Origin of the sequence: Actinomadura sp. WMMA1423 (genome assembly GCF_006547145.1) — a bacterium.
GTDB lineage: Bacteria > Actinomycetota > Actinomycetes > Streptosporangiales > Streptosporangiaceae > Spirillospora.
This window is the reverse complement of sequence record NZ_CP041244.1, coordinates 3,654,951-4,109,386: the sequence shown is the minus strand read 5'-3', so window position 1 is coordinate 4,109,386 and position 454,436 is coordinate 3,654,951. Positions and strand designations below refer to the sequence as shown.

The 454,436-nt window shown below is 72.1% G+C and carries 412 protein-coding genes, 2 tRNA genes, 3 rRNA genes, 2 pseudogenes and 1 riboswitch (2 of these 420 cut by a window edge); of the genes and pseudogenes, 220 read left to right on the top strand and 199 right to left on the bottom strand.

The annotated features are described in order from the left end of the window. The 17 genes from FKD65_RS18985 to FKD65_RS18905 form a co-directional block, all read right to left on the bottom strand. On the bottom strand, positions 1-59 hold the start of the coding sequence (locus FKD65_RS18985) for a pilus assembly protein TadG-related protein (RefSeq protein WP_168221097.1). The gene continues 337 nt to the left of window position 1, outside the view; only the first 59 of its 396 coding nucleotides appear in the window; it begins with the start codon at positions 57-59; its stop codon lies off the left edge, out of view. 61 nt (positions 60-120) lie between these two features. After that, the gene (locus FKD65_RS18980) at positions 121-567 is read right to left on the bottom strand and encodes a TadE/TadG family type IV pilus assembly protein (RefSeq protein WP_141578769.1); all 447 of its coding nucleotides are present in this window, start codon (positions 565-567) and stop codon (positions 121-123) included. A 382-nt stretch (positions 568-949) separates the two neighbouring features. Then, positions 950-1,162 (bottom strand): hypothetical protein, encoded by a 213-nt coding sequence (locus FKD65_RS18975; protein WP_141578768.1) that lies wholly within the window; start codon positions 1,160-1,162, stop codon positions 950-952. 31 nt (positions 1,163-1,193) lie between these two features. After that, complete coding sequence (locus FKD65_RS18970) at positions 1,194-2,090, bottom strand: type II secretion system F family protein (RefSeq protein ID WP_141578767.1); 897 nt, start codon at positions 2,088-2,090, stop codon at positions 1,194-1,196. Further along, entirely contained in the window at positions 2,087-2,974 is an 888-nt protein-coding gene (locus FKD65_RS18965) for a type II secretion system F family protein (protein WP_141578766.1), read from the bottom strand. The genes FKD65_RS18970 and FKD65_RS18965 overlap by 4 nt, the downstream gene beginning before the upstream one ends. After that, positions 2,971-4,224, bottom strand: a complete 1,254-nt coding sequence (locus FKD65_RS18960; RefSeq protein ID WP_141578765.1) for a CpaF family protein — start codon at positions 4,222-4,224, stop codon at positions 2,971-2,973. Before FKD65_RS18960 ends, FKD65_RS18965 begins: the two co-directional genes overlap by 4 nt. A 101-nt stretch (positions 4,225-4,325) precedes the next feature. After that, positions 4,326-4,985: a hypothetical protein gene (locus FKD65_RS18955; protein WP_141578764.1), complete on the bottom strand. Its 660-nt coding sequence runs from the start codon at positions 4,983-4,985 to the stop codon at positions 4,326-4,328. 142 nt (positions 4,986-5,127) lie between these two features. Continuing rightward, positions 5,128-5,826: an SAF domain-containing protein gene (locus tag FKD65_RS18950; RefSeq protein ID WP_168221096.1), complete on the bottom strand. Its 699-nt coding sequence runs from the start codon at positions 5,824-5,826 to the stop codon at positions 5,128-5,130. A 780-nt stretch (positions 5,827-6,606) separates the two neighbouring features. Further along, entirely contained in the window at positions 6,607-7,152 is a 546-nt protein-coding gene (locus tag FKD65_RS18945; protein ID WP_141578762.1) for a hypothetical protein, read from the bottom strand. Between the two features lie 247 nt (positions 7,153-7,399). Continuing rightward, positions 7,400-7,810, bottom strand: a complete 411-nt coding sequence (locus FKD65_RS18940; protein ID WP_141578761.1) for a hypothetical protein — start codon at positions 7,808-7,810, stop codon at positions 7,400-7,402. Between the two features lie 77 nt (positions 7,811-7,887). After that, entirely contained in the window at positions 7,888-8,928 is a 1,041-nt protein-coding gene (locus FKD65_RS18935) for an IS3 family transposase (RefSeq protein ID WP_141578760.1), read from the bottom strand. Further along, positions 8,925-9,344 (bottom strand): transposase, encoded by a 420-nt coding sequence (locus FKD65_RS44960; protein WP_205718326.1) that lies wholly within the window; start codon positions 9,342-9,344, stop codon positions 8,925-8,927. The genes FKD65_RS18935 and FKD65_RS44960 overlap by 4 nt, the downstream gene beginning before the upstream one ends. A 52-nt stretch (positions 9,345-9,396) precedes the next feature. Continuing rightward, positions 9,397-9,840: a hypothetical protein gene (locus tag FKD65_RS18925; protein ID WP_141578759.1), complete on the bottom strand. Its 444-nt coding sequence runs from the start codon at positions 9,838-9,840 to the stop codon at positions 9,397-9,399. A gap of 817 nt (positions 9,841-10,657) precedes the next feature. Beyond that, positions 10,658-13,744 carry an FxSxx-COOH system tetratricopeptide repeat protein gene (fxsT, locus tag FKD65_RS18920; protein WP_141578758.1) on the bottom strand — a complete coding sequence of 1,029 codons (3,087 nt, stop codon included), beginning with the start codon at positions 13,742-13,744 and terminating at the stop codon, positions 10,658-10,660. Positions 13,745-13,758: 14 nt separating this feature from the next. After that, on the bottom strand, positions 13,759-14,088 hold the full coding sequence (locus FKD65_RS18915; RefSeq protein ID WP_141578757.1) for a CU044_2847 family protein: 330 nt from the start codon (positions 14,086-14,088) through the stop codon (positions 13,759-13,761). A 192-nt stretch (positions 14,089-14,280) separates the two neighbouring features. Beyond that, a complete protein-coding gene (locus FKD65_RS18910) occupies positions 14,281-15,198 on the bottom strand; it encodes an aminoglycoside phosphotransferase family protein (protein WP_141578756.1) in 918 nt (305 codons plus the stop codon). Beyond that, positions 15,191-16,633 (bottom strand): helix-turn-helix transcriptional regulator, encoded by a 1,443-nt coding sequence (locus FKD65_RS18905; protein WP_141578755.1) that lies wholly within the window; start codon positions 16,631-16,633, stop codon positions 15,191-15,193. The genes FKD65_RS18910 and FKD65_RS18905 overlap by 8 nt, the downstream gene beginning before the upstream one ends. Positions 16,634-16,986: 353 nt before the next feature. On the opposite strand from FKD65_RS18905, the gene FKD65_RS44315 reads away from it, so the two are divergent. From FKD65_RS44315 to FKD65_RS18875, 6 genes are all read left to right on the top strand, one after another. Continuing rightward, a complete protein-coding gene (locus FKD65_RS44315) occupies positions 16,987-17,520 on the top strand; it encodes an ATP-binding protein (RefSeq protein ID WP_168221095.1) in 534 nt (177 codons plus the stop codon). Positions 17,521-18,183: 663 nt separating this feature from the next. Continuing rightward, on the top strand, positions 18,184-18,615 hold the full coding sequence (locus FKD65_RS18895; RefSeq protein WP_368367261.1) for an ATP-binding protein: 432 nt from the start codon (positions 18,184-18,186) through the stop codon (positions 18,613-18,615). A gap of 898 nt (positions 18,616-19,513) precedes the next feature. Continuing rightward, a complete protein-coding gene (locus FKD65_RS18890; protein ID WP_168221094.1) occupies positions 19,514-20,491 on the top strand; it encodes a helix-turn-helix domain-containing protein in 978 nt (325 codons plus the stop codon). 323 nt (positions 20,492-20,814) lie between these two features. After that, positions 20,815-21,831, top strand: coding sequence for an AAA family ATPase (locus tag FKD65_RS18885; RefSeq protein WP_205718706.1), 1,017 nt, complete (start codon positions 20,815-20,817; stop codon positions 21,829-21,831). 58 nt (positions 21,832-21,889) lie between these two features. After that, positions 21,890-23,755, top strand: a complete 1,866-nt coding sequence (locus FKD65_RS18880; protein ID WP_141578750.1) for a hypothetical protein — start codon at positions 21,890-21,892, stop codon at positions 23,753-23,755. Positions 23,756-24,295: 540 nt separating this feature from the next. Next, a complete protein-coding gene (locus FKD65_RS18875) occupies positions 24,296-24,682 on the top strand; it encodes a hypothetical protein (protein WP_141578749.1) in 387 nt (128 codons plus the stop codon). A gap of 230 nt (positions 24,683-24,912) precedes the next feature. On the opposite strand, the gene FKD65_RS18870 is transcribed toward FKD65_RS18875, so the two are convergent. The 9 genes from FKD65_RS18870 to FKD65_RS18830 form a co-directional block, all read right to left on the bottom strand. After that, the gene (locus FKD65_RS18870) at positions 24,913-26,343 is read right to left on the bottom strand and encodes a hypothetical protein (protein ID WP_141578748.1); all 1,431 of its coding nucleotides are present in this window, start codon (positions 26,341-26,343) and stop codon (positions 24,913-24,915) included. Positions 26,344-26,503: 160 nt separating this feature from the next. Next, positions 26,504-26,686: a hypothetical protein gene (locus FKD65_RS18865; RefSeq protein ID WP_141578747.1), complete on the bottom strand. Its 183-nt coding sequence runs from the start codon at positions 26,684-26,686 to the stop codon at positions 26,504-26,506. Continuing rightward, positions 26,683-27,684: a bifunctional lytic transglycosylase/C40 family peptidase gene (locus tag FKD65_RS18860; protein ID WP_141578746.1), complete on the bottom strand. Its 1,002-nt coding sequence runs from the start codon at positions 27,682-27,684 to the stop codon at positions 26,683-26,685. The genes FKD65_RS18865 and FKD65_RS18860 overlap by 4 nt, the downstream gene beginning before the upstream one ends. Next, the gene (locus FKD65_RS18855; RefSeq protein ID WP_141578745.1) at positions 27,675-28,592 is read right to left on the bottom strand and encodes a replication-relaxation family protein; all 918 of its coding nucleotides are present in this window, start codon (positions 28,590-28,592) and stop codon (positions 27,675-27,677) included. The genes FKD65_RS18860 and FKD65_RS18855 overlap by 10 nt, the downstream gene beginning before the upstream one ends. Beyond that, on the bottom strand, positions 28,589-31,111 hold the full coding sequence (locus FKD65_RS18850) for a DUF87 domain-containing protein (RefSeq protein WP_141578744.1): 2,523 nt from the start codon (positions 31,109-31,111) through the stop codon (positions 28,589-28,591). The genes FKD65_RS18855 and FKD65_RS18850 overlap by 4 nt, the downstream gene beginning before the upstream one ends. Next, complete coding sequence (locus tag FKD65_RS18845; RefSeq protein ID WP_141578743.1) at positions 31,108-32,982, bottom strand: VirB4 family type IV secretion system protein; 1,875 nt, start codon at positions 32,980-32,982, stop codon at positions 31,108-31,110. The genes FKD65_RS18850 and FKD65_RS18845 overlap by 4 nt, the downstream gene beginning before the upstream one ends. Next, complete coding sequence (locus tag FKD65_RS18840) at positions 32,982-33,980, bottom strand: PrgI family protein (protein WP_141578742.1); 999 nt, start codon at positions 33,978-33,980, stop codon at positions 32,982-32,984. Before FKD65_RS18840 ends, FKD65_RS18845 begins: the two co-directional genes overlap by 1 nt. Further along, positions 33,977-35,434: a hypothetical protein gene (locus FKD65_RS18835; protein WP_141578741.1), complete on the bottom strand. Its 1,458-nt coding sequence runs from the start codon at positions 35,432-35,434 to the stop codon at positions 33,977-33,979. The genes FKD65_RS18840 and FKD65_RS18835 overlap by 4 nt, the downstream gene beginning before the upstream one ends. A gap of 305 nt (positions 35,435-35,739) precedes the next feature. After that, positions 35,740-36,030, bottom strand: a complete 291-nt coding sequence (locus tag FKD65_RS18830; RefSeq protein WP_240810236.1) for a pilin — start codon at positions 36,028-36,030, stop codon at positions 35,740-35,742. A gap of 830 nt (positions 36,031-36,860) precedes the next feature. On the opposite strand from FKD65_RS18830, the gene FKD65_RS46625 reads away from it, so the two are divergent. The 8 genes from FKD65_RS46625 to FKD65_RS18795 all read left to right on the top strand — a co-directional run bounded on the left by FKD65_RS46625 (position 36,861) and on the right by FKD65_RS18795 (position 49,311). Next, positions 36,861-37,649: a hypothetical protein gene (locus FKD65_RS46625; protein WP_368367260.1), complete on the top strand. Its 789-nt coding sequence runs from the start codon at positions 36,861-36,863 to the stop codon at positions 37,647-37,649. Next, on the top strand, positions 37,646-38,530 hold the full coding sequence (locus FKD65_RS18825) for a TRM11 family methyltransferase (RefSeq protein ID WP_368367259.1): 885 nt from the start codon (positions 37,646-37,648) through the stop codon (positions 38,528-38,530). Before FKD65_RS46625 ends, FKD65_RS18825 begins: the two co-directional genes overlap by 4 nt. 469 nt (positions 38,531-38,999) lie before the next feature. Beyond that, positions 39,000-39,275, top strand: coding sequence for a helix-turn-helix domain-containing protein (locus FKD65_RS18820; RefSeq protein WP_141578739.1), 276 nt, complete (start codon positions 39,000-39,002; stop codon positions 39,273-39,275). Continuing rightward, complete coding sequence (locus FKD65_RS18815) at positions 39,276-40,976, top strand: tyrosine-type recombinase/integrase (RefSeq protein ID WP_141578738.1); 1,701 nt, start codon at positions 39,276-39,278, stop codon at positions 40,974-40,976. Between the two features lie 839 nt (positions 40,977-41,815). After that, positions 41,816-43,561: a class I SAM-dependent DNA methyltransferase gene (locus FKD65_RS18810; RefSeq protein ID WP_141578737.1), complete on the top strand. Its 1,746-nt coding sequence runs from the start codon at positions 41,816-41,818 to the stop codon at positions 43,559-43,561. Continuing rightward, positions 43,558-44,772 (top strand): restriction endonuclease subunit S, encoded by a 1,215-nt coding sequence (locus tag FKD65_RS18805; RefSeq protein ID WP_141578736.1) that lies wholly within the window; start codon positions 43,558-43,560, stop codon positions 44,770-44,772. The genes FKD65_RS18810 and FKD65_RS18805 overlap by 4 nt, the downstream gene beginning before the upstream one ends. Then, the gene (locus FKD65_RS18800) at positions 44,772-47,909 is read left to right on the top strand and encodes a type I restriction endonuclease subunit R (protein WP_141578735.1); all 3,138 of its coding nucleotides are present in this window, start codon (positions 44,772-44,774) and stop codon (positions 47,907-47,909) included. Before FKD65_RS18805 ends, FKD65_RS18800 begins: the two co-directional genes overlap by 1 nt. 40 nt (positions 47,910-47,949) lie before the next feature. Further along, complete coding sequence (locus FKD65_RS18795; protein ID WP_141578734.1) at positions 47,950-49,311, top strand: hypothetical protein; 1,362 nt, start codon at positions 47,950-47,952, stop codon at positions 49,309-49,311. Positions 49,312-49,985: 674 nt separating this feature from the next. Here the strand turns inward: FKD65_RS18795 and FKD65_RS18790 are convergent. The 4 genes from FKD65_RS18790 to FKD65_RS18775 all read right to left on the bottom strand — a co-directional run bounded on the left by FKD65_RS18790 (position 49,986) and on the right by FKD65_RS18775 (position 53,833). Further along, positions 49,986-51,278 (bottom strand): nucleotidyltransferase, encoded by a 1,293-nt coding sequence (locus tag FKD65_RS18790; protein ID WP_141578733.1) that lies wholly within the window; start codon positions 51,276-51,278, stop codon positions 49,986-49,988. A gap of 2 nt (positions 51,279-51,280) precedes the next feature. Further along, positions 51,281-51,880: an SLATT domain-containing protein gene (locus tag FKD65_RS18785; RefSeq protein ID WP_240810235.1), complete on the bottom strand. Its 600-nt coding sequence runs from the start codon at positions 51,878-51,880 to the stop codon at positions 51,281-51,283. Between the two features lie 546 nt (positions 51,881-52,426). After that, positions 52,427-52,502: transfer RNA gene (locus FKD65_RS18780), tRNA-Lys, on the bottom strand. Positions 52,503-52,546: 44 nt separating this feature from the next. Further along, positions 52,547-53,833 (bottom strand): cytochrome P450, encoded by a 1,287-nt coding sequence (locus FKD65_RS18775; RefSeq protein ID WP_141578731.1) that lies wholly within the window; start codon positions 53,831-53,833, stop codon positions 52,547-52,549. Positions 53,834-53,857: 24 nt separating this feature from the next. On the opposite strand from FKD65_RS18775, the gene FKD65_RS18770 reads away from it, so the two are divergent. Then, a complete protein-coding gene (locus FKD65_RS18770) occupies positions 53,858-54,256 on the top strand; it encodes a PaaI family thioesterase (protein ID WP_141578730.1) in 399 nt (132 codons plus the stop codon). A gap of 1 nt (position 54,257) precedes the next feature. Next, positions 54,258-54,947: a dienelactone hydrolase family protein gene (locus tag FKD65_RS18765; RefSeq protein WP_141578729.1), complete on the top strand. Its 690-nt coding sequence runs from the start codon at positions 54,258-54,260 to the stop codon at positions 54,945-54,947. A gap of 21 nt (positions 54,948-54,968) precedes the next feature. Here the strand turns inward: FKD65_RS18765 and FKD65_RS18760 are convergent, their stop codons facing one another. Next, positions 54,969-57,692 (bottom strand): LuxR family transcriptional regulator, encoded by a 2,724-nt coding sequence (locus FKD65_RS18760; RefSeq protein WP_141578728.1) that lies wholly within the window; start codon positions 57,690-57,692, stop codon positions 54,969-54,971. Positions 57,693-57,806: 114 nt separating this feature from the next. On the opposite strand from FKD65_RS18760, the gene FKD65_RS18755 reads away from it, so the two are divergent. Continuing rightward, on the top strand, positions 57,807-58,877 hold the full coding sequence (locus tag FKD65_RS18755; RefSeq protein ID WP_141578727.1) for an alkene reductase: 1,071 nt from the start codon (positions 57,807-57,809) through the stop codon (positions 58,875-58,877). Between the two features lie 175 nt (positions 58,878-59,052). Here FKD65_RS18755 and FKD65_RS18750 read toward each other — a convergent pair whose 3' ends face one another. Next, positions 59,053-59,646, bottom strand: a complete 594-nt coding sequence (locus tag FKD65_RS18750) for a C40 family peptidase (RefSeq protein WP_240810234.1) — start codon at positions 59,644-59,646, stop codon at positions 59,053-59,055. A gap of 654 nt (positions 59,647-60,300) precedes the next feature. Between FKD65_RS18750 and FKD65_RS18745 the strand changes: the two genes are divergently transcribed. The 4 genes from FKD65_RS18745 to FKD65_RS18735 all read left to right on the top strand — a co-directional run bounded on the left by FKD65_RS18745 (position 60,301) and on the right by FKD65_RS18735 (position 63,413). Further along, positions 60,301-61,674 carry a family 1 glycosylhydrolase gene (locus tag FKD65_RS18745; protein WP_141578726.1) on the top strand — a complete coding sequence of 458 codons (1,374 nt, stop codon included), beginning with the start codon at positions 60,301-60,303 and terminating at the stop codon, positions 61,672-61,674. Between the two features lie 78 nt (positions 61,675-61,752). Next, positions 61,753-62,367 (top strand): nucleotidyltransferase family protein, encoded by a 615-nt coding sequence (locus FKD65_RS18740; protein WP_240810233.1) that lies wholly within the window; start codon positions 61,753-61,755, stop codon positions 62,365-62,367. A 30-nt stretch (positions 62,368-62,397) separates the two neighbouring features. After that, positions 62,398-62,655, top strand: coding sequence for a BON domain-containing protein (locus tag FKD65_RS44950; protein WP_240810232.1), 258 nt, complete (start codon positions 62,398-62,400; stop codon positions 62,653-62,655). Beyond that, positions 62,652-63,413 (top strand): metallophosphoesterase, encoded by a 762-nt coding sequence (locus tag FKD65_RS18735; protein ID WP_141578725.1) that lies wholly within the window; start codon positions 62,652-62,654, stop codon positions 63,411-63,413. Before FKD65_RS44950 ends, FKD65_RS18735 begins: the two co-directional genes overlap by 4 nt. Positions 63,414-63,430: 17 nt before the next feature. On the opposite strand, the gene FKD65_RS18730 is transcribed toward FKD65_RS18735, so the two are convergent. Continuing rightward, positions 63,431-64,462 carry a DNA topoisomerase IB gene (locus tag FKD65_RS18730; protein WP_141578724.1) on the bottom strand — a complete coding sequence of 344 codons (1,032 nt, stop codon included), beginning with the start codon at positions 64,460-64,462 and terminating at the stop codon, positions 63,431-63,433. An 88-nt stretch (positions 64,463-64,550) separates the two neighbouring features. Continuing rightward, positions 64,551-65,399: an SDR family oxidoreductase gene (locus FKD65_RS18725; protein WP_141578723.1), complete on the bottom strand. Its 849-nt coding sequence runs from the start codon at positions 65,397-65,399 to the stop codon at positions 64,551-64,553. A gap of 161 nt (positions 65,400-65,560) precedes the next feature. On the opposite strand from FKD65_RS18725, the gene FKD65_RS18720 reads away from it, so the two are divergent. The 6 genes from FKD65_RS18720 (at position 65,561) to FKD65_RS18695 (ending at position 70,639) form a co-directional block, all read left to right on the top strand. Then, positions 65,561-66,334, top strand: a complete 774-nt coding sequence (locus FKD65_RS18720; RefSeq protein WP_141578722.1) for an SDR family NAD(P)-dependent oxidoreductase — start codon at positions 65,561-65,563, stop codon at positions 66,332-66,334. An 8-nt stretch (positions 66,335-66,342) separates the two neighbouring features. Beyond that, the gene (locus FKD65_RS18715) at positions 66,343-67,107 is read left to right on the top strand and encodes a crotonase/enoyl-CoA hydratase family protein (protein ID WP_141578721.1); all 765 of its coding nucleotides are present in this window, start codon (positions 66,343-66,345) and stop codon (positions 67,105-67,107) included. A 196-nt stretch (positions 67,108-67,303) separates the two neighbouring features. Then, the gene (locus FKD65_RS18710; protein ID WP_141578720.1) at positions 67,304-68,380 is read left to right on the top strand and encodes a hypothetical protein; all 1,077 of its coding nucleotides are present in this window, start codon (positions 67,304-67,306) and stop codon (positions 68,378-68,380) included. A 223-nt stretch (positions 68,381-68,603) separates the two neighbouring features. After that, the gene (locus tag FKD65_RS18705; RefSeq protein WP_141578719.1) at positions 68,604-69,050 is read left to right on the top strand and encodes a DUF6069 family protein; all 447 of its coding nucleotides are present in this window, start codon (positions 68,604-68,606) and stop codon (positions 69,048-69,050) included. Positions 69,051-69,068: 18 nt separating this feature from the next. Beyond that, entirely contained in the window at positions 69,069-69,425 is a 357-nt protein-coding gene (locus tag FKD65_RS18700) for a YciI family protein (protein ID WP_141578718.1), read from the top strand. Further along, entirely contained in the window at positions 69,422-70,639 is a 1,218-nt protein-coding gene (locus FKD65_RS18695; RefSeq protein ID WP_141578717.1) for an RNA polymerase sigma factor, read from the top strand. The genes FKD65_RS18700 and FKD65_RS18695 overlap by 4 nt, the downstream gene beginning before the upstream one ends. Before the next feature lie 85 nt (positions 70,640-70,724). Here FKD65_RS18695 and FKD65_RS18690 read toward each other — a convergent pair whose 3' ends face one another. From FKD65_RS18690 to FKD65_RS18670, 5 genes are all read right to left on the bottom strand, one after another. Continuing rightward, positions 70,725-71,186: a hypothetical protein gene (locus FKD65_RS18690; RefSeq protein ID WP_141578716.1), complete on the bottom strand. Its 462-nt coding sequence runs from the start codon at positions 71,184-71,186 to the stop codon at positions 70,725-70,727. 168 nt (positions 71,187-71,354) lie between these two features. Continuing rightward, entirely contained in the window at positions 71,355-71,819 is a 465-nt protein-coding gene (locus FKD65_RS18685) for a hypothetical protein (protein WP_141578715.1), read from the bottom strand. After that, positions 71,816-72,277, bottom strand: coding sequence for a hypothetical protein (locus tag FKD65_RS18680; protein ID WP_141578714.1), 462 nt, complete (start codon positions 72,275-72,277; stop codon positions 71,816-71,818). The genes FKD65_RS18685 and FKD65_RS18680 overlap by 4 nt, the downstream gene beginning before the upstream one ends. 57 nt (positions 72,278-72,334) lie before the next feature. After that, entirely contained in the window at positions 72,335-73,579 is a 1,245-nt protein-coding gene (locus FKD65_RS18675; RefSeq protein ID WP_141578713.1) for a helix-turn-helix domain-containing protein, read from the bottom strand. Between the two features lie 88 nt (positions 73,580-73,667). After that, the gene (locus FKD65_RS18670) at positions 73,668-74,375 is read right to left on the bottom strand and encodes a hypothetical protein (protein ID WP_141578712.1); all 708 of its coding nucleotides are present in this window, start codon (positions 74,373-74,375) and stop codon (positions 73,668-73,670) included. A gap of 189 nt (positions 74,376-74,564) precedes the next feature. Between FKD65_RS18670 and FKD65_RS18665 the strand changes: the two genes are divergently transcribed. Continuing rightward, complete coding sequence (locus FKD65_RS18665; RefSeq protein ID WP_141578711.1) at positions 74,565-75,758, top strand: helix-turn-helix transcriptional regulator; 1,194 nt, start codon at positions 74,565-74,567, stop codon at positions 75,756-75,758. 175 nt (positions 75,759-75,933) lie between these two features. Here the strand turns inward: FKD65_RS18665 and FKD65_RS18660 are convergent, their stop codons facing one another. Then, positions 75,934-76,545 carry a dihydrofolate reductase family protein gene (locus tag FKD65_RS18660; protein WP_168221093.1) on the bottom strand — a complete coding sequence of 204 codons (612 nt, stop codon included), beginning with the start codon at positions 76,543-76,545 and terminating at the stop codon, positions 75,934-75,936. Positions 76,546-76,661: 116 nt separating this feature from the next. Between FKD65_RS18660 and FKD65_RS18655 the strand changes: the two genes are divergently transcribed. Then, entirely contained in the window at positions 76,662-77,276 is a 615-nt protein-coding gene (locus FKD65_RS18655) for a TetR/AcrR family transcriptional regulator (RefSeq protein ID WP_141578709.1), read from the top strand. 156 nt (positions 77,277-77,432) lie between these two features. Here the strand turns inward: FKD65_RS18655 and FKD65_RS18650 are convergent, their stop codons facing one another. Further along, positions 77,433-78,821 carry an NAD(P)/FAD-dependent oxidoreductase gene (locus FKD65_RS18650; RefSeq protein ID WP_141578708.1) on the bottom strand — a complete coding sequence of 463 codons (1,389 nt, stop codon included), beginning with the start codon at positions 78,819-78,821 and terminating at the stop codon, positions 77,433-77,435. A gap of 338 nt (positions 78,822-79,159) precedes the next feature. Here FKD65_RS18650 and FKD65_RS18645 point away from each other — a divergent pair, with 338 nt between their 5' ends. Together FKD65_RS18645 and FKD65_RS18640 are read left to right on the top strand one after the other, a co-directional pair. Next, positions 79,160-79,906: a L,D-transpeptidase family protein gene (locus FKD65_RS18645; RefSeq protein WP_141578707.1), complete on the top strand. Its 747-nt coding sequence runs from the start codon at positions 79,160-79,162 to the stop codon at positions 79,904-79,906. A gap of 676 nt (positions 79,907-80,582) precedes the next feature. Continuing rightward, positions 80,583-81,218, top strand: a complete 636-nt coding sequence (locus FKD65_RS18640) for an IPT/TIG domain-containing protein (protein ID WP_168221092.1) — start codon at positions 80,583-80,585, stop codon at positions 81,216-81,218. An 81-nt stretch (positions 81,219-81,299) separates the two neighbouring features. On the opposite strand, the gene arfB is transcribed toward FKD65_RS18640, so the two are convergent. Beyond that, positions 81,300-81,725, bottom strand: coding sequence for an alternative ribosome rescue aminoacyl-tRNA hydrolase ArfB (gene arfB, locus FKD65_RS18635; protein ID WP_141578705.1), 426 nt, complete (start codon positions 81,723-81,725; stop codon positions 81,300-81,302). Between the two features lie 156 nt (positions 81,726-81,881). Here arfB and FKD65_RS18630 point away from each other — a divergent pair, with 156 nt between their 5' ends. Both FKD65_RS18630 and FKD65_RS18625 read left to right on the top strand, forming a co-directional pair. Next, positions 81,882-82,721 (top strand): IPT/TIG domain-containing protein, encoded by an 840-nt coding sequence (locus FKD65_RS18630; protein WP_168221091.1) that lies wholly within the window; start codon positions 81,882-81,884, stop codon positions 82,719-82,721. Positions 82,722-82,783: 62 nt separating this feature from the next. Then, positions 82,784-83,650, top strand: coding sequence for an oxygenase MpaB family protein (locus FKD65_RS18625; RefSeq protein WP_141578703.1), 867 nt, complete (start codon positions 82,784-82,786; stop codon positions 83,648-83,650). Positions 83,651-83,818: 168 nt separating this feature from the next. Here the strand turns inward: FKD65_RS18625 and FKD65_RS18620 are convergent, their stop codons facing one another. The 5 genes from FKD65_RS18620 to FKD65_RS18600 form a co-directional block, all read right to left on the bottom strand. Continuing rightward, a complete protein-coding gene (locus tag FKD65_RS18620; protein ID WP_240810231.1) occupies positions 83,819-84,931 on the bottom strand; it encodes a S1C family serine protease in 1,113 nt (370 codons plus the stop codon). A gap of 306 nt (positions 84,932-85,237) precedes the next feature. Further along, positions 85,238-86,764 (bottom strand): cell wall metabolism sensor histidine kinase WalK, encoded by a 1,527-nt coding sequence (locus FKD65_RS18615; protein ID WP_240810230.1) that lies wholly within the window; start codon positions 86,762-86,764, stop codon positions 85,238-85,240. 146 nt (positions 86,765-86,910) lie between these two features. Next, on the bottom strand, positions 86,911-87,639 hold the full coding sequence (locus FKD65_RS18610) for a response regulator transcription factor (protein ID WP_240810229.1): 729 nt from the start codon (positions 87,637-87,639) through the stop codon (positions 86,911-86,913). A 162-nt stretch (positions 87,640-87,801) separates the two neighbouring features. After that, a complete protein-coding gene (gene def, locus FKD65_RS18605; protein WP_240810228.1) occupies positions 87,802-88,329 on the bottom strand; it encodes a peptide deformylase in 528 nt (175 codons plus the stop codon). A gap of 219 nt (positions 88,330-88,548) precedes the next feature. Next, the gene (locus FKD65_RS18600; RefSeq protein WP_141578700.1) at positions 88,549-89,676 is read right to left on the bottom strand and encodes a DivIVA domain-containing protein; all 1,128 of its coding nucleotides are present in this window, start codon (positions 89,674-89,676) and stop codon (positions 88,549-88,551) included. 270 nt (positions 89,677-89,946) lie between these two features. Between FKD65_RS18600 and FKD65_RS18595 the strand changes: the two genes are divergently transcribed. From FKD65_RS18595 to FKD65_RS18575, 5 genes are all read left to right on the top strand, one after another. Beyond that, entirely contained in the window at positions 89,947-90,468 is a 522-nt protein-coding gene (locus FKD65_RS18595) for a gamma carbonic anhydrase family protein (protein WP_141578699.1), read from the top strand. A gap of 86 nt (positions 90,469-90,554) precedes the next feature. Then, positions 90,555-94,694, top strand: coding sequence for an AAA family ATPase (locus FKD65_RS18590; protein WP_141578698.1), 4,140 nt, complete (start codon positions 90,555-90,557; stop codon positions 94,692-94,694). A 270-nt stretch (positions 94,695-94,964) separates the two neighbouring features. After that, positions 94,965-95,156: a hypothetical protein gene (locus FKD65_RS18585; protein ID WP_240810227.1), complete on the top strand. Its 192-nt coding sequence runs from the start codon at positions 94,965-94,967 to the stop codon at positions 95,154-95,156. A gap of 321 nt (positions 95,157-95,477) precedes the next feature. After that, entirely contained in the window at positions 95,478-96,095 is a 618-nt protein-coding gene (locus FKD65_RS18580; protein ID WP_141578697.1) for a DUF47 domain-containing protein, read from the top strand. After that, on the top strand, positions 96,092-97,249 hold the full coding sequence (locus tag FKD65_RS18575; RefSeq protein WP_302931609.1) for an inorganic phosphate transporter: 1,158 nt from the start codon (positions 96,092-96,094) through the stop codon (positions 97,247-97,249). The genes FKD65_RS18580 and FKD65_RS18575 overlap by 4 nt, the downstream gene beginning before the upstream one ends. A gap of 221 nt (positions 97,250-97,470) precedes the next feature. On the opposite strand, the gene FKD65_RS18570 is transcribed toward FKD65_RS18575, so the two are convergent. Then, positions 97,471-99,150, bottom strand: coding sequence for a bifunctional UDP-sugar hydrolase/5'-nucleotidase (locus tag FKD65_RS18570; RefSeq protein WP_141578696.1), 1,680 nt, complete (start codon positions 99,148-99,150; stop codon positions 97,471-97,473). A gap of 288 nt (positions 99,151-99,438) precedes the next feature. Here FKD65_RS18570 and mshD point away from each other — a divergent pair, with 288 nt between their 5' ends. The 6 genes from mshD to FKD65_RS18540 all read left to right on the top strand — a co-directional run bounded on the left by mshD (position 99,439) and on the right by FKD65_RS18540 (position 106,796). Then, complete coding sequence (mshD, locus tag FKD65_RS18565; RefSeq protein WP_240810226.1) at positions 99,439-100,446, top strand: mycothiol synthase; 1,008 nt, start codon at positions 99,439-99,441, stop codon at positions 100,444-100,446. A gap of 343 nt (positions 100,447-100,789) precedes the next feature. Then, a complete protein-coding gene (gene pstS, locus FKD65_RS18560) occupies positions 100,790-101,893 on the top strand; it encodes a phosphate ABC transporter substrate-binding protein PstS (protein WP_141578694.1) in 1,104 nt (367 codons plus the stop codon). A 149-nt stretch (positions 101,894-102,042) separates the two neighbouring features. Then, positions 102,043-102,966 carry a phosphate ABC transporter permease subunit PstC gene (gene pstC, locus FKD65_RS18555; protein ID WP_205718864.1) on the top strand — a complete coding sequence of 308 codons (924 nt, stop codon included), beginning with the start codon at positions 102,043-102,045 and terminating at the stop codon, positions 102,964-102,966. Further along, the gene (gene pstA / locus FKD65_RS18550; RefSeq protein WP_141578692.1) at positions 102,963-103,868 is read left to right on the top strand and encodes a phosphate ABC transporter permease PstA; all 906 of its coding nucleotides are present in this window, start codon (positions 102,963-102,965) and stop codon (positions 103,866-103,868) included. The genes pstC and pstA overlap by 4 nt, the downstream gene beginning before the upstream one ends. 114 nt (positions 103,869-103,982) lie before the next feature. Then, positions 103,983-104,759, top strand: a complete 777-nt coding sequence (pstB, locus tag FKD65_RS18545) for a phosphate ABC transporter ATP-binding protein PstB (protein ID WP_141578691.1) — start codon at positions 103,983-103,985, stop codon at positions 104,757-104,759. 780 nt (positions 104,760-105,539) lie between these two features. Beyond that, positions 105,540-106,796: an HNH endonuclease signature motif containing protein gene (locus tag FKD65_RS18540; RefSeq protein ID WP_141578690.1), complete on the top strand. Its 1,257-nt coding sequence runs from the start codon at positions 105,540-105,542 to the stop codon at positions 106,794-106,796. A gap of 2,339 nt (positions 106,797-109,135) precedes the next feature. On the opposite strand, the gene FKD65_RS18525 is transcribed toward FKD65_RS18540, so the two are convergent. Continuing rightward, positions 109,136-110,191: a LacI family DNA-binding transcriptional regulator gene (locus FKD65_RS18525; RefSeq protein ID WP_141578687.1), complete on the bottom strand. Its 1,056-nt coding sequence runs from the start codon at positions 110,189-110,191 to the stop codon at positions 109,136-109,138. 116 nt (positions 110,192-110,307) lie between these two features. Between FKD65_RS18525 and FKD65_RS18520 the strand changes: the two genes are divergently transcribed. Then, the gene (locus FKD65_RS18520; RefSeq protein WP_240810225.1) at positions 110,308-111,993 is read left to right on the top strand and encodes an MFS transporter; all 1,686 of its coding nucleotides are present in this window, start codon (positions 110,308-110,310) and stop codon (positions 111,991-111,993) included. Here FKD65_RS18520 and FKD65_RS18515 read toward each other — a convergent pair. Beyond that, entirely contained in the window at positions 111,930-112,646 is a 717-nt protein-coding gene (locus tag FKD65_RS18515; RefSeq protein ID WP_141578686.1) for a response regulator transcription factor, read from the bottom strand. The two genes, FKD65_RS18520 and FKD65_RS18515, sit on opposite strands and share 64 nt — an antisense overlap. Before the next feature lie 223 nt (positions 112,647-112,869). Between FKD65_RS18515 and FKD65_RS18510 the strand changes: the two genes are divergently transcribed. From FKD65_RS18510 to FKD65_RS18485, 7 genes are all read left to right on the top strand, one after another. After that, a complete protein-coding gene (locus tag FKD65_RS18510) occupies positions 112,870-113,124 on the top strand; it encodes a MoaD/ThiS family protein (protein ID WP_141578685.1) in 255 nt (84 codons plus the stop codon). A gap of 598 nt (positions 113,125-113,722) precedes the next feature. Continuing rightward, positions 113,723-114,442, top strand: a complete 720-nt coding sequence (locus FKD65_RS18505) for a DUF2993 domain-containing protein (protein WP_141578684.1) — start codon at positions 113,723-113,725, stop codon at positions 114,440-114,442. Positions 114,443-114,673: 231 nt separating this feature from the next. Further along, positions 114,674-115,018, top strand: coding sequence for a TlpA family protein disulfide reductase (locus tag FKD65_RS18500; RefSeq protein ID WP_368367273.1), 345 nt, complete (start codon positions 114,674-114,676; stop codon positions 115,016-115,018). 129 nt (positions 115,019-115,147) lie between these two features. Then, positions 115,148-115,213, top strand: coding sequence for a putative leader peptide (locus FKD65_RS46620; RefSeq protein ID WP_353819285.1), 66 nt, complete (start codon positions 115,148-115,150; stop codon positions 115,211-115,213). Between the two features lie 80 nt (positions 115,214-115,293). After that, positions 115,294-115,731 (top strand): DUF4395 domain-containing protein, encoded by a 438-nt coding sequence (locus FKD65_RS18495; RefSeq protein ID WP_141578682.1) that lies wholly within the window; start codon positions 115,294-115,296, stop codon positions 115,729-115,731. After that, complete coding sequence (locus FKD65_RS18490; protein ID WP_141578681.1) at positions 115,728-116,567, top strand: sulfurtransferase; 840 nt, start codon at positions 115,728-115,730, stop codon at positions 116,565-116,567. Before FKD65_RS18495 ends, FKD65_RS18490 begins: the two co-directional genes overlap by 4 nt. 28 nt (positions 116,568-116,595) lie before the next feature. Further along, complete coding sequence (locus FKD65_RS18485) at positions 116,596-116,904, top strand: DUF1416 domain-containing protein (RefSeq protein WP_141578680.1); 309 nt, start codon at positions 116,596-116,598, stop codon at positions 116,902-116,904. 214 nt (positions 116,905-117,118) lie between these two features. On the opposite strand, the gene FKD65_RS18480 is transcribed toward FKD65_RS18485, so the two are convergent. From FKD65_RS18480 to FKD65_RS18465, 4 genes are all read right to left on the bottom strand, one after another. After that, positions 117,119-117,874, bottom strand: a complete 756-nt coding sequence (locus FKD65_RS18480; RefSeq protein ID WP_240810224.1) for a methyltransferase domain-containing protein — start codon at positions 117,872-117,874, stop codon at positions 117,119-117,121. Between the two features lie 56 nt (positions 117,875-117,930). Further along, on the bottom strand, positions 117,931-118,332 hold the full coding sequence (locus tag FKD65_RS18475) for a YbaB/EbfC family nucleoid-associated protein (protein ID WP_168221090.1): 402 nt from the start codon (positions 118,330-118,332) through the stop codon (positions 117,931-117,933). A gap of 223 nt (positions 118,333-118,555) precedes the next feature. Continuing rightward, positions 118,556-119,377: a hypothetical protein gene (locus tag FKD65_RS18470; RefSeq protein ID WP_141578678.1), complete on the bottom strand. Its 822-nt coding sequence runs from the start codon at positions 119,375-119,377 to the stop codon at positions 118,556-118,558. A gap of 194 nt (positions 119,378-119,571) precedes the next feature. Then, positions 119,572-120,999: a DUF1266 domain-containing protein gene (locus FKD65_RS18465; protein WP_141578677.1), complete on the bottom strand. Its 1,428-nt coding sequence runs from the start codon at positions 120,997-120,999 to the stop codon at positions 119,572-119,574. Positions 121,000-121,147: 148 nt separating this feature from the next. Here FKD65_RS18465 and FKD65_RS18460 point away from each other — a divergent pair, with 148 nt between their 5' ends. Together FKD65_RS18460 and FKD65_RS18455 are read left to right on the top strand one after the other, a co-directional pair. Further along, entirely contained in the window at positions 121,148-122,578 is a 1,431-nt protein-coding gene (locus FKD65_RS18460; RefSeq protein WP_141578676.1) for an LCP family protein, read from the top strand. Between the two features lie 158 nt (positions 122,579-122,736). After that, entirely contained in the window at positions 122,737-123,711 is a 975-nt protein-coding gene (locus FKD65_RS18455) for a glycosyltransferase (RefSeq protein ID WP_141578675.1), read from the top strand. A gap of 46 nt (positions 123,712-123,757) precedes the next feature. Here the strand turns inward: FKD65_RS18455 and FKD65_RS18450 are convergent, their stop codons facing one another. Together FKD65_RS18450 and FKD65_RS18445 are read right to left on the bottom strand one after the other, a co-directional pair. Beyond that, on the bottom strand, positions 123,758-127,075 hold the full coding sequence (locus FKD65_RS18450) for a hypothetical protein (RefSeq protein WP_141578674.1): 3,318 nt from the start codon (positions 127,073-127,075) through the stop codon (positions 123,758-123,760). A 105-nt stretch (positions 127,076-127,180) separates the two neighbouring features. Beyond that, positions 127,181-128,674, bottom strand: a complete 1,494-nt coding sequence (locus FKD65_RS18445; protein WP_168221089.1) for a sulfatase — start codon at positions 128,672-128,674, stop codon at positions 127,181-127,183. A 151-nt stretch (positions 128,675-128,825) separates the two neighbouring features. Between FKD65_RS18445 and FKD65_RS18440 the strand changes: the two genes are divergently transcribed. Continuing rightward, positions 128,826-130,310 carry a family 43 glycosylhydrolase gene (locus FKD65_RS18440; RefSeq protein ID WP_141578672.1) on the top strand — a complete coding sequence of 495 codons (1,485 nt, stop codon included), beginning with the start codon at positions 128,826-128,828 and terminating at the stop codon, positions 130,308-130,310. Here FKD65_RS18440 and FKD65_RS45575 read toward each other — a convergent pair. The 3 genes from FKD65_RS45575 to FKD65_RS18425 are packed head-to-tail and all read right to left on the bottom strand — an operon-like array spanning position 130,292 to position 133,841. After that, complete coding sequence (locus FKD65_RS45575; RefSeq protein WP_141578671.1) at positions 130,292-131,326, bottom strand: glycosyltransferase; 1,035 nt, start codon at positions 131,324-131,326, stop codon at positions 130,292-130,294. The two genes, FKD65_RS18440 and FKD65_RS45575, sit on opposite strands and share 19 nt — an antisense overlap. Then, on the bottom strand, positions 131,323-132,507 hold the full coding sequence (locus FKD65_RS45570) for a hypothetical protein (RefSeq protein WP_141578670.1): 1,185 nt from the start codon (positions 132,505-132,507) through the stop codon (positions 131,323-131,325). The genes FKD65_RS45575 and FKD65_RS45570 overlap by 4 nt, the downstream gene beginning before the upstream one ends. A gap of 8 nt (positions 132,508-132,515) precedes the next feature. Beyond that, positions 132,516-133,841 carry a hypothetical protein gene (locus FKD65_RS18425; RefSeq protein WP_141578669.1) on the bottom strand — a complete coding sequence of 442 codons (1,326 nt, stop codon included), beginning with the start codon at positions 133,839-133,841 and terminating at the stop codon, positions 132,516-132,518. Positions 133,842-133,991: 150 nt separating this feature from the next. Between FKD65_RS18425 and glf the strand changes: the two genes are divergently transcribed. The 10 genes from glf to FKD65_RS46275 all read left to right on the top strand — a co-directional run bounded on the left by glf (position 133,992) and on the right by FKD65_RS46275 (position 146,982). Next, positions 133,992-135,161, top strand: coding sequence for a UDP-galactopyranose mutase (gene glf / locus FKD65_RS18420; RefSeq protein ID WP_240810223.1), 1,170 nt, complete (start codon positions 133,992-133,994; stop codon positions 135,159-135,161). Then, positions 135,158-137,287, top strand: a complete 2,130-nt coding sequence (locus FKD65_RS18415) for a glycosyltransferase (protein ID WP_240810222.1) — start codon at positions 135,158-135,160, stop codon at positions 137,285-137,287. Before glf ends, FKD65_RS18415 begins: the two co-directional genes overlap by 4 nt. Beyond that, complete coding sequence (locus tag FKD65_RS18410; RefSeq protein ID WP_141578667.1) at positions 137,284-138,153, top strand: ABC transporter permease; 870 nt, start codon at positions 137,284-137,286, stop codon at positions 138,151-138,153. The genes FKD65_RS18415 and FKD65_RS18410 overlap by 4 nt, the downstream gene beginning before the upstream one ends. 3 nt (positions 138,154-138,156) lie before the next feature. Then, a complete protein-coding gene (locus FKD65_RS18405; protein WP_240810221.1) occupies positions 138,157-138,969 on the top strand; it encodes an ABC transporter ATP-binding protein in 813 nt (270 codons plus the stop codon). A gap of 81 nt (positions 138,970-139,050) precedes the next feature. Continuing rightward, positions 139,051-141,726 (top strand): HAD family hydrolase, encoded by a 2,676-nt coding sequence (locus FKD65_RS18400; protein WP_141578666.1) that lies wholly within the window; start codon positions 139,051-139,053, stop codon positions 141,724-141,726. Continuing rightward, positions 141,716-142,813, top strand: a complete 1,098-nt coding sequence (locus tag FKD65_RS18395) for a class I SAM-dependent methyltransferase (protein ID WP_205718702.1) — start codon at positions 141,716-141,718, stop codon at positions 142,811-142,813. The genes FKD65_RS18400 and FKD65_RS18395 overlap by 11 nt, the downstream gene beginning before the upstream one ends. Before the next feature lie 131 nt (positions 142,814-142,944). Next, a complete protein-coding gene (locus FKD65_RS18390; RefSeq protein WP_205718701.1) occupies positions 142,945-143,835 on the top strand; it encodes a class I SAM-dependent methyltransferase in 891 nt (296 codons plus the stop codon). 245 nt (positions 143,836-144,080) lie between these two features. After that, positions 144,081-146,108 (top strand): hypothetical protein, encoded by a 2,028-nt coding sequence (locus FKD65_RS18385; protein ID WP_141578665.1) that lies wholly within the window; start codon positions 144,081-144,083, stop codon positions 146,106-146,108. Positions 146,109-146,199: 91 nt separating this feature from the next. Next, the gene (locus tag FKD65_RS18380; RefSeq protein ID WP_141578664.1) at positions 146,200-146,808 is read left to right on the top strand and encodes a hypothetical protein; all 609 of its coding nucleotides are present in this window, start codon (positions 146,200-146,202) and stop codon (positions 146,806-146,808) included. Positions 146,809-146,856: 48 nt separating this feature from the next. Then, a complete protein-coding gene (locus FKD65_RS46275; RefSeq protein WP_302931608.1) occupies positions 146,857-146,982 on the top strand; it encodes a hypothetical protein in 126 nt (41 codons plus the stop codon). Positions 146,983-146,998: 16 nt separating this feature from the next. On the opposite strand, the gene FKD65_RS18375 is transcribed toward FKD65_RS46275, so the two are convergent. The 4 genes from FKD65_RS18375 to FKD65_RS18360 form a co-directional block, all read right to left on the bottom strand. After that, positions 146,999-147,187, bottom strand: coding sequence for a DUF397 domain-containing protein (locus FKD65_RS18375; protein WP_141578663.1), 189 nt, complete (start codon positions 147,185-147,187; stop codon positions 146,999-147,001). A gap of 67 nt (positions 147,188-147,254) precedes the next feature. Next, positions 147,255-147,443 (bottom strand): DUF397 domain-containing protein, encoded by a 189-nt coding sequence (locus FKD65_RS18370; RefSeq protein WP_141578662.1) that lies wholly within the window; start codon positions 147,441-147,443, stop codon positions 147,255-147,257. A gap of 67 nt (positions 147,444-147,510) precedes the next feature. After that, a complete protein-coding gene (locus FKD65_RS18365) occupies positions 147,511-147,699 on the bottom strand; it encodes a DUF397 domain-containing protein (RefSeq protein WP_141578661.1) in 189 nt (62 codons plus the stop codon). After that, entirely contained in the window at positions 147,690-148,523 is an 834-nt protein-coding gene (locus FKD65_RS18360; RefSeq protein ID WP_141578660.1) for a helix-turn-helix transcriptional regulator, read from the bottom strand. The genes FKD65_RS18365 and FKD65_RS18360 overlap by 10 nt, the downstream gene beginning before the upstream one ends. A gap of 114 nt (positions 148,524-148,637) precedes the next feature. Between FKD65_RS18360 and FKD65_RS18355 the strand changes: the two genes are divergently transcribed. Next, positions 148,638-149,036: an ATP-binding protein gene (locus FKD65_RS18355; RefSeq protein WP_141578659.1), complete on the top strand. Its 399-nt coding sequence runs from the start codon at positions 148,638-148,640 to the stop codon at positions 149,034-149,036. A gap of 70 nt (positions 149,037-149,106) precedes the next feature. On the opposite strand, the gene FKD65_RS18350 is transcribed toward FKD65_RS18355, so the two are convergent. Next, positions 149,107-149,313, bottom strand: a complete 207-nt coding sequence (locus tag FKD65_RS18350; protein WP_205718700.1) for a helix-turn-helix domain-containing protein — start codon at positions 149,311-149,313, stop codon at positions 149,107-149,109. Positions 149,314-149,479: 166 nt separating this feature from the next. Between FKD65_RS18350 and FKD65_RS18345 the strand changes: the two genes are divergently transcribed. After that, positions 149,480-149,881, top strand: coding sequence for a hypothetical protein (locus tag FKD65_RS18345; RefSeq protein WP_141578658.1), 402 nt, complete (start codon positions 149,480-149,482; stop codon positions 149,879-149,881). Between the two features lie 313 nt (positions 149,882-150,194). Continuing rightward, the gene (locus FKD65_RS18340) at positions 150,195-153,107 is read left to right on the top strand and encodes an ATP-binding protein (protein WP_240810220.1); all 2,913 of its coding nucleotides are present in this window, start codon (positions 150,195-150,197) and stop codon (positions 153,105-153,107) included. Positions 153,108-153,129: 22 nt separating this feature from the next. Here the strand turns inward: FKD65_RS18340 and FKD65_RS18335 are convergent, their stop codons facing one another. Further along, positions 153,130-154,230: a hypothetical protein gene (locus FKD65_RS18335; RefSeq protein ID WP_141578656.1), complete on the bottom strand. Its 1,101-nt coding sequence runs from the start codon at positions 154,228-154,230 to the stop codon at positions 153,130-153,132. 71 nt (positions 154,231-154,301) lie between these two features. Next, complete coding sequence (locus FKD65_RS18330) at positions 154,302-155,993, bottom strand: hypothetical protein (protein WP_141578655.1); 1,692 nt, start codon at positions 155,991-155,993, stop codon at positions 154,302-154,304. A 356-nt stretch (positions 155,994-156,349) separates the two neighbouring features. Between FKD65_RS18330 and FKD65_RS18325 the strand changes: the two genes are divergently transcribed. The 3 genes from FKD65_RS18325 to FKD65_RS18315 all read left to right on the top strand — a co-directional run bounded on the left by FKD65_RS18325 (position 156,350) and on the right by FKD65_RS18315 (position 159,858). Next, positions 156,350-157,600, top strand: a complete 1,251-nt coding sequence (locus FKD65_RS18325) for a Mur ligase family protein (RefSeq protein ID WP_141578654.1) — start codon at positions 156,350-156,352, stop codon at positions 157,598-157,600. Then, positions 157,590-158,306, top strand: coding sequence for a type 1 glutamine amidotransferase (locus FKD65_RS18320; RefSeq protein WP_141578653.1), 717 nt, complete (start codon positions 157,590-157,592; stop codon positions 158,304-158,306). The genes FKD65_RS18325 and FKD65_RS18320 overlap by 11 nt, the downstream gene beginning before the upstream one ends. Positions 158,307-158,424: 118 nt before the next feature. Beyond that, complete coding sequence (locus FKD65_RS18315; RefSeq protein WP_141578652.1) at positions 158,425-159,858, top strand: metallophosphoesterase family protein; 1,434 nt, start codon at positions 158,425-158,427, stop codon at positions 159,856-159,858. 3 nt (positions 159,859-159,861) lie between these two features. Here FKD65_RS18315 and FKD65_RS18310 read toward each other — a convergent pair whose 3' ends face one another. Further along, positions 159,862-162,963, bottom strand: coding sequence for a BTAD domain-containing putative transcriptional regulator (locus FKD65_RS18310; RefSeq protein WP_205718699.1), 3,102 nt, complete (start codon positions 162,961-162,963; stop codon positions 159,862-159,864). 82 nt (positions 162,964-163,045) lie between these two features. On the opposite strand from FKD65_RS18310, the gene FKD65_RS18305 reads away from it, so the two are divergent. The 3 genes from FKD65_RS18305 to FKD65_RS18295 are packed head-to-tail and all read left to right on the top strand — an operon-like array spanning position 163,046 to position 165,910. Beyond that, entirely contained in the window at positions 163,046-164,242 is a 1,197-nt protein-coding gene (locus FKD65_RS18305) for an MFS transporter (RefSeq protein WP_141578651.1), read from the top strand. Positions 164,243-164,275: 33 nt separating this feature from the next. After that, complete coding sequence (locus tag FKD65_RS18300; protein ID WP_141578650.1) at positions 164,276-165,364, top strand: alkene reductase; 1,089 nt, start codon at positions 164,276-164,278, stop codon at positions 165,362-165,364. A 51-nt stretch (positions 165,365-165,415) separates the two neighbouring features. Next, positions 165,416-165,910 (top strand): pyridoxamine 5'-phosphate oxidase, encoded by a 495-nt coding sequence (locus FKD65_RS18295; protein WP_240810219.1) that lies wholly within the window; start codon positions 165,416-165,418, stop codon positions 165,908-165,910. A 49-nt stretch (positions 165,911-165,959) separates the two neighbouring features. Here FKD65_RS18295 and FKD65_RS18290 read toward each other — a convergent pair whose 3' ends face one another. Next, positions 165,960-166,559 (bottom strand): TetR/AcrR family transcriptional regulator, encoded by a 600-nt coding sequence (locus tag FKD65_RS18290; RefSeq protein WP_240810218.1) that lies wholly within the window; start codon positions 166,557-166,559, stop codon positions 165,960-165,962. A gap of 58 nt (positions 166,560-166,617) precedes the next feature. On the opposite strand from FKD65_RS18290, the gene FKD65_RS18285 reads away from it, so the two are divergent. From FKD65_RS18285 to FKD65_RS18275, 3 genes are all read left to right on the top strand, one after another. After that, positions 166,618-167,550: an NAD(P)-dependent oxidoreductase gene (locus FKD65_RS18285; protein WP_240810217.1), complete on the top strand. Its 933-nt coding sequence runs from the start codon at positions 166,618-166,620 to the stop codon at positions 167,548-167,550. A 53-nt stretch (positions 167,551-167,603) separates the two neighbouring features. Further along, the gene (locus tag FKD65_RS18280) at positions 167,604-168,257 is read left to right on the top strand and encodes a maleylpyruvate isomerase N-terminal domain-containing protein (RefSeq protein ID WP_141578648.1); all 654 of its coding nucleotides are present in this window, start codon (positions 167,604-167,606) and stop codon (positions 168,255-168,257) included. Positions 168,258-168,371: 114 nt separating this feature from the next. After that, on the top strand, positions 168,372-168,902 hold the full coding sequence (locus FKD65_RS18275; RefSeq protein ID WP_141578647.1) for a DinB family protein: 531 nt from the start codon (positions 168,372-168,374) through the stop codon (positions 168,900-168,902). Positions 168,903-168,909: 7 nt separating this feature from the next. On the opposite strand, the gene FKD65_RS18270 is transcribed toward FKD65_RS18275, so the two are convergent. The 3 genes from FKD65_RS18270 to FKD65_RS18260 all read right to left on the bottom strand — a co-directional run bounded on the left by FKD65_RS18270 (position 168,910) and on the right by FKD65_RS18260 (position 171,952). Then, on the bottom strand, positions 168,910-169,929 hold the full coding sequence (locus FKD65_RS18270) for a TerC family protein (RefSeq protein ID WP_141578646.1): 1,020 nt from the start codon (positions 169,927-169,929) through the stop codon (positions 168,910-168,912). 846 nt (positions 169,930-170,775) lie between these two features. Beyond that, the gene (locus FKD65_RS18265; RefSeq protein WP_141578645.1) at positions 170,776-171,138 is read right to left on the bottom strand and encodes a DsrE family protein; all 363 of its coding nucleotides are present in this window, start codon (positions 171,136-171,138) and stop codon (positions 170,776-170,778) included. A gap of 151 nt (positions 171,139-171,289) precedes the next feature. After that, entirely contained in the window at positions 171,290-171,952 is a 663-nt protein-coding gene (locus tag FKD65_RS18260) for a GIDE domain-containing protein (protein WP_141578644.1), read from the bottom strand. A 113-nt stretch (positions 171,953-172,065) separates the two neighbouring features. On the opposite strand from FKD65_RS18260, the gene FKD65_RS18255 reads away from it, so the two are divergent. The 4 genes from FKD65_RS18255 to FKD65_RS18240 all read left to right on the top strand — a co-directional run bounded on the left by FKD65_RS18255 (position 172,066) and on the right by FKD65_RS18240 (position 174,900). Then, positions 172,066-172,551, top strand: a complete 486-nt coding sequence (locus tag FKD65_RS18255) for an FABP family protein (protein ID WP_141578643.1) — start codon at positions 172,066-172,068, stop codon at positions 172,549-172,551. A gap of 330 nt (positions 172,552-172,881) precedes the next feature. After that, positions 172,882-173,298, top strand: coding sequence for a Fur family transcriptional regulator (locus FKD65_RS18250; RefSeq protein ID WP_141578642.1), 417 nt, complete (start codon positions 172,882-172,884; stop codon positions 173,296-173,298). Between the two features lie 41 nt (positions 173,299-173,339). Further along, positions 173,340-174,326, top strand: coding sequence for a folate-binding protein YgfZ (locus tag FKD65_RS18245; protein WP_141578641.1), 987 nt, complete (start codon positions 173,340-173,342; stop codon positions 174,324-174,326). 79 nt (positions 174,327-174,405) lie between these two features. Beyond that, a complete protein-coding gene (locus FKD65_RS18240; protein ID WP_141578640.1) occupies positions 174,406-174,900 on the top strand; it encodes a hypothetical protein in 495 nt (164 codons plus the stop codon). 22 nt (positions 174,901-174,922) lie between these two features. On the opposite strand, the gene dtd is transcribed toward FKD65_RS18240, so the two are convergent. Beyond that, a complete protein-coding gene (gene dtd / locus FKD65_RS18235) occupies positions 174,923-175,348 on the bottom strand; it encodes a D-aminoacyl-tRNA deacylase (RefSeq protein WP_141578639.1) in 426 nt (141 codons plus the stop codon). A gap of 19 nt (positions 175,349-175,367) precedes the next feature. Here dtd and FKD65_RS18230 point away from each other — a divergent pair, with 19 nt between their 5' ends. Both FKD65_RS18230 and FKD65_RS18225 read left to right on the top strand, forming a co-directional pair. Beyond that, complete coding sequence (locus FKD65_RS18230; protein WP_141578638.1) at positions 175,368-176,195, top strand: 3-keto-5-aminohexanoate cleavage protein; 828 nt, start codon at positions 175,368-175,370, stop codon at positions 176,193-176,195. A 222-nt stretch (positions 176,196-176,417) separates the two neighbouring features. Beyond that, a complete protein-coding gene (locus FKD65_RS18225; RefSeq protein ID WP_141578637.1) occupies positions 176,418-177,395 on the top strand; it encodes an asparaginase in 978 nt (325 codons plus the stop codon). On the opposite strand, the gene FKD65_RS18220 is transcribed toward FKD65_RS18225, so the two are convergent. Next, a complete protein-coding gene (locus FKD65_RS18220) occupies positions 177,392-177,970 on the bottom strand; it encodes a TetR/AcrR family transcriptional regulator (protein WP_141578636.1) in 579 nt (192 codons plus the stop codon). The two genes, FKD65_RS18225 and FKD65_RS18220, sit on opposite strands and share 4 nt — an antisense overlap. Positions 177,971-178,068: 98 nt before the next feature. On the opposite strand from FKD65_RS18220, the gene FKD65_RS18215 reads away from it, so the two are divergent. Next, entirely contained in the window at positions 178,069-178,662 is a 594-nt protein-coding gene (locus tag FKD65_RS18215; protein WP_141578635.1) for a dihydrofolate reductase family protein, read from the top strand. Between the two features lie 125 nt (positions 178,663-178,787). Here the strand turns inward: FKD65_RS18215 and FKD65_RS18210 are convergent, their stop codons facing one another. The 6 genes from FKD65_RS18210 to FKD65_RS18185 form a co-directional block, all read right to left on the bottom strand. Continuing rightward, positions 178,788-179,219, bottom strand: a complete 432-nt coding sequence (locus FKD65_RS18210; RefSeq protein WP_141578634.1) for a hypothetical protein — start codon at positions 179,217-179,219, stop codon at positions 178,788-178,790. Positions 179,220-179,641: 422 nt separating this feature from the next. Next, the gene (locus FKD65_RS18205) at positions 179,642-180,043 is read right to left on the bottom strand and encodes a hypothetical protein (protein WP_141578633.1); all 402 of its coding nucleotides are present in this window, start codon (positions 180,041-180,043) and stop codon (positions 179,642-179,644) included. A gap of 42 nt (positions 180,044-180,085) precedes the next feature. Continuing rightward, entirely contained in the window at positions 180,086-181,333 is a 1,248-nt protein-coding gene (locus FKD65_RS18200; RefSeq protein WP_141578632.1) for an MFS transporter, read from the bottom strand. Further along, on the bottom strand, positions 181,330-182,034 hold the full coding sequence (locus FKD65_RS18195) for a FadR/GntR family transcriptional regulator (RefSeq protein ID WP_302931607.1): 705 nt from the start codon (positions 182,032-182,034) through the stop codon (positions 181,330-181,332). The genes FKD65_RS18200 and FKD65_RS18195 overlap by 4 nt, the downstream gene beginning before the upstream one ends. Positions 182,035-182,214: 180 nt before the next feature. Next, entirely contained in the window at positions 182,215-182,703 is a 489-nt protein-coding gene (locus FKD65_RS18190; protein ID WP_141578631.1) for a hypothetical protein, read from the bottom strand. Positions 182,704-182,764: 61 nt separating this feature from the next. Then, a complete protein-coding gene (locus tag FKD65_RS18185) occupies positions 182,765-184,552 on the bottom strand; it encodes a DUF2207 domain-containing protein (RefSeq protein ID WP_240810216.1) in 1,788 nt (595 codons plus the stop codon). A gap of 42 nt (positions 184,553-184,594) precedes the next feature. Here FKD65_RS18185 and FKD65_RS18180 point away from each other — a divergent pair, with 42 nt between their 5' ends. The 6 genes from FKD65_RS18180 to FKD65_RS18155 all read left to right on the top strand — a co-directional run bounded on the left by FKD65_RS18180 (position 184,595) and on the right by FKD65_RS18155 (position 188,396). Continuing rightward, complete coding sequence (locus tag FKD65_RS18180; RefSeq protein ID WP_141578630.1) at positions 184,595-185,638, top strand: neutral zinc metallopeptidase; 1,044 nt, start codon at positions 184,595-184,597, stop codon at positions 185,636-185,638. Positions 185,639-185,722: 84 nt separating this feature from the next. Beyond that, complete coding sequence (locus FKD65_RS18175; RefSeq protein WP_141578629.1) at positions 185,723-186,019, top strand: YiaA/YiaB family inner membrane protein; 297 nt, start codon at positions 185,723-185,725, stop codon at positions 186,017-186,019. A 173-nt stretch (positions 186,020-186,192) separates the two neighbouring features. Next, the gene (locus FKD65_RS18170; protein WP_240810215.1) at positions 186,193-186,633 is read left to right on the top strand and encodes a helix-turn-helix domain-containing protein; all 441 of its coding nucleotides are present in this window, start codon (positions 186,193-186,195) and stop codon (positions 186,631-186,633) included. Beyond that, on the top strand, positions 186,630-187,085 hold the full coding sequence (locus FKD65_RS18165) for a hypothetical protein (protein ID WP_141578628.1): 456 nt from the start codon (positions 186,630-186,632) through the stop codon (positions 187,083-187,085). Before FKD65_RS18170 ends, FKD65_RS18165 begins: the two co-directional genes overlap by 4 nt. 170 nt (positions 187,086-187,255) lie before the next feature. Next, positions 187,256-187,621: a DUF2516 family protein gene (locus FKD65_RS18160; protein ID WP_240810214.1), complete on the top strand. Its 366-nt coding sequence runs from the start codon at positions 187,256-187,258 to the stop codon at positions 187,619-187,621. Between the two features lie 40 nt (positions 187,622-187,661). After that, complete coding sequence (locus tag FKD65_RS18155) at positions 187,662-188,396, top strand: alanyl-tRNA editing protein (protein WP_141578627.1); 735 nt, start codon at positions 187,662-187,664, stop codon at positions 188,394-188,396. Between the two features lie 79 nt (positions 188,397-188,475). On the opposite strand, the gene FKD65_RS18150 is transcribed toward FKD65_RS18155, so the two are convergent. Further along, the gene (locus tag FKD65_RS18150) at positions 188,476-189,105 is read right to left on the bottom strand and encodes a TetR family transcriptional regulator (protein WP_141578626.1); all 630 of its coding nucleotides are present in this window, start codon (positions 189,103-189,105) and stop codon (positions 188,476-188,478) included. Positions 189,106-189,176: 71 nt separating this feature from the next. Here FKD65_RS18150 and FKD65_RS18145 point away from each other — a divergent pair, with 71 nt between their 5' ends. Then, positions 189,177-191,483 (top strand): MMPL family transporter, encoded by a 2,307-nt coding sequence (locus FKD65_RS18145; protein ID WP_168221087.1) that lies wholly within the window; start codon positions 189,177-189,179, stop codon positions 191,481-191,483. Between the two features lie 14 nt (positions 191,484-191,497). Here the strand turns inward: FKD65_RS18145 and FKD65_RS18140 are convergent, their stop codons facing one another. Both FKD65_RS18140 and FKD65_RS18135 read right to left on the bottom strand, forming a co-directional pair. After that, positions 191,498-191,887, bottom strand: coding sequence for a hypothetical protein (locus FKD65_RS18140; protein WP_141578624.1), 390 nt, complete (start codon positions 191,885-191,887; stop codon positions 191,498-191,500). Continuing rightward, the gene (locus FKD65_RS18135) at positions 191,884-192,123 is read right to left on the bottom strand and encodes a hypothetical protein (RefSeq protein ID WP_141578623.1); all 240 of its coding nucleotides are present in this window, start codon (positions 192,121-192,123) and stop codon (positions 191,884-191,886) included. Before FKD65_RS18135 ends, FKD65_RS18140 begins: the two co-directional genes overlap by 4 nt. Positions 192,124-192,264: 141 nt before the next feature. Between FKD65_RS18135 and FKD65_RS18130 the strand changes: the two genes are divergently transcribed. Further along, complete coding sequence (locus tag FKD65_RS18130; RefSeq protein WP_141578622.1) at positions 192,265-193,107, top strand: SMP-30/gluconolactonase/LRE family protein; 843 nt, start codon at positions 192,265-192,267, stop codon at positions 193,105-193,107. A 49-nt stretch (positions 193,108-193,156) separates the two neighbouring features. Here the strand turns inward: FKD65_RS18130 and FKD65_RS18125 are convergent, their stop codons facing one another. The 4 genes from FKD65_RS18125 to FKD65_RS44310 form a co-directional block, all read right to left on the bottom strand. Then, a complete protein-coding gene (locus FKD65_RS18125; RefSeq protein ID WP_141578621.1) occupies positions 193,157-193,840 on the bottom strand; it encodes a winged helix-turn-helix transcriptional regulator in 684 nt (227 codons plus the stop codon). Between the two features lie 20 nt (positions 193,841-193,860). After that, positions 193,861-194,523: an alpha/beta fold hydrolase gene (locus FKD65_RS18120; RefSeq protein WP_141578620.1), complete on the bottom strand. Its 663-nt coding sequence runs from the start codon at positions 194,521-194,523 to the stop codon at positions 193,861-193,863. Continuing rightward, on the bottom strand, positions 194,520-195,464 hold the full coding sequence (locus FKD65_RS18115) for an LLM class flavin-dependent oxidoreductase (RefSeq protein WP_141578619.1): 945 nt from the start codon (positions 195,462-195,464) through the stop codon (positions 194,520-194,522). Before FKD65_RS18115 ends, FKD65_RS18120 begins: the two co-directional genes overlap by 4 nt. A gap of 233 nt (positions 195,465-195,697) precedes the next feature. Next, a complete protein-coding gene (locus FKD65_RS44310; protein ID WP_168221086.1) occupies positions 195,698-195,850 on the bottom strand; it encodes a hypothetical protein in 153 nt (50 codons plus the stop codon). A 155-nt stretch (positions 195,851-196,005) separates the two neighbouring features. On the opposite strand from FKD65_RS44310, the gene bluB reads away from it, so the two are divergent. Further along, complete coding sequence (bluB, locus tag FKD65_RS18110; RefSeq protein WP_141578618.1) at positions 196,006-196,635, top strand: 5,6-dimethylbenzimidazole synthase; 630 nt, start codon at positions 196,006-196,008, stop codon at positions 196,633-196,635. On the opposite strand, the gene FKD65_RS18105 is transcribed toward bluB, so the two are convergent. Continuing rightward, positions 196,529-197,716 (bottom strand): glycosyltransferase 87 family protein, encoded by a 1,188-nt coding sequence (locus FKD65_RS18105; protein WP_168221085.1) that lies wholly within the window; start codon positions 197,714-197,716, stop codon positions 196,529-196,531. The two genes, bluB and FKD65_RS18105, sit on opposite strands and share 107 nt — an antisense overlap. Positions 197,717-197,850: 134 nt before the next feature. Between FKD65_RS18105 and FKD65_RS18100 the strand changes: the two genes are divergently transcribed. From FKD65_RS18100 to FKD65_RS18085, 4 genes are read left to right on the top strand one after another with little or no spacing between them, the layout of a single operon-like run. After that, positions 197,851-198,981, top strand: a complete 1,131-nt coding sequence (locus tag FKD65_RS18100; protein ID WP_141578616.1) for a sensor histidine kinase — start codon at positions 197,851-197,853, stop codon at positions 198,979-198,981. After that, complete coding sequence (locus tag FKD65_RS18095; RefSeq protein ID WP_141578615.1) at positions 198,978-199,655, top strand: response regulator transcription factor; 678 nt, start codon at positions 198,978-198,980, stop codon at positions 199,653-199,655. Before FKD65_RS18100 ends, FKD65_RS18095 begins: the two co-directional genes overlap by 4 nt. Before the next feature lie 38 nt (positions 199,656-199,693). After that, a complete protein-coding gene (locus FKD65_RS18090) occupies positions 199,694-200,077 on the top strand; it encodes a BlaI/MecI/CopY family transcriptional regulator (protein ID WP_141578614.1) in 384 nt (127 codons plus the stop codon). Continuing rightward, positions 200,074-200,982, top strand: a complete 909-nt coding sequence (locus FKD65_RS18085) for a M56 family metallopeptidase (RefSeq protein WP_141578613.1) — start codon at positions 200,074-200,076, stop codon at positions 200,980-200,982. The genes FKD65_RS18090 and FKD65_RS18085 overlap by 4 nt, the downstream gene beginning before the upstream one ends. 6 nt (positions 200,983-200,988) lie before the next feature. On the opposite strand, the gene FKD65_RS18080 is transcribed toward FKD65_RS18085, so the two are convergent. The 3 genes from FKD65_RS18080 to FKD65_RS18070 all read right to left on the bottom strand — a co-directional run bounded on the left by FKD65_RS18080 (position 200,989) and on the right by FKD65_RS18070 (position 203,516). Then, the gene (locus FKD65_RS18080; RefSeq protein ID WP_141578612.1) at positions 200,989-201,456 is read right to left on the bottom strand and encodes a TIGR03618 family F420-dependent PPOX class oxidoreductase; all 468 of its coding nucleotides are present in this window, start codon (positions 201,454-201,456) and stop codon (positions 200,989-200,991) included. An 11-nt stretch (positions 201,457-201,467) separates the two neighbouring features. After that, positions 201,468-202,955 carry an MFS transporter gene (locus tag FKD65_RS18075; RefSeq protein WP_141578611.1) on the bottom strand — a complete coding sequence of 496 codons (1,488 nt, stop codon included), beginning with the start codon at positions 202,953-202,955 and terminating at the stop codon, positions 201,468-201,470. A gap of 72 nt (positions 202,956-203,027) precedes the next feature. Then, positions 203,028-203,516, bottom strand: coding sequence for a MarR family winged helix-turn-helix transcriptional regulator (locus FKD65_RS18070; RefSeq protein ID WP_141578610.1), 489 nt, complete (start codon positions 203,514-203,516; stop codon positions 203,028-203,030). Between the two features lie 224 nt (positions 203,517-203,740). On the opposite strand from FKD65_RS18070, the gene trpS reads away from it, so the two are divergent. Then, a complete protein-coding gene (gene trpS / locus FKD65_RS18065) occupies positions 203,741-204,772 on the top strand; it encodes a tryptophan--tRNA ligase (RefSeq protein ID WP_141578609.1) in 1,032 nt (343 codons plus the stop codon). Positions 204,773-204,786: 14 nt separating this feature from the next. Here the strand turns inward: trpS and FKD65_RS18060 are convergent, their stop codons facing one another. Genes FKD65_RS18060 through FKD65_RS18050 form a run of 3 tightly spaced genes read right to left on the bottom strand, consistent with a single transcriptional unit; the run spans position 204,787 to position 207,159 of the window. Further along, complete coding sequence (locus FKD65_RS18060; RefSeq protein WP_141578608.1) at positions 204,787-205,407, bottom strand: TetR/AcrR family transcriptional regulator; 621 nt, start codon at positions 205,405-205,407, stop codon at positions 204,787-204,789. Further along, positions 205,407-206,321 carry a saccharopine dehydrogenase NADP-binding domain-containing protein gene (locus tag FKD65_RS18055; RefSeq protein WP_141578607.1) on the bottom strand — a complete coding sequence of 305 codons (915 nt, stop codon included), beginning with the start codon at positions 206,319-206,321 and terminating at the stop codon, positions 205,407-205,409. The genes FKD65_RS18060 and FKD65_RS18055 overlap by 1 nt, the downstream gene beginning before the upstream one ends. 16 nt (positions 206,322-206,337) lie before the next feature. Beyond that, positions 206,338-207,159, bottom strand: a complete 822-nt coding sequence (locus FKD65_RS18050; RefSeq protein WP_141578606.1) for a class I SAM-dependent methyltransferase — start codon at positions 207,157-207,159, stop codon at positions 206,338-206,340. A 137-nt stretch (positions 207,160-207,296) separates the two neighbouring features. Here FKD65_RS18050 and FKD65_RS18045 point away from each other — a divergent pair, with 137 nt between their 5' ends. Beyond that, positions 207,297-207,932 (top strand): TetR/AcrR family transcriptional regulator, encoded by a 636-nt coding sequence (locus FKD65_RS18045; protein WP_240810213.1) that lies wholly within the window; start codon positions 207,297-207,299, stop codon positions 207,930-207,932. Then, a complete protein-coding gene (locus tag FKD65_RS18040; protein ID WP_141578605.1) occupies positions 207,922-209,010 on the top strand; it encodes a winged helix DNA-binding domain-containing protein in 1,089 nt (362 codons plus the stop codon). The genes FKD65_RS18045 and FKD65_RS18040 overlap by 11 nt, the downstream gene beginning before the upstream one ends. A gap of 39 nt (positions 209,011-209,049) precedes the next feature. Here FKD65_RS18040 and FKD65_RS18035 read toward each other — a convergent pair whose 3' ends face one another. After that, positions 209,050-209,544 carry a MarR family winged helix-turn-helix transcriptional regulator gene (locus tag FKD65_RS18035; RefSeq protein WP_141578604.1) on the bottom strand — a complete coding sequence of 165 codons (495 nt, stop codon included), beginning with the start codon at positions 209,542-209,544 and terminating at the stop codon, positions 209,050-209,052. Between the two features lie 92 nt (positions 209,545-209,636). Here FKD65_RS18035 and FKD65_RS18030 point away from each other — a divergent pair, with 92 nt between their 5' ends. Beyond that, complete coding sequence (locus FKD65_RS18030; RefSeq protein WP_141578603.1) at positions 209,637-210,398, top strand: class III extradiol ring-cleavage dioxygenase; 762 nt, start codon at positions 209,637-209,639, stop codon at positions 210,396-210,398. 38 nt (positions 210,399-210,436) lie between these two features. Here the strand turns inward: FKD65_RS18030 and FKD65_RS18025 are convergent, their stop codons facing one another. Beyond that, complete coding sequence (locus tag FKD65_RS18025; RefSeq protein ID WP_141578602.1) at positions 210,437-211,291, bottom strand: NAD(P)-dependent oxidoreductase; 855 nt, start codon at positions 211,289-211,291, stop codon at positions 210,437-210,439. 270 nt (positions 211,292-211,561) lie between these two features. On the opposite strand from FKD65_RS18025, the gene FKD65_RS18020 reads away from it, so the two are divergent. Continuing rightward, a complete protein-coding gene (locus FKD65_RS18020; RefSeq protein ID WP_141578601.1) occupies positions 211,562-212,074 on the top strand; it encodes an O-acetyl-ADP-ribose deacetylase in 513 nt (170 codons plus the stop codon). Positions 212,075-212,247: 173 nt separating this feature from the next. On the opposite strand, the gene FKD65_RS18015 is transcribed toward FKD65_RS18020, so the two are convergent. The 3 genes from FKD65_RS18015 to FKD65_RS18005 form a co-directional block, all read right to left on the bottom strand. Beyond that, a complete protein-coding gene (locus tag FKD65_RS18015; protein ID WP_141578600.1) occupies positions 212,248-212,724 on the bottom strand; it encodes a universal stress protein in 477 nt (158 codons plus the stop codon). A gap of 62 nt (positions 212,725-212,786) precedes the next feature. Beyond that, on the bottom strand, positions 212,787-213,575 hold the full coding sequence (locus tag FKD65_RS18010; RefSeq protein WP_141578599.1) for a TIGR03084 family metal-binding protein: 789 nt from the start codon (positions 213,573-213,575) through the stop codon (positions 212,787-212,789). Positions 213,576-213,662: 87 nt separating this feature from the next. Next, positions 213,663-215,276, bottom strand: a complete 1,614-nt coding sequence (locus tag FKD65_RS18005; protein WP_141578598.1) for an AMP-binding protein — start codon at positions 215,274-215,276, stop codon at positions 213,663-213,665. A gap of 132 nt (positions 215,277-215,408) precedes the next feature. Here FKD65_RS18005 and FKD65_RS18000 point away from each other — a divergent pair, with 132 nt between their 5' ends. Continuing rightward, the gene (locus FKD65_RS18000) at positions 215,409-216,230 is read left to right on the top strand and encodes a class I SAM-dependent methyltransferase (protein WP_240810212.1); all 822 of its coding nucleotides are present in this window, start codon (positions 215,409-215,411) and stop codon (positions 216,228-216,230) included. A gap of 12 nt (positions 216,231-216,242) precedes the next feature. Here the strand turns inward: FKD65_RS18000 and FKD65_RS17995 are convergent, their stop codons facing one another. After that, positions 216,243-217,001, bottom strand: a complete 759-nt coding sequence (locus FKD65_RS17995) for an SDR family NAD(P)-dependent oxidoreductase (RefSeq protein ID WP_141578597.1) — start codon at positions 216,999-217,001, stop codon at positions 216,243-216,245. Positions 217,002-217,217: 216 nt separating this feature from the next. Here FKD65_RS17995 and mshA point away from each other — a divergent pair, with 216 nt between their 5' ends. From mshA to FKD65_RS17980, 3 genes are all read left to right on the top strand, one after another. Next, positions 217,218-218,528 carry a D-inositol-3-phosphate glycosyltransferase gene (gene mshA / locus FKD65_RS17990; RefSeq protein ID WP_141578596.1) on the top strand — a complete coding sequence of 437 codons (1,311 nt, stop codon included), beginning with the start codon at positions 217,218-217,220 and terminating at the stop codon, positions 218,526-218,528. 71 nt (positions 218,529-218,599) lie between these two features. Continuing rightward, the gene (locus tag FKD65_RS17985) at positions 218,600-219,091 is read left to right on the top strand and encodes a YbjN domain-containing protein (protein ID WP_141578595.1); all 492 of its coding nucleotides are present in this window, start codon (positions 218,600-218,602) and stop codon (positions 219,089-219,091) included. Positions 219,092-219,120: 29 nt separating this feature from the next. Beyond that, positions 219,121-219,954: a phosphoglyceromutase gene (locus FKD65_RS17980; protein WP_240810211.1), complete on the top strand. Its 834-nt coding sequence runs from the start codon at positions 219,121-219,123 to the stop codon at positions 219,952-219,954. Between the two features lie 55 nt (positions 219,955-220,009). Here the strand turns inward: FKD65_RS17980 and FKD65_RS17975 are convergent, their stop codons facing one another. After that, the gene (locus FKD65_RS17975) at positions 220,010-221,179 is read right to left on the bottom strand and encodes an MFS transporter (protein ID WP_205718698.1); all 1,170 of its coding nucleotides are present in this window, start codon (positions 221,177-221,179) and stop codon (positions 220,010-220,012) included. An 83-nt stretch (positions 221,180-221,262) separates the two neighbouring features. Between FKD65_RS17975 and FKD65_RS17970 the strand changes: the two genes are divergently transcribed. Beyond that, a complete protein-coding gene (locus FKD65_RS17970; protein ID WP_141578592.1) occupies positions 221,263-221,676 on the top strand; it encodes a MarR family winged helix-turn-helix transcriptional regulator in 414 nt (137 codons plus the stop codon). A 97-nt stretch (positions 221,677-221,773) separates the two neighbouring features. On the opposite strand, the gene FKD65_RS17965 is transcribed toward FKD65_RS17970, so the two are convergent. Next, positions 221,774-222,880: an oxidoreductase gene (locus FKD65_RS17965; protein WP_240810210.1), complete on the bottom strand. Its 1,107-nt coding sequence runs from the start codon at positions 222,878-222,880 to the stop codon at positions 221,774-221,776. A gap of 72 nt (positions 222,881-222,952) precedes the next feature. Beyond that, positions 222,953-223,615, bottom strand: a complete 663-nt coding sequence (gene phoU / locus FKD65_RS17960) for a phosphate signaling complex protein PhoU (RefSeq protein ID WP_141578590.1) — start codon at positions 223,613-223,615, stop codon at positions 222,953-222,955. A gap of 171 nt (positions 223,616-223,786) precedes the next feature. On the opposite strand from phoU, the gene FKD65_RS17955 reads away from it, so the two are divergent. Together FKD65_RS17955 and FKD65_RS17950 are read left to right on the top strand one after the other, a co-directional pair. Beyond that, positions 223,787-224,989 (top strand): cell wall metabolism sensor histidine kinase WalK, encoded by a 1,203-nt coding sequence (locus FKD65_RS17955; RefSeq protein ID WP_141578588.1) that lies wholly within the window; start codon positions 223,787-223,789, stop codon positions 224,987-224,989. After that, positions 224,986-225,666 (top strand): response regulator transcription factor, encoded by a 681-nt coding sequence (locus FKD65_RS17950; protein WP_141578586.1) that lies wholly within the window; start codon positions 224,986-224,988, stop codon positions 225,664-225,666. The genes FKD65_RS17955 and FKD65_RS17950 overlap by 4 nt, the downstream gene beginning before the upstream one ends. A gap of 180 nt (positions 225,667-225,846) precedes the next feature. On the opposite strand, the gene FKD65_RS17945 is transcribed toward FKD65_RS17950, so the two are convergent. The 3 genes from FKD65_RS17945 to FKD65_RS17935 all read right to left on the bottom strand — a co-directional run bounded on the left by FKD65_RS17945 (position 225,847) and on the right by FKD65_RS17935 (position 229,252). Continuing rightward, on the bottom strand, positions 225,847-227,049 hold the full coding sequence (locus FKD65_RS17945) for a hypothetical protein (protein WP_141578584.1): 1,203 nt from the start codon (positions 227,047-227,049) through the stop codon (positions 225,847-225,849). A 316-nt stretch (positions 227,050-227,365) separates the two neighbouring features. Next, the gene (locus FKD65_RS17940) at positions 227,366-228,295 is read right to left on the bottom strand and encodes a hypothetical protein (protein ID WP_141578582.1); all 930 of its coding nucleotides are present in this window, start codon (positions 228,293-228,295) and stop codon (positions 227,366-227,368) included. Between the two features lie 183 nt (positions 228,296-228,478). Beyond that, entirely contained in the window at positions 228,479-229,252 is a 774-nt protein-coding gene (locus tag FKD65_RS17935; RefSeq protein ID WP_141578580.1) for a hypothetical protein, read from the bottom strand. Between the two features lie 362 nt (positions 229,253-229,614). On the opposite strand from FKD65_RS17935, the gene FKD65_RS17930 reads away from it, so the two are divergent. Both FKD65_RS17930 and ispF read left to right on the top strand, forming a co-directional pair. Continuing rightward, positions 229,615-230,097, top strand: coding sequence for a CarD family transcriptional regulator (locus FKD65_RS17930; protein ID WP_021599843.1), 483 nt, complete (start codon positions 229,615-229,617; stop codon positions 230,095-230,097). Between the two features lie 34 nt (positions 230,098-230,131). After that, complete coding sequence (ispF, locus tag FKD65_RS17925; RefSeq protein WP_205718697.1) at positions 230,132-230,602, top strand: 2-C-methyl-D-erythritol 2,4-cyclodiphosphate synthase; 471 nt, start codon at positions 230,132-230,134, stop codon at positions 230,600-230,602. A gap of 26 nt (positions 230,603-230,628) precedes the next feature. On the opposite strand, the gene fahA is transcribed toward ispF, so the two are convergent. Both fahA and FKD65_RS17915 read right to left on the bottom strand, forming a co-directional pair. Continuing rightward, on the bottom strand, positions 230,629-231,846 hold the full coding sequence (gene fahA, locus FKD65_RS17920) for a fumarylacetoacetase (protein WP_141578576.1): 1,218 nt from the start codon (positions 231,844-231,846) through the stop codon (positions 230,629-230,631). 120 nt (positions 231,847-231,966) lie between these two features. Further along, positions 231,967-233,076, bottom strand: a complete 1,110-nt coding sequence (locus FKD65_RS17915; RefSeq protein WP_141578575.1) for a DUF2637 domain-containing protein — start codon at positions 233,074-233,076, stop codon at positions 231,967-231,969. Between the two features lie 209 nt (positions 233,077-233,285). Here FKD65_RS17915 and FKD65_RS17910 point away from each other — a divergent pair, with 209 nt between their 5' ends. The 7 genes from FKD65_RS17910 (at position 233,286) to FKD65_RS17880 (ending at position 240,068) form a co-directional block, all read left to right on the top strand. After that, entirely contained in the window at positions 233,286-234,026 is a 741-nt protein-coding gene (locus tag FKD65_RS17910; protein ID WP_141578574.1) for a DUF6585 family protein, read from the top strand. A gap of 133 nt (positions 234,027-234,159) precedes the next feature. After that, on the top strand, positions 234,160-234,516 hold the full coding sequence (locus FKD65_RS17905; protein WP_205718861.1) for a YciI family protein: 357 nt from the start codon (positions 234,160-234,162) through the stop codon (positions 234,514-234,516). Next, the gene (locus FKD65_RS17900; RefSeq protein ID WP_141578571.1) at positions 234,513-235,766 is read left to right on the top strand and encodes an RNA polymerase sigma factor; all 1,254 of its coding nucleotides are present in this window, start codon (positions 234,513-234,515) and stop codon (positions 235,764-235,766) included. Before FKD65_RS17905 ends, FKD65_RS17900 begins: the two co-directional genes overlap by 4 nt. Beyond that, positions 235,753-236,601, top strand: coding sequence for an alpha/beta fold hydrolase (locus FKD65_RS17895; protein WP_141578570.1), 849 nt, complete (start codon positions 235,753-235,755; stop codon positions 236,599-236,601). The genes FKD65_RS17900 and FKD65_RS17895 overlap by 14 nt, the downstream gene beginning before the upstream one ends. A gap of 84 nt (positions 236,602-236,685) precedes the next feature. Then, the gene (gene cysS, locus FKD65_RS17890) at positions 236,686-238,080 is read left to right on the top strand and encodes a cysteine--tRNA ligase (RefSeq protein ID WP_141578568.1); all 1,395 of its coding nucleotides are present in this window, start codon (positions 236,686-236,688) and stop codon (positions 238,078-238,080) included. A gap of 127 nt (positions 238,081-238,207) precedes the next feature. Continuing rightward, the gene (gene rlmB / locus FKD65_RS17885) at positions 238,208-239,122 is read left to right on the top strand and encodes a 23S rRNA (guanosine(2251)-2'-O)-methyltransferase RlmB (protein ID WP_141578566.1); all 915 of its coding nucleotides are present in this window, start codon (positions 238,208-238,210) and stop codon (positions 239,120-239,122) included. A 40-nt stretch (positions 239,123-239,162) separates the two neighbouring features. Further along, a complete protein-coding gene (locus FKD65_RS17880; protein ID WP_240810209.1) occupies positions 239,163-240,068 on the top strand; it encodes an EamA family transporter in 906 nt (301 codons plus the stop codon). Here the strand turns inward: FKD65_RS17880 and FKD65_RS17875 are convergent. Together FKD65_RS17875 and FKD65_RS17870 are read right to left on the bottom strand one after the other, a co-directional pair. Then, a complete protein-coding gene (locus FKD65_RS17875) occupies positions 240,037-241,206 on the bottom strand; it encodes an RNA polymerase sigma factor (RefSeq protein WP_141578565.1) in 1,170 nt (389 codons plus the stop codon). The genes FKD65_RS17880 and FKD65_RS17875 overlap by 32 nt on opposite strands. Further along, a complete protein-coding gene (locus FKD65_RS17870; RefSeq protein WP_141578564.1) occupies positions 241,203-241,550 on the bottom strand; it encodes a YciI family protein in 348 nt (115 codons plus the stop codon). The genes FKD65_RS17875 and FKD65_RS17870 overlap by 4 nt, the downstream gene beginning before the upstream one ends. A gap of 167 nt (positions 241,551-241,717) precedes the next feature. Between FKD65_RS17870 and FKD65_RS17865 the strand changes: the two genes are divergently transcribed. Then, positions 241,718-241,790: transfer RNA gene (locus tag FKD65_RS17865), tRNA-Thr, on the top strand. 67 nt (positions 241,791-241,857) lie between these two features. Here FKD65_RS17865 and FKD65_RS17860 read toward each other — a convergent pair. The 4 genes from FKD65_RS17860 to FKD65_RS17845 all read right to left on the bottom strand — a co-directional run bounded on the left by FKD65_RS17860 (position 241,858) and on the right by FKD65_RS17845 (position 245,049). Then, positions 241,858-242,079, bottom strand: coding sequence for a hypothetical protein (locus tag FKD65_RS17860; protein WP_141578563.1), 222 nt, complete (start codon positions 242,077-242,079; stop codon positions 241,858-241,860). 205 nt (positions 242,080-242,284) lie between these two features. Beyond that, entirely contained in the window at positions 242,285-243,637 is a 1,353-nt protein-coding gene (locus FKD65_RS17855; protein ID WP_141578562.1) for a Dyp-type peroxidase, read from the bottom strand. A gap of 110 nt (positions 243,638-243,747) precedes the next feature. After that, positions 243,748-244,194: a MarR family winged helix-turn-helix transcriptional regulator gene (locus FKD65_RS17850; protein ID WP_141578560.1), complete on the bottom strand. Its 447-nt coding sequence runs from the start codon at positions 244,192-244,194 to the stop codon at positions 243,748-243,750. A gap of 345 nt (positions 244,195-244,539) precedes the next feature. Next, the gene (locus FKD65_RS17845) at positions 244,540-245,049 is read right to left on the bottom strand and encodes a DUF3592 domain-containing protein (RefSeq protein ID WP_141578559.1); all 510 of its coding nucleotides are present in this window, start codon (positions 245,047-245,049) and stop codon (positions 244,540-244,542) included. A gap of 353 nt (positions 245,050-245,402) precedes the next feature. Here FKD65_RS17845 and FKD65_RS45565 point away from each other — a divergent pair, with 353 nt between their 5' ends. After that, positions 245,403-246,068, top strand: a complete 666-nt coding sequence (locus tag FKD65_RS45565; RefSeq protein ID WP_141578556.1) for a metallophosphatase domain-containing protein — start codon at positions 245,403-245,405, stop codon at positions 246,066-246,068. 317 nt (positions 246,069-246,385) lie between these two features. Here FKD65_RS45565 and FKD65_RS17835 read toward each other — a convergent pair. Next, positions 246,386-247,249, bottom strand: a pseudogene (locus FKD65_RS17835) (zinc-binding dehydrogenase); the annotation flags it as partial. A gap of 129 nt (positions 247,250-247,378) precedes the next feature. Here FKD65_RS17835 and FKD65_RS17830 point away from each other — a divergent pair. Continuing rightward, positions 247,379-248,005 carry a TetR/AcrR family transcriptional regulator gene (locus FKD65_RS17830; protein WP_141578555.1) on the top strand — a complete coding sequence of 209 codons (627 nt, stop codon included), beginning with the start codon at positions 247,379-247,381 and terminating at the stop codon, positions 248,003-248,005. 118 nt (positions 248,006-248,123) lie between these two features. Here the strand turns inward: FKD65_RS17830 and FKD65_RS17825 are convergent, their stop codons facing one another. Genes FKD65_RS17825 through FKD65_RS17815 form a run of 3 tightly spaced genes read right to left on the bottom strand, consistent with a single transcriptional unit; the run spans position 248,124 to position 249,931 of the window. Continuing rightward, complete coding sequence (locus FKD65_RS17825) at positions 248,124-248,582, bottom strand: NUDIX domain-containing protein (protein ID WP_141578554.1); 459 nt, start codon at positions 248,580-248,582, stop codon at positions 248,124-248,126. A 34-nt stretch (positions 248,583-248,616) separates the two neighbouring features. Beyond that, complete coding sequence (locus tag FKD65_RS17820; protein ID WP_141578553.1) at positions 248,617-249,525, bottom strand: pentapeptide repeat-containing protein; 909 nt, start codon at positions 249,523-249,525, stop codon at positions 248,617-248,619. Then, positions 249,515-249,931 (bottom strand): hypothetical protein, encoded by a 417-nt coding sequence (locus tag FKD65_RS17815; protein ID WP_141578552.1) that lies wholly within the window; start codon positions 249,929-249,931, stop codon positions 249,515-249,517. The genes FKD65_RS17820 and FKD65_RS17815 overlap by 11 nt, the downstream gene beginning before the upstream one ends. 451 nt (positions 249,932-250,382) lie before the next feature. Between FKD65_RS17815 and FKD65_RS17810 the strand changes: the two genes are divergently transcribed. Continuing rightward, positions 250,383-250,982 (top strand): RNA polymerase sigma factor, encoded by a 600-nt coding sequence (locus tag FKD65_RS17810; RefSeq protein WP_141578551.1) that lies wholly within the window; start codon positions 250,383-250,385, stop codon positions 250,980-250,982. Positions 250,983-250,985: 3 nt separating this feature from the next. After that, entirely contained in the window at positions 250,986-252,095 is a 1,110-nt protein-coding gene (locus tag FKD65_RS44305; RefSeq protein ID WP_168221084.1) for a CU044_5270 family protein, read from the top strand. A 184-nt stretch (positions 252,096-252,279) separates the two neighbouring features. On the opposite strand, the gene FKD65_RS17800 is transcribed toward FKD65_RS44305, so the two are convergent. Beyond that, on the bottom strand, positions 252,280-252,717 hold the full coding sequence (locus FKD65_RS17800; RefSeq protein WP_141578550.1) for a peptidase inhibitor family I36 protein: 438 nt from the start codon (positions 252,715-252,717) through the stop codon (positions 252,280-252,282). Positions 252,718-252,955: 238 nt separating this feature from the next. After that, positions 252,956-254,080 (bottom strand): serine hydrolase, encoded by a 1,125-nt coding sequence (locus tag FKD65_RS17795; RefSeq protein WP_141578549.1) that lies wholly within the window; start codon positions 254,078-254,080, stop codon positions 252,956-252,958. 125 nt (positions 254,081-254,205) lie between these two features. Between FKD65_RS17795 and FKD65_RS17790 the strand changes: the two genes are divergently transcribed. Further along, positions 254,206-255,504 (top strand): cytochrome P450, encoded by a 1,299-nt coding sequence (locus FKD65_RS17790; protein ID WP_168221083.1) that lies wholly within the window; start codon positions 254,206-254,208, stop codon positions 255,502-255,504. Between the two features lie 8 nt (positions 255,505-255,512). Here the strand turns inward: FKD65_RS17790 and FKD65_RS17785 are convergent, their stop codons facing one another. Next, complete coding sequence (locus FKD65_RS17785) at positions 255,513-256,715, bottom strand: FAD-binding oxidoreductase (protein ID WP_141578547.1); 1,203 nt, start codon at positions 256,713-256,715, stop codon at positions 255,513-255,515. 183 nt (positions 256,716-256,898) lie between these two features. Between FKD65_RS17785 and FKD65_RS17780 the strand changes: the two genes are divergently transcribed. The 6 genes from FKD65_RS17780 to FKD65_RS17755 all read left to right on the top strand — a co-directional run bounded on the left by FKD65_RS17780 (position 256,899) and on the right by FKD65_RS17755 (position 262,838). Further along, positions 256,899-257,564 (top strand): TetR/AcrR family transcriptional regulator, encoded by a 666-nt coding sequence (locus FKD65_RS17780; protein WP_141578546.1) that lies wholly within the window; start codon positions 256,899-256,901, stop codon positions 257,562-257,564. A 39-nt stretch (positions 257,565-257,603) separates the two neighbouring features. Further along, positions 257,604-257,888 carry a GlsB/YeaQ/YmgE family stress response membrane protein gene (locus tag FKD65_RS17775; RefSeq protein WP_141578545.1) on the top strand — a complete coding sequence of 95 codons (285 nt, stop codon included), beginning with the start codon at positions 257,604-257,606 and terminating at the stop codon, positions 257,886-257,888. 183 nt (positions 257,889-258,071) lie between these two features. Continuing rightward, entirely contained in the window at positions 258,072-258,359 is a 288-nt protein-coding gene (locus FKD65_RS17770) for a DUF485 domain-containing protein (RefSeq protein WP_141578544.1), read from the top strand. Then, positions 258,356-260,020, top strand: a complete 1,665-nt coding sequence (locus FKD65_RS17765; protein ID WP_141578543.1) for a cation acetate symporter — start codon at positions 258,356-258,358, stop codon at positions 260,018-260,020. Before FKD65_RS17770 ends, FKD65_RS17765 begins: the two co-directional genes overlap by 4 nt. Positions 260,021-260,210: 190 nt before the next feature. Next, positions 260,211-262,421 (top strand): S8 family serine peptidase, encoded by a 2,211-nt coding sequence (locus FKD65_RS17760; protein ID WP_141578542.1) that lies wholly within the window; start codon positions 260,211-260,213, stop codon positions 262,419-262,421. 120 nt (positions 262,422-262,541) lie between these two features. Then, complete coding sequence (locus tag FKD65_RS17755; RefSeq protein ID WP_205718695.1) at positions 262,542-262,838, top strand: SHOCT domain-containing protein; 297 nt, start codon at positions 262,542-262,544, stop codon at positions 262,836-262,838. Between the two features lie 101 nt (positions 262,839-262,939). Here FKD65_RS17755 and FKD65_RS17750 read toward each other — a convergent pair whose 3' ends face one another. Next, positions 262,940-263,554: a MarR family winged helix-turn-helix transcriptional regulator gene (locus FKD65_RS17750; RefSeq protein WP_141578541.1), complete on the bottom strand. Its 615-nt coding sequence runs from the start codon at positions 263,552-263,554 to the stop codon at positions 262,940-262,942. Positions 263,555-263,889: 335 nt separating this feature from the next. Here FKD65_RS17750 and FKD65_RS17745 point away from each other — a divergent pair, with 335 nt between their 5' ends. From FKD65_RS17745 to FKD65_RS17735, 3 genes are all read left to right on the top strand, one after another. After that, positions 263,890-264,228, top strand: coding sequence for a DUF3263 domain-containing protein (locus FKD65_RS17745; protein ID WP_141578540.1), 339 nt, complete (start codon positions 263,890-263,892; stop codon positions 264,226-264,228). A 19-nt stretch (positions 264,229-264,247) separates the two neighbouring features. Continuing rightward, complete coding sequence (otsB, locus tag FKD65_RS17740; protein WP_168221082.1) at positions 264,248-265,069, top strand: trehalose-phosphatase; 822 nt, start codon at positions 264,248-264,250, stop codon at positions 265,067-265,069. Positions 265,070-265,924: 855 nt separating this feature from the next. Then, the gene (locus FKD65_RS17735) at positions 265,925-266,788 is read left to right on the top strand and encodes a hypothetical protein (RefSeq protein WP_141578539.1); all 864 of its coding nucleotides are present in this window, start codon (positions 265,925-265,927) and stop codon (positions 266,786-266,788) included. A gap of 51 nt (positions 266,789-266,839) precedes the next feature. On the opposite strand, the gene FKD65_RS17730 is transcribed toward FKD65_RS17735, so the two are convergent. Then, entirely contained in the window at positions 266,840-267,427 is a 588-nt protein-coding gene (locus tag FKD65_RS17730; protein ID WP_141578538.1) for a PadR family transcriptional regulator, read from the bottom strand. Positions 267,428-267,606: 179 nt separating this feature from the next. Continuing rightward, entirely contained in the window at positions 267,607-269,631 is a 2,025-nt protein-coding gene (locus FKD65_RS17725) for a serine/threonine-protein kinase (protein WP_240810208.1), read from the bottom strand. Positions 269,632-269,683: 52 nt separating this feature from the next. Here FKD65_RS17725 and FKD65_RS17720 point away from each other — a divergent pair, with 52 nt between their 5' ends. Together FKD65_RS17720 and FKD65_RS17715 are read left to right on the top strand one after the other, a co-directional pair. After that, positions 269,684-270,235, top strand: coding sequence for an RNA polymerase sigma factor (locus FKD65_RS17720; protein ID WP_141578537.1), 552 nt, complete (start codon positions 269,684-269,686; stop codon positions 270,233-270,235). Positions 270,236-270,321: 86 nt separating this feature from the next. Beyond that, on the top strand, positions 270,322-271,347 hold the full coding sequence (locus tag FKD65_RS17715) for a sulfotransferase (RefSeq protein ID WP_141578536.1): 1,026 nt from the start codon (positions 270,322-270,324) through the stop codon (positions 271,345-271,347). A gap of 32 nt (positions 271,348-271,379) precedes the next feature. Here the strand turns inward: FKD65_RS17715 and FKD65_RS17710 are convergent, their stop codons facing one another. Next, positions 271,380-272,873 (bottom strand): trehalose-6-phosphate synthase, encoded by a 1,494-nt coding sequence (locus tag FKD65_RS17710; RefSeq protein WP_141578535.1) that lies wholly within the window; start codon positions 272,871-272,873, stop codon positions 271,380-271,382. A gap of 119 nt (positions 272,874-272,992) precedes the next feature. Between FKD65_RS17710 and FKD65_RS17705 the strand changes: the two genes are divergently transcribed. From FKD65_RS17705 to rrf, 11 genes are all read left to right on the top strand, one after another. Then, complete coding sequence (locus FKD65_RS17705) at positions 272,993-273,928, top strand: cation diffusion facilitator family transporter (RefSeq protein ID WP_141578534.1); 936 nt, start codon at positions 272,993-272,995, stop codon at positions 273,926-273,928. Between the two features lie 327 nt (positions 273,929-274,255). After that, a riboswitch (SAM riboswitch) is annotated at positions 274,256-274,396 on the top strand. Between the two features lie 16 nt (positions 274,397-274,412). Beyond that, a complete protein-coding gene (thrC, locus tag FKD65_RS17700) occupies positions 274,413-275,657 on the top strand; it encodes a threonine synthase (RefSeq protein ID WP_141578533.1) in 1,245 nt (414 codons plus the stop codon). 15 nt (positions 275,658-275,672) lie between these two features. Further along, complete coding sequence (locus FKD65_RS17695) at positions 275,673-275,951, top strand: MoaD/ThiS family protein (protein WP_141578532.1); 279 nt, start codon at positions 275,673-275,675, stop codon at positions 275,949-275,951. Positions 275,952-276,248: 297 nt separating this feature from the next. Next, complete coding sequence (locus tag FKD65_RS17690; RefSeq protein ID WP_141578531.1) at positions 276,249-277,397, top strand: hypothetical protein; 1,149 nt, start codon at positions 276,249-276,251, stop codon at positions 277,395-277,397. Positions 277,398-277,926: 529 nt separating this feature from the next. Beyond that, on the top strand, positions 277,927-278,376 hold the full coding sequence (locus tag FKD65_RS17685; RefSeq protein ID WP_141578530.1) for a hypothetical protein: 450 nt from the start codon (positions 277,927-277,929) through the stop codon (positions 278,374-278,376). Positions 278,377-278,652: 276 nt separating this feature from the next. Next, complete coding sequence (groL, locus tag FKD65_RS17680) at positions 278,653-280,281, top strand: chaperonin GroEL (protein WP_141578529.1); 1,629 nt, start codon at positions 278,653-278,655, stop codon at positions 280,279-280,281. Between the two features lie 392 nt (positions 280,282-280,673). Beyond that, a complete protein-coding gene (locus FKD65_RS17675) occupies positions 280,674-281,264 on the top strand; it encodes a phospholipid scramblase-related protein (protein ID WP_141578528.1) in 591 nt (196 codons plus the stop codon). 60 nt (positions 281,265-281,324) lie between these two features. Beyond that, the gene (locus FKD65_RS17670; protein WP_141578527.1) at positions 281,325-281,681 is read left to right on the top strand and encodes a hypothetical protein; all 357 of its coding nucleotides are present in this window, start codon (positions 281,325-281,327) and stop codon (positions 281,679-281,681) included. A gap of 702 nt (positions 281,682-282,383) precedes the next feature. After that, positions 282,384-283,904, top strand: a 16S ribosomal RNA gene (locus tag FKD65_RS17665). Positions 283,905-284,345: 441 nt separating this feature from the next. Then, positions 284,346-287,458 (top strand): 23S ribosomal RNA (locus FKD65_RS17660). A gap of 158 nt (positions 287,459-287,616) precedes the next feature. Then, positions 287,617-287,733 (top strand): 5S ribosomal RNA (gene rrf / locus FKD65_RS17655). The 16S, 23S and 5S rRNA genes sit together here, the layout of an rRNA operon. Before the next feature lie 101 nt (positions 287,734-287,834). Here rrf and FKD65_RS17650 read toward each other — a convergent pair. The 4 genes from FKD65_RS17650 to FKD65_RS17635 form a co-directional block, all read right to left on the bottom strand. Next, entirely contained in the window at positions 287,835-289,487 is a 1,653-nt protein-coding gene (locus FKD65_RS17650; protein ID WP_141578526.1) for a DNA repair helicase XPB, read from the bottom strand. 596 nt (positions 289,488-290,083) lie between these two features. Further along, on the bottom strand, positions 290,084-290,536 hold the full coding sequence (locus tag FKD65_RS17645) for a hypothetical protein (RefSeq protein WP_141578525.1): 453 nt from the start codon (positions 290,534-290,536) through the stop codon (positions 290,084-290,086). Between the two features lie 192 nt (positions 290,537-290,728). Next, complete coding sequence (locus tag FKD65_RS17640; RefSeq protein WP_141578524.1) at positions 290,729-293,089, bottom strand: helicase-associated domain-containing protein; 2,361 nt, start codon at positions 293,087-293,089, stop codon at positions 290,729-290,731. A gap of 93 nt (positions 293,090-293,182) precedes the next feature. Continuing rightward, the gene (locus tag FKD65_RS17635; RefSeq protein ID WP_168221081.1) at positions 293,183-293,800 is read right to left on the bottom strand and encodes a TetR/AcrR family transcriptional regulator; all 618 of its coding nucleotides are present in this window, start codon (positions 293,798-293,800) and stop codon (positions 293,183-293,185) included. A gap of 169 nt (positions 293,801-293,969) precedes the next feature. Between FKD65_RS17635 and FKD65_RS17630 the strand changes: the two genes are divergently transcribed. Next, on the top strand, positions 293,970-294,482 hold the full coding sequence (locus FKD65_RS17630) for a GNAT family N-acetyltransferase (protein WP_240810207.1): 513 nt from the start codon (positions 293,970-293,972) through the stop codon (positions 294,480-294,482). Between the two features lie 34 nt (positions 294,483-294,516). Here FKD65_RS17630 and FKD65_RS17625 read toward each other — a convergent pair whose 3' ends face one another. Beyond that, on the bottom strand, positions 294,517-294,879 hold the full coding sequence (locus tag FKD65_RS17625; RefSeq protein ID WP_141578523.1) for a hypothetical protein: 363 nt from the start codon (positions 294,877-294,879) through the stop codon (positions 294,517-294,519). A 216-nt stretch (positions 294,880-295,095) separates the two neighbouring features. Between FKD65_RS17625 and FKD65_RS17620 the strand changes: the two genes are divergently transcribed. Together FKD65_RS17620 and FKD65_RS46270 are read left to right on the top strand one after the other, a co-directional pair. Continuing rightward, positions 295,096-295,737 (top strand): HAD family hydrolase, encoded by a 642-nt coding sequence (locus FKD65_RS17620; RefSeq protein WP_240810206.1) that lies wholly within the window; start codon positions 295,096-295,098, stop codon positions 295,735-295,737. 157 nt (positions 295,738-295,894) lie between these two features. Next, the gene (locus FKD65_RS46270; RefSeq protein ID WP_141578521.1) at positions 295,895-296,290 is read left to right on the top strand and encodes a cold-shock protein; all 396 of its coding nucleotides are present in this window, start codon (positions 295,895-295,897) and stop codon (positions 296,288-296,290) included. Between the two features lie 26 nt (positions 296,291-296,316). Here the strand turns inward: FKD65_RS46270 and FKD65_RS17610 are convergent, their stop codons facing one another. After that, the gene (locus FKD65_RS17610; protein ID WP_141578520.1) at positions 296,317-297,708 is read right to left on the bottom strand and encodes an MFS transporter; all 1,392 of its coding nucleotides are present in this window, start codon (positions 297,706-297,708) and stop codon (positions 296,317-296,319) included. Between the two features lie 161 nt (positions 297,709-297,869). Here FKD65_RS17610 and FKD65_RS17605 point away from each other — a divergent pair, with 161 nt between their 5' ends. Continuing rightward, positions 297,870-298,748, top strand: coding sequence for a DUF3027 domain-containing protein (locus FKD65_RS17605; protein ID WP_141578519.1), 879 nt, complete (start codon positions 297,870-297,872; stop codon positions 298,746-298,748). Positions 298,749-298,752: 4 nt separating this feature from the next. Further along, positions 298,753-301,746: a sacsin N-terminal ATP-binding-like domain-containing protein gene (locus FKD65_RS17600; RefSeq protein ID WP_141578518.1), complete on the top strand. Its 2,994-nt coding sequence runs from the start codon at positions 298,753-298,755 to the stop codon at positions 301,744-301,746. Between the two features lie 15 nt (positions 301,747-301,761). On the opposite strand, the gene FKD65_RS17595 is transcribed toward FKD65_RS17600, so the two are convergent. After that, positions 301,762-302,022: a DUF2530 domain-containing protein gene (locus FKD65_RS17595; protein ID WP_141578517.1), complete on the bottom strand. Its 261-nt coding sequence runs from the start codon at positions 302,020-302,022 to the stop codon at positions 301,762-301,764. 4 nt (positions 302,023-302,026) lie between these two features. Then, entirely contained in the window at positions 302,027-302,599 is a 573-nt protein-coding gene (locus FKD65_RS17590; RefSeq protein WP_141578516.1) for a TetR-like C-terminal domain-containing protein, read from the bottom strand. Between the two features lie 99 nt (positions 302,600-302,698). On the opposite strand from FKD65_RS17590, the gene FKD65_RS17585 reads away from it, so the two are divergent. From FKD65_RS17585 to thpR, 3 genes are all read left to right on the top strand, one after another. After that, a complete protein-coding gene (locus FKD65_RS17585; protein WP_141578515.1) occupies positions 302,699-303,169 on the top strand; it encodes a MarR family winged helix-turn-helix transcriptional regulator in 471 nt (156 codons plus the stop codon). Between the two features lie 600 nt (positions 303,170-303,769). After that, positions 303,770-305,056 carry an MFS transporter gene (locus FKD65_RS17580; protein WP_141586905.1) on the top strand — a complete coding sequence of 429 codons (1,287 nt, stop codon included), beginning with the start codon at positions 303,770-303,772 and terminating at the stop codon, positions 305,054-305,056. 117 nt (positions 305,057-305,173) lie between these two features. Continuing rightward, positions 305,174-305,797, top strand: a complete 624-nt coding sequence (thpR, locus tag FKD65_RS17575) for an RNA 2',3'-cyclic phosphodiesterase (protein WP_141578514.1) — start codon at positions 305,174-305,176, stop codon at positions 305,795-305,797. Here the strand turns inward: thpR and FKD65_RS17570 are convergent. The 3 genes from FKD65_RS17570 to FKD65_RS44300 form a co-directional block, all read right to left on the bottom strand. Continuing rightward, complete coding sequence (locus FKD65_RS17570; protein ID WP_240810205.1) at positions 305,734-307,854, bottom strand: hypothetical protein; 2,121 nt, start codon at positions 307,852-307,854, stop codon at positions 305,734-305,736. The two genes, thpR and FKD65_RS17570, sit on opposite strands and share 64 nt — an antisense overlap. 136 nt (positions 307,855-307,990) lie before the next feature. Next, positions 307,991-309,028, bottom strand: coding sequence for a hypothetical protein (locus FKD65_RS17565; protein WP_141578512.1), 1,038 nt, complete (start codon positions 309,026-309,028; stop codon positions 307,991-307,993). A 50-nt stretch (positions 309,029-309,078) separates the two neighbouring features. Next, complete coding sequence (locus tag FKD65_RS44300) at positions 309,079-309,231, bottom strand: hypothetical protein (protein WP_168221080.1); 153 nt, start codon at positions 309,229-309,231, stop codon at positions 309,079-309,081. A 19-nt stretch (positions 309,232-309,250) separates the two neighbouring features. Between FKD65_RS44300 and FKD65_RS17560 the strand changes: the two genes are divergently transcribed. Then, positions 309,251-310,003, top strand: a complete 753-nt coding sequence (locus tag FKD65_RS17560; RefSeq protein ID WP_141578511.1) for a hypothetical protein — start codon at positions 309,251-309,253, stop codon at positions 310,001-310,003. A gap of 62 nt (positions 310,004-310,065) precedes the next feature. On the opposite strand, the gene serC is transcribed toward FKD65_RS17560, so the two are convergent. Both serC and FKD65_RS17550 read right to left on the bottom strand, forming a co-directional pair. Beyond that, positions 310,066-311,202, bottom strand: a complete 1,137-nt coding sequence (gene serC, locus FKD65_RS17555; protein ID WP_141578510.1) for a phosphoserine transaminase — start codon at positions 311,200-311,202, stop codon at positions 310,066-310,068. Between the two features lie 44 nt (positions 311,203-311,246). Beyond that, positions 311,247-311,627 (bottom strand): hypothetical protein, encoded by a 381-nt coding sequence (locus tag FKD65_RS17550; protein WP_141578509.1) that lies wholly within the window; start codon positions 311,625-311,627, stop codon positions 311,247-311,249. 180 nt (positions 311,628-311,807) lie between these two features. Here FKD65_RS17550 and FKD65_RS17545 point away from each other — a divergent pair, with 180 nt between their 5' ends. Further along, positions 311,808-314,693: an ABC transporter substrate-binding protein gene (locus FKD65_RS17545; protein ID WP_141578508.1), complete on the top strand. Its 2,886-nt coding sequence runs from the start codon at positions 311,808-311,810 to the stop codon at positions 314,691-314,693. Positions 314,694-314,802: 109 nt separating this feature from the next. Here the strand turns inward: FKD65_RS17545 and FKD65_RS17540 are convergent, their stop codons facing one another. Further along, the gene (locus FKD65_RS17540; protein ID WP_141578507.1) at positions 314,803-315,915 is read right to left on the bottom strand and encodes a citrate synthase 2; all 1,113 of its coding nucleotides are present in this window, start codon (positions 315,913-315,915) and stop codon (positions 314,803-314,805) included. 183 nt (positions 315,916-316,098) lie between these two features. Between FKD65_RS17540 and pdxH the strand changes: the two genes are divergently transcribed. Next, the gene (gene pdxH / locus FKD65_RS17535) at positions 316,099-316,740 is read left to right on the top strand and encodes a pyridoxamine 5'-phosphate oxidase (protein ID WP_240810204.1); all 642 of its coding nucleotides are present in this window, start codon (positions 316,099-316,101) and stop codon (positions 316,738-316,740) included. Further along, positions 316,737-318,134 carry an MFS transporter gene (locus FKD65_RS17530; protein ID WP_240810203.1) on the top strand — a complete coding sequence of 466 codons (1,398 nt, stop codon included), beginning with the start codon at positions 316,737-316,739 and terminating at the stop codon, positions 318,132-318,134. Before pdxH ends, FKD65_RS17530 begins: the two co-directional genes overlap by 4 nt. Positions 318,135-318,156: 22 nt before the next feature. On the opposite strand, the gene FKD65_RS17525 is transcribed toward FKD65_RS17530, so the two are convergent. Continuing rightward, a complete protein-coding gene (locus FKD65_RS17525) occupies positions 318,157-318,864 on the bottom strand; it encodes a UdgX family uracil-DNA binding protein (RefSeq protein WP_141578504.1) in 708 nt (235 codons plus the stop codon). A gap of 99 nt (positions 318,865-318,963) precedes the next feature. Between FKD65_RS17525 and FKD65_RS17520 the strand changes: the two genes are divergently transcribed. The 4 genes from FKD65_RS17520 to FKD65_RS17505 all read left to right on the top strand — a co-directional run bounded on the left by FKD65_RS17520 (position 318,964) and on the right by FKD65_RS17505 (position 324,206). Beyond that, positions 318,964-319,665 (top strand): metal-dependent transcriptional regulator, encoded by a 702-nt coding sequence (locus FKD65_RS17520; protein ID WP_141578503.1) that lies wholly within the window; start codon positions 318,964-318,966, stop codon positions 319,663-319,665. A gap of 186 nt (positions 319,666-319,851) precedes the next feature. Further along, a complete protein-coding gene (locus FKD65_RS17515) occupies positions 319,852-322,179 on the top strand; it encodes a SpoIIE family protein phosphatase (RefSeq protein ID WP_141578502.1) in 2,328 nt (775 codons plus the stop codon). Positions 322,180-322,183: 4 nt separating this feature from the next. Continuing rightward, positions 322,184-323,179 (top strand): zinc-dependent alcohol dehydrogenase family protein, encoded by a 996-nt coding sequence (locus tag FKD65_RS17510; RefSeq protein ID WP_141578501.1) that lies wholly within the window; start codon positions 322,184-322,186, stop codon positions 323,177-323,179. A gap of 223 nt (positions 323,180-323,402) precedes the next feature. Continuing rightward, positions 323,403-324,206, top strand: a complete 804-nt coding sequence (locus FKD65_RS17505; protein WP_141578500.1) for a hypothetical protein — start codon at positions 323,403-323,405, stop codon at positions 324,204-324,206. A 97-nt stretch (positions 324,207-324,303) separates the two neighbouring features. Here the strand turns inward: FKD65_RS17505 and FKD65_RS17500 are convergent, their stop codons facing one another. After that, entirely contained in the window at positions 324,304-325,179 is an 876-nt protein-coding gene (locus FKD65_RS17500) for a class I SAM-dependent methyltransferase (protein ID WP_240810202.1), read from the bottom strand. A gap of 220 nt (positions 325,180-325,399) precedes the next feature. Then, positions 325,400-325,564 (bottom strand): hypothetical protein, encoded by a 165-nt coding sequence (locus tag FKD65_RS44295; RefSeq protein ID WP_168221079.1) that lies wholly within the window; start codon positions 325,562-325,564, stop codon positions 325,400-325,402. A 106-nt stretch (positions 325,565-325,670) separates the two neighbouring features. On the opposite strand from FKD65_RS44295, the gene FKD65_RS17495 reads away from it, so the two are divergent. The 5 genes from FKD65_RS17495 (at position 325,671) to FKD65_RS17475 (ending at position 331,485) form a co-directional block, all read left to right on the top strand. Beyond that, positions 325,671-326,072, top strand: a complete 402-nt coding sequence (locus FKD65_RS17495) for a hypothetical protein (RefSeq protein ID WP_141578499.1) — start codon at positions 325,671-325,673, stop codon at positions 326,070-326,072. Between the two features lie 104 nt (positions 326,073-326,176). Beyond that, positions 326,177-328,213: an MFS transporter gene (locus FKD65_RS17490; RefSeq protein WP_141578498.1), complete on the top strand. Its 2,037-nt coding sequence runs from the start codon at positions 326,177-326,179 to the stop codon at positions 328,211-328,213. A 111-nt stretch (positions 328,214-328,324) separates the two neighbouring features. Further along, positions 328,325-329,470: an acetyl-CoA C-acetyltransferase gene (locus FKD65_RS17485; RefSeq protein ID WP_141578497.1), complete on the top strand. Its 1,146-nt coding sequence runs from the start codon at positions 328,325-328,327 to the stop codon at positions 329,468-329,470. A gap of 52 nt (positions 329,471-329,522) precedes the next feature. After that, positions 329,523-330,329, top strand: coding sequence for an enoyl-CoA hydratase/isomerase family protein (locus tag FKD65_RS17480; protein WP_205718694.1), 807 nt, complete (start codon positions 329,523-329,525; stop codon positions 330,327-330,329). Between the two features lie 37 nt (positions 330,330-330,366). Beyond that, a complete protein-coding gene (locus FKD65_RS17475; RefSeq protein ID WP_141578496.1) occupies positions 330,367-331,485 on the top strand; it encodes a DUF6183 family protein in 1,119 nt (372 codons plus the stop codon). Here the strand turns inward: FKD65_RS17475 and FKD65_RS17470 are convergent. Continuing rightward, the gene (locus FKD65_RS17470) at positions 331,469-331,948 is read right to left on the bottom strand and encodes a YcxB family protein (RefSeq protein ID WP_141578495.1); all 480 of its coding nucleotides are present in this window, start codon (positions 331,946-331,948) and stop codon (positions 331,469-331,471) included. The genes FKD65_RS17475 and FKD65_RS17470 overlap by 17 nt on opposite strands. 220 nt (positions 331,949-332,168) lie before the next feature. Here FKD65_RS17470 and FKD65_RS17465 point away from each other — a divergent pair, with 220 nt between their 5' ends. From FKD65_RS17465 to FKD65_RS46265, 7 genes are all read left to right on the top strand, one after another. Further along, a complete protein-coding gene (locus FKD65_RS17465) occupies positions 332,169-332,606 on the top strand; it encodes an SRPBCC domain-containing protein (protein WP_141578494.1) in 438 nt (145 codons plus the stop codon). Beyond that, a complete protein-coding gene (locus tag FKD65_RS17460) occupies positions 332,603-332,956 on the top strand; it encodes a helix-turn-helix transcriptional regulator (protein ID WP_141578493.1) in 354 nt (117 codons plus the stop codon). Before FKD65_RS17465 ends, FKD65_RS17460 begins: the two co-directional genes overlap by 4 nt. Positions 332,957-333,073: 117 nt before the next feature. Then, positions 333,074-334,720 carry an MFS transporter gene (locus FKD65_RS17455; protein WP_205718693.1) on the top strand — a complete coding sequence of 549 codons (1,647 nt, stop codon included), beginning with the start codon at positions 333,074-333,076 and terminating at the stop codon, positions 334,718-334,720. A gap of 937 nt (positions 334,721-335,657) precedes the next feature. Then, positions 335,658-336,398 (top strand): hypothetical protein, encoded by a 741-nt coding sequence (locus tag FKD65_RS17450; RefSeq protein ID WP_141578491.1) that lies wholly within the window; start codon positions 335,658-335,660, stop codon positions 336,396-336,398. Positions 336,399-336,494: 96 nt separating this feature from the next. After that, positions 336,495-337,301, top strand: a complete 807-nt coding sequence (locus FKD65_RS17445) for a DALR anticodon-binding domain-containing protein (RefSeq protein WP_141578490.1) — start codon at positions 336,495-336,497, stop codon at positions 337,299-337,301. Positions 337,302-337,656: 355 nt separating this feature from the next. Continuing rightward, positions 337,657-339,453, top strand: a complete 1,797-nt coding sequence (gene argS / locus FKD65_RS17440; protein ID WP_141578489.1) for an arginine--tRNA ligase — start codon at positions 337,657-337,659, stop codon at positions 339,451-339,453. A 372-nt stretch (positions 339,454-339,825) separates the two neighbouring features. Then, complete coding sequence (locus FKD65_RS46265; RefSeq protein ID WP_302931606.1) at positions 339,826-342,714, top strand: helix-turn-helix transcriptional regulator; 2,889 nt, start codon at positions 339,826-339,828, stop codon at positions 342,712-342,714. Between the two features lie 315 nt (positions 342,715-343,029). Here FKD65_RS46265 and FKD65_RS17430 read toward each other — a convergent pair whose 3' ends face one another. Further along, a complete protein-coding gene (locus FKD65_RS17430; protein WP_141578488.1) occupies positions 343,030-343,851 on the bottom strand; it encodes a bifunctional 2-polyprenyl-6-hydroxyphenol methylase/3-demethylubiquinol 3-O-methyltransferase UbiG in 822 nt (273 codons plus the stop codon). Between the two features lie 160 nt (positions 343,852-344,011). Then, positions 344,012-345,973 (bottom strand): acyl-CoA dehydrogenase family protein, encoded by a 1,962-nt coding sequence (locus FKD65_RS17425; RefSeq protein ID WP_141578487.1) that lies wholly within the window; start codon positions 345,971-345,973, stop codon positions 344,012-344,014. A 118-nt stretch (positions 345,974-346,091) separates the two neighbouring features. On the opposite strand from FKD65_RS17425, the gene FKD65_RS17420 reads away from it, so the two are divergent. The 5 genes from FKD65_RS17420 to FKD65_RS17400 are packed head-to-tail and all read left to right on the top strand — an operon-like array spanning position 346,092 to position 350,937. Further along, complete coding sequence (locus FKD65_RS17420; RefSeq protein ID WP_240810201.1) at positions 346,092-346,628, top strand: SigE family RNA polymerase sigma factor; 537 nt, start codon at positions 346,092-346,094, stop codon at positions 346,626-346,628. Further along, on the top strand, positions 346,625-347,683 hold the full coding sequence (locus tag FKD65_RS17415; protein ID WP_141578485.1) for a hypothetical protein: 1,059 nt from the start codon (positions 346,625-346,627) through the stop codon (positions 347,681-347,683). Before FKD65_RS17420 ends, FKD65_RS17415 begins: the two co-directional genes overlap by 4 nt. A gap of 44 nt (positions 347,684-347,727) precedes the next feature. After that, positions 347,728-348,657 carry a deoxyribose-phosphate aldolase gene (gene deoC / locus FKD65_RS17410; RefSeq protein ID WP_141578484.1) on the top strand — a complete coding sequence of 310 codons (930 nt, stop codon included), beginning with the start codon at positions 347,728-347,730 and terminating at the stop codon, positions 348,655-348,657. A gap of 2 nt (positions 348,658-348,659) precedes the next feature. Further along, the gene (locus FKD65_RS17405; protein WP_141578483.1) at positions 348,660-350,090 is read left to right on the top strand and encodes an aldehyde dehydrogenase family protein; all 1,431 of its coding nucleotides are present in this window, start codon (positions 348,660-348,662) and stop codon (positions 350,088-350,090) included. Next, the gene (locus tag FKD65_RS17400) at positions 350,083-350,937 is read left to right on the top strand and encodes an aldehyde dehydrogenase (protein ID WP_141578482.1); all 855 of its coding nucleotides are present in this window, start codon (positions 350,083-350,085) and stop codon (positions 350,935-350,937) included. Before FKD65_RS17405 ends, FKD65_RS17400 begins: the two co-directional genes overlap by 8 nt. Positions 350,938-351,000: 63 nt before the next feature. Here the strand turns inward: FKD65_RS17400 and FKD65_RS17395 are convergent, their stop codons facing one another. Further along, positions 351,001-352,056 carry a hypothetical protein gene (locus tag FKD65_RS17395; RefSeq protein ID WP_141578481.1) on the bottom strand — a complete coding sequence of 352 codons (1,056 nt, stop codon included), beginning with the start codon at positions 352,054-352,056 and terminating at the stop codon, positions 351,001-351,003. Positions 352,057-352,087: 31 nt separating this feature from the next. Here FKD65_RS17395 and FKD65_RS17390 point away from each other — a divergent pair, with 31 nt between their 5' ends. Further along, positions 352,088-352,333: a DUF2630 family protein gene (locus FKD65_RS17390; protein ID WP_141578480.1), complete on the top strand. Its 246-nt coding sequence runs from the start codon at positions 352,088-352,090 to the stop codon at positions 352,331-352,333. Continuing rightward, positions 352,330-353,292, top strand: a complete 963-nt coding sequence (locus FKD65_RS17385) for an LLM class flavin-dependent oxidoreductase (protein WP_141578479.1) — start codon at positions 352,330-352,332, stop codon at positions 353,290-353,292. Before FKD65_RS17390 ends, FKD65_RS17385 begins: the two co-directional genes overlap by 4 nt. A gap of 47 nt (positions 353,293-353,339) precedes the next feature. On the opposite strand, the gene argS (FKD65_RS17380) is transcribed toward FKD65_RS17385, so the two are convergent. The 6 genes from argS (FKD65_RS17380) to FKD65_RS17355 form a co-directional block, all read right to left on the bottom strand. Then, the gene (argS, locus tag FKD65_RS17380) at positions 353,340-355,085 is read right to left on the bottom strand and encodes an arginine--tRNA ligase (RefSeq protein WP_141578478.1); all 1,746 of its coding nucleotides are present in this window, start codon (positions 355,083-355,085) and stop codon (positions 353,340-353,342) included. A 41-nt stretch (positions 355,086-355,126) separates the two neighbouring features. Beyond that, entirely contained in the window at positions 355,127-356,509 is a 1,383-nt protein-coding gene (plsX, locus tag FKD65_RS17375) for a phosphate acyltransferase PlsX (protein WP_302931605.1), read from the bottom strand. 125 nt (positions 356,510-356,634) lie between these two features. After that, positions 356,635-357,048, bottom strand: coding sequence for a hypothetical protein (locus tag FKD65_RS17370; RefSeq protein ID WP_141586900.1), 414 nt, complete (start codon positions 357,046-357,048; stop codon positions 356,635-356,637). Between the two features lie 102 nt (positions 357,049-357,150). After that, entirely contained in the window at positions 357,151-357,522 is a 372-nt protein-coding gene (locus FKD65_RS17365) for a hypothetical protein (RefSeq protein WP_141578477.1), read from the bottom strand. Beyond that, positions 357,519-358,412, bottom strand: a complete 894-nt coding sequence (locus tag FKD65_RS17360; RefSeq protein ID WP_240810200.1) for an alpha/beta fold hydrolase — start codon at positions 358,410-358,412, stop codon at positions 357,519-357,521. The genes FKD65_RS17365 and FKD65_RS17360 overlap by 4 nt, the downstream gene beginning before the upstream one ends. Further along, a complete protein-coding gene (locus FKD65_RS17355; protein ID WP_240810199.1) occupies positions 358,409-359,134 on the bottom strand; it encodes a DUF998 domain-containing protein in 726 nt (241 codons plus the stop codon). Before FKD65_RS17355 ends, FKD65_RS17360 begins: the two co-directional genes overlap by 4 nt. Positions 359,135-359,506: 372 nt before the next feature. On the opposite strand from FKD65_RS17355, the gene FKD65_RS17350 reads away from it, so the two are divergent. Then, the gene (locus FKD65_RS17350; protein WP_141578476.1) at positions 359,507-360,823 is read left to right on the top strand and encodes a KamA family radical SAM protein; all 1,317 of its coding nucleotides are present in this window, start codon (positions 359,507-359,509) and stop codon (positions 360,821-360,823) included. Between the two features lie 61 nt (positions 360,824-360,884). Here the strand turns inward: FKD65_RS17350 and FKD65_RS17345 are convergent, their stop codons facing one another. Then, the gene (locus FKD65_RS17345) at positions 360,885-362,108 is read right to left on the bottom strand and encodes an MFS transporter (RefSeq protein WP_141578475.1); all 1,224 of its coding nucleotides are present in this window, start codon (positions 362,106-362,108) and stop codon (positions 360,885-360,887) included. Between the two features lie 59 nt (positions 362,109-362,167). On the opposite strand from FKD65_RS17345, the gene FKD65_RS17340 reads away from it, so the two are divergent. Then, positions 362,168-363,142, top strand: coding sequence for an ArsR family transcriptional regulator (locus FKD65_RS17340; RefSeq protein WP_141578474.1), 975 nt, complete (start codon positions 362,168-362,170; stop codon positions 363,140-363,142). Positions 363,143-363,225: 83 nt separating this feature from the next. On the opposite strand, the gene FKD65_RS17335 is transcribed toward FKD65_RS17340, so the two are convergent. The 3 genes from FKD65_RS17335 to FKD65_RS17325 form a co-directional block, all read right to left on the bottom strand. Next, the gene (locus tag FKD65_RS17335) at positions 363,226-363,747 is read right to left on the bottom strand and encodes a YbhB/YbcL family Raf kinase inhibitor-like protein (protein WP_141586897.1); all 522 of its coding nucleotides are present in this window, start codon (positions 363,745-363,747) and stop codon (positions 363,226-363,228) included. A gap of 128 nt (positions 363,748-363,875) precedes the next feature. Continuing rightward, positions 363,876-364,667, bottom strand: a complete 792-nt coding sequence (locus tag FKD65_RS17330; RefSeq protein WP_240810198.1) for an ABC transporter ATP-binding protein — start codon at positions 364,665-364,667, stop codon at positions 363,876-363,878. Then, positions 364,660-365,562 carry an ABC transporter permease gene (locus FKD65_RS17325; protein WP_240810197.1) on the bottom strand — a complete coding sequence of 301 codons (903 nt, stop codon included), beginning with the start codon at positions 365,560-365,562 and terminating at the stop codon, positions 364,660-364,662. The genes FKD65_RS17330 and FKD65_RS17325 overlap by 8 nt, the downstream gene beginning before the upstream one ends. A 209-nt stretch (positions 365,563-365,771) precedes the next feature. Between FKD65_RS17325 and FKD65_RS17320 the strand changes: the two genes are divergently transcribed. From FKD65_RS17320 to FKD65_RS17305, 4 genes are all read left to right on the top strand, one after another. After that, positions 365,772-367,370: a bifunctional phosphatase PAP2/diacylglycerol kinase family protein gene (locus tag FKD65_RS17320; RefSeq protein ID WP_240810196.1), complete on the top strand. Its 1,599-nt coding sequence runs from the start codon at positions 365,772-365,774 to the stop codon at positions 367,368-367,370. A 34-nt stretch (positions 367,371-367,404) separates the two neighbouring features. Next, positions 367,405-367,635, top strand: coding sequence for a DUF6158 family protein (locus tag FKD65_RS17315; RefSeq protein WP_141578472.1), 231 nt, complete (start codon positions 367,405-367,407; stop codon positions 367,633-367,635). A 92-nt stretch (positions 367,636-367,727) separates the two neighbouring features. Continuing rightward, positions 367,728-368,249, top strand: a complete 522-nt coding sequence (locus FKD65_RS17310; protein ID WP_141578471.1) for a YceI family protein — start codon at positions 367,728-367,730, stop codon at positions 368,247-368,249. 111 nt (positions 368,250-368,360) lie between these two features. Continuing rightward, entirely contained in the window at positions 368,361-369,632 is a 1,272-nt protein-coding gene (locus tag FKD65_RS17305) for a serine hydrolase (protein WP_141578470.1), read from the top strand. 9 nt (positions 369,633-369,641) lie between these two features. Here the strand turns inward: FKD65_RS17305 and FKD65_RS17300 are convergent, their stop codons facing one another. The 6 genes from FKD65_RS17300 to FKD65_RS17275 are packed head-to-tail and all read right to left on the bottom strand — an operon-like array spanning position 369,642 to position 374,777. Continuing rightward, a complete protein-coding gene (locus FKD65_RS17300; protein WP_141578469.1) occupies positions 369,642-370,409 on the bottom strand; it encodes a hypothetical protein in 768 nt (255 codons plus the stop codon). Then, the gene (locus FKD65_RS17295; protein ID WP_141578468.1) at positions 370,406-371,521 is read right to left on the bottom strand and encodes a glycosyltransferase family 4 protein; all 1,116 of its coding nucleotides are present in this window, start codon (positions 371,519-371,521) and stop codon (positions 370,406-370,408) included. The genes FKD65_RS17300 and FKD65_RS17295 overlap by 4 nt, the downstream gene beginning before the upstream one ends. Continuing rightward, positions 371,521-371,874 (bottom strand): hypothetical protein, encoded by a 354-nt coding sequence (locus FKD65_RS17290; protein ID WP_141578467.1) that lies wholly within the window; start codon positions 371,872-371,874, stop codon positions 371,521-371,523. The genes FKD65_RS17295 and FKD65_RS17290 overlap by 1 nt, the downstream gene beginning before the upstream one ends. Continuing rightward, entirely contained in the window at positions 371,871-372,596 is a 726-nt protein-coding gene (locus FKD65_RS17285; RefSeq protein ID WP_141578466.1) for a hypothetical protein, read from the bottom strand. Before FKD65_RS17285 ends, FKD65_RS17290 begins: the two co-directional genes overlap by 4 nt. Before the next feature lie 10 nt (positions 372,597-372,606). Then, on the bottom strand, positions 372,607-373,809 hold the full coding sequence (locus FKD65_RS17280; protein WP_141578465.1) for a glycosyltransferase family 4 protein: 1,203 nt from the start codon (positions 373,807-373,809) through the stop codon (positions 372,607-372,609). Continuing rightward, complete coding sequence (locus FKD65_RS17275) at positions 373,806-374,777, bottom strand: NAD(P)-dependent oxidoreductase (RefSeq protein WP_240810195.1); 972 nt, start codon at positions 374,775-374,777, stop codon at positions 373,806-373,808. The genes FKD65_RS17280 and FKD65_RS17275 overlap by 4 nt, the downstream gene beginning before the upstream one ends. 217 nt (positions 374,778-374,994) lie before the next feature. Between FKD65_RS17275 and FKD65_RS17270 the strand changes: the two genes are divergently transcribed. The 3 genes from FKD65_RS17270 to FKD65_RS17260 all read left to right on the top strand — a co-directional run bounded on the left by FKD65_RS17270 (position 374,995) and on the right by FKD65_RS17260 (position 376,626). Next, on the top strand, positions 374,995-375,378 hold the full coding sequence (locus tag FKD65_RS17270; RefSeq protein ID WP_141578463.1) for a hypothetical protein: 384 nt from the start codon (positions 374,995-374,997) through the stop codon (positions 375,376-375,378). Positions 375,379-375,553: 175 nt separating this feature from the next. Continuing rightward, the gene (locus FKD65_RS17265) at positions 375,554-375,931 is read left to right on the top strand and encodes an antibiotic biosynthesis monooxygenase (protein ID WP_141578462.1); all 378 of its coding nucleotides are present in this window, start codon (positions 375,554-375,556) and stop codon (positions 375,929-375,931) included. Beyond that, positions 375,931-376,626, top strand: a complete 696-nt coding sequence (locus FKD65_RS17260) for a DsbA family oxidoreductase (protein ID WP_240810194.1) — start codon at positions 375,931-375,933, stop codon at positions 376,624-376,626. Before FKD65_RS17265 ends, FKD65_RS17260 begins: the two co-directional genes overlap by 1 nt. On the opposite strand, the gene FKD65_RS17255 is transcribed toward FKD65_RS17260, so the two are convergent. From FKD65_RS17255 to FKD65_RS17245, 3 genes are all read right to left on the bottom strand, one after another. Further along, positions 376,572-378,215, bottom strand: a complete 1,644-nt coding sequence (locus FKD65_RS17255; protein ID WP_141578460.1) for an ABC-F family ATP-binding cassette domain-containing protein — start codon at positions 378,213-378,215, stop codon at positions 376,572-376,574. The genes FKD65_RS17260 and FKD65_RS17255 overlap by 55 nt on opposite strands. 94 nt (positions 378,216-378,309) lie before the next feature. After that, positions 378,310-379,299 (bottom strand): hydroxymethylbilane synthase, encoded by a 990-nt coding sequence (gene hemC / locus FKD65_RS17250; RefSeq protein ID WP_205718692.1) that lies wholly within the window; start codon positions 379,297-379,299, stop codon positions 378,310-378,312. A gap of 37 nt (positions 379,300-379,336) precedes the next feature. After that, the gene (locus FKD65_RS17245) at positions 379,337-379,780 is read right to left on the bottom strand and encodes a hypothetical protein (protein WP_141578459.1); all 444 of its coding nucleotides are present in this window, start codon (positions 379,778-379,780) and stop codon (positions 379,337-379,339) included. A gap of 168 nt (positions 379,781-379,948) precedes the next feature. On the opposite strand from FKD65_RS17245, the gene FKD65_RS17240 reads away from it, so the two are divergent. Further along, a complete protein-coding gene (locus tag FKD65_RS17240) occupies positions 379,949-380,593 on the top strand; it encodes a DUF5753 domain-containing protein (RefSeq protein WP_141578458.1) in 645 nt (214 codons plus the stop codon). Positions 380,594-380,611: 18 nt separating this feature from the next. Continuing rightward, complete coding sequence (locus FKD65_RS46615) at positions 380,612-381,001, top strand: DUF397 domain-containing protein (protein WP_141578457.1); 390 nt, start codon at positions 380,612-380,614, stop codon at positions 380,999-381,001. A gap of 115 nt (positions 381,002-381,116) precedes the next feature. Here FKD65_RS46615 and sepF read toward each other — a convergent pair whose 3' ends face one another. The 3 genes from sepF to FKD65_RS17220 all read right to left on the bottom strand — a co-directional run bounded on the left by sepF (position 381,117) and on the right by FKD65_RS17220 (position 383,790). Next, entirely contained in the window at positions 381,117-381,380 is a 264-nt protein-coding gene (gene sepF / locus FKD65_RS17230) for a cell division protein SepF (protein WP_141578456.1), read from the bottom strand. A gap of 73 nt (positions 381,381-381,453) precedes the next feature. Continuing rightward, positions 381,454-383,148, bottom strand: a complete 1,695-nt coding sequence (locus FKD65_RS17225) for a proline--tRNA ligase (protein ID WP_141578455.1) — start codon at positions 383,146-383,148, stop codon at positions 381,454-381,456. Between the two features lie 108 nt (positions 383,149-383,256). Further along, positions 383,257-383,790, bottom strand: a complete 534-nt coding sequence (locus FKD65_RS17220; protein ID WP_141578454.1) for a hypothetical protein — start codon at positions 383,788-383,790, stop codon at positions 383,257-383,259. A gap of 403 nt (positions 383,791-384,193) precedes the next feature. Here FKD65_RS17220 and proS point away from each other — a divergent pair, with 403 nt between their 5' ends. Then, complete coding sequence (gene proS / locus FKD65_RS17215; protein ID WP_240810193.1) at positions 384,194-385,642, top strand: proline--tRNA ligase; 1,449 nt, start codon at positions 384,194-384,196, stop codon at positions 385,640-385,642. Between the two features lie 98 nt (positions 385,643-385,740). Here the strand turns inward: proS and FKD65_RS17210 are convergent, their stop codons facing one another. The 7 genes from FKD65_RS17210 to FKD65_RS44940 all read right to left on the bottom strand — a co-directional run bounded on the left by FKD65_RS17210 (position 385,741) and on the right by FKD65_RS44940 (position 392,144). Continuing rightward, the gene (locus tag FKD65_RS17210; RefSeq protein WP_141578453.1) at positions 385,741-386,247 is read right to left on the bottom strand and encodes a DUF6328 family protein; all 507 of its coding nucleotides are present in this window, start codon (positions 386,245-386,247) and stop codon (positions 385,741-385,743) included. Positions 386,248-386,299: 52 nt separating this feature from the next. Continuing rightward, positions 386,300-388,291: a SpoIIE family protein phosphatase gene (locus FKD65_RS17205; RefSeq protein WP_141578452.1), complete on the bottom strand. Its 1,992-nt coding sequence runs from the start codon at positions 388,289-388,291 to the stop codon at positions 386,300-386,302. A gap of 113 nt (positions 388,292-388,404) precedes the next feature. After that, positions 388,405-389,226: an ANTAR domain-containing response regulator gene (locus FKD65_RS17200; protein WP_240810192.1), complete on the bottom strand. Its 822-nt coding sequence runs from the start codon at positions 389,224-389,226 to the stop codon at positions 388,405-388,407. Between the two features lie 80 nt (positions 389,227-389,306). Next, positions 389,307-389,729: a CBS domain-containing protein gene (locus FKD65_RS17195; RefSeq protein ID WP_141578451.1), complete on the bottom strand. Its 423-nt coding sequence runs from the start codon at positions 389,727-389,729 to the stop codon at positions 389,307-389,309. Between the two features lie 115 nt (positions 389,730-389,844). Beyond that, positions 389,845-390,243: an SSI family serine proteinase inhibitor gene (locus FKD65_RS17190; RefSeq protein WP_141578450.1), complete on the bottom strand. Its 399-nt coding sequence runs from the start codon at positions 390,241-390,243 to the stop codon at positions 389,845-389,847. 114 nt (positions 390,244-390,357) lie between these two features. Then, positions 390,358-390,957: a sigma-70 family RNA polymerase sigma factor gene (locus FKD65_RS17185; protein ID WP_141578449.1), complete on the bottom strand. Its 600-nt coding sequence runs from the start codon at positions 390,955-390,957 to the stop codon at positions 390,358-390,360. Between the two features lie 467 nt (positions 390,958-391,424). Beyond that, complete coding sequence (locus FKD65_RS44940; protein ID WP_141578448.1) at positions 391,425-392,144, bottom strand: TetR/AcrR family transcriptional regulator; 720 nt, start codon at positions 392,142-392,144, stop codon at positions 391,425-391,427. Between the two features lie 200 nt (positions 392,145-392,344). Between FKD65_RS44940 and FKD65_RS17175 the strand changes: the two genes are divergently transcribed. The 3 genes from FKD65_RS17175 to FKD65_RS17165 all read left to right on the top strand — a co-directional run bounded on the left by FKD65_RS17175 (position 392,345) and on the right by FKD65_RS17165 (position 397,062). Further along, positions 392,345-394,750, top strand: coding sequence for a SpoIIE family protein phosphatase (locus tag FKD65_RS17175; RefSeq protein ID WP_141578447.1), 2,406 nt, complete (start codon positions 392,345-392,347; stop codon positions 394,748-394,750). A gap of 137 nt (positions 394,751-394,887) precedes the next feature. After that, the gene (locus FKD65_RS17170) at positions 394,888-395,760 is read left to right on the top strand and encodes a hypothetical protein (RefSeq protein ID WP_240810191.1); all 873 of its coding nucleotides are present in this window, start codon (positions 394,888-394,890) and stop codon (positions 395,758-395,760) included. A 39-nt stretch (positions 395,761-395,799) separates the two neighbouring features. Further along, a complete protein-coding gene (locus FKD65_RS17165; protein ID WP_141578446.1) occupies positions 395,800-397,062 on the top strand; it encodes a hypothetical protein in 1,263 nt (420 codons plus the stop codon). On the opposite strand, the gene FKD65_RS17160 is transcribed toward FKD65_RS17165, so the two are convergent. From FKD65_RS17160 to FKD65_RS17130, 7 genes are all read right to left on the bottom strand, one after another. After that, entirely contained in the window at positions 397,063-397,944 is an 882-nt protein-coding gene (locus FKD65_RS17160) for a hypothetical protein (protein ID WP_141578445.1), read from the bottom strand. A 408-nt stretch (positions 397,945-398,352) separates the two neighbouring features. Beyond that, the gene (locus FKD65_RS17155; protein WP_205718858.1) at positions 398,353-398,778 is read right to left on the bottom strand and encodes a VOC family protein; all 426 of its coding nucleotides are present in this window, start codon (positions 398,776-398,778) and stop codon (positions 398,353-398,355) included. 477 nt (positions 398,779-399,255) lie between these two features. Continuing rightward, complete coding sequence (locus FKD65_RS46260; protein ID WP_141578443.1) at positions 399,256-400,953, bottom strand: sporulation protein; 1,698 nt, start codon at positions 400,951-400,953, stop codon at positions 399,256-399,258. A gap of 242 nt (positions 400,954-401,195) precedes the next feature. Beyond that, positions 401,196-402,560: a pitrilysin family protein gene (locus FKD65_RS17145; protein WP_141578442.1), complete on the bottom strand. Its 1,365-nt coding sequence runs from the start codon at positions 402,558-402,560 to the stop codon at positions 401,196-401,198. After that, on the bottom strand, positions 402,557-403,813 hold the full coding sequence (locus FKD65_RS17140; RefSeq protein WP_141578441.1) for a pitrilysin family protein: 1,257 nt from the start codon (positions 403,811-403,813) through the stop codon (positions 402,557-402,559). Before FKD65_RS17140 ends, FKD65_RS17145 begins: the two co-directional genes overlap by 4 nt. 175 nt (positions 403,814-403,988) lie before the next feature. Further along, entirely contained in the window at positions 403,989-404,345 is a 357-nt protein-coding gene (locus FKD65_RS17135; RefSeq protein WP_141578440.1) for an STAS domain-containing protein, read from the bottom strand. Positions 404,346-404,464: 119 nt separating this feature from the next. Continuing rightward, on the bottom strand, positions 404,465-405,082 hold the full coding sequence (locus FKD65_RS17130) for an ATP-binding protein (protein ID WP_240810190.1): 618 nt from the start codon (positions 405,080-405,082) through the stop codon (positions 404,465-404,467). A 226-nt stretch (positions 405,083-405,308) separates the two neighbouring features. Here FKD65_RS17130 and FKD65_RS17125 point away from each other — a divergent pair, with 226 nt between their 5' ends. After that, positions 405,309-406,175 (top strand): helix-turn-helix transcriptional regulator, encoded by an 867-nt coding sequence (locus FKD65_RS17125; RefSeq protein WP_179844140.1) that lies wholly within the window; start codon positions 405,309-405,311, stop codon positions 406,173-406,175. Next, a complete protein-coding gene (locus FKD65_RS17120) occupies positions 406,175-406,426 on the top strand; it encodes a DUF397 domain-containing protein (protein ID WP_141586888.1) in 252 nt (83 codons plus the stop codon). Before FKD65_RS17125 ends, FKD65_RS17120 begins: the two co-directional genes overlap by 1 nt. 148 nt (positions 406,427-406,574) lie before the next feature. Here FKD65_RS17120 and FKD65_RS17115 read toward each other — a convergent pair whose 3' ends face one another. Further along, complete coding sequence (locus FKD65_RS17115) at positions 406,575-408,365, bottom strand: serine/threonine-protein kinase (protein ID WP_141578439.1); 1,791 nt, start codon at positions 408,363-408,365, stop codon at positions 406,575-406,577. Between the two features lie 154 nt (positions 408,366-408,519). Between FKD65_RS17115 and FKD65_RS17110 the strand changes: the two genes are divergently transcribed. Next, on the top strand, positions 408,520-409,155 hold the full coding sequence (locus FKD65_RS17110; RefSeq protein ID WP_205718691.1) for a TetR/AcrR family transcriptional regulator: 636 nt from the start codon (positions 408,520-408,522) through the stop codon (positions 409,153-409,155). Positions 409,156-409,235: 80 nt separating this feature from the next. Here the strand turns inward: FKD65_RS17110 and FKD65_RS46255 are convergent, their stop codons facing one another. Further along, entirely contained in the window at positions 409,236-409,370 is a 135-nt protein-coding gene (locus FKD65_RS46255; protein ID WP_302931604.1) for a hypothetical protein, read from the bottom strand. 462 nt (positions 409,371-409,832) lie between these two features. Between FKD65_RS46255 and FKD65_RS17105 the strand changes: the two genes are divergently transcribed. Then, positions 409,833-413,213: a pyruvate carboxylase gene (locus tag FKD65_RS17105; RefSeq protein WP_141578438.1), complete on the top strand. Its 3,381-nt coding sequence runs from the start codon at positions 409,833-409,835 to the stop codon at positions 413,211-413,213. Positions 413,214-413,273: 60 nt separating this feature from the next. Here the strand turns inward: FKD65_RS17105 and FKD65_RS17100 are convergent, their stop codons facing one another. Both FKD65_RS17100 and FKD65_RS17095 read right to left on the bottom strand, forming a co-directional pair. Then, positions 413,274-414,854, bottom strand: coding sequence for an IS1182 family transposase (locus FKD65_RS17100; protein ID WP_141576383.1), 1,581 nt, complete (start codon positions 414,852-414,854; stop codon positions 413,274-413,276). Between the two features lie 249 nt (positions 414,855-415,103). Continuing rightward, positions 415,104-415,742: a TetR/AcrR family transcriptional regulator gene (locus FKD65_RS17095; RefSeq protein ID WP_141578437.1), complete on the bottom strand. Its 639-nt coding sequence runs from the start codon at positions 415,740-415,742 to the stop codon at positions 415,104-415,106. Between the two features lie 196 nt (positions 415,743-415,938). Here FKD65_RS17095 and FKD65_RS17090 point away from each other — a divergent pair. Continuing rightward, positions 415,939-416,841, top strand: a pseudogene (locus FKD65_RS17090) (RNA polymerase sigma factor); the annotation flags it as partial. An 85-nt stretch (positions 416,842-416,926) separates the two neighbouring features. On the opposite strand, the gene FKD65_RS17085 reads toward FKD65_RS17090, so the two are convergent. Continuing rightward, positions 416,927-417,241 carry a MerR family transcriptional regulator gene (locus FKD65_RS17085; RefSeq protein WP_141578436.1) on the bottom strand — a complete coding sequence of 105 codons (315 nt, stop codon included), beginning with the start codon at positions 417,239-417,241 and terminating at the stop codon, positions 416,927-416,929. Positions 417,242-417,356: 115 nt separating this feature from the next. After that, the gene (locus tag FKD65_RS17080; RefSeq protein ID WP_141578435.1) at positions 417,357-417,794 is read right to left on the bottom strand and encodes an Hsp20/alpha crystallin family protein; all 438 of its coding nucleotides are present in this window, start codon (positions 417,792-417,794) and stop codon (positions 417,357-417,359) included. 290 nt (positions 417,795-418,084) lie between these two features. On the opposite strand from FKD65_RS17080, the gene FKD65_RS17075 reads away from it, so the two are divergent. Continuing rightward, positions 418,085-419,413: a serine hydrolase gene (locus FKD65_RS17075; protein ID WP_141578434.1), complete on the top strand. Its 1,329-nt coding sequence runs from the start codon at positions 418,085-418,087 to the stop codon at positions 419,411-419,413. Positions 419,414-419,437: 24 nt separating this feature from the next. Here FKD65_RS17075 and FKD65_RS17070 read toward each other — a convergent pair whose 3' ends face one another. Beyond that, on the bottom strand, positions 419,438-420,379 hold the full coding sequence (locus tag FKD65_RS17070; RefSeq protein WP_141578433.1) for a threonine/serine dehydratase: 942 nt from the start codon (positions 420,377-420,379) through the stop codon (positions 419,438-419,440). Between the two features lie 206 nt (positions 420,380-420,585). Here FKD65_RS17070 and FKD65_RS17065 point away from each other — a divergent pair, with 206 nt between their 5' ends. Continuing rightward, complete coding sequence (locus FKD65_RS17065; protein ID WP_141578432.1) at positions 420,586-421,749, top strand: FAD-dependent monooxygenase; 1,164 nt, start codon at positions 420,586-420,588, stop codon at positions 421,747-421,749. On the opposite strand, the gene FKD65_RS17060 is transcribed toward FKD65_RS17065, so the two are convergent. Both FKD65_RS17060 and FKD65_RS17055 read right to left on the bottom strand, forming a co-directional pair. Next, positions 421,730-422,980 (bottom strand): RNA polymerase sigma factor, encoded by a 1,251-nt coding sequence (locus FKD65_RS17060; protein WP_368367272.1) that lies wholly within the window; start codon positions 422,978-422,980, stop codon positions 421,730-421,732. The two genes, FKD65_RS17065 and FKD65_RS17060, sit on opposite strands and share 20 nt — an antisense overlap. A gap of 122 nt (positions 422,981-423,102) precedes the next feature. Further along, positions 423,103-423,456 (bottom strand): YciI family protein, encoded by a 354-nt coding sequence (locus FKD65_RS17055; RefSeq protein ID WP_141578431.1) that lies wholly within the window; start codon positions 423,454-423,456, stop codon positions 423,103-423,105. A gap of 268 nt (positions 423,457-423,724) precedes the next feature. Here FKD65_RS17055 and FKD65_RS17050 point away from each other — a divergent pair, with 268 nt between their 5' ends. Next, a complete protein-coding gene (locus FKD65_RS17050) occupies positions 423,725-424,600 on the top strand; it encodes a helix-turn-helix transcriptional regulator (RefSeq protein ID WP_141578430.1) in 876 nt (291 codons plus the stop codon). Between the two features lie 37 nt (positions 424,601-424,637). Here the strand turns inward: FKD65_RS17050 and FKD65_RS17045 are convergent, their stop codons facing one another. Continuing rightward, a complete protein-coding gene (locus tag FKD65_RS17045) occupies positions 424,638-425,198 on the bottom strand; it encodes a dihydrofolate reductase family protein (RefSeq protein WP_141578429.1) in 561 nt (186 codons plus the stop codon). A gap of 169 nt (positions 425,199-425,367) precedes the next feature. Here FKD65_RS17045 and FKD65_RS17040 point away from each other — a divergent pair, with 169 nt between their 5' ends. The 8 genes from FKD65_RS17040 to FKD65_RS17000 all read left to right on the top strand — a co-directional run bounded on the left by FKD65_RS17040 (position 425,368) and on the right by FKD65_RS17000 (position 438,820). Further along, positions 425,368-428,580: a BTAD domain-containing putative transcriptional regulator gene (locus tag FKD65_RS17040; protein WP_141578428.1), complete on the top strand. Its 3,213-nt coding sequence runs from the start codon at positions 425,368-425,370 to the stop codon at positions 428,578-428,580. Positions 428,581-428,758: 178 nt separating this feature from the next. Further along, positions 428,759-432,082: an ABC transporter permease gene (locus tag FKD65_RS17035; RefSeq protein ID WP_141578427.1), complete on the top strand. Its 3,324-nt coding sequence runs from the start codon at positions 428,759-428,761 to the stop codon at positions 432,080-432,082. After that, entirely contained in the window at positions 432,079-434,658 is a 2,580-nt protein-coding gene (locus FKD65_RS44285; protein ID WP_168221078.1) for an FtsX-like permease family protein, read from the top strand. The genes FKD65_RS17035 and FKD65_RS44285 overlap by 4 nt, the downstream gene beginning before the upstream one ends. Further along, the gene (locus tag FKD65_RS17020) at positions 434,658-435,587 is read left to right on the top strand and encodes an ABC transporter ATP-binding protein (protein ID WP_141578426.1); all 930 of its coding nucleotides are present in this window, start codon (positions 434,658-434,660) and stop codon (positions 435,585-435,587) included. Before FKD65_RS44285 ends, FKD65_RS17020 begins: the two co-directional genes overlap by 1 nt. Beyond that, the gene (locus tag FKD65_RS17015; protein ID WP_141578425.1) at positions 435,584-436,276 is read left to right on the top strand and encodes an ABC transporter ATP-binding protein; all 693 of its coding nucleotides are present in this window, start codon (positions 435,584-435,586) and stop codon (positions 436,274-436,276) included. The genes FKD65_RS17020 and FKD65_RS17015 overlap by 4 nt, the downstream gene beginning before the upstream one ends. Positions 436,277-436,395: 119 nt before the next feature. Then, complete coding sequence (locus FKD65_RS17010; protein WP_141578424.1) at positions 436,396-437,595, top strand: Tm-1-like ATP-binding domain-containing protein; 1,200 nt, start codon at positions 436,396-436,398, stop codon at positions 437,593-437,595. Next, positions 437,592-438,413: a phosphoenolpyruvate hydrolase family protein gene (locus FKD65_RS17005; protein ID WP_141578423.1), complete on the top strand. Its 822-nt coding sequence runs from the start codon at positions 437,592-437,594 to the stop codon at positions 438,411-438,413. Before FKD65_RS17010 ends, FKD65_RS17005 begins: the two co-directional genes overlap by 4 nt. Further along, positions 438,413-438,820: a cupin domain-containing protein gene (locus FKD65_RS17000; RefSeq protein ID WP_141578422.1), complete on the top strand. Its 408-nt coding sequence runs from the start codon at positions 438,413-438,415 to the stop codon at positions 438,818-438,820. The genes FKD65_RS17005 and FKD65_RS17000 overlap by 1 nt, the downstream gene beginning before the upstream one ends. Here FKD65_RS17000 and FKD65_RS16995 read toward each other — a convergent pair. Further along, complete coding sequence (locus FKD65_RS16995; RefSeq protein WP_205718689.1) at positions 438,817-439,983, bottom strand: ROK family transcriptional regulator; 1,167 nt, start codon at positions 439,981-439,983, stop codon at positions 438,817-438,819. The two genes, FKD65_RS17000 and FKD65_RS16995, sit on opposite strands and share 4 nt — an antisense overlap. Positions 439,984-440,042: 59 nt before the next feature. Between FKD65_RS16995 and FKD65_RS16990 the strand changes: the two genes are divergently transcribed. Further along, positions 440,043-441,452, top strand: coding sequence for a sugar MFS transporter (locus FKD65_RS16990; protein WP_141578421.1), 1,410 nt, complete (start codon positions 440,043-440,045; stop codon positions 441,450-441,452). 320 nt (positions 441,453-441,772) lie between these two features. Here FKD65_RS16990 and FKD65_RS16985 read toward each other — a convergent pair whose 3' ends face one another. Both FKD65_RS16985 and FKD65_RS44935 read right to left on the bottom strand, forming a co-directional pair. Beyond that, complete coding sequence (locus FKD65_RS16985; protein ID WP_141578420.1) at positions 441,773-442,405, bottom strand: hypothetical protein; 633 nt, start codon at positions 442,403-442,405, stop codon at positions 441,773-441,775. A gap of 132 nt (positions 442,406-442,537) precedes the next feature. Next, complete coding sequence (locus FKD65_RS44935; protein ID WP_240810189.1) at positions 442,538-442,861, bottom strand: YchJ family protein; 324 nt, start codon at positions 442,859-442,861, stop codon at positions 442,538-442,540. 107 nt (positions 442,862-442,968) lie between these two features. Here FKD65_RS44935 and FKD65_RS16975 point away from each other — a divergent pair, with 107 nt between their 5' ends. The 3 genes from FKD65_RS16975 to FKD65_RS16965 all read left to right on the top strand — a co-directional run bounded on the left by FKD65_RS16975 (position 442,969) and on the right by FKD65_RS16965 (position 445,452). Next, positions 442,969-443,769, top strand: a complete 801-nt coding sequence (locus tag FKD65_RS16975) for an SAM-dependent methyltransferase (protein WP_240810188.1) — start codon at positions 442,969-442,971, stop codon at positions 443,767-443,769. 134 nt (positions 443,770-443,903) lie between these two features. Beyond that, positions 443,904-444,242 (top strand): YciI family protein, encoded by a 339-nt coding sequence (locus FKD65_RS16970; RefSeq protein ID WP_141578417.1) that lies wholly within the window; start codon positions 443,904-443,906, stop codon positions 444,240-444,242. A gap of 13 nt (positions 444,243-444,255) precedes the next feature. Further along, positions 444,256-445,452 carry an RNA polymerase sigma factor gene (locus FKD65_RS16965; protein WP_141578416.1) on the top strand — a complete coding sequence of 399 codons (1,197 nt, stop codon included), beginning with the start codon at positions 444,256-444,258 and terminating at the stop codon, positions 445,450-445,452. Positions 445,453-445,542: 90 nt separating this feature from the next. Here FKD65_RS16965 and FKD65_RS44280 read toward each other — a convergent pair whose 3' ends face one another. Next, entirely contained in the window at positions 445,543-446,061 is a 519-nt protein-coding gene (locus tag FKD65_RS44280; protein ID WP_168221076.1) for a GNAT family N-acetyltransferase, read from the bottom strand. Positions 446,062-446,256: 195 nt separating this feature from the next. Here FKD65_RS44280 and FKD65_RS16955 point away from each other — a divergent pair, with 195 nt between their 5' ends. Then, positions 446,257-446,733 carry an Rrf2 family transcriptional regulator gene (locus FKD65_RS16955; RefSeq protein ID WP_141578415.1) on the top strand — a complete coding sequence of 159 codons (477 nt, stop codon included), beginning with the start codon at positions 446,257-446,259 and terminating at the stop codon, positions 446,731-446,733. An 85-nt stretch (positions 446,734-446,818) separates the two neighbouring features. Next, positions 446,819-448,006: an MFS transporter gene (locus FKD65_RS16950; RefSeq protein WP_205718688.1), complete on the top strand. Its 1,188-nt coding sequence runs from the start codon at positions 446,819-446,821 to the stop codon at positions 448,004-448,006. Between the two features lie 163 nt (positions 448,007-448,169). Here FKD65_RS16950 and FKD65_RS16945 read toward each other — a convergent pair whose 3' ends face one another. Next, positions 448,170-449,411, bottom strand: coding sequence for an oxygenase MpaB family protein (locus FKD65_RS16945; RefSeq protein ID WP_141578413.1), 1,242 nt, complete (start codon positions 449,409-449,411; stop codon positions 448,170-448,172). 167 nt (positions 449,412-449,578) lie between these two features. On the opposite strand from FKD65_RS16945, the gene FKD65_RS16940 reads away from it, so the two are divergent. Continuing rightward, positions 449,579-450,256 (top strand): TetR/AcrR family transcriptional regulator, encoded by a 678-nt coding sequence (locus tag FKD65_RS16940; RefSeq protein WP_240810187.1) that lies wholly within the window; start codon positions 449,579-449,581, stop codon positions 450,254-450,256. Positions 450,257-450,278: 22 nt separating this feature from the next. Here FKD65_RS16940 and FKD65_RS16935 read toward each other — a convergent pair whose 3' ends face one another. Together FKD65_RS16935 and FKD65_RS16930 are read right to left on the bottom strand one after the other, a co-directional pair. Beyond that, a complete protein-coding gene (locus FKD65_RS16935) occupies positions 450,279-450,809 on the bottom strand; it encodes a DUF2087 domain-containing protein (RefSeq protein WP_141578412.1) in 531 nt (176 codons plus the stop codon). 109 nt (positions 450,810-450,918) lie between these two features. Continuing rightward, complete coding sequence (locus FKD65_RS16930) at positions 450,919-452,364, bottom strand: amidase (RefSeq protein WP_141578411.1); 1,446 nt, start codon at positions 452,362-452,364, stop codon at positions 450,919-450,921. A 119-nt stretch (positions 452,365-452,483) separates the two neighbouring features. Here FKD65_RS16930 and FKD65_RS16925 point away from each other — a divergent pair, with 119 nt between their 5' ends. Then, positions 452,484-453,113, top strand: coding sequence for a TetR/AcrR family transcriptional regulator (locus FKD65_RS16925; protein WP_141578410.1), 630 nt, complete (start codon positions 452,484-452,486; stop codon positions 453,111-453,113). 72 nt (positions 453,114-453,185) lie between these two features. Here FKD65_RS16925 and FKD65_RS16920 read toward each other — a convergent pair whose 3' ends face one another. Further along, a protein-coding gene (locus tag FKD65_RS16920) for a protein kinase (RefSeq protein ID WP_168221075.1) crosses the window boundary here: on the bottom strand, positions 453,186-454,436 show its final stretch. The gene runs 1,731 nt beyond the window's last position; the window shows 1,251 of its 2,982 coding nt (coding positions 1,732-2,982); the start codon falls outside the window, past its right edge; it ends in the stop codon at positions 453,186-453,188.

The following is a 454,436-nucleotide window of genomic DNA, read 5'->3' as shown; positions in this document are numbered from 1 at the left end:
ACGACAGCGCCGAAGAACACCACCACGACCAGGGTGAGGATGACGGCGAAGATGCTCACGCTCCCCTCGTCGTCAAGGCGTCGAGGTGGCGGGCAGGTGGTCCGCGTGGTCATGAGTGGGTCACCGTCCTCGGTACGGGTCGATAGGGGACCGGCGAGTGTGGGTGACGGTGCGCGATCCGGGCATGCCCGGTAGCGCGATATCGCCGAGCCGAATTACGCAGGTCACCCTCGCGGACACCGTTCCGGTCGAGCCGACCGGCCGACGAAAGCCGGACAGGTCGAGCCGGACCCGTGGGCGGCAATGAAGCCCTCGATCGCTCAGCGTGGTCATCGCGCTGGAGTTGGCGTCCGTGCGAGCTTGGGCGGCGGTGCGGGCGATCGAGGCGTGCCGGGCCGCGTCGGCGGCGGCCTGGGCGACAACAGCGCTGCCGTGCTGGACGCGCATCGCCACCAGCAGGCCGGCCAGGAAAGCGATGAACAACGGCGCGAGGATTGCTACCTCAACGGCCGCGTTTCCAGCGTCCCCCACGCGCAGCAGCGTGCTGTTCTGTCGGTAGCTGCTCATGGCCGCTCGGGGACGGTGAAGCGTTCCCGGGCGCCCCGAGCTGAGCGGCTGATCTTGATGTCGACACCGGGCAGGATGGACGGGGCGGTTCCGGTTACGTGGACGGTGAGAGTCGTGGCCCCTGACACGGTCACGCTTGGTGAGCGCAAGACGGGTTCGGCGCCAGCGAAGGACGCGGCGGCGGAGCGGCCTGCGGCCGCGGTTCCGTGGCGGGCACGCGCGACACGCAGCCCTTCCTCAGCCGCCGACAGCGCGACGTCCCGGGCGACCGAGACCATGACCGCCTGCACCAACCCCAGGAACAGCACTCCAACGGCGGGGAAGACGATCGCGGCCGTGACGGTCGCCGAACCCGCATCCCACCGCGCGACGGTAGGAGAGTTCACCGGCCGGAGGAGCCCGGGATCTTGCTGATCCAGCCGTTCACCTTGCCGGCGACGGCGAGGTAGACGGTGAAGGCCAAGCCGGCGAACCCGGCCACGATGATGATCGTCTCCACCACACCGGATCCTCGGTCACGACGGGTGTTCAGATCGGCGAAGCGGTTGAGTACGACGACGGCCATACGAGCCGCGGCGGTGGTGAGCGTGTTCATGATCCCCCGAGTCGATGATGCGGCGCCGGCGTTAGCCGGATGCCAGGAGCTTGGAGAAGAACGGGAAGCCGATCAGGATGACGAAGCCGAGCATCAGCAGGGATGTGGGCACCCACATCGCGGTGGTGCGGGCGTTGGCCTCGGAGCGGGCGGCGGCGGACGCCTCATGCCGCATCGAGCCGATCTTGGCGATCAGCACATCGTGCATCTTCGCGCCCTCGCTCCCGGCGATCTCGGCGGTGTGGGCAAGGTCGGTCAAGTCCCGGACGTCGATTTCGGCGCCGAGGTCTGCCAAGGCGCGCCAGGGCTGCTGCTGCCCGTGCCGAGCCCGGGACAGGGCCTGGTGGATGCGCTGGAACGGCCACCCGTCGGTGATCTTCGCTGGGTTCTCCAGCGCGGCATTGAGCGCGGCGCCGGCTTGGCGTTCCAGGACGACCAGTTGCAGGTAGGAGGTGAAGGCGTAGCGGAAGTCGCGGCGGCGCTGCCGGGCCTGGGAGCGAACGCTCCAGTCCGGCACCATCGACAGCACCGCCGCCAGCACCAGTCCGACCAGCACTGGAAAGGTCCATGGCAGCGAGCCGCCGACAACGGTGACCAGGCCGGTCAGCAAGGACGGTGCGGCGAGGCCGGTGACGAACAGGGCCAGCTTGTCCAGCATGAACCGCTCCACCGGGCGGCCCAGCACCGCCAGATCAGTGCGGGGAACAGCCAGCAGCCCTGCCGGACGCGCGACTCGTTCAGCCAGCCACCGTCCGACCTGCTCTTGGAGTGCCGCGCTGTCGTCATGGCCCGCCGCGGCCGGGAACGGTACGGCCTGAACGCGGGCCAGGGCGGCGTCCAGCCGCGGTGGCGCGGGCCGCAACTCGCGCACAAGCAGGATGAGACCGGCGGCGGCCAGGCAGCCGGCGAGGGCAGCGATCACGGTCATCGGCCGGTCCCTTGCTCGACGGCGGCCACCGGGTGGGCGGCGTGAAGGAAACGCGCACCGGTCGACAGGACAGCAAGGCGACGCATCCACCACAGCCCAGTCGCGTAGATGGCGGCGACGACGGCGAGCACCGTCTGCCCGAGCGGCGTGTCGTAAGGACCGGCGAGGGTCTGCGATGACGCGAACAGCACGCTCAAGATCCCAACCGAGGAGACGATCACGATCAGGGTGGTGCGCAGCCCGGCCCGTTCGGCCTCGACGTCGCGGCGGACGATCACCTCGTGCTCGACCGCATCGGCCAGCAAGCTCAACGCCTCACGCGCACCCGGACCGCGGCGGCGGGCCGCCAGCAGCAGTGCGCAGGCGATGAGGTCGGCGATCGGGTCGTCCAGTTCGTCGGCGAACGCCCGTAGCGCGTGGTCGGTGTTGGCGTGGTTGTTCAGCCGTCCTGCCAGCTTCCTGACCGGCTCACTGATCGTGGCGGGGGCGATGCGGGCGCTGTCGGCCAGAGCCTGTTCCAGGCCGCGGCTGGCACCGATCATCTCCGCCAGCCGCCGGGACCACTGCGCCAAGGCTTCCAGTCGCGCGATCCGGCGCTGCGGCGCACGCCCGGACAGCATCGGCGGTAGCGCGTACGCGCCGACAGTGGCCGCCAGCGCGGCCACGGGCCATCCCGACACCAGCAAGACCACCAACCCGGATCCGACCCCGGCAAGCGCCCGGTTGCGGCGACCCGGCCAGGCTGGCGAACACAGCATGGCCTGGATGCGGGACGGGGGGCGCGCGTCCGGCGCACCGGGCCCGACGCCCCGGAACCCGGTGATGATGACGAGCACGGCACAGGCAGCGCACAGGCCGGCGAGCGCGGCGAGCCACCCCGTCACCTCCAACCTCCGTTCACTCGCTCCGGTTCCAGAAGCGCGGGGTCGAAGCCGTGCGCCAGGAGTTCGTCCAGCAGGGCCGGACTGATGTGCCCGCCAGCCGGAGTAGCGCGTCCGTCCGGTCCGGGCGTGAAGACGAAGTTGCGGGTCGGTTCAGCCGAGTCCGCCGGCGGGCCGATCTCCATCACCTGGGACACGTACCGGTCGTTGGTGGCCTGGTCGCGCCGCAGGTAGACGATGAGTGGTTCAGCCAGGCCGAACATCAGGTGCACGTCGTCGGCGCCCAAGCCGAGGTCGGCGCGGCGGCCGAGCTGCACCACACGGCTGAAGACGTGTTCGGGGCGGTGGACATGCAAGGTGCACATCGAGCCGCGCGCGCCGGAGTACATGACTTCAAGCATTGGAGCCAGCTCGCCGTGCCGGGCCTCACCGACGATGACGCGGTCGGGGTTCAGCCGCAGACATGCCGGCACCAGGTCTTGGAGCCGCACCTCACCGGCGCCTTCAGCGTTGGCCTGCCGTGCTTCGAGCGCGACCACATCCGGGTGGCGATGCGCCAGGCGCGGGTCGTCCAGAAACAGTTCGAAGTCGCTTTCCAGGGTGATGATCCGCTGGTCTGGAGGGATCTCCCCGGCCAGGGCCCGCACGAGAGTGGTCTTGCCGGTGTTCACCTCGCCGCACACGATGATGTTGCGGCGTGCGGCGATCGCCGCACGCAGGAAGGCCGCCAGCGGCGCGGTCAGTGTGCCGAGTTCGGTGAGCTGCCGAAGGCTGATGTCGACCAGCCGATGGACTCGGATCGCCAGGTGCGGATGCCGCGACACCCACCCGACCACGGCCAGCCGCACCCCGTCGGCCAGCGCGACGTCCAGCAGCGGGGAGGCGTGGGAGAACTCCCGCCCCGTGTTGCCGCGCCTGGCCAGCAACTGCACCCACTCGATCAGGTCCTCATCGGTTTCGGCGACCGGCGGCCCGGGCTTCTTGGATCCGTCGGTGTAACTGACCCAGGTCTGGCGGCAGCCGTTGACCACGATGTTCTCCACATCGGAACGCTCCAGGAACGGCTGCAGCGCCCCCAGACCGAACCGCCGGTCGTACACCATCTGCGCCACGCGCTGCTGCTCGGGCACGGAGGTGACGCGCCCAGCGGCCATCTGCTCGTGTGCCCACACCTGGACTTGCGCGTCGATGAGCTGCCGCGCCCTCACACGGTCGACTCCGTCGCCCAGGACGTCAACGAGCTGCGCCGACACCTCGCGGACCGCCGCCCACGCATTCGACTCACCACTCTGCTGGACAGGGACCGCGAACGGTGCCGAGGCCCTGTTACCAGTGGGAGTCCAGCCTGGCGCGGTCACTCGTGGGCTCCCACTGCCGTCAGACGCGCCGACCGCCCAGTGACGTCCTTCGCCCCCAAGTCGGCGACGGTCGAATGGAGCCGCTGACCCAGATCCTTCATCGACCGCATCAAGACCGAAGTCCTGAACGCCAGCCGAGGGCGTGCACCGTCAGACAGCACTCGGGCATCTCCAGGGGACGAGGGAAGCTCAGCCAGCACCGCGACCTCCAGCGCGCGTCCGACCTCGGATGCGCTGTAGGGGCCGTCGGTGACCACGCAGAGCCCGAGGGTTGCGCCTTCCCGCACAAGGCCCTTGAGCGCGTCCAGCCGCGGTTTAGCGGCGTCGACCTGCGTCACCGTGGGCTTGAGGACCATGACCACCGCGTCTGCTGCCTTCAGCAGTTCCACGGGAGTGTCCGTGCCGCCGACCTGCCCCAGGTCGGCGATCACGTCGCCTTCCCAGGCCGCCAGCGCCCTGGCCAACCGCTGCCAGAGCGGCCCCAAGCGTGTCCCATACCGAGGATCGCGAACGCCGTGCAGCAGCTCCACACGGCCGTCGTCGGCGATCGGCACCACGTACTCCTTCAGCGGGACCGGCGCGTCCTCGTCGGCCTCGGATGCCATCGCCAGGCCCAGCAGCCCCGGGCCGGCCGAATCGCGCATCCGGTCGGCCATGAAGCCGGGAAGTACACGGCGTCCCATCGGGTCGCACTCAGCCAGGAGGACTCGCCCTGGCCATAGCAACGACAATCCGAGAGCAGTGGTGGACACTCCCGGTGCTCCCCCGGGAGAGACCAGGCAGCAGATCCCCATCGCCTCAACCTCGCCTTTCAGTCACCACGAGAACGACCAGGTCGGCCGCCGCCTGCCGTGCCACCGTGCTGCTGTCGGACTCGGCCACGAGCAGCGACACTGTTGTCGCTCCCTCGGCGTCTGGGCCTTCTACCTGGTCGACCATCCCTTTGACGTCCCGTAGCGGATTGGTTTCAACGCCTCCCGACACTGAGTTGCCGCCAGAGCTCTGCTCACCAGGGGTGAAGACGACGCGGACGCGCCATCCAGGCGCCAAGCCCGGCGGAACGGCACTGGCCTTCAAAGGCACCGTCACCAGCGCCTGACCGGGCTGCGGACTCTGTTGTGCCGTCAGCTGCGAGGCGGCGAGCAGCGTCCCCTTCCGCAACCCGACCGCGGCCCGCTGCCCGATCACGTCCCGGAGCTGTCGCTGCGGAATCACCGCCACCGCCGAGTCCGCTGCCACCCGGACCACGTCCAGATCGGCCTGGACGAGCTTGTGTCCGACCGGAACATCGCGCGCCAGTCGCACCACCGACCTCCGCTCTCCAGCCGAACGGAAGAGGTACACATTCGCCAGCACGGCGAACGCCAGCAGCATCACGCCGGCTGCGATCCAGCTTGGACGTCGTTGCCGAGCCAGCCGTCCCGACGCCGGGGGCACCGCCCCGCTGGCCGTCTTCGGAACCGTTGGCTTTGGCAGGGTGCCGCCGCTGGACTTCATCGCACTCCTCATCCGTACAGACCCTGTGCCTCGGCCACCCGCAGGCGGAAACTGGTCGTGCGGTTCAAGGGCGGTAGCGCCCCTCCGGTCCCGTCGGACCCTCGCCACGTACCGCCCCAAGTCACAGTCACCCGCGCCCGGTACGCGCTTCCCGGCTCATGTGCTGAAGACCGCTGGTACGTGTACGAGCAGTCGGTCTGCTGCGCCGATGCCGGACGCGATCTGTCATAGGCGGTCCCCACTCCCGCACACCGGACGATGCGATTCCCATAGCCGGGATGAATCGTGAGGTTCTGCGGCCTCGCCGTCACCTCAATCCAGACAGAACGCGCGGTCGCCCGGCCGCTGATCGGATGCGAGTTCGTCACCCAGAACCACTCCGGCAGGCCCACCAGTCCAGTGGATCGGCGAGGCGGCGCCGTCCTCACTACTGGCGTGGGGATCGGCATCCGCGTCCATGTGGTCAACGCCAGTTCAGCCGGCGAGACTTTCACCGCCTTGCCGTCTCCGTCGACCGGCTTACAGACCTGGACGTTGTCGCTTGAGGTCTGACAGTCGTGTGGCCCAATGGCATTTGACTCTTCGGCGGGACCACTGGCCCCGCCTGGATGCGCGCTGGGTGGGTTTCCGGTGCTTCCAGGGCGGCCATCGTCCTGTGCGCCGAAGCCGTACCCATTCAAGTTGGCGTCAGGAGGAATCGGATCCTGAGGTGGCGGTGCGGACATCGGTTGAAGCAGCAGCGTTCCTCCAATGAGAACGGTGGAAGCGGTGGGCGCCATATCAGCAGCCTTCGCCGAGTACGACATACTTGCTGATGCGCCACTTCTCGTCTGCACCCTTAATCAAGTACGCCTTGGTCCTTCCCTTTTCGACGCCCCGCTTGATCTTCTTGCGTGTAGTGCGGTTCATAATTCCGGCTCTGCTGGAGTCTTGGCAGTCATGCAGAGTCGCATCGTTTCCTGCAACATCCACGCTTGTGATGTGAACGATCACTTTCCCGTAAGAGGTGAGGTTCTTACTTCTCAGTTCCTCGACCCGCTGGAGTACGCGCGAAAGCTGAGGGTCGACCATCAGCGCGGACAGTTGTTGTCTGCGAGACTCATCCGGGAGTGAATCTGCGCGGTCGAGCGTGCTGATAAAAGAGGTGTAGGTCTCCTTTACGGCTTCCTCGTCCGACGAGGGGGAAGGTAGAGAAGGGGTGGTGTGGCTCGACGACGGCAGGGCAACAGCATCGTTGTCGTTGCTGCAGCCAGTCAGAGCCAATGCGACGCCTGCAACTCCGAGCCAGGCGATCCGACTGGCCGCCAGGCGACCGATTACGGTCAAGTCCGCACCTCCATGAACTTGATCCCACGCAGTGCTGTCGCGATCATCTTCGCGACAGCACTGCCAGGCAACGACGAGCGATCGTAGGGCCAAGCAAACCGCTCCGCGCCCATGTCACGCCGTGGTGAAGGTAAAACCCGTACAAGGAAGGCCAAGTCGCATTGACACGGGAGTCGGTTCTGCCCCTTTTGGCGGAACTGTGAGCTGTGTCCAGTCGGCTCGACACCTCATGACGCCGCGTGAAACCTCACACCGCCGAGGGCGGTGCGATTGACATCGCCGATATTCGGCCGTCCCGAAATGCGGCCGCGAGGCGGACCTCAGCGACCTGTCGTTGTTTGTACAACCGGCTCGCCGGCACGCCCTGGTCGTTGGCCACGCACTGGACGGTCAGACCGTTCAGCCGCGTGGCGGTGATCAGTTCAGCGGCATCCGGGGTGATGATCTGCTGCCGTGCGGCTTCCAACAGGAGCACGATCGGGTCGACTTCGTAGGCGGCGTGGCGCTCGGGCAGTTCACTCGGGTCACGCGGGATGTGCCGGGCATCTCGTCCGCGAGCGCGTAGTGCGCCCTTACGCGCCCACAGCATGAGCCGGGCGGCGATGTGAGGACGCTCGACGTCGATCCGCGCCAGCTGCGCGACGAACTCCGTCACCATCTCGGACACGATGTCGTCGATGAGCCGGCTCGGACTACGGTAGGTGTCAAGTCAAACGAGACAGGGGCCAGTGATCGTTAGGCGGCCTGTTTCTCCTGGTCAGAGCTGCTCGGATCGGTGGGGTCTTCGTCGGGTCGGTTGATCTGCGCGACTGTGGGGATCTTGGGCAGCGTGGGCGGCTGGGTGAACCGTCGCGGGTTGGCCGCGCGGAACGCTGCGATCGTGGCGGCTCGGTTGTGCTGGATCGCCTGTGCGGTGCCGATATGCATGGTGAACGGCGTGTGGAGCCCGATCCCGGCGTGGTAATGCCGGTAATTGTAGTAGTCGAAGAAATGGTGGCAGAACGTCTCGGCCTCGTCGAGCGAGGCGAACCTGACAGGGAACACCGGGCAGTACTTCAAGGTTTTGAACTGCGCCTCGCTGTAGGGGTTGTCGTTGCTCACCTTCGGGCGGGAGTGGGACTTGATGATGTCCAGGTCTGCCAGCAGTGCCGTCACCGGCTTGGAGGTCATCGAGGTCCCGTTGTCGGAATGGATGGTGCCGGGCACGATCCCGCCGTTGGCGGCGAACGAGTTCCGCATGAACTGCTCGGCCAGCTCACCTGACTCGCGCAGGTGGATCTCCCAGTGCACGACGAAGCGGGAGAAGATGTCGAGCATCACATACAGGTCATAGAACTGGCGTGGCCCCGGACCCGGCAGTTTCGTGATATCCCAACTCCATATCTGGTTGGGGGCGTACGCGGCCAGATACGGTTTGGTGCGCGCCTGGTGCCGGGCCTGGGCGCGCCGCTCCCGGACCTGGTCACGCCTGCGTAGTTCCCGGTACATCGTCGACACCGACGCCAGGTACACCCCCTCGTCCAGCAGCGCAGCCCACACCTGCCGGGGTGCCTTGTCGGCGAACCGGTCGCTGTTGAGCATCTCGACCAGTTCGGCCCGTTCGCTCTCGCTCAGCGCGTTCGGCGGCGCCGGCCGCTCCGCTGGCTCACTGTTTCCCGGCGCAGGGTTCCGCCGTCGGTAGAAACTGCTGCGCGGCACACCCGACAATGCGCACGAGAAGCGAATCGGCAGATGCTCGACCAGCAGGGAAAGGGTTTCGTGGCGGCAGCGGGTCACGAATTCTCGGTGTCCGCGCTCTCGGACATCGTTTCCAAGAGCGCGATACCTTTTCCCATGATGTCCAGGGCGGCCTCGGTCTGCTTGAGTTTCCTGGCCATGGCGGCGTTCTGCCGCTCCAGCCGCGCCTTCTCCTTGCGCAACTGCTCCAACTCGGCCTGCTCCGGCGTCTTCTCCTTCTTGGCGGCCGGGGGCCTCGTCCCCGCAGCGGTCAGTTCACCGGCGTCGCGCTGCCGGCGCCACAGTTGAACGCTGGACTCATAAAGTCCCTCACGGCGCAGCAGCGCGCCCTTGTCGCCATGCTCGGCCGCGTCGTACTCCTCGACCATCCGCAACTTGTAGGCGGCACTGAAGGTCCGCCGCTTGGGCCGGCCGGTCCGCGGCCCGTCACCGGAAGGAAGATCGTGGCTGGTCATCGTCACTCTGCTCAGTACCCGTTCTCGCCCTGTCCACATCAGTTAGGGAACTTCATCCCTCTTGTCCCACCTGAGCCTGACACAGAGGGCTAGACCGAATCACGCGGGCCGCGGTGCTCTTCAGCCCTGGCATCGCCATACCGACGCAGCCCACCACCCAGGCGGGATCACCGCTCCGTGCCCGATGGACGAGCTCCCGCCAGGCGGCGTCCTTGAGATCGTCGGAAGCGGATTTCTCCAGCAGGAGCGAGCGGAGTTCTCTCAGATCGACGGTTCGAGCAGGCAGGCCGTGCCCGATCGCGCTGCCGTTGACCGCCAGCGGGCCCGGGCCAGTGGTGAGCATTTGGAAGGAACGCTCAGCGACGGTCAGCGCGTTGCCCGGGCGTTCGCCGGCGGTCTGGCTCGGACGCTGGTCGTCGATCTGGTGGTTGCACATGACGCCTCCGGAAGGTCGTGACGGATCGATGGCGTCAGGTATCCGCCACACCATGTGCATTTCGTGAACAGTCCGCAGGCGAAAGGCTGTCTACGGAGTGCTCACGGACTGCTCACTGTCGCCCTGACCTGCGGTGACTTTGGTCCGTCTGCGGGATGCCGACATAGAGGTAAAGGCGATGTCCGCGCTCAAAAGCGACCTGAGCAGGCAACTCCTTCACCGATGGCCTCCTATTAAGGGCTTGGCAAAGATGCTCTCGCCGACCGGCGAGCCCGCGGAGAGAGAGAAAGCCCTCTTCAACTACCGATGAGGTGTGATAGCGCCCGTTGTATTGGACGACGTCAGCCTCCTGGTGTCTGTCGGCCCACGTGCCATGCGTCAGCGCCTGCCAGTCCGGCGAACGCGGCCTGGTGCGCGGTCGACAGCAAGCCACAGGACACCGCAGAGACGGTCAGCGCCGGATCTCGACTGGCAGGTAGTGCGGCGACCGCAAACAGCAGAGCGGCCGCGGCGAACGCCGACTCCGCCATAGGTGAGGATGTCGGGCCCGGACGGTGAGGAAGCTTGCGACGATTGCCAGCCGCCGAGGTAGCCGAACGCTCGAAGTATCAGCGAAGCACAGCCGTCCGGTGCGCGTGAACCCAGTCTTCCCGCTCCGCCGCTTCGATTCGCTAAACCGACCTGTGCACCCCTGCGGCAGCCCAGGGGCCGGGGCCGGTTGCGGAGCGTCGGATCGGGCTTCGGGTTGGACACGGGACTTCGCTGCCCTACCTCACGGGCGGCCGATCAGACGCATCCGCGGGCAAAGGTCATCGCCGGACACGTGATGGTGCCGCCTCCCAGCGCGGACTCCGTCCGCGATGCGTGCTCACGGCATTCACGACGCCGGCGGAAGGGAACGATTGAGGTCGTCCAGCATCCGGGAGAGGACTTGCCGGCGCGCGCTTGAGACTTCCACTGTCTCAAGGGTGGACATGGCCTCGTACAGTCTGGCGCGGGCGGCGTCATACCGGCCCGCAGCGGTCTCCGCACACGCCAGTTTCTGTAGGACGTAGGGACGGTCGGTCTGATGCCTGTCCTGTGCGGCCAGTGCCAAGTCAATGTAGTGATCGAGTCCACGGAAATCCCGCTCCTGGCCCGCCGCGATAGCGCGGTTGGCCAGATAGATCGGTGTTAGCGTGTCGTCATCCGTGGCTAGGTCCAGTGCCAGCGTGAGCGCGTGTTTGGCCTCTCTTACACGGTGCAGGGCTAGCAGGGCTGATCCGATGTTGTTCTCATGCACGGCAAGTGCGGGCGACTCGGACTCCGTGAACTCCTCGACCGCCCCTGCGGCTTCTTCGAAGCAATGGAGGGCGTCTTCGGCCCGATCAAAATGAAGGTAGATGATGCCGATCTTGGCCAACGCGTCTGGGGGTGAGAAGGCCGCGGTCGTTTCAAAGGCCGGCTGTGCTGAGCGGGGCGGCCCGGAAAGGTCGAGGTTCGCGCGCATCCAGTCAGCGAGTTCTACAGCCCGGTCGTCCGCCTCGTTGTTGGTGAGCGCGTCGAGGTACTTTACGTGAGTTTCGATGGTCTGAGTAGCCGCGGGCCCGAAGCGGTCGAGCATCGTCCTGGCGGCCTGACGGAGGAGGTCGACCGCCTTTTCGATGTCACCCTGGTCGGCGGCGATCCGACCGAGTTCGGATAGGGCGGCGGCGTAGTACGGGTGCATGCGGCCGAACCGGGCGCGCGTGGCCTCTTCCACTGTGCGCGCGAGGTTCTCAGCCCGGTCGAAGTCCCGCTGGGAGCGACGTTCGCTTGCGAGGTTGAGCAGCATCACGCCGAAAAAAGGGTCCGACGGACTGGCATCCCGAACGGCCCGTTCCATCAGGGCCACGCCGCGCGGGCGATCGCCAGCGAAGTAGGTGGCGACCCCGTAGTTCATGAGATGCTCTACAGGAATGGCTTCGCGATGGCGTCTGGCTCGAAACTCGTCGATGGCTAAGACGCGCTCGAACAACTCGATCGCTTCGTCCAGCCGGTCAGCGGAGAACAAGGCCGAGCCGAGGTTGTTCAACCTTGTGGCCAGCGCGGAACTGTGCTCTGCGAGGGTGCTCTCAGCCATCTGCACCGCTTTTTGGAACAAGGGTACGGCGGTCCGGGCCCCCACTCGTCCTTCGATGTAGGTCGCCACGCGGTCGAGTAGATCGGAGGCTTCGTCTCGTCCGCTCCCCAGCGCCTCGGCGTGTCCGGCCACGGCGATTCCGTGCGTGGTCAGGCGTGCGCAGGTCGCCCACTGGTCGACGTCCTCGGAACGCTGCGGATACTCCGCGCGTAGAACTCGCGTCACGCGATCGCAGTAGTCGGCGCGCTGGGCGGCGTTCAGTGACACCTCGCGTACGACGGTCTGGACGAGCGTGTGCACGTTGATGGCGTCTGTGCCCAATTCCGCCAGGGAATAGCGCGTAAGGTGCCGGACGGTACGTGCGAGGTCCAGTGGCTCCCGAAGGTGTCTGCGAAACCGGCGGGGCATCTCGCCGACGGCCGCGTGAAACACGCTCAGGGGGATATCGTCCGTCGCCATAAAAGACGCGAACCTCAACATTTCCATGGCTGCAGGGCACTCAGTGCGGAGCCGGTCGAAGGACAGCGCCCAGGTAGCGGTGATCGCCATCGGGTAGTCCGGAGCCTCGGTTGCCTCAAGGAGTTCGGCGGTGTGCTCGCGCAGGAGTGCGAGATAGTTCGGTACCGTCTGGCCGGTTGCCAGCACGAATGACGCGGCCTGCTCCAGGGCCAGAGGAAGATCTCCGACTTCATTGGCGAGGGCGGCCAATTCCTCCTGAGCGGCCGTGAGCCCGCGCCTGGACAAGAACCGGACGGACTCGGCCCGCTCCAGGCGTCCGATGTGGACGGGCGTGGCGATGTTGCCCCACTCGGTGTTTCGGCTCGTGATAAGGACATGGCCGCGGCCGGTCGGGTAACGGTCCGCGTCTTGGTGTGGATCGTCCACGCCATCGATGATGATCAGCCAACGAGAGTGTGATGCGAGCCAACCGTGGAGGATCGATACGACATCCCCGTCAGGGGGTGTGGGGAGCGCCAGTGCGGTGGCTAGTTCGCGCATGTCGGCATCGAGGAACCCCGCCCGGACCAGCCAGACCACGTCGTACTCGGGCGCACGCCGTGACGCGTACTCCAGGGCCAGCCGCGTCTTTCCGCAGCCCCCGATGCCGGTGATGGCCATGGTGCCGCCTTCGCCGGGAACGAGGTGCCGGTTCAACCTCGCCAAGGCGGTATCACGGCCGGCGAAGACGGCGGCAGGCCGAAGCCCTCGCGTCTGCCAGATAGCGGACACGGCTGCGTCGCGACCGGACCGCCGACGGCGCAGGGGCACGACGGTCAGAAGTTCTGGTGCGAGCGCCGCGACATGCTCCGCGGGAACTATCCATGCGGTGTCGCGCAGCCATGTCTGCTCGGAGGGCGGATTGTAGCGTTCGGTAAGGACCCCAATGACTCCCTCGTCCGAACCGAGCACGATACCCGCACCGCTCATTCCCCGGAGCACCTGCCTACTTTCGACCTGCAGGTAAATGACGCCGTCGCGTTGCATGGGGCCGACGATATGACCGGTCGCAGCCAGGAAACGGTAGTCGTGAAAGGAATCTTCTATCTCACCGAAGCCCTGGGCCGCGAAAGAATCCCCAGGATGCGCGGAGTCACTACCGATCAAGCGTGCTGCGGGAAGCGGCGGCAGTCGGACATGCGGGGCCGGCCGCAGAAGAACGAGATCGTGCTGCAGATCGGGCTGGCAGGCCAGTTGGACGGGAAAGGCGTGTTCCTCATCCAGCAGTGCGAACGAGACGTCATTACGTCCCTCCACCACGTGCCAGCACGTGGCGATCAGGCCAGAGGGATGCACTACGAAGCCCGACGTGATGGGGCGCCCAGCGTGGAGCACCAGTCCGGCAAACGGCCACACCAGAGCCATGGACGACTCCGTGCCTACCGCGGCGCCGGATCCGGGAATCGATACGTCAAGGTGATCTTAAGAGTGGCCTGGGCGCCTGCCTTGGCGATCGCGGCGTTGCCTTCGGCTGTGAAGTTGATGCCGAACTCCATGGTGACATCCTGCGGGCGATCGGCTTCCGGCATCGCTTGTACCGTATTTGTAAGTTCGCTCGCGAGGCGGGTCACGGTTCTGTTCGCATGCCTTATCGCCTGATCGGCGCGTTCGCGGACTCGTCCGTCGACGGAGGTGCGCTCGGAGCCGAACGCGGGCGAAACCTCTACCAGGACCGCGCCGTCTCCAGCCACCGCCTCGATCATTGTCATGTCAAGAATCGTACGCAGGACTTGAACGCCCAGCCCGTGTGGGAACAAGAAAGGCCGAACACGGACACTTGGGCGGTTCGCTCTGCGCCTGAGATCTGTGGAGTTGACCTCCTCAGCCAGTCCGAGGGCAGCGGCAACCGCACTGTGTCCCAATCTGCTTCAAAGTGAGCTCCCTCCTGCGGAGGGGAGACGCTACTCGGCTCTCATGTGCCAGCGTGTGTGGGTGCTGCCGGTTCGGAGGGACGCCAAGCGGTGGGTGAGCTCGCGGCGGGAGAAGGGGTCGCCGGGGGCATTGCGGATGTGGATGCCGATGGCGTAGATGTCGCGGATCTGCATGAGGGTCTCGTAGCCGTCCCATCTGCGCAGGTCGTAGCCGTAGGCAGCGGCGAAGTCGTTGACGTCTGTGGGGGAGAGACCGAAGCGACGCTCGCCGTGGTAGCTGTGAATGAGGTCCCACTCGCGGTGACCGACGGCGACGCTGTCCCAGTCGCCCAGTACTACGTGTCCGTTCTGGTGGCGGAACAGGTTGTCTATCCAGGCGTCGCCGTGCAGGAGGGTTGGTGGGTCCTCGAACGGCAACGCGCGCCAGGCCGCGGTGAGGTTGCTGATGCGGTCAATGAGCCAGGCCAGGTCGTCGGGGGTGAGAATGCCGGGGTGGTGCTGGACGGTTGCGCGGATGCTCGCCAGCGGATCCGCCAGAGTCCGAAGAGGGAATGGCGGCGTTGGCCCGGTATGTAGGTCGCGAAGTAGTCGGCCGAGGTCGGCCGTGGTGGCGGGGGCTGCTGCTGTGGGGATGTAGCGCCAGAAGGTGACCGTGGCGCCTGCAACGCTTATGGGCTGGGCAGTGATTTCGTCGGCCGGCCGGACGGTGGGGAACCCTCGATCGGCGAGCCAGCGGGTGACCGCTAGAACAGCGGGGAGCCGCTCTGCGGCCGTAGGGGCGGTAGCGATCCTCGCGATGATCGGCGCGCACAGTTTGAACACAGCGTTGCTGCGTAGCCGAAGCAGTTCGGCGCCTGTCGGATCGAGGCCGGCCTGGGCGCACGCGGCGTGAAGGACTTCGTGGGCACGCTGATGAAGGTCGGCCGCGCCTGTCAACTGGTTAGGCATCTCTACGGCCGGAGACGGTGGCGGTGTCCAAGGCAAGGACCTCTTCGAAGGTGTTCAGCGCCCTGTCCCGCCAGCGCTGGGTGGGGAGAGCGGAGCGGACGTCGCGGGCACGGACGAACACGATGGTCGTTCGCTGTTCAGGCGGCAGCTCTAGGAGAGTCTGAGTGGCTAGTTCGCAAGCCTCCGCCTCCCGCGCGCCACGGGCAAACGTCGCCGCCCGATCCAGCTTGACCAGCGCTGGATCGATGTTCGGACTGGTTGGGCGGCACAGCGCCGAAGCGGTGTCATGTACCGCTTCGGCGCGTTGAAGATCCGGTAGGTACGCGTGGGTTCCGCTCATGTACAGGTAGAGCCGCTGCTCCGTGAAGTCGAAAGCCAGCGCCCCGTTGTTGCGCTCCTTGATCTGCGAGAAGAGCCGTTGGGCTCGGGCGAGCGAGGCGATGGCGCCTTGGTGGTCACCGATGCGTGCAAGAGCGCGTGCCTCGGCGGCCGCGGCGAGTGCCGTGGGAGACGAGGGCTTGGCACGACCAAGGGCCTGAGCCTCTCGAGCGAGGCTCACCGTTTCGGCTGGATCGCCGTAGTAGTACGGCAACATCGCCTGGTGCGCTCGGACGAGCGCTCGCAGTTGGGGATCGCCGGTGTCGTCGGCGGCCGTCTTGGCGGTGCCATACCAGGCAGCCGCTTGACGAACGTCGCCAAGCTTCATCAAGGCGTCCGCGCTGAGGACCGCCAGGACGGCGGCGATCTTGGAGAGCCGGCATTGGATCGAGCCTGATTGCCGCTGGGATGCGAGGTTCTGCACGTCGCTGAACTCGAGCATGAGTCGGCACAGCATCGGCAGCGGCGGAGTGACCAGGTAGTCGCGGCGGCATTGCAGGACCATTTCCTCGAGACGGTCCATCTGGTCGTCAGTGACCGTTCCGGAGGCCAGGGTGCGGTCCATCTGCTGTCTCAGGGTCTCCACTTCCGCTAACAGGCGGCCATGCGAAGCCCGGGTGCATCCTGTGAGGACGTCGTTGAAAAAGGTCCGGCGGTTGGTCTCGTCTCTCAACGGGCCTGACGGCCCAGGGGTGTGGAGGGCGCTCGGGGTGAGGACCGGCGCCTGGGAGGAGGCAGGCAAGAGCGGTGGGATGTGTGGGGCGGGAATGACCGCAACCTCGTCGACGTCTGTGTCATCCGAATAGTCGGCGGCCAGGCCGAGCTTGATCGGGTTGGCCCGGTACAGCCGGGAGAGAAGATCAATGGTGTCCGGGCGTGGACGGCCTCGGCCGTTCTCCCAGACGTTCAGCAGATCGATGTTGGCGTGCGGCACTCCGAGGCGCTCTCGCTCGCATAGCTCGGCCAAGTGATCGATGGCGGCTTGAGCCGTCCAGCCCTGGGCAAGCCGGTGCGCCTTCAGCAGGCTCACCCCGCAGCAGCGGTGGATGGCCTGCACCAGCTTCCACGTCCGCCAGTTCTCGGCTTGGGCTCGCTGCCGCCATTGACGTGCGCAGGATGGGGCGTGCTCTCCTCGGGCCATTGGTGCTCCCATGGCGTTCTGTCGCGGCTGGTGCCAGTGGCCTTCAGCGTAGAACGGCGCTGGTCAACTCGACCCTCTTTCTGACGTGCGTGGACTGCTTCCCGTGGATCGGCAACGGGTTGGAGGCCGGCTTCCGTGTCTCTTCCACGGTTTCTGCGGATTCGCGGATTCTCGACGGTTGGCACGTTGCTGACTCTGCGTCACTGTTCTGGCACCCAGACGAGGTCAGAAGGCTGCCTGGCAGCCAGAACCCTTCAGGAGGTGCGGTTGTGGCGGAGCCCCCCGAGAACGAGCAGGAGGTGTCGTCCGGACAAGCCGAACAAGCTGCGATCGAGCAGACGGAGTTCGCCGGCTTCCAGCTGGAGATCCGTGATCTTCCAGAAGAACGGACCGCGCGTCACGCCAGGGCGTTGCTGCGGGAGGTGCTACGAAACGCCGGCGTTGACGAGAACGATGTTGACGAGGCCGAGCTGGTGGTTGGCGAGCTTGCTGCCAACGCCGTCTCCTACGCCGGCGGGCCCTACGAGATCCGTTTCGTGCTCGTCGGCGGGCGTCCGGCCTGGTGCGAGGTCGTTGATGGCGGCACCGACCTGGCTGGTATCCCCGAGATCTTCGAAAAGCTGAAGGGCGCTGAGGCGGCGGAGTTTGCGCCGGCTGAAGTGCCCCGGGAGCACGGTCATGGTCTGGCCATCGTCCATCGGCTCTCAGGAGGTCTGTGCAAGGCCTATCCGACGGTCGTCTCCTCGGCGCGACGGCCCGGCAAGGCCGTGGCGTTCGCACTGCCGAGTAACGGTCTGCTGTGATCAGGGGCCACAGCAGCAGGGCCGGCGGCATGGAGGTCGAGCAGCAATATCAGCTCGTTGCGCCTGATCGATTCGATCTGGCGCGGGACCTCGTCGACCTTCTCAGTGACGTGGGCCTATGCGCCGCCAGCGCGTGGGAATCTGCGCCGCCCACGGTCTCTGTGTCGGCTCGTCTGATCGGCGCTGAGCCGCGGTGCAGTAGGACAGTCTGGTGCTTGCCTGGTCCTGGTGGCCGCGCCCTGTACTGGCAGTGGCTGCGAACGGTGTACCGCGGCGGAGTCATTGTCGCGAGAAGCTGCGTGCCGGTTTGCCCGATCACTGACACTGCGAAGGCGGCCGCTAATCTCATCGCCGCCGTCCATCTCGTCCCAGATTCCGATTGGTCGAACTTAAAACAGGGCGAGGCTCCTCCCGGTGTACCCGAAGTCCGTTCAGGCAGCCAACCCTAATGGAGCGCCATCGCCTCTCATCGACTTCGAATTCGATCGTGTCGGTAGCCGATGCTTGACCGTACGTAAGAGGTGCTCCTTGATTGTCTTGTCCATCACGTCGTTCGAATCGCTTCACGGCGAGTCGGGACGACCGGAGGGAGGAACGGGGAAAGTGAAAGAAGGAGCTTGGGGCTTGTGCACCCCTCGCGAATGGCTATGGGGCTCAGAGCCGATGCGGTGGCGTCGGATCTATCCAGGCCGTGTCGACCAGATACGTGCAGCGCGGGTATTCGCGGCGACCCTCTTCGAGGGGACCGGCCGTGAGGAGGACGTGGCAGTGGTGGTGGCCGAACTGGCCACCAACGCGGTGCGTCACTCGCGGTCGGGAGGTGAGCGGGGTTGGTTCGGTCTGGAGGTGACGATGGCCGAGATCGCCTACGTCGCGGTGACCGATCTGGGCGGAGGGTGCGTGCCCACGATCCGGTCGGAGATGCCAGGGTGCGAGCCGCGGGAGGGAGGGTATGGCCTGCTGACGGTGTCGAAGCTGGCCCTGACCATGGGCCTCCACGGCAGTTCCGAGGACGGCTTCACCGTGTGGGCTGACATGGACCTGCGCCGCCCCCGCCAGAGCGACGCTGTCCAGCAAGCAACCTTGGTGTCCTAGGGAGGGCCCAGCCTGTCGGTAGCAGGCTGGCCCCTCGGGGACAGCGTAGAAGAGGTGCCTGTTGCGGTGAGACCCCGGCCGTAGGTTCGCATAGGAGGACCTGCGGCCGGGGCCGTCCACGTGTGCGCGTTTGTGCGCATACGTCCGCGCTGGGTTGGGGACGCCCCCGGCGCCAGCTTTCTGGCAGGCTGCAGACGAAGCCTGCCCATTTCGTGTTGACTTCTGTATTTCTGTGCAGGGTGCGGTGTGCGCGGATGGCCGTCTGTTCTCGGGGTTCTGTTCAGCCTTCTTTTCGGTCTCCTTCTCGAGCTTCTGTCTATGACCAGAAGCCCCTGGTGCATCTATCGACGCAGGTAGATGCGCTTCCGCATCTTCTGTTCGTGAGCCCGACTCGTCACCAGGACGACCCCTGGTAATAGTCCGTCCGCCTGCGTGATCGATGGCTGATGTGGCCGACGGCCCCTCCTGCGGTGCTGTATCACCACAACCTCGGCCCCAAGTACTGCATTCTGGCCGGCACCGCCGCTCGCCAGCTGCCCCTCGTCCTGCGGGCAGAGGCTCGCGTGCCTGAGGTCGAGTCGCCGTGGATGCTTGATTCGTGCGTGAGAAGGCGTCGTGGACAGAGTCGTCAAGTCAGCTCGCCGTTTCGGCGTCTTTCGGAGGTGATTGGCGCCGAAAGGCGGTGCTGTTGTCATGCGGGTGCCGGAAAACACATTTGCGGTTGCTTGGGTTTAGGGGCGCGCGGGGTTGAATGGTGACATCGTTCAGCCCTGAAGGTGATTAAAAATGTGGCCGAAGGTGCTTGCCTGGTATGGCGGCATCGAGAAATGGTCGAGCTCCCGATGAACGGGAACGGCACCGGAAATCCGGTCGCTGGTCACATCGAATGGGAGATGAAATGACCGCGAAGAATATCACCGCGAATGGCGCCGCCGGAAATGGCGCCACGGGCAACGAGAACGCCGGGGACGGCGCCGCCGTCACTGGGGGCGGGGCGCGCCCGTCCGGCGCGGCTGGGGACGTGTGGGACGCGCTGACCGGCAACCCTGGTGCGACCGTGACCGCGCTGGCGGAGGCGTCGGGTGTCAGCCGTGCCACCGTCGCGCGGACGCTGACCACCCTGGAGCGTGACGGGTACGCCGTCCGGACGCGCGGCGGGCGGGACGGCGGGAAGCGGCAGCCCGACACCTGGCACCCGGTCACGGCCACCACCGGCGATACCCCGGACGCTTCCGCATCGGACACGCTGAGCGGGGATGCGGACGCCACCGCCGACACCGAGGCCACCACCGAAGCGCCGACCACCGACGACACCGCCACCGGCACGGACGCGGCACCCGAAGCGCCCGCCGCCGACGAGGACGCCCCGACCAGCACGGACACCGCCACCACCGGGGACGCGGACGCCAACGAAACCACGGACGCCGGGGACGCCGGGGCGGGGATGGACGCTGCGGCGGTGGCCGAGGCGCGGGACGCGCTGACCGGGCTGCAGGACGCCATCGCGGCGGCGCTGACCGCGCTGGACGGCGGGGACGGCGCAGGGGCGCTGGCGGCGGTTGAGGGCGTCTACGGCGGGTCGGGCAAGGCGCGGCGGCTGGTGCGCGCCGCCGCCAACGGGCGCCCGCGTACCGCGTCGGGGGCGCCGCGTTCGGCGCCGGGTGAGATGCGCGCGAAGGTCGCCGGGCACCTGACCGGCCACCCTGGCGCGGCGTTCACCCCGCACGAGATCGCGAAGGTGATCGGGCACTCGGCGGGGGCGGTGTCCAACGCCCTGGACCGCCTCACCGAGGCCGGTGAGGCCGAGTTGGTGTGCGACCGGCCCCGCCGGTTCACCGCCATCACCGCCCGCCCCGCCAAGCGCGCCGCGCGCTGACCGCACGCACCGACCGCCACTTGGGGGCGGGCCGCCGCGCCACGCGCACCCGCCCCCGGCGTCCCGACCACCAGCACTCGACAAGGAGCCGTCACATGACCACCGTGCCCACCACCCCAACCGCCGCCACTACCCCGACCACTGCGCCGACCGCCGGACCCGGCTCGGTACCCGCGCCTGGTGGCACCGGTCGCCTCGGACAAGGGGAGCTGCGCCGAAGGGTTGCCGCCATCCTTGCCGACCGCCCTGGTGAGGTGTTCACCCCAGGTGAGATCGCCCGGAGTCTGGACCGGTCGGCCGGTGCTGTCGGTAACGCGCTGACCGTGCTGGCCGACCGTGGGCAGGCCGAGTTGGTGGCGACCGGGCCGCGCCGCTACCGGGCCACCGCCACTACCGCCGAGGCCCTCAAAGGCGGCGGCGCGTCCGCCGCCCGGCACGCGCGCCCCGCCACCGCCGCCGCCCCGAAGGCGGCACCCGCGCCGACGTCCGGCACGTCGGGCACTGCCGCAGCCTCGGGGACGTCGGCGAAGGGCGGGAAGGCGGTGGTCGGGCCGGTGGTGCGGCCGAACGGTCAGACCTACCATCCGCGCCGGTTGGCGGACCTGCCGGACGTGGCGGCGCTGCGGCGGTTGCGGGAGGCATCCATCCCCGCCCTGCTGTACGGGCCGCCCGGTACGGGGAAGACGTCCCTGGTCGAGGCGGCGTTCCCGGACCTGATCACGGTTGCCGGGGACGGGGACACCGCCGTCGCCGATTTCGTCGGCGAGTACACCCAGGCGCCCGGCGGTGGTTACGAGTTCGTCTACGGGCCGCTGATCACGGCGATGACCGAGGGCCGCGCGCTGCTGATCGATGACGCCACCCTCATCTCGCCGAAGGTGCTGGCGGTGGTGTACCCGGCGATGGACGGGCGGCGGCAGATCACCGTCAAGGCGCACAAGGGGGAGACGATCACCGCCGCCGAGGGGTTCTACGTGGTCGCCGGTCACAACCCCGGCGTTCACGGCGCCGTGCTCACCGAGGCCCTGGCCTCCCGGTTCGCCGCGCAAATCCGAGTGTCGACCGACTACGACCTAGCCCGCACGCTGGACATCGAACCGCGCGCCGTCCGCGTCGCGCGCAACCTCGCCCGACGTCAGGACTCCGGCGAGATCGGCTGGGCGCCGCAACTTCGCGAGCTGATCGCCTTCCAGAAGATGTCCGGGGTCCTCGGCCCCGAGGCGGCGGTGGCCAACCTTCTCGGCATCGCCCCCGAAGAAGACCGCGACGTGGTCGCCGAGGTCATCAGTTCCGTCTACGGACGCGCCGTCACCCCGCTCGCCCTCGGCCAGCAGATCTAACCCGCACCCGCCCGCACATCCCCCCACCCGCGCCCGCACGCACCCGCACGGAGGAACCATGGCAACGCACGTCATCCCCGCACCCACCGCCCCGCCCGCCGCCGCGCTGTCCGGCACCGGGGCGGGCGCTACCGCCCCCGCCGCCACGGTTGCGGCGCCCGCGCCGGTGACCGGCCTGGGCGGGGCGTGGCTGCGGCTGTCGGCAGCGTTCACCGACGCCGTCACCGACCTCACCGACCGCGAAGACCTCACCGTTCAGTGCGCGCCCGGTCTCGGGCGAGGCGCGCCCGGTTGCTTCGTCCCGTCGCTGGCCGCCATCGAACTCGACGGCACGCACCTGCGGCAGGACCCGGCCACATGCGCCCCGTCCTGGCCCGCCGACCGCGACCGATACCCCGCCCTATGGGGCGTCCTGACGCACGAGGCCGCGCACGCCACCCACACCAGGTGGGAAATCCCGGGCAACGCATCCGCCGCCGTGGCGGACGCTGCCCTCGCCTTGGAGGAATCGCGGATAGAGGCGGTTCAGATCCGGCGCCGTCCCGCTGACCGCCGCTGGCTGCGCGCATCCGCAACCAGCCTCATCCTGGCCGACTTCACCACCGGCCCCACCGCGCCCGCCACCGCCCCAGGTGGCGCGCCCGCGCCGTCGGGCGGCGCCTCGACCGCCCCGCCGGTCACGACACCGCACACCGCCATGACGCCGTGGAACGCCGGACGCGCCGCCGCGCTGCTGCTGGCTCGCACCGACGCCGGAATCCTCGAACCAGCAGAAACCAAGACTCTGGCCGAGGTCGTTCTCGACGTACTCGGACCGACCCGGTTGAGCGCGCTGGCCGCCCTATGGCACCTCGCGCACGCCACCGGCGACGACGACACCGCCACCATGATGGACCTGGGGCGGCGGTGGTGCCGCATCCTGGACGTCAACCCCGAACGCCCCGCCCCGCCCCCGCCGCCCGGAACACCGGGCGCCTCGGGCGACCCCTCCCCACTGGCCGAAGCCCTGGGCGCCACCATGGCCGCCGTTCATGCGGCCGCCGCCGAACCCGCCACCGGACCGCCCAACCCCGACCCGGCACAGAAGAGGCAACAAGAGAAGGACGCCCGCAAGGCCGCTGACCGTGCCGCCCGCCGCGTGTTCGCCGCCAGCACCGCCCCGACCGCTGCGCGCGGACGGACAGCGATCACCGGCACCCGCCCGCCCAACCCCGACGAGCAGGCCGCCGCCCGCCGCCTGGCCCGCCGGTTCCGCGCCGCCGCACACCGCGACCGTGTCACCACCACCCACACCTCGCCCACCCCGCCCGGACGCCTGTCCATGCGGGGCGCGCTGGCCGCCGACGCCCAGCGCGCCGCCGGTGTCACCCCGACCGCCGAACCGTTCAGCCGGACGGTTCGGCGTCACGTGCCCGCGCCGCCGCTGCGCGTCGGCATCGCCTGCGACGTGTCCGGATCAATGAACGCCCTGGCCGCGCCGGTGGCATCGGCCGCGTGGATCATGGCCCGCGCCGCCGGGCACCTCCCCGACGCCCTAGCAGCCACCGTCATCTTCGGCGCCCGCGTCCGACCAATCGTCCACCCTGGGCACACCCCGGCCGCCGTGACCGAGTTCGCCGCCCGCGACCCCAGAGAAGACTTCGTCCAGGCCGTCGACGCCCTCGACTCCGCCGTGGAGTTGACCCGGACCGGCGCCGCCCGGCTACTGGTGATCGTGTCCGACGGCATCTTCAAGGACGACCAGCGCGAAGAAGGCCAAAAGCGCATCGACCGCCTCACCGCCGCCGGGTGCGGTGTGCTGTGGCTGTCGATGTCCGGCCGCACCAAACCCATGAGGGGCGCGCACCTGGTCACCCTGACCGACCCCGCCGCAGCCGCCGACGCCATCGGCGCCGCCGCCGCACGCGCCCTCCGCACCGCCTGACCCGGCCGCCCGGTGCGCCCCCGGGCAGGGGCGCACCGGCCCGACCAGGCTCACCACGGTGGCATCCGCCCCCTGCAACCAGCTAGGACCGCCCGGAACGGCTAGGCATCGCTGGGCGCCGCCAATCCAAAGAAAGCCCCAACCTGACGAAGAGAGGCACACCGTGAACCGCATGGAGTCCTACATTCGTGACCGCCATGCGCTGCCCACCAGGGGCGTGCGAGGTAGCGGAGAACCTGTTCATAGGTCCAGACGGAGGAAAGGACATCGCTGCCGCGCTCGCCTTCGTTGCTGAGGCCCGCGCACCGCGAGCTGGTGGGGCGTGCCGGTCACGGCATCGACCACGAGGGTCTGGGCTCGGTCGAAGGCCCCTGATGCCCTGCGACACTGACCGCCGCGCCTGATCGACCGCACCATCCCGCGCCACGCGGACCCGTTCGTCCAATACTCCGCGCTGGCCTCCATCGAGACCGGCCAGACCTTCTACCGCGACACCGCCCACCCGGACGTCCTCACCACCCGCACCGAAAGGCCCAGCTCGTGAACCACCTTCGGCCAGCCCCAACCGAGCCCGAGTCGACCGGCACCTCCCTGATCCTCGAGCTGTGCGACCTCATCGGCGCCACCGCCAGACTCGATGAGAAGCCCCGCGACCGACACCAGGCCATGCAAGAGGTGGTCGCGGTCGCCTACCGTGTCGCCGCCGCAGCCGGTCCCGTCCTGGACGGCGAGGCTGCGCTGATTACTGCCCTGCGTGCTGCGGCTGCCGCCTGCCCGCCGATCCCCGAGTCGTGCCCCGGCTGCCAGAAGATGAGCGGCGCCCGGTGCGGGCACCACGTCGGGAGCACCGACGTCGCCGAGACCTACCACGAACTCGGCCGCGCTTTCAGCGGCCCTAGCTACGCCAACCCCCGGCAACTGCCCTGACGAGCAGACATCGGCAGCTGCCGACCGCCGGTGAACTGGCCCGGTGAAAGAAGTGCCACTCAGCACGTCATCGCGGCCAGCGGGACCTAGAGCCGCTACCCGGCCGCCCGGGAGGGGCATCATGACCTGCCCTCTGCCGCCTCGATGCGACGTAGCCGCCGTCCTTGGAGTCGTTCCCCGATCCGACACCGGCAGTCTTGGAGGGGCGTGGCGGCAGACGTTCATGCCTGCTACCAGGCTTCACCCCATCCGCCGAGGACCCTTATGCGATCCTCCAGATGGGCCTCACGGGACGTGCCGGTGAGCGACGCGGAAATAGCCCGGCGGGACCGGAGCGCCTCGACTGCGAGAACAAGGTCTTCAGAGTCGCTCGCCTTCTCGCCGGCCTCCGGATGACGCCACTCATCAAGTGTGAACAACGGCCTGGCGTCGGCGGGCAGGCGGAGTGTCTCTTTGAGCTGCTCAGCGGATAGGAATGTACGGTTGCTCAGTTCGCGTGCGTCGGTGAGCCGCAGCATCAGGGTCTCGAGCGGGCCGAGATGGTCACCGAAGTCGGGGTCCCGGACAAGGTCAACCCGCGCCTGCCCGTTCGGCAACTGCACGGTGCCGACGCTTCTGGTCCGCTGGATCTCCTCGGTCTCGTCCTCATTGAGGAGCTCGGGCCCGGCGTTCCAGATTGTCCCTGGAGTCATCCCGAAGCCGTACCTGTGCAGCTCCAGCCGTACGTTCTCCTCTCCCAGTCCGGTCACCAGCGACTGGAAGACCAGGCCATCGGTGCCGCCCGGGGTGATGAACCCGATCAGCCGCATCGCGGCACAGAAGTAGTTGGCGTTGTCCCACATCGGAAAGTCGAAGTCCGCGGAATGTTCGTCAAGCTCAGCGATCATTATTGGATCGCTCGGCGGTGCGTCGACCCACGGCGCGGCATCGAGTGCGGTTTGCATCCCCCTCGGAAGGGGCGGCGTCACCAGACCGAGCCGGTCGAGTAGGGCCTGGGTCGTGACCTCACCAACCGCAACCTTGAGCCGGTGCGTCGTCCCTCTGGGGTCGGTGTGGTGGAGCGTGCGGACCGTCTCCTTGGCGACCTCGTCCTCCGCGACCGCGTGCTTGGCGAGCAGCCGATGGCCTCGCTGCGGATGGCGGACGATCCACTGGCACAGGACCTCGACGTCACGACGATCCGGCCGAAACGAACCGCCATCGATCGACTCTGTCACGCCTCGGACCCTGGCGGCGATCTCAAATGCCTCCTCCGCGTCCGACGCCAGAAGACACGGCAGCACACACCAGGGGACGTTGTGCAGCACCCCGTTACGGTCCACCCGATCCGCGATCCACGGCAGGATGCCATCGCCGTAGCGCTCGACGAGAGCCAGGTTGTCCCGGCCGCGAACGTGAAATTCCCATTGCAGCCGCCGCGCGTGGCCGACGAACTCCTCTGCGTCTTCGAGACTGACCAGTGCCGCCCAGGCTAGGTCGGACTCCAGTACGAATCTGCCGCCGACGAGTGTCCCTTCCCCCTTGCGGTAGACCGACAGGCCGGAGAGTTGCGTGCGCGCCTCGTCCAGCGGCATCAGGCCGCGGTGGTCGCGTACGGGGAGCATGGCATCGTTGATGGCGGCGCGCAGGTTTTGATCAAGCGAGCCTTCTTCCTGATCCACCGTGGCCAATATACGGACCCACGGCCGCACCGGCGTTCAGGCTTATCTGCGCCGATGAGGCCATGTGCGGCGCCGCGCGCCACGTTGCGCCGATGGTGGCGCTTGCCTGGCTTCATTGGCCAGGGCATGAAGGGGCCGTGGCGATGGCTGGCTTCGAGGATCACTGTGGACGCTGCCCAGATAAGCCCCGTCCACGGTGAAGGGGACCGGCCGCGAAATCGCACCGGGCCCGCCGTGGGGAGCGGGCCAGGCCGAGTATGTGTTGGTAGGAGACGAGCGCGGCGACGACGGCGACCGCCACCACCGCCAGCGCCGTGGTCGCCTTGATCAGTCGATCGGTCACCGGTCGGCTCCTTTCCCCGGTGCCTTTGCTCGCCGGTGCGCGGTCGGTCGGGTGAAACCGAGCAAGGTGGAGCGGCGGTAGGACTGGACCTGCACCACGGTGCCGGTGTGCGGCGCGGCGATCATCTTTCCGCCGCCGATGACCAGGCCGACGTGCCCGGGATTATTGGTCGAGGTGCCGGGACCGGAGTTGAAGAAGACCAGATCCCCTGGCTGCTCGCGTCCGATCGGGATGCGAGGGCCGTACCGCCATTGCGCGCCGGACACGCGCGGGATGCTGATCCCGGCGGCACGGTAGGCGGCGTAGGTCAGGCCGGAGCAGTCGAAGGCGCGCGGTCCGGTAGCGCCCCACACATACGGCTTGCCGAGTTGCGCGCGGGCGAACGCAATCGCTCTGGCGGCGGCTTGACTGGAGGGCACCGCCGAGAAGGCATTGCCGCACCCTGCCCCCATCGCTGCCTCGGGCTGGCCAGTCCCGCCTCGGGCATAGGCACGAGCTTGTTTGAGGACTTGTTCCACGTAGGCGCGCGAGTGGTTGTACTGAAACAGCGCGGCCCGGACGCGTTCCGGTGCGCCGCCGTGTTTGAGGTAGCGGGCGGCGGCGGGGATCGCGTCGGCCGGATCGTAGACGTTCCTGCGGCCATCGCGATTGCCGTCGACACCGAACGCGGCCCACGTGCCGGGCATGAACTGCATGGGCCCGGCGGCTCCGGCATGGTTGCGGCCCGAGGCGATGCCGGGGCCGGCGCCGCGCCCGTGATCGGACTCGACCTTCCCGACGGCCGCCAGGATGTGCCACCCGATCCCGTACTCTCTGCCGGCCTTGAGGTAGAGGCTCAGATAGGCGGGCGGGATGTCGCTGACGGACCCGCCGGGAGCGGGCTGGCATGCACCAGCCCCAGTCCCGGTACCGAGGCCGGGGAGGACGGCGCCGAGCACGGCGACGAGCACGGCGGCCAGGCCGAGCAGCGCGGTCGCTGCCCCGATCACTAGCGGCATCGGTCGTTATCGGACTCGCGCCGCGGCGCGGTGCCCCAGAAGGTGGCCAGGTCGACGAGGCGATGCCTGCAGCCGGTGGCCCCGGCGAGCTGCCACACCCGGCCTGCTGGGCCGTCGGGTGAGGTGGCGGGCGTGTGGACGGCGGTGGCGACCGGGATCTCGGGGGTGCCGAGGAGACGGCGGAGGTTGGCCTCACGTTTGGGTGAGGGGAGCCAGAACAGGACGGGTGTGGTGGTGCCGGTGGCTTCGGCAAGGTCGGCGTAGCCGCCGAGTTTGGCGGTGACCCGCGCGAGGGCTTCGGTGCCGGTGTCGTGTTCGAGGAAGAAGTCCAGGGTGGCCGCAGTGCCGTCGGCGCAGGTCTCGGTCCAGCGGCCGAAGGCGTCCGGTCTGGCCAGGTCACCCCACAGGGCCGCGCAGCGGTGTTCCGACCACCACTGCTCCACGGCGCCGCCTTGACGCCGGGCGTGGGCGTGCAGCGAGACGAAGAACTCGTTCACGCCGATCTGGTGCGTGAGTCGGGGTGAGACGGCGATGGCGGTGGCGGCGTCCTGCCGGTAGCCAAATTCGGCGACGTTCTGGCCGTGCTCGACGGCCAGGACATGCGCGCCGGCCGGACCGAGGACCCAGTGCCAAGGTTTGGAGCCGACAGGTGCCCAGGGGCGGAACCGGAGGAGTGCGTGGTGGTGGTGCAGGTGGTTGAGGCGCTGCCGGGCCCTTTCCGGGGTGGGGAAGAACAGGCGGGTGAGTTGCCCGGTGGTCAGGACGCGGTGCTCCCAGACCAGGGCCAGCAGGTTCCGGTCGCGGGTGGTCAACCGATAGGCCAGTTCCGCGACCGCCTCGGCGGAGACACGCGGGCCGCGAATCTGGGTTCCGCGTAGCCGGGTACGGGTCGTGCGGGGTCGGGTCATCGCTGCTCTTCCTCTGCGGGCGGTGCGGCATCGGCGGTCGCTGCGGTCGGTCCATCGGGGCTGTGGGCTGGTGCGGATGGTGTGAGCGGTGAGGCGTCCAGGTCCCGCAGGCCGACTTCGGGGATGGAGCGTGCGGTGCGCTGGGGTGCGAAGCGTTCACGTGATGCGCTGCGGACTGCGCTTGCCCGTCCGGGGATCGCTTCGGGGAGTGGGCGGGTGCGGAAGGTGAAGGGCGGTGTGGGGGTGTTGCCGTCCATGAGCCGGGCGGCGGCTTGGTAGGCGCCGAGGTGGGAGAGGTCGTGCGGGGCCAGCAGTGGTGCGGTGTGGCGGGCAAGGTCGGCGGCGTCTTCGGGTGAGGCGGCGAAGTAGATCTTGTTGCGGGCATCGGCGGAGACGGCTTCGCGGAGGTCTTTGGGGAGCTGGGACAGGTGCTGGTGGGCGATGGTCAGGCTGAAGCGGTAGGCGCGGGCCTCGGCGAGGATGTCGCTGATCGAGCCCGGCAGGTTCAGGAAGTTGTGCGCCTCGTCGATGTAGGCGGCCGCGTCCGACCGCTCGTGCTCGGACTGCGTGGCGCGCGGGGTGATGGCCTGCCAGGTGTGCGCCAGCAGCAGGGACCCGAACAAACGGACCGCGTCCTCGCCGAGGACGCCTTTGGGGAGGCGGGCGAGGACGAGGCCACCGGAGGCGAGGGTGCCGGCGAGGTCGACGGTGGACGCGCCGCCGGACAGGGTGTCGCGGACGAATGGACGCAGCAGGACGGCGCGGAGCTTGTTCATGACGGGGCTTATCACCGAGGCGCGGGCGGCCGGGGTGAGTTCGTCGTAGGAGTCCCAGAACCCGCGCAGGAGTTCGTCGGTGAGTCGTGCGGTGACGCGGGCGCGGTAGGCGGTGTCGATGAGGAGTCTGGGAATGTCGCCGAGGGTGGCGCGGGTGCCGTTGACCCGGGTCAGGGTGAGGCAGGCGGAGCGGAGCAGGTCGTCCAGACGGGGACCCCAGGCCGAGGTGAAGCAGCGGCGGAAGGTGGTGACGATCGACTCGGCCGCGAACGCCGCGTCATGCCCGGCGAGCACGTTCAGGCACGGTGGCCGGCCCGGCGCGGCGGGGTCGAACACGACGGTCTGGCCGATGGCGCGTTCGGGGAGGCGGTGCAGGACGTCGGCGACCAGGTCGCCTTTGGGGTCGATGACCAGTGCGCCGCGTCCGGCGGTGGCGTCGGAGAGGATGAGGTTGGCCAGGAAGGTGGATTTGCCGACGCCGGTCTGACCGAGGACGTGCAGGTGCTGGCGGGCGCCCGCCACGGTGAGCCCGACCGGACGTGGCGCGCCGGCGTCGGAGTCGCCGAGGACGCGGATGCCGGGACCGGAGACGGGGATCGCTGGTGAGGGCGCGACAGGGCGGGCGCCTGCGCGGGTGACGCCGGGCGCGGCCAGGTCGTAGGGCAGGTGCGCGATCGCGGCGAGTTCGGCGACCGACAACAGGTAGCCGCGGTGCAGTCGCCGCTCGGCCAGCCGGGTAGCTGGCGAGCGGAGTCGGCGGCGGCATAGGTACTGGTGGCCGGAGGTGAACAGCGCGAACGTTGAGGCGGTCTCGTGGGCGTGTGCGCGCAGCCAGCCGCTGGCGATCTGATCGGGGTGGCGGCTGGCGGCGCCGTAGCGGATCTGGACCTCAAAGCGCGGCTGGGCGGCTTTGCCGAGGACCGCGCGGACCTGTTCGGCGCGCTCGGGGTGCTGGCGGGTGAGTTCGCCGGGGTTGCGGTGCCCCGACATCCCGGGGGTTACCAGGTCGAACAGATGGCCTTGGGGAGCATTGGAACGGGCACCGCGCAGTGCGGACGCGGCGCGATGGGCCTTACCGAGGCGGCGGCCGGTGGCGGGACGGGCCAGGATCTGAACAGCAAGGTGTTCGCCTTGGGCGAGCCCGGACGCGGTTCCTAGCAGTCCCCGTAGTGGGTCGGCGTCGTGGTCGCTGGTGAGCGGGAAGTGTTCGGGCCTGGCTGGTACCAGCCGCCCGCCGGCCGTCTTGTACTTCTGGTCGAGCGGGAGTGGTGGGGTGGCGGGGCGGGTGGTGAGGGTGGCGCCGGGCCAGGACGCCCGGACGGTCTTCTCGACTATTCCAGGCGGGATGGTGCCGGGGACCCAGATGTGGAAGCGGACACCGTTGTGGTCGGCGCGGTACTCGAAGGCCAGGTGCGGCTGCCCGAAGATGAGGCGCTTCCAGCCGGGGTGGGTGAGGCCGACGAGGCGGGCCCACCAGGCGGCGGCGCTCGCCGGCTCCACCTTCGGCGGCACCGCCACCTCGATCAACCGTGCGCCTGGGATGAGTCTGCTGTTGCGCCAGTCCCACACCACCCAGCGGACGCTCGTCCAAGCGGCAGCGGCGCCCATGATGCCCAGTGCGGCGACGGGGCCGTATCCGGTTGCCGCGTCGATGAGCCGGTGCGGAGCGTGTTCGAGGCTCGACAGCAGCCCGCACACGCCCGCGCCGCTGGTGGCGTCCTGGAGAAAGGTCGTGTGGGTCATCGTTTACCGGTCTCCGTGTCCGTGAGTGCTGTGGCGTCGCGGAGTTCGGTGCGGGTGGCGAGTTCGGCGGGGTCGGTGGTGACGAGTTGGTGTTCGTGCGGGCTGGCGATCGCGCTGAACGCGGCCCGGTCCGAACCGGCGCCGGTTCCGCACAGCAGGCCTTGGCCGCGGTCGGCGGCAAGGAGAAACGTCTTCTCGCCCTCGGTGAGGTCGAAGGCGTCGGCGATCTGGTCGATGGCCTGGGGTGCTTGGCGGAGCAGGATCTGGGTGGCGGAGTTGGCGACCACGGCCCGCCCCAGATCAGTGGAGAGAAGGTCTCCGGCGTCCTGGGTGACGACGGCGAGGCCGGCCCAGTGCTTGCGGGCGGACTTGGCCAGCCGGTACAGGAACCGGGCGCCCTCGTCCTCGCGCATAAGCGTCCAGGCTTCGTCGACCACGACCAGGCGGCGGCGCCGGTCGGTCGGGTCGGCGACGGTGCGCCAGATCGCGTCCAGGGCCAAGAGCATCCCGACGGTGCGAATTTCGTCGGGCAGGTCCCGCAGCGAGAACACCACCAGATGCCCGGCCGGGCGAGTCGTGGTCGGCCCGGCGAATAGGCCGCGGTAGGAGCCGGAGGTGTAGGGGGCGAGGCGTGCCGACAGGTCAGCCGCCGTGGCTGCTTCCGGAGCATCCGATTGTGCGACCTCGTCGAGCTGGGTGGTGAGGTCGGCCAGAACGGGGACGGGACGCGCCCAGGTGCGGGGGCCGGAGCCGATTCCGCGCGCACGGTAGGCGGCCAGCACCGCGCGGTCCAGAACCGCCCGCGCCGCTGGAGCCAGCGGCTCGCCGAGCATCGCAGCGATCAGGGTCTGGAGGAACAGTGCACGGCGGATGAGAGTGTCCTCGCCCTGGCCTTGTGGGAGGTCGAAGGGGTTGAAGCAGACACTGGGCGAGCCGAGCGGGATGCGGGTGCCGGCGACGTGGTCGCACAGGCGCTGGTACTCGTCTTCGGGGTCGATGACGGCGACGTGGACGTCTTGGTACAGCAGGCGGAGGGCTTCGAGTTTGGTGAAGTAGGACTTGCCGGCGCCGGAGCGGGCGAGGGTGACGGAGTTGTAGTTGTCCTGGGCGAAGCGGTCCCACACCACCACCCCGGAGGAGTAGGCGTTCAGCCCGTAAAGCACCGGCGTCTCGCCCAGGACCGGTTGCAGGTCGGGTGAGGTGAAGGGGAAGGCGGCGGCGAGCGCGGCGGTGTCGAATACCCGCCGGGCACTGATCGAGTCGCAGGCCAGGGGCAGGGTTGAGGTCCAGCCTTGCAGGGCGCGGAATGTGGTGGGCTGGGCGTCCAGCAGCAGCGAGGCGGCCAGCGCCCGCACTCGCTGCACCTCGTCCTCCAGTACACCCGCGTCTGGGGCGTGCACGGTCAGGTACAGCCCGACGCGGAAGAGGCGGCCGTGGCCGCGGGCGAGGGAGGCGGCGAGTTCGGCGGCGTCGTCGGCTGCGGCTTCGGCGGCGAAGTCGGCCAACCTGCCTTGCTGGGCGTTGGCGCGTGACGCCGACTCCAGGCGGGCGAGTTGGCGGCGGAGCCGTTGCGCGGCGATCAGCGGCGGGATCGGGTCGATGTGCAGGGAGACGTCGAGGCGTCCGGGGTAGGTGAGCAGCGGCTCCAGCCAGCCCGCGCCGACCTCCCTCGGGTACCCGGTCACGGCGAACGACGCGCACACCCCGCCGGGAAGTTCCAGCGATCGGGCATTGACGCGCAGCGCTAAGGGACCCAGGCCCAAGTCGTCTAGGCCGCCTCCACGGCCGTTTTCGGCGAGAGGATCGTCCGGCGTCTCGGGCTGGGTGGTGTGGGTGAGGGCGCGTGAGAGCGCACCGAATGAAGGTCGCATCAGCTCTCCTGTTGGTGAGTGATCACGTCGCCTGGGGCCGTGTTGTCCACAAGCTGTGGTTCGCCTGGGGATAGAGAGTCGGTCAAGACGGCAGTGGCACTTCCGGCGTCCAGAACTTCGGCCGGAACGGCAAGCGCGGCCAGGGCGTGCACGGCCTCGGCGGCGCGCCGCAGCGCGACCGCGGCTGCTGCCTCGCGTCCCATTCGGCGGTGTTTGTTCTGCCGCCATGGGAGGACGGACGCCGGGGTTGAGGATGCGATGTGGCCGGTGATGACGATGAGGACCTGCCGGATGAGCAGGTCGTGTGCGGCGCCCAGGTCGGTGAGGAACGCGGCGTGCGCGCAGGCGGCCTGCTCCAGTGCCGGGTCGGGCAGTGCGGGCGCGTGCTGGGTGATGTGGTCGGCCAAGCCGGTCAGGTCGACCGGACGGGCTTGGACGAGGATCTGGACGGGTGCGTCCAGGGAGTTGAGCCAGCGGCTGAACACCGCCACCAGCCCGGCCTGCTCGCCCGGGGTTCGCAACCCGAAGGTGAGGGTGCCGGCGCGGACGATGACGGCAACACCGCCACCGGCCAGCTCCAGCGCCCCGTCTTCCCGGACCGCGCGGACGGGCAACCTCAAGGGTTCGGGGAGACGTCCGCGCATCCGGCACCAGGCCGGTGGCGGCTGCACCGGCCCTGCGGAGGTGACGCGTTCCTTCGCCGCACGCGTGTGGCGGAGGGCAGCGAGGGTGTAGCGGTCGAGACTCATGCCGTCGTGGCGGGCGACCGCCAGTACGAACCCGGCCGCGACGACCGGCACCAGCACCGCGACCAGGACCGGAAGCGGCACCAGCGGACCGAAGGTGAGGAAGACCCACAGGCACGCGGCGGCGGTGCCGGCGAGGATGCCCAGTTGCCGGGCGGTGAGGCCGTAGAGGATCTTGTCGGGCTGGTCGACGTCGGCGGGGATCTTCACGCTCATCGGCGGCTGGTCGTGCTGCTGGTGGCGTGTGCTCATCGACGCCTCCTGGACTTCGGCGGGTCGGTCCACAAGGTCAGCTGCCGGCGTGGGACGGGCCGCTTCGGCATGCCAGGCAGCATCAGCTGCCCCGACCGCACCCGCGGCCGCCCACCCGGCACCGCAGCTCGGCTCGGTGAGGGCGTCCGTGGCAGTCGGGTGACCGGGATGGGCAACGCCAGTTGCGTCGGCCGACGCGCCGCGTTCGTGCCAGCGGGGCCGGATGCGGCCGGGATCGGCAGTGCGAGTTGCATCGGTTGGCGGCCTCCTTGCCTGTCGCGGTCGGGTTCGGGTGGCTGGCCTGGCGGCATCGGGATCGCTCCAGGCGGCATCGGGGTCGCTCCGGCGGGCAGCGCCGGTGGTGGATCGTTCGGACGGGGCAACTCCGGCGGCGGCGCGTGCTGCGCGTCAGTCGGTGCCAGGGCCAGGCGGGACTGACGCAGCAATGCCGACGGCTGTCGAACCGGCGTCGGGGGCGGCGACGGAGCGGGGGAGGGAGGCGGTGGAGGCGGAGGTGGGGACGATGGGGTCCAGAATTTGGGAGTGGGAACGCGGCGGCGCATCAGGGCGCCCAGACCGCGGTAGAGGATGAGGCTTTTGACCATCCCGGTCAGAGCGCTGGGCTGGGCGGCGCGCCAGATGGTCCGGGCGACCCAGGAGGGGACGCGGGCCATGATCCATAGCAGGCACAGCGCCAGCAGTAGATCGACCCCGGTCCCCGAGACGATCCCGGGGAAGTGACCGCCCGAGTCGTTGTCGGGCTGCTTGACGTCGGAGAACAGCAGCCGAAACGCCGTCGCCAGGACCAGGGACTGGCAGACCCCGATCGCCAGAACACCGGTGATGCTGCGCCACCACAACCGGGCCAGCCCGTCTGTGATCGGCAAGGCGTGGAACATCAACGCCACGGGCGCGGCGGCGATCAGCACCATGGTGAGCGCGATCCGGACGATGTAGATGAACGCCACGCACACCGCCAGCACCACCACGCCCAGCCCGATGAAGATCGTGAACGGCTGATTGGGGACCAGGCTCGCGACGAGATAGGCGGAGATCGCCTTGGCGACCCGGCCCGGGGCGACCGCCTCGCCTCCGGCGCGCAGGAACGCGGCGGACAGGCCGTTGGCGAAGGTGATCATGTACCCGATCAAGATGAGGCTGAGGTTGGAGGCCAGAAACGCACCCACCAGCCGCGCCACCAACTGCCCGGGCGTCAGTTCACTGCCGGGAAGTGAATGCCCGGCGATCAGCAGCACCCCGCCCGCGGTAATGATCAGCACGTAACAGGTGTTGGCGATGGTCTGCGACACACTCCACAGGTCCTTGGCGCGCGCCATGTCGGGCGAGTCCAGCGGCGGGGTGCCCAGCACGGTCTGCGCCAGCAGGTCGCAGATCGGCTTGGCCGCGCTGGTCACCAAGTCGGCGAACCAACCGTTCACCGCCTGCTTGGCCATGCAGCCCACGTCCATGAGCCCGCACCCCGCCCCCTCCCCACCGCGAGGGTTCTGCTCGCCCGGAGTCGCCGGGGCCGGCGAAGGAGTCGCTCCCGCAGGATGAGACGGGAGCCGAGACTCAGACGGTACGGCTGGTTGAGGCGAAGACGAGGGCGGTGTAGGAGTTGGCGCGGGATCGACCGCACCCCAGACCGGCCCGGCCGCCACACACAGCACCACACCCGCCGCCAGCGCCCCCAGCAGCGCTACCGCGATAGCGGACGCCACGGCCCTACACGGCCAAGCGGACGGGCTCCTCTTGCTGGTCACGGCGCGCCGACGATGCCCTGGAGGATCTTGACCAGCAGCGGCGCCAAGACCGCGACCGAGTACCCGACCGCGGCATACCGCAAGGTCTTCTTGGCCGCCTCAACCTCGCCAGGGTCGCCGCCGGCCAGCATGTACCGGACCCCGCCGATGGTGGCGAACAAGGTCGCCAACCCCACCAGCAACCCCACGATCACATTCCGCAGGTTGGTGATCACCTCATCCAGCGAGGCCGCCGCGGCGAGGTTGGTGCTGGCGTCGGCGACACCGGGCACCAGCAGCGCGGTCATCACGCATCCGGCCGTCCACACCAGGGACGCGGACACTAGCCGCCGCCGCGATGGCCGTGGCCGGAGCGGTACTCGGCTGCCTGCGGAAGGCTCGGACGCGGTGGCATCAGGCCGCTCAACGGTGTGGCTGTCCACGTCTCGGTTTCGGGTGGGCCACTCCGGGACGAGTCGTTGGAGGGTTCGGTGTGAGTACTTGCGGGTGCGCATGGCAGCGTCTCCAAAACCTCGATCGATGGAATCGGCTGCCAGCCGGGCGATCAACCGGGGAACGACGCGGCCTCGGGCTGCGGGCGTCCTCCTTGACGGGACTGTGGGACGGATGATTGCGGCGGGGACCGGGTATCTGGCCGTCCGCCCGAGGGCCGCACCGTTCACCGGTGATCTCGACTGGCACCCATGAAGCACCGCCGAACAGACCGAAATTCACAGCCCACCCGGAATCCTTGATCCAGGCTTGGGTTGCCCAGAGGACGGTGCGCCCCACCCGAGAGCCTCAGCGAGCCCCCAAGCCGCCTGGCTTTTCGGGCCTCAGAGCCAGCAGGGATATGAGCGCCCGGCCATGAGCCGGTCGGCCGCTCTTGACCGGATCTTTAACCGGCCGATCATGAAAACCAGGCCCCTAGACGGTGCTTTATCGGTGCACGGGGATCGGGTGGCCGTCTCGGGTCACCCAGCGCATGAACCACACACCGTCCAACCCGAACCACCCGCCCACCAGCAACAACCGGCCCGCCAGCGAGCGGCGCATGGTCCCGCTGACCGTCTGGCTGTGCTCGGACCCTCCCAGTGAGGAGCCGTCGCATCGACCAAGTGCCCGCTCAAACCGAGAGATGTCCGATACCGCAATCTGCGTCCAGCACCGCCGGACCATCGGGCGAGAACTGGCCCAGCACCTGATCAGTACCTGCACCCACGAAGGGGCAATGGTCGTCGAAGGCTTCACTACCAGCGAAGCCACCCTGATCACAGCCTCCGAACTCGACCGCCGCGCCCTCGCACTGGTCCCGCACTTTCCACTCGCCCAGTACATCGGCAACCGACTCCGCGTCACCCTCGATCAGCGACAACTGACGCGAGTGCAGATGCGCCCCGTCCGGCCCGACCAGATGGCCAAGGGCCTGGCGGACCACCTCGGCCAGGTGTCCCTGGTCATCGGTGCCCCGCCGCCCTACGAGACCGGTGGCCACCGTCCCCGCCGAGTCGGTGAGCCGCGCTGCCCGGCGTGCCGCGCGGACTTGTGGATGCTCTCCAGCGAGCAACTCGGGCTGTTCATGGCAGCGGCGTGGAGGGTGCTGGCTCCCGACGGTGTCCTGGCAATGATCACGACGACCCGCCACCAGGCCGGACGCCTCATCGACCCGGCGCCGCGCATCATCCGCCACGCCCAGAGCCTGGGATTCCGCTACGCCCAGCACGTCATCGCGCTGCGCGTCCCGATCGAAGGCGACGCACTGGTCGTCCAGGCGGGTCCCACCGACCTCGCGCAACTCCGCGACACCAGTTCCAGCGCCCTCCCGCCTACGGTCGGCGTCCACGCCGCGGTGTCCCTCTTCGGCAAACCTCAACAGCCCGCGAGTCCACCTGGTCCCGACGGCCCGTACAGCGGGAGGACCCGATGAACCACGAAGACCTCTCCCGCGCCCAGGCGTTGCCGTCGGTGCTGGCAACCGGTCAGCGCCCGTCCCGGCTGCAGCGCCACGGCCGCTACACGCCCGAGTCGATGCGCCACCCCGGCAAGATGCTGCCCGCCATCGCCTCCACCGTCATCAAAGCGTTCACCCATCCCGGTGATCTGGTCATCGACCCGATGTGCGGAATAGGCACCACCCTGGTCGAGGCCATCCACCTCGGCCGCAACGCCGCCGGCGTGGAGTACGAACCCGACTTCGTTCACCTCACGCTGGACAACCTGCGCCACGCTCACACCCAAGGCGCCACCGGCACACCCCAACTGGCGTGCGGAGACGCCCGCAACATCGCCACCATCTACCGCGCCCTGCACGGCAAGGCGGCGCTGGTGCTCACCTCACCGCCCTACGGCTCCCACACCCACGGGCACATCCGCTCCGGGCGCGACAACGGCGGCGGAAAGATCGACAAACGCCACCACCGCTACTCCACCGACCGCGGCAACCTCGCCCATCAGCCCCTACCCGGCCTTCTGGACGCCTTCGGCCGCATCCTCGCCGGCAGCGCCACACTCCTGCACCCCGTCGGCGTGATCGCCGTGACCACCCGCCCAATCCGGGTCAAAGGCGAGCTGATCGACCTGCCCGGCCAGGTCATCGACACCGCCCAACACCACGGTCTCGCCTTGATCGGACGGTACGTCGCCTTGCTCGCGGGTCTACGCGACGGCGGTCTGGTCAACCGGGCCTCCTTCTTCCAGATGCTGGAAACCCGCCGCGCCCGCGACCGCGGCATTCCCGCCTGTGCCACCGCCCACGAGGACCTTCTCCTCTTCCGACGCACCACCGACCTGCGGGAGGCGACCCGATGACCAACAACCGGTACGGCGGAACTGCAGGGCGAGGCCGGGTCGTGGAACTGCTGGCCAGTCTTCAGCTCTGCCTGTGCGGGCGGTGCGGACGTGCCCGCTACGCCAGCCGCCGCACCGCCCGGCACGCCGCCCGCATCGCTGCGCCCGGCATCAGGTTGCGCGCCTATCGATGCGGCGACGCCTGGCACCTGACCGTCCCGGCAGGCCGTCCGCAGCTCATCGCCCCACCGGTAACGATCCTTCAGGTGACGGACCATCGCGGTGGTGGCCTTGACCAATGGGGGCGAGGCGAGCGTCGATACGGGCGCTCCGCACTGGCCGGACACGCCCGCCCGCGTGGCAGGGGACTCTCGCCCGGCTGCTGGAGCGGCTATGACCCGCTGGAGGACGCCCGTGACACCCGCACTGCCGACGCCCGCCCCTGGGGGCCTCCCGGCCCGCGTGGGGCGGCGCCGGCTGCCGGAGGTGCATGGTGAAGCCCGGACTGACTCCAGCGGAACTCCGTTCGCTGCCCGTCACCATCGACCTGGTCACCGCCGGACGCGCGTTCGGCATCGGACGCACCAAGGCCTACCAACTCGCCCGCACCGGGGACTTCCCCTGCCGGGTGCTACAGGTCGGCCAGAGCTACAGGGTGTCCACCGCCGACCTGCAGGCCACGTTGGGCTTCAGCCCACAACCGCCCGCCAGTGGCGACCAGTGCACCAACGCCGGGCAGCCTCCCAACAGCGAGGCAGAGGGCTGAATGACCGCCAAAGGAAGCACGTTCAAGACCTGCGGATGCCGCGACGAACACGGCAAACGACTGGGGGTGAAGTGTCCGAAACTGCGGCGCGGTAACGGCCGGTGGAGCAGCACCCACGGCTCCTGGGCCTTCCAGTTGGAACTGCCACCCACCGCAGCGGGCACACGACGCAGCCCACTACGCCGTGCTGGATTCGTCACCCAGGACGCCGCGGAGGCGGGCCTCAACCAGGCCAAGGAACTACTGGCCATCGCCGCCGATGACCCGACCGCCCAAGTACAGATCGCGGACCTGATCACCACGACGGTCCGAGCCACCAAGGCACTGCCGGAGCCGGAGACGGTGCGTCGCAAATTCCGCGTCGGGCAGGACCTGTCCCGGTCGGTCACGGTGGGGGAGTACTTGGAGACATGGCTGGCCGGACGCCGCAACCTACGCGAGGGAACCCGCCGCAGCTATGCCCAGCACATCAGCCTCTACCTCAAACCCCACCTCGGGCACATCCAGCTCGAGCGGTTGCGTGTCCGCGACGTCGACCGCATCTTCGACGCCATCGATGAGCTCAACCAGCAGATCATCCGCGCCCGCGAGACCTGCGACCCCAGACTGCGCGCCAAGGTCAAAGGGCGGCGCGTGGTCAGCGCGGCCAGCAAGCAGCGGATCCGTGCAACGCTGCGCGCGGCGCTGAACAAGGCGATCCGGGAAAGACTCATCGAGATCAACGTCGCCTCCCTGGCAGAGCTCCCGTCTGGGAAAGCGCCCAAGGCCCTGGTGTGGACCGACGAACGCATCGCCCAGTGGGAACAAGACTTCGCCGCGCACGTCCAGACGATGAACGCGCGCCGCAGGCGCATGTCCAAGCTCGAACCGCACAAGCGGATCGGGGACCGGATCAATCGGCTGGACGCCTACATCGGCGCTCCCCGCCCGTCCCCGGTGATGGTGTGGACCCCGGCCCTGACCAATAAGTTCCTCCAGCGGGCCCGCCGCCACCGCCTATATGCCCAGTTCCATCTGATCGCCTTCCGTGGCCTGCGGCGCGGCGAATCCTGTGGCCTGCGCTGGTCCGACCTCGACCTGAACGCCGGTACTGCCGCGATCCGCTGGCAGATCACCCAGATCGGCCCCGACACCTTCGAAGGCAAACCCAAATCCGAAGCCGGAGAAGCCACCATCAGCCTGGACTCGACCACAGTCAAAGAACTACGCGCCCACAAAGCCCGGCAGAACACCGAACGCCTCGCCGCAGGCGAAACCTGGACCGAGACCGGCTTCGTCTTCACCACACCCACCGGTCAGCCGGTCAACCCCAACGACGTCACCGAACAGTTCGAACAACTGTCCATGGAGGCCGGGCTACCACCGATCCGGTTGCACGACCTCCGCCATGGCGCAGCCACCTTCCTGCTGGCCGCCGGATACGACATGAAGGTCGTGCAGGAGACACTACGGCTCTCCTCCATCTCCATCGCCTCCGACATCTACACCAGCGTCCTGCCGCAGTTGGCGAGCCAGTCCGCCGAAGACGCCGCCGCCATCGTCCTCAACGCCGACCACTCACTTAAGCGAAACGGGATGTCCGCCTTGCAAGACCGCGCACAGCCCAGACCCGATGACGCGGGTGGCCACAAAACCGATGCCGGGCCGCCAGTCAGCCGTGGTGACGGGGCCGACCCCAGCACCATCGTCGAAGCGTCCTGACAGGCGGACCAGCGCTGGATCGTCCCCCGCTCACCGGCCGAAGTAGCCACGCAGAGCGGCGACACACGCCGACTGGTGGGTGGCGTCGCCCGAGGTGCACGGCGAGGGTGGGGCACGCCTGGCAGGTGCATGCTGCCTGGCTAGGGGCTCACACCCGGCGCTTGCCGGGGTGTGAGCCCCGTCTGCGTCGGGCCGCTGCCTTCCCCGGAACCGTGACGGCGACGATGCCGCATCTCGCAATGGGGAACGGAGCTGATTGAGATGTCTGGTCTGTCTGTGCGTCCACTGCCTGGGCAGGTCGCAGCGCCGGCGCCGGCGCGCCTGCCCCGCCACCGACATCAACGACGGCGAGGGGGTGAACACGGCCACCGCGGCACTGACCACAGGGGACACCATCAGCGTCTACGGTCGCGACGGCGATGCCGACTTCGAGGGCGCATACGCCACGGCTCGTCCTGCTCAGGCGGTGTGCGCGCGTGCAGACCTGACGAAAGACCGTTGACCGTCTCCTTGACTACCAAGCCTCAGACGACACTGGTACCTGCCCGCACCGGATCTGGGCATCGTCCGCGATGGTCCAAAGTGGCCCGATAGCGTGCAGCCTGTCCGAGGCGGAGTTCTGCCTGATCTCTCGTTGCCCGCGTATTGTGTCGGCCCCCTCCGCTACGGTACGGGCGGGCCTAACATTCCGCTTGACTCACCAACCCATGCGAGACCGGGGCGCGTAAGGATGGCTTCATGACGCCCCGTCAGCGGACGTATGTTGCCTTTGGGGAGGGTGACTTCCCCAGCGGGGCTGGCACAGCCATGCACGTTGAGTGATCCTCGTGAGGAGCCTTGTGAGCACGCTCGGTAGTTTCATCTGGTCGATCGCTGACCAGCTTCGGGGGCCCTACCGCCCCAACCAGTACGGGAACGTGATCCTCCCGTTCACGATCCTCCGACGCCTCGACTGCATCCTGGAGCCGGACCGCGAGACTGTCCGGGAACTGGCTGCGGCATACGAGAACCCGAACCGGCTCCGGATCGAGGTCAAGAAGGCCACTGGCCGTCCGTTCTACAACACCTCGAAGTACAGCTTCGCCAACCTGCTGCAGGACGCGGACGGGCTCGAGGACAACCTCGTCGACTATGTCGACCGGTTCTCCGCCGATGTCGATGTGTTCGAGTACTTCGACTTCAAGAAGGAGATCATCGCCCTGGAGAAGGCCGGTCTCCTGCGAGAAATCGTGAAGTCCTTCGGCGCCGTCGACCTGCACCCCGATGTCGTGTCCAACGCCGACATGGGTGACGCGTTCGAGTACATCATCCGCAAGTTCAACGAGGCCGCGAACGAGACCTCTGGTGACCACTACACGCCGCGCGATGCGATCCGGCTGCTGGTCGACCTGCTGTTCGCCGAGAAGGACGCCGACCTGACCGAGGCAGGAATCGTCCGCACGCTCTACGACCCCACCGCCGGCACCGGCGGCATGCTCGCCCTGGCCGAGGAGCACCTGCTCGCGCAGAACCCGGACGCCCGGCTGAGGCTGTTCGGCCAGGAGTACAACCCCCAGTCGTACGCGATCTGCAAGTCCGACCTGCTCGCCAAGGGCCACGACGCGTCCAACATCGCCTTCGGCAACACGCTCACTGACGACGCCTTCAAGGGCCGCCAGTTCGACTTCTGCATGTCCAACCCGCCGTACGGCGTCGACTGGAAGCAGTACGCCAAGGCCGTCACCAAGGAACGCGACGCCGCCGGCCCGTACGGCCGATTCGCGCCGGGCCTGCCCTCCACCTCAGACGGGCAGATGCTGTTCCTGCTGCACCTGGCGCACAAGATGCGCGCCCCCGAGGACGGCGGCGGCCGGGTCGGGATCGTTATGAACGGTTCGCCGCTCTTCAACGGCGCCGCAGAGTCCGGCCCGTCGAATATCCGCAGGTGGCTTCTGGAGAACGACTTGGTCGAGGCGATCGTGGCTCTGCCGACTAACATGTTCTTCAACACCGGCATCGCTACCTACATTTGGATCCTCGACAACACTAAGCACCCCGACCGCAGGGGCTTGGTCCAGCTCATTGACGGCAGTTCGTTCTGGACGAAGATGCGCAAGAATCTCGGCAGCAAGAACCGCGAACTCAGCGACACTGATCGCGCAAAAGTGCTCCGTCTGTACGCCGACTTCACCGACGCCGATCCGAACTTCTCGAAGGTGCTGCGTAATGACGAGTTCGGTTACTGGGCCATTACCGTTGAGCGTCCATTGCTGGGTGAGGACGGCAAGCCGGTTGTGGATCGCAAGGGCAAGCCGAAGCCCGACTCCAAGAAACGCGACACCGAGAACGTGCCCTTTACCTATGGCGGCTCGACCGCCGGACCTGCGGGAAAGGTCGAGGTCATCCAGCTGTACTTCGACACTGAAGTAAAGCCTCACGTATCTGACGCCTGGATCGACTGGGGCAAGGTCAAGACGGGTTACGAGATCCCTTTCACCCGCCACTTCTACAAGTACGTGCCGCCCCGACCCCTCGCCGAAATCGACGCTGACTTGGAGAAGCAGGTAGCCAAGATCATAGACCTGCTGAAGGATGTGGAAGGATGACACCTGCACGGGAGATGGGGTCCACAAGGATCGGCTGGTTGCAAGGGCTCGCCCTTCCGCTTGACTGGTCCGAGTCGAAACTGAAGTACATCGTGCCAGGAATGCAGGCAGGGGAGGCAATAACCGCCGATTCGATTGAGTCAACGGGGACCTATCCAGTCTATGGCGGCAACGGTCTCCGCGGCTACACCGAGGCGAAGACCCACCAAGGAACATGCATCCTGATCGGGCGGCAGGGTGCGTTGTGCGGCAACGTGCATCTTGTGTCGGGTGACTTCTGGGCATCGGAGCATGCGATCGTTGCGCGCCCTACGGCCACGGTCGAAGCTCGCTGGCTTGCTTATCTCCTACAGGTGATGAATCTCGGGCAGTACTCCCAAACAGCTGCACAACCTGGCATCGGAACAGCGCAGCTCAACACCCTGGCTGTCCCTGTTCCGCCCTTCCAAGAGCAGCGCGCCATCGCCGACTACCTCGACCGCGAGACCGCCCGCATCGACACGCTAATCGACGAGGAACAACACCTCATCAAGCTTCTTCGTGAGCGACGAACTGCCGTTATCGCGCACGCAACCTCGAACGGCGCGCAAGTAGAGTTGCGGAGGGTCATTGAGACGATTCGTCAGGGCTGGAGTCCCACTTGCGAGAGTTGGCCAGCGGATGGCCTCTCGGAGTGGGGTGTCCTGAAAGTCGGATGTGCCAATACCGGACGCTTCGATCCTGCGGAGAACAAGAGGCTCCCTGACGACGAGGCTCCGCGGCCAGAGTTTGCGGTTCGGCGGGGTGAACTCGTTATGTCTCGTTCAAACACTAAGGACCTGGTAGGAGCCGCTGCCGTAGTCGATGGCGACTACCCACGGTTGCTTCTTTCGGACCTCACCTACGCCATCTCCCTGACAGTTGACGCGGATCCGTCGTTCGTCGCCTATGCACTTGCCTCGCCAAGCATGCGAGTACAAATCAGTGCGGCATCGAAAGGCATGAGCCACTCGATGCAGAAGATCTCCCAGCGGGACATTCGCGAACTGGTTGTGAAGCTTCCGGCCGTCGATGAACAGCGCCGTCTCGCAGACCACTTGGATGAGCAGACTGCAAAGATCTCTCAACTCATCGAAGAGACAGAGCGGTTCATCGAACTCGCTCGTGAGCGCCGAGTGGCCCTGATTGCGGCCGCCGTCACGGGCCAGATCGACGTACGCGAGGTGGCCTGATGGCTGACCACAAGGAGGCTGTCTTTGAAACCGAGATTTGCGAGTACCTCACGGCTAACGGCTGGCTGTACTCGACCAACGACAACGGTTATGACCGGGAGCGGGCGCTGTTCCCCGAGGACCTGTTCGCGTGGTTAGAGGCGACCCAGAAGCTGAGGTACGAGAAGGCGTTGAAGGCAGCCGGATCTCGGTCTAAATTCCTCGACGTGCTGAGCACGGCCCTCGATAAGCCGCTGGAGCACGGTGGCGGGATGCTGAGTATCCTGCGAACCGGGGTGCAGTACATCGGCGGTGGCCGGTTGAAGATGGCGCAGTTCCGGCCGGAGACGAACCTGAACGCGACAACGAACGCAGACTATGCGGCGATGCGGGTCCGGGTGATGCGTCAGGTGCATTTCTCGACGGCCGATCAGCGCAGCATCGACCTGGTGTTCTTCGTCAACGGGCTCCCGGTCGCGACGGTGGAGCTGAAGACCGACTTCACCCAGTCGCTGAACGAGGCGATCCAGCAGTACCGCAAGGAGCGCAACCCGCTGACCAACGGTCGGCGGGAGCCGCTGCTGTCGTTCGGGCACCGGGCGCTGGTCCACTTCGCGGTCTCCAACGACCTTGCCGCGATGACCACCCGGCTGGAGGGTGAGAAGACGCAGTTCCTGCCGTTCAACACCGGCTTCGATGAAGGCGCCGGGAACCCGCCCGGTGCGGACGGGAGGTCGGCGACGGCGTACCTGTGGGAGCGGGTCTGGGAGAAGCACGCCTGGCTCAACATCATTGGCCGGTTGATGATCGTGGAGACCAAGGAGGAGTGGGACGTCTCCACCGGCACATCGGTGCGTCGTACGAGCATGCTGTTCCCCCGGTTCCATCAGTGGGAAGCGGTCACGAACATCGTGGCCGCCGTGGCTGAGGAGGGGGTCGGCCAGCGCTACCTGATCGAGCACTCCGCGGGGTCGGGGAAGACGAACACGATCGCCTGGACGGCGCACCGTCTCGCCCGGCTGCACGTCGACGACGAGAAGGTTTTCGACTCGGTCATCGTGGTCGTGGACCGCACGGTGCTCGACGGGCAGCTCCAGGATGCGATCCGGCAGATCGACGGCAGCAGGAAGATCGTCGCGACGATCAGCCCCGAGGACGTACGTAAGGCCGGTGCGAAGTCCAAGTCCGGCCTGCTGGCCCAGGCGCTAAAGAACGGCGAGTTGATCATCGCGGTGACGGTGCAGACCTTCCCGTACGCACTCGACGAGATCCGGGCCAACGCCGGCCTGAAGGGCAAGCGATTCGCCGTCATCGCTGATGAGGCGCACTCCTCACAGTCGGGGCAGATCTCCTCGAAGCTGAAGCAGGTCCTGACCGCCGAGGAGATCAAGGAGATCGAGGACGGCGGCCCGGTCGACGTCGAGGCGGTCTTGGCCGCGGAGATGGCCGAGCGGGCCGATTCGGAGAACATCTCCTACTTCGCCTTCACCGCGACGCCGAAGAACAAGACCCTGGAGCTGTTCGGCCGCAAGGGGCCGGACGGCAAGCCGGTCGAGTTCCACCTGTACTCGATGAAGCAGGCGGTCCAGGAGGGTTACATCCTCGACGTGCTCAAGGGTTACCAGTCCTACGAGACCGCGTTGAAGATCGCCGGCAAGGCCGAGAGCGGCGACGGTGGCCAGGTCGAGGAGTCGGCCGCGCGCAAGGGGCTGATGCGGTGGGTACAGCTGCACCCGACCAACATCAGCCAGAAGGTGCAGATCATCGTCGAGCACTTCCACACCAACGTCGGCCACCTGCTGGAGGGCAAGGCGAAGGCGATGGTCGTCACCGACTCGCGCAAGGCCGCGGTGAAGTACAAGAAGGCGATCGACGCCTACATCGCCAAGCGGGCCGCCAAGGACGCGTCGTACAACTACCAGACCCTGGTCGCTTTCTCCGGATCGGTGCCAATGGCCGAGAACGAGGAGTGGAGCAAGGACTGGGGGCCGACGCCGTCCAAGGATGACGAGTTCACCGAGGCCACCATGAACCCCGGAGCGGGCACCGACCTGGCCGCGGCGTTCAAGGGCGAGACGTACAAGATCATGCTGGTTGCCAACAAGTTCCAGACCGGCTTCGACCAGCCGCTGCTCTCGGCGATGTACGTCGACAAGAAGCTCTCCGGGGTGACCGCCGTGCAGACGCTCTCCCGGCTCAACCGCACCCACCGCACCGCCGGCGGAGAGCAGAAGACCAAGACTTTCGTCATCGACTTCGCCAACAAGCCCGACGACATCAGGGCCGCCTTCGAGCCGTACTTCACCAACGCCACCCTGGAGACCGAGACCGACCCGTACATCGTCGTCCACCTCGCGAACAAGCTCGCCCAGGCGGGGATCTACACCGAGGAGCAGGTCCGCCACGTCGCTGAGCTGTGGGTCACCCGCAAGGGCAACAATGCGCTCTCGGCGGCGATCAGCCCCGCCCAGCACGACTTCCGGCGCCGCTACGCGGCAGCGATCGAGGCCGAGGACAAGGTCACGCTCAACACCCTCGACCTCTTCCGCAAGGACGTCTCCACCTATGTCCGGCTGTATGACTTCATGAGCCAGATCGTCGACTACGGCGACCCGTTCATGGAGATGCTCTCGATCTTCCTCCGGCTCCTGGAGAAGGTCATCGCCGAGTCCTCCTGGAGCGCCGACGTCGACCTCTCCGACGTGGTCCTGGTCGGGGTGAAGCACACCAAGAAGATCGCCGTCAACATCTCGCTGACCGGAGACGGCGAGTTGAAGGCGATCAGCTCAGCAGGTACCGGCGTCAAGAAGGAGCCGAAGTACGTCGCGCTCCAGGTCGTCATCGACAAGATGAACGACCTCTTCGGCGCCGACTCGTTCGCCGAGTCCCAGATTCGGGAGTTTGTGCAGGGCCTCGTACAGCGCCTGCTCGCCGACCCGGACCTGGTCCAGCAGACCCGGGTGAACTCGAAGAAGCAGTTCATGGAGTCGCAGGACTTCCAGTCCGCCGTCACACAGGCCATCACCGACAACCAAGAGGCGCACAACACCATGGCCGACTACTTCTTCACCGACGGCCCTGCGATCCCCAGCGTCATCGTGGCGCTAGCCGACGCATTCTATGAGGCCGCTATCGACGAGGCAGCAGGTCGGCTTTGAGTTGACCACAGCGAGCGGCGGTGAATGGGAGAATTCCCCCATGCCTGATGAACATGTGAGCTCCGACGACTCGGGCTCCGGCCGCTCCGCACTGGACACCGGCATGGTCCCTCTCGGGGAGCGTGCCCTCCGAAGCATCCTGGGCCACGTGATTGCCGTCGGCGACGAGGCCGAGACTACCTACCTGGAGGTCAAAAGCAGCCTCGACGTCAAGAGCAAGGTCGGCACCGCGAAGGTCGCCAAGTTCCTGCTCGGCGCTGCCAACCGTCGTCCGCAGGAGGCCGCTCGGCACTTCCACGGCTACGCAGTGCTTGTCATCGGGGCAGAGAAGGGCAAAGCGCCCGGGGTGGACCGAGGCGTCGAGGCCCATGAGCTCGAGGATCGACTCCGCCCCTACCTCGGGCCGCAGTTCCCGGCGTTCGAGTTCGGGAGGGTCGGCGTGGGCGCCGACAAAGAGGTGCTGTTCGTTATAGCCCAGCCACCGCAGGAAGGGCAGACGATCTTCCCATGCCACAAGAATTTCCAGGGGGAAGACCGCCGCGACAACCTTGAGGACGGCGCGATCTACGTGCGGGGCACCAGCAACACGCGGCCTGCCCGCTCTGGAGAAGTTCTGGCCCTTGTCGAACGCGCCCGTGGCAGTGGGAAGCCGCCGATCGATCTCGAGGTGGAGGTGCTCGGCTCGATCTGCAGGGTCGATCGTGTGGAAGAGGTCTTGGAGAGCCTGCGCGACTACCAAGAGGAGCAGTTCAGCAGGCAGCCGGAGTTCGCGGAGGACACCTCCGCCTTGGCAACGATCCGGCTGGCCTCGAGCGTCTTCGGCAGTCCAAGAGCGCTGTCGGCTGCGGAGCGGGAGGCAGCCCTGGCCGTGTGGCGGAATGGGAAGACCGAGCACATTGCGAAAGGTCGCGAGCACTTTTTGGGTGTCGGGTTGTCGGGTGTTGGTGTCCGCGTGGTCAGCCGCGACAGGTTTGTCGCCAAGCCGCACCTGATTGTGACTTTCCATGGCTGTGAACTGTTCGATCACCTCGATCCGGGAGACGCCGACTTCGAGAAGGCAGTCGAACCCGTACTACGATCGCATGATCCTTTCCAGCCCGCGGTGGACTACTCTAGCCTTCGACTACTCCCACGCGACTATCCCGTAGCTTGGGGCAATCGCGGCGAGGACGCCGAAGTCGTGCTAACTCCGGAGTCGTTCCGTCCAAACATGCCGTGGACGAGCGACCAGGACGACTACGTGATCGTCACGAGGGATCCCCAGGTCAGCTCAGTGGAAGTCACCTGGGTCCTCACCGAGGACGGCAACGATGCCGTGACCAGCGGCGAGTTCCGGGTGCCGACCGGGGAACGCATCGACGCGGCCGACCTATTCAAAGCGGTGTTCCCCAGCGGAGACTGACGCTACGGACCTGACCGTCCATTCAGCCTGAACGGGAGAATGGGCGGTTAATGCCCCGACGAGATCCGCTTCCTCCGAGAGGGACGGCGACTGCGCGGCGGCGACCTCCAGGCGGAACGCTCGCGCGCGGCAGAGCCGCTACGGACCTCGAGGTCGGCGACGACGCGCCGCCGGGGGTTCTTCTGGCCAGCCCCGGCCACTGTCGATCACGGCGGCCACACGGAGTCGACCGACGAGGCCACACGGAAGCGACCGCGGATGCACGGCCACCACCAGACGCCTGGACGCGGCCGACCCGGATCGCTCGTTACGGGGGCGTCATGGACGGTCGAGTGCGGAGAGGCGAGCCCCCGTCAGCCTGACCCGCAGCGGAGCACGCGGACGACGAGTCGCTGCAAGCCGACCTCGAGCGCGTCGAATTCCAGCCGAGGACGTCGAGGAAACGCACAGGATTCGTGCGGCGAGGATCTTCGAGTTTGTTGCGGTGATGGCGCACGACCAGAACTACGCGTTCCCGAGGGAGTCCTACGGGTGCCGATTGGGGCCGAGGAGTCGGCCAGGCGGCTCCACCGCGCAGCATCTGCTCGTCGACGCCGAGGTGTGGGCGTCGGCCGTGCGTGCCGCGCGGGCCGGAGGCAGGCTGGGGCATCGACGCCCCGAAACGGGGGATGAGGCTAGGTCCCCCTCGTGTTGCTGATTGGTACGTCCATGCGGTCGCGAGCGACGACGACGCCGTCCTTGATGACGAAGCACTCCACGACGTGGTCGCCTCTGAAGTCGGAGTGCTCCACCCGGGTGTTCGGACCGCTTGCGTCGACGATCTGGCCCCGGACCATGTTCCGGCGCTCGGCCTCCGGGCCGCGGTTGAGCACCTTCCACTTCAGCGTGTACGGAGGCTCGACGCTGCAACTGGTAACGATGAACTTCAGGCTCCTGTCCGCCATGAGCGGCGCCTTGGTGCGCAGCATCTCCCGCAGCCTGGTCGGCCTCCAGCCGTTCTGGGTGACCTCGCAGTCGATGTCGACCGACTCAGTGATGTCGACCGGGTAGAGGTCCTCGATGAACTGCTCGGTGTCCCTGGATGCCAGGGACGCCTCGCTGACGGCCAGCGGCACGGACGTCCCGAAGACCTCGCGCCACTTCTTGTTGGCAGCGGCCTTGCCCTTGTCCGCGATGCCCTCGAGGACGTTGTTGTACGCCTTCTTGGCCTTCGGCTGGAACCGAGCCTTGGCCTTCACGTGCTGGTTGCTGCCCAGCGCGAGGTAGTAATTCTTGTCGGGCTCGTCCTTGAGGAACTCGAAGAAGTCGCGGGCCATGAGGTCGAACGAGCCCGTACCTGCCGAGTCGTAGTCGTCGGTCTGTGAGAAGAAGTTGTGTACCAGGGTGTCGATGAGCAGGCCGCCCATATTCACTCCGTTGGCGTTCTTCCACGCTCGGGTCATCCTCGCCAGGTGGCGCATGTTCGTCGAGGTGCGGTCGTTGCACTCCTTGGTCGCGCTGATCTCAGCGCGCGGCTTGGTGACCTTCCAGTCCTCGGCGACCGTGTCTGGGTAGTCGAAGCTGCCGTCGTCGTTCTGGAAGGCCGGCTGGACCTCGAACTTGAAGGCGTTGCTGGTGAACCGCGCCCGCACGACGCACTGGTCGACGCGGATGTCAGTCTTGGGGTAGCGCGCCTTCAGGGCGTCCCTGACTCTGTTGAGGATCCTCCGCGGGCCCGTGTCGCTGGCGTAGGCGGAGCGGAGCCCGGGCGGGAGGATGAAGATCATGTCCAGGTCGGACACGCCCTTGATGGCGGTGTGCCGACCGTATGAGCCCACCATGAGTCTGTAGTCGGTGCATCCGTCCTTGGCCCTGAAGTCCTTGTTCAGCGCTTTTGTGATCTCGTCCCTGCGGGAGGCGACCGCGGCGGCGGCATCGCCGACCTTGAGGTTTTCGAGCACTGTGTCGAAGATCTCCGAGGTCTTCATGATCAGCCCTCGCCTTCGTCGAGCCGGAGCGCCTCGGGGAGGAAGAGGTCGATCTCGCGGGAGGTGAACGTCATCTCCTCGTTGCGCTGCAGTCCCTCGCTGGCCCGCTGGAAGGCCTTCGGGCTCGTCCTGGGCGCGTCGGTGTACGCGTCGCGCGTGGCCCGCTGGAGTTCGTCGCGGCGCTCCCTGGCCTCCGCGTCGGAGGCGGTGCCGGACATCAGGTCGGCGATGAGCGAGATGTAGGACTCCCGGACGTCCCACAGCTGAGAGGCGATCCTGCGATGGGCGTCGGACTCCTCTTCGAACTTGAAGGTCTTCGCGCCGAGGCTCATGGCAGCGACTAGGAGCGCGATGAACGAGGTTGCGAGGCTGGTTAGCGCCGGGTTCCCCAGCGCGCCGACCACCGCGGCCAGGAAGGTGCCGGAGCCGATCGCCGTGAGGACGGTCAGCGCTGCATGCTGCAGCCTGTGGCGGCGGAAACAGATGTCTGCCTGCTTCTCGTGCGTCTTGTGGCTGTACACCACTCGCCCGAATGCTTCGCGCACCTGCGCGAACAGGTACGGATCGCAGGCCAGCGCCGCTTCCGGCTCCTCGTTCAACACGCTCCGATCGCTCGGCCAACATCGGGAAGTGCACCAGTCAGCAGTCGATCGGCCTCCCGACTCCGCAGTGCACAGGGCTCTGAGTATGGCGGTGACCTCCGACATTCGGAGCGGCGCGAATGCGGCTCACCGAGGTCCGGGCTCACGCCAGATCCCGCGCTCTCTGGGATTTTGGGAGCGGGAGGCGGGCAATCTGGCCATGGGCCGAAGGCGTGCCATCGCCAGTGTCATGTTCTTGACCGCGGTCACTCATCAGGACCGCCTTGGTGTGGAGGGCTCGATGGTGCCGCCCGCGCCGGGGTGCGAGCCTGCGGACTCACGCCCGCGGAGGTGCGTTACTGACTGCTCTGGCAGCCCTGGCCGCCGGTCCTGTGGGCGACATTACCGGCTTGGGCGGGCGGAGAGTTTCCGGTTCGAGGCGCTACCAAGGGTGACGCAGGGCCCGGGCCGAGCCGCCGAGCTGCCACCGAGCAGCCACGGGGACGAACCGGGGCATGTCCGGCAGGGGACGAACCGGGCATCTTCTGTGTTTTCCCCGGTCAGGGGTGGTGGGTCGCGTGGGACTCGAACCCACAACCTACGGATTAAAAGTCCGGAGCTCTGCCAATTGAGCTAGCGACCCGTCTCGGCAAGGGTACCGAGATCGGCGGGGGGTTCGCGACGGGGTTAGGGGGCGGGGGCCAGGTGGACGGGGAGGTGCTTCAGGCCGTTCTGGAAGTTGGAGGCCAGGCGGACGGGGGTGCCGGTGAGGGTGACGTGGTGGGGGAGGAGTTCGCGGAAGACGGCGCGCATCTGGGTGCGGGCGAGGTGGGCGCCCAGGCAGAAGTGGGGGCCGAAGCCGAAGCTGACGTGGTCGTTGGGGGTGCGGGCGACGTCGAAGCGGTCGGGGGAGGGGAAGACGGTCTCGTCGCGGTTGGCGGAGGCGTGGTAGACGACGACCTTGTCGCCGGGCTCGATCTTCCGGCCGCCGAGTTCGACGGGCGCCGTGGCGGTGCGGCGGAAGTCCATGACCGGCGGCCAGTAGCGCAGCATCTCCTCGACCGCGGACGGCAGGAGGGACGGGTCGGCGCGCAGGCGGTCGAGTTCGGCGGGGTGGTCGAGGAGGGTGAGGAGGCCGCCCGGGATGCCGTTGCGGAGGGTTTCGTTCCCGGCGACGGCGAAGAGGAAGAACATGTTCTCGAACTCGTGGGCGGTGAGGCCGCCTTCGAGCATGCGGGACATGATGTCGCCGGACGGGTGGGAGCGCTTCTCGGCGGCCAAGGCGTGGGCGTAGGCGAACATGTCGGCCAGGGCCGTGTAGGAGCGCGGGTTGATGGGACGGCCGTCCGGGCGCACGGTCGCGGTCGTCCGGTACTTCATCGCCTCGCGGGCCATGGGGGTCATCGAGGCGGCGTCGGCGGTGGAGAGGCCGGCATAGTCGGGGTCCTGGTAGCCGATGACGCGGGACGCCCAGTCGTAGAGGAGGCGGCGGTCGGCGTCGGGGACGCCCATGATGTGGGCCAGCGTCCAGACGGGGAGGTCGGCGGCGAGCTCGACGAAGTCGGTGTCCTCGCCGAGGGCGGAGGCCACGAGGGTCCGGGCCCGCTCGTTGATCGTGTCCTCCAGGGCGCGGACCGCCCGGGGGGTGAACGCGGCGGCCACGATGCGGCGGAGGCGGGAGTGGTCCGGCGGGTCCTGGTTCAGCATCATCGCGCGGACGAAGGCGAGGTCCTCGGGGGTGTCCGGGTCGCGGATCTGGGTGGCGCCGAGGTTGGAGGAGAACAGCTCCGGGGAGCGCAGGACGTGCTTGACGTCGGCGTGCCGGAAGACCGCCCAGTAGCCGGGGCCGGCGGGCCAGGGGCCGACGGCCGGTTCGCCGACCCGGGCGACCGGTGCGGACGCGCGGAGCTCGGCGAAGGTCCCGTAGGGGACCCCGGCCGCGTAGGTGCCGGGCAGGAAGATCTCCTCGTGCATGCCCTCAGCGTGCATCATGACGGGGTGACGTTGAAGCCTGAAGAGATCCTCCGTGACAACTTCGCGCCCTGGGTGCTCGATCTGGGCCTCGTCCCCGAGGAGGTGGGGGAGGGGACGGCGGTGCTGCGGCTGCCCTGGTCCGACCGGCTCGCCAGGGAGGGCGGCGCGCTGTCGGGGCAGGCGCTGATGGCGGCCGCCGACACGGCGGTGGTGCTGGCGGTGTCGGGGGCCAAGGGCGGCTTCGTGCCGATGACGACGGTGCAGCTGAGCACGACGTTCCAGCGGCCGGTGACCGGACGGGACGTGCTCGTCCACGCCGAGCTGTCGAAGCTGGGCCGGACGATGGCGTTCGCGGAGATCGACATGACGGCCGACGGCCGGACCGTCGCGCATGCCAGCGCGGTTTACGCCATCATCGGCTGACATGACGCATATCGAGAAGGTCGTCGTTCCGGACGGTGAGTTCGACCTGCGGGTCTGGGGGACGCGCGGGCCCGGTGTCCTGCTCCTCCAGGAGATCTTCGGTGTGGGCGAATACATGGAGGCGGTCGCCGAGGACCTGGTCGCGCTGGGTTACGTCGTGGCGGCTCCCGACATGTTCTGGCGGATCGAGCCGAACTGGACGACCGCGCACAACGAAGAGGCCCTGCCCAAGGGGATGTCGATGGTCTCCCAGTTCGACTGGGGGAAGGGCGTGCCGGACGCGGTGGCGGCTCTGGGGGTCCTCAAGGGGCTGCCAGAGGTGGGCAAGGTGGGGGTCCTGGGGTTCTGCTTCGGCGGGACGCTCGCATACCTGGTGGCGGCCAACGCCGAGGCCGATTCCGTTGTCTCGTTCTACGGGTCGGGTGTGCCGGGCATGCTGGATCAGCTGGACGCCATCCAGGCCCCAACGCAGTTCCACTTCGGCGGTGACGACGCCTACATCTCCCGTGAGGACGTCGCCAAGGTGGAGCAGGCCGTAGGGCAGAAGGACCACATGGAGATCCACGTCCAGGAGGACGGGGGCCATGCGTTCCACAACCGCAAGGCGCCGATGTTCTACCAGCCGGAGCCTGCCGCGCGCGCTTGGCGGCTCACCGAGGAGTTCCTCGCGAGGACCCTTCCCGTCACGTAACGGGCAGGCAGTGGGCGGCGTCTAGGGCGGCGTCCACTGCGGGGCCCCCGAGGTGGCGGGCTCCGGGATGAGGCGGGACAGCTCCTTGCGCGAGGAGATCCCCAGCTTGGGATACGCCTTGTAGAGGTGGTACTCGACCGTGCGGGGGCTGAGGAACAGCTGGGCCGCGATGTCGCGGCTGCTCGTCCCCTCCGCCGCGAGCCGGACGACCTGGAGTTCCTGCGAGGTGAGGCGGTCCAACAGGTCGGGGGCCGCCGGTGCCGACGCCGTGCCGGCCTCGCCGGTGGCCCGTAGTTCGGCGAGCGCGCGGTCGAGCCAGGGGGCGGCACGGAGCCGCTCGAAGATCTCGGCGGCGGAGCGGAGCGGGGCCCGGGCGTCCGACCGTCGCCGGGTGCGGCGCAGCCATTCGCCGTAGAGGAGTTCCGTGCGCGCCCGCTCGAACGGGCGCGTCGACCGGTCGTGGAGCCGCACGGCCTGGACGAACGGCTCCTCGGCGTCGTCGAGGAGCGCCTCGCACCGGAGCGCGACGGCCAGGGCCCACGGCTGCTTGCTCGTCTCGGCCCAGGCGGACAGCTCCTCGTACGCGGCGCGGGCCCGTTCCGGACGTCCCGCGCGGACGGCCGCCTCGACCAGGTCGGCCGCGGAGAGCATGTCGTCCGCGCCGGACCTGCGGGGTCGGCGGTCGGTGTCCAGGCCGCGCAGCGCGTCGTCGTGGCGGCCGAGGCCGAGGTGGAGCAGGCCGCGCGCGGCGGCGAGCGGCCGCGCGTCCGGAACGGGGGCCATGATGGCCAGCTCGCGCAGCCGGACCTCGTCGCCCTCGATCGCCGCGGCCCGGGCCAGGACGGCGCCGAACCGTCCCTCCGCGTCCGGCAGGCCGGTGTCGCGGGCGAGCGCCACGGCCTCGGACGCGGTGGACTCGGCGTCGGTGTGCAGTCCCGCCGCGAGCTGGGCCTGCGCCAGCGTCCGCAGGGCGGCCGGGAGCGCACCGATGAGGCCCTGCCCCCGGAGGCGGGCGACCTCGATGGCGGCCAGGTCGAGGGCGGCCTCGTCGTCGCCCAGGATCAGGGCGAGACGGGCCGCTTCGACGCCGTCTCCGTCGTCGGCCTGACCGAGGCCGCCCGCGCTCCCGGCCGCGCCGAGCGCGCCGGCGCGGGCCTCGGCGACCACCCCGGCGAGCAGCGGCAGGCCCTGGGCGTGGTCGCCGTCCGCCAGCAGGGCGAGGCCGCGCAGCGCCTCCTCGCCGGGAAGCAGCGCGGCCGCGCGGTGCAGGGCGGGCGCCTCCCCGGCCGTCCAGGCGTAGCCGGCGGCGGCGCGGAGCATCGCGGGACGGTCGGCGGCCGCCGCGCGGGACGCGTGCTCGACCAGCATGCGGGCGGCGAGGCGGGGGTCACCGCGCTCGTACTCGACGGCGGCGAGGACGCGTCCGAGCCGCGCGTGCCCGGCCGGGTCGGCGGTGAGCTTCGCGGCCCGCGCGGCGAGGTCGCCGGCCTGGTCGGGCCGCCCGGCCCGCAGGCTCGCGGCGGCCGCGGCGCCGAACCGGGAGGCGCGCGCGGCGGGATCCGGCGACAGCTCCGCGGCCTGCCGGTACAGGGCGGCGGCGGACCCGTACGCGGCACGGTCGCGGGCGCGTCCGGCGGCGGCGGCGACGTCGGCCGCGACGTCCTCGTCCGGGGCGAGCGCGGCGGCGGCCCGGTGCCGGGCGCGGCAGCCGGGGTCGTCGGCCGCGTCGGCGAGCGCCCGGTGGACGGTGAGGCGCCGCGCGGCGGGCGCGCCCTGGTAGGCGGCGGCCCGGATGAGCGGGTGGCGGAAGGCGACCGTCCGCCCGGTCACCTCGACCAGCCTGGCGCGCTCGGCCTCCGCGAGGTCGTCGAGCCCGACGCCGAGCGCGCCGGCGGCGGCGAGCATGCTCGGCATGTGCCCGCGGCCCTCGGCCGCGGCCACCAGCAGCATCAGCCGCGCGCTGTCGGTGAGCCCGCCGATCCGGGACTGGAAGGACGCGATGACACGGTCGGTGACCGGGAGCGGGTGCGGGCCGTCCGGCGCCTCGTCCCCGGTCGCGGCGAACTCCAGCAGCGCGAGGGGGTTCCCGGCCGATTCAAGCAGGACGCGCTCGCGGGCGGAAGGCGACAGGCGGCGGTCGGCGAGGACCCGCTCGGCGTCGTCGCGCTCCAGCCTGCCCACGACCAGTTCCGGCAGCCCCGTGCCGGTGAACGCCTCGTCCCTGGTGGCGAACAGCATCACCACCCCTTCGGCGCCGAGCCGTCTGGCCGCGAACAGGAGCGTCTCCTGCGTCGCGGTGTCGAGCCAGTGGGCGTCGTCGACCAGGCACAGCACCGGACCGTCCTGATCGGCGATGTCGGCGAGGAGCGTGAGCACGGCCAGGCCGATGGTGAAGCGGTCCTGGACGGGGTCGGTGCCGCCCGAAGCGGGGCTCTCACGTCCCAACGCGATGCAGAGCGGGGACGCCTGCGGGGCGGGCAGCGCGTCGACCCGGTCGCGGACGGGCCAGAGCAGCTGGTTGAGGCCGGCGAAGGCGATGCCCGTCTCCGCCTCGATCCCGACGACCCGGAGCACGCGCGCGCCGGTCCCGTCCTGGGGAAGGAGCGCCGCGGCACCGTCGAGCAGCGCGGACTTGCCGATGCCCGCCTCGCCGCGCAGCACGAGGGCGCCGCTGCGCCGCCGGTCGCGCGCGGCGGCGACGAGCGCGGCGATCCGCTCCTGTTCGGTTCTCCGCCCGTAGAGCACGTCTCCAAACTACGGGGCCCACTACCGAAACTGTACGGATTCGCCCCGCACCTCCGGGCTCCTAGCGTCATGACCAGTGCGAACAATGCCGCCGCTGATCGCTAGGAGGACGTGATGGACGAACTGTTCGAGCCGCTGCGGGTCGGGAAGCTGGATCTGCCCAACCGGCTGGTGATGGCGCCGATGACCCGCAGCCGGGCCGCGGCGGGCGGCCTGGCGACCCCGCTGACCGCCGAGTACTACGCGCAGCGGGCCGCCGCCGGGTTGATCGTCACCGAGGGGACGCAGCCGAGCGTTCGGGGGCAGGGGTACGTCGACACCCCCGGGCTGCACTCGGAGGAGCAGGTGGCGGCGTGGCGGGCGGTGACGGACGCCGTGCACGCCGAGGGGGGCCGCATCTTCGCCCAGCTCATGCATGCCGGCAGGGTCGGGCACCCCGTCCTGTACCCGGACGGCGGGCTGCCGCTGGGGCCCTCGCCGATCGCGACCGGGGAGCGGCTGTTCACCCCGGACGGGATGCTCGACCACCCCGTGCCTCGCGAGATGACCCGGGAGGACATCGCGCAGGCCCTCGAGGAGTTCGCGGACGCGGCCCGCAACGCCGCCGAGGCCGGATTCGACGGGGTGGAGCTGCACGGCGCCAACGGGTACCTGATCAACCAGTTCCTCGCGGACGGCAGCAACCGGCGGACGGACGAGTACGGCGGGACGGCCGAGAACCGCGCCAGGTTCGGGATCGAGGTCGCGCGGGCGGTCGCCGGGGCGATCGGCCCGGAGCGGGTCGGCTTCCGCGTCTCGCCCGGCACGACCGCGGGCGGCGTGAGCGAGAGCGACACGCCGGAGCTGTACTCGGCGCTGGTCGCGGGCCTGGCGCCGCTGGGGCTCGCATACCTGCACGTCATGGAGCACGACCGGGAGCAGACCCGGCGGATCCGCGGCGAGTGGCCGGGGACGCTGATCCTCAACCCGCACCCGCTGCCCGGGCCGGCTTCGGGGACGCCGGAGGCCGGCGTCGACGCGCTGCGGGAGGGCCTCGCGGACGCGGTGGCGTTCGGGCGGCTCTGGCTGTCGAACCCGGACCTGCCCGCCCGCATCAGGGTCGGCGGCCCGTACAACGAGGCCGACCCTGCGACCTTCTACGGCGGCGACCGGCACGGCTACACCGACTACCCCGTCCTCGCCTGACCCCCAGAGCCCGAACCCGCGAGGGCCGAACGCGCGAGGGCCGAACGCGCGAGGACCCCGGCACCGGGGGGTGCCGGGGTCCTTTACGCGTCCGCCGCCGCGGCGGGAAGGCGGGGGTTCACACCGCGGCGGCGCACCGGTCCCCGAGACGGGGCCGGGGCGGCGGACCGGCCGATCAGCCGGGCCGGACCGCGCCGTGGAAGTTGCGCTTGTAGTAGCCGTTCAGCTTGATCTTCTTGACGCGCTTGCCGGAGCTCGGCGCGTGGATCATGTAGCCGTGGCCGACGTAGATCCCCATGTGGGTCCTGCCGCCGTAGAAGAACAGCAGGTCACCCTTGACGGCGCCCTTCCAGGACACCTTCTTGTGGACGGCCTTGTAGATCTGCTGGGTGGTCCGGGGGAGCTTCACCCCGGCCTTGCGCCAGGATCCTCCGGCGAGCCCCGAGCAGTCCCACGAGCCGGGGCCGGTGCCGCCGTAGCGGTAGGGGTCGCCGATCTGCTTCGCCGCGTACTTCACGGCGTAGTTCGCGCGCTTCCTCTGCTTGGCGATCCGGGCCTGCTTGGCGCTGACCTTGCTGGTCACCGCAGTGCTGGTCAGCGTGGTGCTGGTCAGCGTGGTGCTGGTCAGCGTGGTGCCGGTCAGCGTGGTGGTCGCCGGCGCGGCCGGTGCCGCCGCGCGCGTCGCCCGCTGGGTAGTGGCCGACGCGGGGCCGGCCACCAGGACGGACGCGCCGAGCGCGGAGGTCGTGGTCAGCACGAGCCCGCCCACGGTCAGTCCGGCCTTCAGGGGGTTTCGAGGGGTATGCAGAATGTCTCCAGACTTCGCGGTCGATGCCTACCGGGCAGCCGTCACCCCACCGGATTTATCGGTGGGTTCGGGATACCGCGACCGATTTCGCAGCGTCATTGGCGGAGAACGCTGGGAATGGTGGCCGCTTCCGGTTCCGTGCCTCTCGACTGCACGGATTCGGCGTCCGACGACGGCTTCCGGGCGAGGTCCCTGGGAGGGACGACCTGGGGGTCCGCGCCGGCCTCCCCACAGGTGGCCGGGCGCGCCGCCGCCGCGCGTCGGGGTGCGTGTTCTGTTATTCCTCGCGGCCAGATTGCCGCATGAACCGAGCAGGAAGCTAGCCAGTGCCCGGCAGGTCCGGCAAACCGCGCCGCCACCATCCCGTGGTGGCGGCGGTCCGTTTGAGACTGCGGTCCAGCGCCCTGCCAGCGACGGTAAATGATGCCTTTCATGAATTGTGAGGTGAGTCACAGGCCGCCAAGTAATTGGCGATTCCTTAATTGATCTGTGATTCGCGGCACTGCCGGGAGTGCCGCGGGGTTGCCGGATCTGGCCGTGTCCGGCCATTGACGGGGGCCCGTGCGGCACCTGTGATGCGAAGGAGATTCATGTCCCGCCCCCGGAGGGAGCCCCGTGTCCGGCAGGTCCCGCAGAGCACGCCCCGCCCATCTCCTCTCGGCCCTCACCCTGTCGGTCGCCCTCGCGCTGACCGCCGCGTCCCCCGCCACCGCGTCCCCCGCCGCACCCCCCACCGCCCCCGCCACCGCCAAGTTCCCGCCCGGCTTCATGTGGGGCGTCGCCACGTCCGGCTTCCAGAGCGAAGGCTCGTTCCCCGACAGCAACTGGACGAGGTACGCCGACCGCAAGGCCTCCGGCGTCACCGACCCGTACGGGAACTCCGTCGACTTCCGGAACCGCTACCCCGGCGACCTGAAGCTCGCCCAGGGCCTCGGCGCCAACGTCTTCCGGACGTCCATCGAGTGGGCCCGCGTAGAGCCGCGCCGCGGTCAGCGCGATCCCGAGGCGCTCGCCTACTACGACGACCTCGTCCGCCGGATCAAGGCGGACGGGATGCGCCCGATGCTGACGCTCGACCACTGGGTCTACCCGGGCTGGGTGGCCGACCAGGGCGCCTGGGACAACCCCCGGACGCAGGAGGACTGGCTCCGCAACGCCCGCTTCATCGTGGACAGGTACAAGGGCCAGGGCGTCGTCTGGATCACGTTCAACGAGGCGAGTTCCTACATCTACAAGGAACTGGCTGCCCGTCCGATGGACCTCGGGCAGATGCTGAAGATGCGCGACGCCCTCATCAGGACGCACCGCGCCGCCTACGACATGATCCACGCGGTCGACCCGGGCGCCCCGGTGTCGAGCAACGTCGCCTACGGGTCCCCCGTCAACGGCATCTTCGACGCGGCCCTGTTCAACGACGCGACCGACAAGCTCGACTTCATCGGCATCGACTACTACTACGGCGCCAACCTGCAGAACGGGACCGCGGCCTATGCGCTGATGGGCGAGTTCTGGAAGATCGACCCCGAGCCGGAGGGCCTGTACTACGTCCTCAAGAACTACCAGCGGCGGCTGCCGAAGCTGCCCATCTACATCGTCGAGAACGGCATGTCGACCGACAACGGCAAGCCGCGCCAGGACGGCTACACGCGCTCCGACCACCTGCGCGACCACATCTACTGGATCCAGCGCGCGATGGCCGACGGCGTGAAGATGATGGGCTACAACTACTGGAGCCTCACCGACAACTACGAGTGGGGCAGCTACCGGCCGCGGTTCGGCCTCTACACGGTGGACGCGCTGACCGACCCGTCCCTCGCGCGCCGTCCGACCGACGGCGTCCCGACCTACCGGTCGATCATCGCGAACCGGGGCGTCCCCGCCGGATACGTGCCGGTGCGCAAGCCCGGCTGGTGCTCGGTCGAGGACCCCGTGGCCACCTGCTTCGGCACGACGCCCACACCCCCCGCCGCCTACCGCCTCGCGGAATGAGGGCGCGGGCATGACACGCCCGTCCACGGGTACCGCCACGGCGACCCCTAGTGAGCGGGAGTGCATGTGGTGGAGGACGTGCGGACACAGCCGCAAGCCGCGCCGCGCGGCTCGGTGAGGCCGGAGCCGGGCTCCGGCGAGGCGGCGGACGGCCTGCCGGCGACGCTGAAACGCGCCGCGGCGGCCCTCCGCGAGGCGGATGTCGGATACGCGCTGGCGGGCGGGTTCGCCGCGTACGCGCAGGGCGCGGCGGTGTCGACGCACGACGTCGACTTCGTCGTCCGGGAAGGGGACGTGGGGGCGGCCGTGGACGCGCTCACGGCCGCCGGAATGACCCACGTGGAGTGCCCGGAGAACTGGCTGGAGAAGGTCTACGACGGCGAGCACCTCATCGACCTCATCCACACCCCGTCCGGCCGCCCGGTGGACGACGCGCTGCTCGGCCGGGCCGAGGAGATGTCGGTCGAGGCGGTGTTCATGCCGGTGCTGCCCGCCACCGACCTGGTGGTCATGCGGCTGCTGGCGTTCACCGAGACGGCCTGCGAGTTCAGCGGCTTCCTGCACGTGAGCCGCGCGCTGCGCGAGCAGGTGGACTGGCGGCGGGTCGCCGCGCGGACCGCCGACTCTCCGTACGCCTACGCCTTCCTGACGCTGCTGGTCCGGCTCGGAGTCATCGAGGAGGACGTGCTGTGAGGAAGAACGTGTTGTGAGGAAGGACGTGCTGTGACGGAGAACGTGCCGGCGACGAGCGGATACCTGGCCGCGCACATCCAGGAGAGGCTGGCGACGGAGGCCCACGAGCTCGGCATCCGCGTGGACGTGCGCGGCGGCGTGGTGCACCTGCTCGGCGAGGTGGTGAGCGAGGAGCGGCGCCGGGAGGTCGAGCGGGCGGCGCGCGCGGCGGCGCAGGGGCACCGGATCTGCAACGAGGTGCACGTCGTCGCGGTGCCCGAGCCGGACGGGGAGGAGCGGATCTCATGATCAGAGTGGCGGCCGCAGGGGATCTGCACGTCGGACCGGAGGTGGCCGGGACGTACCGGGAGCGGCTGTCCGCGCTCGCCGAGCAGGCGGACGTGTTCCTGGTGGCGGGCGACCTGACCAGGCACGGGACGGTCGAGGAGGGCCGGGTCGCGGCGGGCGAGCTGCGCGACCTCGGGGTGCCGGTGGTCGCCGTCCTCGGCAACCACGACTACCACTCGGGCGCCGAGGAGGAGATCGCCGAGGTGCTGCGGGACGCCGGCGTGACCGTCCTCGAAGGCGACGGGACGGTCCTGGACTGCGGCGGCGCGCGGCTCGGCGTCGCGGGCGGCAAGGGGTTCGGCGGCGGCTTCGAGGGCCACAGCGCGAGCGACTTCGGAGAGCCGGAGATGAAGGCGTTCGTCCGGCACACCAAGGACTTCTCCGGCCGCCTCGCCGCCGCGCTCCAGGCTCTGGACGCCGACATCCGGATCAGCCTGACGCACTACTCGCCCGCGGAGGACACCCTGGCGGGCGAGCCCCCGGAGATCCACGCCTTCCTGGGCAGCTACCTGCTGGGGGAGGCGGTGGACGCGTCGGACGTCGCGCTGGCGATCCACGGCCACGCCCACAAGGGCACCGAGAAGGGCCTCACGTCCGGCGGGGTGCGGGTGCGGAACGTGGCGCTGCCGGTGATCCAGCACGCCTACGCCATGTACTGCCTGGACGTCCCGGACGGCACCGAGCCGGAGTTCGCCGCGGAGCGCGTCTCCGCCTGGTGAGGGGCGCCTGACGAGCCTCAGGACGCCGCGCGGAGCAGGCCGAGGACGGCCTGCTCCGCCGGCCCCTGCGTCGCCAGCTCGCCCTCGGCGACGTCCACGCCGAGCCGTCCGAGGGCGCGCGCGATCGTCGTGCCCTCCTCGTACAGCTCGATGATGCGCGGGTCGATGTAGGACGCCCGCGCCACGGCCGGTGTGTTGCCGAGGTAGGAGGCGACCTCCTTCACGACGCGGACGACGGCGCGGTTGCGTGCGGTCTCGCTCTCCCCGGCGCGCACCGACACCGCGAGCCCCACGGCCGCGAGGACGGTGGCGTGCCACGTGCGGAAGTCCTTAGCGGTGAAGTCGCCTTTGGTGACCTCGCGGATGAACTCGTTGATGTCGGACGCGGTGACGTCGTGCCAGCCGGCAGGCGTCCGGTAGGCGAGCAGCTCGGGGGAGTCGTCACCGCGCCGCTTGAGCCCGGTCACCACCTTGCGGACGTTCTCCTCCGCGACCGCCTGGTAGCGCTCCTTCGACCCCTTGGCGGGGTAGTCGAAAGCGACCCGGCCGCGCCCGCAGCTCACATGCTCGCGCAGGACGGTCGCGAGCCCGAAGGTGCCGTTCTCGGCCGCGTACGCCTCCCCGCCGATCCGGAAGAACCCGAGGTCGATGAGGCGGACGGCCGCCGCGAGCACCCGCTCGCGGGTGAAGCCCCGTCCGGCCAGGTGCTCGGTCAGCCGGCGGCGGACCTCGGGCAGCCGCTCGGCCAGCTCCAGGACGTGCTCGTGCTTCTCCCGGTCGCGCTGCTCCCGCCAGGCGTCGTGGTAGAGGTACTGGCGGCGCCCCGCCGCGTCCGTCCCGACGGCCTGGATGTGGCCGTTCGGGTCGGGACAGATCCAGACGTCCTTCCACGCGGGAGGGATGACGAGCGCCTTGATCCGTGTCTTCTCCGCGGGGTCGGGGAGGGGGCGGCCGTCCAGGCCGAGGTACACGAACCCCTTGCCGCACTTCCGCCGCCCGTAGCCGGGCTCGCTCAGGTCGCTGCGTAGCAGTTCCACGTGCCGTTCCATCAGCGCAGTTCCATCGATGCAGTTGTCTGGGAGGGATGTTCGGGAGCCGTCGTCGCGGGGCGGGGCGGGGCGGGGCGGGGCCGAGCCGTCAGCCGGGGTGGATCTCCCCGCCGGCGGGCACCAGCGTCTGGCCGGTGTAGTAGGACGACTGCCGGTTGGAGGCGAAGAACACGTAGGACGGGGCGATCTCGTCGGGGTCGGCGGCGCGTCCCATCGGGGCCTGCTTCCCGAAGTCCTCGACCTTCTCCTCGTCGAACGTGGCGGGGATGAGCGGCGTCCACACCGGTCCGGGGGCGACGCAGTTGACCCGGATCTCGCGGTCCATGAGGTTCTGCGCGAGGCACGTGGTCAGCGCCATCGCGGCCGCCTTGCTGGCGGAGTAGTCGATGAGCGTCTTGTTGCCGCGCAACCCGTTGATGGACCCGGTGATGATGATGTTCGACCCGGGGCCCATGTGGTCGAGGGCCTCCTGGACGGTCCAGAACAGCGAGAACACGTTCACTTCGAACGTCCGCCGCAGCTGCGCGTCGTCGATCTCGCGGACGTCCTTCACGGGCGTCTGGGTGCCGTGGTGCAGGACGAGGACGTCCAGCCCGCCGAGGTCGCGGACGGTGTGCGTCACGATCTCGCGCGCGTGGCGCTCCTCGGCCAGGTCGCCGCCGAACGTGAAGCAGCGCCGCCCGGCGGCCTCGACGAGGCCCGCGGTGTGCCGGGCGTCGTCGTCCTCCTCCAGGTAGGTGATCGCGACGTCCGCGCCCTCCTTGGCGAACGCGACGGCGGTCGCGCGGCCGATGCCGGAGTCGCCGCCGGTGATCAGCGCGCGGCGCCCCTCCAGCAGGCCGCCGCCGGTGTAGTCGCGCATCTCGTCGCGCGGTTCGGGGGTCATGTCCCCGGTGCGTCCGGGGTAGGACTGGCTCTGTGCAGGGCGTTCACTCATGGCTGCCGCGTGCCCCTGTGCCGCGAGGGCAAACGTTCTCTATTGTGACTCCCAAGTAACATCGCCGCTCCGCAATCCGCAGGGGTGTGAGCAGAGCGCGCGAAGCCGTCTGGATAGCATCACCCCGAACCACATTCGGTCCCTCACGTAAGGTGTCGCTTATGGACCTGAACGGAGTTTCCGCCGTCGTATCCGGTGGCGCGAGCGGCCTCGGTGAGGCCACCGTCCGCGCGCTGGCCGCCGAAGGCACCAAGGTGGTCATCGCCGACCTGAACGAGGACAAGGGCAAGGCGCTCGCCGACGAGGTCGGCGGCGTCTTCGTCAAGACGGACGTCTCCAGCGAGGAGCAGGCGCAGGCGGCGGTGCAGGCCGCCGTCGACACCGGCGCCCCGCTGCGCGTCATCGTCAACAGCGCGGGCATCGGCTGGGCCTCGCGGACGGTGAACCGCGACGGCAGCCCGCACGACCTGGCGTCCTACGAGACCGTCATCCGGGTCAACCTGATCGGCACCTTCAACCTCATGCGCCTCGGCGCCGCGGCCATCTCCAAGACCGAGCCCGCCGACGCCGACGGCCTGCGCGGCGTGGTGATCAACACCGCGTCCATCGCCGGCATCGAGGGCCAGACCGGGCAGATCGCCTACTCGGCGTCCAAGGGCGGCATCATCGGCATGACGCTGCCCGCCGCGCGCGACCTCGCCGCGATCGGCGTCCGGGTCAACACCATCTGCCCCGGCATCATCGACACCCCCATCTACGGCGAGGGCGAGGCCGCGGACGCGTTCAAGGCCAAGCTCGCCGCCCCCGTCCCGTTCCCGAAGCGGATGGGCAAGGCGTCGGAGTTCGCCCACCTCGTCAAGTCCCTGATCGAGAACGACTACATGAACGGCGAGACGATCCGTTTCGACGGCGGCATCCGCTTCCAGCCGAAGTGAGGCACTGAATGACCGACGCTGTCCTGACTGAAGAAGACGGAGCGGTCCTCGTCATCACCATCAACCGCCCGGAGGCCCGCAACGCGGTCAACGGCGAGGTGGCGAAGGGGATCGCGGCGGCCGTCGACGAGCTCGACTCCCGCAAGGACCTGTCCATCGGCATCCTCACCGGCGCGGGCGGGACGTTCTGCGCGGGCATGGACCTCAAGGGCTTCCTGACGGGCGACAACCCGACCGTCGAGGGCCGCGGGTTCGCCGGCATCACCCAGCGTCCGGCGGCCAAGCCGCTGATCGCCGCCGTCGAGGGCTACGCCCTGGCGGGCGGCTGCGAGGTGGCGCTGTCCTGCGACATGATCGTCGCGGCCCGGGACGCCCAGTTCGGGCTGCCCGAGCCGAAGCGCGGGCTGGTCGCCGCGGGCGGCGGGCTGCTGCGCCTGCCGCAGCGCATCCCGTTCCACATCGCCATGGAGATCGCCCTCACCGGCGACAAGTACCCGGCGGAGCGGATGGCCGAGCTCGGGTTCGTCAACCGGCTGGCCGAGCCGGGCGGCGCGCTCGCCGCGGCCAAGGAGCTGGCCCTGAAGGTCGCCGAGAACGCCCCGCTGGCGCTCGCGGCGACCAAGAAGGTCATCGTCGAGTCCGCGGACTGGACGTCCGAGGAGGCGTGGAAGAAGCAGCAGGACATCACGCTGCCGGTCTTCATGTCCAAGGACGCGCAGGAGGGCCCGGCGGCCTTCGCCGAGAAGCGCAAGCCGAACTGGAAGGGCGAATAGCCCTCCGGATCTGAGTAGCGCTCCGGCATCGCGTCGGCACGCAGAGCGCCCGGAACTGCCCAGTTCCGGGCGTTTTGTGGTTTCTGTAGCGTCCTGATCCGGTCGCCCGAGAGGTTCCACTTACCCAGGAGTAAGTAATGCCGTACTCTGCTGTGCACGCTTGCTGTGATCTTGGGAGCTGTGGACCTTGCGACAGATGAGACGGAACGCGGTGGCGGCGACGATCGCCGCCCTCGCCTGCGCCGCCGGGACGGTCGCGGTGGCCGGCCCCGCCCAGGCCGCCGGCTGGAAGAACATCGGCAGTACGGCGCTCGCCTACAACGGCAGCCTCGACAAGGTCGACTTCGGCGCGAAGAACGCCGGATGGGCCGTCGGCGCCGCCGGTTCCTTCTTCGGCCCCGAGGCCAGGCTCGTCAAGTGGAACGGCTCGGCCTGGGTCGCCGACAAGAGCCCGGTCGGCTTCACCCCGACCGACGTCGCCGTCTCCAGCGCCAGCAAGGCATGGGTCATCGGCTACAACCTGAGCGGCACGCTCGGCCTCTACTGGAACGGCACCAAGTGGAGCCAGGTCGCCTACCCGATGGTGGGCTTCCCGACCGCCGTCTCCGCCGCCGCTGACGGCACCGCCTACTCCGTCGCGGGCGTCGACGCCGCGGCAGGCGGCCCGAGCGCCATCCTGCGCTGGACGGGCACCGCGTGGGTCGACCCCAAGGTGCCGCTTCCCGCCTCCTCGTCCATCACCGCCGTGGACGTCCGGGCCAAGAACGACGTGTGGCTCGCGGGCACGACCTCCGCCACCGGGACCTCCGTCACCGGCCTGGTGATGCACTTCGACGGCACGTCCTGGAAGAAGATCGACGTTCCCGGCTCCCTGGGCGTCCCCGGCTACCAGGGCACCCTGCACCGCATCGTCGCCAACTCGGCGACGAACGTGTACGTCCTGCGCGTCCGGCAGAACGCCCAGATCACCAACGCGATCCAGCGCTACAACGGCACGACGTGGACGACGGTCAACACGCCGCTGAACGCCGCGGGCATCGGCCTTTCGTCCGACGGCGCGTCCGGAGTCGTCATGCTCCCGATCACCACCGGGACCAAGACCCAGTACATGCACTACAACGGCACGGCGTGGACGACGCTCAACGGCCCCTCCCGGACCGGCACCGTCCAGGCGTCCGACGTGGACGCCCGCCCCGGCACCACGGGCATCATCAGCACCGGCACGGCCTCCACGCCGGACAAGAAGACCCCCTTCATCGAGTACTTCTCGTAGCCCGTCCGGCGCGGGCGGCCCGCAGCCTCGGCCGCCCGCTCCGGACGCGTTCCGACCGTGAGTTCCCGAGGACGCCCAGTTCAGGGCCCTGTCGCCACGCGGCGCGGTGGCCTGGAGCGGGTCTTCGGATTTTCTCCGCGGTGGTGTCGAATGGTGTCGAGCCCGTTCGTAGCCAAGGTGAGAGGCCGGCAACGGGCCGGCCGTCGCTCACCGGAGGGCCACGATGTCCGTCACCACCGCCAGCGCCACTACCACGAGCGCCACTACCACGAGCGCCACCACCACGAGTGACGCGTCCGCCAAGTCGCTGATCGTCGGGGGCCTGACCGCCGCGGCCGTCGCCGCCGCCGCGACCTCGGGTGTCGCCGTGGCGGGCGAGGCCGCCGGAGTCGGTCTCGACATCGCCGGCGAGCCGATCCCGGTGGCCGGGTTCGCCCTGCTGACCGCCGTCTTCTCCTGCGTGGGCCTGGTGCTCGCCCTGGTGCTCCGGCGCTGGGCCCGCCGCCCGCGCACGGCGTTCGTCCGCACCACCATCGTGCTCACGGTGATGTCGCTGGTGCCGGACGTGCTGGTGGACGCCCCCGTGTCCACCAAGTTGCTGCTGATGCTGACGCACCTGGTCGCGGCCGCGATCGTGATCCCGGCGGTCGCCCGCCGCCTGCCCGCCTGACCCGCAGAGGAGCACGCCGTGAAGAAGTACCTGCTCGCCGTCCAGTTCGACGAGAGCACGCCGTGGCCGTCCGAGGAGGACCTGGCGGAGCAGCACGCCCGGACGGCCAAGGTCACCGAGGAGATGAAGTCGGCCGGGGCCTGGGTGTTCACCGGCGGCCTGCTGCCCTCGCACGCCACCACGGTCGTCCGCCCGGGGGACGGCACGGCCACGATGACCGACGGCCCGTTCGCCGAGACCAAGGAGCAGCTCGGCGGCTTCTGGGTGGTCGAGTGCGAGGACCTCGACCAGGCGCTGGCCTGGGGCGAGAAGTGCGCGCTGGCCTGCGGGTCGCCGATCGAGGTGCGCCCGTTCGAAGACGCGCAGTGGAGATGAGCGCGGACGGTACCGGACGGCGCCCGGATCTGGAGGGCGTCTACCAGGCGGAGTACGGCCGGTGCGTGGCCACGCTGACGCGCCTCCTCGGCGACATCGGGCTCGCCGAGGAGGCCGTGCAGGACGCCTTCGCGGTGGCCGTCCAGAAATGGGACGAGATGCCGCCCAATCCCGGGGCGTGGATCGTGACCACCGCCCGCAACCGGGCGATCGACCGCCTGCGCCGGGAGTCCACCCGCGAGGCCCGCCACGCGCAGGCGCTGCTGCTGCACCAACCCGGCGAACCGCAGGAGGTGGGACCGGTGCGCGACGACCAGCTCCGCATGATCTTCACCTGCTGCCATCCCGCGCTGTCGCCGCCCGCGCGGGCCGCGCTCACCCTGCGGCTGCTCGGCGGGCTGGAGGTGGCGGAGATCGCGCGGGCCTACCTGGTGCCGGAGGCGACGCTCGCCCAGCGGATCGTCCGCGCGAAGAAGAAGATCCGCGACGCGGGAATCCCCTACCGGGTGCCTCGCGCCGCCGAGCTCCCCGACCGGCTGGCCTCGGTCCTCACCGTGCTCTACCTGATCTTCAACGAGGGGTACGCCTCGACGTCGGGGGAGCTGGTGCGGACGGACCTGTGCCTGGAGGCCGTCCGGCTGGCCCGGGCGCTGGCCGGGCTGATGCCCGACGAGCCGGAGGTGCTCGGGCTCCTGGCGCTGCTCCTGCTCACCGAGGCCCGGCGGCCGGCGCGGGTGGGGCCGTCGGGCGAGCTGGTCGTGCTCGCCGAGCAGGACCGGTCGCTGTGGAACCGGGAACTGATCGCGGAGGGGCACGATCTGGTGCGGCGCTGCCTGCGCCGCGGGCAGCCCGGGCCCTACCAGTTGCAGGCCGCGATCAACGCCGTCCACACCGACGGGCCGGAGACCGACTGGACGCAGGTCCTGGCGCTCTACGACCAGCTGCTGGCGCACTCCCCGACCCCGATCGTGGCGCTCAACCGCGCGGTCGCCGTCGCCGAGGTGCACGGACCGGCGGCGGCGCTCGCCATCGTCGAGGAGCTGGACCTGCCGGGCTACCACCTGCTGCCCGCCACCCGCGCGGAGCTGCTCGCCCGCCTCGGCCGAACCGCCGAGGCCGTCACCGCCTACGACGAGGCGATCACTCTGGCCGCCAACGACACCGAACACGCCTTCCTGCGGACGAGACGGGCACGCCTGACCCCGGACGCCTGACCCCGGGCCCCAGGAGGCCTGAACGGCCGCCCCACCGGACAAGAAGACCGGGTTCGTCGCCCCTCTGCTCCGGCGCCCGGGCGGGCTATTCGCCGATCTTCTTCGAGTACAGGGTGACCGTCGACTCTGGGCTCGCTTTCGTCCCGGCTCTCGGGCTCTGCCGGACGACGACCCAGTTGCGATCCCACAGCAGCATCCGGCCCTGCCCCGTCGCGTCCTCTTCCGCCAGCATGAAGAACCCGGCGGCCTGCATCTCGTTCTGCGCGGTCTGGTGGTTGTGCCCGACTACGTTCGGGACGCGGACCTTCGCCGGAGACTTCGACGGAGACGCGGCGCTGGGAACGCCCGGGGGAGCGTGGCTCGCCTTCGGAGTGCTGGGGGCCGCCGCACGCGTCGTAGGCGTTTCCGCCGCCGCGGGTGTCGTGCTCTCCTGCCTGGCCGCGGCGGGTTCGCCGGAGCCGCTGATCCCGATCCCCGCTGCGCAGCCGCCCAACATGCCGACCCCGAGGCACGACACGGCGATGACCGCGACGATCGGTCCTGGCACGCCCGTGCGGTGAGGCGGTGGCGGAGGCGAAGGATGCATACGGATTCCCGTCCTTGGTGACTGTGCCACTGATGAGGCGTCTGTGAGACGGCCGCACCACCGACTCCGTGCACATGCAGTTAGTTCTTTGTCACTTTCCGGTGAGAGGAGAGGCGACGCGCCCTGTCATCACGGGATGGCCAGCAGCTTGGCGGTGATGAGGAGAGCCGCATCGGTGAGGTGGTCGGCCTCGGCTATGGGGGTGCCTTCACTCGTCCAGAACCACAGCCGCCCGGCGTCGGACGGGCGCGTCCGACACACGATGTCCTCGGTGAGGTCTGAGCCGGGCGCTGTGACGCGCAGGCCCGCGATCGTCAGTTCGGTCTCGAGCTTGCGGGCCTTGAGGCACTCTTGCAGGACGCCGAGCCGGGCGTGCGCGGTCTCCGACTCTCTGGCGGTGGCCAGCAGCCCGCGAAGCCGGTCGACCTCGGCGGCTCTCAGCCACGCGTATCCGCCGGACGGTGGGAACCGGTACGGGTTGCGCTGGGCTTCCCACGGAAGGTCTGTGCTGGGGAGGTGCTGGAACGCCCAGTCGGGGAAGTCGGCGCGCAACGCGGCGAGCTCCTCGCCGCAGTCGGCCTCGCTGCCGCTCATCGCCCGGCCCCCAGCCCGAGCACCGGCATCATCCGGTCGGCGGCGCCGGTTATGTCGCCGATGGGGCCGAGTTCCGTGCCGGACGCCCAGGAGAAGACGCCGCGCCTGGCGTGGACGGTGCGCAGGATTCCGGCGCGCGTCTTGGCGGCCAAGGTCAGGCCCTGAGCCTTGGCGGTCACCCCACGGACGTGGAGCGCGTCCCGCAGGGCGAGGACCGCCCGCCCGCAATCGACCGCGTCCACCTCGTCCAGCAGCATCCGTAACCCGCCGCAGGACCCCGCCCCGAGCACCATCGACCCAAGCGCCCCCTCCCGCACCGCCCGAAAGGACGCGAACGGCATATCGCCGCCCTCAATCACCCATCCCGGGAACTCGGCCCGCAGATCCGCCAGCCGCTCACCGATGTATTCGAGCGGCGCCGCAGCAGATGGCTCGCTCTGTCCTTGTGTCTGTGTCATGCGCCGCAGCATCGACCGAACGGCGGCCCCGCGCGGACAGGATTCCTGTCCCCTGTGTCAGACGAGCACGCCGATCCGGTCGGCCAGGTCTCGGGCATCCTGGCGAAGCTCCGCCGGGCCCTCCTTGGCCAGCTCCACTGTCATGCGCCGGGCGTATCCGTTGTAACGGATCGTCTCGGGCGCCGCCATGTACGCCATGTCCAGGGTGCCGAGCACGGTGGCCGGGTCGTCGGCGAGCCGCCATGCGCGCGCCACTTCGATCAGGTGGCGGCCCCGGCGAGGCTGTGACGGGATGGCCGCGCCCTCAGCCCGCCGCGCCTGCCTGCGGGCTTCGCCGCCCTGCCGGAGCTCGACCGCGATCGTGACGGCGTGGGCGCCCATGATGACCCGCGAGAACGACGTCATCGGGTCGTAGTGCCCGGCGGGCAGGGATCGGGCGATGCGGTCGGCGCGGTCCCACCACCGCCACGCCGTCCCGGACTGGCCGGCACGTGCCGCCGTGTAGGCGACCTCATGATGCAGCGCACCCCAGATGGCGCGCAGGTCGTCGTCCGCGTCGCCCGCGCCGTCCACCCGCGGGCGGATCAGGTCCAGGCCCTCACGGTTGACGGCCTCGGCGGCGTCGAAGTCACCCGCGTCTCGGTGGGCCTGCGCGGCGAGCCAGACCGCGCAGCCGAACGTGTGCGGGTCCTCCGACTCCTCGGCCGCCATGACGGACCGCTCGACGATCCGCCAGAGGAGGTCGGCGCCCGGCTGGTAGGCGACGAAGAACTGGGCGAGGTTGTAGACGCCGGCGAGGAGGGCCAGCGCCCGGCGCCGCTCACCACCCTCGTAGGCGCGGGCGGCGTGCTTGGCGTCGCGGATCAGGTCCGGTAGCAGCGCGCCGAGCACGGTCCGGTGGTCGGGGGCGGCGTGCCGGGCCCGCCATGCGGCGTCGAGCCGGGCCTGTAGGTGCGCCAGCGGAGGAGGCGGCCCGGTCATCGACACGGCCACGGCGTTGACGGCGTCCCGCACGGCCGCTAGCGCGGGGTGGCCGGGGCCGCGGAACATGCTCATGGGGACAGGCTCGCCACCGGTGAGCGTCGCGATGTCGCGGAGCTTCAGGGCTTCGGCGATGCTCAGTAGCGTGGGCAACTTCGGCTGGCCGATCTCACCGCGCTCGACGGCCTTCACCCAGCGGGCGTTCCGGCCGATCAGCCCGCCCAGGACCTCCCGCGACATGCCCCGGCGCCGCCGATGGAACTGGATGCGCTGCCCAACGGACAGGTCAGGGTCGAAGGGATCGATGCCACGGTCGCTCATGAGCCTGCACCTTCCTGAGTCTCGACAACTCCAGGCTAGGCGTGGCCCTATACCTTTCACAGGGAAGCGGCGGTGAACGACGTCCCGGTCATGGCGTGGCCCTCAGCTTGGCGGTGATGTGCAGGGCGGTGTCGGTGAGGTGGTCGGCCTCGGCTATGGGGGTGCCTTCGCTCGTCCAGAACCACAGTCGCCCGGCGTCGGACGGGCGCGTCCGACACACGATGTCTTCGGTGAGGCCCGAGTCGGGCGCGGTGACGTGCAGGCTTGCCACCGTCAGTTCGGTTTCGAGTTTGCGGGCCTTGAGGCACTCTTGCAGGACGCCGAGCCGGGCGTGTGCGGTCTCCGACTCTCTGGCGGTGGCCCCCAGCCCGAGGACCGGCATCATCCGGTCGGCGGCGCCGGTTATGTCGCCGATGGGGCCGAGTTCCGTGCCGGACGCCCAGGAGAAGACGCCGCGCCTGGCGTGGACGGTGCGCAGGATTCCGGCGCGCGTCTTGGCGGCCAAGGTCAGGCCCTGAGCCTTGGCGGTCACCCCACGGACGTGGAGCGCGTCCCGCAGGGCGAGGACCGCCCGCCCGCAATCGACCGCGTCCACCTCGTCCAGCAGCATCCGTAACCCGCCGCAGGATCCCGCCCCGAGCACCATCGACCCAAGCGCCCCCTCCCGCACCGCCCGAAAGGGCGCGAACGGCATGTCCCCGCCCTCGATAGTCCACCCCGGAAACTCATCCCGCAGCGCAGCCAACCGCTTGTCGATGCCGTCCTCGGCGAGCGGGGAGCTGGGGACTGTGCTCATAGCCGGACCTTCCTCCGGTGAGGTCCCGAAAACACCGGCGTTCGCTCGCCGGCCGGGACCGCTCGCGTGTCCTTTGACACCTTCCGCCCTCCACCCGACCGCATCCGGCGTTACCTTGGAAGACGTTGCGTGGTTGCCAGTGTGCTGCGCGCAACGTCGGCGGCGGTCCCCGGACGAAACGGGTGGGCGATGACCTTCGGTGCGGAGTTGCTCAAACTGATGGCCGAGCGCGGGCTTTCGCTGCGCAAACTTGCTCCGGCCGTCCCCTGCGACGTAGGGCACCTGTCGAAGGTCTCCCGTGGCCTGCGGTCACCCTCGGAGGCGCTCGCCGAACGCCTGGACGAGATGCTGGGTGCCGATGGGGCTCTCGCGGCACTCAGGCAACCGGTGAAGTCGCGGCGGACGTCCGGCGACGCGACGGTGCCCGCCGAGCCTGATGCCCAACTGTTCGAGTTGGCGGCGCGGGCCGGTGCCTCCGACCTCCCGCACGGCACCCTCGACCTGCTGGACAGTGTGATCGACCGCCTGTGCCGCGACTATCCCACCGTCGCTCCCGAGTTGCTGAGCGTGCGCGGTCAGGCCTATCTCGCGCACGTGCTACGCCTTCTCGACCGCCGAGTCTCCCTGACCGAACACCGCGAGTTGCTGGTGCGGGCGGGCTGGCTGTCGGTCCTGCTGGCCTGCACGCTGTTCGACGGCGCCGACAAGCTCGGCGCCGAACTCGCCCGCCGCACCGCCCGACGCCTCGGCGAGCAGGCCGGGCACGGCGAGGTGATCGCATGGTCATGGGAGGTGGCCGCCTGGTTCGCACTCGTCGAACGCAACTTCGATGAGGTGGTCGCCTACAGCGAGGCGGGGCTACGGCACGCGGGCACGACGAACGCGGCCGTCCAGCTCACCTTGCAGGCCGGGCGCGGCTATGCGCGCATGGGTGACCAACGCGCCGTGGACGCATTGCGGCACGGCCGGGCGATCTTGGATCGGCTGCCGCGTCCTGACAATCCTGAGCATCACTTCGTGTTCGATCACGACAAGTACGAGTTCTACTGCTCAACGATCTACACGATGCTCGGCCGGGACGACGCCGCCGAGGAACATGCCACCGAGGTCGTCGCGCAGTGCGTCCGGCGGGGCGACTCAGTGCGCTGGCCGATGCGGTACGCCATGGCCAACCTCGACCTCGGACTCGTCGCCGGGCGGCGCCGTGACCTGGAGGGCGCCGTCCGTCATGGACAGGCCGCGCTGGAGCCGGCGCGCCGGTCAGGTGACCTGCTGCCGCGGGCGACCGAACTCTGCGGGCGGCTGAAGGAGGACTTCCCCCGTGAGCGCCGGGTCGCCGAGTTCGCCGAGCAACTCCACGCACAACGCGGCGCGCCGTCCTGAGGCGACCGCGAACCACCCAGCCCGCCATCATCGCCGAACTCGGCCTTTGCGCCTCCTCCTGTCCGCGGCTGCCTGGGCGGGTCCATCAAGGTTCACCCGTTGCGTCGGCTTGCGACAGGTGGCCCCATCGGCGAGCGCAGGAAGGGCAACGCGCCACAAGCCAACGGAGGGGACTTCACCGTCGACGCGGTCGAGGTTCTTGGACACCGTGCTGGGGGGTTGGGGTCGAGGGGGGTGTGTGCAGGTCGTAGGTGTTGAGCAGGGCGCCGGAGGTGAACCGCCGACTTTGGGTCAGCCGTAGGTCTTGCACCGGGTGACCCCCGTTGAACAGCGGTGTTCCGCCGCCCAGGAGGACGGGGTTGACGACGAGTCGCAACTCGTCCAGGACGCCGAGGCGGATGGCGGCGGTGGCGGCCCGGCCGCCGGCGAAGAGGGCGAGGTCGCGGCCGTCCTGCCGCTTGAGGTCGGCGAGGGCGGTCGCCGGGTCGTCGCCGAGCAGGTGGGAGTTGTTCCAGCGGGTGCTCCGGAGCGTGCGCGACATGACGTACTTCGGCAGATCGTGCATCCGGCGCCGCTGCGTGGGCGAGACCTCATCGCCGGCCGTCGGCCAGTAGCTCGCGAGCTGCTCGTAGGCCGTCCGGCCGAAGACCATCCCGCCGATCGACTCCAGCATGTCGTCCAGGTGGGACTGGAACTCCTCGTCGGCGAACCGCCAGTCGATGTCGCCCGCCGGGTCGGCTATGTACCCGTCGATCGACACGTTGATGTGCAGGAACAGACGTCTCACGGGGTCTCCTCGGGTCGCGTTCGGAGGTCGACTTTTTGGAAGGTCGACCAAGAAGTCGTACCCGGCACGCTACTACACTTTTTGAACGTGATGTCAAGAAGTCGTACGCTGGGGCAATGCCACGAACCGGACGGCCGCGCACCTTCGATGACGACCAGATCGTCGGCAGTGCCCTTGAGCTCTTCTGGCGCCGCGGATACGCGGCCACCTCGTTCCGGGATCTCAAGGAGGACCTCGGCGTGCTGCCGGGCAGCCTCTACGGGGCCTACGGCAGCAAGCACGCACTCTTTCTCCGTGCGCTAGGGCGTTACGTGGACGCCACTCGGGAGCAGGCCGACGCCATGGCCGCCGAAGGGCCCGTCCTGCCTCGCATCCGGGCACTTCTCCTCGACGTCCTCCAGGCCGCGCGGTCGGCACCGGGACGCGGCTGCATGCTCGGCAACTCCGCGGCCGAACTCCTTCCCGAGGACGAGGCCGTCGGTCGGCTGGTGCACGGGGGCTTCAGCGCGTTGGAGGACGGATTGACGCAGGCCCTGCGCGCCGCGCAGCGATCCGGCGAGGTCCGTCCCGGGATCGACTGCGGGGCGCAGGCGCGACTCCTGCTCGCGCTCATGCAGGGGCTCCACGTCCTCGCCCGCGCCGAACCCGACCCCCTCCGCCTGGCCGACGCGGTCGATGCCGCCCTCGCCGCGTTGACCGACCACTCCGTGCCAGGCCAAGCGTCCGAATAGTGGCCGTCACCAGTTCGAGGACAGCCGGTTCTCGCGGGGCGGGTTTCGGCTCGGACGCGGGGAGCAGGTGCTCGGTCGAGTTGGTGGTGACCAAGTCCGAGCGGGACCGGACCGCCGTTCTCAGACGTGTTGGTCCTGCCGCTCGGGTGAGCCGGTTCAGCCGCTGATCTCCTTGGCCGCGCGGATGCCCGACAGGTAGGCGCCGTGGACGGTGGCGAAGTTCCTGCGGCTGGTCGCCTCGCCGGCGAAGTGCACCCGGTCGCCCACGCGGGCCGCGAGTTGGTCGCGCGTGGCGGGCGTCGAACCGACCTTGTAGAAGGAGTACGAGCCCCGAGCGTACGGGTCGGACGCCCAGCGGGTGATCTGGTGGCCCGTCGGGGTGGGGATGCTCGCGCCGAAGATGGTCCTCAGGGTGTGCATGGCGCTGTCGACGATCTGGGCGTCGCTCCAGCCTTCGATCGTGCGGCCGAAGGTCGCGGCGTTGAAGCCGAGCAGCACGGGCCGGCCGGTGGGGCGCGCGATGTTGATCCACTGCTCCCACTGGCCGTACCTGTCCAGGTCCGGGACGTAGGTCAGCCAGTCGGTGTCGGGCCAGAACACCTTGGGAAAGCGCAGGTAGCACTTGTCGAGGACGCCCATTCCGAGCTTGCCGATGGCGGTGAGCTTGGCAGCGGGCAGTCCGGGGACGAACTTGACCGCGCCGCTCTGCAGAACGCCCAGTGGCAGCGTGACCACCACGTATTCGGCCTGGTAGGTGGCCTTGCCGGTAGTGACCGTCACGCCGGAGGAGTTCCAGGCGACCTGCTTGACGACCTGCCCGGTGTGCACGGACAGCCCCTTGGCGAGGTAGTCGGGGACGGCTCCGTAACCGCCGGGGAACAGCACGTCCTTGCCGTTGGCCTTGGCCTCGTCGTTGAAGTACAGGGCCGACATCTGGTCGACGCTGCCCGAGTACTCGTGTTCGTAGTCGTTCAGCGCGTATGAGACAAAGGTCTTGGCGCTGGCGGAGAGGCCGGACCAGCCGAGCGCGCGCTGGACGACCTTGCGGACAGGGGCGTCCCGCGTTGCCTCGTCCTGGTAGGTGGACAGCGCGTCGGCGGTGTCCGTCATCCGGCGCTGGAGTGCCTCTGCCTGGGCGCCCTCGGCCTTCCGTCCGTCGGCGAGGTAGTCGGTGGAGCTGCCGGGGTCGGTCACCACCGTCCGCGCGCCGGCCATCTCGGCCAGGTCGGTGATCGGGTTGCCGTCGACGCCGTGGATCCAGGACGCGCCCATATCGAGCGGCATGCCGGGCCACTGCCTGCTGGTCCAGACGCGTCCGCCGATCCGGTCCCGCGCTTCGAGCACCGTCACCCGGCGGCCGCGGTCCGCCAGGTGACGGGCCGCGGAAAGGCCGCTGACACCGGCGCCGACGACGACCACCTCCGTCCGCCGGGGCTGGTGCACGGCCTTTCCGCTGCTCTGCTCGTCGCAAGAGGAGGAGAGGACGGCGAGACCGGGCAGGCCCAGGCCCGCGCTCCGCAGGAAGCGTCGGCGCTGCATCGTCATGGTCGTGACCCGATCTGTGCTCTGACATGGGAATGCGGCGAACGCTCCGCCGCGCTCGTCCGGCCGCTCGTGGACGTGAAAGCCGCGCGGGCCCCACCGACGCCCGACCGGCCGGGACCGCCTCATGCGCGGCGGCCACCCCCTCTACCGGTTCTCTTCCCCACCTGCGGCACCTGGCGCGGGCGATGGCCAAGAAGATCCTGTTCCACGGCGCGTCCGCCTGACCGCCCCGTGGCCCGAGTGAGATGACCTTGGTCGGGGTAGAGGTGTGGCGGGCCGGGCATGGTCGGTCCGGTGCGGGAAGGCTGGTCCGGCGCGGGAAGGCTAGGGAGCCGCTCATGCGTTCTGGTGCTGCGCGGGTCACGGTCGCGTCCGCCGCTTCGCTCCTCTCTGCCGCCTCGCTCCTGGTCGTCACGGGCGTCCTCGCTTCGCCCGCGTCCGCCCAGGAAACCCCGGCGCAGGATCCTTGCCGAGCGCTCGGCCAGGGGAAGACGCGCTATGCGGCGGGTGCGGCCCGGCATGTGGTGTTCGCCGTGGCGGCCGACTACGGGACGACCGAGGTGACCGTCACCGAATGCGCCAGGACCGGGCGCTCGTGGAAAGCGCTCCTGACCGCCCCGGGACATGTCGGGCGCAACGGCTACGCCGAACCGGGCGCCAAGCGTGAGGGGGACGGCAAGTCGCCGACCGGCTCCTACAGCCTCACCGAGGCGTTCGGGGAAAGTGACCCCGGCACACGCCTTCCCTACCGCAGGCTGCGGGAGAGCGGCGACTGCTGGGGCTCGACGATCGGCGACCGGCGGTACAACCGCTACTACCGGGGCGCGTGCCTGCCCGCCGACGAGGACCTCTCGAAGATCATGAAGAGCGGCCCCTACCGGCAGGCCGTGGTGATCAACTACAACCGCCCCCCGGACTCGCGGGTCGTGCACGGCAGCGGCTCCGCGATCTTCATGCACGTCGGCACCGGCCAGACCGCTGGCTGCGTCTCGATGGAACAGCCCGTCCTGGAGTCCGTCATGCGCACGCTCCGCCCGGGAGACCGGATCATGATGGGTACGGCCCAGGCCCTCTTCCGCCGCTGAAAGCCCGGCGGCCTAGCGCAATGCCCCGCCCCGGCGGAGTGGTGAACTTCGGCCGGTGACGCTGGACGTTCCGCCCGCGGCACACCCGCCCCGCACCCGTTCCACGATCAACGCGATGATCGATGGCCGAGGAGTGAGCCCTTTTTGCAGCCATTGTGCGATTGAATTTAGAGATCTATGCTGGGCTCTCTGATTTCGGTTTGATGACCCTTAGAAGGGGGAATTTTTTGGGGGCGGGGGCGAGAAGTATAAGGCGATCACAGTGTGGCATGTGAATGCTCCCCCCACGGCGTCCGCGAGCACGCCCCTGATGCCCAGGTGCTCCGTGGGACGGCCCCAACGATCCCCTGGCCTCCATGTGCGAAGTGCTCCATATTTCCGTGCGTAAGGGCGCGCGGGATCATTCTGGAGCGGAGAAGCGGACGTGAGCGTCCCCGTAAATGGTCTCCATCGGTGTCGATCTCTTGGGCGGGTTCCGGTGTGGGTGGAGTCCGTGAAGATCGGCGGAACCGAAAGGAAGAATCATGGCGCTAGTGGTACTCACTGGCCTTGCCTGTGGTCCGCAGGGGACCAATCAGGGCAACACCGGACAGACTCTACGTGTCCAGGCTTCCGGAGGCGGCCTGTCGGGCACCACCTCGGTCAGGATCGGTACCAGGTCGGTCCCCCAACCTCGGTGACCGACACCGAGGTCCAGTGCATCGTCCCGGGGGGCTGCGGGGTGGCGCCGGTCACGGCCGTCCTCGACACCGTCGTCACGAGCACTCCCCGCAACTTCTACTACATCGCCAGCCCGGTCCTGTTCGACATCGAGCCGGCTGAAGGAGAAGCGCTGGCTCCGAGTCCGATCAGCTTCAACGGGAACTTCCTGTTGACCACCAACCAGGTGTTGTTCAACGGGATCCCGAGTACGGCCCCTCCGGTCGTCGTCAATGACAACCAGGTACTGGCCACCCCCGTCTCCATCGACCCCGTAGGCGGCAGCCCCTGGAGCCAGCCGGTGGTCGTCGGCGTGCGCACCGCCGGCGGGAGCACCTCGCTGTTCAACGGCTTCTACCTTGCCTACGACCGGCCCGCGGTGTCGGCGATCTCACCCACCTCCGGTCCCGCCGGCGTCGAGGTGATCGTGACCGGTACGGCCTTCGTCAGCAACTCCATCAACGTCACCTTCGACAGCCACGTCGCCGAGTTCAGCCCCGTCTCCGACACCCAGCTCGTCGCGCTCTCCCCGACCGGCGTCACCGGAACAGTCGATCTCGTTGTCCACACACCCGGCGGAGCCAGCGAACCGGTCCCCTTCACCTTCACCTAGACACCTTGCACTGGACACCTTGCGAACACTGCCGAACACGACGCCCATCCTGGCCGGTCCGTACGGCCAGGGCACCGGGATTCAGTCCCAGCGGGCGGTGCGCTGGCGCTTCACGGCGCTGCGGCGCTTCTTGTTCTCCAGCCGCCGCTCGTTGATGCCGCGCGGGACCTTCTTCGGGACGCGCTTCTTCGGCGGAGGGGCCGTCGCCTCGGCCAGGATCGTCGCCAGGCGGGTGCGGGCCGCGTCCCGGTTGCGCTGCTGGGAGCGGTACTCCTCGGCACGGATCGTGAGGACGCCGCGGACCAGGCGCCCGGCGAGGCGCTCAAGCGCGCGGGCGCGCAGCGGCTCCGGCAGGGACGGGGAGTTCGCGACGTCGAAGGAGAGTTCGGCGGCGGTGGCGCTGGTGTTGACGTGCTGCCCGCCCGGCCCCGAGGAGCGGGAGAAACGCCAGGCGAGCTCGGACTCCGGGATGGAGACCGAGCCGCGGACGTGGATCTGGGCGGACATACACCCATTGTCGCAGGGAAGGAGCCGTCCCGTCGCTCCAATAACCGCCGGACCAGAAGCCGTCCCGGCGAGGCTCTTTCCACCGAATCCCTCTGTCCAGACCTCTACAGATCGTCCCCCGGCGTTCGGTTGGACGCCTTGTCGAAGGAGCACGCGGTGCCACAACCTGTCATCACCTCACTGGAAGCAGGAGAGAACGGCAATAACCAGGGGCATTTCGGGCAGACGCTCGTCATCCGCGGCACCGATCTCGCCGGGGCCACCCAGGTCCACATCGGCGGGAGGACGGTGGTCGGCACCGTCGACCCCTCGGGGACCTTCATCACCTGCCTCGTGCCGGTTGGCGCCGGAATAGTGAACGTCTCCGTCACCGGGCCGGACGGCACCAGCGCCCCGCCGCTGCCGTTCTACTACATCGCCGCGCCGGTGGTGCTGAGCGTGGCGCCCGTGGGGGGATCCGCCACGGCCCCGCCCGTGATCACGCTGCTCGGCCAGAACCTGCTGACGGTCCGTCACGTGCGCATCGGCCCCACGGAAGAAGACGCCACGGAGGCCCGGTTCACCTCTGTGTCCAACACCGAGGTCACCGCCATCCCACCGGCCGTCCCCCTGATGGGCGGACCCCCCTGGACGCAGCTCGAGAACGTTTACACCACCACCGCGGGCGGCGAGGTCGTCTTTCCGGCGACCCCCACGCTTCCGGCGGGCTTCACCTACTACGACGCGCCCGTCATCACCTCCCTCGTCCCCAGCAGCGGCATCCCCGGCAGTCAGATCCTGGTCAACGGCACCGCTTTCGTGAGCCCGCTGATCGTCGCCCACTTCTCCGAGGACTCGACGACGCCGATCCCGGGGACCGTGGTGGTCAACTCCAGCGCGCAACTGCTCGTCACCGTCCCTCCGGGACTCAGTACGGACTCCACCTTCGTGCGCATCATCACCCTCGCCGGGCAGAGCAACGCGATGCGCTTCACCTACATCCCGCCGCCGACCTGATCGCGGACGGACCGGCCGCCCCGGCTGGCGAGAGGTGAAAGTAATTACTTACACTGGGCGCCATGACCGCGCCTGCCACCCCTGCCACGCCCGGCACGCCCGCCAGGAACGAGGGCCTGTTCCGGGACGACGACCTCATCCGCGTGATCACGCGGGAGGGCGTGCTGATCGCCGCGGGCGGGGCCGCGTCGCTGCTCCAGACGGCCCACCCCAAGGTCGCTCAGGGCGTCTACGACCACAGCTACACGGCGGACGACCCGCTGCGCAGGCTGCGGAACACGATGGGCTGGCTCTACGCCGTGCAGTTCGGGACGCGGGAGGAGGCCGAGACCTTCAGCGCCCTGGTCACCAAGGGCCACTCGGCGGTGACGGGCCCCGACTACGAGGCGAACGACCCGGAGTTGCAGGTGTGGGTCGCGGCCACGCTGTTCGCGGTGGCGGCGCAGTTCTACCAGCTCGTCTTCCGGCGGACGTTCACCGACGCCGAGCTGGAGGAGTTCTACGGCCAGACCAAGGTCTACGCGACGATCCTCGGCTGCCCGGAGGAGCGGATGCCGGAGACCTACCGGCAGTTCCGCGAGTACTACGCGGACATGGTGCAGAGCCTTGAGATCACCGACGCGTCGCGGGCCATCGCGGCGCAGGTGCTCGCTCCGAAGCTGCCCGGCGGGCCGCTGCACGCGCCCGGCCTGGCAGCGATCCGGCTGCTCACCGCGGGGCTGATGCCCGCGCCGATCCGCGAGCAGTACGGGTGGAGGTGGGACGCGGGACGCGAGCGCCGGTTCCGGCTCCTGGTCGGGACGATCGCGCTCGTCTACCCGCGCCTCCCGCTGCGGGTCCGGACGCTGCCGCGCGAGTACTACCTGCTCACGACGCGGCGGATGCTGGCCAGGATGAAGCGGCGTCCCACCGTCCGAGTGCGGAGCTGAGCTCGGGGACGGCGCAGAGCGGCCGCGTGACGCACAGGCAGGTCACGCGGCCGCTCTTCCCTTGCTCGGTCCTCCCGCCCGGCCCGGCCGGGAGGACCTCCTGACCCGGGACGCCGCCCGCCGCCCGCTCCCCCCAGAGCCTTGGCCAGACGGCGTCCCGGGACAGACCTAGGTGCCGGCGATGATCGCGTCGGCGGCCTTCCTGGCGGAGTCGATCGAGATGGCGAAGCCGACCCCGATGTTCCCGCTGCTGCTCCCGGACGTGGCGATGGCGGTGTTGACGCCGATCACCTGGCCCGCGGCGTTGACCAGCGCGCCACCGGAGTTCCCGGGGTTGATGGCGGCGTCCGTCTGGATCGCGTTCTTGATCACGGTTCGCTGCTGCTTCGACAGCTGCCCCTGGAGCCCCGGCGGGAGCTGCTGCTGCTGGTCGCCGCCCTCCTGGATCTCGCGGCCGAGCGCGCTGACGATGCCGGACGTCACCGAACCGTCCAGCCCGAGCGGGCTGCCCACCGCCAGCACCTGGTCGCCGACCGCGACGCTGCGGCTGGAGCCGAGCGTGGCGGGCCGCAGACCCGAGACCCCCTGCGCCTTGATCACGGCGACGTCCTCCGCCGAGTTGGCGCCGAGGACCTGAGCGGACGCCGTCTTGCCGTCGCTGAACTTCACCGCGACCTGCTGGGCCCCCGACACCACGTGCGCGTTGGTGAGGATCACGCCGTCCGAGCGCAGGATCACGCCCGAACCGCCCTCGACGCCGGACGCCGTCTGCGCCTGGATCGACACCACGCTCGGCTGGACGGCGGCGGCCACCTGCGCGGTCGTGCTCTTGGACGTGACCCCGGAGACCGCCGTCGGGCTCGAGTAGACGGTGCTCTCGTGCGTCAGGGCCAGCACGACCCCCGCGCCGGCGCCGCCCGCCCCCAGGGCCAGCGCCATCGCCGCGCCGACCGCGGCGAGCTTGTGCCGCGCCGTGCCGAACATCCCCGCCCCCGACCCGCCCGCGCCCGACCCGCCCGCGCCGGACCCGCCCATGGCCGACCCGCCCGCGCCGAACCCACCGGCGCCGAGCCCGCCCGCGCTCGGCCCACCCGCGCCCGGTCCGCTCGCGCCCGGTCCACCCGTGCCCAGCATGCTCGGGCGGGACGCAGCGTCCGCCGGCTGCTGGGGCGGCGGCGGGACGTTGCCCGTCCACTGCGGGTACGGGTCGAACTCGGGTCCGCTGGGCTCTCCGGCTCCGCCGGGCTCCAAGGGCTGCTGCTGCGGCCTGTCGGCGTTCATCTGGACCCCCTGTCGCTCTCTCACCATGAAGAGTGCGCCCCGGATCTGCAGGCCGCCTGGAGTCAACCTGAAAGTGTGCTGAACACCAGCACGACATGAAAACGCGGCCGGGGGTCGTCCCCCGGCCGCGGTGACCGGCCCTCAGCCGGCCGGTCACGCCGACTCTTCGTCGAAGCTGGCCAGGGCGCGGCCTCCCGCTCCCCGTCGAGACCGGGGCGCGCCCTGTGCGTCCATTGGAACCCACGATCCTGAACGTTCCCTGAATGCCGCCTCATTCTTGGAGCACCGCGCCCCGTGAGACCGCCCCTAGTCCTCCGCCAGGGGCAGGACGACCGTGAACGTCGCGCCCTCGCCGGGCGTGGAGTCGGCCCGGACCTCGCCGTCGTGGGCGGCGACGAGCGCGGCGACGATGGCGAGGCCGAGACCGGCTCCGCCGTGGTCGCGCGAGCGGCCCTCGTCGGAGCGGTAGAAGCGCTCGAAGACCCGCTCCACCTGCCCGGGAGCGAGGCCGGGCCCCCGGTCGGCGACCGCGACGACCGCTGCCGGCTCGCCGCGCAGCGTCCCCGGCGACAGCCGCACCTCGACGGGCGTGCCCTCCGGCGTGTGCGCGACGGCGTTGCTGAGGAGGTTGCCGAGGACCTGTCGCAGCCGCGGCTCGTCCCCCCGCACCTGGTAGGCGAGGCCTCCCTCGACGGTGAGATCGATCGTGCGGTCGGGTGCCAGGATTCTCGCCTCCTGGACAGAATCGGCGGCGACGGCGAGGAGGTCCACCGGGCGCCGCTCGATCGGGCGCTGCCGGTCCAGGCGGGCGAGCAGGAGGAGGTCCTCCACGAGCAGGCCCATCCGGGACGCGGTGTCCTCGATCCGGCCGATCAGCCGGTCCGCCTCCTCGGGGGAGCGCGCCGCGCCCTGCCGGTAGAACTCGGCGAACCCGCGGATCGCGGTCAGCGGGGTCCGCAGCTCGTGGCTGGCGTCCGCGACGAACCGCCGCATCCGCTCCTCCGAGCGCAGGGCCGTCTCCTCCGAGCGCCGCGCCGTCTCCTCCGAGCGGAGGGCCGTCTCCTCCGAGCGCCGGGCCGCCGCCTCCGACTCCGCACGCGCCCGGAACGCCGCCTCGATCTGCCCGAGCATCGTGTTCAGCGACCGCCCGAGCCGGCCCATCTCCGTCCCCGGGTCGGCCTCCGGGACGCGCCGGGACAGGTCGCCCGCCGCGATCGCGCCCGCCGTCTCCTCCACCGTCCAGAGGGGTCGCAGGCTGGCCCGGACGACGGCGACGCCCACGACCACCAGGACGGCCAGCACCAGCAGCCCGACGATCGCGTCGATCACCACGAGCCGCTGAACCGTCTGGTCGATCTCCTCCATGCTGAACGCGAGCACGAGGATCGCGCCGCCGGGGATCGGTTCGGCCAGGATCCGCCAGGTCGACCCGCCCGTCCCGGTGACGGTGAACGGCCGGTCGATGTGCTTGTCCAGGTTCGCCGGGAGCCGCGGATGGCCGGACTCGCTCCACGCCGGATTCTGCCCGAGCGAGCGGCCGTCAGGCGTGCGGACCTGCCCGTACATCTCGCTCGGGATCCGCACCGTGATCTGCGCCTGCCCGGCCTGCAACTGCGGGACGGCCTGGTCGACGGCCCGGCCCACCGACCCGCGCAGCTGGTCGTCGGTCCGTCCGACGAGGTACTGCCGCAGCACCGACGCGCCCGCCGCGCTCATCACCGTCATGCCGAGGGTGACCAGGATGAGCATCCCGGCGATCAGCTTGACGCGCAGCGACGTGCGCGACCACAGCCGCGCGAGCCCTCCGGTGGGCGCCGCGCGCCCGGCGCCCACCACCGGGCTCGCTCCGCCCGGCGCCGGGCCCCCGCCACTCGGCGCCGCGTTCCCGGCGCCTCGCGTCGCGCCCCCCGCGCCTCGGGCCGCGCTACCGGAGCCGCGCGGCTCGGGAGGGCCGCCGGACGCCGGGGCACGCGTGGCCATCAGCCCGTTCTCGACGGCTCGCGCAGCACGTAGCCGACACCGCGCAGGGTGTGGATGAGCCGCGGCTCGGTGTTGTCGACCTTGCGGCGCAGCGCCGACACGTACGACTCGACGATGCCCGCGTCGCCGCGGAAGTCGTAGTTCCACACGTGGTCGAGGATCTGCGCCTTGGACACGACCCGGCCCGCGTTGGCCATGAAGTAGCGCAGGAGCTTGAACTCGGTCGGCGACAGCTGGACGGCCCTGCCACCGCGCCACACCTCGTGGCTGTCCTCGTCCAGCTCGATGTCGGCGAACACCATGCGCGGCGGCGGCTCGGACACGCCGCCGCGGAACCGCCGCAGCACCGCCCGGATGCGGGCGATGACCTCCTCCAGGCTGAACGGCTTGGTGACGTAGTCGTCGCCGCCGATCGTCAGCCCCTTGATCCGGTCCTGGACGGCGTCGCGCGCGGTCAGGAACAGCACGGGGGTGTGGTCGCCGCCGGACCGCAACCGCCGCGCGACGTCGAACCCGTCGATGTCGGGCAGCATCACGTCCAGCACGATGAGGTCGGGGCGGTGCCGGCGCGCCGACTGCACCGCGTCCGCCCCGTTGGTGGCGGTGATGACGTCGAAGCCGGTGAAGCGCAGGCTGCCCGCGAGAAGCTCCAGGATGTTGGGCTCGTCCTCGACGACGAGGAGCGTCGCCTCCGCCGTCCTGCCGCCGTTCGCCGCACGTTCAACCACTTGCACAGTCCCCCTCCACATCATCGCAGAGGGTGCCATCCCAACCTGAACGTCCCCTGAACGCGGGCAGGGGAGAGGCCGAGTGCCGGTGCCGAGCGGATGGCCCGCAGGGGCCGGCGGGGGGCTGTGCCTACTGAGTGCTGTGCCTACTGGTTGCTGTGCCTACTGGCGGATCGCGCGGATCGCCCGCATGGCCTCGCGGCGCGCGTCACCGGACAGGACGTCGATGTAGACCTTGCCCGCCAGGTGTCCGCACTCGTGCTGGAGGCAGCGGGCGAAGTAGCCGGTGCCCTCGACGCGGACGGGCCGGCCCTTGACGTCCACGCCCTCGACGACGGCGTGCTGGTAGCGGGGCGTGTCGAAGCGCAGCCCGGGGATGGACAGGCAGCCCTCCGACTCGACCACCTGCTCGCCGTCGGCGGCCACCAGCTCCGGGTTGACGACGTGGCCGATGTGGCGGCGGCCCTTGTCGTCCTCGACGTCGTAGACGAACAGCCGCAGGCCGACGCCGATCTGGTTCCCGGCGAGGCCGGCGCCGTCCTCCTCGTACATGGTGACGAACATGTCGTCGACGAGGCGCTCCAGGGAGGCGTCGAACGTCCGGACCGGGTCGCACTCGGTGCGCAGGACCGGGTCCCCGAGAAGCCTGACCGGGCGGGCGGTCCCGCGCGGATGGGTCCGTTTGCTCACGATCAAGATCCTATATAACGCGAGACCACCCGAAACGGCGTCTCCGCGAGGCCGTGCCCCTGGAACGCGCCCCCGGAACGCGCCCCTGGAACGCGCCCCTGGAACGCGCCCCCGGAACGCGCCCCCGGAAACGCCGCGGGCGGTGCGGCGGGCCTGCTCAGGACCCTCCGCACCGCCCGCCGTGCTCGCGGCGCTCGCTCTCCAGCAAGGCGCTCCGCGCTACAGCTCCATGGGGCCGCGGGGCTGCTGCGGCGGGATGGGGGCGGTCGCCGGGCCGCCGGTGTCGTCGTCCGGACGCGCGGGCTTGGCCTGCGGCGGGACGGACGGCGCGGGCGCGTCGGCGGCCGGGGACGGCTCGGGCTTGACCGGGGGAGCGGTCTGCGGCGGCGTCGCCTGACCGGGCTGACCCGCCTGACCCGGGGCTCCCTGGCCCGGAGCTCCCTGCGCCGGGCTCGCCTGCCCTGGGTTCGCCTGCGCTGGGCTCGCCTGCGCCGGAGCGGGGGCGTGGGCGGGCTTGGCCGGGGCGGGCTTCGCGGGGGCCGGCGCCGGCTTGGCGCCCGCCGGCTTGGCCGCCGCCGGAGACGCGTGCTGCTGGGGAGCGGGCTGCGCCTGCGGAGCGGGCTTGCCCTGGGGGCGGGGCCCCGGGCTCTGCCGGACCGCGTCCTCGACCATCTTCTCCAGCGGGCCCGCCTCGTTCTCGGCGGTCAGCAGCCGGTGCAGCGTCTCGCTGATCTCGGTGAGGCGCTGGAGGGCCTGCGTGTGGTTCTTGGTGAGCGCGGTGAGCCGCTGGGTCGCGCCCTCGTTGATCACGCTGGCACGCCGCTCGGACGCGGTGAGGGTGCGCTCGGCCTCCAGCCGGGCGCCGGTCACCGTCTGCTCGGCCTCCTGCTTGGCGGACGACAGGACGCTCTCGGACTCCTTCTTGGCGGAGGCGAGGACGTGCTCGGCCTTCTCCTGCGCCTGGGCGAGGTTCCGGTCGGCGTGCGAGCGGGCCTCGTCGATGATCCGCTTGGACTCCTGCTCGGCGTCCTTGCGGATCTCGGTGCCCCTGGCCTCGGCCTCGGCGAGCTTGTCCTGGGCCTCGTCCTCGGCGAGGTTGATGATCTGCCGGAGCCGGTCGCTCAGGTCGTCGCCGGTCGGCTTGCGGGCCTCCCGGACCTCGGCCATCTCGCGGCGGATCCGCTCGACCTCGTCCTGCGCGCGGGCGAGCCGCGCCTCGAGTTCACGGTGCTTCTGCTGGGCGCGGGCGATGTAGTCGTCGACCTGGCGGCGGTTGTAGCCGCGCATGACGATCTCGAAGGACTCTTCTTGGAGGAGGTTCGGCAGGATTTCGGCTTCGTTGCTCATGATGCCTTGGGGGTCGTTGGCGGGGGTCGGCGCCCCGTCAGTGTCGGTCGAGAGTCGGTTGAGTCGCGATCCTCACCCGCCGGTGAGCGGCCCACGGTGGGAAACGTCAGGACGACTCTTGTCCGGTCCACCCCATTCGCGCAACCGGAACCGCACTTCTCGCTGCCGTTTTCCTCGCATGGGCGCGCACGTCAGTCGTATGGGCGTGCGCGACAAACTATCCAATCTTGGGAGAAATCGCTCGGCCGGGGGGCGGCTACCATCGGCGCCATGAGCTACCTGGGAGCGCTGGGCGAGGACCGGCCGAGGATCGACCCCGCGGCGTGGGTCGCGCCCGGCGCCGTCGTGGTCGGACGGGTCACGCTGGGCCGCGCGTCCAGCGTCTGGTACGGCTCGGTGCTGCGCGGGGACGACGAGGAGATCATCGTCGGCGAGGAGTGCAACATCCAGGACCTCGGCTGCATGCACTCCGACCCGGGCATGCCCGCGGTCCTGGAGGACCGGGTCAGCCTCGGCCACAAGGCGATGGTGCACGGCGCGCACGTCGAGACGGGCTCGCTCATCGGCATCGGCGCCATCGTGCTGAACGGCGCCCGGATCGGCTCCGGGACGCTCATCGCGGCCGGCGCGCTCGTCCCGCCCGGCAAGAAGATCCCCTCCGGGGTGCTCGTCGCGGGCACGCCCGGCAAGATCGTCCGGGAGCTGACCGACGACGACCGGGCGGTGCTGCGGTACACGCCCGAGGTGTACGTGCAGAAGGCCGAGCGGCACCGCACCGCGGAGTGGGAGTGAGTTCCCGCCTCTGATAATTCCCTGACCTGCGGGGACGCGGTGAATGGGCCGGTGGGGGGAGTCCCGGCGCGATTCTGCTGACTACCATGACCATCGTGGTGTGGGGACCGGGCTATGGCAGTGCTCCGCCGCCCAGCCCCCAGGCTGGGCATGATCCGTTCACGGAGGCAGAGCGCGACACGAGGGCGATGGTGGCCGCCGCGTGGTGGCCGTCGGCGCCCCCGCAGCAGCGCCATCACGCCATCGCCGGGCGCATGCTCGTCCTCCCCGACGGGACGTGGTGGCTGTTCGGCGCGTGGGCCCGCTGGTACCGGCTCCACCCGTCCGACGGGCAGTGGTACCTGTGCCCGCCGCCGCGCATCCCCGCCGTCCGGATGGCCGCGAGGCCCGCCCAGCAGCGGGCGGGCCAGGTGCCGGCGCTCCCGCCGCACGTCATCCCGGCCGGGCCCGACTTCTCCTACGACCCGCCGTCCGGGCTGCCCTTCGTCGCGCACGGGTTCGCGACCGAGTTGACCTCGCGGGTCCGCTCGACCGTCGAGTCCGCCGCCACCCTGGCCGCGCCGGACTACCCCCACTGGTGGCGGGAGTTCACGAGCGAGACACCGTCCACCGTCGCCGTCGCCTGGGGCGTGATGCTGTGGTGCTCCGCCGCGCCCGCGTTCGACTCGCGGCTGGACGCCCAGATGCTCGACCTGTGGAAGCCCTACCGCGCGAGGTCCTTGCCCGACGTCGACGGCCCGCGCTGGCTCACCCCGCCCGCCCTGGAGACGCTGGTCGCGCTCTACTCCGAGCGGCTGCGCGCCAGCCGGGTGGACGCGGCGGTCGTCGTCCTGCGGACGATGTGGGCCGTCGCCAGCGCGCTGCGCGACGACGTCCGGTTCCAGGTGAGGGCCGACGCGCTGCTCGCCATCCTGGGCAACACCCTGTCCAACCCCACCGTCGACTACGGGGCGCTGCCCTACGGAGACCAGGCGATCGTCCAGCAGTGGCTGACGCGGTGCCCGCCCCACCTGGTCCCCGCGCTGAGGAACGAGAGCTCGCCGGGCGACAACTTCCGGCACGCCTTCTACACGCTCAGCGAGCTGATAGCCGACCTGTCAGGCGACCCCGCCGAACCGGCGTACATCGAGCCCCGGCTCGTGGCCGCCGCCCTGCTGGCCGCCGATCTGGACGTCGTCCGCAAGGACATGGTGGGCACCATCGTCCCCTGGCTCGACCCTGAGATCCGCTACACCGTCCAGGCGGTGTCGGAGCAGAGGGGGCATCCGCTGCGCCGGCTGTGGCCGCAGGACATGCGGCTTCCGGAGCCGCTGCGGTCGGCCGCCGGATCGGGGCCGGGCGCCGAGTCGCTGCTGGCGGCCATGTACGAGGTCGACCTCGCGTGGTGCCGGCTCGGCGGCATGCCCGCCAGGCCGCGCGGCTTCCCCGTCCCGACCGCGGTCGTCGCCGGGATCATCGGACGCAACCGGGCCCGCGCCACGGCCGCCGCGCCGACGTCCACGCCCCCGGCCAACCCGGCGCCGTCGCAGCCGTCCCCGTTCAACATGCCGAGCCAGCCCGGCATCGCTCCCGGCGCGTCGCCGCAGGAGGCCTCCGGGGCGAACTTCGCGCCGTCCGAGCCCGACCGCCCGTTCGTCCAGCCGCCGGCGCAGCCCGGCTGGGAGAACGCGCCCGGGCCCGCCGCCGGGCACGCCCAGACCCCGGCGCCCGGCCAGGGCCAGCAGGCGGCGTTCAACTCCCCGGGCTTCGCCTCCCCGGATCCGGTCATGGGCGGCCATTCCCCCGCCGAGGAGGACAAGGACGAGGGCAGCGCCGCGCCGCCGTACACCGAACTCGGCTTCCAGCGTCCCGGCGCGGCCCCGCCGGCCCCCGCGCAGAGCCCTTCTCCCGTGCAGAGCCCAGCGCCCATCCAGAACCCCGCGCCCATGCAGAGCCCGGCACCGCCCGCGCCCATGCAGAGCCCGCCGCTCTCCCCGTCCCAGCCCGCATCCCCGTCCCAGCCCGCCGCGCCGGAGCCGGTCCAGGCGGGCCACACGCCCGCGCCACCGCAGGAGCTCGGCGGCTTCTCCCCGCCAGAGGAGGAGAAGCAGGACGACAACTTCCTGCCGCCGTACACCCAGCTGGGCTACCAACCCGCGGGCTCCGCTCCGCCGCCCCAGCCGAACGTCCAGCCGGGCCCGGCGAACCCCGCGCAGCCCCCGCCCGAGCCGCAGCCCCAGGCGTTCGACCCGTACTCGACGCGCGTGGAGGACGCGGGCAGCCCACAACAGCAGGGCCCGCCACAGCAGAGCCCACCGCAGCAGGGCCCGCCGCCCGCGCAGGGGCAGCCGCCGGGGACGCGCGTCCTCGGCCCCGACGACCTCGAAGAGGGCCCGGCGAATCCGGCGCCGCCCGTCCCGGGAGGCGGCCCGGGGACGAAGTTCATGTCCCAGACGATGGTCGGCGACTTCGACTTCCTGGACGACACGCCCTCGCCGGACCAGCCCGTCAGCGAGATCCCGCCGCCGAGCGACCGCAGCACCCGCCGCGTACTGGAGCGGTTCGGGCTCGGCTTCGTGTACGGCGAGCACGACGCCGCCGTGCTGCTCGGCGACCTGAAGGCGCAGGCCGAGGAGTGGAACGCACCCGCGGGCGAGGACATCGAGCGCACCCGCGTGGACGGCGCGCCCAGCTCGATCGGTGCGGGCGTGCCCGGCGTGCTGCTGGTCGGCAACCCGCACTCGGGGCAGCGCCGGCTCTCCCGGATGATCGCGCTGACGCTCGCCAACGCGGGCCTCGGCGACGGGTCGATCCGCGCGCACGACGCCGAGGACGTCCGGAACGCGCCGCCCGAGCGGATCGCGCAGCTGCTCGGGCAGCCCGGCCCGGTGATCCTCTTCGAGCGGCTGGACGTGGCCGTGGGCAGCGCGGCCGACCCGGGAGCGGTCGCGGGGGCGGTGCGCCGCGCCCGCCGCGACCCGGTGAACACCACCCCGGTGATCGCGACCTGCGAGCCGCGCGCCTACAAGCGGCTGATCCAGGACCACCCGAAGCTCGTCCAGGCGTTCCGCGTCCACCGGCTGCCCGATTTCGGCGACCTCGACAACCGGATGACGCTGCTGCACCTGCTGGCGGAGGAGCGGCGGGTCACGATCGGCGCGGCGGCCATGGACGCCGCCCGCGCCGACCTGGAGCGGCTCCGCGGGCCCGGAGACCTGGTCAACGCGCGGCTCGTCGAGGCGTACCTGGACCAGGCCGCCCAGCGCAACATGGAGCGCGCCGGGGCGTCCCACGACCGGCTCGTGCTGACCCCGGACGACCTCGCGGGCGTCGCCGAGGGGATCGAGCCGGCGCTGCGCCCGGCCGGCGACATCGACGGCTACCTGCACCGGCTCGACCAGCTCACCGGGCTGGAGGACGTCAAGGCGGCCGTGCTGGAGCTGGCCGAGGAGGCGGGTCTCGCGGCCGACCGGGCCCGGTACGGGGTCTCCGGCGACGACCCGCGGCACCTGGTCTTCACGGGGCCGCCCGGCACCGGCAAGACGACGGTCGCCGGCCTCGTCGGCGGCATCTACGCGGCGCTGGGGCTGCTCAGCTCCGGGCACGTGGTCGCCTGCCGTCCCGTCCACCTGGCGGGACGGGACCGGGCCGACACCGAGAACCGGGTCGCGAGCATGGTCGACCAGGCGCTCGGCGGCGTGCTGCTCATCCAGGAGGCGCACCTGCTCGACCGCTCTCCCGCCGTCGTGGAGGAGCTGCTGCGCCGCATGAAGCGGGGCGCGGAGGGCAGGGCCAGGTTCATCGTGGCCTGCTCCAGCCCGGCGGCGGAGATGGAGGGCTTCCTCGCGGGCAGCCCCGCGTTCCGCGCCCAGTTCGGGCGGATCCTGGAGTTCACCGGGATGGGCGACCGCGACATGGTCCGGCTGTTCCAGAGCTACGCCGAGCGCGACCTCTACATGCTGGACGAGGAGCTGCGCGTCGAGCTGCTCAACCGGTTCTCACGGATGCGGGAGGACCCGCAGTTCGCCTACGCGCGGACGGTCCGCGCGCTGTTCGAGCAGACCGTCGCGCGGCAGGCCGCCCGGCTCGCGGGCGCCGACGTCAACGCCGCGACCGTGGCGCGGCTGACCGTCCGCGACCTGCCGGAATCGTCGCTGGAGCAGATGCTCGGAGCCCTTCACCAGGGGACAGGCCACCAGGGGACAGGCCACCAGGGGACAGGGCAGGGCTTCCAGCCGGGACGGTGACCGGTCTGCCCGAAGAGGCGGTGACTGGCCCGTTCGTGCCATGGGTGATGGGCCGCGCGCGTGGCTCCGCGCATCAGACGGGCACCACCCGGGAAGACCAGGGGGCACGGGTTCCGCTCCCGAGAGCGGCGGGATGCCGCCGCCCGGCGGCGCGTGGCGGCCTCCCCCGGACGGACAGGGGCGAGGTGGCCCTCGAATGGCCCTCTTGGGTCATGTGCCCGCCTGGGCGAGACGCGTAGCCTCGACGACGGGTGTGGGGAACGAACGGAGGTGGACGCGGTGCGCCAGAACCTCGATCTGCGCGTCCACGACCGCGTTGCGCTGGACGAGATCGAACTCTATGCCGAGATGCTGAGCGCGGTGGCCGCGGCGGAGCGTCCGCTGACCGTCGCGGAGATCGACATAGTGCTCGGAGTAGGGTCCGGCGACGCCGGTCGTCGTGAGCTGACGCCACGGGATTGAACCACCGCTGCCGGGGACGCCGTTTCGGCGTCCCCGGTTCGTCTTTTTAGCCGCGCCGTAGTCCGGAGCCCAGGTCGCGGCACTGTAACGAATCTCACTCATGATCATCGCTGTCGCCCTGCGTGTCCGCCCCGCAGGGCCCGAACCGGCGGGCGTTCCGCCAGATAGGGGGCTTCCGGCGGGGTAGGTACCTCCTGATCTAGGGCAATCTTGTAGGTGAGAGGATGGCGGACAGCAGTCGAAGCTAGGGCAAAGGTTCTTTTTACGGCTGGTTGCGCCTACGATCCTCTGCGGACTGTTCCGGCCCTTCAGGAGAACGACGTGCGCTTGCGTCTCACGCCGCGTGAGGACAGCTTCTACGACATGTTCGCCGACTCGGCGAACAACCTGGTCACCGGCGCCAGGTTGCTCGTGGAACTCATCAGCGACGGCGCCGACCGCGCGGCGATCGCGGAGAAGATGCGCGCCTGCGAGCATGCGGGCGACGAGAACACCCACGCGATCATGCGGCGGTTGAACGAAACGTTCATCACGCCCTTCGACCGCGAGGACATCTACCGGCTGGCGTCCACGATCGACGACGTCATGGACGAGATGGAGGAGGCCGCGGACCTCGTTGTGCTGTACAAGATCAACGAGTTCCCGAAGGGCATCGTCCACATGGTCGAGGTCCTGGAGCGTGCCGCCGAGCTGACCGCCGAGGCGATGCCGAAGCTGCGGTCGATGAAGGAGCTCAACGAGTACTGGATCGAGATCAACCGGCTCGAGAACCAGGGCGACCAGGTCTACCGCAAGCTGCTGGCGCAGCTGTTCAGCGGCGAGTACGACACCCTGACCGTGCTGAAGCTGAAGCAGATCATCGACCGGCTGGAGGACGCCGCCGACGCCTTCGAGCACGTGGCGAACACGGTCGAGACCATCGCGGTCAAGGAATCATGAGCGCTGCCGAGGACGCCGGCTCAACCCTCACCCGCGAGTCCCCGGCCGCCGAGACGCTGGGCGAGCAGGCGACGCGCCGGGTCTCCGGCCGCGCCTGGCTGCTCCTGCTGGCGGGCGTGCTGGTCGTCATGATCGCGGGCGCGCTCGGGCTCCGCTCGGGCGCGCAGACGGGGGTGCTGATCCTCGTCGTCGTGGTCGCCCTGGTGTTCGACTACACCAACGGGTTCCACGACGCGGCCAACGCGATCGCCACGGCGGTCTCGACCCGGGCGCTCACCCCGCGGGTGGCGCTCGGCATGGCCGCCGCGATGAACATGATCGGGGCCCTGCTGGGCGTCGGCGTCGCCAAGACGATCAGCGAGGTCATCACGCCGCCGACCGGGCTGCACGGCCTCACCGTCGTCGCGGCCGGTGTGCTGGGCGCGATCACCTGGAACCTGATCACCTGGTACTTCGGGCTGCCGTCCTCGTCCTCGCACGCGCTGATCGGCGGGGTCGTCGGCGCCGGGCTGGCCTCGCTGTCGGAGGTCAACTGGTCCAGCGTCGTCGACAAGGTCGCGGTGCCGATGGTGCTGTCGCCGGTGGTCGGGTTCTGCCTCGCCTACCTGGCCATGGTCGCGATCCTGTGGATCTTCCGGCGGTCCAACCCGAGCCGGGTCGGCCGCCGCTTCCGCATCGCGCAGACCATGTCCGCCGCGTCCCTCGCGCTCGGCCACGGGCTGCAGGACGCCCAGAAGACGATGGGGATCATCGTCCTCGCGCTGGTCACGACCGGGCACTCGGACGGCAAGACCGTCCCCTGGTGGGTCATCATCGCCTGCGCGGGCGCGCTGTCGGCCGGGACCTACGCGGGCGGGTGGCGCATCATGCGCACGCTGGGCCGCAAGGTGATCGAGGTCGATCCGCCGAAGGGCTTCGCCGCGGAAGCGACCGCCTCCCTCGTGCTGTACGCGACCGCGTTCATCTGGCACGCTCCAATCTCCACCACCCACACGATCACCTCGGCGATCATGGGGTCGGGCGCGACCAAGCGGCTCTCCGCGGTGCGCTGGGGCGTCGCGGGCAACATCCTCGTCGCCTGGGTGCTGACGATGCCGGCCGCGGCGGCGGTCGCGGCGGCCGTCTACTACGTGGTCCACTTCTTCGGCGCGTGATCCGCGAGGCCGCTCCGGCGCCCCCGATCCGGCCTTGATCCGGCCCGCTCCGGCCCCGATCAGGCCTTGATCCGCCCCCGCGCGAAGCGTCGAGCGGACATGCGTGCGGCCCGCGCCCCGAGCGCCGTGAGGCGCCCGGGACACGGGCCGCGGTTCTGATCGTCCGCCCGGAGCGTGATCACCCGCCGGAGCGTGTGGTCACCCGCCCGGGACGCGTGTGATCACTTGCCGGAGATGCGGTCCAGCGCGGGCGGGGAGATCGTGCCCTGCGCATTGAAGTAGGCGACGAACGCGTCCAGGTCGATGGCGCCCAGGACCTGGTCCTTGCCCTCGGTGAAGACGGTGAAGCCGTCACCGCCGCCGAGGAGGAAGTTGTTCGCCGCGACCTTGTAGGTGGCGGCCGGGTCGACCGGGGCCCCGTCGATGGTGATCGCCGAGACGCGGTCGCCGACCGGCTTGGCGCGGTCGATGGTGAAGTGCAGGTTGGCCGACGGCTGGAGGATCTTCTCGCCGGCGGACGTCCACTGCTGCTCCAGGAGGCCGTCGATCTGCGCGCCGGTCAGCGACGTCACGCCCATCACGTTGCTGAACGGCTGCACGGCGAACGCCTCGCCGTAGGTGACGACGCCGTCGCCTTCGGAGCCGCTCGCCTTGTAGACGAGGTCGGTGCGGACACCGCCCGGGTTCATCAGCGCGACCTGGGCGCCGAGGTCCTTGGTGCCGGCGAGCTGGCCGTCGGCGATGACGTCGCCGAGCGCGGTCTCGCCCGCGGCGGACGGGGCCCGGGTCACATCGGCGGTGATCTTGCCGATGGGCTTGTCGGCGATCACGGAGACCCGGTCCTTCCAGGTCTGCACGAACCGCTCCGTCGCCGGGTCCGGCGGGACGTCCCGTGTCACGACGTGGTTGTCGCCGGTGACCGAGGACCGGACGATGTCGCCGGTCCGCCGGTCCACCTTGAGGTTGACCTCGGTGATGACGCGGCCGAAGGAGGAGCCGGAGGAGAACAGCCGGGGCCTGCCCGCGGGGTCCTTCACCGAGCAGACGTACTGCTGGTGCGTGTGCCCGGTCAGCACCATGTCGATCTCGGGGTCGGCCTGCTGGGCGATGCGCGTCCCGGCGCCCGGCACGACGCCGCACTCGTCCGGCCGCGAACCGGACTTGACCTGGTCGCCCTCGTGCACGAGCAGGACCATCGCGCGGACGTGGCGGCGCTTCAGCTCGCGCGCGGCGCGGTTCGCCGCCTCGACCTCGTCCTGGAACTTCAGGTCCTTGATGCCCTCGGCCGTGACGATGCTCGGGGTGGTCTTGGTGACGACGCCGATGATGCCGATCCGGACGCCGTTGATCTTGCGGATCGTCCACGGCCTGATCGCGGGCCTGTCGTTCTTCTTCAGCAGGACGTTCGCACCGAGGTAGTCGAACTTCGCGCCGCGCCACCTGCCCGCGGGCGAGCAGCCGTCGACGGGGTGGCAGCCGCCGTTCTGGATGCGCCGCAGCTCCTGGTAGCCCTCGTCGAATTCGTGGTTGCCCACCGCCGACGCCGTGACGCCGGCGTCGCCGAGGAACTGCACGGACGGCTCGTCGTGGTAGGCGGCCGAGATCAGCGGCGAGGCGCCGATCAGGTCGCCCTGCGCGACGGTGAGGGTGTCGCGGTTGCGCAGCTGCTTGAGGTGGGCCGCGATGTAGGCGGCGCCGCCCGCGGGAACGGCGTTGCCGTTCTCGTCGATGGCCGTCCCGGAGCTCCCGGACGGGGGTTCGAGGTTGCCGTGGAAGTCGTTCAGTGCGAGGAGCCGCACGGACGCGGTCGGCGCGGGGCGCGCGGCGGCGGGTTGCGCGGCCACGCCCACGACCGTCAGCCCCGCCGCGGCGCAGGCCAGGAAGGTGCGTCGTCGAATCATTCTGAGGACGTTAGATTCGATCGGCATACGGGACTCGGCGGCCTGATGACGTTTCTATGACGAATTGACCAGGGAACATGCGGTCTGGGGGTTTCGCTTGGTGTGGGTCCGCCGGTGCGGCGACCAGCGGGGCTCACCGGGCGCGTCGGCTCGCGGCCATGATGCCCCCTCTGCGGCGGCCGGCGAGGGCGACATGCCGCAACGTGACGAACCGGCGGCCGGCGTTGGGGAACAGCCCGCCAGGACGGGTTCGCGGGGGCCTGGTGGCGTCGGCATAGGCTGTGGGGCGTGAGTGAGCTGCGGGCGCGCGGGACGCTGGGGGACGGAGAGGTCGCCGAGGTGCTGGCGCTGGCGCTGGCGGCGACGGAGACCGACGGTGTGGGGCCGTTGTCGGAACACGCCCTGCTGGCCCTGCGGGGCGGCCGCTCGGGGCTTGCAGTGTCCGATAGAGGCGCCGTCGTCGCCTATGCCCACTTCGACCCGGCCTCGGCTCCCGATGCGGCTTCTCCTGCCGATGCGGCCTCGGCTCCCGATCCGGCCTCTGCTCGCGATCAGGCTTCTACTCCCGATGCGGCTTCAGTTGGGGAGCCCGCGGCGGGGGAGCTGGTCGTCCACCCGGAGCACCGGCGCCGGGGGCACGGGCGGGCGCTGCTGCGCGCCCTGCGGGACGAGGCCGGCGGCCCGCTGCGGGTGTGGGCACACGGTGATCTTCCGGCCGCCGCCGCGCTGGCGTCCGCCGAGGGGATGCAGCGGGCCCGCGCGCTGTTCCAGATGAGGCGCCCGGCGGCCGACCCGCTGCCGGAGGCGAGCGCCGCCGAGGGCGTCTCGATCCGGGCCTTCGAGCCGGGCCGGGACGAGGGCGCCTGGCTGGAGGTGAACGCCCGCGCGTTCGCCGACCACCCGGAGCAGGGCGCCTGGACGATGGAGGACGTCCGCGAGCGCGAGACCGAGGACTGGTTCGACCCGGCCGGTTTCTTCCTCGCCGAGCGGGACGGGCGGCTCGTCGGCTTCCACTGGACGAAGGTGCACCCGGGCGGCATCGGCGAGGTCTACGTCGTGGGCGTCGACCCGTCCGCGCAGGGCCTCGGGCTCGGCCGCACGCTCACCCTGCGGGGCCTGCACCACCTGCGCGACATCGGCATGGACCAGATCATGCTGTACGTGGACGAATCGAACGTCGCGGCCGTCCGCCTCTACGAGTCCCTGGGCTTCACCCAGCACGCCGTGGACGTCATGTACGCCAACCGCATAGCCCCTACACGGCCGCCGCATAGCCCCTGCACGGCCACCGCATAGAGCCCCTGCATAAGTTCCGCATAGCCTCCGCGCAGCCTCGCCGCACAGCCCCTCCCACCTGGGAGAACCCGTGGTTACCCGGATCCCGGCGGGCCAACCCTCCTTGAGGTTGCCTCGACCGGGATTTTGGGCTTCTGAGCTGCGCTGTTAACCCTGTGTCCACGACATATCGGGATATTCTTCGCAACTCTGCGCGTCTGCGTTCATTCGCCGTTCACCTGGATCGGGGCGGCTGGTCACCTCGCCTGCCTAGCGTCGCTTTCGACGGCGAACCCGTCGTCCGGCCGACATGGGCCGGGGCGGCTCGGGGGACCCGCCCGACGATACTCAAGGAGACCCTCCGGTGAAGAACGGTTCCCGACTCGCTGCCCTGGGCGGTGTGGTCGTCGCGGGGGCGCTGGCCCTCTCCGCCTGCGGGAGCGACAACAACACGACGGCGAGTTCGAGCGCTGCGCCGTCCGGCGACATCGACTGCGCCAAGGCCAGCGTCAACGCGGCCGGCTCCAGCGCGCAGAAGAACGCGATGGAGGAGTGGACGAAGCTCTACTCGTCCAAGTGCGCGGGCGCCAACCTGAACTACAACCCGAGCGGCTCGGGCGCCGGGATCCAGGCGTTCACGAGCGGTCAGGTGTCGTTCGCCGGCTCGGACTCGGCCCTCAAGCCCGAAGAGGCCACCGCCGCGCAGAAGCGCTGCCAGGGGAGCAACGCGCTGAACCTGCCGATGGTCGTCGGCCCGATCGCGGTCGTGTACAACGTGAAGGGCGCGGACGGGCTGAAGGTCTCGCCGGAGACGCTCGCGAGCATCTTCTCCGGCAAGATCAAGACCTGGAACGACCCGGCGATCGCCAAGGAGAACGACGGCGCCAAGCTGCCGTCGGAGCCGATCAAGCCGGTGTACCGCTCGGACGAGTCCGGCACCACCGAGAACTTCACGAACTTCCTGCACACCACCGCGCCGAAGGTCTGGACGTGGGAGAAGGCCAAGAAGTGGCCGAACTCCACCGGCCAGGGCGCGCCCAAGTCCGACGGCGTCAGCAGCCAGGTGAAGAGCACCGAGGGCGCGATCTCCTACGTGGAGCTGTCGTACGCGAAGAACAACCAGCTCCAGACCGCGCAGGTCAAGAACGGCGCGGGCGAGTACGCCGAGCTGTCCCCCGACAGCGCTTCCAAGGCCGTCGCCGGGGCGCAGGTCGTCGGCACCGGCAACGACGTCGCGCTGAAGATCGACTACTCGACCAAGGAGCCGGGCGCCTACCCGATCGTCCTGGTCACCTACGAGATCGCGTGCGAGAAGGGGCTGCCCGCCGAGCAGGGCAAGTTCGTCAAGTCCTTCCTCACCTACACCTCCAGCGCGGACGGCCAGAAGATCCTGGTCGACAAGGGCTACGCGCCCCTCCCGCAGAGCGTGCTGACCAAGGTCCAGGCGTCCGTCAAGGCCCTGTCCTGACAGCAGAAAACGGAAACCGCAGCCCCGCCGCCGATGATTTCGGCGGCGGGGCCGCCGCGGGTTCCGCCGACATGATCGAAGGAGGACCTCCCGTGACGAGCGAGACCGGGGTCCGGGCGGCCACCGGCGTCGATCGCCGTGCCGCCGGGATGCGGATGGGCACCGGGCGGGCCGGAGACAAGATCTTCGTCTCGGCGGCCCGCGGTTCCGGCATCATCGTGTTGCTGATCATGGCCGCGATCGCGGTCTTCCTGGTGTGGAAGGCGATCCCGGCCCTCCAGGACAACAAGGCGAACTTCCTCACCGCCGAGGAGTGGAACCCGAACGCGGCGCCGCCGAGGTTCGGCATCGCGCAGCTGGCGTTCGGGACGGTCGCCTCCTCGCTGCTGGCGATGCTCATCGCGACCCCGGTCGCGGTCGGCATCGCGCTGTTCATCTCCTTCTACTCGCCGAGGCGGCTCGCCTCCGGGCTCGGGTACGTCGTGGACCTGCTCGCGGCGGTGCCGAGCATCGTCTACGGGCTCTGGGGCCTGGCCTTCCTGTCCCGGCACATGGAGGGGATCAGCAAGTTCCTGAACGGGGCGCTCGGGTGGATCCCGCTGTTCGGCGGCGACTCCCCGGGCAAGAACTCGATCTTCACCGCCTCCGTGGTGCTGGCGATCATGATCCTGCCGATCATCTCGTCGATCTCGCGCGAGGTGTTCCTGCAGGTGCCGCGGGCCAACGTCGAGGCCGCGCAGGCGCTCGGCGCCACCCGCTGGGAGACGATCCGGATGGCGGTGCTGCCCTACGGCCGCTCCGGCATGATCGGCGGCGCCATGCTCGGCCTCGGCCGCGCCATGGGCGAGACGATCGCGGTTGCGATGGTGCTGACCTTCGTCCCCGGGATCAACTGGCACATCCTGGAGAACGGCGGCGCCACGTTCGCCTCCAACATCGCCAACAGCTTCGCCGAGGCGTCCGTCACCGGGCGCGGCGCGCTCATCGCCTCCGGCCTGGTCCTGTTCGTGATCACCCTGCTCGTGAACATGGCCGCCCGCGCGGTCGTCGCGCGCCGGAAGGAGTTCGTGTGACCGCCGTCTCCACCAGCAAGCCCGGGCCCGGCGCCCGGCTCGCCCCGGTCTCCACCGGACGCAAGATCAAGGACCGGGCCGTCCAGGGCCTGGTCTACCTCGCGTTCGCGCTGGCGCTCATCCCGCTGGTCTCGGTGCTGTGGACCGTGGCCGTGAACGGGTTCAAGCGCCTCGACCTGACGTTCTTCCAGTTCTCGATGAACGCCGTCAGCGGCAGCGACGCCGGCGGCGGCGCCTACCACGCGATCATCGGCACGCTGGAGCAGGTGCTGATCACCAGCCTGATCGCCGTTCCGATCGCCGTGCTGACCGCGATCTACCTGGTGGAGTACGCCGGGAACGGGCGGCTCGGCAAGGTGATCAGCTTCACCGTGGACGTGATGACCGGCATCCCGTCGATCGTCGCGGGCCTGTTCGTCCTGGCCCTGTGGCTGCTGACGTTCGGCTTCGACTTCTCCGGACTCGCCGGGTCGCTCGCCCTGACGATCCTGATGATCCCGACCGTCGTGCGGGCGACCGAGGAGATGCTCAAGCTCGTCCCGAACGACCTGCGCGAGGCGTCCTACGCGCTCGGCGTGCCGCGCTGGCGGACGGTCTGCTTCGTCATCCTGCCGACCGCGATGACCGGAATCGTCACCGGCGTGATGCTCGCGGTCGCCCGCGTGATGGGCGAGACCGCGCCGCTGCTGCTCACGATCTTCTTCACCAAGGCGATCAACAACGACCCGTTCAACGGCGCGCAGGCCTCGCTGCCGACCTTCATCTGGGAGCAGGCGGCCGACCCCAGCCAGAACTCGATCGACCGCGCCTGGACGGGCGCGCTCGTGCTGATCGGGATCATCATGCTGCTCAACCTGGTCGCCCGGTTCGTCGCGCGGCGCAAGGCCCCCACGGGGCGCTGATCATCTTGTCCCCGCAGCCGCGTGTGATCCAGCCGTGTGCGATCCAGCCGTGTGCGATCCGGCAGCCGCGCCGTTCGCGGAGCCCGCTGACCCAGAGAAAGGAACCCTGACCCCATGGCCAAGCGGATCGAGGTATCCGGGCTGCACGCCTACTACGGCGGCGTCCACGCCATCGAGGACATCTCGATGACGGTCGAGCCGCGCTCGGTGACGGCGTTCATCGGGCCGTCGGGCTGCGGCAAGTCCACGTTCCTTCGCACCCTGAACCGGATGCACGAGGTCATCCCGGGCGCCCGGGTCGAGGGCAAGGTCATGCTGGACGACCAGGACCTCTACGACTCGTCCGTCGACCCGGTCGCGGTGCGGCGCATCGTCGGCATGGTGTTCCAGCGGCCCAACCCGTTCCCCACCATGTCGATCTACGACAACGTGGCGGCCGGGCTGAAGCTGAACGGCGTCCGCCGCAAGAGCCAGCTCGACGAGGTCGTCGAGGAGTCGCTGCGCGGCGCCAACCTGTGGAACGAGGTGAAGGACCGGCTCGGCAAGCCCGGCGCCGGCCTGTCGGGCGGGCAGCAGCAGCGCCTCTGCATCGCGCGGGCGATCGCCGTCCAGCCGCAGGTGCTGCTGATGGACGAGCCATGCTCGGCGCTCGACCCGATCTCCACGCTCGCGATCGAGGACCTGATCGAGAAGCTGAAGACGCAGTACACGATCGTCATCGTCACGCACAACATGCAGCAGGCCGCGCGCGTCAGCGACCGCACCGCGTTCTTCAACATCGCGGGAACCGGCAAGCCCGGCAAGCTCATCGAGATAGACGACACCAGCAAGATCTTCGCGAACCCGGAGCAGAAGGCCACCGAGGACTACATCACCGGCCGCTTCGGCTGACCACTGCTCTTTCGGGGCCGCGGGCGGGCTTGGTCCGCGGGCGGCTCGGGTTCGCGGATGGGTTGGTTTGCGGACGGCCTGGTTCGCGGGTGGGTTGGTTCGCGGCTGGGTTGGGCGTGGGCTGGGTTGCTTCGTGGACTTGGGTTGCTTCGTGGGCTTGGTGGTTCGCGGGCCTGCTTGGGCGTTTGGGCTGGTTCGCGGGCGAGCTTTGGGCAGCGGCGGAGTTGGGCCGTGTGCAGGGGTGAATTGCGGCCAAGGTAATTTGCGGGGGAGTTTGATCGGAAGAGAATGCGGGATGGGTGCCGCGTTCTCGGATGCCTGGATAGTGGAGTCTTCACTGGAGTTCCCGGCGGCATCGTAAATTGCCCGTTTGTTCGTTCCTCGATCGTTTGTTGTTCGGCCGTGGTGGGGGGCGGCGCTGCGTACGGGGCCGCCCCTCCAAAGTCAAGGGCGCCTTCGGCGTCGCTTCGCGATGGGACTTCGTCCCACCCTTGACTTTGGAGCCTCTGCGGCCCCTGGTGCAGCTTTCGTCGGGCAGGCTCCGCCTGCCCCCGCCCGACGCGCCGCCCCCACCCCAGCCAAGAGCGTTTCAAGGGACAGGGTGGGCGTCGGGCCTGCGACGCAAGGATTCTCAGCGGGCGCGTTTCGTTGCCGGACGTGATCCTTTTGTCTAAATTGCAGAGTCTTGTCCCTCTCTGGATTTGCCATGATCGATAATTCGTTCGATGAATTTTCGGGAATTGGGGGTGTGGGTGAAGATCAAGCGGCTATCATTTATGCATGAGGTCGATCGCAATTGATCTGGACGGGGCGTCCACCATGGAATTGGTGAACGCCGCGTCGGCGATCGCGGCCGAACTCGCTCGCCGCACTCCACCGGAGTCGGCGGCGGCCTGCATGGAGTTGACCGAGACTCTCGCCTCGGCCGGAGATATGAACGAGGCGGCGCTCGCCGGGTTCGTCGGCGTTGTCGACACCAGCCGGGAAGTGCAGCGGTGGGGCTTCCCCTCAACTCAATCCTGGCTGCGCAACCGGCTGGGCCTGCGCGACGCCCGCGCCAAAGAGCGACTCAACCTGGCCCGCCAGCGGCACCGCCTCACCGAGCTCACCTCCCGCTGGGAGCGCGGGACGGTCTCGTTCGGCTACGCCGCCACCATCGCCGGTGCGGTCGCCCGCCTCGACGACCACGACTGCCGTGCCGCCGAACAGATCCTGCTCGGTATGGTCGACCAGTCCTGCTCGGCCGGAAAGGTGGCCGCGTTCGGCAAGCGGATCCGTGAGGTCATCGCCGAACGCGACGGGCGTGAGGAAGCGCCCGAGGACGTGCAGCGCGGCTACGAGCGGTCCTGGATCGACTCCACCCGCTCGCTGGACGGCGGCCGCTACATCAAGGGCTGGCTCAACGCCGAGGACGCCGCCGTCTGGGAGGGCACCCTGGCGCCGCTGGCCAAGCCCGCCGGGCCCGAGGACCACCGCGACCTGTCCGAGCGCACCGCCGCCGCGCTGACCAGCGTCCTGTCCGGCGGGCACAAGGCCACCAAGGTCACCGTCATCTGCGACCTGGACACCCTCACCGGCAGCCCCACCCCCGCCCGCCTGACCGACGGCACCCCCATCCCCGCCGCACAGGCCCGCCGCATCGCCCTGACGGCCGGAGTCTCACCCCTCCTGCTGGCAGGCGGCCACACACCCCTCTACCTGGGACACAAGGTCCGCTTCGCCACCGCCGCCCAACGCCAAGTCCTGGAAACCCTCTACCCCACCTGCGCCGTCCAAGGCTGCCAAGTCCCCGCAACCCTGTGCGAAGTCGACCACGTCAACGGATGGGCCCTGGGCGACAGCCCCACCGACATCGACAAACTCGCCCTGTGCTGCGGATGGCACAACCGCTACAAACACACCAACCCCCAACACATCCACACCACCCACGACCCCACCACCGGCCGATACCTCTACCGCCTTCACCCACCCGGCACACTCAAGGTCCTCCCGATCAGCGCCCCCAGCCGCCCCCCACCCTGGGCCGAAGCCGCCTGACCCGCCGGGCCGCCCGGCCATTGCCCCACGGCAATGGCCGGTAGCCCCATGCCTGCAACCCACCCGAATTCCTTCGGCAGAGTGGGCTTGAGGGTCGTTGCCGAGATGGAGGCCTGGCGCGCCCCGGCCGCTGGACGCGGGGTATCCGGTGTTGCTGATCGACGCGCCGTGTATGAAGCTTCGCGAAGACCGGTGTCCAACCGCCCGATCTACGTAGCGCTGGACATCAGCAGCCCCGCCGAGAGCGCAACGTGCTGGGACTGCGGGGTGGGCGCCGAATGGGCGTGCGCACCGGACCGCGCAACCGAGGCGTGCGGGGTAGTTCCATCCCCCCGCGACGGCCTCAAGGAACTACCGGAGGCGAGCGAGGAGATCAGGCCGTAGGCCCCATACAGCCGTACGTGGTGCAGTTGGCCCGCTCGTCTCTGCGCCATACCTCCAGAGCACCCTGGAGCCAGTGCATCCGCGACCTGCGGCAGACCAGACAGTCCCGACCGAGGCCGCCGCCCAGCAGCGGTTCACCGAGTTCGAGGCTGAGTGGGGCGACCGCTACCCGGCGGTGATCCGGCTATGGCGGGACGCCCGGCCGACGTTCACCCCGTTCCTGCGTTCCCGGTCGAGATCCACAAGATCGTCTACACCGCCAACGCGGTCAGGAACCTGAACGCCCGGCTCCGCCAGACCACCCGCCGACGCGGTCGCCTCGCCACCGAGCACGCAGCACTCGAGCTGCTCTACCCGGTCATCCGCCAGCCGCTGAAGAACCGGCCCCCCGTGACCACAAGGCACCCGGCTGAAAGGTCGCGCGCGCCGACCGCCCGGGCACCGCACTACGGTGACCGCATCACCCTGACCGGCAAGCTGATCACCACCTCACCCGCAGCCTCTCCGACAGGCCCCCGCGTGCGCGGTCGACGGTCCGAGTGGTGGGTGTCTCAGGTTCGGTTCTGGCGCTGTTCGGCGACGCCCTCTCCTGTTCTGTGGCGTGTACATGGTTGAGGCGCCGGAGTAGGTGTCTCAGGCCCGTCCCGGTGCTGCACTGCGGCACCCGCTCACTGTGCATACGGGTGGGCGGTCGACGGGTTAGGCATAGATGTACAGGTCTCCCCTCGTCCTGCCGGGATCGGTAGCGCGAGGTGTCGGGCTCTGAAGTCGGGGCGCGAAGGTTCGAACCCCGTCGGAAAGGCGCCCAGCCGTGCCCACTGCGGGCTGCGGTGGGTGGGGTGCGGCCGGTTGCCGGAGCGGCTCAGTGGCTTGTCGACTTGGCGGAAGGCAAGCAACCCGCGCTGGCGGTCAATCGATCAGCGCACCCGGCGGCGCCCGCACCGCCTCCGCAAAGCGGTTCACGCCCCCGACGACACGAGCCGCTGCACCAAATCTTTGGGCCGGGAGCACCCCATGACACATCCCCTGGTGAACGCGCACTGAATCATGCCCTCTTGGCTGGGGTGGGGGCGGCGCGTCGGGCGGGGGCAGGCGGAGCCTGCCCGACGAAAGCTGCACCAGGGGCCGCAGAGGCTCCAAAGTCAAGGGTGGGACGAAGTCCCATCGCGAAGCGACGCCGAAGGCGCCCTTGACTTTGGAGGGGCGGCCCCGTACGCAGCGCCGCCCCCACCACGGCCAAACGACCAACGATTAACGAGCACACGTCCGACGGACAGCGAACCTCGCGGGGAACCACTCAGGACCTTCCGGCTGGATCCTCGGGCCTCCAGGTTCTCGTGCCCCTTCAGGACTCGTTCCCTCCAGGTTCTCCTGCCCTCGGTTCGTTCGCCCTCGGTCGTCACGCCTCGGGTTCGTTCGCCCCCAGCCCCGCGCCCTTAATCCCACTCGCCATCAGTCCCGCGCTCCTGGTTGGTTCGCGCCCCAGTTCTGCGCTCCTGGCTCCACTCGCCGCCAGTCCCGCACTTCTGGTTGGTTCGCGCCCCGGCCTTGCGCTCCTGGTCCCACTCGCCGCCAGTCCCGCGCTCTTGGTTGGTTCGCCGCCCGGCCCGCCGCAACGCCCCGTCCCCGCGCCGCCCGGCCCGCCGCAACGCCCCGTCCCCGCGCCGCCCGGCCCGCCGCAACGCCCCGTCCCCGCGACGCTCGGCCTCCGCGACGCTCGGCCTCCGCGACGCTCGGCCTCCGCGACGCTCGGCCTCCGCGACGCTCGGCCTCCGCAACGCCCGGCCTCCGCAACGCCCCGTCCCCCGCGACACCCGTCCCCGCGACGCCCGGCCTCCGCGACGCCCGGCCTCCGTGATTTCTGCTTCTCGCGACTTCCGGTTCTTGCGGGTTCCGGTCGTTCATATCTTGGCTCGGTTGCCGGGTCTCGCATCCCGGGTCATGCGTCCCCGGTTCTAGGTGGTGTGGCGGGTGCTGGTTCTGCGGATCAAGGACCATGGAGCCGACTGGGAGACCGGGTGTTGGCCCAGGACCGCCTCGGCGCAGGCCGCGCCCTGGGTGCGCAGGGACTGGGCGACCGTGGTCAGGCCCAGCTGCGCGGCCACCGCGGCGTCGTCCCAGCCGGTCACCGCCACGTCGTCCGGGACGGCGCGGCCGGCGGCGCGCGCCGCCTGGACGACCCCGGACGCCTGCTGGTCGCTCATCGCGGCGATCGCGTCGGGCGGTTCCGCAGAGGTCAGGAGGGCCGTCGCGACGCGTTCGGCCTCGGCGGCGTCGTTTCGCGCGCATACGGCGACGGTCACGTCCTGCCAGGCGGTCCCGGCGGCTTCGGCCGCCTCGCGGTAACCCTCCAAGCGCTCGCGCGTCACCGGGAAGAGGACATCGGGGAGATCCTCGCCGGTGGTGATCATGGTTGTCCGGTCCCGAGCGAGCGGGAAGCTGAGTACAGCCGGGCGCGCGGCGCCCGAGAACGCTGCGGCGCCCACCGCGCGGGCGGCCGCGCGGTTGTCGATGCTCACCAGGCCCATCCCGTCCACCGCGGGCCCGCCGTGGACCATCGCGGGCCGCTTCGTCGCCCGGACGGCCGCGAGGACGGGGTCGTCGTCGGACGTCGTCCACACGATGAACCCGTCGACGGCGGCGTCGGTGATCCGGGAGACGTCGTCGGCGGCACCGGTGGTCGGCACGATGGTCATGCCGTAGCCGTGCTCGGTGCAGATCCCGGCGATGCCCGCGAGGAAGGACACCGCCTCCGGGTCGTCGAACGCGTAGCCGAGGTGCTCGCCCATCACCACGCCGAGCGTGCGGGTGCTGCCCCTGCGCAGAGATCGGGCACTCGGGTCGGGACCCGGATAACCCAGGCGGGTCGCGGCGGTCAGCACCTTCGCCCGCGTCCGGTCCGACACGCGGTTCGGCCGGTTGTAGGTGTAGGAGGCGGTCATCACCGACACGCCCGCAGCCTCCGCCACCTGGGCCAGGGTCACCCGCTTCGAGCCTCGGGAGGGTTCCATGGTGCCCATGCTAGATGTGTATCGTTACACAAATGGATGTCGGGAAACAGATGGCATGGCGGGCCTTCGTGGGGTTCGCCGCGTTCGGGGCGTTCTGGGGGACGTGGGGCGCCTCGGTGCCGCGGGTCCAGGAACAGGCCGGAGTCGGGGACGGCGGGCTCGGCTTCGCGCTGCTGTTCGTGGGCGCGGGGGCCCTCCCGGCGATGCTGCTGGCGGGAAGGGCGCTGGACCGGTGGGGACCCGGCGTCGCCGGCGCGGCCATCGCCGCTCTCGGAGGCGCTGGAGCCGTCGTCGCGTTCACCGCTGTGAACCTGGCGAGCCTGTGTGGCGGGCTTGCCGTGGTGGGCGCCGCCAGCGGGGCGGCCGATGTGGCCATCAACGCGGTCGCCGGACGCGCCGAGAAGGTCGCCGAGCGGCCTGTCATCACCCGCGCCCACGGCGTCTTCTCCGGCCTGGTGGTGCTGGCGAGCTTGGCGAGCGGGCTGGTGTCGTCCCTACCGCTCGCGGTGCCCTTCGTCGCCGTGGCCGTCGCCTGTGTGGGGACGGGCGCGGCTCTGAAGGCGGGCGCCGACCTGAAGCCTGGCGCCGGGCTCCAGACGCGCGCCGACCTGAAGGCGGGTGCCGGTCTAAACGCGGGCGATGGCCCGAGCGTGGGTGCCGGGTTGGAAGCGGATGGCGGCTTGGAGGCGGATAGCAGGTTGGGGGCGGATGGCGGTCTGAACGCGGATGGCGGTCTGAACGCGGGTGAGGGACTTAAAGCGGGCGGCGGGGTGAAAGCGGGTGTCGAGTTGGAGGCGGGCGCCGGGCCGAACGCGGGCGCCGGGCTGAGGGCGGGTGTCGGGCCGAACGCGGGTGCCGGGTTGAACGCGGGTGATGGGTTGAACGCGGGTGCCGGGTTGGAGGCGGTTGCCGGGTTGAACGCGGGTGATGGGCCGAACGCGGTTGCCGGGTTGAACGCGGGTGATGGGTTGAACGCGGGTGTCGGGTTGGAAGCGGATGGTGGGTTGGAGACGGATGGTGGGTTGAGGGCGCGTGGTGGGCTGGACGCCGGTGGCGGGCTGGACGTGGGTGAGGGGCTTAAGGCGGGGGGTGGGTTGGGGGAGCGGTTCCGGTTGGGGTGGGGGCGTCTTGAGGGCCGTGGCGGTCGGCGGGGGGTGGGGGTGCCGCATGGGGGGCGCCGGGTCGTTCCGTTGCTGCTTCTCGGGGTGCTGGGGGCGTTCGCGTTCGCCAGCGAGAACGCCCATCAGAGCTGGAGCGCGGTCTTCGTCCATGAGGAGCTCGACGCGGGCGGGCTGAGCGCAGTCGCGCCCGCCGTCTTCGCGGGGACGGTCGCGGTCACGCGGTTCTCCGCCGGGCGGCTGACCGCCGTCCGCGGCGCTCTCCTCACGGGAGCAGCGGGGGCCGCGGCCGGGGCCGCCGTCATCGCCGTCGCGCCCACGCCCGCCGTCGCCGGGGCGGGGCTTGCTCTGGCCGCCGCCGGGACGGCCGTGCTGTTCCCGACGCTGCTGCGGCTGGTCGCGCGGAATGTCGAGGAGGACCACCGGGGGCGCGCGACGTCGATCGTCACGACCGTGTCCTACCTCGGCTTCCTCGCCGGGCCGGTCTACGTCGGGCTGTGGGCGGACGCCGTGGGGCTGCGCGGGGCCATGGTCGCGGTCGCGGCGCTCGCGGTGGTCATGTTCCTGCTGACCCCGCCGCTGCTCCGCCTCAGCGGCTTCGGCGGCGAGGGACGGGACGGTCAGGCGCGGGCGGGGGTCTTCTCCTCCGCGTCGCCCGGCCGGTGGTCGGGGACGAAGCGGTAGCCGACGTTGCGGACGGTGCCGATCAGGGACTCGTACTCGGCGCCGAGCTTGGCGCGCAGGCGGCGGACGTGGACGTCGACGGTGCGGGTGCCGCCGAAGTAGTCGTAGCCCCAGACCTCCTGGAGGAGTTGGGCGCGGGTGAAGACGCGGCCCGGGTGCTGCGCCAGGTACTTCAGCAGCTCGAACTCCTTGAACGTCAGGTCGAGGACGCGGCCGCGCAGCCTGGCGGTGTAGGTCGCCTCGTCGATCGTGAGGTCGCCGCTGCGGATCTCGCCGGGGACGTCGTCGGCCTCGGCTCCGGCCTCGGCGCGCCCGACGGCAAGGCGAAGGCGGGCCTCGACCTCGGCGGGGCCGGCGGTCTGGAGCAGCACGTCGTCCAGGCCCCATTCGGGGCTCAGCGCTGCCAGGCCGCCCTCGGTGACGATCGCGAGCAGCGGGCAGTCGAGCCCGGTGGTGCGCAGCAGGCGGCACAGGCTCTTGGCCTGCACGAGCTCGCGGCGGGCGTCCACCAGGACGACGTCGGCCGGTGGCGCGTCGATGAGCGCGGACGCCTCGGCGGGCGCGACGCGCACGGAGTGCAGCAGAAGTCCGAGCGCCGGGAGCACCTCGTCCGAGGGCTCCAGCGCGTTGGTCAGCAAGAGCAAGCTGCTCAAATGCCGCCTCCCGTCTCTAAAAGACGTAGGACCCAGGCGGCTCATCCTCGAGCCCCGGCACACGGCCGGCGGCTCGAAGACGAGGCGACCATGAAGGGTCTTTCGGATGAACTCCATGGCCTCGTCGCCCGGATCCCTCACCCCTGAGCATAACCGAGGTGCCTCCGGCGTCCATGGCGCGACCTGGCCGGACCGTGTCAGCGGGAGATGAGAGCCTGTACCCATGGCCAAGGGAACGATCCGGTACTGGGCGGCCGCCAAGGCCGCGGCGGGGACCCATGAGGAGCCGTACGACGCGGCGACGCTGGCGGACGCGCTGGCCGCGGCCGGTGGCGGACGCGGCGACGAGTTCGCCCGGGTCGTGGGGCGCAGCTCGTTCCTGATCGACGGGAACCCGGTCGGGACCCGCCCCCACGCGTCCGTGCCCCTGCCGGAGAACGGCGTCGTGGAGGTACTGCCCCCCTTCGCCGGCGGTTGAGATCGTCCCAGCGGACGAGGTGACAGCGGGATGAATCCCAGCCGGGCCGTCGAAATCACGCGCGGCGTCGAGATCACGCGGCATCAAGATCACGCCGGGGTTGAGGTCACGCGCGGGGGGCGACGGCACGCGGGGCGAGGTCACGCGGCGCCAAGATCACGCGGGGTCGAGGGGACGCGGGGCGAGGGCACGTGCGGGGCGAGGGCACGTGCGGGGCGAGGGCACGTGCGGGGCGAGGGCACGTGCGGGGCGAGGGCACGTGCGGGGCGAGGGCACGTGCGGGGCGAGGGCACGTGCGGGGCGAGGGCACGTGCGGGGCGAGGGCACGTGCGGGGCGAGGGCACGTGCGGGGCGAGGGCACGTGTGGAATCGAGTGATGGTCGAGGTCTGAGGGTTCTGAGGGTGCCCTAGGTCACATGTGGCGGTTCGGGGGACGGAGAGTGTTCGATGTCACAGTGGGTGGCGGAGGGCCATAAGCGCGGTTGGTCTCGCAACAGAGTGATTTTTCCGGCTCAGCGGTCATTCTCCGGAGCGACCCTTTGCGGGCGGTTCGTTCACTAAGGTGTGGCGGGCGCGTGCCGCAGGCCGAAGGAGAGACATGCGGAAAGTACTGCTGGTCCTGCTGATCCTGGTCGCCGCGGCGCTGGTCGCCGCGGACCGCATCGGGGTCCGGGTCGCGGAGGACAAGATCGGCGAGCAGGTCGCCGCGCAGTACAACCTGCAGGAGCGGCCGGATGTCACCATCCACGGCATCCCGTTCCTGACGCAGGCGGTCGGCGGCGAGTACAAGCACATCGAGGTCGGCATCGGCGACTGGACGCAGCAGGGCGTGACCGTCACCGGCGTCAAGGTCGACATGCGGGGCGTGGACGCGCCGCTGTCGGAGGTCACCAAGGGCAGCGCCGCCGACGTCACCGCGCGCACCGCGACCGCCTCGGCGATCGTCCCCTACGACGTGATCCAGAAGCAGGCGCCCAAGGAGGTCAAGCGGATCGGACCGAAGGGCGACGACCTGTCGGTCGACCTGACCGGCACCGTCCTCGGCTTCCAGCTGACCGGCACCGCGGTCGTGGAGGTCAAGCCGACCGCGCGGGGCATCTCGATCACTCCCGTGTCGGTGGGGTCGAACGGCGCGGTGCAGATCCCGCTGGCGGCGGTGAGGCAGCAGCTCACCTGGACCGTCCCCGTCTCCGACCTGCCCGTCGGTTCGCGGATCAGCAAGATCCAGCCCACCCCGGACGGGCTGCGCGTGGCGGCGACCGCCGAGAACGTCCGGCTGAACGATCTGCAGGCGCAGGCGCCCCCCGCCAAGCAGTAATCCCGGGACGAGGGTTCATCCCGCGCCGTGCTCTGGCCTGGGCCGCTTTGTGATCCCGGGAGGGGTAAAAGCCTCGGACCGCGCGGGACATGCCGTGATCCGTTCCCTTCGTGGGGAAGAACTCGCGGGGCGGCGGGGTTGTCACCGGGGATGATCGGAGCATTGGTCGCCGCGGGCGTCCTCCTCGCGGCCACGGTTTTCGGCCTGGTGAGGCGGCGCCGTGACGGCGTGCTGCGCGCCCGGCGGGAGAAGGGCGGCGAGGTGGGCGAGACCGTCGGCCCGGACGAGCTCGGCGCCGAGCTCGGCGAGAAGGCCACGCTGCTGCAGTTCTCCAGCGCGTTCTGCGCGCCGTGCCGGGCCACCCGCCGCGTCCTCGGCGAGGTGAGCGGCATGGTCGAGGGCGTCGCCCATGTCGAGCTCGACGCCGAGGCGCATCTCGATCTCGTCCGGCGGCTGAACGTCGTCCGGACGCCGACCGTCCTCGTCCTGGACGCCGCCGGACGCGTCGTCCGGCGCGCGGCCGGAACGCCCCGCAAACCCGATGTCATCGCGGCCATCGGGGAGGCCATCACATGATCCACCACGTGAGCGGCGCCCGGATGACCTGCGTCAAGACGAATGTCACTGTCTCGCAAGGCGAGACGGATGTGACAGCCCGTGGATTGTCGGCTTAACATCGTGTCCGTGCGTTACTGGACAGAGCAGATGCTCACGAAGCGCCGCGCGGTCGACTTCTGCCGCGTGGCCGCCTCGCTCTGTCGCATGGCCTGAGGCATCGAGCCCTTCCGCCCCCGAGCAAATCTTCGTCTTCTAGCTCGTACGCACGCTTCCACTCCGCCAGGAGCACCCCGATGCAGGTTGATCCGCGTGGGCAGCGCTTCGGCGCGTCCGTCACAACGGCCGTCCTGATCGTCGTCCTGGTGACCGGAAGCTGGGCACTGCTCGCCGCTCAGGCCGTCGTGTTCGCCATCGCGACCTTCCTCGGCCTCCGGTACGCCCCGTACGGACTGGTGTTCAAAGTGCTCATCCGTCCCCGGCTCGCTCCCCCCAGAGAACTGGAGGACGAGGCCGCGCCCCGCTTCGCGCAGGGTGTCGGGCTCGCCTTCTCCCTCGTGGGCACGGCCGGGTACGCGGCGGGGACCTCCTGGCTCGGCATCGGTGCCACCGCCCTCGCGCTGGCGGCGGCGTTCCTGAACGCGGCGTTCGGGTTCTGCCTCGGCTGCGAGATGTATCTGCTCATCCGCCGCATCACCGAGAAAGTCCGCTCCGAAGGGAAGGTTCCCGCATGAGCCGCTCAGACGTCCTGGTCGACACCGACTGGGTCGAGGCCCACCTCGACGACCCCGGGCTCGTGCTCGTCGAGGTCGACGAGGACGTGTCCGCCTACGACAAGGGCCACATCCGTGGCGCCGTGAAGATCGACTGGAAGACCGAGCTGCAGGACCCGGTCCGCCGCGACTTCGTGGACAAGACCGGCTTCGAGCAGCTGCTGTCGGGCAAGGGCATCGCGAACGACGACCTCGTGATCCTGTACGGCGGGAACAACAACTGGTTCGCCGCGTACGCGTACTGGTACTTCAAGCTGTACGGCCACGACAAGGTGAAGCTGCTCGACGGCGGCCGCAAGAAGTGGGAGCTGGACTCCCGCGAGCTGGTCACCGACGTCCCGACCCGTCCCGCGACCGAGTACAAGGCCAAGGACCAGGACCTCGCCATCCGCGCCTTCCGCGACGAGGTCGTGGACGCGATCGGCAAGCAGAACCTCATCGACGTCCGCTCGCCGGACGAGTTCAGCGGCAAGCTGCTCGCCCCGGCGCACCTGCCGCAGGAGCAGTCGCAGCGCGCCGGCCACGTGCCGACCGCGGCCAACATCCCGTGGTCGAAGGCGGCCAACGACGACGGCACCTTCAAGTCCGACGAGGAGCTCCGCGCCCTCTACACCGAGGCCGGCGTCGACCTCGGCAAGGACACCATCGCCTACTGCCGCATCGGTGAGCGCTCCTCGCACACGTGGTTCGCGCTGCGCGAGCTGCTGGGCCTGGAGAACGTGAAGAACTACGACGGCTCGTGGACCGAGTACGGCTCGCTCGTCGGCGTGCCGATCGAGCTCGGCGCAGGCAAGTAAGTCCCGCGGCACCACACTTGGAGGAACCATGACCCAGGGCTGCGCAGCGCCCGAGCAGACGGCGCACCTTCCGGCGACCGTCGACCTGACCAACGAGGCCGTCATCCAGGGGACCGTCACCCGTGACGGCGCCCCGGTGTCGAGCGCCTACGCCCGCCTGCTCGACTCGTCCGGCGAGTTCACCGCCGAGGTGGTGACGGGCGAGGAGGGCGTGTTCCGGTTCTTCGCCGCCGACGGCGACTGGACGGTCCGCGTCCTGGCGGCCGGCGGCGTGAGCGTCGACACCTCCGTCACCGCGAAGACCGGCGAGGTCGCCGGCCTCGAGGTGACGATCTGACCGTGGTGATCTGACCGTGGTGATCTGATCGTGGTGATCTGAGGTCACCATCTGACCGGCGCCCGCGATCCGCGCCCGGGTCCGCGAACCCCGCCGTCCCCCCATCGGGACGGCGGGGTTCGTCGCGATCGGGCGCGAAGTCCGGTCCGTCCGCGCGTTCGCCGCTGCTCGCGGTTGGCGCACATCAGGAAAGACGGGGCCCGGTGGCGGTCGGCTAAGGGGAAGGCGGTCTCGTCGCGGACGCGATGAAGATCGGGAAGGCCAGGAACGCCCGGTCGTCCGCTGCGCGCTCCCGCTGGTCGGCCAGCCACGCGCCGGCCTCCGCGTCGGTGACGTCGCCGCCCGCACGGCACGCCTCGACGAGTTTGGCCAGCACGGGCAGCGCGTCCGCGCCGGTGAGCACGGTGGTGTGCACCTCGACGGCGGCGTCGCGGAAACCGGCGCCCAGCAGCAGGTTGCGGTACCGGCGGGCGGCCCGCGGGGTCGCCACCCGGTCGGCGCGGGCGTGCACGATGGCCCGGGTGAGTTCAGGGTGGGCCGAATCCACGACGAACGTGTCCCAGTCCTGGCCGCACAGCACGGCGCGCCCGCCAGGGGCCAGGACGCGCCACGCCTCGGCGACGGCCCGCTCGGGTTCGGGCAGGGCGTGAAGGACCTTGTCGGCCCGGTAACCGCGCAGTTCGCCGTCCCGGAACGGCAGCGCCGCGGCGTCGCCCAACCGGAAGTCGCCTTCTGCGAAGCGGTCGTGGGCCGTCGCGAGCATTCTCTCGTTCAGGTCGACGCCGATGGCGTGCGCACCGAGCGCGGCCATCTCGGCTACCGCGCGCCCGGTGCCGCAGCCGACGTCCGCCATCACCGCGTCCGGAGTGATGGCGAGCAGCTCGTAGGTGCGGGCGCGCAGCCGGGTGGCATCCGGCTTCACGTCGTGGGCGTCGAGGAGGGCGACGAGTTCGTCGATCGGCGTGGGCATGGCGCCCATGCTGCGACTTCAAGCCGACTTGAAGTCAACCCGTGGCCACTCGTGGCTCATCGCGGCGGGATTCCGAGGTGCTCGCGGATCGCGTCGAAGTCGTCCGGCCGCTCCAGCAGCAGCTTGCCGAAGTCGACGCCGCCCTCGGCCGCGCCTTCGGGCGCGAGCCCCCGCATCGCCGCGCGCATCTGATCGGCGACCTGCGCCTGCGCGTCCCGGGACGCGTTCATGATCGCTTCGGCGAGCTCGGCGGAGCCCAGTTCGCTCCGCACGCGCGGGTCGAGTTCGAGGGAGGTCAGCCGGCCCTGCCGGTCGACCCTCACCTTCACCATGCCGTCGGCGGCCTCCGCCTCGGCCTCGATCGCCTCCAGCCTGGACTGCATGCCCTGGATCTGCCGGCGCTTCTCCTGGTACGTCTGCAGGAGTTCGTCGATATGCGCCTGCCATTCAGCGCGCACAGGCATCCCTCTGTTCGTCGGGAGCTTGCGGGAGCCCGCGACCGCGCACGATCACAGGGATTGATCGTTCATCGGGATTTCAGCGCTTTCACAACCTGCTCCGGACTGTCCGTGATCGCGGTGCACCGCCCGGACGCCGCCGGGTGTCACCGGAGACCGTCCGCCGTCCGGGCCCCGGGTCAAGCCGTTTCGAGGGCCGGGCGGCGAGCCGCCCGGCCCGGGCTCAGTTGCTCCAGAGCAGCGTGTTGGTGACCTCGACGCCGAGCTCCCCGGCGGTCGCGAAGACGCTGCCCGTGCGGCCGCCGGTCGCGCCGCCGCTGGACCAGTACGACTGGGCGTAGATGACCGTGGACCCCTGCGCCCAGGTCCGCGTCCAGTACGCGGGGTCGGCCTTCGGCTGCGGCAGCCCGCTGGCGTCCGAGGGGGTCAGCAGCTTCGGCCAGCCCTCCTGGTTCGTGTAGCCCTTGACCAGGGTCGCGTCCGAGGAGGTGGCGAACTTCAGGATCGAGACCGCCGTGATGATCTTTTTGGACGGGTCGGCGTAGACCGCCGAGTACATGCTCCCGACGCACGGGTGCCGGCGCAGCGCCGGCAGCAGCACGGAGTTCGCGCGGGTGGTGCACGACTCGGTGCGGGTCCCCGCCTGCGTGAACACGTTGCCCTTCGCCGTCGTGATCGTCCGCTTCAGGACGCCGGACGGGTCGACCGCCCCGCCGGTGGACAGGGTGGGGGAGGGCTCGGTCGTCGGCTCCGTCGTGGACTCGAGCGTGGGGAGGTGCGTCGTGGTCGGCATCGAGATCGTCCGGGCCGGGTCGTCGTCATCGCCGCCGAAGGCGAGGACGGCGACCGTGCCGACGATGGCCACGACCAGCACGGCGCCGACGAGGAGCAGCCACACGAGCGTGCTGGCGCCACCGCGCCGCGGGGGCGGGTAAGGGGGCGGGAAGCCGGGGCCGCCGGGCATCGGCGGGGGGCCGGCGGGTGCGGCAGGCGGCGGGAATCCCGGCCGACCGGGCTGCTGGCCGGGCCAAGGTGGGGGGTTCATGGTCGCTCCGGGCGGTTCACGTGCGGGGTGCCGACTGAGGTCGGGTCAGACTACGGGAGGTGAATCGTGATTTGATGGCAGATTTCCCATATACAGATGACCGGACCGATCTATCCGTTCCGCGGCAGGGGCTCCGAGAGGATGAGAGATAGATCACACGGCCGCGGCCGTTGCGCCCGGCGGCGCGTCCCGGACTACGGCCAGTCGCGGGTGAGGTCCAGGTCCCAGGGGACGAGGTTCCACGGGCTGCGCGGATCGGCGGCGAGCTCCTCGATGAGCTGCTCGTACTCGGCCTGCGCCTTGCCGCCGCCGCCCGACCACAGGAGCCGTCCCTGCAGGTAGCAGGTCGCCATGTCGCGCCAGGACGTGTACCGCCGCTGGATGTCGAGCGCCAGCGGGAGCATCCGGTCCCAGCAGTACTCCTCGGTCAGCCACCCCACGATGTGGCCCCACCGGTAGAGCATCAGGGCGCGCCCGTAGTCCCAGATCAGGAACCGCCCCACGTTGGCGCGCAGCGCCGGGTCGGCGAGGACCTTCAGCCGGTGCAGCTCCTCCGCCGCGTGGTTGCGGTCGTTGAAGAGCTGGTGGAGGAACAGGGAGAGCTCGGCGCCCTCCTCGCTCGCGTCCGCGCCGGGCTCGTCGCGCAGGAGCGGCGGGACGAGCCGCGCGTACGAACCGCCCTCGTCCCCGTACCGGACGCGGACGAGCTCGATCAGCCGCTCCACGAACGGGGGCTCCAGCCGGTCCCCGGCGATGAGGCCGTCGACCTCCCGCAGCAGCGCCTCGTACTCCCGCTGCGCGTCGGGGGGCCGGGCGGCGAGGCGCGCGTCCTGGGTGAAGTCGGCGCGGTGCCCGTCCTGGACGAGCCAGTTGACCGCGCCGAGAAGCTGCTCCAGGTCGTAGGCGCCCCAGGGGTCCTGGAGCAGTTCCTGAGCTGCGCGGCGGTCGGCTTCCGCGGCGGGCGCGCCGGGCGCGGCGCCGAGCCGGTCCACCCGGAACCCGTTGACGGCGCCGTAGGGGGCGCCGGCCGCGATGATCCAGCGCTGCACGGGCGTGAGGTCGCTGCCGTGGGTGAGGACGCCGTTCAGGTCGGGCGTGGAGATCAGCTCCCAGAGCCGCCGCTGGAACTCCTCGGCCTGCCGCTCCTCGCTGTCGAAGAACCCGGCGAGCTGCTTGCGCAGCTCCGGGTGCCGGACGTAGAGGCGCCGGAAGAACCGCCCGTTCTTCCACACCAGGTGCTCGGGGCGCAGCTCGCCGAACGGGATGCTCGTCCGCCGGTGCACCATCGCCTGCTCGGCGAACCGCAGCTCCAGGTCCGACCAGAGCCGGGCCAGCGGGGTGAAGCGCAGGAGCAGGACGAACGCGCCGACCAGGGCCAGCAGCGCGGCGCCGGGGGCGAGCGCCCACCGCGCCTGGTCCGGCAGGCCGGTCAGGGACAGGACGGCGCCGGTGAGCAGCAGCGAGACGCCGCCCGCGCCGAGGCCGAGGAACCAGCCGGTCGTGAGGACGAGCGACCCCTCGATGCGGAGTACCGCCTCGTCGCCGTCGAACTCGAACGACCCCTCGGCGAGTGTCCCCTCGACGGCCCGCTCAAGCGCGTCGAGCTGACCGGCCTCTCCCATGGGCAGGACCGTACATCATCCGTTACGGGTAGATCATCTACTCGGTGCCCCGTATGTGGTGGCCTGTCACCACCTGGGATGGGTCGGACACCTGGGTCTTTCCCGTGACGCCCGTGGCGCGTGTCCAATCTGTGTTGAAATGTTCCGGATGCAGCGAGCCGTCGCGCCTCCTCCCGTGTACTACGCGGACAGCGCCCCGCCGCCACCGGAGCCGCCGGTGCGGGGGCGCCTGTGGCGCGTGCTCGGCTGGGTGTCGATCGGGCTGTCGGCCGTGCTCGTGGCGGGCAGCCTCACCACCTACGGGTTCTGGCGGCGGCTGGACGGCCAGATCGACCGCGAGGACGTCGGCGGCAAGCTCGGCGACCACCGCCCGCCCAAGCTGAACAACTCGCTGAACATCCTGCTGATGGGCTCCGACAGCCGCGCCGGCGAGAACGCCCGCTACGGCACCGAGGCGGGCCAGCGCTCGGACACCACGATCCTTCTGCACATCTCGCCCGGCGGGGAGAGCGCCATCGGGGTCAGCTTCCCGCGCGACTCGATGGTGCGGATGCCGCCGTGCAAGCGCCGCAACGGAACGACCGTCCCGGCCCAGTTCGGGATGATCAATGCGGCCTTCTCCAACGGGGGCCCGGCCTGCACCTGGAAGACGATCGAGTCCCTCACCAAGATCCACATCGACCACTACGTCGAGGTGGACTTCGCCGGGTTCAAGCGGGTCGTGGACGCGCTCGGCGGCGTGGAGATCTGCGTCCCCAGGCGGATCGACGACCCCAAGGCCGAGCTGCACCTCAGGGCGGGACGCCAGGTCGTCCGCGGCGACCAGGCGCTCGGCTACGTCCGCACCCGCTACGTCCTCGGCGACGGCTCCGACCTCGACCGGATCAAGCGGCAGCAGGCGTTCATGGCCTCCGTCGTGAAGAAGGCCACGGGCAAGGGGATGCTCACCGACCCCGGCCGCACCTACGACTTCCTCTCCGCCTCCACCAGGTCCATCAAGGCCGACAAGGGGCTGTCGCTGTCGGTCATGCAGAAGCTCGCCGGGTCCCTGCGCGGGATGAGCGCCGGGAAGGTTCGGTTCGTCACCGTCCCCGTGGAGGCGTACCCGCAGGACCGGAACCGCGTCCAGTTCGCCCAGGCCGCCGCCGAGCCGCTGTTCCGGTCCATCCGGGAGGACAACAAGGTCCCGGAGCCGGCGCCCGCGCCCGCGCAGAACCAGGTGCCGCCCGTCCCGCCCGCGCAGGTCAGGCTCGGCGTCTTCAACGCGTCCGGCACCGGCGGCCTCGCCCAGCGGACCGCCGACCAGCTCGCCGAGCGCGGCTTCCAGATCGTGAAGGTCGGCACCGCGAAGAAGCGCTTCGCCCGCACCCAGATCCTCTACGGCGCGGGCGCCGAAGGGCAGGCCGCCCGCACCGCGATCGCGGTGCCCGGCCCCCGGCCGCGCCCGTGGGCCTCCGCCAGGCCCGGCTACGTCTACCTGGTCGTCGGCAGGGAGGGGGCCCGGCTGCGGGTGATCAACCCGGTTCCGAAGATGGCCGGGGAGATCCGCGCGGACCGCGATATCTGCGCGCAGACCTGATGCCGCGGTCGCCCACCGGTATCTTGGCCCCGCGCAAACCATAGACCCCCATGAGACGTCCCACCTAGGACGGCGCACCCCCTACCCCCCGACCAGGCCCGCCGCCCCGGCACCCGCACGGTGCCCCACGGCCGCCACGCTCCCCCCGGAACGGACGCATGCAGCCTGAAGCCTTCACCCTGCTGATGACCGTCTACGGCGGTGATCGTGAAAAGCATGTGCGGGACGCCTTCCGCAGCGCCGTCCAGCTCCAGACGCTCCGCCCCGACCAGGTCGTCCTCGTCCAGGACGGCCCCGTCCCGCCCGCCCTCGCCGCCGTCCTCCACGAGCTCGTCACGACCAGCCCGGTCGAGGTCACCTTCGTGCGCCTGGAGCGCAACCGCGGCCTCGGCCTCGCCCTCGACGCCGGCCTGCACGCCGCCCGCCACGACATCGTCGCCCGCATGGACGCCGACGACTACTCGATGCCCCACCGCTTCCAGACCCAGGTCCCCCTGGTCCGCGCGGGCGCCGACCTCGTGGGCGCCGGCCTGCTGGAGTTCGGCACCGACATCACCGACATCGTCGGGCGCCGCACCCCGCCGAGCGACCCCGCCGACATCGCCCGCTACTCCCGCCTGCACGACCCGTTCAACCACCCGACGGTCGTCTACCGGCGCAGCGCCGTGGTCGCCGCCGGCGGCTACGGAGACCTCCCCCTGATGGAGGACTACTGGCTGTTCGTCCGCATGATCGCCGGCGGCGCGCGGATGGTGAACGTGGCCGAGCCGCTCGTCTACTACCGCGTCGGGGACGGCGCCTACGAGCGCCGCGGCGGCCGCGACCTCCTGCGCTCGGAACTGCGGCTCCAGCGCGAGATGCTCCGCGAGGGCTTCATCTCCCAGCCCCAGTACTGGCGCAACGTCATGGTCCGCGGCGGCTACCGCCTCGTCCCCACGCTCATCCGCAAGCCCTTCTACCGCGCCGTCGTCGCCCCCTACGGCGCCCGCCGCAACCGCCTCCGCGACCGCGGCAAGGCCCGCGTCACCGCCCCTCCCGCCCTCCGCTACGTCCCCCGCCACGCGCGTCCGGCGGCGGGCGGGCACGAGCGGGTCCCCGGCCTGGACGCCGCCCCGCCGCAACCGGAGAAGTAGCCGCGGGGCGGCGCGGGTTCACCGCACGCGCCGGGTCAGGGCGCGGTCACGGCACCGGGCGGCTCCACAGGACGGGCTGGCCGCCGTTCGAGTCGGCGCTGCGGCCCACCCCGAGCAGCGTGTCCCCGAGCGCGGCGAGGCCGGTGATCTCCTGGTCGCCGACGCCGCCGAGGCCGGTGCCGCCGGGTGTGGAGGCCTGCCAGGACGAGCCGTCCGCGGACGTCCACGACAGCACGTCGGTCGCACCCGCGCGCCCGGTGGTGCCGGTCGCGGCGAAGCCCTTCGGAGTGGCGGTCAGCGCGGTGACGGTGACGGTCGTGTCTCCGCTCGGCGACGCCAGAGGACGCCACGTCCTGCCGGCGTCGGTGGACACGTAGCCGAGCCAGTCGAGCCCCTTCGGGGTGGCCGCGACTCCGGTCGCCACGAGCGTGGTGCCCTTGGCGGCGACGTGGGTGAGGTGGCCTTCGATCACCCCGGAACCGGGGAGCGGGAGCTCCTGGAGCGTCCACCGCCTGCCGTCCGTCGACAGCCACACCGATGGGTGGTTGCCCTTGCCGTCCCTGCTGCCGCCTACGGCGGCGTACCCGGACGGCCCGGACGCGACGTCCAGCATCCAGCGGCTCGCGGTCTTGGTCCCCGCCATCATGGCCGGGTCCGCGCCGGCGCCCCGCGCCCAGTTCTTGAGGTCGGACGAATACCAGGTCACCACCGAGTAGCCCTGCGTGCCGACGACGACGTAACCGGAGGAGCCGGCAGCCGCGGCGTAGGTGACGGGCGGGCCCTGCCTGTTCGCCGCGAACGCGGGTGCGGTGTCGGCGGCCTGCCAGGTCGCACCGTCCTTCGAGGTGACGACGAGGGGGTGGCGCGGCGCCGACTGGTCGTAGCCGACCGCCAGCCACCCGGCACCGCCGGCGGCGACGTCCTCCAGCCGCTGCGGCCCGGGCCGGGTGAACGCGGCGCCGAGGCCCTGCGCGGCCTTCCAGGACGCGCCGTCCTGCGACGTCCAGACCGCGGCGTCGCCGCTCGCGCTGCCCGCCGCGACCGCCAGGCCGTTCGCGGCGGCCACGGAGCGCACGGCGTGGTCGGGGCGGACGGCGCCGGGGATCTTCGCGAGGTCGACGGGGACCGCGGCGCCGCTCGCGTCCCACACGCCGAGCATCGGGTCCAGGTCGCCGCCGCCGGGCTCGCGGCCGACGAGCACCGCCTGGCCGCCGGCCGCCGCGGCGCCCAGCACCTCCCGGCCCGGCTTCGACTCGGCCGAGCCCGCCGCCCTCCACGCGGCGCCGTCCGCGCTGCGCGCGAGCAGCACGTCGCTTCCCCGGACGACGACGGCGGTGAAGCCCTGACCACCGGAGACGATCCCGCTCGTCTGCTGGTAGCCGGACGATTCCAGCTTCCCGGTCCTGGTCCACGACCTCCCGTCCCCGGACCTGAAGGCCTGGCCGAACACCTTTCCGGACACCGACATCTCGCGGATCGCGAGGAAGCCCGACCCGCCTCCACCACCGATCATCAACCCGCGGCTGCCCTTCGGCGCCGGCACTTCGGACGTCGACCACGTCCGGCCGGCGTCGTCGGAACGCCAGACCTTCCGGTAGGGGCCCGGCTTCCCCGAGTCCGGCGTGATGAGTCCCTCCAGCAGGATCACCTCGCCGCTCGCCGCGGCCTCGACCAGGGAGAATCCGCCGTTGCGGACCTGAAGGCCGATCTGGTCGCCGACCCGCGCCTCCCACCGGCGCCCGTCGCTCGACAGCCACACCGCCGGACGCGCGTCGCTGAAGTCGCCCTTCGGGGAGTTCTCGCCGACGGCGAGGAACCCGCCGCCCGTGCCGACGATCCGGGTCACCCGGTCGTGCGGGCCGAAGACGTCGCCGACGGCGTCGGGCTGGCGGCGCCACTCCCTGCCGTCCTTGCTGGTCCACACGGCGCCGCCGCCGTCGGCGCGGCTGCCGACGGCGACCCAGCCGCGGCGCGACGCGCCGACCGCCTCGGGGATCCCGCCGGGGGGCGCGATGCCGCCGTCGGTGTCCTGCTGGTCGACCGACCGGAAGGTGCGCCCGCCGTCGCCGGAGACCAGGAACAGGCCGCGGGAGTCCTGCGGGTCCGTCTCCGCGCCGACCGCGACCACCGTCGAGCCGCGCGCCGCGACGCCTGTGATCTGCTGGTCGCGGCCGTCGGTGCGGGCCGCGGCGTCCACCGGGAACAGCGCGCCGGCGAGCTTGGCGCCCGCGGCGCCGCCGTCATCGTCGCCGTCGATCAGGCCGGGCACCACGAGCACACCCGCGGCGACCAGCGCCGCGGCGGCGAGCACGCCCGCGCCGATGAGCAGCGGCTTCTTGAGGCTCCTTCGGCGCCCCTTCGGGCCGTGCGGCCCTCCGGTCCGCCACGGCTCCTCGATCGCCGGCGGGGGCGCCGCCGGATGGACGGCCTGCGGGCCGGGGGGCGGCGTTCCCGGGATCTGCTGCGCCCACGGGAACGGCTCCGCGCCCGCAGGGGGCTGCGGGGCCGGGGGAGCCTGCGTTCCCGGGATCTCCTGCGCGTAGGGGAACGGCTCGGGGGCCGGGTGCGCGGGGCTGCCGGGGATCTGCTGCGCCCACGGGAACGGCTCGTGGGCCGGGGGGCTCTGCGAGGGCGCGGGCGGCTGCGGGGGTGCGGGCTGAGGGTGCGCGGCCTGAGGGTGCGCGGGCTGAGGATGCGCGGCCTGCGGGGGGACGGGCGGCAGCTTCTCGATCCGGGTGACGTCCGCCATGTCGTCCTCCCCGTAGGAGGGAGGCGGCTGGGTGGGGAACTCGATCCTCGTGACGTCCCCCGCGTCCTGCCCGTAGGAGGGAGGCGGCTGGGTGGGGAACTCCGTTCTCGTCACCTCCGCCTCGTCCTCCTTGGACGAGGAGGGCGGGAGCTGGATCTCCGTTCTCGTGACCTCCGCCATGTCCTGCCCGTACGGGGAGGAGGCCGGCGCGGGCGCGTCGCTGGACGTGGCCGGGGGGTACGCGACGGGAGCGGGGTGGACGGGCGGGGACGCCTCCTCGCCGCCGCGCTCTCCGGCGGTCTCCGCGGGCTGGTCCGCCGCGGACTTCTGCCGCCTCGGCAGGATCAACGTCTGGTTGAAGTGGGGGTCCATGACGGTGCGGTCCGCCATGTCCGTCTCCGGGTCGTCCTGCGGGAAGTCCGAGGGCCCATCGTCCTCGGGATCGTCCTCGGGGTCGTCCTCGGGATCGTCTTCCAGATCGTCCGCGGGGAGCAGCAGGCCGGACGAGGAGTCCTGGTCGTCCAGCCAGAACGGCGGGGGAGGTGTCCGCGTCGGCTCCCCGGATTCGGGACGCTCACCCTCGTGGTCGTCCTCCGGCTTTCCGGTAGGGGTCACACCGTCTCCCAGCTTCCGGTCACTCTGCACGTCTCACCCTGCACATCGCCCTGGCACGGCCGCAGTCGTCAGCGATGATAGCGGCGCATAAAGGGCGGAACTTCGTCACCGGCTCCGGCCTGCGGGGGCGCAGCCGGAGCCCGTGCAGTGGGTCAGCGCGTACAGGAGGTCGGACAGGTGGCGGCGCCGCTGGTCCGGCAGCCCGGCGGCGATGTTGTTCAGCTCGTGGGGATCGCGGACCCGGTCGTAGTACTCGGACTCCCCGCCGGAGTACTCCACGTAGAGCATGTCGTCGGTGCGGATCGCGTTGTAGGTGTCGGGTGCGCCGCGGCCGGAGTCCTGCCGATCGGGGTCCTGCGGGGACGGCGGCGGCTTGACGTGCTCGACCAGCGCGGACTCGCGCCAGCCCGCGGGAGCGGCGCCGCGCAGGAAGGGGGCGAGCGACCGGCCGTCGGTCGTGGGGGGAGGGCGCACGCCGGCCAGTTCCTGGAACGTCGGGGCCAGGTCCGTGTTCTGCGTGATCTCGCGGACGCGGCGCCCGGCGGGGACCGCGGGCCCGACGACCACGTACGGCACCCGGATGTCGGTGTCGAAGGCGGTCATCTTCCCGCCCGCCAGCCGGTGCTCGCCCATGTGGAAGCCGTTGTCGGAGCCGAACACCAGGTAGGTGTCGCGGTCGAGGCCGCGCTCCCTCAGCACCGTCCGGAGGCGGCCGATCATCTCGTCGACCGACTGCACCATCCGGACCCGGGCGCGGAAGCCCTCGTCGATGCGGCGGATCGCGGGCGGCCGCAGTCCGGGGTGGGACCGCAGCCAGGAGGGCTTGTCGCGGATGTCGGCCTCGTTGAACGACGGCGGCCGGGGCGCGGTCAAGCCGCCGAACAGCGTGGCGTGGCGCGGCGCGGGGACGAACGGGCCGTGCGGCGCGAACGTCGCGATCTCCATGAAGAACGGCTGCCCGGAGGCCCCGGACCGCTTGACGAACTCGACGCCCTTGTTCGCCAGCACGTCCGTCAGGTAGTCCTCCGGCCGGGTGCCGTAGTGGACGAGGCGCCCGTTCTCGTTCAGGTTGTAGGCGTACTCGGGATAGCCGTTGCCGTTGACGTGCCACTCGCTCCACCCCGGCGGCACGTACGGTTTCGTGTCGCCCTGGGTGTCGTTGGGCTGGTAGCCGTTCAGGTACTTGCCGAGCAGCGCCGTCCGATATCCGGCCTTCTGCAGGGACGGGGCGAACGACGCCTGCTCGCCGCCCTTGTCCTTGAAGACGTCGTAGCCGCCGTCGGGCGGGAAGTTCGTGCGGACGCCGGTGTTGTGCGGGTACCGGCCGGTGAAGATCGTGGCGCGGGAGGTGCAGCAGAGCGAGTCCGCCACGATGAAGTTCTCGAACGTGAGCCCCTCCCGCTGCATCCGCTGCACCTGAGGCATGTGCGCGACGAGGTTCCACGACAGGTCGTCGGTGAGCACGAAGACGATGTTCGGCCGCTTCGGGACCTTCGCCTGCTTCGGCGCGGAACGCTCGACCGGCCGGGAGAGGCACCCGCTCAGCCCGAGGGCGGCGATCAGGCACGTCACGGCCGCGAGCCGCCGATGCCGGAACAACGTCCGTGCCTCCTTCGCGCCGAGTGTCCCAGCGCGGCGGGGAGCCCCCTCCGCGACGGGTGGCCGGGCAAGCGTAACGATCCGGACGCCGTTCGCGCATTCGAGGACCGTTGGCCGTCCGGCCGCGGTTGTTGGCATGATGCGGGGTGCCATGAGGTGGACGAACCGTGACCCGCGGGCGCTCGCACCGCTGCTGCCGCTGGTCGCGGGGGCCGCGATCAGCGCCCTGGTCGCGCTGGTCGTCTGGCTGGCCGTGTCCCTGTCCCCCGCGGCCGGCGGCCCCGGCGTTCGCCCCTCCGGCGGCCCGGCCGGGTCGGGCGCGTCCGCGTCCGCGGGTGCTCCGCCGCCGAGTCCCGCGGGCTCCCCGGCGGCGATCGACCCGCCCGGCTACGCGCCCGCCGAACCGGTGATCGACGGTTCGTTCGCCGACCCGACCGTGATCAAGGTGGCGGGGACGTACTTCGCGTACGGCACCAACAACGCGGACGCGACGATGCCCGTCGCGACGGCCCCCTCGCCGACCGGGCCCTGGCGGCAGGTGCCCGGCGACGGCCTGGCCCGGCTCCCGGCGTGGGCCACCGGAGGCTGGACCTGGGCGCCCGAGGTCGTCCCGCCGCGCGAGGGGTCGCGTTCCTACGTCCTGTACTTCTCCGCGCGCCGCAAGGACGGCGACGAGCAGTGCATCGGGGTCGCGACCGCGTCCGGGCCCGCGGGCCCGTTCGTCCCGCAGGAGGGCGGACCGCTGGTCTGCCCGCTGGAACTCGGCGGCGCGATCGACCCGGCGTCCTACATCGAGCATGACGGCACCCGCTACCTGCTCTACAAGAGCGACGACCGTGAGACGGCGGCGATCCACCTGGTCAGACTGAGCCCGGACGGGCTGCGCCTGGCCGGCGCGCCGAAGCAGATCATGGGGCGCGCGGCGGACGAGCCCGTCCTGGTGGAGGCCCCCGACCTGGTCCGGCGGGGCGGGAAGTACGTGCTGCTGTACTCGGCGGGCTGGTACTTCAAGTCCGACTACCAGACGCGCTACGCCGTGGCCTCCTCGATCGAGGGGCCGTACACCAAGAGCGGGCCCGTCCAGTCCACCGCGCTGTACGGAGGGAAGGTCGAGGGGCCGGGCAGCGCGGACGTGTTCGGCGACGAGACCGGCGACTACCTCGTCTTCCACGGCATCCTCGATTACCGGGGCGGCTCCAAGGTCACCCGGGGCATGTACGTCGCCCGGCTCGGCTGGGACGGGGCACGCCCGGCCGTCCGGGGCGTCCCCGTCCGTTACGAGGCGGAGCGGGGGCGGCTGAACGGCTGCGTCTCGGTGCTGGCGCGGCCCAACGCGTCCGGCGGATCGGCGGTCGGCCCCTTCGCCCGCGAGGGATGCCGCGCCGAGGTGCCCGTGTTCGCGCCCGCCGCGGGCCGGTACGCGGTGCTCGTCCGGTATGCCAACCGCTCGGGCCGCGACTCCGACCTGGAGCTGGCGGTGAACGGCTACGCCGCGACGTCCGTGCGCCTGCGCGCCACGAAGGGCGCCGACTGGGCCTCCGTCACCGCCTCGGTGGAGCTGGCCGCGGGCTGGAACACGATCGGGCTGCGCCGCCTGGACGGTCAGGGGCAGGTCGACTACCTGGAGCTGCGGTAGGGGCCTCGCGACCATGGGCTCGGCCGTCGGGAGGCGGCTCGGCCCCGCTCCCGGCGGGGCCCCCCGGGTCCCTGCGGGATTCCGACCTCCCGCAGGATCTCGGCGGTCGGCCTTGGACGGGTGAGCAGGCCGTCTCTGGTGCCGCGGACCAGGGCGCGGCGCAGCACGGTGCGGTCGGAGGATCCGGCGAACGTGCGGGCCCAGCGCCGCGCCGTCGACCCCGCGTACAGGACGCGTTCCAGCGGGGCGAGCCCCCGGCTCCCGGTGAACAGCCAGATCTTGTTGCGCACCTCGTAGAAGAAGCGGTCGCCCGGGTCGGTCTCCGTTCCGCCGAACTCCCGCGTCTTGTGCACCACCACGCTCGCCGGACAGAGCAGCCCGTGCCGCCCGCGCAGCAGCCGCGTCGTGAACTCGAAGTCGTCGTTCCAGAGGAAGTAGTCGGCGACCGGCAACCCGCGCTCGCGCACCGCGGCGGCGTCGACCAGTACGGACACGAACGAGGCGGACCGGACCGGAACGCAGCCCGCCGCGCGCGCGAGCCGCGTCTCCGCGGCCGTCGCCCGCGGCTTGGGGCGGGGGGTGTTCATCGGATGGTCCCGGCCGTCGGTCCAGACGACCTTGCTCGCCACGAGGGCGGGCGGGCCGTCCTGCGGGTCCGAGGCCCTCTCCCGCGCCTCCAGCAGGGCTTCGAGGGCCTCCTGCTCGGGGACGGTGTCGTCGTCCAGCAGCCAGAGCAGGTCGGCGCCGCCGTCCAGCGCCCGGGCCATGCCCGCGCTGAACCCGCCGGCGCCGCCGATGTTGCGGGACAGGGCGAGCAGGTCCACGCCGGGGAACCGTTCGGCGACCATCGCGGCCGTGCCGTCGGCGGACGCGTTGTCGACCACGGTGATCCGGTCGGGGGGGCGCGTCTGCGCTCCGAGCGCGGTCAGGGCCTCGTCGAGGAGGTCGCGCCGATCGTAGGTGACGATGACCGCGGTGACGGACGGTCCGCGGCGACACCCCGGGGCGCGGTTCACGGGTTGCGCCTGCCCGCGGCCCGCCGCGCGGCGCGCTGCAGCGCGGGCGGAGGCGAGGCGGCGGTCTCCATGAGCCGCTCCAGGTTCTCGCGGACGCCCGCCATCTCGCTGTGCAGGTGGGCGAGCCCGACGCGCTCGCGCGCCAGCGACAACTCGCCCAGGAGGCGCGCCACCACGTCGACGGACGCGGTCGCGATCAGCTCCTCCGGGACCTCGCCGGGCAGCATCGCGGCCTCCGGCGCGCGGGAGGTCGTCAGCTCGTCGAGGTCGCCGGCCACGTCGTAGCCGGCGGCGCGCAGCGACCGGGCCAGCTCGCGGGTCCGCTGAGCCGCCCACTCGGCGTGCCGCGCGGGCAGCCCCATCCGGGCGCCGCCGCCGGCTCCGCCGGACCTGCCGTGCCCGACGAGGTACTCCTGCACCATGCGCTCGTAGTCGCCGCCGAGCGCCGGGCCGAGCCTGCCGTTCAGCCGGCGGAGCAGCTCCGCCTCGACCGCCGGCATCGGCTCGTCGCCGTGGATCCCGCCGAGGTCGCACACCTCGTCCCCGACACCGACCAGAGCCCGGAACCTGTCCCACATCACGGCGGCGCGGCCGCCGGGCGGCGGGACCGTGAGGACGTGGACGCGGTCCGCCGGCACCGCCGACTCCCAGGTCCGCAGCACCCGCACCGGGTCGTGCAGGCCCCAGAACATCTCCCCGTACGGCTCCGGAGCCTCGGCACCGAGTTCGACGAGGTCGTCGACGAAGCGCTCGAACGTGACGGTGTGCGCGTGCCGGATCTGCTCCTGCCAGTCGAGGATCAGCTGCCATCCCAGGTCGCGGGTGGCGAGGACCACGTGCACCTGGGCCGGCTTCAGCGCCTCCACCGCCCGCTCGACCTGCTGCTCGGTCGCTCCGCCGAGCAGGGCCTGGGAGAAGACGACCGTGGGGCCGTCCCAGTCGTGGGCGCGCCGCACGACGCGTTCCCACGCGCCGTCCCAGTCCGGGTCGCGGTGGCCGCCCCAGCTCGTCTCGCGCAGGTCCATCACGGCCGCGAAGTGCTCCTGCGGCCCGGCGACCGGGTAGCAGACACCGGCGTCACCCAGTCGCCGCCGGTTGCTCCACAGCACCCGGTGCAGGAAGTCCGCTTCGGCAGTCGGCGCCCCGACGTGCAGGTAGACGGACTTGCCAGGATCCCCCATGAGCGCGCTCACCTCGTTCCCGTCTCGGCGCCGGGCCGTTCCGTCCCGCCCTGGATCCTGCGGTAGGCGCCGCGCAGGCGGACGGCCGCCGGGTAGCGCTCCCGCGCCGTCCGTTTGGCCCGCTCCACGAGCGGGGCGGCGTCGTGGACGAGCAGCCCCGTCGTCTCCAGCAGACCGGCCGACTCCGCGCGCAGCATGTCGATCTGGTCGCGGACGGCGATTCCGGCGCCGGGCACGGCGGCGGCCCGGTCACCGCTCTCGCGGACCCGGCGCAGCAGCGCCGCGACGGCGTCGACGCCCACGTCCGCCACCTCCGCCCAGCGCACCTCGTCGGGGGGCGGCGCGGGCGCGGTTCCGAGCGCGGGGCCGGCCGCGGCCGACGGCATCAGCTCGTACAGGTCGCCCACCACGTCGTAGCCTGCCGCGCGCAGCGCCTCGACGGTCTCGACGGCCCGTTCGGTGGCCCATGGGACGTGCTCGGGAGGCAGTTCGATCCTGACGGGCCGCGGCCGCCCGGCCAGCACCTGCTGCGCGAGGAAGAGCTTGACGTCCTCGTTGTAGACGTGCCAGCCGACGCGGTCGCCGAGCGTTTCGTTGAGGCGCAGCAGGAACTGCGTCTCGCTCAGCCCGAGCGACGGGTTGGCGAACGTCCCGGACAGGTCGTGGTCGTCCGCGGCGATGCCGGTGGCCGCGCAGAAGCGCCGCCAGAGCAGGTCGCGGGGCGCGCCAGGGCGGGGAAGGGTGACGACGTGGACCCGCTCGGGCGGCAGGCCCTCGCCCCAGCGTCCGAGCACGGCGACCGGATCCTGCAGTCCCCAGAACAGCCTGGCGCTCTCGTAGGCCGGCCAGTCCCGCCGGCGCAGCGACGCCACGAACTCCGCGAACGGGGTCGTGAAGCGGTTCTTGACGTCTTCCTGCCAGTGGGCAGGGATCTGCCGGCCGAGGTCGCGCACGGTGAAGACCACGTGGACGTCGGCGAAGTCGAGGTCGGCCATGGCCTGGCGGATCCAGCGCGGCCGGGCGGGGGCGAGCAGCTCCTGCGAGATGACGACGGTGCCGGGCCACGCGCGGGCCTCGGCGACCAGTTCGTGCCACGCCCCGCGCGTCGCGGGGTCGGACGCCTCGCGGAAGAACGTCCGCCGCAGGTCGAACGCCGCGCGGACGTGCGCGGCCTGGTCCCGGCCCGGGTAGAGGACGCCGTGCTCGCGCAGACGGTCGCGGTTGTGCCACAGCACCTGCTGCAGGAACGTCGTGCCGCTCTTGGCCGCCCCGACGTGCAGGTATACGGCGGGGCGCGCATTGTGCGCCGCACTACCGGGAGTGGGTGGGGGCACGCGATCCTCGGCTTCCTGCGCCGGTACCGATCGAACCCCGGGTATCTTAGCCGCATTCGGTACACAGGGATCCGGCCGCCGCCCCCGCGCCGCCCGGCCCCTTCGCTCCCCCGCACGAGTCGGATGGACACCTCGGATGGACCCCGTCCAGTGAACGTTGACCTCGTGGTGGCCGGATCCGGATTCTTCGGTCTCACGGTCGCCGAACGATGCGCCGCCGCGCTCGGCCTGCGCGTCCTCGTGCTCGACCGCCGCGACCACATAGGCGGCAACGCCTACAGCGAGCCGGAGCCGGAGACGGGCATCGAGGTGCACCGCTACGGCGCGCACCTGTTCCACACCTCCAACGAGCGCGTGTGGGAGTACGCCAACCGGTTCACCTCCTTCACCGGCTACCGGCACCGCGTGTACTCCACCTACAAGGGCCGGGCCTACTCGATGCCGATCAACCTCGGCACGATCTGCGAGTACTTCGGCCGGGTCTTCACCCCGGACGAGGCCCGCGCGCTCATCGCCGAGCAGGCCGCCGAGGTGCGCCGCCCGGCGAACCTGGAGGAGCAGGCGATCTCGCTGATCGGGCGCCCGCTGTACGAGGCGTTCATCCGCGGCTACACCGCCAAGCAGTGGCGGACCGACCCGCGCGACCTGCCGGCGGAGGTCATCACCCGGCTGCCGGTGCGCTACACCTTCGACAACCGGTACTTCGACGACACGCACGAGGGGCTCCCGGTCGACGGCTACACCGCCTGGCTGGAGCGGATGGCCGACCACCCGCGCATCGAGGTCCGGCTGAACACCGACTTCTTCGACCTGCGGAACGACGTCGTCGGCAACGTGCCCGTCGTCTACACCGGCCCGCTGGACCGCTACTTCGACCACGCCGAGGGCGAGCTCGGCTGGCGGACGCTGGACTTCGAGACGGAGGTCGTGCCGACCGGCGACTTCCAGGGCACGCCCGTCATGAACTACGCCGACGAGGACATCCCCTACACCCGGATCCACGAGTTCCGGCACTTCCACCCCGAGCGCGCGCACTACCCGTCCGACCGGACGGTGATCATGCGGGAGTACTCGCGGGCCGCCGAGCGCGGCGACGAGCCGTACTATCCGGTCAACGCCGCCGCCGACCGGGCCCGGCTGCTCGCCTACCGCGAGCTCGCGAAGCGCGAGGACGGCGTCCTGTTCGGCGGTCGTCTCGGCACCTACAGGTACCTCGACATGCACATGGCCATCGCCAGCGCGCTCAGCATGGTCGACAACAGACTGCGTCCCCATTTCGGCGGCGCCTCGCGTCCTACTATCGGAGGTGCGGACGAGTGACCGAACACGCGGAGACGCCCGACGGGGGCGGCGCCCCGGGCCTGCGGGTCCTGCAGCGCGTCGTGATGCCGGTCGACCGCGACCTGGACGTCCTCAAGCTCTACGTCGAGGGCGAGATCGCCCGCGGTGCCGAGGCCGCCGCGGCGGAGAGGGCCGCCGAGACCACCGCCGTGACGGGGACCGCGGACGGGGCCGGGGGCGTCGGCCGGCGCAGCGTGGTCGTGCCGGTCGGGCGGCGGGTCTCGTTCGCGACGTACTTCAACGCCTTCCCGGCCAGCTACTGGCGGCGCTGGACGTCGGTGGAGGAGGTGCTCCTGCGGGTGCGGGTGCGCGGTCAGGCCACCGTGATCGTCTACCGGTCCAGCGCGAAGGGCCATGTCCAGCGCGTCGAGTCGGTCCGATTCGACTCGGCCACCGCCCGGGAGGAGACGTTCCGGCTGACGCTGCGCCCGTTCATCGACGGCGGCTGGTACTGGATGGACGTGCTCGCCGGGGAGAGCAACGCCGTACTGGAGCGGGCCGACTGGTGCGCCGACACGAGCGCCGCCGGCCCGGTCCGGCAGGGCCGGGTCAGCCTCGGCATCACCACGTTCAACCGCCCGGGCTTCTGCGTCGACCAACTCGTCGCGCTCGGCGGCGCACCTGAGGCGCTGGAGGTGGTGGACGCCGTCTACGTCGTCGACCAGGGCACCGAGCGCGTCCGCGACGACGAGGCCTTCGAGAGCGCCGCGGCCGTTCTCGGACCGAAGCTGCACGTCATCGAGCAGGGCAACCTCGGCGGCTCCGGCGGCTTCTCCCGCGCGATGGACGAGACCGTCAAAGCCGGGACCAGCGACTACGTCCTCCTGCTCGACGACGATGTGGTCACCGAGACCGAGGGCGTCCTGCGCGCCGTCGCGTTCGCCGACTTCGCCCGCACGCCGACGATCGTCGGCGGCCACATGTTCAACCTGTTCGTCCGCTCGCAGTTGCACGCCTACGGCGAGACCATCGGACGGTACCGCTGGTGGTGGGAGGAGGCCCCGCACACCAAGCGCGAGCACGACTTCGCCAAGCCGCCCAACCCGAGCCCCCGCGCGAAGGCGAGCTCGGGGAGCCTGCTCAGGACGAAGTGGCTGCACCGGCGCGTCGACGTCGACTACAACGGCTGGTGGATGTGCCTCATCCCCACCGACGTCGTCCGGAAGATCGGGCTGTCGATGCCGATGTTCATCAAGTGGGACGACGCCGAGTACTGCGTCCGCGCCGGCGAGGCGGGCTTCCCGACCGTGACGCTGCCGGGCATGGCCGCGTGGCACGTCCCCTGGCAGGACAAGGACGACGGCATCGACTGGCAGGCGTACTTCCACGAGCGCAACCGCCTGGTCACCGCCCTCATGCACTCGCCGTACGAGCACGGCGGCAACCTGCTCAAGGAGAGCTTCATCATCTCGGTGAAGCACGCGCTCGCCATGCAGTACTCCACCGCCGAGCTGATGCTGTCGGCGATCGAGGACGTGCTGCGGGGGCCCGAGCACATGCACGCGGGCATCGCCTCGAAACTGCCCGAGATCCTGGCGTTCCGTGCCGCCTTCCCCGACGCGCAGAACCGCACCAGCCACGAGGAGTTCCCGCAGGTGCGGCGTGCCAAGCCGCCGAAGCGCGGGCGCGGGTTCAAGCCGCCGCGCGGCACGGTGAACGTCCTCGCGAGCGCGATGCTCGGCACCGTCAGGCAGCTCCGCCCGGTCGACCCCGGCTCGCACGGCAACCCGCAGGTCGTCGTCCCCCACATCGACCGGCACTGGAGCCTGCTCTCGCAGGTCGACAGCGCCCTGGTCTCCTCGGCCGACGGCACCAGGGTGGCCTGGTACCAGCGCGACCCGGAGCGCTTCCGGACGCTGCTGCGGCGCACGTCGCTCCTGCACGCCCGGCTCGGCCGCGAGTGGCCGGAGCTGAGCCGCCGCTACCGGGCCGCCATGGCCGAGATCGCGTCCGCCGACGCCTGGCGGGCGACCTTCGAGGCGGCGGGCGGCGCCGGCGGGAGCGGCACGGACGGGAGTGAAGCGGACGGGAGTGGCTCGGACGGGAGTGGCTCGGACGGGAGTGGCTCGGACGGGAGTGGCTCGGACGGGGGCGGGCCCGGATGACCGCCGCGCCGGTCCGCGCCGACGACGGGCTGCGGGCGCCCGGTGGCGACGGCGGTCTGCGCCGGACGTTCCGGGAGAAGTACCTGCTGCGACTGCTGGTGCGCCGGGAGCTCAGGGCCCGCTACAAGGGCTCGCTGCTCGGCCTCGGCTGGTCCTACGTGCGGCCGGCCGTGCACTTCGCCGTCTACTTCTATGTCATCGGGGTCTTCCTCGGGATGGACGACCGGGTCGAGGACTTCCCGGTCTACCTGTTCGCGGGCATGGTCCTGGTCAACCTGTTCACCGAGACGCTGCACTCGACGACCCGCTCGGTGACGGGCAACGCCGCGCTCGTCCGGAAGGTGTTCCTGCCGCGCGAGCTGTTCCCGGCGGCGTCGGTGCTGGTCTCGCTCGTGCACTTCCTGCCGGGGATGATGATCCTGCTGGGCGGATCGGTCGCCGCCGGATGGCGGCCCTCCCCGGTGGAGCTCGGCGCGGCCGTCTACGGGTTCGCGATCATCGTCGTGCTCGGCTTCGGTGTCGGCCTGCTCTGCGCCGCCGTGAACGTGTTCTTCCGCGACCTGGAGCAGGTCGTGGACATCTCGGTGATCGTCATCACCTGGTCGGTGCCGATGATCTACCCGTGGACGCACGTCCAGACCCACGCGCCCGGCTGGGTGCTGGACCTCTACCTCGCCAACCCGCTCGTCAGCGCGGTCTCCCTGTTCCAGCGGGCCTTCTGGCTCCCCGGCACCCGCGGCGACTTCGTGTTCCCGCCCCACCTTTACGCCCACGCCGGCGTCTCGCTCGCGGTCAGCGTGCTGGTGTTCGTCGCCGGGCACGCGGTGTTCTCCCGCGCGCAGGCGCGCTTCGCGCAGGAGCTGTAGCCCTTGACCTCCCCGAACCCGAACCCGGCCCCGTCGATCCTCATCGACCGCGTCACGAAGAACTTCACGCTGCGGCACGCTCACTCGATCAAGGAGATGAGCGTCCGCGCGCTCCGCGGGCAGCGCCTGTCGGACCGTTTCAGGGCGCTGGACGAGGTGAGCCTCACCATCGGCCAGGGCGAGACCGTGGCGCTCATGGGGCTGAACGGATCCGGCAAGAGCACCCTGCTCAAGCTGATCTCCGGGGTCATGCGCCCGGACAGCGGGTCGGTCCTCGTCCGCGGCCGCGTCGCCGGGCTGATCGACGTGGGCGCCGGCCTGCACCCCGAGCTGACGGGGCGTGAGAACGTCTTCCTCAACGGCGCGATCCTCGGCATGACCCGCGCCGAGATCACCCGGAAGTTCGACGCCATCGTCGAGTTCTCCGGCGTCGAGCGCTTCCTCGACGACCAGGTGAAGTTCTACTCCTCCGGCATGTTCATGCGGCTCGCGTTCTCGATCGCGGCGCACACCGAGCCGGACGTGTTCCTCATCGACGAGGTGCTCGCCGTCGGCGACCCGCCATTCCGGGAGAAGTGCCTGGCCCGCATCCGCGAGCTGCGCGGCGAGGGCCGCACCATGGTCGTCGTCGCGCACGACATCAGGATGCTCGTGGGGCTCTGCGACCGCGGCGTCACCATGCGGCAGGGCCGGGTGATCTTCGACGGGCCGACGGCGGAGGCCGGCCGGCTGGTGCGCGAGGACCGTGCCGCGCGCCGCGGGGCCGCGGCGGCGGGGGCGGGGGCGGCCAGCGCACCGGGAGAAACCGGTCGATGAGCAGATCTTGGTGGATAGGGTGACCCGAGCCGCGGCCGGGGGCCGCGTGCGCCGGTGCAGGACCAGGGGAGAGGTGCGGCGTTGACCACACAGGAGAACGGCAGCCCGTTGCTCGACAACGTCCGCCGCATCGTCGCCGACCGGGCGTGCACCGTCTTGTCCCTGGACGTCTTCGACACCCTGCTGTGGCGCAGGGTGCCCCGCCCCACCGACGTGTTCGCCCTGCTCGGTTCGCGGTTGCGGGAGGCCGGGCTGTGCGCGGACTGGGTGAGCGACGCGACGTTCCGCCGCATGCGGATCGCCGCCGAGGACGAAGCCCGCCGCGGCCGCGACGCCCTCGGGACCGAGGTCTCGCTCTTCGGCATCTGGCGCGCGATGCCGGACGGGGTCTTCGGCGCCGCGCCTCTGGAGCGGCTCGTCGAGGCCGAGGTCGAGCTGGAGCGCGAGCTGACCGTCGTGGACCTGGACGTCGCCGAGATCGTCAGCGCGGCGCGCGAGCAGGGCGTCCAGATCGTCCTCGTCTCCGACACCTACTTCACCGAGGACCAGCTCTCCCGGCTGCTCGACCGGCCGGAACTCGGCCCGATGGACGGTGTGCGCGTCTTCCGGTCGAACCAGCACGGCACCGACAAGGCGTCGGGCCTCTGGAAGATCGTGCTGCGCGACCTCGGCTGCGGCCCCGAGCAGATCGTGCACGTCGGCGACCACCAGATCGCCGACCACAGGGTCCCCGGCGAGCTCGGCATCCGCACCGTGCACTACCGGAGGCTCGACGACGCCTACCTCGACGTGCTGGGCCGCGAGAAGGAGCCCGTCCTCCCGTTCGGCGACGACGCTCCCGACCTGGACGACCGGCACGGCGACTTCGGCCTCACCAGCCTGCGCGCCAAGGCCGTGCACTCCGGCGTACCGTTCAGCACCTCCGGCCTGGACGTCGCGTGGCGGTACGGCGCGGTCGTCCTCGGTCCGGTGCTGACCGGCTTCGCGGAATGGGCGGCGTGGCGGGCGCACGAGACCGGGACCCGGCGGCTGTGGTGCTCGATGCGTGAGGGCGAGCTGCTGTCCCGGCTGATCAACGAGGCCGCCGAGGCGCGCGGCTGGGACGTGCGCGCCGCCCCGGTCTGGCTGTCGCGGTTCGTGACCTCGCTCGCCGGGCTCGACCCCCACGACACCGCCGCCGTGCACGCCTTCGTCCGGACCGGGTACCGGCTGACCGTCCGGCAGGCCCTGTCGGTCCTGGAACTCCAGCCCGGTGAGGTGCCCGGCCTCGCGACCGAGCTGGACACCGTCATCGACAACGGCGACATCGCCGAGCGCGTCGCCCGCGCGCTGACCGAGACGCCGCACCTGTGCAACCGGCTCGCGGTGACCGTCACCGCCGCCCGCGAACGCATGATCAAGTCGCTGCGGAGCGCGGGCGCGCTCGACGACGAGGCGCTCGCGGCGGGGGAGCTGACGCTCGTCGACCTCGGCTGGGGCGGCACGATCCAGTACCAGCTCGCCCGCGCCCTGGAGATCGCCCGCATCGACGTCAGGCCCGCCGGGCTGTACCTCGCCACCGACACCCGCGCCGGGCGGGTCTACATGGCCGGGCTGCGCGCCGAGGGCTACCTGGCGCAGGCCGGGCACCCGGCGCACGTCGCGGCGACCGTCACCCGCAGCCCCGAGATCGTGGAGCAGTGCGTCAACGCGCTCTGCGGCTCCCTCGTCGGCTTCACCGAGGACGGCGCGCCGGTCCTCGGCCGGGCCGCCGACTCGCCGTCGCAGAACGCCGAGCGCCGCACCGTCCAGGACGGCGTCCTGGCGTTCCAGCACATGTGGAACCGGTACGTCGCCGCCTCCGGCGGCGCATGGCCCGACCTGGCCCGCCCGCAGGCGGCCCGGAACCGCCTGGCCCGGATCCTGGTGGCCGCGCTGGAGTCGCCCACCCCCGAGGAGGCGGCCGTCTTCGGGAACTGGACCCACGAGGACAACTTCGGCTCGTCCCTGGTCACCACCCTGCTGCCCGCCGACCTCAAGGCCGCCGTCCCGTACCTGTCGCCGGGCGACCTCGGCGACCTGCACATGCGCGACTCGTTCTGGCCCGCGCTGATCGCCGCGTCCGACACCGGGCTCGGCGCCATGGCGAGGGCCGTCGCGGACGGGGCCGTCGACGCGGAGGCGTTCGAGCCGTCCGGCGAGAAGCACGAGACGCGGCTGCGGTTCCGGACGGCGGACGACCGGTGGCACGAGCCCATTCGCCGCCGCGTCCGGATCAACCACAACGGGCTGTCGTTCTCCCGGCTGTCGTTCGAGCACCACGACACGGTCGACATCTCGCTCGCCATCCCCGGCCGCCCCGCGATCGTGCGGGTCGACTGGATCGAGGCCAGGGTCATCGCCGGCGGCCGGCGGCGCGAGCAGGTGCTGCGCTGGGACAAGCCGGAGGACTTCGTCGGCCTGCACTACGCCGACTGCCGCTACCTCGGCGGCAACCTGATGGAGTTCGACACCTCCTACGCGGCGGTGTGGCTCCCGCTCGCGCGCCGGGCCGGAGTGCCGGCGGTGTCGTCCGGGCAGATCACCATCGCGTTCGCGATGCTGCCGCAGTCGACGACCGGCATGGCGCCGCGGATGCCGGTGGACCGCAGGGCCGAGCGCGCCGCGCGCGCCGCGCGGCTCACCGAGCGCGTACGCGCGGAGTACCGGACCGCCGGGGTGAAGGGCATCGCCGCCGGAGCCGGACGAGTGGCCAGGAGGAAGCTCGGTGACGCGTGACTTCGGGGTCGCCGCGACCGGGTCCGCGGGCGACCCGCACGCGCAGGCCCGCGCCGCCCGCGAGCAGCCCCTGCTGCTGCACTCGATGGCGATGTTCCTCGAGCTGTTCGAGACCCTCTTCGCCTGCCGTGACATCTCCACGGTCGTCGAGGTGGGCGTCGAGTCGGGACAGGTCAGCTCGCTGTACGCCGACCTCGGCGCCGCCGTGTACTGCGTCGAGCCCGCGCCCGGCGACGAGCTGCGCGCCGTCCTGGACGGCGACCCCCGGTTGAACCTCGTCGAGGGCCTGTCCCCCGCCGTGCTGCCCGACCTCCCGGTGGCGGACCTCTACATCCTGGACGGCGACCACAACTACGCGGTCATCCGGGACGAGCTCGCCTGGATCATGGCGAACGCGCCGGACGCCGTGGTCGTCCTGCACGACGTGCTGTGGCCGTGCGGGCGCCGCGACTTCTACTACCAGCCGTCCCCGGTCGCCCCGGAGGACACGCACCCGGCCACGACGGACGGTCCGACGGTCTGGCACGACGAGCTCACCCCGGCCGGCTTCGTCGGTGACGGCGCCTACACCGTGGCCGAGCGGGCGGGCGGACCGCGCAACGGCGTCCTCACGGCCGTCGAGGACGCGCTGGACGGGAACGGGGACTGGCGGTTCCGGATCGTCCCGGCCGTGTTCGGGTTCGGGGTGCTCGCGAGGGCGGGCGCGCCCGGCACGGACGCCGTCTTCGAGGCGCTGCGGCCCTACACCTCCTCCCGGTTGCTCGCCGCGATGGAGAACAACCGCATCGCGCTCTACACCCACGTCCTGCAACTCCAGTACGAGGCCGCGGCCCGCACTGACGACGCCACCCGCCTGACCGAGACCGTCAACGCCCAGCAGCAGGAGATCGCCCGCCTCAGGTCCGAACTCGAGCGCGCCCAGACGGAGTTGACGGCGCGGCGCCGGGAAGCGCATGCGCGCCGCGAAGTCCCGGAAGCGCCCGCGCCCGGCACGGCGCCGATCCCCGAACTGGGCGAGGCGATGTCGCATCTCGGGCAGGCGCTCTCCGCCCGTCTGCGCAGGACGCCCCCGGGGCGGCCGCGATGACCCGGGCGGCCGCGATGACCCGGGCACTGCCGAGCCGGCGGGGGCCGCGGTCCTGGCCCTGACGGCTGCCCTCCCCGTACCGGAAGAGGACGTCCCTGGACGCGTGACGAACTCAGGAGAAGGAGTCGACGATGACCGACTACGTCACGAGCGTGGCGATGCACGAGGAGACATGGGGGACGTTCCTCGAACCTGACCCGGCCCTGGAGAGCGCCGAGAACCCGCACGAGGTGCTCGGCATCCCCATCCTGAGCGGACACCACGCCGACCTCTCCGCGTTCCAGGGACGGAACGCGGTCTTCGACCGCATCGCGGCTCGGGCCAAGGACGTGAGCCTCGCCTACGAGGACCAGTGCAGCGCCCAGCACTACTACGACGTCTTCAGCTGCGTCGAACGCGAGCACGGCACGCTCACGCGTCTCGTGGACGTCGGCGTCTTCATGGGCGGCTCCGCGTCCGTGCTCGCCGGCTGTATCGAGCCGATGGGCCTGGAACTCGACCTCGTCGACGCCAACTCGGTCTTCCTCCGGTTCGCCTGGGAGCGGGTGCGCCGCATCTTCCCCCGCGCCGCGAAGCGCGTCCGTATGTTCCACGGAGACCTGCCGACCTATGTCGCGACCGTGCTGCAAGGGGAGGAGGGCACATGCGCGCTGGTGCACCACGACGGGGCGCACGACTTCAACCAGGTCGTCAAGGACCTGAGCTCCCTGTACTTCGCCCGCGACCGGATCCACGGTGTCGCCCTCCAGGACACGCACCTCCGCGGCGAGATCGGCCACTTCAACTTCGTGGACGCGGCTGTGTACGCCATCTTCGGCGTCGACGTGAAATACGAGGCGCTGGGCGCCCGCTACCCCCAGGGCTCCCCAGTGACCAGCCCCAACCAGTGGGACGGGAACTACTTCCTGGCCGGCACGCCGGAGGGGATGTACGTCCCGTTCGACGGTGTGGAGTGGAAGTACCCGCATCCCACGATGGAGTTGGAGGCGTTCCTGCCGGTGAAGGCGCCCCCCGCAGGCTGACCATGGCCGGATCCGGCCACCGGTGGGCGGCGATGTGTCCGATCTTTCCCGGGGGCTGACCTGGTGACCGGTTTGACCGAAGAGGTCGGCCATCGCCGAGGCTGTTCCGTTGAACGAGGCGCGGGAACGCGGGAACCTCTTTACCCTGTGTTGTGTAAGAAACCGACCGTAAGCAACCCAACCCGGCCACCCCCAGGCGTTCCCCACCTTCCCGCGACTCCCAGGGGTCTCTCGACGTGACGGACATGGCGAGCGGGTCCGCGATGGCGCGGCTCACACAGGCCGACCGCGTCTACGTGGGCTGGCGCTACGCGCAGGTGCACCCCGACCCGGGGCCGCCCCCGGACCGGCCGGACGAGCCGGCCAGGACGCCGCTGCCGCCGCCCGCGTGGCGGCCCGGCGAGCACATCGCGGGGCGGCCGCTGCGCACCGCGTTCGCGGGCACCCTCGTGTTCGTCGTGCTGTTCCTGGTGTGCGGCGTCGCCGGGGTGATCCCGTGGGCGTTCGCGGCGGTCGCACTGCTGGCCTGCGGCGTCGTCCTCGCCATCACCGGCGGCGGGCTGTGGCGCGACGAGCGGGGCGTCCGCGAGCGGCTCGCCAAGGAGCGCGACGCCGAGGCGCGCGAGCGGGCGGCGCGCGAGCGGGCCCGCAGGAAGGCCGACGAGGCCTACGCCAAGGAGCGGGCCGAGTGGGAGCGCCGCCACTCGGCCTACGAGAGCCAGCGCGAGTGGTACCCGGTGGCCGTCCCGCCCGGGGTCGACCGCGTGGACATCGTGGGCGGGACCCTCGCCGGCTGGTCCGCGGCCGTCACGACGATGGGCGCGGCCAGGCTGGCGGTCGGAGCGCGGCTGACCGTCATCGACCTGTCCGAGGGCGCCGTCGCGCACGACCTGCTCCGGCTCGCGGCCGACCGCGGCGACGACCCGCTCGTGTGGGTCCTGCCCGCCGACCTGCCGCGCCTGGACGCCACCCGCGGCCTGAACCCCGAGGCGCTCGCCGACGTGCTGTCGCTGGTCGTCAGCGCGGGCGAGGAGGAGGGCGGCACCCGCGACCTGTCGTTCGACAACTCGATCCTGGAACGGCTCATCGACGTTCTCGGCCCCGACACCACCATCCCCAAGATCACCGCCGCCCTGCGCGTCCTCGCCCAGGTCGGCGACCCCCGCGACGACCTGCGCAAGGGCCTGCTCACCGACGAGCAGCACGAGCGCATCGCGACCCTCTTCGGGCGCGACGCCACCGACCGCATCGTCGTCCGCCGCGCGTGGGCCCTGGAGGCGCAGCTCCGCAAGCTGGAGAAGCTCGCGACCGAGCCCGTCCGGCTGCCGCCCTCCCGGCTCCACGTCGTCTCGATGGACCGGCGCGCCGGCGTCCTCACCAACCGCATCCTCGGCACCTACGTGACGACCGCCCTGACGCACCGGATCCGGGAGGCCCCGCCCGGCGGGCGCTGGGACCACACGCTCTTCCTGTGCGGGGCGGAGAAGCTGCGCGGGGACGTCCTGGACCGGCTCATCGACGCCTGCGAGGCCACCGGGACCGGGCTCGTCCTGATGTACCGGTCGATCCCCGGCCACGTCCGCGAGCGCCTCGGCCGCCGCGGCCACGCCGCCGTGGGGTTCATGCGCCTGGGCAACCCCGAGGACGCGCGGGTCGCCGCCGAGCACATCGGGGCGGGGCAGCCGCTGCTCGTCGCCGAGATCACCGACTCGGCGGCCGAGACCCTCTTCGACGTCGCGGGGGAGACCTACGCCAGCACGGTCGCCTACGCCCGCCCGCGGGGCGACGGCCTCACCGACCCGGTCTGGTCGCCGCTGCCCGCCCCCGCCGCCGACGACTCCGTCCTGGTGGAGGGCATCAGCTCCGCGACCGCCTGGGGCCGCACGGTCGTCCGCCGCCCCGACAAGCAGCGCTTCCGCGAACTGCTCGTCGAGCCCCCGCAGCTCCAGGAGCTCCCGCCGACCGCGATGGTCTTCACCCACTCGGGCGCCACGGGCCGCCGCACCCTCCTGGTGGACGCCAACCCCGGCATCATCACCCTGCCGACCGCCCACTCGATGGAGTTCGAGGAGTACCTCCGCGAGCAGGCGGAGACCCCGGAGCAGCCCGAAGCCGACCCGCCCGACCCCCCGAAACCGCCGGAGGCCACCGCCGCACGCCTCCCCAAGGCCCGCCACGCCCTCCCCAGAGGCGCCGGCTCCCGCCCGGCCCGCATAGTCCCACCCCTGAAGCCCAACGGCCGCCACAAGGCCGACCCCCCGTCCTCCTCCTGACAGGGGACCCGATCGGTCGGTGGCTCCGGCAGCGCACAGGCTGAGAGGATTCCGCCGTACGAGGTATTCGGCGACGGCAAAGGTTGTTTCGATGGACGGGGAGCTCGGCAGGAGGCTGGCCGGCATCAAGACGAAGCTGGATCTTCTCAAGAGCGTGGAGGCCGAGCACGGCTACGGCGCCATCATCGAGGAGTCGGACGAGTTGGAACCCATCCCCGAACTCCCGGTGGGGGTGACGGAGACGTTCGGTCTGTTCCGGCGCTTGGGGGGAGACTACTTCCGCTTCCACCAGCCTCCGGCGATCGTCGACCGGAAAGCCTGGGGCGAACGCCACATAGATCCGTACTGCCCGCTGGGCAATCCTCTTTCGATCGGCTGTGAACGCTACGGCGCTCCTGCTGATATCGAGTGCGGCAGCGGCATCTACCTTGACCTGAAGGAAGGGGACGTCTACTTCTGCGATGGGGACGACTACGTCTTCGCCTACAAACACGTTGACGTCGAGACTGTCGAGACCACGGAACTGTCGCCAGACATCGTCACGTTCTTCGACTTCCATGTCCTGGGCGAAGGCTATCCCCAGCTCATCACGGCGGTCCTCGGCCCGCGTGCCGTGGACCGCCGTGATCGGAAGGGCCGCCACCGGGACCGCTGGATGAGACTTCTGGAGAAAAGCGGACTGGCCACGGCGGAAGTCTAGGGAAACGCAACGACCGCCACAAAGCCAACCTTCCGTTATCCTGCGCGAATGGCAGAGTGGATCAGTGTCCACTGCCGCCGGCAGATCGTCCTCGATGTCGAGGTGATGCGTCGTGCGTTGGACGCCGCCGACCTGTGGACCCTGGCAGAGGTGCTTGATTTGCCCGAGATGTGAGGGTGGTCGAGAGCGGTCAGTGGGTCCTGGGGGTTGAGTTCACGGCGGTGCGCAGGGCGGCGCGGTTGAGCAGGAGGACGGGCCCGTCCGGGTCCTTGCTGTCCCGTACGGCCACCGCCCCGGCCGCGTCCGCCAGCTCGACGCAGTCACCGCCGTTGGAGCCGCTGTAGCTGCTCTTTCGCCACGTGGCGTTCGTCAGGTGCATCTCTCTTGAATGACCTTTCTGATCAGGCCACGTCAAGGCCTTCTGTGACGGACCGGGCGTGGGCGGGTCAGCGAGTCGTGAGGGCGGAGTTCACGGCGGTGCGCAGGGCGGCGCGGTTGAGCAGGAGGACGGGCCCGTCCGGGTCCTTGCTGTCCCGTACGGCCACCGCCCCGGCCGCGTCCGCCAGCTCGACGCAGTTGCCGCCGTTGGAGCCGGTGTAGCTGCTCTTTCGCCATGTGGCGTTCGTCAGGTCCATCTCTCTTGAATGACCTTTCTGATCAGGTCACGTCAAGGCTTTCCGTGACGGTCCGGGCGCGGGCGGGTTAGCGAGTCGTGAGGGCGGAGTTCATGGCGGTGCGCAGGGCGGCGCGGTTGAGCAGGAGGACGGGTCCGTGCGGGTCCTTGCTGTCCCGTACGGCCACCGCCCCGGCGGCGTCCGCCAGCTCGACGCAGTTGCCGCCGTTGGACGTGCTGTAGCTGCTCTTACGCCACTTGGCGTTCGTCAGGTCCATTTCTCCTGGACCACCTTTCTGATCAGTTCGCAGGACATCTCACGGGTAAGGGTTCGGGCGCGGAGGTCGACCAGAGTCCGCGCCAGTTCGGAGAGGTCTTCCGGATTGTCCGTGGTGATCGGGCGTATCGCTGTCTCGACATAGGCGACCTCGCTGCGGTCAGCCATCGTGGCAAGCACGAAAGAACCCGAGTTTCCGTTGTGCTCACCACTTGTCAACACTACTTGAACCGTGACGTTCGGCAACAAACTAAGCGCTATCAGGTGTTCCAGTTGCTCCTTCATCGTCTCAGCGGTGCCGACCGGCCGGTAGAGCGCCTGTTCGTCCACCATGATCACAAGGGTGGGCGGAACCGTCTTGTCGTCGCCGGTGATGATCGTCTGGCGGCTGATCCGCGCCTCCACGGCTTCCTGGTTGCCATGGAGGATCGCCGAGGCATAAGCCGGCGTCTGTGCGAGACCGGGCATGACCGACTGCTCGTAGCAGACGAGCATCGCCGCATCAGCTTCGATCACCGGCCAGTCGAACCAAATGGGCACGGGATGCCCGTCCTTGTTGAGGTCCTCCCAGAGGTTGACGAGCGCGTCTCCAGCCCCCAGGTAGTCGTCCACGGCTACCGCGAAGGCTCGAGTGGCGCGCCGCTTTCCAGCTTCGATCTTGCTGACCTGTGGCGCGCTTACCTTGGTCAGGTGAGCAAGGGTCTCCTGTTTGACATTTTTGGCCTCTCGTAATAGCCGCATCTGGCGGCCGAAAGCGACGAGGGCGGGAGACTCGCGTGGACGTTGCCGACGAGGGGACATCGGGGCCTGCCTCTCCAGGAACATGCCAATTTCGATTCAGCCATGCCAGCACCTGCCAACCCTGTTTTGGCATGCGAATCCTAGCCCGGATAGTGGCTCACTGTGTGATGTTCGCTACACAAAGTGAGGAGAAGGATCATGGGTGAGGCGGCGCGGTACGAGAGCGAGTTGGTGGTGAAGAACGATCTTGCGGTCGTTGCCGAGGTGCGGCGGTTCGTGCGTCTGGTCACCGGTCAGTGGGGCCTGGACGACTTCGTCCCGTGCCTGGTGGCCAGCGAGCTGGTCACCAACGCTCTCCGCTATGCGGCCGCGTCCGATGACGACGTGACGTTCCGGATCGGACGCACCGACGACGGCGCGCTGTGGCTGGAGGTCCAGGACGCGACCTGCGACCTGCCCCGCATCCAGCGCGCGGACGCCGTCAGCGAGGCGGGCCGTGGCCTGTTCATCGTCGACCAGTTGGCCCGCTGTTGGGGCGTCCGCCCCCTGTCCGGCAACGCCGGCAAGGTAGTCTTCGCCGTCCTGGACCCCTCATGAAGACCAGCGGCGGGGACGGCCTGTAGTGCACGACCCCGGACCGCCTGATCGCACGTTGAAGCCGACTCACTCAGATCTGGGAGTCGCGGCTCTTGGTCACGCCCATCTTGTCGGCGACGTCGGTCTGGGACAGGCCCACGGCCTTGCGGCGTTCGGCGAGCCGGTGACCGTCGATGTAGGCCTGATTGCGTCTGCGGGCCTCGGTGACGGCGCCCTCGCCGCCCGCTGCTGCGACGACGTCGGCGCGGACCTCGCTCCACTCGGGAAACTTCGTCATCGCTGCTCCTCTTCGACTGCGTTCCTTCAAGTACTTCTCCCACAGGCGGGAGTCTTCGGAAACACTCGTGAATATGATCGGGGCGGTCGGCCGTTCTACCGCGCCGGAGGTTGTTGTGTCGCCCGAGTTCGCTAACAGTACGCGGCGGCCGCGGGAGGTGACCGCGGTGCTGGTCTGGGTCGGCCTCTACTGGGCGGTGGTGACGGTCTTCAGCCTGGTCGGCGCAGGAACGGTCACCGGTGAGGCCGCCGGATACGCCGCGTTCTGGACGGCCGTCGTCGCGCTGTGGATGTGGCGGGTCTGGTGTGGAGGCCGCATGGCCGTCCATTATCTGCGGCAGGTGCTGCTCGCCTTCGGGGTCCTCGTGCCGGGCGGTGTGCTGCTCGCGGTCCTGGTCGTGGCCACGGGGTTCGAACTGGGCGGGGACTGGCCCACGCTGCGGTTGGTCCTGCTCACCCTTCCGATGATCGCGTTCGGAGCGGTGTCGTTCGTCCTGTCCAGGCTGCTGCGCCGACCCGCCGTGATCGAGTGGACCCGGGCAATGGGAGCGCGGCAGCGGTCGGCCTGAGTGCTCGGATCCACGCCGACCACGACGCCGCCTTCGGGTCGATGGCGTCGGTTGTGGGGACCTCGCACTTGTTCGATCTGGGGGAAGTGAGGGCCGCGCCGGCGCGACGCCCGAGTTGCCCGCCTGGCGCGGTGGGTGCGGCGGGAGTGGGCCGGTTCTTCCTGTGCGGGCATTGGCTTGGGGGGTGGGGGCGGGGAAGGATGCTGGGGTGACTATGCCCCCTGGTTCTTCTGGTGCTGGCAGGCCGCCGCTCGGGTGGGGCGGTGGGGTGCCTCAGAGTGGGCCGCCGGCCGCCATGCAGGGGAGGCCCTTCGTGCTGCCCGGGCCCTGGTACCGGATCCAGGCGATTCCGGCGCCGCAGCGGGAGGCGTCCGCGGAGTGGGATTTTGTGAGCGTCCTGCCTGCGGCGTTGTCGGCGGCGCGGTTGGGGCGGCCGTTCGTCGTCGGGTGGCTGTCGGCGGGGGGCGGGGCGCCGCTGGAGCTGATCACCAATGCGGGGCCGATCGGGGCGCCGGAGGCCGGGGCCGAGACGCACGGGCTGCTGTTCCCCAGCGGCGCGCGGGGTGTGCCGATCGGGGACGGGTGGCTGCGGCAGGCCGAGCGGATGGCGTGGACGCGGTGCCCCGGGCGGCTCGCCCCGCAGGGGTCCGGCGCGGGGGGCGGGCCCGGGCTGTTCGAGTCGACGCTGGTCACGCTGATGGAGCGGCCGTTCGGGTGGTTCGTGGTCGCCGATCCGTGCGACGAGCGGCTGATCGACTCCGAGATGCGCGAGCTGCACCACGAGCTGCGGATGCTGCGGCGGGGCGAGGACGAGCACGCGCGGCTCGCGGTCGCGCGGGCCGACCGGCGGCTCGCCGAACTGGACGCGTTCCGCGAGGCCGGGCTCTGGCAGGTCAGGGTGGTCGCGGGCGCGGCGTCGCAGGCGGAGCTGGGGCAGATCGCGCCCGTGCTGGTCGGGTCGATGGAGCTCGGGCACCATCCGTACCGGCTGCGGTCGGGGCAGGGGAGCGGGTCGTTCGCGGAGATGCTGGCGCCGGGCGCGGCGCCCGCTCCGGCGCGGGCGGCGGCCGAGCCGGAGCAGCGGTTCCCGTTCGTCGCGACGGCGGGGGCGCTGGCGGCGCTCGCCGGCCTGCCGCGGCGGGAGGTGCCCGGGCTGCGGGTGCTGGACGCCGGGTACTTCGACGTGACGTCGGAGACCGTGCCGGTGAGCGGCGAGGCGCAGATCGAGCTCGGCGCCATCCTGGACGGCCAGGACCGCGAGGTCGGCCGGTTCACCGTGCCCCGCTCGACCATCAACCGGCACGTGTTCGTGACGGGCGCGACCGGCGCGGGCAAGTCGCAGACCGTCCGGCACCTGCTGGAGCAGCTCACCAGGGCCGGGGTGCCGTGGCTCGCGATCGAGCCCGCGAAGTCGGAGTACGCGGCGATGGCGGGCCGCATCCAGGACCTCGGCGGGCCCGTCACGGTCGTCAACCCCTCGGATCCGGGCTCGGTGCCGCTGTCGGTGAACCCGCTCGCGCCGGAGCCGGACTACCCCGTCCAGGCACATATCGACATGGTCCGGGCGCTGTTCCAGGCCGCGTTCGACGCCGAGGAGCCGTTCCCGCAGATCATGGCGCAGGCCCTCCAGCGCGTCTACGAGGACAACGGGTGGGACGTGGTGACGGGCGGGGGCGTGCCCGGGTCGCTCATCGGCCCGACGGTGCCGACCCTGGAGCAGTTGCAGAACGCGGCGCTCCAGGTCATCCAGGACGTGGGCTACGGGCGCGAGCTGATGGCCGACGTGCAGGGGTTCGTGGACGTGCGCCTGCGCTCGCTGCGCATCGGCTCGGCCGGGCGGTTCTTCGAGGGCGGGCATCCGGCCGACATCGGCGGGATGCTGCGCGACAACATCGTGCTCGCCATCGAGGACGTCGCGAACGACGAGGACAAGGCGTTCCTCATGGGGACGCTCATCATCCGCATCGTCGAGCACCTGCGGATGCGCGAGCGCAAGCGCGACCGCGCGACGGGGCCGGCGCTGCGGCACGTCATCGTGATCGAGGAGGCGCACCGGTTGCTGCGCAACCGCGGGCCGGAGCGCGGCAGCTCGCACGCCGTCGAGCTGTTCGCCGGGATGCTCGCCGAGATCCGCGCGTACGGCGAGGGCATCATCGTCGCCGAGCAGATCCCGACCAAGCTCGTCCCGGACGTCATCAAGAACACCGCGCTGAAGGTCGTGCACCGGCTGCCCGCGTTCGACGACCGGCACCAGGTCGGCGCCGCGATGAACCTGGACGAGGACCAGTCCCGCGAGGTCGTGTCGCTGCGCCCCGGCGTCGCCGCCGTGTTCGCCGACGGCATGGACCGCCCCCTGCGCGTGCGGGTGCCGCTCGGCGAGGGCCGCGAGGCGGAGCTGCCCGGCCCGCCCCCGCCCGTGGACGGGAGGCGCTCGGCCGCCTGCGGGTGCGAGTGCCGCTCGGGGCGCGCCTGCACCCTGTACGAGCTGCGCGAGGCGGACCTGATCGCGGGCAAGGCCGACTGGGCGTGGCTGCGGCTGTGGGCCGACACGCTCGTCCTGGCGCATGTCGCGAACCGTCCGATCCCGTCCGTCCCGCCGGAGCTCGGGCGTTCCTGGTCGCGGCTCGCGCCCCGGCTCCGCGAGTGCGCGCTGGCGACCGTCCTCGAACGGGCGGTCAGCCGGCGGTCGCGGGGGCTGCGGATCGCCTACCCGCCGTCCGACCTCACCGCCGCGGCCGCCGAGGCCGCGCAGCGCCTGCTCGGCGGCGGCGCGCCGGGGACGGCCCCCGGGCCGCACTGGGTGATCCCGCAGGTCCGGTGGCTGCACGAGCTCGACAGGCTGTTCCCCTACGGCGGCGACGCGCCCGACAAGCACGCCCCCGCGCCGCCGCTGGACTACCAGCTGCCCGGCCTCAAGCAGCAGCCGGACGCCAAGCTCGGCCACCGGCTCCGCGCCCTGCGCCGCCATCCCCTGTCCATGGAGCTGGAACGCAACCGCCCCATCGCCGCGACCGCCCTCTACGGCGACGACGACCGGTCGGGCTTCTTCCGGGACCTGCCCGTCGTCGCGATCGGCGTCGACGAGGACGACCAGATCGAGCACGTCGCCGGGACGATGCGCGTCACCGGATGGCTGGAGCCGGTCCTGAGCTGGTACGACCGCTTCATCACGCCGTTCGAGGACCCGTCGGAGGGCCTGCCCTTCCTCACCCAGAAGGCCGAGTGACCGAGCCGGCGGGCCGAGCGGCTCAGATGTCGCTCTCGCCGCGGGTGGGCAGGCCCGCCTTCTCCGCGACCGGGTTCCAGTAGCCGATGAACTCGCTCTTGGCGGAGCTGGCGCGCTGGTTGACGTCGGCGACCTCGCCCTCGGACGGGCAGCCGGGGGCGCCGTCCAGGTAGCGCTGGTTCGACTCCGTCGAGGCCTCCAGGGCGCGGACGAGCGCGTCCTTCATCTCCTCGCCGTTGAGGAGCGCGCCCACCTCCAGGCCCCGCGCCTTCTCCAGCTGGGCGCGGCGCGCGTCGAGGACGCGCCGCACGCCGCTGACGGGGCAGTCCTGGGCGACGACGGCGCCGAGGTCGGAGCGGGTGCCGCCCATCTCCTCCAGCAGGCCGTTCACGGCGGCCGCCTGCGCGTCGAGGTCGCCTTCGGTCGTGGGGGTGTCGGACGCGGACGCGACGTCCTGGCTCTGCCCCGCGGACGGCCCGGACGCCGCGGTCGGCGGAGCGTCCGACCCGCTGGGCCAGAACACGATGCCCACCGCCAGCCCGATCAGGAGGACGACGCCCGCCGCGCCCAGGAAGTAGGGCACCATGCTGCGCTTGGGCGGCGCCGGGGGCTGCCAGATCGCGGGCTCGGCGGCCCAGGGCTCGGGGGACAGCTGTGTGGTGCGCTCCTCGCCGGGCGGCATGCTGAGCGTGTGGTCGGGCGGCGCCTCCCACTGGACGGGGTTCTGGTCGGCCCACGGCGGCGGTATCGGATCGCGCGGGACGGGCACGCCCCCCACCGCCCCCGGAGACCCTCCGCCCGGCGGGTAGCCGCCCGCCGGATCACCGCCGTACGGGGGGCCGCCGTAGGGGGCGTGCCGGGTGGTCGCGTCCTCGGCGCCCGGCGTGCTCTGGCCTGGCGGGGCGGCGCCGAACGGGTCGCGGGACGTGTGCTCCGAGCCGGTGGGGTCCAGGCTGGTGTCGTCCAGGCCGGCCTGCTCCTGGGCGGCCGTGCCACCGGCCCGTGCCGTGTGGTCCTGGGCGGTCGCGTCGTCGGCGCCCGGCGGGGCGTCGAGGGGCGTGCCGCAGTGCGCGCACCTGGACGACGACGAAGCGGAGTCGGTTCCGCAGTTCGGACACCGCATGACGGCCCCCTGCCCCGTGAGTTCGAACGGTCAGAGAATACTGCGTGACCGACCGTTACACCCGTTTCCCGCTATACCCGTTTCCAGCTGCGCTGCGGCTGGTCGGTCTTCTTCGCGACCGGGTTCCACAGGATGACGAACTGCTTCTTCGCCGCCGTCGCCCGCCGCTCGGCGGCCGCCCGCCCGGGGACCTGCGCGGCGCTCGGACGCGGCTTGCCCTTGCACTTGCGCTGGTTCGCCTGAGCCCACTGCAGCAGGACCTGGTCGACCTGGAGGGACGCCCCCAGCGCCTGGTTCAGCGAGCCGCGGAGCCGCTCCCCGTTCGCCAGCTTGTCGACCTTGAGGCCCTGCGTGCGGCGCATCTGGTTCGTGCGGCGCTGCGCGACCGTCTGGAACCCCTGGATCGCCTGCGGCAGCGTCTTGCACTTGCCCGCCCGGCCGATCGCCCCCGCGAGGATGCGGCGGGTGTCGACGCTGTCGTTCAGGATCGCGTTGAGGGCCGCGGCCTGCTGCTTCGTCGCGGGCGGGATCGCGTTCTTCTGCGCGACCTGCTTCTGGGACGCCGCCGGGGACGGGCCGGTGCCCGAGGGGGAGTCGTCGCCGGACGGCCACACGACGAACGCGACGGTGCCGACGGCGACGGTGACCAGCGCGGCGACGGCGGCGATCAGCGGCTTGCTCGTCCCGCTCTTGCCCTGGGGCGGCGGGAACTGGCCCGGCGGGTACCCGCCGTACGCGGGGTCGCCCGGCCCCATCGCACCCATGGGCTGCATCCCGGGGCCCATCGGCCCCTGCTGCATGGGGCCCGGCTGCATCGGGCCCGGCTGCATGGGCCCCTGTTGCATCGGCCCCTGGCCCATGACGCCCATGGACCCCATCGGGGGAGGGCCGCCCATGGGGTGGCCGGAGTCCATCCGCGTCCGGTCGAAGTCTTCGAACCGCGTCTGGTCGAAGTCGTCGAACCCCTGGGCGCCCGGCATGGCGAGGGCCCCGCCCGGGCCGGGGGCGATCTGCGTCGCCTCGGGGCCCGGAAGGGCCGGGGGCAGCGCGGCGCCGGGCGGCTGCTGGCCCCACACCTGCGTGGCGTCGGCCTCCGCCTCCGGCTTGCGCGGCTGCGCGAACCACGAGTCCGGGACGATCGACTCGGTGCGGGGGGCCTGATCCTGGAGCCCGAACGGGTTCGACCCGCCGGCGCCCGGCGGCATCGGGCCCGCGGCCGGAGGAGCGGGGTCGCCCGCGGGCGGCGACTGCTGACCGCCTCCCCACGCGGGCGGCGGGGACGCGGTGCTGAAGCCGCCGGACGGGTCGTCGTCCGCGTCGGGGTCGAACGTCCAGGCGGCGGTGTCGTCGGGGTCGCGCGGCGGCAGCGGGGACGCGACGGCGGGCGTCGGCGCCGACGCGGACGCGGGCGGCTCGGCGTACAGCCGCAGCACGGGCTGCGCCGGAGCCTCGGACGAGCCCTGCGGGCCGGACTGCGGGCCGGACTGCGGCATGCCCTGCGGGCCGGGGTGGTGCTTCCCCAGGTCGGGGGCCGCGGGCGGCTGCGGGCTCGGGGCCCAGGACGAGGCGGGCGGCGGCACCATCATCGTCCGCTCGCCGAGCGGGTCGGCGCCGCCGGCGAGACCCCCCGCCGCGGGGGCGTCCGCGACCGGAGCCCCCAGCGGGACGGCGGGTCCGACCGAGTACACGTCGATCGGCGCCTCGCAGTGCGAACACTTGCCGAGCGTCCCAGGCGTGTCATTACCGCACGTCGGACACTGCATCGCTCAGACCTCGCCTTATAGCCGCTTGCCCACGCTTGCGATCCAGGCCCGCCGCCCGGGGCGGGCACGCTCCCCGCGGTCACCAGCGGGGCTCCCGACAAAAGTAGTGGGTGACGCCGTTCTTGGACGCGTGGTTGGGAATCCGGCGCACCGCAGTCGGAGGTCGCACGCAATCACGACATGTCGGTACTGGTCAAGATTGCTGTCGCTGGTTTACCGAGATCACTGTGATGCTGCTCACATTGTGCACCCGTGGTGCGGAGCACGCCCCCCGAACCGCCCGGCGCGCCGCGAAAGCCCCACTCAGCGGCTAGGCTCGGAGCGGTTTCCCGGCGCATCCAGAGAAGACGGAGTCCATGAGCGATCTTCCGCTGCGTTCGCAGCTGGCCGTCGCGCTCGGTCGTACGGCCGCCAAGATGTCCCGAATGGCAGGCCGCGGGGACGGCTCGGTGATCGGCGGCCGGGTCGGCCTCCGGCTCGACCCCGAGCTGCTGACCAGGCTCGCCAAGGACCGCAAGCTCGTCCTCGTCAGCGCCACCAACGGCAAGACGACGACGACCCGGCTGATCACCTCGGCGATGACACCGCTCGGCGAGGTCGCCACCAACGCGTTCGGCGCGAACATGCCGACCGGGCACGTGTCGGCGCTGGCGTCCGCCCCGTCCGCCCGCTACGGCGTGCTGGAGTGCGACGAGAAGTACGTCCCGATGGTCCTGAGGGAGACCGGCGCGAACGTCGTCGCGCTGATGAACCTCAGCCGCGACCAGATGGACCGCGCCGCCGAGATCTGGCTGCTGGCCGGCAAGTGGCGGCGCGCGCTGGAGGCGTCCCCGACCAGCCACGTCATCGCCAACTGCGACGACCCACTGGTCACCTGGGGCGCGTCCACCGCCAAGAGCGTCACGTGGGTCGCCGCGGGCCAGCACTGGCGCGAGGACTCCTGGTGCTGCCCCGAGTGCGGCGGCCCCCTCGACCGGCAGGACACCGACGAGGACAGCGACTGGCGCTGCCGGCAGTGCCACTTCTCCCGCCCCCGCCCCGACTGGGCGCTCAAGGGCGACACGATCACCGCCCCGGACGGCCGCGCGTACTCGCTCGCGGGGCTGTCCCTGCCCGGCCGCGCGAACCGCTCGAACGCGCTCATCGCCCTCGCGGTGGTGGCGCAGTTCGGCGTCCCGCCCGAGCAGGCCCTGCCACTGCTGTCGCAGGTCACCTCCGTCGCCGGCCGCTACACGACGGTCGAGCACCAGGGGCGCTCGATCCGGCTGCTGCTGTCGAAGAACCCCGCCGGGTGGCTGGAGGCGTTCGACGTGCTGCAGCCCGCGCCGGGCCCGGTCGCGCTGTCGATCAACGCGCAGGGGCCCGACGGCCGCGACACGTCCTGGCTGTGGGACGTCGACTACCGCATCCTGCGGGGCCGCCCCGTGTGGGTCACCGGCGAGCGCCGCATCGACCTCGCCGCCCGGCTGGAGGCCGCCGAGGTGCCCTTCACGGTGGTGGACGACATCGACCAGGCGGTCATGGCCGTCCCGCCCGGGCACCTGGACGTGATCGCCAACTACACCGCCTTCCAGACCATCCGAACGAGGTACGGCCGTGTCGTCTGACCGCATCAAAATCGTCTGGATCTACCCGGACCTGCTCAGCACCTACGGCGACCAGGGCAACACGATCGTCCTGGAGCGGCGCGCGGCGCTGCGCGGCATCCCCACCGAGACCGTCAGCCTCCGGTCGGACGAGCACGTCCCCGCCGACGGCGACATCTACCTGCTCGGCGGCGGCGAGGACCGGCCGCAGATCCTCGCGGCGCAGCGGCTGCGGGGCGACGGCGGGCTCGCGCGGGCCGTCCAGTCCGGCGCGGTCGTGTTCGCGGTGTGCGCCGGCTACCAGCTGCTCGGCCACGAGTTCGGCGGCGAGGAGGGCCAGCCCGTCCCGGGCCTCGGCCTGCTCGACATCCGCTCCGGCCGCGGCGAGCAGCGCGCCGTGGGCGAGATCGTCGGCGACGTCGCGGCGGAGCTGAACGTCCCGCGCATCACCGGTTTCGAGAACCACCAGGGCGTCACGCAGATCGGGCCGAACGCGCGCCCGTTCGCGAAGGTGGTGCACGGCATCGGCAACGGCGACGGCAACGGCTTCGAGGGCGCCTACAGCGGCCGGGTCCTGGGCACCTACATGCACGGGCCGGCGCTCGTCCGCAACCCCGGCCTCGCCGACCTGCTGCTCGGCTGGGCCGTTGGCCGGCAGCTGCCGCCGCTGGACGACTCGTGGGCCGGGCGCCTGCGCGAGGAGCGCCTCCAGGCCGTCATGAGCTGATCGGTCCGCCATAACCGATCTGGCCGTTTCGGGGTGGTTCGCCCCCGGCGGACGGGTTCATCGGACGTTGCCCGATTGGGTCTGGTGCGGGGGGCCGGTCGCTGCCACCGTAGCGATCATGATCTGCTGCCGGCCCTCCCGCCGGGCGCTCCTGCGCTGGAGCGCCGTCGTCGCGGGCGCCTCGCTCCTCCCCGCCGTCGAGTCGGCGTCCGCGCGCGCTTCGGACGACGCCCAGCCGGTGAACCTCGAACTGGTCACCGTCACTGAGACCATGGCCGTCCTCACCTGGTACACCGGCGTCCCCGGAACGGACGACGGCCTCGGACGCATGCAGCCCGCGCCGTCCGACGCCGAGGTCCTCTACGGGACGCACCCCTCGCGCCTCGACCGCGTCGCCCACGGCCCGTCCGGCACCCCGTACCACTACGTCGAACTGACCGACCTGGAGCCGGGCCGCACGTACTACTACAGGGCCCGCTCCAGAGGACGGGACGCCGCGCCCACCTGGCTGGCCGCAGGCCAAGCGGCAGGCACGCCCTACGGAGACGTCTTCGCGTTCACGACCCCGCAACCACCCCCCGGCAGCCACCTCTTCTCGGTGGCCCTCTGCAACGACCTCCACCTGGGCGAGACCGTCGCCGGGCTGGTGGGGCAGCTTCCCTGGATCAAGGGCATCGAGCAGGTGCCCGGCCACCCGCCCTACCCGGAGGTGATGGCGAAGGCCCTGATCGCGGACGCGCGGGCCAGGGGAGCCGGATACCTTCTCGCGGCAGGGGACATCTCGAGCGAGGCGGCGCCCGCCGACCTCGCGAGCGCCAAGGGCATCCTCGACACCTTCGGGACCCTGGGCGACGACTACCTGATCGCCCGCGGCAACCACGACCGCGCCCATTCCGGGGCGCGGTACGGCGAGTGCAGTCCCGGCGAGCACCAGGGGAACGACTGCTTCAGGGACGCCTTCTCCCCGTCCGGGCGGACCTACTTCTCCCGCGACCTGCGGGGCCTGCGCGTCATCGGCCTCGACACCTACGACAAGCCGGGCGACGGCGGCGACTCCGGCGGCCTCTCCGCGGAGCAGCACGCCTGGTTCGAGGCGGAGCTGAGGAAGGAGCCGGAGCGGCCCACCCTCGTCTTCGGCCACCATCCGCTCTTCACCGAGAACGACCCGCTCTCCATCACCGGAGCCCACTCCCTCGACGCGGGCCAGTCGCTGCGGATCCTTTCTGCCTACAACCGGGCACCCGGGGTGTTCCTCCACCACGCGGGGCACACCCACCGCAACCAGCGGTCGGTGTTCCCGCTCGCGCCCCGGGTCGTCCAGCAGGAGGTCGGGGCGGTGAAGGAGTACCCGGGCGGTTTCACGCTCCTGCGCGTCCACACCGGCGGGTACGCCCTGAACTTCTACAAGACCCGCGCCGACGAGGCCCGCGCCTGGAGCGAGCGCAGCCGCCAGGAGCTGTCGGGGCAGTGGCCCCAGCTGTCCTTGGGGAACCGCTCGACCGACCGCAACACGGTCGTCGCCCGAGACCTCTCCGGCCTTTCCGGGGCGTGAGAGTCAGGTCTCGCCCCGCGTTCGGGTGCCTCGGGCGAAGGCCTCGGTGAAGGCGCGCTCGCCCAAGGCGGCGGTGGCGGCGGCGGTGACGCGGTCGACGTCGCCTCGCTCGGCGGGCGGGAGCGGGGCGTCCACGCTCCGGCGGGACGCGTCCGCCGCGCCGAGCAGTTCGGCGGCGCGCCCGGCGTCGCCGGCCAGGGCCGCCGCGCCCGCCAGCCCCTCCAGGGACAGGGCCAGCGCGCGGGGTTCGCCGATCGACCGGGCGATCCCCAGGCCGCGGGTGTGGTGCGCGAGCGCCCGCGCGGCGTCCCCTTCCAGCTCGGCGACGAAGCCGAGCTCGGCGGCCAGGAGGTGCTCCCCGATCTCGGACGAGTCGTACCCGTCCCGGATGCGGTGCAGGATCGCCCGCGCGCCGGCGAGGTCGCCCGAGCGGCGCGCCCCGAGGGCCAGGCCCATCAGCGCGTGCATCTCGCCGAACCGGTAGCCCTGCTCGACGGCCATCGCCCGCGCCCGCTCGTGCAGGTCGCGCGCCCGGTCCCAGTCCCGGCCGAGCAGCGCCAGCCGACCGAGGCCCGACAGGCGCGCGGAGACCTCCGCGCGCAGGTCCAGCTCCTCGGCGATCCGCAGCCCCTCGCGCTGGAGCCGCTCCGCCGCCGCGTAGTCGCCGCCGACCTCGGCGAGCATGGCGAGCGGCGAGACGGTCTGGAGCCGCCCCCATCCGTCCCCGAGCTCGGCGAACAGGGCGGCGGCGCGACCGCCCGCGTCCGCGATCGCGGCGAGGCGGCCCCGGACCTGTGCGAGCGTCGCGCGCAGGCCGAGCGCGGCGGCGGTGCCCCAGCGGTCGCCCGCCTCGCCGAACAGGCGCAGCGCGCGCTCGTTGGCGCGCGCGCTGCCGTCCGGGTCCCCGGCGTGGTAGAGCCCGTGCGCGTAGAGCCACAGGGCTCGGCCCCGCCGGACGGGGTCCGCGATGTCGTCCTCGCCCTGCGCGCCCCGAGCCGAGCGGTCGCCGGTCAGCAGCGCGAACGCCGCGGCCGGCAGGCGGAGCCCGGCCGCCTCCGGCGCCGCGTCCAGCACCGCCGACAGCGTGCGGCGCGCCTCGTGCAGGCGGCCTCGCAGCAGCCACCACCAGCACAGCGCCGTGCCGAGGCGCACCGCCTCCGCCGCGCCGGGGCGCCGCAGCGCCTCCTCCAGCGCGGCGCGCAGGTTCGCCGCGTCGGCGTCGAGGCGGTCGAGCCAGGCCCGCTGCTCCGGCCCGCGCAGGTGCGGCTCGGCCCGCTCGGCGAGGTCGAGGTAGTGGCGCAGGTGCCGGTCGCGGGCGCCGTCCAGGTCGTCCGCCTCGCGCAGGCGTTCCGCCGCGTACGCGGCCACGGACTCCAGAAGGCGGTAGCGGGGACCGGACGGCCCGTCCACCATCACGACCAGCGACCGGTCGACCAGCCGGGTGAGCAGGTCGAGGACGTCCTCCTCGCGCACGTCGCCGCCCGCGCAGACGGCCTCCGCCGCGTCCAGGCCGCAGCCGTCCACGTGCACGGCGAGCCTGCGCAGCACGGCGCGCTCGGCCGGGCCGAGCGGCTCCCAGCTCCAGTCGATCACCGCCCGCAGCGTCCGCTGCCGGGCCGGCGCCCCGCGCGGTCCCGTGGTGAGGACGCCGAAGCGGTCGGTGAGGCGCCGCGCCAGCTCCCGCACGCCGAGGGCACGGACGCGGGTCGCCGCCAGCTCCAGCGCGAGCGGGATGCCGTCGAGGCGCCGGCAGATCTCCGCGACCGCCGCGCGGTCGGCGTCCAGGGCGAAGCCGGGCGCCGACGCGGCGGCGCGGTCGGCGAACAGCCGTACGGCGTCGTCCTTCCGCAGCGGCTCGACCAGGTACACCGTCTCGCCCGTCAGCCCGAGCGGCTCGCGGCCGGTGGCGAGGATCCGCAGGCCGGCCGCGCCGCGCAGCAGCAGCTCCGCCAGCTCGGCGGCCCGGTCGACCACGTGCTCGCAGTTGTCGAGGACGAGCAGCATCCGCCTGCCGCGCAGCGCCGCCGACAGCCGCCGCACACCGTCGCCCTCCGGTGCTCCGGCCGCGGGGGCGCCGGGCATGTCGTCGCGGAGCCCGAGCACGGCCGAGACCTCCTGCGCCAGCTCGGCGGTGCCGCCGCGCCGGGCCGCCAGCTCGACGAGCCACACCCCGTCCGGGAAACCGTCCCCGGTGAGCCGCGCGGCCGCTTCGAGCGCGAGCCGCGTCTTGCCGACCCCTCCCGGGCCGGTCAGCGTCACCAGGCGCGCCGTCCCGAGGAGGCGCTCGACGTCGTCCAGGCAGCGGTCCCGGCCGATCAGCCCGGTGAGCGGGACGGGCAGGTTCGAACGCCGCTCCGGTTCCGGCGGGGCGAGCGCCGCGTCCTGCCGCAGGATCGCCTCGTGCAGCGCGGCCAGCTCGGGACTCGGGTCGAGGCCGAGCTCGTCCGCCAGCACCTCGCGCAACTCGGCGTAGGCGGCGAGCGCCTCGCCCTGCCGTCCCGACCGGTACAGCGCCCGCATCTGGACGGCCCGCAGCCGCTCCCGCAGCGGGTGCCGGGCCACCAGGCCGGCGAGCTCCCCGGCGAGCAGCAGGTGCTCGCCCGCGCCGAGCCGGGCCTCGGCGCGCTCCTCCAGCACCGCGAGGCGCTCGTCGGCCAGCCGGTCCGCCGCCGCCCGCGCGAACTCCTCGTCGGCGAAGTCGGCGAACGCCGCGCCGCGCCACAGGCCCAGCGCCTCGGTGAGCAGTTCGGCGCGCTCCTTCGGCTCGGTCAGCGCCCGCGCCCGCGCCGCCAGCGAGCGGAAGCGGTCGGCGTCGACCTCGTCGCCGGGGCCGTCGAGGCGGAGCCGGTACCCGTTCGCCTCGCGGACCACGCGGTCACGCCCGAGGGCGCGCCGCAGCTGGGAGACCTTGGCCTGGAGCGCGTTCGCGGGGTTGCCGGGCAGGTCGTCGCCCCACAGGTCGTGGACGAGGCGGTCGGCGGGAACGGCCCGCCCCTCGTGCACCAGCAGATCGGCGAGCAGCGCCCGGACCTTCGCCTCCGGGATCCGGACCGGCGCCCCCTCTTCGTCCCGCACCGTGAGCGGGCCGAGCACGCCAAACCGCATGCCAGCACGGTACCCGCCGAGCGCCCGCGGGCCGTCAGCGGACCGTCAGCGCCTCCGAAGCGCCGTCCGGCACGGTCGCACCATGCGAACAGCGGAGAGAACGACCGCCCCGGCCGGACGGTCCGGCCGGGGGCTTCCCCTGCCGGCGCTGCTGGCGCTGGCGACGGCGGTCTTCATCACGAGCCTGACCGAGACGCTTCCCGCCGGGCTGCTGCCCGCGATGAGCGCGAGCCTGCACGTCGGCGAGTCAGCGACCGGTCAGACCGTGACGATCTACGCGATCGGCACGGCGCTGACCGCCGTCCCGCTGACCGCCGCGACCGCCGGCTGGCGGCGCCGCCGCCTCCTGCTGACGACCGTCGCGGGGTTCGCCGTCGCCAACACCGTCACGGCGCTGTCGACCCACTACGTGCTGACCATGGCGGCCCGGTTCGCCGCCGGGGTCGCGGCAGGCCTCGCCTGGGCGCTGCTCGCCGGGTACGCCCGCCGCCTCGTGCCCGCGCACCTGGAAGGACGCGCGATCGCCGTCGCCATGGCGGGCATCCCGGTCGCGCTGTCCCTCGGCGTCCCGGCCGGGACGTTCCTCGGCTCGGCCCTCGGCTGGCAGGCCGCGTTCCTGACCATGACCGGGCTGACCGTCGTCCTGCTCGGCTGGATCGCCGCGTCCGTCCCGGACTTCCCCGGGCGCCGCGCGGGGGAGCGGACGGGCGGCGGAAACGTCCTGCGCGTCCCCGGGGTCGCGGCCGTGCTGTTCGTGACGCTCGTGTTCGTCCTCGCCCACACGATCCTCTACACCTACATCGCCGCGATCCTCGACGGGCTCGGGATGGGCGCGTCCACCGACCGCGTGCTGCTGGCCTTCGGGGCGGCGTCCCTGGCCGGCATCTGGGTGGTCGGCGCGCACATCCACCGCCGCCTGCGCGCGCTCATGGTCGCCGGGACGCTGCTGGTCGCCGCTGCCGCCGCCGTCCTCGCGCTGTGGGCGGACGTCCCCGTCCTCGTCTACGCCGCCGTGGTGCTGTGGGGCCTCGGCTGGGGCGGCGCGCCCACCCTGCTCCAGACCGCCGCCGGGGACGCGGGCGGCGACGCGGCCGACGCGGCGCAGGCCATGCTCGTCACCCTCTGGAACGTCGCCATGGCCGGCGGCGGAATCGCCGGAGGCGTCCTGCTGCACGTTTCCGGCTCCACATCGCTCGCCTGGAGCACCCTCGCGCTCCTCGCGCCGGTCCTCGCGACCGTCCTCGCCGCCCGGACCCACGGCTTCCCCGCCCACCGCTGACTTCCCCGCACACCACCTGAAAGGGACAGGACAATGGAGACCGCACTCACCGAACCGGCCCGCCTCGGCGGACTCGTCCTGCCGAACCGCCTGGTGATGGCCCCGATGACCCGCAACCGCGCGGACGCGGCCGGCGTCCCGACCGACCTCATGGCGACCTACTACGCGCAGCGCGCCACCGCCGGACTGATCATCGCCGAGGCCGCCACCCCGAACGCGGTCGGCCTGACGTACCCGAACATCCCGGCGATCCACGCCCCCGCCCACGTGGCCGGATGGCGGCGCGTCACCGGCACCGTCCACGACGCGGGCGGCCGGATGTTCCTCCAGATCCAGCACGGCGGGCGGATCGGGCATCCCGGCAACAGCGGCCTGCACCCGGTGGCGCCCTCGCCCGTCCCGCTGCCGGACACGATCCACACGCCGTCCGGGCCGCGGCCCTCCGTCGTGCCCCGGGAGATGACCGCCGACGACATCCGCTCCACCGTCGCCGACTTCGCGGCCGCGGCCCGCAACGCCGTCGCCGCGGGCTTCGCCGGGGTGGAGGTGCACTCCGCGAACGGCTACCTGCTGCACCAGTTCCTGTCCCGCGCCACCAACCACCGCACCGACGCCTACGGCGGCCCGGCCGAGGCGCGGATCAGGTTCACGGTCGAGGTGACCCGCGCCGTCGCCGACGCCATCGGCCCGGACCGCGTCGGCGTGCGGATCTCGCCCGGGGTCACCGCCAACGCCATGCACGAGGACGACCTGGACGACGTCTACCCCGCCCTCGTCCGCGCCCTGGCTGAGATCTCCCCGACCTACCTGCACGTCGTCTACGCCGACCCTGGCAACCCCCTCTTCCACACCATCCGCCGCGCGTGGCCCGGGCCCCTGATCGCCAACCCGGTGCTGCCGGACGTCACCACCGACCACGTCGTCCGCGAGTCGTCCCGCGTCCTCGCCGCCGGAGCCGACCTCGTCGCCCTGGGCCGCCCCTTCCTGGCGAACCCCGACCTCGTCGAACGCCTCCGCCTCGGCGCGCCGCTGAACCCCGTCCAGGACCGGCACCTCATGTACACGGGCTCCGCCGCCGGCTACACCGACTACCCGACCCTGGCCCTCGTCCCGCAGCGATGACTTTCCGGGTCGTCCGTGGTCATCTCCCTGACCGCTACTAAGGAGATGACCATGGACCTCCCCCAGGGCGACGTGCGCCTGCTCGAAACCGACGTCGCCCAGCGCCTGCTCCAGTCGACGATCCCGGCCCGCCTTGCCTACGTCGCCCCCGACGGGACGCCCCGCGTCATGTCGACCTGGTTCACCTGGACGGGCGACGAACTGGTGATGGCGACCTACCTGCGCTGCCCGCCGATGGGCATCCTGCGCCCCGCCGCCCGCGTCCGCGCGCTCCGCGAACGCCCCGACGCCGCCGTCACCATCGACACCGACTCCCAGCCCCCGGAGGTCCTCCTGCTGCGCGGCCGCGTCTCGATCACCGAGGTGGACGGCATGGTCCCCGAGCAGGCGCGGTCGGCCCGCCGCTACCTGGGCGAGGAAGGCGGCGCGGGCTACGTGGCCGGCGCCGAGCACCCGGAGACCCGCATGGCCCGCATCGCCCTGCGCCCCACCTGGGTGGGCGTCATCGACTTCCGGACCCGCCGGCCCACCCTCATGACCCCCTGACAGGCCGTCCGCCCGCGAGGACTCCCCCTGACCGGGCCGGCCGCCCCGGTCAGGGGGAGCCCTCGGTGGCGCAGGAGTCGAGGTAGGGGGCCAGTTCCCGGGCGACGGTGCGCAGGGGACGGGTGCTCCGCTCGGCCCTGGCCAGGAGGATGGCGCCTTCCAGGGAGCTGACCATCAGGGTCGCGAGGGCGGTCGCCCTGCGGGGCGGGACGCCCATCGCGGCCAGCTCGCGGGCGACCGGCCGCCGCCAGGCGGCGAAGGCGGCGGCCGCGGCGGCGCGGGTGGACTCCACCGAGTCCGCGCAGTCGACCGTGGCGGCGGCCACGGGGCAGCCGCGGTCGAACCCGGTCGCCTCGAACTCGTCGGTCCACTGGCGGACCATCGACGCGAAGAGCCTGCCCGGCGTGGGGCGCGACATGGCGGCCATGAAACGGGCGACGCGGTCGCTCGCGTAGCGTCCGGCCCATTCCACGGCCTCGTTGACCAGCTGCTCCTTGCCGCCGGGGAAGTAGTGCTGCAACGAGCCCCGCGGCGCCCCGGCGTGCTCGGCGACCTCGCGCAGGCCGGTCGAGGTGACGCCGTCGCGGCGGATGAGCTGGGCCGCGCTGAAGACCATCCGCTGCCGCGGGTCCCGCCCACCGGTCGCCAAGATCGCTCCTCCGAATTAACTTTCGCGGGCTATTGCCGTATCTACCTGGATCATTATCATGACCATTGTCATAACTCGCAAGGGCGCGAAGGTGATGGTGGACATGGACGCGGGTTTCATCGGCCTCGGTGTCATGGGGCGGCCCATGGCGCTCAACCTCGTCCGGGCGGGGACCCGCCTCGTCGTCTGGAACCGCACCGCCGCGAAGTGCGAGCCGCTGCGCGCCGCGGGGGCGGCTGTCGCGGCCGACCCCGCCGACGTCTTCCGCCGCACGCGCGTGGTGTTCCTCATGCTGGCCGACGGGCCCGCCATCGACTCCGCGCTCGGACGCGGCACGCCGGACTTCGCGGCGAACGTCCGGGACCGGGTCGTCGTCCACATGGGGACGACCTCGCCGGGCTACTCGCGGGGCCTCGAAGCGGACGTCCGCGGCGCGGGTGGACGGTACGTCGAGGCGCCCGTGTCCGGTTCGCGCGGACCCGCGGAGTCCGGGGAACTCGTCGCGATGCTGGCCGGGGAGCCCTCGGACGTCGACGCCGTCCGGCCCCTGATGGGCCCCATGTGCGGCGACGTGTTCGCCTGCGGGCCGGTTCCGCAGGCGCTCCAGACGAAGCTCGCCGTCAACCTGTACCTGATCACCATGGTCACCGGGCTGGCCGAGGCGTTCCACTTCGCCGAGCGGCACGGGCTGGACCGGGAGCGGCTGCTGGAGGTGCTCGACGCCGGGCCGATGGCCAGCACCGTGTCGCGCGCCAAGGGCCGCAAGCTGCTCGACCGCGACTTCGCCGTCCAGGCGTCCATCGTCAACGTCCTGGACAACAACCGCCTCATCGCGGAGGCCGCCCGCGCCGCGCGGCTCGCCTCGCCGCTGCTGGACGCGTGCCACGCCCTCTACGGCGAGACCGTCGCACTGGGCCACGGCGACGCCGACATGGCCGCCGTCGTCCAGGCCCTGGAGGCCCGTACAGCCGCCCCAGTGACCGTCGTCTAGGACGTCCCGAATCCGCTTGTCCGCCTTTGCGGCGTGGCGTTAGCGTGCCGAAAGTGGATCACTTCTCACGCTCGTGGACGGCGCTGCTCGCGGCGGTCGAGGGCCTTCCGGACAAGGACTTCGGGCGGCCGTCCGGGTGCGCCGGCTGGCTCGTGCGGGACCTGGTGTGCCACCTGGTCATCGACGCCCAGGACGTCCTGATCACCCTGGTCACGCCCGAGGACGCCGAACCGACCGTGGACGCGGCCACCTATTGGAAGCTCGTCGAGCCGCCGACCGGCGACGACCCCCTCGACGCGCTGATCCCGCGGCTGGCCGCCGCCTACGAGGAGCCGCGGCTGCTCAGGTTCCACCTCGACGACGTGGGGCGGGCGGCGGGCCGCGCGGCGCGGCTCGCCGACCCCGCCGCCCGCGTCGGCACCCAGGACGAGGTGCTGACGGCCGGCGACTACCTGTCCGCCTACGTGATCGAGTGGACGCTGCACCACCTCGACCTCGTCGCGCACCTCCCGGAGGGGCCCGAACCGCCCGCCGAGACCCTCGCGGCGGCGCGCGGGCTGCTGGAGAGGATCGCCGGAACCGCGTTCCCCGCCTCGCTCTCCGACCGGGACGCGCTGCTGGTCGGCACCGGCCGCCGCGCCCCGACCGCCGCTGAGCGGGCCGAACTGGGCGATCTGGCCGGAAGGGTTCCCTTCATCCTCGGCTGAGGGCTGGATCGGCTCGACTTCATACCCGCGGACGGTGCGAAGGAGGCCAGGTTCTGACCGCTTTGGTTCCTAGCGTGGACGTGTACGGAGACGACACGACCGAAGGCGGAGACCATGGACGTCATAGACGGGACGAACGTGACGGGTGAGCGGGCCGACCTGCTGGCGGAACTGGCCAAGGCGCGCCACTTCCTGCGGTTCACCACCAGGGACCTCACCGACGAGCAGGCCGGGCAGCGGACCACGGCCAGCGAACTGTGCCTCGGCGGCCTCATCAAGCACGTCACGTCCTGCGAGCGGAGCTGGGTGGACTTCATCCTGGAAGGCCCCTCCGCGATGGGCGACTTCACCAAGATGACCGAGGAGGACTGGAAGCGGCGCGCCGACGAGTTCACGATGCTGCCCGGCGAGACGCTGGCCGGTGTGCTGGACGCCTACACCGAGGTGGCGCGCCGCACCGACGAGCTGATCCCCACCCTCCCCGACCTGGGGGCCGTGCGGGAGCTGCCCAAGGCGCCGTGGAACACCGAGACGCACTGGACGATCCGCAGGGTGCTCCTGCACGTCATCGAGGAGACGGCCCACCACGCGGGCCACGCCGACATCATCCGGGAGTCGATGGACGGCGCCAAGAGCATGGGCTGACCCCGGGTCAGCGGGCGGCCGGTTCCTCCTCGCGGGGCTTCCTCTCGCGGCGCTTGCGCAGGGAACCGGCCTTGGCCTTCTCCTCCGGGTGGTGGTGGACGCGGACCAGGCTCGCCCCCGTGGTGAAGAGCAGGATCACCAGGATCACCCCCAGGGACAGCGTCGTCGGGATCTCGGGGACGGACTTGGAGACGTCCTGATGCAGGAACTCCAGGATCAGCTTGCAGCCGATGAACGCGAGGATCACCGACAGGCCGATCGACAGGTAGACCAGGCGTTCGAGCAGGCCCTCGATGAGGAAGTAGAGGGCGCGCAGCCCCAGCAGCGCGAACGCGTTGGCGGTGAAGACGATGAACGGGTCGTCGGTGACGCCGAACACGGCCGGGATGGAGTCCAGCGCGAACAGCACGTCCGTGCTCCCGATGGCGACGAAGACCAGCAGCAGCGGCGTCATCACGCGCTGGCCGTCCTCGTGCGCGAGCATCCGCCCGCCGTGGAAGTCCTGGCTGACCGGCAGGATCTTGCGGGCGCGGCGGACGAGGAAGGTGTCCTCGACGTCGGGCTCCTCGTTCCGGTGCCGGATGAGCTGCACCGCCGTCCAGATCAGGATCAGCCCGAAGATCAGGAACGTGAAGGAGAACAGGTTGATCGCTGCGGCGCCGACCGCGATCAGGACGACCCGCAGGAGCAGCGCCGCGGCGATGCCGAACAGCAGCGTCTTCTGCTGGTACTCGGCGGGCACCGAGAACTTGGCCATGATGATCACGAAGACGAACAGGTTGTCGACCGACAGGCTCTTCTCCACGATCCAGCCGGAGAAGTACTCGGTGCCCGCGGTCGACCCGGCGAGCATCCACACCGCGCCGCCGAACAGGACCGCGACGGCGATGTAGAACACCGACCAGAACGTCGCCTCCCGGATGTGCACGGCGTGCGGCCGCCGGACGGCGACCAGCAGGTCGAACACGAAGAGCGCGATGATCAGTGCGATCGTCGCGCCCCAGGCCCATGCGGGTATGTCGGCCATCCGGCGGCTCCAGTCTCGGGGGTGCGTCGGCACTCCTATTTCCGTTCTCCGGCCGTTCTACCGCCACGGCCCCCTGCCCCCGGCGCGAGAATCGGCTGCTGGAACCGGGTACGGGCACTCAGACGGCTCTGAGTACCCGCGCCGATGCCGCCGGGGGAGGCCGGCGGCCATGCTCTCGGCATGGACACCTCCCGCTGGCGCCCGCCGGCCCTCGCCGCCAAGGCGGCCCTCCTCGCGCTGCTGGCCCTCGCCGTCGCCTTCCCCGAGTGGGACCGGTTCGCCGACAAGGCGATGGGCGTGCGGGTGGCCGCCTACCCCGCCGCCGTCATGCTCGTCACGCTCGTCTGGGCGCTGCGCGGCCGGGGCCGGCCCTTCCCGTGGGACGTCGACCTCCTCGTCACCGCGCCCTTCGTCGTGGACGTCGCCGGGAACGCCGCCGACCTCTACGACACGGTCGGCTGGTTCGACGACGCCTGCCACTTCGGCAACTGGGCCCTCCTGAGCGCCGCCGCGGGCGTCGCCCTGCGCCGCTGGGCGGGCCTCAGGACCTGGACGCTGGGCCTGATGTGCACCGGCCTGGGCGCCGTCACGGCCATCCTGTGGGAGTTCTTCGAGTACGGCGTCTTCATCCTCGACACCCCCGAGACCGTCACGATCTACCGCGACACCATCGGCGACCTCATGCTCGGCCTCGCCGGGTCGGCCGCCGCGGGGCTCGCGCTGGGCCTGCGGAGCGCGCGGCCGTCCCGTGCCCGGGCGGGCGGCCCGGGGATGGACGTGCGCCCCGTGCCGCCGGACGTCCGCCTCGTGTCAGTGGACGAGCTCGTGTCAGTGGACGAGCTCGTGTCAGTAGACGAGGGCCTGGACGTCCGGAAGGGTGATCTCTTCGACGAAGGTCGGGGCGCCTGCGATGCGGATGCCGGGCAGCACGTCGTCCGGGCCGATGTCGCGGCGTGCGGCGCACTGGGTGCACAGCGTGACGCGGCCCGCGGACAGCACGACCCCGAGAAGGTCGTCCAGGGGAGTGGCGTGCGGCAGTGAGAACCCGGCGGCCCGCCCCGGCAGCGCGAACCATGCCGCCTCCCCGGTCAGCCACAGGGAGATCGGGACCCCGCTCGCCGCGGCGGCCGCCGCCACCGTGAACGCCTGGTTGCAGCGCTCGGGTGCGTCCGCGCCGGCCGTCACCTTGATGACCAGTGGTCTTGCCATGCAGGGCACTCTAGTCCGGTGTTCCGCGTAGCATCCTGCGATGTGGTCGGGTTGGTGAACGCGGGGATCCTCGTCGTCGTGCTGGGTCTGGTGGCGGTCGCGGCCGTCCTTCTGGTGATCAAGTTGGGCCGGCTCAGGTAGGCCGGGCGCGTCAGTCGAAGTAGAGGTGCTCGACGGCGACGACCGCGGCGCAGGCGAGGAAGATCGCCGCGCCGCCGCCGTACCCGACGGCCATGAACATCACGGCGCGGCGCCGGTACTCGCGGCGCGTCCGCGTGCTGATGGCGTACTGGCCGGTCTCCCTGTCCTTGCCGACGGAGCCGCCGGCCGCGGTGCCGAGGACGAAGAGCGGCTGGTCGGCCGGCAGGATCCACTCCTCGTACCGGTACTCCGCGACCTCCCCGTCCACGCCGGGCAGTTCCCCGTTCGCGGGGCGGCGCTCGTCCATCGTCCGGACGGCGCCGTCCACGGCCGCGGCGGACGGGTCGATGAGGACGTGCCCCGTCCCGTCCCGCAGGTGAAAGGGCGTCTTCGACTTCTCGTCGATGAAGACGCGCTTGCCCGACTTGGTGCGGGCCGTCGCCTTCGTCTTGTACCAGGCGCAGGGCCGGCCGGAGAACGGGGCGGGCTGGACGGCGAGGGCCGTCCCGCTGACCTGGCACGGGACGCCGTCGTGGAGCCCGGCGAGGCCGGCGCAGTCCGTCTGGACGGCGCGGTGCAGGTTGCGGAACCGGATCCGCCAGACCCAGCCCGCGGCCAGCAGGCCGGCCGCGATGATCAGTGGGACCACCATGCTCACGGTGAGGGTCGACACGCTCACATGATCGGGCCGCCGTCCCGGTCCGGACAGGGACGCCGGTCCCGGACCGGAGGGGACGGCCCGCACGGGGACGCGGGTGGTTTCGCGCGCCGCTACGCTCGGTGCCCATGGACGTTGAGCTGCACCCGGACCTTGAGCCGCTGAAGTTCCTCCTCGGCACCTGGGAGGGCGCCGGTGTGGGCGGCTATCCGACGATCGAGTCGTTCAACTTCGGCCAGGAGATCTCGTTCACGCACGTCGGGAAGCCCTTCCTGGTGTACGCGAGCCGGACCTGGAAGATCGAGGAGGACGGCACGCTCGGACGTCCGCTGGGCATGGAGACGGGCTACTGGCGTCCCCGGCCCGACCACCAGGTCGAGGTGACGCTGGCCCACCCCACCGGCATCGTCGAGATCTACGTGGGGAACGTGGCGTTCAACCGGGTGGAGCTGCACACCGACGTCGTCGCCCGGACGGAGTCGGCCAAGGAGGTCACCGGCGGCCACCGCCTCTACGGCCTGATCGGCGAGGACCTCGGCTGGGCGTACGACATGGCCGCGATGGGGCAGGAGCTCCAGTCCCACCTGTCGGCGCAGCTGAAGAAGGTCTCCTAGACCCCCGGACATGAACGATCCCCGGACCTTCCCGCCGGGTGGCGGGGCGACGGACAGGACGGGTCCGTCGGTCCGGGGACCGGGTAACTGCCTGGTATTCGCCGGTCACCGTCGCGACCGGCTACCCCCGCCGGAGGCGGGGGATCCGAGGCGGAACGGCGACTAGCGGACAGTCACCTCGCGAGTCCTACAAGCAACCATTGTTTAGGACCACCTCCTTTCGCGCGTATCCCGAACGTATGCGACGCCCGCGCGACGAGGCAAGAGGGTTTTCCCACGGCAGAACCGGACGCCGCAACCGGAACCGCCGCCCGGGATTAGACTCTGGGCATGGTCGAGTCGTGGCAGGAGGAGCTGCGGGCGAAGGGGTACCGGGTTACGCCGCAGCGCCAGCTGGTCCTCGAGGCCGTCACCAACCTGGAGCACGCGACCCCCGAGGAGATCTGCACCGAGGTGCAGCGCACCGCCCGCGGCGTGAACATCTCCACCGTGTACCGGACGCTCGAACTCCTCGAGGAGCTGGGGCTCGTCAAGCACGCCCACCTCGGGCACGGCCCGCCGAACTACCACCTCGCCGCCGAGGCCGAGCACATCCACCTCGTCTGCCGGGGCTGCCACACCGTCGAGGACGTCGACCCGCGCGCGGCCGCCGGGCTGGCCGACGTCCTCGCGCGCGACTTCGGCTTCGAGACCGACGTCCACCACCTCACCGTGTACGGGCGCTGCAAGGACTGCCGCGAGGCATAGCCGCGGCACGGTCCGGGCGCCCGCGACATAGTCTGGACGGCATGGAGAGCCCTCTGCTGCAGTCGCCCGGAGCCGTCGCCGCCGACGCGCCCGACCAGGAGGTCGCCGCGCACTACGGGGACCCGGCGCGGGAGCAACGCGCCCTGGAGGACGGGACGGCGTTCGTCGACCGGAGCAACCGGGGCGTCGTCCGCGTCTCGGGGCCGGACCGGCTGAGCTGGCTGCACAGCCTGCTGAGCCAGCACCTGGACGGGCTGAGGCCGTCCGAGCCGACCGAGGCGCTGCTGCTCAGCCCGAACGGGCACATCGAGCACCACCTCTTCCTCGTCGACGACGGCGAGGCGGTCTGGGCGCACGTCGAGCCGGGGACGGCCCCCGCGCTGGCGGAGTTCCTCGACCGGATGCGGTTCATGCTGCGCGTCGAGGTCGCCGACGTGTCGGACGAGTACATGGTGGTCACCGGGCCGAGCGGGCTCGCCGACGGTGGGCCGTCCTGGCCGGACGTGGCGGGCACGACGACGCGGATCGTCCCGCGCGGGCAGTTCCCGTCCGACCTCAGGCCGGCGGGGATGTGGGCCTACGAGGCGTTGCGCATCGCCGAGCACCGCCCCCGCTTCGGGCTCGACACCGACCACCGGACGATCCCGCACGAGGCCGGGTACGTGGAGACGGCCGTCCACCTGAACAAGGGCTGCTACCGGGGGCAGGAGACCGTCGCGCGCGTCCACAACCTCGGGCGCCCCCCGCGTCGCCTGGTGTTCCTGCACCTGGACGGCAGCGTCGACCGGCTGCCCGCGCACGGCGACCCGGTGGAGATCCCGGGGGGCCGGACGATCGGGTTCGTCGGGTCGGCCGCCCGGCACCACGAGCTGGGGCCGATCGCCCTCGCGCTGGTCAAGCGGAACGTCCCGGTGGACGCCGAGCTGCTCGCGGGCGGCGTCGCGGCGGCCCAGGAGGTCGTCGTGTCGCCGGAGACGGGCGCGAACGCGCAGATCGCCCTGCGCCGACGCCCCGCGAAACACGGGTAGCAGCCCGCCTCGGGTGCGAATATCGTCTGATAAGACGATTTCTGACTGAGCGCCGCCCGGGGAAGGTGGATTCCTACCGATGGTCCCGAACCTGGGGAAAGGGGAGACGCCCGCGATCCGGAGGGGAGGATCCCGGCGCCGCCCGCGCCGGGAGTCCGCGCTGGCGTGGTGGGCCCTGTTCGCGGTGATCGCCGGGCTCGCGTGGTGGCAGCACTCGTGGCGCGTCGCGCTGCTCGGCCTGGTGGGGTGGTGCCTGTACCAGTTCGCGCTCGTCCCGACCCTGTGCCGGGTGCTGACGCCGAAGGGCGCCGCCTGCACCGAGCGCACCCGGGGCCGGCTCTTCGCCTGCGGCCCGGCCCACCAGCGGCTCCGCAACGACGCGCTGTGGCGGCTCGCCGGGATCCGCAACCCGTTCCAGCAGGGCCCCGTCCCGGACGAGGGCGACACCGGGACCGTGGTGGTGGTGTCCTCGGACGTGCGCGGCCGCCTCGTCCCGCAGGATCGCGCCCTCATCCTCCTCGCCACCGCCGGGACCCTCGCCGCGCTCGTCGGGATGGTCTACGGGTTCCGCTGACCCGCGCTCACCGCCGGCGCGGTCAGACCTCCAGGAGCAGCGTGATCGGCCCGTCGTTGACGAGCGCGACCTTCATGTCCGCGCCGAACTCCCCGGTCTCGACCTTCGCGCCCAGCGCGCGCAGTTCGCTGACCACCGCGTCCACCAGCGGCTCGGCGACGGCCCCGGGCGCGGCGGCCGTCCAGGACGGGCGGCGGCCCTTCCGCGCGTCCCCGTAGAGAGTGAATTGGCTCACGACGAGCAGGGGCGCGTTCTCGTCGGAGCACGACCTCTCGCCTTCCAGGATCCGCAGGCCCCACAGCTTGGAGGCCAGTCTGCGGGCCTGTTCCGGGCCGTCGTCGTGCGTCACGCCGACGAGGACCAGCAGCCCCGGCCCGTCGATCGCGCCGACGACGCGGCCCTCCACCGAGACGCTCGCCTGGCTCACCCTCTGGACTACAGCACGCATGACCATGCATTCTGCCGCCATGGGAGCAATGACGCTCATCACGGTGGCGCCCACGGGTGCGGAGTCCGCCAAGGCGGACGTTCCGGCCCTGCCCGTCACCCTGGATGAACTGGTCCAGACGGCCAAGGAGTGCGAGGCGGCCGGCGCGGCCGTGATCCACGTGCACATCCGCGACGACGACGCGCGGCCGACGCTCGACCCGTCCCGCCTGCGGGACACGGTGACGGCGATCCGGGAGAGCACGGGGCTGATCGTCCAGCTGTCCACGGGCGGCGCGGTCACCGACCCGTACGAGGACCGCCTCCGCGTCCTGGACGCCGAGCCCGACATGTGCTCGCTCACCTGCGGGACGGTCAACTTCGGCGACGACGTGTTCATGAACCCGTGGCCGTTCATGGTGGAGCTGTACAAGCGAACCCAGGAACTGGAGGTCGTTCCCGAGTTCGAGCTGTTCGACCTCGGCCACATCGCGTCGCTGCACCGCCTCCTGGACAAGCACGGGCTCCCTTATGGCGGGCACGTCCACTGCGACCTGGTGATGGGCGTTCCGGGCGGGATGCCGGGCGACGCTCGAAGCCTGGTGGCCGCCGTGGACGCCCTCCCCGAGGGCGCCACGTGGTCGGCCACCGGCGTGGGCCGCACGTCCCTGCCCGTGCTGTTCGCGGCACTGTCGGCGGGGGGCCACCTGCGGGTCGGCATGGAGGACACGGTCACCTTCGCCAAGGGCCGCCCGGTCACGGCGAACGCGGAGCTCGTGGAACGCGCGGCCCAGGCGGCCCGTCTGGCCCAGCGCCCGCCGATGTCCCCGGCCGAAGCCCGCGCTCTCCTGTCCACCAGACCCCGCTGACGGCGCAGGGCCCGTCCGGGTGGGTCAAGCCGGGATGGTCCAACCTGACCGTTTTCGTTGAGCGTGGTTCCGCTTTCATGGGATCCGCCGGGTAGTTGACCAAGGAAGCGAGCGGGTCCGCCCCCGGGTGAGGCCCGTTCCGGTGGCGGGCCGCTTCGGCCTGCCGCCCGGGGCGGGAGCCGCCGGGCCGGACGCCGGGCGTCGTGTCGATGGAGGAGTGCGGTGGACGTCAATCCTGTGCTGGTCGAGGTGGAGCGCTCCGGGTTCGTGGAGTCCCGGCACCGGGGGGCGGCGGTCGGGCTTGCCGCCGACGGGACGGTGGCCGTCCGGGTGGGGGACGCCGAGGTTCCGATCTTCCCCCGGTCGGCGAACAAGCCGATGCAGGCGGTCGCGATGCTGCGCGGCGGCCTGGAGATCGGCGGCGAGCTGCTCGCGCTCGCGGCCGGCAGCCACTCCGGCGAGGACTTCCACGTCGAGGGGGTGGAGAAGATCCTCGCGGGCGCCGGGCTGGTGGCCGACGACCTGCGCTGCCCCGAGAGCTGGCCGATCGACCCCGCGACCCAGCAGGCGGTCGCCCGGTCGGGCGGCGGCCTGTCCCGGCTGCGCATGAACTGCTCCGGCAAGCACGCCGCGATGCTCGCCACGTGCGTCACGGCGGGCTGGCCCACCGACTCCTACCTCGACGCCGACCACCCGTTGCAGCGCATCGTCCGGGAGGTCGTCGAAGAGCTCTCCGGGGAGAGCGCGGCGGCGGTCGGCGTCGACGGGTGCGGGGCGCCGCTGTTCGCCGTGTCCGTCGCGGGCGTCGCGCGGGCGTTCCGGGCGCTCGTCCTCTCCGAGCCGGGCACCCATGAGCGGCGCGTCGCCGACGCCATGCGGACGCACCCGCAGTGGACGTCCGGCACCCGCCGCGAGGAGCGTCAGCTGATGGACGCCGTCCCCGGCCTGCTCGTCAAGTGCGGCGCCGAGGGCGTGGACGCCTTCGCGTTCGCCGACGGGCGCGCCGGGGCCGTCAAGATCGACGACGGTGCGATGCGGGCCCGGACGCCCGTGACCGTCGCGCTGCTGCGCGCCCTCGGCGTCCGCGACGGCTCCGACCGGATCGTCCTGGACGAGCTGGCGACCGTCGAGGTGCGCGGCGGGAACGGCGTCGTCGGGGCCGTACGCCCCGCGCCGGGCGTCTTCGAGCAGGCGGTCTAACCCCCTTCCGGCAGCAGCCGGGCCACCAGCTTCTCGATCAGCTCGTCGGTCGCGTAGGGCTCGGTGATGGCGGGGACGGTGAGGTCGTCCAGAAGCAGGCCGATCATGGCGAAGTACAGCAGGGCGACGTCCGTGGCGTCACCGGGCAGGCCGACGTCGAGGTGGTAGCGGATGTTCTCCGCGAGCTCGGCGGTGAGGAAGCCGCTGAGCGCGGTGTGCAGTTCCGGGCGCCGCGTCGCCTCCAGCCGCAGCTCCAGCATGGCGAGGTAGCCGGTCCGGTCCGCGCGCATGCGCGCGAGTAGCTGGCGCATCAGCTCGGTGGCCAGCGCGTGCGTGGGCGGCTGCCGCAGCGTCTCGGCCAGCGCGACGGGGTCGGGGGTGAGGCGCTCGCGGGTGCGGTGCATGACCTGGGTGAGCAGGTCGGCCCGGTCGGCGAAGTAGTTGGTGGCGGTCCCGGTGGGGACGCCCGCCTCGGCGTCGATCGCGCGCAGCGTCAGGCCGCGCGACCCCTCGCGGGCCAGGACCTCGATGGCGGCGTCCAGCAGGGCGGCCCGGCGGGCGGGGTTGCGTCGCATGATGCTCCATCACGTCCACTTGCAATCACTGCAACCACAGTACTAAGTTCAAACCACTCCATGTGGAGTACTTCGATTCAGGTGATGGGGGCAATCGCATGCGCAGGCTGGTCTACTACGTCGCCGCCACCCTCGACGGCTACATCGCCGGGCCGGACGGGCAGTACGACTTCCTCCCCTTCGAGGGGGAGCCGGCGAAGATGATCGTGGACGAGTACCCCGAGACCCTGCCCGCCCATGTCCGCGGCCCGCTCGGCATCGCGGCCGCCCCGAACCGGCACTTCGACGCGGTCGTCATGGGGCGCGGCACCTACGAGCCCGCCCTGACCGCGGGGATCACCAGCCCGTATCCGCATCTGGAGCAGTACGTCGTCTCGACGACGCTCGGCATCGACGATCCCGCGGTCACGGTCGTCGCGGAGGATCCGGCCGGCCTCGTCCGGGAGTTGAAGCGGCGGGACGGGCTCGACATCTGGCTCGCGGGCGGCGGCAGGCTCGCCGGGGCTCTCGTGGACGAGATCGACGCGCTGGTCGTCAAGCGCCATCCGATGGTGATCGGCTCCGGGATCCCGCTGTTCGACGGCCCCTTCGCCGTCGCGGCGTTCACCCCCGGTGCCACGCGCGCCTTCGACTCCGGGCTCGTCGTCACCACCTACACCCGCGCGGCGGACTCCGGCGTCCCGGCCTCCTAGCGGACCGGATGTCCGCCGGCGGCCAGGCGCTCTGGCGGCCTCAGGGGGCGCGGTCACGCGGGAGCGGTCCCCGGGCGACGCCCGGGGACCGCTGGGGTGGGGTGGTGAACGGAGCGGGCTTCCGGTCAGCCGCTGCCGTAGACGCCGAAGCCGGTCAGGGAACCGGCTCCCAGGCAGTTGCCGCCGAACTTCCAGTAGCCGGGGCCTTGCAGCGGGCCGTAGCGCGTGCTGCCGTCGCTGCACCTGGTGTAGGCGCCGTAGCGGCCCGAGTAGATGCGCACGTTGGCGGTCCAGTAGACGGTGTTGTGCCAGACGTGGTCGGCGGACCAGCCGTCAAGGGCGATGCGCGTGGCGGTCCGCTTCATCAGGGACGTGTGGGGCAGGGACTTGGCGGCCTTGGTGGTCACGGCCGCGCCCTTGGTGGGGACGGGTGCGGGCGGCGCGACGGCCCTGGCGGTCGCCGATGGATGGGCGCCGACCGTGGCTCCCGCGGCCAGCAGGCCGGCGGTGACGGCTGCGGCCAGCGCACTGCCGGCCACCTTCGCGGTGCTGTGCATGATCTTCTCCATCCGTTTCGCCGCGTCGAGCGGCGGTTGCGTGACTCGATGACCCCGGTGGGGCGCTTCTCCGCGGAGCCCTCGCCCGGCCCGTACTCCTCCTTCGCGATCATCGGGCCGGCGGCGTGCGCCTTCGCTGACGTCTGCGGCGGTCACGTGGCCGCACCGGCCCGATGGCGGGCCGGGAGCGTCGCGGGGAGCCAAGGCGGCGAGAGGGCGCGTGGTCACTTCTCGCGATCAAGTGACTACTGAAAGTTACCAACGGAGGCCGCGGGTGCGCTGTCCCGTCGGGGTGAGGTCCGTGTTCCGCCTGGTTAACAGGGTCGAACTCCGCCGGAGACAGCAAGAAGCGGCGTCACGCCCGGTAGTCGCACCGGGTGTGACGCCGCGTGGACGATCACTTGTCCGGGGGCCGAGACGTCCTAGTGGGCCTCGGGTCCCTGGGACGCCCTGAGCGTCTCGAACTCTTCCTTGTAGATCGTCTGCTCGTAGCAGACGCCCTCGGGCCAGGGCTTCTTCGGCTCCCGGCCCGGCTGGGGGTTGTCCTTGCGGAACTCCTCCGGCTGGCCCTCCTTGGTGGGCGGGTAGCTGTGCGAGAACATCCCCGGCCGGTAGGTGTAGTAGCCGCCCTGCTCCATGCCGCGCCAGTTGGTCTGGTCGTTCCTGCGCTGCGGATGCACCTTCCGGGACGAGGCGGCGCGCGTGGCGTACACCCAGGCGATCAGGGCCGCGACGATCAGGAACGGGATGATCCAGGCGAAGTAGCGGGCACCCGTGGGGGCCGTGTCCGCCAGCACAGGGTCGGCGACGATCGTGGTGAGCAAGGCGGACCACCTCCCGATGGCGTGAATCGGCCCCCCGCAGGGTCATTTAGGGATGTGTCCGCTGATGTGCGTATTAACCACCTCGGGATCCGGGGCAGCGGGCGCGCCCACCGTGCGGAGCCGTCCGGCCGGCAGGCCCGGGATCGCCAGGGCGAGGGAGACGGCAAGCACGCCCAGCATCGGAACGGTCCATCCACCGGTGGCGTCGTGCAGCGCGCCGAGGGCGAGCGGCCCGAGCGCCGCGATGACGTAGCCGACGCCCTGCGCCATCCCCGACAGCTGGACGGCGACGTGGGCGTCATGGGCGCGGAGCCCGATGAACGACAGCGCGGTCGCGAAGCCGAGGCCCTGGCCGAGTCCGAGGACCACCGTCCAGATCCACACCGTCGCGATCGGCGCCCAGGTCACGCCGACGAAGCCCAGCGCGGTCAGCGACACCGTGGCGATCACCAGGGGGCGCTGGTCGCGGGTCCGGCGGGCCAGCACCGGGACGGCCAGCGACCCGACCGCCTGGATCGCCGCCACCAGCGCCAGCACGTAGCCGGCGGTCGCCTCGTCCATCCCGCGGTCCTGGCAGATCGTCGGCAGCCAGCCGAGGACCACGTAGGCCAGCAGCGACTGCAGGCCCATGAAGACCGTGACGTTCCAGGCGAGCCCGGACCGCCAGACGAGCGCCGCGACACCGGTCGGCGCGGCAGCGGGCGGGGCCGACCGGGCCGCGCGCGCCGCCCGCCGCGCCCTCGGCAGCCACAGCGCACCCGCGAGCACCGCCGGGATCGCGAGCAGGCCGAGCGGCAACCGCCACGTGGCGTCGAACAGGTTCTCCACCGGCACGGCGAATCCGGACGACAGGCTCGCGCCGCTCGAGATCGCGACCGTGTAGACCGCCGTCACCGTCGTGATGTGGGCCGGGTGGTCCCGCTTGATGATCGCCGGCATCGCGATGTTGCCGATGCTGATCGCGATCCCCGCCACCAGGGAGCCGGCGAACAGCGGGAACGCGCCGCCCGGCAGCCGCAGCAGCAGCCCGGCGACCAGCAGCGCCATCGCGCACACCACCAGCGTCTCGGGACGCGGCGGGCGCCGCAGGAAGGCGGCGACGAGCCCGTAGGAGCCGAAGAAGGCGAGCGGCAGCGTGGTGAGCGCGCCCGCCGCCGTGCCCGACAGATGGAAGTCGTCGCTGATCTCGGTCAGCAGCGGTCCGACCGCCGCGACCGCGGGCCGCAGGTTGACGGCCAGCATGACGATCATCAGCAGGGCGCCGGCGAGCCCGGCGCGCCTCGCGGTCACGCCTCCTCCCCGGCGGTGCCCACACCGCCGAGCAGGGATTCCAGGACGGCGAGGGTCGGCTCCACCACGGCGGCGGCGGCCGACGCGGCGGCCTCCGGGTCGCCCGCCGCGATCGCGTCCAGCACGGCGCGGTGCCGGGCCGGGCCCGCCTCGGGGACCTCGTGGTCCAGCCTGATCGCGCGCATCGACTCGTGCAGCCGGTCGATGAAGAACCGCATCGCCTCGATCAGCACCGGGTTCCGCGACGCCTCCGCGACGCCGAGGTGGAACCGGGCGTCCGCGGCGCCGAACGCGTCCGGCTCGGTGGCCTCGTCGCGGGCGCGCAGCAGTTCCTCCAGCCGCGCGAGGTCCTCGCCGGTGCGGCGGCGCGCCGCCAGCCGGGCCGCCTGGACGTCGTACGCGAGCTGCACCTCGAAGACGTCCCGCGCGGAGGCGCGGGACACCCGGCGCAGCAGCGGGCGCGGGTCGCAGCCGCTGCGCACATACGTCCCGTCTCCGCGCCGGACCTCCAGCACCCCGACGTGCGACAGCGCCCGGATCGCCTCCCGGACGGCCGGACGGCTCACGCCGAGCCGCGCGGCCAGCTCCAGTTCGGCCGGGATCCGCCGGCCGACCGGCCACGCGCCCCCGCTGATCTGCGCCTGGAGCTGGTCGAGCACGGCGTCCACCGTCGACCCGCTCGGTACGGGATTCAACCCCACGAAAGGCCTCCAAAGTAAGATGTCAGACATCTTACGAAGAGGCCGATTCCTTGGTGGACCCGTGGTGACCGCTGGGAGGGGTCTCAGCGGTCACCACGGGCTTCCGGCGGCGCCCGCCGGACGGACACGGGTGCGGGGAGCCGGGTCCGGCGGGCGCCGGGTCCTCTGCGCGGCGCCCGCTCAGCGCAGTCTGGGGAGGCCGAGCCTGCGGCGCCGGCCGGTGTGCCGCCCCGCGCCGCCGCGCACCGCCTCGGCCGCCGCGCGGGCGGCCTCCTCCTCCGCTCGCGCCTGCTCGATGTGTGCCATGACCTCCCGGTGCGTCACCGACGGGGCCGGGTCGCGGCGCGTCCGCTGGGACGGGCTGCCGAGGATCACCCCGCCCATGACGGGACCGCGGTGCGGGAGGCCGTCGGGAGTGTGCGGGTAGCGGTGGCGCTTGCGCGAGGTCATGAGGACGACCGTCACCCAGGCGATGAGCGCCACGAAGATGACGGCCGGGCCGATTGCCAGGAAGTAGGCGTCCCCGAGGCGGTCGGACTGGCTGCCCTCGGGGCCGGTGAACGCGATGCCGAGGAGGGCCGAGCCGCCGCGCAGGGAGCCGCTCGGCCCGGGGGCGGCGAGCCCGGGGGCGGCGAGCCCGGGGGCGGCGAGCACCGCGCTGGCGACCATGAGGCGACACCTCCTCGCCCCACGCTTTACCCCGCGTCAGGCGGTTAACCGCCCGGCGCCGTCACAGCCCGCGCGACTGGGAGATCGAACCCGACGTGGCCAGCGTGAACGTGCGCATCGACTCGGCGAACTTCGACAGGTCCCACTCGGCCGGGCCCTCGTACCAGTAGAGGTTGTCGGCGCCCTCCGCGCGCTCGCCCGCGTCCTTCACCGTCTCCGCCCACTTCGCCACGAGGTCGAAGACCACCGCGTACGGCAGGAAACGCGAGAACAGCGCGATCCGCTGGCGCGCCGCCATGGACCCGTCGTCCGGGATGGCGCCGCGCTCCAGGAACGCGCGGAAACCGATCGTGTGCGCGAGGACCGTGGCGCCCCGCGACGTCTTCGCCGGCATGTACTGCCCGCCGTACGCCAGCGCCGCGCCCGCGATGATCAGCGCGAGCCCGGCCAGCGCCCACTCGGTGGTGAGCGCCAGCGCGACCGTCCCGCCGATGCCGAGCACCGTCACGAGGATGCCCGCGAGCGTCCACCGGGACCGGACGGTGTCCGGCCGCCGCGCGAACCAGCCCTGCTTCACCACGTCGTCGTACATCGCTGACCTGACCTGCGCCAGCTTCGTCGCGAACGTCCCGCCGAGGGCCGACAGCGCGACGGCGTCGAGCGCGGTCCCGTCCGGCGCGGTCAGCAGGGAGTCCAGCAGGATCCGCTCGTAGGGGAGCAGGTCGGTCTGCGGGCGGTCGAGGCGGCGCAGCGTCCAGTCGAGGCGGCCGGTGACGGCCCGGTCCTCCTCCTCGATCAGCAGGTAGCCGCGCACCGCGAGGTCGACGATCGTCGCGGTCACGTCGATCACGTCGGCCTGCTCGTCGATCAGCGTGCCGATCTGGCCGGGGCGCACCCCGTTCGGCGGCTCGAACTCCGACCCCGCCACCGGCACCTGGTCGCCCTCGGCGGCCCGCTTGCCGACGGTCCGCGCGTCCCGCCCGCGCAGCAGGTAGAGGGCGGCGACGCCGCCCACGAGCAGCACCAGCAGGCCGGCCAGCGCCGATCCGGTCACGGCGTTAACGGAGAACGCGGTCGCGACCGTGTGCCGGCGCTCGTAGATGGCGTGCCCGCCCGTCGTCCCGGCGGGCAGGCCGGCGACGACGGTCAGGTACTCGCCGGGCAGCATCCCCTGCTGCGCGAACACGCCCTGGGTGTGCGTGTGGTTCGTGTAGTACTGCGTGCAGCCGATCGTGCTGCCGATCGGGCCGGTGAAGCAGTTGACGTTGCGGATCATCGCGCCGCCGTCGACGACCGCCTTCGCCTCGTCCAGCGGGACCTTCCAGCCGCCGACCACCGGCCAGCGCAGCTCCTCCGCCGCGCCCATCCGGGTGATCGCGCCGCGCACCTGGTACTCCAGGACGACCGTGTGGTCGCCCGTCAGCTTCCGGTCGCCCGCGACCTTGACGATGGTGTTCAGGCCCTTGGGAGAGGACGTGGCCTTGGACGGGCCGCCGTCCGGGCTGGCCGCCCGCAGGTTCTCGATCCTGTAGACGCGGTCCTCGGTGACGCTCTCGTGCACCCGCGTCGGGTACGTCCGCTGGAAGCCGTCGTGCCCGGCGAACCGGTAGACGATCGTCTCCTTCACCCTGACCGTGCCGCCGCCGCCCGCGGTGAGGACGACGTCGTCCTTCAGCACCCGCTCCGCCGCCAGGGCGGACGTCGCCGCCCTGGGCGCACCGGCCCCGGACGCCGTGCCGCCGGCCTGGGACGCGGCCGCGGACGTGCTGGTCAGCAGGGGCACGGCCACCGCCGCCGAGAGCACCAGGGCCGCCGGACGTGACCGGAACATCGCCGCAAGAGCAGACATGGCCGCAAATGGTATCGGGAATGCGTGCGATGATTCTGCGCTATGGCAGGTCATTACCCCCCGCCGCCCCCTCCGCCGCGGCCCCCGGCGCCGCCCTACGGCCGGCCGCCCTACGGTGGGCCGCCGCAGGGGAGACCGCCGTACGGCGCTCCGGGGTACGGGCCTCCTGCCTACGGGCCGCCTCCGCAGTACCGGTACGTCCCGCTGCGCCCGCCGCCCCGCCGCAGCGCGGGCGGGACGATCGCGGGCATCTTCGGCGGCCTCACCTCCCTTGTCGTCCTGGTGATCCTCGCGCTCTCGTTCGTCAGCGGGAGCCGGGACGCGGTCGGCGGCACCGGGACCTCCACCACGTCCGGCGGCCCCTCGACGCCGCGCGAGAAGGCGACCAACAGCAAGATCTACCGGACGGGCGCGCTGACGTCGGTGAGCTGCCGCCTGCCGCGGATCCAGCCGTCCGCCGAGTCGATGCGCGGGTTCATGGACACCCTGAGCGACTGCCTGGACGCGGCGTGGGCCAAGCAGTTCACCAAGGCGGGCATCCCGTTCGACAGGCCCGACCGGGTGTTCTGGGTCGAACCGGGCCGCAGCCCGTGCGGCTCCTACCCGGCGCCCGGCGCGTCCGCGTTCTACTGCCCCGCCAACAACACGATGTACGTGGGGCTCCGGCACGTCGTGGAGACCTCGGGCGGCGAGCCGCTGTCCCACTACGCCGTCTACGCCCGGGTGATCGCGCACGAGTACGGGCACCACGTCCAGGACCGGGCCGGGATCCTGCTCTACGGCGACCGCCAGATGGAGACCGGCGACACCGCCACCCGCACCGAGGCGAGCCGCCGCATCGAACTCCAGGCCCAGTGCTTCGCGGGCGCGTTCCTCGGCAGCGAGCGCAGCACCCTGCCGATGACCCGCGAGCAGTACGATGCGATGGTCAGGGACGTGCTGGGCAGGGGCGACGACCGCCGTCCCCCGGAGAAGCGCGACCACGGTTCGGGCCGCCACTACGCGGGCTGGGTGGTCACCGGCTTCAACGGACGCGAGCTGAGGGTCTGCAACACCTGGGTCGCTCCCTCCTCCAAGGTGAGCTGACCGCCGGACGTTGAGTTCCTCGCACACGGGCGCCTGAGTACCGGTACTCAGGCCCTGGAGGAGGCCGGGACGCAGGCTCGTCCCATGACGACCTCCAAGCCGCCCCCTCAGGCCGGGTCCGCCGCGTTCTTCGTCCAGGCGGCGATCTCGTTCGCCGTCTCCAGCATCGCCGTCGGCGTCGGCGTGGCCTACCTGCCCGTCAGCGCGTGGGTCCGCGCCTTCCTGGCGATCGGCCTGCTGTACGTGATCACGTCCACGTTCACGCTGGCCAAGTGCGTCCGCGACCGGCAGGAGACCCAGGCCATCAGCACCCGGGTCGACCAGGCCCGGCTCGACAAGCTCCTCGCCGAGCACGACCCGTTCGCCACCCCGTCCGCGTGACCCCGTCCCCGTCCCGCACCCGGCGCCGCCGTTCCTGAGGGACGGCGGCGCGCGACCGTCGGACCAGGGGCGATGGAGCGATCTAGCTGGCATTTCCGGCATGTGAGGCGTTTCACCACGAAGTGCTAGCTATGGTGCTTGCAATAGCAAGCACCATGACGGAGAGTGGAGACATGGCGAGTTCGAAGGTCGGCTCCATCGGGGAGTACATCCGGGAGCAGCGCACGCGGGCGAAGATCTCGCTTCGCCAGCTCGCGGACGTGTCCGGGATCTCCAACCCGTACCTGAGCCAGATCGAACGCGGCCTGCGCAAGCCGAGCGCCGAGATCCTGCAGCAGATCGCCAAGGGGCTGCGGATCTCCGCCGAGGCGCTGTACGTGCAGGCCGGCATCCTCGAGGAGCGCGAGGCCGACACCGACGTGCAGGCCGCCGTCCGGGCCGACCTCGTCCTGACGGAGCGGCAGAAGCAGGTCCTGCTCGACATCTACGCGTCGTTCCTCAAGGAGAACGAGGCCGGCGGCGTCGTCGCCGGGCCCGCCGAGCCCGCCGTGCCCGAACAGACCGGCCCGCAGCAGGCCGGACCAGAACGCAATGGAAGGGATGAGGTCGGATGACGCTGGCCAGCAACCTCCGCGAGAACAAGGCCGTCTACGCCGTGGCCGGCGCCGGCGACTTCGCGGTGGAGAAGATCCGTGAGGTCCCCGAGCAGGTGACCAGGTACCAGGGCGAGGTCCGCGAGACCGTCGACCGCTACCGCGGGCAGGTCCGCGAGACCGTCGACCGCTACCGCGGCGAGGTCTCCCGGTACCAGCAGCGGGTGGACGCCAAGGACCTGCCGGGCGCCGCCGTCGCGTACGCCACGCACTTCGGCACCCGCGCCTTCGAGTTCATCGACGAGCTCGCCGAGCGCGGCAAGAAGGTCGTGCACCGCGAGGCCGTCGAGGTCGCCGAGATCTCGGCGGCCGACCGGGGCGCGCAGAAGCAGGCCCCGAAGACCCGCACCGCGCAGCGCAGGACGGCGCAGAGCAGGGCCACCGGGCAGTCCCGCTCCACCACGAAGAAGTAACGGCGCCACACGACGGAGCCCGGCCGGGAACACCCGGCCGGGCTCCGTCGTCTCTGCAAGTGCCTGGTCCATCGGGCCGCGCCGGTGGACGGTGCACGTAGGGTTGGGGCAGGCTGACCCGCGTGCGACCAGGAGTCGCCTTCCGAGACGAGCAGGAGCGCTGATCGCCGATGTCGGGCTTCAACGTGCTGGACTACTTCTTCTGGCTGCTGCTGATCATCGCGTTCGCGATGGAGGCGTGGGCCCTCATCGACTCGCTCACCGTGCCCGTCGACGCCTACGCGGCGGCGAGCAAGCAGAGCAAGAAGCTGTGGATGATCATTCTGATCGTCGCGACGGTGGTCGGCGCCGCGTACGCGGTCGCGCCGGTGGCGCTCGGCGCCAGCCCCATCGCGCTGCTGCTCGGCATCCTCCCGGTCGCCGCGTTCATCGCCGCCGCCGTCTACCTCGCCGACGTCCGTCCGGCCGTCGGCCCCTACAAGCGCAACAACGGCGGCCGCGGCGGCTCCCGCCAGGGCCCCTACGGCCCCTGGTGATCACCTGCGCTCCCCCCGATGACGGCCCTAGGGTGACGGCATGAGCACGGAGACCCTGGGCCGCACGACGCGGTTGGAACTGGACGACCAGGCCCTGCGGGAGTGGGAGGCGGTCGTCCTCGAAGCGGGCCCGGACGGCATCGTCCTCGACCGGTCGGCCTTCTACCCGGGCGGCGGCGGCCAGCCCCCGGACCACGGGGTGCTCCTCTGGCAGGGCGTCCAGACCCGGATCGCGGGCGTCCGCAAGGGCGACGACCTCGTGCTCATCCCCGAGGAGGGCGATCCGCTTCCGCCCGTCGGCACCGTCGTGCGGGGCGCGGTCGAGAACGAGCGGCGCACCGCGCTGATGCGCACCCATTCCGGCCTGCACCTGCTCTGCGGTGTCGTGTTCCGCGACTACGGCTGCCTCGTCACCGGCGGGAACATGGAGCCGCTGTCCGCGCGCATGGACTTCGACCTGCGCGAGGTCCCGCCCGGGTTCAAGCAGGCCGTCGAGGACGCGTGCAACGCCGAGGTCGAGGCCGACCGGCGCATCGACGTCAGGACGCTGCCCCGCGCCGAGGCGTTCGAGATCCCCGACATCATCCGGACGGCCACGAACCTGGTGCCGCCGGAGGTCCAGGACGTGCGGATCGTCGACATCGTCGGGCTCGACACCCAGGCGGACGGCGGCACCCACGTCGGCTCCACCAAGCAGATCGGCCGCCTCACGGTCGCCAAGGTCGAGAACAAGGGCCGCGGCTTCCGCCGCCTCCGCATCAAGATCACCGACTAGCGCGGCAGTCGCCGGCCGAGCTTCAACGGGTGAGCCGGGCACCGGGGGCGGGCGCCTCCGCCGGCCGGTGCCCGGCGGCTCAGGGGGAGGGACGCGACAGGGCGTCCACCGAGACCAGGCCGTGTTCGACCAGGTCGACGGCGCGGTCGAGCGCGGTTCGCATCGAGACGGGGTCGTAGCCCTCGCGGCGGCAGTGCGCGATGACGGCCTGCATGCCGCCGACCGCGATGCCGGCCGCGGCCACCGCGTCGATCTCGGAGATGCCGGGGCACAGTTCGCGCAGCAGCGCCTCGATCGCCTCCTGGGTGTCGTTCATGCGCTGGAGCGCCCGGGCGCGCAGGCCGGGGCGCTCCAGCATGAGGCGGATCTGGACGGGGCCGTAGTCGCGGTGCTCGGACACCACGGCCTCCAGGACGTCCACGATGCTGCGCCGGAGCGTCGCCACGGGCGTCTCGCCGGGGGTGGGCCGCAGTCGCTCGGCGACCTCGGCGAGGCGGTCGTCGATCTCGGCGAAGATCACGTCTTCCTTGGAGGGGAAGTAGCTGAAGAACGTGCGGGGTGAGACGTCGGCGGCGGCGGCGATGTCGGCGATCGTCGTCTCCTCGTAGCCGCGCTCGGCGAACAGGCGCAGCGCGGCCGTCGCGATGGCCTGCCGGGTGCGCATCTTCTTGCGCTCCCGCAGGCCCGGGCGGTCGCCGTCCTCCTCCATGTGACGGACGTTACCACGACTGCAAACTTGCATCTATTGCAAAAATGCACGGATGGGTGTTCTCTGCCGTCATGGCGCGATTCCTGGGGGTGCTCGGACGGCTCTGCGTGCGGAGGCGCCGCGCGGTGTTCGAGCTCTGGGTCGCCCTCATGCTCGGCGCGGGCGTCCTCGGCGTCATGCACGGGGGCATGTTCGTCCAGCAGAGCACGCTGCCCGGCACCGAGACCCAGCGCGCCCTCGACACGCTCCGGCAGGACTTCCCCGCGATGACCGGGCCGACCGCGACCGTCGTGTTCCACGAGACCCGCGAGGCGAGCCCCGCCGACTGGCGGGTGGCGCTCACCGTCGGCCAGTCGATCGACAACATCTCCAGGCTGAAGAGGGTCGCCTACGTCGAGAACCCGTACGTGCAGGGGCTGGGCGGGTTGAAGGACGACAACGCCGTCGTGGTCCGGCTCAACTTCACCGGCACGATGAGCGACGTCGACCACGCCGACCTCGACGCGCTGAACCGGGCGGTCGAGCCCGCGCGGATGGCGGGGCTGGAGGTCAGGTTCGGCGGGATCACCGCGATGATCCTCAACCAGCCCAAGGGCGGGCCGCAGGAGGGCGTCGGGATCCTGCTGGCGATGGTCGTGCTGCTGCTGGCGTTCGGCTCGTTCCTCGCGGCGGGCATCCCGATCGTGGTGTCGCTGTGCGGGATGGTGGTGGCGTACTCGCTGATCCACTTCCTGGCGTCGATGTTCCAGATCGCGCCGACCGCGCCGATGGTCGCCGCGATGCTAGGCATCGGCGCCGGGATCGACTACGCCCTGTTCATCGTGACGCGCTACCGGCAGCAGCTCGCCGAGGGAGACGACGTCGAGACCGCGGTCGGGCGCGCCATGGCGCACTCGGGCCACGCGGTCGTGTTCGCCGGCGGCACCGTCGTGTTCGCGATCTGCGGGCTGTTCCTGTCCGGCATCGCGTTCATCGGCCGCATCGGGATCGCCGCCGCGCTGACCGTGGCCATCATGGTCGCCGCCGCGCTGACCCTGCTCCCGGCCGTCCTCGGGGCCCTGGGCCCGCGCATCGACCGGTACCGGCTGCCCCGGACGCGCCCCGACCGCAGCTCCCGCCGCTGGGCGGCCTGGGGACGCCACGTCGACCGCCACGCCTGGCCCTACGCCGTCGTCGCGAGCCTGGTCCTGCTGACCCTGGCCATCCCGACGCTCAGCCTGCGGTTCGGCGTGATGGCCGACAGCATGTCGTCGCCGAAGATGGAGGCGCGGCAGGCCTACGACATCGTCGCCCGGGAGTTCGGCGCGGGACACTACAGCCCGTTCGTCGTGGTCGCGAAGGTGCCGGGCGCGGAGAAGACCGTCGAGCCGAAGCGCGTGGTGCCGACGGTCAGGGCCGGCGAGGGACTGTCCGGCCTGACGGGTCCGGCGGCGCCCGAGCCGAGCCCGTCCCCGAAGCCGTCGCTTCCCAAGGGCGCGCCGGACCCGGACAAGAAGCCCGACAAGCGCGCGGTCCTCGTCGGCCAGGAGCTGCGGCAGAAGCTCTCCGAGGCGCCGGGCGTGGTGTTCGTCGGGGAGCCCGCCGTGACCGGCACCACGGCGATCGTCCAGGTCATCCCAAGGGACGCCCCGCACGCCCAGTCGACGACCGATCTCGTCCACCGCCTGCGGAAGACGGAGATCCGCGACGTGCGGGAGGCCCATCCGGGCACCCGGATCTACCTCGGCGGCGAGAACCCCGCGATCATCGACATCGCCACCACGGTCGGCGAGCGCATGCCGGTCGTCGTGGTCGCGGTGGTGGGGGTCGCCCTGCTGCTGCTGGTCGTCGCGTTCCGGTCGGTCATCGTCCCGGTGAAGGCCGCCCTGATGAACCTGCTGTCGATCGGGGCCTCGTTCGGGGTGGTCACGGCGGTCTTCCAGTGGGGCTGGGGAGTCGAGCTGTTCGGCGTCGACCAGGCCATCCCCATCATGTCGTTCATCCCGCTGTTCATGTTCGCCCTGATCTTCGGGCTGTCCATGGACTACGAGGTCTTCCTGCTGTCGCGGATCAAGGAGGAGTACGACCGGACGGGCGATCCGCACGAGTCCGTCGTGACCGGCATCGGGGTCACCGCCCGCCTCATCACCTCGGCCGCGCTCATCATGATCTTCGTGTTCGCCAGCTTCGTCCCGCAGCCGGACCCGATGGTGAAGATGATGGCCCTGGGGCTGGCCGTCGCCGTCGCCATGGACGCCACGATCGTGCGCCTCATGCTCGTCCCCGCGCTGATGAGCCTGCTCGGCCACGCCAACTGGTGGTGGCCCGGCCGCTCCCGCCCGACGCCGCCGCCTCCGGAGCCCGTCAACGAGCAGCTCGAACTGGAGCTCATCACCTAGACCGGCGGCCGGTGCTAGGGGATCTGCTCCACGCGGACGCCGGGCACGGCCTCGTAGAGGCCGGGGTCGGCGGTGACCAGCGGCCAGCGGCGCCACCGGGCCGACCAGGCCGCCTGGGCGGCGTCCATGCCGAGGTTCGGGATCGTCGTGACCAGCAGCCCGGTCTGCTGGGCGATCACGTCGTCGAGGTCGTCGACGTGCACGACCTGCATGCCGGGCAGGCGCTCCAGCACGGCGCGGCCGTGGTCGGGGACGAGCTGCCAGGCGCGGGCGAGCGCCGTCGCCGGGATGACGATCGTGGCGTGCTGGGCGATGGACGCGCGGAGCCGGGCGCGGACGTAGACGGTCTTGCCGGTGGCGAGGTCCAGGAGTGCGGTCGCGTCGAAGACGTGACCGGTGATCACGCGACGTCCCGGCGGGCCGAGGGGCCGCCCTCGACCAGCCGGTCGACCATCGCCTGCTCGTCCGGGCTCGGCGGGCCGAACAGGTCGTCGATGGTGGACGCGTCCCGCAGGTAGGCCAGTTTCAGCCGCGCGCCGTCCGCGAGGAACCCCGACACCGAGGCGATCTTCTTGTCCTCGGCGAGCCCCTGGAGCGTGGCGGCAAGCTCGTCGGGCAGCGTGATGTTGAGTCTCGCCATGGAGCACACGATACACACTCAAGGGCCCTTCAGTGTGTACTCGGGTCCTCTGGATGACATCTGGCGGTGCGGTGTCGATCCGGCGGGAGGCCGTTCGTGTAGGGGGTGGAACATCGGTGCCCGAGGAGGATGGTGAGGAAGATGGACGAGATGCGGACGCTGCTGGACGGCCGCGGACTGGTCGAGTCGCCGCGCTGGCATGACGGCAGGCTGTACTTCTCCGACTGGTCGGCCGGCGAGGTCGTCTCGGTGGGCCTGGACGGCGCCGCCGATGTGGTGGCGCGGGTGAAGTCGCTCCCGCTGTGCACCGCCTGGCTCCCCGACGGCCGGCTGCTGATCGTCTCGTCGGAGGACGGGCGGCTGCTGCGCCGCGAACCGGACGGCTCCCTCGTCACGCACGCCGACCTTGGCCGGCCGGGGTGGAACGACATCGTCGTCGACGGCCGCGGGGGCGTCTATGTCAACCGCGTCGGCTTCGACCCGATGGCCGGGGAGGTCACCTCGCCCGGGACGGTCGTCTTCGTGGACGCGGACGGTTCGGTGCGCGAGGTGGCCGACGACATCGCGTTCCCCAACGGCATGACCGTGACGGCCGACGACTCCACGCTGATCGTCGCCGACTCCTACGCGAGCCGTCTCGTGGCCTTCGACATCGGCGCGGACGGGAGCCTGTCCGGGCGCCGGGTCTGGGCGGACCTCGGCGACGGCGCCCCGGACGGCATCTGCGCGGACGCGGAGAACGCCGTCTGGTACGCCGACGTACCCAACCGGCGGTGCGTGCGCGTCGCCGAGGGCGGGGAGGTGCTGCGCACGGTCGAACTCGACCGCGGAGGCTTCGCCTGCGTCCTGGGCGGGCCGGAGGGGACCACGCTGTTCGTCACCGCCGCCGAATGGCGCGGCATGACCGAGGCCGAGATGGTGGTGCCGGGCAGCGGCCGGGTGCTCACGGTCGAGGTCGACGTCCCGGGCGCCGGACGCCCCTGACCGACCGCTGGGGTCCGGTCCGCGCCTCGGCCCCGCCGCCGAGCCCCGGTCAGCCTGCCTGGTCGTCCGCTCGGCGGGGCCGCGGCGCGGGCAGCGGGAACAGGTCCTTCAGCCTGCGCAGGACCTCCTCGTCGCCGGACACCGAGGCGGAGCCGTCCTCGATCGCCTGGCCGAGGGCGCGGCCGCCGACCAGGCCGAGGAACGCCTCCTCGCTCATGGTGACGGTCGCGTCCGGGCGCTGGGCGGGCCCGTGCAGCACCTCGATCGCGCCGTCGTCGATCCGGGCGTGGAAGACCTCGTCGTCGACACGGAACTCGTACACCGCGCGCAGCCCGGCGGCCGCCTCCTGGTCGAAGCAGGCCTGCAGCCCGAGCAGCGCCCAGCCCGGATGGAACGTCTCGTCCGGGCGCCGCTCGTCCATCGCCCACTTCAGGCCCCACCGGGCCAGCGCAAGGATCGCGGGCCCGAGCTCCTCGCCCGCCTCGGTGAGGGCGTAGGCGGGGGTGCGGGCGGGCGGCGGCAGCACGGTCCTGCGCGCCAGGCCCTCGCGCTCCAGCAGCTTCAGGCGGGCGGCGAGCAGCCCGGTGCCGAGGCCGCGCAGGCCGGCCTGCAGATCGCCGAACCGCTTCGGCCCGGTCAGCAGCTCGCGGACCAGCAGCAGCGTCCAGCGCTCGCCCACGAGATCGAGGGTGCGCGCCGTCGCGCAGTACTGGTTGTACGTTCGCTGTTCCACCGCATCACTCTAGGCGCGCGTCACCCCGGGCCGGGCGCTTCCAGGATCACGCGCGCGATCGCCTCCGGATCGGTGACCATCACGTCGTGCGGGCCGTCGATCGGAACCGTCCGGTACCCGAGGGACGCGCCGAACTCCCGGAAGGGGAACGTGTGCGGCTCGCAGTGGACGGCCGTCCCGGGGATCCCGTCCACGGCGCCGCTCAGGCGGGTGGCCTCGGTGAAGGTCCGCAGCGGCTGCGGGACGAGCCGCTCCGCCAGCCACTCCGCCTCGTCGGTGACGCCGAACAGCGCCGGGGGCAGGGGCGGGATGAAGCGCCCGTCCCCGTTCGCCTCGGCCGCCTTGCGCATCGCCTCCACGAAGAAGTCGGGGGCCAGGCCGAACAGGCTCGCGCCGTCGGGGCCCGCCCAGCCGTCCACCAGGACGATGTGGTCGACGGCCTCGGGCCGCGCGTCGGCGGCCTCACGGACGACCAGTCCCGCGTAGCTGTGCCCGACCAGCACGCACTCGTCGCGGACGGTGCCGACGGCGGCGGCGACCGTGCCGGCGTGGTCGTGCAGCCCGTGGTCGCCCCGCAGGTCCGGGACGAGCGTGCGCGCTCCGGCGGCGGCGAGCGCCGGGACGACCCGCTCCCAGGCGGAGGGCCCGTGCCAGGCGCCGTGGACGAGGACGAACGTGGTCATCGGATCTCCTTGCCGCGCAGCAGGGGGAGCAGCCGGCCGGCGAACTCCTCCAGTGCCGTGTCGTGGTCCTCGGCCGCCAGCCGGACGACCAGGTGGCGGGCGCCGGCCTCGGCATAGCCGGCCAGCCAGTCGGCGGCCTGTCCGGGCGGCCCGGCGAAGACGGTCTGGATCGACGCGACGAACTCCAGCGGCGCGTTGTAGTAGCGCTCGATGCTCGTCCGCAGCCTCCGCCGCGCCTTCTCCGGGTCGTCGTCCAGGCAGAGCGTCGCGTACAGCGCGGGGGTGACCGGACGGGCCGCCGCCTCCCGGACCGTCTTGTGCTCCTCCGCGTACGTCGCGGGGTCGGGCGGGTAGGGGAGCCAGCCGTCGGCGAGGCGCGCGACGCGGCGCAGCGCGGGCCCGCCGCTCCCCGCCAGCCAGATCGGCGGCCCTCCCGGACGAGCGGGCGGGGGAGCGAGCCGGACGTCCTCGAACGCGAAGTGCTCGCCCCGGTGGGAGACGGCCGCCCCGCTCCAGAGCAGCCGCATCGCCTCGATGGACTCCTCCAGCCGCCCGAGCCTGCGTGCGTACCCGGCGCCGACCGCCGTGAACTGGGCCTCGGTCGCGGGGGTGGGGAACCCGCCGCCCATGCCCGCGACCAGCCGCCCGCCCGACAGCCGGTCGAGGGTGGCGAGCTGGTGCGCCACCAGCACCGGGTGCCGCAGCGCCGGCAGCAGCACCGCCGTGCCGAGCGTGATCCGCTCGGTGGCCTGCGACACGGCGGCCATCAGCAGCAGCGGGTCGGCGCGCGGCCGGGTCACCGGGCTCTCGCCCGCCCAGACCGAGTCGAGCCCGAGCTCCTCCGCCCGGCGCGCCTGGGCCACCAGCCGCCCCGGGTCGTGCTCGCCCGACATGTCCTGCTCCCGCGTCGGCAGCACGTACCCGACCCGCAACCCCGCCATCCCGCCTCCCGACCGTCCGCGACGGCCCGAGCCTAGCCAGTTGTTTCCTGTTTTTGAAGTATCTACTTCAAAAACAGGAAACCGCTGGTGTTCGCGATCGGCATGGCGGGCGCCGGGCGCCGGGCGTCCCTGAACGAGCGCTGCCGGGGGCCGCACACGAAAGGGGACGGCGGGAAGGGGGCACCCCTTCCCGCCGTCGGTGTTCGGCCGGTGGCGATGCCACCGGCCGTTCCTCAGCCGCGCTGCCGGTCTTGCTCGGCGATCAGCTCGTGCGCCTCCAGGCGGCGGGCCTCCGCGTCCAGTTGCGCGGCGAGTTCGGGGCTTGTGGCTCGGACCTTGTCGGCGGCCTCTCGCGCCTCTTGGGGCGTGACGTCTCCTTGGCCCATTTTCGGTGCTCCCTTCGGTTGCTTGGCGTCCCAGTCGAACGGCGACGCTCCTACGAGCCGACCGTCCGAGGATCACGCTGGGCCGCAATCCGGGACGCGGACGAGCGGGGAGCGGTGTGCGGTGGGGGGTTGCGGGGTCGGCACAATCGCCTGGCATGGACCTCTACGACGTCATCCACCGCCGGCGCGACGTGCGCGGCGAGTTCACCGGTGCACCTATCCCGCGCGATGTGCTCGACCGGGTCCTGGAGGCCGCGCACGCCGCGCCGAGCGTCGGGCTGTCCCAGCCGTGGGACTTCGTGCTCGTGGGCGATCCCGCGATCCGGAGGGCCTTCCACGAGCACGTCCGCTCCGAGCGCGCCGCCTTCGCCGCCACCCTGGCGGGCGCCGCCGCCGAGCGCTTCGCCCGTATCAAGATCGACGGGGTCCTGGAGTCGAGCCTGTCGATCGTGGTCACCTACGATCCCGAGCGCGGGGGCCCGGCGGTCCTCGGGCGGCACGCGATCGCCGACGCGGGGCTGTACTCGGTGTGCCTGGCCATCCAGAACCTGTGGCTCGCCGCGACCGCCGAGGGCCTCGGCGTCGGGTGGGTGTCGTTCTACCGGGAGCCCTACTTGCGCGGCCTGCTCGGCATCCCGGAGACGATCCGTCCGGTCGCGTGGCTCTGCCTCGGCCCGGTCACCCACCTGGAACCCGTTCCGGATCTCGAACGGCACGGCTGGCGGCGGCGCAGGGCACTGGACGCGGCGGTCCATCACGACCGCTGGACGGAACCGGCGGGGTGACCCGGAGGCGGAGGGCCATGTAGGCCAGGAACGCGAGGCCCGCGAGCAGGTAGCAGTTGGCGACCGGGGCCAGCAGGAGGTGGACGCCGTACTCGCGCGGACCGCCGCCGTGAGGCGTCCACCACAGGGGCGAGACGGCGAAGAGGACGAAGGCGGCCGCCGCGCTCTTGCGGTGGCCGTTCCGCAGGAGCACCGCGAGGGCCGGGACGATCCACACCCAGTGGTGGGCCCAGGAGATCGGGGAGACGAGCAGGCCGGTCGCGCCGGCGGCCGCCGTCGCGCTCAGCCAGTCGCCCCGCCTCGCCCAGGCGGCGGCGAGCGCGAGCCCGGAGATGCCGGCGGTCAGCGGCACCACCGTGTACCAGCCGCCGATCTCGGCCGTTCCTCCCGATACGCGGGCCAGAGCGCCATAGGGGGACTGGTTGCTGATGTACGGGACGCCCACGCGGGAGGTGTCGTAGAAGGTGTGCAGCCAGTAGAGGCGGGACGCGTCCGGGGCGACGGCGTAGGCGAGGAGAGTGCAGACGGCGAAGGTCGCGGTGGCCGTCACGGCGTCCTTCGTCCGCCGGCTCAGCAGGAGCAGGACGACGAAGGCGGCCGGCGTCAGTTTGATCGCGGTCGCCAGCCCGATGCCGATTCCGGCCGGACGGCCGCGGGCGATCCGGTGCAGGTCGGCGAGGACCAGGGCGAGAAGGAAGAGGTTGACCTGGCCCAGGAAGAACGACTGCCAGACCGGCTGGAGGAGCAGGCCCGCCGCCACCACGGGCACGAGGGGCACCCTGCGGCCCGCCATTCTCACCGTCAGCGCGCACGCCGCTATGAAGGCTCCCAGCGAGGCCATTTGCCACAGCATGCGGGCAAGGAGGAGCGGCAGTTCGGCGAGCGGGACGAACAGCGCGGCCATGAAGGGCGTGTTGGTGAAGTAGTGGTCGGCCAGCTGCGCCCGGTAGAGGCCGGAGCCTTCCGTGACGGCATGGCCGCCCAGCCAGTAGATGCGGAAATCCAGGGAGTCGTAAACGGCGGAGAAAACGACGATCGCGAGGACTTCGACAGCAAGGAGGAATGGCGCCCGGCGCTTCATTCCGGTAACGGTGCCGCCGGGGCCGTTCACCGCGCATCGGGCCGCCGGACACATTCGCCAAAGGCGCCTGTGGCCCGTGGGACTACGCCTCCGGGCCAATGTGCCCGGAGGGGGTCGGCGGTTACGATCGGCGCATGTCAGCCCTGTCGGCGAGCCGCCTGAGCCGCGGCACGGGGACGGTCCTCGCCTGGAGCGGCGCCGCCGCGTACCCGGTGGTCCTGTTCCTCACGTTCTCCCATGGAAGGACCGCCTTCCAGCAATTGGAGATCCCCATCGCGGCCGGGCTCACGGCCCTTGTGCTCTTCCTGGTGCGGAGGCGGGCCCTCACCGCCCACGCGATCCTGCTCCTCGCCTGGATCCTCGCCCTGCTGGCGCTCCCGGTCGGGACCGTCGGCGGCCTGCTGATCCTGCTCACCGGCGTCTCGTCCGGTTACGTCACGGCGACGCGTCCGCGGAAGGCCTCCGTCCCCGTCGCCGTCGCGACGGGGCTCCTCCAGGCCGGGGCCGTCGCCGCGTTCCTGCGGGCCGACGAGCTCCTGCTCATGACGGTCCTGCTGGCGTCGGCCGTCACCTTCATGGCGGGGAACTCGGTCAGGACGCGGCGCGCGCACGCCGAGGCGATGCGGGAGCAGGCCACCGCGCAGGCCGTCGCGGCCGAGCGGCTCCGGATCGCGCGGGAGCTGCACGACATGGTCGCCCACAGCATCGGGATCATCGCGATCCAGGCGGGCGTGGGCGGACGGGTCATCGACACCCAGCCCGCCGAGGCCCGCAACGCGCTCCAGGCCATCGAGGCCACCAGCCGCGACACCCTGTCCGGGCTGCGGCGGATGCTCACCGCGCTTCGCAGGGACGACCCGGGGGCGGCGCCGCTCGGCCCCGCCCCCGGCCTCGCCGACCTCGACCGCCTCGCCGAGGCCGCGCGGGACGCGGGCCTCGCCGTCGACCTCCGGACTGAGGGCGAGCCGACACCGCTGCCACCCGACGTCGACCTGTCCGCGTACCGGATCGTCCAGGAGGCGGTCACGAACGTCGTCCGGCACGCGGGCACCGACCGCTGCCGGGTGACGGTCGGCTACGGCGACGGCGAGCTGGCCGTCGAGATCGAGGACGACGGGCGCGGCGGCGTGGTCGGCACCGGATACGGCCTCGTCGGGATGCGGGAGCGGGTCGCCCTGCTGCGCGGCGAGTTCTCCGCCGGTCCGCGCCCCGGCGGAGGCTTCCGGGTGGCGGCGCGGATCCCGGCGCCGGCGGCGGCCCCGTGACCATCCGCGTGCTGCTGGCCGACGACCAGCCGCTGATCCGCGCCGGCCTGCGCGTCCTGATCGCCGACACCCCCGACCTGGAGATCGCGGGCGAGGCCGGGACCGGGGCCGAGGCGGTCAGGCTCGTGGCGGAGACGGCCCCCGACGTGGTCGTCATGGACATCCGCATGCCCGACATGGACGGCATCGAGGCCACCCGGCGGATCACCCGCGCGGGCGGGGGCACCGTCCACGTGCTGATGCTGACCACGTTCGACGACGACGACTACGTCTACGGCTCGCTCCGGGCGGGCGCCGGCGGGTTCCTCGTCAAGGACATGGCGCTGGAGGAGATCCTGGCGGCGATCCGCGTCGTCGCGGGCGGGGACGGCCTGATCGCGCCGAGCGTCACCCGGCGGCTGATCGAGGAGTTCGCGGCGCGTCCGGAACCGGCCGCCGGGCGGCCGCGGCACGTGGACGGCGTCACCGGGCGCGAGCGGGAGGTGCTGACCCTCGTCGGGCGCGGCCTGACCAACCAGGAGATCGCCGCGGAGCTGTTCATCAGCGTGGCCACCGCCAAGGCGCACGTCGCGCGGCTGCTGGCCAAGCTCGGCGCCCGCGACCGCGTCCAGCTCGTCATCATCGCCTACGAGCACGGCCTCGTCGCGCCCCCTACAGGCGGTAGTACTACCTGACGTGGTGAGGGCGGGGACCGTCGGATAATCTGGGGTGCGTGAAGGGTCTGGGAGAGCTTGAACGCACGGTCATGGAGGTCCTGTGGGCGCGGGAGGAAGCCGGCCGCCCGGCGGCCACCGCCCGTGACGTGAGCCGTGCCCTCGCCGACGACCGCGACCTCGCGCACACCACGGTCATGACCGTCCTCGACAGGCTCGCGAAGAAGGGCTTCCTGGAACGCGAGCGCGACGGCCGCGCCTGGCGCTACCACCCGGTGGCGAGCCGCGAGATGTACGTCACCGAGCTCATGCTCGGGGCCCTGAACGAGACCGGTGACCGCGACGCGGCGCTCGCGCACTTCGTCCGCTCGGTGTCGAGCGATGAGATCGACGTGATCCGCCAGACCCTCGCGGGCCTCACCGGCAAGGAACCTCCGGCATGACCGGCACCGCCCTGCTCGCATTGATCTCACTGGGGACCGTCGGCGGGGCGCACCTGCTGTCCCGGGCCCGGTGGACGTGGCGCACGCCCCGGATCGGGATCGCGCTGTGGCAGGCCCTCGGGCTGTGCTGGGGCGTCGCCACGATCGGCGCCCTGCTCGGGCTCGCCCTGCTCCCGTACCGCAGGGGCGTCCTCGGCGGGCTGCCCGGCCTGTACGACGACCAGGCGGCCCGGCTCAACCCGGCCCAGGTGGCGGCCCTGCTCGCCGCGATCAGCCTGACCGGCGTGCTGCTGGTCATGCTGATGTTCGCGGTGCTGCGGGTCGTGCGGGCCCGGCGGCGGCACCGGGCGCTGCTCGCGCTGGTCTCGCGCCGCGACTCCTCGGTGCCCGGCACCCTCGTCCTCGACCACCCCGGCGCCGCCGCGTACTGCGTGCCGGGCGTCCGCTCGTCCAAGGTCGTCGTCAGCGCCGGGACCCTGGAGCTGCTCGACCGCCGCGAGCTGGCCGCGGTGCTCGCGCACGAGCGCGCCCACGCCCGCGAGCGCCACGACCTCGTGCTGCTGCCGTTCGCGTCGCTGCGCCAGGTGTTCCCGCAGCTCAGGCTGGTCGGGCGGTGCCTGGACGCGGTGGAGCTGCTGATCGAGATGGCCGCCGACGACCGGGCCCGGCACGGCCGGCCGCCGCGCGAGCTGGCGACCGCGCTGCTGCGCTTCGCCGCCGCCCGCCCGGCCGCCGCACCGTCCGGCACGCTCGGCGTCGCCTCGCACAGCGACATCCCGGTGATGGCGCGGGTGAACCGGCTGCTGGAGCCGCAACCGCTGCCCCGCCGGGTCCGCCTCGCCGCGTCGGTCGCCGTCCCGGTCATCGCCGTCCTCCCGCTGCTGCTTCTCGTCCTGCCACACTGATCGGCCCTAGTCGGCCAGAACCGTCCCGTAGAGGCGGGTGGCGCGTAGGCGGATCACCAGGCGCCGGTCCTTCGCCATCTGCTCCAGGAACGCCCGCTCGTCCGCCGGGTCGTCGAAGCCCGGCGTCATCGCGAGCAGCTCGCGACCGGTCGCGTCGCCGGGCTCCTCGCTGACCGGGGACAGTTCGGCGGTCCCCTCGGCGACCGCGAACGACAGGTGGCCCGCGCCGGAGGCGTGCAGCGCGGCGCTCGGGTCGCGCCGCAGCAGCCTCACCTTCGCCCGGTCGGCGGTCGTGGAGATCCGCAGGACGCGCTCGTCCGGATCCCACGTGTACACGACCGTCGACACGTGCGGGTGGCCGCTCTTCTTGTTGAGCGCGAGGACGCCGAACTGCTGCTCGCCGAGGAGGCGTGACAGCTCGTCCTCGCCGACGGGCTTGGGGCCGGGTCCCTGTCCGGGGCCGTACTCGGTCATCGCGATCTCCTTCAGACGTTGGTGGGGACGGTCTCGGCGGGCGCCGCGGCGGCGGGCGCGGGCCGCGGGCGGCACAGGACGAGCAGCGAAACGGCGACCGCCGCGGCCAGCAGGCCGGCCGAGACGGTGAAGGCCAGGTGGTAGCCGCCGGTGAGCGCGGCGGCGGTGCCATGACCGTCCGCCCGCAGCGATTCGATCCGCGCGGCGGCGAGCGTGGTCATGACCGCGACGCCGAGCGCCATCCCGACCTGCTGGACGGTGTTGAACAGACCGGAGGCGACGCCCGCGTCCTCGGGCCGGGCGCTGGACATGCCGAGCCCGGTCAGCGAGGGCAGCACGAGCCCCGCACCGGCGATCAGCAAGAACGGGGGGAGCAGGTCGGTGACGTAGTCCGCGTCCACCGGGACGGTCGTGAGCCACGCCATCGCGCCGGCGAGCAGGACGAGCCCGGTCGTCAGCACGGACCGCTCGCCGAAGCGGTTCGACAGCCGCGCGGACGCGAAGAGCGAGACGGCGCCGATCGCGACGGCGGCGGGCAGCATCGCCAGGCCCGTGTCGAGCGCGCCGTAGCCGAGCACCTGCTGCATGAAGAGGGCGACGATGACCTGGAAGGAGAACATCGCCGACAGTGTCAGCAACTGGACCGCGTAGGCGCCGGACACGTTGCGCGAGCGCAGGATCCGCAGCGGCATCAGCGGCGTCGCCGCGCGGGCCTGCCGGAGGACGAACCCGGCGAGCAGCAGCAGCGAGACGGCGCCGAGGCCCAGCGTGTGCGCCGACAGCCACCCGTACCGCTCGACCTTGACGACGGTGTAGATGCCGAGCATGAGCCCGGAGGTGACCAGCGCCGCGCCCGCCACGTCCGCTCCGGCGGCCAGGCCGAGGCCCCGGTCGCGGGGCAGCGCGGGGAGGGCGAGCAGGATCACGGCGAGGCCGATCGGCAGGTTGATCAGGAAGATCCAGTGCCAGCTCAGCGCGTCGGTGAGCACGCCGCCGAGCACCTGCCCGATGGACGCGCCCGCCGCTCCGGTGAAGCTGAACACCCCGAGCGCCCTGGTCCGCTCGCGGGGGTCGGTGAACAGCGTCACGAGGATGCCGAGCACGACGGCGGAGGCGAGGGCGCTGCCGACGCCCTGCAGGAACCGGGCGGCGACCAGCAGGCCGGACGTGGTGGCGGCGCCCGCCAGCACCGACGCCGCGGTGAAGAGCGCGTTCCCGGCGAGGAACAGCGTGCGGCGGCCGACGAGGTCGCCGAGCCGCCCGGCGAGCAGCAGCAGTCCGCCGAGCGGGATCAGGTAGGCGTTCATGACCCAGCTCAGCCCGGCGGGCGAGAAGCCGAGGTCGTCCTGGATGGCGGGCGCCGCGACCGTGACGATGCTGCCGTCCAGGATCGTCATCAGCATCGTGGCGGACAGCACGCCGAGCGCCGCCCATCGGGAGCGGAACGGGGACGGCGAGGGGGAGGACGGCAAGGGGGAGGACGGCAAGGGGGAAGACATGGTCATCTCCTGTTCGGAAGCAACAGGAGAGACCGTAGCAGATAGTTTTGTTGCGGACTATCTGCGATGGATTTACTTCTGGCGCTCGCGGGCCCGGCGGGCCGGGCGCGGGGCCTCCGGTGAAGTGGCGAGGTGCCCGGTGGCCAGCGCGTCCAGTGCCCGGACGAGCGCCTCGCGCTGGTCCGCCGGCAGCGAGCCGAGGGCGGCCTCGTGGACGCCGTCCACGATCTGCTGGCTGCGGGCGGCGACCCGCGCGCCCTCCTCGGTGACGGCGACGATCCGGGCCCGCCGGTCCCGGGACGACGGGCGCCGCTCGGCGAGGCCCGCCTTTTCCAGGGCGTCCACGGTCACGACCATGGTCGTCTTGTCCATGTCCCCGAGCTCGGCGAGCTGGATCTGGGTGCGCTCCTCCTCCAGCGCGTGCACGAGGACGCAGTGCATGCGCGGCGTCAGCCCGATCTCGGCGAGCGCCGCCGTCATCCGGCCGCGCAGCACGTGGCCGGTGTGGTCGAGCAGGAACGACAGATCCGTCTGCGTGCGGGCGGGGGCCATCGAGGTCATGCGCCCAGCCTACCCAAGATGGTTTCGTTCTAGATTATCTGGCAGCAGTCGCATCAGGTGGGATACCATCGACGCGTGAATCGCACCGCATGCCTCGGCTGGTGGCCGTCCTAGGACGGCCGAACTGACGCATGCGATCGGGCCGTCCGCCGGACGGCCCTTCCTCTTCTCGGTGACCCGGGCCGCCCAGGCGGGACGGCCGCGGACCCGACGAGGAGGACCCCATGGACACCACCCCCGAAGCCCGCAGCCGCGAGCTGGAGGAACGCATCGCGGCCGACCCCGGAGCCTTCCGGATCCTGACCGGCGACCGCCCCACCGGCCCGCTGCATCTCGGGCACTACTTCGGCACCCTGGCGAACCGGGTGCGGCTCCAGCGGGCGGGCGTGGAGCTGTTCGTCCTGGTGGCCGACTACCAGGTGCTCACCGACCGGGACGTGGCCGACCACCTCACCGAGTACGTCGAGGGGCTGGTCGCCGACTACCTGGCCGCCGGGATCGACCCGTCCGCGGCGACGGTCTTCCGGCACAGCTCCGTCCCCGCGCTGAACCAGCTCATGCTGCCGTTCCTGTCCCTGGTGTCGATCGCGGAGCTGAGCCGCAATCCCACGGTGAAGGACGAGATCGCGACGTCCCGGCAGTCGGCGGTCAGCGGGCTGATGTTCACCTATCCCGTCCACCAGGCCGCCGACATCCTGTTCTGCAAGGCGAACCTCGTTCCCGTGGGCAAGGACCAGCTCCCGCACCAGGAGATCACCCGGACCGTCGCGCGCCGCTTCAACGAGCGCTACGGGCCCGTCTTCCCGGTGCCGGACGCCCTGCTGTCGGCCGCGCCGCTCCTGCTCGGCACCGACGGCAACAAGATGAGCAAGAGCCGCGGCAACGCCATCAACCTGTCCGCCACCGAGGACGAGACCGCCCGGCTGGTCAGGCGGGCCGTGACCGACGCGAACCGGCACATCACCTACGAGCCCGAGACGCGTCCGCAGGTCTCCAGCCTGGTGCTGCTCGCCGCGCTCTGCCAGGACCGCGACCCGCACACCGTGGCCGCCGAGATCGGCGACGGCGGCGCGGCGGCGCTGAAGAAGGTCGTGACCGACTCGGTGAACGAGTTCCTGCGCCCCATCCGCGCCCGCCGCGCCGAGGTCGCCGCCGACCGGGCGTACCTGCGCGCCGTCCTCGCAGAGGGGGACGAGCGCGCCAACGCGGTGGCGGAGCGCACGCTGGCGGAGGTCCGCGAAGCCATGTCGTCCTAGCCGGGCCTGCCGTCCTACCGCGGGGCGATCCCCGCGAGGACGGTCGCGACGAGATCGTCCACGACGTCCGGGGAGACCCGGTGCGCGATGCTCCGGCCCTGGAACAGCAGCGACAGCACCGGCTCGTGGCAGGCGCCGACGATCAGCATGGCGGCCGCCTCGACCCGGGCGTCCGGGGCGAGGCGGCCGAGGCGGAGCTCACCGCGCAGGTAGGAGGTGAGCCGCTCGTTCCAGGAGCCGCCGCCCCCGCCGGCCAGCGCCGCGAACCGGGACAGGACGGCCGGGTGCGCGATCAGCCCGGTCAGCGCGGGCAGCAGCCCGTCGTGCAGGGCCAGGCCGTACGCCACGTACGCGCGCAGGTTCTCCTCGACGGTGCCGGCGCCGGGCTCGGGGAGCGGGCCGAGCGGCCGCGCGACCGACTCGGCGTGCGCCCAGAGGGCCAGCGCGAGCAACTCCTCCTTGTCGGCGAAGTGGTTGTAGAGGACGCCGTCGGCGACGCCCGCCTCCCGCGCGATCGCGCGGACGGTCAGGCCCGCCGTCCCGCGTTCGGCGATCATCCGCTCGGCCGTGCTGATCAGGTGGTCGCGCAGGGTGCGGTCGCCGGCGCCAAGCGCCGCCGCTCTTCTAGGTGACATCACCCCGCATCGTAATGAGCGAGCTCGAAGCCGTGCGCGGCGAGTTCGGGCAGGAAGTCGGGCCCGACGGCGTCCTCGATGTGGTGGACGCCGGGCGGCATGCCGTCCAGCCGCCGGACGACCAGCGCCGCGGCCAGGCCCGACGCTCGGCTCTGCCGCCGTCCCGAGAACGACCGCACCGTCCCGCCGGACTCGACCGCCACCGCGAACCCGTCCCCGCCCACGTGGACGTGGCGGAACGCGGCCCGCAGCGGCCCCAGGTCCCGGATCGGGACGAGGCGGGGGAGGAGCGCCGTCATGGCCCGCGAGTCGAGGCAGAGCCCCGTGCGGACGCGGCCGGGGAGCGTGTACTGGTCGGAGAAGGGGAAGCGGTGCACGGTCCGGACGCCGTAGGGCTCGGGGAAGCGCATCCGCCACGACCCGCCCAGCTCGGCGAGCGAGTCGAGCGTCCACTCCACGGCGGACGGCCCGTGCCGCTCGCCGGCGCCGATCAGGACGCCGATGTCCACCTCCCGGCCGCCGGACTCGCGGGCCAGCAGGTTCGTGACGCCCGGGGCGAGACCCACGCTCAGCACGGCCGTGGCGTTCCGCTCGACGGCGAGCCCGTCCAGCCTCTCGATCGCGGAGAGCACCGCGTGGGACGCGGACACGTCGACGTAGTGGACGCCCCGGGCGAGGCACGACTCGGCGACCCGGGCGTTGTCGGTCTCCGCGCACATGACGACCGCGTCGGCCGCGAGACGCTCCAGGTCGTCGCCCCGCAGGTCGATCCGCAGCGGGAGCGCGCCGGGCACGGTGCGGGCCTTGGCGAGGTCGCGTCCGGCGGCCACCACCTCCGGGACGTGCCCGATCAGACCCGCGACGACCTCGCGGCCGACCGCGCCGTAACCGCCGAGGACCACGACCCGCTTCACCACTTCGCCGCCGCGCCTAGGCACGGCGGGCCGTGACCAGCCACGCGGTGCTGCGCAGGCGGACGGCACCGTCGCGCTCGAAGGGCCGCATCGCCTCGGTGAGGGCCTCGCGCACCTCGTCGCCCGTGCCGTAGTTGTGGCGGATCGGGCCCCAGCCGGCGAAGAACTCCCCGGCCTCGCGGGCGTCCCGCCCCCAGATCTGCTCGGCCTCGACCTTCCGGCCCGTCACGCCGTGGAACCCGGCGCCGCCGAGGACCTCGTGGACGCGATCGGGGTCCGACAGCGACAGCGGCCCCCCGTGGCTCCCGCCGACCGGGGCGTGGCCGAGGGGCGGGAGCGCGGCCATCACCGCTCCCATCTCGGACTCGGCCATCGGCGTCATGCACAGGAACGCGAGCCGGCCGCCCTCGCGCAGGGCCCGCCGGACGTTGCCGAACGCGGTGACCGGGTCGGTGAAGAACATGATCCCGAACCGGCTGACGGCCACGTCGAAGCCGGCGGTGGGGAACGGGTACACCTGCGCGTCGCCCTGCTCGAACGCGACGTTGCCGACGCCCTGCCTCTCGGCGAGGGAGCGGGCACGGGCGAGCATCGGGCCGGACAGGTCGACCCCGGTCGCGGTGCCGAGGGTCGCCCGCTCCGCAGCCAGCCGGGTGATCTGCCCGTTGCCGCAGCCGATGTCGAGGACCCGGTCGCGCGGCCCGATCGCCGCCGCCTCCAGCAGCGCGCGGTTGAACCCGCCGTTCAGGGCGTCGTAGCGGTCGTGGTGCTCGGCCCAGTGCTCGCCCTCGTACCCGTTCCACGCCTCCGCCTGATGGGTGTTGACGATCTCCGTCATGGATCCTCCTTTTATGAACGTCTGTTCATGAACGTGTGTTCATAATGCGGGAGCGAGGGCCGCCCGTCAAGGCGCGCCGGCCCGGGGGAACCGGGCGACAGTAGAACGGAATTCTTCGTTCCCCTACGATGGGAGGCATGGAGACGGCACAAGCGCCCCTGAGCGGGCGGAAAGCGCAGGCCGCACGCAACGACGAGCTCATCCGGGAGGCGGCGCGCACGGTGTTCACCGCCGACCCCGGCGCGCCGATCTCGGCGGTGGCCGAGCACGCCGGGGTGGGGATCAGCGCTCTCTACCGCCGCTACAAGAGCAAGGAGGACCTGCTCCAGAAGCTCGCCGACGAGGGCATGGACCGCTACCTCGCCGAGGTGGAGGCTGCCCTCGACGACGACGGTGACGCGTGGGAGGCCTTCGCCGCGTTCATGCGCCGCTGCCTGGACATCGGCGCGGGCTCCCTCACGATGCGGCTCGCCGGGAGCTTCGAGGTCACCGAGGAGATGAGCCGCAAGGGCCGCGAGATCCACGTCGCGACGCGGCGGCTGCTGGAGCGCACCCGGGAGGCGGGCGGGCTGCGCCCCGAGATCGACGTCGGCGACGTCTCGGTGATCCTCGAGTACCTGCACGGCATCCGGATCGGCGACGACGAGCGGATGAACCGGCTCCAGCACCGCTACCTGGCGCTGATGCTGGACGCCATGCACCTCACCGGCCGGCGGGAACTCCCCGGCCCCCCGCCGAGCCGACAGGAGCTGGTCGCGCGCTATGGCGACTGAGCTGGGACGAAGGGCGCTCAACCGGGCACTGCTGGCCCGCCAGCTCCTGCTGGAGCGGCACGCCATGCCGGCGCTGGAGGCGATCGAGCACCTGGTCGGCATGCAGGCGCAGGCCCCGGGCCCGCCCCATATCGGCCTGTGGAGCCGGCTCGCGGACTACTCGCTGGAGGAGGCGGGGGAGCTGATCGCCGACCGGCGGGCGCTGCGGATGGTGCTGATGCGCGGGACGCTCCACCTGGTCAGCGCCCGCGACGCCCGTGCGCTGCGGCCGCTCACCCAGGCGATCCGCGACGGCCACCTCAGGTCGCGGGCGGCGGAGCTGGAGCGTGTCGACCTCGCGGCCGTCGTCGCGTGGGCGCGCGCCCTGCTGGAGGAGGAGCCGCGAACCGACAAGGACCTGCGCGCGCTCCTGGCCGAACGGTGGCCGGACGAGGACCCGGCGCTGCTGGCCTGGGCCGTCCGCCTCTCGCTCCCGCTCGTGCAGGTCCCGCCGCGCGGGATCTGGGGCGCCTCGGGGGCCGCGAAGCACACGACCCTGGACAACTGGCTCGGGCCCGGGGCGTCCGCCCCCTCGCTGGAGGACCTGGTGCGGCGCTATCTGGCCGCGTTCGGGCCGGCGAGCGTCCAGGACGTCCAGCAGTGGGCGGGGCTGACGCGCCTCGGCGAGGTCGTCGAGCGGCTCAGGCCCGAACTGGTGACCTTCCAGGACGAGAACGGCCGGACGCTGTACGACCTCCCGGACGCGCCGCGGCCCGGTCCGGGCGCGGAGGCGCCGGTCCGGTTCGTTCCCGACTTCGACAACCTGCTGCTCTCCCACGCCGACCGGACGCGGGTCATCAGCGAGGAGCACCGCGGGCGCGTCTTCACCGTCAACGGCATCATCCGCGCGACCTTCCTGGTGGACGGCTTCGTCCACGGCATGTGGAAGATCGAGAAGGGCCGCGGCGAGGCGGTGCTGCGCCTCGAACCGTTCGCCCCGGTCCCGCGGCCGGAGCGCGCCGCGCTGGAGGAGGAGGGCATGCGCCTGCTCGCCGCCGCCCACCCGAAGGCAAAAGCGCACGGCGTGGAGTTCGGCTGACCCGGTGTTCGACTGACCCGGTGGCCTGCTGACCGGGGTCTAGGCGTCGGGCGCGCAGGGCGCCTCGTGGTTCGGGTCGAGCGAGCCGAGCAGGGCGTGGAGGATCTCGCGGAACTCCAGCATCTGCTCGCGGGTCAGCGGGTCGAACAGGTGCCGCCTGACCTCGGCGACATGGCCGGGCGCCGCCTCCGCGAGCACGGCGAAGCCCGCGTCCGTCAGCCGGGCGATCGTCGTGCGCCGGTCGGAGGCGTGCTTGCAGCGGCTCACCCAGCCTGCCTCCTCCAGCCGGTTGACGGCGTGCGACAGCCGGCTCGGGGACGAGTGGACGATCTCGGCGAGCTCGGTCATCGTCAGCGAGCGGCCGGGCGCCTCGGACAGCATCGCGAGGATCATGTAGTAGGCGTGCGGGAGGCCCGAGTCGCGCTGGAGCTGGCGGTCGAGTGCCTCGCCGAGCAGCCGGGACGTCCACAGGAAGGCGCGCCAGGTCTCCTGCTCGTCGTCGTCGAGCCACCGCGGCTCCGTCGTCTCGGCCATACCGCCAGTCTACCCGGATGTTTGAACCCTCAAGACTTGAAGATTCAACGAAATGAGGTACTGTTGAACTCTCAAGTAAGGGGATGATGGACATGACGCGGATGCCGGTGCTCTACCTCAGCCATGGCGCGCCGCCGCTGGCCGACGACGCGCGGTGGACCGCCGAGCTGGCCCGGTGGTCGGCGGAGCTGCCGAAGCCGGAGGCGATCCTCATGGTGTCGGCGCACTGGGAGGAGGCGCCGCTGAGCATCGGCGCGACCAGCCCGGTGCCGCTCGTCTACGACTTCTGGGGCTTCCCCGAGCGGTACTACACCGTGCGATACGACGCGCCGGGCGCCCCCGTCCTCGCCGAGGACGTGCGCAAGCTGATCCCCGGCGTCCACCAGGACGAGCGGCGGGGCCTTGACCACGGCGCCTACGTCCCGCTCGTGGAGATGTACCCGGACGCCGACGTGCCCGTGCTGCAGATGTCGATGCCCACCCTGGAGCCGGAGCGCCTGCATGAGCTCGGCCAGAGCCTCGCGCCGCTGCGCGACCAGGGCGTGCTCATCGTCGGCAGCGGTTTCACCACCCACAACCTGCGGGAGATGCGCCCGGAGCCGGACGCGGCGCCGCCCGCGTGGTCGGCGGAGTTCGACGAGTGGACGGACCGGGCCGTGCGGGACGGCGACGTCGACGCCCTGCTCGACTTCCGCGCGAAGGCCCCCGCCGCGCGCATCGCGCACCCGCGGACGGAGCACTTCGCGCCCCTGTTCGTGGCGCTGGGCGCCGATGCCGACGCCGCGTCGGGGCGGCGCTCGGTCATCGACGGCTACTGGCTCGGACTGGCCAAGCGCTCGTTCCAGTTCGGCTGAGCGCTTGTCACGTTCCCCCCGGAGCGTGCGTTTTCGGATCAGTCGGTTACGACCGGGACGTCCATCTGCGCGAAGCCGATGCGCCAGGACGGCACCTGCGGCTTCCACCCGAGACTGAGCGCCTTGGCGTTGGACACCGGACGCCCGGTCGTGGCCGCGTGCTTGCCCGCGCTGCCGGGCCCGGGCGCGCCGAGCGCGGCGCTGTAGACCGGCAGCCAGTCCGCCGTGGTCGCAGGCTCGTCGTCGACGACGTTGACGGCCCCGGCGGGCCACTCCAGGGCCGCGAGCGCCGCGGACGCCGCGTCGTCGGCGTGGACGAACGACGTCCACGACGGCGCCTGGCGGAGGGTGCCCACCCGTACCCGCTCGGCGATGGCGCCGTCCGGCGCGTACCAGGTGCCCGGACCGTAGAGCGCGCCGTAGCGCAGGATGACGCCGTGCGGCATCTCGGCGACCGCCTGCTCCAGCGCCGCGATGCCCGCGTAGGGCGGCAGGTGCGAGTCGAGCGGGTCGGTCTCGACGGCGGGCGCGTCGCCCGGCACGTACGCCCAGGCGATGCTCTGCGCGATCATCGTCCGCACGCCGGCGGCCTTCGCCGCGTCGACGAGGTTGCGGGTGCCCGTGATCCGCAGCCGCGAGTTGGCCTCGAAGTCCTCGTCGCTGAGATCGGTGAGCTGGTGGATCACGGCGTCGGGGCGCACGGCGGCCACGGCGTCGTGCACGGCGGCGGCGTCGAGGACGTCCAGCAGGACCGGCGCGGCACCGAGCTCGCGGACCATGCCGGTGCGTTCGGTTCGGCGCGTCGTCCCTGCGACCTCGTGGCCCGCCTGGACGAGCAGCGGGATCAGCCGGCGACCGACTACTCCGGTCGCTCCGGCGAGGAGAATCTTCAAAGGGGGTACCTCCGCGACTTTCACGCCATCGTGCATCGTCTGCTGTGGGATCTGCCTGCTGTGGGATCTGTCAGCACTGGTCACGCCCGGCGTTCAGCATGGACACCCCCCTGCGTCCGGCCGGACGAGTTCGGACTGGCCGCACCGCCCCCCGGCGGCTCGTCCGCCATGAGCGTACCGCCGGGAAGCGCCCGAGCGCGTTTCGCGTGCGCCGCGGGCGAGAATTCTTGTTCTCGGACGGGATTCGGCACTGCGAAGGATCGGCGGCATATGAAGATCACTCTTGTCCAGGGCGACATCACCGAGCAGAAGGTCGGCGCGGTCGTGAACGCGGCGAACTCGTCGCTGCTGGGCGGCGGCGGGGTGGACGGCGCGATCCACCGCAAGGGCGGGCCGGAGATCCTGGACGAGTGCCGCAGGCTCCGCGCGTCCCACTACGGCGGCGGGCTGCCGACCGGCCAGGCGGTCGCGACGAGGGCCGGGCTGCTGCCCGCCGAGTGGGTGATCCACACCGTCGGCCCCGTGTACTCGGCCTCCGAGGACCGCTCCCACCAGCTCGCCTCCTGCTACCGCGAGTCGCTGCGCATCGCCGACGAGCTGGGCGTGTACTCGATCGCCTTCCCCGCCGTGTCGGCCGGCATCTACGGCTGGCCCATGGACGACGCCGCCCGCATCGCGGTCGGCACCGTCCGGGCCACCGCGACGCAGGTGATGGACGCCCGCTTCGTCCTGTTCACCGAGGACGCCTACGACGCCTTCGAACGCGCCGTGACCGGGTTCTAGCGCCTGTCGCGAGGTGGCCTCGGCCCGCGCGCGAACGCGTGACCCGGCCGGTGCGGCGAAGCCGGAGGCGAGCCGCACCGGCCAGATCGCGAAGCGATGCCGCGTTCGCCCAGGCACGGTCACGTAGCGAGCCGCCAGGCGAGCGAAGCGGGCCGGGACTGTGAAAACACAGGCTAGCCCTCGTCGTCGTCCGGCTTCGGCGGGGGCACCACCAGGACGGGGCGGTGGGAATGGTGCAGCACGCGGGTGGACACGCTGCCCAGGATCACCGACCGCGCCCCCGCCAGGCCGCGCGAGCCGGTGACGACGAGGGAGGCGTTCAGCTCCTCCGCGACGTCCACGATCGCGGCCCACACCGGCCCGCCGCCGCGCTCGGCGCGCACCGCCACGTCGGCCAGCCCGGCCTCGGCGGCGATGGCGGCGCCCCGCTCGGCGAGCCGCTCGGCCTGCTTCTCCTCCTCGTACTGCTCGCCCTCCTCCATCCGGCCCGCGACCGGCACCGCGGCGGCGATCGGCGCCCAGGAGATCTGGGTGAGCAGGGGCTCCCACACCGTCATGATCACGGTCGGCTCCGGGCGCAGGTGCCGCGCGACGTACTCGATCGCCGCCCGCGCGTCGTCGGAACCGTCGTACGCGATGAGAACTGTCATACGATCAACATCTCCACCCCCGGGCTCGGCGAACGCGAACCCGGAGGTCAGTGGCGAATCTCTCAGGCGCGAGTGGGGGCGCGGCCCGTTCCGGGCGGCCCCGCGAATGCCTGCGCGACCTCCAGCCAGCGCTCGGCGTCCGGGCCGGTCGCGGTCAGGCCGAGGTCGGCGGGGTGGCGGCGCTGGGTCACCGCGTGGCAGAAGTCGAGGGCGGGGCCGGCGACCGACTGGCGGGCGTCCGGCGGGCCCCAGGTCCACTCGTCGCCGTCCGGGCCCCGGAGGACGACGCGGAACTCCTCGGCGGGCGGCTCCAGGCCGCGGTTGCGGAACGCGAAGTCGCGGGTGCGGACGCCGATGTGCGCGACGTGCCGGAGGCGGCGCGTCGGCTCGCGGCGCGCGCCGAGCGCGTCGGCGACGTCCTCGCCGTGCGCCCAGGTCTCCATCAGCCGCGCGGTCGCCATGGACGCGGCGCTCATCGGCGGCCCGAACCAGGGGAGGCGCGTGCCCGGCGGGACGGCGGCGAGGGCGTCCACCATCCGGCGGCGGCCCTCCCGCCAGCGGGCGAGCAGGCGGGCGGGGTCCTCGGCGGCGCCCTCCCGCGCGCCGGCCTCGACGTAGCCGGCCGGGTCCGCGAGGGCCCGCTCGACGTGCCCCGCGAACGCGGCGGCGTCGGTGGCCGCGACGACCGCCTGCTCGTCCGTCCAGGCGAGGTGGGCGATCTGGTGCGCGACCGTCCAGCCCTCCGCCGGGGTCGGGTCGGCCCAGCGGCCGGCGGGCAGCGGCGCCACCAGGGCGTCGACGGAGTCGCCCTCGGCGGCGAGGTCGGCGAGAAGGAGGTGCAGGTCCGGCATCCCGCAATGATCCCCCGTCCCGGGGCGCCGGGTACAGGGCCGAACCGAACTTCGTTCAGCCGGCACTGTGTTCAGTCGACGCTGTGTTCAGCCGATCAGATCGCGGGCGGCGGCGTAGTCGGCCTTGCCGTTCGGCAGCCGCAGGCTCCGGTCGGTCCGGACGAACGCCTTCGGGATCTTGTAGCGCGCGAGCCGGGCCGAGCAGCCCGCGCGCAGCTCGTCGTCGGACGGGGCGCCGGCCGGGCCGAGCACCGCGACGATCTCCGTGCCCCACCGCTCGCTCGGGCGGCCGACCACCAGCGCGTCGGCGACGCCGGGCAGGCCGCGCAGGACGGTCTCGACCTCCTCGGCGAACACCTTCTCGCCGCCGGTGTTGATCGTGGTGGCCTCGCGCCCGTGGACCTCGACGGTTCCGTCGGCGAGCAGCCGCGCCCGGTCGCCCGCGACGACGAGGCGCTCGCCGTCCACGGTGAGGAACGTCGACGCGGTCTTGGCCGGGTCGCCGAGGTAGCCGCGCGGGATCGCGTCGCCGCCCTTGGCCAGCCAGCCGAGCTCGTCCTCGCCGGGCGCGAGCCGCCGGGTCCGGTCCGCGCTGAGCACGGCCGTGCCCGCCGCCGCGCGGAACGTCCGCGCGTCCGGGCCCTGCCGGGTGACCTGGAACCCGGACTCCGAGGAGCCGAGCACATCCACGAGCCGGACGTGCGGGAGGAGTTCGAGGAGCCGCGCCTTCACGCCCGGGCTGACGGCCGCGGCGGAGTTGATGATCGTCCGGAGCTTGGCGAGGTCGTGCGGGCGCGCCTCCAGGGCCGCGACGATCGGACGGGCGAACGCGTCCCCCACCAGCGGCATCCGGGTGACGCGCTCCCGCTCGGCCGTGGCCATCAGGTCGGCGGCGTCCAGGCCGTCCACCCGGTCGGGGAACACCACGCAGCCGCCGCCGCACCAGCCGCCGAGCGCCGACCACGTCCCCCCGCCGTGCATGAGCGGCGGCCCGACCAGCACGCGGACATCGCCGCGCACGGCCCGCTCGACCACCTCGCCGAGACCCGTGAACGGGGCGCCGTCGCGCCGGCGCATGCCGAGCGGTCCGATCATCAGCTCGCCGATCCGCCACAGCACGCCCTTCGGCAGCCCAGTCGTGCCGCCGGTGTAGAGGATGTGCAGGTCGTCCGGGCTCGGACGGACGGGGAGCGGCTCGCCGGACGCCTTGGCGAGCGCCTCCTCGTAGTCGAGCGCGCCGGGCAGGAGGGCGGCGCCCGAGTCGTCCGCCACCTGGAGGAGGAGCGGGCGCGAGCCGAGCCTCTCGACGACGCGGCCGATCACGTCGGCGAAGCACGCGTGGTAGAGGACGGCGGCCGGGCGGGCGTCGGTGAACAGCTGGGCCAGCTCGTCGTCCACGTACCGGTAGTTGACGTTGAACGGCGCGACCCGCGCCTTGTGCGCCCCGACCAGGCCCTCCAGGTACTCCGGTCCGTTGTGCAGGTAGAGCGCGAGGTGGTCGTGCGGCGACTCCCACGGCTCCGGTGCCGCGCCGCCGTCGACCGGGCGCGGCCCGAGGCCGTGCGCGTGCAGGACGTTCGCGAGCCTGCGCGTCCGGTCGGTGACCTCGCGCCAGGTCATCCTGCGGTCGCGCCACACCAGGCACTCGCGGTCGGGGATCGCGGCGGCGATGGCCTCGTGCAGGGTCGCCAGGTCGAGCATCGGCACTCCTCCGGGACGGACGGGGGCGTCGGCAGCACCGTAACCGATGACTTACCGAATCCGGTTCAGTGGGTGGGTCGGGGGAGCGAGCCGACGTACGAGGCATAGGGGATTACCCTCGACAATTACCCCGTGCCCCCAGTCCCGAGGCCGCGGGGGGAGGTGACCCGCGGCACCACCGCCCCCAACCGGCTGCGCCGGATCGACCGCTGGATCGCCGCCACCCAGGCCGCCGCGCTGCGCTCGGGCCCGCGCCCGCTGGCCGTCGACCTCGGCTACGGCGCGTCCCCGGTCACCACCTTCGAGCTGTACTCGCGGCTTCGCGCGGTGTCGCCGCGCCTGGAGGTCGCCGGGATCGAGATCGAGCCCGCCCGGGTCGCGGCCGGGGTCGCCTTCGCCGCCGCGACCGGGCCCCACGAGGGGCTGTCGTTCCGGCGCGGCGGCTTCGAACTGCCGGTGCCGCGCCCGCCGGTGCTGGTGCGGGCGTTCAACGTCCTGCGGCAGTACGACGAGGCGGCGGCGTGGCGCGCGTGGGACGACCTGCGCGCGCGGCTCGCCCCCTCCGGCGTCCTGGTCGAGGGGACGTGCGACGAGATCGGACGCCGCGCCGTCTGGGTGGCCCTCACCGGGGACGGCCCGCGGACGATCACGTTCGCCGCGCACGTGCGCTCGCTCGAACGGCCCTCGGAGCTGGCCGAACGGCTGCCGAAGACGCTGATCCACCGGAACGTGCCGGGCGAACCCGTCCACGAGTTCCTGACCGCGTTCGACCGGTGCTGGGCGACCGCGGCGCCCCACTCGGCGTTCGGTCCCCGCGCGCGCTGGGTCGAGGCAGTGTCGCTGCTGGCGCGGACCCATCCCGTCCTGGCGCATCCCCCGTTCGGCGGCCGGAGCCGCTGGCGCCTCGGCGAGGTCACGCTTCCGTGGAGTGCCGTCGCGCCCCACGGGCGGTGAGGGGACCTGGTCCTACTCGCGGTGGAGCTTGTGCGGGGCGGCCTGCACGCGCGGCTGGACGTCGATGCGGTCGATGTTGACATGCGGCGGGCGGGTGACGGCCCAGGCGACGCAGTCCGCGACGTCGTCGGCGACCAGCGGCTCGGGGACGCCCGCGTAGGGCTTGGCGGCCTTCTCCTCGTCGCCGTGGAACCGGACCAGGGAGAACTCCTCGGTCTTCACCAGGCCCGGCGCGATCTCGGTGACCCGGACGGGCTCGGCGACCAGTTCCAGGCGGAGCACCTCGTTGACCGCGTAGGCGGCGTGCTTGGCCGCGTTGTACCCGCCGCCGCCCTCGTACGGGTCGTGCGCGGCGAGCGAGGTGATGTTGACGACGTGGCCCGCGCCGCTCTCGACCAGCTTCGGCAGGATCGCCTTGGTGACGCGGACGAGGCCGAGGACGTTGGTGTCGTACATCGAGCGCCAGTCGTCCAGGTCGGCGGTCGCGACGGTGTCGAGCCCGAGCGCGCCGCCGGCGTTGTTGACCAGGACGTGGCAGGCGCCGACCGCCGCCGCGAGGGCGTCCACCGACTCCTGCGAGGTCACGTCCAGCGTGAACGGCGCGATCCTGCCCGCGCCCGGCACGCCGCCCTGGATCTCCTTGGCGAGTTCGTCGAGGCGGTCGCGGCGCCGCGCGGCGAGCACGACGTTGAACCCCTCGGCCGCCAGGCGCCTCGCCGTGGCCGCCCCGATGCCGCTGCTTGCTCCGGTCACTATCGCGGTCTTGCGCATGCGTCCAGCCTCCCCGGTGCGTGAGCCTGGTCGGCACAGTACTGGAGGCCGCCGCGACCGGCGGCGCGGCCCTGATCACGGCAGGGAGTCCGGCGGTGCACCGGACGGACCGGGCGCGAGTGACGTCGGTCACTGTGGCGGCAGGTCACGCTTGTCCCCCATGCCGAGGGAACACGTAACCCGCCCGGTAGGTTGCACTGACGGAGGTGGTGTCCGGTGTCGCGTCGTATCAACCGAGTTGCGACGGTCAGTGTCCATACTTCCCCTCTGGATCAACCGGGTACCGGCGACGCGGGCGGCCTGAACGTCTACGTCGTCGAGGTCGCCAAGCGGCTCGCCGCCAGGGGGGTCGAGGTGGACATCTTCACCCGCGCCACCTCGCGGGCCCTGCCGCCCGCCGTGGAGCTCGCGCCGGGCGTTCTCGTCCGCAACGTGGTCGCCGGGCCGTTCGAGGAGCTCGACAAGACCGAGCTGCCCCGGTACCTGTGCGGGTTCACCTCCGGCGTGCTGCGTGTGGAGGCGGCCCACGAACCCGGCCACTACGACCTCCTCCACACGCACTACTGGCTGTCCGGGCAGGCGGGCTGGGCGGCCAAGGAGCGGTGGGGCGTCCCGCTCGTCCACTCCATGCACACGATGGCCAAGGTCAAGAACGCGGCCCTGGCCGACGACGACAAGCCCGAACCGGCCGAGCGCGTCCTCGGCGAGGAGCAGGTCGTCGCGTCGGCGGACCAGCTCGTCGCCAACACCGCCAAGGAGGCCGGCGAGCTCGTCGGCCTCTACGGCGCCGACCCCTCGCGCGTCGCGGTCGTCAGCCCCGGCGCCGACCTTTCGCTGTTCCGCCCCGAGTCGCCCCTCATCGCCCGCGGCGCCGGCCTTCTGCCGCACCGGACCGGCCCCGCCCGCCGCCGCCTCGGCCTTCCCCGCGACGCCTACGTGCTGCTGTTCGTCGGCCGCATCCAGCCGTTCAAGGCCCCCGACGTGCTGCTGCGCGCCGTCGCCCGCATGCTGGCGGACGACCCGGCGCTGCGCTCGCGGCTCGTCGTCGCCGTCGTCGGCGGCCCCAGCGGTTCCGGGCTGTCCCGCCCCGAGGGCCTGCAACTGCTCGCCGCCGAACTCGGCATCTCCGATGTCATGCGCTTCGAGCCGCCCGCGCCCCAGCGCGAGCTGGCCGACTGGTACCGCGCCGCTGACGTCACCGTCGTCCCGTCCCGCAGCGAGTCGTTCGGGCTCGTCGCCGTCGAGTCCCAGGCCTGCGGGACTCCGGTCGTCGCGTCCGGCGTCGGCGGCCTGTGCACCGCGGTCGCCGACGGCGAGTCCGGGGTGCTGGTCTCCGGTCACGACCCCGCCGACTACGCCGCCGTCCTGCGGCGCCTGGACGCCGAGCCCCGGCTGCACGACCGCCTCGCCCGCGGCGCCGTCCGGCACGCGCGCGACTTCGGCTGGGACACCACCGTCGACCGCCTTCTGGACGTGTATACCGGTGCCGTGTCGATGCCGACCGCCGCCGTGGAAGCGACTGTGTGACCAGTGGAAGCGACCGTACGAGCGAGGCCGAACGGGCGGCGCGCCGAGCGCCGCCCATGGGGGGAGCACACATGAGCGTCGTCGAGACCATCCGGGAGACGCTGGAGGCCGCGGACCTGGAGTTCGACGAGCCGCGTGAGAACGCGTTCTTCGTCAAGCTCCCCGGGCAGCACAAGCTCGCCACGATGACATGGCTCATCGCCGGCGACCACTCGCTGCACGTCGAGGCGTTCTTCTGCCGCCGCCCCGACGAGAACCACGCCGAGTTCTACCGGTTCCTGCTGGAGAAGAACGGCCGCATGTACGGGGTCGCCTTCGCGCTGGACGACGTGGGCGACGTCCACCTCGTCGGGAAGGTCCCGCTCGAATCGGTGTCGCCGGAGGAGATCGACCGCCTCCTCGGCTGCGTCCTCACCTACTCCGACGAGAACTTCGACAAGGCGCTGGAGCGCGGGTTCAAGTCGTCCATCCAGCGCGAGTGGGACTGGCGCGTCAAGCGCGGCGAGAGCCTCGCCAACCTCCAGGCCTTCGCCTCCTTCGCGGACCCGGCCAACCGCGAGTGACCCGCGCGGGGCCGCTAGGCTCTGGTGCCATGGCGACCCTGGTATTGCTCCGGCATGGCGAAAGCGTCTGGAACGCGGAGGGGCTGTTCACCGGCTGGGTGGACGTCGACCTCTCCGCGAAGGGCGAGAGCGAGGCGACCAAGGGCGGCGACCTGCTGCTCGACGCCGACATCACCCCCGACGTGCTGCACACCTCCCTGCTGAAGCGGGCCATCCGCACCGCCAACATCGCGCTGGACGTCGCGGACCTGCTCTGGATCCCGGTGAAGCGCTCCTGGCGCCTCAACGAGCGCCACTACGGCGCCCTCCAAGGCAAGAACAAGGCGCAGACGCGCGAGGAGTTCGGCGAAGAGCAGTTCATGACCTGGCGGCGCTCCTACGACACCCCGCCGCCGCCCATCAAGGACGACGACCCCCTGTCCCAGGTCAACGACCTGCGCTACGCCGAGCTGCCGTCCGAGCTGATCCCGCGCTCGGAGTGCCTCGCCGACGTCGTCGACCGGATGCTGCCTTACTGGTACGACGCGATCGTCCCCGACCTGGCCGCCGGCAAGACCGTCATGGTCGCCGCGCACGGCAACTCCCTGCGCGGGCTGGTCAAGCACCTGGACGACATCTCCGACGAGCAGATCGTCGGGCTGAACATCCCCACCGGCATCCCGCTCGTCTACGAACTGGACGACGACTTCTCCCCGCTCAAGCGCGGCGGCGAGTACCTCGACCCGGCCGCCGCCAAGGCCGCCATCGAGGCCGTCAAGAACCAGGGCGCCGCCAAGGGCGGCAAGGGGGCCAAGGACGCGAAGGACGCCAAGGGCTCCGCTCCGAAGGACGCCCCGAAGCCCAGGCGCGGCAGGCGCAAGTAGGCCCGCGGGGCCGCTTCCGGGCGGCCCCGCGCGGTTCAGACCGGCCGGGCGCGGTTCAGACCGGCCGGGCGCTCGCCCCGGTGCGGCGGCGGTCGCCACGGTGGATGTGCACGGCCGTGGCCAGCCCGGCGAGGGTGAGCAGGGCCGCGGCCGGGAACAGGGAGCGCAGCCCCGGGCCGTCACTGATCAACGCGCCGCCGAGCGACCCGGCGAACGCGGCGGCGAGCTGGTAGCCGGAGGCGTTGACCGCCACCGCCAGCGTCGGCGCGGCGCCCGCCGTGGTCAGGACGCGGGCCTGCATGCCCGGAACGACCGCGAAGGCCAGCAGGCCGAGCGCGAACGTCAGCACGGCGGCCAGCGGGCGGACGCCGCCGGCCGCCCAGAACAGCGCGAGGACGGCGGCCAGCGCGCCGAGGAGCCGGATCAGGGACGTCATGAGGTCCCGGTCCGAGAGCCGGCCGCCGAGGAGGTTGCCCGCGACCGCGCCCGCGCCGTACACCAGGAGCAGTACCGGGACGGCGCCCTCGGAGAACCCGCCGACCTTGGTGAGCAGCGGCGCGATGTAGGTGAAGACGGTCACCGCGCCCACGTTGCCGAGGGCGGTGAGGGTGATCGCCAGGCGGACGTCCCGTCCGGCGAAGACGCGCAGCTCGTCCCGGAGCGGGCCGGTCGCGGCGGCGGGCAGGGCCGGGACGAACCGCAGCACCATGGGCAGGGCCGCGGCGGAGAGCGCGGCGACCGAGGCGAAGGTCGCCTGCCAGCCGAGCCGCTGGCCGACCAGGGTGCCGAGCGGGGTGCCGAGGACGATGCCGAGGTTCAGCCCCAGTGCCACCTTCGCGATGGTGGAGGCCTCCCGGCCCGCGGGGGCCGTCGAGACGGCGGTCGCGACGGCGACCGCGAAGAACGTGGCCACGACCAGGCCCGCGAGGAACCGGGCCGCGAGCAGCACCGGGTAGTCCGGCGCCGCGGCGGAGCCGAGGTTGCCGAGGATCGACACGGCGATGAGGCCGGTCATGAGCGGCTTGCGCGGCACGCGCGCCGTCAGGGCGGTGACGACGGGGCCGCCGATGATCATGCCGAGCGCGTAGGCGCTCACCAGGCGTCCGGCGGCGGGCACCGAGACCGAGAGGTCCCCGGCCACGTCCGGCAGGATGCCCGCGATCACGAACTCGCCGGTGGTCAGGCCGAAGACGACCAGCATGAGGGAAAGCAGGGACGGGGGCACGCGGGCACGCTCCATTTAGTTCGAACTCGGATGATTCGAACTAGCAATATCATGATTCGAAGCACAGGGGCTACACTCGGGGCATGGGCGAGCGGATGGAGCGCGACGTGTGCAAGCTGGTGCACCGGTTCGCGCAGCGGCTCGACGTCCACGCCCGCCGCGTCGGCGAGCAGGTGGGCATGACCGCGGCCCAGGTCGTCGCGCTCCGCGAGCTGTCGGAGCCGATCACGGCCCGCGAGCTCGCCCACCGGATGGCGTGCGAGGCCTCGAACGCGACCTTCCTGATCGACCGCCTCGAAGGGCAGGGCCTCGTCGAGCGCCGCCCCCACCCGACCGACCGCCGCGCCAAGCAGATCGTCCTCACCCCGGACGGCGAGCGGTGCCGCGCCGACGTCCTCGAACGGCTCGACACCGACTCGCCGCTGGCACAGCTGGCCCAGCCCCAGCAGGAGTCGCTGCGCGAGCTGCTCCAGCAACTCCTGAAAGAGCCCGGCTAGCGGCAAAGTCGGGCGAAGACCCACCCGAGCGGCGGGTGATGCGTCGACCTGCGGACCGTCGCCCCTGGCAGCGCCTGCTCAGGGGCGACCCGCCGGGTCAGCGTGACGCGGTGAAGATGAGGCGGGCGGCGCGGCCCTTCTCGCCCGCGGCCCAGCAGCCGCCATCGGGCGCGCAGTCCACGGTGTCGTAGCTCCCGGTGTCGAAACGGGTCCAGGTGCGGCCGCCGTCGAGGGTGCCGTCGCTGCCCGTGGGGCCCACCGCCAGCGCGGCCGGGCCCGAGTACGCCGGCCACACGACCCCCGACCGGTACTCGGCGGGCGGGCGCCGCGCGGGACGCCACGTCCGGCCGCCGTCGTCGGTCGTCGCCGCGGCCGCCGGGGACGGCTCCCCCGGGCGGTAGTCGCCGCCCACCGCCACGCCGTGCCGGGTGTCGCGGAACGCCACCGCGAACACGCCCTGGGACGGGCTGGACGGCAGCGGCGTGTCGGCGACCGTCCAGTTGAGGCCGCGGTCCCGGGAGTGGAAGACGCGCGACCGGGAGGCCCCGCCCGTCGCCAGCCACACGTCGCGGGGCCCGTGGCTCACCAGGCACTGCCCGCTGGCGGCGAACCCGGCCTCGCCCTCCAGTGCCGGGGGCATGCCCTCGGACGGCAGCACCCGCCAGGTGCGCCCCGCGTCGGCGGTGGAGATGATCCGGAACCGGCCGTCCACCGGGTCGCTGACGGCCAGCCCGTGCCGGGAGTCGAAGAACGTGACGCAGTCGTAGAACGCCTTGGGGTCGTCGTTCTGGAAGCCGAGCGTCCACGAGGCGCCGCCGTCGGAGGTCTGGTAGACGCGGGAGGCGTCGCCCTCGCCGATCGCCAGCACGACCGCGCGCCGCGCGTCGAACGCCTCGATGTCGCGGAACTCCAGGCCCTCCGCGCCCGCCGGGGCGACATCGCGCCACGTGCGGCCGCCGTCGGTCGTGCGGAGCACGGTCCCGCCGCCGCCCGCCAGCCAGGCCGCCTTCCGGCCGACCGCGGCCAGCCCGCGGAACCTCGCCTGGCTCCCGGTCGGGGTGACCTGCCAGGCGGGGCCGCGCGCCCCGGCGCCCGCCTCCGCCCGCGCGGGCGCGGCGCCCGGTGCCCCGAGGGAGGCCGCCGTCAGCGCCCCGCACACCCCGGCCAACGTCATCGCCTGGACCAGCGCCCGCATCGCCTTCATGAGGCGCAAGCTAACGAATGATGATCAAGCCGTCCAGACCCGGCGCGCCGGCCGGGCCCGGGAGGAGGCCGGTCAGGGCGTGTCGATGATCTCCTCGGGGCGCTGGCCGGTCACCAGGTAGACGACGTTCTCCGCGACGTGGACGGCGTGGTCGGCGAAGCGCTCGAAGTAGCGGCCGGCGAGCGTGATGTCGACGGCCGGCTCGACGCCGTGCTGCCACTTCGGCGACAGCAGGAGGTCGAACAGGCGCCGGTGGAGGCGGTCCATCTGGTCGTCGTCGGCGTCGAGTTCGAGGCCCATCTCGACGTCCTGCGACGCGATCACGCTGCCCGTCTTGGCGATCATCCGCTCCGCGATCTGCCCCATCTCCAGGACGATCGCCTGCAGCTCCGGCGGCACCGCCGACTCGGGATGGCGGCGCCGGGCCGTCTTGGCGATGTGCACGGCGAGGTCGCCCATGCGCTCCAGGTCGCCGCTCATCCGCAGCGCCGTGATCAGGGTGCGCAGGTCGCCCGCGACGGGCTGCTGGCGGGCCATCAGGTCGAACACCGTCGCCTCGATGGCGGCATCGATCTTGTTGACGTGCTCGTCCCCGCTGATGACCTCCTCCGACAGCCGCAGGTCGGCGTCCAGGAGGGCGGTCACCGCGCGGGCCATCGCGGACCGGACGAGGCGGGTCATCTCCACCAGACTGTCGGTGAGGGAGTCGAGTTCCTCGTGGTAGGCGTCGCGCACTTCGAATCCTTCGATGTCTACGGGGGCGGGGCAGGGCGGACTCGCCCACGCCACAGCCTGCCCTACGGCTGTGAACGCGTCCGGTGGCGAAGGTGAACTTTCGGCTAACGAGAAGGCGCTGACCAGGCCCGGCGGGGGGCGTCACTCCGATCGCCGCTTACGATCCGAGGTGTGGAGGTCGAGATTATCGCGAGCCTGACCGGGCTCGCCGGGCTCGCGATAGGGCTCGCGACTGGATTGGCGGTGCGGGTGAGCGAGCGAGCCCAGCGGACGACGGTCACGGCGAACCCGGTGGGCAGCCTGCCCCCCGGCGTCGCCTCGGTCCTGAGCGTCCTGCGGTCCTCGGCCGTCGTTGTGGACAGTGAAGACCGGGTGCTGCGGGCCAGTTCGGCGGCGCGCGCGTACGGCCTGGTCAGCGGCGACCACCTGCTGGTGGACGAGGTGCTCGCCATGACCCGGCTCGTCCGCCGCGACGGGGAGATCCGCGAGACCGAGATCCAGGTCGCGCCCGCCGGCGGCCGCCGCCGCGCCGAGGGGCGCTGGTTCGCGGTCCGCGTCGCGCCGCTCGGGTCGCACGGGCTCGTCCTCGTGCTCGCCGAGGACCTCACCGAGATGCACCGCACCGAGGCGATCCGCCGCGACTTCGTGGCGAACGTCAGCCACGAGCTGAAGACCCCGGTGGGCGCGCTGGCCCTGCTCGCCGAGACCGTCGAGGGCGCCGCCGACGACCCCGAGGCCGTCCGCCGGTTCGCCGGCCGGATGCAGTACGAGTCGGTGCGGCTGACCAACCTCGTCCAGGACCTGATGACGCTGTCGCGCGTCCAGGGGGCCGAGCCGCTGCCCGAGCTCACCCCGATCGACCTCGACGAGGTGATGGCCGAGGCGCTCGACCGCTGCCAGATCAAGGCCGCCGCCAAGGACATCGACCTCGCGTCCGGCGGCGAGGACGGGCTGCGGGTCCGCGCCGACCAGGAGCTGCTGGTCACCGCGCTGCGCAACCTCGTCGACAACGCCGTGGCCTACAGCCCCGAGCACACCCGGGTCGTCGTGTCGACCCGGAGGTCCGACGAGTGGCATGTCGAGATCAACGTGACCGACCAGGGCATCGGCATCCCCCACGCCGAGATCGAGCGGATCTTCGAGCGGTTCTACCGGGTCGACCCCGCCCGCTCCCGCCAGACCGGTGGCACCGGCCTCGGCCTCGCCATCGTCAAGCACGTCACCAGCAAGCACGGCGGCGACATCACGGTGTGGAGCAAGGAGGGGCACGGGTCGACGTTCACGATCCGGCTCCCGCTCCTCGACACACCGCGCCGCCCCGCCGGGACGACCGCAGCCGCACCAGACAACACCGCCCGGGAGGCAACACCGTGACCCGCGTGCTCGTCGTGGAAGACGAGGAGTCCTTCAGCGACGCACTGTCGTACAACCTGCGCAAGGAGGGGTTCGAGGTGGCCGTCGCCGCCACCGGCCCCGACGCGCTGGACATCTTCGAGCGCAACGGTGCCGACCTCGTGCTCCTGGACCTGATGCTGCCCGGCCTGCCCGGCACCGAGGTGTGCCGGGAGCTGCGCTCGCGGTCCAACGTCCCGGTGATCATGCTGACCGCGAAGGACAGCGAGGTCGACAAGGTCGTGGGCCTGGAGCTCGGCGCCGACGACTACGTCACCAAGCCGTTCTCCACCCGGGAGCTGATCGCCCGGATGCGGGCCGTGCTGCGCCGCCAGGGCGAGGTCGAGGAGCCGACCCCCGCCACGCTGGAGGCCGGGCCCGTCCGGATGGACGTCGAGCGGCACGTCGTCAGCGTCGGCGGCGAGCCCGTCCAGCTCCCGCTCAAGGAGTTCGAGCTGCTGGAGGTGCTGCTCCGCAACGCCGGCCGCGTCCTCACCCGCATGCAGCTGATCGACCGCGTGTGGGGCGCCGACTACGTGGGCGACACCAAGACCCTGGACGTCCACATCAAGCGCCTCCGCGCCAAGATCGAGGAAGTCCCGTCCACCCCCCGCTACATCGTCACCGTCCGAGGCCTCGGCTACAAGTTCGAGCCCTAGCCGCGCGCTTTGGCCGGGCACGGTGGTCGCTCGCGGGACGGAAGCGGCCGTGGCCGCCGGGGTGGTCTGTGGACCGGCCCCGGCCGCCACGGCCGCGGTGTCGTTCTGCACTGTTCCGCTCCGCCGCTACGGGCGGGCCGGAAAGTGCGCTGATGGGCCCGGAACGCGACCCGGTCGAGTCTAGGCCGCTTCGCTGGACCGGTCGTCCGCCTCGACGGTGCGGGCGGGACCGGCGTCCAGGGGCCTCCAGCAGTACGTGCCGGCGACTTCGCGCAGCACCGGATGCATGGCTGCCGGGTCGCCGGCCCAGGCGCGCGCGTTGCGCACCAGTTTCTCGTGCCCGGGCCGCAGCAGTTCTTGGACGTCGCCGCCCCGCTGTTCGTGGAAGGCCGCGTACCGCGCGCAGTCTCCGATGGCCCAGCGGACGATGCGCAGCACTCCTTCGTAGACCCGGGAGTCGAAGAAGCGGGCGGAGCGGCACCCCGGGTCGATGCCCTCCTCCGGCAAGGGCGCGTCTCGGTACAGGCGCTGGACCGGGTCGCCCTGGGCGTCGATCCGGTCGGGCGTCAGTTCCGGGCCGCTGGTCAGGACCTCGAGCATCGTGATCGCGGCCCTGTTGCGAAAGGTCAGGCCCTCCAGATGCGGATCATCCGGTAACTCCAGCAGGCTGTTGCCGCCACCGCAGGCGTCCGCCTCGAGGTCGAACAGGTAGCCCCTGTCCGCGTGCGGACACGGGTCGTCGTATGCCGCCGCCCGGAACAGGTAGAAGCCACGCACCAGAGTCGCCCTGGCGTCCGGCCAGTACATCGCCTTCAGAGCCGCCCGGGTCGTGCCACGTAACCCGTTGTCGACCAGGATGATGTCGTGCGGCGGTTCGGGGTCGTCCACCGGCAGGCCCGCCCTGCGCAACAGGGTTATCAGGTTCTCGGACGCGCCGGCCATCGACTCCGTCGACACGGTCGGCCTCCGAATCAGCTTCCCGAGCATGCGGTCCAGCTCGGGAAAGCTCCTGCCGTGCTCGATTCGCAGATCCGCCAGTGCGCTCGCGATGGTCGGCCGGTTGGTGCGGACCTCGACCAGCCGCTTGTGCAGCGCCGGATCGAGATGGCGGATGCCCTCCCCGATGTTCTGGGCGTCGCGGCCCAGCAACACGATCAGCGCGCCGCGCGCGGCTTCTGCCCGGAGGTCTGCGAGCATCCGATGCGTGCCCCGTACGTACAGCGGCGCGATCATCTCGCGTGCGACGTCGTACACGTCACCGAGAGCGGTCGCCACCCGTCGCCGGTCGGCGCCGGAGGCGATCGAGTACAGCCCCTCGCAGGTCAGGACCGCGTTGACGGCAGTCCCACGAGATTGTCTGATTTGTCTGGGGTGGTTCGTCACTACGACGCACTCCTTGAATCTTGTTTGTGTCCCTCACGGCCCTTGGCCGCAGAGGAGACCGTCCTGCATCGCAGAGCCGCGACAACCGGCGAGGGCCGCGCGGCGCGCCCGGTTGCGGGGGCGCGACGGTGAGAAAGGAGGGCCGATTGGTCGCCCTGTGAGGTCCCGATGGAGGTTGCTGGACGGCTCCGCTCAGGGAAGCGGCCTCACGGGTGGGCGACGGGCGCCCGCACGGACTCCGAGTTCGAGCACTGACCGCACGAAAGAACGGCCCGTCCCCTGAGGGGGCGGGCCGTTCTGTGTGTGCGGGTGCCGGCTATGCGGCGGCTGGGGACTCCGTGGTGGTCGGGGACTGCGACGATTCCGGCCCGCCCTGCTCGGCGCCCGGGGACGGGGACGTGCTCATCTCCCCGCTCGGCGTCTGGCCGGGGGTTTGGCCCGGGGACTGCGGGGCGGGGGAGTCGGGCAGCGGGTAGTCGGTGTACTCGCCCTGCCGCGCCACCACGGGGATCTGGAACTCCACGGACCCGGCGCGCTCGAACCGCATCGTCAGCGGGAGCGTGTCTCCGGCGCGCAGTTCCTTGTTGAGCTTGGGCAGCACCACCAGCGGCTGCTCGCCGCCGGTGTTCGGCGTGGCCGACGGGCCGCCGCCGCCCTGCGGGCCGGAGGTGTTCCCCGAGGTCGGCGTCTCGGACACGTTCGGCGTCGCGCCCTGGCCGGTCGGCTCGGGCGTGGCGCCGCCGGACGGCGAGGTCGAGGGCGTGCCGCCGGACGGCGAGGCGCCCGGCTGCTGCTTCTTCTTGCCGCCCTGCTGCCGCGACGGGGTCGGCGTCGCCGAGGGCTTGCCGAGGAGCCTGGTGAAGCTGCCCGTCCCGTCCTGGGCGGCGGGCGGCAGCACGAGGGAGCCACCGTCGATCTTCGCCTCGCCGCCGAACGCCGGGGAGCTCACCGAGACCAGGCGGTCCTGCCGGCCCTTCACCTGGTTGATGACCACGCCGTAGAGGGCCATGTCCGCGCCCGGGGCGATCGGCCGTCCCGCCTCCTGGCCCAGCAGGAACATGTGGCGCAGGTCGATCTGCGCGGCGCCCGGCCTGTCCTTCGGCACCGAGACGTTGACGCCCTCGGTCAGCTGCGTGGGGGCGGCGGTCTGGGGCTTCTCGCCGGCGCCGCAGCCGGAGACCACGGGCGCGACGGCGACGGCGCCCGCGATGGCGAGCACGACCACTCGACGGCTGTTTCGGATCACGGCGTCGGTCTCCTCGCGAAATATCAGTTGAAGAGGTGGCTTCAGAGAGTTGTGGGGCTGGCGTGAGATACGCCAGGGGAAGCGTAGCGAGGTTCCACCGCCGACCCCTCTCCGGGGTGGCCGACACGCCTGAACCGGGCGCGGCCGCGAGAGCGGACGCGCCCGCGGGCCCCGGCCGGGAGGCTAACCGGAACGGAGGCTCTCGACCTTGCCGGTGAGCGCGGGTCCGGGCCGGGGCGCCCGGACGACCTCGCCGACCACGCCGTCCGGCCGCACGAAGACGGCGGTGATGCCGGTTCCGGTGGGGCCGGGCGTTCCGGGCGCGGGCGAGTAGGCGCCGGCCAGGACGCCGTCGCGGTCCTCCAGGATCTGGGGTGCTCCGTTGTGGGCGGTGCCCGCGCAGGCCCTGAGCTCCTTCAGGGACGCGGGCTTCCCGGCCCCCGCGGGGCGCGGGTCGGCGACGAGCCAGAAGTTCAGCGTGTACTCCCGCGTCCGGCCGGCGAGCTCGGCCACCACGCGCTCGCACCGGTACCCGGGCGGGACGATGGCGATCACGCCGGGACGCAGGTCCCGCAGCCGGGTCGAGGTGCGGTCGGCGGTCACGAGGTCGACCCGGCGGTCGGGCAGGAGCCCGCCGACCCTGCCCGGGCTCGCGGAGGGGCGAGGAGCCAGCTGGGCGCTCGTGGGCCGGGGCGCGGGACGGGGACCGAGCGCGGTCATCAGGACGCCGCTCAGCAGCGCGACGAGCAGCGCCCCGGCGATGAGGGGTATGGCGATCCCGAACCGGGTCAGCGGGCGGTAGAGCCGCCGCACCCGCGCCCTGCGCCGCCGGCGGCGCCTCTCGCGGTGGTAGGCCACGACGTCCCGCTCCAGCTCGCGGGCGTCATCGGGCACGACGACGTCAATGCGCGGAAGCCCGTAGTCGTCGGGCTCCGGGTCGCCGCCGTCCGGCCTCACGCGGCACCTCCCTCACCGATCGGTGTTCCCGCGGGACGCGCGTTCCCGTCCGTCCTATTAAGACCCTTCCGGGCGCTTCGTACCCGCGCGGCCCGGCGTGCTCACATCCCAGTATGGAACCCGTCCGCCCCGTCGGCGCGACGATGCTTGTCCCCGGGGGCCGGTTACCGGTAAAGGCGCGCGAGCTGGATCGCGGTGTTCCCTCGGCTACGCTGGGTGTGGAGAACTGGACGACGATGCACCAATAAAGGGGTTTGTCAATACCCCAATATGTGGCTTGACCTGGGCATTTGTCGAGAAGGCGGGTTCGGGCACGCTCGTTTCCGTGCTACCCTGGTTCTAGCGGAAGGGGTACTTGTCACATGACTTTCCAGGTCGGCGACACCGTCGTCTACCCCCACCATGGGGCTGCTCGGATCGAGGCCATCGAGACTCGCACCATCAAGGGTGAGGACAGGACCTACCTGGTCCTGAAGGTTGACAAGGGCGACCTGACGGTTCGGGTCCCGGTCGAGAACGTCGAGGACGTGGGCGTCCGGGACGTCGTCGGCCAGGACGGGCTGGAGAAGGTGTTCGAGGTGCTTCGCGCACCCTACACCGAAGAGCCCACCAACTGGTCGCGCCGGTACAAGGCGAATCTTGAGAAGCTCGCCTCCGGCGATGTCAACAAGGTCGCGGAGGTCGTCCGCGACCTCTGGCGGCGCGACAAGGAGCGCGGCCTGTCCGCGGGTGAGAAGCGGATGCTCGCCAAGGCGCGCCAGATCCTTGTCAGCGAGCTCGCGCTCGCCGAGAAGACCAACGAGGACAAGGCAGAGGCGCTGCTCGACGAGGTCCTGGCCAGCTGAGCGGCCGACCGCGTTGAACGAACGGCTCCCTCGGGTGGGCGTCGGTACCGACGTCCACCCGTTCTCGTCCGAGCCGCGCCCCCTGTGGGTGGCCGGGCTCGAATGGCCGGGTGAGGGCCACGGCCTCGCCGGTCACTCCGACGGCGACGTCGCGGCGCACGCCGCCTGCGACGCGCTGCTGTCGGCCTGCGGTCTCGGCGACCTCGGCGCCGTCTTCGGCACTTCGGACCCGCGCTGGTCCGGCGCGTCCGGCGTCGACCTGCTGCGCGAGGTGGCCCGCCGCGTCGACGACGCCGGCTGGACCATCGGCAACGTCGCCATCCAGATCATCGGCAACCGGCCCAAGATCGGCAAACGTCGCGCCGAGGCGGAGAAGACCCTCACCGAGGCGCTGTTCGGCGCCCCGGTGACCGTCTCCGCCACCACCACCGACGGCCTGGGCCTCACGGGCCGCGGCGAGGGCCTCGCGGCCATCGCCAACGCCCTCGTCCTCCCGCCCGCCTAGCCCGGCGCCTGCGCTCCGCGCCTGCTCTACGCGGGGGACGGGTGGACCGTGCCGGTCACCTCGCCCAGGGCGATGCGAGAGCCGGCGGCGCCCGGTGCCTGGGCTCGGAGGGTCACGGTGTCGCCGTCCTCGAGGAACGTGCGCTCCGTACCGTCGTCCAGCAGCAGCGGCTCCTGGCCGTTCCAGCTGAGCTCCAGCAGGCAGCCGCGCTGCTCGCGTTCGGGTCCCGACACCGTGCCGGACGCGAACAGGTCGCCCGTGCGGAGCGGGGCGCCGTTCACCGTGGCGTGCGCGAGCTGCTGCGGGGACGTCCAGTACATCGACGCGAACTTCGGCCGCGCCGCCACCCGCCCGTTGATCAGGATCTCCAGGTGCAGGTCGAGGCCCCACGGCTCCTCGGACCGCAGGTAGGGCAGCGGCGCGGGGTCCTGGACGGGCGGCGACACGCGGGCCGGCTCCAGCGCCGCGACCGGCACCACCCACGACGAGACCGACGTCGCGAACGACTTGCCGAGGAACGGGCCGAGCGGCTGCGACTCCCATCGCTGAATGTCGCGCGCGCTCCAGTCGTTCACGAGCACGAACCCGAACACGTGGTCGCGGAACGCGCCGGCCGCCACGCCCCGCCCGGCCGAGGAGGGGACGCCCACGACGAAGCCGACCTCCGCCTCGAAGTCCAGGCGCTGCGAGGGGCCGTAGACGGGTTCCGGGTCGTCCTTCGCCCGCCGCTGCCCGCAGGGCCGGATGATCGGAGTCCCGGAGGGGTACACGGTCCCGGCGCGGCCATGGTAGGCGACCGGCATGTGCTTCCAGTTCGGCGGCAGGGGCTCGCCGTCCGGCCGCATGATCCGTCCCGCGTTCGCCGCGTGGTGCTCGGAGGAGTAGAAGTCGACGTAGTCGGCGACCTCGAACGGCCTCTGCATCTCCACGTCCGCGACCGGGATCAGGTGCGGCTCCACCCGGTCCCGGTAGGCCTCGTCGGTGAGCAGCTCCGTCACGCGCTCCCGGTTCGCCCGCCAGGCGGCGCGTCCGGCGACCATGAAGGCGTTCAGCGACCCGGAGGCGAAGTAGTGCCGGTCCTCCACCAGGCCGGCGGCCGACATCTCGGCGAGGTCGAGGACGCGGTCGCCGATGGCCACACCGACGCGCGGCAGTTCCCCGGGCCGAGAGAAGATCCCGTACGGCAGGTTCTCGATGCCGAAGCCGCCGTCCTGGCTGCCCTCGACCCACGAAACGGTCGTCATGGCGTCATATCTTCCCCAGCCGCCTGCCTTTCATCCGGGGCGGCCAGATCAGCCCGCGGCAGAGGAAAGGCGGCTTTCCAGATCAGGGCGGCGGCCTCCGGAACCGGCCTCCGCCCGTCCCTATTCGGCGGGCGGGGTGGGGCCGCTGCGGAAGTTGCTCGACGGCGGCGGGTTCCAGTCGCCCCTGGTCGAGCGGTCTCCCAGGTCGGGGTCCGTCGCCGAGGGGTCTCCGGCGTCGGGGTCCTCGGCGCGGTCGGTGGGCGGGTCGTCGTGCTCGTCCTCGTCCGTCCCGTCGGTGTCGGGCAGCACGATGTCGGGACGGGTCGTCGAGGCGGTCGGGGACTGCCTCTCGACGGCGTCCTTGCCCCGGACCAGCTCGACGTCCGTCGGGAGCAGGTCCGGCACCGAGTCGAGCGGCGGGCGCGGCTGCGGGAGCGGTTCCAGCGGCGGCGCGGGCTCCGACGACAGGCTCTCCTCGTAGTCGAAGGGGTCGAACTCCTCCGGCGCGGGCCCGGCCTTCGCGGCGGGCCACTCGCGCCCGTCGTCCTTGAAGGGCAGGATCGGCTCCCGCTCCGGTTCGGGCTCGCTGTCGCGCACCGGCTCAGGATCGGGTTCGCGCACCGGATCAGGCTCGCGTTCCGCCGGCTGCCCGTCCGAGAAGGCGGGCGACGGCTCCCCGTCCTGCCCGGCGGGCGCCTCCAGCGCGAGCGGGGGCGCCGCGGGCCCCAGGACCTTGACGTGGCCGCGCTGCGTCTCGGCCGGCGCCTCGTCGCGGCGGGCGGACCGCGCCGCCGTCCGGATCTGCTTGACCATCGTCAGCCACAGCCAGACGGCGATCACGAGCATGGCGTGCGGCGCGACGGCGACGCCCGTGCGCACCGCGTCGTCCGGCAGCGCGCCGAACCCCCGGACCGAGTGCTGGACGGAGAGCGCGGCGCCCCCGGCGAGGAGCAGGAGCAGCAGCGTCCAGCGCGGCAGCCGCGTCCACCAGCGGGCGCCCCGGGCGACGACGAGCGACAGGATCGTCACGGCGGTGAGGGTGTCGGCCATCGCGGGATACAGCGGCGCCCAGCGGCGGCTCACCCCGCCGGCGATGGCGAGCTCGCGCAGGACGTCGTAGGTCAGCGCGAACGCGCCGCCCGCCAGCGCGGCGACCACGAGGCCGGCGGCGCCGGTGAGCAGCAGCCGCTGCGCGCGCGTGTAGGAGGGCCGGGTCGGATCAGTCGGCATGTCTCTCGTTCCGGAAGGGAGGGGTCCTCCGCCGAGGTTAACCAGCCTGGACGCCGCCGAACCGCAACTTCTTAGTGATCACTGTGACGCTGCGCACTATAAGTGGGGAGACGTACGGTATTGGCGAGGACAAGGGCAGAGGGAGGCGGCGATGGCGTCCGGCAGGTTCGTGGTGGTCGAGCGGGCCCGCGCGGCCGGGTAGGGCCGCCGTGGCGCCTCCCGGGGACCGTCTCGGCGAACCGGTCCGGATCTTCGACGGGCGGTCCGCCGCCCGCCGCACGTGGGCGTGGCTCGCGCTGCTGTGCCTGGCCGCGGCGGCCCTGGTCCCGGCGGCGATCGTGTACCTGCACGACCGCGTGTGGCCGGTCGGCGTCCCGGCGCTGCTCCTGGCGATGGGCTACGCGGCGGCCGCCGGATGGCTCGCGGGACGCGACCGGCCGCGCCTGCGGGCCCGCGTCGCCGTCCTGCACACCGGCGGGTTAGCGGTCACGGGGCCGGGCGGCGGGGCGTACGCGTGGGACGAGCTCGTCTCGGTGACGGTCGCCGGCATCCCCGGCGGCCCGGGCGGGCGCGTCCGGTGGCGCTTCACCGTCGTCGCGCACGACGGGACCGTGCTGCGGCTCGACGACGGCATCCCCGACGTGCGGAGGCTCGGGATGGCCGTCGCGCAGGAGGTGACCGCCCGGATCGTCCCGCGCCACCTGGCGGCGGTGAAGGCGGGGGAGTCCGTCCGGATCGGCCCGTTCAGTGTGGACCTGGACGGAGTCGGGAAGGACGGCGAACGGCTGCCCTGGAGCGCCGTCCGGGACGTGGTGATCGGGGACGGGCTGGTGACCGTGCACGCCCGCCCCGGCCGGTCCGGTCTCGCGGCGGTGGCCTCCCAGATGCCGGACGCGCTGGCGTTCTGCGTCCTGTGCCACCAGGTCAGGAGCCTGACCGAACATTTCTGAAGATCTTCTCGCGGGGGATGTCGAGAACCGGCCGGCGGCTCCGATCCTTCTGTGACGGGCCCGCGGGCGGGGCCGTCCGGCGAGCCGGCGGCTCGCCGCGAGACCCGACGACGAGGAGACGACCGTGAAGTACATGCTGCTGATCTTCAACCGCCCCGGCTTCGTGGAGGAGCTGACCGAGCAGGAGCGCACCGCCCTTTTCGGCGAGGTCGACGCGATCATGAAGGAGCTGTCCGAGTCGGGCGAGCTGGTCGGCGGGCAGGCGCTGGCCGACCCGTCGCTGACCAAGACCGTCGTCGGCGTGGACGGCCGGCCGGTCGTGACCGACGGCCCGTTCCTGGAGGCCAAGGAGCACTTCGCCGGCTACGTCGCCGTCGACTGCGAGTCGCAGGAGCGGGCGGTGGAGATCGCCTCGCGCTGGCCGGACGTCAGGTTCGGCGGGCGCATGGAGGTGAGGGCGGTCATGCACGACTCCGGGACGGAGATGTGAGGACGCCCCCGGCCGTCGAGGACCTGCTGCGCACCCTCGCGCCGCAGGTCCTCGGCACACTCGTACGGCGGCACGGCGCCTTCGACGCGTGCGAGGACGCCGTGCAGGAGGCCCTGCTCGCCGCCGCCGTGCAGTGGCCGGGGGAGGGCGTGCCGGAGAATGCGCGCGGCTGGCTGCTGACGGTCGCGACCCGGCGGCTCACCGACCAGTGGCGCAGCGAGCGGGCCCGCCGCGACCGCGAGGCCGCGGTGTTCGCGGAGGAGCCCGCCGAGCCGGGCCCGGACGAACACCGCCCGTCCGACCGCGACGACACGCTGACGCTGCTGTTCCTGTGCTGCCATCCGGCGCTGTCGCCGCCCTCGCAGGTCGCGCTGACGCTGCGGGCGGTCGGCGGCCTGACGACGGCGCAGATCGCCCGCGCGTTCCTCGTCCCGGAGGCGACGATGGCGCAGCGGGTCAGCCGGGCAAAGCAGAAGATCAGGGCGGCGGGCGCGCGGTTCGCGGCGCCCCCGCCGCAGGAGCGGGACGAGCGGCTGCGGGCCGTCCTGCACGTGCTGTATCTGATCTTCAACGAGGGCTACACCGCGTCCAGCGGCCCCGACCTGCAGCGCGCGGACCTCACCGCCGAGGCGGTCAGGCTCGCGCGGGCGCTGCACCGGCTGCTGCCCGGCGACGGCGAGGTGACCGGGCTGCTCGCGCTGATGCTGCTCACCGACGCGCGCCGCGCGGCCCGCACCGCGGAGGGCGGCCTGCTGGTGCCGCTCACCGAGCAGGACCGGACGCTCTGGAACGCCGAGGCGATCCGGGAGGGGACCGCCCTGATCACCGACGCGCTCACCTGGTCGCCGCCCGGCCCTTACCAGGTGCAGGCAGCGATCGCCGCCGTCCACGCCGAGGCCGCCCGGCCGCAGGACACCGACTGGCCGCAGATCCTCGCGCTGTACCGGCTGCTCGGCCACCTGGCGCCGAACCCGGTGGTCACGCTGAACGAGGCCGTCGCGCTGGCCATGGTGGACGGGCCGTCCGCCGGCCTGGACCTGCTGCGCACCCTGGACGGCGACGCCCGCCTGGCGGAGCACCACCGGCTCGCGGCCGTCCGGGCCCACCTGCTGGAGATGGCCGGCGACGCGCCGGCCGCGCGGGAGGCGTACCGGGACGCCGCCCGCGCCACCACGAGCCTGCCCGAGCGGCGCTACCTGGAGGAGCGCGCCGCCCGGCTCAACGAAGGAGTCCCTGATGGGAAAGCTTGACGTCCCCGGCGCGACCCTGCACTACGAGGTGCGCGGCTCCGGGCCCGTGCTGCTGCTGATCTGCGGCGGTATCTACGACGCGGCGGGCTACGCCGGGCTCGCCGGAGCGCTGGCCGAGCGGTACACGGTCGTGGCGTACGACCGCCGCGGCAACTCGCGCAGCCCGCTCGACGGGCCGCCGGAGCCGCAGCGCGTCGAGGTGCACGCGGACGACGCCGCCCGGCTGCTCGCCGAGGTCGGGGACGGCCCGGCCGTGGTGTTCGGCAACAGTTCGGGCGCGGTGATCGGGCTGGATCTGGCCGCGGGGCATCCCGAGCAGGTGCGGGCACTGGTCGCCCACGAGCCGCCGCTTCTGACGATGCTGCCGGACGCGGAGCACTGGGAGGCCGTTCTCGCGGACGTGGAAGCCGCCTACCGGGAAGGCGGCGCAGGCCCCGCGATGGGGACGTTCGGCGCCGCGATGGGCATGGGCGGCGGCGAGGCGTCCGAGGACGGGGAGGAGGCCGGAGCGGAGCAGGGCGTCGAGGAGCGGGAGCCGCCGAGCCCGGAGATGCTGGAGATGTTCGCCCGCTTCGAGAGGAACACCGACTTCTTCGTCGGCTACGAGGTGCCGGGCTTCGGGCGGTACGCGCCCGACGTGGAGGCGCTGCGCGGGTCGCCGGTCCGGATCGTCCCGGCGGCGGGGGCGGAGTCCGCCGGCGAGCCCCCGCACCGGGCCGCGCTCGTGCTGGCCGAGGCGCTCGGGACGTCCGCCGAGATCTACCCCGGCGACCACGGAGGCTTCGGCCCGCACGCCGCCGAGTTCGCGGCCCGGCTGGAAGAGGCGTTCCGGTGAACGGGGCGGCGGCGTGACCCGATGGCACAGGGCGGCCTGTGCGATGCGCCACGTAGCCGGACGCGGATCCAATAACCTGAACCCGTGAGCCTGCGCCTTTACGACACCGGAACCCGTAGCGTCCGCACGTTCGAGCCCCTGGAAGAGGGCCGCGTGGGGATGTACGTGTGCGGCGCGACTCCGCAGGCGGCCCCGCACATCGGGCACCTGCGCTCGGGCGTCATCTACGACGTCCTGCTGCGCTGGCTGCGGGCGTCCGGCTACGAGGTGACGTTCGCGCGCAACGTCACCGACGTCGACGACAAGATCATCGCGGTGGCGGCGGAGCAGGGCGTGCCGTGGTTCGCGGTCGCCGAGGGCAACCAGCGCACGTTCAACCAGGGTTACGACCTGCTCGGCTGCCTGCCCCCGACGATCGAGCCGCGCGCCACCGGGCACGTCCCGGAGATGATCGTGCTGATGCGCCGGCTGATCGACAACGGCCACGCGTACGCGGCGGGCGGCGACGTGTACTTCGACGTCAAGTCCTGGGCCGACGAGTACGGCGCGCTGTCGAACCAGCGGCTGGAGAACATGCGCTCCGCCGGCGACACCCCCAACGAGGAGCTCAAGCGCGACCCGCGCGACTTCGCGCTCTGGAAGGGCGCGAAGCCCGGGGAGCCGTCCTGGGAGACGCCGTGGGGCGACGGGCGCCCCGGCTGGCACCTGGAGTGCTCGGCGATGGCGACCCGCTACCTCGGCCCGGCGTTCGACATCCACGGCGGCGGCGTCGACCTGATCTTCCCGCACCACGAGAACGAGATCGCCCAGTCCCGCGCCGCCGGCGACGGCTTCGCGCGCTACTGGCTGCACAACGGCCTCCTCACCGTGGACGGCGAGAAGATGAGCAAGTCCGTCGGCAACGTGGTGCTGCTGCCCGACCTGCTGGGCAAGGCCCGCCCGGTCGAGGTGCGCTACTACCTCGCCTCGGCGCAGTACCGCTCGCTGATGGACTACACCGACGCCGCCCTGGCCGAGGCCGTGTCCGCCTACCAGCGGATCGAGGGGTTCGTGACGCGGGCCTCGGAGCTCGTGGGGGCCGGTTCGCCGTCCTCCGTTCCGTCCGCGTTCGCCTCGGCGATGGACGACGACCTGGGCGTCCCGCAGGCGCTGGCGGTGCTGCACGAGACCGTCCGGGAGGGCAACAGCGCCCTGGCGTCCGCCGACCGCGACGCGGTGAAGCAGCACCTGGCGGCCGTCCGGGCGATGGCAGGCGTCCTCGGCCTCGACCCGCTGTCGCCGCAGTGGCGGGCCTCAGGCGAGGACGACCTGCGCCCCGTGGTCGACGCCCTGGTCAAGGTGGCGCTGGAGCAGCGGCAAGCGGCCCGCGGACGCAAGGACTACGCGGCCGCCGACGCCATCCGCGACAGCCTCTCGGAGGCCGGCATCGTCGTCGAGGACACCCCGCAGGGCCCCCGCTGGGAGCTCAAGCGCGGCTGACCGTGCGTGGCGCACGCCGCGCGGCGGATAGAATCGAGCGTTCGCGGGGGTTTCGTCGCCGTCCGCTGAGATCTTGAGCCGCCCGGCCGGGGCGAGCACGCAATCGTCGCGAGGGGCGTAACCGACAATGGCCAAGCAAAAGGGCAAGGGACCGACTCCCAAGGCGCAGGACCGGCACTGGCACGGCAAGCGCCAGAAGGCCCGCGCCGCGAAGAACTCCAAGCGCACCGGCACCCCGACGCTGGGTCCGGGCGGGCGCGCCCAGGGCCCGGCGGAGACCCGCCCCTCGGGGCGTCCGGCCGGCGCGCGGCGCGCGACCGGTGAGGTGCCCGAGCTGGTCACGGGCCGCAACCCGGTCGTCGAGGCGCTGCGCGCGGGCGTCCCCGGCACCGCCCTGTACGTCATGTCCGACACCGACGAGCGCGTGCGCGAGTCGATCCAGCTCGCCGCCGACCGCCGCATCCCGCTGCTGGAGACCGGCAAGAACGAGCTCGACCGGCTGACCGACGGCGCCGTCCACCAGGGCATCGCGCTCCAGGTCAAGCCCTACCGGTACGCGCACCCCGACGACCTGCTCAAGGGCACGGCGCCGCTGATCGTCGCGGTGGACGGCATCACCGACCCGCGCAACCTCGGCGCGATCGTCCGGTCCGCGTCCGCGTTCGGCGCGACCGGCGTGGTCGTCCCCGAGCGGCGCGCGGCGGGGGTCACGGCCGGTGCCTGGAAGTCGTCGGCCGGCACCCTCGCGAACGTCCCGGTCGCGCAGGCCACCAACCTGTCCCGCCAGCTCAAGGCCTACCAGAAGGCGGGCTGCTTCGTCGCCGGGCTCGACGCGGGCGGCGGCATGACCGTCGCCGACCTGGAGCTCGCCACCGGGCCGTTCGTGCTGGTCGTGGGCTCGGAGGGCAAGGGCCTCGGCCGCCTCGTCGCCGAGACCTGCGACATGCTCGTGACGATCCCGATGCCGGGCAAGGCCGAGTCGCTCAACGCCGGAGTGGCCGCGGGCATCGCGCTGTACGAGATCAGCCGCCTCCGCGCCTGAGATCGGAAATAATCTCAACGTTCATAGACTTGACGTTGAGGTGACTCAGACGACAGCGCTCGCCGCCCCGGCCCTCCGCACCCGCTACGCCACCGACCTCGCCCTGGCCGCCTTCGCACCCGCGAGCTGGGGCACCACCTACGTCGTCACCACCACCCTGCTGCCCGACGGCCGTCCGATGCTCGCCGCCACCATGCGCGCCCTGCCCGCCGGCCTCGTGCTGCTCGCCGCCACCCGCCGCCTACCGCGCGGCGACTGGTGGTGGAAGTCGATCGTCCTCGGCCTGCTGAACTTCGGCGCCTTCTTCCCGCTGATCTTCTTCGCCGCCTACCGGCTCCCCGGCGGCGTCGCCGCGACGATCGGATCCGTCCAGCCCCTGGTCGTGGCCCTGCTGTCGCTCGGCGTCCTGCGGATCCGCCCGGCCCGCGCCGTCCTGTACTCCGCCCTCGCCGGCACCGGAGGCGTCGCGCTGCTGACCCTGAGCGCCGACGCCCGCCTCGACCCGCTCGGCATCGCCGCCATGCTCACCGCGACCTCGCTCATGGCCACCGCGATCATCCTGGCCAAGAAGTGGGGACGTCCCGAATCGCCGCTGGTCATGACCGGATGGCAGCTCACGGTCGGCGGCCTCGTCCTCCTGCCGCTCACCCTCGCGGTGGAGGGCGCCCCGTCCTCGCTGACCGGTGAGAACGCCCTGGGCTTCGCCTACCTCGGCATCGTCGGCACCGCGATCGCCTACGCCCTGTGGTTCCGCGGCATCGACCGCCTGCCCCCGACCTCCGTCTCCCTCCTCGGCCTCACGAACCCGATGGTCGCCACCCTGGCGGGCCTCCTGATCCTCGGCCAGACCCTCACGCCGTGGCAGGTCGTCGGCTTCACCATCGCCCTGGGAGCTCTGGTCGCGGGCCAGTCCCTCAACCGGCGACCGCGACCCGCCGTCTCCTGAGGAACGCCTTCTCGGCCTCGTCCTCGGTACGTTCGAGGGCCTCGTCATAGGCCGCGGCGGCCTCCACGTCCCGTCCCAGCCGCCGCAGCAGATCGGCGCGAACCGCATGGAACAGGTAGTACCGGCCGAGGTCGAGCCCCTCCACCAACTCCAGCGCGGCCCCGGCCCCCCGCACCTCGCCCACCGCCACGGCCCGGTTGAGCGCCACCACCGGACTCGGCGCCACGACCATCAACTGGTCGTACAACTGGAGAACCTGATCCCACCGGGTGTCCTCGACCCGCCCGGCATCGCTGTGCACCGCGTTGATGGCCGCCTGGATCTGGTAGGGCCCGGGCCTCCCGATCCCCAGGCACTTCCGGACGAGCGCCTGCCCCTCATGCACGAGCCCCCGATCCCAGAGCCCGCGATCCTGCTCGCCGAGCAGCACCAGCTCCCCGTCCCGCCGCCGGGCGGCCCTGCGGGACTCGACGAGCAGCATCAGCGCCAGCAGTCCCAGCACCTCGGGCTCGTCCGGCATCAGCTCCCGCAGCACCCGCCCCAGCCTGATCGCCTCGCCCCCCAACTCCTCGCGCCCGCCATAACCCTGGTTGAACACCAGGTACACCACGGCGAGAACCCCGGAGAGTCGTTCGGGCAGTTCGGGCAGTTCCGGCACCCGGTAGGGAATCCCGGCGTCCCGGATCTTCGCCTTGGCCCGCACGAGCCGCTGCGCCATCGTCTTCTCCGGCACCAGGAAGGCCCGCGCGATCTCCGCCGTCGACAACCCGCCCAGCAGCCGCAGCGTCAGCGCGACCCGCGCCTCCATCCGCAGCGCCGGATGGCAGCACGTGAAGATGAGCCGCAACCGGTCGTCCATGAGGGGCTCCTCGACCGGCTCGACCACGTTCAGCAGCACGGCCTGCGCGTACTTCCCGGCCCGCGCGGCCTCCCGCCGCAACCGGTCGATCGCCTTGTTCCGCGCCGTCGTGATGATCCACCCCGCCGGACTGGGCGGCACCCCCTCCTTCGGCCACCTGCGCACCGCCTCGGCGAACGCCTCCTGGACGGCCTCCTCCGCCACGTCCAGGTCCCCGAACACACGGCCCAGCACGGCCACCGCGCGCCCGTGCTCCTCCCGGAAGACCCGCTCGATCACACCTCGCCCTGGAACGGCCGCACCTCGATCGGCAACCCCGTGACCTGCGTGAACCTGGCCGCCACCTTCAACGCCGCGTCCAGATCCACCACCTTGACGACGGTGATGCCGCCGATGAACTCCTTCCCCTCCGTCCACGGCCCGTCCGTCGCGATCACCTCGTCCCCCCGCATGCACACCACCGTGCTGGCCTCCGGCTGCTCCAGCCCCCGCCCGAACACCCAGCACTCCTGCCGCTCCAGGTCCCGCCGAACCTCGGCGAGCTCCGCCATCACCGGCTCCAACACCTCCGGCGGCGGGATCTCCCCGACCGGCTGAATGATGTTGAGCACATACAGCTTCATCCCCTCCTCCTTCCCCTACACCCAGTCCTTCCCCACCCACCCCGCCCCGCGCACCCGCGGCGGCCACCCCACCCCTGAACGAACGCGCCCCCACCAGATCGACACGCTCCCCCAGAAAACCCGGATCCCCCCGAGCCCCCAAGTCGACTACGATGCGGGACGAGCCCGCCGGCGTAGCTCAATTGGCAGAGCATCTGTCTTGTAAACAGAAGGTTAGGGGTTCAAGTCCCCTCGCCGGCTCCCACCTCAAAGCCCCCTTCCGGGTCTTGGAAGGGGGCTGTTTGCTCCACCGTGGGAGCCACGGGATTCAGTCGCCGAACGGGGCGCCGATCATGGCCTCGGGCGCTGCGCGTGTGTCGTCAACGGACCAGGTGTCCTTTGTGATGGCGATGGCCGCGTGGCCATGGATCTCCGGGATGTTCAGCGGCAGCGAGCCCCTCGGTTGCTGCAGCTCATGTGGATGCCTGGGGCCGGGTCCCGCGCACTTGGCCAGGTGGGAGAAGTTGTCCGGGGTGGTAGGCGTGCCCACCTCGAACGAAGGTCAGCCCGCTTCACCAAGCGATTCCCGGTGACTCTCACGGTGGGGCGGGAGGCCCCCTTCCCTGATCGGAAGGGGGCTTGAGTTGGGAGCCGCGAGGGGATTCGAAGCCCTGACCCTTTGTTAGACGATCATTGGTCCGGTTCGGATCTTTCGTCCCTCTGTCCGAGGGGGCTCGGCGTCGCCGAACTCGGCATCAGCGAAGGGTGAGCAGGGCGGCGGCCACGTGGCTGCCGGGCCGCACGCCTGGTGGGATGGCGAAGACGGCGCTGCCGGTGTGCCGTATGAAGGCGTTCAGGCGGTCGGACTTGTCCAGCTTGCGCTGGAGGCGGACGAACTCCGCGGGATCGCGCAGATAGGCGCAGAAGAGAACGCCGCTGTCATACCTGGAGTGGCCGCTGCCCGAGTGGTCGGGCATGTCCTCGCCGTGGTCGTGGGCCCCGTCCCCTGCGTCGTGATGGTGGTCCGCCGGGGCTGGCCCGTTCAAGCCTTGGAAGCCGTAGTCGTAGTTGTACGAGCGGCGCAGCATCGGGACGTCCCGGACCAGAGCCAGGTGGGAGTCGGTGGGGATGAGGAGCCCGCCGTCCGGTCCGGCCTTGCGGAGGTCGGGGGTGCTGAACTCGTGCCCGCCACTGAGCGGGGCGCCGTTGTCGCGCCGCCGTCCGATCGTCTGGTCCTGGGTGCGCGTGGTGGAGGTGTCCCATTTCGGCAGGTCCATACGGATCTTGCGGAAGACCAGATAGGTGCCGCCGGAGAACCAGGCCGGTTCGTCCGCCGTGGACCAGACGGCGTCGTCGAACTGGGCGGTTCCCGGCCGGGGGTTGGCGGTGCCGTCCTTGTGGCCGAAGAGGTTGCGCGGAGTCGAGTCGCCGAACATGCCGAGGAAGCCCTGCTGGCTCCAGCGCAGTCGGGCCACTCCCGGGGCGCGGCTGCGGAGGGTGCGGAAGGCGCGGCTGACGGTCTGGAGGTCCTCGCCGCAGATCTGGACGAGCATCTCACCGCCGCTCCATGCCGGCTCCAGCCGGTCCTCGCCAAACGAGGGAAGAGGGCTGAGCAGGCGGGGTCGGTCACGTTTCCGCCCGATCCGCTCGAACAGGCTCGGACCCAAGCCGAAGGTGACGGTCAGCCGGGCCGGTTCAAGGCCGTCGGCGATGCCGGAGTCGGCGGGGACCTCCGGGCGGGCGAACGGCATCGGGCCGGGCGGCCGTCCCTGCGTGAGCCTTTCGGCGGCGGCCGACCAGCCTTGGATGAGCCGCTGGAAGTTGGCCGCGACCTGCTCGGTGGTCAGCCGGTTGTCTTCGCGTGGGTCGGTGGTCTCCAGGTCGAAGGCAGCGAAGATCGCGTACCGCTGCTGCGGCGTGGCGATGCCCGCCTGGTGTGCCCCGTGGTACGGCTCGGTTCTTCGCTGCGTACCAGATGGGCGTGCGGGGGCGGCGTCGCGGCCGCCCGCCGCGAGCGCTCCACCCAACGCCGCGGCAGTGCCGGCGGTCGCCGCGAACGTGGTGAGAGCGGCGCGCCGCGACCACGGGCTTCCTGTCTTTTCGCTCATGGGGTTCACTCCGTGTCCGTCAACCTTCAGGTTCTCTGAAGCCTAGGCCAGGCTTCAGGGAGCCTGAAGGTGGGGTACCGAAAGTGAGGGAGGTTCGGCTCCGTATCAGGTCAGGAGGTGATGCGTCCCGCGAAAGCGGTGCGCACCGCTTCTCCGATCCTCCGATGGACCGGGTCGGCGCCCGGGCCGAACATCCGGTCGTCGACCTCGGCCGCAGCCCGCTGGGCGGCCTCCAGCAGGCGGCCCCCCTCTGCCGTGATCTCCAGCGTCGAGGGCGAACCCGCGCGGGCGTTGCTGTCGCGCACCAGGCCCGCGGCGGCGAGCGCCTTCACCGCTCCGTGCGCGCTCTGCACGGTGATCCCGGACATTCGCGCCAGATCGCTGAACGACGCCCCCGGCACGACGCCGATGTGGGCGAGCAGCCCGAGCCTGCTGACCGTGAGGTCCAGCGGCGCCAGAAGGGCGTTGAGGTCGGTCTCGATTCGACGCGCCAGTGACAGCAGGAAGATGGAGGTGCTCATCACTGGGGGGCCGGGACGGCCGTCGTCGGTGGTCACCGTCCCAGTGTCCCCCACAGTGGGTTCCCGCGATCGGACCGGTCGGCTGCCCGGGCCGTCCCTAAGTCCTTTTCGTGGTCGCCTCGACCGGACGATCAGTGCTGCCAGCGAGCTTCTGCACACATCCTGTGCCGGCGGCCGCGTCTGCGATCAGGCCTGGAGATCTGGGCGCGGCTGGACGGTGTGGTCGGCCGCCACCGGCATGGGCCGTGCTCGCCCTTGGCGCGGCGCCTGGACGCCGACCGTTGGCGTACTGCACTCACATCGTCCCGAGTGCAGTGGCTCATGCGGATGCCATTCGCCACTCCTGCCGGGACCGGCCACCGGCCCGGGATCGACAGCACATCATCGGGTACCGGCAGCCCTCGTGCGGCGCCAGGTCATGAACGCAAAGGTCACGCAGAGCGAGGCGACGCCCAGCGACAGCACCGGGGCCGCGAATCCCGTGATCGTCGGCCTCTTCGCGTCGACTGCGGTGCGCTCCGGCCGGGACGGCACGTACCGTACCCGGACCCGTGCGCCGACCTTCGGCATCTCCACCCAGCCGTCCTGGCCGATGGAGGCCCGTACCCGCCGCCCCGTGGAGGTCGTGAAGACCACATCCGCGTACTTTGTCGACTTGTTCCCGGACCCTCTATTGACGACGACACCGGACGTCTCCAGCCCCTCCCGCGCCCGCTGGACCTCGTCGAAGACGAGTACCGAGGCGATCATGGCGAACATCAAGGCGAGCACTGCGAGGACCGCCGCCCCACCCCCGGGAACCTCCACCGGGCGCCGAGCCTCCGAGGCGGTCGTCCGAAGTCGTTCCTGATGCCGCCGCTGGAGTGCCGACATCCACGGTCGCTGGCTCATCGTGCCTCCTCACTTCCCCTGTGACGTCCTCGGCGGTCATGCCGTTTCCCGTGTCGGCGGTCCTGTCCGCCTATGGCCATGGCGACATCCGTGAGCCACGCGGACGGATGACCTCACGGGCGCCGAGGAATTGGCCTCCCCATCTTCTGGAGCAAGGGCCCCGACGGCCCGTGCTGGTCCCTTCGTCGCCCTGACACTGAGTGCGAAGGCCACAACGAGAACCGGAATCCTGCTGGCCTATCTGCCGACCGACAAGAATTGCCGACCATGCTGGCCTGGAAATGGTGGGGCGTGGGGGGAAGGTGGGCGCTTTCGGTCTTCAAGGGTGCTCGTAGGGTCGGTAGGCTTGCGTTATGCGGATTGTCGCGGTGGCCGATACGCACACCTATCATCACGAGCTCGTCGTTCCCGAGGGGGATGTCTTCGTGCACGCCGGTGACCTATGCCGACGGGGCCAGGACCTCAAAGAGCTCGAGGACGCCGCCGACTGGATAAAAGACCTTCCGCATCGGGTGAAGGTGGTCGTCGCCGGTAACCACGACTGGATGTTCGTGGAAGAGCCCGGCCGTGCTCGCGCGATCCTGGCCGACCGTGGCATCCGGTATCTGGAGGACAGTGGAACGGAGATCTACGGCGTCACGTTCTGGGGCAGTCCCTGGCAGCCGGAGTTCAACGCGTGGGCGTTCAACCTTCCCCGAGGCCGTCCCCTTGCGGAGAAATGGGCCCTGATTCCGGACACCGTCGATGTCCTGGTCACGCATGGGCCCCCGCTTGGAATCGGTGATGCGAACGACTATCCCGGACGTCACGGTTGTGAGGATCTGCTGGCCCGGGTGCGGCAGATCCGTCCCAAGCTGCACCTGTTCGGTCACATCCACCAGGCCGGAGGGCTCTGGAACTACGACGGGACGACTTTCGCCAACGTCACCACATGGGAATGCGAGCGCGGCCCCACTGTGGTCCGCCTGGAGCCTTCGGGTGCTGTAGGCGAGGTCGTGCCGGCGGCGCGGACCCGCTGAACGTAGACCAGGCCGACCGGTACGGATGAGGAGTCAGGCGCTGGGGGCGTTGCTCCTCGGTGAGGGTGGGGCGGGGGTGAGTGCCCTGGACGGCGGCCACGACGGAGTCCGCGTCCTCGGTCGCGAGTTCGAGTCAGGGTGCGCGGCTGTACTCCAGATGGCAGCGACCAGGCGGACTCCGCGCGCGGCGCGCCTGAGCGGTCAGGGGAGGAGGGCCAGTTTGCCGGTGGTGGCTCGTGCCTCCAGTTCCGCGAGTGCTTTCGGGCCTCTGCCAGTTCGTAGGTCGTGGGACGGGTGGGGCCCAGCACTCCGGCTGCGAGGAGCGCGAACATCTCGGCCATGACCTCGCCGAAGAGTTGTGGTGCGGCCTGGATCAGGGTGCCGATGTTCAGGCCGATGAGGTGGATCTGGTGCTTGTAGACGAGGTCCCAGTTGGTGATCGCGGCTTCGCCCCCGGCCAGGCCGTAGACGACTACTCGGCCCGTCACCCGCTTGGCCGCGGCCAGGCTGGTGTCGAGGGTGGCGCCGCCGACCGACTCCAGGACCAGGTCTACGCCTGCGCCATCGGTCAGGCGCAGCACCTCGGCGGCCAGGTCGGGCCTGCGGGAGTCCAGGACGTGGTCGGCGCCTTGGGCCCGTGCCGCGTCGTGCTTGGCCGGCGATGCCGTGGCGATCACCGTCGCGCCGTAGTGCTTGGCCATCCTCACCGCGGCCTGGCCGGTCCCGCCGGCCGCGGCATGGATCAGGACGGTCTGCCCCTCGGCGACGCGGCCCAGCGGCTTGAGCGCCGCCAGCGCGGTCGGCCAGTTCACGACCATGCCGAGTGCCTGCTCATCGGACCAGCCCGGCGGGACCGGCAGCGCGGCCGCCGCGGGCAGCGTCATGTACTCGGCGAAGGCCCCGCCCGCGATGCTGACGCCGACCACGCGGGCGCCGGGCTTCGGGTCGCTCACCTCCTCGCCGACGGCGGTGACCTCGCCCGCCCCCTCGATGCCCGGCAGGTACGGGGGCCGCGGTCCGCCTGCGAACGTGCCGCGGGCCTGTGAGATGTCGACGTAGTTGACGCCGGCGGCGGTGACCCGGATCAGGACCTCGCCCGGTCCCGGGCTCGGGACCGGGGCGTCCGTGATCAGCCGCAGGTCCTGCGGGCCGTCCAGGGACGTCTGCTCCAGGGCGCGCATGGTGGAAGGAAGGCTCACGGTGGTCGGACCCCTTTGTTTATCGATTGACAAACAAATCGTGGCACGGGGCCGCGAGGCGGGTCAAGGTAAAGTTGATCGAACGACAAACAAGTACGGAGACGCATCCCGATGGCTGGTCGCGGCAGGCCGCGCACGTTCGACCCCGACACCGCCCTGCGCCAGGCGCTGGAGGTGTTCTGGGAACGGGGCTACGAGGGCACCTCGCTCAAGGACCTGGCCCAGGCCATGGGGATCGCCTCGGCGAGCATCTATGCCTGCTTCGGCAGCAAAGAGGACCTGTTCCGCAAGGTCATGGCCCTCTACGGGGCGACCTCGGGCGAGCCTCCGAGGCGGGCGCTGCGCGAGCATCCGACCGCACGCGCCGCGGTCCACGCGATGCTCCGCGCCACCGCCGATGAGATCACCCGTTCGGACGCTCCGCACTACTGCATGCTCATCCTCGCCGCGCCGACCGGTGCCGTGGAGAACCACGAGGTCCGGGAGTTCCTGGCCGGTATCCGGCACGACATGCGCGCCGAAGTCGAAGACCGGCTCAGGCGCGGTGTCGCGGACGGCGACCTCGCCGTGTCTCCGGCCGACCTCGACGCCATCGCCCGCTACTACACGACCGTGGTGCAGGGCCTGTCCATCCAGGCCCGCGACGGCGCCACTCGGGAGGAGCTGGAAGCGGTCATCACCTGCGCGATGGCCGCCTGGGACGCGCTCACGTCGGCGCCGTCCCACAGAGTGAACTAGCGGCTCGTCGCGAAGCGGGACCGCTCACCTGCGGAAGCGCCCGGTCAGCCGGGGTCGCCGGCCAGACATGTTCGCGGATCGCCGGAACCGGTTCGGGTGTTTCGGGGAGAAGGGCCTGCTACTGCTGGTCGCCGGTCGTGGTGGTCCATCGCGGATCGATGTGGCCCAGCCAGGCGTCTTGCTCATCTGCCAGCGGTCGCTCCAGGGGGAGCGGCAGGAAACGGCAAGCGAAGGTCAGACCGGTGTCGCCCCCCTCGCCGCGGACGACATGGGTCCATGCGTCTGGCGTGGCGGCGGGCGCGCGAAGGTGGAAGTACGTGGTCTTTCGCGGGCGCATGGTCTCGGGATCGGGCCTGGTGTCCACGCTGATCTGCTTGATCACGGAGGCGGTGTGCAGGCCGGTCTCTTCGAGGACCTCGCGCAGGACGGCTTGCACCAGATCCTCGTCGGGCCGCACGCCGCCGGCGGGAACCTGGGTGCCGGCTTGGGGCATGCCGACATGGTCGAAGACCAGGAGTCCGGGGACGACGCGATGTCTGATCACGTAGGCGGCGACGCGGAGTCTGGGGCGGGTCACCCGAGCATTGTGCCTGGGGGCGGTGCGGGAGGTCCTAGGCGATCGGGACCGGGCCCGTTGGGAGGGTCGTCGGGTCTGGGCTTTCCGCCCCCACCACCACCCACTGGCCCCTGCCGATGGGGCGGGACCGGCGGCGGACGATGTCCCTCCATGCTTCCGGCCAGACGGTCTGTTCGGACCATCGGACCGACAGCAGTTCGGTTCTGGTCAAGCGTGCCCGGAGCAGGGACGCGTGGGAGAGGTTCGCGCTGGTCAGATCGGCGCCCGACAGATCCGCGTCGACGAGGTCGGCTTCGCTCATGTCGGCCTTGCTCAGATCCGCTCGGCGGAGGCGCGCCTTGGTCATGGTCGCGCGTGTCAGGTTCGCCTGCATCATGTAGGCGCCGCTCAGGTCCGCACCGACCAGGCTCGCCCTGGTCAGATCCGTCTGGGTCAGGTTCGCTCGGACCAGGTCCGCGCCGTCGAGGGTCGCGCCGAACATCTGCGCCCGGGTCAGGTCGGCGCGGAACAGATAGGCCCGTGTGAGGTCCGCCCGGGTCAGGTTCGCGCGGACGAGGTGGGCGCCCGTGAGGTCCGCGGCGGTCAGTTGCGCGCTCGTCAGGTCCGACCGGGCCAGGTCCGCGAAGACGAGTTTCTCGGCGCTCAGGTTCGCCTGGCGCAGGACCGCGCCGACGGGACGGTCCGGGTCGAACGGGTCCAAGTTGAAGGGGTCCGCGTCGAACGGGTCCGCCGCGAACGGGGGCAGGTCCAACTCCTCCAGCGGCGACAGCGCGTCGAACGGGGCGATGTCCGCAGGCTCGGGGGCCGGTGCGTTCCGGGCCAGGGCGCCGACCAGGCGGCCGAGAGGGCCGCCGTCTCGGATGCCGCGTCCGGGAACGCGCCGCGGGGACGCGGTACGGGCCAGGGCGCCGATCAGGCGTCCCGGTCGGCCGTCACTGCGCATAGCCCCCTCCCGGTGTCGGATGGGGCTGCTGATCGGAGGCGCCGTTCGCATCCGGGACCGCGGAATTGGGCGGCCCTTGCGCCTGTGGATCGAAGGCGGACCGCGCGTCGATCTGCAATGGGACCAGACGGGCCAGTTTTTCGATGACCAGAGGCGCGGCCACCCCGAGTCCGAAGGCGGCCAGCGGACCGGAGACCTGACCGCTGGCGGCCAGGGCGGCGGCCACGGCCGCGCCCACTGCCAAACGAATCAGTACTGAAACCGCGAATGCGGTCAAACCCTGGGGAATGGGACGGCGCCACGACCACCGGCGGCGGCTGCGATGGATCTGGGCGTACAACTCCAGAGCCTCCACGCATCCCCCGCCGGCCATGCCCCATAGGACCGCCTGCCACCAGACCAGCATGTTCCGAACGTAGTGCGCGGGATCATTGTGGAGGCGAGCGCGACGCGGAACGGCCGAAGTCGGTCGATACTTGCGGTTGATCTCGATTTGGGAGTAGAGCGCGCCTGGCAGCAGCCAGTCGGACCGACCTTTATATCCGCAAGAAAAGTAGAAAAGCCGTAAATGGAATAATGCTCCAGCCGCATTCAGTGATCGATGAGGAGTCGTAGGCGGCGGGGACGGGGCGGGCGGCCGTCCCGGTTCGCCCCGCACCGGCTTGTGCTTCTCGCCCTCGGCCCTCTGGCGGACGTGGGTAGTCATCGCCGGCGGGCCGGAGATCGTTTTCGTGTCCCGCTGCACGCGGCCGCCGGGGACCGTCGGCCGCGGGCGGGGGCGAGGGCGTGAAAGCGGAACGGGGCTTCGGGTGAGTCCTGGTTGACCACGTTCGCGCTACGAAAGGCCGCCCATGATCATGGAGCCTGTTGCGAGCTCCAGACGGACCGAGTCCGGGGACGATCCGGCCGAGATCATCCGATCGTCCCGCCACGAGCCGGAGCGGTTCGGGCTGCTCTTCGACCTCTATGCCGAGGAGATCCACCGCTACGTCTCCCACCGGCTCGGCGCGGATCTCGCCGAGGACGTCGTCGCCGAGACGTTCCTGGCCGCGTTCCGGCACCGGTCCCGCTACGACGCGGGCCGCGCTCCGGTGCGGGGCTGGCTGTTCGGGATCGCCACGAAGCTCATCGGCAAGCACCGGCGGGCCGAGATCCGCGAGCTGCGGGCGCTCGCCCGGATCGACGCCCGGTGCGCCGGCGAGGGGCACGAGGACCGGGTGGCGGAGAAGGTCAGCGCGGCCGCCCTCCATCCCTCGCTGTCCAAGGTGATCAGCACGCTTCCGCGGCGCGACCGCGATGTCCTGCTGCTCGTCGCGCTGGCCGGGCTCAGCCACGCGGAGGTCGCCGCGGCCCTGGGGATCCCGTTCGGGACGGTCGGCTCGCGGCTGAACCGGGTCAGGAAGAAGCTCCGCGCGGCGCTCGGCGAGGTCGGCCCCGCTTCGAACGAGAAGGAGTGAGCAATGATCGATGAACTCGAGACGGTCAAGGCGTTCTACCGGCAGCCGGCGCCGCTGGAGCCGGAGTCCGCGGCGCGGATGCGGGGGCGGCTGGAGGAGGCGGCGCGACGAAGGCGCCCGAGGATCCGCAAGCCCTTGGTGCTGGGCCTCACGGCGGGCGTGGCGGCGGCCGGAGTCGCCGCGGTCATGGTCGTGTCGCCCGCCCGGTCGCCCGATGGACAGAAGCAGGCGGGGCCGTCAGCCCGGAACCTCCTGCTGGCCGCGGCCCATGAGTCGGAGAACGCCGCCCAGACCGACGGCCGCTACTGGCACGTCCGGAGCGAGAGCATGGGCGTCGGCGAGATGTCGGTCACCGAGCATGACACCGACTCCGCTCCCATGTTCCGGTACCAGGAGATCTGCACCAGTCAGCGGTGGGTGGCGAGGTCCCCCCGGCAGCCGAGCTGGTGGATCGTCGACCGGCAGTCGCGACGGTGGGTGTCGCCCTCCGACGAGGCCCTCTGGCGCCGCCAGGGCTCTCCGGACATTCCACCCGGGTGCCGCCGTGGCGGATACATGGACCAGGTGACCGGCGCGGAGCGGACGCCCTACGCCCAGCGCCTGGACCGCGGTTCCGACGACGAACCCGCGCCCTTCCCGAAGGTCGGCACGAAGACCGTGTCCGTGGAGGACATCCTGCGCCTGCCCAGCGATCCCGGGCGGCTCAAGGAGGTCCTCTACGGGTGGCAGGACGCCTTCGTCGCCTCCGGCGGCGAAGAGGCCCGCCAGTCGGCACTGTTCGATCAGGCGAGCACTCTGCTGCTGGATCTGCCCACCCCGCCCAAGGTGCGGGCCGCGCTCTACAGGCTGCTGGCCGACCTGCCGACGGCCCGGACCAGCGACCGGGTGCGCGACCCGCTCGGCCGAGCGGGGTGGGGCGTCGAGATGAACTCCTGCGACGGGCACGAGGGCACGCGGAACCAGATCATCCTGGACGAGCGGACAGGCCGGCTGCTGGCGACGCAGACCTTCCAGGGCTGCCGTGACCACCGGCTGCGTCTGGCCTACACGGCCGTCACGAAGTCCGGGTGGAGCGGCGAACTGCCGCGGCTGCCGAAGAACCGGGCCGAATAGCGGGGCACGCGGGCCACGGAGGGGGAGGGGCCCGCGTGCCCGTTCGTCGGTCGAAGGGCGGGGGCGAGCCGACAGGGCGGCTTGCAAGCCGTGCCGAAGGCGCCACCGTGATCGGGGTGGGCCGAGGGCCGTCCGGCCGGGTGGGGAGGCCGGCCGGACGGCGGTTCGGGAGCGGTGACGTGGGTCAGGCCCAGTCGACCAGGTCGACGGTGTCGTTCGTGGCCTCCGGCTCCTCCAGCGGCTGACCGGGGAACAGCGGACGGGCCCTGCCCTCATCCGCGTCGATCAGTACCGCCACGGTGCGAGCGTGGTTGACCCAGGAGGACACGTTGTTGGCGGCCGTACCGTCGCCCATGGGCAGCTGCTTGAGGTCGACCTTGTAGCCGGCGCCGATGCCGTAGGCCGGCCCCTGCCGGCCGTAGTCCCGGTAGAGGCAGAGGGTGACCGGAGGGCAGTCCTCGCCGTCGTTGAGCTGGACGACGCCGGGCGGCAGGTCCGCCGCGGCCGAGCCGGCCGGGACGATGGCGGCCTGCGCGGCCGCCGAGACCGCGGGGCCGGTCACGGTCGCGCAGGCGGCCAGGGCGGTCGCCGATACCAGCAGGCGCGCTTTCCAATTCGCCATTGGGGGGATCTCCGTTTCGTCTGACTGGAGTTGCGGCGGGAGTGACGCCGCGCGATTACCGTTGCACGGAGAGTGAATAGGGCGCCAGATTGAAACGGTGTCCTTATGCGGTCAGGCGACTACTCACAGTTGCCCTTTGCTGGTGGGTGCGCTACCTGATAGGCGGAGTGAGGCGGCGGGCGTTCGCGCTGCGCCTCACTGTGCGTAGCTTCACGGCCTTCAGGATGGTGACGGAAGGTCAGGTGCCGCACAGGATCTCGGGGAGGGCGCTCTCCATCGCGTCGTCCAGTGCGGGGCCGCCGCCCGGGTTCAGGTTGACCATGACGGTCGCCTGCCTGCCGTCCATGGTCGCGCCAGTGCGGACGCTGAAGCCGAGCATGTCGCCGTCGTGCCCCCAGAAGCCGTCTTCGCAGGTGGAAGGGTCGTCCACGGGGATCCACTCCAGCCCCAGCCCGTACTTGGAGCCCGAGGCCCTGCCAGTGGAGCGCGGCGTCAGCATCTCTCGCATCTGGGCCGGCCTCAGCAGGCGTCCTCGAAGGAGGGCCGCCATGAAGCGGTCGAGGTCCGAGGCGCTGGAGATCATCCCGCCTGCGGCTCCTCCCACGGTCGGGTTGAGGAGGGTGATGTCCACCAGTTCGGACTCCGGCCGTACGTAGCCGTGAGGGTGCGGGCCAGGGATGTCCGGCGCGTCCGTCGGGACGGAGGTGTCGTGCAGTCCGAGCGGACGGATCACCCGGCGGCGGATCTCCTGGCCGTAGGGATGCCCGGTCACGCGCTCGATGACCATCCCGGCCAGCAGGTAGTTGGTGTTGGAGTAGCCCCAGCCCCGGCCCGGCTCGAACTCCCGCCGGTGGGGCAGGGCGATGTCCACCAGATCGCGCGCCTCCCAGTGCCGCAGCGGGTCGTTGAGGATCTCCAGCGGCGACATGTACTTCAGGACGTCCGGCAGGCCGCTGGTGTGCTGGAGCAGCTGGCGGACGGTGATCTCCCCGTCGCCCGCCGCGCCGCGCACCACGCCGGGCAGGTAGCGCTCGACCGGCGCGTCCAGCTCGACGCGGCCTTCGCCGGCGAGCTGGAGGACGACGGTCGCGACGAACGGCTTGGTCAGGCTGCCGATCCGGAAGCGGCTGCGGGGGTCCACCGGCGCGCCCGTCCGGATGTCCGCGACCCCGCCGGTGGCGGTCCGGCGGCCGTGCCGGTCGTCGAACCGCGCGAGCGCCCCGGGAGCGCCGTCCGGACCGCTGAGCCTCTCCACGACCTGCCTCAGCCGGGTGGGGCCGTCCGCCTGCGCGGGCACGGCCGAGGCCGTCGCCGCCAGCGCCAGGACGACCGCCGTCGCGCGTACCGCGTTTCTTCTGATCATGGACGGGACGATAGGAAGCGGCGGGCCGAACGCGCATCGAGCGCGTGAGCCATCCGCCCCCTCACCCGCAATAGGGAGCCCCCATGGGTTGTCGTGGATCAGAGGCGCTTCCTACGGTTGGAGGCATGGGCGAACGGGGTGCGCAGGGGCCAGGGGCGGTCGAGGCTTTCCGGTGGTGGGGGCGGATGGCCTGGAACCCGCTCGACACCTACGGCGCGCTCGCCAGACGGTACGGGGACGCCGTCCGGGTGCCGTTCGGACGGAACCGCGCGTTCTTCCTGCTGTCGCGTCCCGAACACGCCGAACGGATCCTGGTCGCGAACCAGGACAACTACGTCAAAGCCTTCACGTACCGGCCGCTCCGCGCCGTCCTCGGGGACGGGCTCCTGACGAGCGAGGGCGAAACCTGGCGGCAGCACCGGCGGGTGGTGCAGCCGGTCTTCGCGCACAGGCACATGGTCGGGTTCGCGCCTCAGATGGTCGACACGGCCGCCCAGGCGGTCGGACGCTGGCCTGACGGGGTGGTGCTGGACGCGGCGGGGGAGTTGCGTCGGCTCACGTTGGGCATCGTGGGGCGGGCCCTGTTCGGAAGCCAGCTTGAAGGGGAGGCCGAGAGAACGGGGCAGGCGCTGGAGGCGCTCCAACGCGGCGCCGTGGTCGGGACCTTCATGCCAGGGGCGACCGCCAAGCGATCGGTCTATCAGCGGGTGCCGAGACTGGGGAGCGCCCTGGAGTACCTCGACGGGATGGTGCAACGGGTCGTCGGGGGCTCGTCCGGTGGCGAACTGCTGCGCCTCCTAGAGGAGAGCGGCCGGTTCAACGAGGCGGAGCTGCGCGACGAGGTCCTGACCCTGCTGCTGGCGGGGCATGAGACCACGGCGGCCTCCCTCGCCTGGACGTTCGTGCTCCTGTCGAAGTACCCGGCGGCCCGGGACCGCCTGGAGGACGAGGTGGACGAGGTCCTCGGCGGCGGGGAGCCGAAGGCGGAGGACGTCGACCGGCTGCCGTGGACGAAGGCCGTCCTGTCGGAGGCCATGCGGCTCTGCCCGCCCGCCTGGACCATCGAGCGCGATGCCCTGGAGGACGACGTCGTCGACGGGGTCGAGGTGCCGGCCGGTTCGACGGTCGCCGTGCCGCCCTACCTGATCCATCGCAACGCCGACGTGTGGCCCAATCCGGAGGGCTTCCAGCCCGAGCGCTTCATGAGCGGGCAGAAACACCACCGGTACGCGTACCTGCCGTTCGGCGGCGGACGCCGCATCTGCGTGGGCGCCGGCTTCGCGATGCTGGAAGCGACCCTGGTGCTGGCCACCATCGCCCGCACGCACCGGCTCGACCTGGTGCCGGGTGTGGCCGTGTCCAGCCGGGCGGAGATCACGTTCCGTCCTGCCGGGGTCGTGCCGATGCGGGTCATCCGGAGGTAGCCGCTCCCTCAGGCGGGGCGGATGTTGTGGTTGCGGTGGAACACGTTCTGCGGGTCGTAGGCCCGCTTGACCTCGCGCAGCCGCCGGAGGTTCTCCGGCGTGTAGGCGGCGGCCGTCCTGGACGTGTCGTGCAGGAAGTTCAGGAACGAGCCGCCGGTCGCGTGGGCGGCGAACGGTGCGGCGTCGGCCGCGGAGCCGTCGATGGTGAGGGAGAACGGGACGTCCCGGTGCCCCACCGGGCCGGCGTCCGGTGCGGGGCGGGCCATGGCGCCGCCCCAGTGCCGGACCTCGATCCCGGATGCGCCGCTATGGGCGATCGCGGAGATGAGGGTGTCGGGCAGGTCGGCGTACAGGTGGAAGTGCAGGGGCGCCGTTCCGCCCAGGGACTCGGTCTCGGCGTAGGGCATCGCCCGGAAATCGTCGTGAAGCGAGGGGCCCGAGGCCTCCAGTAGAGAACGCAAAGCGCGCGCGCCGTCCGACGCGGTTCCCGCGTAGACGCCGCGGACTGCGACGACCCGTCCGTAGTGCGCGTGGTTCGTCACCGCCACCGAGACCGTGAGCGAGTCGGGACGCGCGGGCGCCCCGTCCCGGAAGCGGGTGAGCACGTCGGTGGCCCGCTCGGCCGGGAACAGTGCGACGCCCGCGTAGACCGTCGAGACGGGGTGCAGCCGGAACTCCAGCGACGTGACCACGCCGAAGTTGCCGCTGCCGCCGCGCAGCGCCCAGAACAGGTCGGGGTGGTGGCCCGCGTCGGCGGTGAGGTGCCGGCCGTCTGCGGTGACGAGCTCGGCGCGCAGCAGGTGGTCGGCGGCGAATCCGAAGCGGCGCGACAGCCAGCCGACGCCGCCCCCGAGGGTGTAGCCGGTCACGCCGACGGAGGCGTGCGAGCCCGACAGCGGCGACAGGCCGAGCGGCGCCGCGGCGGCGATCACGTCGCTCCAGCGGGCGCCGGCCTCGGCGCGCGCGATCCGGCGGGACGGGTCGACCAGCACGCGCGACATGCGGGACGTCCTCAGCAGGAGTCCCTCGTCCGGCTGGACGACCGTGCCGTGCCCGGTGGCCTGGACGGTCAGCGGGACGCCGCGCTCGCGGGAGGCGAGGATCGCGGCGCGGACGTCGGCGGGGCCGGCGGCGTCGACGGTCTGCGGCTCGTCGGTCTGCGGCTGGACGGTCTGCGGCTCGGCGGCGCGGGTGCGGAGGGCGGTGTCCATGACGTCTTCCTTTCGGAGGATTTTTCTCCACTTACTCGCACGGTAACACTGCGCGGAGGAAATGTCTCCACTTACCTCCGGACCGGTTCGGCGTCTCCACGGTCGAAGTCACAGACCTCGCTCCTGGTGGCGAGTAATCGCGACCAGGGGAATCGGAGGCTGCTCCTCCACTAAGCTGGTCTCATGGGTGCGAAGCAGCGGCCGCTGCGGGCCGACGCGCGGGACAACCGCGAGCGGATCCTCGCCGCCGCCCGCGAGGTGTTCGTCGAGCAGGGGCCGGGCGCGCCGCTGGAGGAGGTCTCCCGGCGCGCGGGCACGGGCATCGCCACGCTCTACCGGCGCTTTCCCGACCGGCAGGCGCTGACGAAGGCCGTCGCCTTGGACGCCCTCGAGCGCACCAGAGACGAGGTCAAGCGCGCGCGGGACGACGAACCGACCGCCTTCGCCGCCCTCGTCCGCTACATGCACCGCGTCCTGGACATCCGCATCGGCGCCGTGTTCCCCGTCCTGCTGGAGCAGATCCCGTTCGACGACGAAGAGATCGTCGCCGCCCGCGACGACGGCGTCACCGTCATGCGGGAACTCGTCGCCACCGCCCAGAAGGACGGCGACCTGCGGCCGGACGTCACGCACGGTGACATCGGGATGCTGCTCGTGCGGCTGTCGCGCCCGCTGCCGGGCCCGCTGCCGCGCGAGACGGCCGAGGCCCTGGCGCACCGGCACCTCGACCTCATCATCGACGGCCTGCGGGCCGGGCGCCCCGGAGACACCGGCCGCCGCGCCGGCCCGGAAGAGCTCGGCGGCCCGGCGCTGACCTTCGACGACCTGCGGTCCATGGGGGACCGTTAGTGCAGGTGACGGCTCTGCCGGAATGGGCACAGGCAGAGCATGAACATCACAGGCATCGTCACCGCGATCGTCATCGGGGCGATCATCGGGGCGCTCGGCCGGTTTCTGCTGCCCGGCCGCCAGCCCATCGGCTGCCTCCTGACCGTGATCGTCGGCATCGTCGCCGCCCTCATCGGGACGGCCATCGCGCAGCAGGTCGGGGTGGCCACCACCAACGGGATCGACTGGATCGAACTGGTCTTCCAGATCGGGCTCGCGGTGATCGGCGTCGCGATCGTCGCCGCCATCAGGCGTGGGCGCGGCGGCCGCCGCTACGAACGCTGACGCACTCCGCTTCCCCGCCTGACCTGGGCGATCGTGATACGTCGCCGTCCCGCGGCGGCCTTTGGCCGTCTCCGGCCGCGCGCCATACAGATCTGGTCAAACGGCGCTTGCGGCAGGCGAAACTTTGATCTCATAGGGCGATTGAAAGGATACGGAGAGTAACGACAGGTCGGGGGGAGACCGATGGCGGGGAGAGCCGCGTCCGTCGCGGGGCAAGACAGGTTCCTGCTGCTGCGGAGGCGCTTCCGGCGGGCGGTGGTCGTGGTCACGGCCGGATTCCTCGGGTGGTATCTCGTCTTCGTCGGGCTCGCCGCCTTCGCCCGCGGCTTCATGGGGCGGACCGTCGCCGGGAACGTCAACGTCGCGCTGCTGCTCGGGCTGCTGCAGTTCGTCTCGACATTCGGGCTGACGTGGGGATACCTGGCCTACGCCCGCCGCCGGCTCGACCCGCTGGCCGGTGAGCCGCGGTGACCGGGCCCGCCCTGACGTTCGGCCTGTTCCTGGCCTTCATCCTGATCACGCTGGCGATCACGGTGTGGGCGCGGGCGACCACGCGCGGCGCCGACGACTTCTACGCGGGCGGCCGGACGTTCACCGGACCGCAGAACGGGGTCGCCCTCGCCGGCGACTACATGTCGGCCGCGTCCTTCCTCGGCATCGCCGGGATCATCGCGCTGAACGGCTACGACGGGTTCCTGTACTCGATCGGGTTCCTGGTGGCGTGGCTGCTCGCGCTGCTGCTGGTCGAGATGGTCCGCAACGCGGGCCGGTTCACGATGGGGGACGTGCTGGCGCACCGGGTGCGGCGGCAGGCGCCGGTGCGGCGGGCCGCCGCAGTGTCCACCGTGACCGTGTCGGTGTTCTACCTGCTCGCGCAGATGGTCGGGGCCGGGGCGCTGGTCTCCCTGCTGCTCGGCATCCACCGCGGGGAGCGGTTCCTCGGGATGGACGCGGGCACCGCCGAGACCGCCACGATCGTGGTGGTGGGCGCGCTGATGATCCTCTACGTGGCGTTCGGCGGGATGAAGGCCACGACCTGGGTGCAGATCATCAAGACCGGGCTGCTGATGGCCGGCGCGGCGGTCCTGGCGGGGCTGGTGCTCGCCAGGTTCGGGTTCGACCCCGGCGCGATGCTCGGGTCGGCCGCCGACGCGAGCGGGAAGGGCGAGGCGTTCCTGCGCCCCGGGCTCCAGTACGGGCGGGACGTCCCGGGCGACACCTACCGCACGGTGGTCAACAAGCTCGACTTCATCAGCCTCGCGCTCGCCCTCGTGCTCGGCACGGTGGGGCTGCCCCACGTCGTCGCGCGCTTCTTCGCCGTCCCGGACGGGCGCGCCGCCCGCAAGTCGGTGTCGTGGGCGATCGGCCTCGTCGGCGTCTTCTACCTGATGACGCTCGCGCTCGGCTTCGGCGCGGCGGCCCTGGTCGGACGGTCCGCGATCGTCGCCCAGGACCCGTCGGGCAACACCGCGGTGCCGCAGCTCGCGCGGGCCGTCGGCGAGCACGTCGGCGGACGCGCCGGCGGCGACGTCCTGCTGGCGTTCATCGGGGCGGTGGCGTTCGCGACGATCCTGGCGGTGGTGTCCGGGCTCGTCCTGGCCTCGTCCACGTCGCTGGCGCACGACTACTTCGGCCAGGTGCTGATGCTCGGCCGCCCGCGCGAGTCGCAGGAGGTGGCGGTCGCGCGGTTCGCCTCGCTCCTCGTCGGCTCGCTCGCGATCGTCCTGGCGGTGGTCGCCCGCGACCTGAACGTGGCGTTCCTGGTGGCGCTGGCGTTCGCGATGGCCGCCTCGGCGAACGTCCCGGCGATCGTGCTGTCGCTGTTCTGGCGCCGGTTCAACTCGGCCGGGGTCGTCGCGGGCATCTACGGCGGGCTGGTCGCGTCGCTGGTGCTGGTCGTCTTCTCGCCCGTCGTGTCCGGCAAGGTCGATCCGGTCACGGGGCACAGCCTGTCGCTGTTCCCCGCGGGGATCGACTTCCACCTGTTCCCGCTGGAGAACCCGGGCCTGGTGTCGATCCCGATCGGGTTCGCCTGCGCGGTCGCCGGAACCTTCGCGGGGCGCGAGAAGGCCGACGGGGAGCGCTACGAGGCCCTGTCGGTGAGGGCCCTGACGGGTGCGGGATCACAGTGACCTGGACGGTCGGTCCGGGTTAGCATGCCGTGCCCGGTTTGATTACCCGTGGGTACGGAAGACTGATCCGGGAAGATCCGCGCTGTCCAGGACCGTGCCCTAATGTGCCGAGTGCCCGGGCCAGGGGCGGTTCGCGTGGCAGAATGTCACCCGCCGTGAAGCGCGGCGGTCTGCCGGAGGGAGGGGCGGCGTGTCCGAAGCCGGTCGGCGCCGTCCGGCGCATGCCCGACCGGCCGTGCCACTGCTCCGGCTCGGCGCCCGGACGACCGCGGTCCTCACCGCGCTCACGCTCGGCGCGGCCGTGGCGGTGCCCGCGGCGATCGTCTCCGGCGTGCCGGCCAAGGGGCAGACCGTGCGCGGGGCGTCCGCCGGAGCCGTCGCCGGGTCGCTGCTGAACGCGCCGACCGACCAGATCCGCTCCCGCGAGTGGCACCTCGACGTCCTGCGCGCCCAGAAGGCGTGGCGCTACTCCAGGGGGCGCGGCGTCACGGTCGCCGTCCTCGACACCGGAGTCGACAGGCGCCACCCCGACCTCACCGGCCGCGTCGTCACCGGCCCCGACCTCACCGGCGGCGTGCGGCGTCCCGGCAGCCGCTACTGGGGCCTGCACGGGACGTCCATGGCCAGCATCATCGCCGGGCACGGCCACGGCCCAGGGCTGTCGCAGGGCATGATGGGCGTCGCGCCGCTCAGCAACGTCCTGTCCATCCGGGTCACGCTGGAGAACGACGACCCGCTGCGCCGCGACAGCGGGCCGCAGCCGGGCGCCGGCGGCGACCGCGACGCCGTCGCCCAGGGCATCAGGTACGCCGTCGACCGCGGCGCCGGCATCATCAACATGTCGCTCGGCGGGGGCCGCCAGTCCTACAACGGCACGCCCTCGCAGGAGAAGGCGATCCGGTACGCGCTCTCCAAGGGCGTCGTGCTCATCGCCTCGGCGGGCAACGACGGCTCCGGCGCGAACCGCAAGAACTTCCCCGCCGCCTACCCGGGCGTGATCGCCGTCGGCGCGCTCGACCGCCGCCTGCGCCTGTGGAAGGACAGCAACCGGCGCTCGGGCGCCGCGGTCTGCGCGCCCGGCGTCGAGATCGTCAGCGCGGACGCCAGCAACGGCTATGTCGTCGGGACGGGCACCAGCGCCTCGTCCGCGATGGTCGCCGGGGTCGCCGCGCTCGTCCGCTCCCGCTACCCCAAGCTCAGCCCGGCGGAGGTCAGGCGGGCGCTCATCGAGGGCTCGCCCGCACGGGCCGGCCACCCCACCGGCTCGACCGAATGCCGCGGGACGGTCGACGCGGTGCGGACCCTCGTGGCCGCCAACCAGATCAACAAGACCTCCAGCGGGCCGGTCGAGACGCCGCCGCCCCCGCCCTCGACCCCGCAGCCCGCCGCGCAGCCGGTCGGCCGCGACTCCGGCTTCCTCTTCCCGCTCGTCCTCGGCGGCGGCGGGGTGCTGGTCGCCCTCGGCCTCGTCCTCGGCTGGCGGCAGCGGCGCCGTCCGGAGGAGGACGACGGGGACGCCGACGCCGTCGCCGACTACGGCCTGCCGTCCGCCCCGGCGGCGCCGCGCGAACCCGTGGCCGCCGTGCCGCCCGTGCCCGCCGGCGCGTACGAGGCGCCGGCGGTCGCGCCGGTCAGCTCGCCGCTCTTCCAGAGCAACGAGGTCTACCAGGCGCCCGCCTTCCCCGCCGAGGCCCCGCCGCAGGAGGCCCTGCCCCAGGAACCCGTGCCGCTTGACGCCCCGCTCTGGGACGCCCCCCAGGCCGACCCCGAGCCCGGCTCCTTCGCGCACCCGGACGCCGGGTTCGCCGAGCTGGCGCCGCCCTCCGGCTGGGACGGACGGCTTCCGCCGCCGATCGAGCCGAAGCAGCCCCCGATCATGCCGGGCGAGCTGCGCCCGTTCATGCCCGGCGAGTTCGCGGCGGGCGGGCACGGGGCGCGGGGCGGGCACGACGCCGTCAACGGGAACGGGCACGACGCCCTCAACGGGCATGACGCCCCCAACGGGCACAACGCCCCCAACGGGCACAACGGAGCGGGCCTGAACGGCTCGGGCCTCAACGGCTCGGGCCGCGACGAGCCGTCCGTCCTCGACGACGACGCGTGGGAGGCCTTCCGCCGGGGTGCGCTCGAGACGCCGGACCTCCCCGAGACGGGGACGACGGCTCCGCTCGCCGCGGTATCCCCGGAACCGCCGGAAGAACCGCCGCCCCCGCCGGTACCTCCCGTGGACGAGGGGCCCTTCGGCGGGTTCTCCGATGTCCCGCCGCCCGACCCGGCCGACCCCGGACCGCGGGACGGGCCCGTCCCGCCGCCGGGCCAGGCCGACGACGAGCCGCGCGGGCGGCACTCCAAGCCGCCGCGCCCCGCCGACGACGAGGACTACCGGCCGCCCTGGTGGTGAGCCGGCGGTGAGCGCGGTACTCCGGCGGGCGTAGCGCGAGTGCCTCCGGCCAGGCGATGCGGGCCCCCGTACCCGTCGCCGAGCATCGACGTATCCGAACACAGGAAGGGTCGATGAACGATGGTTACGACACTGGTGACGCAGGCGGCCGCGATGCACCCGGGCGGCTGGAACGACGGGGACGCCCCCGCCTTCTGGCCGGTCTTCCCGGTCATGTTCGGCCTGTTCTGGCTGGCGGTGATCGGGACCGCCTTCTACTTCATCCGCCGCCGGATGCACGACGGCGCCGCGGCGGCCAGGGCGGCCGCCGACCCCATGACCAACGCGCGGTCGGTGCTCGCCGAGCGGTTCGCCCGCGGCGAGATCGACGAGGACGAGTACCACACCCGTATGTCAGCCCTCCGCAACAGCGCCTGAGCCGGTCCGGAGCCAGTGCGGGGGCCGCCCCCGCACTGCCCCCTTGCGGGGCCACTCGCGCGGGGATTCAAGTGAGGTCGGCGCTCCGCTCCGGGCGGCGGTCAGTCGGCCGCGGCCTCTTCGAAGATGCGGCCGATCCCGTCCGGGTACATCGGTGCCTGGACGGCGGCGTCGGCGAAGCGGGTGAGCAGGCGCGCGAACTCGGTCCGCTCCCGCTCGGACCAGCCGGTCATCAGCTCGTCGAGGTAGGCGCGGCGGAACCGGTCGGAGACCTGCTTCACGCGCCGCCCGGCCTCGGTCAGCCCGAGGTTGGCGCGGCGCGCGTCCACGGGGGACGGGCGGCGCGAGACCAGGCCGGCGTCGATGGCGTGCCCGACGAGGCGGCTGGCCGTGGACGGGTCGACCTCCAGCCGTTCGGCGACCGCGCCGACCGTGGCCTCGCAGGACGGTTCGTCCGCGGGCCCGCATTCGGTCAGGGCGGCGACCGCGTTCACCACCATCAGGTTCGACAGCTGGAGCGGGCGGCCGTCCGTCGCGCCGGACGTCTGGGCGCGGACGCGCTTGACGAGGTCGGGCTTGGCCCAGACGCGGCGCAGATGGAACAGCGCGGTCGCGATCTCGGTGAGCACGCCGTCGGCGGGCGGTTCGGGAAGGCTCCCGTCCCGGGGCGCGTCCCGCTCGGCGGTCCGTCCCGTGGCGGAGGTCTCCGTCGCCATGCAAGGTCTCCGTTCCATGGACGCCGTCCAGAGGCGCCGGACGCTACGGATCATCCACTCTAACGGATGTAGAGTGCATGTTTTTGGCGGCACGCCGCGCCGGTGGTGCCGATGAGACACACGACGCGAAAGAGCCCCAGGTGAACGGGGATGTGATGCACTGAACCACCGGCGTCCGATCACGGGGAACCGCCGGAACTTGTCGGCCCGGACGCGTAGCATGGCTCCCGCCCGAACCCGGACGACCCGGGATCAGTAACCACAGAGGGGATCTGATGCGAGCGGCGAACGCCCCCGGTGACCCCCGCGGTGACGTCCCCCCGCAGGACCGAACCATGGACGAAGGCCAACCCCCGCGACCTCTGACCGAACCGGGCGCCGCCGAGGCGGAGGACGGGGCCGACGACGCCGCGTTCCGCGCCGGCGGGCTGTCCGAGCGCGACCGCCGGATCCTCGCCTTCGAGCGGCAGTGGTGGAAGTACGCCGGCGCCAAGGAGCAGGCCATCCGCGAGACGTTCGAGATGTCGGCGACGCGGTACTACCAGCTCCTGAACATCCTGATCGACCGGCCCGAGGCGCTGGAGTGCGACCCGATGCTCGTCAAGCGCCTGCGCCGGATGCGGACACAGCGGCAACGCAGCCGCGCCGCGCGGCGGCTCGGCATCCGGCCCTGACCTGACCAACACTGGTCACGTGAACTCTCCCCGCTCTGTGACGGCCGCCGGTACCGACGGCCTCGACGCCATCCGTGAGAACCCGACCGGGGCCGTGCTCGGTTTCGACTTCGACGGCACCCTGGCGCCGATCGTCGACGATCCGGCCTCGGCCAGGGCCCATCCGGACGCCGCGCCGGCCCTGGCCCGGCTGGCCCCGCTGGTCGGCTCGCTGCTGATCGTGACCGGACGTCCCGCCGCCGTGGCCGTGGAGTACGGCGGCTTCGAGGGCATCGACGGGCTCGTCGTCCTCGGGCAGTACGGCCTCGAACGCTGGGAGTCCGGCACGCTGACCGTGCCGGAGCCGCCGCCGGGCGTCGCCGAGGCCCGCGCGAAGCTGCCCGGCGTCCTCGCCGCCGCAGGCGCCCCGCCCGAGACGTTCGTCGAGGACAAGGGGCAGGCGCTCGCCGTCCACACCCGGCGGTGCGCCGAACCGCAGGTCGCGCTCGACCGGCTGCGCGGCGTCCTCGCCGCGCTCGCCGAGCGGACCGGGCTGTCGGTGGAGCCCGGGCGCTACGTCCTCGAACTCCGCCCGCACGGCATGGACAAGGGGAAGGCGCTGCGCTCGTTCCTGGACGACCGCGCGACCCGCCCCTCCGCCGTGCTGTTCGCCGGGGACGACCTCGGCGACCTCGCCGCGTTCGACGCCGTCGACGCGCTGCGCGCCGAGGGCGTGCCCGGCGTCCTGGTGTGCAGCGGCTCGACCGAGGTCACCGCGCTCGCCGAACGGGCGGACCTCGTGGTCGACGGCCCCGCCGGCGTGGTCGACCTCATCGGCTCGCTGGCCGACTCCCTCTCCTGACCCGTCTCCGTCCGCCCCGCCCCCGCGTCCCATCCGGGTCGCGGGGGCGGACTAGTTGTTGGCGAGGTGATAAGAACGCCGCGCCGAGTTGTCGTATCTCGCGAGACTCCGGGGGCCGTTGTGGAACCAGGGTCTAATTAGGCCAAAATATGGTGAATTGTGGGGACTGCGGTTCACGGGGGAGCCGCGCGACGGACATCGGGAGGCTAGACGGTGGACACGGAGCCGGGACTTCCGCGCCGTCCGGGCGACATCAGGCATACGCCGTCCCAGGGCATCCCGAGGGCCACGCCCCGGGAGGGCACGCCCGTCCGGCCTCCGGAGCCCCCGGTGCCGCCGGGCGCCCCGATCCCGCCGGACGCGCCGACGCGTCCGATCGTCCACAACGCACCGTCCGCCTCGACCTCGCAGCCCATCCCGGTCGCGCCGGTCGCGCCGTTCAGCCAGGCCGCACCACCCCGCCAGGGCCCACCGCCCGCGCCCGGTCCGTCTGTGAGCGGTCCGTCTGTGAGCGGTCCGTCTGTGACCGGCCCGTCTTTGACTGGACCGACCGTGACTGGGCCGGCGGCACCGGGCGGTCTGGGAGCACCGGTCGGTCAGGGCCTACCGAGCGTCCCGGGGACGACGACCCGCCAGGGCGTCACGCCCGGTCAGGGAGCAACGCCCGGCCAGGGCCTACCGAGTGCGCCGGGGGCAACGAACGGCCGGGGGCTCCCGGCCGGCCAGGGTCTACCGTCCCGCCGGGGCGTCCCGACCGGGCCGGGGGCATCAGCCGGTCGGGGAGTGCCGTCCGGTCGAGGGGCGCCGACCGAGCCTGTGGGTCCGGCTGCGGGCGGTGGGCAGGAGCCGCCGCGCGTGTGGGGGACGCCGCCGCGGTCGCGTCCCGAGCCGACGCTCGGCGGGTCCGAGTGGGCAGCCGTGCCCGAGGCGCAGGACGCCTACTCCGAACGTGAGGAATGGTCGGCGGCGGGGCCGATGGGCGTCCGCGAGACCAGCGGCATCCAGGTGCGGCTCGGGTCGCGGGAGCGTGAGCGCGAGCGCCGGGAGCGGCGGCGCAAGGGACGCCGCAGCGGACTGGTCGCGGCGGGCGTGCTCGTCCTCGCGGGACTGGTCACGATCGGGCTCGTGCTGACGCCCGGCTCCGGCGACGAGGGCGGCACGACGGCCGCGCCCGCGGCCGGGGAGCGGGCGCCGGGCGCCGCCGAACTGCCCCCCGCGGGCCCGCCCATCACGATCGGCACCGCAGACGGGGCCAGGTACAGGATCGCCGCGGTGACGTCCGGCATCAGCGACGGGGTGGTGACGTCGTTCCAGTCCACGCCGCCGTCCGGGACGTCGTTCCCCTACATCGAGTACATCCTCTCCAACCCGACCGGCGAGAGGGTCCTGCTCGACTTCCCGGGCGACGTGTTCGTGCGGCGCGACCTCGTCACGCCGCAGGCGCGCGGACGCTGCATGCCGCAGGCGGGCGTCCCCGAGACGATGTGCACGCCGCCGACCAACAGCCAGGTCGTGCGGCGGCTCGCGGGCGGCGCGCTGGTCGCGGGGGACGGCGGCGACAAGTACCTCCCGCCCGGCGCGGCGTACCTGGTCCGCGCGACGGTGGACGTTCCGGTCGACCGGCGCGTCAGGCGCGCGGACATGGGCCTGTACGTGTGGAAGCAGCTCTACATGGCCGACCAGCTGGCCAAGCAGGCGCCCTTCCCGAACGGGAAGTGAAACCGCCGTGGCCCGGTGGGCCACGGCGGTTCCGGTCGTCGTTCCCCGGGGTCACTCGGCCTCGGGGTCATCGGCGAGGATCCCGTAGAGGCGGCGGCGGGCGTCGTTGACCACGTCCAGCGCGCGCGCCTTCTGCGCCTCGCTGCCCACGGCCATCACCTGCTGAAGGGCTCCCATCAGCTGCCCGATGGCCTCGCGTCCGCGCATGACGTTCTCGCCGGCGGCCTCGGTGACCTCGTCCCAGGGGGCCGTGGTCTGCGCCGAAGCCTCCTCGCGGCCCGCGTCGGTGAGGGAGAACAGCCGCTTGCCGCCCTCCTCCTCGCTGCTGACCAGGCCCTCGTCCTCCAGCATCTGGAGGGTCGGGTAGACCGAGCCGGGGCTCGGCCGCCAGACGCCGCCGGTGCGGCCGTCCAGCTCCTGGATCATCTCGTAGCCGTGCATCGCCCGCTCGGCCAGCAGGGCGAGCAGCGCCGCCCGGACGTTGCCGCGCCGGGTGCGCCGCCCGCGTCCGCCGCGCCCGCGGTGGCCGGGACCGAAGCCGGGGCCGCCGGGTCCCCACGGGCCGAAGGGGTCGCCGCGGCGCCCCCGCTCCTTGGGGCCTCGGAAGCCGCCGCGTCCTCTCATCGTGTGCTCGTGCATCGCAGTCTCCTTAACTAGTGATCGGTTGCGATGCCTCAACGATATATCGGTAACCTGTCGCGATACAACAAATGTGACGTGAATCACTCCGGGCCATGCCCGCCCTGAACGAGACCAGGCGCGGAGCAGAGGTGCTCCGCGCCTGGATGCGCGCTCTCGTGGTACCGGTCAGGACGGGGTCAGGGCGCGGTGACCTTCAGGTTGTCGAGGATGTCCTTGGTGGCGTCGCGGTCGTCGGCCTCCTTGACGCGGATCCACAGGCCGAACTTGCCGGCCTTGTCCTTGAGGCCGACCTCGGTGACCGACGGCGTGCCGGTCTTGCACGCGGTGAAGCGGGTGATCGTCCCGCTGAGGGCGCCGTCCGGTGTGGTGTAGTTCTCCGGCGCGGCCTTCGTGCACTGCGGGTGGACGGCGGCGCTCGGCGGCGGGAGCTGCCCGGGACGCAGGTCGGTGGTCACGCCGACGAACACGCCGGGGCCCTTGCCGTTGCCAATGAACGCGGCCTTGTCGGGGGTCGCGCGCAGCACCGGCCGCGCCTGGCCGTCGGTGAGGCCGACGGCCGAGGGCGTCCAGGTCTCCTCCTGCTGCTTCGGCCACGCCTTCGGCACCGCGGTCTTGATCTTGCCCGCGCCGTCGGAGACCGCGACGAAGTCCTTCGGGATCGCCGGCGCCTTCTTCTTGCCGTCCTTGCCCTTCCCGCCGTCGTCGCCGCCGGAGAACATCATGCCGAGCGCCAGCCCGCCGACCACCGCGACCACCAGCACGACCGCCGTGATGATCAGCGGCGTGACGAACTTCCTCGGCGCGCCGCCGCCCCGCGGCCCGCCCTGCCCGCCGCCCTGGACCGGCCCTGGCGGGGGAGGCTGGAAGCCGGTGGGAGGCGGCCCGTAAGGCTGCTGGCCGCCGGGCCCCATCTGCTGCATCGGGCCGGCGTTCTGCGGCGGCTGCTGGGGCTGGAACACGGCCGTCTTGCCCTCGTCCGGCGGCTGCGCCTGCGGCTGGGGCGGGGGCCGGTAGGCGATCGTCCGGTCGTTGTCGTTGTCCGGGGCGGTGGGCTGCTCCGCCTGCCCGAACGGGGTGGAGCGCCCGCCGGGCCGGTCGACGACCGTCACCTCGTCGGAGGACGGAGCGGGCGGCGGCACGCGCATCTCGGACGTGTGGAGGTCGTCCTCACCGGCCTGGTCGAGCCGCGTCCGCATCTCCGCCGGAGCGCCCTGGCCCGCCGGGGCGCCCTGGCCCGCCGGGGCGCCCCGGGCGGGACCGGGCCGCGGCGCCGGGCCGGGCTGCTGCGGGACCGGCCGCGGTTGCTGGGCCTGGAGGCCCTCGTGGTAGAAGTCCTGGACGGTCGCGTCCGCGTCGACCTGCGGCGAAGCGGACGCCGGCGCCGCGCCGGGCGCCGCGGCCTGCCCGGACGTCGGCCGCAGCGTGGACAGCGCCTCCGCGAACGCCTCGGCGGTCGGCCACCGCTTCTCCCGCTCGACCTCCAGCGCCCGCAGGATCACCTGGTCGAACGCGGGGGACAGCCCCTCGCGCAGCTCGCTCGGCGCTTTCTTGACCGGCGCCGGGCCCGGGGCCCGCCCGGTGAGCATGTGGTATGTCAGCGCGCCCAGGCCGTACACGTCGGCGCGGACGTCCAGCCCGCCGCCGAACCGCGCCTGCTCGGGCGACATGTAGCCGGGGGTGCCGACCGGGAGGGTGAACGCCCCGGACGCGTGGGCGAGCGCCTTGGCGAGGCCGAGGTCGGCGATGAGCAGCTTCTCGCCGCCGTCCGGCGTCGACTGGAAGAGCACGTTGGACGGCTTCAGGTCGCGGTGGATGACGCCCAGCGTGTTGATCACCTCGACGCCGTAGGCGATCTGTTCGGCGAGCGCCACGGCCTCGCTGACCGGAAGTGGCCGTTCACGCATTCGATCGCCGAGCGTTCCGAGGTCCGCGTACGACATCACGAAGTAGGGGCGCCCGTCAGGGAGCTCGCCGATGTCGTGGACGCGGACGAGTCGCTCCGAGTCGGCGCGGCGCAGGATCCGGGCCTCCTCGAGGAACCTGTTGCGCACGTCCAGATCGTCGATCAGGCTGCCGTTCAGGACCTTTATCGCGACCTGCGACTCGAGGGCGTCGTCGTGACCCAGCCATACAGAGGCGAACGCCCCCGAACCCAGGACGCGATCGATCCGGTAACGGCCAACTGATGGTGGGAAAGACACTCCCGTATCATCCCAACAACGGGGTGAGCACGCGAACGAGCATTGAGGCGGCATGGCATTCGACGAGAGGACCGAGGAGCTGGCGGTCAAGGCCGCGCAGGGCGACCAGGGTGCCCTCAACGAGCTCCTCCGCAGGATCGAGCCGGACGTGCTGCGGCACAGCTCCCGGTTCCTGCCCTGCCGGCAGGACGCCGAGGAGGCATGCCAGGACGCGCTGCTCCAGGTCGCGCGGAACATCCACCGGTTCGAGGGCCGGTCGCGTTTCAGCACCTGGCTGCACGTCGTCGTCGCCAACTCCGCCCGCTCCACCTACCGGTCGCTGAAGCGGCGCTCGGTCGAGCAGGCGGGCGAACTCCCGCAGCAGCGCCCCGACCCGCGCCGGACCAGCGTCATCGCCGGGTCCCGGGTCGACATCCTCGACGCCATGGAGGACCTGGAGGCCCGCAAGCCCGACCTCATCCAGGCCCTCGTGCTGCGGGACGTCTCGCAGCTGGAGTACGCGGAGATCGCCGAGCAGCTCAAGCTCCCGCTCGGCACGGTCAAGTCCCGCATCCACGAGGCGCGCAAGCAGGTCAGGCAGACGCTCGGCGAGTCCTACACGTGACGGCGCCCGTCAAAGCTGGGTAAGCGGAGGGCAACGGTGCGTGCATAGCCGGGGCTCCCGACGGGCCCCTGGACCAGCATGCGTGCATGTCACCTGGACCGGCCCTCCGTCAAGAACGCCCGATCTTCGTCTTCGGCTGCCCCCGCTCGGGCACGACGCTGCTGCGGCTGATGCTGCACTCGCACGCCCGCATCGCGATCCCGGCGGAGACCAGGTTCGTCCTGCCCGTCTACACGGCGCGGTGCGACTTCGGTGACCTCAGGGAGAGTGAGAACAGGCGGAAGCTCGCCGAGTGGATCACCAAGGAGCGGTCCACCAAGGTGGGGGCGCTCGGCATGGACGCGGACGCGCTCGTCGACGAGATCGTCAACGGCCCGCCGACGCTCGGCTCCGCCGTCGGCACCGTCTTCCGCGCCTACGCCCGGCTGCACGGCAAGCCCCGCTGGGGCGACAAGCGGCCGAGCTACTCCCAGCACGTCGGGCCGCTGTTGCGGATGTTTCCCGACGCCCAGTTCGTCCACCTCGTCCGGGACGGCCGGGACTGCGTCGCGTCGCTCATGGAGATGCCCTGGTTCGACGCCGACGTCCACCACGCGATCTCCGCCTGGCGGGAGACGATCGACCGCGGCCGCCGGCTCGCCGAGCGTCTCGGCCCGGACTCCTACTACGAACTCCAGTACGAGCGGCTCGTCGCCGACCCCGCCGACGAGCTGACCCGGCTCTGCGGGTTCCTCGGCGAGGACTTCGACCCCGCCATGGTCCACCAGGAGAGCCTCGCGAAGCGGATCGTCCCGTCCAGCAAGAAATGGCACGGACGGACGCACGACGCCGTCACCACCAACCGCGTCGGCTCCTGGGCCGAACGCCTCGACGCCTGGGAGATCAGCCTCGCCGAGGCCGCGTTCGGCGAGCGGCTCGCCGAGTACGGCTACGAGCCGAGCGGCCTGCCGAAGCCGGCCGCGTCCCACCTCGCCCGCTTCACCCGCACCGCCGCCCACCGCCGCATGGCGCAGAGCAAGGCCGCCCTGCGCGAACGCTGGCGCCAGCACCACGAACCGAACCCCGTCGAGTGCCTCCTGCCCGCCGAACAATCCGCCGGCACCGCCCCCTGAGGGTCATGGTGGGGGGTGACCCCCACGGCCCCTCAGTCGAGGGCGGCCAGCTGGTCGGCGAACCACTGCTGGGGCGGGAGCGCGGTCGCGGCCTCGGCCAGGCGGGCGCAGCGCTCGGCTCGCCGGGCGCGCGGCATGAGCAGGGCCTGGTGCAGGGTCTCGGCCGTCTGCGACACGTCGTAGGGGTTGACCACCAGCGCGTCCTCGGAGAGCTCCGCGGCCGCGCCCGCCTCCCTCGACAGCACCAGCGCGCAGCCCTGCCGCGACAGGACGGGCCCCTCCTTCGCGACCAGGTTCATGCCGTCGCGGATCGGGTTGACGAGCAGGACGTCGGCCAGGCCGTAGGCGGCGAGGGAGCGCGGGTAGTCGTCGTTCACCTGGAGGATCAGCGGATCCCACCCGGCCGTGCCGAACTCCTCGGAGATCTGCTCGGCCATGCGCTGGACGGACGCGGTGTACTCCCGGTACTCGGGCAGGTCGTAGCGCGACGGGTAGGCGAACGCCAGGTGCACCACGCGGCCGCGCCACTCGGGATGGTTGACGAGCATCTCCCGGTAGGCGGCGAGCCCGCGCACGATGTTCTTTGACAGCTCCGTCCGGTCGATCCGCACGATGAGCTGGCGGTCGCCCACCTGTTCGCGCAGCGCGCGCGCCCGCTCGACGACGTCCTGCTCGGCGGCGCGTTGGCGCAGCGCCGTCCCGTCGACGCCGAGGCCGTGCACGCCCACGCGCGTGGTGTGGCCCGAGCAGGTGACGGTGCGGGCCACGCGGTCGACGCGTGCGCCCGGCAGCAGTTCGCAGCAGTCGAGGAAGGCCGACGCCCACCGCTCGGTGAGGAAGCCGGCGTGGTCCGCGCCGAGGATGCCGAGGAGGACCTGCGCGCCGATGTCGTCCGGGAGCAGCCTGAAGTACTCCGGGGGCGCCCAGGGCGTGTGGGAGAAGTGAACGATCTTCAGGTCGGGGCGCCGGTCGCGCAGCATCCGCGGGGCCAGCGAGAGGTGGTAGTCCTGGATCGCCGCCTTCGCGCCCTGGGAGGCGTCGCGCGCGAGGGCGTCCGCGAAGGCCGCGTTGTACGCCTCGTACGACTGCCAGTCGCGCCGGGCGCGGGCGTCGAAGTGCGGGCTGCGCGGTGTGTCGTACAGCAGGTGGTGGACGAACCACAGCGTCGAGTTGGCGACGCCGTTGTAGGCGCGGTCGAAGGTCGCCGCCGGGATGTCGAGCATCCGCACCGCGGCCCCGCCGGTCTCGTAGCCGGCGAGGTCGAGGCGCCCGTCCGGCGAGCGGCGCGCGGCCGTGCGGTCGGCCTCGCCGAGGCTCGCGCACACCCAGAGCACGTCGGCGTCCCCGGCGGACGGCTCCGGCGCCGTCCCGGCGGGACGCGGCGGGCCGGGGTCGCGCGGGGCGCCCGTGACGGCGGCGAGGCCCGACACGAGGCCGCCGCCTCCGCGCCGCATGGTGAGCCCGCCGTCGTCCGACAGCGAGAACGACACCGGCCCCCGGTTCGAGGCCACCAGCACTTGGCTCATAGGGGAAAGGGTCTCAGTTGGGACCGAGGGGCATCAAAGTGACCCGCGAGGTCGCCGCGAAGGCCCGCGCTTGTGCCCTAAGCCCGATTAGTCATCCGCCCAAGGGGTATCCGGCGGCAATGAGCAAGTCCGAGACGACGAAAACCGTGCTCGTCGCCGGTGCCGCGAACCTCATCCTCGCGATCACGAAGCTGGTCGCCGGCCTGCTGGCCGGGTCCAGCGCCATGCTCGCGGAGAGCGCGCACTCGGTGGCGGACACCCTCAACCAGGGCTTTCTCTTCACCTCGCTCCGGCGCAGCGAGCGGCCCCCCGACAAGCGCCACCCCTTCGGCTACGGCAACGAGCGGTACGTGTGGTCGCTGCTCGCCGCGTTCGGCATCTTCGTGGCCGGCGCCGGGTTCTCGATCTTCGAAGGCATCCTGACCATGACCGGCCACGGCGGCACCGGGACGACCGTGTGGCTCGCCTACGCCGTCCTCGCCCTCGGCGCGGTGCTGGAGGGCGCGTCCTGGATCCGCGCCTTCTACCAGGCGAAGAAGGAGACGCGCGAGAACGACCGCGACCTCGTCGAGCACGTCCGCAAGTCGCCCGACGTGACGTTCAAGACCGCGCTGTTCGAGGACACCGCGGCGATGGTCGGCCTCGCGCTCGCCGCCGGCGGGCTCGCGATGCGCCAGATCACCGGCTCGGAGTTCTGGGACGGGCTCGCGTCCGTCCTCATCGGGGTGCTCCTCGTGTTCCTCGCCTTCGGGATCGGACGCGAGAGCGTGGGACTGCTCATCGGCCAGGCGGCGGACCCGGAGGCGCAGCACAGGATCCGCGCCGAGATCTGCGGCGCGCACGGCGTGACCGGCGTGGACGAGCTGCTCACCATGCACTTCGGCCCCGAGCAGATCCTCGTCGCGGCCAAGGTCCACTTCTCCGACGAGATCAGCGCCGACGAGGCCGAGGACGTCGCGGGGGAGATCGACCGGCGGCTCCGGGAGTGCGTCCCGATCGTCAAGCACGTGTTCCTCGACCCGACCCAGCGCGTGATCAAAAGCCCGGCCGGGTAACGTCTCACTGGCTGGACCCGCCTGTCTGGCATCCGGTCAGTTGATGTAAAGTCACGCATACGAGTTCAAAGCGCTCGTGGATCTACAACTTCATAACGCTCATCCAGAGGGGTGCAGGAAGCGCAGTGGCCGACGGGCCGGTCTTCCAGCTCAGCCCCCGCACAACTTCATATCGCTCATCCAGAGGGGTGCAGGAAGCGCAGTGGCCGACGGGCCGGTCTTCCAGCTCAGCCCCCGCACAACTTCATATCGCTCATCCAGAGGGGTGCAGGAAGCGCAGTGGCCGACGGGCCGGTCTTCCAGCTCAGCCCCCGCACAACTTCATATCGCTCATCCAGAGGGGTGGAGGGACCGGCCCTGTGAAGCCCCGGCAACCACCCGGCTGAGGTGCGTCGCGATCCTGCGAGGCCGGCCGGGAGATGGTGCCAACTCCGGCCTGCGACCAAGGTGGCGCAGGGAAGATGGGGAGAAAGGCCTCGCCCTCATGGCACTCACGCCTGCCACAGACCTCGGACCGGCTACCGCTCTCGTCTGCCGCGAATGCGGCTCGTCCCGCGACCTCGGACCCTTCTACGCGTGCGAGGAGTGTTTCGGCCCCCTCGAGATCGCCTACGACTTCGACGGCGTCACCCGGGACTCCATCGAGTCCGGGCCGCGCAACATCTGGCGCTACCGCGGGCTGCTGCCCGTCCCCGCGGGCGTCGCCGACACCCCGAACACCGAGCCGGGCCTGACCCGCCTCGTCCGCGCCGACAACCTCGCGGAGAGCCTCGGCCTGCAGAGCCTGTGGGTGAAGGACGACAGCGGGAACCCGACCCACTCGTTCAAGGACCGCGTCGTCGCCGTCGCGCTCGCCGCCGCCCGCGAGCTCGGGTTCAAGGTGCTGGCCTGCCCGTCCACCGGGAACCTCGCCAACGCGGTCGCCGCCGCGGCCGCCCGCGCCGGGATCCGCAGCGCGGTGTTCGTCCCGTCGAACCTCGAATCGCAGAAGATCATCACGACGGCCGTGTACGGCGGGACGTTCGTGACGGTCGACGGCAACTACGACGACGTGAACCGCCTCGCGTCCGAGATCGCCGGTGAGCAGGACGACTGGGCGTTCGTCAACGTCAACGTCCGCCCCTACTACGCCGAGGGCTCCAAGACGCTCGGCTACGAGATCGCCGAGCAGCTCGGGTGGCGGCTGCCGGACCAGATCGTCGTGCCGGTCGCGTCCGGCTCCCAGCTCACCAAGATCGACAAGGCGTTCCAGGAACTGATCAAGCTGGGCCTGGTGGAGGACAAGCCGTACCGCGTCTTCGGCGCCCAGGCCGCCGGGTGCGGCCCGGTCGCCGCCGCGTTCAAGGCGGGCCACGACGTGATCCGCCCGGTGAAGCCCGACACGATCGCCAAGTCCCTCGCGATCGGCAACCCGGCCGACGGCCCCTACGTCCTGGACGTCGCCCGCCGCACCGGCGGGGCCGTCGAGGACGTCACCGACGAGCAGGTCGTCGAGGGCATCCGGCTCCTCGCCCGCACCGAGGGCATCTTCGGTGAGACGGCGGGCGGCGTCACCGTCGCGAGCCTCCGCAAGCTCGTCGGTACCGGCGCCCTCGACCCGGGAGCCGAGACCGTGATCATCAACTCCGGGGACGGCCTGAAGACCCTGGACGCCGTCGCCCCGGTCGTCGCGCCGTCGGCGAACATCGCCCCCTCCCTGGAGGCGTTCCGCGCCGCGGGCCTCGCCTGAGAACAAAGGAGCAGCATGAGCAGCGTGTCCGTCCGTATCCCGACGATCCTGCGGACCTACACCGGCGGCGAGTCCGAAGTGAAGGCCGAGGGGGAGACCCTGCGCGCGGTCGTCGCCGACCTCGAGGCCAGCTATTCCGGCATCTCCGCCCGCATCCTGGACGACGCGGGCAAGATCCGCCGATTCGTGAACGTCTACGTCGGAGACGAGGACGTCCGCTTCGCGGAGGGCCTCGACACCCCGACGCCCGAGGGCGCCCAGATCTCCATCATCCCCGCGGTCGCCGGCGGCTGACGCCGACCACCGCCAAGGCCCCGGCACGTCCCACCGTGCCGGGGCTTTTCCGTGCACGTCTGGTGAATTACCGATTCTTCGCAATGCCGATGCCCCAGTGAATACCGAATTGGGAGACTGTTCGTCCGGCCCGGCTAAACGGACATGGACAAACCTTTAGCGAGCGCCAGTATCGTGCTTTGGATCTTGATCACCGCCTCTCCGGCACTTGGGTTTCTCCCTGGCCGCCTCCTGGAAGATTGATCCCGGAGTGGCGCCCCCTGGGGCGCCGATCGGCTTACGAGAGTGAGGAAAGGCATGAAGCGCATTTTGCGCACGATGGCCGTTACCGGGATAACGATGGGGGCGGCGGTCCTCGCGGCTCCCTCTGCCATGGCCGACATCAACTTCTACGCCGTGGAGAAGGCGTACGTTGGCCACAACGGCCCCACCTACGTCAGTGAGAAGGGTCCCGGCGACCTGATGTACACCGACATCGTCAAGTCCCCGCATGCCGCGCCGGTGATCGGGAACAAGCCGGTGAAGACCGGTGACATCACCACGAAACTGCACGGCGGGAAGCACAACACCGCCGTCGCCGGTGTCGAGGGCGCCGAGCAGGCGGAGGCCACCAAGGTCTCCCTGGCCAAGGCCGAGGAGCAGCAGGCCGCTCCGAAGCAGCAGGCGGCTCCTCAGCAGACCGCTCAGCAGCAGGAGGCCGCGCCGCAGGCGGAGGCGGCTCCGCAGCAGGAGTCGCTGCAGGCCGCTCCGGAGCAGGACGCGCAGCAGGCCGCGCCGGAGCAGGGCAACGAGCTGGCCGCTCCTGAGCAGGATGCTCAGCAGAACGCCCAGCAGCAGGACGCCCAGCAGAACGCCCAGCAGCAGCAGGGCGAGGCGGCCGCGCCTCAGCAGGACGCGCAGCAGGCCGCGCCGGAGCAGGGCAACGAGCTGGCCGCTCCTGAGCAGGATGCTCAGCAGAACGCCCAGCAGCAGGACGCCCAGCAGAACGCCCAGCAGCAGGACGCCCAGCAGGGCGCGCCTGAGCAGGGCTACCAGCAGGCCGCCTCGCAGGGGGGCTACCACCACCAGGCCGCCCCGCAGGGGGGCTACTACCAGCAGGCCGCGCCCCAGCAGGAGGCCCAGCAGAACGCCCCGCAGCAGCAGGACGCCATGAGCGCTCCGCAGATGGGGCAGCGCGCGGCCGCGGAGAAGCCCCGGCCGAAGCACGGTTCGGTGGACATCCACGCGGTCAAGCAGGCGGCGGTCGGTCAGAACGGTGACGTCGGCGTGGCCGAGAACGGCTCCGGCGACGCGGTGTTCACGAACCTCACCAAGTCGCCCCACTCGCTCGTCCTCGCCGGGAACAGCGCGACGATGGTCGACGACATCAACAGCCACATCCACGGCGGGGAGCACAACACCGTGATCAACGCGGTGGCGGGCCCCGAGCAGGAGTCCAGCAAGTAACCGCGGCTCCCGAAAGAACAGCTCGAAGCACCACGGCCGCTCCGGCCCGGTCTCGCATCGAAGCCGGAGCGGCCACCCATGTCCGGACCCGTTTGCGGCGGCCCTTTGCCTGGGACGAGAAGAAACATCCTCACCATGCCAAACTCCACCTGAAAGCGGCCCGCCGGGTCGTGGCAAGCACAGGCAACCGGGCCGCCGCAAACGTCGGCGAAAACGCCCCTGTATCGACCTGGATCGGCATCACCGGACGCAACGACAGGGTCCTGCCGAACCGGAACTGACGCGCTTTCGACTGCGCAATGGACCCCATACTGCCGCCGCCCGATCACAGGGGCGCCATCGCGCGGGACCGGCATTGAGAACAGGGCGGAAAATTGCCGGCGCCCGGCCGGACTCCCCCGCCGACCTCACCGAGCAGTGAGACCTTGGTCTCCATCGCCCCCACCTCAGGAAGCCCGCCGGCGCCCCTGCGCCCTGGCGGGCGGCTCCCGGTCGTGCCAGGATTTACTGGCATTCGGGGGAGGGCCAGATGAGTGCACTCGTGGTCTGGACGGCCGTCTGGGTCCTGTTCTGGGGGGTGGCCGTCGGACAGCTGTGGCTCCCGCGCCGCTACTTCCCATGGCTGGTGCGGGCGGCGCGAGCGAGCGTCGTGCGGGCCCTCCTTCTCACGGCGGCAGTACATCTCTCGGGCCTGCTGCTGTTCGCGCTCGCCGGGCTCCTGATCAACAACCTGTTCGCGCCGGACGCCCCGGAGTGGGCCCTCGCCGCCCTGTTCGTCGTTGCGGGCATGCTCTACTCGCCGCTGGTGGGCCTCGCACTCCCCGCGCGAGATCTCCATCCCCTCGAGGACGTCCGCCTTAGGCTGGAGACCGCCGGTGCGACGCTCGGGCAGGAACGTGCGATCGCCTGGACGGCGTGCTTCCTGGCGTTCCCCGGCATGTCGGCCATCGTGGGGACCGCCGCCGTCCTGCTCGGGTGACGGAGCGCGCGCCAGGCTTCCCACCGCTGGTCAGGACAGGTCCGGGCAGGCGGCGGTGACAGCTTCGGGCGGGGATGTGTGGCGCTTGCACTCGACGGGGTAGAGTGCTAAACAAACATTGGCACTCTGCTGTGGAGAGTGACAACTTCACACAGTCATGGGTCGGGGCGATGAGGCCTCAGGCCGGCGGCGGAATGGAAGTCGTCGGGGAGGCCGTCCGTCGCGGGCGTCGGCTCGATCCGTCTAAGCCACCTTGTTCCGGGAGGACTGGAGCCTATGGCTGCAAAGATGATCGCGTTCGACGAGGAGGCCCGCCGCGGTCTCGAGCGCGGCATGAACCAGCTCGCCGACGCCGTGAAGGTGACCCTTGGTCCCAAGGGCCGCAACGTCGTGCTGGAGAAGAAGTGGGGCGCTCCCACGATCACCAACGACGGTGTGTCGATCGCCAAGGAGATCGAGCTCGAGGACGCGTGGGAGAAGATCGGCGCGGAGCTCGTCAAGGAAGTAGCCAAGAAGACCGACGACGTCGCGGGTGACGGCACCACCACCGCCACCGTCCTGGCCCAGGCGCTGGTCCGCGAGGGCCTGCGCAACGTGGCCGCCGGCGCCAACCCGATGTCGCTGAAGCGCGGCATCGAGGCCGCCGTCGAGCGGGTGAGCGAGGAGCTGTCCAAGCTCGCCAAGGACGTGGAGACCAAGGAGCAGATCGCCTCCACGGCGTCCATCTCCGCGGGCGACCCGCAGATCGGCGAGATGATCGCCGAGGCGATGGACAAGGTCGGCAAGGAAGGCGTCATCACGGTCGAGGAGAGCCAGACCTTCGGTCTGGAGCTCGAGCTGACCGAGGGCATGCGCTTCGACAAGGGCTACATCTCGCACTACTTCGTGACCGACCCCGAGCGGATGGAGGCGGTCCTCGAGGACCCGTACATCCTGATCGTTCAGGGCAAGGCGTCGGCGAACAAGGACCTGCTGCCCGTCCTCGAGGGCGTCATGCAGTCCGGCAAGCCGCTGCTGATCATCGCGGAGGACGTCGAGGGCGAGGCCCTGGCCACCCTGGTCGTCAACAAGATCCGCGGCATCTTCAAGTCCGTCGCCGTGAAGGCGCCGGGCTTCGGCGACCGCCGCAAGGCCATGCTGGGCGACATCGCCACGCTGACCGGCGGCCAGGTCATCAGCGAGGACGTGGGTCTCAAGCTCGAGAACACCACGACCGAGATGCTGGGCCGCGCCCGCAAGGTCGTCATCACCAAGGACGAGACCACCATCGTGGACGGCGCCGGTGACGCCAACGAGATCGCGGGCCGGGTCAACCAAATCCGTACCGAGATCGACAACACCGACTCCGACTACGACCGCGAGAAGCTCCAGGAGCGCCTGGCCAAGCTCGCGGGCGGTGTCGCGGTCATCAAGGCCGGCGCCGCGACGGAGGTCGAGCTCAAGGAGCGCAAGCACCGCATCGAGGACGCCGTCCGCAACGCCAAGGCCGCGGTCGAGGAGGGCATCGTCCCCGGCGGTGGCGTGGCGCTGCTGCAGGCCGGCACCAAGGCGTTCGACAAGCTGGAGCTGTCGGGCGACGAGGCCACCGGTGCGAACATCGTCAAGCGCGCTCTCGAGGAGCCGCTGAAGCAGATCGCCGTCAACGCCGGCCTCGAGGGCGGCGTCGTGGTGGAGCGGGTCCGCAACCTGACCCCGGGCGAGGGCCTGAACGCCGCCACCGGCGAGTACGTCAACATGTTCGAGTCGGGCATCCTCGACCCGGCCAAGGTGACCCGGTCCGCGCTGCAGAACGCCTCGTCGATCGCCGCGCTGTTCCTGACCACCGAGGCCGTCATCGCCGAGAAGCCCGAGAAGAACCCGGCCCCGGCGGGCGGCATGCCCGACGCCGGCGGCATGGACTTCTGATCGGGTCTGCACGTCGCGCATCCTGATGCGCATGAAAGGGGCGGTTCCTTCGGGGGCCGCCCCTTTCACGTCCCCGCGAAGCCGAGAACGGGCGGGCCGCCGCCATGGGAGGGACAGAGCCGGCAGGGACGTCGTCGGCGATGGTCGGGATACCGGACCGAAAGAGGAATGTTCCTCAGACGGACACCTCGTCCGTGCCGACGCAGGTCAACGGCCGGGAGCGCGGGCCGGCGGGGGCGCCGGACCCGGAGGCGCCCGGAAAGGTGCTTCCCCTGCGGGTGCGGCACTTGGCAGGATCACCGCTTGGAAGGCGCGCCGCGGAGGGTGCGGGCGCGCCGGCAAGGTGAATATCGAGGGCGGTCGCGGAAGCGGCCGACGAGGCAGGAGAACACGTGAGCGAAGTGTTCAGCTCCCCGGTGCTCAGGGTCGAACAGCCTCGCAGGGGACCGCTGGCCAAGTCGCGGTACAAGGTGCTGGACGGCGACGGGACCGTCCTCGCCATCGCGGCGCCGACCGACGACAAGGGCGACTCCGCGGTCATGCGCGGCCTGTTCCCCGGCAAGTCGAACCTCGACGCCCGTGCCGTCCTGCTGACGACGCCCGACGGTGACCCCCTGTTCGTCGTGGACAAGCAGAGCGGGCGCGAGTACACCGAGGTCCTCCGGGCGGACGGGGAGCGCGTCGGCTCGTTCGTCACCGAGAGGGTGGGCCGCCGCTACGTCATCTACGACGACGGCGGGACGCACATCGGCTCGGTCGACGTGGACGTGCCGCGCAACAACTTCGAGGTGAAGGACGCCGGCGGCGGCAGGGTGGCGCACGTGCGCAAGAAGTGGGCGGGCCTCGCCACGCACCTGCTGACCACGGCCGACAAGTACGCGGTGGAGATCGCCGACCCCGTCCGGGAGCCGCTGCGGACGATGGCGGTCATGACGGCCATCGTCATGGACATGAACCTGCACGAGGCGAAGGAGATCACCTGACCCGGCGGCGGACGGCCGGCGGGGGTTCCCGGCGGGCGCGGGGCGAGGTACGTTCCGTTCGTGCAGGCCATGTCCGAGCGTCCGAACGGCTGGTGGATCTCGCCGGCCATCCCGACGATCGCGAACTGCGCGCTGGCCGCCCTCTGGATCTTCTCGGCCCTCGGAGGGTGGGGTGAGGCCGCCTTCTGCGGTGAGGACGAGGGGCACGACCCGAGCTGCGCCGCCGGATTCGACGACGCCGTACGGGTCTCGGCGCCCGTGGCCGTCATCGCGGCGGCCCTCGCCGTGACCGCGTGGACGGTGCCCGCTGTCCGCCGCAGGCCCTACCGCCTGGACGTGCTGCTCGCCGTCGCGGCCTTCACCTGGGTCATCGCCGAAGGGGTCCTGTTCGTCGGCGGGTACCAGGCCAAAGCCTGAGCCACGCCGAACGGCCGGCGTTGCCGAACAGAGACATCGGCCGCTTGGTCGCGGATTCTCGGCGGGGCAAGCGGGGTGTAGCCGGACAAAACCCGAGGTAAGACGGGTGCGGGTGCGCGTGTGGCGCGACCGCCCGGGAGAGCCGCGGCGATTGGCCCGTGCGAGCCGGTTTGACGTTCACTCGTCTTGGGCATACTGTTCACTTCGCCCCACGGGAGTGCGGGACGCCTAACGGCGGCCGGCCCGGGGGAACCATCCTCGACCTGCTGACGCGGCTTCGTCGCGCCCGCATCGTCGGGATGGGTCGGAAAAAGCTCGATTTTGACAATCGGACCGGATCTGATGAAATAGCTCCACCGCCCGGAAGGTGCCGCGCAAGCGGGATTGGAAAGGCGTATCGGAGAAGCCCCGAATTGACAGTCGGGACGGATCCGATAAAGTAAGTCGAGTCGCCCCGGAGCGGGAAACGCGGAAGCGGGTCCAGCGCGGTGGGTGTCCGTTTCTTGAGAACTCAACAGCGTGTTAAAAGCCAGTGCCTTTATCGGCTCGGCCAGTTTTCTGGTCGGGTCGCCCCGTGCCGCTCCATTCGTGGGGTGGTGGGGATTTCTTTGAGGCAATGTCATCCTTTCGAGGATGGCGATGCCGGGATTGTTTCCAAGGTTTGGCGGGTCGGGGTTCGCCCCCTGGTCTGTCGTTTGGACCTTAATGGAGAGTTTGATCCTGGCTCAGGACGAACGCTGGCGGCGTGCTTAACACATGCAAGTCGAGCGGAAAGGCCCCTTCGGGGGTACTCGAGCGGCGAACGGGTGAGTAACACGTGAGCAACCTGCCCCTGACTCTGGGATAAGCCCGGGAAACTGGGTCTAATACCGGATATGACCACTGGTCGCATGGCGTGGTGGTGGAAAGTTTTTCGGTTGGGGATGGGCTCGCGGCCTATCAGCTTGTTGGTGGGGTGATGGCCTACCAAGGCGACGACGGGTAACCGGCCTGAGAGGGCGACCGGTCACACTGGGACTGAGACACGGCCCAGACTCCTACGGGAGGCAGCAGTGGGGAATATTGCGCAATGGGCGGAAGCCTGACGCAGCGACGCCGCGTGAGGGATGACGGCCTTCGGGTTGTAAACCTCTTTCAGCAGGGACGAAGCTAACGTGACGGTACCTGCAGAAGAAGCGCCGGCTAACTACGTGCCAGCAGCCGCGGTAATACGTAGGGCGCAAGCGTTGTCCGGAATTATTGGGCGTAAAGAGCTCGTAGGCGGTTTGTCGCGTCTGTCGTGAAAGCCCACGGCTTAACCGTGGGTCTGCGGTGGATACGGGCAGACTAGAGGCAGGTAGGGGAGAATGGAATTCCCGGTGTAGCGGTGAAATGCGCAGATATCGGGAGGAACACCGGTGGCGAAGGCGGTTCTCTGGGCCTGTACTGACGCTGAGGAGCGAAAGCGTGGGGAGCGAACAGGATTAGATACCCTGGTAGTCCACGCCGTAAACGTTGGGCGCTAGGTGTGGGGTCCTTCCACGGATTCCGCGCCGCAGCTAACGCATTAAGCGCCCCGCCTGGGGAGTACGGCCGCAAGGCTAAAACTCAAAGGAATTGACGGGGGCCCGCACAAGCGGCGGAGCATGTTGCTTAATTCGACGCAACGCGAAGAACCTTACCAAGGCTTGACATCGCCGGAAAACCATCAGAGATGGTGGGTCCTTTTTGGGCCGGTGACAGGTGGTGCATGGCTGTCGTCAGCTCGTGTCGTGAGATGTTGGGTTAAGTCCCGCAACGAGCGCAACCCTCGTTCCATGTTGCCAGCACTTCGGGTGGGGACTCATGGGAGACCGCCGGGGTCAACTCGGAGGAAGGTGGGGATGACGTCAAGTCATCATGCCCCTTATGTCTTGGGCTGCAAACATGCTACAATGGCCGGTACAGAGGGCTGCGATACCGTGAGGTGGAGCGAATCCCTTAAAGCCGGTCTCAGTTCGGATCGAAGTCTGCAACTCGACTTCGTGAAGTCGGAGTCGCTAGTAATCGCAGATCAGCAACGCTGCGGTGAATACGTTCCCGGGCCTTGTACACACCGCCCGTCACGTCACGAAAGTCGGCAACACCCGAAGCCCGTGGCCCAACCACCTTGTGTGGGGGGAGCGGTCGAAGGTGGGGCCGGCGATTGGGACGAAGTCGTAACAAGGTAGCCGTACCGGAAGGTGCGGCTGGATCACCTCCTTTCTAAGGAGCACCAACTGGCCAGGTCGCCTCTCCGTGAGGGATCTGGTCGGTGGCCACCGTTGGCAGCGAATGTCTGTCAGGTGGCTGCTCATAGATGTGGAGCACTGGTTACTCAGCTCACCGCTCGTGTGAGCCGGCAAGTACCGCCCCGGGGCAACCCAGGGGAGTGGGAACGGCGGTTTCAGGCGGGTGGTGGGTTGGACACGCTGTTGAGTCCTGAGGGAACGGGCGCGAGCCCGGGTGACCTCGGACTGCGGGACCAGGACCGCATCACCCGTAATGGTGGTGTGGTTTTGGTGGGCCCGGTTGTTTTTTGAGAACTGCACAGTGGACGCGAGCATCTCTGGTGAACGATGAGAGCCGCCTGGTGGGGAGTCTTTCGGGGTTTCCTGTCGGGTTGTTTTTGTTGTTTATCTGCGATTTGTTTTGATCGTTTTGTGTGTTCAAGTTTTTAAGGGCATACGGTGGATGCCTTGGCATCAGGAGCCGATGAAGGACGTGGGAGCCTGCGATATGCCTCGGGGAGTCGGCAACCAGACTTTGATCCGGGGATTTCCGAATGGGGAAACCTGGCACTCGTCATGGGGTGTCGCCGCCTGCTGAATGTATAGGCAGGTTGGTGGGAACGCGGGGAAGTGAAACATCTCAGTACCCGCAGGAAGAGAAAACAATAGTGATTCCGTGAGTAGTGGTGAGCGAAAGCGGAGGAGCCTAAACCGTGCGCGTGTGATAGCCGGCAGGCGTTGCGTGTGCGGGGTTGTGGGATCACCCGGTCGTCTCTGCCGAGACGGCGAGGAGTTATAAACCGCTGGGATAGTCGAATGGTTTGGGATGGCCGACCGTAGACGGTGAGAGTCCGGTAGACGAAATTTCAGTGGCTTCTGGGTGTGTTCCCGAGTAGCACGGGGCCCGTGAAATCCCGTGTGAATCTGCCACGACCACGTGGTAAGGCTGAATACTTCCTGATGACCGATAGCGGACCAGTACCGTGAGGGAAAGGTGAAAAGTGCCCCGGTGAGGGGTCGTGAAATAGTACCTGAAACCGTGTGCCTACAAGCCGTCAGAGCCTCCTCAGTTACCTTTCGGGGTTTCTGTTGGTGATGGCGTGCCTTTTGAAGAATGAGCCTGCGAGTTATGGTGTGTGGCGAGGTTAACCGGTGGCGGGTAGCCGTAGCGAAAGCGAGTCTGAATAGGGCGTTTTTAGTCGCATGCTGTAGACCCGAAGCGGAGTGATCTAGCCATGGGCAGGGTGAAGCGCCGGTAAGACGGTGTGGAGGCCCGAACCCACCAGGGTTGAAAACCTGGGGGATGACCTGTGGTTAGGGGTGAAAGGCCAATCAAACTCCGTGATAGCTGGTTCTCCCCGAAATGCATTTAGGTGCAGCGTCGCGTGTTTCTTGCCGGAGGTAGAGCTACTGGATGGCTGATGGGCCCTACCAGGTTACTGACGTCAGCCAAACTCCGAATGCCGGTAAGTGAGAGCGTGGCAGTGAGACTGCGGGGGATAAGCTTCGTAGTCGAGAGGGAAACAGCCCAGATCATCGGCTAAGGCCCCTAAGCGTGTGCTAAGTGGGAAAGGATGTGGAGTTGCTGTGACAACCAGGAGGTTGGCTTAGAAGCAGCCACCCTTGAAAGAGTGCGTAATAGCTCACTGGTCAAGTGATTCCGCGCCGACAATGTAGCGGGGCTCAAGCACACCGCCGAAGCCGTGGCATTGACACTGCAAGGTGTTGATGGGTAGGGGAGCGTCCTGTAACCGGTGAAGCCTTCGAGTGATCGTGGGGTGGAGGTTGCGGGAGTGAGAATGCAGGCATGAGTAGCGAATCACACGTGAGAAACGTGTGCGCCGGATGACCAAGGGTTCCTGGGGCAGGCTAATCCGCCCAGGGTAAGTCGGGACCTAAGGCGAGGCCGACAGGCGTAGTCGATGGACAACGGGTTGATATTCCCGTACCCGCTGGTATGCGCCAACGCTGAACCCTCTGATGCTAACCACCCGAACCGTGGTTCGGGCCTTCGGGCCTGTTTCACGGGGAGCGTGGGGCCCGAGGGGGTAGTAGGTGAGTGATGGGGTGACGCAGGAGGGTAGCTCAGCCCGGGCGGTGGTTGTCCCGGGGTAAGGCTGTAGGGAGAGAGATAGGTAAATCCGTCTCTCACGTATCCTGAGAGCTGATGCCGAGCCGTTTTAGGTGAAGTGAGTGATCCCATGCTGCCGAGAAAAGCCTCTAGCGAGTGTACCGGCGGCCCGTACCCCAAACCGACTCAGGTGGTCAGGTAGAGAATACCAAGGCGATCGGGTGAACTGTGGTTAAGGAACTCGGCAAATTGCCCCCGTAACTTTGGGAGAAGGGGGACCTTGCCTGGTGATGGCATTTTCTGTCTGAGCTGGGTGGGGTCGCAGAGGCCAGGGGGAAGCGACTGTTTACTAAAAACACAGGTCCGTGCGAAGTCGTAAGACGCTGTATACGGACTGACGCCTGCCCGGTGCCGGAACGTTAAGAGGACCGGTTAGATCCTTTCGGGGGTCGAAGCTGAGAATCTAAGCGCCGGTAAACGGCGGTGGTAACTATAACCATCCTAAGGTAGCGAAATTCCTTGTCGGGTAAGTTCCGACCTGCACGAATGGCGTAACGACTTCCCCGCTGTCTCAACCACAGGCCCGGCGAAATTGCAGTACGAGTAAAGATGCTCGTTTCGCGCAGCAGGACGGAAAGACCCCGGGACCTTCACTACAGCTTGGCATTGGCGCTTGGAGCGTCTTGTGTAGGATAGGTGGGAGACTGTGAAGCCCAGACGCCAGTTTGGGTGGAGTCATTGGTGAAATACCACTCTGGTCGTTTTGAGCGTCTAACCCGCACCCGTGTATCCGGGTGGGGGACAGTGCCTGGTGGGTAGTTTAACTGGGGCGGTTGCCTCCCAAAATGTAACGGAGGCGCCCAAAGGTTCCCTCAGCCTGGTTGGCAATCAGGTGGCGAGTGCAAGGGCACAAGGGAGCTTGACTGTGAGACGGACGTGTCGAGCAGGTGCGAAAGCAGGGCCTAGTGATCCGGCACCTACGTGTGGAAGTGGTGTCGCTCAACGGCTAAAAGGTACCCCGGGGATAACAGGCTGATCTTCCCCAAGAGTCCATATCGACGGGATGGTTTGGCACCTCGATGTCGGCTCGTCGCATCCTGGGGCTGGAGTAGGTCCCAAGGGTTGGGCTGTTCGCCCATTAAAGCGGCACGCGAGCTGGGTTTAGAACGTCGCGAGACAGTTCGGTCCCTATCCGCTGTGCGCGTAGGAGAATTGTGAGGGTCTGTCCCTAGTACGAGAGGACCGGGACGGACGAACCTCTGGTGTGCCAGTTGTCCCGCCAGGGGCACGGCTGGTTGGCTACGTTCGGTCGGGATAACCGCTGAAAGCATCTAAGCGGGAAGCCTTCCTCGAGATGAGTTCTCCCACCCCTTTGTGGGTGTAAGGCTCCCGGTAGACGACCGGGTTGATAGGCCGGAGATGGAAGCGCGGTAACGTGTGGAGTCGACCGGTACTAATAGGCCGAGTGGCTTGAACACACTGAACGTTCAAAGCATGTCGCTGCGAGAGATGGTTCGCGTCCCTGTGTGGTTCCCAGAAAACAACCTGGGTGACCGCAGTCACTGATAACTGGATATACCGAGTCGAAGGCTCGGACGTTGATTTGCCCGCCCCGTCGGGGTGGTGCGTTGAGGCGTTCGGTGGTTTTGGCGAAGGGGAAACACCCGGTCCCATCCCGAACCCGGAAGTTAAGCCCTTCAGCGCCGATGGTACTGCATGGGGGACCGTGTGGGAGAGTAGGACGCCGCCGGACACATATTGGGAAAGGCCCCGCCGTAACCGGCGGGGCCTTTTTCCGTTTCGGCGCTTTTCGTAATGTCGGCGCTTCTCGTGGTGCCGTGCGGCACCGGGGAATCAGAACTCGTCGCCGGCCAGGACGGTGTCGGCGTCGACGATCCGGTACGCGTAGCCCTGCTCGGCGAGGAAGCGCTGCCGGTGGGCGGCGTAGTCCTGGTCCAGAGTGTCGCGCGCCACGACGGCGTAGAACCGCGCCCCCGCACCGGACGCCTTGGGGCGCAGAAGGCGTCCCAGGCGCTGGGCCTCCTCCTGACGGGACCCGAAGGCCCCCGAGACCTGGACGGCGACGGACGCCTCGGGCAGGTCGATGGAGAAGTTCGCCACCTTGGACACGACCAGCACGTCGATCTCGCCGCTGCGGAAGGCGTCGAAGAGCCGCTCCCGCTCGCGGACTCGCGTCTCGCCCTTGATGACCGGGGCGTCCAGGAGCGAGCCCAGCTCGTCCAGCTGGTCGATGTACTGGCCGATGACGAGCGTCTGCTCGCCGCGGTGCCGGTCGACGAGCGCCTGGATGAGCTTGGTCTTGGTGTCGGTCGTGGCGCAGAAGCGGTACCGCTCCTCGGGCTCGGCGGTCGCGTAGGCGAGGCGTTCGGAGTCGGTGAGGGTCACGCGCACCTCGACGCAGTCGGCGGGCGCGATCCAGCCCTGCGCCTCCATGTCCTTCCACGGCGCGTCGTAGCGCTTGGGACCGATGAGGGAGAACACGTCCCCCTCGCGGCCGTCCTCCCGGACGAGGGTGGCGGTGAGGCCGAGGCGGCGGCGGGCCTGGAGGTCGGCGGTCATGCGGAAGATCGGCGCGGGCAGCAGGTGGACCTCGTCGTAGACGACAAGGCCCCAGTCGCGGGCGTCGAAGAGCTCCAGATGCGCGTAGGCGCCCTTCCGGCGCGTCGTCATGATCTGGTAGGTGGCGATGGTGACCGGCCGGATCTCCTTCTTGGTGCCGGTGTACTCGCCGATCTCGTCCTCGGTGAGGGACGTGCGGCGCAGCAGCTCCTGCTTCCACTGGTGCGCGGAGACGGTGTTGGTGACGAGGATCAGCGTGGTCGCCTGGGCTTGGGCCATGGCGGCGGCGCCCACGATGGTCTTGCCCGCGCCGCACGGCAGGACGACGACGCCGGAGCCGCCGTGCCAGAACGCCGAGACGGCGTCGCTCTGGTAGGAGCGCAGGCCCCAGCCGTCCTCGACGAGGGAGATCGCGTGGGCCTCGCCGTCGACGTAGCCGGCGAGGTCCTCGGCGGGCCAACCGATCTTGAGCAGGGCCTGCTTGAGGGCGCCGCGCTCGCTCGGGTGGACGGCGACGGCGTCGGCACCGACCCGTTCCCCGATCATCCCCTTGATCTTCTTGGCCCGCAGCACCTCCTCCAGGACCGCCCGGTCCGAGGACGACAGGATGAGCCCGTGCGCGGGGTCCTTCTCCAGCCGGAGCCGCCCGTAGCGGGCCATCGTGTCGGCGACGTCCACGAGCAGGGCGTGCGGGACGGGGTACCGGGAGAACCGGATCAGGGTGTCGACGACCTGCTCGGCGTCGTGGCCCGCGGCGCGCGCGTTCCACAGCGCCAGCGGCGTCACCCGGTAGGTGTGGACGTGCTCGGGCGCCCGTTCGAGCTCGGCGAACGGGGCGATCTCCTTGCGGCAGGCGCCGGCCAGCTCGTGGTCGACCTCGAGCAGCAGCGTCTTGTCGGACTGGACGATGAGCGGACCGTCGGTCAAAGCAGAAGCCCCCGTCGGGTTTCGGAAGATCGATGCCCTCGCCCGGATCGGGGCACCGCTGCCGCACGCTACCCGAGCGGCGGCGGCGCTTCGCGCGTTCCGGCGGGGACCGGAGGGTTCAACGCCCAGGCCGCCGCCTTTATTGCCCGGCCGGGTCGAGGCGTCAGCGGGCGACGCCGCTCAGATCCCCCCGCAGGAGCCTCATTCCGGGCGTCACTGGTGCCGATCGCCCCCGGGGTCGTAGTCGTCCTCGGCGTGGCGCCGGTCTGATCCCGTCAGACGGTGCTCCGGGATGCCGCTGCGCCGGTCCGCCCCCGGGGGCGTGGTCGTCGTCGGCGTGGCGCTGGTCTGATCCCGTCAGGCGGTGCTCCGGGATGCCGCTGCGCCGGTCCGCCCCTCCGGGGCGTGGTCGTCGTCGGCGTGGCGCTGGTCTGATCCCGTCAGGCGGTGCTCCGGGATGCCGCTGCGCCGGTCCGTCCCTCCGGGGCGTGGTCGTCGTCGGCGTGGCGCTGGTCTGATCCCGTCAGGCGGTGCTCCGGGATGCCGCTGTGCCGGTCCGTCCCTCCGGGGCGTGGTCGTCGGCGGCGGGGCGGGGGTCAGATTCCGTCGGAGGAGCTGTAGCCCGGGTCCGGGTCGGCCATGGCGCCGATCGCGATCCAGACGACCACGAGGACGATGCCGATGAGGAGGGACGCGGCGAAGAGCGCCCAGCTCCAGATCGTCAGCTTCCGGGCCGAGTGCGGGTCGGCCTGGAAACGGCCGAGGGCGATCGCCGCGGTGATCACGCCGGGGATCGCGACGATGTTGCAGCACATGACGACCGCTACGGCGTTGCAGATGAGCGCGGCGATCGTGGAGCCGTTGCTCGCGGTCTGGTGGGGGACGCCCGGAGGCCCGTAACCGTAGCCGGGGTTGCCGTAGCCGGGCTGGGTGTATCCGTAGGCCTCCCCGTACGGCTGCCCGTAGCCGCCGCCCTGGTCCCAGCCCTGGGATCCGCCGCCGTACGGGTCTTCCCAGCCCGACGGCGGACTCCCTCCGTACCCGCTCATCGGGGAGCCTCCTCACACCACTCGTCCGGACACGCTACCCGTCCGATGGGTTCTTGATTGGACCGTATGTGACGTTCGCCGGTTCCCGCCGTTCGGCGCGTCCGGTTCCGGACATCGGCGATTCCGGCGGAGCGGCCCGCGCGGGACGCCCCAGCGAAGCCGCGTCGTAGGAGCGGAGTCGACCGGGCGGCCTCAGGAGGCGTCATCGAGTTCGGAGACGCCGGTGATGCGGTGCAGGGCGAAGCGGTGCACGGCGGCGCGGGTCGCGTCGTAGCCGGTGAGGAAGCCGCCCTCGACGCGGACGGGCTCCACGATCCGGCTGGACGCCTGCCCCTGCTGGTCGAGGTAGCCGATCCAGACGCGTCCACCGCGCTCGACGGCGCTGCGGAGCCGCTCGACGGTGGCCATCGCGGGCGAGCGGGGCGGCTCGCCGGACGGGGCCTGCCGGGCGTGCTCGGCGCCGTGCAGGGACGCCTCGTCGCCCGCGCGCAGCGCCCGCACGGCCGCGGAGATCATCGAGGCGTCGGTGCGGTCGTCGGGGCGGAGCCGGACGATCTCGGCGGTGGGCGGCGGGTCGGCGCGCTGCGCGTCCGGCCGGGTCACGATCACGCCGCCGCCGGGCGCCTCGGCGACCGGGGCGAGGCCCATGGCGCGCAGCCCGTCCAGCAGGTCGGCGCGCTGGAGCCCGGACGCGAGGACGGTCGGGGCCAGCCGGTGCAGGCGCAGCGGCGCGGCGCGCCGGTCGGCGAGGATCTCGTCGAGGGTGGCGGGCGCGTCGGTGCGGACGTAGGAGGACAGGGCGCCGACGCGCAGGTGCCCGTGCCGGCGGGCGACGTCGTCGATCAGGTAGACGAGCGGCTGCGGGAGCGGGGTCGCCGAATGCCGGGTGAGCAGGTCGGTGACGTCGGCGGCGGTCCGCCCCGCGTCCAGCGCCCGCCGGATCGACTCGGGGGTGAAGCGGTAGACCGTGGCGCCGCCGGTCGACTCGACGTCGGCGGCGAGCGCCAGCTCCCGGGCGAGGTCGGTCACCAGCGGGCCGGGGGCGACGGCGGTCAGGTCGGCCTGGACGAGGATCTCGTCGACGGGCTCCGGCAGGTACTTCTCGAGCGCGGGCTCGGGGTCGTCGCCCGCGAGCAGGTCGCGGCCGAACGGGGCCAGCTCCCCGAAACCGGTCAGGCCGAGGGCGGCGGCCTCGCGGAGCGTCCAGCCGACGAGGCGGTCGCGGGCCGGGCCGCCGTGCCGGGGACGCAGCCACGCCAGGCGGGCGCGGAGCGCGTCCTCGCCGACGACGACGCCGCGGCCCGCTCCGGCGAGGACGTCGAGCACGGCGCGGCGGGTGGACGGCGCGCTGCTGCGCACCATCGCCTCGCTGAGCGCGTTGATCAGCCGGTCGCGGTCGTCGCGCTCGCCGGCGAGCCCGGCGGCCCGGTCGGACTTCAGCCAGCCGCGGGCCAGCTCCGTCCAGCGGCCGGCGGTGTCGCGCATCAGCCACAGGTCGTAGGCGGGGGTGGGCAGCCATTCGCCGTCGAGGTCGCCGCTGCGGGTCAGCAGGCCCGCCGCGTACGCGACCTCGACGAGCAGGGCGGCCTTCCACTCCGGGACGTCCAGGAGCGTCGCGGCGGCGCGCAGGTCGCGGACGGCGAGGCCGCCGCTGCGCAGGACGGGCGGCGGCTCCAGCCCCCAGCGCTCCAGCAGCTCCTCGATCAGCCGGACGGCGCCCGCCGCCTCGCCCGCCGCGGCGCGCACGACCACGTCCTCGCGGCGCGGCTCCGCGGCCGGCGCGAGCGGGGGCGGCTCGGCCGGGACGTCCCGGAACAGCCGCCCGCCGCGCAGGTGCAGGGCGACCTCGCGCGGGAGCGTGACCGTGCGGTCGTCCTCGGCGGCGAGGAGGCCGCGCGCCAGGAGCCGCTCGATGGGGGTGGCCGCGGTGGCGGTCCGGACGGGGCGGCGCGCGTCGGCGACCCGCCCGACCGGCGGCCCCCAGGCGAGCTGGTCGAGGGCGGCCCGCGCCTCGGGGCCCGCGTCGTCGATGAGTGCGGCGGGGTCGGCCAGCAGCTCGGCGAGCCGGGAGAGGAGCCGCCCGGAGTCGGCGAAGCCGCGCGGGGCCTCCCCGTCCAGGTCGGTGACCAGGTCGGTGAGCCGCTCGGCGGAGTAGCCGGCGAAGACCTCGGTGGCGGGGGGCCCGAGCCCGGCGGGGTGCGGCAGGCTCGTGCGGACGCCGGGCGCCGTGGCGGCGGCGTCGTCCCCCCAGGCCAGGCCGAAGCGGCGGAGCGTGCCGAGCGCGTCGGAGACCTGCTCGGGGGTGGCGTCGAGGGCGGCGGCGAGCGCGTCCGGCCCGGCCGGCGAGGGCAGGACGAGCAGGGCCTCCAGGACGGCGAGGGTGAAGCGGTCCAGCCGGTCGAGCGCGCGGGAGACCGCGGCGGGCGTGGCGGCGCGGGCGGCCAGCGCGGTCAGGTCGGCCGGGACGGGGGCGAGGAGTTCGGGACGCGCGGACAGCAGCGCGTGGAGTTCGTCATCGCCTCGCGCGCGCAACCAGTCCGCATACGTTTCCATGCCGTTCCCCAACTTTAAGTCGCGTGCATGCCGCAGGCACGCGGGCCTCCAGGTTAGAGGCCCGCACATGGTGGGGAACGCCGGTGTGCCGTGTCAGGTGGCGGGCGAGCGCTCCAGGTGCACCAGCCCGAGCCCGAGACGGGCCCAGCTCTCCACGAACCGCTTCTCCTCTATGCGGGTGGGCGGCTCGTACATCGCCTCGTTCGCCAGCCAGTAGTTCACCACGGCGCCGCCGAGGATCGCCGCGACCGCGGGCCAGTCCTCGTCGGAGCCCTCGAACTCGGGCTGGGCCGACAGCCAGGTGGCGATCCCGTCGTAGAGCGGGTTGACGATGCCCTCGCGCATCTCCGCGACCAGGTTCGGGAACTGGTCGAGGTCGCGGAACAGGACCCGGATGAGGTCCTGCTCCTCGCGCATCTTGGCCAGGCCCGCGTGGCACGTCATGCGCAGCCGGACCTCGAGGGGGCGCTCCTCGTAGGCGGTGGCCTGCGTGAGGACGTCGCTGATCTGCCGGCGGGTCCGTTCGATGTGCTCGCGGATGGCGGAGGCGAGCACCTCCTCCTTGGACCGGAAGTGCCGGTAGAGGCCGCCCGCGCCCGGGGACAGGCCGGCCGCCGCCTCGATCTCCGCGACCGACGTCGCCGCGTAGCCCCGGTCGGCGAACAGCCGGAGCGACTCGGACACGATGCGCTCGCGCGTGGATGTCGTCATGGTGATGAATTCCTCCGCAAGAACAGTAAGGCATGTTCAAGCGGCCGGTCCCCCGCGTCGCGCGCGGCGCGCCCGAATCCTCGATGCCGCTCGCGCCGGGGCGGCGTCGGACTAGAGTTCCTTCGTCCGCGCCCCGTCGCCGGAAGGGGCGTCGTCGGAAAGGTCGGCGATGTTCAAGTCTCAGCGGAAGGCGGCCGCCGGGGCCTCCCCGTCCAGGGCCTCGATGCCCGGGGCCTTCCTGCCCGATGACTTCGTGGTGCCCACCCTGGTGGCCGGGCCCGACTTCCAGATCCGCCCGATCACCGTGCACGACGTGGTGAAGGACTACGGCGCCGTGATCGGCAGCCTGGACCGGCTGGCCGGCCGGTTCGGGCCCGAGTGGGGCTGGCCCGACCGCGAGTTCACCTTCGAGCAGGCCCTGATCGACGTCGCCTGGCTGCAGAAGCAGGGGCAGCTGCGGCGCTCGTTCAGCTACGTCGTGATCACGCCGGACGGGGAGCGGCAGCTCGGCCGCATCCACGTCGCCCCCTCGGACCTGCCCGGCTCGGACGCGGTGGTGGTCTTCTGGGTGCGCGCCGACGAGGAGAACTCCGTCCTGGAGAAGGAGCTGGAGTCGTTCGTCCGCGAGTGGGTCGCCACGGCGTGGCCCTTCGACACGGTCCGCTTCCCCGGCCGCGACTAGCGGCCCGAGCCCGCCCCCGGTCGCCCCGGGGCGGTCAGCCCAGGCGGCGGACGAGGCCGACGGCGATCCGGCCGATCACCAGGTAGACGACGGCGGCCAGGCCGTAGTTGACGGCGACCTCCAGCTTGGGGTTCTTCGGCTGGAAGACGTCCTTGAACTGCCAGCACAGGTCGGTGGCCCGGTCCCCGAACCAGCGGACGAGGTCGTTGGCGGTGTTGGCCTCGAACGCCGTGAACACGATGTGCACGGCCAGGATCGCCACTACCAGCGTGGTGACGACGGAGACCGCCGCCGCGAGCAGGCCCACGGCGCGGCGGCGGACCGCGGCGGCGGGGAGGGCGCGGCGGGCGCGCGGGGCGCGGTGGTCGCCGCCCGGCTCGGTCTGGGTCTCTGCCATGTGCGGCCTCCTTGCGCCGGGGCGGGGGCGCCGATCGTCCTTGAAGCTCGGATGGTGCGTTCGTTTGCTGCGTTTTCCCTGGTCAGGTGGTTTGTGGTCGAGGGCCCGGGTATATCCGCAGCACGGTCCCGCGCTCTCCTACTCGGATCCCGTCGCATCGCCACTACCAGGAGAGCGCGGGTCCTCACGTGTGTCCAGCCCCCTTACCCTGTGGACGTGCTCGATCTCGATCCTTCCGCGCCCTCCCGCGCGGGCCTCGCCGTCGGTTTCGACCTCGACCTGACCCTCGCCGACACCCGCGCCGGGATCGCCGCCGTCTACGCCGCGCTCGCCGCGGAGACGGGCGTTCCGATCGACACCGACCAGGTGGTGCGGCGCATCGGGCCGCCGCTGGAGGAGGAGCTCGCGTACTGGTTCCCGCCGGCGGAGGTGCCGGTGATGGCGGCGCGGTACCGGGCGATGTACGCCGAGGTCGCGGTCCCGGCGACCGTCCTCATGCCGGGGGCGTCCGCCGCGCTGGAGGCGGTCCGGGCCAGGGGCGGCCGGGTGATCGTCGTGTCGGGCAAGAACCAGGCCGACACCGAGCGGACCGTCCGGTTCCTCGGGCTGGCGGCCGACGCCGTGGCGGGCGGGCTGTTCGGCGCCGACAAGGGCGCCGTCCTGCGCGAGCACGGCGCCGGGGCCTACATCGGCGACCACACCGGCGACGTGGACGCCGCCCGGGCGGCGTCGGCGGTGGCGGTGGCCGTGGCGACCGGCGCGTTCGACTCGGCGGCCCTGACCGCCTACGGAGCGGACGTCGTCCTGCCGGACCTGCTGGCATTCCCCGAATGGCTCGGCGGGTTCCGGACGGGCTGAGCGGCGGGCCGATATTCGGATGCCGTTCCCGGGCGTCCGGGATAGCTTCGGTCGCGTTGCCCCGCAGGCGTCGCGGGGGCCCCCGGCATGTTCACCGGCCCGCGGCGAGGCACTAATCTTGAGGGCGATTCAGGACGATTACCGAACGAGGTATCCGGTGCCGACTGGCAAGGTCAAGTGGTACGACTCCGACAAGGGGTTCGGCTTCCTCACCCGCGACGACGGCGGTGAGGTCTTCGTGCACTCGTCGGCGCTTCCGGGCGGGGTCACGACCCTCAAACCGGGCCAGCGCATCGAGTTCGGCGTGGTCGAGGGGCGCCGCGGCCAGCAGGCGCTCCAGGTGCGGGTGCTGGAGACGCTGCCGTCGGTGGAGAAGACCATCGCCAAGCAGCGGCGCAAGAAGCCCGACGAGATGGTCGTCATCACCGAGGACCTGATCAAGCTGCTGGACGGGATCTCCAACACCTACCGGCGGGGCAAGCACCCGGCCCCGGCGGAGGCCAAGAAGATCGCCACCGTGCTGCGGGCCGTCGCCGACGACCTGGCGCCCTGACCGCCTCCGCTCGCTGAGGCCGGAGGTCAGGCGCGCATCTCGTGGTGCGCGTCGGTCAGCGGGCCGTGCTCGGCCCGGTGGGAGCCGCGCCTGGCTCCGGCCTGCCGCATCACCAGCAGCCCGAACGCCAGCGCCAGCGCCGCCGCGACGACCGCGAGCGCGAGCCGCCCGTCCGCGACGATCGACATGGCGAGGCCGAGCAGCCCGCCGAGGACCCAGCTGAGCTGGTGCAGGGTCTCCGACACCGCGAACGTGGACGAGCTGACCTCCTCGCCTATCTCGCGCTGGACCACCGCGTCCATGGACAGCTTGCCGAGCACCTGGCCGAGTCCGGCCGCGGTCGCGACGGCGAGCGCCGCCCAGAGGCCGAAGAACGCGGCGCCGGCGGCGGTGACGCAGGTGACGCACGCCAGCGTCGCCGACACGATGAACCGCGGCGCCCTCGCCTTCATCCAGGCGCCCAGCGCGGTGCCGATCAGCCCGCCCGCGCCGGCGCACGCGGCCAGCAGGCCGAGCGCGACATGGTGCGACACCGGGTCGAAGCGCTCCTGCCGCAGCAGGAACGCCAGGTAGATGATCAGGAAGCCGGAGAACGCGCGGAGCACGGCGTTGGCCTGCATCGCCTCCGCGACGACGGGGCCGACGCGCGGCAGCGCCCGCCACCGCCGCCGGGGGGCGGCCTTCTCCGCCGCCGCTTCGGGCTCGGGGACGTCCACGTGCCCGGGCAGCCGCATGGTGAACACGACGCCGAGCAGGAACAGGACCGTTCCGATGCGCAGCACCCAGCCCGGCCCGATCACGAGGGCGAGGCCGGCCCCGGCGGGCGCGACGATGGACGCGGTGATGAGCCCGGCGAACGAGCACCGCGCGTTCGCCGTCACCAGCGAGATCTCCTCCGGCAGGACGCGCGGCGTGACCGCGGCCCGCAGCACCCCGAACGCCTTGGTCAGCACCAGCACGCCGAACGCGGCCGGCAGGAAGGTGACCTGGTCGCCGTGCGGGAGGGCGCTCGCCAGCGCCCAGCACAGCAGCGCCCGCATCACGAACGTGCTCGCGATCGCGTACCGGCGGACGTGCCGGGCCCGGTCCAGCGCGGGACCGATCAGCGGCGCGACCAGCGCGAACGGGGCCATCGTGACGACGAGGTAGAGGGCGACCTGGCCGCGGGCCTGATTGACGTCCAGGCCGAAGAACAGGGTTCCGGCGAGCGCGACGGTGACCAGCGCGTCCCCGGCGGAGTTGATCGCCGAGGCCTCGATGAGGCTGCCGAGCCCGCTGCGGCCGGCGCCCTGCGCGTGGGTGACGCGGCGGGTCAGCCGCCCCGTCCCGAGCGCGGCCGAGCGCGCGGCGCGGCACGCCCGCGCCGCACCCCCGCCGGCGGCGCGCACGGACCGACCCGCCCATGTCCGGTCTGCCATGCGCCCTGATCTCTCCTCGATGTCGTCCCGGCTCGGGGGCCGGGGGCGGCCATCGGAGTCCTTGGTTGATGAGAGTACGTTCCCCGCTGGAATGCGGGATCACCTCGCGGACGGCGCCCGTCTTGTGCGGGTCACGTGCCCGCATGGGCGAGAATTGACATGTGAGCCCACAGCGCCAGTCCAGCCCCGCGCGCTCCGCCGCCGCGCGCACCACGTCCGGGGCCGCCCGCCGGACCCGCACACCCGCCGTCGACGCCGCCTGCGCCGAGGCGGTCGACCTCGCCAGGGAGGCCGCCGAGCAGACCGCCGGCCGGGCGCAGGTCGGCGAGCACCTCGGCCTCCGGCCCGAGGGCGACCGCGTGGTCACGCACTATTTCGTGTGCCTCGACCCCGCCTACTCGGGCTGGCGGTGGGCCGTCACGGTGACCCGGGCGTCGCGCGCCAAGAACGTCACGGTCAGCGAGTGCGTCCTGCTCCCCGGCGACGACGCGCTCCTCGCGCCGCCGTGGGTGCCGTGGCTGGAGCGGCTGCGCCCCGGCGACCTCGGCCCCGGCGACCTGCTGCCGACCGCGCCCGACGACGTCCGGCTCGCGCCCGGCCTCACGCAGGTGGACGATTCCGTCGACCGCGAGGCCCAGTGGGAGCTCGGCCTCGGACGCGTCCGGGTGCTCTCGCGGGAGGGCCGCGACGAGGCCGCCGCCCGCTGGTACGAGGGCGTCGCCGGACCCCGCGCCCCGATCGCCGCGTCCGCCCCCGCCCAGTGCTCCACCTGCGGCTTCTACGTCTCGCTCGCGGGCGGGCTGCGGCAGGTCTTCGGCGTCTGCGCCAACGAGTACGCCCCGGACGACGGCCGTGTCGTCTCGGCCGACCACGGCTGCGGCGCCCACTCCGAGGCCGTCTCCCTCCCGGCGGTGTCCGAGCACAACCCCCCGGTCATCGACGAGCTCGGCTACGAGATCGTCCCCACCGGCGGGGACGAGGACACCGCGTCCCTCGACGGCACGGCATCCCTCGACGACGAGGCGCTCGGCCACGGCTGATCCCATGGACGACGTGTTCGGCGCGGGCGCGCTGCGTGAGCGGGTCCTGCGCGCCTGGGCGGAGTCCCCGGCGCGCTTCCGCGAGGACGCCAACGCCGAGGAGGACCACGCGCTCGGCGGCTACCGCGACCGCGTCGTCATCGAGCTGGCGCAGAACGCCGCCGACGCCGCGCGGCGCGCCGGGGTGCCCGGCCGCCTGCGCCTGGCGCTGCGGACCGGCGGGGAGCCGCTGCTGGTCGCGGCGAACACGGGCGCCCCGCTCGACGGGGCGGGCGTCGAGGCCCTCTCGACGCTGCGCGCCTCGGCCAAGCGCGACGATCCCGCCGCCGTCGGCCGCTTCGGCGTCGGTTTCGCCGCCGTGGTCGCCGCCACCGACGAACCGGCCATCGCGTCCGGGACGGGGGGCGTCGGGTGGTCGGCGGACCGCGCCCGGGAGCTGGTCGAGGGGATCCCCGGCCTCGCCGAGGAGATGGGGCGGCGGGGCGGGCACGTGCCGCTGCTGCGGTTGCCCTTCGCCCTGGAGCGGCCGCCCGAGGTCCCCCCGGGCTTCGACACCGTCCTGCGGCTGCCGCTGCGGGACGAGGCGGTCGAGTCCGTCAGGCGGCAGCTCCACCAGGTCGGCGCGGCGCTCATGCTGGCGCTGCCCGCGCTCGAACACGTCGAGGTCGACATCGACGGGGACGTCCGGACGCTGACCGCCGAACGGCCCGTCCCGGGCGAGGTGGTCATCGACGGCGGTCTGTGGCGGACGGTCGAGGGGCATGGGGAGATCCCCGCGGCCCTGTTGGAGGACCGTCCCGTCGAGGAGCGGGCCCGACCGTTCTGGCAGGTGCGTTGGGCCCTCCCAGAGGGTGGACTTCCGGAGGGCACGCCCAGCGTCCTGCACGCGCCCACGCCGAGCGACGAGCGGCTCGACCTGCCCGCGTTGCTCATCGGTTCGTTCCCGCTCGCGCCCGACCGGCGCCACGTCGCGCCCGGGGCGCTGACGGAGTTCCTCGCCGAGCGTTCCGCCGACGCCTATGTGCGGCTGCTGGGCGAGCTGCCCGTCTCGCCCAAGGTGCTGGAGTTCGTCCCTGGGCCGCTCCCCGCCGGAGAACTGGACGCGCGGATCCGGCGCGGGATCCGGGAACGCCTCCCAGAGGCGCCGGTCCTGCCCCACCGGACGCGGGGTCGTGACGCGGTGGCCGTGGACGCGCCGGCCCCGTTCGTCGAGCTGCTCGGCGGCCGGGACACCGAGGGGGACGTCGTGGTCGGCGGCCTGCTCCCGCCCGGGTGGCCCGCGCGGAGCCCGGCGCTCGCGGCCCTCGGCGTCCGGCGGGTGGAACTGGCCGACGTGATAGACGAGCTGGCCGTTGTGGACCGGGAACCGGCGTGGTGGCACCGGGTGTACGAGTCGCTCGCCGGGGCCGCCACGGACGCTCTGGGGGCTCTCCCGGTACCGCTGGCGGGCCGCGGGGGGCCCGGGGTTCCGGCGGAGCGCGCGGTGCGCGTGGTGCGGGGCCCGCGCGGCCTGCTGATCGCGGACGGCGTCGACCCCGCCGGCCTGGACGCGCTCGGGCTGCGCTTCGTCCACCCGGAGGCGGTGCACCCGCTCCTGGCGCGGCTCGGCGCGGTCGAGGCGGGGCCGCGGGCCGTGCTGGCGGACGCCGCCGTGCGGGCCGCCGTCGAGGAGTCGTTCGACTCCGACGACCCCGACGCGGTCGCCGAGGCCGTGCTGGGGCTCGTCGCCGCGGCGCACGCCGATCCCGGCGACGAGCCGTGGCTCGCCGAGCTGGCCCTGCCCGGCGACGACGGCGAGCTCTACCCGGCGGGCGAGCTGCTCCTGCCGGGGAGCCCGCTGCTGGGGCTCATGGCCGAGGACGCGCCGTTCGGCGTCGTGGACGGCGGGCTCCTGGAGCGGTGGGGCCCCGAGACGCTCGCGGCCGCCGGCGTCCTGGACGGGTTCGCCCTGGCCAAGGCCGAGGACGTCAACCTCATGGGCCTCGCCGACGAGGCCGAGAGCCTGGACCTCGACGACGAGGACCTGTGGGCCGACGACGCGCTGCGCCGTCTGGGCGAGCAGGAGCTCCCGCCGCTCGTTCCCGAGTTCACGGCGGTCCGCGACCTCGAACTCGTCGACGACTGGAGGGCGGCGCTGAACGTCCTCGCCGAGCCGCCGTATCGCGCCGTGATCGTGGACCCCGCCCATGTCACCCTGCACAACGGGCGGCGTGTCGCCGTCCCGTCGTACACGGCGTGGTGGCTGAGCCGTCATCCCGTTCTGGAAGGCCGTAGGCCGGGCGAGTTCCGCCTGGGCGGTGACGAGGCGCTGACCGGGCTCTACGACGTCGCTCCCCAGGGCCTGGACGAGCGGCTCCTGCTCGCCTTGGGCGTCCGCACGTCGCTGGCGGAACTGCTCGATGAGCCTGGGGGAGCGCAAGAACTGCTCGATCGTCTCGGCGATGCCCAGCGGTCTGTAGGGCGGGCCCAGTTGGGCGGGCTCTGGACGGCACTGGCCGACGCTCCGGAGGCCGCCGTCGAGCCGCCCGACCGCGTGCGGGCGGTGGTGGACGGCGAGGTCGAGGTGGTCGACGCGGGGGACGCCCTCGTCCTCGACGGCCCCGACGTCCTCCCCCTGCTCGAAGGGCAGCCGCTCGTCATCGCCGGGCAGGGCCGCGACGCGCGCCTCGCCGAACTCTTGGACCTGCCGCTCGCGGGGGAGGAGATCCCGGGGCTCGTGGAGTCCGAGGGCGAGGAACGCCCCGTGCCGGAGGCCGCCAGGGCGGTCCTGCCGGAGGCCCCCGCCGCCTACCTCGCCCACGAACGCCTCATCGTGGACGGCCAGGACGTCCCGTGGTGGACGAGAGACGGCCGGATCCACGCGAGCGGCGCCGGCGGCCTGGCACGGGCGCTCGCCTGGTCCACCGGGCACTGGGCCGACCGGCTCCTGCTGGAGGCCGTCCTGCGCGCGCCTGAAGCCCTGCCCGTCCTGCTCGCCGAGGACGACCTGGAGCCTTAGCGGGCTCGGCGGGCTCTAGGGCGTCTTCTCGCGCTTGGCGGCGCGGTCGGCCTCCTGCCGGGCCCGCCCGGCCTGGAGCCTCGGGACGTACCACACGCCGAACAGCCCGATCGCGATGCCGGCGCCGCACACCCACAGCCACCAGCGGTCCCGCGACGGCAGCCCGATGACGAGCAGCACCACCAGCGCCACCGCCCAGGCGATCGCCCCGGCGGCCGCGACACGGACGTCGTTGGTCTGCATCGGCGGCGGTTCCGGGCGGCGCGGAGGGCTCATGCGCTCAGGCTACGCGGACCCGGCCCGCCAGTCCGCCGGTCATCATGGTGACGAGCAGCTCATAACTGGCCTCCAGGTCCTCGGGCAGCCCGAAACCGCCCGCCGCCTCCAGGACGGCGAACCCGTGGACGGCCGAGCGCAGGCACCGCGCCGCGTGGACGAGCTCCGGGCCCTCGAGCGCGTAGCCGCGCAAGGCCCCGAAGATGACGGTCAGCAGCCGTTCCGAGGCGGCCTGCACCGGGCCGTCCGGCGGGGCCGCCTCCTGCTCCATCGCCCCGTAGCGGCCGGGATTCTCCACCACGTAGGACCGGTAGGCGTACATCAGCGCCCGGACGGCGTCGTCGCCGGACCGCCCGAGCGCGGCCTCCCCGAGCCGTCCGGTGAGTTCTTCCAGGACGCGGGCCGTCACCAGATGTCGCAACTCGGCGAGATTGCGGACATGCTTATACAGGGAGGGCGTCGCGACCCCGGCCCTTCCCGCCACCGCCGCCAGCGTGAGGGCACCGGGGCCCTCGGCGTCCACGACGGCGACGGCGGCGTCCACGACCGCGTCGGGCGACAGTCCCGCTCGGGGCATCGACCCTCCTCTTCGACTCTGTAGCTATCAGGCTAAGGACATTAGCGACAGTGTCAAGTGGCGGCGTGGCAGCATGGGCAGCACAGGAGACCGAGGACGATGACATTGCCACCGATCCGGGGCCGCACGGCGTCCGCGCCCGGCCTGGCCGAGGAGCTGCGCATCTCGATCGCGCGGCTGTCGCGCCGGCTGCGCACGCTGCGGCCGTCCGCGGCGGGCGGGAGCGGCCCGAGCCCGCTGTCGCTCACGCAGTTCGCCGCGCTCGCCGCCATCGAGCGGCACGGGTCGATGACGCCGCGCGAGCTCGCCGACCACGAGAAGGTGCAGCCGCCCTCGATGACCCGCGTCATCGCCCACCTGGAGGAGCGGGGCCTCGTCGTGCGCAGCCCGCACCCGACCGACGGGCGCCAGGTCGTGCTGAACGCGACCGACGCGGGCTCCGCCCTGCTCGCCGACGAGCGGCGCCGCAAGGAGGCGTGGCTCGCGATGCGGCTCGGCGAGCTGACCGACGACGAGCGCGAGATCCTCCGCCGCGCCGCCCCCATCATCGACAAGCTCAGCCGCTCCTGACCGGCCCCTCCCCGAGCCGGGACGCGCGGGGCCGGATTGTGGGCGCTTGCCGGAATGCCGGTGCGGCCATTACCGTTAGCCTTGGTAATGACTTCTGCTAACGAACGCCCCGACGAACCCGAGGGGCCCGCGACGCGCGGGGACCGCGGGGGCCGCTCCGCACACCCGGCCCGGTCCGCCGCGCTCGCGAGCCCCGCCCGCCCCCGCCGTCGCCGCCCCGCCGCCCCTTCCGCGCCGCACACCCCCGCCCGTACGGCCGCGCGCCCGGACGCCGCCACTGGCACCCCGTCCTCGACCGGCAAGGCCGGAACGTTCCACGAGCCCGTCGCGGACGCCGCTCGGCCCGCACCCGGACCAGTGCCCCCCGTCCCCCCGGCCCCTGGTCCGCCCGACACGGAACGCCCGAACGCCGCCGAGACCCGCGAGGCCGAAACGCCCGCAGCCGACACAGCGGGCGCCGAGGCGAGCGCGGCCGAGACAGCGGGTGCCGAAGCAACTGCGGCCGAGACAGGCGCGGGCGAGGCGACCGCGGCCGAGACGGCCGGTGCCGAGGCCGCTGGTGCCGAGGTGGTCGGTGAGGAGGCGGGGGGTGGCGGGGGGATGTTCCGGTCGCTGCGGAACCGCAACTTCCGTCTGTACGCCGCCGGGCAGGTCGTCTCCAACACCGGGACGTGGATGCAGCGGGTGGCGCAGGACTGGCTGGTCCTCGACCTCGCCCACGGGAGCGGCACCGCGCTCGGCATCACGACCGGCCTGCAGTTCCTCCCGATGCTGCTGTTCGGCCTGTGGGGCGGCGTCATCGCCGACCGCTACCCCAAGCGCCGGGTGCTGATGCTGACGCAGGTGTCGATGGGCGTGCTCGCGCTCGTCCTCGGCCTGCTCTCGATCTCGGGCTCGGCGCAGGTGTGGCACGTGTACGTGCTGGCGTTCGGGCTCGGCGTCGCGACCGTCGTGGACAACCCGAGCCGCCAGTCGTTCGTGGTCGAGATGGTCGGCCGGCGCGACCTGCCGAACGCCATCGCGCTGAACAGTGCGACCTTCAACGGCGCCCGGCTGCTCGGCCCGGCCGTCGCCGGAGTGCTCATCGCCCTCATCGGCACCGGCCCGGTCTTCCTGGTGAACGCCGCGTCGTTCGGCGCCGTCCTGTTCGGCCTCTACGCGATGCGCGCGGACGAGCTGCACCCCGCCGCCCCCGTCAAGCGGGCCAAGGGGCAGCTGCGCGAGGGCCTGCGCTACGTGCGCGGGCGCCGCGACCTGGTCCTCGTCCTGGTCCTCATCGGGTTCCTCGCCATGTTCGGCATGAACTTCAACATCACGGTCGCGCTGGTGGCGAAGGAGGTCTTCCACACCGACGCCTCGGCGTTCGGCCTGGCGTCCAGCATGCTGGCGGTGGGCGCGCTCAGCGGGGCCCTGCTGGCCGCCCGCAGGGTCGCCCGGCCACGGCTGCGGCTGCTGGTCGCGGTGGGCCTGGTGTTCGGCGCCCTGGAGGCCGTCACCGGCCTGGCGCCGACGTACTGGTCGTTCCTGGTCCTGCTGGTGCCGACCGGGATCGCGATGATGACGATCATGACGGCGGCGAACGCGACCGTCCAGCTCGGCGTCGCGCCCGAGATGCGCGGCCGCGTCATGGCCCTCTACATGCTGGTGTTCCTCGGGACGAACCCGCTGGGCGCCCCCGCGATCGGCTGGCTGGCCCAGCAGTTCGGCGCGCGGGCCTCCCTCGTCCTCGGCGGACTGGTCTCCGTGGTCGCCTCGCTGGCCGTGGGCGCCCTGGCCGCACGCTGGTCGGCGGACTGGGGCAGGGGGACGCCGGGGGAGCGCGGAGCGGCGCGCCCCGCCCTGTGGGCGAGCGCCGCCCGGCTCCGCCGCGTCCGCGCCGGCGGATGAGGGCCCGGGGCGGCGGCCCCCGAGCCCGCCGCGCCGCCGCGATTCGGTTGGCCCTATTTGCGTGACAAGGAGTGCCACCTGTTGACAAGCTGGCGGGGTGGCCCTGGGGACGCATACATGAGGCTTTTCGTGGCACTCGTCCCGCCGGAGGACGTTCTGGACGAGCTGGCGGAGGCGATCCGGCCGCTCCTCGGGACCCTCCCCGAGCTGCGCTGGGTCCGGCGCGAGCTGATGCACGTCACGCTGACGTTCCTCGACGAGGTCGACGACCGCACCCTGGAGCGGCTGCTCCCGAGGCTGGAGCGCGCCGCCCGCCGCCACGAGCGGATGGCGCTGTCACTGGCGGGCGCGGGGGCGTTCCCCGGCAACGGCGCGCACGCCCGCGTCCTGTGGACGGGCCTTTACGGCGACCGCCGCGCCCTGGCCCGGCTGGCGGCCTCCACCACCGCCGCCGGCCGCCGCGTCGGGACGATCCCCGACAAGCACCGCGGCTTCCGCCCGCACATGACGCTGGCGCGCTCGCGGCGGCCCGTGGACGTGCGGTCGCTCGTCGAGGCGCTGTCGTCGTTCGCCGGCATGCCGTGGACGGCGGACGCGGTCCACCTGATGCGCAGCCGTCTGCCCGGCAAGGACAACACCCAGCTCGTCTACGAGCCGCTGGTGACGTGGCCGCTGCGTCACAGCTCCGGCGGCGGGGGCGCGGGACGGTCGGCGTCGGGCGGGCCCCAGGGGACGCCGTAGCGCTCGCATGCGCGGCGCAGCTCGCCGAGGTCCGGCGGGAACGTGATCTGCCGCAGGATCCGCCCGGACGGCCCCCACACCACGAGGCGGGGCATCCGCTCGACCGCCTCGTCGATGCCGACGCCGCCGAGCCGGTCGCGGGCCACGTCCCACTCGACCCTGCCGCGCCGGGTGACGACGGCGACCCCGGCGGACGACACGCGCAGCTGCGACCGGTTGCGGTCGTACAGCCAGTAGCCCACGAACCCGATCACGAGCCCGGCCGGCACCGACCACATCGCCGTGGCGTTGAACCCGCCGAGATCGGGGCCGAGCCATACCGCGCCGAGCAGCGCCACCGCCTCGCACAGCAGGACGCTCATCCCGTAGGTGCCGACGCGTGACCTGCGGGTCGCGTCGAGGACCGTGCCCGGTGCGGTCACCGGGCTGGGGGCGGTGTGGGCGGGGAAGGCGAGCCCGGCCTCCTCGGACGGCTCGGGCCGGGGCGCCGCGCCCTCCTGCGCGACGCTCCTGGCGGACAGGGCCGGTGCGGGCTCGGGGTCGGGCGCCGAGAGCGACGACATGGCGGAGTGGAACGCGGCGCTCAGGTAGGCGTCGTACTCGGCGTCGTTGACCGGGAGCCCGGCGCGGCGCGCCGAGTCGCGCAGGTCGGTGCGGGAGATCCGCAGGGCCGACAGGGGCGCGGAGAAGAACTCGTCGCCGTCGGAGTCGTACAGCCGGACCCAGGCGTGCCCGGAGACGGTGAGCAGCTCGATGCCGCCGATGCGGTCCTGGGGCATCTTCAGCACCACGTCGCCCGCGGCGTCGGCCCAGCCGAGCCCGTCGTCCTCGACGACGAGGCGCCCGCCGGGCACCTGCGCGAAGATCTCCGGCAGCCCTTCGAGTCCGTAGTCGGGACGGCGCGGCGACCGCGCCCCCGGAGTGATCACGCGGTAGCCGTGGTCGTCGAGGGCGTGGGCGAGCTGGAAGCCGTCCAGGCCGTCGGCGGGGAGCCGGGCGACCAGTTCCATCCGGTGCCCGAACGCCAGCGCGGCGAGGTCGGCGCGGCGCGGCTCGCCGCTCACCGGGTCGAGCCGGAGGCCGGGCCCGACGACGACCGCCGCGACGTCGCCGGCGCGCAGGTCCTGGGCCTCGCGGCGGCGGCCGGGGCGGGCCCGCACCAGCAGCCGCTCCGCGGTGATCGTCCAGCGGACCTGCGCGGCCCGCAGCAGCCGGCGGCGCGCCGCGAGCACGCCGCCGATCCCGGCGAGCGCCCAGCAGCCCGCGGCGAGCCGGGCGCCGAACTCGCTCGTCCCGTCCAGGGCGATCCGGACGACCATGACGGTGCCGAGCAGGACGGTGAGCGCGCCGAGGAGCACGATCCGGCGGCGGCTCGGCAGCGGCTCCGGCGTGGTCAGCCGCTGCTCGCCCGGCGCCGGCCGGGCGCCGGGGCGCGGCGTCTCGGCGGGCGGCTCGTGCGCCGCCGCCAGCAGGGCCGCCTCCTGGTCGAGCAGGCGCTTCTCGGCCGCGTGGTCGCGCGGCAGGGCGCCGCCGCCTGGGACGTCCTCCTCCAGCCCGGAGACGCGCAGGGCCTCGTCGAGCGCCGGGTCGAGCAGGCCGGTGGCCTCGCCGTCGAAGACGTGCATGGGGACGCCGAGCCTGCGGGCCGTCACGAACACCGAGAGCGGCTCCAGGCCCATCGCCGTCATCCCGCCCACCGCGGTGCGGCCGAACCGGTGGAAGACGGTCAGCACGCCGTCTCCCGTGGTGATGGCCAGGCCGTCGATCCGGGAGCGCTCGTAGGAGACCATCGTCAGCCCGCCGGGGCCGATCCGCTCCAGGCCGGCCTCCGACAGCCGCCAGTACGGGCGCGGGCGGCGGCGGCGCGCCTCCGGGACCGCGCCGAGCAGCCACGGGAACGCGGCGACCGCGCCGATCAGCGCGGCCCACAGCCACACCGGCCGGATCGGCAGCAGCGCCAGCGCCACCGCGAGGACGGTGAACGGACCCGCGGCGACGGGGCGCCACCGGCCGCCCGATCCCGCGAGGCCCACCAGCTCATGCTCCACAGTCCGCATCCTCACACGGGTCCCCGCGGGACCGTCGCCCCCTTCCACGATCCGGTCGCCCTCCGGAACCGACATCCATCGCGCCGGTCAGGTCGAGGCTCCACTCCCGTCATATGACTCTCACCGGTCCCGGGGAACTCCCCGCTCACCCCCGCCGCCGGAGCAGGCCGTAGCCGACCGCCGCCGCGATGGCGAGCGCGAGGAACAGCCCCACCCTGGTGTTGGTCGCGTCCCGGTGGCCGCTTCCGGCGTCCTCGGCGGCGCCGGCGTTCTTCGGGCCGGGGGAGGGGGACGGCAGCGCCTCCTCCGGGAGCGGAACCCGGTAGACCGGCTGCTTCGTGCCCTCCGAACCCACCAGCAGCGACCTGCCGTCCGGGGTGTAGGTCACGGACTCGCCCTGCACCTGCGTGGGCAGGTCGATGGACTTGGAGGACCCGCCGGGGCGGCCGTCGGCGCCGACCTTGTACAGGCGCGCGCCGAAGTAGGTGCGGATGACGCAGGTCCGCCCGTCGGGGGCGAACGCGCCGTCGGTCGCGATCGCCGGGGCGTCCCCGACCTTGCGCAGCACGTTGAGCCCGCCGGTCCGCAGCCGCGCGGGCGCCTCGTAGACCTTGCCGCCGAACAGCTTGCTGGCGACGTAGAGGCGGTTCGTGCGCGGATTGATCATCATGGTCTCGGCGTTGCGCGGCCCGTCCTCGTACCTCATCCGGAACCGGGTGGCCTGGAGGGTCTGGCTCCGCAGGCGGGCCGGCTCCGGGATCCGGTAGACGGTCACGTAGGGCCACGCGCCGCCGAGGTTGTCGCCGATGTCGGCAACGAAGATCGCCGGACGGCCGCGGCCGTCCCTGCCGATCGCCATCGCCTCCCAGTCGCGGGCCTGCGCCCCGGCGAGCGTGAGCACGGCGACGACCTGCCCGCCGGGCCCCAGCGCGTAGACCTTCGGGACGCCGCCGGAGTCGTTGTGGGTGTACACGACGCCCTTGTGCAGGGCGCTGGCGGCCAGCCCGCTCGACTCGGTGATCCGCGGATCCCTGATCGTGAAGGCGACCGTGTCGCCGCGGGCCGTGCCGCCGGGGACGGCGCCCGGCGGGCTCGCGGAGGCGGCGGGGGACAGCAGGCAGACCGGGGCGCCGGCGAGGAGGACGGCGGCGCCCGCCCGGACGGCGGCCCGGCGTGCTGACATGGATCGATCATCCCCGTTCCGCGCCCCGACGATCACCTGATCCGCGCCGCTCAGCCCAGCAGCGCCCCGAGGACCACGGCCAGGATGAGCGCGGTCAGCACGGTGGGCAGCAGCCATTGGGGCGCGCGGTTCACGCCCCCGAGCTTATTCGCCCTCCCGGTCGCCGCGAACCGTCCACCCATGATCTGCATCTCATCCTGCATGTGCGGATTGTTCGGGGTGGTGCGTTCGCCGTTCGCCGCCGACCCGGGGCGGGCGTCGGACGTCCTCGTGACGCTGGGGGCGCTCGCCGAGGAGCGCGGGACCGGCTCGGCCGGCCTCGCGCTGCTCGGCGGCGCACCGGGCCTCGGCGGGCGGGCCGCCGGCGACGGCTGCCGGGTGGTGGAGGGACGCGGTCGCTTCTCGGGGGTGTGGCGGCCCGGGCTGCTGCCCGAGCTGGACCGCGCGGCCGTGGCCCTCGGCCACACGCGCCGGGCGGGCGCCGCCGGCGGCGAGCCGATCCTGCGGCTTCTCGCCGGCCGCCGGACCACCGGTGAGATCACCGGCGTCCTCGGGGCCCTGGCCGGAGGTGTCGCGCTGGCCTGGGTCGAGCGCGACCGCCCCACCGAGGTGCACCTGGCCCGCGGCGAGCTCAGCCCGCTCGCCATGGCCGTGGACACCGACCAGAACATCTACTGGGCCTCCGACCCGCGCTGGCTCCGGGAGGCCGAGCGGCACACCCGGGTCCGGTTCGCCACCGTCGTGCTCCTGCGCGAGGGGACCTACATGAGGGTCGGCATGGAGCGCCGTCCCGGACGCCGCGACCGGCCCGAGGTCCTGGCGTCGGCGGCCTTCGTGCCGGCGCGGTGCACCGGCACCGATCCGCGCGTCTTGACGGGCTTCACACCGGCCGGCGCCGAGGGCGGCCGCGACGACCTGCTCCACACCGTGGCGGCGCGGGCGGGCGGCGCGGGCGGTCTGCTGACCGTCGCCTGAACCGGCCCTCGGGGGAGCGGCGTGGCCCCCCGAGGGCTCCGGCGGGTCAGGGCGGCAGCGGGTCAGAGACGCTCGACGACGTGGTCGACGCAGGCGGTCAGCGCCTCGACGTCGTCCGGGTCGATCGCCGGGAACATGCCGATGCGCAGCTGGTTGCGGCCCAGCTTGCGGTACGGCTCGGTGTCGACGATGCCGTTGGCGCGCAGCACCTTGGCCACGGCGGCCGCGTCCACGTCGTCATTGAAGTCGATCGTGCCGACGACCTGCGAGCGCTGCGCCGGGTCGGCCACGAACGGCGCCGTGTAGGAGGTCTTCTCGGCCCAGGTGTAGAGCCGCTGGGACGAGTCGGCCGTGCGGGACGTGGTCCACCGGAGGCCGCCCTGCCCGTTCATCCACTCGATCTGCTCGGCGAGCAGCAGCAGCGTGGCGACGGCGGGCGTGTTGTAGGTCTGGTCCTTGGCGGAGTTGTCGACGACCGTCTTCAGGTTGAAGAACTCGGGGACGTACCGGTCGGACATGGCGATCTCGTCGATCCGCTCAAGCGCGGCGGGGGACGCGAGCGCGACCCACAGGCCGCCGTCCGCCGCGAAGCACTTCTGCGGCGCGAAGTAGTAGACGTCGGTCTCGGACACGTCGACGGGCAGGCCGCCCGCGCCGGACGTGGCGTCCACCAGGACGAGCCCCTCCCGCGCGGTGGTGCCCGCCGGGCGCCTGATCGGCATGGCGACGCCGGTCGAGGTCTCGTTGTGGGTGAGCGCGTAGACGTCGACGTCCTCCTCGGCGGACGCTTCGGGGTGCGTGCCGGGCGGGCCGGAGATGACGGTGGGGTCGCCCAGCCAGGGCGCGCCCGTGGTGACCTTGGCGAACTTGCTGGAGAACTCGCCGAAGGTCAGGTGCTGCGACCGCTGCCGTACGAGGCCGAACGCGGCCGCGTCCCAGAACGCCGTGGTGCCGCCGTTGCTGAGCAGGACCTCGTACCCCTCGGGCAGGGAGAACAGCTCGGCCAGCCCCTCCCGGACGCGGCCGACGAGGGACTTCACCGGCTTCTGCCGGTGCGAGGTGCCCATGTAGGTCGAGCCGGACCCGGCGAGGGCCGCGAGCTGCTCGGGACGGACCTTGGAGGGACCGCACCCGAAGCGCCCGTCGGCGGGCTTGAGATCGGCGGGGATTTCGATGGTGGGATTAGCGCTGTCGGTCACTCACCCGAGGCTATCTGACCTGCGGTGAAGATCGCGGGTCGGGTTCACATGCCGAGACGGCGGCGGCGCCACGCCCAGGTCAGCAGCGCGACGAGGGCGACGGCGCAGACGCCGCCGACGACGGCGGGCGGGTAGACCCAGTCGTCGCCCCTGGCATGCGCCTCCACGGCGGTGCTCGCGGAGTCGTAGGTGAGGAACGCCAGGAAGAGGGCGGCGAGAGCGACGGCGATCCGTCCCGCGACCGCGTTGGTGCCGCGCCGGCGCTCCTCGCGCTCCGCCTCGAACCGCCGCAGCGTCGCGGCGGCCTCGGCTTCGGCCTCCGGAGCCCTGGGCCGCACGCCGGAGCCGGCGCCGGAGGCCGCACCGGACGCGGGGCCGATGTCGCCGTCGAGCGGCTCGTCTCCGGCGGAGGGGGCTTCTCTCATGCCGCCAATGATGACAAAGTGGCCGAGTTTCACGAACCCGCACATGATCAGCGGAAAGTTCCGATCCAATGCCCGCCTGGCCGCGTCCAATCCGGGCGGGGGGGTGAACGGGCACCGGGTGAACGGGCACCGGGTGAACGGGCACGGCGGAGCGAGGCGAGCACGGAAGCGAGGCGGGAGATGGCGGGCGACGGCGACCGGATCCTGAGCGAGGATCGGCTGCGCGGGGTGCTCGACCTGTTCGAACGGCTGCGGGAGCGGCCGCCGTGGCGGTGGCGGGAGCGGCTGCGGCCCCTGCTCCTGCTCCTCGGCCCCGTGCGCCCCGCCTCCCACGTCGCGGAGATGCTCAAGTCCCGCTGCGAGGACGAGCGGGCCCCGGTCTCGCACATCGCGGCCGACACGCCCGCGACCGACGTCGCGGGCGTCCTGCGGGAGGCCAAGCGCGAGCTGTCGCAGCCGAGCAGCCGCGCCCGGGGCGAGCCCGCGCTGCGGTTCCCGCTGCTGGAGATGGCGCTGTGGCTGCGCGACCTGCGGGAGATCCGGCGCGCCGGCGACCGCCCGCCGCCGCGCGGCGCCTCGTCGGCCGAGCGCGAGAACCACCTGCTCGTCCGGCGGCTGACCCATCCGCCGGTCGGCGACAACGAGAACGCGCGCCGGCGCGAGCTGAACCGGGTGATCAGGCGGCGCGGCCGCGACGTCCTGCGCGACCTGGAGGAGGTGCGCAGCAGGCCCGCCACGTTCTTATCGTTCCTGGAGCAGATCGCTCCCATCGGCATCGCGGCCGTCGCGCTGATCAGCGCCGGGACGGCGGCGGCGCTCGACCTCGCCTCCGCCGTGCTCGCGGCCGTGGTCGGGCTCGCGTTCGTGACCGTGCAGATCGTCGCCCGCACGCGCGGCTGGTACGGGGTGCGGCGGTTCGGCTGGTTCCTGCGCCAGCCCTACGTCGACCGCGACTCCACCGGATTCCTCGGCTTCGCGCTCGGCGTGTTCGACCCACGCCCGGTCGAGCCGGACGACCACGGCGAGCAGCTCGACCTGCTGCTCGTCGCCGCGTTCCTGGAGGACCTGCGCCGCAACTACCGCCGCGACTACCGGCGGGCCGCGTGGGCCCGGGTCCGCTACCCGGTGCTGATCTTCGAGCACCTGTCCGCCGGGCATCCCGGGGTGGTGTTCGTGGAACTGGTCGAGCGGGTCCGCGCCGACAGCCAGGCGAGCGAGCGGCTGCCCGGCTTCGACCCGCTCGTCGTCGTCGCCGGCGTCGACCCCGCCGCCCCCGCGGGCGCCGGCGCGCCGTCCGGGCCCCTGCTGCTCGACCGGCTCGCGCAGGCCGTCCGGGTGGACGTGGGGTCGGACGAGCCGCAGAGCGTCATCGCCGCGCGCGGCCTGTGGGACCGCTACACGCGCGAGCAGCGGCGGGTCGGCGCGCTCGGATCCCGGCGCGAGCTGCGCGTGGACGTCACCCGCGACCCGGGCGGCGACCTGCCGCCCGTCCGGCCGGTGCGGCGCCGCCCGCGGCCCGCCCATCCGGCGCTGCCGTGGATCGCCATGGTCGCGGTCGCCGCGGCGTCCGTCTCGGTGATCTCGGTGCAGGCGGTGCGGTACTGCTCGCCGTTCGGCATCAGGCGGATGGCGAACGGGGAGTGCGTCGGCATCACCGACGGGTCGTTCCGGTTCGGTGAGGACTCCGGCGGCAAGAACAACGACAACCGGCTCAACAAGGTCCTCGACCGGATCCAGGAGCTGAACGACCACGTCAAGGAGTCCGGCAAGCCGTACGCGACCGTGGTCTACCTCGGCCCGGTGACGGCCGACCCTTCCATCAAGAACAAGCAGATCGACCTGCTCGCCGGGGTGCAGGGCGAGCTGATCGGGCTGGCGATCGCGCAGAAGCGGTTCAACGACGCCGCCGAGGGCGACGACCTGCGGCTGCGCGTCCTGGTCGCCAACGCGGGCGCCAAGTTCCGCTACGCCGAGGACGTCGCCGAGCAGATCCGGCGGCGGGCGCTGAGGGACCGCTCCATCGTCGCCGTGATCGGGTTCGAGCAGAGCCGCAGGCAGACCCAGCAGGCGATCAGGCTGCTGGCCAAGTCGGCGCTGCCCCTTGTGGGCACCGCCAACAGCTACGACGGGACGGCGCTTCTCGACGGTGACGCGGGCTACTCGCCGTACTACTTCAGGCTCGCGTCGCCGAACGCGCGGACCGCCGCGCACGCCGCGTACTGGGCGCGGAACGGCGACGTCGGCGACGAGAAGGCGGCCGATGCCCTGGTCATCTACGACGCCGACCCCGACGACCTCTACAGCGCGAACCTGGCGACCGACTTCCAGAAGTCGTTCCGGCCCGGCCGCGCGCTGATGCGCCCGTACCGGAACCCCGGCGAGCTGAACAAGTCGGTCAGGGAGGCGTGCCAGAAGCAGCCCGACCTCTTCTACTACGCGGGGCGCTCGGACGAGTTCCGCTCGTTCGTCAACGTCCTGGAGCTGTCGTGCCCGAGGCGCCCGCTGGTCCTCGCCGACGACGAGATCGCCAAGTACGTCAGCGACAACGCCGAGGAGCTCGGCCGCAAGAACACCTTCGACCTGTACTTCACGCCGCTCGCCGCGCGGGAGGCGTGGACGTGGCGCTGGATCGGCGACCAGTCGCCGCAGACGTTCTACTCCGACTACGACCCGGCCGTCCGGGAGATGACCGACGACGAGGACGACCCGTCCGGGCGGCGGCCGTCCATCACCCGCGCCGCCGTCAGCTACGACGCGGCGACCCTCGTCGCGACCGTGGCGAGCAAGGTCTACTGGCAGGAGAAGGCGCTGCCGTCGGCGGGTTCGGTGTTCGCCGCGCTCAACGACCCCGACCACGACGTCCTGCGCAACGGCGCCAGCGGCGTGCTGCGGTTCGGTCCCCGGGGCACCGGACACCAGGTGCTCGACCGGCCGGTGATCCTCGCGACGATCGAGCGGGACGGGACGACGGAGGTCGAGCAGGTCTGCGGCCGCCTCGTCGCCGGCGGGCAGGGCCGGGCCCACTGCCCGCCCGGGGAGAAGCAGGGCGGCGCCGCCGCGCGGTAGGGCCCGGCCGCTGGGAAGGCCCTGGGCACGGCGAAGGCGCCGGGCACGGCAAAGGCCCCCGGTTCTCCCGGGGGCCTCAGGCGCGTTCGGTGCGGGGGGACGGGCCGGATCAGCCGGCCTGGCGCTTGAGGACCTCCGCTGCACCGGCGACCTCGCTGAGGGAACGGCTGCCGGGGCCGGTGTACCGGGCGCTCGGCCGGACGAGGCGTCCGGTGCGCTTCTGCTCCAGGATGTGCGCCGCCCAGCCGGCGGTGCGGCCGCAGGTGAACATCGCGGGCATCATCGCGGTCGGGACCTCGGCGAAGTCGAGGATGACCGCGGCCCAGAACTCCACGTTCGTCTCGATCGGGCGGTCCGGGCGGCGCTCGCGCAGCTCGGCCAGGGCCGCGTCCTCCAGGGCCTTGGCGGCCTCGAAGCGGGGCGCGTCCAGCTCCCTGGCGGTGCGGCGCAGCACGCGGGCGCGCGGGTCCTCGGCGCGGTAGACGCGGTGCCCGAAGCCCATCAGCCGCTCGCCGGAGTCGAGGATGTCGGTGACGACCTTGCGGGCGTCGCCGAGCTGCTCGACCTTCTCGATCATCGGCAGGACGCGGGCGGGGGCGCCGCCGTGCAGCGGGCCCGACATGGCGCCGATCGCGCCCGAGATGCTGGCCGCCACGTCCGCGCCGGTGGAGGCGATGACGCGGGCGGTGAAGGTGGAGGCGTTCATGCCGTGCTCGGCGGCCGAGACCCAGTACGCGTCGATGGCCCGGACGTGCTTCGGATCGGGCTCACCGCGCCAGCGGACCATGAACCGCTCGGTGATGGTGCCGGACTCGTCGATCCGGCTCTGCGGGACCATCGGCCTGCCGACGCCGCGCGCGGACTGCGCCACGAACGACAGCGCCGTCACCGACACCCGGGCGAGGTCGGCGCGGGCCTCCTCGTCGGAGATGTCGAGCAGCGGCTTCATGCCGTAGGCGGTGGCGAGGGTGGGGAGGGAGCTCTGCACGTCCACCCGCACGTCGCCGGAGGTGACCGGGAGCAGGTGCGGATCGGCGGGGGCCAGGCCCGGGTCGAAGCTGTCGTCCACCAGGAGCCCCCAGGCGTCACCGAAGGAGACGCGGCCGACGAGCTCCTCGATGTCGACGCCCCGGTAGCGGAGGGCGCCGCCCTCCTTGTCCGGTTCGGCGATCTCGGTCTCGAAGGCCACGACCCCCTCGAGACCGGGTTTGAAGTCGGACATGTCGTCCTGCCTTTCGTCTCCAAGAGTGATAAGGCGGTGCCGTGCCATTGAACCCTGTCCGCCTTACTGACCAGTACCCAGGGGTCCTGCGAGTTGCACAGGGCCCAGGTGAGAGGCTCGGACGCTGTGGATTCCCCAACGCCCGACCCCGCGCGGCTCCGCAGATCCTACGAGGGGGGCGAATTGTCCGAGTCGGCGCTCCCCGCCGACCCGCTCGCCCTGTTCGCCGCGTGGTTCGCCGAGGTGCACGCCTCGGGGCTGGCCGAACCGAACGCGATGATCCTCGCCACCGCGTCCGGCGACGGCGTGCCGAGCGCCCGGACCGTCCTGCTCAAGGGCTACGGGCCGCAGGGCTTCCGGTTCTTCACGAACCTGACCTCGCACAAGGGGCGCGACCTCGCGGAGAACCCGCGCGCGGCGCTGGTGTTCCCGTGGCATCCGATGTACCGGCAGGTGCGGGTCGCCGGACCGGTGCTCGAACTCGCGCGCGAGGAGACGGCCGCCTACTTCCGGACCCGCCCGTACGGATCGCGGATCGGCGCCTGGGCGAGCGAGAACCAGTCGGGCGTCATCCCCGGGCGGGAGGCTCTCGAGCGCGCCTACGCCGAGGCGGCCGCCCGCTGGCCCGACCCGGCCTCCGGGGCGGTGGAGGGGGACGCGGCCGACGCCGTCCCCCTGCCGGACTTCTGGGGCGGCTACCGCGTCGTCCCCGAGTCGATCGAGTTCTGGCAGGGCCGCCGCGACCGGCTCCACGACCGGATCCGGTACCGCCGGGCGACCCCTGCCGACGGGGAGGGATGGGTGGCGGAGAGACTGTCTCCGTGACATCGGAACAGCAGCCAACCCCCACCGACGGTCCTGACGCTCGCGAGGCCGCGAAGGCCGGACGTCCCGGGGAGCAGGACGACCCCGAACCGGAGAGACCCGAGGAACCGCCCGGGACGGCCCGCCGCAGGAGGCTGCGGGGCCTCGCGATCGACACCCGTCCGTTGGGCTGCCCCGCCTACCGGCGGCTGTGGCTCGGGCAGGGCGTGTCGTTCGTCGGGTTCCAGGTCACCGCCGTCGCCGTCCCCGTACAGGTCTACGACATGACCCGGTCGTCGGCGTGGGTCGGCGCCCTCGGGGTCGTCAACCTCGTCCCGCTGATCGTGTTCGGCCTGTGGGGCGGCGCCGTGGCCGACCACATGGACCGGCGCAGGCTGCTGTTCGCCTCTTCCTGCGTCATGTGGGCGGCGACGCTGCTGCTGCTCGTGCAGGCGCTGCTCGGCGTCGGCAGCCTCGCGCTGATCATGGGCGTGGTGGCGGTCCAGGCGGTCGGGTTCGCGGTGGCCTCGCCGACCCGCAGCGCGATCGTCCCCCGGCTGGTCGACCGGCGCCTCGTTCCGGCGGCCAACACCCTCAACTTCACCGCGAGCCAGTTCGGGATGCTGGCCGGGCCGCTGTTCGCCGGCGTCCTGCTCGCCCACTGGCACTACGCGGCGGCCTACGCGCTCGACGCCGTCCTGTTCACCGTCGTGCTGTACGCGGCGCTGAGGCTCCCGCCGATCCCGCCGCTCGGAGACGTCACCGGCACGCCCGGCCTGCGGTCGGTCTTCGACGGGCTCCGCTACCTGGCCACCCAGCCGGTGCTGCTGATGTCGTTCGTCGTGGACGTCATCGCGATGGCGGTCGCCATGCCGCGCGCCCTGTTCCCCGAGGCGGCCGAGACCCGGTTCGGGGGCGAGGGCGCGGTCGGCTACCTGTTCGCCGCGATCGCGGTCGGCGCGTTCCTCGGCGGGCTGTCGTCCGGCTGGATCGGACGGGTGCACAGGCAGGGGATCGCGCTCGTGGTCTCCATCGCCGTCTGGGGCCTCGCCGTCGCGGCCTCCGGGCTGGCCGGGAGCCTCTGGCTCGCCGTGGCGCTGCTCGCCGTCGGCGGCGCGGCGGACCTGGTGTCGGCGGTCTTCCGCCAGTCCATGCTCCAGACCTACGCCCCCGACCGGATGCGCGGGCGGCTCCAGGGCGTCTTCACCGTCGTCGTCGCGGGCGGGCCCCGGCTCGGGGACGTCCGGGCGGGGGCGACCGCGAGCGTCGTGGGCGCCACCGCGTCGTGGGTCGGCGGGGGGCTGGCCTGCGCGGCGCTGGTCGTCGCGGCGGGCTTCGCCGTCCCCGCCCTGCTCCGCTACGACACCCGCACCGCCGGGAGCGTCTCCGCCGAACCGGTGCCCGCGGAGAGTTGAGCCCGCCCAGGATCGGGCCGTGTCAGCGGAGTGCCGCGGCGGCGATCCTCAGGTCGTCGAGAAGGCCCTGGTACACGGCCTCGCGGTCTTCGGCGCGCAGGACGGCCGAAGGGTGGATCGTGGCGAGGAGCCGCGCCCCGTCCTCGCCGGACGGCTCGTCCTCGATCTCCCGCGCGGCCGCCGGGGTGCCGATCGCCTCCAGTTCGGGCATCGGCAGCAGCCGCCCGCGCTGCCTGGTCACCCGGAACGAGGAGCCGAGCAGCGCCTTGCCCGCCGTCGCGCCCAGCGCCACGACGACCTCCGGGTCGAGCAGCCGCAGCTCCGCGAGGAGCCAGGGGCGGCACGCCCGCATCTCGCCGGCGTTCGGCGTCTCGTGGATGCGCCGCTTGCCGCCGCCCTCCTGCCGCCTGTACTTGAAGTGCTTGACGGCGTTGGTGACGTAGACGTCGCCGCGCTCGATCCCGGCCTCCTCCAGCGCCTGGTCGAGGACGCGCCCCGCGGGCCCGACGAACGGGTGGCCCTTGCGGTCCTCCTGGTCGCCGGGCTGCTCGCCGATGAGCACCATCCGCCCGCCGGGGGAGCCCTCGCCGAAGACCGCCTGGGTGGCGTTCCTGTAGAGGCCGCACCCGCGGCAGCCCTCCGCGGCCCGGCGCAGCGCGTCCAGATCGGCCCGCTCCTCCGGGTTCCCGGGCAGGAACGGCTCCGCGTCCTGGGAAGGTTTCGCGTTCATCTTGCGTTTCCCCGTACCCGGCTTGACGGGGATATTCGCGGGACCCGGCGACGTGGGGTCCGAGCAAGTAGACTCTTGCCCATAAGACTGGAGGGAGCTGTGACCTCACACGGCCTGATCGACACGACGGAGATGTACCTCCGGACGGTCTTCGAGCTCGAAGAGGAGGGGATCATCCCCCTTCGCGCGCGCATCGCCGAGCGGCTCTCCCAGAGCGGCCCGACGGTGAGCCAGACGGTGGCGCGGATGGAGCGCGACGGGCTGCTGCGGGTCGAGGGCGACCGGCACCTCGAGCTGACCGAGAGCGGTCGCGGTCTGGCCACGCGCGTCATGCGCAAGCACCGCCTCGCCGAATGCCTCCTGGTCAACGTCATCGGACTGCCCTGGGAGGACGTCCACATCGAGGCGTGCCGCTGGGAGCACGTGATGTCGGAGGACGTCGAGCGCCGTCTGGTCGCGCTGCTCGACAACCCGACCACCTGCCCGCACGGCAACCCGATCCCCGGCCTCGACGAGCTGGGCGGGCACGGCGGCGACGGCGACGAGCCGCCGCTCGCGGTGATGACCGCGGTGGCGAGCCCGCAGGGCGCCGACGCGGTCATCCGGCGGATCAGCGAGCAGGTGCAGAGCGACAGCGACCTGATGCTTAGACTCAAGCAGATAGGGATACAACCGGGACGAGAGGTGATTCTCCGGGCGACCGACGACGGGGTACGGGTGATCGGTGACGACGAGGACGACAGTCCCGCGACGGAGCTGCCGCGAGGTATCGCCGAGCACGTCTTCGTCAGCAGGCGCTGACACGGTCGGCGTGTGCACCCCCGCCTCGACGGTCTATACCGAAGATCTCCATAACATCGCGTCTTTCGGGCGTATCCCGGCGGCGGGTTCGTCGTTCAATACGACGAGGCAACCACGTAGGACGTCCGCGCCGCGACGTGCGGTGATCAACGGGGTGAGGATCGGGACTGGTATCGGGATGGGGAGATGAGCCACTGGGGGGAAGCGCCTGACGAGGCGCACCTGCCGCCCGAGACCGTCCTCGCGCAGATGGAGATGGCGGTCATCGTCTGCGACCGCTTCAGCAACATCATCTACGGCAACGCCTTCGCCCAGCAGCTCTTCGGCTTCGGCGGCGACGCGATCATCGGCACCTCCATCCTGTCGCTCGGCATCGCCGAGGAGGACCACGAGCAGGCGACCGAGCTCGCCCGGCACGTCCTCAAGGGCGGCGTGTGGGAGGGCACCTTCTGCAACCTGCGCGCCGACGGCACCACGGTCTACACGCGCGCGCACGCCGTCCCGCTGCGCCACCCCTCCGGCGCCGTCGACGGAGTGGTGATCTTCGCGCGCGAGGCGCTGCGCTCCAACCAGCGCGAGCAGGACCGCTACGGCCTGATGGAGCGCATCGGGGAGCGGCTCGCCGGGTCCCTGGAGCTGGAGAGCACCCTGCGCCGCGTCGCCGACACCCTCGTGCCGCAGTTCGCCGACCACTGCTTCATCGACCTGTACAGCGGCGACCGCCTCTACCGGCGGGTGTCGCGGCACGCGGGCGACTGGGAGCCGCCGCCCGGAACGTGGGCGGAGGTCGGCGAGCCCGTCTCCTACCCGCCCGGCCACTTCAGCGCCAAGGCGATGGACCGCCGCGACGCCGTCCTCGTCGAGGACATGATCCAGCACCGGTTCACCGCGCCGACCGAGTCGTCCCAGCGGCTCGGCCACGAGATGGGCATCACCTCGGTGATCTCCGCGCCGCTGCTGGTGCGCGGCGAGCTGCTCGGCGTGATGAGCCTCGCCCTGTCGAACCTGTCCAAGCGGCCCGACCCGCACTACGACGGCTTCGACCGCGACCTGCTCGGCGCGATCGCCAGCCGGGTCGCGCTCGCCGTCGACAACGCGCTGCTGTTCGAGGAGGAGCGCGACACCGCGCTCGCCTTCCAGAAGCACCTGCTGCCCGGCGACCGGCCGCCCCGGCTCGACGGCCTGCAGATCGCCTGGCGGTACGAGCCGGCCCGTCCCCTGGAGTCGCACGGCCACGGCATCCAGACGCAGGTCGGCGGCGACTGGTACGACGTCATCCCCCTGTCGGCGGGGCGCGTCGGCCTCGTCATCGGCGACGTCGAGGGCCGCGGGGCGCGCGCCGCAGCCGTCATGGGCCAGCTCCGCGCCGCGCTGCGCGCCTTCGCGCAGGACGACAAGCCGCCCGCCGACATCCTGCGCAAGCTCGACGAATGGGTCCGCACGATGACGCGGCCCGAGCGCATGCGGTCCGGCTGGAACAGCGACGACCTCGTCCGCCCGCCCCTGGTCTCGTGCACCTACTTCGTCTACGACGCGTGGTCGCGGGTCCTGGAGTTCGCCAACGCCGGGCACGATCCGCCCCTGCTGGTCGTCGACGGCGAGGTCAGCGAGCTGGAGTTCGAGAGCGAGGGCGGCATGCTCGGCCTGCGCGCCCCGGGCATGGGCGGCGAGCTGCTGTTCAACGAGGAGTCGGCCGAGCTGAAGCCGGGCTCCACGCTCGTCCTGTACACCGACGGACTGATCGACCGGCGGTCCAAGGACGACGGCGACTACCACACGCGCGAGGAGGCGCGGGAGATGGTCCGCGCGGCCGTCGCCCGGGTCGCGCGCGGCGGGGTCGAGGCGATCGCGGGCGCCGCCTACGACGCGGTGCCCGGCGACATCGACGACGACGTCGCGATCGTGGTGATCCGCACGGCCGCCGAGGAGCTGGCGGTCGAGGAGCGCACCTTCACCGCCGAGCCGATCATGGTGTCGGAGGCGCGCAGGATGGCCTCCGAGGCGTTCGCGGCCTGGGGCATGCTCGACGAGCAGGCCGAGCTCGCGTGCCTGCTGGTGTCGGAGGTCGTGACGAACGTCGTCCTGCACGCCACCTCCACGCCGACGCCGCGCCGCGAGATGGTCGTCCCCGTCCCGGCGGGTCCGCCGGGCCGCGGCGGCGAGCCGCTGGGCGCGCCGCCGCCCGTGCAGTTCAACACCGACTTCGGCGCCCTGGACGGCGACCCGTTCGAGGGCGGCGCGTTCGACGAGGACGACTGGAACCTCGGCGCCGACCTCGGGCGCCGCGAGCCGCCCACCAAGGAGTTCCGGCTCCGGCTGCGGCGCGGCGCGGGCGCGATCTGGGTCGAGGTGTTCGACTCCGACATGCGGCTGCCGCGCATCCGCAGCGCGGGCGAGACCGACGAGGGCGGCCGCGGCCTCTACCTCGTCGACCAGCTCGCCACCCGGTGGGGCGCGCGTCCGACCGCCGACGGCAAGGCCGTCTGGTTCGAGCTGCCGCTCAACCCGGGGTGAGCCGGTGCGCGCCTGGGTGGTGGACGAGCCGGCCCCGATAGGGGAGGGTCCGCTGCGGCGCACCGACCGCGAGGCGCCCTCGCCCGGCCCGGGCGAGCTGCTGGTCCGCGTGCTGGCCTGCGGCGTCTGCCGCACCGACCTGCATGTCGCCGAGGGCGACCTGCCCGTCCACCTGCCGGGCGTGACGCCGGGCCACGAGATCGTTGGGGAGGTCGTGTCCGCGGGGCCCGGCTGCCTGCACGGCCCCGGCGACCGCGTCGGCGTCGCCTGGCTGCGCGGGACGTGCGGCGCGTGCCGCTTCTGCCGCCGGGGCGCCGAGAACCTGTGCCCCTCCTCGGTCTACACCGGCTGGGACGCGCACGGCGGCTACGCCGAGTACGCGCTCGGGGTCGACGCCTACACCTACGCGCTGCCGGACGAGCTGGACGACGTGCGCGCCGCCCCGCTGCTGTGCGCCGGGATCATCGGGTACCGGGCGCTGCGCCGCGCGTCCCTGCCGCCGGGCGGGCGCCTCGGCATCTGGGGGTTCGGCGGCTCGGCGCACCTGGCCGCGCAGATCGCGCTCGCCGAGGGCGCCGACGTGCACGTGTTCACCCGCAGCCCGGCCGCGCGCGAGCTGGCCCGCGAACTCGGCGCGTCCTTCGCGGGCGACTCCTTCGACGCCGCCCCCGCCCCGCTCGACTCGGCGATCATCTTCGCGCCCGCGGGCGAGCTGGTCCCCGCCGCGCTCGAACGCCTCGACCGCGGCGGGACGTGCGCCGTGGCGGGGATCCACCTGAGCGACGTCCCGCCCCTGGACTACCAGCGCCACCTGTTCCAGGAGCGCCAGGTCCGCTCGGTGACCGCGAACACCCGCGCGGACGGCGAGGAGTTCCTCAGGCTGGCGGCGCGCCTGGACGTCGCCGTCACGACGCACCCCTACGCGTTGGACGACGCAGACCGCGCCCTGGCCGACCTGGCGGCGGACCGCTTCACCGGCGCCGCCGTCCTCGTCCCCTGAAACCCACCCGCGCCTCGGTCCCCGGCTCGGCTTGCGGCCTGGGCGGGTGCGTCTGAGCTCGGCGTTCTTCGCGGTCCCTATCCGTCGGAGTTTCCCGTGGGGGCGTAGAAGTCCCTATTGACATCGTGTCTCGCATGCCGTTGGATCGCTCCATACTCGCGAGTAGCTTAGTGGCGGACTCGGGAGGCCCCCCGCCGCGCTTCACTCCTGCGAGAGGACCTCCGTGTCGTCAATGTTCAAGCGGCTGGCCGCACTGTCCCTGTCGACGGGCATCGCCGCCGCCGCCCTGTCCGCCGCACCCCCGGCGTCCGCGCGCACCGAGCCCAAGCCGCGCGCCCAGGCGACCGCGGACGGGCCGCCCGCGTCCCTCGACCTGTCGGACTGCCCCGACGTCCTGCCGGTCGGCGCGAATCCCGCGGACTGGTACTGCAACGTGCTGGTGACCAACGCGGGCCGTATGAAGATCGGCAACATCGACCAGCAGATCACCGCGCCGATGCGGATCACGCTGCTGGCCGGCTACGACCCCGGGACCGGCGCCGAGATCTCCAAGTTCGTGAAGATGCGGAGCACGGCGATGAGCGTGGCCGGCGGCGCCCTCGGCGTCCCCGGCAGCGAGAACGTCCCGCTGCTCTCCCTGAGGGTGAAGCCCCAGTACGCCGGGAGGATCGACCTCGACATCCCCAACCGCAGGACCCGGCTGGACCTGAAGCTGAAGCTCGTCAACCAGCTGCTGGGCGACACCTGCTACGTCGGCTCGAACGCGGCGCCGGTCTCCCTCGACCTGGACCTGAAGGAGATCACCGGGGCCTCGGGGCCGGACGGCACGTTCTGGGTCAAGATCAACTCCACCGACGACACGTTCGCCGTGCCGAAGACCAGCGGATGCGGGCTCGCCGCGCCGATCGCCGACTTCCGCGGCGGCCTCCCGTCCGCGTCCGGCGCGAACCACGCGCAGCTCACCTCGTACTTCGGCGGCAAGTCCTACTCCGAGATGTACCCGAAGATGGCCGTCCGCAAGAAGTGACGGCGGCACGCTGACGGAAGGGCCCGCGCCGTGCTCCCCGGCGGGCCCTTCCTGCCGTTCCGCCAGGACGGCGGGGGCGGCGTGCCCTTCCGCGGCGCTAGATGGGCTCCGCGGAGACGTGGGCCCAGGACTGGGTGAACCAGAGTTCGCCGCCGATGACGCGCGGCTTGGCGCCGGTGCGGGGGCCGCCGTCCACCTCTTCGAGCATGGCCTCGCGGATGCGGTCGGCCGCGGCCTCCTCGCGGGCCCCGGCGAGCCACGGCTCCACGGGGCGCTCCACGGTGAACACGTCCAGCCGCCGGATGCTCCCGCCCGCCGAGGTGATCAGCTCGGTGAGCCGGGCGATGGACGGCGTGCCGGGGTGGTCGGGGTCGCGGAGCCGCTCGATCCGGTCGCGCTCGGGCCCGGCGAGGTTGCCGCGGACGAGGTCGGCGATGACCACCCGCCCGGTCGGCCGGCAGACCCGCAGCAGCTCCCGCAGCACGTCATCGGGATCGCCCAGGTTGTAGAGCGAGAACCGGGCCGTCACCAGGGAGAACGTGTTGTCCCTGTACGGCAGCGCGGTGGCGTCGGCCTTGACCGGCTCGCGCCGGGCGGGGCCGGCGGGCCGGGGCCGCGGGTCCTCGCGCGTCACGTCGGACGGGGGGCGGCGCGCGCCTCCGTCGCGGACGTGGTCCTCGCGGGTCCCGTCGGGGTCGCGCGCGTCGCCGGCGATGCGGACCGGACCCGTCCCGAACTCCACCGTCTCCATCCGGGCCGACCTGGGCGAGGCGGACGCCGCCGTCGCGGGCGTCGCGTCCACCGCCGTCATGTGGCGGACATGGGGGCCGAGCGCGGCCGGCATCGGCCCGCGCCCGCGCGCGACGTCCAGGCACACGTCGTCCGGATCGGGCTCGACGAACTCCAGCAGTCGCATCAGATGCGGGGCGATCGTGCCCCCGGTCTCCTGGACGGCGGTCGCCGGATGCGGCACGGGTGGTCTCCCTCGGCTCGGCCGGCTTCGCCGTACGGGGTGCCGTCCGCGTCCGCCGCACAGGCGCGTGCCGGGGGGATCCCACCGCCGGAGGTGGGGCGCGCCGGCGCCGGCGGACGTCGGACGGGCTTGAAGCCGGTTTCGCCACTTATGACTCCCCGCCGGGCGGAGAGGTTCGGAAATCGTCCGCGAAAAATCCGTGCGCCGTGCGGGCACCGGCTCAGTTCCGCAGGTGCTCCCCGTACAGCGTCAGGACGACGATGACGAAGACGATGATGACCGCCATCCGGCCCGGCATGGGAAGCCGGAGCCGCGTCGCGGCCCAGCGCACGCAGAACGCGGCGAGGAGTGAAACGACGATGAGAGCGAGGATGCCTTCGTCCATGGCCGCCTTCGTTCCGGGGGGATTGCCGCCTCCTTGAACCATAGACGTGTAAGGAGGGGGTTACCCGCCGGTCGGGGGGTGACGGTCGGCCGATACCCTCACCTGTGTGGCAGATGCTAAGGAAACAGACAGCCGGGACAGGGTCGACGAGCTGGCGGCCAACCTGGCGCGCGGCCGTGTCGCGCTCGGGCTCGCGGCGCTCGCCGTGCCGAGGGTGACCGTGAAGCTGATGGGCCTCGGCGGCGGCGCCGACCCGGGCCGCGACCTCGTCGTGCGGATGTTCGCCGCCCGGGAGATCGCGCTCGGCGCGGGCTACCTGCTCAGCCGCGACGACTCCGGCCGCCGGCTGTGGGCGCGGATCGGCCTGGCCGTCGACTCGATCGACCTCGTGAGCGGGCTGAAGACCCGCAAGGGCCTGCCGCTGTGGGTGACCGCGGGAACGGCCGGGGTCGCCGGAGGGGCCGCCTCGATCGGCGCCGCGAAGGTCGCCCGCGACCTGCTGGGCTGACCCCGCCTCCCCGGCCCCCGGACGGGCCGCGTGATCCCGTCCGGCTCGTGGGTAGGCCTCCCCGCACGTACCCGGCACAGGGGCTGCGGCAGGGGGACGGCGGCATGACGGTGAGGGCGGAGGCGCGGGAAGAGCGGGCCATGCCCAAGGGCAGGGAGCTCTACGTCGTCCTCGGCGCCCTCATGCTCGCCATGCTGCTGGCGGCGCTGGACCAGACGATCGTCTCCACCGCGCTGCCGACGATCGTCAGCGAACTCGGCGGGCTCAACCACCTGTCGTGGGTCGTCACGGCGTACCTGCTGTCCTCCACGGCGTCGACCCCGCTGTGGGGCAAGCTCGGCGACCAGTACGGCCGCAAGCGGCTCTTCCAGGCGTCGATCGTCATCTTCCTGATCGGTTCGGCGCTGTGCGGGCTGTCGCAGAACATGACGGAACTGATCGTGTTCCGCGCCCTGCAGGGCCTCGGCGGCGGCGGGCTGATGGTGCTCGCCGTCGCCATCGTCGGGGACGTGGTGCCGCCCCGCGAACGCGGCCGGTACCAGGGGCTGTTCGGCGCCGTCTTCGGCGTGGCCAGCGTCTGCGGCCCGCTGCTCGGCGGCTGGTTCGTCGACAACCTGACGTGGCGCTGGGTGTTCTACATCAACCTGCCCATCGGGCTGGTGGCGCTGGCGGTGATCGCCGCCGTCCTGCATGCGACGGGCGAGCGGGAGCGCCACCGCATCGACTACCTCGGCACATTGCTGATCGTCGGCTGGGCCGTGGGGCTGGTGCTGGTGACGACCTGGGGCGGGACGCGCTACCCCTGGCTGTCGGCGCCGGTCATCGGCCTGGCCGCCGGCTCGGTGGCGCTGATCGCGGTGTGGGTGCTGGTCGAGCGGCGCGCCGCCGAGCCGGTCATGCCGCCGGCGCTGCTGCGCCACCCGGTCTTCGCCCTCGGCGCCGCGATCAGCTTCGCGGTCGGCTTCGCGATGTTCGGCGCGCTGACGTTCCTGCCGATCTTCCTCCAGGTGGTGCACGGGGTCTCGCCCACGCTGTCGGGCGTCTACCTGCTGCCGATGATGCTCGGCATGCTGCTCAGCTCGATCGGCTCCGGCCAGCTGATCACCCGGTTCGGCCGCTACAAGATCTTCCCGATGGTCGGCACGCCGATCATCGCGTTGGCGCTGTACCTGTGCTCGGCGCTGGACGAGAACTCCAGCACCCTGAGCATGAGCCTGCGGTTCGCGCTGCTCGGCTTCGGGCTCGGCCTGGTCATGCAGGTGCTCGTCATCGCCGTCCAGAACGCGGTCTCGTACGAGGACCTCGGCTCGGCGACGTCCGGCGTCACCTTCTTCCGGCAGATCGGCGGGTCGTTCGGCGTCGCGGTGTTCGGCTCGGTCTTCAGCAGTCAACTCGCCGGGCACGTGGCGGATCTGGCGCGGGTCCTGCCGCCGGGGTTCGACCCGGCCGCCGTCCAGGGGAACCCGAGGCTGCTCGACCGGTACCCGGTCGCGGTCAAGGACGCCGTCCTGCACGCCTACGCGCAGTCGATCGACTCGGTGTTCCTGTTGGCGGTGCCTGTGGCGGCCGTCGCGTTCGTGCTGACCTGGTTCCTGCGCGAGGTCCCGCTGCGGGAGACCTCGCGGACGCCCGACTACGGGGAGGGCTTCGGCGCGGCCCCGACCGCCCGGTCGTCCAGGCACGAGATGGAGCGGGCCCTGAGCGAGCTGATGCGCAGGGACGCCAAGGCCTTCGAGATGTACGACCGGCTGGCCGCGCACTCGGGCGTCTCCCTGCCCGCGGGCAGCGTGTGGGCCCTGTGCCGGATCGCCAGGGACGGGACGGTCACCGGGTCGGACCTCGCCGACCGCGCGGGCGTCCCGGCCGAGCAGGGCCGCCCGTACGTCGACCGCCTCGTCGACGCCGGTTACGTCCTGCGGCGGGAGGGCACCCTCACCGTGACCCCGTCGGGACGGGACGCCGCCGAGCGGCTGTTCGCCGTCCGGCGCGAGGGGCTCGCCCGGCATCTGGACGGCTGGGCCCCCGAGGAGCATCCCGAGCTGGCGGACGTCCTGTCGCGGCTGGCGGAGGCGTCCCTCGGCGACGAGGCGGACGGCGAGGTCCTCGGTCCCGGCACGAGGGCCGCGGAGCGGGGAGCGTAGGCTCCCCCGAGACCCAGCTCACATCGCGTTGCGCCGTGGGCGATGTAATCTCATACTGACTAACCGAATCACACTCGGTTTCGGGACGGAACCCCAGATTTTGGAGGCGTAGTGGCCGAGGCGTACATCGTCGGCGCGGTCCGTACCCCCGTCGGTACCAAGAAGGGCGCTCTCAAGGACGTCCACCCCGCCGACCTCGGGGCCCACGTGCTCAAGGAGCTCGTGAACCGCACCGGAGTCGACCCCTCCGGGGTCGAAGACGTGATCATGGGCTGTGTCATGCAGGTCGGCCCGCAGTCCCTCGACATCGCGCGCACCGCGTGGCTCTCGGCCGGCCTTCCGGAGAGCGTCCCCGGCGTGACCATCGACCGGCAGTGCGGATCGTCCCAGCAGGCGATCCACTTCGCCGCCCAGGGTGTCCTGTCGGGGACGCAGGACCTCGTCGTCGCCTCCGGCGTCGAGCAGATGGCGATCGTCCCGATGGGCTCGTCCGTCGCCATGGCCATGGAGAAGGGCATGCCCTTCCCGTACGGCGAGGGCTGGGCCGAGCGCTACGGCATGCAGGAGATCTCCCAGTTCCGCGGCGCGGAGCTGATGGCGGAGAAGTGGGGCTTCTCCCGCGAGGACCTGGAGAGGTTCGCGCTGGAGAGCCACCAGCGCGCCGCCAAGGCCATCGAGGCCGGCTACTTCGACCGCGAGATCGCCCCCATCGCCGGGCTGGCCAAGGACGAGGGGGCCCGTCCCGACACCACGATGGAGAAGATGGCGGGCCTGAAGACGCTGCGCGAGGGCGGCCGCATCACCGCCGCCGTCGCCTCGCAGATCTCGGTCGGCGCCTCCGCGGTGCTGATCGCCTCCGAGGAGGCCGTCAAGCGGTACAACCTCACCCCGCGCGCCCGCATCCACACCCTCGCGGTGTGCGGCTCCGACCCGGTCTACATGCTGACCGGCCCGATCCCCGCCACCGAGAAGGCACTGGACCGCGCCGGGCTGAAGATCGACGACATCGACGTCTTCGAGGTCAACGAGGCGTTCGCCCCGGTCCCGATGGCGTGGGCGCACGACACCGGCGCCTCGCTGGACAAGACCAACCCCAACGGCGGCGCGATCGCCCTCGGGCACCCGCTCGGCGCCACCGGCGGCGTCCTGATGACCAAGCTGCTGCACGAGCTGGAGCGCACCGGCGGCCGCTACGGCCTCCAGACGATGTGCGAGGGCGGCGGCCAGGCCAACGCCACCATCATCGAGCGCATCTGAGTCCGCCGGACCGCCCCCTGGAGCCCGCTCCAGGGGGCGGTACCGTTCGGGAATGGGCGGCGACATGTTCGAGACGATCCTGTATTCGGCGGACGAGCGGATCGCGCGGATCACGCTGAACCGCCCGGACGCCCGCAACGCGCTCAGCGACCAGATGATCGGCGAGCTGCTCGAGGCGTTCGAGCGGGCCAAGGCCGACCCGGAGGTCCGGGTGATCGTCCTGACGGGCGCCGGCGATCGGGCGTTCTGCGCGGGCGCCGACCTCGGCGGCCTCGGCCGGGCGCAGGCGGACGGCCGCTCGGTGGCCGACGCCGGCGCCGTCCGCGAGAGCGCCCCCTTCCGCCTGTTCACGGCGTTCCCGAAGCTCGGCAAGCCGATCATCGCGCGGCTGGCCGGGCACGCCGTCGCGGGCGGTCTCGGCCTCGCCGCCGCCTGCGACCTGGTGATCGCGGCCGACGACGTCAAGCTCGCCACCCCGGAGGTCAACGTCGGCCTCTGGCCCATGATGATCATGGCGATCATCAACCGGAACGTCGCCCCGAAGCACGCCTTCAGGCTCTACTACACCGGCGCCCGCGTCACCGCCGCCGAGGGCCGCGACATCGGCCTGGTCACCGAGGCCGTCCCGCGAGCCGAACTGGACTCCCGCGTGGACGAGCTGGCCCGCGTGATCGCCGCCAAGAGCCCCGTGGGCCTGCGCCGCGGACGCGACGCGTTCTTCGCCGTCGAGGGCCGCCCGCTGGAGGACCAGGTCGCCCACCTGCTGTCCGAGCTGGTCGAACTGTCCGCCACCGAGGACGCCAAGGAGGGCATCACCGCCTTCCTTGAGAACCGCCCCCCGGACTTCCAGGGTCGCTGAGCCGCCTGATCGGTCCGGGTGTGTGACACTTCGGGCCATGGAGATCGGGGAGGCCGTCCGGCGGCTGGGGCTGGCGGACACCTACAGGGACCGGCACTGGAACAGGGCGGTCAAGGTCACCGACAACACCGTCCAGAAGGCCGGGCCCGAGTGGCTGGAGGGGCTGCTCGCCGCGCTGCTGCGGATCGAGAAGCCGGCCAGTCCCATGGGATACGCCTTCGAGGTCGCGTTGCGGCGGCTGGCGAGCGCGCCGGGGGGCGCGGGCCGCATCGCGAGCGTCCGGACCCTCGCCGCGGAGGGACGGACGTGGCGTGGCGATCTCCGCTACACCCTGCCCGAGATCGCCGCCCTGCTGGCCTGCGACCAGCCTCCCGAGCATCTCCTCGCGGTCTTCGACGGCGCCGAGGCGTCGGACGAGCTCGCGGCCTGCCTGCTCCAGGAGACCGCGCTGCGCTACGACGCGACGTCCGCCGCGGGATTCGCCGACCGGCTGCGCGCATCCGGGCACCCGCTCGCGGACCTGCCCCTGCACCCGGTCGGAGCCGAGCGGCATCTCGGCCTGGCCCGGTACCCCACCGGCCTGGCGGGGCAGCGGTGGCCCTCTCTCGGCGACGGGGCACCGGACGCGCCGGGCCCCTCCGGGCTGGAGCTCCAGGCCGCGGCGGTCGACTGGCCCGGCGCGCGGCAGGCACTGAGCGCCTACCGCCACTGGCCGCCGGGCGACGACGTGCAGGAGGCCGCGCTTTTCCGGTTGGGCTCGCCGCTCGCCCCCGGCGACTTCGGCGCCTCGGTGCTGCGCGCCCTCCCCGCCGCCAGCACCGCCGCCAGCACCGCCGCCGGCGTGGCCGGAGTGCGGCGGGTGACGACCGCCGACGTGCTGCGGACGCTCTTCGGCGGTGCCGCGGGCGGCGGTGCGTGCGGCCCCAGGATGGGCGGCGGCTACGCGCGCAAGGCTTCGTGGGAGTCGCTGGCGGCCTTGGCCGGGGTCCAGGAGGGCGACTTCACGGCGATCGAGCGGGCCGCCGACCGGTGCGCCTGGCTCTTCTACGGCTCGGACTGGCACCTCCAGGTCGTCCCGCCGCTGGACGTCGGCATCGCCGTCCTGCGCCCGGACCGCCGGACGGTGGCGGTCGTGGCCGTCACCGACTCCGACTGATCTCGCGAGCGGCGAGGAAGGCGTCGATCTCGCCCTGCTGTGCGGTGTCGAAGGCGGCCCTGGGGAGGAAGGCCGCGGGCTGGTTGTTCACATACAGCAGCCAGAACTCCGGGGTGGAGTACACGTGGGAGAACATGGTCCACCGCATGGCCGTGGTGGACTCGTCCGTCAGGCACTCGTAGCCGCTGTCGGTCACCCGCACCGTCGTGGGGACGCAGAGGAACGCGAGCATCCGACGTGCGCGCCTGCGGAGCCACCACGTCCCCACCACGGGGCTCACGACCGCGGCCGCCAGCATGCCGATGCCCATTCCCAGGTCGCCCGTGGCGAACCTGAATGCCGCGCCCCCGACCAGGGCGACGGCGAGGACCGCGTACAGGACCGTGAGCTGCCCCTTGAAACCCTGGGTGAAAGCTCGGGTCACCTCGTCCTTGGAGGGCTCGTATCTGACTGAGATGTCCATATCGCCGCCTTCGCTGCACCGTGGCGATCATCCTCTCCAGGGTCCCTCACCAGTGCAACCGCAGGTCATCGGGACGCGGCCTCCCACCTCCGAGCTGGGAGGGGCGTGCGGATCCCGGACGGGCATCCGGGGCGCTTTGGTGCAACCGAAAGGTTGCGCATCGACGAGCACATGTGCAACCCTGAGGTTGCAGACAACGATCGAGATGGGGAGCAGTCAGATGAGCGAGAACCGGATTGAACGCGAAACCCTCATCGCGGCATCCTTGGAGCGGGTCTGGTCGCTGGTGGCCGACCCCGGGTTCTGGGTGGCCGACGTGCCGGGCCCGCCCGGCGGGGCCGCGGAAGGCGAGTCGATGGTGGTGAAGAGCGCCGAGCACGGCGACTTCCCCGTGCGCGTGGAGAAGGTCGACCCGCCGACCTACGTCGCCTACCGCTGGGTCAGCGCCTTCCCTGGAGAGGACCTGCGCGACGACAACAGCACCCTGGTGGAGTTCACGCTGACCGAGGAGGACGGCGGGACGCGGCTCCGCGTCGTCGAGAGCGGGTTCGAGACCCTGGCCGGATCCGAGGACCTGCGCCGCAAGGCCGTGCAGGACAACACCGGCGGCTGGCCCCAGGTCCTGGACGCCTTCAAGAACCGCGTCGAATCCGCGTGACCGACACCCCCGCCGACGGCGCCGCGCCGGTCGACAGCGTCCTCGCCGCGCTGGCCGATCCGACGCGGCGCCGCCTGCTCGACCTGCTCGCCGAACGGGGCGAGGCCACCGCCACGACCCTCGCCGAGGGGCTCCCGGTCTCGCGGCAGGCGGTGGTCAAGCACCTCGGCGTCCTGGACGCGGCGGAACTGGTCTCCAGCAGCAGGGTCGGCCGCGAGGTGCGGTACGCGGTGCGGCCCGCGGCCCTCAACGCGACGGCCCGGTGGATGGCCTCGCTCGCGGCCGACTGGGACCGGCGCCTGGCGAACATCAAGCGCCTCGCCGAAGCAGCGGAGCGCGACGCCCGCTAGCCGTCCCGGCATGCCATCGGCCGTTCACGGCCATCTCACACCGGACGGCGTCCTGATCGTCCGGCGACTTCACATTCCTTGCGGAAGGGGCGTCTTGCCATGCCCACGAAAACGACCATGCCCACGGAAACGACCTCACCCCCGCGCATCGGCGGCAGGCAGCGGCTGGTCCTGCTGGTCCTGCTCGGCGCCGGGTTCACGCTGGCCGTCGACTTCTCCATCCTGAACGTCGCCCTCCCGGTGGCCGGGGCGGGCGTCGGGCTGGGCGTCGACGGGCTGCCCTGGATCACCGCCGCGTACGCGCTGCCCGCCGCCGGATTCACGCTGGTGTTCGGCCGGATGGCGGACCTGTTCGGTCGCCGCAGGCTGTTCCTCGCCGGGATGGCGCTGCTGACCGGAGCCTCGCTGCTGGGCGGCTTCGCCTCGAGCCCCGAGACCCTCCTGACCGCGCGGGCGCTGCAGGGGTTCGCCACCGCGATGGCGACCCCCGCGGCACTCTCCTTGATCACCAGCACGTTCGCGGAGGGCCCGCTGCGCGAGCGCGTCCTCGGCCTCAATGGCGCCCTGTTGTCCGGGGGCTTCACCGTCGGCGCCCTGGTCGGCGGCGCCCTGGTGAGCCTGCTGGGCTGGCGGGCGGCCTTCTTCATCAACGTCCCGGTCGCCGTGGCCGTGCTGCTGGCGACCCCCGCCCTGATCGGCGAGAGCAGCCGGCCCGCCCGGCTCCGGCTCGACCTGCCCGGCGCGGTGACCGTGACCGGGGGACTGCTGGCGGCGATCTACGCGATCATCGAGCAGGACGTTCCAGCGGCGATCGCCGGAGTGGTGCTGCTGTCCGCCTTCTGGGTGATCGAGCTGCGCTCTCCCGCGCCGCTCGCCCCGGTGCGCATCCTCCGGCGGCCGACGGTGAAATGGGGCAACTACGCGGGCCTCGTGGTCTTCGCCATGGAGCCCGCCATGATCTTCCTGACGACGCTGTACCTGCAGAACGTCCTCGGCTTCTCCCCGCTGGCGACCGGCCTGGTCTTCGGCGTCCCGGGTCTGGCGTCCGTCGGCGCCGGAGTGATCGCCGGGCGCCTCATCGGGCGCTTCGGCGGTCGGGCCGTCCTGACGTGCGGGCTGGCCGTGCAGGGCCTGGCGACCCTGCCCCTGGTGCTCCTCGGCACCGACCGGACGGCGCTCGCGATCCTGATCCCCGCGCTGTTCGTGGGCTTCTTCGGACACGTGACGGCGATCGTGGCCTACACCGTGACCGGCACCTCCGGGCTCCCGGACGAGGAGCAGGGTCTGGCGACCGGCTTGACGCTGATGACCCAGCAGGTGGCCATCACGATCGGCATTCCGATCCTCGGTTCGGTGGCCGCTACGCAGAGCGTGGAACTGACCGGTATCCGCCTCGCGCTGGGCGTGGACGTGGCCGTGACGCTGGCCAGTACGGTCCTCGTCTGGTTCGGCCTCCGCCGACGTCCCCCTCTAGTGGAGGCCGCAGCCGGTGCAGGGGCCTCGGCGGCGGTAGTAGTAGGCGAGCGTGGCGGCGCCGATCAGCGGTCCCCACGCGACGAAGCCCAGGGTGGCGATGGGGCCGACGATCGGCCAGTCCCCGTCCTCCATGGCCACGCCCTGGCGGAGGATCATCCCGCTGATGGCCGTGAGCATCAGGGCGACGACGGCGCCGGGAACGATGGCGGTGCGGGGCGGCACCGGCCTGCCGCCCAGGCGGGGGATCCAGCGCGGGAAGACCTCGCCCCACCGGTGGACGAGGCCTAGGACGGGCAGGGCCGCCGCCTCGGAGAGCACGGTGAGCGCGACGAGACCGGGGATGCCGAGGCCGGGACCGTGCCGCAGCTGGTGCAGATCGGTCGCGGTGATGCCGATGGGGATGCCGAAGACCCAGGCGAGCCGCCACAGGCTGTAGGGCAGGGGAGCCAGGGCGGCGGCATGGGTGACCCGGCGTCCCCAGCGCGGTCCCGCGCCGTGCGCGGGGCCGGTGCGGCCGCAGCGAGGGCAGGCGGAACGGGTGCCGCGGGCGTAGGCCAGCGTGGCGGCGGCCCAGACGACCCCGCCGCCCATCGCCGCGGCGTGGTCGGCGAACGCCGCCAGGTCGACGGGCCGCAGCGTCTCCAGCAGCAGGAGGTTGACCGTTTCCAGCAGCAGCGCGCCGGGGGCGATGACCAGGAGGAACGCCGCGGCCGCCGTGCCGGACGCGATGACGGCCCGGCGCGGGACGGCCCAGCCCCGGATCATCGCGGTCGCCGTCGCCGTGCCCAGCAGGCACCCGGCGGTGATGAGCGCTCCCACGGGTTCGGGACGATCCGGATGGGCGAAGCGGTAGGCGGCGTCCCCGCCGAGCGCCCAGTACAGCCCTGCCGCCGTGCCCAGCACGGACCAGGCGAGCGCCGCGTACGGCGCCCGGCTCGGCCAGCCGGCCGCGCACGGGCCCGCAGCTGATCGATCGGCCGGGACCGTGGTCGCTCGTGTCATGAGGGTCTCCCGTCGCGGGGTGGACGTCGGGCGGTTCGGCGCGGGCGGCCGTCCGGCCCCCGGCCGCCCCTCAATCTCACGGAACGGCCCGTGCCCCGGCCTCACCCGCCGGAGGGAGATCCCGGCCGCCTCACCCCCCGCACGGGTGGGGGCGCGCCGGCGGCCGCGGCGGGTCTCGGCGCCGCTGAGGTGGGCTTTACCCGCCTCGGGGAAGGGAGGCGGTGTGGGGGCATGGTTCACGCGCGAGATCGCGGACGCCGGGCGGCTCCGGCTGTTCTGCTTCCTCGTGGCGTTCATCCTGGCCTTCCTGTTCATCCGGTTCAGCGTGCGGATGATCCGGCGGCAGGTGCGGTGGTGGCCGGGCAACGTGGCGCCCGGCGGGCAGCACATCCACCACGTCGTGTTCGGGCTCGTGTTCATGTGCGTCGGCGGCGTGGGCGGGCTGGCGGTGCAGGACGGCTCGTCCGGGTGGGCGGCGGCAGCGGCGGGCGTGTTCGGGGCGGGGACCGCGCTCGTCCTCGACGAGTTCGCGCTGGTGCTGCACCTCGAGGACGTCTACTGGACCGACCAGGGCCGGCTGTCGGTGGAGGTCGTCTTCATCACGATCGCGCTGTGCGGGCTGATGCTGCTGGGTCTGCGGCCCCTGGGCGCGAACGACGCCGCCGGGGACGGGGTGTGGGGCATCGCGGGCGTCCTGCTGTTCAACCTGTGCGTCGCGGTGATCGCCCTGCTCAAGGGCAAGGTCTGGACGGGCGTCATCGGCCTGTTCATCGGCCTGGTCGCGATCATCGGGGCCGTCCGGCTGGCCCGGCCGGACTCGCCGTGGGCCCGGCGCCGCTACGCGGAGGGGTCCCGCAAGGAGCGGCGGGCCCGGGTCCGGGAGCGCCGGTACCGGCTGCCCGTCCAGCGCTTCGGGGACTGGCTGAGCGACCTGATCGCCGGGCGCCCGTCCGGCCGGTCGTAGGGGCGCGAACCCGGTTGCCGCGCCTTGGCGGTCGCGGACGGTAGCAGGTGCGGGACAGTCCCGCGAACCGATCAAACCAGACAGGAGAACCGTGCGATGACACGTAAGAGGAAACCCGCGCGATCCTGGGTCACCGTCTCCGGTCCGTCGCCGGTGCCGGTGCTCGACTCCCGGTTCCGTGTGGCGCTGAACAGCGCCTTCGGGCCGGAGTGCGAGGACACCGACCCCGACGTCCGGCCGTCGCGTCACGCGGATCTGCAGACCAGCGCCGCGATGCGGCTCGCCAGGCCCCTGGGGCTCGCTCCCGAGGACGTGGCACGGCGGATCGTCGCCGGGCTCGACGTCGCGGACATCGCGGACGTCCAGGTCAGCGGAGGTTTCATCAACCTCATGGTGCGTGACGAGTGGATCTTCGAACAGGTCCGGGCCGCGATCACCCAGGCCATGGCCACGGGCGGGGCGGCGTGCGCCGACCTGGCGGTGCCCCGGTGCGGCGAGACCTCGTTCGACCACTACCGCATGGCCTTGCTCACCGGCTACGTGCCCGGCGCCGTGAGGTACGCCGGCCGCCGGATGGAGTCCGTCTTCGTCAAGGGCGGGCTGAGGCCGGAGCCGGCCACGGCGCCGGTCGTGATCGGGGCCGACCGGGCCCTGGCGCAGCGCGTGCTGAAGTTCGGCGTCATGGTCGAACTGGCGGGCGCGGCCGCGGAACCGCACCGGCTGGTGGAGTACCTCTACGGGCTCGCCAGGCTCTCCATGGCCTTCTACGAGGGCTGCCCGGTGCAGAAGTACGAAGTCGACGAGGACACCAGGAGATCCTTGCTGGCCCTGTGCGGGATCACGCTGCGCGTGCTGGCCGCCGGGCTGAAGCTCCTCGGGTCCCCGCAACCCGACCGGATGTGAGTGACTCAGTCCGGTCACCTGACCGCGACGCTCCGGCGCTCCGGCGCTCCGGCGGTCGCGACGACGGGAAGGCCCCCGCCTCCCCGAGCAACTGACGGGCCGCAATCCGCACCGGTCGCTTCCACGGCGACCGGAGCGGGTGTGCGGCCCGTCGTCTTGTCCGGGAACCGGCCCACGGCGCGGTCCCGCGCCGTGGCGGGCGCCCGGCCCTGGTCCACGCGCGAGACGGCGGACGCCGGTCGCCCGTTCGGCAGGTCATAGGGGCGAACCCGGTTGCCGCGCCTTGGCGGTCGCGGACGGTAGCAGGTGCGGGATAGTCCCGCGGAACGATCAAATCAGACAGGAGAAACGTGCGATGAATCGTGCGCAATCCAGGGTCCCCTACGCCGGCCCCTCGCCGGCGCAGGTGCTCGCCGACCGGCTCCGTGTGGCGCTGATCAGCGCCTTCGGGGAGGAGTACGCGGGCACCGACCCCCTCATCCGGCCGTCGGACCACGCGGACTGGCAGGCCAACGTCGCAATGGCGCTGGCCAAGCGGCTGCGTCGCGCCCCTCGGGACGTGGCGCGGGAGCTCGTGGATCTGCTCGACGCCACGGGCCTCGTGTCGGACCTCGTGTCGGACGTCCAGGTCAGCGGTCCCGGGTTCATCAACTTCACGCTGCGTGACGCGTGGATCGCCGAACAGATCCAGCGGATCTCGGCCGACAGGCGCCTCCTGGTGCCCGTCGCCACGCGGCCCCAGCGGGTCGTGGTGGAGTACTCCTCACCCAACGTCGCGAAGGTGATGCACGTCGGTCACCTGCGTACGACGATCGTGGGCGACGCCATCGCCCGGATCCTGGAGTTCCTGGGACACGACGTGATCCGGGACAACCACATCGGCGACTGGGGTACGCCGTTCGGCATGCTGATCGAGCACCTCCTCGACTTCGAGGGGGGCCCGGCCGCCGGGGCCGATGCGGTCATGACCGACCCGGGCGGCTTCTACAAGGCGGCCCAGGCGAAGTTCGGGTCGGACGAGGAGTTCGCCGGACGGGCGCGGCGGCGACTGGTCGCCCTGCAGTCCGGCCACGAGGAGACGCTGCGGTACTGGCAGATCCTCGTGGACCACTCCATGCGCTCCTACAACGAGTTGTACGAGCGCCTGGGCGTCACGCTCACCGACGGCGACGTGAAGGGGGAGAGCTTCTACAACGAGCTCCTCCCCAAGGTCGTCGAAGAGCTGGTCGAGCTCGGCATGGCCGTGGTCAGCGAGGGTGCGCTGTGCGTCATCCTGCCGGAGTTCAAGGGCCGGGACGGCGGACCCAAGGTGGTCATCATCCGCAAGAGGGATGGTGGGTTCAACTACACCGCCAGCGATCTCGCCACGATCCGCCACCGGATCGGTGACGTGCGCGCTGACCGGGTGGTCTACGTGGTGGGGGACGAGCAGACGGAGCACTTCGAGCTGCTGTTCGCCATCGCGCGCAAGGCGCGCTGGGTGCCCGACGGGGTCGTGCTCGAGCACGCCAAGATCGGCCTCGTGACCGACCCCGGGACCGGCAAGAAGCTGAAGAGCCGGTCCGGGAAGGCCCCTGGGCTGCTCGACCTGCTGGACGGGGCGCGTGAGCGGGCCGCCCTGCAGGTCGACGGGCGGCCGCGTAACGAGCCGTTCGACGACGAGACCCGTGACGCGCTCATCGACGCCGAGGCCGTGGGCGCCGTGAAGTTCGCCGACCTGGTCGTGCCGCGGTACAGCAAGTACGGGATCGACCCCGACCGCATGGTCGCGTTCACCGGCAGGTCGGCCGGCTTCCTGCAGTACGCCGGCGTCCGGATGCAGTCCGTCCTCGCCAAGGGCGGGCTGACGCCGGAGTCGGCCACGGCCCCGATCGTGATCGGGACCAAGCAGGAGCGGGACTTGCTGCTGCACCTGCTGGACTTCGGCGTCACGCTGGAGCAGGCGGGTGCGGCCGCGGAACCGCACCGGCTGGCGGAGTACCTGTTCAAGCTCGCCACGCTGTACACGGCCTTCTACGAGGCCTGCCCGGTGCTCAAGGCCGGAGTCGACGAGGAGACCAGGGAATCCCGGCTGGCTCTGTGCGCGCTCGCGTGGCGCACGCTGGCCACCGGGCTGGACCTCCTCGGAATCCCCGCACCCGATCGGATGTGAGTGCATCTGATCACATGACCGCGTTCGTCCGCCGCTCCGGCGCCGGACGGGCGTGACATCGGGAAGGCCCCGGCCTCCCTGAGCAACTGACGGGCCGCACTCCGCTCCGGTCGCCTCCCCGGCGACCGGAGCGGACGTGCGGCCCGTTGTCGTCTCCGGGAACCGGTTTCTCGCGGGTCGCGCGAACTCTCGCGGACGCTCGGACGTCTGATCATGCGGTGGCCGTGGACATCGGGGGACCACGGCCACCCCTCGCGTCCGTGGGCGTCCTGGGGCGCCGGCGGTCCTGGAGCCGGACGCCGGGGCCGCAAGTGGCGTCTCACGGAGTGATATACGGATGGGATTGTCCGATCTGTTTGGCATGCTTGGTACGTGAACGCGCGCGCGATGAGTTCCGTCCTGATCGGCAGGTCGGCCGAGCTGCGCAGGTTGCGGGACGCGCTGTCCGCCGCACCGGGCGCCGTGCTCCTCGGCGGTGACGCCGGGCTCGGCAAGACCCGCCTGATCAGGGAGTTCGCCCGGCAGGCCGACGCCAGGGCGCTGGTCGGCGGCTGCCTGGAGCTCGGGTCCGACGGCCTGCCCTTCGCGCCGTTCACCACCGTCCTGCGCGGGCTCGTCCGCGAGATCGGCATCGACGGCGTCGCCGGGCTCGTCCCGCGCGGCGACACCGGCGCCCTCGCCCGGCTGCTGCCCGAGTTCGGGGAGCCGGAGAGCGACTCGGCGTCCGGTGAGGAGCGCGCCCGGCTGTTCGAGGTCGTGCTGGCGCTGCTGGAGCGGCTCGCCGAGCGCGGCCCCGTCGTGCTGGTCATCGAGGACGCCCACTGGGCCGACCGCTCCACCCGCGACCTGCTGGCCTTCCTGATCCGCAACCTCGGCACGGCGCCGCTGCTGGTCGTCATGACGTACCGGTCGGACGAGCTGCACCGCACCCATCCGCTGCGCACGCTGCTCGCCGGGCTGGAGCGGCTCGAACGCGTCCGCCGGCTGGAGCTCGGCCGGCTGGCCCGCCCCGACGTCGCCGCGCTCGTCACCGAGCTGCTCGGTCAGACCCCGCCGCCCGGCCTCGTCGAGCGGATCGAGGCCCGCAGCGAGGGCAACCCGCTGTTCATCGAGGCGCTGCTCGACGACGACGGCACGCTGGCGTGCGAGCTGCCGGAGTCGCTGCGCGACCTCCTGCTGGCCGGCGTCCAGCGGCTGCCGGAGGAGACGCAGGACGTCCTGCGCGACGCCAGCGGCGGCAGCACGCGCATCGAGCACGCCCTGCTGGCGGTCGTGTCCGGCCTCGACGACGCGGCGCTGACCCGCGTCCTGCGGCCCGCCGTCGCCGCGAACGTCCTGGTGGTGGACGGCGACGGCTACGCGTTCCGGCACGCCCTGATCCGCGAGGCCGTCCACGACGACCTGCTGCCGGGCGAGTACACGCGCCTCCACACCCGCTACGCCGAGGCCCTGGAGAAGGAGCCCGGGCTCGTCCCGGCCGGACGGCTCTGGGTCGAGCTGAGCTACCACTGGATGCAGGCCCACGACAGCACGTGGGCGCTGGTCGCGTCCTGGCGCGCCGCCAGGGAGGCCCGCAAGGCGGTCGCCTACGCCGAGTGCCTGGCGATGCTCGAACGCGTCCTCCAGCTGTGGGACAAGGTCCCCGACGCGGCGGAGCGCATCGGCGCCGACCACGTCACGGTCCTGGAGGGCGCGGCGACCGCCGCCGAGCACGCGGGCGAGTACGACCGCGGCATCAAGCTCGTCACCGCCGCGCTGAAGGAGATCGAGGCCGCCGACGGCGAGCGCGACACCGCCCGCTGGGCGGCGCTGCTCGAACTGCGCGGCCGGATGCGCTACCAGATGGCGCGCCCCGGCTTCGTCGAGGACCTGCGCGCCGCCGTGGAGTCGCTGCCGGAGGAGCCGCCGACCATCCTGCGCGCGCGGGCGCTGTCCACGCTGGGCAACTACGTGCGCATCACGACCTCCATGGAGGAGGCTCGCGAGTCGGCGCTGGAATCGCTGTCCATCGCGCGCGCCCTCGGCGACCCCGTCGCGGAGGCCGAGGCGCTGATCACGCTGTTCTGCGCCCACATCGACTACGAGGACGAGGCGAGCCTCAACGCGGTCCGGGACAGCGCCGAGCGCAGCGGCGACCACCGGGTGCTGCTCCGCTACCACGTGATCCGGTCGCACTTCCTCGAGGGCGCCGGGCGCCACGAGGAGGCCGCCGCCGTCGCCGGGCGCGGCACGGAACTGGCCCGCGAGTACGGCGTGGCCCGCACCCAGGGCACGTTCCTGTCCATCAACCAGGCGGAGCCGCTGGTCTCGCTCGGCCGCTGGGACGAGGCCATGGCCGTGATGAACCACGCCATGGAGCAGGACCCGGCCATCACGACCCGCACCTCCCTGCTCGTGCTCTCCGGTTGGGTGGCGCTGGTGCGCGGCGACATCGCGGCGGCCGAGGAGCAGCTCGCCAAGTCGCGCGAGATCATGAAGCTCAGGCTGAAGTGGCGCAAGACGCAGGACTACTTCAGCACCCTCTGGCTGGAGGCGAACATCGCCTTCGCCCGGGAGCGTCCCGTCGCCGCGCTGGAGGCGCTGGAGCCCGTCCTCGAACAGACCGACATGCCGGACGACGCCCGCTACGCGTGGCCCGCGCTGATCGTCGGCGCGGCGTCCTGCGCCGAGCTGGGCGCCGCCGCCGAGGACCGCCTGCGCAGGCTGGAGAAGCGCGCCGCCGGGCTCGGGACGAGCGGCCCGCTCCAGCACGCGCACTGCCTCACGTTCGCCGCCGAGCTGGCGCGGGCGCGCGGCATCCTCGACCGGGCCGCCTGGGAGGAGGCCGCGGCGGGGTGGGAGGCGCTCGGCAACCCCTACTACCGGGCGCGGGCCCTGTCCCGCGCGGCGGAGGCCGCGCTCGCGGCCGGCGACCACGAGGCCGCCACGGCCATGCTGTGCACCGCCACGGAACTCGCGGACGGGCTGGGCGCCCGGCCGCTCGCGGAGAAGATCGCCGACCTGCGGCGCCGCACCCGGATGCCGCGCCGCGGTGAGGCGTCCGCGCCGCTCGGGCTGACGCCCCGCGAGTTCGAGGTGCTGCGCCTGGTCGCCGAGGGCCGCAGCAACCGCGACATCGCCGAGGAGCTGTTCATCTCGGTGAAGACGGTCAGCGTCCACGTGTCGAACATCCTCGGCAAGCTGGAGGTGGCGAGCCGCGGGGAGGCCGCCGCGACCGCGCACCGGATGGCCCTGTTCGCCACCCCGAAGGTCGGCGCCTGAGCCGCGCCCCCGGTCGCGCGCGCGAGGCGCGCCCTCGTCTGATTCACGGCGGGGAACCTCCCCTCCCGGATTCCCCACCGCGAACCGTCGGACCACACGGGAACTTCGTGGCTGGCCCTTCGAAGCCGAGGCCCGCGGAAGCAGGCGGTGCTTCTCCGCCCGGAGAGGCGGACCGGGACCCCGTCCGGCCACTGCACAGTCTTGCGGTCCCGGGCCGGGACCGGGCGCGGGACATACCATGTTCCGGTCAGGAAAAAAACGACGGGGACGGATCGTTTCCCGTGACCCGTCCCCGTGCGCGCGAGAGGCGCGGCGTCAGCGCGGGACGCGCGCGACGCAGAAGACCGTCTGGCCGAACGGCGGCTTGACGAAGCGCTCGATCGTGCGGGTGAGCGGCACGACCGTCCGGTCGTAGATCTTGACGAGCTTCGGGTCGGGGTAGCCGGCGCCGCCGCGGCGGACCGCGAACCACCAGGCGATCCCGCCCAGGAAGTTGATCGGCTTGAGCACCTCGGGGACGAGCCCGGCCTCGCGGACCGAAGCCTCCAGCGTCGCCGGGGTGTACCGGGTGACGTGCCCCACCTTGCGGTCGAAGTCGCCGTAGAGCTGCATGTAGCCGGGCACCCAGATGACGATGCGGCCGCCGGGCTCGGTCACGGCGGCGAGGTCGCGCAGCGCCTGGACGTCGTCCTTGATGTGCTCCAGGACGTTCATCATCACGACGGTGTCGACCTTGCGCCGGATCTTGATGTCGGCGGGCAGCGCCAGGTCGATGACCTCGACGTCGTCGTTGCCCTCGTGGCGCTTGCGCAGCTCGGCGACGCAGTACGGGTCGTTGTCGCTGGCGACGAGGTAGTCGAGGCGCCCGGCGAACTGCTCGGAGAAGTGCCCGAGGCCGGAGCCGACCTCCAGCATGGAGCGGCCGACGTGCGGGGCGACGGTCTCGAACTCGTACTTGCGGTAGTTGCGGGCCTCGTCCCCGCCCAGGTGGTTCTCCAGCGCGCCCTCGCCCGCGGCGGGCTGGACGACGTCCCCGTCAGGGGCGGGCCCGGCGGCCGGTCCGGCCTTCTTCGGGCCGCTGCCGACGAGGTTGAGGAGGGTGCCTGCGATGGACTTCTTCTGACCGGATGGCTGCATTACTTCCCGCTCGCTGGGTGCGTTGGCGTTCGGCTTCTCGTTCGCCGGACCTTATCCCCTGTCCGCTCGGGACGGTTCGATCTCTGGCGCGAAGGTCGGGTCAGTCTATCCCCGCGCCGGCGCCGGACGCCCCCGCGTCGGCGGGACGCCCTCCCGCGGTTCAGCCGATGGTCCGGTGGACGTCCTCCCGCTCGCTCGGGCCGGGCTCCGACGGCGCGATCCACGGCCCCGGGATGGACGGGTCCAGGACGCCCTCCTCGATCCAGGCGAAGTCGCCGGCGAGGACGGCCCGCGCGAGCCTGACGTCCGTCGCGTCGGTGTTGCGCCACAGCCCGTCGAACAGCTCCTCGACGCGGACGCGCGCCTGCCGGCAGAACGCGTCGGCGAGCAGCAGCGCGGACTTCCCGGGCGCCGTCGCGGCCCCCGCGCCGTCCGCGCCCGTGCTCGCGAGCGGCCCCTCGGCGGACGCGTCGGCGTGGGCGCGCACGCAGACCGCGCTCATCGCGAACAGCTCGGCGCCGATGTCGACCATGCGGCCGAGGAACCCCTGCCGGTACTCAAGGCCGCCCTGCCAGCGCCCCGCCGCGTAGAAGGTCGACCGGGCCAGCTTGCGGGACGCCCGCTCCACGTACCGCAGGTGCCGGGCCAGCGGGCCGAACTCGGCGTAGGCGTTCGGGCGGTGCCCGGCGCCGGTGACGAGCGTCGGCAGCCAGCGCGCGTAGAATCCGCCCGCCTTCGCCGCGGCCCGTGCCTTCGCCCCGGTGGAGGCCTCCGGGTCGATGATGTCGCCGGCCACCGACAGGTGCGCGTCGACGGCCTCGCGGGCGATCAGCAGGTGCATGATCTCGCTGGAGCCCTCGAAGATCCGGTTGATGCGCAGGTCGCGCAGCAGCTGCTCGGCGGGCACGCCGCGCTCGCCGCGCGCCGCGAGCGACTCGGCCGTCTCGTAGCCGCGGCCGCCGCGCAGCTGCACCAGCTCGTCGGCGACGCGGCACGCCATCTCCGACGACCACAGCTTGGCCAGGGCCGCCTCGATCCGGACGTCGCCCCGCTCGTCGTCGGCGAGCTGGCCGGACAGGTCGAGCATCGCCTCCATCGCGTACGCGGTCGCCGCGATGAACGCGATCTTGGTGGCGACGGCCTCGTGCCCCCCGACCGGCCGGCCCCACTGCACCCGCTCCCTCGACCACTGCCGCGCGATCCCGGCGGCCCACTTGCCGCCCGCGGCGCAGATCGCGGGCAGCGACAGCCGGCCGGTGTTGAGGGTGGTCAGCGCGATCTTCAGGCCCGCGCCCTCCGCGCCGATCAGGTTCGCCTTCGGGACGCGCACGTCGTGGAACCGCGTGACGCCGTTCTCGATGCCGCGCAGCCCCATGAACGCGTTGCGGTTCTCGACGGTGATGCCGGGCGAGTCCATGTCCACGATGAACGCCGAGATGCCGCCCCGGTGCCCTTCCGACTTCGGCACGCGCGCCATCACCACGACGAGGTCGGCCACGACGCCGTTGGTCGTCCACAGCTTGACGCCGTTGAGGACGTAGTCGTCGCCGTCCGGCACGGCGGTGGCGCCCAGCCGCGCCGGGTCGGACCCGACGTCGGGCTCGGTGAGCAGGAACGCGCTGACCTCCCGGGCGCAGCGCGGCAGCCACGCGTCCTTCTGCTCGCGGGTGCCGAACATCTTGACCGGCTGCGGGACGCCGATCGACTGGTGCGCCGACAGCAGCGCGCCGAGCGCCGGGCTGACCGACCCGACGAGCATCAGCGCGCGGCCGTAGTAGAGTTGGCTGAGCCCGAGCCCGCCGTACTTCTCGGGGATCTTCATGCCGAGCGCGCCGAGGTCGCGCAGGCCCCGCACGACCTCGTCCGGGATGCGCGCCTCCCGCTCGATCCGCGCCGGGTCGACCTCGGCGGCGCAGAACCGCGAGAGCCGGGCGAGGAACTCCTCGCCCTTCGCCCGCTGGTCGTCCGGCGGACGGGGATGCGGGTGGACCAGATCGAGGCGGAGGTCGCCGAGGAACAGCTGCTTGCCGAAGCTCGGCAGCCGCCATTCGCTCTCGCGGGCCTCCTCGGCCACCTTGCGGGCCGTCCGCTCGTCGACGTGCTCGTGGGTGCGCTGGCTCATGGCATCGGAATTTCCCGTGGCCGGAGGAGGAAACCCCGCCCGCGTCGCGGCGCGCGGCCGTACAAGGCGATTCGGGGTGAGATGCAACCTTTTATGGGGGACGGCGCATCAGGAGGATGTGGAGCAGTCGAGGAGCGCGCGGACGGCGAGCCGTGACGACGAGTTCACCGCCTACGTGACGGCCCGGATGGCCTGGTTACGGCGGGTCGCGTACCTGCTGTGCCAGGACTGGCACCGGGCGGACGACCTCGTCCAGTCCGCGATCACGCGCCTGTACCTGCACTGGCGGAGGGCCTCGGCGGCCGAGAACCCCGACGGGTACGCGCGGACGGTGCTGGTCAGGGTGTTCCTCGCCGAGCAGCGGGGCGGGTGGCGGCAGCGGGTCCGGACCGTCGAGCGGATACCGGAGGAGGCCGCCGAGCCCGCCGACCACGAGGGCCGGCTGGACCTGCGGGAGGCGCTGGCGGCCCTGCCGCCGAGGCAGCGGGCCGCCGTGGTGCTGCGGTTCTACTGCGACCTGTCGATCGAGCAGGCCGCCGACGCCCTGAACTGCTCGACCGGGACGGTCAAGAGCCAGACCGCGCGCGGGCTGGACGCGCTGCGCCGCGCGCTGGAGCCGGCGCGGGATCTCGCGGAAGGGGAGAAGCGGGTATGAACGACCTCAAGGAGAGGCTGGAGCGCCTCGCGGACGCCCCCGCCCCCGCTCCGGTCGTGGACGTCGCGGCGGCGATGGCGCGGGCGCGGCGGATCCGGCGGACGAGGCGCGCCGCCGTCGCGGCCGTCGCCGTGGGGGTCGTGGCGGGCGTCGCCGGGATCACGGTGGTCCCCTCGTCTCCGGAGGAGCGTCCGAGCGCGGTGGCCGGGCCGTCCAGGTTTCCGAGCCCGCTGGTCGAGAAGGCCGCGTTCGGGTGGCTGCCCCCCGGCTACACGCGGACCCGGGTGGCACAGGACGACCAGCGTACGACGGTGTTCACGGTGTCCGCCGGGCGCGGGGCGGGCAGCACGGCGATCGAGCTGAGCGTGGGCCCTCCCGGCCTCTCGCCCGGCGTACCGCGGCTGCCGGGAGGCGGGAGAGGGCACCTGACGAAGGCCGCGCCGGTCAACGGGCGGCCCGCCTACTGGTCGATCGAGCCCGGCGGGCCGGGGTCGGACCAGGTGCCGGCCGAGTTCCGCTGGGAGTACCGGCCGAAGAGCTGGGCGGTGCTGACGGTCGGCGACCGCGCCGCGGCCGACCCGGCGACCGTCCAGCGCATCGCGGCGGGGGTGACGTTCGGAGGCGACCGCCCGGCGGCGTTCCCCGTGCGCGTCACCGGGCTCCCGGACGGGCTCAAGACGACGACGGCCTGGGTCACCACGTCCGCGGAGGCCCTGATCTCGCTCGCCGTCCCCGGCCGGGACGGCGACCTGCTCATCTCGCTGCACCCGGCCGCCGTGCGAAGGGGCGGGCCGACCCAGACCAACACCACCGTCGACGGGCATCCGGCGTTCGACACGCGGCTGCCGCACACCGGGCCGCAGATCGGTCTGGTGCCCAGGTCGGGGTCGCAGATCCTCAAGGTCTACGGAGTGCGCGGGTTCGACATCGACATCCAGGCGACCGGCGAGCCGCTGCGCCGCCTCCAGGCCGGAGGCGGGCTGACGGGCCTGTACCACCGGACCAGGCCGCTCGGCACCGACCCCGCGCGGTGGACGGCGGAACCGCTCCGCTGAGCGTCCGTTTTGTGCCTGGGGCGTAGTTCGGCGATGCTTGGGGAGTGTCAACGGAGACTCTGAACAGCGCCGCCGAGCTGCGCGCCTTCCTGCACGGCCTTCCCGGCGTGGACCGGGTGGGCGCCGAGGAGCGGGCGGCGCGGCTCGCCACCCGGTCGATCAAGACCTCGGCCAAGGCCGAGGCGATCGACCTGGCGATCTCGATGGTGGACCTGACCACGCTGGAGGGCGCGGACACGGCGGGGAAGGTGCGGGCGCTGTGCGCCAAGGCCGCCCATCCGGACCCGTCCGACGCCTCGGTGCCGAAGGTGGCCGCGGTCTGCGTGTACCCCGACATGGTCGAGGTCGCGGTCCGGGCCCTGCGCGGGACGGGGGTCGGCGTCGCGAGCGTGGCGACCGCCTTCCCCTCCGGCCGGGCGCCGATGGAGGCCAAGCTCGCCGACACCCGGGCCGCGGTGGAGGCGGGTGCCGCCGAGATCGACATGGTGATCGACCGGGGCGCGTTCCTGTCGGGGGACTACGCCAAGGTCTTCGACGAGATCGTCGCGGTCAAGGAAGCGTGCGGAGCCGCGCACCTCAAGGTGATCCTCGAGACCGGCGAGCTGGCCACCTACGACAACGTGCGGCGGGCCTCCTGGCTCGCGATGCGGGCCGGCGCGGACTTCATCAAGACCTCGACCGGGAAGGTGTCGCCCGCGGCGACGCTGCCGGTCACGCTGGTCATGCTGGAGGCCGTCCGCGACTACCGGGCCGCCACCGGGCGGCAGGTCGGGGTCAAGCCCGCGGGCGGGATCCGCACCACCAAGGACGCGATCAAGTACCTGGTGCTGGTGAACGAGACCGCCGGCCCCGACTGGCTGACGCCCGAGTGGTTCCGGCTGGGGGCCTCCTCGGTGCTGAACGACCTGCTGATGCAGCGCCGCAAGCTCGCCACCGGGGTGTACTCCGGTCCCGACTACTTCACGCTGGACTGATCATGGTTTTCGAGTACGCGCCGGCACCCGAGTCCCGGTCCGTCGTCGACATCCGCGGCTCCTACGGGCTGTTCGTCGACGGCGAGTTCACCGAGGGGCACGGCGAGCCGTTCAAGTCGATCAACCCGGCCGACGAGAGCGTCCTGGCCGACATCGCGTGCGCCGACGAGGCGGACGTCGACCGCGCCGTGCGGGCCGCCCGCACCGCCTACGACAAGGTCTGGGGCCCCATGCCCGGGACCGAGCGCGCCAAGTACCTGTACCGGATCGCGCGGATCGTCCAGGAGCGGGCGCGGGAGCTGGCCGTCCTGGAGTCGATCGACAACGGCAAGCCGATCCGCGAGTCGCGGGACGTGGACGTGCCGCTGGTGGCCGCGTGGTTCTTCTACTACGCGGGCTGGGCCGACAAGCTGCGCCACGCCGGTTTCGGGCCCGACCCGAGGCCCGTCGGGGTGGCCGGGCAGGTCATCCCGTGGAACTTCCCGCTGCTGATGCTGGCCTGGAAGATCGCCCCCGCGCTGGCGTGCGGCAACACCGTCGTCCTCAAGCCGGCGGAGACCACGCCGCTCACGGCGCTGCTGTTCGCCGACATCTGCCGCCAGGCCGAGCTTCCGCCCGGCGTGGTCAACATCGTCACCGGCGCCGGCGAGACCGGCGCGGCCCTGGTGGCGCACCCGGGCGTCGACAAGGTCGCCTTCACCGGCTCCACCGACGTCGGCCGCCAGATCGCCCGCACCCTCGCGGGGACGGGCCGGAGGCTGACGCTGGAGCTCGGCGGCAAGGCCGCCAACATCGTCTACGCGGACGCCGCGCTCGACCAGGCCGTCGAGGGCATCGTCAACGGGATCTTCTTCAACCAGGGGCACGTGTGCTGCGCCGGGTCGCGGCTGCTGGTGCAGGAGTCGGTCGCCGAGGAGGTCCTGGAGCGGCTCAAGGCGCGGATGGCGACCCTGCGGGTCGGCGACCCCCTCGACAAGAACACCGACATCGGGGCGATCAACTCCGCCGAGCAGCTGGCGCGGATCCGGGAGCTGGCCGGCGCCGGCGAGGCCGAGGGCGCCGAGCGGTGGTCGCCGCCGTGCGAGCTGCCGTCCCAGGGGTTCTGGTTCGCGCCCACCCTGTTCACCGGGGTTGCGCAATCGCACCGGATCGCCCAGGAGGAGATCTTCGGGCCCGTCCTGTCCGTGCTGACGTTCCGCACTCCGGAGGAGGCCGTCACCAAGGCCAACAACACCCCGTACGGGCTGTCGGCGGGCATCTGGACCGAGAAGGGGTCGCAGATCCTGTGGACGGCCCAGCGGCTGCGGGCCGGGGTCGTGTGGGCCAACACGTTCAACAAGTTCGACCCGGCCTCCCCGTTCGGCGGCTACAAGGAATCGGGGTTCGGCCGCGAGGGCGGACGCCACGGACTGGAGGCCTACCTCAATGCCTGACCGTCTCGCCGTCCGCAAGACCTACAAGCTGTACATCGGGGGCGCGTTCCCCCGGTCCGAATCCGGCAGGTCCTACCCCGTGACCGACTCCAAGGGCCGCTTCCTCGCCAACGCCTCCCAGGCGTCCCGCAAGGACGCCCGCGACGCCGTGGTCGCCGCCCGCAAGGCCTTCCCCGGCTGGTCCGGGCGCACCGCCTACAACCGCGGCCAGATCCTCTACCGGATCGCCGAGATGCTGGAGGGCCGCCGCGACCAGTTCGTGGACGAGCTGCGCCAGGCCGGGGCGTCGAAGGGCGCCGCCGGGACGCAGGTCGACGCCGCCGTCGACCGCTGGGTCTGGTACGCGGGCTGGGCCGACAAGCTGAGCGCCGTCGCCGGGGCCGCCAACCCCGTGTCCGGGCCGTTCTTCAACTTCTCCACGCCAGAGCCGACCGGCGTCGTCGCCGTCGTCGCGCCCGACTCACCGCTGCTCGGCCTGGTCTCCGTCCTGGCCCCGGTCATCGTGTCCGGCAACACGGCCGTGGTGGTCGCCTCCGAGCCGGCGCCGCTGCCGTCCATCACCCTGGCCGAGGTGCTGGCCACCTCCGACCTGCCGGGAGGCGTCGTCAACCTCCTCACGGGCCGCCGCACCGAGATCGCGCCCTGGCTGGCGGCCCACATGGACGTCAACGCCGTCGACCTCGCCGGCGTGCTCCCCGAGCACGTCCGGGAACTGGAGGAGAAGTCGGCCGAGAACCTCAAGAGGGTCCTGCCTCCCACGGAAGACGACTGGACGGGCGAGCCGGGAACCGCGCGTATGACCGCGTTCCTGGAGACCAAGACCGTTTGGCATCCGGTGGGCGTCTGAGTTGAAAATGACGCTGCGTGTGTAGAGGGTCACGAAGTGTGGAATAGATCTCCCCGTAACTGATCACAGTGGGGGGAGATCAGTGCCTACCAAGACCGCATCGCGTACGGCGAGCCGAGGGACGGCCGCGCGTACGAAGAGCACATCAGCGACCAAGTCCACCGCCGCCAGGAAACCGGCGGCCAGACGGACCTCGGCGGCGAAGGCGCCGTCGCGGTCCACGACCAGCCGCACGACGAGCCGCACGACCGCGGCCAGGAGCCGCACGACCGCGGCCAGGAGCAGCACGGCGAGGAAGCCGGCCGCGTCCAGCCGGTCGTCGGCCTCGTCGTCGGCGGCCGCGACCCGCGTCACCAAGGCTGCGAGCCAGGCCAAGACCGCCGCGACCCAGATGAAGTCGGTGGCGACCAAGGCCTCCTCGTCGGCCAAGGCGATGACGGCGATGACCAAGGCGATGACCAGCGCGACCAAGGCCATGTCCGACGCCGCCAAGGCGATGGACGCGGCGGCGAAGGTCATCACCACCACCGCCAAGTCGACCGGGACGCGCACCACGACGGCGCGCCGGACCGCGGCGAGCAAGAACGGCACCGGACGGCCCACGGCCCGCAAGTCCACCGCGGCGGCGTCCAGCCGCTCCAGGACGACGGCGTCGGCCCGGACGGGCACGAAGTCGACGACGGCGCGCAAGACCACGTCGAGGGCGTCCACGTCCCGCACGTCGGGCACGTCCCGGACGGCGGCCGCGTCCAAGACCGCGGGCACGGCCCGCAAGACGGCCGCGCCCAAGTCCAGGACGAGCGCCGCGCGCAAGTCGACGTCGTCGCGCACGACCGCGAGCACCAGGTCGGGCACCGCCAAGGGGTCGGCCAGATCGGGGACGACCAAGTCCGCGACCTCGGCTCGCAAGACTCCGGCGCGGACGAGCACCGCACGCACCAGTACCGCACGCACCAGTACCGCACGCACCAGTACCGCACGCACCGGTACCGCGCGGACGAGCGCGGGGCGGGCGGCCGCGGCGCGGCCCGCACCGCCCTCGTCACCGGTCGTGGAGCCGAAGACCGATCCGCTCCAGCACTCGACTCGGACGGACGGTGGTTTCCTGAGCGGGCTCACCGACCGCCTCGGCCGCGAGCACTGACGGCCGATGGACGAGAAGGACATCCTGGCCCGCATCGACCAGTACGTGGGGGAGGAGCGGCGGCTCCGGGAGCGGTACCAGCGCGACGAACTGGACCGGGAGGAGGAGCACCGGCGGCTGGAGCGGCTGGAGGTCGCGCTCGACCAGTGCTGGGACCTGCTGCGCCGCCGCCGGGCCCGGCTGGAGGCCGGTGAGGACCCCGGCGGCGCCGAGGTCCGGCCGCCGGACGAGGTCGAAGGCTACCTGCAGTGACGCCGCCTCGATCGAGGCGCCCGCTGCGGTTCGGCCTGTCCCTCGCGCCGGACTCCGCCGCTCCGCTGGTGCGCACCGCGCAGGAGGCGGACCGTTACGGGCTCGACCTGCTCGGCGTCCGCGACGAGCCGTACCGGCGCGACACCGCCGACGCGCTCACGCTGATGGCGGCCGTGCTGGCCGCCACGTCCCGGATCCGGGCCCTGCCCGCGGTGGCGTGCCTGCCGCTGCGCTCGCCCGCCGCGCTCGCCAAGGCGATCGCGACGATGGACCGGCTCAGCGGCGGCCGTGCCGAACTCGGGCTCGGCACGGGGATGTCGGCGCGCGGCATCGAGGCGTACGGGGGCCCGCGCCTGGACGGCAGGGCGTCGCGGCGGGCCCTGGAGGAGGCCGTGCAGCTCATCCGGCTGCACTGGAGCGACCAGAACGGGCTGCGGTTCGCGGGCGAGCACTACCGGTTCGCGGCCGCGCAGGCGGGCCCCGCGCCCGCGCACCAGATCGGCATCTGGCTCGGCGTCACCGGCCCGCGCGGGCTCGACCTCGCCGGACGGGTCGCCGACGGCTGGATCGCGCCGTCCTCGCTCGTCCCGCCGAAGCGGCTCGCCGAGGGGCAGCGCCGCCTCGACGACGCCGCGGCGCGGGTGGGGCGCAGGCCCGCCGAGATCCGCCGCCTCTACGTCCTCGAGGGCGTCGTTGACGGGCGGGAGTCCCGGGGCTTCCTGCACGGCCCGCCGCGCCAGTGGATCTACGAGCTGACCGAGCTGGCCGTCGGCCACGGGGTCGACTCGTTCCTGTACGGCGGCAGCCTGGAGCAGCTTCCGGTGTTCGCCCTGGAGATCGTTCCGGCCGTTCGGGAGCAGGTCACCCGCGAACGGGCGGGGGCGGCCCAGGGGAACGGCCCGGCGCGGGCCCCGGCACGGGCCGGTGAGCACTCACCGCACGGCACGAGCGTGTCGTGAAGTGAGGGCGCGCGGACCCTGGGGCGGTGCCGACAGGGCCCGCTCCGTCACATGCGTTCCGGGGTGGGGACGCCGAGGAGGCCGAGGCCGGTGACGAGCGTGCGCAGGGTCGCCGCGCACAGCGCCATCCGCGACGCCTTCGTCTCCTCGTCGGGGGCCTTCAGGACCGGGCAGTTCTCGTAGAACGTCGTGTAGGCGTCGGCGACCGAGTAGACGTAGCTCGCCAGCCGGTGCGGCTCGGCGGTCTCACCGGCCTGCTTCAGCACCGCGCCGAACCCGAGCAGCTCCAGCGCGAGCGCGCGCTCGGCCGGGTGGGTGAGCACGATCGGGCCGGTCGCCTCCTCGGGCGCGAGGCCGCCCTTCCGGAAGATCGACCGGATCCGCGCGGTCGCGTACTGCAGGTACGGGCCGGTCTTGCCGTTGAACGAGATCATCCGGTCGAGGTCGAAGACGTACTCGCTGTCGCGCGCCACCGACAGGTCGGCGTACTTCACCGCGCCCATGCCGACCGCCTCGACGATCCCGGCCCGGGCCCGGTCGTCGAACGGCTCGTCGTGCTGGATCTCGTCGAACACGGCGCCGGCCCGCTCGACCGCCTCGTCCAGCAGCTCCGACAGCTTGACGGTGCCGCCGGCCCGGGTCCGCAGGATCTTGCCGTCGGTGCCGAGGACGTTGCCGATCTGCGCGTGCTCGGCCTTGACCTCGTCGTTCAGCCAGCCCGCCATCCGCGCGACGGCGAACACCATCTGGAAGTGCAGCGCCTGCGGCGCGCCCACCACGTAGATCATCCGGTCGACGTGCTCGGTGTCGACCCGGTACCGGATCGTCGCGAGGTCGGTGGTGGAGTAGTTGTAGCCGCCGTCGCTCTTGCGGATGATCACCGGGAGGGGCTCGCCCTCCCGGCCGGTGAACCCGGGCGGGAACGCGCACAGCGCCCCGTCGCTGATGACCGCGATGCCCTTGTCCTCCAGCTCCTGGGCGGTCGGGGCCAGCAGGTCGTTGTAGTAGCTCTCGCCCTTGATGTCGTCGTCGGTGAGGGTGACGCCGAGCTGCCCGTAGACGGCGTTGAAGTACCGCTTGGAGACCTCGACGAGGATGTTCCAGAGCCGCATCGTCTCGGCGTCGCCCGCCTGGAGCGCGACGACCCGCCGCCGGGACCGGTCGGCGAACGACTCGTCGCCGTCGAACTTGTGCCGCGCGGCCTGGTAGAACGCCGTCAGGTCGCGGACGGAGGAGTCGTCGCGGGCGGCGGCGTCCTCACCGAGGTCGAGCAGGTGCTCGATCAGCATGCCGAACGGGGTGCCCCAGTCGCCGACGTGGTTGTCCCGGACGACCTCGTGCCCGAGGAAGGCCAGGATCCGCGCGATCGCGTCACCGACGATCGTGGTCCGCAGGTGCCCGACGTGCATCTCCTTCGCCACGTTCGGGGAGGAGTACTCGACGACGACCTTCTGCGGCTTGCCGGCGAGGGGGACGGCGAGCCGCTCGTCCTCCAGGGCCCGCTGCGCCTCCCCGGCGATCCACCCGTCGCTGAGCGTCAGGTTGATGAAGCCGGGACCGCTGACCCGCACGTCCGACACCACGCCGGCGGTGTCGAGGTTCGCCACGATCTCGTCGGCCACGTCTCGCGGCTTGCGGCCCAGCTTCTTGGCCAGCGGCAGCGCCACGTTGGCCTGAAGGTCGGCGAACTGCGACGGCCGGATGACCGGGTCGGTGTCCGCGTGGGACGGTCCGAAGGCGGCGCTCAGCGCGGCCTGGACCCGGGCGGCGAGTACGAGTTGCGGATCGGGCATGTTCCAAGGTTATCGGCGCCGCACCGGCCCCCGGAATCGGTTTAGCCCGAGCTAGGCCCCGGTGGGGGCTCTTTGCGGTCGGGGACGGTGTCCGCGGCGGGGGAGGGGACCTCCGGCACCTTCTCGGCGGGCCGCTCGGACGGCCTGTCGCCCGGCCTGTCGGCGGGCCTGTCGGCGGGCCTGTCGGCGGGCCTGTCGGCGTCGCGCTCGCCGTGCGTCCAGCGCCCGAACCGGGAGGTGCGGGTCGCGGCGACCTGCTCGCGGATCCGCTCGACGATCCGTCCGGCGGCCAGCCGGTGCGCGAGGTCGCAGGCCGAGGTGATGGCGCGGGCGCGGGCGGCGCCGTGCGCGATCACGACCGTCCCGTTCAGGCCGAGCAGGACGCCGCCGCCGTAGGTGTCGGGGTCGAGGCGGTCGCGCAGTTCCTGGAGGCGGCGCCGCTGGAGCAGCGCGCCCATCCGCGCGGCGGCGGTCGAGGTCATCGCGTCGCGGATCTCGGCGAACGCGGTGGCGACGGTGCCCTCCACGGTCTTGAGCGCCACGTTGCCGGTGAACCCGTCGGCGACGATGACGTCGACGCGCCCGCTGAGCAGGTCGTGGCCCTCCACGTTCCCGGCGAACTCGATGCCGTGGCTGCCGCTCGCGAGCAGTTCGTGGGCCCGCTTGGTGAGCTTGTTGCCCTTGCCCGGCTCGGCGCCGATGTTGAGCAGGCCCACGGACGGGCGGTCCACCCCGAGCAGGATCTGCGCGTACGCGGTGCCGAGCGCCGCGAACTGGACGAGCCCCTCGGGCTTGACGTCCGCGGTGGCGCCCGCGTCCAGCAGGATCGTGGGGCGCGGCCGAGTCGGGAGCGCGACCGCGATCGCCGGCCGCATCACGCCCTGCTGGCCCTTGAGCCGCAGCCGCGAGGTCGCCACCACTCCGGCGGTGCTGCCCGCCGACACCAGCGCCGACGCGCGCCCCTGCTTGATCAGGTGGCAGGCGATCGCGATGGACGAGCGGGGCTTGCGCCAGCTCGCGAGCGCGCCCTCGCCCATGTCCAGGGCCTCGTCGGCGTGCACGATGGGGATCGTGCCGAGGACGCCGTGCAGGTCGAGCTCCCGCCGGATCCGCGCGGCCCGCCCGACCAGCACCAGCCGGACGCCGTGCTCGCGAACCGCGGTCACCGCGCCCTCGATGATCTCCTCGGGGGCGTGGTCGCCGCCCATCGTGTCGACCGCGATCGGCAACGGCCGCACCGTCGCCGGGCGGCGCGGCGCGGGGCGGGGCGCCTGGGTCCGGGGCGGTGCCGTGCGCGGCGGCGCGGGGCGCCGCTCCGCCGGTCGGGGCGCCGCCGGGACGGGCGCCGCCGGGCCGGGCGCCGCCGGGACGGGCTCCGCTGGGCGGGGCGGCACGGGACGCGACGGCTCGCCAGTGCCGGTCATGGCCGCTCCAGGAGGACGAAAGGGAACACGGTGGGCCGCAAGAACGCAGCTCATCGCATCGTATGGCGTCCTTTCACCTGCCTTGGCGCCCCACGCCCGGAGTGGCGATCCTCACGCCGCCCGCCCTAGCCGTCCTTGTTGAGGCAGTCGGCGCCCAGGCAGTCGGCGTTCTCCACGACCGGGCGGCCGCCCACGAGGATCGTGTAGTTGTTCTTGCTGCTCTCCTGCTCGCCGGTCCCGATGACCTCGACCGGCTTCCTGTCGGCGGTCGTGCCGGTACAGGAGACCCGCATCTTCTTCTTCGTCCAGCCCGGCAGGTCGGTGCACCGCAGCGGCGCCCCCAGTTGCACGCCGTGCTTGTGCAGCTCGGCGGCGGCGGTCACGGGGAGCGCCCTTCGCAGCGCGCCCTGCGTCTTGTACTGCAGTTCCTGGCCGCCCGACAGCAGCAGGAACGCGCCGCCGCTGACGGCGGCGACCACGAAGAGCGCTGCGGACGCCAGGATCATGGCCTTCCTGCGGCCGATCTTGAGGCGCGGCATCTTCACGCTGGGAATCTTCACACCCGCTACGTCACCGACCGTACGGGGTCATATGCGTTCGGTGGTGGGTTTTTCCCTTGAGTATGCGGATTCGTTGCCAGGTCAGCCGTTCGGATGCTCGCAGCCGAGCCCGAGGCAGTCCTTGCGGAGCACCTCGCGCCCGCCGACGGTGACGACGTAGGACTCCAGCGGGCGTTCGGTGTCGGCGTCGTGGGCGACGCCCTCCACGACGACCGGCTCCCCGGTCGAGGTCACGGCCGTGCAGTCGACCCGCACCACGGAGTCGGTCTCGCGGCCCGGGGACTCGCACTCGGGGCGCTCCTGCAACTCGATGCCCCGCGCGGCCAGTTCGTCCACGACCCCGTCGGTGACGGCGTTGCGGTAGGCCCCGTCCGAGATCCGCTGCATGACCTTGCAGCCGGACATCGTCAGGGCGAGCAGCACGGCGAGCACGACGGGGGGAAGGCGTCTCACGCGGCCCCCTCCAGGCGGTCGAGGGCGGCGACCGCGTCGGCGACGGCGTCGGGACGGTCGAGGGCGACCATGTGCAGGGCGTCCGGCAGTTCGATCCGGGTGCCGTGCGGGCTCATGGAGGCGAGCCGCGCGTGCGCCTCGGCCCAGCGGCGCTTGCGGTCGTCGCCGTCCACGTCCCCGAGCGCGGTCACCACGGCCAGCGGGACGGGCGGGAAGGGGCGGCGCCCGCGCAGCCCGGCCAGGTCGGCGGCCATCTCCCGGTAGGCGAGATCCTCGGCGAGGACCGTGCCGACCACCGTGCCGCGCCCGTACACCGAGCGCACGACCGCCTCGGGGGCGGTGTCGCCGCGGCGGCTGGTGCGCCTCAGGATCGCCCGGCGCCCGAACGGCCCGGCGACCCTCGCCAGCCGGGTGGCGCCGAGCACCGCGCCCGCCGCCGTGGCGAGCGGGGTCAGCGCGGCGGCCAGCCGCACGGGCACCCACGCCTCGTGCTCGTAGCTCGGGTCGAGCAGCACCAGGCCCCGCACGAGCCTCGGACGCGTCCTCGCGAGCGCCTCGGCGGCGAACGCGGCCATCGAGTGCGCGAGGACCGCCACCGGCCGGCCCGCCCGCCGCGCCAGCGCCTCCAAGATCGCGGTGTCGCGGCGCAGCGACGGCGGCGCGGTCGCGGACGGGCTGAGCCCGAGGCCCGGACGGTCGAAGACGGTCACCCGGTGCCCCTCCCGGAGCAGCGCGACGGACGGCTCCCAGTCGAACCAGGCGCCGCCGAGCCCGGAGGCGAGCAGCAGCGGCGGCCCGTCCGCCGGACCCGACTCGACGACGTGCACCTGCTCGCGCCCCACGTTGACGATCTCGCCCACGCCGCCCGCCTCCCCGTCCGCGCGACTCACAGGCACGCCCCCTCCGGCGCCGCCGAGGTCTCCCGAGCCTCCCGCGCCGCGCCGCGCCGGTCGGAGTACAGCGCCCACGCGATGGTCAGCAGCCCCAGGCACAGGATGCCGATCTGGACGCGCTGGACGATCCCGAGCCACTGGCCGACGTACATCGCCACCAGGGTGCCCAGCGCGGCGACCGACTCGGCGAGCGCCAGCAGCCAGCCCCAGCGCGCCAGGGCGGGCCACCAGCCGTACCGGCGGGCGGCGAGCGACAGCAGCAGCAGCGCCGCCACCCCGCAGACGATCACGGCGCTGCTGGTCACCGAGTGGAACTCGTGGGAGAAGGACACGTGCTCGGAGCGCTCCCGGAGGGCGCACCAGGTCTCCAGGCTCGGGGCGCAGTCCAGGGGGAAGGACGCGTCGCCGATGGCGCACACGCCGAACAGGCCGAGGAACACCCACCCGGCCGTGGCGAGGGGCTTGCGGGTGAGCCTGCGCAGCGTCCCGGCGGCCACCAGGATCGACAGCACGCCGGTGACGAGGTCGCCGGCGCTGTAGACGAGGTGGTACGGCTGGTCGGAGGCCGAGAGCTCGCTCACGTAGCCGTTGAAGAAGTCCAGCTTGGGGCTGAGGAGGTTCTCCAGCAGGAAGCTGGCGTAGGTGATCGACGCCAGCCCGGCGAGGACGATCAGGCGCATGGGGACGGCACCCGGCCCGCCCCGCTCGTCAAGGTCCACCCGGCCCCCTCACGCCCGCACGGGTTCCCGCGCGCCGATCGGTCCTACCCGCCCCAGTATTTCCGAACCGGTCGCGGCTGTGTGACCTGGGTGGGCGTTAGCGGAGTATCCGCTGGCCGAGGCCTTAACGGAATCTGGTGGAGAAGTTGACGTCCCGTAGTCGTTGTACAAGGCATGGGGAGTCCACGATGATGACGAGGCGATTTGTCGGGATCGTCCTGACCTCGTCTTTGTCCGTGGCGCGCAGGGGGTATCAATTCGGCATGAACACGTCCCAAACGGTTGAATGGGGGTGTCCCGAGCAGTTCTGATCACGTTCCGTGACGGCGCCCGGGGCGCGCTTCCCCCGCTGACAGCAAGGAGTACCAACACGTGACACTGGTGAACGACGCGGCTCCCGCAGTGCGATCCACCGGTCGCAAGTTCCGCGCCTTCACGGCGAAGCACCTCGACGAGCTCACCGCTCGCGCGGGGCTCACGCCCGCGCAGCGGCTCGCGACCCGGGCGGTTGCGACGGTCCTGCCGTTCCGGACGAACGCCTACGTCATCGAGGAGCTCATCGACTGGTCGGCCGCGCCCGACGATCCGATCTACCGGCTCGTCTTCCCGCAGGAGGACATGCTCCCCGCGCAGGACGTCGCGCTCCTGTCGGACCTGCTCCGCCGCGAGGCGCCCAAGGCCGAGATCGAGGCCGCCGCCCACGCGGTGCGGATGCGGCTGAACCCGCATCCGGCGGGCCAGATGGAGCTGAACATCCCGAGCTTCGGCGACGGCAAGATCCCCGGCATGCAGCACAAGTACGACGAGACCGTGCTGTACTTCCCCAAGCAGGGACAGACGTGCCACGCGTACTGCACCTACTGCTTCCGCTGGGCCCAGTTCGTCGGCGAGGCCGACCTGAAGATGGCCGGGGACGAGCCCGCCGCGCTCCGCGACTACCTCCTCGCGCACCCCGAGGTGACGAGCGTCCTGTTCACCGGCGGCGACGCCATGATCATGGGCGAGCCGGTGCTGCGCCGCTACGTCGAGCCGCTGCTCGACCTCGACCAGCTCGAATCCATCCGGATCGGGACCAAGTCGCTGGCGTACTGGCCCCAGAAGTTCGTCACCGACCCCGACGCCGACGACATGCTCCGGCTGTTCGAGCAGGTCGTGGCCTCGGGCAAGAACCTGGCCTTCATGGCGCACTTCACCCACCCGCGCGAGCTGGAACCCCTCATGGTCACCGAGGCGTGCCGCCGCATCCGCGACACCGGCGCGGTCATCCGCACCCAGGCGCCGCTGATCCGGATGATCAACGACGACGCGGCCACCTGGGAGACCATGTGGCGCACCCAGACGCGGATGGGCCTCGTGCCCTACTACATGTTCGTCGAGCGCGACACCGGGCCGCGGGACTACTTCGCCGTCCCCCTCGCGCGGGCGCACGAGATCTTCCGCGACGCCTACAAGAACGTCTCCGGGCTGTCCCGGACCGTCCGCGGGCCGTCCATGTCGGCGACGCCCGGCAAGGTCTGCGTGGACGGGGTCGTCGAACTGGCGGGCCAGAAGGCCTTCGCGCTGCACTTCATCCAGTGCCGCGACGCCGACCTCGTCGGCAGGCCCTTCTTCGCGCAGTACGACCCCGAGGCGATCTGGCTGGACGACCTCAAGCCCGCCTTCGCCGACCGCTTCCCCTGGCAGGAGTGACCCGCCCGGTGGCGTGTCCGCCGGTCTCCGCCTGCCGCGGGGCGGGCACGCCACCCCCCTTTCAGCGCAGAGGACGGACGAGGCAGAGGCAGGCGGCCAGCGTGGCGGCGCCGCACAGCGCCATGACGTGGCCGGGCGCCATGACCTCGCCCAGGGCCCCCGCAGCGCCGATGCCGACGGCCTGGCCGGTCATGAGGCCGCTGCCGTAGAGGCCGATCCCCTGCCCGCGGATCTCCTCGGGCACCGCGTCCACGAGGCGGCGCTGGACGACCAGCTCGTAGCCGAGCCCGCACGTCCCCGCCGCCATCAGCCCGCAGGCCGCCGCCAGTCCCGGCTCGAAGGCGAACAGCAGGAGCGGGGCGCCGGTCAGGGCGGCCAGCGGCAGCGCGAGCCGCTCCCGCAGGTCCGGGCGGATCCAGCGGCCCGCCACGAGGTTGCCCGCGAGCATCCCGGCCGCCGCAGCCGACAGCAGCAGCCCGGCGGCGCCCGGGTGCCCCAGGCTCCCCGCGTAGGGGACCGCGACGCCCTCGGCCCCCACCGACAGTGAGATCGGCAGCCAGCCGGCCAGGAGCAGCCCGCGCGTCGTGCGGCCGCCCAGCAGGAGCCGGTTGGTCCGCCACGTCGCCCGGGCCGTCCCGGTGGACGCGCCCCGGGTGGAGGCCGGGGTGTCCGGGAGGCGGAAGCGGGCGAGGCCCGCGGCGAGGGCGGCGCCGGCGGCCGAGAGCCAGAGCGCCCCCGACGGGGTGAGCACCGCCAGCAGCAGCCCGCCCGCGGCCTGGCCGGCGATCTGCGCGCCGGCGCTGGTCATCGTGAACAGCGACCGGCCGAGCACGTAGCCGTCCCCGGGGAGCAGGGCGGGGAGCCGGGCCTGGACGCTCGCGCCGCCGACCGGCGCGAACAGCCCCACCGCGACGAGCAGCGCCATGACCACCGGCAACGGGAGCCCGCCCACCGCGAGGACGGCCGTGACCGCCAGGCGCAGCAGGTGGTAGCCGGTCAGCAGCCGCCGCGGCGGGACGCGGTCGGCGAGCGAGAGCAGCAGGGCGCCGCCGACCACGTAGGGGAGCATCCCGGCGGCGAAGACGAGCGCCGCCGCGACGGGCGAGCCCGTGCGTTCGAACGTCTGGACCGACAGCGCGATCGTCCGGACCGAGTCGCCGCCCACCTGGAGCGTCTGCAGGGAGAACAGCGTCCGGAACTCGGAAACGCCGAAGACGTCGCGGTACCGCGCGGAGCCCCCGGAAGGAGAGGACGCGGAAGGGGAGGACACGGAAGAAGCGGTCATGGCGCCGACTCTGCGCGGACCGGCCCGGTACGGGACAATGTTTCGGGGAGGAGCGAAACATGTACCGCATCGTGGTGGGACCCGGAGACCTCGCGGCGAGCCGGTTCGGGGTCGCCCCCCTGATCGAGGTGCACAGCGCGCTCGGGGTCGTCGCCGGCCCGATGCCGGTGGGGCCGCTCGGACCGTGGGTGGACCGGGTCCGCCCGGCGTACCGGGAGGTCGCCGGGGACCCGGCCCTGCGGGCGCTGGCCTTCCTGCGCCGCCCCCACGGGTACATGGCCGACTTCGTCGTCCCGCCGCCCGCCCGCCCGAACCTGACGGTCGCGGACCAGCTGGAGACCGTGCGGGCGACGCCGCCCGGCCAGGCCCGCCGCGAGATCGCCCGCAACCTGGAGGGGCTGCCGGAGCCGGACGCCGCCGTCCGGGAGGTGCTGGAGGCCCCGGACGTCGTCGAGCGGCTCGCCGGCGGTCTGGAGACGGCCTGGCGGGCCCTCCTGGAACCGGACTGGCCGGTGCTGCGCTCGATCCTGGAGCGCGACATCGTCCACCGCGCGGGACGCCTGGCCGCCTACGGCTGGGCGGCCGCCCTGGACGGCCTGTCCCGCAAGGTGCGCTGGCGGGACGGGGTCATCGAGGCCGACATCACCGGCGACGCCACCTACCGGCTCGGCGGCGCCGGACTGACGTTCGTGCCGGTCGTCTTCGCCGAGCTCGGAGCGGCGCTCGAACAGGACTGGCCGTACACGCTCATGTACCGGGCCAGGGGAGTGGCGGCGCTCTGGGAGAGCCGGGAGCCGCGCGACGAGGACGCCCTCGCCAGGCTGGTGGGCCGCACGCGGGCCGATCTGCTGCGGCTGCTCGCCGAGCCCGCCACCACCACCTGGCTGAGCGCGCGGCTCCGGATGAGCGTCGGCGGGATCGGCGACCACCTCGCGGTGCTGCGCGGGTCCGGCCTGGTCACCCGCGAGCGCAGCGGCCGATCCGTCCTCTACCGCCGGACGGCCGTGGGAGACGTCCTCGCCGAGACCGGCTGACGCTCACTCGAACGGGCCGGGGCTCACTCGGAACCGACTGAGGCCGCCCCGGACTACCGGGACGGCCTCGGAGGGCGGGCGGCTCAGACGCCGTACTCGGCGACGATCGTGGCGCGGGCCAGGGTGTGGGCGGTGATGTTGAAGCCCACGACGGCCGGGGAGGTGTCCGGGCCGAGGCCGAGCGACTCGACGTCCAGCGCGTGGACGGTGAAGACGTAGCGGTGCGGGTCTCCGGGCGGCGGGGCGGCCCCGCCGAACGCCTTGACCCCGTAGTCGTTGCGGGCGTGCACGCCGACCTTGGCGTCCTCGGTGCCCGCGCCCGCGGGCAGCTCCGTGACGTTGGCGGGGATGTCGAACAGCGACCAGTGCCAGAAGCCGCTGCCGGTCGGCGCGTCAGGGTCGTAGCAGGTCACCGCGAAGCTCTTCGTCGCCTCAGGGAAACCGGACCAGCGCAGGTGCGGGGACTCGTTGCCGCCGCTGAAGCCCCAGTCGTCGAACACGTGCCGCTCGGAGAGCCGCTCGCCCTCGGCGATGTCGTCGCTGGCGACGGTGAACGAGGGGACCTCGGGCAGGTGCTCGTGCGGGAGCGGGGGCTTGCCGGCCATGGCGACCTCCTCCATCAGGATCATCGTGACACCCCATCTCTACCAGGGGGCGCCGCGTTCTAACGGTTCCCAGGGCGAACCGGTGGAGAGGCGGCGCGCCCCGAGCCGCTTTCGCGGCCGGGGCGGCGCTACTTGCCGGTCGCCTCGGTGTAGGCCTCGATGACCTCTTCGGGGTCGCCGTCCATGTGCATGCGGCCCTCGTCGATCCAGATGACGCGGTCGCACATCTCCTTGACCGTGTCGAGCTGGTGCGCGACGAGGAACACGGCGCCGGCGTCCTTGCGCAGCTCGTCGATCCGGGCCTTGCTCTTCTTGCGGAACTTGGCGTCGCCGGTGGCCAGCGCCTCGTCGATCAGCAGCACGTCGTGCGTCTTGGCCGCGGCGATCGCGAACCGGAGGCGGGCGCCCATGCCGGAGGAGTACGTCCGCATGGGGTACTGGATGAACCCCTCCTTCAGCCCGGCGAAGTCGACGACCTCCTGGTACTTGGCCTTCGTCTCGGCCGGGGTCATGCCCATGGCCAGGCAGCCGAGGACGATGTTGCGCTCGCCGGTGAGGTCCTTCATCAGGGCCGCGTTCACGCCCAGCAGGGAGGGCTGGCCGTCGGTGTAGACGGCGCCCCGGTGCGGGGGGAGCAGCCCCGCGATCGCCTTCAGCAGCGTCGACTTGCCGGAGCCGTTGGTGCCGATGATGCCGACCGCCTCGCCCCGGTAGGCGACGAAGGAGAGGCCCTTGATCGCATGGACCTCGGTCATCGAGGGGCGGTGCTTGCGGCGCAGGATGCGCGAGAACGCGCTCGCGGCGTTGCCCTTGCCGCCCGCGCCGTACACCCGGTAGACGATGTGGAGGTCGTCCACGACGACGATCGGCTCCCGGGTCGGGTCGATGTCGGCGGTCCTGCGGACCTTCGTGTCAGCCACGGCCGTATCGCTCCTCGGCACGGTAGAAGAACAGGAACCCGCCGGTCAGCATCACCCCGGCCCACACGAGCGCGTAGAGCCACAACTGCCCCGCCGAAGCGGCGCGGGGGATGCCCCCGACGAAGTTCCGGTACTCGCCGAGCAGCACGTACCGGCTCAGCTCCACGAACACGTACGCCGGGTTGAACTGCATCAGCTCGGCCAGCCACGGGTAGTCGGCCAGCCGGCCGCCCGGCTTCATCATCGCCGGCAGGCAGAAGATCACGCCGGACGCGTACATCCAGACCCGCATGACGAACGGCAGCAGCTGCGTGATGTCGCGGTTGAACGCCCCGAGCCGGGCCATGACCATGCTGATGCCCACGTTGAACATGAGCTGGAGTCCGACCACCGGGACGAGCAGCAGCATCTGGAAGCTGATCGGCTCGCCGAACGCGAACACGATCGCGAACAGCACCACCAGCGCGAGCAGCAGCTGCTGCACTTCCACGATCGCGATCGCGAAGGGCAGCGTGGCGCGCGGGAAGTGCAGGGCCCTGATCAGAGACAGGTTGTCGCCGACGGATTTGGCGCCCGACGTGAGCGACCGCTGCGTGAACCCGAACAGGAAGACGCCCGTCACCAGGAAGGGGATGAAGTCGGGCACCCCCCGTCCGGTGCCGAGCAGCAGACCGAAGATCAGGTAGTAGACCCCGGCGTTCAGCATGGGGGTCAGCAGCTGCCACACCTGTCCCAGCCGGGAGTCGGTGTACATCGAGATGTTCTTGGCGGATGCGAACGCCCAGATGAAGTTCCGGCGAGCCCACACATCCTGGATGTACTTGCGCAGCGGGGGGCGCGCAGCGCTCTGCCTCAGCCCGTATCGTGCGGCGTAGTCGGCCAGGGTCCCGTTCACGTGAGGAGGCTCCGCGATCGTTCCGACCGACTCGCCACCCGGGCTTCCGAGCCGTTCCGGGTGACTCATGTCGCGAAGCCTATTGCAGTCGCTGAGTCCAGAGTGACGTTCACCCGCATGTGACCCCCGATTTGAGATCTTTACGGAATCATGTCGGCCTCCCTGGGGATACCCCGGACATGCGCGTCAACCACTCACGGCGCACTTCCGTGCCGTCACGGTCCGTCACCCGGCGCCGGTCGCGGCAGGCGCAGGAGCATCGCGCCTGGCCGCAGCGCGTCGCCGTCCTCCGCAAGCTCGGCCGCATGGACCGGTGGGCCTTCGATCAGGTGGCCGCCGCCCGGCTGCCCGGCCTGGAGTACGTCCTCCCGCGACTTTCGCGGTTCGCCGACAACGGCGTGCTGTGGTTCTCCACGGCCGGCGCGATGGGGATCGCCGGACGGCCCCGGCTGCGCCGCGCGGCGCTGCGCGGGGCCATCGCGATCGCCGTGGCGAGCCCCGCCGTGAACATCGTCGGGAAGCAGGCGTTCCGCCGCAGGCGGCCCGTCGTGGACCTCGTCCCGCCGATCCGGATCCGGTGGAAGCTGCCGACCTCGCACGCCTTCCCCTCCGGCCACTCGGCCTCGGCCGCCGCCTTCGCGACCGGTGTCGCGCTGGAGGCGCCGCGGACGGTGGCCGTGCCGGTCGCGGCGACCGCCGCGGCGGTCGCCTTCTCGCGCGTCTACACCGGCGCCCACTATCCGGGCGACGTGATGGCGGGGCTCGGGATCGGCGCGCTCGCCGGGCTCGGCACGCGGCTGGTGTGGCCCGCCCGCCCCGCGGTGGCCTGCGTCGCCCCGGCCGAGCCGGAGGACGAGGACGTCCGGACCGCCCCGGACGGGCGGGGCGTGGTGGCCGTCGTCAACCTGGGCGCGGGCCCCTCCGCCGAGAGGGACGGAAGGATCCTCCCGAAGCGGGCGGAGATCGCCGTCGCGCTGCTGGAGGGCGAGTTGCCCGCGGCGGAGATCGTCCGGCTCGACCCGGACGACGACCTCGACAAGGCGTGCGCCGAGGCCGCCGAGCGGGCCGAGGTGCTCGCGGTCGTCGGCGGCGACGGCACCGTGAACGCCGCCGCGCGGGCCGCGCTGGACCGCGGCCTCCCGCTGCTGATCGTTCCCGGCGGGACGTTCGACCACTTCTCCCGCGCGCTCGGGGTGGAGACCGCGGCCCAGGCGATCAGGGCCTACCGGGAGCGCCGGATCGGCCGCGCCGACGTCTCCTACGTCGCCCCGGCGGCCGCGGCGGCGGGGGACCGGTCGGAGCAGGTGTTCCTCAACACGGCGAGCATCGGCGCCTACACCGAGGTGGTCGACCGGCGCGTCCGGCTGGAGGGGCGGATCGGGAAGTGGCCCGCGCTGGCGGTCGCCGCCGTCCGCGCGCTGCGGCACAGCGAACCGGTCGAGCTGATGGTGGACGGCAGGCGCCGCCAGGTGTGGCTGGCGTTCGTCGGCAACTGCGTCTACGGCTCGCGGGGCGCGGCGCCCACCTGGCGCGAGCGCCTCGACGACGGGCGCCTCGACGTCCGGATGGTCACCACCGGCGGCCGCGCGCCCCGCGTCCGCGCGGTCGCCGCGATCATCGCCGGGCACCTGCACGTCGCCCCGGGGTACGGCTCGTGGCGGACGACCGGCATGGAGGTCGTCTCGCCCGCCGGGGAACTGCGGCTGGCGCGGGACGGCGAGCTGGCGTCGCTGCCGCCCGCGGTGCGGTTCGGCAAGCACCCCCGCGCCCTGCGGGTGTTCACGGTTCAGGCCCCGGCGCTCGGGTAGGGCAGCGGGCGCCCACGAAGGAGGAGATCACACGATGACGAGCCGTGACCTGGGAGTCGCGCCCGGCGACCTCAGCGACGACGACCTGTTCCGGGAGCTCGGCCACCTGTACGAGACGAGGCTGGACGCGCTCCGGCACGCCGCCGACCAGGCCTACGGCGAGCACACGCGCCGCATGAACGAGCTGGAGGCCGAGTACCTGCGCCGGCGGCCCGGCCGGGAGATCGACCCCGAGCGGCTGCGCGACGGGGCCCGCGCCCGCTGACCTCGACCGGCGGGCCGGGCGCGGCTGCGCGCCCGGCCCGGGCGGAGGGCCCCGGGGAGAGCGGTGCGGACGCGCGTGACAGGGTGGAGGGCATGGAGGGAAAGTTCGAGCTCGGGCCGCGGGACGGGCGGCTGCTCGTCCGGACGGGGCGCAGCGGCCTCGGCCGGCGCGCCGGGCACGACCTGACGATCGAGGCCACGCGGTGGTCGGCGGCGGTCGAGGCGCGCGACCCCCTGGAGGACTCGTCGGTCGAGGTGACCGTCGAGGTGGAGGGGCTGGAGGTCCGGGAGGGCACCGGGGGCGTGAAGCCCCTCACCGACCAGGACCGCGCCGAGATCGTGAAGAACCTGCGCAAGGTGCTGGACGTCCGCCGCTATCCGGAGATCGGGTTCGTCTCCACCGCGATCGCCGGGGACGCCGTCGAGGGCGACCTGACGATCATGGGACGGGTCAAGCCGGTGCGGCTCGCGGCCGCGCTGGACGGCGACCGGGTGCGCGGCGGCCTCACCGTCGACCAGACCCGCTGGGGCATCAAGCCGTACTCGGCGTTCTTCGGCGCGCTCCGGCTCGCCGACGAGGTCGAGATCGAGTTCGACGTCCGCCTCCCCGGGTAGGCGGCCCCGCCCCGCCCGGTCGCGGGCCCCGCGTTTTCCGCTTCCCGAAGATCGAACTGCACTAGGGTGCATGATCATCCATTTCGGGCAGTCGATCTTCAGGGGGCCGCGATGGCGGAGCTGAGCAGGCGGAACTTCGGAAAGGCGGCGGGCCTCGCGGCCGGGCCCGCACTGCTCGCCGGCTGCTCGGCCGGCGCGTCCGGCTCGGCCAGGACGGCGAAGGCGGCAGCCGCGGCCCGCACGTGGCGGGTGACCGGGAAGGCACTCGCGGGCCTGAGCGGGTTCGACTCGACGCTCAAGAGCTTCATGCTGGCGCGGGAGATCCCGTGCGGTCAGCTCGCCGTCGTCCGCAAGGGCAAGCTCGTCCTGTCGCGCGGTTACACCTACGCGGAGGACGGCGCGTTCACGACGCAGGCGACCTCGCCGTTCCGCATCGCCAGCGTCTCCAAGCCCGTCACCGCGACGGCCGTGCTCAGGCTGGTCCAGGACGGGAAGCTGAAGCTCACCGACCGGGCGTCGACGCTGCTGGGGCTCTCCACGACCGCCGATGCGCGCCTGAAGGACGTCACGGTCCTGCGGCTCCTCCAGCACCTCGGCGGGTGGGACCGGGACATCACGCCCGACCCGATGTTCCAGGACGCGGCCATCGCCAAGGCGCTCGGCGTGGCGCTGCCGGTGTCGAAGGCGAACATCATGAAGTACACCTCGGCGCGCAAGCTCGACCACGCGCCCGGCACGCACTACGCGTACTCCAACTACGGGTTCCTGCTGCTCGGCCGGATCATCGAGAAGGTCACCGGGCAGAAGTACGAGGACTACGTCCGGCAGACCGTCCTCGCGCCGCGCAAGATCACGCGGATGCGCCTGGGCAGGACGCTCACCAAGGCCACCGGCGAGGTCCCCTACTTCTCGAGCTACACCGGGACCACCGTCTTCGACAACGGCGGCGCGAAGGTCGCCTACCCGTACGGCGCGTTCAACCTGGAGAACATGGACGCGCACGGCGGCTGGCTGGCCACCGCGATGGACCTCACCCGCTTCGCGGGCGTCTACGACGGCGGAACGTCCGTGCTGTCCTCGGCGTCCATCAGCCGGGCGTTCGCCAAGCCGGAGACCGGCGTCAACGCCGACGGCTGGTACTACGGCTGCGGCTGGCAGGTGCGCCCGGTGACCGGCGGCCGCAACACCTGGCACAACGGGAGCCTGCCCGGGACGTACACGCTGCTGGTCCGGCGGTACGACGGCCTGTCGTGGGCGGTCCTGTTCGACCAGCGCCAGGAGGGCGACGCGGCGAGCTACGGCGACATCGACTCGCTGCTGCACAAGGCCGCGAACGCGGTGAAGACCTGGCCGGCCGGCGACCTCACCTCCACCTACTTCTGACGCGGACGCCTAGGCCCTGGCGCGGGCGGCGCGCGTGAACTGGTCGTCCAGGCTGCGCGGGAACGGCATCATCCGGTGCCGGTCCCGCCAGGGCGCGAACTGCCGGACGGCGTTGAAGCCCGCCGCCGTGACGATCCGCTCGACGTCCGGGCCCGGCACGCCTGCGGGGTAGAGGTCCAGGTGGGCGACGTCCGCGGGCAGGCCGTCCGGCCGCGCGGGCGACACCAGGGTCATCGGCGGGCGGACCCGCTCGGCGGCCGCCATGTCCCGCGCGTAGGCGACGAGCTGGAGCGTCTCGGCGTCGGGGCCGCTGTGCACGATGAGCCAGCCCCGCACGTCGACCGGGTCCGACGGGGGATCGGTGAGCGCCAGCGGGACGACCTCGCCCGAGACCGCGTCCAGGTAGGCGCGGTGGGCGGGGTCGAGCTCCTCCAGGACGTACGTGCGGTCGAAGCGGACCGGTTCCGCGGGCAGCAGGGGCCGGTAGGCGTCCCAGCGCAGCAGCCGCGCCAGATGCGTCGTGGGGACCCCGGGCGGGATGCGGGCCGGCTCGCCCCGCAGCCCGGCCGGGAACGCGTCCACGATCACCTCGTCCGGCCGCGGGGCCGCCGGGTCGGCGGACTCCACGACCTGCCAGCCGCCCGCCACGCGCGGGTCGGCCGCGAACCGCGACCCGGTCACGACGGTGACCGGCCCCTCCCGCCGCAGGGTGTGCAGGACGGCCCGGAGCCGCGTCAGGTGCCCGAGCCCGTCACCGGCCGCGTAGCAGACGATCACCGCGTCTCGTCGAGGACGGCGAGGTAGCCGGCGGTCTCGGCGGCCGGGGTGAAGTCGCGGCGGATCCGCTCCGCGCCCGCCGCGCCGAGCTTGGCCAGCTCCTCGGCGCCGGCCCGCGCCGCCCGGTCGACCGCCGCCCGGCACGCGTGCGGGTCGCCGGCCGGGAAGGTGAACCCGATCTCGTCGTCGGCCACGTCCGCCAGGCCGCCCGCGTCCGACGCGACCAGCGGCACGCCGAGCGCCGCCGCCTCCAGCGCGACGTTCGGCATCCCGTCGTAGAACGACGGGAGCGCGACCAGGTCGCAGCTCGCGTAGACGGCCGGAAGGTCGTAGCGCTCCAGGAACGGCAGGAACGAGTGCGGGACGTCGCCCTCCGCGAGCCGCTCCCGCACGGACTCCTCGACCTCGCCGACGAGCAGCAGGTGGAAGGCGTCGGTGCGGCGCGACGCCGCCAGGGCCTCCAGGAAGAAGCCGACGCCCTTCTTCACCTTGAGCTGGCCGATGAGCCCGATCGTGCGGCGCCCGGGGGCGACGTTCTCCTCCCGCCACGCCCTGCCGCGCTCGCGTTCGGACGGCAGCACCCGCCACTGCCCGGTGTCGACGCCGTTGGCGACGAACGAGACCGCCGCGTCCGGGACGAGCGCCCGCACCAGCGGCGCGTGCGAGCGGGCCACGACGCACACGCGGGACGAGGCGCGCAGCGCGTCCGCCAGCACGCCGCGCCGCCGCATCGAGAAGGCGCCGACGTCGATGTCGTTGCCGCGCAGCAGCGTCACCAGCGGCGCGCCGAGCAGCGCGGACAGGACGGGCGCGGCGAGCATCGCGTGCACGCCGCCGAACGCCACGACGTGGCTGTACCCGGTCAGGTTCGCGGCGCTGATCGTCGTCCACAGGCGGCGCAGCGCGTGCTCGGCGTCGTCTCCGAGCGGCGCCGTGACGAGCCGCCCGCCGTGCTCGCGCGCCACGCCCCACGGCCGCGACCGCCGGGTCAGGTGGACGACGTCGACCTCGGCCCCCGCGCCGCGCAGCCCCCGGACGATCCGGTCGCACGACTGCGCCATGCCGCCCTGGCTGGGCGGGTAGTGCTCGGTGATCCACAGGACGCGGTGCATCAGCTGTCCACGAACCCGGTGTCGTCGTCCGGCCCCCAGTCGCCGCCGTAGGAGTAGTCGTCGCCCGGGTTGAACGCGCCGCGGTCGTACTCGTCGAACGAGGAGTACCAGTAGGTGTCGTTGTAGGCCTGCGAGCTGCCCCGGTAGTACTGGCGCCGGTACCCGCCCGCCCAGGCCGGGTCGTGCGGGTCCTGCGTCCCGTAGCCCTGCGCCGCCGCGCACTCGGGGCACAGCGCGTTCGGCCCGGCGTGCGCGCCGCAGACGGGCCTGCCGCACCGCGGGCAGGCCGCCGCGGCCGCCTGGCCGCAGCGTCCGAGCACGAAGAAGCCGGTGGTCACGGTGCAGCGGGTCACTTGGTCCTCCTCGCGGCCGTACCGGGCGGCGTCCACCGGAACGGCTCCGTCGACACCTGGAGGATCCGGTCCACCAGGGCCGTGTTCGTCTGGCCCGGGAACTTCGCGCTCGCGCGGATCACCGGTCGCCTGCCCTGCTTCACCTGCACCCTCACCCAGCCGGGCGGGGGCGTCGGGGGCTGCCGGACGACCGCGTCCTTCGCCAGCCGCCGGGTCACGCGCACGAGCTGGACCGTCTTCGACTTGCTCTTGAGCTTGACCTTGCCGCGCGGGTTCCGCTTGCGGTAGCTGCGGTTGCGCACCCGGTCGGTGACGATCACCTCGACGACGCTGCCGTCGCGCAGCTCCGCCCGCATCCGCAGCCACGGGTCGAACGCGTACCACTGCCTCAGCCCCGAGATCGGGGGCCGCGACGGCAGGTCCTGCTTGGGCCCGTTCTTCTCCGGGACCCGCGACCCGCGCATGTCCGCGGCCACAGACAGCACCCCGTCCGGGGGCATGTCGGCGGTGAGGACCCGCAGCAGCGGCACGAGCACGCCGGGGACCCGCTCGTGCAGCCGCCACTTGCCCCGCCGCACGTGCGCCCCGTGCTGCGCGAGGCTCTGGATCACCGGCTCCCAGTCGTCGCGCCGCAGCGAGACGGTGAACGCCTGCTCCAAGGTCAGCGACCTGTGCAGCGGATGGAAGCGCCTGATGGCGGCCTTCTGCTTACGGTAGAACATCACGAACCACCTATCGCCCCCGTGTGAGCGTGCGGTAGACCTCGGCCAGCCGGGCGCGCGACCGCGCCCACGTCAGGCCCTCCTCGATGTGCGCCCGGCCTCTCCGCCCCATCGCGGCGGCCTCCTCCGGATACTCCAGCAGGATCCGGACGGCGCGGGCCAGCTCGGCGGGGCGGTCGGCCGGCACCAGCCGCCCGTGCCGCCCGTCCGCCATCAGCTCGCGGACGGCGGGCAGGTCCGAGGCGACCACGGCGACGCCCGCCGCCATCGACTCGATCACCTTCAGCGGCGCGCAGCCCTGGTCGAGGTTGCGGGCGCAGCCGGTCAGCGGCGCCACCGACACCTCGGCGTGCGCCAGCCACGCGGCGACCTCGTGGTGCGGCAGCGCGAACCGCCAGTCGACCCGCTCGGCGACGCCGAGCCGCTCGGCCAGCCGCCGCACCGGCTTCGCCCGCCGCTCCGGGACGGACGCGCAGACCACCAGCCGCAGGCCCGGCAGGTCGGCGAGCCGCGCGAAGGCGCGCATCAGCACGTCCAGGCCCTGCCAGGGCTGGAGCGCGCCGACGTAGATGAGGTACCGCTCGGGCGCGCCGGCGGGCCGCTCCGGCCTGTCCGCGACGTCGGCGCCGTTGGGGACGAGGTGGATCCGCTCCTCCGGCACCCCGAGGCCCTGGACGGCGTCGCCGATCACCCGCGACGGCACCACGACCGCGTCGCTGCGCTCCAGGCAGAACCGCTCCAGCTCGCGGATCTTGCCGAGCGTCGCGGGCGCGGCCCAGGGCCAGGTGTGGCTCATCTCGATGGACGGCAGGCCGTTGACCTCGTAGACGACCCTGTGGCGGCGCCCGTCCGCGACGGCGGGCAGCGCGCTCCACGGGTCGCGCACGTGGCAGATCTCCAGCGTGTCCCAGTGGGGCCGCAGGTGGGCGGCGACCCAGCCGGAGAACGCCTCGGCCCGGTCGATCAGGTTCGGGACCGCCGCGTCGAACCGCGCGATCTCCCGCGTCCCCTCCCGCTGGTAGCGCGGCAGGTCGCCGCCGCCGATCGCGGCGAGCAGCCCGCCCCCGAACCGCGCGAACAGCTCGTCGGCCATCTGCGCGATGTGGACCGCCGACCCCTTGCTGGACGGGAACCGGTCGAACGCGACGTACGCCGCCCTGTGGTGGAGCGGACCGTGGTGGAGCGGACCGTGCCGTGTCGGGCTCTCGCTCATCCGACCGCGGCCTCCTCCGGGACGGCCCGCAGGCCGCGGTGCCAGGCGATCTGGTCCGCGAGCCCGTCGGCCAGGCCCGTCACGGCCGTCCAGCCGAGCAGCTCCCTGGCGCGGGACGTGTCGGCCCAGGTGCGCTCGGCGTCCCCGGCCACCGGCGTCTCGCGCCGGATCTCCGCCGGTACGCCGAGCGCGCCGGTCAGCATCGCGATCGCTTCGTGGACCGCCACGTGCTCGGCGTGCCCGACGTTGACGGCGACGCCGGGCGGCAGGTCCTGCGCCGCCGCCGCGAGCGTGGCCGCGACCACGTCCCGCACGTGCGTGAAGCTCCTGGATCTGCGCCCGTCCCCGAACACCGGCAGCGGGCGCCCGTCGAGCGCCGCCTCGGCGAACCGGTGGAACGCCATGTCGGGCCGCTGGCGGGGGCCGTAGACCGAGAAGTACCTGAGCAGCACCGTCCGCAGCCCGCTCCCGGCGGCCAGGCGCGCGAGCCGCTCCACCTCCGCCTTGCTGACCGCGTACGGGCTCGCCGGCCTGAGCGGATCGTCCTCCCGGTTGGGGCGCCGTCCCGCCGACCCGTACACCGACGAACTGGACGCGACGACGACCTTCGGCCGCAGCCGGGCCGGCCGCCGCGCGCAGGCCGCGAGCAGCCGCCGCGTCGCCGCCACGTTGTCCCGCTCGACGAGCGCCTTGCCCGGCCCCCAGGAGTCGCGCACGCCGGGACGGCCCGCCAGGTGCACGACGACGTCCGCGGCCGAGACCGCCGAGAGATCGTCCACCGCCAGGTCGAGCTCGGCGGCGACGACGCCCGGCCCGGTCGCGACCTTCGCCCACGTCCGCCGCGCGACGCCGGGACTCAGCGAACGCTCGGGCGCGTCGACGGCCAGCACCTCGTGCCCCGCCTCCGAGAACGCGTCGACGACATGGCTCCCGATGAACCCCGCCGCACCAGTGACCACCACCCGCACCCGGGCACTGTATCCGGCACGCCGCGAACCGGGACAGGGCTCTCGTCCCTGCTCACACGGGACTCCCGACCGGGACATTCCGGGCGGCGGCGCGAGGGGCCGTCCGGCCGGGAGAGGGCAGCCACGAATCCCCCTTGTCACTACTTAGGGTTAGATACTGATTACAGAGGGGCATGAGGCTGTTGTTCAGATCGGAAGGCTTTGGGGGGAGAACTTCGTGAAACAGACCCACAGGCTCGCAACCGTGGTGCTCGCGGCCGCCCTCGGCGCGGGACTCGCCGGTGAAGGCGCCGCACTGGCCTCGATTCCGCCGGAGCCGTCGGTCCCGGCGGCGCCGGCGCGCCCGCAGGTCGCCATCGACCAGTACGCCACCGGCAAGGTGATCAGCCACACCCGGCTGGCGGTCCGGTCGAGGCCGACCACGCACTCCAAGCGGCAGTACTGGCTGAAGCCGGGGCAGAAGTTCCAGATCAAGTGCTGGACGCGCGGGCAGCGGATCGGCGACACCCGGGTCTGGTACCGCATGGGCTACAGCAGTCCCAAGGACTACGTCACCGCCTACTACGTGAAGATCATCAAGGGGCGCGTCCACCGCTGCTAGGCACGCCGGGGCTGGGGACCGCGTGCGGCCCCCAGCCGGGTCGTCCTCCGGCCCGGCCGGGCCGGAGGACGACCCCCGGTTCTCCGGACGGCCACCGGGCCGGGTTGACCTCAAGTTCGGTCGAGGTATCAGGGTCGATGGTGACAAGGCCCCGTCCGCACCAGGAGGAACATCCGTGAGCACACCCCCCGGCTTCTACTCGATCATCGACTACACCGTCGACGGCCACGCCACCCAGCGCGAGTTCGTGGAAGCGTTCGCGGAGATCCAGGAACGCTGGGTGCGCTTCTACCCCGGCTACCGGTCCGCTCGCTTCCACGTGAGCACGGACGGCACGCGGGTCTACAACATCGTGCACTGGGGGAGCGAGGACGACTACCGGAACTTCGTGGAGACCTCGGACACCGAAGGCCGGATGGCCGCCATCCAGAAGGCCCTCGACGACCTGCCGGGAAGGGCGGAGCCGCGGATGAGCGGCGTCCCGACCTACACCGTGGTCCGCGAGATCGGCCCCGGCCCCCGCCCCGCCGCCGACCGAGCCGAGGAGCGGTGATGGTGGAGATCTTCAGCGATGTCCTGTGCCCCTGGTGCTACATCGGCAAGCGACGGCTGTCGGCGGCCCTGGCGGACGTTCCCCACGGGCACAGGCCGCGGATCGTCTGGCGCGCCTACGAACTCGACCCCGACGGGGAACGCGAACCCGGCCCCACGGCCGCGGAGGCGATGGTCCGCTGGTGGGGCGATCAGGCGACCGCCCGGGTCGAGCGGATCAGGGCGCTGGGCGCCGCCGAGGGGCTGGAACTCAACCTGCACCTCGCCCGGCCGGTCAACACCTTCGACGCGCACCGGCTCTGCGGCCTCGCCGCCGACCGCGGCCGCGCCGACCAGATGATGGAGAGGCTCCTCCGCGCCTACCACACCGAGGGCCTCAACGTGGCCGACCCCCAGGTCCTTCAGCGGTTGGGCGAGGAGGCGGGGCTGGACGCCGAGGACGTGCGCGCCGTCCTCGCCGGGACCGGCTACGCGCAGCGCGTCCGGGCCGACCGGCGCCGCGGGGTCGAACACGGCGTCACCGGGGTGCCCAGCCTGTTGGTCGACGGCGGTCCTCCGGTCTCGGCCGTCCAGCCGCCCGCGGCACTGCGCCGCCTGCTGACCGGGACCGCGCGACCGCTCGGCCGGGCGGCGCCGGAGGCTCAGCGGGGGCGGGCCACGCGGGCCTCGTCCCAGACCGGTTCCGCGGACTCGTAGACCGAGCCGTCGGAGCCGAAGACGAGGTGGCGGTCGAAGGAGCGGGCGAACCAGCGGTCGTGGGTCACCGACACGACCGTCCCCTCGTAGGACTCCAGACCCTCCTGGAGGGCCTCGGCGCTGGCCAGGTCGAGGTTGTCGGTCGGCTCGTCCAGCAGGAGCAGCGTGGCGCCGCCCAGCTCCAGCAGCAGGATCTGCAACCGGGCCTGCTGGCCGCCGGACAGCGTCTCGAAGGGCTGCTCGGCGCACACGTTCAGCTCGTACCGGGTGAGCGCGCTCATCGCGTCGTTCCGCAGCCGCGCATGCTCGGTCATGACGATCTCGCACGGGGTGCGCCCGGCCAGGTCGGGGCGGGCGTGCGTCTGCGCGAACAGGCCAGGGACCACGCGCGCCCCCAGGCGGGCCACCCCGGTGTGCGCGACGGGCCTCACCGGCGTCGCACCGCGCGGGAGCGCCTCGGCGACGGCCGCGAGAAGCCGCAGGAAGTGCGACTTCCCGGAGCCGTTCGACCCCAGCACGGCGACGCGCTCGCCATACCAGACCTCGGTGTCGAACGGCTTCATCAGGCCCGTCAGCTCGAGGTTCTCGCAGACCACCGCGCGCTTGCCGGTCCTGCCGCCGCGCAGCCGCATCTTCAGGTTCTGGTCGCGGGGCGGCACCTCGGGCGGCCCCGCCTCCTCGAACTTGCGCAGCCGCGTCTGCGCCGCGCGGTAGCGGGACGCGAAGCCGTCGTTCACCGTGGCCTTCGTCCGCAGGGTGTTGACCAGCTCCTTGAGCTTGGCGTGCTCCTCGTCCCAGCGGCGGCGCAGCTCCTCCAGCCGCTCGTTGCGGTCGCGGCGGGCGGCGGCGTAGGTGGAGAACCGGCCGCCGTGGACCCACACGCGGGCCGCCTCCACGGTGACGATCCGGTCGGCGGAGCGGTCGAGCAGCTCGCGGTCGTGCGACACCAGCAGGACGGTCTTCGGCGTCTCCCGCAGCCGCTCCTCCAGCCACCGCTTGCCCGGAACGTCCAGGTAGTTGTCGGGCTCGTCGAGCAGGAGGACCTCGTCGGGGCCGCGGAGCAGGGCCTCCAGCGCGAGCCGCTTCTGCTCCCCGCCCGACAGGGTGCGCACCTCGCGCCACCGGCACGAGTCGTAGGAGACGCCGAGGGCCGCGACGCAGCACGCGTCCCAGAGCACCTCGGCCTCGTAGCCGCCCGCGTCGCCCCAGCCCGCGAGGGCCGTGGCGTAGCGGAGCTGGGCGGGCTCGTCGTCGCGCTCCATCATCACCAGCTCGGCCGCCTCCACCGCGGCCGCCGCCTCCCGCACCCGGGACGGGGCCAGCGACAGCAGGAGGTCGTGCACGTTCGAGTCGTCCCGCACGCTGCCGATGAACTGGCGCATGACGCCGACGCCACCGCTGTGCGCGACGGTCCCGGACTGCGGCGCGAGATCGCCCGCGATCAGGCGCAGAAGCGTCGTCTTGCCCGCACCGTTCGGGCCCACCAGGGCCGCCGTGACGCCGTCACCGACCCGGAAGGAGACGTCGTCGAGCAGCATCCGCCCGTCCGGCAGCACATGGCCGACGTGGCCCACCTCGACGTGTCCCATGCCGCCGAGTGTCGAGAACCCCCCACCGCGCCGTCAATCGATTTCTTCGGCGATCAGCGACGCGAGGTGCTCCGCCTCAGGCCCCAGGACGTCGTCAGTGCGAGATACCGGCGATCAGGTCACGGGCGCCCTTGCGCAGCAGATCGCCCGCCACGTACGCGCCCAGATCCTCGCCCTTGCCGGGTGCCGACCATTCCTGCGAGTGGACGAACCTCGACCCGTCCCGGGTGAAGACCATCCCGCGCAGACTCAACTGCCCGTCACGCTCCAACCTCGCGTGCCCCGCTATCGGGCTGTTGCAGTGCCCTTGCAACCCGTGCAGCATCGCGCGCTCCGCGCTTACGCACTGCCGGGTCACCCTGTCGTCCAGCAGCCGTACCAGTTCCACCACGTCGGAGTCAGTGCGGCGGCAGTCCACTGCCAGGACCCCCGCACCGACCGCCGGAAGGATGTCCAACTCCTCGCCCGGCCGCTCGATCCCCAGTCGCGCCAGGCTCGCCCGGGCCAGCACGATCGCGTCGAAGTCCTCACCGGCGTCCAGCCGCCCGAGCCGGGAGTTGACGTTGCCGCGCAGGTACTCCACCCGAAGATCAGGACGGATCTTGCCGAGCTGCGCACGCCGCCGCACGGCCGAGGTCCCCACCCGGGCCCCCGGCCCCAGATCCGCAAGGCAGCGAACCTTGCCCGCCATCGGGAACAGCATCACATCGGCGGTGTCGTCACGCTCGACGTAGGCGGCGAAGACCAGCCCCTCTGGGCGCGGCACGTCCCCTGGCACGTCCTTCAGGCAGTGCACCGCGACATCCACCGCCCCCGTCAGCAGCGCCCGGTCGATCTCCCGCATGAACGCGCCCTTGCCGCCCAGCTCGCCCAGATTCCCCCGATGGCGGTCCCCGGACGTCTGGATGCCCACGACTTCGATCCGCACATCGGCCAGCCCTTGTAGCCGGGCCGCGACGCCGCGCGCCTGCGTCATCGCCAGCGGAGACGTGCGCGTGCCCAGCCGAAGCGCCCCGCCGCCCCCACCGCTCCAGGAGAACGCCCGCTCCACCGCAGCCGACTCGGCCGGAACCAGATCCCTCACCGCCCCACCCTTCTTCGACGGGCCACATACCTACACCTCACCGCGCGCTCCCCTCATGCGGGTCCGGAAAGGTGCCCGGATACATCCGGTGATTCATCAGCGCGGCCACGCTGTCGGCCGCCGTCGCCGCGTCGCGGCACCCGGCGAACCGGAACCACGGGTCGCGGGAGACGTCGAAGTACGCCCACCCGCCATCGGGGACGGCTCGCGCCGTCGCCAGCATCCACACGTCCTCTTTCCGGCCGCGGACGAAGAACAGCAGCGTGGGAACCGGCAGTGCCGAAGACCGGCCCGGATACAGTTTCAGCCCCCGGTATCCCCGGCGCTCCGCGGCCGCCGCCAGACGGTCCAGATGCCGCACCGCCGTGTCGAGCCCCCGCGAAGTCCGCCACCACGCCCCGAACCGCACCAGGCCCGCGTTCTTGATCGTTATCGAGCTGGCTCTGGTCCGGGTCTCCGACTTCCCGTGCGCCCTCAGCACGCGATCACCGACCACACCCATTTGCCCTGCGGTGGCGTCCGGTCGACCCCACACCGCAGCGATAACGCCTGCACGATCGGCAGGCCCCATCCTCCCGTGCCGTCCTCGTGACCGGGGTTCAGCGCCTCGGCGTCCGGCGATCTGTACGGCGTTGACGACCCGCAGCAGGTGAACGGACTCCTCGACATCGCGCGCAAGGCAAAAGAACGGGGTTGGTGGGAGTCCTACGGCGCCACGCTCCCCACCGAGACGCGGACCATGATCGGTATCGAGACCGAGGCTTCGCTCATCTCCACCTATGCGCAGGCACTCGTGCCGGGCCTCCTGCAGACGCCGGACTACGCTCGGGCAGTGATCCGCGCCGCGCGGCCTGGAGACTCGCAGGAGATCATCGACCAGCGCGTTGAGGTGCGCCTTGCTCGTCAGGCACTACTCGATGAGGAGCACGGACCGCAGCTCTGGGCCGTGATCAATGAGGGAGTGGTCCGCCAGATCGTTGGAAGCCCGAAGATCATGGAAGCGCAGCTGGGAAGCCTCGCGGAGGAGCGCGATAGGCAGAACGTAGTCGTTCAAGTGCTTCCCTTCGGCGCCGGTGAGCACCCCGCCATGGTCGGATCCTTTTCCCTCTACAGCTTCCCTGCCGAGGGGGAGACCGGGGTGGCCTACATCGAGACGATGAACGGCGCGCTGATCTTGGAACAGGCGCACGACCTGGAGACTTACGGCGATGCCTTCGACCGCATCCGCGCGATGGCCCTGTCACCCAGAGATTCCCGGAACCTCATCCGCTCCATCGCGGCAGATACGATCTAACCGCGGAAAGGAGCACAAATGCGAGCAGACCCTCCGCCACTGAACTGGCGGAAGAGCAGCTACAGCGGCGGGACGGGAGACTGCGTGGAGCTTGCCGCCCAGCACGGTAGCGGTACCGCCGTGCGAGATTCCAAGGATGCGGAAGGCCCCGTGCTGTCCTTTCGCCCTGCAGAGTGGGCTGCATTCGCCCGCGAGGTCAGAGCAGGCCAATACGACAGTCCTCGTGCCGCATGGCGAAAGAGCAGCCGGAGCAGCGGCAACGGCCAGTGTGTCGAGGTCGCCCGCATGCCATCCGCCGTTGCCGTGCGTGACAGCAAACTGCCGACCGGGCCGCGCTTGGCCATCCCGGCATCTCAGTGGGGCCTGTTCCTTCGGGCGGTTAAGGCCGGACGCCATGACATGAGTTGACCGCTCCCGGCGCCCCGCTCCGCGCCGTGAACACGCAGCGGGCCTTGGCTTTCCCGCCGACCCATGAGCGCAGGGGTGCGTGCCCGTGCGACGCCCTTCGTCCAGGAGTTGAGGATCAGTCGGCGGCGTGGGCGAGGTCGGGGATGTGGGCGGGGGCGATCCGGGGGCGGGACGGCGGCTGGAGGAGGAAGAGCTTCTTGTCCAGCCGCTCCATCTCTCCGCCTCGCCCGCAGATGAGTCCGGCGCAGAAGTCCACCAGCTGCCTGGCCACGTCGTCGGTCAGTTCGGTGAGATCCATGAGCACCGGGTCGCCCTTGCGGAAGAAGTGCCCGACGTGGAGCACCTCGTTGTAGTCCTTGGGGCGCAGCGTTTTGATCACACCTCAAGTCTGCCTGGGCTTCCGCGTGGCGCAAGGCCGATCCGCCATCTCGCCCGGCTCCGCACCGGTCGGTTCAACCGGCGAGCAGCGACCGGACCTGCTCCACCACGGAGGCCAGGGCGATCTTGGAGGTCTCGCCGGTGGCGCGGATCGTGACTTCGGCGACGCCCTCGGCGAGGCCGCGGCGGCCCACGGTCACGCGAAAGGGGATGCCGGTCAGCTCCACGTCCCGGAACTTCACGCCCGCGCGCTCGGCGCGGTCGTCGATCACCACCTCGACGCCCGCCCCGGCCAGGCCCGCGTAGACCTCCTCCGCCGCCGCGGCCACGTCGGCGTCGTCGGACTGGGCGGTCACGACGGCGACCTGGAACGGTGCGACGGCCACCGGCCAAACGATGCCGCGCTCGTCGTGGTGGGTCTCGACGATCGCGGCCATCGCGCGCTCGATCCCGAGCCCGTAGCTGCCCATGACCACCGGGACGGAGCGACCGGCGGCGTCCAGCACCTCGACGCCGAGCGCGCGGGAGTAGCGGTCGCCCAGCTTGAAGATGTGCCCGACCTCGATCGCCCGCAGCGACTCCAGCGGCCCGCCGCAGCGGACGCAGGGCTCCCCCTCCGCGACCTCGCGCAGGTCCGCCCAGGCGCCCACTTCGATGTCGCGGCCGACGTCGACGCCGCGCAGGTGGACGTCGTCGGTGTTGGCGCCGGTGAACATGTCGCGGCGACCGCGCAGCGCCTCGTCCGCGATCACCGGGAGCGCCGCGCCGACCGCCCCGAGGCTGCCGGGCAGCGCGCCGAGGGCGTCCCGGATCTCGCCGGGCTCGGCGGCGCGGATCTCCGTGGCGCCCGTCGCGTCCACGAGTTTCTGCTCGTTGAGCGGGTGGTCGCCGCGCAGCAGGACGAGCGTCGGCGCGCCGTCCAGGACGTACACGAGCGTCTTGATCTGCCGGTCGGCGGGCGCGCCGTACGCCAGGAGGTCCTCGATCGTGCGGACGCCCGGGGTGTCGAAGCGCTCCGGCGCGTCGGGCCCCGGCCCGTCCTGCGCGGCGGGGAGCGCCGACGTCGCCCGCTCGACGTTCGCCGCGTACCCGCAGGCCGGGCAGCGGAAGACGATGTCCTCCCCGGCCTGCGCCGGGCACATGAACTCGGTCGAGTCCGAGCCGCCCATGGTGCCGTTGGACGCTTCGCACGCCAGCGCCGCCAGCCCGAGCCGCTCGAAGATCCGCGTGTAGGCGCCGAGGTGGGCCTCGAACGAGGCGTCCAGCCCGGCGCGGTCGACGTCGAAGCTGTAGGCGTCCTTCATGGTGAACTCGCGGGTCCGCAGGAGGCCGCCCTTGGGGCGCGGCTCGTCCCGGAACTTCGTCTGGAACTGGTACCACTGCTGCGGCAGCCGCCGGTAGGAGTCCAGCTCCCGGGCGACCGTCGCGAAGATCTCCTCGTGCGTCAGGCCGAGGGCGTGCTCGGCACCGCGCCGGTCGCGCAGCCGGAACAGCTCCTGGCCGATCAGGTCCCAGCGGCCCGACCGCTTCCACGGCTCGGCCGGGTGCATCGCCGGCAGCAGCATCTCCTGCGCGCCGACCGCCTCCATCTCCTCGCGGACGATCTGAACGATCTTCGCCCGGACGCGCACGGCCAGCGGCAGCAGGCAGTAATGCCCCGCCGTCAGCTGCCGGACGTACCCCGCCCGCAGCAGCAGCCGGTGGCTCGCCGCCTCGGCCTCGGCGGGGTCCTCGCGAAGGGTCGGCGCGAACATCTGGGACCAGCGCATCCCGCGAGCGTAACGAGAAGGCCTGGCCAGGCCGACATGATTGACGAGCCCCCTGTCAACGGCCGTGGCAGGCCCTCGGGCCCGGAGCCTGCGCCGCTTCGGCGTCGGTCACGCCTCTACCAGCTTCACAAGGGCTTCCCGCTTGCCTGACGGGGCTTCGCGCAGCACCCGTCGAGCACGTAGGAGGGCATCCACGTCGGCGGTGGCGGCGGCGACCTCCGCGGCGACCGAGTCGATTCTCCCGAGGCCGGCATCCGCGAGCCATCGGGACACCTGGGCCCAGGAGTACAGCTTGACGCGGCTGCCGCGATGAACGACCGGAGCGGGGAAGCCTCCTGGGCCGCGTTCACCGGTCGTCCAGTGCCCGACGGCCGGGGCCGACCTGCCGGTCTTCTCGGCGATGTCGTCGATGGTGACCAGGTCCTCCGTGACGCCGGTCACCGACAGTCCACTGCGCTCGCTGTCGTCGATGGCGGAGAGGACCGCCTCGATGGCGTTGCGCGCCTCGCGCGAGAACAGGACGGCGCCGCTCTGCTCGTCGCCGGAGAGCTGGCCGTCGCCGCAGCGCGAGTACAGCCGCTCCGCGGCCTCTTCAAGGTCGCTGATCGGCCCGACCTCGAGCTCGAACCAGTAGGTGCTCATCAGTCCTTCTCTTCCTGCCGTGCGGCCGCCTTGGCGTCGTGCTGCCGCATCCGCCTCCGGATCTTCTGTGCCTCGTGTTCGTCGACGTCGGGAGTTCCGTTGATCGAGAAGGGAGGAGTGCAGCAGCCGGGGCCGCCAGGGCAGGATGCCCTCGCATACGCGTGAGCCCGTCCGCTGGTGTAGGTGACCTGCCACCCGGCTTCCACTAACACCTTGATAGCGGCCCGTGTGCGCTTACCTGGCATGTAGCGACTGTGCTACCTGTGTAGGTCTAGAATAACATTCGTGCTGGCGGCCTCCAAGGCGATAGCCGAGCGGTAAGAGAGGCGATCTGGGACGGGCGGATCGCGCGAGGGTGGTTAAGGTGCCCTGACCAACGTGGATGGTCAGTACCCTTGGGGCCGTGAGTCGAGAAGGTGTGACGCCGCAGAGCGAGGATTTCTCCGCCTGGTACAACGAGCTGGTGGTGCAGGCCCAGCTCGTCGACCGCGGACCGGTTCGCGGCACGATGGTCATCCGCCCGTACGGTTACCGGGTGTGGGAGCTGCTCCAGGCCGACCTGGACCGGCGCATCAAGGAGGCGGGGCACGACAACGCCTGCTTCCCGATGTTCATCCCGGAGTCCTACCTCAAGCGCGAGGCCGAGCACGTCGAGGGCTTCTCCCCGGAGCTGGCGGTCGTCACGCACGCCGGCGGCAAGGACCTCGAGGAGCCGCTCGTCGTGCGGCCGACCTCCGAGACGGTCATCGGCGAGTACATGGCCAAGTGGATCGACTCGCACCGCGACCTGCCGCTGCTGCTGAACCAGTGGGCGAACGTCGTCCGCTGGGAGATGCGCCCCCGGATGTTCCTGCGGACCACCGAGTTCCTCTGGCAGGAGGGCCACACCGCGCACATCGACGAGGACGACGCGATGCGCGAGACGATGTGGGCGCTCGACGCCTACGCGAGCGTGGCGCGTGACCTGGCGGCGATCCCCGTGGTGGCGGGGGAGAAGACGCCCGGCGAGCGGTTCGCGGGCGCCGTCCGCACCTACACGATCGAGGCCATGATGCGCGACGGCCGGGCCCTGCAGGCCGGCACGTCCCACTACCTCGGCACCAACTTCGCCAAGGCGTTCGAGATCCAGTATCAGGACGAGGAGGGCAAGCTCACCCTCGCCCACACCACGTCCTGGGGCATGAGCACCCGCATGATCGGCGGTGTGATCATGACGCACGGCGACGACAAGGGCCTGGTGATGCCGCCGCGCCTCGCGCCCTACCAGGTCGTCATCGTGCCGATCGGGCGCAAGGAGCAGGGCGAGCAGGCCGCCGAGCACGCCCGCCGGCTCGGCGCCGCGATCAAGTCGATGGGCATCCGGGTGCACGTCGACGACAACCGGCCGCAGCTGTCGCCCGGCTTCAAGTTCAACGAGTGGGAGATGCGCGGCGTCCCGGTCCGCATCGAGCTCGGCAAGCGCGACATCGAGGGCGGCGTCGCCACCGTCGTCCGGCGGCTCCCGACCGTCGAGGGGCAGGGCAAGGAGCAGATCCCGCTCGACAAGGTGCCCGAGGTGCTGCCCGGGATGCTCGCCGACTTCCAGACGTTCCTGCTCGCCAGGGCCGAGAAGTTCCGCGAGGACAACACCGCCTCGGTGGACGACTGGGACGCGTTCGCCGCGCAGGTCGCCACCGGCTGGGCCCGCGCGTTCCACTGCGGCGAGACCGCCTGCGAGGACGACATCAAGGCCGAGACCGCCGCCACCCCCCGCGTGATCCCGGCCGACGCGCCCGAGGAGACCGGCGTCTGCGTGAAGTGCGGCCGCCCGTCCGCCTACGGCAAGCGCGTCATCTTCGGCCGCGCCTACTGAGGACGCCTCCGACCGCCCCGGGCGGGCCCGTCATGGACGGGCCCGCCCGGCGCTCGTGGCGGGGCCCCAGTGACCGAGCTCGTCCGACCGGCGGCGGGTCAGGCCTCCTTCGGTGCGCGGCGCTCCGCGCGCAGCCTCGTCAGGAACGGCTGGAGGAACCATGCCCAGCCGCCGAGGAGCACGGCGACCGCGACCGTGGCGGCGGTGGCGGCCGCCTCGTCCGACAGCGCCTGGACGACCAGGGTGGTCGCCGCGGTCATCGAGACGCCCAGCGCGAAGGCCCCGGCGATCCCGAACCGGTTGGCGCGCCGGATCAGCAGCGCCTTCTGCCCGAGCCGGAACAGGATCCGGTGCTGGATGACGGGGGCGATGAAGCAGACGGACGCGAGCCCCGCCCCGAACAGCGCGATGTAGAACAGCGCCCGGCCCGTGTCGCTGACCTTGGCGTCGAAGCCCGCCGAGAACGGGACGGTCAGCAGGAACGCGAACAGCACCTGCACTCCGGTGGTCGCCACCCGGAAGCCCTGGAGCAGCTCCATCAGCTGCCGGTCCAGGCGCTCGTGCTCCGTCTCGTTGCGGGGCTTGTCTGAGGGGTCGTCGCTCATGGATGCCGTTTACCCCGGCAAAACGCCCATCAGTCGCCCGGCTTGAAACGTTCTAGTCGAGCGTGGGCGGCTCCACCCGCAGTGCGAGCATCGACACGTCGTCGCGCAGGTCGCTGTCGCAGTAGTCGAGCAGCGCCCGCTCCACGCCCGCGAGCATCTCCTCCGGCGGCTTCCCCGCGTGCCCGGCGAGCGCCTCCAGCAGGCGCTCCTGGCCGAACTCCTGCCGCGTCATGTCGCACGCCTCCAGGACCCCGTCCGAATGCAGGATCAGCGTGTCGCCGACGGACAGGTCGATCGTGTCGAGGCCGGCCTCGAAGTCCTCGAACAGGCCGAGCGGGACGCCGCCGCGCGACGCCGACCTGATCACCCCGTCGGCACGGACGATGATCGCGGGCGGGTGGCCCGCGGTGCCGAGCGACACGATGATCCGCTCGGTCTCCAGCGTCAGGCTCGCCATCACGGCCGTGACGAACCGGTCCTCGTCCAGCAGGGCCTCGTTCACGATCCCGAGCACGTCGGCGGGACGGGCCTTCCACCGCGAAGCGAGCCGGACGCAGTGCCGGGCCGTCGCCGTCACGGCCGCCGCGTCCTCGCCCTTGCCGCACACGTCGCCGAGGACCAGCCCCCACCCGTTCTCGGTGCGGAAGACGTCGTAGAAGTCGCCGCCCACCTCCGCGCCGTGCGTGGACGTCAGGTACCGCGCGGCAACGCTCACCCCCGGGATGGCGGGGAGCGACTTCGGCAGCAGCCCGGCCTGGAGCGTGTCCGCGACCTCCGCGCGGCGCCTGTAGAGGCGCGCGGCCCGGATCACCAGGGCCAGGTAGCGGCCGAGCCGCTGCACGACGCCGAGGTCCATGAGGTCGAACGGGCCGTACTCGCCGCTGGCCGCCAGGGTGATCGTGCCGATGGCGCGGTCGCCGTCCTCGATGGGGACGCTGAGCACCGACGTCACGCCGATCTTGCCGCAGACCGGCAGCCCGTCCGGGCACATGCCGAGCACGTCGAGGTTCTCCACGTGGGGGCGCAGCGCGCTCTGCCGGGTGACGAAGACGTTGTGGGGGAGGGTGTCCTCGGCGGGGTCGACCTCCTCCAGCATCCGCGCGGCCTCGACGGACCGCTCGTCCTCCGGGCCCATCACGACCTGGCGGCGCAGCGCGGGCGCCGCGCCCGCCCTCGTCGCGCCGCCCTGCGCCGCCGCGGACGGGTTGCCGCCGGCGGGGGCGGTCAGGTCGATGAACGCCCAGTCGGCCAGCTCCGCCGCCAGCAGCCGGGCGCAGCGGCGCACGGCCACCGTCTCGTTGAAGACCGGCTCGTCGAGCAGCAGTTCGCTGGCGGTGGCGAGGACGTCCATCCGGTGCACGATCGTGGCCACGGCCTCGTCGTCGTTCGGACCGCCGTCGGCGGGCCGGGCCCGCCCCGTGCCCGCGGCCTGCCCCTTGGACGCGGGCGCCCCGCCGGCGCCGTCGTCGGCGCGCGTGGTCGTCGGCCCGGCGGCCACCACGATCATCGGGTCGGGCTCACCTCGGATCCACACCCGCGCGAAGGTCAGCACGGCGTCGATCGGGTGGTCGCGACCGAGGAACCGGACGCCGACGCGGCGCCGCCGTCCCGTCCGGATCGCCGCCGCGAGCTGCGACCGGACGGCCGCCCGGGTCGCCATGTCGCAGAACGCCGTGAACTGCTTGCCCGACACGTAGCCCGACGACGTGCCGAGCAGCTCGGCGGCCTGCCTGTTGACGCGGCGGACGTTCGTCGTCCGGTCGAGCAGGAACAGCGGGACCGGGGCGTCCTGGAAGACCGTGCGCAGGACCCGCCGCTCGTTCTCGGCGGCGGCCGACCCGCCCGACTCGCCGGACTGCTCGCCGCCCATCGTGCGCAGCACGGTCAGCGCCAGCTCGAGCTCGACCAGCGCCGCGTCCAGCGTGGCGCGCAGGTCGGGCTCGGGCACGCCGGCGGCCTGGCGCAGCTCGCCGATGCGGCCTTCGAGGTCCGAGACCTCCCGCAGCAGGGACTCGGGTTCGAGCTGGTCGGGCTGATCGTGCATCTGGTCTCCTTTCGTCCGCGTCACCACGGTGGAACCAGGACGGCTCCCGCCCCTGCCGGGCCGGACGCCGGTCTACGGGGCCGCTGGGCGCAGCCTATGCGTCTCGCCGGCACCTAGGGCAGGCCCTGGTGTCCGACGATACGCTGGGCGAGAGCGGTGAGCTTAACGTGGCGGGTCTGCGAGATCCGGCGCATCTCCGCGAACGCCTCGTCGGCATCGCAGCCGAGCGCGTGCATGAGGATCCCCTTGGCCTGGTCGACGACGGCGCGCGCCTCGACGGCGGCCTGGAGCTGGACGGCCGTGCGGTGCACGTCGTCGTACTGCTGGCTGTTGGAGACGGCCGCGGTGCCCTGCGCCACCAGCAGCGACGCGATCGCGTGCCGCCCGTGGCCGAGGGACTTCGGCGTCACCCCGTACAGGGTGAGCGTGACGAGGACGGGCGGGTTCAGGTGCGGGGTGGTGGTGAAGCAGCGCACCCCGCGGCGCAGCATGTCCGACATGGCCTCGGGCCAGCGGGTCTCGGCGAGGATGTCGTCCGAGGTCAGCGGCATCTGGTCGGCCACCACGTCGAAGAGCGGCCCGCGACCGCGGGCCAGCTGCCGGTCGGTCACCTCGGCGAGGTCGGGATGGCTGGCCGCGGCGGCCAGCGGCTCCGGCCGGGTCTCCTCCGGCGCCGCGGCGGAGCCGGGTGCGGCGCCCTGGACGGACATGTCCGCGATGCGGCCCGCCCGGTCGGCGTTCGGTCGTGCCGCGGCGCCCCGGGTGCTCGGCAGCGCCCAGCGCACGCTCGCGGCGCCCGCGCATCCGGGCACGGCCCGCGACGCGAGCTCGGTCACCCGGTGCAGGGTGCCCACGTCGGAGGACTCCCCGACCATGCCCAGGCGGGCGATCTCCAGCGCGAGCTGGTCCGTGAGGACCGTTTCGGTGGGCGTCACGCTTCGAGATTAGCCTGCCCGGGGGGATGCGCAGGCGGGCCCTGCCAGGTCACGCCGCCCCGGCGCTCCGCGGAGGTGCGTCAGTTGTTCGGGGGCGCCTTGCTGATCTCGGGAAGGGGGCCGCCGTCCCCGTTCGCGAGGGCCAGGTCTCCGATGCACACGATGCCGACCGGGTGGTGTTCGGCGTCCACGACCGGGAGGCGCCGGACGGCGTGCTCGCTCATCAGCCGCGCCACCGTGTCGGTGTCGTCCTCGGGATGGACGGTCGCCAGCTCGGCGGTGCACACGTCGCCGAGCGGGGTGAGCGAGGTGTCGCGGCTCTCCGCCACCGCGCGGACCACGATGTCACGGTCGGTCACCAGCCCGCACAGCCGTCCGGCGTAGGTGACCAGCACGTCTCCGATGCCCTGGTCCCGCATGATGCGAGCCGCCTCGTAGAGCGTCGCGTCGAGCGGCAACGACTGCGGCGCCGCCGTCATCACCTCTCTGACCCTTGATGACATGGCGCGCACATCCTCCCGAATCGCCAACGGCTCGCGTGGCCCGTGTGTGCGCGCCTTACCCAAGGTCGGCGCCCCTATTCGGACGGTTCGGGAAACGGTCGCCCACCTGCGGCGATCAGAACGCGAAGACCGTTCCCGTGCGCGACCCCATGACGCAGTCGTTGCCGTACTCGGCCCGGAAGCGCGCGGGCCTGCCCTTCCACCGGCCCTCGGCGCGGGCGATGACGGGGGAGTGGACGGCGGTGCACATCCGGCCGTCGGGGTCGTGCTCGAACCGCCCGCCGGACCCGCCCAACTCCAGGCACGCCCGCGCCGCCTCGGGGTGCCCGCCCCCGGGCGGATCGCAACGCAGCGTGACGGCCCGGGATCCTGACGTGTTCTCGCCCGGATGTGTGACGGAAAGCCGCAACGACGTCCTCTCGTGCCCGGAAGACGCCTTTTCGTGCCCGGAATGCGCGGCGGGCATCAAAGCGATCACCGCCCCGACGACGACCGCGGTGGCATGGTTCGGCATACGCGACTCCCGACATTCCAAGGGTCGTCGCTGACAGTATCCGGCCAATGACAGATCGTGCAGGAAAATGAACAACCCCGCGGCCAGAGGGCAGTCGCGGGGTCGTCACGGAAACTACGCCGCCAGGACGTGGTCGGAGAGGGAGGCGCGGAGCTGCTTGCGGCCGCGGTGGAGGCGGGACATGACGGTGCCGATGGGGGTGCCCATCATGTCGGCGATCTCCTTGTAGGGGTATCCCTCGACGTCGGCGAGGTAGACGGCGTCCCGGAAGTCCTTGGGGAGGGCGCGCAGGGCGGCGACGACCTGCGAGTCGGGGATGCGGTCGAGGGCCTCGGACTCGGCGGACCGGAAGCCGGACGAGAGCGACTCGGCCTGCGCGATCTGCCACTCCTCCAACTCCTCGGAGCCGGCGCGCTGGGGCTCGCGCTGCTTCTTGCGGTAGGTGTTGATGAAGTTGTTGGTGAGGATGCGGTGCAGCCACGCCTTGAGGTTCGTGCCTTCCTGGAACTGGTGGAAGTTCACGTAGGCCTTGGCCAGGGTCTCCTGGACGAGGTCCTCGGCGTCGGCGCTGTTGCGCGTCATGCGGACGGCGCTGGCGTACAGCGGGTCTGCGAGCGGCAGGACGTCGCGCTCGTAGCGGTGCGTGCGCGTGTCGGCGTCGCGGCCGTTGTCGCCCTTGGCGGTGCGGTGGACGGGCGTGGTGACAGCGGTCATCGTCGCTCCCCGTGGTAGTGCCCCGGATGAAGAATGGGGCCGGTTGCATTGCGCGTGGTCGGGGGCACGCGCGGACCGGGCGGACTTGCCGCCCCCCGTCAAGTGGTACGTGCCACCGTTCCCGGCGGGTTCGGTGATGCCTCGGCCTCGCATGGAGGGTGGACCGAGGGTTCGGCGCGCTGCGGCGATGCCAGAGCGACCCCGTTGCAGGGACGTCGCGGGCGTGCCCGTCGGGCGCTTCCCATCCGCCGGTGGGTCTTCCTGCCATGTAAGACGCATGGAACGGGCCAAATGGTTGCCACGACATACGTGGCGTCCATCACACCGGGCACTCTGTGGGCCGAACCGGTCTGATCACCGGGTATAGGCCGCGACCCTCGCCATCGGGCCCGCCGCCGGGGCCGCGCGGTCACCCGGTCGCGGTAAAGAGGGGCAACAGGGCGGTAGAGCGCTATGCCCGCTTCTGGTCAGGAGGTGGTGAGGTGCCCTGCCAGGACGGCCCGGACCAGCGCGGCGGCGAACTCGTCGGGCGCCGCCGGGAGCCCGGCACCCGCCGCCACTGCCCCGGGGCCCGCCAGCCGGGTCAGGAACGCGTGCTGCTGGCAGCCTCCGAGCAGGGCGGCGGTGATGAACGGCAGGGGCGCGCCGCCGGCCACCCGCCCGGCCTTCTGCTCGGCCTCCAGATACCCGTTGAGGGCGGTATGGCCCATCACCGGACCGGCCGCAGGCCCGCCGGGCGGCCCCGCGGGAGGGCCGCCGGGAGCTCCGGGAAGCGGAGGCTCCCCGCTCTGGCCGCCCGCGGTCCGCGCGCGCGTCTTGGCGGCGGCCTCCTGCGCCTTCACGGGGCCGTTGTCCCGCAGCCAGGCGATCAGCTCCGGATCGGCCAGGACGGGCCCGGTCATCGGCAGCAGCTCGCCATAGAAGCGGACCATCTCCGTCGCCAGGCGGGTGAGGTTTTCCTCGACCGTGTTCCGCCCGACGGACCCGAGCAGCCCCGTCATCGCGGTGCGCGCCGTCCCGGTCACCTCGGCCAAGGCCGCCGCGAACAGCGCCGTCTTGTTCGCGAAGTGGTTGTAGAGGCTGCCTTCGGACACGCCCGCGGTGCGCGCGATCTCCTTGGTGGTCGCGGCCACGATCCCGCGCTCCCGGATCACCGTGACCGCCGCCGCGAGGATCCGCTCCCGCATGGGCCCCGTCCGTGCCGCCAACCCCGCCCCACCTCGCCTTCCCGGTGGACGTTAGCACGGGCCGGACGCGGTGAGTGAGCACTCACCCGGAGGTATTCCGCGGATCCCGAGCGAACCGCACTCACAGCATGTAGCTTCGCCCTTACCGCGTGTTGCCGGAGCGGCCTTCGGCCGGCGTCCGCTCGGGGGAGGGGGACCGCATGGTCATCGCGGATCTGCTGGGCGTCACCAGGATGACGGCCGTCATGGTGAACGACCGCGGCCGCATCAGCCACTGGGACGACACCGCCGCCGACCTGTTCGGCGCCGCGCGGCCGCAGGCCATGGGCCGCCCGCCCGCCGACCTGCTCCGGCTGCCCCGGGAGCACCGCGGCGCCTTCGAGCCGGAGGCCTTCGGGCACGTCTGGTGCGGCGCCTGCACCCTGCCGCGCGCCGACACCGGGGAGCCGGCCGAGGTCGGCTGGTGGATCTACCCCATCGACGGGGCCCCCGGCGACGACGGCGTCAGGGTCCTCGCGCTGGCCGCCGACCTGCGCAGGCTCCGCCGCGACGGGCCCGGCATCACGGTCGGCGACCTGCTGCTCGCACCGCCCGGCGGGCCCGGCCCGTCCGACGGCGCCGCGCGCCGCCCGGCCACCGTCCGGCTGCTGCGGGTCGAGCCCACCCTCGCGGGCCCCTCGCCCGACGGGCCCGACCCGTTCGCCGCCCCGTTCGCCGACCGCCTCGCCGAACTCCTGCCCGCGCTCGACCCCGCCGCTTTCGGGACGATCGCCTCCCAGGTGCTCGCCCTCGGCTGCCCGGCGGTGTCGCTGGGCCTCACCCTCCGGCTGCCCATCGTCCCGCAGACCAGGGCCGCCCCCGCCGCCGCGCCGACGGTCCCCCTGCCCCGTCCGGCGCCGCGCACGCCGGGGGCCCTCCCGCCGCGCGCCCGGCGGGGCTTCCCCCACGCGCTGGAGCCGCTCGCCTTCCTCGGCGCCGCCGGCGAGCAGATCGGCAGCTCGCTCGACCACCTCCAGGCCGCCCGGACGCTCGCCGAGGTCCTCGTGCCGCGGCTCGCCGACCTCGCCGCCGTCGAGCTGCTCGAAAGCGTCGTCACCGACTCCGCGCCGCCCGCGGACGAGGTCGACGAGAACACGCCGATGCGCCGCGTCGCCGTCGCCCACAACGACGAGCCCGGCCGCTGGGACGACGCCGTCCCCGAGGACGAGCCGCTCTCCCTGCCGCCCTGCACCCCGTCCGTCCAGGCCATGCGCACCGGGCGGCCCGTGCACATCCCGCGCGTGGACGACGGGCAGGCCGCCCGGCTCGCCGCCGCGTTCGGCGCCGGCGGCTCGCGGCCCCTGTTCGCCGGCCGCGCGCTGCTGGTCGCCCCGCTGATCGCGAGGGGCCGCGTGCTCGGCACGTTCATGCTGCTCCGCAAGCCCGACCGGCACGGGTTCGACGAGCTCGACCTCGCCATGGTCGACGAGCTGGCCCGGCGCGCGGCGCTCTGCGTCGACAACGGGCGGCTGTACCGGCGCGAGGTCCAGGTCGCCGAGGAGCTGCAGCGCAGCATGCTCCCCGACGACCCGCCCGACGTCGCCGGGGCGCGCGTCCGCTACCGCTACCGGCCCGCCGAGCAGGCGGCCCAGGTCGGCGGTGACTGGTTCGACGCCATCCCGCTGCCCGGCTGCCGGCTCGGCCTCGTCGTCGGCGACGTGATGGGGCACGGCCTCACCTCGGCCGCGATCATGGGCCAGCTGCGCACCGCCGTCCGCACCCTCGCCGCCGAGGACATGCGGCCCGACCGGGTGCTGCGCCAGCTCGACGGCCTCGCCCGCCGGCTCGGCGAGGACTACCTCGCCACCTGCCTGTTCGCCGTCTACGACCCGGTCGAGCGGCGGTGCACGGTCGCGAGCGCCGGGCACGTCCCGCCCGTCCTCGTCGCGGCGGACGGGGAGAGCCGCGTGCTGCCCGTCCCGCCGGGCGTGCCCATCGGGGTCGGGGGCGAGCCGTTCGAGACGACGGAGTTCAAGGTCGACGACGGGTCCCGGCTCGTGCTGTGCACCGACGGCCTCCTGGAACGCCGCGACCGCGACATCGACACCGGGCTGGAGGAGCTGCGCGCCCGGCTCGCCGAGGCGCCCGGCGACCTCGACCGCACCTGCGACCACCTGCTCGACGGCCTCGCCGCGCCCACCCCCGCCGACGACATCGCCATCGTCGCGGTCGGGTTCGACGGCATCCCCCTCGACGACGTCGTCACCTGGGAGCTCGAACCCGTGCCCGGCAGCGTCCCGTGGATCCGCGCGCAGGTCGGCGTCCGCCTCGACGGCTGGGGCCTGCACGACCTCGCCGACACCGCGCGGCTGCTCGTCAGCGAGCTCGTCACCAACGCGCTCGTCCACGGCGCCGGCTCGGTCGGCCTCCGCCTGATCAAGGGCCGCACGCTGCTCTGCGAGGTGCACGACGACGGCGCCGACCTGCCCCATCTGCGGCACTCCGACGCCACCGACGAGTCCGGACGGGGCCTCCAGCTCGTCGGCCACCTGGCTACCCGCTGGGGCACCCACCGCACCGAGGGAGGCAAGGTCGTCTGGTTCGAGCAACGCGTCCCCTCCCGCTGAAGGCACGGTCGGGGGCGTGGTCGTGGGGTGGCTCGCGGCTTTGGGAGGTAACTGTCTCGTTCGCGCCAGATACTTTCCAACGCCCGCTTCGTTCTGATCGAAGGGTCGCCGTTCGTCGAGGCCCACCGGGGGACGATTTGGGTGAGAAGCTGACGCTGCCGGTCCCGGAGACGCTCTACGGCACCTACGCCGTGGCGCTCGCCGATCCGATCCCCGACCCGGCGGAGCTCGCCCGCGAGGAGGTGGCGCGGCGCACCTCACCGCCCTTGCGCGACCTCGTCCTCGGCATGCTCGGCAGCCCCATGCTCACCCTCGACCAGCGCCCGGCGGCCGACTTCCCGCCGCTGCCCGCCGACCTGCTCACCGCGTACGGCGGGCCCGCGCCCTACGTGGAGGCCGTCGCCGCCGCGGCGCACGTCCTCGCCGTGCGCGCCGCGTACCGTCCGGGGCGGCCGCCCGCGCACGAGTGGGCCGCCCGCGCCGTCGCGGGCGCCGTCGGGGCGGCCGCGTCCGCCCCGGTGGTCGACGTCTTCACGCCGCAGGTCCTCACGCGGGACCGGCTGTTCGGCTCCCTGCCGGGGCCGGACGGCGCCGTCCGGCTCACCGACTGGATGCTCCTTCCGCACACCACCGGCCCGGACGGCGCCTACATCACCACCAAGGGGCTCGGCAGGTTCGGGCTCCCCGAACTCCAGACGGAGAACGTCCCGCCGGGCCTCCTCGGGCCCTGGGGCCGCCTGCTGAACGGTCTCGCCCACCACGTCCTGGACCTCTGGCTGGAGGAGCTGCCCGCCGGCGAGCAGCCCCTCGTCGTCGAGATCCCCGAGATCGTCTCGGTCGGCCTGCGTGACATCGCCGCAGCTCAGGGTGCCGACGAGCCGGCGCGGCGCGAGGTTCCGGTCCGGCTGCGCCACGACCCGTCCCCGGACCCCGTCCTCACCGTGCTGCCCGCCGAGGACGGCCCGGACCGCCTCCGGACCCTGTGCACCACGCTCTTCGGTCCCGGATGAGCTTGCCGATGATCTTGATCTCGGCGCAGGATCGTCATCGTGAGATTCGGCCCGCGCGACCGTCGCACCCCTCAGCCCGAAGACTCCGGCCCCGAGGAGGCCGGCCCCGAGACCGCACCCCGCCCAGGTCCGTACCCCGAGGACGTCCACGTGGCGGGCAAGGGCATCGTCCCCGAGCCGTCCTCCGAGCCGGCCCTGGACCCGGCCCCGGCGGAGCCGCCGTCGGACTGGGTTCCCGTCCAGCCACCGCCGGAGCCGGAGAACGAGCCCTGGACGCCCCACATGCCGCCCCCGGCCCCGCCCCCCGCCGAGACGCCCGCGGCCCACGAGGACCCGCTGTGGGCGCCGCGCGAGACGCCTCCAGGGTTCAGCCCGGGCGAGCCGGCGACGGGCGAGTCCTGGACGCCCCGGGAGACCGGCCCCGCGCCCACCGGGCGGCACGCGCGAAGTGACGACGAGCCGTTCCTGCCGGGGAAGGGGCTCTCCGCCGAGCCGCCTTCGGTGACCGCCCCCGACATCCCCGCGCCGCAGTGGGAGCCGCCGCAGCAGCCCGGCCCCATGTCCGACCCCGAGCGGCGCAGGGCCATGGCGGACGCGTTCGTGGCCGAGTTCGTGGGCAGCCCCACGTGGCGGGCGACGCTGGCCGTGCTGGAGAGCGCGTTCCCCGGTCTCGGGATGGCCTCGACGCTCTCCCGCCGCACCGACGAGCTGTGGCAGACCATGGACGCCCTCGACCGGACGTCCGCGGCCAAGCTCGGAGTGCCGGCGTGGTTGGACGAGGCCGGCATCGTGCTCGACCTCAGCGCCCGCCTCGGCGTGCGGGCGGCATGGGCGCCGATGCCCGGACTGACGCGCCCGCCGCGCGCCTCCCGCCCGTACGCGGGGGCCTTCGTGATCGACACGCTCGACCCGCTGCGCTACCACCGCGCGGTCGGCGGGCCGCAGGCGCCGCGCGACCTGCCGGGCGACGGGCCGCTGTCGGCCCCGTCGCCGTCCGAGGACGACGACAGCGGTGTCGTGATCGTCGCGAACCTGACGTCGGCGGGCGTGCGCGTGCTGGACTCGGTGGCGCTCTGGCGCTACGCGGGCCGGGTCGTCACCGGCACGGTGCGCGAGGCGGGCCGCCCGGAGACGCGGATCCGGGCGCGGCGCGCGCTGCGGGCCCTGCGGCGCGTGGTCGTCGTCGACCCGGACCTCGGGCTCGGGCTGTGCCTCCAGATCGACGCGGCGCGGGTCCCGCGGTGCCTGCTGGCGTTCAGGGTGGACCGGACGGCCGGGGCACCCCGATTCGTCCGGCCCTGATCAGCCGTCCGAGCGCAGCCAGGTGAGGTCGCGCTGCCGGTCGGCCGGGAGCTCGCGGATGTGCTCGACGAGCCGCCACGGCTCGGTCGGCGGCTCGCCCTCGTCCGGCAGCACGCCGCACAGCACCGCGCTCTGCGTGCTGACCACGACGAACGAGCCGAACCGCGCGACGCCGCCGCCCCGCAGCGACGCCAGCTCGGTGAGCAGCACGGTCACCGCGGCGCCGTCCTTCGGGTCGAACAGGCCGCGCACGTAGGAGAACAGGTCTTCGGCCAGGACGTCGGGCCGGCGCCCGGACATCCGGTAGACGGTGCCCCAGTAGGTGCCGGTGGCCTGCGCCGACCGCTGGTCGCGCAGCCGGATGCGCAGCCCGCACTCGGCGGCGCACTGCTCGTAGGCCTCCGCGAGCAGCGCCTCGCTCTCGCCCTCCTCGCTCAGCAGCGCCCCGGTGACCACGCCCTCCTCCCGGTCGAGCCGGTCGAGCATCTCGCGGTGCAGCTCCTGGACGTCCTGCTCCACCGCGTCGAGCGTCCGCGCCAGCGCGCGCTGCGAATCGCGGTCGAGGTCGATGCCCACCAGCTCGTCGGACAGGTCGCCGAACTGCTTCTCCAGCCGCTCCACCCGGCCGGTGACCGACTCCAGCCGCTCCACGACGTCGGAGGGCGGCCCCTCGGCCTGCGGCGGCGGGATCGGGATCCCGACCGGCTCGGTCGCCTCGTCCACCACCCGCTTGAGGACGTCGTGGTCCCGTGCGAGCTCGTTCAGCTGTTTCCGCAGGTTGCGCAACTCGGCCTGGGCTTGCGGCAACCGTTTGTCGGACGCCAGGTAGAGCTCGCGTCCGGCGATCGCGAGGCAGAGCAGAACCAGGATCACGGTGGTCATGTGACTCCTCGGGAAGCAGGCTGCGCTCACGACGATAACCACCCCCGGCCGGGTTGGCCGAGTGCGCAGCGGATCCCGTCCGAAACGCCCCTTTTTCCTTTACCCACCGTCCTTCCGGCTACCCCCCGAGATCACCCGAACAGCCTCCAGGACCCCGAACCGCCAAGGCCCCGCCCCACACCGGCCCGGCCCCTCTTTTGATGGCCCCGTGCGGACCGGCTGATCAGACCGCCGGAGCCTTGAGTGATCGCGACCACCCCCGGCCGGATCGGCCGGGACGCCCCCTTGGCTCAGCCGAGCCGATGTCCCTCCCACCGGCCGCCCCTCGACCGCGCCCGGGCGGAGGCGTCCGAGCCGGGTCGGCTCCGCCCGGTCCGGCAGGCGGCTCCGGCCGGTCGCGGGGCGCCGTCAGCCGAGCTGCTCCGCCAGCGCGACGATGATCCCCTCGGGACCGCGGAGGTAGCAGAGCCGGTAACTGTCCCCGTACCGCGCCACCTCCCCGAGGAGTTCGGCGCCGTGGCCGCGCAACCGCGCGACGACGTCGTCGATGTCGTCGACGGCGAACATGACGCGATGCAGACCCAGGGTGTTGGGCGGCGGGTTCTTCGCCTCGCCGCCGACCACCGCGGGGTTGCGGTACTTCGTCAGTTCCAGCTTGCCGTGGCCGTCCGGCGTCCGCATCATCGCGATATCGCTCCGGACGCCGTCGAGTCCGACGGTGCGGTCCGCCCACAGGCCTTCGATCTGGGCCTCGGTCTCCACCTCCATGCCGAGTTCCACGAAGAACGCGACTGCGGCCCCAAGGTCGTCGACGACGATGCCGACGTTGTCCATCCGCTGAATCGCCATGCTGGTTCTCCCTCTTCTTCGCACGGCCCGTCCGGGCCCCTGGCGTATCTGGGACGAAGCCGGCATCACCTTCTCGACACCCGGAACGCGACGAACCCCGAAGACCCGCTCCGAACCGAGGCCGAGCACCACCACCGAACAATGCCCCTCACTTCCCGCGGGACCTCCAGCGGCGTGGGCCCTGACGTCGTCGGCCGTGCCCCTGGCCGTGATCGCTGGGATCAGCCGAATAGACCGCCTAGAAGGCCGTCGAGGATCTCGGCGGCGCCGGGGAGTTCGCATGGGACTTCGCCCGTGATGTTTTCGGCCGTGCCCCTGGTCGTGGTCGCTGGGAGTGGGCCGAAGAGGCCGCACAGGGCGACCGTGGGCCTCGGCCATGCCGTCGGCGGGTTCGCCTGCGGTGTGGCCTGGGGTGTCGTCGGCGATGTTGTCGGTTGTGCCCCTTGTCGTGGTCGCTGGGGGTCAGCCGAAGAGGCCGCCCAGGAGGCCGCCGAGGATTTCGGCGGCGCCGCCGGCGAGTTCGCCTGCCACGTCGCCCGCGATGTCTCCGGCCACGCCGCCGGCCGCGTCGGCGATCATGTTGCCTGCCACGTTGCCCGCGTAGCCGGCCAGGGCGTTGCCGAAGGCGTCCACGGGAGCGCCGCCGACGTAGCCCGCGACGTTCTGCGCGTATCCGGCCGCGTCCACGGCGCCGAGGGCCATGCCGCCCGCGATCCCCGCCGCGGCGGCGCCGCCGACCAGCCCGGCCGCGGCGGCGCCGTGGCCGAGGTGGCGGTGCCCGTGGTAGCCGGGCGGAGCGTGGTGGACGTGCGCCGGCGGGTGCCCGTGCACGGGGTACGGCGCCGGGCCGGGCGGCGCGGGTGGGGGCGGGCCGCCGTGCGCCGGCGGCGGGTAGGGCGCGGGGCCCGGCGGAGCGGGCGGCGGCGCCCCGTGCGGCATCCCGTGCGGCGGCGCGGGAGGCGGTGCCCCGTGGGATGGCATTCCGTGCGGCGGTGCTGGGGGCGGTGCCGCGTGGGACGGCCCGTGCGCTGGCGCGGGAGGCGGCGCCCCGTGGGAGGGCATCCCGTGCGGGGCCGGTGGCGGGGCCGCGTGGGGCGCGGGTGACGGCATCCCGTGACCGGGCATCGGTGAATGCGCGGGCGGCGGGAAGCCGTGGCCCGGCCCGGAGGGCATGCCGGACGGGCTCGGCGCGTGGCCAGGACCGGCCATCGGTGCCGGTTGCTGCCCGGGAGCCGGTGCTGGAGGCGGGAACTGGGCGTTCCCGTGCGACCCGTACTCGCCCGGCCCGCCGTAGGACGCTGCGGGCTGTGCCGGGGACGGCGGTGGCGGCGGGAACGTCGAGTGCCCGCCCGGCGGGGGCAGCGGCGCCTGCCCCATGGAGGCGCCCTGAGCCGCCGAGCCCGGCTGGGACGACCGCGGCAGCGCGGCCGCGTCCTCCAGCCATCGGGTGATCTTGGCGTTCCAGTCGGTCTCGGCCGCCTCGCCGTGCGCCACCTGGAAGACCCCGAACGACTCGTCGCGCGGGGTCTCGCGGTCCTCGGCGCGCAGCACGAAGGCCATGGCGCGCGGGCTGGCCACGAAGCTCAGCCCGACCTTGTCGATCCGCCCCTGGAAGGACCGCGGCGGGCTGAGGTGGATCTCCTGGTGGAACGGCAGCTGCTGGGAGACGCCCCGCAGCTTGGACGACTCGAACGTCACGTTCGTGATCTGGAAGCCGAGCCGGGCGACCGAGGCGAGGACCCACTGCTGGGACTCCAGCGGCTCGACCGAGATCGGATCGATGTCGCCGGGGTCGGGCTGCCCCGCGACGTCGATCTCGGTGCACATCCCGATGGTGAAGCCGGGAAGCTCGTGTCCGAGGACGGTCGTGAACGGCAGCTCGTACGGCAGCGGAATGGAGAACGCCAGGTCCCGCTGCCCGCCGGCGTCGAGCTGGAAGCCCCTCGTGAGGGCTCCCCGGTAGACCTCGGGGCCCGCCGTCTCACCCCCGTGGTGCTGCATGCGCGGCATCAGCGCCAGCGTCACGTGCCGGATCTCCGCGGGCCCGGCACCGCCGCGCAGGTGCACCTTGCCCGCCACGACCCCGCCGGGTTTGCAGTTCGGCTCAGCCAGGATCGTGTCAACGGACGGCCCGCCGCCCGCCATCTGCCCATAGGACACCGGCTGTTCCCCTCTCCCACCGCGAGGCCATACGCCCCGCGTCCACCGCCCGCGCGACCCGGACCGCGCGCACCGGATGCTTAGACCCCCTCCACCATGCCACCGGTTCACTCGCCCCGTCCCCAACCCGCGATTTCCCGCCCAAAGGGGGCGTCCTTCGTCCGTCCCCCAGGGCCTGGGGCCGTGTGCGGCGTTGGGGGTGACGTGTGGGCGGCGGGTGGTGGTGGGGGTTGGGGTTGGGGTCAGTCCTCCTTGGGGGTGACCGTTACGGAGGCGTAGCCGAGTTTCTCCAGGGGTTCGCGGATTTGGGCGGCGTCGCCTACGGCGATGATGGTGAGGGCCTCCGGGTCGATGTGCTTGCGGTAGGCGCGGGCCACGCCGTCTGGGGTGGAGGCGCGTACCGCGGCCAGGTAGGCGCTCGGGTAGTCGGCGCCCAAGCCGTTGGCGGACACGTCGGCCAGTTCGGCGGCCACCGCGCGGGCCGTCTCGTACTCGGCCGGGGCCCGGTCTGCGAGGGCGCGGACGGACGAGCCGTGCTCCTCGGCGTCGATGCCGCGGGACACGATGCCGCGCAGTTCGGTGAGCGCGTCGGCGACGGCGTCGCCGGTGACCTCGGTGTGGACGGCGCCCTGGGCGATGAACAGGCCGCAGTGCCGCATGCGCAGCAGCCCGGCGCGCATGCCGTAGGTGTAGCCCTTCTCCTCGCGCAGGACCGCGTTGAGCCGGGACGTCAGGCCGCCGCCGAGGACGTGCGAGGCGACCATCAGGGACGGCCAGTCGTGGTGGGAGCGGTCGGGGACGCCGTGCCCGAAGCTGAGGTAGGTCTGCACCGAGCCGGGGCGGTCGACGACGACGATGCGGGCCGCGGACTCCGGCATGATCCGGTCGGCGGTCGGGAGCGGCTCGCCGGTGCCCGCCCAGCCCTCCAGGGCGGCGGTGAGGGCGCTTTCGGCGTCCGTGCCGGACAGGTCGCCGGCCACGACCGCGGTCGCCTCCGCGGGGACCACGGAACCGTAGAAGTCGCGGACGTGCGAACCCTCCAGCGCGCCGATCGAGGCGCGGAGGCCGCCCGTCGGGCGGGAGGCCCTCGCCTCCGCCGGGAAGACGACCGAGCGCAGTTCCCGCATGGCGCGGGTGGCGGGGTCGGCGTCGTCCTGGGCGATCTCCTCCAGGCGCTCGCGGACGAGCCGCCGGACGTCGGCGTCGTCAAGCGCGGGGCGCCGCACGACCGAGGAGAACAGCTCCAGGGCCGCGCCGAGGCGGGTGGTCGGGACGTCCAGGGCGACGCGGAGCGCGGTCAGGTCGGCGTGCGCGTAGAGGCTGGCGCCGAGTCGCTCGAACGCGGCGGTCAGCGCGGTGCCGCCGCCGGGCTCGGTGCCCTCGAGCAGGGCGCGGGAGGCCAGCGTCGCGACGCCGTCAAGCCCGGACGGCTCGCGGCCCGCCCCCGCGTGCAGGACGAGGCGGACCGCGGCGAGCCGGCGGCCGGGCAGGTCGCAGCGGAGCGTGGCCGGGCCCGCCGGGACGCGCCCCGCGGTGCCGGCCGGGAACGCCCAGGCCGGGACGGGCCCGGGGACGGGGCGGGGCTGCAGTGCAAGGCCGCTGCTCACGAGGTGCCTCCGTAGGTCAGGGCGGTGCGGGCGCCCGGGGCCAGCCAGCGGCCCGCCATCTCCTTGATCGCGTCTCCGGTGACCGCGGCGGCGCGGCCCGGGGCGGTGAAGACCCGGGCGGGGTCGCCGAACTGCGTCGCGTTCTGCGACAGCGCGTTGGCGAGGCCCGTCACCGTCTCGGTCTGCTCCAGGAAGCCGCGCTCGGCCTGGGCGGTGGCGCGGGCGGCCTCGTCGTCGTCGGGGCCCTGCGCGGCGAACCGCTCGAGCTCCTCGTCCAGCACGGCGGCGATCTTCTCGGGCTCCGGGCCGACGGCGTCGACGATCGCCAGGGACGGGCCGGACGCGAGCCGCGTGACCCCGGCCCACACCTCGGTCGCGATCTGGTCGCGCCGCACCATCCGGTCGTAGAGGCGGGAGCCGGAGCCGCCGCCGAGGATCTCGACCGCGAGCTCGGCGGCCTCGATGTCGTCGCCGCCGTCGGTGGGAAGCGTGAACATCGCGAAGTAGGCGGGGGAGGGGACCACCTCGTCGAGCGCCTCGCCGCGGACGCCGGTCAGCGGCCCGAGCTCGCCCGGACGCGCGCCGGGCCTGGCCGGACCGGCCGGGAGGCCGCCGAAGTAGCGCTCGACCGCCTCGATCGTCTTCGCCGGGTCGACGTCGCCCACGACCGACAGCACTGCGTTGCCCGGTGCGTACCAGGTGGCGAAGAAGTCGGTGCAGTCGTCGAGGGTGGTGGCGTCCAGGTCTTCCATGGAGCCGATCGGGGTGTGCGCGTAAGGGTGGCCCTCCGGGAACGTCAGCGCGCAGAGCCGCTCAAAGGCCGTTCCGTAGGGCTGGTTGTCGTAGCGCTGGCGCCGCTCGTTCTTCACCACGTCGCGCTGGTTGTCGAGGTTGGCCTGGGTCAGCGCGGCGGGGAGCGTGCCCATGCGGTCGGCCTCGAGCCAGAGGGCGAGTTCCAGGTGGCTGACCGGCACCGTCTCGTAGTAGTTCGTGCGCTCGAAGGACGTGCTGGCGTTGAACGCGGCTCCGGCGCTCTCCAGCAGTGCGGCGTGCTCGCCCTCGGCGACGTTCGCCGAGCCCTGGAACATCAGGTGCTCGAAGAGGTGGGCGAGCCCGGTGCGGCCGGCCCGCTCGTGCCGCGAACCCACCCCGTACCAGATGTTCACGGCGGCCAGAGGTACGACGTGGTCTTCGCAGACCACCACGCGCAGGCCATTGCCGAGCGTGTGCTCATGCAGCGGCTGTTCTGCCACGGAGCGCTCCCGTCCGTTCGATGGGCCGGACAGCACCGCGCGTCGGGGGGACCACCCCAGGCGGCGGGCTTGATCTCGGTCTCACCGTACCGGGTGCGCCCCGCGGGGGGAGCGCCGACGGAAACTGTGGATAACCCGGCGCGACCGCGCGCGGGAGGCGAGGGAGCGCGCTCGCTCAGGACGACGTCGCGGCCTCGTGCGCGGCGACGGCGTCGTCCAGCGAGTGGTGGAGGACGAAGATCTTGGTGAGCTGGGTGACGTGGAAGACGCGCCTCACCCTGTCGTTGACGCCCATGAACGACATCGAGCCGTCCCGCGCGCGGAGCCGGTGGTAGATGCCGACCAGCACGCCGAGGCCCGTGGAGTCCAGGAAGGTCACCTCGCCGAGGTCGATGACCAGGTGCGCGCCGCCGTTGTCGATGATGTCGAGCAGGGCCTCGCGCAGGCGGGGGCTGGTGAAGACGTCGATCTCACCGCTGATCTTGACGACCGTGAGGCCCTTCTCGACGCGATGCTCGACGGCGAAGTCCACCGGTGCTCCTCTCTGTCCCGCGTCTTGTCAAGCCCTGGAGAAGTTCTAGGGCCTCGCGGGGGGAACTCAATTGTTACCCCGGTCGCGGACGGTTACGCCCGCCAATCCGGTCGCATCCTTCAAGGGGAGCGGAAGAGGGCCCAAACGATCTTCCCGTGGGCGAGGGCGCGCCAGCCCCACCGGACGCTGAACGACTCGACCAGGTGCAGGCCGCGCCCGGTCTCGGCGATGTAGTCGGGCTCCTTGCGGCGGGGCGCCGTCCGGCTGGAGTCCATGATCCCGCAGAGCAGCCAGGGCGCCTCGTGCCCGAGGCGCAGCCGGATGGCGGACGGCGCGGAGCCGAGCGGGTCGGCCGGGTCGTCGTACACGCCCTCGCGGTGCACGTCGTCGCCCGGCCGCCCGCCGGCCGTCTTTCCGCTGTGCCGCAGCGCGTTCGTCACGAGTTCGGAGACGACGAGGCCGACGTCGTCGGCGAGCTCGGACAGGCTCCACTCGGCCAGCCTGGAGATCGCGAAGTGCCGGGCCTCGGTGACCGACTCCGGATCGGGCTCCACGGTGAACGAGACCGTGGACCCCCGCAGCTCCGTCAGCGCCGTGACGGCCTTGTCCAGGCGCGGCGGCAGGTCGAACGACTCGGGGACCGCCGTCGAGCGCCCAGCGTGGGCCCGTGGATCGCCCGGCCCCGCGAGAGGGCCGAGCTCCCACCGCGTGTCGTCGTGCGCGTGGCGTGACGTCATTCCACCGGACCCCGCAGAGTGATCTCGTTGTGCAGCCGTGGCTCGGAAGTCTCGTGCGTTATCCTGCGCATCGTAGCGTGCGAATGCAAGGCCCAATGCACGTGCATCTGCGTTGTGAGGGTGCGGGGCGGCGCGGGCAGCACGCGGGAGATCGGAGGTAGCCGCAGGACACTGAGGCCAGTGGCACACTAGGTTCGCTGTCCGCCGAATAGCCGGGAGGTTGGGCGTGACTCCAGAGACGCCGGGAAGCGGGTCGACGGTTCGTCGGATCCTGCTCGGGTCGCAGCTTCGCCGTCTGCGCGAGCAGAAGGGCGTGACCCGTCAGGACGCCGGCTACGTCATCCGTGCGTCGGAGTCGAAGATCAGCCGCCTCGAGCTCGGCAGGGTCAGCTTCAAAGAACGAGACGTGGACGACCTGCTCACGTTGTACGGCGTCGGCGACAAGACGGAACGCGAGGCGCTGCTACAGCTTGCGCGGGAGGCCAACACCCCCGGTTGGTGGCACCGGTACAACGACGTGTTGCCCGGCTGGTTCCAGACCTATGTGGGTCTGGAGGAGTCGGCGGCGTTGATCCGCACGTATGAACTGCAGTTCGTCCCGGGACTGCTGCAGTCGGAGGGGTATGCGCGTGCGGTGATCCGCCTGGGCAACGCCGGGGCCGCCGAGCACGAGATCGACCAGCGAGTGGAACTGCGCCTGCAACGTCAGGAACGCCTCACGGGCGCGGAAGCGCCGCGACTGTGGGCCGTGGTGGACGAGGGGGCGCTGCGGCGCCCCATCGGCGGACCTGAGGTGATGCGGGGCCAGTTCGAGCACCTCATCGAGATGTCGAAACTGCCCAACGTCACCATCCAGATCATGCCGTTCAGGTTCGGAGGCCACGCGGCCGAGGGGGGCGCCTTCACGATCCTGCGCTTTCCCGAGCAGGATCTGCCGGACGTGGTTTACGTCGAGAACCTCACCGGCGCGATGTACCTGGACAAGCGCGACGACGTCGACACCTATCTCCAGGCGATGGAACGCCTGTGTGTCGACAGTGCGACCCCGGAGCGCACCGTCGAGCTTCTCGGTGATCTTCTCAGAGAGACATGATGCTCCAGACCGATTACGACAACGGGATGTCGGCCGCCGAGCTCCCCGGAGCACGGTGGCTCAAGTCCCGGCGAAGCAACTCCCAGGGGAACTGTGTGGAAATCGCCGAACTGCCCGGTGGGCAGGTGGCGATGCGCAACTCCCGCCATCCCGAGGGCCCGGCCCTCATCTACACCCGCCCCGAGATAGAAGCGTTGATCCTTGGTGCCAAGGACGGCGACTTCGACCATCTCATCGCCTCCCGTAACTGATTCGAGCGCGGCAGGGTCGGCACCGGTCCACCCGCACGTCGACCCGACCGCCCGCACGCTGCAAAAGGCCACCCCAGGCGCGAGGGTGGCCTTGTTCATTTTCGGCGGCCACGCTTGGGCGGACGGCCCTGGGGGCCGTCCCCGAGCGTCAGCCGCAGTTGCCGTAGGGAGCGGTACGGCCGTTCCCGCCGAAGCGGACGCACTCCCCGGGGGCCTTCACGTACACCGGCCCCGCGTACCAGGCGAAGGAGCCGCTGTCGGTGATGGTGCCGCCGCCCTTCTTCTGGATCCAGGCGGAGACCGGCGACTTGGTGCCCACGTGCGTCGACTTGATGGTGACGGCGCAGTTGTAGGCGGTCGAATTGCTGTACAGCAGGTAGGCGACGCCACCGGACACGGCCATGGAGCGCAGCACGTAGTACCCGCTTCCCTTGCCGCCGCTGTTGCACGCGGCCTGCGGGGTGTACTTATTGGGCGGTTCCTTGGCGGGCGTCGATCCGTTGCCGCCGGTGCCCCTCGTGGGGGTCGAGCCACCGGGCTGCTTCGGCGAACCCGGCTTCGTGGACGCGTGGGGGGCCGTGGGGGCTCCGCTCTTCCCGGGCTCAGGCTGCCCTGGTTTCGTCGTCACCGGGCCCGGGGTGTTGCCACCGGCGCCGTTCGCAGCCCCGGTGTCGCCCTGCACGCCTGGGTTCTGCTCGACCGCCGATGCGGACTGGCCCTTGTCGCCGTCCGGCCTTGTCGCGGCCCAAGCGGCACCGCCCGCGATGACCGCCGCAACCGCCACCGCCGCCGCGATCGGCACGATGAGACGTCCGCGCCTCCCACCGTTCGACCCTTGGCCGTGGGGCGGCCCGGGAGGAGGAGGCGGAGGCATGCCGGGAACGCCGTGCCCCGCGGGCGGCGGTGCGGCCTCCCCGAAGGGAAGCGGCTGCGGAGCCGTCCCGTGCCGGACGCCGGACGGGTCGGTGGCGGGCTCGGAAGGCGGCACCGCGCCGGCCGCGACGGACGGGGCGGCATGCGGGTCAGCCGAACCGGAAGGCGCGGACGCGTACTGCGGGCCGGGGGCATCGGCGGGCAGCGGAGGTACGAAGGGCCCGGGCGAGGGCGCCCCGCTGGCCGCGCCGACCAGCCTCTCCTGGGCCTCGCGGGCGGTGGGCCGCTGCGCGGGCTCCTTGGACAGGCAGGCGAGGACGAGCTCGCGCAACGGGCTCGGAAGGTCGCCCAGATCAGGCTCGCCGGTCAGGATCCGGTGCATGACCGAAGCCATCTCGTCGTTGCCGAAAGCGGGACGCCCCGTGGCGGCGAACGTCATCGTCGTGCCCCAGGCGAACATGTCGGCCGCCCGGCCGACATGTTCGCCGGTGAAGTGCTCCGGGGACATGTAGGCGGGAGTGCCGACGTTCTGCGTCTCGCCGGTGGCGTCCAGCGCGCGCGCCACGCCGAAGTCGATGACGCGGGGCCCGTCCGGGCCCATCATCACGTTGCGCGGCTTGAAGTCGCGGTGCACGATCCCGGCCTGGTGGATGGCCGTGAGCGCGGTGAGGGTGCTCACCGCGAGCCGTTCCAGGGCGCCGCCCGTGCGCGGGCCCTCCGTCCGCACGACGTAGAAGAGCGACAGGCCGGGAACGTACTCGCTGACGATGTAGGGCTGGTCGCCCGCGACGTCGGCGTCCAGGACCTGCGCGGTGCAGAAGCGCGCGACGCGCTTGGCGACCTCCAGCTCGCGGACGAAGCGCGCGCGGGCGGACTCGTCCCCCGCGAGCCCGCCGTGCAGCAGCTTGATCGCGACGTGGTCGGCCCCGGCCCCGCCTGCCGGACGCCCCAGGAAGACCGCGCCCTGCCCGCCCTCGCCGAGGCGGCCCAGGATCTCGTATCCGCCCAGCTCGACCGGGTCTCCCGACCGCAGTGGATGGGAATCCGGCATCGTCCTGTCCGTCACACCACTCGCTCCCCGTCGTTCCGCCGCGTCCCAGGACCTTCCGCAAGACTAGGCCCCACGATGGTATGCGGTCCGCAAAGCGGATGATCTAGCACTGGTGACCGCGGCCGTAAAATTGGACTATAGTCCGGTTGTATCCACGGGGGAGGACGTGATGATCGACCGTCGCCCGGCCGGCGCGAGGCGCGTCGACCTGGAACTGATGCGGACGCCGCCGCCGAAGGAGCGCGCCGACGCCGCCCGCAACCGCGCGAAGGTGCTGGACGCCGCCGCCGCGCTCTTCGCCCGGCACGGTGTGGAGGCGGTCTCGATGGACGCCGTCGCCGCCGAGGCGGGCGTCGGCAAGGGCACGCTCTTCCGCCGGTTCGGCGACAAGGCGGGCCTCGCCGTGGCGCTGCTGAACGAACGCGAGCGCGAACTCCAGGACGCGATCCTGTCCGGCCCGTCTCCTCTCGGCCCGGGGGACGGTGCGGCCGTGCCGCCGACCGAGCGCCTGCACGCCTTCGCCGACGCCTACCTGGACTACGTGCTCGGCCATCTGGCGCTGGTGCGCATGTCCGAGACCGCTTCGCCGGGGGCCCGGTACCGCATCGGCGCCTACGGCTTCTGGCACCGGCACCTGACGATCCTGCTCGACCAGTGCGGCGACACCGTCCCGGACGGCGATGCCACCGCGCACGCGCTCCTGGCCGTCCTGGGTGCGGAGCACCTCACCGCGATGGTGGAGAGCGTTGGGACGGAGCGCACCCGAGCCACCGTCCATCAGCTGTTCAACGTGGCAGGCGCCTAACAGGGGGAGACACGAAAGCCCCCCGCGGTCGCGGGGGCTTCCTCGTGCCTGACCGGAGGTGCGGCCGGGCGTTCGGTGTGTCAGGCCGGGTCGGGCGTCCGCCGCCGGCGGCGGGAGTCCACCCGGCCTTCCGCCTCGCCCGGCGGGCCCTCCTGGGCATGCTTGCGTTCCAGTTGCGCGGCGACCGCGAGGGCGCGCAGAGACGTGGTCTTCACGTGTTTGCGTTCACTGACGGAACGGGTGCGGGGAATGCTGCTCGGCACGGTTCACCTCCATGGGTCGTGACAGGAGTGCTACCCCGGCTGGCGGGATCTCGCACGGTAGTTGCAACCGCAAGATCCTTCCCGCTATTCCGAGTGATCGTTCCGTTTAGGCGCCGTCCGGATCCGGCCCCGTCCGTGTCCGGGGGTGAAATCCATCCGGACCGGGTCACTGGAGCGGCTCCCGGGCGACGGCGCACGCCCCTCGGCGGGCGAAAATTTCGCCTCTTTTCACTCGCGCATCATCTGTCGCTTTGTTATCACTCAGGGGCGAGGCCGTCCGAACCGCTCAACTGGGTAGGTATCCCAGGATTCGGTTCGCCCGCGGGTCGATACCGCCATGAGCGGCTCAGCGTGGAGCCCCAGGAGACCGCCGGGCGCGGCCGGACGCGCCCCGAGCCTCTCCTGGGAGAACACGTGATCAGTAAGCTGCTCGTCGCCAACCGTGGCGAGATCGCCGTGCGCGCCTTCCGCGCGGCCTACGAACTCGGCATCGCCAGCGTCGCCGTGTACGCGCACGAGGACCGCCTGTCCCTGCACCGGCAGAAGGCCGACGAGGCGTACGAGATCGGGGAGCACGGCCATCCCGTCCGCGCCTACCTGGACGTGGACGGGATCGTGGAGACGGCGCTGCGGGTCGGCGCCGACGCCGTCTACCCCGGATACGGGTTCCTGTCGGAGAGCCCCGAGCTCGCGGCGGCCTGCGAGCGCAGCGGGATCAAGTTCGTCGGCCCGCCGTCGCGGGTGCTGAGCCTGGCGGGAAACAAGATCGAGGCGGTCGCGGCGGCGCGGCGCGCGGGCCTGCCGGTGCTGCGCTCGGCGACCCCCGAGCCGGGACGGGAGCTGGAGGCGGCCGACGAGGTCGGGTTCCCCCTGTTCGTGAAGGCCGCGGCGGGCGGCGGCGGGCGCGGGCTCCGCCGCGTCGACCACCGCGAGGAGCTGGAGGCCGCCGTGGACACGGCGCGCCGCGAGGCCGAGAGCGCGTTCGGCGACCCCACGGTGTTCCTGGAGCAGGCGGTGGACCGCCCCCGCCACATCGAGGTGCAGGTCCTCGCGGACGGCGCCGGGCACATCGTCCACCTGCGCGAGCGTGACTGCTCTGTGCAGCGCCGCCACCAGAAGGTGGTCGAGATCGCGCCCGCGCCCCGGCTCGACCCAGAGGTGACCCAACGGCTCTGCGACGACGCCGTGAGGTTCGCCCAAGAGATCGGTTACGAGAACGCGGGAACGGTCGAGTTCCTCGTGGACGCCCACGGCGAGCACGTCTTCATCGAGATGAACCCCCGCATCCAGGTCGAGCACACCGTGACCGAGGAGGTCACGGGGGTCGACCTGGTGCAGAGCCAGCTGCGCATCGCGGGCGGCGAGACGCTCGCCGACCTCGGCATCGCGCAGGACGAGGTCAGCGTGAGCGGGTTCGCCGTGCAGTGCCGCATCACGACCGAGGACCCGGCGAACGGTTTCCGCCCCGACACCGGGAAGATCTCGGCGTACCGGTCGCCGGGCGGCGCGGGGGTCCGGCTCGACACGGGGACGGCCTACGGCGGCGCGATCGTGTCCCCGCACTTCGACTCGCTGCTGGTGAAGCTGACGTGCCGCGGCCGGACGTTCGAGGACGCGGTCCGGCGGGCGCGCAGGGCCGTCGCCGAGTTCCGCATCCGGGGCGTAGCGTCCAACATCCCGTTCCTCCAGGCGCTGCTGGACGAGTCCGACTTCCGCGCGGGCGGTGTCACCACCTCCTACATCGCCGACCACCCCGAGCTGCTGACGGCCCGCTCCAGCGGCGACCGCGCGACGCGGCTCGTCCGGTACCTGGCGGACGTCACGGTCAACAAGCCGCACGGCGAGCCGCCCACCGACCTCGACCCGGCGACGAAGCTGCCGCCGCTCGACCACGACGGCCCGTTCCCGGAGGGGTCGCGCGACCGGCTGCTGTCGCTCGGCGCGCGCGCGTTCGCCGAGCGGCTCCGCGGCCAGAAGGCCCTGGCCGTCACCGACACGACGTTCCGGGACGCGCACCAGTCGCTTCTCGCCACGCGAGTACGCACCTACGACCTGCTGGCGGCCGCGCCCTACCTGGCCCGGATGACGCCGCAACTCCTCTCCGTCGAGGCATGGGGCGGAGCCACGTACGACGTCGCGCTGCGGTTCCTGGGCGAGTCGCCCTGGGACAGGTTGGCCGCGATCCGCGAGGCCGCACCGAACCTGTGCATCCAGATGCTCCTGCGCGGCCGCAACACGGTCGGCTACACGCCGTACCCCGACTCTGTGGCGCGGGCCTTCGTCAAGGAGGCGGCCAGTACGGGAGTCGACATCTTCCGTGTGTTCGACGCCCTGAACGACGTTGAGCGCATGCGCCCGGCCATCGACGCCGCCCTCCAGACGCATGCGCTGGTGGAGGGAACCCTCTGCTACACCGGCGACCTGTCCTCTCCGGACGAACGCCTCTACACGCTCGACTACTACCTGCGCCTGGCGGAGGAACTCGTCCAGGCGGGGGTGCACGTCCTCTGCATCAAGGACATGGCCGGCCTGCTCCGGGCGCCCGCCGCGCGCACGCTCGTCAGGGCGCTCCGCGAGCGCTTCGACCTGCCCGTGCACCTGCACACCCACGACACGGCGGGCGGGCAGATCGGCACCTACATCGCCGCCATCGAGGCGGGCGTCGACGCCGTGGACGGCGCCGCCGCGCCGCTCTCGGGGACCACGAGCCAGCCGCCGCTCCAGGCGATCGTGGCCGCGACCGACTTCACCGACCACGCCACCGGGATCGACCTGGACGCGCTGACCGTCATGGAGCCGTACTGGGAGGCGGTCCGCAAGCTCTACGCGCCGTTCGAGATGGGGCTCCCGTCGCCGACCGGGCGCGTCTACGAGCACGAGATCCCCGGCGGGCAGCTGTCCAACCTGCGGCAGCAGGCCGTCGCCCTCGGCCTCGGCGACCGGTTCGAGGAGATCGAGCGCCTCTACGCCGCCGCCGACGCCATCCTCGGCCGGCTCGTGAAGGTCACCCCGTCCAGCAAGGTCGTCGGAGACCTGGCCCTGCACCTGGTCGCGGCCGGCGCCGACCCGGACGACTTCGCCGAGAACCCGGAGCGCTACGACATCCCCGACAGCGTCATCGGGTTCCTCAACGGCGAACTGGGCGACCCGCCCGGCGGCTGGCCCGAGCCGTTCCGCACCAAGGCCCTCGCAGGACGCCAGTACACGCCCGCCCGGGCCGAACTGGACGGCGCCGAAGAGAAGGCCCTGGCCGGCCCAGAGGTCCGAGACACTCTCGACCGCCTGCTCTTCCCCGGCCCGGCGAAGGACTACCGCGAAGCCCGCGCCGCCTACGGCGACCTCTCCGTCCTGCCCACCGGCCCGTTCCTCTACGGGCTGCGGGCAGGGCACGAGGTGGCGTTCGACCTCGAACCGGGCGTCCGCGTCCTGGCCGGGCTGGAGGCCGTGGGCGACGTCGACGAGGCGGGGGTCCGGCAGGTCATCTGCTCGGTGAACGGCCAGCTCCGCACGCTCTCCGTACGCGACAAGTCCGTCAAGTCGGATGCGCCGCCGGTCGAGCGCGCCGACCCGGCCGAGCCCGGCCACGTGGCCGCCCCGTTCGACGGGTCGGTGACGCTGCGGGTGGCCAAGGGCGACGAGGTCGCGGCGGGGGACGTGGTCGCCACCATCGAGGCCATGAAGATGGAGGCCGCGATCACCGCGCCGGTCGCGGGCACGGTCGCCCGCCTGGCCGTCCCGGAGGCGACCCCCGTCCAGGCCGGCGACCTCCTCCTGGTCATCCACGACGGCGCCTAGAAGACTGCTGAAGATCTTGTGAGGGGCTGTCCGGCCGTGGGCCGGACAGCCCCTGTGTGGTCATGCTTCGGCCGTGGACAGGTGCCAGGTGCCGTTGGTTCGGGTGAGTCCGAGGTTGATGAGTCGGCGGAGGTTGAGGACGGCGGCTCGGGTGTGGAGCCAGGCGTCGGCTTTGATGGTGCCGCGGTGGCGGAGGCGGCGGTTGCCGTGGTGGACGAGCCAGGCGACGGCGCGTTCGACCGGTGGTCTCCAGCGGCGGTAGTCGGCTTGCCAGGCCGGGTCGTGGGCCGATTGGCGGCGGGCGGCGGCTTGGAGGTCGTGGTGGGGGCGGATGGTCAGGATCCGGCCTGCCTTGGCGTTGGTGCACCGCTCGCGCAGGGGGCATCCGGTGCACCGGTTCCCGAACACGGCTTTGCGCTGGTGGTGGCGTCCGCCGGGGTCCGATAAGGGGGCGGTGTGCCCGGCGGGGCAGGTCACGGTGCCGTTGGTGGTGTCGATGGCGAAGTCGTCGAGGGTGAAGCCGCCGGGGACGGCGGGCCGCAGCGGGGCGGGCTTGATGAACAGCCGGTGCCCGGCGGCGGTGAGGGCGTGGCGGGCCTGGCCGGTGGAGTAGGCGGTGTCGCCGAACACCTGCACCGGGGTGTCCTCGCCGGCGAGCAGGTCCAGGCCGACGAGGGCCTCGTGGTGGGCGGCCCCGGCGCCGGGCCGCAGGGCCACCGCGGTGAACAGGCCGGTTTCGGGCTCGACGGCCAGGTGGGCTTTGAAGCCGTCCTGGCGGTGGCTGCGGGTCTTGTGGACGTGCCGGGCTTGGGGGTCGACGGTCGAGATCACCCGGTCCGGGGCGGTGCCGTCGGTGATGCGCCAGCGCCCGTCGCGGCCGTCGGACCCTTCGGCCGGTTCGACGTCCTGCCCGGCGACCAGGGCCAGCAGGCCCACCGCGTTCGCGGCCCGCTCGCCCAGTTCCTGCTCGGGCAGGTGCCCCAGCAACCTGAGCGCGTCGGTGACCAGGGCGTCCACCAGCTCGGCGCGGGCCTGCTCGTCGTTCCAGGCGATGCGCGGTTTGCCCGGGTCGGTGTAGTCGTGGGCGGTGCACGCCGCCGCGGCCACCTCGGCCGCCCCGGGGACATGGCGGATCACTGAGCGGACGGCGGCGATCAACTGGGTGACGGTGTCCTGGGTGGCGACCGCATCGTCCAGCACCGTGGAGTCCAGCGCACGGCGATGCCTGCCGGTGAGCACCCCGGTCGCCCGCACCACCTCCCGCACGGCCTCGAAGATCCGGTCGGGCCGGGCCGAGCGTGCCAGCCGACGGCGGAAGTAGGCCAGCAGCGACGCATCGAACGCGGTGTCGTGCAGGCCCAGCCCGCACGCGGCCTTCCAGCGCAGGTCACACCGCAACTCCTGCACCGTCTCAGAATCCGACAGCCCGTGCAGGGCCTGCAAAGTGATCGCCGCGGCCAGGATCTGCGGCGGCATCGACGGCCGCCCGTTCGCCGACGGATACATGTCCGCGAACATCACCGCCGGGAACAACGCGCCACGGTGCTCGGCCAGGAACGCGAACACGCTCCCCGCTGGGATCAGCTCCCGGCACGTCTCCCACACATCCGGACCGACCGTCTCCCCGGCCCACTCACCCATCACCACACCACAACACACTGGCCCCGCCGCATCCGCGGCGGGACCAAAACCCCAAGATCTTCAGCAGTCTTCTAGGCTGTGTTTCAACGGTCCCGGCCCACTTCGCTCGCCTGGCGGCTCGCTACGTGACCGTGCCTGGGCGAACGCGGCATCGCTTCGCGATCTGCCCGGTTCCGCTCGCCTCCGGCTTCACTCCACCGGGCAGGTCACGCGTTCGCGCGCGTGGCCGAGGCCACTTCCAGACAGTCCCTAGGACACCGGCTGTTCCTGGCGCGTCGCATAGGTGCCCAGGGACGGTTCGAGCAGGTCGAAGGCGGTCTTCGCGGACTCCGCGAGGGCCGCCTCGACCTCCTCGTGGGTCTCACCCCTCGCGGTGCGCCGCAGCGCCTCCTGGAACAGGACGCGGTGGACGCCCCCGAACTGCGCGGCGGTGAGGCGGGGGAGGACGTCGTCCGGGCCGGCGCCGGTCTCCTCGGCGAGGACGGCGGCGAGGGCGTCCTCCCGTTCCTCGTGGAACTCGCGGAGCCGCGCCACCAGCGCCGGGCTCCCGGTGATCATGCGCGCGAAGTCGGGACCGGAGAAACCGAGCACGGCGTCTCGCCGCTCGACGGCGGCCAGGAAGGCGCGGCGGAGGGCGGCCAGCGCCGACTCGCCCGGTGCCCGCTCGGCGACGGTGCGCGCGGGCCGGGCCACGAACACCTCGTGCAGGTCGAGGGCCAGGTCCTCCTTCCTGGGGAAGTAGTTGGTGACGGTCATCTTCGCCACCTGGGCCGCCGCCGCGACGTCGGCGATCGTCACCCGGTCGAAGCCGTGCCGCAGGAACAGGCGGGTCGCCTGGTTCGAAATGTTCTGGCGCGTCTGCTGCTTCTTCATCTCCCGCAGTCCCATGCCGCCATCCTCTCATAACTCGACCTAAGTTCGTATCTGACACATACTTAGGTCGGTTCTAAGTTTGGGTTGCGAGCCGGACGGGTACCGAGACCGGGTGACCGTCTCCCTCCCGGCCGCCGGACGAGCAAAGGACACAGCCCTGAACGCCAGCCACGCGCCGAGCGCAACCCCCCGCTCCACCGTGAACCTCGTCGACCCGATGAAGGACTACCTGTCCCGCATCGGGCGCACCGCGCTGCTCACCGCCGAGCAGGAGGTCGACCTGGCCAAGCGCATCGAGGCCGGCCTGTTCGCCCGAGAGCGCCTCATGACCCTGGGCGACGAGCTGAGCCTCCAGGACAAGCAGGACCTGGAGTGGATCGCCGCCGACGGGGCCCGCGCCAAGGAGCACATGGTCGAGGCGAACCTGCGCCTCGTCGTGTCGCTCGCCAAGCGCTACATGGGCCACGGCCTCCCGCTGAACGACCTCGTGCAGGAGGGCAACCTCGGGCTCATCCGCGCCGTGGAGAAGTTCGAGTACCGCCGCGGGCTGAAGTTCTCCACCTACGCCGTCTGGTGGATCAAGCAGGCGATCAGCCGCGCGCTGGCCGACCAGAGCCGCACCATCCGCATCCCCGTGCACGTCGTCGAGGTGCTCAACCGGATGACGCGGGCCCGGCGGCGGATGATGCAGGACCTCGGCCGCGAGCCGACCTCGCGCGAGCTGGCCGTCGAGCTGGACGTCACCCCGGAGAAGGTCGAGTGGCTGCGCAGGCAGGCCCGCGAGCCGCTGTCGCTGCACACCCCGCTCGGCGAGGACGGCGACGGCGAGCTCGGCGACGTCATCGAGGACCCCGACGGCGGCGACCCGGCCGACGTCGTCGCGTCCTCGATGCTGCGGGGCCGGCTCGACGCCGTCCTGGAGACGCTCACCGAGCGCGAGGCCGGCGTCATCTCGCTGCGGTTCGGGCTGTCGGGGGGCGAGCCGAAGACCCTGGAGGAGGTCGGCAAGGTCTACGGGGTGACGCGCGAGCGCATCCGGCAGATCGAGTCCAAGGGCATGCACAAGCTGCGCCACCCGTCCCGCCGGGAGACCCTCGCCGACCTGCTCGGCTGAGCCCGGCCGGCGGCTTCGCGGCGGAGCCGGAGGAGACCGGCGGCGCGGGGCCGCGCGGGCGCCTCCGGCGTGCCCGCCGCGGACGTCAGGTCGCCGAGCCTCCGGCCAGCCGCCGGGCGAGCTCGTCGCGCTCGCGGGTCAGTTCGGCCACCTCGTGCTGGAGCTCGAAGATGCGGCGGATGGCGGGCAGCGTCATGCCCTCGCCCATCATCGACACGACCTCCTGGATGCGGCCGATCTCGTGGCGGCTGTAGCGGCGCTGCCCGCCGGCGGAGCGCTGCGGGGAGACGACCTGCTGGTCGTCGACGCGGCGCAGGAAGGCCTGCTGCACGTCCAGCATCTGCGCGACCTGCCCCACCGTGAACAGCGCGGCGTGCTCGTCGTCGATCGGCAGGTTCATGGGGGCCTCCTTGTCGCGACGTCCGTCCCGGCGGATGGTCGGGACGGTAGCGGACGGCCCCGGCCCGCGCGGACGCCGAGGCGCCGCGCGGGCCGGGGCCGACCGGATGCCCGGATCAGCTCTTGATCGCCATCTGGCCGTCGCCGGACTGCTGGACCGCCACCTTGCGGGGCCGCGCCCGCTCCAGCACCGGGATCCGGACGGCGAGGACGCCGTTGTTGTAGGCGGCCTCGACCTGCTCGGCGTCCAGGTGCTCCGACAGGTAGACCCGGCGGGTGAAGGAGCCCATGGTGCGCTCGCGGACGAAGACGCGCTCGTCCTCGCCGAACTCCTCCTCGCGGCGCGCGGTCACCGAGAGCACCCCGCGGTCGACGGTGACCTCGATGGAGCCGGGGTCGACCCCCGGCAGGTCGAAGCGCAGGACGACGTCGTCGGCGCGGCGGATGCCGTCCATCGGCATGCCGGCGCCGCCCTGGGCGGCGGCCTGGCGGACCGCCCGGTCGAACTGGCGCTCGAACTCCTGCACGAACGGGTCGATCGACGTCAGCAACATTGACCATCACCTCCGAAGACCTCGGCGCCCGGTCGAGCGCCGGTTACCTGTTCCTCGTACAAGAGGAAGTCTGCAACTCCAGTTATAAGTAACTTGGAACCCGATGTCAAGCCGGGTCGTCGCGCCCACCGCGCTCCCCTCCCGCGCGGGACGGCCGGAGGGGACACCGGGCGCTGGCGAGACCGAGCTCTTTTGGTGACTATGGGGCCGTTTCCGACCGCCGGAATGAGAGAGTGGATGATCTAGAAGAGAGCCCTTCGGGGCACGGCGGCGGGGGAGAGACGGGGACGATGGCCAGAGGGCTGGGACGGTCGGCGGGACGCGGCGCCGCACGGGGCGCCGCCGCGGGCGCGGCACTCCTGCTGATGTTGACGACGGCCCAGGTCGCGGCGACGGCGGCCGGCCCGGACGCCGGCCCCGCCGCGGCCGCCGCGGCGGCGCCCGCCACCGTGCCGTTCGATCCCGCCAAGCTCCGGGCCACCCTGGACGCCACGCGCGACGCCGGGATGTACGGCCTGTTCTCCGAGGCCCGGGACGGCAGCACCCGGTGGAGGGGTGCGGCCGGTACCGCGGACGTGCGCACGGGGCGCCCGGTCACCCCGGACATGCGGCACCGGGTCGGCAGCATCACCAAGTCGTTCGTCGCCACGGCGATCCTCCAGCAGGTCGAGCTGGGCCGCGTCGACCTGGACGCCCCGGTCGCCCGCTACCTGCCCGGCGTCCTCCCGGGGCGCCTCGGCGACCAGACCACCGTGCGGATGCTGCTCGGCCACACCAGCGGGATCGGCGACTACGTGTTCGCGGCGTTCCCGTCCCTGCGGGAGCTGTCGCCCGACAGCCTGGACGAGTTCCGGTTCCGCCGCGTCGGGCCCGCGCAGCTCATCGCGTGGGGGCTGAAGGCGCCGCGCACGGGAGAGCCAGGGGAGCGCTGGTCGTACTCCAACACCAACTACATCATCGCCGGGGAGCTCCTGGAGAAGGTGACCGGGACCAAGGCGGAGAAGTACATCACCAAGAACGTCATCCGGAAGGCCGGGCTCAAGCACACCTACTTCCCGTCCACGCCCTGGATCCCGGGCCCGCACTCGCGGATGTACGAGTCGCTCTACCAGCACGTACAGCCGCCCCGCGACTACAGCGCCTTCGACATGGGCTGGGCCGGGACGGCGGGCGCGCTGGTCTCCACCACCGACGACCTCAACCGCTTCTACCGCAGGCTCCTCACCGGCGGCCTGGTCGGGCCCGCCGCCCTGGCGCAGATGCAGCGGACCGTCCCGGTGAAGGACGCGGACGGCAACGTCCTGATGAACTACGGCCTCGGGCTCTACTCGCTCGACCTCCCGTGCGGGAGGTTCTGGGGCCACGACGGCGCGGTCTTCGGCGCCGGCACCCAGTCGCTGTCGTCCGCCGGCGGCGAGCGGCAGGTCTCGTTCGCCATCAACCTGATGAAGTACCAGCAGCTCAGCGCGGGCGGCGCGCCCGTCGCGCATCCGATCGACAACGCGCTGGCCGCGCACGCGGTGGAGGCCCTGTGCGGCAGCCGGCCCGCCACCGCCACGGCCGGTCCCGCGGCCCAGGTGCGCTTGCTGCCGCTCCAGACCTTCCGCACCGCCGGGTGAGGCGCCACTGACCCCGGGGGGAGGTCAGACGAGGTCGGACGGGTCGGTGTTGGCGCCGCACAGGACGACCACGACGCGCTCCCCGGGGGCCGGGCGGTAGGCGCCGCTCCGGAGCGCGGCCACGGCGGCGGCCGTGCCGTGCTCCACGACCAGCCGGTACTCCTCCCAGACGAACCGGCGGGCCTCGACGATCGCCTCGTCGGTCACCAGGACGGAGCGCACCCCGGTACGGGACGCGACCGCGAACGCGATCTCCCCGAGCCGGGTCGCGCCGAGGGAGTCGGCGGCGACGCCCGACACCTCCACGTCCACCGGACGCCCCGCGTGCAGGGCGCGTTCGAGGGTCGGGATCGTCACGGGCTCGACGCCGACGACGCGCGCCCGCCCCTCCAGGGCGGCGGCGACGCCCGCCATGAGCCCCCCGCCGCCGACCGCCAGCAGGACCGTGTCGGCCTCGCCCCCGGTCTGCTCCAGCACCTCCAGGCCGAGCGTGCCCTGGCCCGCGCAGACCTCGGGCAGGTCGTAGGCGTGGCAGAACAGGGCGCCGGTGTCGGCGGCGCGCTTGGTCGCGGCCTCCTGCGCCTGCGCGTACCGGGTGCCGACCTGCACGACCGCGGCTCCCAGGGCCCGCAGCCGCGCGACCTTCACCGCGGGCGCCGTCTCCGGCACGTACACCTCGGCCGGGACGCCCGCCCGCGCCGCGGCGTACGCGAAGGCGAGCCCCGCGTTCCCGCCGGAGGCCGCGACGACGCCGGTCTCCGGCAGCCGCCCCTCCTCGCGCGCGGCCAGGATGTGGTTGAACGCGCCGCGCGCCTTGAACGACCCGGTGTGCTGGGCCAGTTCGAGCTTCAGCCACATCCGCCCGGCGGCCGCGAGCGGGGCCGACTCGACCTCGATCATCGGCGTGCGGCGGACACGGCCCGCGACACGTCCCGCCGCGGCCTGGACGTCTGGGAGATCGATCACCGGGTTTCCTCTCCGTAGCATCAGCAGCCAACCCAAGTTTGGGACATGACAGGCCATCGGACCACCCGAACGGCGCGAACCGCCCGGCCGCCGTCCCGCTGACGGCCGTCCCGCGCTCCGGTCAGCCTCCGGTGCGGGGGCGGTCAGCGCTCGCGGCGACTGTCTCCATGGCGCGGGAGACACGTCCCGCCGGACAGGGAGGTCCCATGAAGAACGTCCTCATCTCGGGTGCGAGCATCGGCGGTCCCGCGCTGGCGTACTGGCTGAGGCGGTACGGGTTCGGCGTGACGGTCGTGGAGGTGTCGCCCGGGCCGCGCCCCGGCGGGCAGGCGGTCGACGTGCGCGGGCCGGCGCTGGAGGTCGCCGAGCGGATGGGCGTCCTCGACCGGATCCGCGAGCAGCGCGTCGAGATGCGCGGCATGTCCATGGTGGACGGGGACGGCAACGAGCTGTACCGCAGCGAGGAGCACACGATCACCGGCGGTGACCTGGGCGGCCCCGACGTCGAGATCCTGCGCGACGACCTGTCCCGGATCCTGGCGGACGCGGCGGGCGACGGCGTCGAGTACCTGTACGGCGACTCGATCGCCGGGCTGGAGCAGGACGGCGACGGCGTCCGGGTGATCTTCCACGGCGGGACGGTCCGCACGTTCGACCTGGTCGTCGGCGCGGACGGCGCGCACTCGGCCACGCGGCGGCTCGTCTTCGGGCCGGAGCGGGACTACCTCACCCACCTCGGCACCTACCTGGCGGTGTGGACGGCCCCGAACTTCCTCGGCCTGGACCGCTGGCAGGTGTTCCACCAGATGCCGGGCAGCAGTTGGGGCGGCGGCGTGATGAGCGTCCGCGGAAACGAGGAGGTCCGCGTCTACCTGGGGTTCGAGTCGGAGCGGCCGATCGACTACGACCACCGCGACACCGCCGCGCAGAAGAAGATCATGGCGGACGCGCTGGCCGGCGGCGGCTGGGTGCTGCCCGAACTGCTGGAGGCGATGTGGGACGCCCCGGACTTCCACTTCGACTCGATGGCGCAGATCCGTATGGACTCCTGGTCGAAGGGGCGGGTCGTCCTGCTCGGGGACGCCGGCTACTGCGGGTCGCCGCTGTCCGGGCAGGGCACCAGCATGGCCATGGTCGGCGCGTACGTGCTGGCCGGGGAGCTGAAGGCGGCGGGCGGCGACCACCGCGCCGCGTTCGCGAACTATGAGAAGGAGTTGCGCGGCTACGTGACCGCCAACCAGGAGCTGGCGCTGACCAACAGGGCGCGGGTGGAGGCGCAGCGTGACCCCGAGGCGGGCGCAGGGGCCGGGGCGGTCGACTTCCAGGACTTCGGTGAGATCGTCGGCTCGTTCAGCGTGCGCGACTACTGAGCGAGGCGGCGCGGTCCAGCAGGACCCTGCGCTCGGGCGCGTTGCGGGTGAGCTCGGCGGCGCGCTCGAACTGCGCCCGCGCCTCCTCCAGGCGGCCGAGGCGGGCGAGCAGGTCGCCGCGGACGCTCGGCAGCAGGTGGTAGCCGCGCAGCGCGGGCTCGTCGACGAGCGCGTCGGCGAGTTCCAGGCCCTTGCCGGGGCCGTCCGCCATGCCGACCGCCACGGCCCGGTTCAGCTCCACGACGGGGGACGGCGCGACGCGGGCGAGGATCTCGTAGAGGGACGCGATCTGCGCCCAGTCCGTCTCCTCGGCCGTCGGGGCCTGCGCGTGGCAGGCGGCGATCGCGGCCTGCAGCACGTACGGGCCGGGCGGCTCGCCGATCTCCTTGGCGCGCAGCAGCGCCGCGAACCCGCGGTGGATGAGGAGCCGGTCCCACCGGCCGCGGTCCTGCTCCAGCAGCGGGACGGGCTCCCCGGACGGCCCGGTGCGCGCCCGGGTGCGGGACGCCTGGATCTCCATGAGCGCGGCGAGCCCGTGCACCTCGGGCTCGCCGGGGGCCAGCTCCGCGAGGATCCGGCCGAGGCGCAGCGCCTCGCGGCACAGGTCGGCCCGCACCCACGCGTCGCCCGCGCTGGCGGCGTAACCCTCGTTGAAGACGAGGTAGACGACCTCCAGCACGGACGCCAGCCGCGCGGCGCGGTCGGGTCCCTGGGGCACCTCGAACGGGACGCCCGCCTCCGACAGCGTCCGCTTCGCCCGGACGATCCGCTGCGCCACGGTCGCCTCCGGGACGAGGAAGGCGTGCGCGATCTCCTCGGTGGTGAGGCCGCCGAGCATGCGCAGCGTCAGCGCCACCCGGGCCTGCGCCGGCAGGACCGGGTGGCAGGCGGTGAAGACCAGGCGGAGGACGTCGTCCTCGATGTGGTCGTCGTCCGGGACGTCGAACTCCTCGGGCGGCGTCTGGGTCTCCAGGTCGCGGCCCAACTCCTCGATCTTGTCCTCTAGGCGCCGCAGCCGCCGGATCCGGTCGATGGCGCGGCGCTTGCCCACGGCCATGAGCCAGGCGCCCGGGTTGTCCGGGACGCCTGACTCCGGCCACTGCTCGAGCGCGGCGACCAGCGCGTCCTGCGCGAGTTCCTCGGCGAGCCCGATGTCGTGCACCATGCGGGCGAGACCGGCGATGATGCGCGCGGCCTCCAGCCGCCACACCGCGTCGACGGTCGCGTGCACGCCGGTGCCGCGCGCGGGTGCCTCCCGCGCCTCGGGCCCCTCCGATGCCGTCACGCTGCCGATGAGAGCACCCGCACCGGCCGCAGCGCAAGCTCAGCGGCCGCCCGCCGGCCGGGCCCTTCTCACGCGCCGGGGAGGTCGCCCGGGCCGAACACCTGCTGGATGACGCCCTCGCCGTCGGCGACGATCGCCCAGAACCGCTTGGACAGCTCGATCGCCTCCTCGCGGCTGCCCGTCTCGATGAGCGCGAACCCGACGACCGCCTCCTTCGCCTCGGCGAACGGCCCGTCGAGGACGGTGACCTTGCCGCCGGACGACTTGATGCGGGTGCCGCCGGGCTCCAGCCCGCCCGTCGCGAGCAGCACCCCGGCCCGGGACATCTCCTCGATGAACCTGCCCATCTCCATCTGCATCTTCTCGTCCGGCGGCGTGCCGGTCGCGGAGCCGTCGTCCGTCGTCATCATCAGGAACCGCATCGTCGTCTCCTCTGCTCACCGGCCGGTCCCTCCCGGCCTGTCACGAACGCGTCGAAGAAGGTGTGACCGGATCGACAACCCGGCCCAGAATCTTTGGGATTTTTTCTTGCCCCGTATCGTGCCAGGTCGGCGCGCTTCTAACCGGGATGCACTCCTACATTCGCCGAGATGTCCATCAAGTAGGACATTCCGGACCGGTGGGCAAGTGAGTCCCCAACGAGTAACTTCATCCGGTGGAAAGCTTCTTGCGCGTCGAGGAGGACGTCCCATGGGAGTCGCCCAGGACCACCGGGCGTCCGGCCCGACCGTGCTGCGGATGGTGGTCGGCGCGCAGCTGCGCCGCTACCGGGAGGCCGCCGGCATCTCCACCGAGGCCGCCGGGTACGAGATCCGCGGCTCGCACTCCAAGATCAGCCGGATGGAGCTCGGCCGCGTCGGCTTCAAGGAGCGCGACGTCGCCGACCTGCTGACCCTGTACGGCGTGACCGACCCGTCGCTGCGCGAGCCGCTGCTGGAGCTGGCGGAGCACGCCGGCGCGCCGGGCTGGTGGCAGCCGTTCGGCGACGTGGTCCCGTCCTGGTTCGAGCCCTACCTGGGGCTGGAGCAGGGCGCCGTGCTCCTGCGCGTGTACGAGGTCCAGGACGTCCCGGAGCTGCTGCAGACCGGCGACTACGCCCGCGCCGTCATCGCGGCGCGCCACCCGGAGGCGGGGCGGGAGGAGATCGAGCGGCGGGCCGAGCTGCGGATGCTCCGCCGCCGCGTGTTCGAGCGCCCGGACCCGCTGCGGCTGTGGGCGGTGCTCGACGAGGCGGTGCTGTGCCGGACGGTCGGCGGCCCCGCCGTGCTGCGCGGCCAGCTGCGGCACCTGATCGAGATGGCGGACCTGCCGAACGTCACGGTGCAGGTCATCCCGTTCAGTTCGGGCGGGCACGCGGCCGAGGGCGGCCCGATGACGCTGCTGCGGTTCGCCGAGCCCGAACTGCCGGACGTGGTCTACCTGGAGCACCTCACCAGCGCCCTCTACCCTGACCGGCCCTCCGACATCGCCCGGTACCGCGACGCCCTGAACCGCCTGAGCGTCCAGGCCGAGCCTCCGGAGAGCACTCGCGCGATACTCCAGGCCGCCTTGGCCCGGCTCGGCTAGACCGGCCGCGCCGGGCCCCACGGCGACCGGCCCCCGGCTACTGCGCGGTGGGGACGTAGGTGGCGACGATGACGCCGGTCTTGAAGACCTTGGTGTCGGCCAGTTCGAACGTCGCCGAGAAGTCGTGGACGTTGAGCAGCCCCTCGGCGGCGCCGGGTCCGACGAGCACCGGGTGGATCCACAGGCGCAGCTCGTCCAGCAGGCCGTTCTCGACGAGCGTCCGCGAGACCGGGCCGAAGCCGTACTGCAGGATGTCCTGGCCGTCCTGCTCCTTCAGCTTGGTGATCTCCGAGACGGCCGCCGCCCGGGGGATCGCCGTCGTGTCGCCCCAGCCCGGCTTTCGCAGGGAGTCCGACACCACGTAGTGGGGCAGGTTGTTCATCCGGACTCCGAAGTCGCCGGTGGCCTCCTCCATGGCCGGCCACGCCTGCGAGAAGCCGTCGAACGTCCTGCGGCCCATGAGCAGGGCGCCGCAGGAGAACAGCAGGTCCCTGGCGTAGGCGGCGGCCTCGTCCTGGAAGTAGGCCGAGGTCCAGTCCTGCGGGTTCTCGATGACTCCGTCGAGCGACACGTAGGTCGAGCTGATGATCTTGCGCATGGTCTCCTCCGTCGGTCCGATCGTTCGCCTTCCGGCGCGGTGGGACCACGATGCGGGAGACCGTTTACCGGATCCTTACGCCGCCTTTCCGGTGGCCTTCCGGACGCGTCCGGGCAGGGCGGAGAGCTCCGGGTGTCATCCGGTCAGGAATTCACATTAGGGTCAGAAGATGCGTTTCGGGGTGCTCGGTCCGCTCGCGGTCTGGACCGACGACGGCGGGCTCGTCCCCGTGCCGGGGCTGAAGGTGCGGGCGCTGCTGGCGGACCTGCTCGTGCACGAGGGCCGTCCGGTCCCGGCCGACCGGCTGATCGACGACCTGTGGGGCGAGGCGCCGCCCGGGAACCCGATGGGCGCGCTGTCGGCGAAGGTGTCGCAGCTGCGCCGCATTCTGGAGGACGCCGAGCCCGGCGCGCGGGCGCTGGTGGAGTCGCGTCCGGCGGGGTACCTGCTGGGCGCCGCCGGCGAGCGGGTCGACGCCCGGTCCTTCCGGGCGCTGGTCGAGCGGGCGCGCGGGGCGGGGGAGCCGAAGGAGAAGGCGGCGCTGCTGGCCGAGGCGCTGGGCCTGTGGCGCGGGCCCGCGCTCGCCGACTTCCGGGACGAGGAGTTCGCCCGGGCGGCGGTGGCCGGGCTGGAGGAGGTGCGCCTGACCGCGCTGGAGGAGCAGGCCGAGGTGCGGCTGGTCCTCGGGGAGCACGGGGCGCTGGCGGGCGAGCTCGGCGGCGCCGTCGAGGAGCATCCGCTGCGCGAGCGCCTCAGGGCCGCGCACATGCGGGCGCTCTACCGGGCCGGCCGGCAGAACGAGGCGCTGGAGAGCTACGAGCGCTACCGGGTCCTGCTCTCCGAGGAGCTGGGCCTCGACCCCGGCTCCGAGCTGGCCGGCCTCCAGCGCGCGATCCTGCGGCAGGACCCCGGCCTCGGCGCGCCCGCCGCCCCGCCGGCGCCCGGCCCGCGGTCGAACCTGCCGGTCCCGCCGACCGAGCTGATCGGGCGGGACGGCGCGGTCCGGGAGATCCGGGCGAGGATCGGCACCGACCGGCTGGTCACGCTGACCGGCCCGGGCGGGGTGGGCAAGACGCGCCTGGCGATCGAGACGGCGGCCGGGCTCGCCGACGCCTTCGGCGACGGCGTGTGGATGGCGGAGCTCGCGGGGCTGGAGCGCTCGACCGTGCCCGACCTCGCGGAGGTCGTGACGGCGATCCTCGACATCCGCGACGCCCCGGGCGCGCCGGCCGCCGCGCTCGACCGGCTGGCCGCGGCGCTCGGCGCCCGCCGGCTGCTGCTCGTCCTCGACAACTGCGAGCACGTGGTCGAGCAGGCCGCCGAGCTCGCGGACCGGCTGCTGCGCCGGGTGCCCGGGGTGCGGGTGCTGGCGACGAGCCGCGAGCCGCTCGGCCTGCCCGGCGAGGTCGTGTGGGCCGTCCCGCCGCTGGAGGTCCCCGGCCGCGGCGACGACCCGGCCGCCGCGAGCGCGGTCCGGCTGTTCGCGGCGCGGGCCGAGGCGGCCTCGCGGGCCTTCCGGCTGGACGCGGAAACGGCCGGGCGGGTCGGGGAGCTGTGCCGCAGGCTGGACGGCATCCCGCTCGCCCTCGAACTGGCCGCGACCAGGGTGCGGACGCTCGGGGTCGAGGGCCTCGTGGAACGGATCGACGACCGGTTCCGGCTGCTGTCGTCGGGCCACCGCGGCGCCCCGGCGCGGCAGCGCACGCTCACCGCCGTGATCGACTGGAGCTGGGACCTGCTGACCGGGCCCGAGCGGGCCGTGCTGCGCCGGCTGTCGGTGCACGCCGACGGCTGCACCGCCGGCTCGGCCGAGGCGGTGTGCGCGGGCGGGGACGTCCCGGACGCGGAGGTCCTCGACCTCCTGGTCCGACTGGTCGACCGCTCGCTGGTCGTGATGACCGAGCGTCCGGGCGAGGGCCCCCGGTACCGGCTGCTGGAGTCCGTCGCCGCGTACGCGGCCGAGCGGCTGGAGGAGTCGGGGGAGACGCGGCGCGCCCGGGCCGCCCACAGCCGCCACTACCTCGCCGTGGCCGTGCACGCCGCGGCCCGCCTCACCGGGCCCGAGCAGGCGTCCTGGCTGGCGGTCCTCGACACCGAGTCGGCGAACCTGCGCGCCGCGCTGGAGGCGGCGGAGACGGCCGATGAGGCGCTGCGCCTGGTCAACGCGCTCGCCTGGTACTGGTTCCTGCGCGGCCGGCTGACCGAGGCGCTGCGTTCGCTGGAGGCGGCCCTGGAGCGGGACGGCGGCTCGCCCGCCGTCCGGGCCCGGGCGCTGGCGTGGCGGGCGGGGATGGGCGTGCTCAAGGGCGTCCCCGGCGACTGGAAGGCCCGCCGCGACGAGGCCCTCGCCCTCGTGGACGCCACGGACGACGACCGCCTGAAGGCGTGGGCGCGCTGGTTCCTGACGTTCGCATGGGCCGAACTGGACGACACCGGCGCGGGCGCCGCGATGCTGGAGGAGGCGCTGGCGGGGTTCCGCGCGACCGGCGACCGGTGGGGCGAGGCGGCGGCCCTGGTCCAGCGGGCCATGCACGATCACGCCCGCGGCGACCCCGCCGCGCTGGAACGCGACGCCGAACGGGCCGCCGTGCTGTTCGGCGAGGTCGGGGACCGCTGGGGGCGCCTCCAGGCGATGCTGTGGCTCGCCAGCGTGGCGGAGCTGACCGGCGACTACGACCGGGCCGAGCGGCTCCAGCACGACGGGCAGCGGATGGCCGAGGAACTGCGGATGTGGCCGGACGTCGCCGTGCGCATGGCGTGGCGCGGCTGGATCGCCTACCTGCGCCGCGACCACGCGTCCGCGCGGCGGCTGTTCGGGCGGGCGCACCGGGTCGCCGTGGAGCAGGGGTTCACGACCGCGGTCACGTTCGCCGACATCGGCCTCGGGCTGGCGGCGCAGCGCGAGGGGCGCCTGGACGACGCCGAGGACAGGTTGCGGCGCCTGCTGGCGGGGGCCCGGCCGGAGGAGTTCCCACCGCTGTACCTGACGCTGGTCCAGACGGGCCTCGGGCGCGTCGCGGAGGCGCGCGGCGACGCGGTGTCCGCCGTGCGGTACCAGCGGGACGCGCTGGCCGTCGCGATCAGGCTCGCGGCGCCGCGCGACGTGGCCGGCTCCCTGGAGGGCCTCGCCGGAGCGCTGGCCCTCGCCGGCCGGCATCGGGACGCCGCGCTGGCGCTCGGAAGGGCGGCCGCCGTCCGGGAGGAGGCCGGCCTCCCGCCCGGCCCCGTCGAGCAGGACGACATCGACCGGGCCGCCGCGCGGATCGGGGACGCGGCCGGACCGGACGCCCTCGCCGCCGGCGCGGCTCTCGACCCCCTGGAGATCATGCGCCGCGCGGAGGCCGTCCCGCCCGAGGGCGCCTCCGTATGGGCGGACCGGTAGAGCCCTGGCGGGCCGGTGGGCACGGACCGGCCGGCGGGCGCGGACGGTCCGGTGGGCCGAGCGGCGGTGCCTCCGGGGAAAGGAGGAGGCAGGGGCCGTACGCGCCCTATTGCAAGAGGGTTGCGAAAGGTCGCGGAATCATCACGGCCCCTTGTGGCTCCCCTCACACTGATTGATCATGACCGCCGTGGGACGACGGGGGCTGGTGCTCAGCAGGATCATCGGCGACAGGACGCTGGTACTGGCCGCCTGCGCGACCGCGCTGTTCGCCACGACCGTCCTCGCGGGCCTGGTCGGGTACACCGGATCGGTGACCCGGGAGGGACTGCGCCGCACCCTGGCGGGCGCGACGTTCGAGACCGTGGGCACGGCGCTCGGCGCGCGGGTCCCGGCGAACGGCCTCCCCAAGGTGCAGGGCCAGGTCGACCGGGCGCTCAAGCAGATCTACCGGGACGTCCCCCTGTCGGTCTCGATGAGCGTCCGCAGCGACTCCTACACGGTTCCGGGCCAGGAGAGGAGCGGCCACCCGGACCTCACGGCCTTCGCGACCTACACGGGCATCGAGAGGCACGCGCGGCTCGCCGCGGGCCGCTGGCCCGGCGGCTCCGGGTCCGGTTCCGGCGAGGTCGAGGCGGCCCTGCCGGGCGCCGCCGCCCGCGCCATGCACGCCGACGTGGGCGACGTCCTCACCCTGCACGGGCGCATCGACAAGAAGTCGGTCGTGAAGGTGCGCGTCGTCGGACTGTTCGAGGTCCGCGACCCGCAGGACTACTTCTGGCAGGACGACAAGCTCGTCACGACCGGCGTCGAACGCCTCGACTACACGAGCTACGGGCCGTTCGTGGTGCCGCCCCAGGTGTTCGCCGCCCGCTTCACCGGCACCGGTTCCGAGGCCCGCTTCACCGTCATGCCCGACCTGCGCGGGGTCGAGCCCGGCGAACTCGGCCCCCTCGGCGACCGGGCGGCCGCCGGCGGCGAGACCTTCAAGGAGGTCGGCGAGGGGACGGAGTTCAGCGTCGCCACCGACCTGCCCGCCCTGACCGCGCAGCTGCGCACCGCGCTCCAGGTGGCGCGGTCCACGATGCTCATCCCGGTGATCCAGCTCGTCCTGCTGGCGGGCTGCGCGTGGCTGCTGGTGGCGAGGCTCCTCGCCGACCACCGGCGCGGCGAGGTCGCGCTGCTGCGCACCCGCGGCCTCGGCATGCGCCAGCTCGCCGGGCTCGGCCTCCTCGAGGGACTGCTGGTCGTGCTGCCCGCGGCGCTGCTCGGCCCGCTGCTCGCCAGGCCCCTGCTGCGCCTCGCCGGGCACGCGCCCGCGGTGCGGGACTCGGGGCTGCGCCTGGACGCCGGACCGCTCCTGCCGATGTGGACTGTCTCGGTGCTGGCGGCGCTGGCCTGCGCGGTCGTCCTGACCGTTCCGACGCTGCGGGGCGCGAACCGGACGTTCGTGGAGGCCCAGGCCGGCATCGGGCGGCAGGGCCGCGGCGGGCTGCGCGGCTCGGGCACCGACCTCGCCCTGCTGCTCGTCGCCGGGCTCGCCATCTGGCAGCTCACCCGGTACGGGGCGGACGGCGCGGGCGGCACGGGCGGGACGGGGGGAATCGACCCGTTCATCGTCTCCAGCCCGGCCCTGGCCCTGCTCGCCGGCGGGGTGCTGCTGCTGCGCCTCGTGCCCGCGGTCTCTCGCGTGGCCGAGCGGGGAGCGACCCGCAGCCGCGGGCTCGTGGCCGTCCTCGGCACCCGGCAGGTCGGGCGGCGCCAGCTCCGCTACACCGGCCCCGTCCTGCTCCTGGTGATGGCGATGGCCGTCGGGGTGCTGTCGGTCACGACGATGGCGACCTGGCGGCGCTCGCAGACCGACCAGGCGGACTTCCAGAGCGGCGCCGACCTGCGGCTGGCCGCCTCGACCCGGGAGGGGGGCCCGGAACCGCTCGGGCAGGCCGGACGGTTCGCCGCGCTGCCGGGCGTCTCGGCCGTGACCGGAGTCCTGCGCATGGACGCCGAACTCGGCACCGAACCCGCGACGCTGCTCGGGCTGGACGCGCGGACGGCCGGCCCGCTGCTCCGCGTCGGCCCGGACCTGCGACGCGACCTGCGGCTGGACGAACTCGCGCGGGCGCGTCCGGCCGCCCCGGCGCTGACCGTTCCCGGCAGGCCGAAGCGGCTGCTGTTCGACCTGCGGCTCACCCGCTCCGGCCCGGACACCGAGGCGCCAAGCGGGGGCTACCGGTTCATGGTGAGCGTCGTGGACGCGCAAGGACTCTCCCGGGAGGTGCCCCTGCCGGGACTGGAGGCGGACGGTGACGCGCACACCCTCGCCCTGGACACCGCGCGGCTCGCCGGACCGGACGGGGCGCCGTCCTTCCCGCTGTCCGTCCGCGGCCTCCACTTCGGCGACGACACCGGGCAGTTCGCGGGGAGGCTCGAACTGGAACTGCGCGGTCTCGCCGGAGAGGGCACCGGCCGGGCCGTGCGGCCCGCCGGATCCCGCTGGGACGCGTTCGCCGGGCCGCAGGACCTGGAGCACCCGATCGACTCGGGCGCCGCAGACTCCGGCGACGCGCTGGTCACCCTCACGATCTCCTCCAAGCCGCCGCCCCCCGACGAGCCGGGTTTCATCAGCTCCGAGCCCGGCAGGGCCGTCCACGCGATGCTCGGCACGTCCAAGCCGCCCTCGCACGACGGGCGCAACACCGACCTGCTGCCCCTCGTGCCGGGTGTGATCACCGAGGAGATGGCGGGCCGCGCCAAGGTCGGCGTCGGCGGCACCGTCACCGTGAGCACCCTCGACGGCGACCAGCCCGTCAGGGTCACGGGCATCGCCCCCGCGCTGCCGAGCGTGCCGCCCGGCAGGCCGGGCGTCCTGGTCGACCTGCCGACGCTCACCCGGTCCCGGCTCGCCGCGGACGGCTCCGCGGGCGACACCGTCGCGCCGAGGGAGTGGTGGGCGGCGGCGAAGGGCGGCCGCACCGGCCCGGCCGCCCGCGAACTCGCCGAGCACCCCGCCTGGGGGGAGGTCGCGGCCGACCGCGTCGAGACGCGCGCCAGGCTCCGCGACGCCCCGCTGGGCGCGGCCCTCCAGGGCGCGCTCGTCATCGGCTTCGCCGCGGCGCTGGCGTTCGCCGTCATCGCGTTCGTGGTGAACGCGGCGGTCACCGCCGGCGAGCGGTACCGCGAGTTCGCGGTGCTGCGGGCGCTCGGCGTCCCGCCCCGCCAGGTCGCCGGGATGCTCGCGATCGAGCAGGCCTACCTCGTCGGGCTCGGCCTGCTCGGCGGGACGGTCCTCGGCCTGGTCGTGGCGCGGCTCGTCGTCCCGCACATCGTGCTCGGCGTGCAGGCCGCCGAGCCCTACCCGCCCGCCGAGCCGGTCGTCCAATGGCCCGTCGTGCTGGCCGTGCTCGGCGGGGTGGCGGTGGTGCTCGGGCTCGTGCTCGCGCCGGTCGTCCGGATGCTGCGGCGCCGCGACCTCGGCGCCGGCCTGCGCGTGGGGGAGGACCGATGAGAAGTGCCGGGACGCGGCTCGCCCGCGCGCAGTGGGCGCCGCTCACCGCCCTGGCCGTGCTGATGCTGGTGTCGGCGCTGCTCGCCGTCGTCTTCCCGTCCAGGACCACCGCCGGGTACGACCGCGCCGCGGCCGCGGCCGCCGGGCCCGGATCCGCCATCACCGTGAAGGGCACCGCGGGCGGCCCCTCCGCCTTCGCCGCGGTTCCCGGCGAGGCGGCCCTGAACGGCAACGCGTTCACGTGGCGGGAGATGATGCCCCGGTCCCTGAGGGAGGTCACCGCCGAGCCCGAGGCGTCGGTCACCTCGCCCGCCGCCGCCGTCGAGGGCGAGTTCAGCCGTCCGAGGGTCCTGTACCTCGGCTGGGACCCGGGCGCGGAGCAGCGCGTCCGCCCCGTCTCCGGTGACTTCCCCTACAACAAGGCGGGCGAGACGACCGGCGACTTGAAGGTGATGGTCGCCAAGGCGTACGCCGACCAGCTCGGCTACAAGACCGGCGACCGGATCGAGCTCGGCGGGAGGACCGTACGCCTCACCGGCCTCTACCAGCCGGTGAACGCGGCCGACCCGTTCTGGGGGACGCGCGCCCGGATGCTGCGTCCGACCCTGGAGTACGTCCCCGTTCCCCCCATGGGGACCCTGGAGGTCGACGCGGGCACGGCGCTGATCGATCCCTCCGGGTACGCGCGCCTCACGCGCGACCCCGGCCTGAAGCTGAACTACGACTGGCGCTTCCCGGTGCGCGACGGCGCGGTCGGCGCCGCTCAGGGCCGCGCCATGGCCCACGACCTCGACGCCTTCCGCGCCGCCGTCAAGGGGCGCGCCGACATCTTCCCCTGCGAGGTCTCCACGCCCCTCGACATCCAGCTGAAGGAGTTCGAACGACGGCTCCACGCCGCCCAGTCCGTCGTCGGCCTGGCCTTCGGCGGCCTCGTCGCCGTCGCGGCGGGGCTGCTGCTGCTCGCCGCCGGGCTGCTCGGCGAGCGGCTCAGGCCGGTCCTCGGCGTGATGCGGGCCCGCGGCGCTTCGCTGCGCCAGCTCGCCGTGCCCGCCTGCGGGCTGACCGCGCTCGCCGCCGTTCCCTCCGCCCTGCTCGGCTACGGGGCGGGACGGCTTCTGGACGCCGGGCCGCCGCAGACCGCCTCGCTCTACGCGATCGGGCTGCTGGTCGCGGCCGTGCTCGGCGTCTCCGCGGCCATGGTCCTGCGGGAGCGCGGCGGCGGGCTCGGCTCGGTCACCGACCGGCGCGACGACCTCGTCGCGGTGCGCCCGTCCCGGCGGCGGCTCGTCCTGGACGGCCTGCTGGTGGCGCTCGCCGTCATCGGCGTCGTGCTGCTGCGCGAGCGCGGCACCTCCGCCGGGACCGATCCGCTGGTCGCCGCGGTCCCCGCCCTGCTCGGCGCGGCGCTCGGCGTGCTCGTCCTGCGCGCCTACCCGTACCTGCTGCGCGCCGCCGGGCCGCTGCTGCGGCGGCGGACCGGGGCCGTCGCGTTCATCGGCCTCGCCCGCGCGTCCCGGCAGAACCTCGTCGGGGCGCTGCCGCTGGCCGTCCTCCTGCTGGCCGCGACCATCGCCGGGTTCACCTCCACCGTGGACACCGGGCTGCGGGCCGGGCAGGAGCGCGCCTCCTGGGCCGAGACCGGCGGCGAGGCGCGCGTCGAGTCGGGGGCGCTGGACGAGGCGGGGCTCCGCCGCGTCCGCGCCGTGCGCGGTGTCACCGGCGCCGTCCGCGTCCGGGTCATCACCCGCGTCTCGTCCGCCACCGACCCCGCGCCGGTGACCGTCGTCGGCGTCGACCTCGACGCCTACCGGAGGCTCGCCCCCGACGTGCCCGGCATCCCCGAGACGCGGACCGGCGTGCTGGTGTCCCCGCTCGCCGCCCGGACCCTCGGCTCCGGCACCGTCACGCTCGGCCGCGCGGGCATGGACCCGGTGACCATCAAGCCGTCGGTCCAGATCGCGCGCTTCCCCGGGCAGGAGAAGAACAGCGCCTTCGTGATCGTCCCCTACCGGGCGGTCGCCGCCTCGACGGGCTTCCCGTCCCACGTCTTCGTCGCCGGCGACGGCATCGACGCCAGGGCGCTGCGCGCCGCGGCCCCGGGGAGCAGGGTCGTGCTGCGGCGGCAGGTGCTGCACGACCTGACGGGACAGCCCCTGGTGCCGGTCGTCCACGAGACCTTCCGCGACAGCGCCCTCGCCGGCGGCGTGCTCGGGCTGCTCGCGGTCCTGCTCATGCTCGTCGTGGGGGCCCGCGCCCGCGGCCGGACGATCGCCCACCTGCGCGCCCTCGGGCTGAGCCGCCGGCAGAGCCGCGGCCTCGCCCTCGTGGAACTCGCGCCCGTCCTGCTGTGCGCGGTCGGCGCCGGATGGGTGCTCGGCCTCCTCCTCCCCGAGATCACCGGGCCGGTCGTGGACCTGCGGCCCTACACCGGCGGCTTCGCCGTCACCGCGCACGGCCCGGGGGCCGCGGCGCTGCTCGGACTGCTCGCCGCCCTCCTGCTGGCCGCGGCCGCCGCCATCGCCGTCGACCGCGCATTCGACTCGGGCCCCGGCAACGCCCTGAGAACGGGGGAGTGATGACCGAAACGACCGATCTCGCCGAACTGGAGCGCAGGGCCGCCGAGCGCGGCCCCGTCTACGGCGAGGGCGCCCACATCGTCTGCGACAACCTGGTGCGCATCTACAAGACCGACGGCGTCGAGGTCGTCGCCCTCCAGGGGCTCGACCTGCTCGTCGACCCCGGCGAGCTCGTCGCCATCGTGGGCGCGTCCGGGTCGGGGAAGTCGACGCTGCTGAACATCCTGTCCGGCCTGGACGTGCCGACAGCCGGCGTCGCCCGCGTGGCGGGCTCGGACCTGCTCACCATGGCGTCCAAGGAGCGGCTGGAGTTCCGGCGCGAGAAGGTCGGGTTCATCTGGCAGCAGACGACCCGCAACCTCCTGCCGTACCTGACCGCCGCGCAGAACGTCGAGCTGCCCATGAGGTTCGCCGGGCGGTCGCGCCGCGAGCGCGCCACCCGCGCCGCCGAGCTGCTCGGCATGCTGGACGTCGGCGACTGCGCCGACCGCCGCCCGGCGGAGCTGTCCGGCGGCCAGCAGCAGCGCATCGCGATCGCCGTGGCCGTCGCCAACCGGCCCCAGGTCGTGCTGGCCGACGAGCCGACCGGCGAGCTCGACACCGCCACCGCCGCCATGGTGTTCGCGGCCCTGCGCCGCGTCAACGAGGAGCTCGGCACCACCACCGTGGTCGTCACCCACGACACGCAGGTGTCCGAGCGCGTCGACCGGACCGTCGGCATCCGCGACGGCCGCACCAGCGTCGAGGTCCGCCGCCGCTCCGGGGACGACGGGACCCGCGTCGTCGAGGAGCACGCCCTCCTCGACCGCGCCGGCCGCGTCCAGCTCCCGAAGGGCTTCACCGAGGCCCTGGACATGCGCGACCGCGTCCGTCTCGCCCTGGAAAGCGACCACGTCGGCGTCTGGCCCGACCGGGAGGAGTCCGAATGACCGCGCCGATGGTGGAGGTGGAGGGGCTGGTCCGGACCTACCGGACGGGCAGGATCGAGGTCCCGGCCCTGCGCGGGGCGTCCTTCTCGGTCGCGCCCGGCGAGCTCGTGGCCGTCCAGGGCCGCTCGGGCTCCGGCAAGACGACCCTCCTCAACCTGATCGGCGGCCTGGACAGCCCGGACGGCGGCACCGTCCGCGTCGACGGCCGCGACGTCGGCGCCCTTCGCGAGGACGAGCTCCTCGCCCTGCGCCGCGACGACATCGGCTACGTCTTCCAGTCGCACGGCCTCATCCCCGTCCTCTCGGCCGCCGAGAACGTCGAGGTCCCGCTGCGGCTCGTCCGCACGCCGCCCGCCGAGAGGGACGAGCGGGTCCGCGTCCTGCTGGGCCTCGTCGGCCTGGCCGACCACGCGCTGCAGCGCCCCAACGAGCTCTCCGGCGGCCAGCGCCAGCGCGTGGCCATCGCCCGCGCCCTCGCCAACCGCCCCCGCCTCCTCCTCGCCGACGAGCCCACGGGCCAGCTCGACTCCGAGACCGCCGCCGCCATCATGCCGCTGCTCCGCGCGGTCGTCTCCAGCGAGGGCGTCACCGTCCTGGTGGCGACCCATGACAAGCCCCTCCTTTCCGAGGCCGACCGCGTCCTGACCCTGGAGGACGGCGCCATCACCGAGACACCCGTCCCCGCCTGACCGCCCTTCCGCTTCCTCGGGGGCGCGGTCGTGGTTCCGCCGCGCCGTCGCGGGCCGCCTGCGAAGACAGGCTTGCCATGTGATCGGCGTGGGAATCGGTATCGGGGATGGGAGGCTCGATGGCGACCGTTGTGCTGGTGGGGACGCTCGATACCAAGGGTGCGGAGTACGCGTGGCTTCGCGAGCGGGTGCGGGAACTGGGCTGCGACACCGTCCTGGTGGACGTGGGGATCGGGCCGTCCGATGTGGAGGCCGACGTCTCCAACGAGGACGTCGCGCAGGCCGGGGGCACGCCGCTCCAGACCCTGCGGGACGCGGGGGACCGGGGCGCCGCCGTCACGGCGATGGGCGAGGGCGCGGCCGTCGTGCTCGCGGCCCTGGGCCAGGTGGACGCCGTGCTCGCGGTCGGCGGCAGCGGCGGATCGTCGATCGCGGCGCGCGCCGTCCGGGACCTGCCCATCGGGCTGCCCAAGCTGATCGTCTCGACGATGGCGTCCGGGGACGTCTCGCCCTACGTGGGCGCCAAGGACGTCACGATCACCTACAGCGTCGTCGACATCGCGGGCGTGAACCGGGTGTCGCGGCTGATCCTCGGGAACGCCGCCGCGGCGGCGGCCGGGATGGCGAAGGCGCACGCGGCCCCGGAACCCGCCCCGGAGGAGCGGCCCCTCGTCGCGGCGTCCATGTTCGGGGTGACGACCCCGGCGGTGGACGCCGCGCGGGAGCGGCTCGACGAGCTCGGCTACGAGGTGCTCGTCTTCCACGCGACGGGCGCCGGAGGGCGGGCGCTGGAGGGGCTCGTGGAGAGCGGGCTGCTGGCCGGGGTGCTCGACCTCACCACCACCGAGCTGGCGGACGACTTGGTGGGCGGCGTCCTGTCGGCCGGGCCCGAGCGGCTCACGGCGGCGGGACGGCACGGGGTGCCGCAGGTCGTGGCGCCCGGAGCGCTGGACATGGTCAACTTCGGGCCGCGCGAGACCGTCCCCGAGCGGTTCGCGGGTCGCGACCTGTACGTCCACAACCCGACCGTGACGCTCATGCGGACGACGCGGGAGGAGATGGAGGAGCTGGGACGGCGGGTGGCGGCCAAGCTCGCGGCCGCGACGGGGCCGACCGTCCTGTTCATCCCGCTCGGGGGAGTCTCCGCGCTGGACGCGCCGGACATGCCCTTCCACGACCCGGAGGCCGACGAGGCGTGCTTCGCGGCCATGGAGGGGGCCGCGGAGACGGAGAGGCTCGACATGAACATCAACGACCCGGGGTTCGGCCGCGCGATGGCCGACCGGCTGCACCGGCTGATCTCGGAGGGCGCGCAGTGAACCGCGAGACCGTCCTGTTCCGGCTGCGGAGCACCGTCGAGGAGGGCAGGCCCGTCATCGGCGCGGGGGCGGGCACCGGCCTGTCCGCCAAGTGCGCCGAGGCGGGCGGAGTCGACCTGATCATCATCTACAACTCGGGCCGCTACCGGATGGCCGGACGCGGGTCGCTCGCCGGGCTGCTGCCCTACGGGGACGCCAACCAGATCGTGGTGGAGATGGCGTCGGAGGTCCTGCCCGTCGTCCGGGACACGCCCGTGCTGGCCGGGGTGTGCGGCACCGACCCGTTCCGGGTGATGCCGGTCTTCCTCGACCGGCTCAAGGCCATGGGCTTCGCGGGGGTGCAGAACTTCCCGACGGTAGGGCTCTACGACGGCGTCTTCCGGCAGAACCTCGAAGAGACCGGCATGGGCTACGGCCTGGAGGTCGAGATGGTGCGGCTCGCCCACGAACGCGGACTGGTCACCGCCCCCTACGTGTTCGACGAGGACCAGGCGCGGGCGATGGCCGAGGCCGGCGCCGACGTGCTCGTCCCGCACATGGGCCTCACCACGAAGGGCAGCATCGGCGCCGGGACGGCCCTGACGCTGGACGAGGCGGTCGACCGCGTGCAGGCCATGCGGGACGCGGCGGCCGCCGTCCGCCCCGACGTCCTCGTGCTGTGCCACGGCGGCCCCATCGCCGAGCCGGACGACGCGGCCCACGTCCTGTCCCGCACGGAGGGCGTCGTCGGCTTCTTCGGGGCCTCCTCCGTCGAGCGGCTGCCCACCGAGAAGGCGATCACCGAGCAGGTCGCGGCCTTCAAGAACCTGGAGATCTGATGCTGAGGAACCCCGGTGACGTGGCGACCATGACCTTCGACTGGGGGTCGATCAAGTGGTTCGTCACCCCGTCCGCCGTGCCCGGAGCGGGCAGCACCCTGGGCGAGGTGATCGTCAACCCCGGCAAGGGCCACGCGCGCCACCACCACCGCAGCGCCGAGGAGGTCATCTACGTGATCTCCGGCGAGGCCGCGCAGATGGTGGACGACGGCGAGCCGTTCGTGATCCGCGAGGGCGACGCCGTCCACATCCCCAAGGGCGTCTGGCACTCCACCTACAACATGACGTGGCGCCCGCTGCGCCTGATCGTCACCTACACGCCGGGCGGCGAGGAGAAGGCCCTCGAAGCCGCCCCCGACTTCTGCCTCCACGAACCAGGCGCCATCCCGGAGTGGCGTCAGGCCTAGGCGCGGGACCAGGCGTCGAGGCCGGTTTCAGTGAGGAGGGTGTCGAAGGCGGCGTCGGCGGCTCCGGTGAGGGGGCCCTCCCGGCCGAGCGTCGAGGGCAGAACGGGCGGCGGCGCCGAACGGCGGTAGCGCATCAGGGCGGAGGTGTAACCGGTCTCCAGGGCCGTGGGCGCCATCGCGACCAGGTCCGTGGCCAGCCCGGAGAGCGTGACGACGCCGGGGTCCAGCGCGTTGGCGAGGGCGCCGATGCCTCGGCCCAGCGCGTGCGCGGCGGCCGCGACGGCCGTCCGGGCAGCGGGGTCGGACTCGGCGGCGGCGATCACATGCCCGGCCGCCGTGCGCGGGTCGCGCGGCGGGCGGCGGCCGAGCGCGCGGGCCATGGCGCGGCCGTCGACCTCCAGGTCCCAGCAGCCGCGGGCGCCGCACGGGCACTGGAGCGACGGGTCGCCGAACGGCATGTGGCCGAACTCGCCGCCCGCGCCCGTGGCGCCGTCCACGGGCCGCCCGTCCACGACGAGGATGCCGCCGACACCGACCTCGACCGTCAGGTGCAGGACGACCCGCGTCCCCGCGCCCGCGCCGCGCCTCGCCTCGGCCAGCCCCGCGAGGGAGGCGTCGTTGCCGACGAGCAGGGGTGTGCCGGGCGGCCGGAGCGGGTCGAGGTCCACGTCCTGCCAGCCCATCCCTGAGGCCTGGACGACCGTCGTCCCGCTGACGGTGCCCGCTACGCAGGCGGAGACCGCGCGGAGCCGGCGGCCGTAGCGGGCGTGGAGGGTCGCCACGTGGTCGCCGAGCGTCCCGAGAATGTCCGGCGTGCCGGAGTGGGCGCCGGCCTCCTGCGTGACGACGCGTCCGCCCAACTCAACGCAGGCGACCCGCCAGCGCTCGTGGCTGATGTCGACCACGCTCACCAGCGGGCCGTCCCGGTGCGCGACGAGCGCCGGTGAAGGCCGGCCGCGCCCGCCGGTGGGGGCGGCGGCCTCGTCGAGCAGGCGGGACGCCTTCAACCGGCCGGTGATCTCGGTCGCGGACCCGCTGCTCAGCCCCAGCGCACGTGCCGCGTCCGCGCGCTTCGCGGACGGGTGCGCGTGGACGTACCGGAGCACGGCCAGCGCCCCCTGGCTGCGCAGGGCGCGTGCGGAGTGCGCGGTCATCTGCTCCATGGGTGACATCCTGGCTCGCCGGGATTATCCTCGCCTTACGAGTTTAATAGGGAGGCGTGATGAAGCCTGTCGGGACGGGTCCTGTAGCCGGCCGGACGGCGGGAACGCTCGGGCTGTACGCCGCCTTCGGGTGCCTCGGCTACCTGCTCACCGCGCTCGGCGCGATCCTTCCCGAACTGCGGGAGGAGCGCGGCCTGCCCCGCACCGAGGCCGCCCTCTACCCCTCGGCCTTCGCCCTCGGCCTGGTGGTCGTCGGCCTCGCCGGACACCGCGCGGCGCAGTGGCTCGGGCGCTCCGCGATCCCCGTCGCCCTGACGGCCCTCGTCGGCGGCGCCGCCCTCCTGGCCGCGTCCGGCGGGCGCCTCGGCACGGCCGCCGGCGCCCTGGTCCTCGGCCTCGGCGGCGCGGGCCTCGTCCAACTCGTCCCGGCCGCTCTGCGCGCCGCGCACCACGGCGATGGAACGATCCAGATCGGGGAGGCCAACGCGGTCTCCAGCGCCGCGTCCGTCCTGTCCCCGATCCTCATCGGAGCCGCCCTGGCCCACGGCCTCGGCTGGCGCACCGCCTTCGCCGCCCCACCCCTCCTCGCCGCCGCCCTCCTCCTCCTGCTCGCCCGCCCGTCCCGCATCCCCACCCCGGCGATGGACGCCCCGCCGCATCTCGAGTCCCCGCGCAACGCGCCCGCCGGCACCGCCTCCCCAGGCCCCCAGTCCACTGACCCCGAGCCAGTCGACGCCGCGTCGGTCGGCACCGGGCCTTCGGGCCACGGGCCTGGCGGTACTGAGGACACCGGTGCTGTTCCGGCGGGTGGCGGGCCCGCTGGTGCCGGGCTCGTCGACGCCGCGTCGGTCGGGACCGGGCCTTCGGGCCACGGGACTGGCGGTACTGAGGACGCCGGTGCTGTTCCGGCTGGTGGTGGGGTGGGGTTTTGGGGGAGGTGGGTCGATCTCGTGTTGGCGGTGGGGGTGGAGTTCTGCATGGTGTTCTGGGCGGCGGACTTCCTCGGGAGCGTCAAGGGGCTGGGCTCGGGGGCCGCGGCGACGCTGTCGGCGGGGTTCGTGCTCGGCATGGCCGCCGGGCGGGCGGTCGCGGGGCCGGTCGTCCGCCGCGGGGGACGGCCCGACCGGCTGCTCGCGCTCGCGGCGGGCGTCGGCCTCGGCGGGTTCGCGCTGCTGTGGACGTCGCCCGCGCCGGTCGCGGTCGCCGGGCTGGTGGTGACCGGGCTCGGGGTGGCGCTGCTGTATCCGGTGATCCTGGGGCAGGCGCTCGCCGCGCGGCCCTCCGAGCCGGTCCGGGCGGCGGCGCGGTGCGCGCTCGCGTCCGGGGTGGCGGTCGGCGTCGCCCCGCTCGTACTCGGGGCCCTCGCCGACCTCACCACCCTGCGCGCCGCCGTGTTCGTCGCCCCCGTCCTGCTGCTGGTCCTGCTGGCCCGCTGCGGCCGGCGGCTCAGAACGGGACCGGCGTGGTGACCGTCCCCGCGCCCGCGCAGCCGCAGGGCGCCCGCGAGGATGTCCATGTCGAACACCGCCGGACGGTCGGCCTCCCGGTCCAGGTCGTCCGCGGTGGGGAGCCTGGAGTCTGTCGAGAAGTGGCCGTAACCACGCGCGCGAACGCGTGACCTGCCCGGTGGAGCGAAGCCGGAGGCGAGCGGAACCGGGCGGATCGCGAAGCGATGCCGCGTTCGCCCAGGCACGGTCACGTAGCGAGCCGCCAGGCGAGCGAAGTGGGCCGGGCCTGAGTAAACACAGCCGCCAGACGAGCGAGTGGGCCGGGCCTGTTGAAACACTCCCTACTCTCCGGCGAAAGAGCAGTCGGGAGGGTTGTCCGGCGGCTGGACCTCGCCTGCGGGGAGCGGCAGGGGCGCGTCCTTCACCGTGTAGCCCTTCAGCCATTTCCCGAAAGGACCGGAACTGTTCGTGCTGAACGGCGCGGGGCCCTCGCCCATCTGGTGGCACTGCGGGAAGACGACGCCCCAGGAGAATCCCATCCGGTCGAACCTGTGGCCGCGCGGCGACTGGTAGAACGTCAGGTTCGCGCGCTTCTGGTTCGCCGGAATGCCGTGCTCGTCGTCCTGCCGGATCCCGGACACGACCGCGACCGGCCCGGCGGCCATGACGTAATCGACCTCGATGGAGCCCCAGTGGTGCTTCGACGGCCCGCCCGGCTCGTCCGGCGAGTAGTGGTCGAACTTCACCGTTCCCCGCGCGGCGCCCATCACCATCTTGCCGCCGACGACCTTCCACGGCCCGCCGTGCGCGTCGACGATGAACCGCCGGTACGGGTACTCGGGGTCGCCGGGGTACTTCACCCAGGCGTCCCCGGTGACGTGGGACTCCTTTGGGAGCGGCCCCTCGTCCTGCGCCATCGCGCTTCCCGTGCCGACCGCCCCGGCCGCGCAGAGCGCGACGGTACCGGCGGCCATGGCGCGCCTTCTCCGTGACATGTGGATCCCCTTTTCCGCGGACGTCCCTCGCCCGCGTCCACACGTTCCCAGCGCGCACCGGGTCCGCCCTTCCCCCGTGCGGGCGATGCCGCTCGCCCGCGCGGCGGAATGTCACATCACTTTGCCGCGGACGTAGACCCATGCGCCGTCATGGCGCACGAACCGGCTGACCTCGTGCAGTTCCCCGGACTCCGTCCCCGTCAGATAGCGGGCGCGGAATTCGACCAGGCCCTTGCCGTCGTCCGGGCCGCCGTCCTCGGTCCGCAGGATCTCCAGTCCCGTCCAGCGCACGCCGTCGTCGAAACCGACCCCGTTCGGCCGGGTCGCCGGATGCCAGGTCGCCAGCAGGTACGCCTCGTCCTCCACCGCGAACGCGCTGTACCGCGACCGCATCAGCCGGACCGCCGTCGCGGCCGTCTCCTCGCCCCGGTGCAACGGCCCGCAGCAGTCCCGATACCGAGAGCCGACCCCGCAGGGACATCTTTTCGCCACCTTCCGATTCTGCCTTGCGGGGTGGCGGGGGCGCCGCGACGATGAGCGCCATGGCCGCACAGCAACCGCCCGAGATCGACACCTCCCGCCCGCATCCGGCACGAATGTGGAACTACTGGATCGGCGGCAAGGACTACTACGAAATCGACCGGCAGGTGGGCGACCAGGTCGCCGCGGCGTTCCCCAGTGTGGGCGACGTCGCCCGCCACTCCCGCGCGACCCTGGGCCGCATGGTCCGCCATCTGGCCGAGGAGGAGGGCGTCCGGCAGTTCCTCGACATCGGGACGGGGCTTCCGACGCACGACAACACCCACGAGGTCGCACAGCGCGTCGCGCCCGAGTCGCGCGTGGTGTACGTCGACAACGACCCGCTCGTCCTCGTCCACGCGCGTGCGCTGCTGACCGGGCGGCCCGAGGGCGGCACGGACTACGTCGAGTGCGACGTCCGCGACCCCGGCCGGATCCTCGCCGAGGCGGCCCGCACGCTCGACTTCGACCGCCCGATCGGCCTCATCCTGTTCGGAATCATGGGCAACGTCGTCGTCGACGACGAGGCGCACGCGATCGTCCGGCAGCTCCTCGACGCCCTCGTCCCGGGGAGCTTCGTGGCCTTCAACGACGGCACCGGCGTCGTCGACCAGGCGGGCCGCGAAGAGGCCATCCGGATCGCCGTGGAACAGGGGTCGACGCCCTATGTCGTCCGCAGCCCCGAGCAGATCGCCGAATTCTTCGCCGGCCTGGAACTGCTGGAGCCGGGCGTCGTCTCCACGTCCCGGTGGCGTCCCGAGGCCACGCCGTTCGGCATGCCCGAACCGGTGGACGCGGCCTGCGGCCTGGCCCGCAAGCCCTGACCCGGCGACATCCTCGCGAAGGTGTCGCATCGGGCCGCTCTCCGATCGTCTAGGAGGTGACAGAGCCGCTCGCACGACACCACGCCACCCGGCCGCGGGCTGAGCGGCCCACTCCGGCGAAGGGGAAGACACAGGTGAAGTACGTTCTCATGTTCGTCGAGACCGAGGGGTACGCCGAGGAACTGGCCGCCATGAGCGAGGGCGACCGGCAGGAGGCGTACGAGCGGGTTGCCGACTGGTTCGCCCGGCATTCCGCCCAGATCACCCATCACGCGCATCTGGAGCCCGCGCACGCGGCCACCACCCTGCGCCTGGACGGACCGGACCCGCTGCTCACCGACGGCCCCTTCGTCGAGGGCAAGGAGGTCGTGAGCGGCTACGCCGAGGTCGAGGCCGCCGACCTCGACGAGGTCCTCGCCATCGCCCGCACCTGGCCCGCCTGCCCGGTCGTCGAGATCCGCCCGCTCACCTGAGGGACGGTCCCGGTTGACCGGCGAGGCGCATGCCGAGCTGGCCCGCGTGGTGCGCGAGCACGCGGGCCGGCTGACGGCATGCCTCGTCCGGACGCTCGGCGACTTCGCCGCCGCCGAGGACGTGATGCAGGACGCCGTCGAGACCGCCCTGAAGCGCTGGCCCGAGGAGGGCGTCCCCGACCATCCGGACGCCTGGCTGCTCACCACCGCGCGGCGCCGCGGCATCGACCTGCTGCGCCGGCAGGCCAACTACCGCGACAAGCTCGCCAGGCTCCAGTGGCCGGTCCCCGGCGACCCCGACGACCGGCTCAGGCTGATCTTCACCTGCTGCCACCCCGCGCTGCCCGTGGCGGCGCAGGTCGCACTCACCCTGCGCACCGTGTGCGGGCTGACCACCGGGCAGATCGCCGCCGCGTTCCTCGTCCCGGAGACGACCGTCGCGCGGCGTATCACCCGGGCCAAACGCAAGATCACCGACGCGCGGATCCCGTACCGGATCCCACCCGACGCCGAGCTCGGCGCGCGGGTCGACCAGGTCCTCGCCGTCGTGTACTTGCTGTTCAACGAGGGCTATTTGACCAGCGGCGGCGACCGCCCGCAGGCCCGCGACCTCGCGGGGGACGCCGAGTGGCTGGCCGAGAGCCTCGCCTGGCTCATGCCGCGCGAGCCCGAGGCCCTCGGCCTGCTCGCCCTCATCCGGCTCCACCAGGCCCGCGGCGCCGCCCGCTTCGACGGCGGCGGGCACCTCGTCCCGCTCCGCGACCAGGACCGCGGCGCCTGGGACCGCGAGGCCGTCGCCGAGGCTTCCCGCCTCATCGCCCGCGCCGCCGCGATGAGGAGGCCCGGCCGGTACCAGCTCCAGGCCGCCATCGTCGCCTGCCATGCCGAGGCCCCCACCTGGGACGACACCGACTGGGCGCAGATCCTCGTCCTGTACGACATGCTCCTGCGCGTGGTGGACACGCCGATCGTCCGGCTGCACCGCGCCGTCGCCGTCCGCTACGTCCAGGGCCCGGCCGTGGCCCTCGACGTGCTCGCGCCGCTCGCCGAGGCCCTCGGCGGCCACCACCTGTACCACGCCGTCCGCGCCGAACTGCTGCGCGACCTGGGCCGCCGGGTCGAGGCCCGCGAGGCCGACCGCCGCGCCCTCGCCCTGGCGGGCAACCCGGCCCAGCGGGCCCTCCTGGCCGAACGCCTCAGCTGGACGTGACGTCCCGGCCCCGCCACTGATCCGCCGTGGGACCGGAGACCCGCCTGGCGGTCTCACAGGTCCTCCCGGCGGCGGTCCCCCTCCCGGACCTCAGTCCAGCAGCAGGCCCATGTAGTACTCGTTGACCCGGTGTCCCTGGACGTCCAGCGCGGCCCGCCGGAGCCCTTCCACCTGGAAACCGCAATTCAGGTAAAGCGCGAGGGCGCGGCGATTCTGCTCCATCACAGTGAGTTCAAGTCGTCGCATCCCGCGCGCCTGAGCCTCCTCGACCGCCATCCTTATCAGGGCTCCGCCCAGGCCTTGCCCGCGCTGGCCCGAGCGCACCCCGGAGACCACGTGCCCGGTGCGCCGGGCCCTGGCGTAGGGGAGCACCGACACGTCCACGTAGCCCAGCGCGGCGGGGCCGTCCAGCGCCACGACCAGGTACGACAGGTCGCGTCCCTCGGTGCAGGCGGCAAGGCGCAGCTTCAAGGGCTCAAGGTCCGGCTCCCGCTCGCCGGGTTCGAGGAGCATGAACTCCGTCTCGTTATCCAGAATGTGCTGCAACTCCACCAATGCAGACGCGTCCCCTGGACGCGCCAACCGGATCAACGGATCAGTAGCGTTCACGCCGCCCAGTCTGCCAGATTTCGATACCCGCGCTTTTTGAATGAATGTCAAAAATGTGCCTCTAATGCGCAAGCGAGTGACCGGTTTCGGAGTGGCCGACGGCCTGCTCGCCCCTCGGCCGCATCCCGGCTCGGGACGGGCCGGGACGCGGCCCCGCTTGACGCGGCAGCAATCGGGACGTATAGAGTCCCGGTTATGCGGATGGGCGAGGGCGTGGAGTGGGGCCTGCACTGCTGCGTGACGCTGGGCTGGCTGCACGACCGGACCCCGGTGTCGATCCGCCGGCTGGCGGCACTGTTCGACCTGCCTCAGGAGTACCTGAAGAAGCGTCTCCAGAGACTCGCCAGAGCGGGGATCCTGGCGTCCGCGCCGGGCGCCGCGGGCGGTTGGTCGCTGGCCCGGCCCCCCGAGCGGATCACGGTGATGGAGGTCGTGGCCGCCATGGAGGACGGCCTCGAACCCTTCCGCTGCACCGAGATCCGGCAGCGCGGGGTGAACGGCCAGGAGGCCGGCGGCGAGTTCGATCGCCCGTGCGGCATCGTCAGCGTGATGCGCGGCGCGGAACTGGCCTGGCGGCGGGAGCTCGCCGCCCACACCATCGCCGACCTGATGGCGCGCAGCCCCGCGGGCGCCGAACGCGCCCGCCGCAGCTACCCCCGCACCACCGCCTGACCCTCGTCCCGGCCGTTTCCGGCATCGTCTCACCGTAGGAGGAAAAGGGATGCCGAACATCCCGATACATCGCTCGAAGCCGGCAGTGTCGGAGAGCGCGGGCCAAGGCCGGGAGGACGGCTCGCCGCGCGGACGGGGCCCGACGGCGATCCTGGCGCTCGGCACGTTCGCCGTCGGCACCGACGCCTACGTGGTGGCCGGATTCCTCCCCGCGATGGCGCGGACGCTCCAGGTCTCGGAGGCGGCCGCCGGGCAGTCGGCCACGGTGTTCGCGATCACCTACGCGGTGCTGTCCCCCGTCCTGGCCACCGTGCTCGCACCGGTGCCCCGCCGCGCGCTGCTGGTCGGCGCGCTGGCCGTCCTCGCCGCGGCCAACCTGGGCTCGGCGCTCGCCCCCGGCTTCGGCGTGCTGATCGCCACCCGCGTGCTGGCCGCGGCCGGCGCGGCCGCGTTCACCCCGAACGCCGGCGCGGTCGCATCGGCCCTGGTCGCCCCCGAGCGGCGGGCCCGCGCGCTGTCCGTCGTGATCGGCGGGCTGACGATGGCGACCGCGCTCAGCGTCCCCCTGGGCAATCTCGCGGACAAGGCCCTGGACTGGCGCGCGGTGCTCGGCCTGGTCGCGGCCCTCTGCGCGGTGGCGGCCGCCGCCGTCCTCGCGGTCATGCCCGCCCTTCCCGGGGCGCCGCGCATCGCGCTGCGGCGGCGGCTGGGCGCACTGCGCACCCCGGGCGTCGTCGCGATCCTGCCGCTGACCGTGGGCGGGATCGCCGCCGGATACGGCCTCTACGCCTTCGCGGTGCCCATCCTGCGCGCGGTGGGCGCCGGCCCCGGCCAGGAGGCCTGGCTGCTGTTCCTGTACGGGAGCGGGGCGGTGCTGGGGAACCTGGTCGCGGGCGCGAAGGTCGACCGGCACGGCCCCATCGGCGTCCAGACTGTCGGCTTCGCCTGCCTCACCGTGACCCTGGCGACGTTCGCGTGGGCGGCTGGCGCGGGCGTGCACTGGCTCCCGTTGACGGCGTTGCTGATGGCGGCCTGGGGCGCCACCACCTGGTTCCAGACTCCCGCGCAGCAGGTCAGGCTGATCAACGCGGCTCCCCAGGAGACCGCCGTGGTCATCGGTCTGAACGCCGCCGCGCTGTACGCCGGGATCGCCCTCGGGACGGCCCTCGGCGGCCTGCTGCTGCCCGTCGACGCGTCCTCGGCGCTCGGCGCGGGCGCCGGGCTGGCGCTGCTGTGCCTGCTCTACCTGCGGCTCACCCGCCGCCACGCCTGAGAGATCGCGGCGTGTCCCGTCCGCGCCGGTGGGACGGCGGCGTCCGGCTTCGGGTGTGAGGGCCTCCCGGGGTGCGGATCTCGTCTCGATCCGCACCGGCCCCGGAGGCCCTCGCTCGATCATCGGGCGCGTCCACGCGGTCAGTGCGCCCCGGCGGCCCTGATCAGTAGTTCGGGTTGTTGGCGGTGGGGATCTGGATGCTGATCGGGAGGCTTCCTCCGGACAGGAAGAGCAGGGTCCCCAGACGGATGATCTCGTCGAAGGCCCAGTAGATCTCCAGCAGGCCGGGGGGAGCGTCCGTGATCTTGAGCAGGCCCTCCTTGATGGCGACGAAGGTCGGCCAGAACGCCCGGAAGGCCGGGTCCCACACCGGTTCCCGCGCGATCTTCAGCGAGTCGGCGATCTGGTCGCCGAGCATGTAGCGGGTGAGCGCGCCGAGGATGTGGGTGGTGAGGATGCCGCCGTCGATCGTCACGCCGAGGTGGAGCAGGATGTCGGCCAGCTTGATGCCCTCGGGGGTCGGGGCGAGGATCGGGTCGAGGACCTGCGCGGCCTGGGCGTTGGCCTCGTCCCACGAGTTCGGGATGTACTCGTCCAGGATGCCGAGCATGTGGGCGGTCATCTGCCAGGAGTGCAGGAACGCCGCGGACTCGTCGGCGGGGATCGGCACCTTCCACTTCGTGAGCTGCTTCATCACGGTCGTGGGCAGGCTGTGCCAGGTGACCATCATGTCCGCCTGGCTGATCGGGATCTCCTCGTCGGCGACCTGGTTCCAGTACGGGGACTGGGGCAGCAGGTGGCGCACGCCCGCGTGGGCCAGCCGCGTCTTGACGCAGGTGACGATCATCTCGCCGTCGGGCTGGAAGGCGTTCCGGGTGCCGATGTCGTAGCCGAGCTTGGCGGTCTTGGTGATGCGGTCCTTCATGTCCGCACCGCCCTTGGAGTAGTAGACCGCGCGCGCCTCGTGGGGGATGACCGTGCTCATCATCCCGCTGGCGAAGCCGTAGGATACGCCCAGGTAGGTGCCCCGCTTCTGGTTGAACCTGAACGCGGTGGCGAGCTTCGTCTGGTCGGTCCAGGACGGCAGCTGGCGGGCCTTCTCGATGAACTGCCGGAGGTCGTTCGGGAGCCCGGGCGGGAGCGGCTGGCCGTTCTTGGTCCAGGTCTTCAGCAGCAGGTTGACCTTGGGGACGGCCCCGTCGTCGATCAGCGAGGCGACGAGCGGGTCGGCCTCGGCGTCCCAGACCCAGCGCGGGTCGGCGCCCTTGCCGGCTCCCACGACCGAGCCTTCGGGCGACCACGTCCACAGCGGCCTGGCCTGCGCGGGCGTCGCGACGCTCAGCGCGCCGAGCGCGCCGAGCACCCCGCCCGTCATCAGCACGTTGCGTCTGCTGGGTTGTTCCATGCCTGTCCCTCCTCGGGGGGCCGAGAGCGGCTGCTGATACAATGAAACGCAAGGAGCATCTGTGTATCAGCGTCGACATCATGAGAGCACACTGTGGCGCCGGTCACAAGACCCATCGTGACGAACATGAACGGTTCGGGCAGAATCATTGGTCTCGGGAGGGGATCGTGGAACCTGTGTTGTCGTTCCTCATGACGTCCGCGGACTCGGAGTCATTGCTGGACAGCGTGTACGTCGAGGCGGTCGAGCAGGTCGACGACGTCGACGAGACCCGCTCGCGCGTCCTCGACGCGGCCTACGCGCAGTTCTGCCGGATGGGCATCCAGCGCTCCACGATGGACGACGTGGCCCGCCGGGCGGGCGTCTCGCGGATCACGGTCTACCGCCGCTTCGCCACCAAGGACGCCCTGGTCGAGCAGGTGGTGCGCCGGGAGTTCCGCCGCTACTTCGACCAGTTCCTCGTCGACATCGAGCAGGCCGGGACCGCCGCCGAGCGGGTCGTGCTGGGCTTCGTGAGCTCGCTGCGCGCCATCCGGCGCAACCCGCTGATCGGCGGCCTGATCGCCACGGAGCCCGACCTGCTCCTGCCCTCCCTGATCGGGGACGGCCGGACCCTCGCCACCGTCCGCCGCTTCGTCGCCGACCAGCTCCGCCGCGAGCAGCGCGCCGGCAACGTCTCCGAGGACCTGGACATCGAGTACGTGGCCGAGATGATGGTCCGGATCTCCGGCTCCCTCCTCGCGATCCCCAGCCACATCATCGACCTGGACGACGACGCCCAACTGTCGGCCCTGGCCTGGCGCTTCCTGGTCCCCATGCTGACCCCGGGCACCCCCCACCCCTGACCCGTCCCCGCGCGACCGCCCCTCAGACGCGCTCGTAGGCGGTCCCGGCCCTGTTCCTGCGCAGCAGCCCCTCGTCCACGAGGGCGCGGCGCAGGGCGGCCCAGTCGTCGAACCATTCGCCGCAGATCGCGTTGACCTTGGGCTCGGGGTAGGCCACGCCGGGCTCGAACGACTCCTTCACGACGGCCAGGACCCGCCTGCGCACCTCCGCCCTGTCCGGAATGGAGGTGAGCCGGCCACGGCGAAAGTAGGAGCCCGCCCCATCTCCGTCACCCCGCCCGGCGACCCTGACCTCGGCCTGGACCGCGAGCCGGAAAGCGTGGTCGAGCAGCGTGTAGGTGCCCTTTTCGGGGTCGAAGGAGGCGATCCGGCCGTCCGTCAGCTTCCGCAGCGCCGCGGCGGCGGTCGGGGGGCGGAGCCCGGCCAGTTCGGCGACCTCTGCCACGGAGTTCGCGCCGAGGGCGAGCGCCGCGTAGGCGGCACGCCGGTCGGTCTGAGCGAGGAGCCCGACCAGGTCGCGGCAGGAGGGTGGATGGTCATCGCTCATGTTCATGCCGTCCGATCCGGTTTCCTGCACGTGCGATGCAGGCAGGCTTGCGTTTGTCACTGATGACCGCACCGCGCCGCCCTGCTGAAGATGGGAGGGCCGCAGTGCGCACTCGTCACGGCGCGGGGACCCGGTCGCCCTGTCCTCCCGCGCGCGGGTCGAGCGGTGTGAGGACTCCGAGCCGGTCCTCGATCGCCTGGGCCGCGTCCAGGCACAGGTCCTCGCGGAACGCGCGCCCGACGACCTGCACCCCGGCGGGGAGCCCGTCGACCACGCCGGTCGGGACGGCCACGGCGGGCACCCCCACGAAGCTGGTCACGCTGCACAGGCGCAGCCCCGACCCGACCCGGTCCCGGCCCGCACGGTCGCGCGACTCCAGCCCCGGCTCGACCGGCGGCTCGGTGAACGACGGGCCGAGCAGCAGCGGGTAGGCGTCGAGGAACTCGGCCCACGCGCGGCGAATGGTCATCCAGGTGCCCATCAGCTTCACCAACTCGTCCGCGCTCGCGGGAGGCGTCCTCTGCATCGCCATCTCGATGTAGCGGTCCCCGCCCTCGCCGAGCAGCCTGCGCACCACCGGCCAGGTCGGGGCGAACTCGGTGACGGTGATCCGGCCGTACGCCTCCAGAGCCTCGTCCATCAGCGGTACGTCCTGCACCTCGCGCACGTCGTATCCGGCGTCGCGCAGCGCGGCGGCCGCGGTCTCGACGGCTCCGCGCACCGCGGGGTGGACGCCGTGCCCGCCGGGGTCCGCCACGACCGCGACCTTCACCGGCCAGGGGAGCGCGTCACCGTACGCGGGCACCGGCACTGCGCGCGGGTCTCGCGGGTCGGTCCCGGCCAGCACCTCGTAAGCCAGCCTCAGGTCACCCACGCTCCGGGCCAGCGGGCCGTCGGTGACCAGCATCTGGGACGCGGGACCCGGGTCGTCCGGGCTGAGGACGCGGTGGTCCGCCGGAAACCGGCCCGTGGACGGCTTCAGCCCTGCCACGCCGCAGAACTGCGCCGGGACGCGCACCGACCCCCCGGAGTCGTTGCCGAGACCGAGCGCCGCCATGCCCGTGGCCACGGCGACCGCGTCGCCCCCGCTGGAGCCGCCCGGGGTCCGGCCGGCGTCCCACGGATTGACCGTGTCGCCGAACAGTTCGCTGCGCGTGTGCATCCCCGCCAGGATCAGGGTGGGGATGTTGCTGTGCCCGATGGGGACGGCCCCGGCCGCGCGCAGCCGCGCCACCGGGGGCGCGTCGGCCCGCGCAACCAGATCCCGGAAGCGCTCCGCGCCGAACGTGGTCGGCACGCCCTCCACGGGGGTGCTCTCCTTCACGGTGAACGGCACGCCGGCGAGCGGCCCGAGCGCCTCACCTGCGGCCCGGCGACGGTCCACCTGGCCCGCGTCCTCGCGTGCGCGCTCCGCCAGGAGTTGAGTGACCGCGTTCACCCGCGGATTGACCTCGGCGATGCGCTCGAGATGGCTGTCGACCAGCTCGAGAGCCGAGACCTGTCCCGCGCGCACGGCCTCCGCCTGGGCGGCGGCCGTCATCTTCCACAAGGCGTCCTGCATGGCCCTTCCCTCCTCGCCAACGTACCGATGCACTTGCATCGGATCCTTCACCGTACCCTGGAACCGATACGGGCGCATCGGATAAAGTGCGCTCCGGAGCACGAGGAAGGTGGGCGGGCATGCCCAGGCAGGTGGACCACGTGAGCCGGCGCCGCCTCATCGCCGAGGCCGTCTGCGACCTCGTCGACGAGCGCGGCCTCGAAGGCGCGACCCTGCGCGACGTCGCCGCCCGCGCACAGGTGTCCATGGGCGCCGTCCAGCGGTGCTTCCGCACCAAGGAGGAGATGCTCGTCTTCGCCCTCGGGCACATCAGCGACCGGATCAACGAGCGCGTGCAGGCGCGCCTGGTCAGAAGCCCGGCCCAGTCGCCCAGAACGGCCCTGGGCCACGCGGCCACCGAGATCTCACTCCTCCGGGAAGAGCACCGCGCCGAGGCCAGGGTCTGGCTCGCCTTCGTCGCACAGGCAGCCGTCAGCGAGGCGCTCGCCACGACCCTGAAGGCGAACTACGCGACTCTGCAGGAAGCGCTGACCCGCCTGATCAAGGAAGCGGCGGAAGACAGCGCCTCCCTCGACCCGCAAAACGAGGCCCGCGCCCTCCTGGCCCTCGCAGACGGCCTCACCACCCACGTCCTGATAGGCCACCTGCCCCCCCAAGAGGCCCAAGCCGTCCTCCACACCCACCTAACCGCCCTCTGGGCGGCACCCGCCCCGCCCCCAGAAGCCCCGAACGAAAACGCGGGACCGTAGCGGACGTGAAGGCGCCGTCGCGGGTAGCGTCCTGCCGGGCCACGGCACGAAGCTTGCGGTGGCCTGCGCCTGTCAGGCTGTTTCCGACCGAGCATTCGCCGAGTCCGGCACGGCTTCCTGCTCTTCGTGTCGGAGAGGCTCGGATGGCGCGTTCAGGCGTGGCCGAGTGCCTTTTCCGTTCTTCTCAGGCGCCTTCTCGTCGTGGCGTGTCGTGTCCAGTGCGGCCAGCACTTCTTCCAATGAGAACCGGTAGCCCGCCTTAGTGCGATCGGCGGGGATGCGACCAGTCGTGACGAGCCGCCGCACGGCCCTCGGCGACTTGCCCAGCCGTGTGGCCAGGGCTCGCGTGGTCAGCGTCTTCCTCTCCATGGAGCGACTGCCGTCGTCCGCTGCTTCGGGTTCCGCAGCGCCGGAGGAATCGTCTCCGTTGCCGGACGTCGTACCGCTGTCCGGAAGGCGTCCGAAATTCCGGGTCCAGTTCTCCAGAGCGTCATCCCACGACGAATCGGCTTCGCCGACCGGGGTCTCTATCGTGTAGGGCGGCGGCCACGAACCCGGGCCGTCCGAGCCGACCTCGGCCACCGCGAGGTCGCCCAGGTCGTAGGTCCGGGCCCGCCCGTCCCACTCCGGGGTCGCGAGCAGTGCCTCCAGCATGGCCTGAGGATGCTGGAAGCGCCGGTCGGGGTCACGGGCGACCGCACGTGCGATGACCGTTCGCAGTGCCTTCGACACGGGCAGGACCGAGACGTCCAGATCCTCGTTCAGGATCCGGTGAAGCACCTCGGGCAGGGGACTCCCCGAGTAGGGGTTGCGGCCGTTGACGCAGGTGTAGAGCGTCAGCCCCAGGGCGAAGATGTCGGCGCGGATGTCGGGCGCCCCTCCGTTGATCTGCTCCGGGGCCATGTAGGCGGGCGTTCCGATCATTCCGGCGCCGGGGCTCGTCATGAAGGTCTCCGCGGACGGCCGCACGCGCCGCGCGATCCCGAGATCGATGATGACGGGGCCGCGCTCGGGATTCATCATGATGTTGGCCGGCTTGATGTCGATGCGCGCCAGCCCCTTCTGCTCCAGATAGGTCAGCGCCGTCGTCATCGTCACCGCGGTCTGGATCAACTCCAGCAGGGGGAGCCGGCAGCCGTCCGTCAGCAGGTCGCTGAGCAGTTCGCCCTCGACCATCTCCATGACGATGGCCAGGTTCGGGCCGTGCGTCACCACTTCGTAGACGCTGACGATGTTCGGATGGCGCAGGCCGGCGGTGAGCTGGGCCTCGCGCAGAAAGCGCTGCAGAGCCACGTCGTCCTTGCCGTCCCGCACCTCGCGCAG

Coding starts and splice junctions, on each gene's coding strand:
- FKD65_RS18980 (WP_141578769.1), bottom strand. CDS start 567: ATGAGCAGCTACCGACAGAACAGCACGCTGCTGCGCGTGGGGGACGCT.
- FKD65_RS18975 (WP_141578768.1), bottom strand. CDS start 1,162: ATGAACACGCTCACCACCGCCGCGGCTCGTATGGCCGTCGTCGTACTC.
- FKD65_RS18970 (WP_141578767.1), bottom strand. CDS start 2,090: ATGACCGTGATCGCTGCCCTCGCCGGCTGCCTGGCCGCCGCCGGTCTC.
- FKD65_RS18955 (WP_141578764.1), bottom strand. CDS start 4,985: ATGGCCGACCGGATGCGCGATTCGGCCGGCCCGGGGCTGCTGGGCCTG.
- FKD65_RS18950 (WP_168221096.1), bottom strand. CDS start 5,826: ATGAAGTCCAGCGGCGGCACCCTGCCAAAGCCAACGGTTCCGAAGACG.
- FKD65_RS18940 (WP_141578761.1), bottom strand. CDS start 7,810: ATGGTGACGGAGTTCGTCGCGCAGCTGGCGCGGATCGACGTCGAGCGT.
- FKD65_RS44960 (WP_205718326.1), bottom strand. CDS start 9,344: ATGACCAGCCACGATCTTCCTTCCGGTGACGGGCCGCGGACCGGCCGG.
- FKD65_RS18925 (WP_141578759.1), bottom strand. CDS start 9,840: ATGCACATGGTGTGGCGGATACCTGACGCCATCGATCCGTCACGACCT.
- fxsT (WP_141578758.1), bottom strand. CDS start 13,744: ATGGCTCTGGTGTGGCCGTTTGCCGGACTGGTGCTCCACGCTGGGCGC.
- FKD65_RS18915 (WP_141578757.1), bottom strand. CDS start 14,088: ATGACAATGATCGAGGCGGTGGCTGGAGACGGCGCGGTCCTGGTAGAG.
- FKD65_RS18910 (WP_141578756.1), bottom strand. CDS start 15,198: ATGCCTAACCAGTTGACAGGCGCGGCCGACCTTCATCAGCGTGCCCAC.
- FKD65_RS18895 (WP_368367261.1), top strand. CDS start 18,184: ATGCGGTGGCGTCGGATCTATCCAGGCCGTGTCGACCAGATACGTGCA.
- FKD65_RS18890 (WP_168221094.1), top strand. CDS start 19,514: ATGACCGCGAAGAATATCACCGCGAATGGCGCCGCCGGAAATGGCGCC.
- FKD65_RS18880 (WP_141578750.1), top strand. CDS start 21,890: ATGGCAACGCACGTCATCCCCGCACCCACCGCCCCGCCCGCCGCCGCG.
- FKD65_RS18860 (WP_141578746.1), bottom strand. CDS start 27,684: ATGCCGCTAGTGATCGGGGCAGCGACCGCGCTGCTCGGCCTGGCCGCC.
- FKD65_RS18855 (WP_141578745.1), bottom strand. CDS start 28,592: ATGACCCGACCCCGCACGACCCGTACCCGGCTACGCGGAACCCAGATT.
- FKD65_RS18850 (WP_141578744.1), bottom strand. CDS start 31,111: ATGACCCACACGACCTTTCTCCAGGACGCCACCAGCGGCGCGGGCGTG.
- FKD65_RS18845 (WP_141578743.1), bottom strand. CDS start 32,982: ATGCGACCTTCATTCGGTGCGCTCTCACGCGCCCTCACCCACACCACC.
- FKD65_RS18840 (WP_141578742.1), bottom strand. CDS start 33,980: ATGAGCACACGCCACCAGCAGCACGACCAGCCGCCGATGAGCGTGAAG.
- FKD65_RS18835 (WP_141578741.1), bottom strand. CDS start 35,434: ATGGCCAAGCAGGCGGTGAACGGTTGGTTCGCCGACTTGGTGACCAGC.
- FKD65_RS18830 (WP_240810236.1), bottom strand. CDS start 36,030: ATGACCGCGCTGCTGGTGCCCGGTGTCGCCGACGCCAGCACCAACCTC.
- FKD65_RS46625 (WP_368367260.1), top strand. CDS start 36,861: ATGTCCGATACCGCAATCTGCGTCCAGCACCGCCGGACCATCGGGCGA.
- FKD65_RS18825 (WP_368367259.1), top strand. CDS start 37,646: ATGAACCACGAAGACCTCTCCCGCGCCCAGGCGTTGCCGTCGGTGCTG.
- FKD65_RS18820 (WP_141578739.1), top strand. CDS start 39,000: ATGGTGAAGCCCGGACTGACTCCAGCGGAACTCCGTTCGCTGCCCGTC.
- FKD65_RS18815 (WP_141578738.1), top strand. CDS start 39,276: ATGACCGCCAAAGGAAGCACGTTCAAGACCTGCGGATGCCGCGACGAA.
- FKD65_RS18805 (WP_141578736.1), top strand. CDS start 43,558: ATGACACCTGCACGGGAGATGGGGTCCACAAGGATCGGCTGGTTGCAA.
- FKD65_RS18800 (WP_141578735.1), top strand. CDS start 44,772: ATGGCTGACCACAAGGAGGCTGTCTTTGAAACCGAGATTTGCGAGTAC.
- FKD65_RS18795 (WP_141578734.1), top strand. CDS start 47,950: ATGCCTGATGAACATGTGAGCTCCGACGACTCGGGCTCCGGCCGCTCC.
- FKD65_RS18790 (WP_141578733.1), bottom strand. CDS start 51,278: ATGAAGACCTCGGAGATCTTCGACACAGTGCTCGAAAACCTCAAGGTC.
- FKD65_RS18775 (WP_141578731.1), bottom strand. CDS start 53,833: ATGCACGAGGAGATCTTCCTGCCCGGCACCTACGCGGCCGGGGTCCCC.
- FKD65_RS18765 (WP_141578729.1), top strand. CDS start 54,258: ATGACGCATATCGAGAAGGTCGTCGTTCCGGACGGTGAGTTCGACCTG.
- FKD65_RS18755 (WP_141578727.1), top strand. CDS start 57,807: ATGGACGAACTGTTCGAGCCGCTGCGGGTCGGGAAGCTGGATCTGCCC.
- FKD65_RS18735 (WP_141578725.1), top strand. CDS start 62,652: ATGATCAGAGTGGCGGCCGCAGGGGATCTGCACGTCGGACCGGAGGTG.
- FKD65_RS18730 (WP_141578724.1), bottom strand. CDS start 64,462: ATGGAACGGCACGTGGAACTGCTACGCAGCGACCTGAGCGAGCCCGGC.
- FKD65_RS18725 (WP_141578723.1), bottom strand. CDS start 65,399: ATGAGTGAACGCCCTGCACAGAGCCAGTCCTACCCCGGACGCACCGGG.
- FKD65_RS18720 (WP_141578722.1), top strand. CDS start 65,561: ATGGACCTGAACGGAGTTTCCGCCGTCGTATCCGGTGGCGCGAGCGGC.
- FKD65_RS18715 (WP_141578721.1), top strand. CDS start 66,343: ATGACCGACGCTGTCCTGACTGAAGAAGACGGAGCGGTCCTCGTCATC.
- FKD65_RS18710 (WP_141578720.1), top strand. CDS start 67,304: ATGAGACGGAACGCGGTGGCGGCGACGATCGCCGCCCTCGCCTGCGCC.
- FKD65_RS18705 (WP_141578719.1), top strand. CDS start 68,604: ATGTCCGTCACCACCGCCAGCGCCACTACCACGAGCGCCACTACCACG.
- FKD65_RS18695 (WP_141578717.1), top strand. CDS start 69,422: ATGAGCGCGGACGGTACCGGACGGCGCCCGGATCTGGAGGGCGTCTAC.
- FKD65_RS18685 (WP_141578715.1), bottom strand. CDS start 71,819: ATGAGCGGCAGCGAGGCCGACTGCGGCGAGGAGCTCGCCGCGTTGCGC.
- FKD65_RS18680 (WP_141578714.1), bottom strand. CDS start 72,277: ATGACACAGACACAAGGACAGAGCGAGCCATCTGCTGCGGCGCCGCTC.
- FKD65_RS18675 (WP_141578713.1), bottom strand. CDS start 73,579: ATGAGCGACCGTGGCATCGATCCCTTCGACCCTGACCTGTCCGTTGGG.
- FKD65_RS18670 (WP_141578712.1), bottom strand. CDS start 74,375: ATGAGCACAGTCCCCAGCTCCCCGCTCGCCGAGGACGGCATCGACAAG.
- FKD65_RS18665 (WP_141578711.1), top strand. CDS start 74,565: ATGACCTTCGGTGCGGAGTTGCTCAAACTGATGGCCGAGCGCGGGCTT.
- FKD65_RS18655 (WP_141578709.1), top strand. CDS start 76,662: ATGCCACGAACCGGACGGCCGCGCACCTTCGATGACGACCAGATCGTC.
- FKD65_RS18650 (WP_141578708.1), bottom strand. CDS start 78,821: ATGACGATGCAGCGCCGACGCTTCCTGCGGAGCGCGGGCCTGGGCCTG.
- FKD65_RS18645 (WP_141578707.1), top strand. CDS start 79,160: ATGCGTTCTGGTGCTGCGCGGGTCACGGTCGCGTCCGCCGCTTCGCTC.
- arfB (WP_141578705.1), bottom strand. CDS start 81,725: ATGTCCGCCCAGATCCACGTCCGCGGCTCGGTCTCCATCCCGGAGTCC.
- FKD65_RS18625 (WP_141578703.1), top strand. CDS start 82,784: ATGACCGCGCCTGCCACCCCTGCCACGCCCGGCACGCCCGCCAGGAAC.
- FKD65_RS18620 (WP_240810231.1), bottom strand. CDS start 84,931: ATGAACGCCGACAGGCCGCAGCAGCAGCCCTTGGAGCCCGGCGGAGCC.
- FKD65_RS18600 (WP_141578700.1), bottom strand. CDS start 89,676: ATGAGCAACGAAGCCGAAATCCTGCCGAACCTCCTCCAAGAAGAGTCC.
- FKD65_RS18595 (WP_141578699.1), top strand. CDS start 89,947: ATGAGCTACCTGGGAGCGCTGGGCGAGGACCGGCCGAGGATCGACCCC.
- FKD65_RS18590 (WP_141578698.1), top strand. CDS start 90,555: ATGACCATCGTGGTGTGGGGACCGGGCTATGGCAGTGCTCCGCCGCCC.
- FKD65_RS18575 (WP_302931609.1), top strand. CDS start 96,092: ATGAGCGCTGCCGAGGACGCCGGCTCAACCCTCACCCGCGAGTCCCCG.
- FKD65_RS18570 (WP_141578696.1), bottom strand. CDS start 99,150: ATGATTCGACGACGCACCTTCCTGGCCTGCGCCGCGGCGGGGCTGACG.
- pstC (WP_205718864.1), top strand. CDS start 102,043: ATGCGGATGGGCACCGGGCGGGCCGGAGACAAGATCTTCGTCTCGGCG.
- pstB (WP_141578691.1), top strand. CDS start 103,983: ATGGCCAAGCGGATCGAGGTATCCGGGCTGCACGCCTACTACGGCGGC.
- FKD65_RS18540 (WP_141578690.1), top strand. CDS start 105,540: ATGAGGTCGATCGCAATTGATCTGGACGGGGCGTCCACCATGGAATTG.
- FKD65_RS18525 (WP_141578687.1), bottom strand. CDS start 110,191: ATGGAACCCTCCCGAGGCTCGAAGCGGGTGACCCTGGCCCAGGTGGCG.
- FKD65_RS18510 (WP_141578685.1), top strand. CDS start 112,870: ATGGCCAAGGGAACGATCCGGTACTGGGCGGCCGCCAAGGCCGCGGCG.
- FKD65_RS18505 (WP_141578684.1), top strand. CDS start 113,723: ATGCGGAAAGTACTGCTGGTCCTGCTGATCCTGGTCGCCGCGGCGCTG.
- FKD65_RS18495 (WP_141578682.1), top strand. CDS start 115,294: ATGCAGGTTGATCCGCGTGGGCAGCGCTTCGGCGCGTCCGTCACAACG.
- FKD65_RS18490 (WP_141578681.1), top strand. CDS start 115,728: ATGAGCCGCTCAGACGTCCTGGTCGACACCGACTGGGTCGAGGCCCAC.
- FKD65_RS18485 (WP_141578680.1), top strand. CDS start 116,596: ATGACCCAGGGCTGCGCAGCGCCCGAGCAGACGGCGCACCTTCCGGCG.
- FKD65_RS18480 (WP_240810224.1), bottom strand. CDS start 117,874: ATGCCCACGCCGATCGACGAACTCGTCGCCCTCCTCGACGCCCACGAC.
- FKD65_RS18470 (WP_141578678.1), bottom strand. CDS start 119,377: ATGAACCCCCCACCTTGGCCCGGCCAGCAGCCCGGTCGGCCGGGATTC.
- FKD65_RS18465 (WP_141578677.1), bottom strand. CDS start 120,999: ATGGGAGAGGCCGGTCAGCTCGACGCGCTTGAGCGGGCCGTCGAGGGG.
- FKD65_RS18460 (WP_141578676.1), top strand. CDS start 121,148: ATGCAGCGAGCCGTCGCGCCTCCTCCCGTGTACTACGCGGACAGCGCC.
- FKD65_RS18455 (WP_141578675.1), top strand. CDS start 122,737: ATGCAGCCTGAAGCCTTCACCCTGCTGATGACCGTCTACGGCGGTGAT.
- FKD65_RS18440 (WP_141578672.1), top strand. CDS start 128,826: ATGAGGTGGACGAACCGTGACCCGCGGGCGCTCGCACCGCTGCTGCCG.
- FKD65_RS45570 (WP_141578670.1), bottom strand. CDS start 132,507: ATGGGGGATCCTGGCAAGTCCGTCTACCTGCACGTCGGGGCGCCGACT.
- FKD65_RS18410 (WP_141578667.1), top strand. CDS start 137,284: ATGACCGCCGCGCCGGTCCGCGCCGACGACGGGCTGCGGGCGCCCGGT.
- FKD65_RS18390 (WP_205718701.1), top strand. CDS start 142,945: ATGACCGACTACGTCACGAGCGTGGCGATGCACGAGGAGACATGGGGG.
- FKD65_RS18385 (WP_141578665.1), top strand. CDS start 144,081: ATGGCGAGCGGGTCCGCGATGGCGCGGCTCACACAGGCCGACCGCGTC.
- FKD65_RS18380 (WP_141578664.1), top strand. CDS start 146,200: ATGGACGGGGAGCTCGGCAGGAGGCTGGCCGGCATCAAGACGAAGCTG.
- FKD65_RS46275 (WP_302931608.1), top strand. CDS start 146,857: ATGGCAGAGTGGATCAGTGTCCACTGCCGCCGGCAGATCGTCCTCGAT.
- FKD65_RS18375 (WP_141578663.1), bottom strand. CDS start 147,187: ATGCACCTGACGAACGCCACGTGGCGAAAGAGCAGCTACAGCGGCTCC.
- FKD65_RS18370 (WP_141578662.1), bottom strand. CDS start 147,443: ATGGACCTGACGAACGCCACATGGCGAAAGAGCAGCTACACCGGCTCC.
- FKD65_RS18365 (WP_141578661.1), bottom strand. CDS start 147,699: ATGGACCTGACGAACGCCAAGTGGCGTAAGAGCAGCTACAGCACGTCC.
- FKD65_RS18360 (WP_141578660.1), bottom strand. CDS start 148,523: ATGTTCCTGGAGAGGCAGGCCCCGATGTCCCCTCGTCGGCAACGTCCA.
- FKD65_RS18355 (WP_141578659.1), top strand. CDS start 148,638: ATGGGTGAGGCGGCGCGGTACGAGAGCGAGTTGGTGGTGAAGAACGAT.
- FKD65_RS18350 (WP_205718700.1), bottom strand. CDS start 149,313: ATGACGAAGTTTCCCGAGTGGAGCGAGGTCCGCGCCGACGTCGTCGCA.
- FKD65_RS18335 (WP_141578656.1), bottom strand. CDS start 154,230: ATGCGGTGTCCGAACTGCGGAACCGACTCCGCTTCGTCGTCGTCCAGG.
- FKD65_RS18330 (WP_141578655.1), bottom strand. CDS start 155,993: ATGCAGTGTCCGACGTGCGGTAATGACACGCCTGGGACGCTCGGCAAG.
- FKD65_RS18325 (WP_141578654.1), top strand. CDS start 156,350: ATGAGCGATCTTCCGCTGCGTTCGCAGCTGGCCGTCGCGCTCGGTCGT.
- FKD65_RS18315 (WP_141578652.1), top strand. CDS start 158,425: ATGATCTGCTGCCGGCCCTCCCGCCGGGCGCTCCTGCGCTGGAGCGCC.
- FKD65_RS18310 (WP_205718699.1), bottom strand. CDS start 162,963: ATGCGGTTTGGCGTGCTCGGCCCGCTCACGGTGCGGGACGAAGAGGGG.
- FKD65_RS18305 (WP_141578651.1), top strand. CDS start 163,046: ATGCGAACAGCGGAGAGAACGACCGCCCCGGCCGGACGGTCCGGCCGG.
- FKD65_RS18300 (WP_141578650.1), top strand. CDS start 164,276: ATGGAGACCGCACTCACCGAACCGGCCCGCCTCGGCGGACTCGTCCTG.
- FKD65_RS18295 (WP_240810219.1), top strand. CDS start 165,416: ATGGACCTCCCCCAGGGCGACGTGCGCCTGCTCGAAACCGACGTCGCC.
- FKD65_RS18285 (WP_240810217.1), top strand. CDS start 166,618: ATGACCATTGTCATAACTCGCAAGGGCGCGAAGGTGATGGTGGACATG.
- FKD65_RS18275 (WP_141578647.1), top strand. CDS start 168,372: ATGGACGTCATAGACGGGACGAACGTGACGGGTGAGCGGGCCGACCTG.
- FKD65_RS18270 (WP_141578646.1), bottom strand. CDS start 169,929: ATGGCCGACATACCCGCATGGGCCTGGGGCGCGACGATCGCACTGATC.
- FKD65_RS18265 (WP_141578645.1), bottom strand. CDS start 171,138: ATGGCAAGACCACTGGTCATCAAGGTGACGGCCGGCGCGGACGCACCC.
- FKD65_RS18255 (WP_141578643.1), top strand. CDS start 172,066: ATGGACGTTGAGCTGCACCCGGACCTTGAGCCGCTGAAGTTCCTCCTC.
- FKD65_RS18250 (WP_141578642.1), top strand. CDS start 172,882: ATGGTCGAGTCGTGGCAGGAGGAGCTGCGGGCGAAGGGGTACCGGGTT.
- FKD65_RS18245 (WP_141578641.1), top strand. CDS start 173,340: ATGGAGAGCCCTCTGCTGCAGTCGCCCGGAGCCGTCGCCGCCGACGCG.
- FKD65_RS18240 (WP_141578640.1), top strand. CDS start 174,406: ATGGTCCCGAACCTGGGGAAAGGGGAGACGCCCGCGATCCGGAGGGGA.
- dtd (WP_141578639.1), bottom strand. CDS start 175,348: ATGCGTGCTGTAGTCCAGAGGGTGAGCCAGGCGAGCGTCTCGGTGGAG.
- FKD65_RS18230 (WP_141578638.1), top strand. CDS start 175,368: ATGGGAGCAATGACGCTCATCACGGTGGCGCCCACGGGTGCGGAGTCC.
- FKD65_RS18220 (WP_141578636.1), bottom strand. CDS start 177,970: ATGCGACGCAACCCCGCCCGCCGGGCCGCCCTGCTGGACGCCGCCATC.
- FKD65_RS18215 (WP_141578635.1), top strand. CDS start 178,069: ATGCGCAGGCTGGTCTACTACGTCGCCGCCACCCTCGACGGCTACATC.
- FKD65_RS18210 (WP_141578634.1), bottom strand. CDS start 179,219: ATGCACAGCACCGCGAAGGTGGCCGGCAGTGCGCTGGCCGCAGCCGTC.
- FKD65_RS18190 (WP_141578631.1), bottom strand. CDS start 182,703: ATGGTCGCCAGCGCGGTGCTCGCCGCCCCCGGGCTCGCCGCCCCCGGG.
- FKD65_RS18185 (WP_240810216.1), bottom strand. CDS start 184,552: ATGTCTGCTCTTGCGGCGATGTTCCGGTCACGTCCGGCGGCCCTGGTG.
- FKD65_RS18180 (WP_141578630.1), top strand. CDS start 184,595: ATGGCAGGTCATTACCCCCCGCCGCCCCCTCCGCCGCGGCCCCCGGCG.
- FKD65_RS18175 (WP_141578629.1), top strand. CDS start 185,723: ATGACGACCTCCAAGCCGCCCCCTCAGGCCGGGTCCGCCGCGTTCTTC.
- FKD65_RS18170 (WP_240810215.1), top strand. CDS start 186,193: ATGGCGAGTTCGAAGGTCGGCTCCATCGGGGAGTACATCCGGGAGCAG.
- FKD65_RS18165 (WP_141578628.1), top strand. CDS start 186,630: ATGACGCTGGCCAGCAACCTCCGCGAGAACAAGGCCGTCTACGCCGTG.
- FKD65_RS18160 (WP_240810214.1), top strand. CDS start 187,256: ATGTCGGGCTTCAACGTGCTGGACTACTTCTTCTGGCTGCTGCTGATC.
- FKD65_RS18155 (WP_141578627.1), top strand. CDS start 187,662: ATGAGCACGGAGACCCTGGGCCGCACGACGCGGTTGGAACTGGACGAC.
- FKD65_RS18150 (WP_141578626.1), bottom strand. CDS start 189,105: ATGGAGGAGGACGGCGACCGCCCGGGCCTGCGGGAGCGCAAGAAGATG.
- FKD65_RS18145 (WP_168221087.1), top strand. CDS start 189,177: ATGGCGCGATTCCTGGGGGTGCTCGGACGGCTCTGCGTGCGGAGGCGC.
- FKD65_RS18135 (WP_141578623.1), bottom strand. CDS start 192,123: ATGGCGAGACTCAACATCACGCTGCCCGACGAGCTTGCCGCCACGCTC.
- FKD65_RS18130 (WP_141578622.1), top strand. CDS start 192,265: ATGGACGAGATGCGGACGCTGCTGGACGGCCGCGGACTGGTCGAGTCG.
- FKD65_RS18120 (WP_141578620.1), bottom strand. CDS start 194,523: ATGACCACGTTCGTCCTCGTCCACGGCGCCTGGCACGGGCCCTCCGCC.
- FKD65_RS18115 (WP_141578619.1), bottom strand. CDS start 195,464: ATGGCGGGGTTGCGGGTCGGGTACGTGCTGCCGACGCGGGAGCAGGAC.
- FKD65_RS44310 (WP_168221086.1), bottom strand. CDS start 195,850: ATGGGCCAAGGAGACGTCACGCCCCAAGAGGCGCGAGAGGCCGCCGAC.
- bluB (WP_141578618.1), top strand. CDS start 196,006: ATGGACCTCTACGACGTCATCCACCGCCGGCGCGACGTGCGCGGCGAG.
- FKD65_RS18105 (WP_168221085.1), bottom strand. CDS start 197,716: ATGAAGCGCCGGGCGCCATTCCTCCTTGCTGTCGAAGTCCTCGCGATC.
- FKD65_RS18100 (WP_141578616.1), top strand. CDS start 197,851: ATGTCAGCCCTGTCGGCGAGCCGCCTGAGCCGCGGCACGGGGACGGTC.
- FKD65_RS18085 (WP_141578613.1), top strand. CDS start 200,074: ATGACCGGCACCGCCCTGCTCGCATTGATCTCACTGGGGACCGTCGGC.
- FKD65_RS18080 (WP_141578612.1), bottom strand. CDS start 201,456: ATGACCGAGTACGGCCCCGGACAGGGACCCGGCCCCAAGCCCGTCGGC.
- FKD65_RS18075 (WP_141578611.1), bottom strand. CDS start 202,955: ATGTCTTCCCCCTTGCCGTCCTCCCCCTTGCCGTCCTCCCCCTCGCCG.
- FKD65_RS18070 (WP_141578610.1), bottom strand. CDS start 203,516: ATGACCTCGATGGCCCCCGCCCGCACGCAGACGGATCTGTCGTTCCTG.
- trpS (WP_141578609.1), top strand. CDS start 203,741: ATGGACACCACCCCCGAAGCCCGCAGCCGCGAGCTGGAGGAACGCATC.
- FKD65_RS18060 (WP_141578608.1), bottom strand. CDS start 205,407: ATGTCACCTAGAAGAGCGGCGGCGCTTGGCGCCGGCGACCGCACCCTG.
- FKD65_RS18050 (WP_141578606.1), bottom strand. CDS start 207,159: ATGACGGAGATCGTCAACACCCATCAGGCGGAGGCGTGGAACGGGTAC.
- FKD65_RS18045 (WP_240810213.1), top strand. CDS start 207,297: ATGGAGACGGCACAAGCGCCCCTGAGCGGGCGGAAAGCGCAGGCCGCA.
- FKD65_RS18040 (WP_141578605.1), top strand. CDS start 207,922: ATGGCGACTGAGCTGGGACGAAGGGCGCTCAACCGGGCACTGCTGGCC.
- FKD65_RS18035 (WP_141578604.1), bottom strand. CDS start 209,544: ATGGCCGAGACGACGGAGCCGCGGTGGCTCGACGACGACGAGCAGGAG.
- FKD65_RS18030 (WP_141578603.1), top strand. CDS start 209,637: ATGACGCGGATGCCGGTGCTCTACCTCAGCCATGGCGCGCCGCCGCTG.
- FKD65_RS18020 (WP_141578601.1), top strand. CDS start 211,562: ATGAAGATCACTCTTGTCCAGGGCGACATCACCGAGCAGAAGGTCGGC.
- FKD65_RS18015 (WP_141578600.1), bottom strand. CDS start 212,724: ATGACAGTTCTCATCGCGTACGACGGTTCCGACGACGCGCGGGCGGCG.
- FKD65_RS18010 (WP_141578599.1), bottom strand. CDS start 213,575: ATGCCGGACCTGCACCTCCTTCTCGCCGACCTCGCCGCCGAGGGCGAC.
- FKD65_RS18005 (WP_141578598.1), bottom strand. CDS start 215,276: ATGCTCGACCTGGCGACCCTGCACGAGGCCATCGCCGCCGCGATCCCC.
- FKD65_RS17995 (WP_141578597.1), bottom strand. CDS start 217,001: ATGCGCAAGACCGCGATAGTGACCGGAGCAAGCAGCGGCATCGGGGCG.
- FKD65_RS17985 (WP_141578595.1), top strand. CDS start 218,600: ATGAGCGTCGTCGAGACCATCCGGGAGACGCTGGAGGCCGCGGACCTG.
- FKD65_RS17980 (WP_240810211.1), top strand. CDS start 219,121: ATGGCGACCCTGGTATTGCTCCGGCATGGCGAAAGCGTCTGGAACGCG.
- FKD65_RS17970 (WP_141578592.1), top strand. CDS start 221,263: ATGGGCGAGCGGATGGAGCGCGACGTGTGCAAGCTGGTGCACCGGTTC.
- FKD65_RS17965 (WP_240810210.1), bottom strand. CDS start 222,880: ATGAAGGCGATGCGGGCGCTGGTCCAGGCGATGACGTTGGCCGGGGTG.
- FKD65_RS17930 (WP_021599843.1), top strand. CDS start 229,615: ATGACTTTCCAGGTCGGCGACACCGTCGTCTACCCCCACCATGGGGCT.
- fahA (WP_141578576.1), bottom strand. CDS start 231,846: ATGACGACCGTTTCGTGGGTCGAGGGCAGCCAGGACGGCGGCTTCGGC.
- FKD65_RS17915 (WP_141578575.1), bottom strand. CDS start 233,076: ATGCCGACTGATCCGACCCGGCCCTCCTACACGCGCGCGCAGCGGCTG.
- FKD65_RS17905 (WP_205718861.1), top strand. CDS start 234,160: ATGCTGCTGATCTTCAACCGCCCCGGCTTCGTGGAGGAGCTGACCGAG.
- FKD65_RS17895 (WP_141578570.1), top strand. CDS start 235,753: ATGGGAAAGCTTGACGTCCCCGGCGCGACCCTGCACTACGAGGTGCGC.
- rlmB (WP_141578566.1), top strand. CDS start 238,208: ATGGCCAAGCAAAAGGGCAAGGGACCGACTCCCAAGGCGCAGGACCGG.
- FKD65_RS17870 (WP_141578564.1), bottom strand. CDS start 241,550: ATGAAGCTGTATGTGCTCAACATCATTCAGCCGGTCGGGGAGATCCCG.
- FKD65_RS17855 (WP_141578562.1), bottom strand. CDS start 243,637: ATGAGCGAAAAGACAGGAAGCCCGTGGTCGCGGCGCGCCGCTCTCACC.
- FKD65_RS17845 (WP_141578559.1), bottom strand. CDS start 245,049: ATGAGCCAGCGACCGTGGATGTCGGCACTCCAGCGGCGGCATCAGGAA.
- FKD65_RS45565 (WP_141578556.1), top strand. CDS start 245,403: ATGCGGATTGTCGCGGTGGCCGATACGCACACCTATCATCACGAGCTC.
- FKD65_RS17830 (WP_141578555.1), top strand. CDS start 247,379: ATGGCTGGTCGCGGCAGGCCGCGCACGTTCGACCCCGACACCGCCCTG.
- FKD65_RS17820 (WP_141578553.1), bottom strand. CDS start 249,525: ATGCGCAGTGACGGCCGACCGGGACGCCTGATCGGCGCCCTGGCCCGT.
- FKD65_RS17815 (WP_141578552.1), bottom strand. CDS start 249,931: ATGCTGGTCTGGTGGCAGGCGGTCCTATGGGGCATGGCCGGCGGGGGA.
- FKD65_RS17810 (WP_141578551.1), top strand. CDS start 250,383: ATGGAGCCTGTTGCGAGCTCCAGACGGACCGAGTCCGGGGACGATCCG.
- FKD65_RS44305 (WP_168221084.1), top strand. CDS start 250,986: ATGATCGATGAACTCGAGACGGTCAAGGCGTTCTACCGGCAGCCGGCG.
- FKD65_RS17800 (WP_141578550.1), bottom strand. CDS start 252,717: ATGGCGAATTGGAAAGCGCGCCTGCTGGTATCGGCGACCGCCCTGGCC.
- FKD65_RS17795 (WP_141578549.1), bottom strand. CDS start 254,080: ATGATCAGAAGAAACGCGGTACGCGCGACGGCGGTCGTCCTGGCGCTG.
- FKD65_RS17790 (WP_168221083.1), top strand. CDS start 254,206: ATGGGCGAACGGGGTGCGCAGGGGCCAGGGGCGGTCGAGGCTTTCCGG.
- FKD65_RS17785 (WP_141578547.1), bottom strand. CDS start 256,715: ATGGACACCGCCCTCCGCACCCGCGCCGCCGAGCCGCAGACCGTCCAG.
- FKD65_RS17780 (WP_141578546.1), top strand. CDS start 256,899: ATGGGTGCGAAGCAGCGGCCGCTGCGGGCCGACGCGCGGGACAACCGC.
- FKD65_RS17775 (WP_141578545.1), top strand. CDS start 257,604: ATGAACATCACAGGCATCGTCACCGCGATCGTCATCGGGGCGATCATC.
- FKD65_RS17770 (WP_141578544.1), top strand. CDS start 258,072: ATGGCGGGGAGAGCCGCGTCCGTCGCGGGGCAAGACAGGTTCCTGCTG.
- FKD65_RS17755 (WP_205718695.1), top strand. CDS start 262,542: ATGGTTACGACACTGGTGACGCAGGCGGCCGCGATGCACCCGGGCGGC.
- FKD65_RS17750 (WP_141578541.1), bottom strand. CDS start 263,554: ATGGCGACGGAGACCTCCGCCACGGGACGGACCGCCGAGCGGGACGCG.
- FKD65_RS17745 (WP_141578540.1), top strand. CDS start 263,890: ATGGACGAAGGCCAACCCCCGCGACCTCTGACCGAACCGGGCGCCGCC.
- FKD65_RS17730 (WP_141578538.1), bottom strand. CDS start 267,427: ATGCACGAGCACACGATGAGAGGACGCGGCGGCTTCCGAGGCCCCAAG.
- FKD65_RS17720 (WP_141578537.1), top strand. CDS start 269,684: ATGGCATTCGACGAGAGGACCGAGGAGCTGGCGGTCAAGGCCGCGCAG.
- FKD65_RS17715 (WP_141578536.1), top strand. CDS start 270,322: ATGTCACCTGGACCGGCCCTCCGTCAAGAACGCCCGATCTTCGTCTTC.
- FKD65_RS17710 (WP_141578535.1), bottom strand. CDS start 272,873: ATGAGCCAAGTGCTGGTGGCCTCGAACCGGGGGCCGGTGTCGTTCTCG.
- FKD65_RS17705 (WP_141578534.1), top strand. CDS start 272,993: ATGAGCAAGTCCGAGACGACGAAAACCGTGCTCGTCGCCGGTGCCGCG.
- thrC (WP_141578533.1), top strand. CDS start 274,413: ATGGCACTCACGCCTGCCACAGACCTCGGACCGGCTACCGCTCTCGTC.
- FKD65_RS17695 (WP_141578532.1), top strand. CDS start 275,673: ATGAGCAGCGTGTCCGTCCGTATCCCGACGATCCTGCGGACCTACACC.
- FKD65_RS17690 (WP_141578531.1), top strand. CDS start 276,249: ATGAAGCGCATTTTGCGCACGATGGCCGTTACCGGGATAACGATGGGG.
- FKD65_RS17685 (WP_141578530.1), top strand. CDS start 277,927: ATGAGTGCACTCGTGGTCTGGACGGCCGTCTGGGTCCTGTTCTGGGGG.
- groL (WP_141578529.1), top strand. CDS start 278,653: ATGGCTGCAAAGATGATCGCGTTCGACGAGGAGGCCCGCCGCGGTCTC.
- FKD65_RS17645 (WP_141578525.1), bottom strand. CDS start 290,536: ATGAGCGGGTACGGAGGGAGTCCGCCGTCGGGCTGGGAAGACCCGTAC.
- FKD65_RS17640 (WP_141578524.1), bottom strand. CDS start 293,089: ATGGAAACGTATGCGGACTGGTTGCGCGCGCGAGGCGATGACGAACTC.
- FKD65_RS17635 (WP_168221081.1), bottom strand. CDS start 293,800: ATGACGACATCCACGCGCGAGCGCATCGTGTCCGAGTCGCTCCGGCTG.
- FKD65_RS17630 (WP_240810207.1), top strand. CDS start 293,970: ATGTTCAAGTCTCAGCGGAAGGCGGCCGCCGGGGCCTCCCCGTCCAGG.
- FKD65_RS17625 (WP_141578523.1), bottom strand. CDS start 294,879: ATGGCAGAGACCCAGACCGAGCCGGGCGGCGACCACCGCGCCCCGCGC.
- FKD65_RS17610 (WP_141578520.1), bottom strand. CDS start 297,708: ATGGCAGACCGGACATGGGCGGGTCGGTCCGTGCGCGCCGCCGGCGGG.
- FKD65_RS17600 (WP_141578518.1), top strand. CDS start 298,753: ATGGACGACGTGTTCGGCGCGGGCGCGCTGCGTGAGCGGGTCCTGCGC.
- FKD65_RS17595 (WP_141578517.1), bottom strand. CDS start 302,022: ATGAGCCCTCCGCGCCGCCCGGAACCGCCGCCGATGCAGACCAACGAC.
- FKD65_RS17590 (WP_141578516.1), bottom strand. CDS start 302,599: ATGCCCCGAGCGGGACTGTCGCCCGACGCGGTCGTGGACGCCGCCGTC.
- FKD65_RS17585 (WP_141578515.1), top strand. CDS start 302,699: ATGACATTGCCACCGATCCGGGGCCGCACGGCGTCCGCGCCCGGCCTG.
- FKD65_RS17580 (WP_141586905.1), top strand. CDS start 303,770: ATGTTCCGGTCGCTGCGGAACCGCAACTTCCGTCTGTACGCCGCCGGG.
- thpR (WP_141578514.1), top strand. CDS start 305,174: ATGAGGCTTTTCGTGGCACTCGTCCCGCCGGAGGACGTTCTGGACGAG.
- FKD65_RS17570 (WP_240810205.1), bottom strand. CDS start 307,854: ATGCGGACTGTGGAGCATGAGCTGGTGGGCCTCGCGGGATCGGGCGGC.
- FKD65_RS17565 (WP_141578512.1), bottom strand. CDS start 309,028: ATGTCAGCACGCCGGGCCGCCGTCCGGGCGGGCGCCGCCGTCCTCCTC.
- FKD65_RS44300 (WP_168221080.1), bottom strand. CDS start 309,231: ATGCAGGATGAGATGCAGATCATGGGTGGACGGTTCGCGGCGACCGGG.
- FKD65_RS17550 (WP_141578509.1), bottom strand. CDS start 311,627: ATGAGAGAAGCCCCCTCCGCCGGAGACGAGCCGCTCGACGGCGACATC.
- FKD65_RS17545 (WP_141578508.1), top strand. CDS start 311,808: ATGGCGGGCGACGGCGACCGGATCCTGAGCGAGGATCGGCTGCGCGGG.
- FKD65_RS17540 (WP_141578507.1), bottom strand. CDS start 315,915: ATGTCCGACTTCAAACCCGGTCTCGAGGGGGTCGTGGCCTTCGAGACC.
- FKD65_RS17525 (WP_141578504.1), bottom strand. CDS start 318,864: ATGAACGCGAAACCTTCCCAGGACGCGGAGCCGTTCCTGCCCGGGAAC.
- FKD65_RS17515 (WP_141578502.1), top strand. CDS start 319,852: ATGAGCCACTGGGGGGAAGCGCCTGACGAGGCGCACCTGCCGCCCGAG.
- FKD65_RS44295 (WP_168221079.1), bottom strand. CDS start 325,564: ATGGACGAAGGCATCCTCGCTCTCATCGTCGTTTCACTCCTCGCCGCG.
- FKD65_RS17490 (WP_141578498.1), top strand. CDS start 326,177: ATGACGGTGAGGGCGGAGGCGCGGGAAGAGCGGGCCATGCCCAAGGGC.
- FKD65_RS17480 (WP_205718694.1), top strand. CDS start 329,523: ATGGGCGGCGACATGTTCGAGACGATCCTGTATTCGGCGGACGAGCGG.
- FKD65_RS17475 (WP_141578496.1), top strand. CDS start 330,367: ATGGAGATCGGGGAGGCCGTCCGGCGGCTGGGGCTGGCGGACACCTAC.
- FKD65_RS17470 (WP_141578495.1), bottom strand. CDS start 331,948: ATGGACATCTCAGTCAGATACGAGCCCTCCAAGGACGAGGTGACCCGA.
- FKD65_RS17465 (WP_141578494.1), top strand. CDS start 332,169: ATGAGCGAGAACCGGATTGAACGCGAAACCCTCATCGCGGCATCCTTG.
- FKD65_RS17455 (WP_205718693.1), top strand. CDS start 333,074: ATGCCCACGGAAACGACCTCACCCCCGCGCATCGGCGGCAGGCAGCGG.
- FKD65_RS17445 (WP_141578490.1), top strand. CDS start 336,495: ATGACACGTAAGAGGAAACCCGCGCGATCCTGGGTCACCGTCTCCGGT.
- argS (WP_141578489.1), top strand. CDS start 337,657: ATGAATCGTGCGCAATCCAGGGTCCCCTACGCCGGCCCCTCGCCGGCG.
- FKD65_RS17430 (WP_141578488.1), bottom strand. CDS start 343,851: ATGCAGCCATCCGGTCAGAAGAAGTCCATCGCAGGCACCCTCCTCAAC.
- FKD65_RS17425 (WP_141578487.1), bottom strand. CDS start 345,973: ATGAGCCAGCGCACCCACGAGCACGTCGACGAGCGGACGGCCCGCAAG.
- FKD65_RS17415 (WP_141578485.1), top strand. CDS start 346,625: ATGAACGACCTCAAGGAGAGGCTGGAGCGCCTCGCGGACGCCCCCGCC.
- FKD65_RS17405 (WP_141578483.1), top strand. CDS start 348,660: ATGGTTTTCGAGTACGCGCCGGCACCCGAGTCCCGGTCCGTCGTCGAC.
- FKD65_RS17400 (WP_141578482.1), top strand. CDS start 350,083: ATGCCTGACCGTCTCGCCGTCCGCAAGACCTACAAGCTGTACATCGGG.
- FKD65_RS17390 (WP_141578480.1), top strand. CDS start 352,088: ATGGACGAGAAGGACATCCTGGCCCGCATCGACCAGTACGTGGGGGAG.
- argS (WP_141578478.1), bottom strand. CDS start 355,085: ATGCCCGATCCGCAACTCGTACTCGCCGCCCGGGTCCAGGCCGCGCTG.
- plsX (WP_302931605.1), bottom strand. CDS start 356,509: ATGACCGGCACTGGCGAGCCGTCGCGTCCCGTGCCGCCCCGCCCAGCG.
- FKD65_RS17370 (WP_141586900.1), bottom strand. CDS start 357,048: ATGCCGCGCCTCAAGATCGGCCGCAGGAAGGCCATGATCCTGGCGTCC.
- FKD65_RS17345 (WP_141578475.1), bottom strand. CDS start 362,108: ATGACCGCTTCTTCCGTGTCCTCCCCTTCCGCGTCCTCTCCTTCCGGG.
- FKD65_RS17340 (WP_141578474.1), top strand. CDS start 362,168: ATGTACCGCATCGTGGTGGGACCCGGAGACCTCGCGGCGAGCCGGTTC.
- FKD65_RS17335 (WP_141586897.1), bottom strand. CDS start 363,747: ATGGCCGGCAAGCCCCCGCTCCCGCACGAGCACCTGCCCGAGGTCCCC.
- FKD65_RS17315 (WP_141578472.1), top strand. CDS start 367,405: ATGACGAGCCGTGACCTGGGAGTCGCGCCCGGCGACCTCAGCGACGAC.
- FKD65_RS17310 (WP_141578471.1), top strand. CDS start 367,728: ATGGAGGGAAAGTTCGAGCTCGGGCCGCGGGACGGGCGGCTGCTCGTC.
- FKD65_RS17305 (WP_141578470.1), top strand. CDS start 368,361: ATGGCGGAGCTGAGCAGGCGGAACTTCGGAAAGGCGGCGGGCCTCGCG.
- FKD65_RS17295 (WP_141578468.1), bottom strand. CDS start 371,521: ATGCACCGCGTCCTGTGGATCACCGAGCACTACCCGCCCAGCCAGGGC.
- FKD65_RS17285 (WP_141578466.1), bottom strand. CDS start 372,596: ATGTTCTACCGTAAGCAGAAGGCCGCCATCAGGCGCTTCCATCCGCTG.
- FKD65_RS17280 (WP_141578465.1), bottom strand. CDS start 373,809: ATGAGCGAGAGCCCGACACGGCACGGTCCGCTCCACCACGGTCCGCTC.
- FKD65_RS17260 (WP_240810194.1), top strand. CDS start 375,931: ATGGTGGAGATCTTCAGCGATGTCCTGTGCCCCTGGTGCTACATCGGC.
- FKD65_RS17255 (WP_141578460.1), bottom strand. CDS start 378,215: ATGGGACACGTCGAGGTGGGCCACGTCGGCCATGTGCTGCCGGACGGG.
- FKD65_RS46615 (WP_141578457.1), top strand. CDS start 380,612: ATGCGAGCAGACCCTCCGCCACTGAACTGGCGGAAGAGCAGCTACAGC.
- FKD65_RS17225 (WP_141578455.1), bottom strand. CDS start 383,148: ATGCGCTGGTCCCAGATGTTCGCGCCGACCCTTCGCGAGGACCCCGCC.
- FKD65_RS17220 (WP_141578454.1), bottom strand. CDS start 383,790: ATGAGCACCTACTGGTTCGAGCTCGAGGTCGGGCCGATCAGCGACCTT.
- FKD65_RS17210 (WP_141578453.1), bottom strand. CDS start 386,247: ATGAGCGACGACCCCTCAGACAAGCCCCGCAACGAGACGGAGCACGAG.
- FKD65_RS17205 (WP_141578452.1), bottom strand. CDS start 388,291: ATGCACGATCAGCCCGACCAGCTCGAACCCGAGTCCCTGCTGCGGGAG.
- FKD65_RS17195 (WP_141578451.1), bottom strand. CDS start 389,729: ATGTCATCAAGGGTCAGAGAGGTGATGACGGCGGCGCCGCAGTCGTTG.
- FKD65_RS17190 (WP_141578450.1), bottom strand. CDS start 390,243: ATGCCGAACCATGCCACCGCGGTCGTCGTCGGGGCGGTGATCGCTTTG.
- FKD65_RS17185 (WP_141578449.1), bottom strand. CDS start 390,957: ATGACCGCTGTCACCACGCCCGTCCACCGCACCGCCAAGGGCGACAAC.
- FKD65_RS44940 (WP_141578448.1), bottom strand. CDS start 392,144: ATGCGGGAGCGGATCCTCGCGGCGGCGGTCACGGTGATCCGGGAGCGC.
- FKD65_RS17175 (WP_141578447.1), top strand. CDS start 392,345: ATGGTCATCGCGGATCTGCTGGGCGTCACCAGGATGACGGCCGTCATG.
- FKD65_RS17160 (WP_141578445.1), bottom strand. CDS start 397,944: ATGACCACCGTGATCCTGGTTCTGCTCTGCCTCGCGATCGCCGGACGC.
- FKD65_RS17155 (WP_205718858.1), bottom strand. CDS start 398,778: ATGGACAACGTCGGCATCGTCGTCGACGACCTTGGGGCCGCAGTCGCG.
- FKD65_RS17130 (WP_240810190.1), bottom strand. CDS start 405,082: ATGACGTCACGCCACGCGCACGACGACACGCGGTGGGAGCTCGGCCCT.
- FKD65_RS17120 (WP_141586888.1), top strand. CDS start 406,175: ATGCTCCAGACCGATTACGACAACGGGATGTCGGCCGCCGAGCTCCCC.
- FKD65_RS17110 (WP_205718691.1), top strand. CDS start 408,520: ATGATCGACCGTCGCCCGGCCGGCGCGAGGCGCGTCGACCTGGAACTG.
- FKD65_RS17100 (WP_141576383.1), bottom strand. CDS start 414,854: ATGGGTGAGTGGGCCGGGGAGACGGTCGGTCCGGATGTGTGGGAGACG.
- FKD65_RS17095 (WP_141578437.1), bottom strand. CDS start 415,742: ATGGGACTGCGGGAGATGAAGAAGCAGCAGACGCGCCAGAACATTTCG.
- FKD65_RS17085 (WP_141578436.1), bottom strand. CDS start 417,241: ATGAACCTGCCGATCGACGACGAGCACGCCGCGCTGTTCACGGTGGGG.
- FKD65_RS17080 (WP_141578435.1), bottom strand. CDS start 417,794: ATGTTGCTGACGTCGATCGACCCGTTCGTGCAGGAGTTCGAGCGCCAG.
- FKD65_RS17075 (WP_141578434.1), top strand. CDS start 418,085: ATGGCCAGAGGGCTGGGACGGTCGGCGGGACGCGGCGCCGCACGGGGC.
- FKD65_RS17065 (WP_141578432.1), top strand. CDS start 420,586: ATGAAGAACGTCCTCATCTCGGGTGCGAGCATCGGCGGTCCCGCGCTG.
- FKD65_RS17055 (WP_141578431.1), bottom strand. CDS start 423,456: ATGCGGTTCCTGATGATGACGACGGACGACGGCTCCGCGACCGGCACG.
- FKD65_RS17050 (WP_141578430.1), top strand. CDS start 423,725: ATGGGAGTCGCCCAGGACCACCGGGCGTCCGGCCCGACCGTGCTGCGG.
- FKD65_RS17045 (WP_141578429.1), bottom strand. CDS start 425,198: ATGCGCAAGATCATCAGCTCGACCTACGTGTCGCTCGACGGAGTCATC.
- FKD65_RS17040 (WP_141578428.1), top strand. CDS start 425,368: ATGCGTTTCGGGGTGCTCGGTCCGCTCGCGGTCTGGACCGACGACGGC.
- FKD65_RS17035 (WP_141578427.1), top strand. CDS start 428,759: ATGACCGCCGTGGGACGACGGGGGCTGGTGCTCAGCAGGATCATCGGC.
- FKD65_RS44285 (WP_168221078.1), top strand. CDS start 432,079: ATGAGAAGTGCCGGGACGCGGCTCGCCCGCGCGCAGTGGGCGCCGCTC.
- FKD65_RS17020 (WP_141578426.1), top strand. CDS start 434,658: ATGACCGAAACGACCGATCTCGCCGAACTGGAGCGCAGGGCCGCCGAG.
- FKD65_RS17015 (WP_141578425.1), top strand. CDS start 435,584: ATGACCGCGCCGATGGTGGAGGTGGAGGGGCTGGTCCGGACCTACCGG.
- FKD65_RS17010 (WP_141578424.1), top strand. CDS start 436,396: ATGGCGACCGTTGTGCTGGTGGGGACGCTCGATACCAAGGGTGCGGAG.
- FKD65_RS17000 (WP_141578422.1), top strand. CDS start 438,413: ATGCTGAGGAACCCCGGTGACGTGGCGACCATGACCTTCGACTGGGGG.
- FKD65_RS16995 (WP_205718689.1), bottom strand. CDS start 439,983: ATGGAGCAGATGACCGCGCACTCCGCACGCGCCCTGCGCAGCCAGGGG.
- FKD65_RS16990 (WP_141578421.1), top strand. CDS start 440,043: ATGAAGCCTGTCGGGACGGGTCCTGTAGCCGGCCGGACGGCGGGAACG.
- FKD65_RS16985 (WP_141578420.1), bottom strand. CDS start 442,405: ATGGCCGCCGGTACCGTCGCGCTCTGCGCGGCCGGGGCGGTCGGCACG.
- FKD65_RS16975 (WP_240810188.1), top strand. CDS start 442,969: ATGGCCGCACAGCAACCGCCCGAGATCGACACCTCCCGCCCGCATCCG.
- FKD65_RS16955 (WP_141578415.1), top strand. CDS start 446,257: ATGCGGATGGGCGAGGGCGTGGAGTGGGGCCTGCACTGCTGCGTGACG.
- FKD65_RS16945 (WP_141578413.1), bottom strand. CDS start 449,411: ATGGAACAACCCAGCAGACGCAACGTGCTGATGACGGGCGGGGTGCTC.
- FKD65_RS16935 (WP_141578412.1), bottom strand. CDS start 450,809: ATGAACATGAGCGATGACCATCCACCCTCCTGCCGCGACCTGGTCGGG.
- FKD65_RS16930 (WP_141578411.1), bottom strand. CDS start 452,364: ATGCAGGACGCCTTGTGGAAGATGACGGCCGCCGCCCAGGCGGAGGCC.
- FKD65_RS16925 (WP_141578410.1), top strand. CDS start 452,484: ATGCCCAGGCAGGTGGACCACGTGAGCCGGCGCCGCCTCATCGCCGAG.